General features: G+C 39.2%; 465 protein-coding genes, 1 other RNA gene, 1 pseudogene and 4 riboswitches (2 of these 471 running past the window's edge). Of the genes and pseudogenes, 114 read left to right on the top strand and 353 right to left on the bottom strand.

Annotated elements, in window-relative coordinates; translation table 11 throughout:
• From trhO to nagZ, 6 genes are all read right to left on the bottom strand, one after another.
• Nucleotides 1-302, bottom strand: the 5' end (the start) of a protein-coding gene (gene trhO, locus AC1RFD_RS04370; protein WP_054548782.1) for an oxygen-dependent tRNA uridine(34) hydroxylase TrhO. Its footprint begins 637 nt before the window's first position; 302 of the gene's 939 nt are visible here — the first part of the coding sequence; the start codon lies at nt 300-302; its stop codon lies off the left edge, out of view.
• A gap of 165 nt (nt 303-467) precedes the next feature.
• Nucleotides 468-896, bottom strand: coding sequence for a hypothetical protein (locus AC1RFD_RS04365; protein WP_048390590.1), 429 nt, complete (start codon nt 894-896; stop codon nt 468-470).
• 169 nt (nt 897-1065) lie between these two features.
• Nucleotides 1066-2247 (bottom strand): NupC/NupG family nucleoside CNT transporter, encoded by a 1182-nt coding sequence (locus AC1RFD_RS04360; RefSeq protein WP_036081191.1) that lies wholly within the window; start codon nt 2245-2247, stop codon nt 1066-1068.
• 62 nt (nt 2248-2309) lie between these two features.
• Entirely contained in the window at nt 2310-3017 is a 708-nt protein-coding gene (deoD, locus tag AC1RFD_RS04355; RefSeq protein ID WP_054548784.1) for a purine-nucleoside phosphorylase, read from the bottom strand.
• 203 nt (nt 3018-3220) lie between these two features.
• Nucleotides 3221-4657 (bottom strand): AcpB/EbpR/MafR family transcriptional regulator, encoded by a 1437-nt coding sequence (locus tag AC1RFD_RS04350; protein ID WP_066037507.1) that lies wholly within the window; start codon nt 4655-4657, stop codon nt 3221-3223.
• 66 nt (nt 4658-4723) lie between these two features.
• Nucleotides 4724-6412, bottom strand: coding sequence for a beta-N-acetylhexosaminidase (gene nagZ, locus AC1RFD_RS04345; RefSeq protein WP_492474540.1), 1689 nt, complete (start codon nt 6410-6412; stop codon nt 4724-4726).
• Nucleotides 6413-6604: 192 nt separating this feature from the next.
• On the opposite strand from nagZ, the gene AC1RFD_RS04340 reads away from it, so the two are divergent.
• Complete coding sequence (locus tag AC1RFD_RS04340) at nt 6605-7000, top strand: hypothetical protein (RefSeq protein WP_048390581.1); 396 nt, start codon at nt 6605-6607, stop codon at nt 6998-7000.
• A gap of 209 nt (nt 7001-7209) precedes the next feature.
• Here AC1RFD_RS04340 and AC1RFD_RS04335 read toward each other — a convergent pair whose 3' ends face one another.
• The 4 genes from AC1RFD_RS04335 to AC1RFD_RS04320 form a co-directional block, all read right to left on the bottom strand.
• Nucleotides 7210-7989 carry a class I SAM-dependent methyltransferase gene (locus AC1RFD_RS04335; RefSeq protein WP_492474539.1) on the bottom strand — a complete coding sequence of 260 codons (780 nt, stop codon included), beginning with the start codon at nt 7987-7989 and terminating at the stop codon, nt 7210-7212.
• A 136-nt stretch (nt 7990-8125) separates the two neighbouring features.
• On the bottom strand, nt 8126-8341 hold the full coding sequence (locus AC1RFD_RS04330; RefSeq protein ID WP_054548789.1) for a hypothetical protein: 216 nt from the start codon (nt 8339-8341) through the stop codon (nt 8126-8128).
• Nucleotides 8342-8501: 160 nt separating this feature from the next.
• Nucleotides 8502-9035: a GNAT family N-acetyltransferase gene (locus AC1RFD_RS04325; protein ID WP_328011769.1), complete on the bottom strand. Its 534-nt coding sequence runs from the start codon at nt 9033-9035 to the stop codon at nt 8502-8504.
• 103 nt (nt 9036-9138) lie between these two features.
• Nucleotides 9139-9990: a GNAT family N-acetyltransferase gene (locus tag AC1RFD_RS04320; RefSeq protein WP_492474538.1), complete on the bottom strand. Its 852-nt coding sequence runs from the start codon at nt 9988-9990 to the stop codon at nt 9139-9141.
• A gap of 276 nt (nt 9991-10266) precedes the next feature.
• On the opposite strand from AC1RFD_RS04320, the gene AC1RFD_RS04315 reads away from it, so the two are divergent.
• The 3 genes from AC1RFD_RS04315 to AC1RFD_RS04305 all read left to right on the top strand — a co-directional run bounded on the left by AC1RFD_RS04315 (nt 10267) and on the right by AC1RFD_RS04305 (nt 12637).
• The gene (locus AC1RFD_RS04315) at nt 10267-11439 is read left to right on the top strand and encodes a multidrug effflux MFS transporter (protein ID WP_492474873.1); all 1173 of its coding nucleotides are present in this window, start codon (nt 10267-10269) and stop codon (nt 11437-11439) included.
• A 304-nt stretch (nt 11440-11743) separates the two neighbouring features.
• Complete coding sequence (locus AC1RFD_RS04310; protein WP_048390572.1) at nt 11744-11929, top strand: antitoxin VbhA family protein; 186 nt, start codon at nt 11744-11746, stop codon at nt 11927-11929.
• 3 nt (nt 11930-11932) lie between these two features.
• On the top strand, nt 11933-12637 hold the full coding sequence (locus AC1RFD_RS04305; RefSeq protein WP_048390571.1) for a Fic/DOC family protein: 705 nt from the start codon (nt 11933-11935) through the stop codon (nt 12635-12637).
• Nucleotides 12638-12907: 270 nt separating this feature from the next.
• On the opposite strand, the gene AC1RFD_RS04300 is transcribed toward AC1RFD_RS04305, so the two are convergent.
• Nucleotides 12908-13408: a hypothetical protein gene (locus AC1RFD_RS04300; RefSeq protein WP_227744841.1), complete on the bottom strand. Its 501-nt coding sequence runs from the start codon at nt 13406-13408 to the stop codon at nt 12908-12910.
• Between the two features lie 95 nt (nt 13409-13503).
• On the opposite strand from AC1RFD_RS04300, the gene AC1RFD_RS04295 reads away from it, so the two are divergent.
• Complete coding sequence (locus tag AC1RFD_RS04295) at nt 13504-13956, top strand: NUDIX domain-containing protein (RefSeq protein ID WP_259418988.1); 453 nt, start codon at nt 13504-13506, stop codon at nt 13954-13956.
• Nucleotides 13957-13989: 33 nt separating this feature from the next.
• On the opposite strand, the gene AC1RFD_RS04290 is transcribed toward AC1RFD_RS04295, so the two are convergent.
• Together AC1RFD_RS04290 and AC1RFD_RS04285 are read right to left on the bottom strand one after the other, a co-directional pair.
• Nucleotides 13990-14433: a GNAT family N-acetyltransferase gene (locus AC1RFD_RS04290; RefSeq protein WP_492474537.1), complete on the bottom strand. Its 444-nt coding sequence runs from the start codon at nt 14431-14433 to the stop codon at nt 13990-13992.
• A gap of 10 nt (nt 14434-14443) precedes the next feature.
• Entirely contained in the window at nt 14444-14761 is a 318-nt protein-coding gene (locus tag AC1RFD_RS04285) for a MazG nucleotide pyrophosphohydrolase domain-containing protein (protein ID WP_054548807.1), read from the bottom strand.
• Nucleotides 14762-14840: 79 nt separating this feature from the next.
• Between AC1RFD_RS04285 and AC1RFD_RS04280 the strand changes: the two genes are divergently transcribed.
• Nucleotides 14841-15416: an LOG family protein gene (locus AC1RFD_RS04280; RefSeq protein ID WP_492474536.1), complete on the top strand. Its 576-nt coding sequence runs from the start codon at nt 14841-14843 to the stop codon at nt 15414-15416.
• Between the two features lie 137 nt (nt 15417-15553).
• Here AC1RFD_RS04280 and AC1RFD_RS04275 read toward each other — a convergent pair whose 3' ends face one another.
• Complete coding sequence (locus AC1RFD_RS04275; protein ID WP_054548795.1) at nt 15554-15751, bottom strand: transmembrane Fragile-X-F protein; 198 nt, start codon at nt 15749-15751, stop codon at nt 15554-15556.
• A 118-nt stretch (nt 15752-15869) separates the two neighbouring features.
• Between AC1RFD_RS04275 and AC1RFD_RS04270 the strand changes: the two genes are divergently transcribed.
• The 4 genes from AC1RFD_RS04270 (at nt 15870) to AC1RFD_RS04255 (ending at nt 18926) form a co-directional block, all read left to right on the top strand.
• Complete coding sequence (locus AC1RFD_RS04270; RefSeq protein ID WP_131519899.1) at nt 15870-16847, top strand: dimethylarginine dimethylaminohydrolase family protein; 978 nt, start codon at nt 15870-15872, stop codon at nt 16845-16847.
• Nucleotides 16848-16928: 81 nt separating this feature from the next.
• The gene (locus AC1RFD_RS04265; RefSeq protein ID WP_004228871.1) at nt 16929-17174 is read left to right on the top strand and encodes a YkuS family protein; all 246 of its coding nucleotides are present in this window, start codon (nt 16929-16931) and stop codon (nt 17172-17174) included.
• A 130-nt stretch (nt 17175-17304) separates the two neighbouring features.
• Complete coding sequence (locus tag AC1RFD_RS04260) at nt 17305-18471, top strand: Ger(x)C family spore germination protein (RefSeq protein WP_492474535.1); 1167 nt, start codon at nt 17305-17307, stop codon at nt 18469-18471.
• Nucleotides 18472-18578: 107 nt separating this feature from the next.
• Nucleotides 18579-18926 (top strand): VOC family protein, encoded by a 348-nt coding sequence (locus AC1RFD_RS04255; RefSeq protein ID WP_048390551.1) that lies wholly within the window; start codon nt 18579-18581, stop codon nt 18924-18926.
• Between the two features lie 68 nt (nt 18927-18994).
• Here AC1RFD_RS04255 and AC1RFD_RS04250 read toward each other — a convergent pair whose 3' ends face one another.
• From AC1RFD_RS04250 to AC1RFD_RS04240, 3 genes are all read right to left on the bottom strand, one after another.
• On the bottom strand, nt 18995-20155 hold the full coding sequence (locus AC1RFD_RS04250) for an MFS transporter (RefSeq protein ID WP_492474534.1): 1161 nt from the start codon (nt 20153-20155) through the stop codon (nt 18995-18997).
• A gap of 179 nt (nt 20156-20334) precedes the next feature.
• On the bottom strand, nt 20335-20487 hold the full coding sequence (locus AC1RFD_RS04245) for a hypothetical protein (RefSeq protein WP_167444836.1): 153 nt from the start codon (nt 20485-20487) through the stop codon (nt 20335-20337).
• 125 nt (nt 20488-20612) lie between these two features.
• The gene (locus AC1RFD_RS04240) at nt 20613-21266 is read right to left on the bottom strand and encodes a hypothetical protein (RefSeq protein WP_492474533.1); all 654 of its coding nucleotides are present in this window, start codon (nt 21264-21266) and stop codon (nt 20613-20615) included.
• Nucleotides 21267-21492: 226 nt separating this feature from the next.
• Between AC1RFD_RS04240 and AC1RFD_RS04235 the strand changes: the two genes are divergently transcribed.
• Nucleotides 21493-21726 carry a DUF3923 family protein gene (locus AC1RFD_RS04235; protein WP_066037514.1) on the top strand — a complete coding sequence of 78 codons (234 nt, stop codon included), beginning with the start codon at nt 21493-21495 and terminating at the stop codon, nt 21724-21726.
• 37 nt (nt 21727-21763) lie between these two features.
• Here the strand turns inward: AC1RFD_RS04235 and AC1RFD_RS04230 are convergent, their stop codons facing one another.
• A complete protein-coding gene (locus AC1RFD_RS04230; protein WP_492474872.1) occupies nt 21764-22699 on the bottom strand; it encodes a PD-(D/E)XK nuclease family protein in 936 nt (311 codons plus the stop codon).
• Nucleotides 22700-22711: 12 nt separating this feature from the next.
• Nucleotides 22712-23452, bottom strand: coding sequence for a sulfite exporter TauE/SafE family protein (locus tag AC1RFD_RS04225; protein ID WP_004228897.1), 741 nt, complete (start codon nt 23450-23452; stop codon nt 22712-22714).
• A 93-nt stretch (nt 23453-23545) separates the two neighbouring features.
• Here AC1RFD_RS04225 and AC1RFD_RS04220 point away from each other — a divergent pair, with 93 nt between their 5' ends.
• Complete coding sequence (locus AC1RFD_RS04220; protein WP_492474532.1) at nt 23546-24043, top strand: DUF1648 domain-containing protein; 498 nt, start codon at nt 23546-23548, stop codon at nt 24041-24043.
• Nucleotides 24044-24097: 54 nt separating this feature from the next.
• Here the strand turns inward: AC1RFD_RS04220 and AC1RFD_RS04215 are convergent, their stop codons facing one another.
• From AC1RFD_RS04215 to AC1RFD_RS04190, 6 genes are all read right to left on the bottom strand, one after another.
• Nucleotides 24098-24727: a type 1 glutamine amidotransferase family protein gene (locus tag AC1RFD_RS04215; protein ID WP_492474531.1), complete on the bottom strand. Its 630-nt coding sequence runs from the start codon at nt 24725-24727 to the stop codon at nt 24098-24100.
• A gap of 45 nt (nt 24728-24772) precedes the next feature.
• The gene (locus tag AC1RFD_RS04210; protein ID WP_492474530.1) at nt 24773-25759 is read right to left on the bottom strand and encodes a helix-turn-helix transcriptional regulator; all 987 of its coding nucleotides are present in this window, start codon (nt 25757-25759) and stop codon (nt 24773-24775) included.
• An 81-nt stretch (nt 25760-25840) separates the two neighbouring features.
• Complete coding sequence (locus tag AC1RFD_RS04205; protein WP_259419064.1) at nt 25841-26473, bottom strand: hypothetical protein; 633 nt, start codon at nt 26471-26473, stop codon at nt 25841-25843.
• Between the two features lie 8 nt (nt 26474-26481).
• A complete protein-coding gene (locus AC1RFD_RS04200) occupies nt 26482-26649 on the bottom strand; it encodes a hypothetical protein (protein ID WP_016993359.1) in 168 nt (55 codons plus the stop codon).
• Complete coding sequence (locus tag AC1RFD_RS04195; protein WP_048390683.1) at nt 26642-26827, bottom strand: helix-hairpin-helix domain-containing protein; 186 nt, start codon at nt 26825-26827, stop codon at nt 26642-26644. Before AC1RFD_RS04195 ends, AC1RFD_RS04200 begins: the two co-directional genes overlap by 8 nt.
• 72 nt (nt 26828-26899) lie before the next feature.
• The gene (locus tag AC1RFD_RS04190) at nt 26900-27502 is read right to left on the bottom strand and encodes a CPBP family intramembrane glutamic endopeptidase (RefSeq protein WP_054550943.1); all 603 of its coding nucleotides are present in this window, start codon (nt 27500-27502) and stop codon (nt 26900-26902) included.
• A gap of 232 nt (nt 27503-27734) precedes the next feature.
• Between AC1RFD_RS04190 and AC1RFD_RS04185 the strand changes: the two genes are divergently transcribed.
• Complete coding sequence (locus tag AC1RFD_RS04185) at nt 27735-28427, top strand: class I SAM-dependent methyltransferase (RefSeq protein ID WP_066037488.1); 693 nt, start codon at nt 27735-27737, stop codon at nt 28425-28427.
• 104 nt (nt 28428-28531) lie between these two features.
• Here the strand turns inward: AC1RFD_RS04185 and AC1RFD_RS04180 are convergent, their stop codons facing one another.
• Nucleotides 28532-28972 carry a GNAT family N-acetyltransferase gene (locus AC1RFD_RS04180; protein WP_257961249.1) on the bottom strand — a complete coding sequence of 147 codons (441 nt, stop codon included), beginning with the start codon at nt 28970-28972 and terminating at the stop codon, nt 28532-28534.
• A 110-nt stretch (nt 28973-29082) separates the two neighbouring features.
• On the opposite strand from AC1RFD_RS04180, the gene pdxR (AC1RFD_RS04175) reads away from it, so the two are divergent.
• Nucleotides 29083-30465 (top strand): MocR-like pyridoxine biosynthesis transcription factor PdxR, encoded by a 1383-nt coding sequence (gene pdxR / locus AC1RFD_RS04175; RefSeq protein WP_259419066.1) that lies wholly within the window; start codon nt 29083-29085, stop codon nt 30463-30465.
• Between the two features lie 30 nt (nt 30466-30495).
• Here the strand turns inward: pdxR (AC1RFD_RS04175) and AC1RFD_RS04170 are convergent, their stop codons facing one another.
• The 3 genes from AC1RFD_RS04170 to AC1RFD_RS04160 all read right to left on the bottom strand — a co-directional run bounded on the left by AC1RFD_RS04170 (nt 30496) and on the right by AC1RFD_RS04160 (nt 33453).
• Nucleotides 30496-31719 (bottom strand): GNAT family N-acetyltransferase, encoded by a 1224-nt coding sequence (locus tag AC1RFD_RS04170; protein ID WP_259419067.1) that lies wholly within the window; start codon nt 31717-31719, stop codon nt 30496-30498.
• Nucleotides 31716-32447 carry an AAA family ATPase gene (locus AC1RFD_RS04165; protein WP_048390527.1) on the bottom strand — a complete coding sequence of 244 codons (732 nt, stop codon included), beginning with the start codon at nt 32445-32447 and terminating at the stop codon, nt 31716-31718. Before AC1RFD_RS04165 ends, AC1RFD_RS04170 begins: the two co-directional genes overlap by 4 nt.
• Before the next feature lie 448 nt (nt 32448-32895).
• Nucleotides 32896-33453 carry a hypothetical protein gene (locus AC1RFD_RS04160; protein WP_288580523.1) on the bottom strand — a complete coding sequence of 186 codons (558 nt, stop codon included), beginning with the start codon at nt 33451-33453 and terminating at the stop codon, nt 32896-32898.
• A 386-nt stretch (nt 33454-33839) separates the two neighbouring features.
• Here AC1RFD_RS04160 and AC1RFD_RS04155 point away from each other — a divergent pair, with 386 nt between their 5' ends.
• Nucleotides 33840-34055 carry a hypothetical protein gene (locus tag AC1RFD_RS04155; RefSeq protein WP_259948915.1) on the top strand — a complete coding sequence of 72 codons (216 nt, stop codon included), beginning with the start codon at nt 33840-33842 and terminating at the stop codon, nt 34053-34055.
• A 278-nt stretch (nt 34056-34333) separates the two neighbouring features.
• The gene (gene fumC, locus AC1RFD_RS04150; RefSeq protein ID WP_054550938.1) at nt 34334-35725 is read left to right on the top strand and encodes a class II fumarate hydratase; all 1392 of its coding nucleotides are present in this window, start codon (nt 34334-34336) and stop codon (nt 35723-35725) included.
• 251 nt (nt 35726-35976) lie between these two features.
• Here fumC and AC1RFD_RS04145 read toward each other — a convergent pair whose 3' ends face one another.
• From AC1RFD_RS04145 to AC1RFD_RS04135, 3 genes are all read right to left on the bottom strand, one after another.
• Nucleotides 35977-36960 carry a hypothetical protein gene (locus AC1RFD_RS04145; RefSeq protein WP_492474529.1) on the bottom strand — a complete coding sequence of 328 codons (984 nt, stop codon included), beginning with the start codon at nt 36958-36960 and terminating at the stop codon, nt 35977-35979.
• 47 nt (nt 36961-37007) lie between these two features.
• Nucleotides 37008-37607, bottom strand: a complete 600-nt coding sequence (locus AC1RFD_RS04140) for a hypothetical protein (protein ID WP_054550937.1) — start codon at nt 37605-37607, stop codon at nt 37008-37010.
• A 176-nt stretch (nt 37608-37783) separates the two neighbouring features.
• Nucleotides 37784-38341, bottom strand: a complete 558-nt coding sequence (locus AC1RFD_RS04135; protein WP_048390456.1) for a GNAT family N-acetyltransferase — start codon at nt 38339-38341, stop codon at nt 37784-37786.
• A 163-nt stretch (nt 38342-38504) separates the two neighbouring features.
• Here AC1RFD_RS04135 and AC1RFD_RS04130 point away from each other — a divergent pair, with 163 nt between their 5' ends.
• Both AC1RFD_RS04130 and AC1RFD_RS04125 read left to right on the top strand, forming a co-directional pair.
• Nucleotides 38505-39059, top strand: a complete 555-nt coding sequence (locus AC1RFD_RS04130; RefSeq protein ID WP_054550936.1) for a sigma-70 family RNA polymerase sigma factor — start codon at nt 38505-38507, stop codon at nt 39057-39059.
• On the top strand, nt 39052-40125 hold the full coding sequence (locus AC1RFD_RS04125) for a hypothetical protein (RefSeq protein ID WP_054550935.1): 1074 nt from the start codon (nt 39052-39054) through the stop codon (nt 40123-40125). The genes AC1RFD_RS04130 and AC1RFD_RS04125 overlap by 8 nt, the downstream gene beginning before the upstream one ends.
• Nucleotides 40126-40160: 35 nt before the next feature.
• On the opposite strand, the gene AC1RFD_RS04120 is transcribed toward AC1RFD_RS04125, so the two are convergent.
• From AC1RFD_RS04120 to AC1RFD_RS04010, 23 genes are all read right to left on the bottom strand, one after another.
• Nucleotides 40161-40583, bottom strand: coding sequence for a hypothetical protein (locus tag AC1RFD_RS04120; protein WP_131519882.1), 423 nt, complete (start codon nt 40581-40583; stop codon nt 40161-40163).
• A gap of 636 nt (nt 40584-41219) precedes the next feature.
• Nucleotides 41220-42089, bottom strand: coding sequence for a DMT family transporter (locus AC1RFD_RS04115; RefSeq protein WP_492474528.1), 870 nt, complete (start codon nt 42087-42089; stop codon nt 41220-41222).
• Nucleotides 42090-42114: 25 nt separating this feature from the next.
• Entirely contained in the window at nt 42115-42660 is a 546-nt protein-coding gene (locus AC1RFD_RS04110; protein WP_054550933.1) for a GNAT family N-acetyltransferase, read from the bottom strand.
• Complete coding sequence (locus AC1RFD_RS04105; protein WP_103117891.1) at nt 42650-43183, bottom strand: cysteine hydrolase family protein; 534 nt, start codon at nt 43181-43183, stop codon at nt 42650-42652. Before AC1RFD_RS04105 ends, AC1RFD_RS04110 begins: the two co-directional genes overlap by 11 nt.
• Before the next feature lie 171 nt (nt 43184-43354).
• Complete coding sequence (gene mdh / locus AC1RFD_RS04100; RefSeq protein WP_048390446.1) at nt 43355-44293, bottom strand: malate dehydrogenase; 939 nt, start codon at nt 44291-44293, stop codon at nt 43355-43357.
• Nucleotides 44294-44327: 34 nt separating this feature from the next.
• Complete coding sequence (locus AC1RFD_RS04095; protein ID WP_492474871.1) at nt 44328-44720, bottom strand: BMC domain-containing protein; 393 nt, start codon at nt 44718-44720, stop codon at nt 44328-44330.
• Nucleotides 44710-44979: a EutN/CcmL family microcompartment protein gene (locus AC1RFD_RS04090; RefSeq protein ID WP_016995124.1), complete on the bottom strand. Its 270-nt coding sequence runs from the start codon at nt 44977-44979 to the stop codon at nt 44710-44712. Before AC1RFD_RS04090 ends, AC1RFD_RS04095 begins: the two co-directional genes overlap by 11 nt.
• A 6-nt stretch (nt 44980-44985) precedes the next feature.
• Entirely contained in the window at nt 44986-45828 is an 843-nt protein-coding gene (gene pduL, locus AC1RFD_RS04085; RefSeq protein ID WP_492474527.1) for a phosphate propanoyltransferase, read from the bottom strand.
• 16 nt (nt 45829-45844) lie between these two features.
• On the bottom strand, nt 45845-46120 hold the full coding sequence (locus AC1RFD_RS04080; protein WP_048390439.1) for a BMC domain-containing protein: 276 nt from the start codon (nt 46118-46120) through the stop codon (nt 45845-45847).
• Between the two features lie 18 nt (nt 46121-46138).
• Nucleotides 46139-46909 (bottom strand): 3-oxoacyl-ACP reductase FabG, encoded by a 771-nt coding sequence (fabG, locus tag AC1RFD_RS04075; protein ID WP_016995121.1) that lies wholly within the window; start codon nt 46907-46909, stop codon nt 46139-46141.
• A gap of 30 nt (nt 46910-46939) precedes the next feature.
• Nucleotides 46940-47227: a BMC domain-containing protein gene (locus AC1RFD_RS04070; RefSeq protein ID WP_112117869.1), complete on the bottom strand. Its 288-nt coding sequence runs from the start codon at nt 47225-47227 to the stop codon at nt 46940-46942.
• Nucleotides 47228-47242: 15 nt separating this feature from the next.
• On the bottom strand, nt 47243-47863 hold the full coding sequence (locus AC1RFD_RS04065; protein ID WP_115673997.1) for a hypothetical protein: 621 nt from the start codon (nt 47861-47863) through the stop codon (nt 47243-47245).
• 5 nt (nt 47864-47868) lie between these two features.
• Complete coding sequence (gene pduL / locus AC1RFD_RS04060; RefSeq protein WP_281216609.1) at nt 47869-48483, bottom strand: phosphate propanoyltransferase; 615 nt, start codon at nt 48481-48483, stop codon at nt 47869-47871.
• Between the two features lie 16 nt (nt 48484-48499).
• Nucleotides 48500-48781 carry a BMC domain-containing protein gene (locus AC1RFD_RS04055; RefSeq protein ID WP_004229005.1) on the bottom strand — a complete coding sequence of 94 codons (282 nt, stop codon included), beginning with the start codon at nt 48779-48781 and terminating at the stop codon, nt 48500-48502.
• Nucleotides 48782-48795: 14 nt separating this feature from the next.
• Nucleotides 48796-50277 (bottom strand): aldehyde dehydrogenase family protein, encoded by a 1482-nt coding sequence (locus tag AC1RFD_RS04050; RefSeq protein WP_492474526.1) that lies wholly within the window; start codon nt 50275-50277, stop codon nt 48796-48798.
• Nucleotides 50278-50292: 15 nt separating this feature from the next.
• Nucleotides 50293-50583, bottom strand: coding sequence for a hypothetical protein (locus tag AC1RFD_RS04045; protein ID WP_004229009.1), 291 nt, complete (start codon nt 50581-50583; stop codon nt 50293-50295).
• Between the two features lie 4 nt (nt 50584-50587).
• The gene (locus AC1RFD_RS04040; RefSeq protein ID WP_259948896.1) at nt 50588-51331 is read right to left on the bottom strand and encodes an HAD family hydrolase; all 744 of its coding nucleotides are present in this window, start codon (nt 51329-51331) and stop codon (nt 50588-50590) included.
• Between the two features lie 20 nt (nt 51332-51351).
• Nucleotides 51352-52758 carry an ethanolamine permease gene (gene eat, locus AC1RFD_RS04035; RefSeq protein WP_048390427.1) on the bottom strand — a complete coding sequence of 469 codons (1407 nt, stop codon included), beginning with the start codon at nt 52756-52758 and terminating at the stop codon, nt 51352-51354.
• 25 nt (nt 52759-52783) lie between these two features.
• Nucleotides 52784-53803, bottom strand: coding sequence for a phosphotransferase enzyme family protein (locus tag AC1RFD_RS04030; RefSeq protein ID WP_054550922.1), 1020 nt, complete (start codon nt 53801-53803; stop codon nt 52784-52786).
• Between the two features lie 43 nt (nt 53804-53846).
• The gene (locus AC1RFD_RS04025) at nt 53847-55112 is read right to left on the bottom strand and encodes a class-III pyridoxal-phosphate-dependent aminotransferase (RefSeq protein WP_004229019.1); all 1266 of its coding nucleotides are present in this window, start codon (nt 55110-55112) and stop codon (nt 53847-53849) included.
• A 13-nt stretch (nt 55113-55125) separates the two neighbouring features.
• A complete protein-coding gene (locus tag AC1RFD_RS04020) occupies nt 55126-55917 on the bottom strand; it encodes a DeoR/GlpR family DNA-binding transcription regulator (protein ID WP_004229022.1) in 792 nt (263 codons plus the stop codon).
• A 318-nt stretch (nt 55918-56235) separates the two neighbouring features.
• A complete protein-coding gene (locus AC1RFD_RS04015; protein WP_492474525.1) occupies nt 56236-57186 on the bottom strand; it encodes a stalk domain-containing protein in 951 nt (316 codons plus the stop codon).
• Between the two features lie 214 nt (nt 57187-57400).
• Nucleotides 57401-59170 carry a glycerophosphodiester phosphodiesterase gene (locus AC1RFD_RS04010; RefSeq protein WP_259419078.1) on the bottom strand — a complete coding sequence of 590 codons (1770 nt, stop codon included), beginning with the start codon at nt 59168-59170 and terminating at the stop codon, nt 57401-57403.
• Nucleotides 59171-59382: 212 nt separating this feature from the next.
• Here AC1RFD_RS04010 and AC1RFD_RS04005 point away from each other — a divergent pair, with 212 nt between their 5' ends.
• On the top strand, nt 59383-59592 hold the full coding sequence (locus AC1RFD_RS04005; protein WP_048390417.1) for a hypothetical protein: 210 nt from the start codon (nt 59383-59385) through the stop codon (nt 59590-59592).
• A 34-nt stretch (nt 59593-59626) separates the two neighbouring features.
• Here the strand turns inward: AC1RFD_RS04005 and AC1RFD_RS04000 are convergent, their stop codons facing one another.
• From AC1RFD_RS04000 to AC1RFD_RS03960, 9 genes are all read right to left on the bottom strand, one after another.
• Nucleotides 59627-61192 carry an amidohydrolase gene (locus tag AC1RFD_RS04000; RefSeq protein WP_259419079.1) on the bottom strand — a complete coding sequence of 522 codons (1566 nt, stop codon included), beginning with the start codon at nt 61190-61192 and terminating at the stop codon, nt 59627-59629.
• An 18-nt stretch (nt 61193-61210) separates the two neighbouring features.
• Nucleotides 61211-61762: a biotin transporter BioY gene (locus AC1RFD_RS03995; RefSeq protein WP_004229030.1), complete on the bottom strand. Its 552-nt coding sequence runs from the start codon at nt 61760-61762 to the stop codon at nt 61211-61213.
• A gap of 141 nt (nt 61763-61903) precedes the next feature.
• Complete coding sequence (locus AC1RFD_RS03990; RefSeq protein WP_374805980.1) at nt 61904-62566, bottom strand: TIGR04104 family putative zinc finger protein; 663 nt, start codon at nt 62564-62566, stop codon at nt 61904-61906.
• Nucleotides 62553-63071 (bottom strand): sigma-70 family RNA polymerase sigma factor, encoded by a 519-nt coding sequence (locus AC1RFD_RS03985; RefSeq protein WP_492474524.1) that lies wholly within the window; start codon nt 63069-63071, stop codon nt 62553-62555. Before AC1RFD_RS03985 ends, AC1RFD_RS03990 begins: the two co-directional genes overlap by 14 nt.
• 104 nt (nt 63072-63175) lie before the next feature.
• A complete protein-coding gene (locus AC1RFD_RS03980; RefSeq protein WP_259948878.1) occupies nt 63176-63931 on the bottom strand; it encodes an ABC transporter ATP-binding protein in 756 nt (251 codons plus the stop codon).
• 5 nt (nt 63932-63936) lie between these two features.
• The gene (locus AC1RFD_RS03975) at nt 63937-66255 is read right to left on the bottom strand and encodes an ABC transporter permease (RefSeq protein WP_492474523.1); all 2319 of its coding nucleotides are present in this window, start codon (nt 66253-66255) and stop codon (nt 63937-63939) included.
• A gap of 56 nt (nt 66256-66311) precedes the next feature.
• The gene (locus AC1RFD_RS03970) at nt 66312-66962 is read right to left on the bottom strand and encodes a TetR/AcrR family transcriptional regulator (RefSeq protein ID WP_054550914.1); all 651 of its coding nucleotides are present in this window, start codon (nt 66960-66962) and stop codon (nt 66312-66314) included.
• A gap of 118 nt (nt 66963-67080) precedes the next feature.
• The gene (locus AC1RFD_RS03965) at nt 67081-67302 is read right to left on the bottom strand and encodes a helix-turn-helix domain-containing protein (RefSeq protein WP_004229042.1); all 222 of its coding nucleotides are present in this window, start codon (nt 67300-67302) and stop codon (nt 67081-67083) included.
• Nucleotides 67303-67312: 10 nt separating this feature from the next.
• A complete protein-coding gene (locus AC1RFD_RS03960; protein ID WP_048390401.1) occupies nt 67313-67783 on the bottom strand; it encodes a DUF2975 domain-containing protein in 471 nt (156 codons plus the stop codon).
• A gap of 165 nt (nt 67784-67948) precedes the next feature.
• On the opposite strand from AC1RFD_RS03960, the gene AC1RFD_RS03955 reads away from it, so the two are divergent.
• The gene (locus AC1RFD_RS03955) at nt 67949-68497 is read left to right on the top strand and encodes a GNAT family N-acetyltransferase (RefSeq protein WP_492474522.1); all 549 of its coding nucleotides are present in this window, start codon (nt 67949-67951) and stop codon (nt 68495-68497) included.
• 51 nt (nt 68498-68548) lie between these two features.
• On the opposite strand, the gene AC1RFD_RS03950 is transcribed toward AC1RFD_RS03955, so the two are convergent.
• The 3 genes from AC1RFD_RS03950 to AC1RFD_RS03940 all read right to left on the bottom strand — a co-directional run bounded on the left by AC1RFD_RS03950 (nt 68549) and on the right by AC1RFD_RS03940 (nt 71908).
• Nucleotides 68549-69997, bottom strand: a complete 1449-nt coding sequence (locus AC1RFD_RS03950) for a tetratricopeptide repeat-containing diguanylate cyclase (protein ID WP_492474521.1) — start codon at nt 69995-69997, stop codon at nt 68549-68551.
• Nucleotides 69998-70218: 221 nt separating this feature from the next.
• Nucleotides 70219-71409 (bottom strand): hypothetical protein, encoded by a 1191-nt coding sequence (locus AC1RFD_RS03945; RefSeq protein WP_492474520.1) that lies wholly within the window; start codon nt 71407-71409, stop codon nt 70219-70221.
• A complete protein-coding gene (locus AC1RFD_RS03940; RefSeq protein WP_492474519.1) occupies nt 71402-71908 on the bottom strand; it encodes a sigma-70 family RNA polymerase sigma factor in 507 nt (168 codons plus the stop codon). Before AC1RFD_RS03940 ends, AC1RFD_RS03945 begins: the two co-directional genes overlap by 8 nt.
• Before the next feature lie 123 nt (nt 71909-72031).
• Between AC1RFD_RS03940 and AC1RFD_RS03935 the strand changes: the two genes are divergently transcribed.
• Together AC1RFD_RS03935 and AC1RFD_RS03930 are read left to right on the top strand one after the other, a co-directional pair.
• Nucleotides 72032-72457 (top strand): MerR family transcriptional regulator, encoded by a 426-nt coding sequence (locus tag AC1RFD_RS03935; protein WP_492474518.1) that lies wholly within the window; start codon nt 72032-72034, stop codon nt 72455-72457.
• Nucleotides 72458-72811: a DUF4260 domain-containing protein gene (locus AC1RFD_RS03930; RefSeq protein ID WP_492474517.1), complete on the top strand. Its 354-nt coding sequence runs from the start codon at nt 72458-72460 to the stop codon at nt 72809-72811.
• 262 nt (nt 72812-73073) lie between these two features.
• Here the strand turns inward: AC1RFD_RS03930 and AC1RFD_RS03925 are convergent, their stop codons facing one another.
• The 8 genes from AC1RFD_RS03925 to AC1RFD_RS03890 form a co-directional block, all read right to left on the bottom strand.
• Nucleotides 73074-74849, bottom strand: a complete 1776-nt coding sequence (locus AC1RFD_RS03925) for a cation:proton antiporter (RefSeq protein ID WP_333879872.1) — start codon at nt 74847-74849, stop codon at nt 73074-73076.
• A 103-nt stretch (nt 74850-74952) separates the two neighbouring features.
• Nucleotides 74953-75168 carry a hypothetical protein gene (locus tag AC1RFD_RS03920; RefSeq protein ID WP_492474516.1) on the bottom strand — a complete coding sequence of 72 codons (216 nt, stop codon included), beginning with the start codon at nt 75166-75168 and terminating at the stop codon, nt 74953-74955.
• Between the two features lie 109 nt (nt 75169-75277).
• Complete coding sequence (locus AC1RFD_RS03915; protein ID WP_004229062.1) at nt 75278-75499, bottom strand: hypothetical protein; 222 nt, start codon at nt 75497-75499, stop codon at nt 75278-75280.
• Nucleotides 75500-75508: 9 nt separating this feature from the next.
• The gene (locus AC1RFD_RS03910) at nt 75509-76579 is read right to left on the bottom strand and encodes a LolA family protein (protein WP_492474515.1); all 1071 of its coding nucleotides are present in this window, start codon (nt 76577-76579) and stop codon (nt 75509-75511) included.
• The gene (locus AC1RFD_RS03905) at nt 76579-78027 is read right to left on the bottom strand and encodes a HAMP domain-containing sensor histidine kinase (protein ID WP_319840216.1); all 1449 of its coding nucleotides are present in this window, start codon (nt 78025-78027) and stop codon (nt 76579-76581) included. Before AC1RFD_RS03905 ends, AC1RFD_RS03910 begins: the two co-directional genes overlap by 1 nt.
• Nucleotides 78024-78722 carry a response regulator transcription factor gene (locus AC1RFD_RS03900; protein ID WP_259948848.1) on the bottom strand — a complete coding sequence of 233 codons (699 nt, stop codon included), beginning with the start codon at nt 78720-78722 and terminating at the stop codon, nt 78024-78026. Before AC1RFD_RS03900 ends, AC1RFD_RS03905 begins: the two co-directional genes overlap by 4 nt.
• 304 nt (nt 78723-79026) lie before the next feature.
• Nucleotides 79027-80043 (bottom strand): inorganic phosphate transporter, encoded by a 1017-nt coding sequence (locus AC1RFD_RS03895; protein ID WP_004229076.1) that lies wholly within the window; start codon nt 80041-80043, stop codon nt 79027-79029.
• A gap of 15 nt (nt 80044-80058) precedes the next feature.
• Nucleotides 80059-80679 carry a DUF47 domain-containing protein gene (locus AC1RFD_RS03890; protein WP_004229078.1) on the bottom strand — a complete coding sequence of 207 codons (621 nt, stop codon included), beginning with the start codon at nt 80677-80679 and terminating at the stop codon, nt 80059-80061.
• 389 nt (nt 80680-81068) lie between these two features.
• On the opposite strand from AC1RFD_RS03890, the gene AC1RFD_RS03885 reads away from it, so the two are divergent.
• From AC1RFD_RS03885 to AC1RFD_RS03875, 3 genes are all read left to right on the top strand, one after another.
• On the top strand, nt 81069-81833 hold the full coding sequence (locus AC1RFD_RS03885; RefSeq protein ID WP_333879879.1) for a sulfite exporter TauE/SafE family protein: 765 nt from the start codon (nt 81069-81071) through the stop codon (nt 81831-81833).
• A 101-nt stretch (nt 81834-81934) separates the two neighbouring features.
• Nucleotides 81935-83311: a Na+/H+ antiporter NhaC gene (nhaC, locus tag AC1RFD_RS03880; RefSeq protein ID WP_387253643.1), complete on the top strand. Its 1377-nt coding sequence runs from the start codon at nt 81935-81937 to the stop codon at nt 83309-83311.
• 262 nt (nt 83312-83573) lie between these two features.
• Nucleotides 83574-84338 carry a class I SAM-dependent methyltransferase gene (locus AC1RFD_RS03875; RefSeq protein WP_492474514.1) on the top strand — a complete coding sequence of 255 codons (765 nt, stop codon included), beginning with the start codon at nt 83574-83576 and terminating at the stop codon, nt 84336-84338.
• A 44-nt stretch (nt 84339-84382) separates the two neighbouring features.
• Here the strand turns inward: AC1RFD_RS03875 and AC1RFD_RS03870 are convergent, their stop codons facing one another.
• The 3 genes from AC1RFD_RS03870 to AC1RFD_RS03860 form a co-directional block, all read right to left on the bottom strand.
• Nucleotides 84383-84703, bottom strand: coding sequence for a YnfA family protein (locus AC1RFD_RS03870; RefSeq protein ID WP_492474513.1), 321 nt, complete (start codon nt 84701-84703; stop codon nt 84383-84385).
• 41 nt (nt 84704-84744) lie between these two features.
• Complete coding sequence (locus tag AC1RFD_RS03865) at nt 84745-85479, bottom strand: urease accessory protein UreH domain-containing protein (protein WP_259948839.1); 735 nt, start codon at nt 85477-85479, stop codon at nt 84745-84747.
• Nucleotides 85480-85555: 76 nt separating this feature from the next.
• Nucleotides 85556-86410, bottom strand: a complete 855-nt coding sequence (locus AC1RFD_RS03860) for a LysR family transcriptional regulator (RefSeq protein ID WP_492474512.1) — start codon at nt 86408-86410, stop codon at nt 85556-85558.
• Nucleotides 86411-86521: 111 nt separating this feature from the next.
• Between AC1RFD_RS03860 and AC1RFD_RS03855 the strand changes: the two genes are divergently transcribed.
• Nucleotides 86522-87289 carry a sporulation protein gene (locus AC1RFD_RS03855; protein ID WP_319840212.1) on the top strand — a complete coding sequence of 256 codons (768 nt, stop codon included), beginning with the start codon at nt 86522-86524 and terminating at the stop codon, nt 87287-87289.
• A 70-nt stretch (nt 87290-87359) separates the two neighbouring features.
• Nucleotides 87360-88025 carry an HAD family hydrolase gene (locus AC1RFD_RS03850; RefSeq protein WP_492474870.1) on the top strand — a complete coding sequence of 222 codons (666 nt, stop codon included), beginning with the start codon at nt 87360-87362 and terminating at the stop codon, nt 88023-88025.
• A gap of 44 nt (nt 88026-88069) precedes the next feature.
• Here the strand turns inward: AC1RFD_RS03850 and ptsP are convergent, their stop codons facing one another.
• The 11 genes from ptsP to AC1RFD_RS03795 form a co-directional block, all read right to left on the bottom strand.
• Nucleotides 88070-89782: a phosphoenolpyruvate--protein phosphotransferase gene (ptsP, locus tag AC1RFD_RS03845; protein WP_054550898.1), complete on the bottom strand. Its 1713-nt coding sequence runs from the start codon at nt 89780-89782 to the stop codon at nt 88070-88072.
• Nucleotides 89779-90045: an HPr family phosphocarrier protein gene (locus AC1RFD_RS03840; protein WP_004229305.1), complete on the bottom strand. Its 267-nt coding sequence runs from the start codon at nt 90043-90045 to the stop codon at nt 89779-89781. Before AC1RFD_RS03840 ends, ptsP begins: the two co-directional genes overlap by 4 nt.
• Nucleotides 90042-90746 carry a glucosamine-6-phosphate deaminase gene (locus AC1RFD_RS03835; RefSeq protein WP_131519856.1) on the bottom strand — a complete coding sequence of 235 codons (705 nt, stop codon included), beginning with the start codon at nt 90744-90746 and terminating at the stop codon, nt 90042-90044. Before AC1RFD_RS03835 ends, AC1RFD_RS03840 begins: the two co-directional genes overlap by 4 nt.
• Nucleotides 90747-90766: 20 nt before the next feature.
• Nucleotides 90767-91477 carry a sugar isomerase domain-containing protein gene (locus tag AC1RFD_RS03830; RefSeq protein WP_066037443.1) on the bottom strand — a complete coding sequence of 237 codons (711 nt, stop codon included), beginning with the start codon at nt 91475-91477 and terminating at the stop codon, nt 90767-90769.
• Nucleotides 91478-91538: 61 nt separating this feature from the next.
• Complete coding sequence (nagA, locus tag AC1RFD_RS03825; RefSeq protein WP_492474511.1) at nt 91539-92699, bottom strand: N-acetylglucosamine-6-phosphate deacetylase; 1161 nt, start codon at nt 92697-92699, stop codon at nt 91539-91541.
• Between the two features lie 97 nt (nt 92700-92796).
• The gene (nagE, locus tag AC1RFD_RS03820) at nt 92797-94740 is read right to left on the bottom strand and encodes an N-acetylglucosamine-specific PTS transporter subunit IIBC (RefSeq protein WP_436455822.1); all 1944 of its coding nucleotides are present in this window, start codon (nt 94738-94740) and stop codon (nt 92797-92799) included.
• A gap of 177 nt (nt 94741-94917) precedes the next feature.
• A complete protein-coding gene (locus AC1RFD_RS03815) occupies nt 94918-95859 on the bottom strand; it encodes an ABC transporter permease (protein WP_009370929.1) in 942 nt (313 codons plus the stop codon).
• Nucleotides 95837-96757, bottom strand: a complete 921-nt coding sequence (locus AC1RFD_RS03810; protein ID WP_009370928.1) for an ABC transporter ATP-binding protein — start codon at nt 96755-96757, stop codon at nt 95837-95839. Before AC1RFD_RS03810 ends, AC1RFD_RS03815 begins: the two co-directional genes overlap by 23 nt.
• A gap of 87 nt (nt 96758-96844) precedes the next feature.
• Nucleotides 96845-97558: an ABC transporter ATP-binding protein gene (locus AC1RFD_RS03805; protein ID WP_048390349.1), complete on the bottom strand. Its 714-nt coding sequence runs from the start codon at nt 97556-97558 to the stop codon at nt 96845-96847.
• A 9-nt stretch (nt 97559-97567) separates the two neighbouring features.
• Nucleotides 97568-97924 carry a GntR family transcriptional regulator gene (locus AC1RFD_RS03800; protein ID WP_048390347.1) on the bottom strand — a complete coding sequence of 119 codons (357 nt, stop codon included), beginning with the start codon at nt 97922-97924 and terminating at the stop codon, nt 97568-97570.
• Nucleotides 97921-98697: a hypothetical protein gene (locus tag AC1RFD_RS03795; protein ID WP_492474510.1), complete on the bottom strand. Its 777-nt coding sequence runs from the start codon at nt 98695-98697 to the stop codon at nt 97921-97923. Before AC1RFD_RS03795 ends, AC1RFD_RS03800 begins: the two co-directional genes overlap by 4 nt.
• Nucleotides 98698-98887: 190 nt before the next feature.
• On the opposite strand from AC1RFD_RS03795, the gene AC1RFD_RS03790 reads away from it, so the two are divergent.
• Nucleotides 98888-99121, top strand: coding sequence for a hypothetical protein (locus tag AC1RFD_RS03790; RefSeq protein ID WP_016994653.1), 234 nt, complete (start codon nt 98888-98890; stop codon nt 99119-99121).
• Between the two features lie 6 nt (nt 99122-99127).
• On the top strand, nt 99128-99802 hold the full coding sequence (locus AC1RFD_RS03785) for an HAD family hydrolase (protein WP_492474509.1): 675 nt from the start codon (nt 99128-99130) through the stop codon (nt 99800-99802).
• A 17-nt stretch (nt 99803-99819) separates the two neighbouring features.
• Here AC1RFD_RS03785 and AC1RFD_RS03780 read toward each other — a convergent pair whose 3' ends face one another.
• From AC1RFD_RS03780 to AC1RFD_RS03765, 4 genes are all read right to left on the bottom strand, one after another.
• Complete coding sequence (locus AC1RFD_RS03780) at nt 99820-101370, bottom strand: hydantoinase/oxoprolinase N-terminal domain-containing protein (protein WP_112117839.1); 1551 nt, start codon at nt 101368-101370, stop codon at nt 99820-99822.
• Nucleotides 101363-102466 carry an S-methyl thiohydantoin desulfurase family protein gene (locus AC1RFD_RS03775; protein WP_492474508.1) on the bottom strand — a complete coding sequence of 368 codons (1104 nt, stop codon included), beginning with the start codon at nt 102464-102466 and terminating at the stop codon, nt 101363-101365. Before AC1RFD_RS03775 ends, AC1RFD_RS03780 begins: the two co-directional genes overlap by 8 nt.
• A complete protein-coding gene (locus AC1RFD_RS03770) occupies nt 102463-103731 on the bottom strand; it encodes a cytosine permease (RefSeq protein WP_492474507.1) in 1269 nt (422 codons plus the stop codon). The genes AC1RFD_RS03775 and AC1RFD_RS03770 overlap by 4 nt, the downstream gene beginning before the upstream one ends.
• A 129-nt stretch (nt 103732-103860) precedes the next feature.
• Nucleotides 103861-105465 (bottom strand): PucR family transcriptional regulator, encoded by a 1605-nt coding sequence (locus AC1RFD_RS03765; RefSeq protein WP_054550888.1) that lies wholly within the window; start codon nt 105463-105465, stop codon nt 103861-103863.
• A 138-nt stretch (nt 105466-105603) separates the two neighbouring features.
• Between AC1RFD_RS03765 and AC1RFD_RS03760 the strand changes: the two genes are divergently transcribed.
• Nucleotides 105604-106449, top strand: coding sequence for a pentapeptide repeat-containing protein (locus AC1RFD_RS03760; RefSeq protein WP_492474506.1), 846 nt, complete (start codon nt 105604-105606; stop codon nt 106447-106449).
• A gap of 41 nt (nt 106450-106490) precedes the next feature.
• Here the strand turns inward: AC1RFD_RS03760 and AC1RFD_RS03755 are convergent, their stop codons facing one another.
• From AC1RFD_RS03755 to AC1RFD_RS03705, 11 genes are all read right to left on the bottom strand, one after another.
• Entirely contained in the window at nt 106491-108206 is a 1716-nt protein-coding gene (locus AC1RFD_RS03755) for an FTR1 family iron permease (protein WP_492474505.1), read from the bottom strand.
• On the bottom strand, nt 108181-109440 hold the full coding sequence (gene efeB / locus AC1RFD_RS03750; protein WP_048390318.1) for an iron uptake transporter deferrochelatase/peroxidase subunit: 1260 nt from the start codon (nt 109438-109440) through the stop codon (nt 108181-108183). The genes AC1RFD_RS03755 and efeB overlap by 26 nt, the downstream gene beginning before the upstream one ends.
• 9 nt (nt 109441-109449) lie before the next feature.
• Entirely contained in the window at nt 109450-110319 is an 870-nt protein-coding gene (gene efeO / locus AC1RFD_RS03745; RefSeq protein WP_048390316.1) for an iron uptake system protein EfeO, read from the bottom strand.
• Nucleotides 110320-110481: 162 nt separating this feature from the next.
• Complete coding sequence (locus tag AC1RFD_RS03740; RefSeq protein WP_131519847.1) at nt 110482-111681, bottom strand: MFS transporter; 1200 nt, start codon at nt 111679-111681, stop codon at nt 110482-110484.
• 11 nt (nt 111682-111692) lie between these two features.
• A complete protein-coding gene (locus AC1RFD_RS03735; RefSeq protein WP_054550884.1) occupies nt 111693-112112 on the bottom strand; it encodes a MarR family winged helix-turn-helix transcriptional regulator in 420 nt (139 codons plus the stop codon).
• Between the two features lie 338 nt (nt 112113-112450).
• Nucleotides 112451-113155, bottom strand: coding sequence for an NERD domain-containing protein (locus AC1RFD_RS03730; RefSeq protein WP_241490029.1), 705 nt, complete (start codon nt 113153-113155; stop codon nt 112451-112453).
• A complete protein-coding gene (locus AC1RFD_RS03725; RefSeq protein ID WP_492474504.1) occupies nt 113156-113392 on the bottom strand; it encodes a hypothetical protein in 237 nt (78 codons plus the stop codon).
• 157 nt (nt 113393-113549) lie between these two features.
• Nucleotides 113550-114557, bottom strand: a complete 1008-nt coding sequence (locus AC1RFD_RS03720; protein WP_048390307.1) for a FecCD family ABC transporter permease — start codon at nt 114555-114557, stop codon at nt 113550-113552.
• The gene (locus AC1RFD_RS03715; RefSeq protein ID WP_279494624.1) at nt 114550-115551 is read right to left on the bottom strand and encodes a FecCD family ABC transporter permease; all 1002 of its coding nucleotides are present in this window, start codon (nt 115549-115551) and stop codon (nt 114550-114552) included. Before AC1RFD_RS03715 ends, AC1RFD_RS03720 begins: the two co-directional genes overlap by 8 nt.
• Nucleotides 115552-115574: 23 nt before the next feature.
• The gene (locus AC1RFD_RS03710) at nt 115575-116501 is read right to left on the bottom strand and encodes an iron-hydroxamate ABC transporter substrate-binding protein (RefSeq protein ID WP_048390303.1); all 927 of its coding nucleotides are present in this window, start codon (nt 116499-116501) and stop codon (nt 115575-115577) included.
• A 13-nt stretch (nt 116502-116514) separates the two neighbouring features.
• Nucleotides 116515-117303 (bottom strand): ABC transporter ATP-binding protein, encoded by a 789-nt coding sequence (locus AC1RFD_RS03705; protein WP_048390300.1) that lies wholly within the window; start codon nt 117301-117303, stop codon nt 116515-116517.
• A gap of 147 nt (nt 117304-117450) precedes the next feature.
• Here AC1RFD_RS03705 and AC1RFD_RS03700 point away from each other — a divergent pair, with 147 nt between their 5' ends.
• Complete coding sequence (locus tag AC1RFD_RS03700; protein WP_131519845.1) at nt 117451-118500, top strand: NAD(P)/FAD-dependent oxidoreductase; 1050 nt, start codon at nt 117451-117453, stop codon at nt 118498-118500.
• A 50-nt stretch (nt 118501-118550) separates the two neighbouring features.
• On the opposite strand, the gene AC1RFD_RS03695 is transcribed toward AC1RFD_RS03700, so the two are convergent.
• Entirely contained in the window at nt 118551-118793 is a 243-nt protein-coding gene (locus tag AC1RFD_RS03695; protein ID WP_004229360.1) for a hypothetical protein, read from the bottom strand.
• 230 nt (nt 118794-119023) lie between these two features.
• Between AC1RFD_RS03695 and AC1RFD_RS03690 the strand changes: the two genes are divergently transcribed.
• From AC1RFD_RS03690 to AC1RFD_RS03675, 4 genes are all read left to right on the top strand, one after another.
• Nucleotides 119024-119635 (top strand): class I SAM-dependent methyltransferase, encoded by a 612-nt coding sequence (locus AC1RFD_RS03690; RefSeq protein ID WP_048390295.1) that lies wholly within the window; start codon nt 119024-119026, stop codon nt 119633-119635.
• A gap of 152 nt (nt 119636-119787) precedes the next feature.
• Nucleotides 119788-120915 (top strand): DUF418 domain-containing protein, encoded by a 1128-nt coding sequence (locus AC1RFD_RS03685; RefSeq protein WP_103117842.1) that lies wholly within the window; start codon nt 119788-119790, stop codon nt 120913-120915.
• Nucleotides 120916-120928: 13 nt separating this feature from the next.
• Nucleotides 120929-122041, top strand: a complete 1113-nt coding sequence (locus AC1RFD_RS03680; RefSeq protein WP_404804112.1) for a sensor histidine kinase — start codon at nt 120929-120931, stop codon at nt 122039-122041.
• Nucleotides 122038-122643: a response regulator transcription factor gene (locus AC1RFD_RS03675; RefSeq protein WP_004229368.1), complete on the top strand. Its 606-nt coding sequence runs from the start codon at nt 122038-122040 to the stop codon at nt 122641-122643. The genes AC1RFD_RS03680 and AC1RFD_RS03675 overlap by 4 nt, the downstream gene beginning before the upstream one ends.
• 111 nt (nt 122644-122754) lie before the next feature.
• Here AC1RFD_RS03675 and AC1RFD_RS03670 read toward each other — a convergent pair whose 3' ends face one another.
• From AC1RFD_RS03670 to AC1RFD_RS03630, 9 genes are all read right to left on the bottom strand, one after another.
• Nucleotides 122755-123837 (bottom strand): hypothetical protein, encoded by a 1083-nt coding sequence (locus AC1RFD_RS03670; protein WP_492474503.1) that lies wholly within the window; start codon nt 123835-123837, stop codon nt 122755-122757.
• Between the two features lie 718 nt (nt 123838-124555).
• Nucleotides 124556-125266, bottom strand: coding sequence for an ankyrin repeat domain-containing protein (locus tag AC1RFD_RS03665; protein ID WP_374806002.1), 711 nt, complete (start codon nt 125264-125266; stop codon nt 124556-124558).
• A 115-nt stretch (nt 125267-125381) separates the two neighbouring features.
• Entirely contained in the window at nt 125382-126068 is a 687-nt protein-coding gene (locus AC1RFD_RS03660) for a response regulator transcription factor (protein WP_112117822.1), read from the bottom strand.
• Nucleotides 126046-127524, bottom strand: coding sequence for a sensor histidine kinase (locus AC1RFD_RS03655; RefSeq protein ID WP_048390284.1), 1479 nt, complete (start codon nt 127522-127524; stop codon nt 126046-126048). Before AC1RFD_RS03655 ends, AC1RFD_RS03660 begins: the two co-directional genes overlap by 23 nt.
• A gap of 180 nt (nt 127525-127704) precedes the next feature.
• Nucleotides 127705-129066 (bottom strand): PepSY-associated TM helix domain-containing protein, encoded by a 1362-nt coding sequence (locus AC1RFD_RS03650; RefSeq protein WP_333879907.1) that lies wholly within the window; start codon nt 129064-129066, stop codon nt 127705-127707.
• A 177-nt stretch (nt 129067-129243) separates the two neighbouring features.
• Complete coding sequence (locus tag AC1RFD_RS03645; RefSeq protein WP_490761489.1) at nt 129244-130263, bottom strand: 2,3-butanediol dehydrogenase; 1020 nt, start codon at nt 130261-130263, stop codon at nt 129244-129246.
• Nucleotides 130264-130278: 15 nt separating this feature from the next.
• The gene (locus AC1RFD_RS03640; protein WP_231595547.1) at nt 130279-130908 is read right to left on the bottom strand and encodes a TetR/AcrR family transcriptional regulator; all 630 of its coding nucleotides are present in this window, start codon (nt 130906-130908) and stop codon (nt 130279-130281) included.
• An 88-nt stretch (nt 130909-130996) separates the two neighbouring features.
• A complete protein-coding gene (locus AC1RFD_RS03635) occupies nt 130997-131164 on the bottom strand; it encodes a hypothetical protein (RefSeq protein ID WP_167444835.1) in 168 nt (55 codons plus the stop codon).
• A gap of 62 nt (nt 131165-131226) precedes the next feature.
• Nucleotides 131227-131349, bottom strand: a complete 123-nt coding sequence (locus AC1RFD_RS03630) for a hypothetical protein (RefSeq protein WP_004229388.1) — start codon at nt 131347-131349, stop codon at nt 131227-131229.
• 30 nt (nt 131350-131379) lie between these two features.
• Nucleotides 131380-131571: riboswitch (cobalamin riboswitch) on the bottom strand.
• A gap of 458 nt (nt 131572-132029) precedes the next feature.
• Here AC1RFD_RS03630 and AC1RFD_RS03625 point away from each other — a divergent pair.
• The gene (locus tag AC1RFD_RS03625) at nt 132030-132395 is read left to right on the top strand and encodes a VOC family protein (protein WP_048390278.1); all 366 of its coding nucleotides are present in this window, start codon (nt 132030-132032) and stop codon (nt 132393-132395) included.
• A gap of 241 nt (nt 132396-132636) precedes the next feature.
• On the top strand, nt 132637-133578 hold the full coding sequence (locus AC1RFD_RS03620) for a C40 family peptidase (protein ID WP_492474502.1): 942 nt from the start codon (nt 132637-132639) through the stop codon (nt 133576-133578).
• Nucleotides 133579-133907: 329 nt separating this feature from the next.
• Here the strand turns inward: AC1RFD_RS03620 and AC1RFD_RS03615 are convergent, their stop codons facing one another.
• Nucleotides 133908-135293 carry a UDP-N-acetylmuramoyl-tripeptide--D-alanyl-D-alanine ligase gene (locus tag AC1RFD_RS03615; protein WP_492474501.1) on the bottom strand — a complete coding sequence of 462 codons (1386 nt, stop codon included), beginning with the start codon at nt 135291-135293 and terminating at the stop codon, nt 133908-133910.
• 141 nt (nt 135294-135434) lie between these two features.
• Entirely contained in the window at nt 135435-136829 is a 1395-nt protein-coding gene (locus AC1RFD_RS03610; RefSeq protein ID WP_492474500.1) for a Mur ligase family protein, read from the bottom strand.
• Nucleotides 136830-136969: 140 nt separating this feature from the next.
• On the opposite strand from AC1RFD_RS03610, the gene AC1RFD_RS03605 reads away from it, so the two are divergent.
• Entirely contained in the window at nt 136970-138181 is a 1212-nt protein-coding gene (locus tag AC1RFD_RS03605) for an ATP-grasp domain-containing protein (protein WP_048390271.1), read from the top strand.
• 76 nt (nt 138182-138257) lie between these two features.
• Here AC1RFD_RS03605 and AC1RFD_RS03600 read toward each other — a convergent pair whose 3' ends face one another.
• The 11 genes from AC1RFD_RS03600 to AC1RFD_RS03550 form a co-directional block, all read right to left on the bottom strand.
• Complete coding sequence (locus AC1RFD_RS03600; RefSeq protein WP_259419106.1) at nt 138258-140450, bottom strand: YheC/YheD family protein; 2193 nt, start codon at nt 140448-140450, stop codon at nt 138258-138260.
• Between the two features lie 79 nt (nt 140451-140529).
• Entirely contained in the window at nt 140530-140961 is a 432-nt protein-coding gene (locus AC1RFD_RS03595; protein ID WP_066037421.1) for a hypothetical protein, read from the bottom strand.
• Nucleotides 140962-141110: 149 nt separating this feature from the next.
• Nucleotides 141111-141761 carry an HAD family hydrolase gene (locus AC1RFD_RS03590; protein WP_333879917.1) on the bottom strand — a complete coding sequence of 217 codons (651 nt, stop codon included), beginning with the start codon at nt 141759-141761 and terminating at the stop codon, nt 141111-141113.
• A gap of 186 nt (nt 141762-141947) precedes the next feature.
• Entirely contained in the window at nt 141948-142328 is a 381-nt protein-coding gene (locus AC1RFD_RS03585) for a DMT family transporter (RefSeq protein WP_492474499.1), read from the bottom strand.
• Between the two features lie 13 nt (nt 142329-142341).
• Nucleotides 142342-142665 carry a DMT family transporter gene (locus tag AC1RFD_RS03580; protein WP_048390263.1) on the bottom strand — a complete coding sequence of 108 codons (324 nt, stop codon included), beginning with the start codon at nt 142663-142665 and terminating at the stop codon, nt 142342-142344.
• 25 nt (nt 142666-142690) lie between these two features.
• On the bottom strand, nt 142691-142909 hold the full coding sequence (locus AC1RFD_RS03575) for a helix-turn-helix domain-containing protein (RefSeq protein ID WP_004229412.1): 219 nt from the start codon (nt 142907-142909) through the stop codon (nt 142691-142693).
• A gap of 11 nt (nt 142910-142920) precedes the next feature.
• Nucleotides 142921-143559, bottom strand: a complete 639-nt coding sequence (locus AC1RFD_RS03570; RefSeq protein ID WP_257961310.1) for a DUF2975 domain-containing protein — start codon at nt 143557-143559, stop codon at nt 142921-142923.
• A gap of 118 nt (nt 143560-143677) precedes the next feature.
• Entirely contained in the window at nt 143678-145198 is a 1521-nt protein-coding gene (gene opuFB / locus AC1RFD_RS03565; RefSeq protein WP_054550867.1) for an osmoprotectant update ABC transporter permease/substrate-binding subunit OpuFB, read from the bottom strand.
• Entirely contained in the window at nt 145188-146144 is a 957-nt protein-coding gene (locus AC1RFD_RS03560) for an ABC transporter ATP-binding protein (RefSeq protein WP_387253598.1), read from the bottom strand. The genes opuFB and AC1RFD_RS03560 overlap by 11 nt, the downstream gene beginning before the upstream one ends.
• A 92-nt stretch (nt 146145-146236) precedes the next feature.
• A complete protein-coding gene (locus tag AC1RFD_RS03555) occupies nt 146237-148033 on the bottom strand; it encodes a vWA domain-containing protein (RefSeq protein ID WP_492474498.1) in 1797 nt (598 codons plus the stop codon).
• A gap of 3 nt (nt 148034-148036) precedes the next feature.
• Entirely contained in the window at nt 148037-149095 is a 1059-nt protein-coding gene (locus tag AC1RFD_RS03550) for an AAA family ATPase (protein WP_048390252.1), read from the bottom strand.
• A gap of 146 nt (nt 149096-149241) precedes the next feature.
• Between AC1RFD_RS03550 and AC1RFD_RS03545 the strand changes: the two genes are divergently transcribed.
• From AC1RFD_RS03545 to AC1RFD_RS03535, 3 genes are all read left to right on the top strand, one after another.
• Nucleotides 149242-150630 (top strand): hypothetical protein, encoded by a 1389-nt coding sequence (locus AC1RFD_RS03545; RefSeq protein WP_492474497.1) that lies wholly within the window; start codon nt 149242-149244, stop codon nt 150628-150630.
• Nucleotides 150631-150793: 163 nt separating this feature from the next.
• Nucleotides 150794-151519: a glucosaminidase domain-containing protein gene (locus tag AC1RFD_RS03540; protein WP_288580301.1), complete on the top strand. Its 726-nt coding sequence runs from the start codon at nt 150794-150796 to the stop codon at nt 151517-151519.
• 106 nt (nt 151520-151625) lie between these two features.
• Complete coding sequence (locus AC1RFD_RS03535) at nt 151626-152042, top strand: hypothetical protein (RefSeq protein ID WP_492474496.1); 417 nt, start codon at nt 151626-151628, stop codon at nt 152040-152042.
• On the opposite strand, the gene AC1RFD_RS03530 is transcribed toward AC1RFD_RS03535, so the two are convergent.
• From AC1RFD_RS03530 to AC1RFD_RS03475, 12 genes are all read right to left on the bottom strand, one after another.
• Complete coding sequence (locus AC1RFD_RS03530) at nt 152039-152869, bottom strand: C40 family peptidase (RefSeq protein WP_492474495.1); 831 nt, start codon at nt 152867-152869, stop codon at nt 152039-152041. The two genes, AC1RFD_RS03535 and AC1RFD_RS03530, sit on opposite strands and share 4 nt — an antisense overlap.
• Nucleotides 152838-153650 carry a serine hydrolase gene (locus AC1RFD_RS03525; protein ID WP_054550861.1) on the bottom strand — a complete coding sequence of 271 codons (813 nt, stop codon included), beginning with the start codon at nt 153648-153650 and terminating at the stop codon, nt 152838-152840. The genes AC1RFD_RS03530 and AC1RFD_RS03525 overlap by 32 nt, the downstream gene beginning before the upstream one ends.
• A 7-nt stretch (nt 153651-153657) precedes the next feature.
• Nucleotides 153658-154590, bottom strand: coding sequence for an LD-carboxypeptidase (locus AC1RFD_RS03520; RefSeq protein WP_054550860.1), 933 nt, complete (start codon nt 154588-154590; stop codon nt 153658-153660).
• Complete coding sequence (locus AC1RFD_RS03515) at nt 154587-155534, bottom strand: ATP-binding cassette domain-containing protein (protein WP_054550859.1); 948 nt, start codon at nt 155532-155534, stop codon at nt 154587-154589. The genes AC1RFD_RS03520 and AC1RFD_RS03515 overlap by 4 nt, the downstream gene beginning before the upstream one ends.
• Nucleotides 155527-156600, bottom strand: a complete 1074-nt coding sequence (locus tag AC1RFD_RS03510) for an oligopeptide/dipeptide ABC transporter ATP-binding protein (RefSeq protein WP_054550858.1) — start codon at nt 156598-156600, stop codon at nt 155527-155529. The genes AC1RFD_RS03515 and AC1RFD_RS03510 overlap by 8 nt, the downstream gene beginning before the upstream one ends.
• Nucleotides 156593-157567, bottom strand: coding sequence for an ABC transporter permease (locus AC1RFD_RS03505; RefSeq protein ID WP_048390234.1), 975 nt, complete (start codon nt 157565-157567; stop codon nt 156593-156595). The genes AC1RFD_RS03510 and AC1RFD_RS03505 overlap by 8 nt, the downstream gene beginning before the upstream one ends.
• A complete protein-coding gene (locus AC1RFD_RS03500; RefSeq protein WP_054550857.1) occupies nt 157567-158511 on the bottom strand; it encodes an ABC transporter permease in 945 nt (314 codons plus the stop codon). Before AC1RFD_RS03500 ends, AC1RFD_RS03505 begins: the two co-directional genes overlap by 1 nt.
• Before the next feature lie 82 nt (nt 158512-158593).
• Nucleotides 158594-160423 (bottom strand): peptide ABC transporter substrate-binding protein, encoded by a 1830-nt coding sequence (locus AC1RFD_RS03495; protein WP_485598886.1) that lies wholly within the window; start codon nt 160421-160423, stop codon nt 158594-158596.
• 297 nt (nt 160424-160720) lie between these two features.
• Entirely contained in the window at nt 160721-161515 is a 795-nt protein-coding gene (locus AC1RFD_RS03490; RefSeq protein ID WP_054550855.1) for a M55 family metallopeptidase, read from the bottom strand.
• Entirely contained in the window at nt 161512-162243 is a 732-nt protein-coding gene (locus tag AC1RFD_RS03485) for a M15 family metallopeptidase (RefSeq protein ID WP_233732580.1), read from the bottom strand. The genes AC1RFD_RS03490 and AC1RFD_RS03485 overlap by 4 nt, the downstream gene beginning before the upstream one ends.
• 287 nt (nt 162244-162530) lie before the next feature.
• Entirely contained in the window at nt 162531-163589 is a 1059-nt protein-coding gene (locus tag AC1RFD_RS03480) for a DmpA family aminopeptidase (RefSeq protein WP_048390224.1), read from the bottom strand.
• Nucleotide 163590: 1 nt separating this feature from the next.
• A complete protein-coding gene (locus tag AC1RFD_RS03475) occupies nt 163591-164289 on the bottom strand; it encodes an aspartate/glutamate racemase family protein (protein ID WP_054550854.1) in 699 nt (232 codons plus the stop codon).
• A gap of 226 nt (nt 164290-164515) precedes the next feature.
• Here AC1RFD_RS03475 and AC1RFD_RS03470 point away from each other — a divergent pair, with 226 nt between their 5' ends.
• On the top strand, nt 164516-165913 hold the full coding sequence (locus AC1RFD_RS03470; RefSeq protein WP_054550853.1) for an alanine/glycine:cation symporter family protein: 1398 nt from the start codon (nt 164516-164518) through the stop codon (nt 165911-165913).
• A 140-nt stretch (nt 165914-166053) separates the two neighbouring features.
• Here AC1RFD_RS03470 and AC1RFD_RS03465 read toward each other — a convergent pair whose 3' ends face one another.
• The 3 genes from AC1RFD_RS03465 to AC1RFD_RS03455 all read right to left on the bottom strand — a co-directional run bounded on the left by AC1RFD_RS03465 (nt 166054) and on the right by AC1RFD_RS03455 (nt 170843).
• On the bottom strand, nt 166054-168015 hold the full coding sequence (locus AC1RFD_RS03465) for a methyl-accepting chemotaxis protein (protein ID WP_048390218.1): 1962 nt from the start codon (nt 168013-168015) through the stop codon (nt 166054-166056).
• Between the two features lie 174 nt (nt 168016-168189).
• The gene (locus AC1RFD_RS03460; RefSeq protein WP_115673938.1) at nt 168190-169869 is read right to left on the bottom strand and encodes a methyl-accepting chemotaxis protein; all 1680 of its coding nucleotides are present in this window, start codon (nt 169867-169869) and stop codon (nt 168190-168192) included.
• A 155-nt stretch (nt 169870-170024) separates the two neighbouring features.
• Nucleotides 170025-170843 (bottom strand): hypothetical protein, encoded by an 819-nt coding sequence (locus AC1RFD_RS03455; protein ID WP_403019333.1) that lies wholly within the window; start codon nt 170841-170843, stop codon nt 170025-170027.
• 101 nt (nt 170844-170944) lie between these two features.
• Between AC1RFD_RS03455 and AC1RFD_RS03450 the strand changes: the two genes are divergently transcribed.
• A complete protein-coding gene (locus tag AC1RFD_RS03450; RefSeq protein ID WP_004229454.1) occupies nt 170945-171511 on the top strand; it encodes a hypothetical protein in 567 nt (188 codons plus the stop codon).
• A 30-nt stretch (nt 171512-171541) separates the two neighbouring features.
• On the opposite strand, the gene AC1RFD_RS03445 is transcribed toward AC1RFD_RS03450, so the two are convergent.
• From AC1RFD_RS03445 to AC1RFD_RS03415, 7 genes are all read right to left on the bottom strand, one after another.
• A complete protein-coding gene (locus AC1RFD_RS03445; protein ID WP_016992030.1) occupies nt 171542-172078 on the bottom strand; it encodes a DUF1572 family protein in 537 nt (178 codons plus the stop codon).
• A 63-nt stretch (nt 172079-172141) separates the two neighbouring features.
• Entirely contained in the window at nt 172142-173023 is an 882-nt protein-coding gene (locus AC1RFD_RS03440; RefSeq protein WP_492474494.1) for a hypothetical protein, read from the bottom strand.
• Nucleotides 173016-173531 carry an RNA polymerase sigma factor gene (locus AC1RFD_RS03435; protein WP_081011064.1) on the bottom strand — a complete coding sequence of 172 codons (516 nt, stop codon included), beginning with the start codon at nt 173529-173531 and terminating at the stop codon, nt 173016-173018. Before AC1RFD_RS03435 ends, AC1RFD_RS03440 begins: the two co-directional genes overlap by 8 nt.
• Before the next feature lie 115 nt (nt 173532-173646).
• Nucleotides 173647-174255 carry an SCO family protein gene (locus tag AC1RFD_RS03430; protein ID WP_054550847.1) on the bottom strand — a complete coding sequence of 203 codons (609 nt, stop codon included), beginning with the start codon at nt 174253-174255 and terminating at the stop codon, nt 173647-173649.
• 104 nt (nt 174256-174359) lie between these two features.
• The gene (locus AC1RFD_RS03425; protein WP_004229459.1) at nt 174360-174482 is read right to left on the bottom strand and encodes a YvrJ family protein; all 123 of its coding nucleotides are present in this window, start codon (nt 174480-174482) and stop codon (nt 174360-174362) included.
• Between the two features lie 65 nt (nt 174483-174547).
• Complete coding sequence (locus AC1RFD_RS03420; RefSeq protein ID WP_066037397.1) at nt 174548-174772, bottom strand: DUF2922 domain-containing protein; 225 nt, start codon at nt 174770-174772, stop codon at nt 174548-174550.
• A gap of 14 nt (nt 174773-174786) precedes the next feature.
• Complete coding sequence (locus AC1RFD_RS03415) at nt 174787-175002, bottom strand: DUF1659 domain-containing protein (RefSeq protein WP_004229465.1); 216 nt, start codon at nt 175000-175002, stop codon at nt 174787-174789.
• Between the two features lie 121 nt (nt 175003-175123).
• Between AC1RFD_RS03415 and AC1RFD_RS03410 the strand changes: the two genes are divergently transcribed.
• Nucleotides 175124-175552, top strand: coding sequence for a DUF2621 domain-containing protein (locus AC1RFD_RS03410; protein WP_004229468.1), 429 nt, complete (start codon nt 175124-175126; stop codon nt 175550-175552).
• Nucleotides 175553-176061: 509 nt separating this feature from the next.
• On the opposite strand, the gene AC1RFD_RS03405 is transcribed toward AC1RFD_RS03410, so the two are convergent.
• The 3 genes from AC1RFD_RS03405 to AC1RFD_RS03395 are packed head-to-tail and all read right to left on the bottom strand — an operon-like array spanning nt 176062 to nt 177713.
• Nucleotides 176062-176556, bottom strand: a complete 495-nt coding sequence (locus AC1RFD_RS03405) for a CcdC family protein (protein WP_004229470.1) — start codon at nt 176554-176556, stop codon at nt 176062-176064.
• 25 nt (nt 176557-176581) lie between these two features.
• Entirely contained in the window at nt 176582-176950 is a 369-nt protein-coding gene (locus tag AC1RFD_RS03400) for a response regulator (protein ID WP_009374189.1), read from the bottom strand.
• Between the two features lie 52 nt (nt 176951-177002).
• Nucleotides 177003-177713 carry a cytochrome c biogenesis CcdA family protein gene (locus AC1RFD_RS03395; RefSeq protein WP_016995208.1) on the bottom strand — a complete coding sequence of 237 codons (711 nt, stop codon included), beginning with the start codon at nt 177711-177713 and terminating at the stop codon, nt 177003-177005.
• 513 nt (nt 177714-178226) lie between these two features.
• On the opposite strand from AC1RFD_RS03395, the gene AC1RFD_RS03390 reads away from it, so the two are divergent.
• The 4 genes from AC1RFD_RS03390 to AC1RFD_RS03375 all read left to right on the top strand — a co-directional run bounded on the left by AC1RFD_RS03390 (nt 178227) and on the right by AC1RFD_RS03375 (nt 181971).
• Nucleotides 178227-178958 (top strand): FadR/GntR family transcriptional regulator, encoded by a 732-nt coding sequence (locus AC1RFD_RS03390; RefSeq protein WP_048390198.1) that lies wholly within the window; start codon nt 178227-178229, stop codon nt 178956-178958.
• 137 nt (nt 178959-179095) lie between these two features.
• Nucleotides 179096-179812: a (Fe-S)-binding protein gene (locus AC1RFD_RS03385; RefSeq protein ID WP_066038255.1), complete on the top strand. Its 717-nt coding sequence runs from the start codon at nt 179096-179098 to the stop codon at nt 179810-179812.
• A 15-nt stretch (nt 179813-179827) separates the two neighbouring features.
• Complete coding sequence (locus tag AC1RFD_RS03380; protein ID WP_347723039.1) at nt 179828-181255, top strand: LutB/LldF family L-lactate oxidation iron-sulfur protein; 1428 nt, start codon at nt 179828-179830, stop codon at nt 181253-181255.
• Nucleotides 181255-181971, top strand: a complete 717-nt coding sequence (locus AC1RFD_RS03375; protein WP_048390192.1) for a LutC/YkgG family protein — start codon at nt 181255-181257, stop codon at nt 181969-181971. Before AC1RFD_RS03380 ends, AC1RFD_RS03375 begins: the two co-directional genes overlap by 1 nt.
• 36 nt (nt 181972-182007) lie before the next feature.
• Here the strand turns inward: AC1RFD_RS03375 and AC1RFD_RS03370 are convergent, their stop codons facing one another.
• On the bottom strand, nt 182008-183303 hold the full coding sequence (locus tag AC1RFD_RS03370) for an MFS transporter (RefSeq protein ID WP_048390190.1): 1296 nt from the start codon (nt 183301-183303) through the stop codon (nt 182008-182010).
• Nucleotides 183304-183424: 121 nt separating this feature from the next.
• Here AC1RFD_RS03370 and AC1RFD_RS03365 point away from each other — a divergent pair, with 121 nt between their 5' ends.
• Complete coding sequence (locus AC1RFD_RS03365) at nt 183425-184678, top strand: helix-turn-helix domain-containing protein (RefSeq protein WP_404804137.1); 1254 nt, start codon at nt 183425-183427, stop codon at nt 184676-184678.
• Between the two features lie 40 nt (nt 184679-184718).
• Here AC1RFD_RS03365 and AC1RFD_RS03360 read toward each other — a convergent pair whose 3' ends face one another.
• Nucleotides 184719-186623 carry an endonuclease MutS2 gene (locus AC1RFD_RS03360; protein ID WP_054550843.1) on the bottom strand — a complete coding sequence of 635 codons (1905 nt, stop codon included), beginning with the start codon at nt 186621-186623 and terminating at the stop codon, nt 184719-184721.
• Between the two features lie 482 nt (nt 186624-187105).
• Here AC1RFD_RS03360 and AC1RFD_RS03355 point away from each other — a divergent pair, with 482 nt between their 5' ends.
• Nucleotides 187106-187297, top strand: a complete 192-nt coding sequence (locus AC1RFD_RS03355; protein WP_103117810.1) for a hypothetical protein — start codon at nt 187106-187108, stop codon at nt 187295-187297.
• A gap of 128 nt (nt 187298-187425) precedes the next feature.
• Here AC1RFD_RS03355 and rarD read toward each other — a convergent pair whose 3' ends face one another.
• The 9 genes from rarD to AC1RFD_RS03310 all read right to left on the bottom strand — a co-directional run bounded on the left by rarD (nt 187426) and on the right by AC1RFD_RS03310 (nt 194469).
• A complete protein-coding gene (rarD, locus tag AC1RFD_RS03350) occupies nt 187426-188334 on the bottom strand; it encodes an EamA family transporter RarD (RefSeq protein WP_048390187.1) in 909 nt (302 codons plus the stop codon).
• A gap of 134 nt (nt 188335-188468) precedes the next feature.
• A complete protein-coding gene (locus AC1RFD_RS03345) occupies nt 188469-189005 on the bottom strand; it encodes a hypothetical protein (protein WP_048390186.1) in 537 nt (178 codons plus the stop codon).
• Between the two features lie 223 nt (nt 189006-189228).
• Complete coding sequence (locus tag AC1RFD_RS03340) at nt 189229-190398, bottom strand: toxic anion resistance protein (protein WP_048390185.1); 1170 nt, start codon at nt 190396-190398, stop codon at nt 189229-189231.
• 66 nt (nt 190399-190464) lie between these two features.
• The gene (locus AC1RFD_RS03335) at nt 190465-190722 is read right to left on the bottom strand and encodes a hypothetical protein (RefSeq protein WP_404804140.1); all 258 of its coding nucleotides are present in this window, start codon (nt 190720-190722) and stop codon (nt 190465-190467) included.
• A gap of 139 nt (nt 190723-190861) precedes the next feature.
• Nucleotides 190862-192106, bottom strand: a complete 1245-nt coding sequence (locus AC1RFD_RS03330) for an ABC transporter permease (RefSeq protein ID WP_081011063.1) — start codon at nt 192104-192106, stop codon at nt 190862-190864.
• A complete protein-coding gene (locus AC1RFD_RS03325) occupies nt 192090-192995 on the bottom strand; it encodes an ABC transporter ATP-binding protein (protein WP_054550841.1) in 906 nt (301 codons plus the stop codon). The genes AC1RFD_RS03330 and AC1RFD_RS03325 overlap by 17 nt, the downstream gene beginning before the upstream one ends.
• Before the next feature lie 13 nt (nt 192996-193008).
• Nucleotides 193009-193539 carry a DUF2812 domain-containing protein gene (locus tag AC1RFD_RS03320; RefSeq protein ID WP_131519803.1) on the bottom strand — a complete coding sequence of 177 codons (531 nt, stop codon included), beginning with the start codon at nt 193537-193539 and terminating at the stop codon, nt 193009-193011.
• 77 nt (nt 193540-193616) lie between these two features.
• Nucleotides 193617-194153, bottom strand: a complete 537-nt coding sequence (locus AC1RFD_RS03315; protein WP_333879954.1) for a DUF2812 domain-containing protein — start codon at nt 194151-194153, stop codon at nt 193617-193619.
• Nucleotide 194154: 1 nt separating this feature from the next.
• Nucleotides 194155-194469, bottom strand: a complete 315-nt coding sequence (locus AC1RFD_RS03310) for a PadR family transcriptional regulator (protein ID WP_492474493.1) — start codon at nt 194467-194469, stop codon at nt 194155-194157.
• 153 nt (nt 194470-194622) lie between these two features.
• On the opposite strand from AC1RFD_RS03310, the gene AC1RFD_RS03305 reads away from it, so the two are divergent.
• Both AC1RFD_RS03305 and AC1RFD_RS03300 read left to right on the top strand, forming a co-directional pair.
• Nucleotides 194623-195210 carry a TetR/AcrR family transcriptional regulator gene (locus tag AC1RFD_RS03305; protein WP_227744833.1) on the top strand — a complete coding sequence of 196 codons (588 nt, stop codon included), beginning with the start codon at nt 194623-194625 and terminating at the stop codon, nt 195208-195210.
• 58 nt (nt 195211-195268) lie between these two features.
• Nucleotides 195269-196441, top strand: a complete 1173-nt coding sequence (locus AC1RFD_RS03300) for a YhgE/Pip domain-containing protein (RefSeq protein WP_492474492.1) — start codon at nt 195269-195271, stop codon at nt 196439-196441.
• 384 nt (nt 196442-196825) lie between these two features.
• Here the strand turns inward: AC1RFD_RS03300 and AC1RFD_RS03295 are convergent, their stop codons facing one another.
• On the bottom strand, nt 196826-197407 hold the full coding sequence (locus tag AC1RFD_RS03295; RefSeq protein WP_048390162.1) for a TetR/AcrR family transcriptional regulator: 582 nt from the start codon (nt 197405-197407) through the stop codon (nt 196826-196828).
• A 155-nt stretch (nt 197408-197562) separates the two neighbouring features.
• Between AC1RFD_RS03295 and AC1RFD_RS03290 the strand changes: the two genes are divergently transcribed.
• Complete coding sequence (locus AC1RFD_RS03290; RefSeq protein WP_048390161.1) at nt 197563-198321, top strand: SDR family oxidoreductase; 759 nt, start codon at nt 197563-197565, stop codon at nt 198319-198321.
• A gap of 48 nt (nt 198322-198369) precedes the next feature.
• Here the strand turns inward: AC1RFD_RS03290 and brnQ are convergent, their stop codons facing one another.
• Both brnQ and AC1RFD_RS03280 read right to left on the bottom strand, forming a co-directional pair.
• Nucleotides 198370-199710, bottom strand: coding sequence for a branched-chain amino acid transport system II carrier protein (brnQ, locus tag AC1RFD_RS03285; protein ID WP_054550837.1), 1341 nt, complete (start codon nt 199708-199710; stop codon nt 198370-198372).
• 166 nt (nt 199711-199876) lie between these two features.
• Nucleotides 199877-200629: an alpha/beta hydrolase gene (locus tag AC1RFD_RS03280; RefSeq protein WP_048390156.1), complete on the bottom strand. Its 753-nt coding sequence runs from the start codon at nt 200627-200629 to the stop codon at nt 199877-199879.
• 285 nt (nt 200630-200914) lie between these two features.
• On the opposite strand from AC1RFD_RS03280, the gene AC1RFD_RS03275 reads away from it, so the two are divergent.
• Together AC1RFD_RS03275 and AC1RFD_RS03270 are read left to right on the top strand one after the other, a co-directional pair.
• Nucleotides 200915-201796, top strand: coding sequence for a LysR family transcriptional regulator (locus AC1RFD_RS03275; protein ID WP_048390154.1), 882 nt, complete (start codon nt 200915-200917; stop codon nt 201794-201796).
• A 90-nt stretch (nt 201797-201886) separates the two neighbouring features.
• The gene (locus AC1RFD_RS03270; RefSeq protein WP_054550836.1) at nt 201887-202453 is read left to right on the top strand and encodes a DUF5412 family protein; all 567 of its coding nucleotides are present in this window, start codon (nt 201887-201889) and stop codon (nt 202451-202453) included.
• 142 nt (nt 202454-202595) lie between these two features.
• Here the strand turns inward: AC1RFD_RS03270 and AC1RFD_RS03265 are convergent, their stop codons facing one another.
• Nucleotides 202596-203384, bottom strand: coding sequence for a DUF1835 domain-containing protein (locus AC1RFD_RS03265; RefSeq protein WP_115673923.1), 789 nt, complete (start codon nt 203382-203384; stop codon nt 202596-202598).
• A gap of 12 nt (nt 203385-203396) precedes the next feature.
• Complete coding sequence (locus AC1RFD_RS03260) at nt 203397-204020, bottom strand: LysE family translocator (RefSeq protein ID WP_115673922.1); 624 nt, start codon at nt 204018-204020, stop codon at nt 203397-203399.
• A 215-nt stretch (nt 204021-204235) separates the two neighbouring features.
• Between AC1RFD_RS03260 and AC1RFD_RS03255 the strand changes: the two genes are divergently transcribed.
• From AC1RFD_RS03255 to AC1RFD_RS03230, 6 genes are all read left to right on the top strand, one after another.
• Nucleotides 204236-204619, top strand: coding sequence for a sodium:proton antiporter (locus AC1RFD_RS03255; RefSeq protein ID WP_492474491.1), 384 nt, complete (start codon nt 204236-204238; stop codon nt 204617-204619).
• Nucleotides 204620-205009: 390 nt separating this feature from the next.
• A complete protein-coding gene (gene proB / locus AC1RFD_RS03250) occupies nt 205010-206104 on the top strand; it encodes a glutamate 5-kinase (protein ID WP_048390146.1) in 1095 nt (364 codons plus the stop codon).
• Between the two features lie 13 nt (nt 206105-206117).
• Complete coding sequence (locus tag AC1RFD_RS03245) at nt 206118-207368, top strand: glutamate-5-semialdehyde dehydrogenase (protein ID WP_112117782.1); 1251 nt, start codon at nt 206118-206120, stop codon at nt 207366-207368.
• Between the two features lie 39 nt (nt 207369-207407).
• Entirely contained in the window at nt 207408-208292 is an 885-nt protein-coding gene (locus tag AC1RFD_RS03240; protein WP_004229564.1) for a DMT family transporter, read from the top strand.
• Nucleotides 208292-209254: a carbohydrate kinase family protein gene (locus tag AC1RFD_RS03235; RefSeq protein WP_115673921.1), complete on the top strand. Its 963-nt coding sequence runs from the start codon at nt 208292-208294 to the stop codon at nt 209252-209254. The genes AC1RFD_RS03240 and AC1RFD_RS03235 overlap by 1 nt, the downstream gene beginning before the upstream one ends.
• Nucleotides 209255-209317: 63 nt before the next feature.
• Nucleotides 209318-209707, top strand: a complete 390-nt coding sequence (locus AC1RFD_RS03230) for an RDD family protein (protein ID WP_048390139.1) — start codon at nt 209318-209320, stop codon at nt 209705-209707.
• Between the two features lie 121 nt (nt 209708-209828).
• Here the strand turns inward: AC1RFD_RS03230 and AC1RFD_RS03225 are convergent, their stop codons facing one another.
• Both AC1RFD_RS03225 and AC1RFD_RS03220 read right to left on the bottom strand, forming a co-directional pair.
• On the bottom strand, nt 209829-210512 hold the full coding sequence (locus AC1RFD_RS03225) for a hypothetical protein (protein WP_227744832.1): 684 nt from the start codon (nt 210510-210512) through the stop codon (nt 209829-209831).
• 94 nt (nt 210513-210606) lie between these two features.
• Nucleotides 210607-211038, bottom strand: a complete 432-nt coding sequence (locus AC1RFD_RS03220) for a GNAT family N-acetyltransferase (protein WP_115673919.1) — start codon at nt 211036-211038, stop codon at nt 210607-210609.
• Between the two features lie 125 nt (nt 211039-211163).
• Here AC1RFD_RS03220 and AC1RFD_RS03215 point away from each other — a divergent pair, with 125 nt between their 5' ends.
• Entirely contained in the window at nt 211164-211616 is a 453-nt protein-coding gene (locus AC1RFD_RS03215) for a MarR family winged helix-turn-helix transcriptional regulator (RefSeq protein WP_004229576.1), read from the top strand.
• A 43-nt stretch (nt 211617-211659) separates the two neighbouring features.
• Here the strand turns inward: AC1RFD_RS03215 and AC1RFD_RS03210 are convergent, their stop codons facing one another.
• Nucleotides 211660-213015 carry an aspartate aminotransferase family protein gene (locus AC1RFD_RS03210; protein WP_112117777.1) on the bottom strand — a complete coding sequence of 452 codons (1356 nt, stop codon included), beginning with the start codon at nt 213013-213015 and terminating at the stop codon, nt 211660-211662.
• Nucleotides 213016-213155: 140 nt separating this feature from the next.
• On the opposite strand from AC1RFD_RS03210, the gene AC1RFD_RS03205 reads away from it, so the two are divergent.
• Entirely contained in the window at nt 213156-214793 is a 1638-nt protein-coding gene (locus AC1RFD_RS03205; RefSeq protein ID WP_004229580.1) for a PucR family transcriptional regulator, read from the top strand.
• Here the strand turns inward: AC1RFD_RS03205 and AC1RFD_RS03200 are convergent.
• From AC1RFD_RS03200 to pdxR (AC1RFD_RS03140), 13 genes are all read right to left on the bottom strand, one after another.
• Nucleotides 214782-215609 carry an ABC transporter permease gene (locus AC1RFD_RS03200; protein ID WP_004229583.1) on the bottom strand — a complete coding sequence of 276 codons (828 nt, stop codon included), beginning with the start codon at nt 215607-215609 and terminating at the stop codon, nt 214782-214784. The two genes, AC1RFD_RS03205 and AC1RFD_RS03200, sit on opposite strands and share 12 nt — an antisense overlap.
• A 12-nt stretch (nt 215610-215621) precedes the next feature.
• Complete coding sequence (locus AC1RFD_RS03195) at nt 215622-216563, bottom strand: ABC transporter permease (RefSeq protein WP_009374228.1); 942 nt, start codon at nt 216561-216563, stop codon at nt 215622-215624.
• A 16-nt stretch (nt 216564-216579) separates the two neighbouring features.
• Entirely contained in the window at nt 216580-218136 is a 1557-nt protein-coding gene (locus AC1RFD_RS03190; protein ID WP_492474490.1) for an ABC transporter substrate-binding protein, read from the bottom strand.
• Between the two features lie 17 nt (nt 218137-218153).
• Nucleotides 218154-219125, bottom strand: a complete 972-nt coding sequence (locus tag AC1RFD_RS03185) for a P1 family peptidase (protein ID WP_492474489.1) — start codon at nt 219123-219125, stop codon at nt 218154-218156.
• A 3-nt stretch (nt 219126-219128) separates the two neighbouring features.
• Nucleotides 219129-220142, bottom strand: coding sequence for an ABC transporter ATP-binding protein (locus tag AC1RFD_RS03180; protein ID WP_066037719.1), 1014 nt, complete (start codon nt 220140-220142; stop codon nt 219129-219131).
• A complete protein-coding gene (locus AC1RFD_RS03175; RefSeq protein WP_492474488.1) occupies nt 220111-221145 on the bottom strand; it encodes an ABC transporter ATP-binding protein in 1035 nt (344 codons plus the stop codon). Before AC1RFD_RS03175 ends, AC1RFD_RS03180 begins: the two co-directional genes overlap by 32 nt.
• A gap of 15 nt (nt 221146-221160) precedes the next feature.
• A complete protein-coding gene (locus tag AC1RFD_RS03170; protein WP_115673917.1) occupies nt 221161-222615 on the bottom strand; it encodes an aldehyde dehydrogenase family protein in 1455 nt (484 codons plus the stop codon).
• Between the two features lie 10 nt (nt 222616-222625).
• On the bottom strand, nt 222626-223372 hold the full coding sequence (locus AC1RFD_RS03165) for an SDR family NAD(P)-dependent oxidoreductase (RefSeq protein ID WP_054550825.1): 747 nt from the start codon (nt 223370-223372) through the stop codon (nt 222626-222628).
• A 1-nt stretch (nt 223373) separates the two neighbouring features.
• The gene (locus tag AC1RFD_RS03160) at nt 223374-224462 is read right to left on the bottom strand and encodes a tartrate dehydrogenase (protein ID WP_103117795.1); all 1089 of its coding nucleotides are present in this window, start codon (nt 224460-224462) and stop codon (nt 223374-223376) included.
• Nucleotides 224459-225691, bottom strand: a complete 1233-nt coding sequence (locus AC1RFD_RS03155) for a M20 family metallopeptidase (protein ID WP_259948681.1) — start codon at nt 225689-225691, stop codon at nt 224459-224461. The genes AC1RFD_RS03160 and AC1RFD_RS03155 overlap by 4 nt, the downstream gene beginning before the upstream one ends.
• Before the next feature lie 503 nt (nt 225692-226194).
• Nucleotides 226195-227322 carry a conserved virulence factor C family protein gene (locus tag AC1RFD_RS03150; RefSeq protein ID WP_048390119.1) on the bottom strand — a complete coding sequence of 376 codons (1128 nt, stop codon included), beginning with the start codon at nt 227320-227322 and terminating at the stop codon, nt 226195-226197.
• A 12-nt stretch (nt 227323-227334) separates the two neighbouring features.
• A complete protein-coding gene (locus AC1RFD_RS03145) occupies nt 227335-229221 on the bottom strand; it encodes an ABC-F family ATP-binding cassette domain-containing protein (RefSeq protein ID WP_492474487.1) in 1887 nt (628 codons plus the stop codon).
• Between the two features lie 124 nt (nt 229222-229345).
• The gene (gene pdxR, locus AC1RFD_RS03140) at nt 229346-230809 is read right to left on the bottom strand and encodes a MocR-like pyridoxine biosynthesis transcription factor PdxR (protein WP_492474486.1); all 1464 of its coding nucleotides are present in this window, start codon (nt 230807-230809) and stop codon (nt 229346-229348) included.
• A 101-nt stretch (nt 230810-230910) separates the two neighbouring features.
• Here pdxR (AC1RFD_RS03140) and AC1RFD_RS03135 point away from each other — a divergent pair, with 101 nt between their 5' ends.
• Complete coding sequence (locus tag AC1RFD_RS03135) at nt 230911-232317, top strand: pyridoxal phosphate-dependent decarboxylase family protein (RefSeq protein ID WP_492474485.1); 1407 nt, start codon at nt 230911-230913, stop codon at nt 232315-232317.
• Nucleotides 232318-232503: 186 nt separating this feature from the next.
• Here AC1RFD_RS03135 and AC1RFD_RS03130 read toward each other — a convergent pair whose 3' ends face one another.
• The 7 genes from AC1RFD_RS03130 to AC1RFD_RS03100 all read right to left on the bottom strand — a co-directional run bounded on the left by AC1RFD_RS03130 (nt 232504) and on the right by AC1RFD_RS03100 (nt 243091).
• A complete protein-coding gene (locus tag AC1RFD_RS03130) occupies nt 232504-233118 on the bottom strand; it encodes an HD domain-containing protein (protein WP_288582728.1) in 615 nt (204 codons plus the stop codon).
• A 701-nt stretch (nt 233119-233819) separates the two neighbouring features.
• Complete coding sequence (locus AC1RFD_RS03125; protein WP_436455860.1) at nt 233820-234863, bottom strand: S-methyl thiohydantoin desulfurase domain-containing protein; 1044 nt, start codon at nt 234861-234863, stop codon at nt 233820-233822.
• A gap of 16 nt (nt 234864-234879) precedes the next feature.
• Nucleotides 234880-236454: an OPT/YSL family transporter gene (locus AC1RFD_RS03120; protein WP_048390111.1), complete on the bottom strand. Its 1575-nt coding sequence runs from the start codon at nt 236452-236454 to the stop codon at nt 234880-234882.
• Between the two features lie 22 nt (nt 236455-236476).
• Nucleotides 236477-237229 carry an IclR family transcriptional regulator gene (locus AC1RFD_RS03115; RefSeq protein ID WP_054550817.1) on the bottom strand — a complete coding sequence of 251 codons (753 nt, stop codon included), beginning with the start codon at nt 237227-237229 and terminating at the stop codon, nt 236477-236479.
• Nucleotides 237230-237241: 12 nt separating this feature from the next.
• A complete protein-coding gene (locus AC1RFD_RS03110; protein ID WP_492474484.1) occupies nt 237242-238921 on the bottom strand; it encodes a hydantoinase B/oxoprolinase family protein in 1680 nt (559 codons plus the stop codon).
• 3 nt (nt 238922-238924) lie between these two features.
• Nucleotides 238925-240961 carry a hydantoinase/oxoprolinase family protein gene (locus AC1RFD_RS03105; protein WP_103117789.1) on the bottom strand — a complete coding sequence of 679 codons (2037 nt, stop codon included), beginning with the start codon at nt 240959-240961 and terminating at the stop codon, nt 238925-238927.
• A gap of 450 nt (nt 240962-241411) precedes the next feature.
• Entirely contained in the window at nt 241412-243091 is a 1680-nt protein-coding gene (locus tag AC1RFD_RS03100) for a formate--tetrahydrofolate ligase (protein ID WP_492474483.1), read from the bottom strand.
• 213 nt (nt 243092-243304) lie between these two features.
• Between AC1RFD_RS03100 and AC1RFD_RS03095 the strand changes: the two genes are divergently transcribed.
• Together AC1RFD_RS03095 and AC1RFD_RS03090 are read left to right on the top strand one after the other, a co-directional pair.
• On the top strand, nt 243305-243505 hold the full coding sequence (locus AC1RFD_RS03095) for a cold-shock protein (protein WP_004269397.1): 201 nt from the start codon (nt 243305-243307) through the stop codon (nt 243503-243505).
• Between the two features lie 145 nt (nt 243506-243650).
• Entirely contained in the window at nt 243651-243929 is a 279-nt protein-coding gene (locus AC1RFD_RS03090; RefSeq protein ID WP_048390101.1) for an amphi-Trp domain-containing protein, read from the top strand.
• Between the two features lie 370 nt (nt 243930-244299).
• On the opposite strand, the gene AC1RFD_RS03085 is transcribed toward AC1RFD_RS03090, so the two are convergent.
• On the bottom strand, nt 244300-245085 hold the full coding sequence (locus AC1RFD_RS03085; RefSeq protein ID WP_492474482.1) for a VOC family protein: 786 nt from the start codon (nt 245083-245085) through the stop codon (nt 244300-244302).
• A 149-nt stretch (nt 245086-245234) separates the two neighbouring features.
• On the opposite strand from AC1RFD_RS03085, the gene AC1RFD_RS03080 reads away from it, so the two are divergent.
• Nucleotides 245235-245720 carry a flavin reductase family protein gene (locus AC1RFD_RS03080; RefSeq protein WP_048390098.1) on the top strand — a complete coding sequence of 162 codons (486 nt, stop codon included), beginning with the start codon at nt 245235-245237 and terminating at the stop codon, nt 245718-245720.
• 90 nt (nt 245721-245810) lie between these two features.
• Here the strand turns inward: AC1RFD_RS03080 and AC1RFD_RS03075 are convergent, their stop codons facing one another.
• The 5 genes from AC1RFD_RS03075 to AC1RFD_RS03055 all read right to left on the bottom strand — a co-directional run bounded on the left by AC1RFD_RS03075 (nt 245811) and on the right by AC1RFD_RS03055 (nt 249713).
• A complete protein-coding gene (locus AC1RFD_RS03075) occupies nt 245811-245966 on the bottom strand; it encodes a YezD family protein (protein WP_004269393.1) in 156 nt (51 codons plus the stop codon).
• 70 nt (nt 245967-246036) lie between these two features.
• A riboswitch (SAM riboswitch) is annotated at nt 246037-246132 on the bottom strand.
• 170 nt (nt 246133-246302) lie between these two features.
• Nucleotides 246303-247397 (bottom strand): DUF418 domain-containing protein, encoded by a 1095-nt coding sequence (locus AC1RFD_RS03070; RefSeq protein ID WP_326140561.1) that lies wholly within the window; start codon nt 247395-247397, stop codon nt 246303-246305.
• Nucleotides 247381-247983 carry a TetR/AcrR family transcriptional regulator gene (locus AC1RFD_RS03065; protein ID WP_066037708.1) on the bottom strand — a complete coding sequence of 201 codons (603 nt, stop codon included), beginning with the start codon at nt 247981-247983 and terminating at the stop codon, nt 247381-247383. Before AC1RFD_RS03065 ends, AC1RFD_RS03070 begins: the two co-directional genes overlap by 17 nt.
• A gap of 102 nt (nt 247984-248085) precedes the next feature.
• Nucleotides 248086-248760 carry a phosphopantothenoylcysteine decarboxylase domain-containing protein gene (locus AC1RFD_RS03060; RefSeq protein ID WP_492474481.1) on the bottom strand — a complete coding sequence of 225 codons (675 nt, stop codon included), beginning with the start codon at nt 248758-248760 and terminating at the stop codon, nt 248086-248088.
• Nucleotides 248761-248831: 71 nt separating this feature from the next.
• Nucleotides 248832-249713: a LysR family transcriptional regulator gene (locus AC1RFD_RS03055; RefSeq protein ID WP_048390089.1), complete on the bottom strand. Its 882-nt coding sequence runs from the start codon at nt 249711-249713 to the stop codon at nt 248832-248834.
• 133 nt (nt 249714-249846) lie between these two features.
• On the opposite strand from AC1RFD_RS03055, the gene AC1RFD_RS03050 reads away from it, so the two are divergent.
• Together AC1RFD_RS03050 and AC1RFD_RS03045 are read left to right on the top strand one after the other, a co-directional pair.
• On the top strand, nt 249847-250746 hold the full coding sequence (locus AC1RFD_RS03050; protein WP_004269389.1) for a DMT family transporter: 900 nt from the start codon (nt 249847-249849) through the stop codon (nt 250744-250746).
• A 136-nt stretch (nt 250747-250882) separates the two neighbouring features.
• Entirely contained in the window at nt 250883-251239 is a 357-nt protein-coding gene (locus AC1RFD_RS03045) for a hypothetical protein (RefSeq protein WP_319840173.1), read from the top strand.
• A gap of 115 nt (nt 251240-251354) precedes the next feature.
• Here the strand turns inward: AC1RFD_RS03045 and AC1RFD_RS03040 are convergent, their stop codons facing one another.
• Nucleotides 251355-251792, bottom strand: a complete 438-nt coding sequence (locus tag AC1RFD_RS03040; RefSeq protein ID WP_048390084.1) for a general stress protein — start codon at nt 251790-251792, stop codon at nt 251355-251357.
• A 190-nt stretch (nt 251793-251982) separates the two neighbouring features.
• On the bottom strand, nt 251983-252423 hold the full coding sequence (locus tag AC1RFD_RS03035) for a Dps family protein (protein WP_054550810.1): 441 nt from the start codon (nt 252421-252423) through the stop codon (nt 251983-251985).
• Nucleotides 252424-252640: 217 nt separating this feature from the next.
• Between AC1RFD_RS03035 and pepF the strand changes: the two genes are divergently transcribed.
• Both pepF and AC1RFD_RS03025 read left to right on the top strand, forming a co-directional pair.
• Entirely contained in the window at nt 252641-254455 is a 1815-nt protein-coding gene (gene pepF / locus AC1RFD_RS03030) for an oligoendopeptidase F (RefSeq protein WP_492474480.1), read from the top strand.
• Nucleotides 254456-254682: 227 nt separating this feature from the next.
• Entirely contained in the window at nt 254683-255666 is a 984-nt protein-coding gene (locus AC1RFD_RS03025; RefSeq protein ID WP_004269384.1) for an SEC-C domain-containing protein, read from the top strand.
• A gap of 66 nt (nt 255667-255732) precedes the next feature.
• On the opposite strand, the gene AC1RFD_RS03020 is transcribed toward AC1RFD_RS03025, so the two are convergent.
• Nucleotides 255733-255924 (bottom strand): zinc-finger domain-containing protein, encoded by a 192-nt coding sequence (locus AC1RFD_RS03020; protein ID WP_004269383.1) that lies wholly within the window; start codon nt 255922-255924, stop codon nt 255733-255735.
• A gap of 187 nt (nt 255925-256111) precedes the next feature.
• Between AC1RFD_RS03020 and AC1RFD_RS03015 the strand changes: the two genes are divergently transcribed.
• The 4 genes from AC1RFD_RS03015 (at nt 256112) to AC1RFD_RS03000 (ending at nt 259016) form a co-directional block, all read left to right on the top strand.
• Nucleotides 256112-256504 carry a ribonuclease HI family protein gene (locus AC1RFD_RS03015; protein ID WP_492474479.1) on the top strand — a complete coding sequence of 131 codons (393 nt, stop codon included), beginning with the start codon at nt 256112-256114 and terminating at the stop codon, nt 256502-256504.
• 232 nt (nt 256505-256736) lie between these two features.
• On the top strand, nt 256737-257534 hold the full coding sequence (locus tag AC1RFD_RS03010) for an amino acid ABC transporter substrate-binding protein (RefSeq protein ID WP_054550807.1): 798 nt from the start codon (nt 256737-256739) through the stop codon (nt 257532-257534).
• A 67-nt stretch (nt 257535-257601) separates the two neighbouring features.
• Nucleotides 257602-258258, top strand: coding sequence for an amino acid ABC transporter permease (locus tag AC1RFD_RS03005; RefSeq protein WP_066037703.1), 657 nt, complete (start codon nt 257602-257604; stop codon nt 258256-258258).
• An 11-nt stretch (nt 258259-258269) separates the two neighbouring features.
• The gene (locus AC1RFD_RS03000) at nt 258270-259016 is read left to right on the top strand and encodes an amino acid ABC transporter ATP-binding protein (RefSeq protein WP_492474478.1); all 747 of its coding nucleotides are present in this window, start codon (nt 258270-258272) and stop codon (nt 259014-259016) included.
• Between the two features lie 95 nt (nt 259017-259111).
• Here AC1RFD_RS03000 and AC1RFD_RS02995 read toward each other — a convergent pair whose 3' ends face one another.
• From AC1RFD_RS02995 to AC1RFD_RS02975, 5 genes and pseudogenes are all read right to left on the bottom strand, one after another.
• Nucleotides 259112-261172 carry a HAMP domain-containing sensor histidine kinase gene (locus AC1RFD_RS02995; protein WP_492474477.1) on the bottom strand — a complete coding sequence of 687 codons (2061 nt, stop codon included), beginning with the start codon at nt 261170-261172 and terminating at the stop codon, nt 259112-259114.
• Nucleotides 261150-261845 carry a response regulator transcription factor gene (locus AC1RFD_RS02990; RefSeq protein ID WP_048390068.1) on the bottom strand — a complete coding sequence of 232 codons (696 nt, stop codon included), beginning with the start codon at nt 261843-261845 and terminating at the stop codon, nt 261150-261152. Before AC1RFD_RS02990 ends, AC1RFD_RS02995 begins: the two co-directional genes overlap by 23 nt.
• 337 nt (nt 261846-262182) lie before the next feature.
• A pseudogene (locus tag AC1RFD_RS02985) lies at nt 262183-262603 on the bottom strand (NUDIX hydrolase); the annotation flags it as partial.
• Between the two features lie 495 nt (nt 262604-263098).
• Nucleotides 263099-264289 carry an MFS transporter gene (locus AC1RFD_RS02980; RefSeq protein ID WP_376747231.1) on the bottom strand — a complete coding sequence of 397 codons (1191 nt, stop codon included), beginning with the start codon at nt 264287-264289 and terminating at the stop codon, nt 263099-263101.
• Between the two features lie 5 nt (nt 264290-264294).
• A complete protein-coding gene (locus AC1RFD_RS02975) occupies nt 264295-264693 on the bottom strand; it encodes a MarR family winged helix-turn-helix transcriptional regulator (protein ID WP_004269373.1) in 399 nt (132 codons plus the stop codon).
• A 167-nt stretch (nt 264694-264860) separates the two neighbouring features.
• On the opposite strand from AC1RFD_RS02975, the gene AC1RFD_RS02970 reads away from it, so the two are divergent.
• On the top strand, nt 264861-265415 hold the full coding sequence (locus tag AC1RFD_RS02970; RefSeq protein WP_004269372.1) for a DJ-1/PfpI family protein: 555 nt from the start codon (nt 264861-264863) through the stop codon (nt 265413-265415).
• Between the two features lie 35 nt (nt 265416-265450).
• On the opposite strand, the gene AC1RFD_RS02965 is transcribed toward AC1RFD_RS02970, so the two are convergent.
• From AC1RFD_RS02965 to AC1RFD_RS02945, 5 genes are all read right to left on the bottom strand, one after another.
• Entirely contained in the window at nt 265451-265780 is a 330-nt protein-coding gene (locus AC1RFD_RS02965; RefSeq protein ID WP_492474476.1) for a DUF3889 domain-containing protein, read from the bottom strand.
• 56 nt (nt 265781-265836) lie between these two features.
• Nucleotides 265837-265968 (bottom strand): hypothetical protein, encoded by a 132-nt coding sequence (locus AC1RFD_RS02960; protein ID WP_004269370.1) that lies wholly within the window; start codon nt 265966-265968, stop codon nt 265837-265839.
• 14 nt (nt 265969-265982) lie between these two features.
• A complete protein-coding gene (locus AC1RFD_RS02955) occupies nt 265983-266207 on the bottom strand; it encodes a hypothetical protein (RefSeq protein WP_004269369.1) in 225 nt (74 codons plus the stop codon).
• A gap of 126 nt (nt 266208-266333) precedes the next feature.
• A complete protein-coding gene (gene coaW, locus AC1RFD_RS02950) occupies nt 266334-267170 on the bottom strand; it encodes a type II pantothenate kinase (RefSeq protein WP_492474475.1) in 837 nt (278 codons plus the stop codon).
• 636 nt (nt 267171-267806) lie between these two features.
• Nucleotides 267807-268541, bottom strand: a complete 735-nt coding sequence (locus tag AC1RFD_RS02945) for an SDR family NAD(P)-dependent oxidoreductase (RefSeq protein ID WP_004269367.1) — start codon at nt 268539-268541, stop codon at nt 267807-267809.
• Nucleotides 268542-268755: 214 nt separating this feature from the next.
• Between AC1RFD_RS02945 and AC1RFD_RS02940 the strand changes: the two genes are divergently transcribed.
• A complete protein-coding gene (locus AC1RFD_RS02940) occupies nt 268756-269577 on the top strand; it encodes a squalene/phytoene synthase family protein (RefSeq protein ID WP_082148098.1) in 822 nt (273 codons plus the stop codon).
• Nucleotides 269578-269618: 41 nt separating this feature from the next.
• On the opposite strand, the gene AC1RFD_RS02935 is transcribed toward AC1RFD_RS02940, so the two are convergent.
• A complete protein-coding gene (locus AC1RFD_RS02935; protein ID WP_048390054.1) occupies nt 269619-270107 on the bottom strand; it encodes a metal-dependent hydrolase in 489 nt (162 codons plus the stop codon).
• Between the two features lie 157 nt (nt 270108-270264).
• Here AC1RFD_RS02935 and AC1RFD_RS02930 point away from each other — a divergent pair, with 157 nt between their 5' ends.
• The gene (locus tag AC1RFD_RS02930; RefSeq protein ID WP_492474474.1) at nt 270265-271497 is read left to right on the top strand and encodes a ferredoxin reductase family protein; all 1233 of its coding nucleotides are present in this window, start codon (nt 270265-270267) and stop codon (nt 271495-271497) included.
• Between the two features lie 37 nt (nt 271498-271534).
• Here the strand turns inward: AC1RFD_RS02930 and AC1RFD_RS02925 are convergent, their stop codons facing one another.
• Complete coding sequence (locus AC1RFD_RS02925) at nt 271535-273565, bottom strand: methyl-accepting chemotaxis protein (protein ID WP_492474473.1); 2031 nt, start codon at nt 273563-273565, stop codon at nt 271535-271537.
• Nucleotides 273566-273759: 194 nt separating this feature from the next.
• Here AC1RFD_RS02925 and AC1RFD_RS02920 point away from each other — a divergent pair, with 194 nt between their 5' ends.
• Together AC1RFD_RS02920 and AC1RFD_RS02915 are read left to right on the top strand one after the other, a co-directional pair.
• Complete coding sequence (locus tag AC1RFD_RS02920; RefSeq protein ID WP_131519754.1) at nt 273760-274386, top strand: nitroreductase family protein; 627 nt, start codon at nt 273760-273762, stop codon at nt 274384-274386.
• A gap of 350 nt (nt 274387-274736) precedes the next feature.
• Complete coding sequence (locus AC1RFD_RS02915) at nt 274737-275234, top strand: hypothetical protein (RefSeq protein ID WP_004269361.1); 498 nt, start codon at nt 274737-274739, stop codon at nt 275232-275234.
• A gap of 28 nt (nt 275235-275262) precedes the next feature.
• Here AC1RFD_RS02915 and AC1RFD_RS02910 read toward each other — a convergent pair whose 3' ends face one another.
• Complete coding sequence (locus tag AC1RFD_RS02910) at nt 275263-276312, bottom strand: DUF1835 domain-containing protein (RefSeq protein ID WP_492474472.1); 1050 nt, start codon at nt 276310-276312, stop codon at nt 275263-275265.
• A 141-nt stretch (nt 276313-276453) separates the two neighbouring features.
• Between AC1RFD_RS02910 and AC1RFD_RS02905 the strand changes: the two genes are divergently transcribed.
• Complete coding sequence (locus AC1RFD_RS02905) at nt 276454-277623, top strand: pyridoxal-phosphate-dependent aminotransferase family protein (protein ID WP_492474471.1); 1170 nt, start codon at nt 276454-276456, stop codon at nt 277621-277623.
• 284 nt (nt 277624-277907) lie between these two features.
• Here the strand turns inward: AC1RFD_RS02905 and dsdA are convergent, their stop codons facing one another.
• Complete coding sequence (gene dsdA, locus AC1RFD_RS02900) at nt 277908-279236, bottom strand: D-serine ammonia-lyase (protein WP_492474470.1); 1329 nt, start codon at nt 279234-279236, stop codon at nt 277908-277910.
• The gene (locus AC1RFD_RS02895; RefSeq protein WP_004269357.1) at nt 279226-279699 is read right to left on the bottom strand and encodes a YaiI/YqxD family protein; all 474 of its coding nucleotides are present in this window, start codon (nt 279697-279699) and stop codon (nt 279226-279228) included. Before AC1RFD_RS02895 ends, dsdA begins: the two co-directional genes overlap by 11 nt.
• 175 nt (nt 279700-279874) lie before the next feature.
• Here AC1RFD_RS02895 and gdhA point away from each other — a divergent pair, with 175 nt between their 5' ends.
• The 3 genes from gdhA (at nt 279875) to AC1RFD_RS02880 (ending at nt 282952) form a co-directional block, all read left to right on the top strand.
• On the top strand, nt 279875-281248 hold the full coding sequence (gene gdhA, locus AC1RFD_RS02890) for an NADP-specific glutamate dehydrogenase (RefSeq protein ID WP_416141510.1): 1374 nt from the start codon (nt 279875-279877) through the stop codon (nt 281246-281248).
• Between the two features lie 217 nt (nt 281249-281465).
• The gene (locus AC1RFD_RS02885) at nt 281466-282152 is read left to right on the top strand and encodes a phosphoribosylaminoimidazolesuccinocarboxamide synthase (RefSeq protein ID WP_004269355.1); all 687 of its coding nucleotides are present in this window, start codon (nt 281466-281468) and stop codon (nt 282150-282152) included.
• A gap of 146 nt (nt 282153-282298) precedes the next feature.
• Nucleotides 282299-282952, top strand: a complete 654-nt coding sequence (locus tag AC1RFD_RS02880) for a Yip1 family protein (RefSeq protein ID WP_115673896.1) — start codon at nt 282299-282301, stop codon at nt 282950-282952.
• A 40-nt stretch (nt 282953-282992) separates the two neighbouring features.
• Here the strand turns inward: AC1RFD_RS02880 and AC1RFD_RS02875 are convergent, their stop codons facing one another.
• The 8 genes from AC1RFD_RS02875 to AC1RFD_RS02840 all read right to left on the bottom strand — a co-directional run bounded on the left by AC1RFD_RS02875 (nt 282993) and on the right by AC1RFD_RS02840 (nt 294260).
• On the bottom strand, nt 282993-284741 hold the full coding sequence (locus tag AC1RFD_RS02875) for a methyl-accepting chemotaxis protein (protein WP_259948616.1): 1749 nt from the start codon (nt 284739-284741) through the stop codon (nt 282993-282995).
• Between the two features lie 237 nt (nt 284742-284978).
• A complete protein-coding gene (locus AC1RFD_RS02870; RefSeq protein ID WP_048390037.1) occupies nt 284979-286181 on the bottom strand; it encodes an NAD(P)-dependent malic enzyme in 1203 nt (400 codons plus the stop codon).
• Between the two features lie 407 nt (nt 286182-286588).
• Nucleotides 286589-287419 carry an MBL fold metallo-hydrolase gene (locus AC1RFD_RS02865; RefSeq protein WP_054550793.1) on the bottom strand — a complete coding sequence of 277 codons (831 nt, stop codon included), beginning with the start codon at nt 287417-287419 and terminating at the stop codon, nt 286589-286591.
• A gap of 54 nt (nt 287420-287473) precedes the next feature.
• Nucleotides 287474-288028, bottom strand: coding sequence for a hypothetical protein (locus AC1RFD_RS02860; RefSeq protein ID WP_054550792.1), 555 nt, complete (start codon nt 288026-288028; stop codon nt 287474-287476).
• Nucleotides 288021-289139, bottom strand: a complete 1119-nt coding sequence (locus AC1RFD_RS02855; RefSeq protein WP_241490024.1) for a hypothetical protein — start codon at nt 289137-289139, stop codon at nt 288021-288023. The genes AC1RFD_RS02860 and AC1RFD_RS02855 overlap by 8 nt, the downstream gene beginning before the upstream one ends.
• Nucleotides 289136-289549: a sigma-70 family RNA polymerase sigma factor gene (locus AC1RFD_RS02850; protein WP_081011060.1), complete on the bottom strand. Its 414-nt coding sequence runs from the start codon at nt 289547-289549 to the stop codon at nt 289136-289138. Before AC1RFD_RS02850 ends, AC1RFD_RS02855 begins: the two co-directional genes overlap by 4 nt.
• Nucleotides 289550-289828: 279 nt before the next feature.
• Nucleotides 289829-290638, bottom strand: a complete 810-nt coding sequence (locus tag AC1RFD_RS02845; RefSeq protein WP_054550790.1) for a sulfurtransferase — start codon at nt 290636-290638, stop codon at nt 289829-289831.
• 10 nt (nt 290639-290648) lie between these two features.
• Nucleotides 290649-294260: a dynamin family protein gene (locus tag AC1RFD_RS02840; RefSeq protein WP_054550789.1), complete on the bottom strand. Its 3612-nt coding sequence runs from the start codon at nt 294258-294260 to the stop codon at nt 290649-290651.
• A gap of 244 nt (nt 294261-294504) precedes the next feature.
• Here AC1RFD_RS02840 and AC1RFD_RS02835 point away from each other — a divergent pair, with 244 nt between their 5' ends.
• Both AC1RFD_RS02835 and AC1RFD_RS02830 read left to right on the top strand, forming a co-directional pair.
• A complete protein-coding gene (locus AC1RFD_RS02835) occupies nt 294505-294927 on the top strand; it encodes a DUF4183 domain-containing protein (protein ID WP_054550788.1) in 423 nt (140 codons plus the stop codon).
• Nucleotides 294928-294951: 24 nt separating this feature from the next.
• Complete coding sequence (locus AC1RFD_RS02830; RefSeq protein WP_048390025.1) at nt 294952-295272, top strand: DUF4183 domain-containing protein; 321 nt, start codon at nt 294952-294954, stop codon at nt 295270-295272.
• A gap of 40 nt (nt 295273-295312) precedes the next feature.
• On the opposite strand, the gene AC1RFD_RS02825 is transcribed toward AC1RFD_RS02830, so the two are convergent.
• From AC1RFD_RS02825 to pcp, 4 genes are read right to left on the bottom strand one after another with little or no spacing between them, the layout of a single operon-like run.
• Nucleotides 295313-296047: a 5-oxoprolinase subunit PxpA gene (locus AC1RFD_RS02825; RefSeq protein ID WP_054550787.1), complete on the bottom strand. Its 735-nt coding sequence runs from the start codon at nt 296045-296047 to the stop codon at nt 295313-295315.
• The gene (locus AC1RFD_RS02820; protein WP_492474469.1) at nt 296047-296910 is read right to left on the bottom strand and encodes a 5-oxoprolinase subunit C family protein; all 864 of its coding nucleotides are present in this window, start codon (nt 296908-296910) and stop codon (nt 296047-296049) included. The genes AC1RFD_RS02825 and AC1RFD_RS02820 overlap by 1 nt, the downstream gene beginning before the upstream one ends.
• Nucleotides 296911-296913: 3 nt before the next feature.
• Entirely contained in the window at nt 296914-297609 is a 696-nt protein-coding gene (pxpB, locus tag AC1RFD_RS02815; protein ID WP_288582658.1) for a 5-oxoprolinase subunit PxpB, read from the bottom strand.
• On the bottom strand, nt 297593-298207 hold the full coding sequence (gene pcp, locus AC1RFD_RS02810) for a pyroglutamyl-peptidase I (RefSeq protein WP_054550784.1): 615 nt from the start codon (nt 298205-298207) through the stop codon (nt 297593-297595). The genes pxpB and pcp overlap by 17 nt, the downstream gene beginning before the upstream one ends.
• 621 nt (nt 298208-298828) lie before the next feature.
• On the opposite strand from pcp, the gene AC1RFD_RS02805 reads away from it, so the two are divergent.
• The 4 genes from AC1RFD_RS02805 to AC1RFD_RS02790 all read left to right on the top strand — a co-directional run bounded on the left by AC1RFD_RS02805 (nt 298829) and on the right by AC1RFD_RS02790 (nt 301894).
• Nucleotides 298829-299287: a chemotaxis protein CheX gene (locus AC1RFD_RS02805; RefSeq protein ID WP_048390015.1), complete on the top strand. Its 459-nt coding sequence runs from the start codon at nt 298829-298831 to the stop codon at nt 299285-299287.
• Nucleotides 299288-299607: 320 nt separating this feature from the next.
• The gene (locus AC1RFD_RS02800; RefSeq protein ID WP_009370491.1) at nt 299608-299730 is read left to right on the top strand and encodes a hypothetical protein; all 123 of its coding nucleotides are present in this window, start codon (nt 299608-299610) and stop codon (nt 299728-299730) included.
• 24 nt (nt 299731-299754) lie between these two features.
• Nucleotides 299755-300246 (top strand): cupredoxin domain-containing protein, encoded by a 492-nt coding sequence (locus tag AC1RFD_RS02795; protein ID WP_004269330.1) that lies wholly within the window; start codon nt 299755-299757, stop codon nt 300244-300246.
• The gene (locus tag AC1RFD_RS02790; protein WP_048390013.1) at nt 300233-301894 is read left to right on the top strand and encodes a b(o/a)3-type cytochrome-c oxidase subunit 1; all 1662 of its coding nucleotides are present in this window, start codon (nt 300233-300235) and stop codon (nt 301892-301894) included. The genes AC1RFD_RS02795 and AC1RFD_RS02790 overlap by 14 nt, the downstream gene beginning before the upstream one ends.
• A gap of 174 nt (nt 301895-302068) precedes the next feature.
• On the opposite strand, the gene AC1RFD_RS02785 is transcribed toward AC1RFD_RS02790, so the two are convergent.
• The 28 genes from AC1RFD_RS02785 to AC1RFD_RS02650 all read right to left on the bottom strand — a co-directional run bounded on the left by AC1RFD_RS02785 (nt 302069) and on the right by AC1RFD_RS02650 (nt 330282).
• Nucleotides 302069-302335: a hypothetical protein gene (locus AC1RFD_RS02785; protein ID WP_054550783.1), complete on the bottom strand. Its 267-nt coding sequence runs from the start codon at nt 302333-302335 to the stop codon at nt 302069-302071.
• 361 nt (nt 302336-302696) lie between these two features.
• Complete coding sequence (locus AC1RFD_RS02780; RefSeq protein WP_054550782.1) at nt 302697-304193, bottom strand: carboxypeptidase M32; 1497 nt, start codon at nt 304191-304193, stop codon at nt 302697-302699.
• 76 nt (nt 304194-304269) lie between these two features.
• Nucleotides 304270-305364 carry a helix-turn-helix domain-containing protein gene (locus AC1RFD_RS02775; protein WP_054550781.1) on the bottom strand — a complete coding sequence of 365 codons (1095 nt, stop codon included), beginning with the start codon at nt 305362-305364 and terminating at the stop codon, nt 304270-304272.
• Nucleotides 305365-305628: 264 nt separating this feature from the next.
• The gene (gene mdh / locus AC1RFD_RS02770; RefSeq protein WP_016991928.1) at nt 305629-306576 is read right to left on the bottom strand and encodes a malate dehydrogenase; all 948 of its coding nucleotides are present in this window, start codon (nt 306574-306576) and stop codon (nt 305629-305631) included.
• On the bottom strand, nt 306576-306944 hold the full coding sequence (locus tag AC1RFD_RS02765; protein WP_016991930.1) for a BMC domain-containing protein: 369 nt from the start codon (nt 306942-306944) through the stop codon (nt 306576-306578). The genes mdh (AC1RFD_RS02770) and AC1RFD_RS02765 overlap by 1 nt, the downstream gene beginning before the upstream one ends.
• Nucleotides 306937-307221: a EutN/CcmL family microcompartment protein gene (locus AC1RFD_RS02760; protein WP_004269324.1), complete on the bottom strand. Its 285-nt coding sequence runs from the start codon at nt 307219-307221 to the stop codon at nt 306937-306939. The genes AC1RFD_RS02765 and AC1RFD_RS02760 overlap by 8 nt, the downstream gene beginning before the upstream one ends.
• A gap of 36 nt (nt 307222-307257) precedes the next feature.
• Entirely contained in the window at nt 307258-308127 is an 870-nt protein-coding gene (locus AC1RFD_RS02755; protein ID WP_009370493.1) for a phosphate propanoyltransferase, read from the bottom strand.
• A gap of 12 nt (nt 308128-308139) precedes the next feature.
• Complete coding sequence (locus AC1RFD_RS02750; protein ID WP_054550779.1) at nt 308140-308730, bottom strand: phosphate propanoyltransferase; 591 nt, start codon at nt 308728-308730, stop codon at nt 308140-308142.
• Between the two features lie 128 nt (nt 308731-308858).
• A complete protein-coding gene (locus AC1RFD_RS02745) occupies nt 308859-309137 on the bottom strand; it encodes a BMC domain-containing protein (RefSeq protein ID WP_004269321.1) in 279 nt (92 codons plus the stop codon).
• A gap of 20 nt (nt 309138-309157) precedes the next feature.
• Nucleotides 309158-310648 carry an aldehyde dehydrogenase family protein gene (locus tag AC1RFD_RS02740; RefSeq protein WP_054550778.1) on the bottom strand — a complete coding sequence of 497 codons (1491 nt, stop codon included), beginning with the start codon at nt 310646-310648 and terminating at the stop codon, nt 309158-309160.
• Nucleotides 310649-310663: 15 nt separating this feature from the next.
• Complete coding sequence (gene eutL / locus AC1RFD_RS02735; RefSeq protein ID WP_492474468.1) at nt 310664-311314, bottom strand: ethanolamine utilization microcompartment protein EutL; 651 nt, start codon at nt 311312-311314, stop codon at nt 310664-310666.
• Between the two features lie 11 nt (nt 311315-311325).
• On the bottom strand, nt 311326-312336 hold the full coding sequence (gene eutC, locus AC1RFD_RS02730; protein WP_054550777.1) for an ethanolamine ammonia-lyase subunit EutC: 1011 nt from the start codon (nt 312334-312336) through the stop codon (nt 311326-311328).
• A gap of 9 nt (nt 312337-312345) precedes the next feature.
• Nucleotides 312346-313716, bottom strand: a complete 1371-nt coding sequence (locus tag AC1RFD_RS02725) for an ethanolamine ammonia-lyase subunit EutB (protein WP_008176446.1) — start codon at nt 313714-313716, stop codon at nt 312346-312348.
• A gap of 5 nt (nt 313717-313721) precedes the next feature.
• Entirely contained in the window at nt 313722-315143 is a 1422-nt protein-coding gene (locus AC1RFD_RS02720) for an ethanolamine ammonia-lyase reactivating factor EutA (RefSeq protein WP_054550776.1), read from the bottom strand.
• A 17-nt stretch (nt 315144-315160) separates the two neighbouring features.
• Nucleotides 315161-315661, bottom strand: a complete 501-nt coding sequence (locus AC1RFD_RS02715) for a EutP/PduV family microcompartment system protein (protein WP_054550775.1) — start codon at nt 315659-315661, stop codon at nt 315161-315163.
• 10 nt (nt 315662-315671) lie between these two features.
• Complete coding sequence (gene eutS, locus AC1RFD_RS02710; protein WP_004269314.1) at nt 315672-316013, bottom strand: ethanolamine utilization microcompartment protein EutS; 342 nt, start codon at nt 316011-316013, stop codon at nt 315672-315674.
• A 26-nt stretch (nt 316014-316039) separates the two neighbouring features.
• On the bottom strand, nt 316040-317284 hold the full coding sequence (gene eutH / locus AC1RFD_RS02705; RefSeq protein ID WP_054550774.1) for an ethanolamine utilization protein EutH: 1245 nt from the start codon (nt 317282-317284) through the stop codon (nt 316040-316042).
• A gap of 83 nt (nt 317285-317367) precedes the next feature.
• Nucleotides 317368-317946, bottom strand: coding sequence for an ANTAR domain-containing response regulator (locus AC1RFD_RS02700; RefSeq protein ID WP_004269312.1), 579 nt, complete (start codon nt 317944-317946; stop codon nt 317368-317370).
• Nucleotides 317939-319399 carry a sensor histidine kinase gene (locus AC1RFD_RS02695; RefSeq protein ID WP_492474467.1) on the bottom strand — a complete coding sequence of 487 codons (1461 nt, stop codon included), beginning with the start codon at nt 319397-319399 and terminating at the stop codon, nt 317939-317941. Before AC1RFD_RS02695 ends, AC1RFD_RS02700 begins: the two co-directional genes overlap by 8 nt.
• A gap of 225 nt (nt 319400-319624) precedes the next feature.
• Nucleotides 319625-321532, bottom strand: coding sequence for an ATP-dependent DNA helicase (locus AC1RFD_RS02690; protein ID WP_048389992.1), 1908 nt, complete (start codon nt 321530-321532; stop codon nt 319625-319627).
• An 85-nt stretch (nt 321533-321617) separates the two neighbouring features.
• Nucleotides 321618-322754 (bottom strand): THUMP domain-containing class I SAM-dependent RNA methyltransferase, encoded by a 1137-nt coding sequence (locus AC1RFD_RS02685; RefSeq protein WP_048389991.1) that lies wholly within the window; start codon nt 322752-322754, stop codon nt 321618-321620.
• Nucleotides 322755-322757: 3 nt separating this feature from the next.
• Nucleotides 322758-324503, bottom strand: coding sequence for a GGDEF domain-containing phosphodiesterase (locus AC1RFD_RS02680; protein WP_054550770.1), 1746 nt, complete (start codon nt 324501-324503; stop codon nt 322758-322760).
• 483 nt (nt 324504-324986) lie between these two features.
• An RNA gene (gene rnpB, locus AC1RFD_RS02675) (RNase P RNA component class B) lies at nt 324987-325367 on the bottom strand.
• Nucleotides 325368-325427: 60 nt separating this feature from the next.
• On the bottom strand, nt 325428-325724 hold the full coding sequence (gene gpsB / locus AC1RFD_RS02670; protein ID WP_004269307.1) for a cell division regulator GpsB: 297 nt from the start codon (nt 325722-325724) through the stop codon (nt 325428-325430).
• Between the two features lie 121 nt (nt 325725-325845).
• Complete coding sequence (locus AC1RFD_RS02665; RefSeq protein ID WP_492474466.1) at nt 325846-327093, bottom strand: ribonuclease H-like domain-containing protein; 1248 nt, start codon at nt 327091-327093, stop codon at nt 325846-325848.
• A 158-nt stretch (nt 327094-327251) separates the two neighbouring features.
• Nucleotides 327252-329519: a DEAD/DEAH box helicase gene (locus AC1RFD_RS02660; protein ID WP_066037669.1), complete on the bottom strand. Its 2268-nt coding sequence runs from the start codon at nt 329517-329519 to the stop codon at nt 327252-327254.
• A complete protein-coding gene (locus tag AC1RFD_RS02655) occupies nt 329494-329877 on the bottom strand; it encodes a YppE family protein (RefSeq protein WP_054550767.1) in 384 nt (127 codons plus the stop codon). Before AC1RFD_RS02655 ends, AC1RFD_RS02660 begins: the two co-directional genes overlap by 26 nt.
• A gap of 207 nt (nt 329878-330084) precedes the next feature.
• Nucleotides 330085-330282: a hypothetical protein gene (locus AC1RFD_RS02650; RefSeq protein ID WP_004225568.1), complete on the bottom strand. Its 198-nt coding sequence runs from the start codon at nt 330280-330282 to the stop codon at nt 330085-330087.
• A gap of 380 nt (nt 330283-330662) precedes the next feature.
• Between AC1RFD_RS02650 and recU the strand changes: the two genes are divergently transcribed.
• Together recU and AC1RFD_RS02640 are read left to right on the top strand one after the other, a co-directional pair.
• The gene (recU, locus tag AC1RFD_RS02645) at nt 330663-331307 is read left to right on the top strand and encodes a Holliday junction resolvase RecU (RefSeq protein ID WP_048389981.1); all 645 of its coding nucleotides are present in this window, start codon (nt 330663-330665) and stop codon (nt 331305-331307) included.
• Nucleotides 331308-331309: 2 nt separating this feature from the next.
• Nucleotides 331310-333988: a PBP1A family penicillin-binding protein gene (locus tag AC1RFD_RS02640; protein WP_492474465.1), complete on the top strand. Its 2679-nt coding sequence runs from the start codon at nt 331310-331312 to the stop codon at nt 333986-333988.
• A gap of 170 nt (nt 333989-334158) precedes the next feature.
• On the opposite strand, the gene AC1RFD_RS02635 is transcribed toward AC1RFD_RS02640, so the two are convergent.
• The 7 genes from AC1RFD_RS02635 to AC1RFD_RS02605 form a co-directional block, all read right to left on the bottom strand.
• On the bottom strand, nt 334159-334473 hold the full coding sequence (locus AC1RFD_RS02635) for a YpoC family protein (protein ID WP_066037666.1): 315 nt from the start codon (nt 334471-334473) through the stop codon (nt 334159-334161).
• Complete coding sequence (nth, locus tag AC1RFD_RS02630; RefSeq protein ID WP_048389975.1) at nt 334470-335132, bottom strand: endonuclease III; 663 nt, start codon at nt 335130-335132, stop codon at nt 334470-334472. The genes AC1RFD_RS02635 and nth overlap by 4 nt, the downstream gene beginning before the upstream one ends.
• Nucleotides 335133-335144: 12 nt before the next feature.
• Complete coding sequence (locus tag AC1RFD_RS02625; protein ID WP_016994290.1) at nt 335145-335873, bottom strand: DnaD domain-containing protein; 729 nt, start codon at nt 335871-335873, stop codon at nt 335145-335147.
• A gap of 77 nt (nt 335874-335950) precedes the next feature.
• A complete protein-coding gene (gene asnS / locus AC1RFD_RS02620) occupies nt 335951-337246 on the bottom strand; it encodes an asparagine--tRNA ligase (RefSeq protein ID WP_048389973.1) in 1296 nt (431 codons plus the stop codon).
• Nucleotides 337247-337274: 28 nt separating this feature from the next.
• A complete protein-coding gene (locus AC1RFD_RS02615) occupies nt 337275-338468 on the bottom strand; it encodes a pyridoxal phosphate-dependent aminotransferase (protein WP_048389971.1) in 1194 nt (397 codons plus the stop codon).
• A gap of 16 nt (nt 338469-338484) precedes the next feature.
• A complete protein-coding gene (locus AC1RFD_RS02610; RefSeq protein WP_048389969.1) occupies nt 338485-338967 on the bottom strand; it encodes a cell wall elongation regulator TseB-like domain-containing protein in 483 nt (160 codons plus the stop codon).
• Nucleotides 338968-339285: 318 nt separating this feature from the next.
• A complete protein-coding gene (locus AC1RFD_RS02605) occupies nt 339286-340710 on the bottom strand; it encodes a tetratricopeptide repeat-containing diguanylate cyclase (protein WP_288583718.1) in 1425 nt (474 codons plus the stop codon).
• Between the two features lie 316 nt (nt 340711-341026).
• Between AC1RFD_RS02605 and AC1RFD_RS02600 the strand changes: the two genes are divergently transcribed.
• Nucleotides 341027-342880 carry a multicopper oxidase family protein gene (locus AC1RFD_RS02600; RefSeq protein WP_492474464.1) on the top strand — a complete coding sequence of 618 codons (1854 nt, stop codon included), beginning with the start codon at nt 341027-341029 and terminating at the stop codon, nt 342878-342880.
• A 61-nt stretch (nt 342881-342941) separates the two neighbouring features.
• Here AC1RFD_RS02600 and AC1RFD_RS02595 read toward each other — a convergent pair whose 3' ends face one another.
• Both AC1RFD_RS02595 and AC1RFD_RS02590 read right to left on the bottom strand, forming a co-directional pair.
• Entirely contained in the window at nt 342942-344192 is a 1251-nt protein-coding gene (locus AC1RFD_RS02595; protein ID WP_431810380.1) for an MFS transporter, read from the bottom strand.
• Nucleotides 344193-344370: 178 nt separating this feature from the next.
• Nucleotides 344371-345252, bottom strand: coding sequence for a LysR family transcriptional regulator (locus tag AC1RFD_RS02590; protein WP_048389964.1), 882 nt, complete (start codon nt 345250-345252; stop codon nt 344371-344373).
• Nucleotides 345253-345381: 129 nt separating this feature from the next.
• On the opposite strand from AC1RFD_RS02590, the gene AC1RFD_RS02585 reads away from it, so the two are divergent.
• Nucleotides 345382-346584, top strand: a complete 1203-nt coding sequence (locus AC1RFD_RS02585) for an MFS transporter (RefSeq protein WP_115673415.1) — start codon at nt 345382-345384, stop codon at nt 346582-346584.
• Between the two features lie 108 nt (nt 346585-346692).
• Here AC1RFD_RS02585 and AC1RFD_RS02580 read toward each other — a convergent pair whose 3' ends face one another.
• From AC1RFD_RS02580 to AC1RFD_RS02545, 8 genes are all read right to left on the bottom strand, one after another.
• Nucleotides 346693-347928 carry a Zn-dependent hydrolase gene (locus tag AC1RFD_RS02580; RefSeq protein WP_115673416.1) on the bottom strand — a complete coding sequence of 412 codons (1236 nt, stop codon included), beginning with the start codon at nt 347926-347928 and terminating at the stop codon, nt 346693-346695.
• Nucleotides 347929-348098: 170 nt separating this feature from the next.
• Nucleotides 348099-348557: a nucleoside deaminase gene (locus AC1RFD_RS02575; RefSeq protein WP_054550759.1), complete on the bottom strand. Its 459-nt coding sequence runs from the start codon at nt 348555-348557 to the stop codon at nt 348099-348101.
• A gap of 13 nt (nt 348558-348570) precedes the next feature.
• Nucleotides 348571-349521 (bottom strand): carbamate kinase, encoded by a 951-nt coding sequence (arcC, locus tag AC1RFD_RS02570; protein WP_048389956.1) that lies wholly within the window; start codon nt 349519-349521, stop codon nt 348571-348573.
• Between the two features lie 2 nt (nt 349522-349523).
• Nucleotides 349524-351002, bottom strand: coding sequence for a cytosine permease (locus AC1RFD_RS02565; RefSeq protein WP_492474463.1), 1479 nt, complete (start codon nt 351000-351002; stop codon nt 349524-349526).
• Between the two features lie 31 nt (nt 351003-351033).
• Nucleotides 351034-352461 (bottom strand): YlbE family protein, encoded by a 1428-nt coding sequence (locus tag AC1RFD_RS02560; RefSeq protein ID WP_048389952.1) that lies wholly within the window; start codon nt 352459-352461, stop codon nt 351034-351036.
• Nucleotides 352454-354007 (bottom strand): acyl-CoA synthetase FdrA, encoded by a 1554-nt coding sequence (gene fdrA / locus AC1RFD_RS02555; protein ID WP_416141504.1) that lies wholly within the window; start codon nt 354005-354007, stop codon nt 352454-352456. The genes AC1RFD_RS02560 and fdrA overlap by 8 nt, the downstream gene beginning before the upstream one ends.
• A 2-nt stretch (nt 354008-354009) precedes the next feature.
• Nucleotides 354010-354885 carry an oxamate carbamoyltransferase subunit AllH family protein gene (locus AC1RFD_RS02550; RefSeq protein ID WP_054550755.1) on the bottom strand — a complete coding sequence of 292 codons (876 nt, stop codon included), beginning with the start codon at nt 354883-354885 and terminating at the stop codon, nt 354010-354012.
• A gap of 32 nt (nt 354886-354917) precedes the next feature.
• Nucleotides 354918-355526, bottom strand: a complete 609-nt coding sequence (locus AC1RFD_RS02545) for an ankyrin repeat domain-containing protein (RefSeq protein WP_081011059.1) — start codon at nt 355524-355526, stop codon at nt 354918-354920.
• A gap of 214 nt (nt 355527-355740) precedes the next feature.
• On the opposite strand from AC1RFD_RS02545, the gene AC1RFD_RS02540 reads away from it, so the two are divergent.
• The 4 genes from AC1RFD_RS02540 (at nt 355741) to AC1RFD_RS02525 (ending at nt 361110) form a co-directional block, all read left to right on the top strand.
• Nucleotides 355741-357459 carry a PucR family transcriptional regulator gene (locus tag AC1RFD_RS02540; RefSeq protein WP_054550754.1) on the top strand — a complete coding sequence of 573 codons (1719 nt, stop codon included), beginning with the start codon at nt 355741-355743 and terminating at the stop codon, nt 357457-357459.
• 131 nt (nt 357460-357590) lie between these two features.
• On the top strand, nt 357591-359348 hold the full coding sequence (locus AC1RFD_RS02535) for an ABC transporter ATP-binding protein (RefSeq protein WP_421926350.1): 1758 nt from the start codon (nt 357591-357593) through the stop codon (nt 359346-359348).
• A 14-nt stretch (nt 359349-359362) separates the two neighbouring features.
• Complete coding sequence (locus AC1RFD_RS02530) at nt 359363-360040, top strand: response regulator transcription factor (RefSeq protein WP_326140522.1); 678 nt, start codon at nt 359363-359365, stop codon at nt 360038-360040.
• Nucleotides 360037-361110 (top strand): sensor histidine kinase, encoded by a 1074-nt coding sequence (locus AC1RFD_RS02525; protein WP_420282009.1) that lies wholly within the window; start codon nt 360037-360039, stop codon nt 361108-361110. Before AC1RFD_RS02530 ends, AC1RFD_RS02525 begins: the two co-directional genes overlap by 4 nt.
• A 24-nt stretch (nt 361111-361134) precedes the next feature.
• On the opposite strand, the gene AC1RFD_RS02520 is transcribed toward AC1RFD_RS02525, so the two are convergent.
• A complete protein-coding gene (locus AC1RFD_RS02520) occupies nt 361135-361722 on the bottom strand; it encodes an NAD(P)H-dependent oxidoreductase (protein WP_054550751.1) in 588 nt (195 codons plus the stop codon).
• Nucleotides 361723-361843: 121 nt separating this feature from the next.
• Between AC1RFD_RS02520 and AC1RFD_RS02515 the strand changes: the two genes are divergently transcribed.
• Complete coding sequence (locus AC1RFD_RS02515; RefSeq protein WP_016994314.1) at nt 361844-362281, top strand: MarR family winged helix-turn-helix transcriptional regulator; 438 nt, start codon at nt 361844-361846, stop codon at nt 362279-362281.
• 519 nt (nt 362282-362800) lie between these two features.
• Nucleotides 362801-363604, top strand: a complete 804-nt coding sequence (locus AC1RFD_RS02510) for a YqcI/YcgG family protein (RefSeq protein ID WP_492474462.1) — start codon at nt 362801-362803, stop codon at nt 363602-363604.
• Here the strand turns inward: AC1RFD_RS02510 and AC1RFD_RS02505 are convergent.
• A complete protein-coding gene (locus AC1RFD_RS02505; protein ID WP_328012012.1) occupies nt 363551-364864 on the bottom strand; it encodes an amino acid permease in 1314 nt (437 codons plus the stop codon). The two genes, AC1RFD_RS02510 and AC1RFD_RS02505, sit on opposite strands and share 54 nt — an antisense overlap.
• Before the next feature lie 17 nt (nt 364865-364881).
• Entirely contained in the window at nt 364882-365817 is a 936-nt protein-coding gene (locus tag AC1RFD_RS02500; RefSeq protein WP_048389934.1) for an arginine deiminase family protein, read from the bottom strand.
• A 123-nt stretch (nt 365818-365940) separates the two neighbouring features.
• On the opposite strand from AC1RFD_RS02500, the gene AC1RFD_RS02495 reads away from it, so the two are divergent.
• Nucleotides 365941-366384, top strand: a complete 444-nt coding sequence (locus tag AC1RFD_RS02495) for an NUDIX hydrolase (RefSeq protein ID WP_492474461.1) — start codon at nt 365941-365943, stop codon at nt 366382-366384.
• Between the two features lie 30 nt (nt 366385-366414).
• On the opposite strand, the gene splB is transcribed toward AC1RFD_RS02495, so the two are convergent.
• Both splB and AC1RFD_RS02485 read right to left on the bottom strand, forming a co-directional pair.
• Nucleotides 366415-367443 (bottom strand): spore photoproduct lyase, encoded by a 1029-nt coding sequence (gene splB, locus AC1RFD_RS02490; RefSeq protein WP_048389930.1) that lies wholly within the window; start codon nt 367441-367443, stop codon nt 366415-366417.
• Nucleotides 367444-367455: 12 nt separating this feature from the next.
• A complete protein-coding gene (locus AC1RFD_RS02485; protein WP_004232790.1) occupies nt 367456-367680 on the bottom strand; it encodes a transcriptional regulator SplA domain-containing protein in 225 nt (74 codons plus the stop codon).
• A 371-nt stretch (nt 367681-368051) separates the two neighbouring features.
• Here AC1RFD_RS02485 and AC1RFD_RS02480 point away from each other — a divergent pair, with 371 nt between their 5' ends.
• Nucleotides 368052-371150 carry a copper amine oxidase N-terminal domain-containing protein gene (locus tag AC1RFD_RS02480; protein ID WP_492474460.1) on the top strand — a complete coding sequence of 1033 codons (3099 nt, stop codon included), beginning with the start codon at nt 368052-368054 and terminating at the stop codon, nt 371148-371150.
• Nucleotides 371151-371301: 151 nt separating this feature from the next.
• Here AC1RFD_RS02480 and AC1RFD_RS02475 read toward each other — a convergent pair whose 3' ends face one another.
• From AC1RFD_RS02475 to ribE, 7 genes are all read right to left on the bottom strand, one after another.
• Nucleotides 371302-372147 (bottom strand): GNAT family N-acetyltransferase, encoded by an 846-nt coding sequence (locus AC1RFD_RS02475; RefSeq protein WP_492474459.1) that lies wholly within the window; start codon nt 372145-372147, stop codon nt 371302-371304.
• Between the two features lie 14 nt (nt 372148-372161).
• A complete protein-coding gene (locus tag AC1RFD_RS02470; RefSeq protein ID WP_492474458.1) occupies nt 372162-372710 on the bottom strand; it encodes a histidine phosphatase family protein in 549 nt (182 codons plus the stop codon).
• 99 nt (nt 372711-372809) lie between these two features.
• Nucleotides 372810-374117, bottom strand: coding sequence for an ATP-binding protein (locus AC1RFD_RS02465; RefSeq protein WP_103117740.1), 1308 nt, complete (start codon nt 374115-374117; stop codon nt 372810-372812).
• A gap of 321 nt (nt 374118-374438) precedes the next feature.
• Nucleotides 374439-375896 carry a spore germination protein gene (locus AC1RFD_RS02460; RefSeq protein WP_492474457.1) on the bottom strand — a complete coding sequence of 486 codons (1458 nt, stop codon included), beginning with the start codon at nt 375894-375896 and terminating at the stop codon, nt 374439-374441.
• Nucleotides 375897-376014: 118 nt separating this feature from the next.
• Nucleotides 376015-376497 carry a 6,7-dimethyl-8-ribityllumazine synthase gene (gene ribH, locus AC1RFD_RS02455; protein WP_048389922.1) on the bottom strand — a complete coding sequence of 161 codons (483 nt, stop codon included), beginning with the start codon at nt 376495-376497 and terminating at the stop codon, nt 376015-376017.
• A 15-nt stretch (nt 376498-376512) separates the two neighbouring features.
• Nucleotides 376513-377142: a 3,4-dihydroxy-2-butanone-4-phosphate synthase gene (gene ribB / locus AC1RFD_RS02450; protein ID WP_048390479.1), complete on the bottom strand. Its 630-nt coding sequence runs from the start codon at nt 377140-377142 to the stop codon at nt 376513-376515.
• A 24-nt stretch (nt 377143-377166) separates the two neighbouring features.
• Nucleotides 377167-377805, bottom strand: coding sequence for a riboflavin synthase (ribE, locus tag AC1RFD_RS02445; protein ID WP_103117738.1), 639 nt, complete (start codon nt 377803-377805; stop codon nt 377167-377169).
• Nucleotides 377806-378004: 199 nt separating this feature from the next.
• Nucleotides 378005-378130, bottom strand: a riboswitch (FMN riboswitch).
• A gap of 116 nt (nt 378131-378246) precedes the next feature.
• Nucleotides 378247-378372: riboswitch (FMN riboswitch) on the bottom strand.
• Between the two features lie 220 nt (nt 378373-378592).
• Here ribE and AC1RFD_RS02440 point away from each other — a divergent pair.
• From AC1RFD_RS02440 to AC1RFD_RS02430, 3 genes are all read left to right on the top strand, one after another.
• Nucleotides 378593-379717, top strand: coding sequence for a YibE/F family protein (locus tag AC1RFD_RS02440; RefSeq protein ID WP_492474456.1), 1125 nt, complete (start codon nt 378593-378595; stop codon nt 379715-379717).
• Nucleotides 379714-380490, top strand: coding sequence for a YibE/F family protein (locus AC1RFD_RS02435; RefSeq protein WP_492474455.1), 777 nt, complete (start codon nt 379714-379716; stop codon nt 380488-380490). Before AC1RFD_RS02440 ends, AC1RFD_RS02435 begins: the two co-directional genes overlap by 4 nt.
• A 241-nt stretch (nt 380491-380731) precedes the next feature.
• Entirely contained in the window at nt 380732-381349 is a 618-nt protein-coding gene (locus AC1RFD_RS02430; RefSeq protein ID WP_048389915.1) for an HAD-IA family hydrolase, read from the top strand.
• A gap of 46 nt (nt 381350-381395) precedes the next feature.
• On the opposite strand, the gene AC1RFD_RS02425 is transcribed toward AC1RFD_RS02430, so the two are convergent.
• From AC1RFD_RS02425 to AC1RFD_RS02410, 4 genes are all read right to left on the bottom strand, one after another.
• Entirely contained in the window at nt 381396-382220 is an 825-nt protein-coding gene (locus tag AC1RFD_RS02425) for a methyl-accepting chemotaxis protein (protein WP_048389914.1), read from the bottom strand.
• Between the two features lie 97 nt (nt 382221-382317).
• Entirely contained in the window at nt 382318-383298 is a 981-nt protein-coding gene (locus tag AC1RFD_RS02420) for a VanW family protein (protein WP_054550736.1), read from the bottom strand.
• Nucleotides 383299-383601: 303 nt separating this feature from the next.
• On the bottom strand, nt 383602-384210 hold the full coding sequence (locus tag AC1RFD_RS02415) for a CAP domain-containing protein (RefSeq protein WP_112117691.1): 609 nt from the start codon (nt 384208-384210) through the stop codon (nt 383602-383604).
• A gap of 231 nt (nt 384211-384441) precedes the next feature.
• Nucleotides 384442-385071 (bottom strand): transmembrane-type terpene cyclase, encoded by a 630-nt coding sequence (locus AC1RFD_RS02410; RefSeq protein ID WP_016995451.1) that lies wholly within the window; start codon nt 385069-385071, stop codon nt 384442-384444.
• 157 nt (nt 385072-385228) lie between these two features.
• Between AC1RFD_RS02410 and pgeF the strand changes: the two genes are divergently transcribed.
• The gene (gene pgeF, locus AC1RFD_RS02405) at nt 385229-385993 is read left to right on the top strand and encodes a peptidoglycan editing factor PgeF (protein WP_492474454.1); all 765 of its coding nucleotides are present in this window, start codon (nt 385229-385231) and stop codon (nt 385991-385993) included.
• A 36-nt stretch (nt 385994-386029) separates the two neighbouring features.
• On the opposite strand, the gene AC1RFD_RS02400 is transcribed toward pgeF, so the two are convergent.
• The 10 genes from AC1RFD_RS02400 to AC1RFD_RS02355 form a co-directional block, all read right to left on the bottom strand.
• Nucleotides 386030-387142, bottom strand: a complete 1113-nt coding sequence (locus tag AC1RFD_RS02400) for a Ger(x)C family spore germination protein (protein ID WP_054550733.1) — start codon at nt 387140-387142, stop codon at nt 386030-386032.
• A complete protein-coding gene (locus AC1RFD_RS02395) occupies nt 387139-388221 on the bottom strand; it encodes a GerAB/ArcD/ProY family transporter (RefSeq protein ID WP_054550732.1) in 1083 nt (360 codons plus the stop codon). Before AC1RFD_RS02395 ends, AC1RFD_RS02400 begins: the two co-directional genes overlap by 4 nt.
• Nucleotides 388222-388249: 28 nt before the next feature.
• Nucleotides 388250-389644, bottom strand: a complete 1395-nt coding sequence (locus tag AC1RFD_RS02390) for a spore germination protein (RefSeq protein ID WP_053075663.1) — start codon at nt 389642-389644, stop codon at nt 388250-388252.
• A gap of 152 nt (nt 389645-389796) precedes the next feature.
• Nucleotides 389797-391170 (bottom strand): amino acid permease, encoded by a 1374-nt coding sequence (locus AC1RFD_RS02385; RefSeq protein ID WP_328016410.1) that lies wholly within the window; start codon nt 391168-391170, stop codon nt 389797-389799.
• A gap of 256 nt (nt 391171-391426) precedes the next feature.
• Nucleotides 391427-391636 carry a hypothetical protein gene (locus tag AC1RFD_RS02380; protein WP_016995612.1) on the bottom strand — a complete coding sequence of 70 codons (210 nt, stop codon included), beginning with the start codon at nt 391634-391636 and terminating at the stop codon, nt 391427-391429.
• Nucleotides 391637-391681: 45 nt separating this feature from the next.
• Nucleotides 391682-393196, bottom strand: a complete 1515-nt coding sequence (locus AC1RFD_RS02375; RefSeq protein ID WP_326140512.1) for an NCS1 family transporter — start codon at nt 393194-393196, stop codon at nt 391682-391684.
• Between the two features lie 124 nt (nt 393197-393320).
• Nucleotides 393321-394583 carry an NAD-dependent dihydropyrimidine dehydrogenase subunit PreA gene (gene preA, locus AC1RFD_RS02370; protein ID WP_048389894.1) on the bottom strand — a complete coding sequence of 421 codons (1263 nt, stop codon included), beginning with the start codon at nt 394581-394583 and terminating at the stop codon, nt 393321-393323.
• A 194-nt stretch (nt 394584-394777) separates the two neighbouring features.
• Complete coding sequence (locus tag AC1RFD_RS02365) at nt 394778-396145, bottom strand: NAD(P)-dependent oxidoreductase (protein WP_492474453.1); 1368 nt, start codon at nt 396143-396145, stop codon at nt 394778-394780.
• 98 nt (nt 396146-396243) lie between these two features.
• Complete coding sequence (gene hydA / locus AC1RFD_RS02360; protein ID WP_048389890.1) at nt 396244-397647, bottom strand: dihydropyrimidinase; 1404 nt, start codon at nt 397645-397647, stop codon at nt 396244-396246.
• A gap of 44 nt (nt 397648-397691) precedes the next feature.
• Nucleotides 397692-398936, bottom strand: coding sequence for a Zn-dependent hydrolase (locus AC1RFD_RS02355; RefSeq protein ID WP_492474452.1), 1245 nt, complete (start codon nt 398934-398936; stop codon nt 397692-397694).
• 140 nt (nt 398937-399076) lie between these two features.
• On the opposite strand from AC1RFD_RS02355, the gene AC1RFD_RS02350 reads away from it, so the two are divergent.
• The 3 genes from AC1RFD_RS02350 to AC1RFD_RS02340 all read left to right on the top strand — a co-directional run bounded on the left by AC1RFD_RS02350 (nt 399077) and on the right by AC1RFD_RS02340 (nt 403314).
• Nucleotides 399077-400246, top strand: a complete 1170-nt coding sequence (locus tag AC1RFD_RS02350; RefSeq protein WP_048389885.1) for a PucR family transcriptional regulator — start codon at nt 399077-399079, stop codon at nt 400244-400246.
• Between the two features lie 172 nt (nt 400247-400418).
• On the top strand, nt 400419-401780 hold the full coding sequence (locus tag AC1RFD_RS02345; RefSeq protein ID WP_305193348.1) for an aspartate aminotransferase family protein: 1362 nt from the start codon (nt 400419-400421) through the stop codon (nt 401778-401780).
• Between the two features lie 13 nt (nt 401781-401793).
• The gene (locus AC1RFD_RS02340; protein WP_492474451.1) at nt 401794-403314 is read left to right on the top strand and encodes a CoA-acylating methylmalonate-semialdehyde dehydrogenase; all 1521 of its coding nucleotides are present in this window, start codon (nt 401794-401796) and stop codon (nt 403312-403314) included.
• Between the two features lie 92 nt (nt 403315-403406).
• Here AC1RFD_RS02340 and AC1RFD_RS02335 read toward each other — a convergent pair whose 3' ends face one another.
• From AC1RFD_RS02335 to AC1RFD_RS02305, 7 genes are all read right to left on the bottom strand, one after another.
• Nucleotides 403407-403724 carry a DUF378 domain-containing protein gene (locus AC1RFD_RS02335; RefSeq protein ID WP_048389879.1) on the bottom strand — a complete coding sequence of 106 codons (318 nt, stop codon included), beginning with the start codon at nt 403722-403724 and terminating at the stop codon, nt 403407-403409.
• A 182-nt stretch (nt 403725-403906) separates the two neighbouring features.
• Nucleotides 403907-404392, bottom strand: a complete 486-nt coding sequence (locus tag AC1RFD_RS02330) for a methylated-DNA--[protein]-cysteine S-methyltransferase (RefSeq protein ID WP_048389877.1) — start codon at nt 404390-404392, stop codon at nt 403907-403909.
• A complete protein-coding gene (locus tag AC1RFD_RS02325; protein WP_492474450.1) occupies nt 404379-405293 on the bottom strand; it encodes a DNA-3-methyladenine glycosylase family protein in 915 nt (304 codons plus the stop codon). The genes AC1RFD_RS02330 and AC1RFD_RS02325 overlap by 14 nt, the downstream gene beginning before the upstream one ends.
• Nucleotides 405290-405865: a bifunctional transcriptional activator/DNA repair enzyme AdaA gene (locus tag AC1RFD_RS02320; protein WP_066037633.1), complete on the bottom strand. Its 576-nt coding sequence runs from the start codon at nt 405863-405865 to the stop codon at nt 405290-405292. The genes AC1RFD_RS02325 and AC1RFD_RS02320 overlap by 4 nt, the downstream gene beginning before the upstream one ends.
• A gap of 25 nt (nt 405866-405890) precedes the next feature.
• Entirely contained in the window at nt 405891-406658 is a 768-nt protein-coding gene (locus AC1RFD_RS02315; RefSeq protein WP_048389871.1) for an isocitrate lyase/PEP mutase family protein, read from the bottom strand.
• A gap of 769 nt (nt 406659-407427) precedes the next feature.
• Nucleotides 407428-408726, bottom strand: coding sequence for an MFS transporter (locus AC1RFD_RS02310; RefSeq protein WP_048389869.1), 1299 nt, complete (start codon nt 408724-408726; stop codon nt 407428-407430).
• A gap of 22 nt (nt 408727-408748) precedes the next feature.
• Nucleotides 408749-410782 carry a CocE/NonD family hydrolase gene (locus tag AC1RFD_RS02305; RefSeq protein WP_492474449.1) on the bottom strand — a complete coding sequence of 678 codons (2034 nt, stop codon included), beginning with the start codon at nt 410780-410782 and terminating at the stop codon, nt 408749-408751.
• Nucleotides 410783-411105: 323 nt separating this feature from the next.
• On the opposite strand from AC1RFD_RS02305, the gene AC1RFD_RS02300 reads away from it, so the two are divergent.
• Complete coding sequence (locus tag AC1RFD_RS02300) at nt 411106-411756, top strand: TetR/AcrR family transcriptional regulator (RefSeq protein ID WP_054550961.1); 651 nt, start codon at nt 411106-411108, stop codon at nt 411754-411756.
• 82 nt (nt 411757-411838) lie between these two features.
• Here AC1RFD_RS02300 and dinG read toward each other — a convergent pair whose 3' ends face one another.
• The 5 genes from dinG to panB all read right to left on the bottom strand — a co-directional run bounded on the left by dinG (nt 411839) and on the right by panB (nt 419238).
• On the bottom strand, nt 411839-414610 hold the full coding sequence (gene dinG, locus AC1RFD_RS02295) for an ATP-dependent DNA helicase DinG (protein ID WP_492474448.1): 2772 nt from the start codon (nt 414608-414610) through the stop codon (nt 411839-411841).
• Nucleotides 414611-414792: 182 nt separating this feature from the next.
• Nucleotides 414793-416934 carry a 5'-nucleotidase C-terminal domain-containing protein gene (locus AC1RFD_RS02290; protein ID WP_492474447.1) on the bottom strand — a complete coding sequence of 714 codons (2142 nt, stop codon included), beginning with the start codon at nt 416932-416934 and terminating at the stop codon, nt 414793-414795.
• A gap of 228 nt (nt 416935-417162) precedes the next feature.
• Nucleotides 417163-417546, bottom strand: a complete 384-nt coding sequence (gene panD / locus AC1RFD_RS02285) for an aspartate 1-decarboxylase (protein WP_009370842.1) — start codon at nt 417544-417546, stop codon at nt 417163-417165.
• A gap of 1 nt (nt 417547) precedes the next feature.
• Entirely contained in the window at nt 417548-418402 is an 855-nt protein-coding gene (gene panC / locus AC1RFD_RS02280; RefSeq protein ID WP_492474869.1) for a pantoate--beta-alanine ligase, read from the bottom strand.
• Nucleotides 418402-419238 carry a 3-methyl-2-oxobutanoate hydroxymethyltransferase gene (gene panB, locus AC1RFD_RS02275; protein ID WP_066037629.1) on the bottom strand — a complete coding sequence of 279 codons (837 nt, stop codon included), beginning with the start codon at nt 419236-419238 and terminating at the stop codon, nt 418402-418404. The genes panC and panB overlap by 1 nt, the downstream gene beginning before the upstream one ends.
• 427 nt (nt 419239-419665) lie before the next feature.
• Between panB and AC1RFD_RS02270 the strand changes: the two genes are divergently transcribed.
• From AC1RFD_RS02270 to AC1RFD_RS02260, 3 genes are read left to right on the top strand one after another with little or no spacing between them, the layout of a single operon-like run.
• Entirely contained in the window at nt 419666-419986 is a 321-nt protein-coding gene (locus tag AC1RFD_RS02270) for a PadR family transcriptional regulator (RefSeq protein WP_004232706.1), read from the top strand.
• Nucleotides 419979-420587 carry a DUF1700 domain-containing protein gene (locus AC1RFD_RS02265; protein ID WP_374805644.1) on the top strand — a complete coding sequence of 203 codons (609 nt, stop codon included), beginning with the start codon at nt 419979-419981 and terminating at the stop codon, nt 420585-420587. Before AC1RFD_RS02270 ends, AC1RFD_RS02265 begins: the two co-directional genes overlap by 8 nt.
• Nucleotides 420584-421420, top strand: coding sequence for a DUF4097 family beta strand repeat-containing protein (locus tag AC1RFD_RS02260; RefSeq protein ID WP_374805643.1), 837 nt, complete (start codon nt 420584-420586; stop codon nt 421418-421420). The genes AC1RFD_RS02265 and AC1RFD_RS02260 overlap by 4 nt, the downstream gene beginning before the upstream one ends.
• 607 nt (nt 421421-422027) lie before the next feature.
• On the opposite strand, the gene AC1RFD_RS02255 is transcribed toward AC1RFD_RS02260, so the two are convergent.
• The 6 genes from AC1RFD_RS02255 to AC1RFD_RS02230 all read right to left on the bottom strand — a co-directional run bounded on the left by AC1RFD_RS02255 (nt 422028) and on the right by AC1RFD_RS02230 (nt 427061).
• Nucleotides 422028-423011, bottom strand: coding sequence for a biotin--[acetyl-CoA-carboxylase] ligase (locus tag AC1RFD_RS02255; protein WP_257961416.1), 984 nt, complete (start codon nt 423009-423011; stop codon nt 422028-422030).
• 155 nt (nt 423012-423166) lie between these two features.
• The gene (locus AC1RFD_RS02250; RefSeq protein WP_492474446.1) at nt 423167-424339 is read right to left on the bottom strand and encodes a CCA tRNA nucleotidyltransferase; all 1173 of its coding nucleotides are present in this window, start codon (nt 424337-424339) and stop codon (nt 423167-423169) included.
• Nucleotides 424326-425471: an N-acetyl-alpha-D-glucosaminyl L-malate synthase BshA gene (gene bshA / locus AC1RFD_RS02245; RefSeq protein ID WP_004232695.1), complete on the bottom strand. Its 1146-nt coding sequence runs from the start codon at nt 425469-425471 to the stop codon at nt 424326-424328. The genes AC1RFD_RS02250 and bshA overlap by 14 nt, the downstream gene beginning before the upstream one ends.
• 33 nt (nt 425472-425504) lie before the next feature.
• A complete protein-coding gene (mgsA, locus tag AC1RFD_RS02240; protein WP_004232690.1) occupies nt 425505-425909 on the bottom strand; it encodes a methylglyoxal synthase in 405 nt (134 codons plus the stop codon).
• 19 nt (nt 425910-425928) lie between these two features.
• Nucleotides 425929-426726, bottom strand: coding sequence for a 4-hydroxy-tetrahydrodipicolinate reductase (gene dapB / locus AC1RFD_RS02235; protein ID WP_004232679.1), 798 nt, complete (start codon nt 426724-426726; stop codon nt 425929-425931).
• Nucleotides 426726-427061, bottom strand: coding sequence for a nucleotide pyrophosphohydrolase (locus AC1RFD_RS02230; RefSeq protein WP_054550714.1), 336 nt, complete (start codon nt 427059-427061; stop codon nt 426726-426728). The genes dapB and AC1RFD_RS02230 overlap by 1 nt, the downstream gene beginning before the upstream one ends.
• A gap of 115 nt (nt 427062-427176) precedes the next feature.
• Here AC1RFD_RS02230 and AC1RFD_RS02225 point away from each other — a divergent pair, with 115 nt between their 5' ends.
• A complete protein-coding gene (locus AC1RFD_RS02225; protein WP_004232676.1) occupies nt 427177-428046 on the top strand; it encodes a YitT family protein in 870 nt (289 codons plus the stop codon).
• A gap of 55 nt (nt 428047-428101) precedes the next feature.
• Here the strand turns inward: AC1RFD_RS02225 and AC1RFD_RS02220 are convergent, their stop codons facing one another.
• The 37 genes from AC1RFD_RS02220 to prsW form a co-directional block, all read right to left on the bottom strand.
• Nucleotides 428102-428776, bottom strand: a complete 675-nt coding sequence (locus AC1RFD_RS02220; protein ID WP_036077718.1) for a zinc metallopeptidase — start codon at nt 428774-428776, stop codon at nt 428102-428104.
• A 60-nt stretch (nt 428777-428836) separates the two neighbouring features.
• Nucleotides 428837-429433 (bottom strand): lipoprotein heptaprenylglyceryl N-acetyltransferase LhaT, encoded by a 597-nt coding sequence (gene lhaT / locus AC1RFD_RS02215; RefSeq protein ID WP_305193353.1) that lies wholly within the window; start codon nt 429431-429433, stop codon nt 428837-428839.
• 233 nt (nt 429434-429666) lie between these two features.
• Nucleotides 429667-430434: a menaquinol-cytochrome c reductase cytochrome b/c subunit gene (locus AC1RFD_RS02210; protein ID WP_004232669.1), complete on the bottom strand. Its 768-nt coding sequence runs from the start codon at nt 430432-430434 to the stop codon at nt 429667-429669.
• A 41-nt stretch (nt 430435-430475) separates the two neighbouring features.
• A complete protein-coding gene (qcrB, locus tag AC1RFD_RS02205; protein WP_004232663.1) occupies nt 430476-431150 on the bottom strand; it encodes a menaquinol-cytochrome c reductase cytochrome b subunit in 675 nt (224 codons plus the stop codon).
• A gap of 19 nt (nt 431151-431169) precedes the next feature.
• On the bottom strand, nt 431170-431676 hold the full coding sequence (locus AC1RFD_RS02200) for a QcrA and Rieske domain-containing protein (RefSeq protein WP_004232660.1): 507 nt from the start codon (nt 431674-431676) through the stop codon (nt 431170-431172).
• A gap of 154 nt (nt 431677-431830) precedes the next feature.
• Complete coding sequence (locus tag AC1RFD_RS02195) at nt 431831-432280, bottom strand: DUF2487 family protein (protein ID WP_048389840.1); 450 nt, start codon at nt 432278-432280, stop codon at nt 431831-431833.
• 141 nt (nt 432281-432421) lie between these two features.
• Entirely contained in the window at nt 432422-432979 is a 558-nt protein-coding gene (locus AC1RFD_RS02190) for a ReoY family proteolytic degradation factor (RefSeq protein ID WP_048389838.1), read from the bottom strand.
• A 14-nt stretch (nt 432980-432993) separates the two neighbouring features.
• Nucleotides 432994-434262: a tetratricopeptide repeat protein gene (locus AC1RFD_RS02185; protein ID WP_004232654.1), complete on the bottom strand. Its 1269-nt coding sequence runs from the start codon at nt 434260-434262 to the stop codon at nt 432994-432996.
• Between the two features lie 96 nt (nt 434263-434358).
• On the bottom strand, nt 434359-435645 hold the full coding sequence (gene aroA, locus AC1RFD_RS02180; RefSeq protein WP_403019534.1) for a 3-phosphoshikimate 1-carboxyvinyltransferase: 1287 nt from the start codon (nt 435643-435645) through the stop codon (nt 434359-434361).
• A gap of 59 nt (nt 435646-435704) precedes the next feature.
• Nucleotides 435705-436802: a prephenate dehydrogenase gene (locus AC1RFD_RS02175; protein ID WP_221680620.1), complete on the bottom strand. Its 1098-nt coding sequence runs from the start codon at nt 436800-436802 to the stop codon at nt 435705-435707.
• Entirely contained in the window at nt 436799-437899 is a 1101-nt protein-coding gene (gene hisC / locus AC1RFD_RS02170; RefSeq protein ID WP_048389832.1) for a histidinol-phosphate transaminase, read from the bottom strand. Before hisC ends, AC1RFD_RS02175 begins: the two co-directional genes overlap by 4 nt.
• Nucleotides 437900-437917: 18 nt before the next feature.
• Complete coding sequence (gene aroH, locus AC1RFD_RS02165) at nt 437918-438286, bottom strand: chorismate mutase (protein WP_004232646.1); 369 nt, start codon at nt 438284-438286, stop codon at nt 437918-437920.
• Entirely contained in the window at nt 438283-439374 is a 1092-nt protein-coding gene (aroB, locus tag AC1RFD_RS02160; protein ID WP_054550711.1) for a 3-dehydroquinate synthase, read from the bottom strand. The genes aroH and aroB overlap by 4 nt, the downstream gene beginning before the upstream one ends.
• A gap of 3 nt (nt 439375-439377) precedes the next feature.
• A complete protein-coding gene (gene aroC, locus AC1RFD_RS02155) occupies nt 439378-440559 on the bottom strand; it encodes a chorismate synthase (RefSeq protein ID WP_054550710.1) in 1182 nt (393 codons plus the stop codon).
• A gap of 281 nt (nt 440560-440840) precedes the next feature.
• On the bottom strand, nt 440841-441614 hold the full coding sequence (locus AC1RFD_RS02150) for a CheR family methyltransferase (protein WP_048389829.1): 774 nt from the start codon (nt 441612-441614) through the stop codon (nt 440841-440843).
• Between the two features lie 84 nt (nt 441615-441698).
• Complete coding sequence (locus AC1RFD_RS02145; protein WP_048389827.1) at nt 441699-441929, bottom strand: hypothetical protein; 231 nt, start codon at nt 441927-441929, stop codon at nt 441699-441701.
• A 125-nt stretch (nt 441930-442054) separates the two neighbouring features.
• The gene (locus AC1RFD_RS02140) at nt 442055-443680 is read right to left on the bottom strand and encodes a long-chain fatty acid--CoA ligase (RefSeq protein ID WP_492474445.1); all 1626 of its coding nucleotides are present in this window, start codon (nt 443678-443680) and stop codon (nt 442055-442057) included.
• A 70-nt stretch (nt 443681-443750) separates the two neighbouring features.
• Nucleotides 443751-444518 (bottom strand): 3-hydroxyacyl-CoA dehydrogenase, encoded by a 768-nt coding sequence (locus AC1RFD_RS02135; RefSeq protein WP_048389823.1) that lies wholly within the window; start codon nt 444516-444518, stop codon nt 443751-443753.
• A 15-nt stretch (nt 444519-444533) separates the two neighbouring features.
• Complete coding sequence (locus tag AC1RFD_RS02130) at nt 444534-445682, bottom strand: thiolase family protein (protein WP_054550709.1); 1149 nt, start codon at nt 445680-445682, stop codon at nt 444534-444536.
• A 226-nt stretch (nt 445683-445908) separates the two neighbouring features.
• Complete coding sequence (gene ndk, locus AC1RFD_RS02125) at nt 445909-446325, bottom strand: nucleoside-diphosphate kinase (protein WP_004232627.1); 417 nt, start codon at nt 446323-446325, stop codon at nt 445909-445911.
• An 86-nt stretch (nt 446326-446411) separates the two neighbouring features.
• Entirely contained in the window at nt 446412-447386 is a 975-nt protein-coding gene (gene hepT, locus AC1RFD_RS02120; protein WP_054550708.1) for a heptaprenyl diphosphate synthase component II, read from the bottom strand.
• Between the two features lie 19 nt (nt 447387-447405).
• On the bottom strand, nt 447406-448110 hold the full coding sequence (locus AC1RFD_RS02115) for a demethylmenaquinone methyltransferase (RefSeq protein ID WP_048389815.1): 705 nt from the start codon (nt 448108-448110) through the stop codon (nt 447406-447408).
• A 15-nt stretch (nt 448111-448125) separates the two neighbouring features.
• Nucleotides 448126-448893: a heptaprenyl diphosphate synthase component 1 gene (locus tag AC1RFD_RS02110; RefSeq protein ID WP_048389813.1), complete on the bottom strand. Its 768-nt coding sequence runs from the start codon at nt 448891-448893 to the stop codon at nt 448126-448128.
• Nucleotides 448894-449156: 263 nt separating this feature from the next.
• Nucleotides 449157-449375, bottom strand: coding sequence for a trp RNA-binding attenuation protein MtrB (gene mtrB / locus AC1RFD_RS02105; protein WP_004232621.1), 219 nt, complete (start codon nt 449373-449375; stop codon nt 449157-449159).
• A 62-nt stretch (nt 449376-449437) separates the two neighbouring features.
• Nucleotides 449438-450007, bottom strand: coding sequence for a GTP cyclohydrolase I FolE (gene folE / locus AC1RFD_RS02100; RefSeq protein ID WP_009370809.1), 570 nt, complete (start codon nt 450005-450007; stop codon nt 449438-449440).
• 219 nt (nt 450008-450226) lie between these two features.
• Nucleotides 450227-450499 (bottom strand): HU family DNA-binding protein, encoded by a 273-nt coding sequence (locus tag AC1RFD_RS02095; protein WP_004232618.1) that lies wholly within the window; start codon nt 450497-450499, stop codon nt 450227-450229.
• Between the two features lie 198 nt (nt 450500-450697).
• The gene (spoIVA, locus tag AC1RFD_RS02090) at nt 450698-452176 is read right to left on the bottom strand and encodes a stage IV sporulation protein A (protein WP_048389809.1); all 1479 of its coding nucleotides are present in this window, start codon (nt 452174-452176) and stop codon (nt 450698-450700) included.
• A gap of 92 nt (nt 452177-452268) precedes the next feature.
• Complete coding sequence (locus AC1RFD_RS02085; RefSeq protein WP_054550706.1) at nt 452269-453051, bottom strand: YphF family lipoprotein; 783 nt, start codon at nt 453049-453051, stop codon at nt 452269-452271.
• Between the two features lie 22 nt (nt 453052-453073).
• The gene (locus tag AC1RFD_RS02080; RefSeq protein WP_004232605.1) at nt 453074-453286 is read right to left on the bottom strand and encodes a DUF2768 domain-containing protein; all 213 of its coding nucleotides are present in this window, start codon (nt 453284-453286) and stop codon (nt 453074-453076) included.
• A 223-nt stretch (nt 453287-453509) separates the two neighbouring features.
• A complete protein-coding gene (locus tag AC1RFD_RS02075; RefSeq protein WP_066037615.1) occupies nt 453510-454526 on the bottom strand; it encodes an NAD(P)H-dependent glycerol-3-phosphate dehydrogenase in 1017 nt (338 codons plus the stop codon).
• Between the two features lie 110 nt (nt 454527-454636).
• On the bottom strand, nt 454637-455947 hold the full coding sequence (der, locus tag AC1RFD_RS02070; RefSeq protein ID WP_004232601.1) for a ribosome biogenesis GTPase Der: 1311 nt from the start codon (nt 455945-455947) through the stop codon (nt 454637-454639).
• 323 nt (nt 455948-456270) lie between these two features.
• Complete coding sequence (gene rpsA, locus AC1RFD_RS02065) at nt 456271-457407, bottom strand: 30S ribosomal protein S1 (RefSeq protein WP_048389803.1); 1137 nt, start codon at nt 457405-457407, stop codon at nt 456271-456273.
• A gap of 102 nt (nt 457408-457509) precedes the next feature.
• Nucleotides 457510-458184, bottom strand: a complete 675-nt coding sequence (cmk, locus tag AC1RFD_RS02060) for a (d)CMP kinase (protein ID WP_048389802.1) — start codon at nt 458182-458184, stop codon at nt 457510-457512.
• 95 nt (nt 458185-458279) lie between these two features.
• Nucleotides 458280-458939 (bottom strand): flagellar brake protein, encoded by a 660-nt coding sequence (locus tag AC1RFD_RS02055; RefSeq protein WP_054550705.1) that lies wholly within the window; start codon nt 458937-458939, stop codon nt 458280-458282.
• Between the two features lie 114 nt (nt 458940-459053).
• Complete coding sequence (locus AC1RFD_RS02050; protein ID WP_492474444.1) at nt 459054-460337, bottom strand: PepSY1/2 domain-containing protein; 1284 nt, start codon at nt 460335-460337, stop codon at nt 459054-459056.
• 15 nt (nt 460338-460352) lie between these two features.
• Nucleotides 460353-461168: a spore cortex-lytic enzyme gene (sleB, locus tag AC1RFD_RS02045; protein WP_492474443.1), complete on the bottom strand. Its 816-nt coding sequence runs from the start codon at nt 461166-461168 to the stop codon at nt 460353-460355.
• 98 nt (nt 461169-461266) lie between these two features.
• Nucleotides 461267-461373, bottom strand: the 3' portion of a protein-coding gene (gene prsW / locus AC1RFD_RS02040) for a glutamic-type intramembrane protease PrsW (protein ID WP_004232588.1). Its footprint extends 568 nt past the window's final position; only the last 107 of its 675 coding nucleotides appear in the window; its start codon lies off the right edge, out of view; its stop codon occupies nt 461267-461269.

Below are 461373 nucleotides of genomic sequence, written 5' to 3'. Positions count from 1 at the left end.
TCTTCTAAGCCTAAGTTGACTAACTCAGGACGTGGGCGAACGTGCATTTTTTTGAATGCATGTCCTTCTGCCGCATCAATTTTAAAGACAATGCCTTCGAATAATGGGTCTGCTTGCATGTTTGCCATATATTGCTCTGTTTGCTCAATCGTCCCCGAAACAGTCCCGTTAATGCCCTCATTGGCTACTAAAATACGACCTTTTAAACCGATTTCTTTACACATTTCTAAGTGCGTTGCTGAAAACGTCTCTGGGTCTTCAATCTTCGTGTAATGGTAATATAATAAAACTCGATAATTCATTGTTTTCCACCTATCATTTCAATATTTGCAGGATATTCCTGATAGTGTCTTTTACGACCTATTAACCATAAAGGATAATCCGTTAATATGCTATCGGTAATTAGACTGAAATGAGTAGAAATAATTTTCCATATGCCGCTAGATAAAAAAAGACACATTCATTCGTTAAACAAATTTTATATTTTTCTTCACCGCATTTTCTACTAAAGCATAGAGTAAACTCGCAATACCAAAAATAAGCATCGAATTGATAATACTTAAATTATATTCTTCTATAAATCGCGAATCATAAATGATTACGAAAGAAAAAGCCCCTATTGCCCCACCAAATAAAGTGAAGGTAACCACTTTAAACAGCCAATTTTTCATAAAACGACTCACAATAAATGTTAGCGGTAAAAACGAAATCGGATAGAGAATAAAAGCAAAAGAGCCCATTAAGAACATATAGCCAACGCCTAAATCACGAAATCCCGTCATATATTCTGATGTCCTGATTTTTCTTCCTTCTAAAACTTCTAAGCCAAATCCAGCTAAGGCAAACAGCACTATAAAAGGTATCCACATGATTAAACAATGATAGAAAGTTTTCATTCTTATCCTTCCCCTTATAAATTTTTACTATTGGTACAATTCAACCTCTTAATAGATCAAACGAAAATCATGGAAGAAAGTTACAATGTTTCTCACCTGACAAAAGATCAAAAAAAAGCATATTTTAGGGATTGATACGCCTAAAATATGCACCTCTCATTTCTTCTCTTTAAAACACAATCCCAATAATGATGGCTGATAGAACACTTACAAGTGAGGCACCGTATAGCAATTTTAATCCAAAGCGTGCCACTACATTGCCTTGCTTTTCATTTAACCCTTTTACGGCACCTACAATGGTACCAATTGAGCCAAAGTTAGCAAAGGATATGAGGAATACAGAGACAATCGCTGCTGTACGCTCACTGAAGCTATCTTGGATTTTAACGAAGTCCAGCATGGCAACGAATTCATTTGCCACAAGCTTTGTCGCCATGATACTCCCTGCATTCACAGCTTCATGCCAAGGTACACCCATGACAAACGCAATTGGGGCAAAGACATAGCCTAGAAAACCTTGGAATGTGATACCGAAAATACCATTAAACACACCATTAATGAGGGCAATTAACCCAACAAAGCCTACTAACATAACCCCGACGATGATGGCTACCTTAAAACCGTCCATAATGTATTCGCCTAGCATTTCAAAAAACGTTTGCTTTTCACCTTCTTGCACTTCGATTATATCTTCCTCCGCTTGTACTTCATACGGGTTAATGATTGAGGCCACGATAAAACCACCAAACAAGTTTAATATGAGAGCTGCCACTACATACTTTGGCTCTAGCATCGTCATATAAGAGCCCACAATGGACATCGATACCGTTGACATCGCAGAAGCACATAAGGTATAAAGCCGATGCTTTGGTAAAAAGCCGATTTGATTTTTCACTGAAATGAATACTTCATTTTGCCCTACGATTGCCGCTGCAACCGCATTATAGGATTCTAGTTTTCCCATGCCATTGATTTTACTTAATACGAAACCTATATATTTAATCATAAACGGTAGAATTTTATAATGTTGCAATATGCCGATGATGGCTGACATAAAGACGATTGGCATTAAAACATAGAGGAAAAATGTATGTGCACCCTCATTCGCCATCCCACCAAATACAAAATTTGTGCCCTCATTGGCATATTCAAGTAGTTTTGCAAAGCTATCAGCAAATCCTTTAATTAAAAATTCCCCAATACCTGTTTTCAGTAATAGAAACCCTAAAACAAGCTGGATAACAATCATCACAATGATTGGGCGGTATTTAATCTTTTTCTTATTATTACTTGCAAGCCATGCTAAAAATAGCACGAGTAGTAGACCTACTATCGAAATAATATAATGCATGCTGTCCCCTCCGTAACGAACAATGTTTTCAAATGCTTTTTCTTCCCATCCCATGCAATCCCTTACGCATCGATGATTGTATGAAGAGCAATGTCCACCATATCAAAAAAGGATTTTTCACTTTCCTCGTGCGTTAAGCTTTCATTTGTTAATAGTTGACTACCTACCGTCAAAATAGACAATGCCTTTACTCCATATTTTGCGGCTAACGTATAGAGGGCGGTGCTTTCCATTTCTACCCCTAAAACACCGAATTCCATAAACTTATGAAGCCTGTCTAATGTTTCACGATAAAATTCATCTGAATTATAAATATTGCCAACAAACACATTGCCTTTTTTCCCTTGCGCTCGTTGAAACGCTTTCATTAATAAGGAAAAATCCGCAATTGGTGCGTAATTATTGCCGTAGAAAATTTTCTCCGTCAAATTGCTGTCTGAAGACACTGCTTGGGCTAGAATGATATCGCGGATTTGAATGTCCTTTTGCATCGCGCCACATGTGCCAATACGAATCAATTTTTTCACGCCATAATCGTTAACCAATTCAGTACCGTAAATACTCATCGATGGATTCCCCATGCCCGTCCCCTGCACGGAAATCGGTACACCTTTGAACGTTCCTGTATACCCATACATTCCTCTCACTTCGTTATAGCAATAGACATTCTCTAAAAAATGCTCTGCTACAAATCTTGCACGTAAAGGGTCTCCAGGCAGCAAGACACGCTCAGCTATTTCTCCCTTTTTTGCTCCTAAATGTCTACTCATTTTCATTCCTCCAAAAACTTGTCATTTATCTCCAATCCAATTAGGTAACCGTTTTCATTTACCAATAAAAAATACCCACAGCCATTTCCAAAACTACTTCTTTTACAAGAAATCTGTTCAGAAACTACTATGAGTATAAGGTTTAATAATCCTGACAAACTAGACCAGATTGTTACGTTGTGTACGGGAAATAATTGACCAAATTACCGAAGCAATTCTTGACGAATATTATCTAAGTCCCTTTTGGTAGGAATAGTAGATATAATAACAACCGGCACTGTCGTTAAGGCAACGGGAAAATTACTTATGACAAAATCAATGTGATGCTGCTGTACCATCTCATCCGTTAACCCCTTCATAATAGAAGTATTAATAATCAGCTGGTCCCCAATTTCATTCTTAATTAAATTGGCGATATAATGGCGGATTGAAAATTCCTCTCCAATAACCAAGAAGGCTCGTTTACTTTTATAACGTAGCCCTGAACGAACAAGCAAGGTAAGCTTGGTTAAATGAAAGTCATTATACAGGATAGAAGGGTACGCTTTTTTCCATGTTTGCATACAGACCTGCATATCTTGGTAAATTTGCTGACATTCAATTTGAACATAGTTTGTTAAATTACTTTTTGAAATCATCAGCCATTCAGGGATGGCATTATCGATTAAAAGCTTGTCTAAAAACTCATATACCTCCAAGCTAAACCGCTCATTCATATGTAGATTAGGGTAAACCTTTGCCAATAAGGTGAACAACTGCTGCGCCATTTGATCAATTTCTTTATTTTTATATAATTCGATTTCCTTCATTGGCGTCATGTCTGATCCTTCATAATAATGATATTGGCTTAGACTAAATAGAGATTGCATAAAAAACAATTCACGCTTTGGTAATTCAATCGAAAATTTTTCTTCCAGTGCCTGTGCAAAGTCTTTTACTGGCAAATAGAACATTCCTCTTTCCCAGGCGTAATCATCCTCCGTAATTTTGACATAGTTCCCCTTTCGTACTCTTTCCAAGACAATCGCCACTAAAAAGGATAATTTCCTCTTGGAGTTAATAAAATAAACAATGCTTTGCTCATGCTCTATTTGCGTGATGCATTGATTGATAAAATCAAAGTCACTATTGATAAATGGCCATCCTGTATACTCATAGGCATCACCATATAATTTCCAATAAAAGTAGCGGATATTCAATTCATTTCCCTTTACGGCGGGCGTCGAGTATGTAATGCGTAGCTTATACGGCTTCAAATCATGATTATTTAGTTGCGTAATCAGCTTCTTCAACGAGGAAGTGCTCATAAACATCGCCTCTGCTAGCTCCTCCATCGAATAAGGTTGCCCATTGATAAACAATAAGTGCATGAAGCGATAGAAGATGGTTTGCCTGAACATGCTCGAAAGCACTTCACTAACGGTTGTACTTCGCCCATCTCGTTGTAGAAAAATTCCCTTTCCTCTAGATACGTCAATCGTCATTGTTGCTGGTAATTGCCGATTGATCTCTTCTACGAGCTTCCGTATGGTCTTATCTGAAATATGTAAGCTTTTTTCAACCTCCCCTAAAGTAAACCATCTTTGTTCAGAATCTAGTAACAGTAATAATTGACTAGCTAATTTGAATTCCTTATCCACGTTCTCACCCTATCCATCATTCACAAAAAGGAACATACACTGGTAGCTGTATGTCCCTTTTTGCGTTTATTTCATATACGTATTCAAAACTTTTTCGATGTCCGTATTAAGCTTGTTGATATCAACTGCTGGCACGGGCTGATTGACAAGCTGATATTTTTCTTTTAGTTTTAGGATTCTTTGGACACTTTCATTGATGCGTTCCTCTGTTATTTCCCCATTGCTGACGGCTACCTTCACCGCTTCTATCGCTGCTGTAATATTGGCATATTCATGAGCGATTAAAATAATATCACTACCAGCCTTGATTGAATCGACAGCTGCTTGCCCAATCGCATAATGATTCGTGATGGCCTTCATCGTCATATCATCAGTCATCACAACACCGTCAAAGCCCAGCTGCTTTCTTAGCATACCCGTGATAATTTCCTTCGACATGGAGGAAGGATACTGGGGATCGATCTTTGGCAATAAAATATGTGCGACCATGACGACATCTGCACCATTGTTAATGGCCTCTTTAAATGGGACAAGCTCTAGCTGATTCAAATCGTTCAAGCTTTTTGTCACCTTTGGCAATTCTAAGTGGGAGTCCACAGATGTGTCACCATGCCCAGGGAAATGTTTCACGACAGGAATAACCTGCTCCGACTCCAGACCTTTCATTGTTTGAATGCCCAATTTGCTGACGATAGCTGGATCATTGGAAAACGAACGATCCCCGATAATTGGATTATTCGGATTGCTATTGACATCTAATACAGGCGCAAAGTCCAGATTGAAGCCAAATGCCTTTAATTGCTCCCCTAATAATTGGCCTACTTCAAATGAAAACTTGGATTGGTTAATGTCCCCAATTTTTCGGTTCGTTGGGAAATTTTTTAAAGCGCCTGGTAATCTGACTACTTTTCCACCCTCTTGGTCGGTGCCAAGGAAAAGTGGTAGCTGATTATTCGAATTGGCAGCCATTAAGTCATTCATCAATGTGACCGTTTGCTGGGGTGTTTCAAGATTATTGCCATAAAGAATTAAACCACCTACTTTAGCCTTTTGAATAAGGCTTATTGTCTCCTGCTGAAGCGTCGTACCTGAAACACCTGCAAACATCATTTGACCGATTTTCTCGTCCAATGTCATTTGTTCCACCGTATCTGGCGCTTGTGGCTTCAGTTCCGTATAGACCGAAATATGATGAACAGTAGGATTGGCATCACTGTCAATCGGTTTCGGTAAAATCCACTTTAATTGATAGCTGGCATTTACTTGGTAGACAAGAATAATTTGATCGGTTGAAGGATCCTGATAGTAACGAACTTCATCAGGTTCACCCAACTTATTTTTAATATCTGCTAAACGAATGCTTTTGATATTCTCTTTCGATGAACGGATATCGAAGGCCTGTGAACCTCGATAACCAATCGTCACATCCTCGTAATTTTCATATTGTCCATTGGCGGATTCAGTAACCTGCTGCGGTTCTCCCCATTGCTCACGAACCGCTTGTTGTTCTGTATCTCCTGCTGCAAATGGCACATCAGGTACTTTTCCTTCTCGCGCGAATTGAGCAATATCCTGAATGAGGATATCTATATTGTCTGAACCACCTTCCTGTTCGGACGCATCCTCTTGAACGGGCGTTGTCTCAGGATTTCTAGTCGGTAGTGTGACTGGCCTCACTTTCATGCCGATAAAAAAGGCTAGACCCATTAACATCAGCACAAGAACTAGCAGCACACCACGTCTTCTTTTATGCATGTAAAAACCTCCTTCACCAAGCCATTTGGCGACATCGAAACAAATCTATCAACTAACGTTATCATAACTGCCACCTGAATTCAAAGCTCACGCTGTGAACAGAATCGCAGCCTTCAATAGAAAATATTATCGTAAGCTAGCAAAAATGCAAAAGAAGATGTTAAAATATTCACATAAAGGGGGATATAACACATGGGGAAATTAAGTAAAAGAAATATACTGTGGATTGTGCCAATCGGTATCTTAGCGGTATTTTGGTACTTCTATGGTCCACAAAAGGATATTACAGACAATGAATATATTACATACGTAAAAAACTATTCCTATGAAAATAGCGCAAAAACTTTGGAGAGTGCCTTTGCCTCTGCCTGTGAAAATCCATATTGGGTCTATTTTGAAACACAAAAGGGACAGGATGTTGTAGAGTTTGAGGGTGATTGCACGGTGAACAATGAAGTAGCCAAGGTCAATGTACAGTTTCTGGTAGACAACGACATCACAAGTGTTCAATCAGGTGCAATGCTTGTCGATAGTAAAATGCAGGAAGAAGCAGACCGCGATGAATTTTTGCTAGCACTTGCTAAATAATCCCTTATAGTGATGCTATAAGGGTTTTCTCTGGGAAAGCGGATAAAATGTGCAAAGTAGTGGATAGCAATCCTAAAGTGATGGATAGAAAGTTAAAAGTGGCGGATAGATCCTGTAAATTGACGGATAGCTCTGAGAAAGCGGAGTAAGATTTTGATGCTGCAATCGAATAAAAATGGAGAGGTTTGATCCTCTCCAGAAGGTGGTTATTATTTTTTCTTGGCGATCCAAATCGTCCATCGATCCTTTTCAATGATGGAACCTTCAGTGGTAATTGCATTCCTTATATGCTCAAGAAGGGACGATAATTGGATGTCATTTAACTCATGTAATAGACTACGCCCCACTCTACCTTGTAAATCAGCCAATAATTGCTCCTTATTAGCATAGACCTGTCTCGTCTCCCATAGTTTGAGTTCACTAATTTCTTGAAAGCCTACTTCTTGTAAGCTTTCTGTCACCAACTGACTATTGTGTCTGCGCTCTACCTCCTTTTGAATAAGCGAAGGAAAACTTTCAAAGAAATAGCCCCTTATATGATGAGCATCCCCTGGAAGTAAGCAATCCTCTGGGGTGCGATCCTGTACGATAAAATAACCGCCGTGCTGTAAAAGCCGAAATGCCTCTTGAAAGCATGCTTTGACATCTTGTATATGATGAATTAAGGCTCGTTCAAGCACGATATCAAAAGTATCCCCTGCAAGCCCTGTATTGAAAGCATTTCCTTGAACAAATGTGATTTGCGGATATGCTCGACAATTTTCTTTCGCTCCGTCTAGCATGGCTAGTGAAAAGTCTACACCTGTTACAGATGCCACCCCCATATCGACAAGTGCCTTGGCATAAATCCCTCCGCCACAGCCGATATCTACTGCCTTTCCCATACTAGGAAAAGGAATATGTTTCGCTAATGCTGCCTTCCATGAGCTATCTGCCTGTCTAGTTGTATAAGACGTACGATGTTGCTGATTATGGAAATCAATCCCCATTCTCTTCACCCTCCCCTTTTATTTTAGTGTACTAGTAGATCACCCATAAGAAAAATCTATAATTATTATAAAAATACATAAGCTTACCTTATCAAACGAAAAACCCATGCTGGGATATGCATGGGTTGAGCTACCATTAACTATTTCTAGTAGGATGGGAGGACTTTAATATGGTCCGTTCAATTATTCTAATTTCGTTATTTAGTTTTGTAATCGCCGCTTCAATTTGTTGATAGCGCTCCATCCGCTTGACCTTCTCTGTTGGAAGGGAATCCTTTAAAGCAGCCTGTCCCGCGTATAAGCTTGACAGTAAATCTAGCTTTTGAAAATAAGCTGTGCTATATTGCTCCATAACACCCAGCCCCTCATCTGTTACTTTTTTACACGAACTTATGAATTGTTGTTCATATAAGAACTATAACCGAAAAAAGCAGCCTCAAAACTCCATCTAAATTATTATTTATTATCCATTTCCAAGTAAATGATTATTCTATAAAAGCGCTAAAGCTACGTTATTCATATTTTTTTAACAAAGAATAGATAAATGTATCATGTGCTTGTCCCTTTTGATACATATAGTCCCTCAATATGCCTTCCTGTTGGAATCCAAGCTGAATTAAAAGCTTGGAAGATGCCTCATTCTCTAAAAAAACAACGGCTCCAATCCGGTTTAAGTTCATATCCCCAAAACCATATGCAATTACTTTCTGCACAGCTTCTTTTGTATAACCCTGCCGCCAGTAATCAGGATGAATTTCATAGCCAATTTCTGCTCGTTGATGTGCCGCCGACCATAGATGGAAGCCAACTGTACCAATCACTTCATTCGAATCTTTTCGTTCAATTCCCCAACGAATCCCACGCTTTTCCTCAAAATTTTTAGCAAATTGCTTAATTAACTGCTCAGCCTGCTGTGTGTCAGTAAAAGGCTCCTGCCCATAATAGCGTGTTAAAGCCTCATTGGAAAAGCAACGAAAAATCGCAGGAACATCCTCCTCTGTGAGTTCTCTTAACCTAAGTCTTGCTGTTTCTAATTCTGGAAACATGCTGTTCCCCTCCTCTACCATCCATATCATTCTCTACTCTTCCTTCAAAATCCTTTTTTGACAATACAAACGTGCAAACCCCAAAGTAGGCTTGCACGTTTGATTATCCGAAAGCTTGTGCTGCTAGAGCATATAATGTTTGATTTCTTGGAGGTATTTTTTTGGCATTACGGATCATGACAGGTGGCGTGGCAGCCATCGTAAAACCACTTTGTTGTAAAATTGGACCAAGCTCCTTTTGAACAGATGGACAGTCGATACGTAATTTCCCCTGATAGCCCTTAGCCAATTCACTGATAATATGATGCGCTATTTCTTTACTTGGCGCGACGATTGGTCCTAAAAGTAGATAAATTGGCCCCGCGATTGTTAAGCCATAGCCAATCATTTGGTTGTCTTGATTTTTGATAACAACACAGCGCTGTGACTGCTGTATTCTTTTACGCAAAAAGATTCTTCTACTATCCCCAAAGGCTGCTGCATCAAGTTGGGCCAGCTGTTCAAAATCCTGTTCTTGAAATTCTTTGATGGTACCTAAAAAATCGGCTTTGCTGGTCGTCTCAACATATTTGTCTGCCAAATATTTATGTACATGCTCAACAGTCGTGAAGCCCATTTTTTGATATAAAGGTTGTCCTTCTATTGTAGCTACGAGCATAATCGCTGTTTCCGCTGAAACACTATCGATACAGGCTTGTGTAACAATTCTACCTAAGCCAAAACCTCTGCATTGCTCATGCACAATCACCATGCCAATGGAAGCTACATTTGTGTCGTAGGGAATAATAGCTGCACAGGAAACAATTTTTCCTTCCATATTTTTATGTCCAACTATTCTACCTGCTGCCATAATCGTTTCAATTTCGTAGGCATCGTAATCCCATCCAACGGAAGCTGATAGCTCGATTAATCCCTGAATATCACTAGAAGTAAATAAAGTTAGCTCAAAATTCAATTAGATACACCCTCTCAAAAGAACATATGTTCCATTTTACAAAATTCCCCTTCCATATACAAGCAATATCTCTTAGCTTTAGCAATTATTACTATATAATTATTGTAAAATAGCCTATAATAGTTGCTAGACTATGCACTCCTACTTCAAGCATATAAAGGTGATTTCAACATGACATCCTATGAACGTATTCTTATAATGGTCCCGCCGTTTCCCTAGCTACGCAATCTACTTGAAACTAACAAAGTAGAATTTTGCTTGTAGGAGGGCAATATGTTGAAAAAACAGGCAGTACCATCTTTATTATTAATGATTGTTCTTGTGGCTTTTCCACAAATTAGTGAAACAATATACACACCATCACTTCCGGATATTGCCGCTGCACTTGAAGTAGCCAATAGCTCTGTCCAATTAACATTAAGTATCTATTTTATTGGCTTTGCGTTCGGCGTTTTCTGCTGGGGATGGATTTCTGATTTTATTGGCCGTAGACCTGCCATGCTAGGTGGTTTAATTTTTTATGGAATAGGTAGCCTACTCTGCTTTTACGCAGAGACAATCCCTTTTCTATTAGCAAGTCGATTGCTACAAGCATTCGGCGCTGCAACTGGCTCCATTATTACGCAAACCATTTTGCGTGAAAGTGTGACGGGAAGCCAACGCCATGCTATGTTTGCTCAAATTTCAGCCGTCATTGCCTTTACCCCAGCTATAGGGCCGTTAATTGGTGGTTGGGTGGATCAAGCACTAGGCTTTCGAGCCGTGTTTTTTGTCCTTGTCATCATGAGTATCCTGTTGTTTATCTATGCTTATTGCAGACTTCCAGAAACAACCAATCCTGCAACAAGACAAAGAACAGCGATTTGGCCTGTCGTCAAACGCATTTTTGCTTCACCCATCGTGCTTGTCTATGGGCTACTAATAGGAGGCATTAATGGTGTTCTATTTAGCTACTATGCCGAAGCACCCTTTATATTCATCGAGCATTTCCAGCTGTCACCTGGCCTGTACGGATTTCTTGGCATTATCGTTGCCCTTGCTTCCATAATTGGGGCTATGATTTCAAAGCGACTCGTCATCAGCCATTCGCCACAAAAAATCATCCATGTTGGCTGTTTGGTAATGCTTGGTGGCACTTTGCTTTTGACCATCGTTTGTACCCTTCCATTGCACGCGAGCATGATGGCCATTGGTATGCTGATTACTATTTTTATCACACTGCTAGGCTCGGGCATCGCACTTCCTAATTGCTTAAGTTTAGCGTTAGTAGATTTTCAGGATGTGATTGGCACAGCAGGCGCTATCTTTAGTCTCGGCTATTACTTACTCGTCAGTGCCATCACATCTGGTATGAGCTTACTGCATAACGGTTCTTTACTGACAATGCCACTTTATTTCTTAGGTCTATCCTTGATAATGTGGCTTTGCGGGAGAAAGTTTATTCGATAATGGAAGAAAGCGGGCTTCCAATCGCTATCGCTTTTAGATAGATGAAAGACTAGAACAAAACCTCTTCTCCGAATAGAAAAAGTGGGTGAAATTTTACTCTTCGTAAAATTTCACCCGCTTTGATTATAGGATAGCCTAGCTCTAAATTTTTCCCACTGGCACCTATTGAATTTTCTCACTCAAAGTGTAAATACTTAATGACAAAGATTGAACTATGTCAGTAGGCATCGTGCAGTGATCTAACTATCTCCTGATGCATAAAACTGATATAATAGATATACCATTAAAGTGAGGGGTGTTATTTATGAAAGAAAATTCATCCTTAGAACGTAAAAAGCAAGTGCAATTCGCAGTTGGTATGGCTGCCATTGACGGTGGAAAACCGAGCGCATTTACACAGAACCTCTTAAACCAATATGAAAATGGTCAAGTATCATCCAGCCAATTGAAACAAGCGATTGTTGAAAAATATACAAGGGCTTCACAGTAGTTTATGGATCCATATATTTATCCTAATACAAATGTCTTAATCAACAAATTAAATATTCGAGATGAACAGCAATTGATTGACGTTGAAGCACAACTGTTAATCGCTGGGATTATAGATATTTCTTCTATCACGCATGAGATTGACTTCCAAAAATATAAAAGTCTCCAAAAGATTCATCACTTCCTTTTTCATGAGCTATATTTATGGGCAGGAGAATTCCGCACAGTCAATATTTATAAAAGCGAACATGTTTTAAGTGGATTATCTGTTGCTTATAGTGATAAAGATCACATTGTATCTGATTTAAAAACTATTTTCAGTTGGTCTAAATCTAAGCAATGGAAGTATTCTAATCCTCTCCTTGTTGAGGACTTTTCTTCATTTATGACAAAACTTTGGCGTGTTCATCCTTTCCGAGAAGGAAATACACGAACGGTATCGATTTTCATGAAGCTTTTTGCTGAAGCAAATAGGCTAGACTTCAATGCTCAATTGCTCTCACAGTATGCAGGATATTTACGAAATGCACTAGTTCTTGCAGCAGTAGAAGAAGCTCCGGAACCACAATATTTATTGAAGATGATGACAGATGCTCTGGATGTAGCTGATTTCAATAAATTCAAGGCTGACGATGAAACGTCTAATTATCAAGTAATTGGGCGTTATGATGTTTCCAAGTATAAAGAAAAGCCCTTTGAAACGGATTAAGGAATGATTTATTTACAGATTTAATACGCTAAAAAGGATGGTGATTTGTAATTGAATCATCATCCTTTATATATATATTTCGCAAATGGGATCAATTAATTCATTTAAAACCTTTTACTCTTAGAAAAATCACCTCCTAATTGAAATTTAGTTTTTAACCCCATATTCAATCGAAGGTGTATTTTTTTATTTGTCTATACTGTTGAGGTCAGTCCTCAACATCAATTTTCCACTTTTTATACACCTACTAGTTTTTTCTAGCTGCTTCTCCTATCCTTGAAAATAATAATCCAACACTTCCTGAGGGGTATGAAAAACTTTGTTGCTTTGCGTTTTATAAAGAAATTTGGGATTCGTACAGGCTTTCTCTAGACTTTTTGCTTGCTTTAGCTTATCCGTCATTTGCTCTATAATATCTGTGTAGCCATCGAGCTGGTTTGAAATTTTCGGTAGCATCGTTGGTGAGATATCGAGTACAATAGAGACTTGATCCTCAGCATAACTATTTAAATTGATAAAAAAGCATTCTTCCAAATGCTTTGAATGTTTATCTACATTAATGACAGCCTCTTGATAATTGGCGATTAACCCTGTTGATGTATTCGTAATTGTAAAGCCTTGCTGTGTCAAATGCTGTTCAACTAGCATTAAAAACTGCTCGACCTCTGCATCTAGCTTTGGCGTAACAGTTGATTGAATTAAATCATTACATTTCTGATAAATGGTATCAATTTCGGTCTGTTTTTCGACAAGTAATTTAAAATTGGACATTGAATACACGCTTCATCTCCCCTTTTTACTAAGGTAGACATTCATGAAGCGTTTTAGTCATGATCACGAAAAATAACAATTAAAAGGAGAAGTCCATGATTAGAAATTCTGTCAAAGCCATCATCATCGTGGATGGGAAACTATTGCTAACAAAAAATCAAGATATAGAGGGCTACTTTTACCTTTGTCCAGGTGGTGGACAGGAGCATGGAGAGACCTTTCACAAGACGTTGCAAAGGGAATGCCTGGAGGAAATTGGCTCCTCCGTTCACATTGGAGAGCTGTTATTTATCCGTGAATACATCGGACAAAATCATGAGCATGCCGCCTTTGACGCTGATGTACATCAGGTAGAATATTATTTCCTCTGTCAGCTAAATGCGCAAACTTGTCAACCAACGAATCCTGATAGTCTTCAAATTGGGACACAATGGATACCGATTGAAAAGCTTCATACATATAGACTTTACCCCAAAGCGCTTACCCAACCATTACAGAAATTTATACGAGGACAACAGACAACAATCTATTTGGGCGATGTCAATTAAAACAGGCTGTCTCTCTCCTTAGACAGCCTATTCTTAAGGAAGCACTTTCACCATCGTATAGTAGCTACTGCCTGGTGGATAATCTTTAATTTCTCCCACTACTTGATAGCCATGTGCCTCATAAAAGGTACGCGCTTGAAACTCGTAGGTTGTCAGTAGGGCTTTTGTTGCCCCCATGTCCTTGGCTACTAACTCTGCCTGTGCTAAGAGCTTTGTGCCAATTCCCTTTCCACGATATTCTTCACTAAACCAAAATTTATGTATTTCTATCCATCCCCAGTAGACTTCAGCTGTTATACCACCTATCCATTGCTGCTGTTGATCTGTGACGATTAACTGTAAAGGAAGAACCGCAATCTTCTTTCTACTTTCGCGATGATAAGGAGATTGCTCATTATTATAGGCACGAATTTTTTCGCTTAAAAAATTTGTAAAATCCTCATGCTGTCCCCGTAAAACCTCTACTTGATATTCCATCTCGATCCTCCTATTCCTGGTAACGCTTTATCAGCTTGTCTTGATGAGCTGCAAATATTTCTTCTAATGGAATATCGTACTGATTGGCAATCACTATAAGATTTCCTAAGACATCCCCTAGCTCTTCAATTAGCTCCTGCTTATTTTCTTCAAAGGATGGTGTTTTTTCATCTGGTCGATCTCTACCAATCTCGATTGCTCGAATCGCCCTGGCTACCTCACCTGTTTCTTCTGCCAAGAAGCCAATACGTGTAAAAATATTAAGCTCTGACCAGCCACGTGCTTCATAGTAATCCTTTACCCAGCGTTGAAATTCATTTAGTTCCAATTCAGTTTCCTCCATTTCCTTCCTCTTCAAAATAAATTATACTATAAAAGAATTCGATCAGATATGGAGGAAATCAGCTATGAAAAATATTGCCGTATTTTGCGGATCCAGTCTAGGCGCTTCCGATGCTTATCGTCAAGGAGCGATTTTACTAGGAAAAGAATTAGCCAAAAGACAAATTACTCTTATTTATGGTGGTGCTTCTGTAGGCATCATGGCAACAGTAGCGAATACAGTGCTAGAAGAAGGCGGCAAGGTCATTGGGGTGATTCCGACATTATTAGAAGAACGTGAAATTGCGCATCAACAGCTGACAGAGCTGATTGTTGTAAAGACAATGCATGAACGTAAAAGTAAAATGATGGAATTAGCAGATGGCTTTATTGCCCTTCCTGGTGGACCTGGAACATTAGAGGAATTTTTTGAAGTATTTACGTGGAATCAAATCGGGCTGCTTCAAAAACCTTGTGCTATTTTCAATATGGAAAACTATTTTGATTTATTAATATCTTTCTTTGACCATATGCAAAATGAACAATTTTTAAAAGCACAATATCGTGATGCACTTATTGTTGATGAGGACGCAGCAGCACTATTAGATCAATGTGAAAGCTTTGTTCCTCCAGCTGTGAAAACTTATGAATTAAGCAAATAATAAAATGGTGAGGGTGGACCTAATTGGACTATCCTCACCTTTTTCATGCTCTAATCTCCAATACGATCCTACATGACTATGCGAAACAAAAGAAGGACCTGGTTGTTCTGATTACTAGTAATTTGGCTACTATGATTTCATAATTCTGCTTTCTTTTCCCGCCTTTTCACTGCTACCACAGCAATCAATACCATCCCAAGCTTCACCAGCCCAATAATGGCATACAGACTAAATGAAAGAATCGCTGGTAATAATACCAGCCACCACGACCATGTAATGACATTTGTTAGCTTTAATACGACAAAGACAATGGTCAACACTTCTGCAATGCCCATCATTTCACCACCTTACAGCCCATCCTTGACTATATAGTAACTATATATCTTACGATAAGGAACATTACAGGAAAAATTTTCACTACTTTTTCTAAATCATACAACAGGAGGCAGTAAGATGACGAATATTTTTGTAAAAAGTGAGTTTGCTCCTTTAAAACGAGTTGTCATGGCGCAATCGGAATTTGCTTTTCCAGCTAAGGAGGCTCCAACAGATGATGAATTTTTAACAGAAGAAACACTAGCACTTTATGCAAGCGTAGATACACTCGGTAAAAATTTTAAAGATGTCTTTCCAGAAAGACAGCAGCAATGGGAATTGGAACGAGCAAATTTAAAAAAAGTATTAGAAAAATACGGGGTAGAAGTACAAGTACCAAGACGTTTAACAGACTATGAAAAAGAAGTAGGAAAAGAAGATGGCTATAGCAATTTCTTCGTTCGCGATCCCTTTTTCACTATCGGCCATTTTTTAATCGAGGGCTCCCTTCGATTCCCACATAGACGCAACGAAGTTTTGCCCGTACGTAATCTTTTAGCACAGGAAGCAAATGAAAATCAATGCTTCTATGTCTCCATTCCAAAGCCTGATATGGCAGATGGTTTAGATTCTGAAGCTGGCCCGTTTTTAGAGGGCGGCGATGTGTTAGTGTTAAATAAAACGATTTTTGTCGGGAATTCAGGACTAGCCTCCAATAAAAATGGTGTGCAGTGGCTGCGTAATTTAGCAAGTAACTTTGATTATACGGTGGTCGAAGTGCCGCTTCATCCAACCATTCTTCATCTCGACTGTGCGCTTAGCCTCGTTAGAGAGGGTCTAATGATTGTCTGCGAGGAAGCACTCATTGATGGTATTCCCAAACAGCTAAAAGATTGGGATAAAATTCACGTTTCCCTAGAAGATGCCGCAAAACTTGCTACTAACGGCTTACCTATTAATGAAGAAGTCTATATTACAGACAAAGAATTTACATGGATTGGCGAGCAACTAGCGAAGAGAGGTATCACCGTAGAATATGTTGATTTTACGATTTCTCGAAGCTTTGGCGGTTCTTTTAGATGTAGTACACAACCCCTATTACGCACGGATCTCTAGAAATTATCTCTCCCCACTAAAAAATAGTATGAATAATGAGCAACCTGAAATGGCACATTATTTGTAGGAGGTGGACAAGAAATGTCTAGAATTATTGGTGTGGAACAATCATTAACGAATATCGAAGATGCTTTAAAAGCACAAGGCTTTGAAGTCATCCAGCTTCGCAATGAAGAGGATGCGAAAAAATGTGATGCTTGTATTATTACAGGTCAGGATCGCGATGTCATGGGAATTAGTGATCCAGTTATGGAAGGTCCTGTGATTGATGCGAATGGACTATCGGCAAACGAGGTCGTTGAACGCGTCCAAAAATATTTCCACTAAAATCATTAGTGCTGTCTCTACGTCATTTTGACGAGAGCAGCACTTTCCTACATACAAATGGTCTCTACTTATAATACCTTGCGTTCTTGTACAAACTAATATACACGAACTTCAAAAAGTAGGGAGATATATGAGCCAAAAACAAATTGCGATTGTTATTTTAATGCTGACGACTACACTACTGCTATCAGGCTGTTGGGATGTAACAGAGCCGCAACGCATGTATTACGTACAAGGTGTGGGGGTTGACTACAAGGATAATGAATATACAGCATACTTACAAATTATCAACTTTGCTAACGTAGCGAAAACAGAATCAGCTAACCCTAATGCAGCGCCTACCGAAATTGGTCAAGCGAAGGGTAAGACAATAGAAGAAGCCATTTACAAATTGTATCGTTCAATGGACCAAGAAGTATTTTGGGGACATATGACCTTTCTTCTCTTCTCAGAGAGTGCCATGAAAGCTGAACATGCGATTGCGGTTATTGATACTTTTCTACGCTTTCGAGAGACAAGATATCATATTTGGGTTTACTGTACCCAAGATCCTATCGAGGATGTTTTATTAGTTTCTCCATTGTTAGAGAAATCACCAACTGCCACCAAATTAAGTAATCCTAAAAATACAGCGAAGCAGGAGTCATTTGTAGAGCCTGTTAATTTAAGACAGCTCGTCATTGGCTTAAATGAGCCCAACCACGAAATGAAAATTCCTTATGTAACCGTCAACGAAAACTGGGAGACAATGGATGGCCCCAAAACAGAAACCTTTTTTGCTGGCGTTGGTATTCTTTCAAAGGATAGTTTTAAAGGCTATATTAAAGGCAAATCTGCACGTGGAATAGAGTGGATGAATGATGAAACAAAGCAAGGAGAAATTACCGTCGAATTAGAAAATAATGAAAAAAGTGATTACTTAACCGTCGATATTAAAAAGCTAGATGTCAAAGTCAAGCCAATTGTGAATGGTAATGACGTAAAGTTTGAGGTAAATTTAAAATTCGATACGATTTTAAATGGTTTTAAAGGGAGGCTAACACCCAATCAGGTAAGAAAAAAAGTAGAAAAAGCCGTCAAGGAAGAAATCCTAACTACCTTTGAGGAAGGACTAAAAATGGATGCGGATGTCTTTCGTCTGTCCGAATATCTCTATCGTAGTAATGTAAAGGCTTGGAAGAGATTAGAGAAGGATGGCAAAATTCCTTTAAGCAAAGATTCCATCAGTAAAATCGATATTCATATTAATAAAGTAAGCCCTGGCCGTAAAACATTTGCAGAAACGATTACCGAATAATAGGTAGAGATCATCCAAAATGGCATGGTCTCTTTCTTATGGCCATCTTGTCATGCTATAGTAATGGAAAAGATGAGGAAACGTTAAACAGACAGGAGATCGAGACGATGATAAAAGGCTTTGGAGGTATATTTTGGCGAACAAAGAATCTAGATTCTGTAAAAAAGTGGTATAGCGAAACCTTGATGCTAGAAATAAACGATTGGAATGGGACAATCATTAAACCACAAGAAGGCAATGAAACGATCTTTTCTTTTTTCACTGAACAGGACAATTATTTTCCAGCAGAACAGCAAGTGATGTTAAATTTCCAAGTTCATGATGTAAACGAGATGATAAAGCATCTTGAACATCTTGATGTCCCACTCGCAAAACCTCTAGAGTGTAACGAATTTGGAAAGTTTATTTGGATTAAAGATCCAGAAGGTCGACTGATTGAGCTTTGGGAGAAATAGTTTACCCTTGCGTTATATAAGTCTAAGAAAAAAGGACCAGACACTTGAGACTGGTCCTTCTTCCTATATTAATGGTTTGTTTTCTTATTAACAATATAATCCCGATAGACTAACAGAGCGACAAGAAGAAAGCTAAGGCTAACAAGTCGGAAAATCATTTCTATACTTATCCATTCAGCTAAAATTCCTAAGATAAATGCGCTCATCCCTACTCCAACATCAAAACTGGAAAGAAAAGTGGCATTGGCTGCACCACTTTTGGCTTCACTTACTTTTTGAACAGCCCAGGTTTGTAGGCACGGCATAACGGTGCCATAGCCTGCACCAAATAAAATCGCGGCGATAATCAATGTGAAATTATTTGTAGTATAGGATAACACGATTAAAGATAGAAAACCGAAAATCGCTGACACAATAATGATCGACCATGGTCCATGCTTATCAAACCATTTCCCTGTAAAAGGACGTATTAAAGTGGAAACAATTGCGTTGATAAGAAAGAATAGAAAAATATGCTTTAATCCCTTTTGTTCACCAAAAAGAACTAAGAATGTAATAATAGCGCCAAAACCAAGCGTCGTCACAACAGTCAATACTGCTTGAAACCTTACTTCTTTTTCAAATATCGCTTCCATAAACCGAAATGGCTGCTTGTCATTTTGAATAGGTGTCGTTGCATGCACAAAGGAAAGCATTATGATCGCAAATAGGCTTAGGAAGGCTGACGACCAAATCAGCGTGTGAAAAGAAAAGGTACTGTAAATAAGGATACCGAGACTTGGTGCAACAATCGCTCCCACGGTTGTGGATACCGAGAAATAGCCCATTCCCTCTCCTAATCGAGCTTTAGGGATACTATCTACAGCCATTGTACTATTGGCTGTCGTGGATACACCCCACGCTGTTCCATGGAAAAGTCGGAGTACTAGGAAAATCCAAATCGTGTTAAGCAATGGATACAGCATTGTAATTATGAGTAAGGCTATACTTGCCACAATCGCTAGTTTTTTCCGCTTATGATCCATTAAATAGTACCCTACAAAAGGTCTTATCGTGATGGCACCTAGTGTAAATACCGTCGTCACCAAGCCTACTTGCATCGGATTGGCGTTTATGCTTAATAAATAGGCTGGTAAAATAGGCAATAACATTTCAAATCCTATAAAAATAAAAAAATTACTTATGAATAGAAAAAGAAATGATGAAGTAAAAATTGGTTGTTTTTTCATAGTAAATTCCTCGCTTCTAATTATTTTTCTAAATTAGAAGCGCTTGGAACACTGCAACATTCCTTAATTGTCTTAGTTTTTTTAGCAATTCACTCACCCTCTCTCCGTTTTATCACAACAAAAAAGACGCCATAAAACCGGCGTCTACCAATTACTTTGTATGGTTAAAAAGTCATTTTTCACACATGACTGACAAAAGCAAAAAGCTTCCGGTTACTACTTTCACTATGCTGTTTTCTTAAAAAACCACAGACTGGTCCCTTTGAGCCTAAATCATCTAATTGTAAAAATGTCTTTACCTCAATCGCCGTTCTTCTGAAAATAGTTTCCATGACTTTTTGCCTCCTCTCTCAAGATCAATTCATAGCTTACTATAATTTAATACAAGTTTACCACAAAAGCAAATACAATGTTGAACTATGTATAAGACGCAACATATTTTCCACGCATTTACTATTTATAAAGTTCTTTCCTTGTCACCGTCTATTAATTGAACATGCACCTTGGAGGAGCCACCTCCCTCTATATGATTAGGAACATTTGTTAAATTGAGTAATTCCTTTAGATGAATAGCTTTTTCACGATTGGCCTCGATGGTCACATGATATGGCCCTGCTATATTCATAAGTGAATTCATCCGCTTATCGCCTTTAAAAAAATTCGTATCGATAAATTGTAAATCAAAGGACACAGCTTCATTGCTTCGATTATGTAAGACAATGGTACATTCCCCATTCATTAAGTCTTTTCTCACCATATCAAAACGACATTCTCCTTCCCCTTTGTATGAAATGGCCATAATGCCACTAGCAAAGGTTTCTTGGTATGCCACAATAAGCAAATGAGGTAAAAATGAATAAAGTAATACTACAATAACAAATGTTCGAAAATGATATTTGTTGATGCTCCTAAGTAGTAAAATCATAGCAATTATAAATAAAATCGAGCCAAAGATGCCAAGTAACACGTATCCATCTTGTGTTTCGATCGGAATTGACATGAATGTAGTATGTGCGATCATCGCTTCATTATAGGGATAAGGAAAAAACAGACACATACATATACCCAACATAACGATTGACCCGATAAACGCCTTTTTATTGTTCATCATATGCTGCCTCCTTTCTAAGGTAATAAGTAATATGCACATACCAAATTTACCATATATCCCCTAAACAAGGAATGAAGCCTATGAAAAACTTCTATTTTTAAAATAGTCAATCCGTCTGTAGGCTGAGATGTAGCACCGTCTATCGGACATTTCCAAATTTAAGGTAAATTGTTATAATTAAGCTCCGAGTGGGAATTACAAGAAGAAAGAGGTGTTTATATTGCGTATGAAAATATTCTGGTGGGCTGTAAATATTGTATGGTTATTGATCTTTTCTGGCATCGCCGTATTTATTGGGGCAAGAAATGTTGATGGTGCAGGGATTGTGCAAACACCTGAAGTGAAAATGGTTTCATTCATTATTTTGGGCATCATGTTTCTAATCGTTTTACTTGTGCAATTAATTTTTCTTTACTTTATTAAAAAAAGCACAAAAGCTCACTTTACGAAAATCACTTAAAAAGAAGCGAGAGGCTATATTAGCACTCGCTTCTTTTTCACCTTGATGCACATAACTCCCTAAAATTACAGCCACGACAATGCCATTTTTCCTGTGTTTGTTCAAAGTCCTCGATGTCCACGGGCTCGTTGGAAAAAATATCAGCCTGATACTTTTTCATTTCTAAAACACTGCGCTGAAACGTATACAAAATGTTCTCCATATCGATGTCTGTAAAACTATATTTCTTGCGCTTGCCTGTTAATAAATATTCATTATAGACCTCGATTTGCGCTAGAGACACACGGTATTTTTGCTGAACATAGTAAGCGTAGAGGGCTAATTGCTGACGGTCATCATCAGATTCTCTACCGGTCTTCCAGTCAACAATAATCCATTTATCCCTCAATTCATCATAATAATGAAAGTCCATAACAACGAATACCTGGACATCTTCTATTTTCATGGAGCGGAATTGCTCTGGTTCTCCGATACGGAGAGAGCCTTTTTGTGAGGTGATTTGCTGGAATGTTTCACTCATTAAAAAATGATTAAAAACTAGTCGTAAACGTTCTTTATAGTCTTGCACAAGCTCAGGAGAAAGGGTGCCATGATAATAGATTTCCTGCATCATATAATACTTATTTGGTTTTTGCCTCCAAAATTCAAGACGACGAGTGGAGTCAATAAAGGCTGCATTCAGCTGCCCGCGCCCCAATTGAATTAGCTCCTCTACTGTTGGAGCTTTTCCTGTTTGTAAATAATCATTAATGGCCTGCTCAATGTATCGATGGACAATTTGCCCAAATAAAATAGGCATCGATTGCAGCTTTTTTAAGCGATACACCTGTTGATGATATGGCTCCACATTGTAACTGAGCCACCCGTTATGTGAAAAGTAATATTCATAGCCGTATTTGCGGGCACAGCTTGTCAATGTTTTATGACGCGATAACGACCACGAAAAGGTTGGATAGGGTGAAATTTCAAACAGGACAATCACCTCCTAAAGCTGATGGATGAAATCATAAACAAGCTGTATAATCAGCACAATCGTTACAATACGCAGTAAAAGCTTTACCTGATGTGCCTTCACTTTTCTGGCTAGCACAAGCCCAATTTGTGCACCAATCGTCGAGCCAATCATTAAAATAAGCGTTAACGGCCATTCGATTTTCCCTGTAGCAATATAGGTAATCGCTGCTCCTGAGCACATTGCAAATACCCCTACCCGTGATAGCCCCACGGCTTTAATATAGGAAATCTTCTCATGTGCATATGTATAAAGCGCCAATGTACTACTGCCCGGACCAAACATACCGTCATAAAAGCCAACTCCAAGAAGGATAGGACCGTTTTTTCGATTCATCGTAAAACGTTCCTTGTCGCCAAAATCAGCTCCACCCATAAAGGACATGACAAGCGCAAAGCCAAGTAAAATAATAGCAATGAACGTTAATGATTGACTACTCATGAATGAAGCGAAAAGTCCCCCCAATGTACCTCCGATTAAAGAGACAAGTAACACCGAACGCATTTCGTTCCATGCTAATTCCTTACGTTGATAAATTGTATAAAAGCTTGAAAAAGCACTCACCATATTGGACACTTTATTTGCGCCAATAGCCGAATGGACGGGTACACCCATTAGCATCATCGTTGGCAAGGTAATTAAGCCACCACCCCCAACTAACGTCCCAATGACATTCCCAATGATGCCAATAAGTAAAAACAACAAGTATTCCATAATATCCTTCTTTCCCTAACACAAAAAGCAATCATTCTATGATACAGTATAACAGATTGTTATTATCAATGATGATGGAAATGAGGAGCAAGGATGCATATACAACAAAAAACACCTACACCACGCTTTTGTCACCAGTTAACGGTTATTGTGGTGATTATTTTTCTAGCCGGCATTACAGCGACACTCATTCAATACGGCAAGCTCCCTGCCATGATTCCTGTCTTGCAAAGCTTCACGAGTGACCATGCCCAATTCGGTCCGAAAATTGCTATTTTTTATTTACCCTTTGTCGCTCTTATGCTCTTTCTACTCTTACACTATTTAGAGATAAAGGCAGCTTATCCTGTGATGCGTAAAAATAAAGCACCGCTCTCCCATAAACAGCGACAAAATGGCATCCTTACGTTTTGTCTCGTCAAAAATAGTATTCTATTGTATTTTACCTACTCCCTATTCAATGACCTGACGGTAGCTCTAGGTCGTGAACGTATTTTACAACAATGGCATGCTTACTTATTTTTACTGCTGTTATTTGGCATCTTCATGATAGGGATTGTGCGAGGCATTTTGTTGGCTAAAAAAAGTTAATGTAAAAAAAGAGAGCATGTTTTAACAATGAACATGCTCTTCTTAGACTAATTATTATTCAATGGATGTCATTAATTCATAAAAATATTTTTTCTCCTGCGTCTCATAAAGCTTATACCAAGCATGTAATGTTTCAGGTGTAAAAACATCGAGCAGCCTCAAAACATGGTAGGCAAAATCCAACGGTGCAATGCCAGATGCCGTTACTAAATTCCCTTCAGTTACGGCTGGCTTCTGTTTAAAATGTTCATCCCCAATATAATGTGGACAAAGCATCTTCAAGTATTCGAGATCGTTGCTCGTATGTTGTCTTGTATCAAGCAAACCAACCTTTGCAAGACTAAACGTTGCACCACAAATTGCAGCTACGAAAACATCTTCATTCAACGCTTTTGAGACTTTATTCAATACAGGCTCATGAATAGATTCTAGCCATGTATTGCCTCCTGGGAGAATCAAGACATCCATGCTATTCAAGTGACATTCAGCAACGGCCATTGTTGGAAGTATGGTGATGCCACCCATCGTCGTAACTGGACTTCTATCAATCCCTACTGTCATCACCTCTAAAGGCTCTAACCCCTTTTTAAAATATCTACCTGTATTTAATTCGGCCATTAAATACCCTATCTCCCAATCTGCCATCGTATCAAATACATAAAGATACACTTTTCTTGTCTGCATAATAAACACTCCTTTTATTGAAACTATGCTTAGTATAAAAAAACTTTACTGACATTCTCCGTCAGTAAAGTTTTCATTTTCATAAAAATGGATGAGCTCATATAGAACGTCAATTATCTTTTGCTTTAGATTTATGGGTTCTACTACTTGGATTGATTTTCCATAGGGAAAAAGTAAATAGGGTACATATGTATGTAATGCTTCCTCATCTACTAAAAATATTGCGTTCTTATTGGTGCGTTCTTGGAGGTGATACTTTAAAAACCAATGCTGACTGATTGCATCCACAGCACTTGTCTTTCCACAAATGATGAAGGGCACAAGGTTCTTTTTATGTTGGGCTTGGGGAAAAAGGCTTTTCATAAAAAAATCACTGGCAGAGAAAGATTGTGGTCGTTGGAAGGGAATGCCCGTTTGATGCAGACTACTAATTCGGCCTACTTTAAAAGTACGGATTTCATTTCTTACATGACAAAATGCAACGACATACCAGTTTTGTTTCCAATAAACCAAACCATATGGATTAACCACCCTAGACTTAGATTGCTCTTCATTATTAGTATGGTATTCCATTTCTATAGATGTTCTCTTTACTATACTCTCTTCTAATTTTTTTAACAGTGGCTCCAAGGAGGATTCATCTGGACCGATTATCTCGAAACCTTGTAAATGCTGTTGAATCATTTTTTCTTGCTCTTGATTTGAATACATTGTAAGCTTTGCTGTTGCACTGTTTAATGCCTCATCTAAAAAATAGCCAGCTTCTTTTGCAAAAATAGAAGCATGAAGTAATGCCGCTTTCTCATCAACATCAAAAATAAGAGGACTTTTAATAAAATTATTCAACAGGGTATATCCTCCATGATGACCTGTTTCAGCTATAATCGGCACACCGCTGGCAGAAAGTGAGTTAATATAGCGGTAAACGGATCTGATATTAATCTCTAATTTTTCAGCGATTTCTTTCGCGGTAATTTTCCTACCTGAATTCAACATCCATAAAATCTGCATCATTTGATCCATTTTAGACAAACATTTTCACCTCATTGAATTAATTTATGATTTCTGACACAAAATCAGGCTACCTGATACTGTTATCAAGTAGCCCTTCCATTATGCCTTTACCAATTCATCTTCCATTTGCTTAAAATTATGTATTAAACCGTATTTCTGTATGCCACGTGCTTGTTGGATGCTGGCATCCGCGAATTGGCGGAAATTAGCCTGATCCTTTATTGTACAGGCATAGACCGCTTCAATTGCAAGTTGCATCCACGGCTGTGTTAGTTTATCACTTCTCATATCGGCCGCTCGACCTTCCAGCGCAGCAATATAGCATAGTGCATAGCTAGTTAAAGGCTCCTTATCAATTTGTCTTGCGGCTACTTTAGCAGCACCAAGATTCTCCTCCATAATGGCCTTAATAAAGAGGTAATTGTACTTAATGGCTGGCTGCTTATAATGATGGATGATGACATCGATTGCCTGAATCTGTTCCTCTTTTGTCCCGTAAGCTGATGCATAGAGAGCAGCAAATATAGGCTCTTTTCGGTGATTTTTAACCCATTTATCCACCTGCTCCATATTGTTTGTGCGGTATAAAATATGTATATGGCGATAAATCATCCCTACCGCAATTAATGCAAATATCCCAAGAGAGATGGATAGACGAACACCCGCTAAGGACAGCGTCAATGCCAATAAAATAATAGCTAAATAAAAGAATGTTAATTTAACAATTTTCATATTACCTCCTACTGTAATTTCCTACGCATTTTACGAGAAAAGATATAGCCTGCCCCTATAAAAAAGATAAGAGCCATCACTTTCATAATAGGAATAATAAACAGCTTGCTAATAACGACTACAACGAGGATATAATAGACAACCATCGCCAGTAAAAACAATGTCAGCTTATTCACGAAGTTCCCTACTTTCCTTTAGTGCCGCCTCAATCGCTGCTAAAGCTTTTGGACCCATTCCATGAAGATGAGCTAATGTAGAAAGCTCAACTCTTTCTAGCTGCTTCAATTCTGTATAGCCCGCTGCATGTAATGCGCGAATTGCTGGTTTTGCTACTCCCTTAGGCCACTCTGTCATGCTTGCACGTCCCTTCACGAAAAAATCTTCTCTGCCCTATTATGCAAGTGACAGCAAAGAAATGCAAATAAGTCAAAATTTAAACATATACAAGCACGCCGCTATGAAATTTACGATACTATGGATACTCCAGCTAGTGACAATGGAACCTCCAGCAATTCGTTCGTTCACCCAGCCCATCACATAGCCAGCAAGCGCTGTAGTAAGCACAACTAATAAGATTACATGAAGCGGAAGCACCGACCATAGCATGGCCCCATGAACACAGCCAAAAACAATACTTTGCAAGAGATTTGCTACTTGAAAATCAAAAATCTTCATCAATCTCTTTAATAAAAAGCCGCGAAATAATAGCTCCTCTGATAAACCTGTTTGAATAATAGCGTAGAAAAGTGCTGGAATGACGGCAGCAGCTCCAAGTCCCGCGAATTGATTCGCCGCTAGCAAGGAGCGATCAATATAGAAAAAGACTAGCGCAAAGCTCGGTATTAACATCGTGAAAGTAGAAAGTACAATGTACATAGCATACCTTCCCTTGTGCACAATAATAGGCTTTTGCAATCCTATCCACGTTAAAAAGAGCTGTTTTTTTCTCGCTGTACAAAGCCACCAAATAAACGGAATCACTGAAAATAACATCACTTGCAAAATGGCACTGATTAAACTATTCATCATCTTATTTCCCCTCCTGTTTACTACAAGCATAGAAGAAAGTGCCATTTTTTTCAATAGTTATTTAATGATAAACATTAAATTTTTTATCTTTATTGTTAATTATTAAATGTTTTACAATAAAAAAACGATGTCAAAGGGCTTCTCCTTTGTCTTTTCAGTTATTTTCATTTATACTCTATTACAGATATTAAAGGTCTGTAATAGATATGATAAAACACTGGAGGCTATCACAATGCGTACATTACCTACACATTTATTAGAAAAGGCACAAACATATGAGCACAGCACAAGAATTTCAGTGCCTGCCTATGACACATTATTTGCCGTGACACAAGCCTATTTCCGCATGCATTTAGGAGAACAAGAAGCATCCCTGCTTGTTGTAGGAGCTGGTGGGGGCAACGAGCTTTCTGCATGGGGACCAACAAACCCTAAATGGATGTTCACTGGGGTTGATCCATCTGAGGAAATGCTCCAAATTGCACAACATAAAGCCGTGCAACTGGATATTGAAAGTCGCGTTCAGCTACTACAAGGAACAATTGAGCGCTTACCCCAATCAACACCGAAATTCGATGCGGCAAGCTGTATCCTAGTTCTTCATTTTATTGAAGATCGACAGGAGAAACTCCATCTACTGCAAAATATTCACAAGCAATTAAAACCTGGAAAGCCCTTTGTCCTCGCTTGTGCCTACGGAGAACGAGAAAGTGACGAGCTACAAGATCGCATCAAAATATGGCAAAGCTACTTTTTAGAGGCCGGCTATACAAAAGAAAAGGTAGATAGCATGGGCAAGGGCATCATGAATATTTCCTTCCTCTCCGATCAAGAAATCCAACAGCTATTAAGTGAAGCGGGCTTTCAAAACATTACCCGCTTTTTCTCCTCAGGTCTCTTCGCAGGATGGATGAGCCACGCATAACCACAATGCCCCCACCATAGTCACAATCAATGGTGGGGGCTGAAACTTAGATTTATAGTGGTATTGAGCGGGCTCTCCACCAACATCCATCACATCGAAAAAAATCACCAATAAATACTGTAATAATAAACAGTGTCATCAATCGTCATGCCCATTTTTTCATAGAGCTTCTGTGCTTGGACATTATCTCTGGCAGTTTCTAGCATCATGTAACGCGCATCTTCCTGCTGACAATAGCTATAGCATTGCTCCATCAACGCCTGTGCTACACCTTGTTTTCTGGCTTGTTTCGCCACAAATAAATCATTTAAGAGAAACGCTCGTTTCATAGCTACGGATGAAAAGACTGGAAACAATTGTGCAAATCCAACTGGCTCCTCCTCCAAATATGCCAGGAAAATAATAGACTCTGCTCCCATTACTCGCTCCTGTATAAACTGCTCAGCTTGCTGTAAATCAGATGATTGTCCATAAAATTCACGATAGGCATTAAATAATGGGACTACGTCTCCCATCGTTTGCTGTGTCACCATACAAATTTTCATATTTTAATCTCCATTTCCTTTTGATTGTCCTTCTAGTATGATGGTAGTAAATAATCTGACATTTCAAAAGAAACAGTTCCAAACATTTTAACATGTCAAGGTGGTGCCTGATGGACGATTTTATCTTTCTATTAACAGAAAAAGAGGCAAAATATAAGCAAGTGTACCAGCAAATTAAAGCACTTATTATGCAAGGTTCACTTCAAACAGATGATTCCCTGCCCTCTATACGAAAACTTGCAGATACTTTACAGGTCAGTCGTAATACTACATTAACCGCTTATGAACAGCTTGTAGCAGAAGGATATATACGTGGGGAGGGACGAAAAGGCTATTTCGTCAATGCACTAGAGCAGGTTTTTCTAAAGGAGCAGGAACAGTCCCCTATGACACAGCCAAAAAAGAAGGCTGCATCCTATCTTGTAGATTTTCGCGCTGGGGCTGTCGATCAGCAACATTTTCCCATGAAAACATGGCGCCAAATTGCCAATCAAGTATTACAGGAATCAACCTGTTACGAATATGGAGAACTGTTTGGAGAATCAGTGCTAAAGGAGCAGCTTGTGCAATATTTACTGCAAGCAAGAGGGGTTTATACAACGAGCGACAATATCGTTATTGGTAGTAGCACACAGCAAATGCTCTTGTATCTTGGATTTTTACTAAAAGAATCTTTCCCAAGCATTCTTTTGGAAGACCCTGGCTATGATGGTGCACGGGAAGCCTTCCAGTTACATCACTTCGAAATAGAGCCACTACCTGTAATGGAAACAGGAGCTCAACTTGACATACTCCAAAACTGTCAATCACGCTTAATGTATGTCACCCCGTCACATCATTTCCCATACGGTGTGTCCATGTCTATTCAGCAGCGACAGACCTTAATACAATGGGCTCAACAAGTCGATGGTTATATTCTAGAGGATGATTATGATGGAGAGTTTCGCTATACGCAACAGCCATTTCCTGCCCTTGCTTCCATCGACTCATCAAGGGTAATCTATCTCGGCACCTTCTCTAAATCGTTTTTACCAGGTGTGCGTTTAAGCTATATGGTGCTACCAAATGCACTTGTTCAGCCCTATAAAGAGCGTTTTGCTCATTTTGAACAAAATGCTTCGTCCCTCCATCAACGCACAATGGCCCAATTTATGGCGCAGGGGGAATGGACACGCCATATTAAACGAATGCGTTTGACCTATAAACAAAAAATGCAGCACCTTGTACAGGAGCTACAACGACATTTTGGTCAGCAAATAACCGTGTTAGGTGAGCAATCAGGACTCTATGTATTAGTGAAGATAAAGTCTCCACTTTCTGAGCAGCAGCTGATCCAACAGGCGGCGACTTACGGTGTGAAGGTTTATCCGACAAGCCCCTTTTTTATCCATCAAAAAAATGAGGAACCAATGCTGCAATTAGGCTTTAGTAAATTAGCGTTGGAAGAAATCAAGCTGGGCATCGAGCTGTTAAAAGAGGCGTGGCAGCCATAACCTTCAACGTTACGGCTCTTACCATACCACTTAAAAATAATCAATAAATGTTGGGATACCTACTGGTAAAACCGCCTCGAGCAATGCAATTTCCTCTGTACGTCCCTGTAATCGTTCAATTCGTTCTAAATAGGTTGGACGTTTGTAGCCTAACAGCATAGTAGCCAGTGTTTGCACTGTTAAATGCACAGCATTCATGTCCAACGTCTCACTTACCTTCTGCACAGAAAGGTTTCCATCTTTCATTTTAATGATGTAGGTGCCATTATTCCACGCCACAGTGCGATCACTGACAGCTAGCTGAAGCTCGAAATTCTGACCAATAAATGGATAGCGCAGTAAAAATTCTTTGACATCGACGATTCTTGCCATGAAATAAGGCGATACCTTTTGAATGATCTCACTGTCCTCTAATAGAAAGGCTACCGCTTCATTACCGGTTGTTTTCCCGTAGACATTGTAGACCATCGAGCTGTGAGCCGAGACGAAATTCCATAAACCTTTACGAGCCTCTTCCTGCAAATAGACGATTTCATCAATGTAATAATTTTCCTCCATAATACGATAGAACATGTAGCCCTGTGCCACATCTTCTTCATCATAGTAGACCGCTGCCTGAAGGTTCACATCACTATCTATAAATTTCTCCTCCCAGAAATCCTCCTGAAACTTCTCGTTCCAGGCAATACTATTGCGCACCATTACCCCATGCGTTTTCTGCGCATAGCGTGCGTAGATAGCCACCACATCCTCATGCTTCGGATCAACTCGGCGAATTTTCCCATTAAGCCCTGCATAATGTGGAAGCTGTGTATCCTTCACTTGAAATTCCACAATATCACTCATAATTTCCCATCCCTTTTTGCGGTAATAAGGGATAGAATATGGAAATAAATAGGATATATAATGTCCTTCATTTCGCATACTTTGCAGACTTTCAATTATCAAACTCTCCATTAAGCCATGTCCCGAATATTCAGGGTATGTCCCAACTGCTGTGATGCCACCCATTTCATAAATCTTGCCATGCACATTCACCTCAAAAGGCAAACTTAAAATTTGCGATACAAGCTGTGAACCATCAAACCACCCGATAGCATGCCCTTCATTAAATTGCCTACTCTTAGCATTCACAAAGCGACGATCCTTGTGAATGGACATTGACATTTGAAAGACATAATTCAGTAAATCAATGGACTGTGCCATTTCATCCAATCGAATTTCTCGCATGATTAAGCCTTTTCGTTGATTCATGATTCCCTCTCCTCATCAAATAACTCTCTTAATATCGACTGTGGTGCATCTAAAAAACGTTTGGTCACAATATAATGAATGGTATCCTCATAGCGAATGGATTCAATTTCTCCTTGATCAAAACTATAAATCGTTGCATTCGGATAGCCAAGCAAAATGGGTGAGTGTGTAGCAATAATAAATTGTGCCTCATGCTCAAGGTCCTTGATTATTTTCAGCAAGCTCAGCTGCCTCGTTGGTGACAATGCCGCCTCAGGCTCATCCAATAAATAAATGGCTTTACCCTTAAAACGATTCATAAATAACGCAAGAAAGGATTCACCATGAGATTGATGGTGTAGTGATTTCCCACCAAAAGCAGCATATTTGTTTGGATGGCGCTCTAACAAATCAATATGACTGGCAAATTGATAAAATGTTTCTGATCGAAGAAAAAACCCATTCGATATTTTTGGCAGCCACGACAAACGGATATATTCCCCCAATGAAGATTCCGCCTTATGTACTTCATATAAATTTTGACGACCACCACCAGCCGTATTGAAATCGCAACGATCAGCAATCGCCTCCAGTAATGTTGATTTCCCCGAACCATTTTCCCCAACAAAGAACGTCACATTCGTTGGGAACTCCAGCTCATGCAAATCCTGCAAGCTTGGAATATTAAAAGGATACTCCTGTTTATTGGGAATCGTATCCTGTAACACCTTACATGACTTTAAATACATTTCATTTCCTCCTTACTCTTATTATAGCGAACATCCCTCAAGCTGAAACGTAATCCACCTACCTGTTTGATTGAAATGTTACCTTTTTATGTATCCACCCAAGCCAGCCCAACATAAATAGCCTAAAACAGCTGACGAAGTCCCTACCATTTTCACAACTCGCTATGAGATATTTCCCGAGAAATAAATAAAAAACATGTCGAAAGTTGCAATTACTACCTGTAGTATCATGTCATATTTTTGATTTTTTTATAAAAAAAGTGGACATTGACCTCCTCTCTAACTGATTAAGTGAATGATTTCCCTGCAACATGCAGTAGTGTTTTCCATTGCAATTTTATTTCGCAGTGGCTTGCTGAATGATTGTCTCTAATAAGCGGGGTGTCTCTCTTTTCGATTACCTTGGAACCCTTTCTGAGCGATTCCATCCACTTTTGGATTACTTTCATTACCTAAATTGATCCGATTCGAAAAAAGGTTCAATACCTATTTCTTTTAATAAGAATTTCCGATGACTTCTTTTATCTACCAAATGTTGTTTAGGTATTAAAATTTCTTCTCTTAATCGCTGAAACAAATTCGGGTTATGCTCTGGAAACCATTCCTCATATCTGATCCCTTGATTTATTTCTATTTTTATTAAAAATAAAACAATATCTTCATACATATAGGGGAATTCTTTCTCTATCTGCTCATGATGTGCTAACAGTGCATAAAGATAATCTTTTAAACGATAAAATCGCTTCTGGTCTAATGGATTTGAGCTCCATTTTTTATTTTCCTCCCACTCTTGTATGGGCTGAAATATCTGAAGAGAACCCGTTTCCCAAGTACCCAGCATACAAGTAAATGCAGCTATAGCGTATTTTCTTGTTTCATCATCTGGATCTCCAAAATATTTATAGTAATCCTCCCGATACTTACTAAAATTTCCGCTAGTATGATAACCCCCAATAGCAAAACCCTCCAACCCTCGTTTTGCTTGTTCAATGATATTATTTGTCATTCTACTTACTCGCCTCCTTTTCTTTACTATCTAATCATGTTAATATAACGTGATATTAACATAATTAACCAACCGGAAATGTAAAATATATTTATTCCATTCACCCACAATATGACTATTAAGTATTGTATGGGATTCTACGCCTCTTTCCCCTCACTAAGTTATAAACTTCTATAGGAAACTAATTACTAGTTTTCCTCTGTGCTTGGCTCTCTCATTTTATGATTACCTTCAGTAACTCGATGAGCGGGTTTCCTCTCTTTATGATCACCTCTAACGGCTTTTCGAACGGTTTCATTCATTCTTTGCTCACCATCTCCAAAGTTCTAACTATTATCTTTCGCTCATAAATTGAGTAACAATCAAAAGTCAGAAGGAGAATCGCGATGTTTGTGACGCATTACTACGAAAACAAGACGTCCGTTTTAAGTCAATTGCTCGTCAAGCTACCTACTGTGGATGAAGATATTCGCATTAAAGGGCGCAAGGCAAAGGTGTTGGAGGTACTTCAAGTTGATGACAACAATTTTCATGTGAAGATATTATTCGAAAAAATCCCTAAAAAGCAGCCTCTTAAAGAGCTTGGAAAGAAAAAGAGATAATCAACTAAAACATGGTTTATTCCCTTAATTTTCGGGAATAAAATAGGTAATGATTGCGAATCATTCACTTTAAATTTCTTCAAGCAAAACCGTTGACTTTTTAATTGATAACAATTATCATTATCAATAGATTATTTCTTTCTCCAAATTGCTTCATTCAGAATCCCCCTCTTTTTTGAATAAGCATGTATCAAACGGATATTCTTACATCAGACTAAGAGTATCCGTTTTTATCTGTACATGAGGAGAACTTTACATACTAAAGGAGCTGTTTTGACATGGATTATCGTATTGAAAAAGACACTATGGGTGAAATTAAAGTACCTGCTAATAAAATTTGGGGCGCGCAAACACAGCGCAGTAAAGAAAATTTCCAAATTGGTACAGAACAAATGCCAATCGAGCTTGTGCAAGCTATGACAATCCTAAAGAAAAGTGCGGCGATTGCGAATAATAAACTAGGCAAACTTTCTGATATTAAAGCAAATGCCATCGTGCAGGCTGCAGATGAAATTTTAAATGGTCAATGGGACGATCAATTTCCTCTTGTGGTTTGGCAAACTGGTAGTGGTACACAATCCAATATGAATGTGAATGAAGTCATTGCTCACCGTGCGAATCAACTATTAGAGGATGCTGGTGAAGCGGACCGTATTCATCCAAATGATGATGTCAATAAATCACAAAGCTCAAATGATACATTCCCAACAGCATTGCATATTGCGGCTGTTTTAAAAGTGGAAGATTATTTATTACCAAGACTACGTTTACTAAAAGCAACTTTGGAAGATAAAGCAGCTCAATTTAAAGACATTATTAAAATTGGTCGTACGCATTTACAGGACGCGACACCTCTCACATTAGGTCAAGAAATTAGTGGCTGGGCAGCCATGCTCTCAAAATCAGAGCATATGATTATCCAAAATATTGACTATATGAAGGAGCTTGCAATTGGTGGAACAGCGGTCGGTACAGGAATCAATGCTCACCCTGAATTTGGTGATCGTGTGGCTGAGGAAATTAGTGAGCTAACAGGCAAACAATTCACATCAGCTACAAATAAATTCCATGCCCTAACAAGTCATGATGAAGCAGTTGTAGCACACGGTGCATTAAAGGCTTTAGCGGCTGATTTAATGAAAATTGCCAATGACGTTCGCTGGCTAGCAAGTGGCCCTCGTTCAGGTATTGGTGAAATTACGATCCCAGAAAACGAACCAGGCTCTTCCATTATGCCAGGTAAAGTAAACCCTACTCAAAGTGAAGCAATGACAATGGTTGTCACACAAGTAGTTGGAAATGACGCAACGATTGCCTTCGCCGCTTCTCAAGGTAACTTTGAATTAAACGTCTTTAAACCAGTCATCATTTACAACTTCTTGCAATCAACTCGCCTATTAGCGGATACAATGAAATCATTTAACGACCATTGTGCAGTAGGCATTGAGCCAAACAAAGAGGTACTCGATCATCATTTACAAAATTCATTAATGCTTGTAACAGCGTTAAACCCATATATTGGCTATGAAAACGCAGCAAAAATCGCAAAACAGGCCCACAAAGAAGGCACGACCTTAAAGGCAGCAGCCATCGCAAGTGGCTTACTTACAGAAGAACAGTTCGATGAATATGTAGACCCAGCAACAATGATTTATCCGAACGTAAAATAATGAAAGCGACCATAAAAAGATTGAGGCTAATGGGCTTCAATCTTTTTTGTTTATGAGAAATATCTTTAGCATGGATGAAAGCAAAATTAAAAGACATGAATCTCGATAGACTATCGAATCCATGCCAAATAGCTTCCTAATGAAAATAATTGTATCTATCCTATGCAGTCACTTCATCGGAGAGTGGTTTATTCTGCCTCCTATGTAATCCATAACTCCATTACAGATGCTTATAACTAGTTAAAATTCTCTCAGCTTATTTTATCCAGCTTTACATTAAACGACAATTCATCGTCAATTAGATTAAACGTATCAGCTTTATCTTGTTTAGATAATTTAGAGATATAATGATAGTAGTTTGGTAATAATTCAAAATCATAATTTAAATAATCTCGTATTAATTGGTCATCTTGAAATTTTGAAACATCCCCGTCTAACAAATCATGTTTTATTAACTCTTTAGTGTTGTTCGTAAAATCAGATACTACGTATGAAAGAATATTGTTCTCATATCGTAAGTTTTCAGAAACACCTGAATAATTTAATAAAGATAGTAATGTCGCATTATTAAAATTCTGTTGGTTAATTAAAGATGAAACCTCCATTAAGTAAATCGATTCAAGGTGGTCATGATAAGGACTTTCAATATCTACTCCATTATACATTGCTTGTTTCTCAAAGGGTCTAATTCTCCCAGTTTTTAATAGTAATAAGTGATTGTGATTGCTTAGATAGATGTTTTTGGAAGTATCTAATCTAAGTAAATTATCTCCGTTTGGAAGTAAAGGATTTAATCGTTTTATCTCTCCTGTTGAAGTGTTTACTAAAAAAATACATTGATAAAAAGGACGTCCATAGTTAATTTCTCTTTTCGTAATAAAATACAACAAATATTGAGGATTAAGGTAAATTAACTTGGAATAATAGCTTTCATCCTTAATTTCTTCAGAAGAAAAATAATTATTTAAATTTAATGTGATAGCATGTATTTGATTAAATGTTTCAAGATTAATTCTATAAAAGTTTATGTTATTTTTTTCTTTTAGACTAAAACAAAATTCATTATTCATAATATCCAAAGCAAACTCGTCATAGCGGGTGTCTAAACGTTGTACATTTTTGATCGTGCCGTTTTTTAAATTAATCTCACAATGCGCAATACTAGCATGTTCTAATAAAATAGCCTCGAACTCTTCTTTAATTTCATTTGTAGGAATTAGTTGTTTATTATTCAAAAATATTCCCCCTTCAATATTGCTAATAAATATTTCACTTTGAGCTTTTACTCCTTTCTGGCCTCTGTATAAAGAAGTTTTTCGAGTTCGTCCACCTTGCTCCCGTCTAATTGGTGTGTGAGCCCATATGTTTCACCCTTGCCATCGTTATTGATGATTACGTTGAGATCGTGAAGTAATTCAGTGAAATACGTAAAACACTTAGTTAATTCTCCATAGGACTCAGCTGTATCAAGACCTTGCTGTTTCTCAACCGATATTACATAATCCAGATGTCCCATCAAAATCTGCAGTACATTTAAATTTTCAAAATCCTTTTGAAGGTCTTCCCCTTGAACCCTAAAATATATCATTTCCTTCGTGAGACGATCTGCCCTTAGATAATATTCGTCTACGTCTGTTGTTTTGTTAATATCTTGGGCATGATAGGCAATCCAAGCTTCCAACGTTGGTTCAATCTCATAGTTATTGAAGCCTTCAGGGGTTGATACATCATTCCAGATTTTCGAAGGGTTTACTGCTGCTACGTGTTTGATTGTTGTTTCTTCTGTTTTTACCTGTTCCCCTTTCGTTTCTCCTTCCTCGGTACAACCTATTAACAATCCACTTATCAATAGTCCTGTCAATACAACATTTACGAGCTTCATCTCTCTCACTCCTCTTTAGAAGGTTAGCCATTTATTATAATAATACCTTACACTAGTTAATTTTTATAATATTTTCCATTTAAAAGTTACGTTTAACATGGCTGATTCTCTATGTATCTCGCAGTAATAGCAAAATTAAAAGCCACCCTCATGATGAGAGCGACTTTCCTAACCTCCTAATATTCACTTTTCAATAGGGAAAAGATAGCGAGATCCACATACTTCCCTTTTTCAAATTCATGTTGCCTCAAAAGACCTTCTTGAGAAAAGTTTAATTTTTCCAATAGTTTGATAGATGCTGTGTTTTCTGGCTCTATTTTTGCTTCGATTTTATTGATTCCCATGGATGTAAAGGCAAAGTGGATGATCGAACTTAAAGCCTCTTGCATCACACCCTTCCCCCAATAGTCAGGGTTTAAATCATAGCCAATTTCTATACGATTATGCTCTTTTTCATAATTCAAATAGCCACATGTGCCAATCACCTTGTTGGTCTGAATTTCCTCGATTACCCATCTTAAGCCTTTTTGTTCTTTAAAAATTTTCTCATACCAATTGATTTCATCAATAGCATCTTCAACTGAAGCAAACAATGGTAATGGCAGGTACTTCACTACATTTTCATTAGAATAAAGTCTCAAAATATCTTGGCCATCATCCATTATCCCTTTTCGTAAAATAAAACGCTCTGTTTCCAATTGAGGAAAAACCGTAAATTCGAATTGTGTATGCATACTACTCCCCTTTTTCACCATTTATTAGCATTTTACTATTGAATAATAACACAAAAATCTCTCATACTCTCTTTTACTGCTATTACAAATCACTCGTTATTATAGTAAATTGATTACAACCAAATGGCACCAACTCCGTCTAATAATTGAAAGGGTGTGGAAGATGCTTGAACATGTGAGAACATCAATAGAAGTTAGCGGTGAATGTAGTAAGGAGGAGAGGCTTGAATGGTTGATGAAGGCATACGGAGATGACATAGCACGTCTTGCCTTTACGTATATGAAGCACAAGCAGCTTTCGGAAGATATTGCGCAAGAAGTGTTTATAAAGTGCTATGAGCATTTAGATAATTTCAGGAATGAATCTTCCTATAAAACATGGTTATATCGAATTACTGTCAATCTATGTAAAGATAAATTAAAAAGCTGGTCTTATAGAAATATTGTTCTGACAGAATTTTTCTCAAAAATTAAGAGTACTAGTCAATCCCCTGAGTTGGAATTAGTCGGACAGGAGGATAAACGATTACTTTCTGAAAAAATCCTTGCTCTACCAATAAGATACCGAGAACTCATTATTTTCTATTATTATGAAGAGCTGTCCTATAACCAAATAGCTGATTTGTTAGATTTGCGTTTACAAACCATTAAGTCTCGACTTCATAGGGCTCGACTTATGCTCAAAAAATCAATGGAAGGGTGCAAGATAAATGAATGATATGTTTAAAAATATAGGCAAGGCATTGGATGACACGGCATTCCAGGACATTCATTTTAATGAGAAACATAAAGAAAAAGTAAGGCAGAGGCTTCGAAAAGATTACAAGAAACAGCCCCAATTCCAATCCATTTTCAATCATTTGTTACCTATAGCAGTCATTGGTTTTTTTCTTATAGGAGCTAGCTATTTTATGGTCACGGAGCTGACAGTACAACCAGTTGATAAGGGAGACCGTTCACAAGAACCTATAATGGAAACTACTCTTTATCATCCCCCGATCCAAGAAGAATTTTACGGGGATATGACGAAAGAGGATGTCGTGAGTAAATTATTAAATTCGATTGATTATTTTCACTCAGCAGCTGGAAAATTTGAAGAACATAAAATTTCTCAAGACGGTTCCACTAGAACATTGGGTGTTACTTATAAAGTAAGTACCAAAAAAGAAGTTGGAGGCTATGAAAAAATAATCGCTTTAGATGATAACACGACGGGAATCAAGAACGATACACAGGAGTACTTTTATAACAACAGAAAGAGCTGGTTAAAATATACAGCACTTTATGGACAAAAAGTTTATACAGTTAGTGAAACGAAACAGAAATCAAAACGAGACGTAGTTACTCCTGAGCAAGCTTTTAGTATTGACTTGAAATATCCGCCTATTTCATATAATAAATTGAGAGAAAGACCTTCATTTGGAAGTTCAAGTATGTCGTTATTCGCTTATGAGAAAGCTGCTAGTTATTTAAGAAATATGGAGCATTGGGAGATTGAAAAACAAAATGAAGCGTTGTTAGGTCATAATACAATCGTATTAGCTGGGAAAATGGATGAAACGGTGACAAATAGTGAAAATTTAAAAGGCACGACAGAAGCGTTTCGTTTTTGGGTGGATAAAGATACTGGGATTCTCGTTAAAAGTGAAACATATGACCAAAATGGTGAGCTGACAAGCTATGTTCATCCAGAAAGGCTTGAAGTGAATGTATCTATTGACCCACAAGAATTTATTCCAGACTTAGAGGGCTATCAGCTTCCTAGCAAACAGAAAAAAGATTGAGGCTTATTGCTTCAATCTTTTACTTTATGAAGATTTTAATTTCTCAACATCAGCAAACATTTCTCAACTATTTCTACCTCATCTACTGACAGTTGGTCTAACAGCAGTGCCAGTTTTTTCTCATGTTCCTCTCCTTCTTCTCCTATCCAGCAAATGTAGATTTCGCAATAATCTCCTTTGGGAAGGAATTTTTTTAGAAAGTCACATACATGGTGAAAAGTTCTTTTGGCTTTTTCATAGTTATGGGGGGAATACACTTTATTTTCGTTATGCATTTGCCAAATGGGTTCTCCCTTTGTTTCGATTTCATATACATAGGGTGTTGTAAAATGCTTTGCCTGTACAATTTGGCGATTCTCTTTTACTGAGAAAAAATAATTTATGTCAACTTCATTTTCTGTATAGTCATCCTGTATTTCAACTGGAAAATTGAAGCCTATATAGGTTGCCATACTCATATTTTGCTCCTCCTATTAAAAAAACCCTGTAAATGTACAGGGTGTCAGCAACGTAGCTGTTGATAGTGTAAATAGACACGCTTTGGAGTTCGTGCTTCTACGAATTTTTCTTGCATCACCAATTCCTGGACCACGCTTTGAAGAAATTGCTTGAAGCAAAAAGGCTTCAAACGACGGGTTGTCCGCTTCCTTTTGTGAGGCTTGCTACCGTAGTTGGTCTACCGTGATGGCTGTTGCTTTGATGGTTTGGTGTTGCGGCGGTGTTTTTGGTTCAATATAGAGCGTTGTGTAATACGCATCCGCAATGACAATCACGTAAATAATGAATAGTAATCGTTTTGTTCAATGGTTCAAAAAAATCATTTCTCCCTTTTTTATAGCTGACAACGAAAACTTGTCTACTTATCATACGAGCAATTGATCAAAAGGTTTCAAAAATATTTAAAGGGAGACAAATTTCTGTCTCCCTTACGCCTCTAGGCTTCTGCCACCATCATTTTCCCAGCGATCAATGTCCCAGTGATCCTCATCTTTTTCTCTCAAAATACCCATTGCATTCAATGGAACGAATGACATTTTGTCCCTCACCCTTTTCAAGCGTTCTTCTCTAGTTTATGAAGGGAAAGGGGTTTTCGTTCATTGTAAAATAGGCTTAATTTTAAAGCCTAAGGCAATCGCAGCTCCAATGCAGCTAAAAAGACAGCCTAAAATTAAATAAATACTGAGTGTTGATTCGCCGATGACAACAGACGCAATACCACCAATCACGGGGAATAATGCAACCATATAGCCACTTTTTGCCCCTCCAATTCGTTCGACTAGTTTTAAGTAAAATAACCATGCGAAAAAGGATGCAATAAGCGTTAAATACAAGAGCGCCGATAAGTAGGTAAAGGATTTGGGTATTACGACTGTTTGTCCCTGTAGCCAAACAATGGCACACATGACTGCACTACCCACTGCAAAACCAATGGCATTCGCATAAATCGGGTTGATTTGATGCTTGGCATTTCGGGCAGAGCTTGCATCCCCAATGGCTGTTAGGACAGTCCCTACGAAGGCAATTAACACTCCTTTTAACTCCATATTATGTAAAGATGGATAAATCAGCACCCCCACGCCGATGACGCCTAAAATACCGCCAATTAAAACACGACGATGCAATGGCTCCTTGAGAAATATCCGTAGGGCGATGGGTGTTAGTATGACTTTTAATGAAAAAATTAATGTGACAATAGCAGCCGAGCTCCATATCGTCGCATAATACAGCGCTAAATAGCTGAATGCAAAATTACAAACGCCAAAAACGATGATAAAAGGTACATCGCCCTGTTGTGGTTTACCCTGTGGCTTCAAGAACCAAGCAAGGATGAAAAATAAAAGGGCTGTCATGACTAAACGATAGGTTAAAGATAATTCTAAACTGACTGGCGTTCCTTGAATTTTGACTGCAATAAAATTAAGACCCCAGACAATCAAACAAAAGATATACATAAAATTTGTCATGCTGTTTTAAATTCCTTCTCCGATGCTATTCCTTCCATCTTCCCATAATGATCGTGTGATAGAACCTGCCATCTGCAAGGCATTTATCATTTTTCAGAATGCCTTCCACTAAAAAGCCCATTTTTTTATAGAGCTGTATCGCTTTCTCATTGGTTTCTAACACTTCTAGTGCTATTTTGCGAATACCATTGGCATCTGCCCAATCAATGGATTCTTGCAGCAAGGCTTTTCCTATGCCATAGCCCCAAAACTCTTTACTGACTCCAACACCAAAGGTTACTTTATGGGCAAGCCTTTTGAGTGGAGAGCCCTCACATCTTGAGAACCCAACGATCCGATCACCGACAACCGCTACTAAACATAAATTTTTTGAGCTTTCGCTATCCTGTTGAATAAGCTGCTCAAAGCCTGCTCGATCAATCAATGCCTCGCCCTGTTCACGATCGAAGTTTTCCGTTTCACCGTCTAATTGCAAGCGTAAATCTGATAAGGCTTGGGCATCTTCGCGTCGGGCACAGCGAATTGTATAGGATAGCTCTTTTATCTGGAGCTCTTTCTGATCAATCAGCATGTTGGAATCCTCCAATTGACTGAATCCGCACAAAACGATTATGCCAAATGGATTCGTGATGTTGAATAATTTGTGGTGCTGCCAGTACATTACTATCTAAGGTGCTATGTGCATCTTCTATTAAAATATTATGATGGTAGCCATGACTAAAAGCACTACGGATTGTTGTATCAAGACAAAACTCTGTTTGAGCACCCGCGAAAATCAATTGGTCGATGTGATGCGCTTGTAAATAAGCTGCAAGCTCCGTTTGATAGAAAGCGTCCCACGTTGTTTTTTGAATCACTTGATCCTCCGCCTGTCTAAGTAATCCATGATACAGTTCCCAGCCTGGTTGACCTAATGCAAAATCCACATCATCTGCGTCTGTATGCTGAATAAAAATAACGGGTACTTCGTTGCGCCGTGCCCATGTAATGGAGGCATTAATATTTTTGATAATAGCTTCACTGTTCCAAAGATTTTGCTGGCCATCTAGAAAGAAAGCCTCCTGTATATCGATAATGATGAGTGCTTGTTTCATCGTATCCTCCTTTGTGCATCAGTAGTAACTTTTTTAATTGTACAGAAAACGATCTTCCATTAAAAGAAAATTTTGCACAACAAAAAGCACCTTTACAACATCGTAAGGTGCCTCAACTATGTACACTACCATCTAATACATGCCACTATTAGATGGTGTCATGCGCTCGCATCATTTGATATAGGCTAATGTTTGATAAACTTGGTGAACCGAATGATTAAATGCTTGCTGTTCCTCTTCGTTTAAATGCAATTCAATTACACTTTCAATACCAGCTCCCCCTAAAACAACAGGGACACCAATGCAGGCATTGTCTACTTGATATTCGCCCTGTAAATACGTAATGATGGGCATTACTTTCCGTTGATCCTTCACAATCGCTTCAATCATTTGGACAATGGCGGCAGCTGGGGCATAATAAGCACTGCCATTGCCAAGTAGGGCGACAATTTCGCCTCCACCTTTTCGCGTTCGCTCCACTAATTGCTCAATCTGTGCTTGTGGCATTAATTTTTCTAATGGTATTCCTCCGACATACGTATAGCGAACGAGTGGCACCATTTCATCGCCATGTCCACCCAAGACGAAGCTCGATATATCCTCGACAGCAAGCTGAAGAGCCTGTGCGATAAAGGTATTAAAGCGCGCTGTATCTAAAACACCTGATTGTCCCATGACACGATTTTTGGGAAAACCCGTTGTTTCCAGACAAACATAGGTCATAGCATCGACAGGGTTACTTAAGACGATAATATAGCTAGTTGGCGCATAACGTTTGATTTGTTCGCTTACCGTGCGGATGATTGCCGCATTTGTATGAATTAAATCCTGCCGTGTCATGCCAGGCTTTCTTGCAATACCTGCCGTGATAACCACAATATCAGCATGAGCTATTTCCTGATACTTTGAAGTAGCCGTCACCTGTACGTTAAATCTTTCTATTGGTCCAGCTTGGAGAATATCTAATGCCTTCCCTTTCGCAGCATTTTCGAAGTCTGGTAAATCGATAAGCACAATATCCCCGATCTGTTTCTGTGCGACCATTAACGCTACGGTTGCACCTGTATGTCCAGCGCCAATGATGGCGATTTTGGGTCGCCTAAAGCTCATTTGCCTCCCCCTCCTAACGACATAGATTCATCGACTACTTATCTGCCTGCTCATCCTCTACAAGTTTTGTTTGTTGAGGCTTCTGGCGAGTGCTTGTTTTTTTGGCTGCTGCCTCCGTCACTTTTATCGGCTGTGTTTCATCAATAATCGCTGTGAATACTTCATTGGCTGCTCGTGGAATTACATGTGCGCTTAGTAGCGTGCTCGTTCGCGTTGCTGCCGCTTTACCAGCATCAACCGCAGCCTGTACTGCACCAACATCTCCCTCGACAATAATGGTTACGATACCACCGTCTACTAGCTCCTGTTTCACTAATTGGACATTGGCTGCCTTTAGCATGGCGTCTGCAGCTTCAATGGAGCCAATCAAGCCATACGTTTCAATCATTCCTATCGCTTCTGTCACTGTGCTCACCTCACGATTCATCTGTGCCATCTATAATGCCCACAACAATGGCATCAATTGGACAAATACTGGACGTAGAAAAACTTCGTACAGCAGCACTGCCCATTGTTAAAATGACGTTATCTCCAACACCTGCACCTATACGATCTGCCGCAACAATTTGTTCATCACTCAGTTGACCATCCAGCTTTATTGGCTGGATAATGAGTAATTTCAATCCCTGTAGCCCTTCCTCTTTACGTGTTGCCCAGATATTTCCGACCACTGTTCCTATCCGCATGCATCCTCATCCTTTTTCGTGAAACTGAAGTTCAATTTCTAATTTTTCCACGGCCTCCTTCGCCAGTGCCGTCAACCTTGCCTCTTTGGGGACTATCACTGTCTCACCTTGATAACGGCTTACATCATTTGCCGTTATAATCTTGTGGTTAATTTCAATTGGAGGACTGACGAAGTTATTGTAAGGCTCTCCTGCCATCTTGCCTGTTATAATTGTACCCGTTTCACCCTGTTGGATGAAGCCTGCGTTTGCTTCATCTGTATCAATATGCATTTCTAAATGATAGTGATCAGCCACACGAATTTTCACTTGCTCAAAGGTAATGGGACGTCGCCCTTGCACCTTAACGGAGACGTATTGACCGTTCTGAACCCCTAACTGCTGTGCATCAGCAGGTGCCATATGAATATGTGCTTGTGCGATAATGACCCCTTCTTGTAAAATCAAACTTCCTCTAGGTCCTACCAGTATACAGCTAGCTGAGCCAGCAATTTCTCCCGATTCACGCAAAGGTGGTTGAATTCCTAGGGCAATGGCATCTGTATGACTAATTTCAATTTGTGTGAAGGTGCGAGCAGGACCTAATACACGTACATTTTGGATGATTCCTTTTGGTCCCACCACCTGTAGCGTTTCATGTGCTGCAAACTGACCGGGTTGAGCTAACATTTTTTTTACACTCAGCGTAGCACCTTTGCCAAATAGCTGCTCGACATGCTCTTGTTGTAAATGAATATGCCTTGCTGAGATACCTATAGGAATTTCATTGGGTGTAGGAGCTGCTTCTTTTTTAGGTAGTAATTCGGCTATGACATCATTAACAATTTTTATTATTGCTTGTTCATTCATATAGCCACCTCACTCATTATTGCATTTTTAAAATCGCTTCCAATTCTGCATGTGGTCGCGGAATCACATGTACAGATAATAGCTCTCCAACACGTTGTGCAGCTGCTGCTCCTGCATCTGTTGCGGCTTTCACAGCCCCTACATCCCCACGAACAAGCACCGTGACAATACCGCCACCCACATGGACTTTACCCACAATATTCACGTTGGCAGCCTTGACCATTGCATCAGCTGCTTCAATAGAGCCCACTAAGCCCTTTGTTTCAATCATTCCTAATGCGCCTAAATTCATTTCGTATCCCTCCTTCTATTAAAATGCCTCTGCATCTTCAGGTAATGTTTGGCCACCATCAATAATGATCGATTGACCCGTAATAAAGCCTGCCTCCTTACTACTAAGGAACAATGCAGCATACGCTATATCCTCCACACGACCAAGGCTGCCAAATGGAATCGCCTTCGCCATCTTCTGTAGATAGGTGTCACCAAGACCATCTAAGCCTTCTGTTGCGATATTTCCTGGTAACACGGCATTGACCGTAATATGATAGGGTGCTAATTCAAGAGCCGCAGTCCGCATAAACCCTAATTGAGCTGCCTTACTTGCGGCATAATGTGTCCATCCAGCATAACCAGTCACTGGACCCGTTATCGACGAGGTAATAATGACCCTGCCAGCATTCGCTTTCTTTAAATGGGGCACGCAAGCTTTGACAGCAAACATCGTTCCTCTGGCATTGACATTTAATACCTGATCCCAATGGTCCGTCGTCATGTCCTCTAGTTTCATCGAGGGAAAAATACCAGCATTGGCACATAAAATATCGATGGAACCAAAAGAGCTAGCAACCTCCGTAGCCATGCTTTCAACAGATTCATAGTTTTCAACATCAACAGTGGCAGCAGAAGCGGAGAATCCTTGCGCTTGTAATTGATTTGCTACATCTGTGGCAGCTTCCATACCTCTTGCTGCAATCACCACATGAGCACCCTGTTCAGCAAATACGGTAGCAATCCCCTTCCCAATTCCTTTACTACCACCAGTAACTATGACAACCTTCCCTGTTAAATCGACCTTCAACTCGTTCCTCCACCTTTCCTTTTATTCATTTTAAGTACTTGGCTTTTTCGCAATTTCTGTTACTAATCCATTCACCGCGATATCTGGCCTTAAAATAGTTGAAGAGGCAATCCATTGGTTGGCTGCTTTAGCTAGTTGTGTACCAATGGCTATCGCTTCCTGAATGGCCGCTGTGTCCCCTTCAATGGCAATGGTTACTAGAGCCAAATCGATGGTTTCTTGTCGAAGTATTCGAATATCCGCTGCTTTAAGCATAGCATCTGCGATTCGTATTGAAATCGCAAGTCCTCTTGTCTCCACAATACCAATCGATTTCATGTAACAACACTCCTGCTAATATCTTTGTATCGTCATCCCTTTTTCCTGAATCATTTCTTGTGCTAGTGCTGTAAGTTTTGTGTGGGCAGGTAGTGTCAGCCGTTGCCCCTTGTACGATTGAAGCATCTCTGCTGTCAAATAGTTTGCCACTATAGTCGAACGAGCCGGTTCCTCTTGCTGCTTTAAAAATCGAATAAGCTGTGCAAATAACTGAATGTCACAGCCAAACTCCTTTAAGCGCTCTATATGATGCAGCAACATTTTCATGTAAGGATTCGGTTCCTTTGCTGTGACAACAGCAGATAATTTTTCATTTGGAATTAAAATTGCTGTTTGATTGCTAACCAGCAACTCAGACAGGTACAAGGCTGCCGGTGTAGTAGGCAAGCCTTGGGCACTGCTGACGATAAATGCTTGATCCACTTCGAGAAAAACAATAGCATCGTAGAATAGCTGAGTGGGACTTGTGGTTTCATTTGCCTGCCACTCCTCAACATGGCAATAGCTTTGTAATACGTCCACCTGTTTCTTAGAAATGGTCGTATGAGAATGGACAAGCAAAAGTCTTTTATGCTTTTTATCCATCATCGATATGACTACTTCTTCGATGATTCTCTGTAATTCTTTTATATCCATACCTGTCACTCCATTTTGATAAGCTTGCCAATCGAATGCTGTTGAACAGCGGCGGCATTCGCTTCATCTGTATCTACATGCATCTCAAGGACGAATGCTGAGGAGACACGCACAACCACATTCATTAATCGTAGCTGACGTCCATCCCCACAGATTTCAACCGTCACAACTTCCTTATCTTGGACATTGAAGGCAGCAGCATCGGATACAGCCATATGAATATGTGCTTGTGCAATAATCAATCCTTGTGTTTTATGGAGAGTTCCATGAGGTCCAATCAATGTGATTGATTCAGATTTTTCTAAGTCGCCTGACATACGAATTGGTGGTGTTACGCCAAGCTTGATGGCATCCGTTTGACTGATTTCGACTTGGGTTGCAGTGCGAAATGGGCCTAAAACCCGAACCTTGTCAATTTGGCCTTTGGGTCCCTTAATCGTTAGAACATGCTGTGAAGCAAATTGACCTGGCTGGGAAAGTTCCTTCCATTTCTGTAACGCTGCGTCTCTACCAAATAAATAATAGAAATCCTCCTCATTAACATGACAATGACGGGCAGAAATCGCAATCGGGATACTTTGATTTGTAACTTCAGTGACATGTATTTGATTGTTTGTCATCACAATCCCTCACTTTTCACTTAGGTAAAATTGCGTATAATTCCGAATGAGGGCGTGGAATAACATGTACCGATAATAGTTCACCTACTCGACGTGCGGCCTCAGAGCCTGCATCCGTCGCTGCCTTGACTGCCCCGACATCACCTGTCACCAGCACCGTCACAATGCCGCCACCAACATGTACTTTCCCTACAATATTGACGTTTGCTGCCTTCACCATGGCATCTGCCGCCTCAATTGATCCGATTAAGCCTCTTGTTTCAATCATGCCTAAAGCTCCATTTATCTCTACGCTCATTTCCTTTTCCTCCTCTAATTACTTAGCTTTGTGAGTACTTCCTCTACAATCTTTTCAATGGACAACCTGTCAATAGACACCCCTTCAATTGCTTGCATCGCTGGAGCCTGTATATTTTGTGGATGCTGTGGGGGAGGAATCGTTAGTGCCTTCACACCATAGGCCACTCTTTTTTTATTTAATAAATGATGTGCAGAAATATTATCACTCGTAATATTTCCCCCATAGGCCCCACAGCCCAATGTAAAGGAAGGCGTTAAACTTGTCGTACCGCCTGCAGCCCCAACAGATGCTAAAGTATTGACTAATATTCTGGACACGGGCATTTGAGCGGCAAACTGCTTAACAAAATGTTCATCCTGTGCATGAATAGCCAGGCTATGTCCTCTCCCTCCAACGTCAAGCAAGCGACGGCAAATCTTTACGGCTTCTTCCTGAGAACGAGCCGTATAAAGACCTAGGATGGGAGAAAGCTTTTCCATGGAAAATGGATACTCCTTCCCAATCTGATGTTCCTCCGCTACTAATACGCGTGTATGCCGAGGGACATCAATATTGGCCATATGGGCTATTACGGTTGCTGGCTTCCCGACAATTTGGCTATTTAATGTACGAGCTACTGGTGAAATCACCTTTGCTAATTTTTCCTTGTCCTGCCCACTTAGAAGGATGGCCCCATTTTCTGCTAAAGCAGCCATCACCTGTGCTTTGACCTCCTGATGTACGACAATAGCTTGTTCTGTGGCACAGATCGTACTATTATCAAATGATTTACTATCGATAATTTGCTTCATTGCCTCGTTCACATTTGCTGTGCGATCAATATAGACAGGAACATTCCCAGGGCCAACACCATAGGCTGGTTTCCCTGAGCTATAGGCAGCTTTGACAAGCCCTGCTCCACCAGTTGCTAAAATTAGCTGTACATCACGATGATGCATAAGTTCCTCTGTTCCTTTTATTGTTGGATGGCTAATCCATTGAATAAGTCCCTCTGGCGCCCCTGCACGAACGGCTGCCTGCTGACAAATTTTCAATGCCTCGATGGTGCAGTTGACTGCTGTTGGATGAGGACTAAAGACAATGGCATTTTGCGACTTTAAGGCAATTAGCGTTTTAAAAATGGCTGTAGCAGTCGGGTTCGTGACAGGTGTAATTGCCGCAATAACACCGAATGGATAAGCAATTTCCACCTGCCTTGCTATCCTATCCTCATGTATAATGCCGATTGTCTTTTCATGCCGAATGGCTTCATAGACACCTTGAGAAGCCAACTCATTTTTTATTTTTTTATGTTCAATAATGCCCATCTTTGTTTCCGTAACAGCTAATACAGCAAGATTTTCTGCCTGTTTATAAGCAGCTTGGGCAATGGCCTCTACAATTCGATCCACCTGCTCTTGCGTAAAGCTGGCATACATTTTTTGCGCAATCGAAGCGGCTGCTATTCCGTCTCTTGCCTCTTGTATCGAAACCAAATCTTGGTCTCTCACCATATGACGAACCTCCCGTCATGTAAATTTTTTTAGGGCAATTAAGTCGCTCGAATTAGCTACAGAGACAGTGCCTGATGATTGCTGGTGCAGACTTTGCCAATGCTGTAATTCATGCGTAGATAATGCTACATATGCAGGGGCAGTTGTTTGCTGCGTCTGATGTTGGTTTTCTTTTATTAATCGAAATGATTGCCATTCCTGTAATTCCTCATTTGATAACGTTTTAGAAGCTTGTTCAGGCTGAGAGCCTTGCGTTAGTTTTTCCAATACCAATTCAGTAATCTTGGCAATTAGCTGATTGTCCATATGCTCACTCCTTTTCGATTAGCATGGTGAGAACAGATTCGTCATACGCTTCAATAATTGCGGTTGCATCAGGTAAATAATCCTTTGGGTATGTGGCACTAGGAATGATGCCAATTGAAAAGCACATGCCAGCATTTTTAGCAAAGAGCATATCTGCATTCGAATCGCCAATCATCACGGCTTTCTCAAGCGATACTTGAAACTGTTCCTTTGCCACATATGCTAAGTCTGGGAAGGGCTTACTGGATGTAGCTTGGTCACTTCCTAGAACGAAATCAAACAAAGCTAATAACTCTAGCTGTTGTAAATGAGATTTGGCTCGTGCCGTTTGATCAGCTGTAATCACCCCTAATTTCTTCCCTTTATTTTTTAAGGTTATTAAGAGATTACGAATACCTGGTAATGCCTGTACCTTGCTATTTTCCTGCTGCGATGTGGCTAAGTTGGAAGCTGCTCTCGCAAGTGTTACCCCTTTGCTCCATGGGATTCCCTGCTGATAGAGTAAGAACGCCACGATCGTCTCAGCTTCTTGTATACTTCCAATAGCTAGAGGACTCGTTGGGTCAATCGTTGTTCCATTGTCATTAACCCCTATGTTTCTTAAAAAAGTTTGTAAGGAAAAATAGATCTCTAAGTCTGAATTTTCAGTTAAATTAGCATATAAATTTTTGGCCCAGGCAATCCATAAAGAATCCATTTCTATGATTGTTCCATCCTTATCAAAAATGACCCATTCCACTTTTGTCATAGGAAAACCCATCCCTTTATTTATTCTCGTATAGCCTCTATTGGCGATACTGGTGCTTGCACCTCAACCTGCACTGTAGCGTCCTTCGCAAAGCGTTCCTCTGGTGCATCCTCGTTAATATGGTGTCTTGCCCACACCCAATAATAGATCGTTGCCACAGCAAAAACAGCCAAACAAACGATGAAAAAAGTCAAATTCGCAAAGAAGCTCGCAAAGATAGCAATGACGGCTAGCACAAGTGAGACAATAGGCGTAAATGGATACAGCGGTGTCTTAAAGGTACGTACTAAATGAGGTTCTTTTTTACGCAAAATCAACACCGATAAATTCATCGTAATATACGATACTAATGCCCCAAATGTAGAAATTAAAATTAAATCATCTGGATTAAATAAAATGACTAACACTAACCCGATAAAGCCTGGCAAAATAATGGCCATATATGGTGTCTGACGCTTTTTATGCATCTTCGATAACATGCTTGGCAAATAGCCTGCACGTGATAAAGCATAGACCTGACGAGAGTAAGCCAAAATCACACCCGAAAAGCTTGCAATTAGTCCTACTAAGCCAACAGATGCTAAAATCTGCGCCAACCAATACGTATTTCCAAAAACAGCGGCAATCGCTGCTGGCAATGGATCTTCAGCAACCGTCATGACATCGATGCCAGCTAGCCCAATGGCAACAGTTGTTGTCAAAATGGATAAAATCAGCAAGGTCACCATACCTGAAATTAACCCCTTCGGCATGTCCTTCTGCACATCTCTCGTCTCCTCCGATAACATAGGCAACATCTCGATTGCTAGGAATAGCCACATCGCATAGGGCAATGCTGACCAGATGCCTTTAAATCCACCTGGTATAAGATCGCCATTCTCAGGGAATAAATGGCCCACATTAATTTGCGGTAAACCAACGAAATACATTAAGACTAGTAAGCCTAAAGCAATAAAAACAAGCACCATTTCGATCGTGGCATATTCTTTAATGCCAATAATATGAACCCCCATGAACAGAGCATACATAAAGGCAGCTGCCACCACTGTCGGTACGGCTGGAAACAAAAAGCTGATATAGCCCCCAATACCAATCGCGATAATTGGTGCGGCAATGACATATTGCAGCACGACACCAACTCCTGTAATAAAACCGATATAACGCCCCATCGCCCGTCGAGCAAAGGAGTAAGGTCCTCCTGCATAAGGTAACATCGTCGATAATTCAGAAATACCTAAGGTCATCGTTAAATACATAATCGCCATAAATAATGTGGCAATGAGCATTCCTAAAAAACCAGATTGACTTAAACCAAAATTCCAGCCAAAGTAGTTCCCAGAAATCACAATGCCGACGCCAATTGTCCATAAATGGATGGGTGTAAGGGCTTTCTTTAATACGATGATTTCATCCTTTTTCGAAGACATGTTATTCGCCACCTTTTATCGTTATTTAGTTGGTACAGTCTTGATACTTTTCTACATAGGCTTTCACTAAATCATCACTCTGAAGCGTGTAATTTTCACCAAGTAAGCGCGTTGTCTCATTATCACGACTTCCAATCCACGAAATAAGCTGTAGTCTTCTCATTAATATAAAAGTTGGAATCATTTCTTTTTCTGCGTCTGTTAATAATCGAATTTTGCTATAGCCCTTAACCCATGAAGCGATCAACTCATCAAGATAAGGCATATGCTCAATAAAGCTCACCGATGTTGCTAAATCATATAAAAACCACCCAAAACCACAATCATCAAAATCAATCACTTTAATTTCGTCCCCATAGATGAGTAAATTAGCTAAGCGTAAATCCGCATGGATAAGACCAAATCGTGTTTTATCTTTACCAAATGCCTCAAGCTTCTTTTGAATGATATGTGATGCTTCCTCATATAAAGCGATTCGTGCAGGGGTCATTCCTAGTCCATCCTGCCATCTCGCCCATTTTGGAGATTGACCTAGAATCGTGTCATAGTCCCATGTCATGCGCTGAAAGGCTTGGTAATAATCATGCTGCTCGATTGTGTGTTTATGGAACATGGCTGTAATTTCGCCTAATGTTTCAAATTGCTGAATTAAGTCATCTTCATTATTCTCATCAGGAGCATTGCCCTCCAAAAATGTAAATAATGTGCTATAATATATCGTGTCATTATACGAATGAGCATGTACGTAGTCACCGTCATCTGCTCGCATCGGTAGTGATACATCAATAGGAGATTGCTCATGGAGCGAGTTTAACCAGGCAATCTCCGCTTCGATCTCCTCTTTTTTATGGTAATTTGGTCGGCTGATCCTCAGAATATATTTTTTGCCCTGCCCATCTTCTACGAGATACGTCGCATTTTCGGAATAATCAATCATTTTACAAGATGCTTCTAGTAAACAACTAAACTCCTTTAATGCATCATTTGCTGCTTGATGAAAGTTGGAAAGGACCAATTCTAAATCTATGAAATCCATTTGACCCATCTAGAAAACCCCCTGTTTACTAAATTGACAAGCTTTCTTTCCTTTAATAGCGTGCAAATTTCACAAGCTGCGCTGCTTCTTTTATGCCCGCCTCACATTTTTCAAGCAATTCATCACAGTACGCTTTATCACATAATAGCCCTGGCTTAAATTGCAACACACGTGTATCCAGCATTGAATAAATGGCCCATACACCATGTTTGTACAAGGAGCTCATCACATATTTAGCCCCTTCAGGATGATTAAATTCTAGGCCCATAACAACGCCAAGCTGACGAATGCCCACAAAGAAATCAGGATATTGTTGTTGAATACGCTCTAAACCACTTCGTAGATAACGAGCAACATATTCTACATTCTTTACTACTTCAGGACGTTGGGAGATTTCTAATACTTTCATCGCCACTACACAACCTAGTTCTGCTCCACCAAATGTAGAAATATGGGCTAGTCCATCTTCTTCCATCCAGCCGCCTGCTCGTTCATTGACCACTGTAGCTGCAATTGGATAGATACCGCCACTTAGCCCCTTTGCTGTCACCAGAATATCCGGTTTCACGCCATAATGCTCAATTCCCCACAGCTTACCTGTTCTCATCAAGCCCGTTTGCACCTCATCTGCAATATATAATGCCCCGTATCGTTCACAAAGTGATTTGACATCAGCCAAGTAATTAGCAGTGGGCAAGGGGAAACCATATGTCGCAGGAATAGTCTCGATAATTACGCTAGCTACATCCCCTCTAGCAAGCTCTCGTTCCATTGCCGCCAGATCATTGAAAGGTACGTGCACAAATTCATGGGGACTGCCCTCACTTAAAAATGGTTTTGAATAGCGTTCATTGCCAAGCGAAACTGCAAGACCTGTGTGTCCATGATATCCATTTTTAATGGAAATCGTTTTTTTACGTTTTGTAGCATAACGCGCACACTTTAGAGCCACATCAATTGCTTCACTTCCACCACTAGAGAAAATAGAATATGTTAAGCCTTCTGGTGTGCAGGCTGCTAATTTTTCAGCTAACTGTGCACGTGCAGTAGATGGAAAATGATGATTACCAATGTCAAAATAATTGGTTCCTTCCACTAATGCAGCAATGACTTCTGGATTACGATGGCCAAGGTTATATGTTCCGCCATTGAGATGCGCATTCATTAATTTTTTGCCATCCACATCGTAGAAATAATAGCCCTCTCGTTTCCCGATAACGACATCAACACCATCGATTTGCCACTGTTTCGTTTTTCCTGGATTCCACCAGTCAATTGATTTTTGTAAGGTTGCCTGTTTATTTGCAAAATAGTCCATAGTTTCCACCTTCCTATACATTGACGTCATCCAACATTTCACCTGCAATGAATAATTCCACTTTTTTCTGCTGTAATCGTTCCTGCCATTGTGTGGAGCTCTTTTGATCTGTAATCACCATCGAAACGTCCTCTAAATGACAAATATGCGCAAATGTAGAGACACCAAATTTCGTATGGTCTGCTAAAATAATCGTATTTTCTGCCCGCTCTATTAATTTCTTTGAAATCGCTGCGCCCGTAATATCATAGTCGGTAATACCATCTGCTAACGAAATTCCGCCTGCAGCAACAAAGGCTTTATTTGCCTTTAGTTGATTAAAAAATAAATCAGCTAATGGACCTCCCATAAATTTTTGTCGATGTTCATATTCTCCTCCCGCAAAGAGCACCTTCCCTTGAAAGCATTCTGCGGCTAATGATAGAACTGGGAGTGAATTTGTGACGACAATGACGTTGGGCTTATCACCTAAATAACGAACGATTTCATAGGCTGTTGTACCATGACCGATAAAGATAACATCACCGTCTTCCACAATACTTGCAGCAGCCTTACAAATCCTTCTCTTCTCTATATTGTTAAGTGACGTTTTCTGTTCAAAGGTCCTCTCATACTTTTCCTTTGCCTTCACAGCCCCCCCATAGACTTTGTGTAGAAGCCCTTCCTTCTCCAATCGATCCATATCTCTACGTATAGTCTCGCCTGATACATTTAATAGCTGCTCTGCATCACTTACCTTCACTTTTCCTTCTAAATCTAAAATATCTAAAATCACTTTTTTACGTTCCTCAAACGAAAGAGACATACATCATCACTCCAAACACAAAGTTAAATCCAACAAAATCCACAAATCCAACACTTTATTTCTGTATTTATGTGGATTTGTTTTGAATTTTAAATAATAGTTTAATAATTGTCAATACTCTGAATTTTATTTTCTGTATGATTTTTTCTCTCTAAAGCCACTTATTTCTCTTAAGCGTAAAATGAAAACTCCACAAAAAACCAATTTCAGTTGTCTCCAACTGCTCTCTAAAACCTTTTTTAAAATATTTTTCTACAACTATTTTTTCCCATAAAAAATCCCCCTTCATGGTAGAAACCATAAAGGGAGATGACGAGATTATTTTGTTAATTCCTCTACAAATTCAACAGGTACGTATGTTTTGCCAGATTCTAATAAAGCAGGGGCTACTTTAAATTGGCGAAGCGCTTTATTATAACCATATTCTTTTTGACCTCGCGTAATTGTATACGAAAGGGCTCCTTTTGAAACAATGGCACCTTTTTGCGTTACTTCTACTTTAAAGCCTAGCTTTTCAGCGATTAAGCGTAGCGGCACCATTTTTGTCCCATCTACTTCGTAAAAGTCTTTATTGATAATTTCTTGAACCGCTGAATCAACTGGAGCTGGAGCTGGTGTTGGAGCTGGATCCACTTCAACAGGCTCTTCCTTCTCAATTGTATCTAATACTATCACTTTTGATGGCGGTGTTTGAGCAGGGATGCTCATCGTTGCGATTGTGTAGAACACCACTAAATGCTGCTCTTTTAAATCGTCCACTTTCACAGCTTTGCCAGTAGCACTTGCTAGCTTCGTGTCTTCCCCAACATTTAACTTGAGGTTATTTTCAGTATCCACTAAATCTTTATTGAAGAAATCCACTTCCACGCTACCCATTTCTTCTGTTTCTACAATGATTACTTCTGGGTTGTATTGTGGTGGATAAATCGCAAGCATCGGCTTCTTGGCATATGAGTAAGCTGACACCTTATCTCCTTTTTGAAGCTTGGCTTCTTTTCCCATATTGTCAAAAACTAATGAGTCTTTATTGGCAATCACAATATTTGTATTGTCACCATCAACCACTGTATAGTATGTGGCATTTTCACGTACTTCTACGTTTTCAACTGTACCTGTCACTTTAATAAAAATAGGCTGCACTTGTTGCTCCGAAGTTTCTGCGTTAATCACAGTAGCCTCTCCTTCGTTCGCTGATGCAGTTGGAGCTCCAATCGCGCCCCCTAATAATAATGCTGACATAGCAAATGGTACGACTTTCGTCATTTTCATACAAAAAGCATCTCCTTCATTTTCCCGAATTCAATAAAGTAGTCGTGTTCACACGAAAAAGGTTACAAACTGTCTCCATTTTTATGGCTAGAGCTTTGCTTCCTCATTTTGAGCGATAGCGATTTGCGAGCGACTTCTCTTGAATATTCGATTTACTAGATGGCGGTGCTTTGCTTTTGGATATTCGCTTCTTCGCAATTTTATTCTCCCCTGATCAAAAGATAAATCTCAGACGATTCAGGATGCGCTGTAAGAAATACTGGTTTTCGCTTTGCTGGGTTCTTAGCTCACGGGCGACGTCGGGGTGGTCAGTGATGACGCCGCTGACATTTTTTTCGATAAAGGTTTGCAGGGAGCGGTCGTCATTGAGTGTCCAAACAAATAAATCGGTCGGATGTTGCTTCAATTCTTCGATAAGCTGCTCCGTTACCCAGGATTCCTCCAATGCGATAAAATCAACATTTTCCTCCATCGGTCCAATATTGAGTGCATAGACAATACCGACTCGCAAATTCGGCACCAATTTTTTTAATTGCGTCATTTTCTGTCCATCAGCGGATTGCACATAATAGGAATCTAGCACCTTGTATTTTCGTAGCTTCTCTACTAATTTAGGTAAAACATCTTCTGTTTCTTGACCATGCACCTTTAATTCGATTAGAAGCGCCACATCTAACGCTTTGGCAATTTCAATACAATCATCTAATGAAGCAATTTTATCGCTAAAGCCATTTTGATGAATGGTTAACGTTTTTAGTTCGCTCAGGGTCATATTCGCAATAACACCATTTTTACCTGCTAACCTTCGTAATGTTCGATCATGGAAGACGACGAATTCCCCATCCACCGTTTGTTGAATGTCGATTTCAATTAAATCTGCCCCCGCATTGGCTGCACTCACCAATCCACTAATTGTATTTTCTACATTGCCTGCTACATAGCCGCGGTGGGCAATAATTTTGGTATCTGGCGCATAGACACTTTTCTCTAATGAATTGATATTCATCATACTTAATACGAGAAACACAATGCCACTGATCAATAGTAATGGCTTATAGTGCCGCTTCCGATGTGTAGTTCCGCTCACTTTTCCTATAACTAGCGTATTATACGTGATGGCGACCATAACTTGTGAAAACATCGCCTGTAATAAACTAAATAGCACCACAAAGACCATTTCTAAAAAGGCTAGTGTCAGCCCAGCCGTAACCAAGGCTGCACTTGGCATTAAACGTTCAATTAAATAGAGGGGAAACGTAGCGACCACTGTGATACCAAGCATCATCAACAGATGACCTGTTAAAAGCATAGCTAGTAGCACGACTAGTTCAAATAAACCACGCTTGGAAAATCGCCAGCTTTGCTTAAAAGAACGCAAAATAGAGATGTTCGGCTGGATTGTAAAGATAGGTAACGTTAAGATGCTTCGAATACCTATCATCACGATGATGCTTGCCACCGCAGCATATGCTAGCCTACCCGCTTGACTACTCATGATTTCTTCAGTTAGAAAATGTGGAAGGGAGATGGATTGAGTCAATGTAAGGGGTAGCATAAAGGAAGCTAGTGGCATTAATAGTGCTAAATAGACGATGAGAAATAGAACTTGCACACTAAAAAAATAGACAACCTTGCGATTTAATTGTTGCCATAAAGGAAGAAATCGGTAACGAAGTCCTCGTTGCTGATGAAAGGCCATGAGAAATAGAAAGCCCATCTCATAATATACAAATAATAAAAACAGCAAAATTAATAGACAAATCATTATCATCACAAAGGGATGCGTCACAAAGCTTTGCCAATTTTGCTCAGTAATATGTGTAAACCCTGTTACTCGTAGCATGAGCTTCAAAACGATAGAGGTTACAGGGATCATTAATAAAAACTGAAAGATTCTAATTAATGCAAAAACCTGTACATAATCGAATCGATAAACATAAATATTATGGACAGCCTGTCGCATTACTTGTCCTGCCTTGTGCACATACTCACCCCTATCATGCTGTTAAAATCGCTCACTACTAACGTATGTTTTGACTGCTATGACCCATTCCTCGAAGCCAATAAAATAGCACTCCTCTACACCAAAGTAGGCGTCAATTTTTGTATTAATCGTGACATTCACCATTTTTTTGAAACTTTTTAGCAGGCCACCCTGTATATAACTAGATACCCGCTACAGAAAGGAGCGCAAACATGAAATTCAACCTTGGTGATATCATTAGTACAACCGTTCTTTTATGTATGTTTCTAGCGATCTTTTTCGTAATGATCCATATGATCAAAAAAATGAAATCCACTGCCCCTGTGTCTCCTCCACCAACCATGCAACAGCAAGTAGAGGACTTATCAAAACGTGTGTCGACCCTAGAACAACAAGTAAAACAATTAACTGACAAACAATAGTCCCATAAAAAAATCGCTGGGAAGGATAACCTTCTCAGCGATTTTCATATACTATCTGACCATTCACAACCGTACATGCGACTTGAATGTGTGGAAGCTGCTCCATCTCTACCGTAAAAACGTCTTCTTGTAAAATCGTAAAGTCTGCAGCAAAGCCTTCTGCAATTTTGCCACGCATCAATTGCTGTCCAATGATTTCAGCCGCTCCTACTGTATACAAACGGACTGCCTCAAATCGGGAAATTTTCTCATGAGGGTTATAGCCATCATGTGTTTCCCCAAAATTTCTTCTAGTGACAGCCGCATAAATACCATGCAACGGGTTTGGCACTTCAATTGGCGCATCACTGCCGCCTGCGACAATCAGCCCTCTGTCAAGAAGCGATTTTAAAGGATGTAAGCCCTGTGCGCGCTCCTCTCCAAGTCTCGATAGCTCTGCTTGGTATTCTCCCTGTACAAACTGCGGCTGCATATCCACTGCCACTGGTAATGCAGCTAGCTTGGCTAATAGTTCCTCATCGACTAAGCTACAGTGAATTACGCGATCAAGCTGACCTTCCTGAGGAGGATATGCCGCAAAAACGTCTAAAATCGTGTCGATTGCTAAATCCCCAATGGCATGCACGGCAACGGTTTGTCCATATTGACGCGCCAGCTGAACATAGCTTGTTAATTGCTCAGTTGTATGAATAAGCATCCCTGCATTGTCCGAATCATCGCAGTAAGGCTGACGTAGTGCAGCCGTACGACCTCCAAAGGCTCCATCAATAAAAATTTTCATCGCACCAAACTCCAAAAATGGTGAGGAAGCTAAATCCATCTTCGCAACCTCTTCAAAGACTGTATGATGCTGTAATACATGCACCTTAAAGGATTGCTGTGCCTCTACTATTTTGCGATAAGCCTGAATCGGCTGGCTTGGCGGTCCATAATAGCTTAAATCCTCTGAATGTCCCCCTACTAAACCATAGGATTGCAATGAGGTCACCGCCTTTGTCAGTGCATCCTCAATATACGCAGGTGTAATATGTGGCATCTGGTTAACAATTAAATACAAGGCAGCATCCTTTAGGATCCCTGTGAGCTGACCATCTACTTTGTCAATGACACCCCCCTCTGGCGAAGGAGTCCTATTTGTAATTCCTGCAAAAGCGAGTGCCTTGGAATTGGCTAGAATCAAATGATGACAGCTCCGTTTAATGATTAAATGAGCATCTCCAAGGGCATCTAGCTCTGCTAAGGTCGGAAAAACGGGCTCCTCAAATTGGTTTTCATTTAGTCCAATCGCAATGACCCATTCATGTGCTGACGCCTCAGCCATTCGCTCCTGAAGCTTCACAAGTAACGCCTCTTTACTCGTAACCGCCGATACATCAAGATGCTTGAGTTTTTCTCCGTAGCCAATAATATGTAAATGGCTGTCGACAAAGCCTGGATACATGATATTACCCTCTAAATGTTGGATAGAAGCAGCTAGTGGCGACAAGCTCTCCACTGAGCCTGTCGCCACAATTTTTCCATCTTCAACAAGGACTGCATCCACTGTTTCACCAACCTGAGCCATCGTGTAAATCTTACCACCTGTCCATAATGTTGCCAAAACAATTCCTCCCATGTCCTATGCTATTGCTTCAATTAAGTGCGCTCTTTCTAAGCGACGTCGAACGATCACACCAATCCATGCTGCAAGTACCGCTTTGACGATACCAACCACGATAAATGGTGCAACACCACCCATAAAGGCAGCTGTCCATGTATAATCTGCTACAATTTTTAACCACACTGTCCCAAACGCTAATGTAACAATCATCCCAATGATATTCGCAATAATAGCTTGAGTAAATGTAATACCAAATTTATCTAAGTATAAGCCCATAATAATGGCTGTGGCAAGGAAGCCTACAATATATCCACCTGTTGGACCAACTAAAATTCCTAGTCCACCTGACATACCGCTAAATACAGGTAAACCTGCTGCCCCTAGTAAAATATATAATAGAACAGATAACGTGCCTAATCTTGTCCCTAAAATCGTCACGATAATTCCAACCGCTAACGTTTGACCTGTAATCGGGATAAGTGGTAGTGGGATTGTTACCTGTGCTAAAACTGCGATTATTGCTGCCCCAAATGCTGCTAACACATATTGATATGTACTTCCTTTTTTCAATGTAAAAAGCCTCCCCTTGTGCGTTAACTAATAATAAAAATAAGTTAACACAAAGATAAAGCAAATGAAAACCATTGTCAATCTATTTTAGAATAAAAAAAGAAATTGCTAGATTAGCCTAGCAATTTCTTGCCAAAATCATTACCATAAAGGTTCATTCATCGGGTCTTTCTCTTGTAGCTTAAACACATATGGCGCAATTTGATAATGGTAGAAGAACATGCCCACTAAAAAGAAAATGAGACCGATAACAAAATGATGGAAAACATGCTGTAGCATAATCAGCAGTGGCACTGGCATCGTCATTACACCACTGATTTGCATGGATTTTTTTGTGCGATATTGTTTTTGTCCACAATGAGGGCACACAATTTCACTATTTTTGCGATATAATTTACGTGCATCCTTCTCAGACCAACTCTCCCCACATTCAATACAAACAGGTAAACCATACCCCTTTTTCAATAGATAGCATTTGACAATAAATGTAGCGCCTATAAAAATGCTCAGTAAAATCATTCCTCTTACATAATCCGAAGCAAATAGTGACCACCAATGCCAATTATCGGACTGTAGGCTAGCCGCCTGATGGCCTGAACCCTGTTGCCCCTTCTGTTGTGTCAGGATATAGCTAAAACCGATAACAAAAATAGTAAAGGTTGCGAACACGATGCGATACGTCCATTGACCATCTGCTTTACGTTGAACTTTTCGTCGTGCTTTTTCCGCGATTACTTGTTTGCGCTGCTGTGAGAGCTTGACATCTTGTAGCTCCTTTAATAGTTCCTCTTTAAATTGATTCATGGCGTAGCACCTCCCAATCAAAGTCACCCATTGCTGTTGCTAATTGTTTACGAGCTCGCTGTAATCTTGTGCGAATCGTTGCTTCCGGACATTGTACAAGCTGTGCAATTTCCACTGTCGACATCTCCTCAAAATAATACAAAATCAAGACCTCTCGATAGGCAACTGATAATGTAAACAGTGCCTCCACCAGCTCTTTTTTTACAGTTTTCTCTAGCATCTCCTTTTCAGGTGTCATAGCTGTTGTGCGCCTCGTGATCTTTTCAAACAATGTCAGTCGTTTACTTTTCCAACTTCGTAAATAATCGTGACTTCGATTAACCGTCATTTTCACTAAATATGTACGTAAGGATGCTTCCTGACGAAACTGTCCCTGCTTTTGATAAAAGGCGATGAACACATCCTGCACGATGTCCTCCGCCGTTGCCTTATTTTTTACATATAGATAAGCGACCTTTAGTAAGTAATCACCGTGCTCCTCGATTATCTGTTCAATAGCCATCATTGCCCTCACCTACTTTCTACACTACTGACGGTCGCCGTAACGAATGCGATTCATTTTATCAAAAAAAAATCCGTAATTTTTAAATCATTACGGATTTCTTCAAGCTAAATACCTATTTTTTGCATAGTAGAGACAACTTTGACCATTCGATCGTCTAAATCGGTGCCTGTGAATCGAGGCAATCTCAATTCATTCACGATAGCACCATCAGACATAAAAAGGATACGCTCTGTTCTTGCGGCAATCTTTGGATCATGGGTCACAAGCATCACCGTTGTGCCTTCACTATTGATGGAGGCTAATAAATCCATGATTTCCTGAGCAGACGTTGAATTCAATGCGCCTGTGGGTTCATCTCCAAAGATCACCTGCGGGTTGCTAATCAAGGCCCGGCAGATGCCTGCCCGTTGAAGCTGCCCACCAGACACTTGTGTAATATCTCGCTTTGCCAAGTCTGCAATCCCCATTTTGTTCATGATCTGTAGTGCCCTTTCTGTCAAGGCCCTGACATTTTTTCGCTCATCACGCATCGCAGGTAACAGGATATTATCGAGGATATTTAAGCTTTTTAGAAAGGTCGGATGCTGAAAGACAAAGCCCATTTTCGTTCTACGCAAATCAGCCAGTTCTTTGTCACTTAATGTCGTTAAGTCCATTCCATCAAAGATGACCTGACCTTGATCAATACTGTCCATCCCGCTAAGGGCATACAACAGTGTCGATTTACCACAGCCTGATGGGCCCATGATGGAAATAAACTCCCCTTGATTGATGGCAACTGATACATCCAGTAAAACGGGATGCTGTTCTTTGCCTACTTGAAACGTCTTTGCTATTTGCTCACCACTTACGATATTCATAGGTTCTACTCCTTTATATGCTCAATAATTTTTACCTGCCCTGCCCTTGACGTACCAAATAGCGTAGCTAGCAGAACAACGCTTGTAAGCGCTAGTGGGCAAAAAACATACGCTGCTAGTGGGTTAATCATAAAATCAAAGGAAGCCGCTCCGAATGAGGCAATGACCGTACTAGTTAAATATTCACCTAACGTGTTTGCGAGCAACGTCCCCATCGAGATAGCAAGCAGTAATACAAAAATCGAACGTGCAGCATATTGTGTAGCTATATCGACATTCGTGAATCCCAATGCCTTCATGATAGCGATGGGCGCTTGATCCTTCGCAATCAGCATATTCATAAATAATAATGTCACGAGCACACACAGCAATAAGGCAATGACGAGTGCTGCACGAGCTGCCTTTTCGATGGCATGAATCGTCGTACCAAAAGTTTGATAAATATAATCATCAATACCTGACACTTTGGCAAATGAGAAGGTTTTTGCATATTCCGCCCTTTTATCTGCAACAAGAGATGGATCTGCCATCGTACTATAGACGACACTCCACATGCTATCCGTAGACTGGTCAGAGAAAGCTGCCTTCGCAGTCTTGCCTCCATTGGTAATATCTGAATAAATACCGCTAATCCTCAAATTTTTCTTCTGTCCATTAATGACCACTGCTAAACTATCGCCAACCTTTTTTTGAAGCTCCTCTGCATTGAGCACCGAAAGTGCCACTTCATTAGGAGCAACTGGAGCCTCTCCGTGTGCATATTCTAAGGGAAAAATCGTATGGTCACCCAGCTCTATTTTTAGGTTTTGCGCTGTTCCGTCCTCAGCAATCGTTGTGAATTTTTTTGTTGTCAAAACAGTGTAATTCTTAATGGCTGTGTCATGCTCAAGCCTATCCATCACCGCTGCCACCTGTTGTTCATTTTGCTTGTCTTGTGGGATATCAATTCGGATGTCACTGTTCCCAATACCCATATACGTAATAAAGCTTTTAGCTGCAATTGTGTTGTGTAAGTTTTGAGGGACGATGATAATAAATGTTGCCAATACTAATACTGCGAGCATTGTCGCATAAAGTGTTTTTCGTGATAGCACATCCTTTATGCCAAGGAAAAGATTAATCGGTAGCCTTTTATTGGCGCTGAGGTTCAATAATTTTGCATGTTGCCCTTTTCCTTGCATTGTGCCAAAGCGCAGAGCCTGCGTGGCTGATAGCTTGCGAAACTGTTTCAGTACCGATTGTACATAGCCCATAATCACGATAAACACGAGCAACAACCCCAGACCCGTGAACAACCAAATGAGTGAAACTTTGTCTGTTTCTCCCATGAACAGACGGATATTTTCTAATAGAATATCTCGAAGGAAGTAGGAACAGGCAAAACCGAGCATACAACCAATCACAGCTATAACGCCATATTTGGCTAGATACATTTTCTGAATATCTGCCACTCGTAGGCCAATTGCTTTCATCACACCGATTTCTCGAGTATCCTCTTCAATTTTAGTGAGCAATGTAAATCGAATACACATAAACGCAATAGCGACTACAAGGACACTGATGAGCAAGATAACAGCAATCATAAGCCCATCTGATATGGCATTCAGCATTTGAAAAAGCTTATAGGTAATGGTTGGTCCATTTGCTTCTAACCCTGCACTTGTATAGGCTTCTTCAAAATTCTTTAAATCCGCCAAATTTTTCAAACGAAACTCAATTAAATATTCAACTGTTCCCGCTTCCTGGATTGCTGCATAATCTTGTTCACTGACAAGAAAGCGTTTGGAGGAAGCCAGCATTGAGTTCATCTGTGAATCCCTTAGAAATCCTGCTATTGTAAAGGTTTGATCATGAACGATGACAGTATCCCCCAAGTCGGCAATGCCGTCCTTCCAATAGCTTACAGGTACATAAATATCACCATTTGCCACTTCAATCACATGACCATCAAGATCAAGTAAATAATCAAATTTCTCACTTTGTGTGCTGAAACCATTGTCCTGCACACTGTGTGCCAATGTGGTACCCGCAATATGGATCTTCGAGCCCTCCACATTTAGAAATTCATTCATTTGATATTCATCTACATATTTATTTTGCTCTGCAAATTCAGTAAGCCGCACTTGATCGATTTCCCCTGCATGCATCTGAAGAAAATGAGACGTTTCTGCTTGTTTCATCAGTGTGTCAATTGCGCTTGTCAAATGGACCATAAGTACTGCTGATAGTGTGACAAGTAAAGCTGCTACCGCCACAAATAGCATGGTCATACCTGTAATTAGCTTGCTATTTGCCATATCATTTCGCACAATTTTCCAATACATAAGTCACCTCTTTGTATATTGTTAATCGCCATCAAGTCTAACAAGACCTAAAATATTTAGTTCGGACTGCCTTCTTCTTTATTTCCAAACATTTGCATCATATACAATAAGCTACCACTTTCCACCCCTAGCATTCGTTCAATATTAAAAATCAATGCCGGTATACGAGCAGCTCTTTCCTCATCTGTCATCAAGACGAGATCATCATCGAATACCGTATTGGTATAAGCGATAATCATTTCCATACACTCATAGGGATAAGGCGTTTGGTAAATACCTTGCTCAATGCCCTCCCGAATAATGGCAGTAAGGATTGGTGGTACTTGATTGATGACCACTTGCTGTATTTTACGGTGCATCAAGGCATTTTGCGGCCTATGAACATGCTCCATCATTTCCTGTCCACCCTGTTCATTTTGCATATTCAATGCCATGACAACGCGCAATATCCGCTCATTTACAGCTATAGTCTTGTCTGCTGCAACGGTTTTCGCCTTTGCGAGCATTGTGCTTGTATAACGCTCAATGAGCGCATCCATAATGTCTTCCTTAGATTTAAAGTGATAATAGAGGGTGCCTCGAGCAATGCCTACTTTTTCCAAAATATTACTCGTACTAGTGCCATCAAATCCCTTCTGTGCAAATAATTCATCCGCTGCATCTAATATTTCATTTCTGCGTTCTTCCGCTTTTTTTATTTCTCTCATAAGACAACTCCTTATAATTGACCGACTGCCTGTCGATATATCTTTTCTTTATCCTAGCATAGGACTACTTCTGTTGGCAATAATTTCTACAAAAAAAGAATCTGCTTTACGCAGATCCTTATTTTTGTAGTTCCTCGTTCTTCCGATATTCCAAAATATCGCCAGGCTGGCAATCCAATGCCTCACAAATAGCCTCTAATGTTGAAAAGCGGATGGCTTTGGCCTTGCCGTTTTTTAAAATCGAAAGGTTCGCCATCGTGATGCCAACTTTTTCTGAAAGCTCTGTGACACTCATTTTTCGTTTCGCCAGCATTACATCAATGTTAATGATCATTGCCATAGTATTCACCTCAAACCGTTAGATCATTTTCTGATTTGATATCGATGGCATTTTTTAGAAGCTTTTGCAGCACAGCAGCAAATACTGCCACGACAAAGGAAGCAAAAATAATGACCATTCCGATAAGTATAAGACCTGGGGCATCGTCTACTTCCGCAGCATAGTATATCAGTGGCATGCCAACCACGTAAACACTACTAATAATAATTGCACAATATTTGATCTTGATTAAAGCTTTGACAGACAGCTCTGAAAATGCAATGTTTTGGTCAATATAGCTTAATAGTTTGATCGTCGTAAATAGCGCAACAAAATAAGCAATAGCCGTTGCATAGACGCCAATTAAAGCAACAATGGTTAAAATGGGAGAATGCTCCACTGTATTCAAAGCAACACGAGGCACCACCCATACACATAAGGCAAGAACGGGTATACCTATTAGAAAAACAGCTATCTTTAAAAAGAGCGTTTCTCGTTTCATCTTACGCACCTCTTTTATTTATTCTCCTGTTTAATTTATCATATAGTTTATCGTTTTTCAATAAATTTTTATTCCAATTCAAGATGCGTTATAACACCCATTATTTGGTTTACTTTACTTTTTATTGTGCTATAATCAATCCAACCATTGAAAAGGGGGTATTCGATGATTTATTCGCCAACCGAAAAGACGATAGAAACGACACGTTTAATACTTCGACTTTTTACGCAAGCAGATGCACAGGACGTAAGTGTTTTATGTAACAATTATGCGATCTATAAAAGCACATTGAGTTTACCTTATCCTTATACATTAGAATGTGCATTATCATGGATTTCCACGCATCAACAAAACTTTGAGGAAAATCGAAGTTACGAATTCGCGATAACAGACAAACAAAGTGGACAATTATATGGAGCGATAGGACTGTCAAATCAATCCCAACATCAAAGAGGAGAAATCGCTTATTGGATTGGAGAGCCCTATTGGGGTAATGGCTACGGAACAGAAGCTGCTCAAGCGATGATTGAATTTGCCTTTCAGGAGAAACAGTATCATCGTATTTATGCCCGGTATTTCCATTCCAATCCCGCCTCTGGGAAAATTATGGAGAAATGTGGCATGCGCTATGAGGGAACATTAAAGGATCATATTTATAAAAACGGTACTTTTGAAGATATTGTGTTTTATGGCTTGCTTAATCCATCACACTAGCAACACGTTTACGAAAGAGGCACTTCCCTCGTAGATATGCCTCTCTCTCTTTTAAATACCATTTCCCACATCGCAATAATGATTATAGTGCGTAATTTGGTTGCGGCCGTTACGCTTTGATTTATAGAGCGCTTCATCCGCATGCTGGATAAGCTCTTCTACTTTCTGAATTTTGCCATGATCATTCGTACTGACACCAATACTAAATTCCAACTGAACCGTTTGATTATTCACTGTTAGTGACAGTGCCGTTAAGGTTTGATACAGGTTGTCAGCCAATGTTTGCACTGTTTCACCTTCCTTTACTTGACTCAACACAATGAATTCATCCCCACCAAAACGGGCAACAATGGACTCAAAGGGCTGAAAATAGTCCTGTAAAGTTTTGGCTGTATTCGTCAAAGCATCATCACCAAATAAATGGCCATTCATGTCATTGATTTCTTTAAAATGGTCTAAATCCACCATCATCAAGGCCAATTGCTGATGTTTTTCAGCCGCCTTCTCGACCATCTTTTTGGCCTGTTCATCAAAATAGCGACGATTGTAAATATTCGTCAGAGGATCAATATAGGCATTTTTTTCAAACTGCTTCTTATGATCGTTATATTCCATTTCAAACAATACATGTGAATAGTTTTCACGCTGGATTTCTAACAAAATATTTATATATTCCTTTTGTATCGCACATAATACAATTTTATTGCCTTGCTCCTCAATTAGCTTCACTAAAGAATTATAAATTAGTTGAAGTAGAGAAAGGTCATTGTTTTGTAAAGCATAATGCTTTGTCTTTTGATATAAATCTATGGCCTCACTTATACGTCCCTGTCTTTCACACAGGAAGGCATAGGCATTGAGTACCTCAAGTTGTACTTTCGAATAGGGTGGATGATGAATCGTTGCCATTAATTCTTGTAATATCGTATTGGCTTCCTCAAATTCTTCAAGCCAAATAAGTGCAACAGCTAGGTTTGTCTTCGGATGGATAATCCCTGTATAAGGCTCTTTATGCTTTATTTCAAACGCATTCGCATAATATAAACTCTTTAAGGCAAATTCCTTAGCTGTCCGATAGCTTCCCATGGATATTTCTAAGTCGCTCAGATTGTTATAGATTTTCCCCATGCTCTCCACGTGCTGAATTGCTTCAGCAATTTTTAAGCCTTTCAGCATCAACTCTTCTGATTTCTTTAAATGACCAAATGTTCCCCAATAAATGGCTGCTAAATTGTAATATTGAATTAAATCAATATCGTTGCCATGTTGAAAGGTTAACTCACGATATTGTTCAAGGACACTTATAGAAAGCTGTAAATCACCCGTTTGAAAATAACTGGCACAGCTATAACGTAATAGAAGGATAGCCTTATCATACATTTCAAGCTTAATGGCACTTTCAATTGCGGCACTACTTATTTCTATATATTCTAAAAAACGATCCGCATTATATAACTCATTAAGCGTAATCCATAGTTCTTCAAATTCTTGTGCGTTCATACCGCCCCTCCTTTTCTTCATCCTTACTTCTTTAATACTACCTTTGACCTTAAAATATTACAATTCTTTGGACTCATTTATTTTTTCGACATTAAGTAATTCAGCCTAATAAAGAAAATCACTGTGTATTTTTTCCTACATTCAATTAAAGGTTATTTTAACATGGTACTTTCACTATAATTTTCCCCTAAACAAAAAACAAGCCTCTTTCAAGAGACTTGTTAAGATTCTTCTATGCCTAGGATGGCTATTAATGCCTTCGCTCTGTTGGCACTAAGGTGAATTTCTCCGCTTCCAGCCTTTTGGAGATAAATTGAACCCCCATAGCCCTTCCACATTTCAATACGGACGCCTTCTACTTCAAATGAATATTCGGGTGGCCTTTTCATATAATTTGCGGGCTGCCAAGGGATATCCTGTAAAAACTGAGCGACCTCTTTGTCATTTTCTAGCTCAAGCTTTTTTGTAATGGTTGGCTCTAGCTTTTCCAGTTTAGATAATAAACCATAATTTCTTACGACCCCGTTTTCCTCTATACTGCCTGTTCCCATAGAAGTTAAAGTAATATAATCCCCCTGCTTGACAGGAAAATCATCCAGCACAGGATACCAATTGGCCTGTTCATATTTTTCAGCAAGCTGTTCTTCCGTCATATGATCAAGGTCCTCGGGAATCACTCCTTCAATAAATAAGAAAACATTCGATTCAACCTTTGCAACTGTTCCAACCATTGAAGAGCCATGTGAACTGGTCCGTATTACGATTTTATGCTCCTCTTGAAAGGCTGTTGCCTGATCAGTATAATGCGCTTGGAAATATCGTTTGGCATCAATATTGGCTACTTCTTGGTAAGCATAAAAAGTTGGATATTTTTCTTTATAGAAGGCATATAGCTTTGTTCGCGTTGTATACATCGGCAGAAGGGGCTCGAGATATGTTTCAACATACTGTTTCGGTGCTAATCCCTGAAATAGTGCTTCGTATTCAGATGCTTGATAAAGCATTTCCAACTGTTCTACCTGCTTCTTTCTCTCCGCCTCTAGCTCTGCCTTAGAATAATCAATCCCTAATGATTTCGCAAAATAGTAGGCGGCAACGAGCTTCTCATACGATAGATAGGCTTCCTCTTTATAAAATTCCTGCTCTTTCCCTGGCCACATTAGCCGATTAATACGTTCGAAATGCTCAAGCTGTCTTTCATGAAATAGTGAGGTTGTTTGCTCTGTTTCGTTCGTAAGAAGCTGCACCATCATAAACCCCACCACACAAGGTGTCAGTAGGATGGTTAATAGAGTGAAACGAAAAGGCTTCCTTCTATTGATAGACTGTTGTAGTACTTGTTTTTTGACTCGTTCTTTGCTTGCTGTCATATCACCAGCGACTTTGAGTAATTCCTTCTGTATCTCATTCATGTCTAAGCACCTCCCATTCCTCCTGCTTTAGATGAGGCTTTAATGCTTCTCTTGCCCGCTTCAGTCTTGTTTTCACCGTATTCTCCGCAATGCCAAGTAGCTGGGCAATATCACGAATTTTCATTTCTTCAAAATAATAAAGGATAATAGGCTCCCGATAGGTAAGTGAAAGCTTTAAAATAGCTGCCCCAATGTGAGACCGTTCCTCTGCTGCCACTAGCTCATCTGGTTGTCTATTCCCCTGAATAGGAAATATTTTTTCTTGTAATAGTAATTTCTTATAATGCCAGCTTTTTAAATAATCCTTGCTTTGATTAATCGTTAGAGTGGATAAATACGCACGCAACTGCCCGCATTCTTCATAACCACGCTGAGAAAATTTAATAAAGACCTCTTGCACAATATCCTCTGCGGTTTGTCGGTTTTTTACATAAAAATAGGCGAGACGTAATAAATGTGCTGCATGTTCTTCGATCATTTCCTCAAGTATGCCCTCCACCTCCCCTTCTTACACTATAAACGACTGCCACTGAATGACCGTTTCATTTTTTTTAATTTTTTCCTCAAGCACCTTGACCTTGGAGCATACTCCAATGTTAGGATGAATTTAGGAGGTACTTACATGAAAATTAAACAATTCGCCGAGAAATTTCAATTAACAACTGATACCGTTCGCTACTATGAAAAAGAGGGACTCTTAGAGCCGCAAAAACAAGACAATGGCTACCGTGTGTATGATGCCATGTGTGAACATACAATGAAATTTATTATCGTTTTACGTCAGCTAGGCTTTACGCTTCAAGAAATTAAACATTTACTGACACTCGAACAAAAGCCTATTTCAACAGCATGTAATGAAGAAACGGTACAGCTATTTTCCACAAAGATTGCCCAAATTGAGCAGCAACTACGATTCTATCAGCATGCGCTTCATTCGTTACAACTGACAAAAACGTTAATGGCTGACGGACAATTTGAAGAAAATCAAGAAAAAATTACCTTACTCATTGAGGATATGTATCAAAATTTACTGGAAGGTCGTGGTTAAATGTCACTACGTAAAATCATCTCAATCGAATATATCCTTGCTTTCATCATCACAGCTTCTTTCTATGGTCATCTAAATTTTCCATGGCTTTATTTTATTGTGTTTTTATTGCTCCCAGACATCACCATGGTTGGCTATCTCATCAATACAAAAATAGGCGCTCTTTTCTATAATATGGGGCATAGTTTTGTGTTACCTGCCATGTTGATGGTGATTGGTTTGCTAACGACTACATCAATACCTCTGATGGCTGCCCTGATTTGGCTCGCACATATTTTCTTAGATCGCGCACTTGGCTATGGTTTAAAATATGATGACGCTTTTAAGAATACACATTTACAGCAGATTGCGTAATGAGGAGGAAAGTATGGCTAGCCATTTAACACTGCGATTTTTAGTAGAAATGGTTTAGAAAAATCTCCTAATTAAATGCTCTCTCGGGGTGGGATTACCATTATTCATCATCGGAATATGGAGTTGCTCTCTTTAAGCTAGCTGTTCTTGTTTTGTATAAAACAGGCAGAACACTAATTCCAAGCATGGTCATTTTCAGTCAACTAGTCTCCTTTCTCTTGCATCAAAAAACCAGCCGCCCTGCACAAACAGGTGGCTGGTTTTAGCGAATTAAACTAATAATAGTATGTGGTTCATGTTTTATATCGTCATATTTATTGACCATATCCAACACGATAGCTCCATCCTGTGTTATAGCATACACCCAGACGGCATGAGGATTTTGTTCTACATAATCCTTCCATGTAAATACTTCTGTAATTTTCGTTTGACGAAGTTGTGCACCTTGCTCTATCAGTTCATTGAGCTGATGAATATCATGCTGTGCATCGACAAGAAGCTGTCCCCCGTACTTCCTTGAGTAATTTTTAGGGTCTGTAGAATGTAAAGCCGTTTGAAAAATATTGAGACGCCCTAATTCTGGAACAAAGTCTGCACAAACAAGGACATTATAGGCGTCCTGCTTTGTTGCTACAATTAGTTGATCATATGGGGTTAAATCAACATAAAACTCAGTATGCTCGCTTAAAATATCACCTGTTTCCGTCTTAATACCATTTTGTCGAGCAGCAGATAAATCTTCCCATGCACGATCCATCATCAACACATCAATTCCGTTATTTTGCAGGGACGTTGCAAGCTGTGTTGTAAATGGAGAAGCGCCTACAATCACAATACCTTTCCCAGTGGAAGCTTGTAGATCTAATTTTTTCGCAAGCCAGCCAATGCTAAAGCCATGGGCAACCACTGTCGCAAAAACAAGTGCTAATGTGAGCGCTGTTAATAATTGTGCACTTTGAAAACCTACGTCTTGTAGTGCCGTTGTAAAGTAACCTGAAACGGTTAATGCTACAATCCCTCTCGGTGCAATCCACCCAATTAAGGCCCGTTCTTCCAATGTTAAGCCCGTATTAATGGTCGCAATCCAAATCGATAACGGTCGAACAATAAACATCATTGCTAGCACGAATAGTAGCATACGCCAATCAACGATTTGCCATAACGTATCGATGGTTAAAGACGACGTCAGCATAATAAAGACACTTGAAATTAAAATAACCGAAATATTTTCTTTAAAATGCAACAGCTCATGATGACTTGTTAAATGCATATTTGCCATCACAAGCCCCATCACTGTCACAGCCAATAAGCCCGTCTCATGCATGATGGCATCGCTTAGGGCAAAAACAAGTAAAATAGTAGCAAGTAACAAAGGTGATTTCAAAAACTCTGGAATTAAACCACGCTCCAAGCATTGCCCCATTACATAACCGACGCCCCCTCCTAACAGGGCGGCTAAAAAGGCGGAAACAAAGAAAACGGTTAGAGATGTCCCACCTTCTAAATGATATATACCCAAAACGATCTGATACGCAAATAGCGCTAACAATGCGCCAAAAGGATCTACAACGATGCCTTCCCACTTTAAGATAGCTGCTGGTCGCTCCTTCAATTTTGCTTGTCTCAATAAAGGCAAAATAACGGTTGGACCTGTCACAATAAATAATCCACCAATGACAAAAGAGACTGGCCATGATAGCCCTGCAACAAAATGCGCGGCAGTAGAGCCTGCAATCCAAGCGATGGCTGCCCCTACTGTGGAAATACGCAATATGGACTTCTTAAAGCCACGTATTTCTCGAAAATCAAGGCTTAAACTTCCCTCAAATAATATAACGGCTACTGCCAGAGAAATAATGGTATGAAAAATAGGGCCAAATGTCTCTTTTGGAGACACTAACCCTGTAAACGGACCAATAATTAGCCCAGCGATACTCATAATGACAATGGCAGGCATGCGAAAACGCCATGCTAACCACTGTGAAAACAAACCGATAAAAATAATAAAAGGTAACTGAAATAGTAAATTGTCAAACATATGTACCACCTACAATATCCTAGGATAAGTGTATATTCCCTCATTTTAGAAGGACTAAACCTGTTACCTTACATTATGTACGTATTGTGCCAAAATTATCACTTTACCTCATCATGACCATAAACGTAATCACATTATAAAGCGCTGGTGCAACCAAAGCGAAAGTTAAACATACCACTGCAGCCCATTTTGTGTTCTTAATACCACGATCATCGCCTGTCTTTAGATGATGAAAATAAGTTAATGTGAAATAAAAGCATAAAATCATAAACAAGGGGAAAATGAGTTGTTGAGCAAAGCCATGTAGAAATGTAGCCATTGAAGAAACCTCCTATTAATATCCTCTTTACATAAATATTGTAATATACCAACTTTATTTCTACCATAAAAAAAGCAGGATCCTCCACTCTGATCCTGCTCCAAATTATTTAGATGAATCTTTTTAACAATGATTCATATAGACCCACCATTAACAATCCAATTAATATTGGAATGAGGGATGTAAAACTGAAATAAAAGCCTACATCCTGATATTGTCCCGTAAAGTGAAATTGTAGCCAAGACACCTCATATGTTTCTCCTACCCCATATAAGAAAATAGTGGTAAATAAAAATAATGCCAGACATTTTAGTCCTTGCGCTTTTTTCATAGTATCACCTCATTGTACAACGGTCATTTGTTGCGCATAGCTTAAAAGATCCTCAACTGTTAATTCTGGATTTTGTCCAACCATACTATATTGGTAGCCGTTTTCTTGCCAAGCAAGGGAACGGAAATTTTCACCATCCATAACAGTGCCTTTTTGTCCTCGAATATCTATTTCTTTTTCATTTAAAATGGGACCAATATCTGCAACACTAGCATCTGCTTTAAAAATCGTGACAAAAAAGGCTAGCTCTCCATCTAAAACATAATCGAAAGAGTATTCTGGTCGTTCCTCTATCCCTTTAACCATGGATATGTTGTCTAACGTTAGACCATTTACTTCTGGTACTAATAAAAATTTTTCAAGCTGCTGCTTTACGTCGTCCAATGAAATGGATTCAGAAGTATCCTGTCCGCTAATTTCCTGAATCGTTACATCCTTTGGTAAATCTAGTGTAAATTGTTGAGCATCTATTTTTTCACCAAAATTAATCTTAGAATATTCAGTGAGCATATGAGTCCCTGCACTATCTGTCTTCATTTTTAATGTCAGCCAAGTTTTTTTGTCAATCCATGCTTCGATATCGCCAAATAACGATTCCGTTTTCTTCGTTTTTGCGACGATTTTATAGGTATCTCTACCTGCAACCTTCTCTTCTCCTGCTATCTTAATATCATGCGTATCTTTAACCATATTAAAAATAAGCTGTACCTGATCTTTAGGTGATTGCAAGCTGTCTAATTCAGGTTGTGAATAATCCATTGTGTAGGCTGTCTTTTCAGTGACATCATAGCTAATCACTTTAGCATCATTTTTAACTGTGATAACATGTTCACCATTATCGCCTGTCATTTCTATCCGTCTATTGTTATCCTTTACCCATTCCTTCACTTGAGCTTTACCACCTAGCTCTCCCATATCTAACGTATATTCGCCATAATAAGTGAGTGGCTCTTTCGATTCTTGAAGGGCTTGGTCGATAATTTCCTGAGGTGTATAAGTTGCCTCTGAATTACAGCCCACCAAGCTAAATGTCATAACAGCAATTAAGCCTGCTGCTCGGCAAGATCTTTTCCAATTCATCATTCATTTACTCCTTTATAAGGTGGTAGCCAGCAAATTACCGCTGTTCCAATGTTCTCTCTAGAAAGCAGTTCGACAGTACCCCCATGTTTTTCAATAATTTGTTTTGTAATATTTAAGCCTAGTCCTGTTCCTCGTTCACCAGCCTTTGATCTCGCATAATCTGCTTGATACATTGGCTCGAATAATTTAACAATGTCCTGTTGTGGTATGCCTCTTCCGTGATTTTGCACAATTATATACATACCTTCTTGCTTGTTTAAAGCAGACTTCAAGAAATCAAAGCCCCATTCGGGATCATTTCCAGCATTGACTGCCGCTAAGCCTATTGTTGTCCCCTTTTCCCCATAACGCCAGGCGTTGCTCAATAAATTATCAATGACACGCTGAAGTTGTTTAGGATGCACAGCATAGAGTCCATCCACGGCACAGAAGACTTTTAATGTAAATCCTTCTTCCTCACATAACGGTTCATAGTCAGACAAGGCCATGTCAAAAAATTCTTCTCCATCCACAGCAATGAGCTCTAATGTATAGTTCGTTGATTGAAGTAAGGTAAACATCATTAAATCCTCTAGCATATGCTTCATCCGATCTGCCTTCGTAACGATGACCTGCTGATATTCTGCCACCTGCTGTTCTGATAAGCCTTTATTTTGTAAAGATTCCGCATAGGCTTGGATGGCTGTAAGGGGTGTTTTCAAATCATGGGAAATACTTGCAATCATCATTTCTTTTTGCTGTTGTTCCGCTTTTAAAGAAGCTCGAGTCTTTTCAATTTCAACCTGCATCGCCTCAAATGTTTTGGCGAGTGCCCCAATCTCATCTTTTCTTACGCTTAGAGTTGATTTAACATGCTGACCTTTCGCAAAATTACGCATGTGCTGCATCAGTTCACCTAATGGCCGATTCAGTTTCCGATGAAGCAACAAGATGACAGTTAAATAAATGATAAGAAACAACAGGATCGTGCTTGCGATGACAAGCCATGAACGCTTTTCTACACCCTTTACCCAATCTGTTCGTATTAATTGAATTTCATAGATGCCAAGCAAATCACCTTTTAGATACACAGGCTCCTTGTATGTAAAGGCGTTGTATGCTTGCTGTAAATCATATAAACCATTTAACATGCGCTCTTTCCCTACATAGCCCGTTAGCAAAGGGTTGGAGGAATATAAAACATAGCCAGATTTCGTATAGAGGGTAATCGCCAGCTTCTCATTGGTAAGTTCCTCTATCTCCTCAAAATCGGCATTTTTTTGATAAAGCACTGGATTGTCAACGACATCTTTTACCTGATTTAGCTCTGTCCACTTGTCAAAGTACTCCGCCACATTTTTATCTTGGTAATAAGCATTAATCCACACATAAAGGCTATAAGCTCCTACTATGGGTATGACCATTACAATAAAAAACATAATTAGTAACCACGCTTTTATTTTCATAATGGTTCACCAATAAAACGGTAGCCCTTACCCCACACAGTTTGAATGAAATTTGGGTTTTTCACAGAATCCTTGAGCTTTTCGCGCAGTGCCTTGATATGCACTGTGACAGTATGAGTGTCCTCTAACGTTGCTTGCTGCCAAATATGCTGATACAGTTCTTCTTTTGTAAAGGTTTGATTCGGATTTTTAGCTAGCAGCCTAACAAGGGCAAACTCCTTTTGAGTTAATGCAATTTCTTGCTGATAAACACATACTATTTGTCGTTGCCAATCTATTGTTAATCCATTCGCATAGGCAGTATGCTCTTCTATCACGTCTTGCTTGTGGTAGCGTCGCCAGCGTCTAAGATGAGAGGCAACTCGTGCCTTTAATTCTTCTAAGCTAAATGGTTTAGCGATATAATCGTCTGCCCCCTGCAAGCCCTCCACCTTATCCGCATCTTCCTTGCGGGCACTCATCATTAGGATTGGCACATCACTCTCCCAACGGATATTTTGACAAACCGTTAACCCATCCATTTCTGGCAGCATCCAATCCACTAGCACTAAATCGAAAGGTTGCGTTTGAAAATCTTCCAGTCCCTCAAGGCCCGTAGTAGCCCATGTCACACAATAGCCCTCCTGTTCTAGCGTATCCTTCACAATGCGCCCAATCGCTGTATCATCCTCAATCAGTAGTAATTTTTCCTTCATCATTTTCCTCCTGCATTCACCTTACTACGGAAAAAACGATTTTCTCCGAACTTTACACTTTCTTTATAATTACCTTAGAGCGTATCCGCACTTTATACAAGGGGAGGAGGCTACCGATTTCATCGAAGCAGTTTTCTTCCTGCCCGGGCTATCCGCCACTTTTGTGGGGCTATCCTTCACTTTGCCGGTTCTATCCGCTACTTTAACCAGGCTATCCTTCAGCTTTACCGGTTCTATCCGCTACATCCTTCATTTTTATCCCATTAAAAAAGGAATGCACTGTGATTGTGCATTCCTTAGCGAACTAGAAAAATAAACTTAGAATATAGTAAATCAATGCTGCCATGACAGCAGAGATTGGCATCGTGATGACCCATGTTGTAACGATTTTACGTGCCATCCCCCATTTAACGCCTTTAACACGGTGTGCTGTTCCGACACCCATGATGGATGAAGAAATTACATGTGTTGTAGAAACTGGTAAATGGATTAATGTGGCACCAAAGATAATCGATGCAGAAGCTAAGTCTGCCGCTACCCCATTTACTGGGCGGATTTTCATGATTTTACCGCCAACCGTTTTGATAATTTTATAGCCTCCGACAGATGTACCAAGACCCATCGCAGTTGCTGCAGCAAAACGTACCCAGAAAGGAATATCATCTCCTTGGTGTAGGCCGCCGGCGATTAGCGCCAAGGTAATAATACCCATTGCCTTCTGCGCATCATTTGTCCCGTGTGTAAAGGATTGTAAGGCTGCTGTCCCAATTTGCATTGTACGGAAGCCTTTATTCGTTCGATATAAATTCATATCTTTGAAGATGACTTTTAATAATGTCATCATCAGGAAACCAGCTGCGAACGCTAGTAATGGTGAAAAAATAAGTGCTTGAAGAATTTTAATAAACCCAGCATAGTTCAAAATATCAAATCCTGCTGCGGCAATAGCTGCCCCTGCAACAGAACCTATTAATGTATGAGAAGAACTTGATGGAATCCCAAAATACCATGTTAATAAATTCCATGTAATGGCAGATAATAAGGCTGCTAAAATAACAACAGAACCTGTAATATCGCCATCATAGGCATTTAAAGAAAATGGGTCCACAATATCTTTTGTTAGGGCTTTGGCTACCCCAACGAATGTAATCGCTCCGACGAAGTTCATTACTGCTGCCATATAAACCGCAGTACGTGGCTTTAAGGCACGGGTCGATACAGAGGTAGCAATCGCATTGGCTGTATCATGGAAGCCGTTAATAAAGTCGAACACAAGTGCGAAAATAACGACTAATATGGTGATTAATAAGATCGTATCCATTTCGTACACTCCATCTTATGCATTACGCATAATTATTGTTTCAATTGTGTTTGCTACTGTTTGACAGCTGTCCGCAATGTCTTCAAATTGCTCATAAATATCCTTGAAAACAATCAAACGCATTGGGTCTTTTTCTTGGATGAATAATTGCTTCATTGAAGAACGGAAAATTTCATCACATTCACGTTCATTGTCCTTAATTTGAATAGCATGTTTACGCATTTCCACAAGCTTTTTACTATTTAACAGTTCCATGGCTTGTACCATTTCGTCCGTGCTTTTCGCAATATATGTGAGGAATTGACGCATTGGCTCTGTTACTTCTGTTAGGTTGTACATATTGAAGTGCGCAATACAGCCTTCCATTCCATCAATCACATCATCTAATTTATTGGCTAATGCTAAAATATCTTCACGCTCAATTGGCGTCATAAAGGATTTATTCAGCATAACGATTAGCTCATGGATTAATTTATCGCCACTTGTTTCGTATTGCTTCATTGTATCTGCAATTTCTTTTAGCGCATCTATATCTTGAATACGGGCATTATGAGCATAATAGATACCCTCATTCACGTTTTTCGCGATTTTTAACAGTGACTGAAAAAATGGATCTTGCTTATTTGAGTTGAACATCCTGTTCCTCCTGTTGAAAAAATATTGTCAATTTCTGAACCATCATAACAAAACATTTACACAATTCTACAAAATTTTAAACACTAAGATGTTGATTTTACAAAACTGTAATATAAAATTTGCCACATTTATTTTTAAGCTATTTCGCAAGTTGTAAACGTTGGAAATCAAATATTAAAAATCACTATTTTTCTTTAAAAATGACCATTTTTTCTTTTATTTTTATAAAAATACTTGAAATAAACTTTTTTCTGCTTATTTGTTTGTCTTGTGAAATGTTAAGGAATTGTAAACGAAATTTACATGAAAATGCTGGAATTTCATTGTTATTTTTTGACTTCCGCAGTACGCTATGTTAAAACGCAATGAGGAAAGATGGGAGTATATTTATGGATATTGATTTACTTTCACTCACAATATTATTACTACTTGCTTTTATCGCATCTTTTTTAAATGCGATTGTTGGAGGTGGTGGGCTCATCTCCTTACCTGCATTAATGGCTGTTGGTTTACCTCCAAGTACAGCCATTGCCACAAATAAACTGGCCAATACCATTAGTAATGGTACAAGTATGCTAACTTTTTTACGTGCAGGTAAAGTTGATATCAAGAAAATCGGAAAAATCCTCCCCTTTATCTTTGTAGGGTCTTTACTCGGTGCCTTTACTGTCCATCTTGTGTCCCCTGCTATTTTAAAACCACTTATGCTTGTTATGCTCGTCCTTGTAGCTGCTTATACAATGTTTAAAAAAGATTGGGGACAGCAATATCAAGAGCGTGTACTTAGTACAGCCAAACATTTAGCCTATATAGGTGCATTTGCGGCTATTGGCTTTTACGATGGCTTTTTTGGACCAGGTACGGGTTCATTTTTTATTTTTATTCTATTAATGATGGGCTATGATTTTCTCCAAGCTGCTGGTAATGCGAAAGCTTTTAATTTCACCTCAAATTTAGCGGCATTAATCATGTTTTTAGTTTTAGGAGAAGTTCATTTTCTCTATGGTTTTTCGATGGGCTTTGTCATGATCTTTGGGGCAATCCTTGGATCCAAATTTGCGCTGAAGCGTGGAACGAGCATGATGCGTGTCATCTTTATTGTCATGACATGTTTATTGATTTTGAAAAATGCCTTGGATTATTTCTTTCATTGAGACCGCCAATTTTCAGTCAATTGACAAAAAATATTAGCGTGCTATAATACTTTTGGGCTTCACCGCATTGAAGCGCAGAAGTATTTATTAGGAGGATTCACATGTTTCGAATAGAAGCAAAGAGTAACCCTCGATTTCTTGAGGCAAGCTTTATCACTATTTTAATTATCGCCATAATGGCTTATAGTATTGGCTATTTAAAGGCTACGCCGCATATCCCGATTTTTCTTGTGATTGCCCTTTTACTGGCTTATGGATTACTGAAAAAAGTACCCTTTCGCGATCTTGAGGGTGGTATGATTGCTGGTGCTAGCGCTGGACTTGGCGCCGTTTTTATTTTCTTTTTTATTGGCATTTTAATTTCCAGCTGGATTATGGGTGGAACGATCCCAACCCTTATCTATTATGGCTTTTTAACTGTGTCGCCAAACTTTTTCTTTGCTATCGTGTTTTTAATTTGTAGTATCGTTGGTATTTCAATTGGAAGCTCTCTGACAACTGTCGCAACGGTTGGTGTAGCATTTATGGGCATTGCCGGAGCTATGGATATCTCGCTAACCATTACAGCTGGAGCGATTGTTTCTGGGGCCTTCTTTGGTGATAAAATGTCTCCATTATCCGATACAACCAATCTTGCTTCTGGTACAGTTGGTGTAGACCTTTTTGAGCATATTAAAAATATGGGCTGGACAACCATCCCTGCTTTTCTTATCTCCTTTGTGCTCTATGCTATTATCTCCCCAACAGGAGCTGCTACATCCTTTGAGACAGTGGAGCAATTTAAAGGGGGTTTACTGTCTACAGGACTTATTCATTGGTATACATTATTGCCAATTGTTGTTCTCGTAATCATGACTTTTTACAAGGCACCTGCAGTCATTACATTGGCTGTTGTGTCCATTATTGGAGTAGGTCTTGGCTCTCTACTTGACCCAGTTCCCGCTTCAGATGTCTTCAAAATTCTGTTTGATGGCTATGTCTCTCAAACTGGTAATAAAGAGATAGATGCCTTGCTCACTCGTGGTGGGATGAATAGTATGCTATTTACAATCGCGCTTGTCTTACTTGCTTTAACAATGGGTGGCCTTTTATTCACACTAGGCATTATTCAAAGCATTTTAACGAAGGTCGAAAGCTTATTTAAAAGTGCTGGTTCTGTTATTACGGGTGCTGCCATCACGGGCATCGGTGTCAATACATTGATCGGTGAACAGTACTTATCCATTCTATTAACTGGGGAGGCCTTTAAGGCACAATTTGCAAAGGTTGGGCTTGCACCAAAAAACCTTTCACGCGTCATGGAGGATGCTGGTACGGTTGTCAACCCTCTTGTGCCTTGGAGTGTTTGTGGTATTTTTATCGCAAGTGTTCTAGGTATTTCCACACTGGATTACCTACCATTCACCTTCTTCTGTTTACTTGGACCAATTCTTACGATCTTGTTTGGCTGGAGTGGCAAAACATTAACAAAGCTTTAACCATAACAAAAGGTAGCTGAAAACAACATCAGCTACCTTTTTATTTTACTCAAAATTTTTGTGGAAACACCATTTCTTACTACCTTGACTATGTGTTGTATAAAATAATTTTAATCCCTTATCGGCTCGGAAATTTGATAGCGTGTAAAGCTAGTTGTTGGAGAGAAAGCAATCATTCCAATTTGGAATCAAAATTCATGATTTTTCGCATTTCTGTTGGATGACCTCCTTTGCTATGCTCTACTAAAGGAGATGAAAGAGGATGACAACAAAAACAAAATGGAATGCTCATTTATATGATGAAAAGCATGATTTCGTGTCAAAATTGGGTACAAGCTTAGTCGATCTACTAGCGCCGCAAAAAAATGAACATATTTTAGATGTGGGTTGTGGTACAGGAGATTTGGCTAATGACATATCAGCACTTGGAGCTTCTGTGCTCGGAGTAGATGCGTCGGCTACAATGATTTTAGCTGCTCAGCAAAAATATCCTGCCATTAACTTTCAAACGATGGAAGCTACAGCGATGCACTTTTCTCAGCAATTTGATGCCGTTTTCTCCAATGCCGCACTTCATTGGATGAAGGAACCTGATGTAGTTATTGAAAATGTCTATGGTGCACTGAAGAACGGTGGACGCTTTGTTGCTGAAATGGGTGGACAAGGCAATATTGCATCTATCATTTGGGCTCTGCAAAAAAGTATGGAAACTTTACAATTTCCCTATATCGACCACTATTTCCCTTGGTATTTTCCAAGCGTCGAGGAATATCAATCAAAATTAGAAAATGCAGGCTTTCAGGTCGAGAATATCACACTCTATAAACGCCCTACACCACTTCAAGGGCAGGATGGGCTTCGCAACTGGTTGGTCATGTTTAGTGAAAATCTTCTACAGCACTTAAAGGCTGATGAGAAAGAGCAGGTTTATGCGACATGTGAGGAATTATTAAAGCCAACTTGTTTCCAACAGAATGAATGGGTCATTGATTATTATCGTCTGCGCTTTATTGCTCGTAAAAAATAGATTACAAAAGGTTACTATTCTGTTGTAGTAACCTTTTTTCAATGCTAAGAGCGAGGCAGCAATATTACAATGACGCCTATTAAGCATATCCCTGCGCCAATAAAGTCTAAATGATCGGGCTTTTTGCCATCAATGCCCCACCCCCATAAAATAGACAACACGATGAATACCCCACCATAGGCTGCATAAACTCTGCCAAAGGTAGGGAAGGACTGGAATGTTGCAACAACGACGTACAGAGCAAGTGCAATACCGCCAATAATGCCCCAATAAAAAGGTTTACCCTCTCGTAACCAAAGCCAAATTAAATAGCCCCCACCTATTTCACCAATTCCCGCAAGAATAAATAATAATATAGCGATCATACTGTATCTCTCTTTCTCATTTTCACTCTATTATACATGTCTTACATACTCCAATATGTAATGGTGTCCGTTATTCCGATTAAAATTAATAGGATACCTGCTGTCATTTGAATAGCTCTTCCCATTTTCATACTTTTTCGTAGGATAATACGCTTGGCATCAAAGACATAGATCAACAGAAGCATGATGATGAGCGGTACAGCGGTCGCTACGCCAAAAATACTAGGTAGAAGCAGCCCATAGGAAGTGCTCGCCACAAGGGGCATTAACCATACAAAAAATAGAACAAACATAGTGGGACAAAAGGCAATAGAAAAACTAGCGCCCATTAAGAACGAGCCAAATTTCCCCTCTTTTACTACAGGCGGCAGCAGCGATGTTAAACGTTGTAGAAAGGTTAATTTGAATAAACCGATTAGCACCAGCCCTGTTAGCAGCATCATCGGCCCAATAGCCTGACGAAAGATTGGAAAATAAACGGTCATCTTTGTTTCAAATGATTGCCCAAAAAGCCAAGCACAAAAGCCAAGCACACTAAAAACAACCACTTTCCCCACTATAAAAAACATAATTTCTTGCCAATTACTGCTCTTTTGAAGTGTTCGATTGCCGTAAAATGTAATGGCACTCATATTACCTGTTAACTGACATGGAGCAAAGGCACCTATCAAGCCAAGAAGAATGGCCATCATCAGGGCAGAATGCTCATAGCCCTGTACAAATTGCGTAAGCGGTTCACTAATCAACTGACTAATGGTGGACAATATACTATACATCTAAACACCCTCTATCTATTATTTATACTAAAATAGTATAAAGGAACATTATGAATAAACAGTGCAGAAAACGGCTTTACCCATACACGCTATTACACGCTACTAAAAAATCATCATAATCAGCCGAGACATACTTTGTAAGCAAGTAAGTATCCGATACAATGTGAGAAAATTCTTTTACTGAATAGCTATGTAGAAGATTTTGCTGACAATCTGGTTCAATTACACTCTTAGGCAGCAAGGCAATACCAAGACCATGCTTGACGAAATGCTTGATTACCTCTGTTTGATTAATATGCATTGTTTGATGGCTAGTAAATTGCTGTAGCACCTGTTGTACTTCCTGCCAATAGGGCGCATATTCATGTGTGAAAAGCGTTTCCTGCTGTAAAAGGGTGAAAGCATCATATTCCTTTTTAGCAATAGGAGCAATTAAATGCAATGGTTCTTGTGCAAGCATTACCGTGTGAAGCTCACGAGTTGAGGTTAATTTGGATAAGCCCATATCGATTACACCAGTAAATACCGCTTCCCCAATTTCATTGGATTTTAAAAGTTCTATCACTACCTGAGTAGAGGGCTTTCGATGCTGGAATGCTGTAATAATAGCTGGTAATGTTGAATTCGCTATTTGCGGAGCAACGCCAATCGTAAGCTTAGCGGTGTAGCCTTTTACGAAGGAATCCATTTGTTGTAGCCCTTCATCTAAAGCGGACAGGATTTTTTGTGCCTGCAGACGAAAATAAGTACCCTGCTGATTTAACGTCACCTGTTTGCTCTGTCGATTAAATAATGGGGTTTGCAATGTCCTTTCTAAATGCTGGATATGCTTCGTTACAGTCGATTGTGTAATAAATCGTTTTTCAGCTGTTTCTCGAAAGTTTTCAGTTTGTGCTGCCACTATAAATGTGCGTAGCCACTCTGTCTCCATCGCCATCCCTCTTTCGTTTTCAACTAGTATAACGAAAAATTTGTAAGTCTTGAAACCTTTTTTCAACATAAGCGTATGTATAGCTAACGATGTCAGTAGGAGGAATGAAAGATGTCTTTTTTTCATAAAGCATTAGCAAGTATTGGTATAGGTTCAGCGACAGTGGATACAAGATTGGAGAAGGATACTTATCGTGCTGGAGAGGTCATGCAGGGTGAAATCATTGTGCGTGGCGGTCAAGTTGAGCAACAGGTCGACACGATTTACCTATCCGTCAATACGACCTATATCCGTGAGTCGAATGATCACAAACATACAGAGGTTGCCGCACTGCAGAAGGTCAAAGTAACAGAGCCTTTCACACTGGGCGCCGGCGAGGAAAAAATCTTCCCTATTTCATTAACATTGCCATTTGAAACACCGATTAGTGCAGGTAAAACACAGGTATGGATTCAAACGGGTCTTGATATTAAAAATGCGGTCGATCCGAGTGATAAGGATTATATTCGTGTCGAGCCAACAGCACTAGCAGGTCATATATTAGATGCAATTCGTGGATTAGGTTTCCGTTTACGTGAAGCTGAATGTGAACAAGCTCCTTCACGCTTCCGCGGCTACTATCCATTTGTCCAGGAATTTGAATTTGTACCCACTGGACAATATAGAGGCCATTTAGATGAGCTTGAATTAGTTTTCCTTTCTCAATCCAACCATTCTGCAGAGATTTTCATGCAAATTGATCGCAAAGTAAAAGGCATTGGTAGCTTTTTTGCTGAAGCATTAGATATGGATGAAAGCTATGTTCGCACAACGATTACGATGCATGACCTACCGACACTACAAGCAAAGCTTCAGCAAATCATTTCAAAACATGCCTAATGAACTAAAAAGTAGTTGAAGCCTAACTTCAGCTACTTTTTTATGATCAAATAGGAGGGAGAAAAGGATGATGATGAAAGCGGCATTATTTGATTTAGACGGAACATTATTAAATAGAGATGCATCTGTCGAACTCTTCATTAAGCAGCAATATGAGCGATTAAAGGGAGTACTAGGTTCCATTCCAAAAGAACAATATATAGCTCGTTTTATCCAATTAGATAAGCGGGGCTACGTTTGGAAGGACCATGTCTATCAGCAATTGGTAGAAGAATTTCACCTTGTTCATATTACGTGGGAAGAACTTCTTCAAGATTACCTAAACGAATTTAAATATAGCTGTGTCCCTTTTCCTAACCTTATCCCTATGCTAGAACAATTGAAAAGGGATCAGTTGGCTTTAGGCATGATTACGAATGGCTATGGGCATTTTCAGATGGACACTATAAAGGCATTAGCAATTGAACATTATTTTGATGTCATTTTAGTTTCGGAATGGGCAGGAATGAAAAAACCCGATCCTCAACTGTTTTTAAATGCCATCGAAAAGCTGAATGTCCTTCCTCATGAATGTGTTTTTATCGGCGACCATCCTGTGAATGATGTCAAAGGTGCTCAACATGTGGGAATGAAGGGCATTTGGAAAAAAGATAAACAATGGCAACATGTTCAAGCGGATGCCATCGTGGAGGATTTATTAGAAATACCGATATTCATTGACTCTTTCAGCCAATAATAAATAACCCATCTACTTGTTGGTAGATGGGTTTTTGTTTTATCCTATTTCACAGCTTGCTTTACTTTTTCCAGCACTTCTTCAGCTGTCGCTAGCTGTAATGCCTCTGTTGCTAAAGTCTGCATCTCTGGGACAGATAATTGCTTTAGCAAGGCCCTCGTTTTTAAAATAGACGTAGCACTCATAGAGAACTCATCTAAGCCTAAGCCTAGCAATAGTGGAACAGCATGTTCATCGCCAGCCATTTCTCCACACATTCCTACCCATTTTTGTTCTTGATGGGCAGCTTTAATGACCATTTGAATTAAACGTAATATGGCTGGGTTATATGGTTGATATAAATAAGAAACTTTTTCATTCATCCGATCTGCCGCCATTGTATATTGAATTAAATCATTTGTCCCGATGGAGAAGAAATCCACTTCTTTGGCAAAAATATCTGCCATTACGGCTGTCGAGGGAATTTCAACCATCATCCCGACCTCTATGGAAGAGCCTACTGCAATCCCTCCAGCTATCAGCTTTTCCTTTTCCTCAAGCAAAATGGCTTTAGCCGCACGGAATTCTTGAATGGTCGCTATCATAGGGAACATAATTTTTAAGTTTCCGTAGACAGATGCTCGCAGTAGTGCTCGCAATTGTGTGCGGAATAACTCCTGCTGGTCAAGACATAGACGAATAGCACGGTGACCAAGGAATGGATTCATTTCTTCTTGCAAAGGTAAATATGGCAGGTGCTTGTCGCCACCAATATCGAGTGTTCGAATAACAACGGGCTTGCCCTTCATTCCTTCCAAGACTGTTTTATACGCTGTAAATTGTTCTTCCTCAGAGGGTAAATTTTCTCTGCCCATATATAAAAACTCTGTTCGATATAAGCCAACTCCCTCTGCTCCATGACGCAATACACCATCCAAATCATTTGGCGATCCAATATTAGCCGCTAGCTCAACATGCACGCCATCTTTAGAAACGGTTTGCTCATTCACTAAAGTAGACCATTCCGCCTGCTGTCCCCGGTATTTTTGTGCCTTTTCCTGATAGTCTGCAATCACATCGGCACTTGGATTCACTAGGACTTGACCCGTCAAACCGTCAACAATTATAGTATCGCCATCCTGAATTGTTGTCGTAGCAACCCCTGCCCCTACGACTGCTGGGATTTCTAAGCTACGAGCCATGATGGCTGAATGGGATGTACGCCCACCAATATCGGTAATAAAACCGAGAACATAGTTGCGATCTAATTGGGCTGTCTCTGAAGGTGTCAAATCATTCGCTACGATAATTACCTGTTCGTTAATATTGCTTGGATTTGGAATATGTACTCCGAGTAAATGTGCTAATATGCGATTTGTCACATCTTTAATATCTGATGCACGGGCACTCATGTATTCGTCATCCATACCTTCAAATAATGCCACAAACATAGAGGTTACTTCATGCAATGCATACTCCGCATTTACCGCTTCGTCTGCAATTTTTTGATTGATAGGCCCAATTAATTCGGGATCATGAACCACTAATAAATGTGCCTCAAAAATTGCGGCTTCTTCTGCACTAAATTTTTCTAATGTTTGCTGTCGAATGACAATCAGTTCTTGCTCTGCTTTGGCAAGAGCGGCTGCTAAACGTTTCTGCTCTGCCTCGATATCATGAACAGTTGTTTTAGCGAATGTTAAATCTGGTTGGACGAAACGATATGCTTTCGCAATGGCAATGCCGTCTGAAGCGGCAATACCAGTGAGTCGTGTCATTGTGCAAGCCCCATTTCCGTGATGAGTGTCGTTAGTGCTGCTAATGCTTGCTCTTCGTCTTCCCCCTCTACAACAAGTGTAAATTGTGAACCTTGCTTTAAGGCTAATCCCATCACACCTAAGATTGATTTCAAGTTAGCTGCTTTTTCTTCTGTACGTATTTCTATAGATGAAGCAAATGGTGTTGCTTTTGCCACAAGCTGGCTCGCTGGTCGTGCATGAATACCTAAAGGATCGACTACTGTAAATTGTTGTGTTTTCATAATTTATTCTCCTCTTCTTGTAAGTCTGTTAAAACCATTACATTTGGATGTTTCGATAAAGCAGTTGCAGGTACGTCTTCTGTATAATCAGATGCCAGTAAACGCTCTAACACCTCACGCTTAGCTTCTCCCACTGCGAGTAACAAAATGCATTTTGCCCGCATAATCGATTGAATACCCATCGTGTATGCCTGTGTCGGCACTTCGTCAATGGATGAAAAGTAACGCGCGTTAGCTTGACGAGTAGATTCTTCGAGTGTTACAAGATGTGTTAAAGAAGCAAATGACGTACCAGGCTCATTGAAGCCGATATGACCATTTTGACCGATACCAAGCAGTTGGAAATCTAAGGGATATTGTTGCAGTAATCCTTCATAGCGAGCTGTTTCCACTAAAGGATCTACTGCTAATCCATCTGGTAAATACGATGCTAAAAATGGTTTTTGGTTAAATAAATGTTTGTTCATATAATAGGCGTAGCTTTGCTGATGAGTTGCCTCAAGTCCAACATACTCATCCAAATTAAAGCTAATACAATGTGAAAAATCAATATCTGTTTTACAGATTTTAGCATATAGTGGTTCCATTGTTCCACCAGTAGCTAACCCGAACGTTGTGGCGCCATTATTTTTGGCTTCAACGATGGTCGCTACTGCATGTGAATATAAATCATCCATTGAGGAAAATCTTTTTACTTTCACCACATATCCTCCTTTGTATCCTAGAAATGAATACGCTGACCATACTGATCAATGAGCGCATCGTTATTATTTTCCCCTAAATTACTGCTACCAAACACTGGTACACTAGCGCCCTGTGCATGCATAAGTTCAATGATTTGGGCGAATAAAGCATTTAATAAAGTCGCACCTAACACCGTTGATACAGGGGCATATTGCAATTGGTCAACGGTTAACACACCATCACCTAATGGCACATGCGTATTCAATACTTCATCTACTACTTGCTCTAAACGCTTGCCTGACGGATGGCGCGACGGCTGGTGCTGATATTCCAGTGATTGGAGTGAAATAGTCAAAGCGCCCGCTTCCTTTGCATAGATAGCCATATCAATGGGCACTGGATTATTGGCAGAGGTTGAAATGATGATACAAACATCTTGGTCATCAAATTGCAGCTGATCCTTATAGGTGGCTAAAAAAGCCTGTTTTTTTTCATTTTGTGAGGATTGCCGTGCACCCTGATGTAGCATTAACGATTCTATGTGTATCGGTTTGACAGGCACTAAGCCACCTGCTCTATAGTAACATTCCTGTGCTAGTAGCATGGAATGACCAGAGCCAAAGAGCTGGATAATGCCTCCCTTTGTGAGACGTTTAACAATTTGCTTGGCAATATGCATAAGTTGGTTGCTTTCCTGCTGTGCCACCATTGTTAAATATCGATTTACTTGTTGAAAATAGGTATTCATGTTCTATCACCTTTTCATTCGTTTCATGCAAGATGTTTGTATACCTGCTGCATATTAGTAACTATTGTCCACTTGAATTTGCATCATATAAGACCTTGCCCGCCTTAATCGTTTGGTGGAGCTTTAATTGTTCATCTAAAATCACTGCATCCGCATCAAAGCCTTGTATAAGCTGACCCTTATTACCTAGCTTCAATTGTTCGGCAGCATTAAAGCTGGACATTTTGACAAGCTCCTCCAGCGTACAATTCGTAATGTGATGCATATTCCGTACAGCCTGATCCATTTTTAAAATACTGCCTGCTAACGATCCATTTGACAAATGGGCACCAGCTTCTGTCACATGAACTGTTTGACCGCCTAAATCATATGCTCCGTAGGGCATTCCCTTTGCGCGCATGGCATCTGTAATTAAAATAAGCCCGTCTGCTCCCTTTAAGCGATAGGCCATTTCCACAGCGCCTTCATGCATATGGATAAAATCAACAATCAGTTCTGCCTTAATCGCATCTAGCAGCAGGACACCGCCAACTACACCTGGATCTCGATGGTGGAATGGACGCATTTGGTTGTATAAGTGTGTCCCCTGTGTGGCACCTAATTGAGCCGCTTGTTGCATTTGCTCAAAGGTAGCATCCGAATGACCAATTGAAACAATGACACCGCTAGCAGAAATACTTTGCACAGCTGCCATGCCATTCGGTTCTTCTGGTGCTAGCGTAATTTGCTTAATTTTATGGCCACTTAGTTGCTGCCATTTTGTCCATATATCTAAATTTAGCTCGACAATATATTCAAGAGGCTGTGCCCCTGCTCGCTGCTTTGAAACAAATGGCCCTTCGATATGAATACCTAGTACCTCTGCTTCATCTGGCTGTGGCTGGAACTGTGCTACATTTTCAATAGCTCGTTCAATGTTGTCATAGCTTTGTGTCATCGTTGTAGCTAAAAAGCTTGTCGTTCCTTCTTTTAAAAGGGATTGAGCCATCGTATGAAGCCCTTCATCAGAAGCATCCATCGTATCCATTTGAGCGGATCCATGAATGTGCATATCAATAAATCCTGGCAATAAAAATTTCCCTGAACCATCAAGCTGTTCTACATCGTGGATATCAAGCTGAGGAGCAACTTGCGCAATTTTACCATCCTTCATCCATACATCTACCTGTTCATCTCGTCCATTGCCATTCACTACTGTGATATTTCGAATGAGTAAACTCAAGAAAAACATCTCCTTCTTGAACAAGGGCTGTCGAAAAGGCATCCGTGTGCAATAGCTCATTGCCTCTGTATACCTTCGCTAACAGCCCCATTAGTTGTTACTTCTTCATTGTAATAATATTCGTTGAGCCTGCTCGTTGATAGCCAGTCTTTTCAAGTGTAATCTCTTGCCCCATTAAGCTTGTAAATACAATTGGTGTGATGACAGAAGGTACTTGCCCTTCAATCTGTACAAGGTCTGCTTTTAATAACGCATCCCCACGCTTAACTTTTTGACCATCTGTAACGAACAGATCAAAACCATCACCATTTAGTTTGACCGTATCTAAGCCAACATGAATTAATACTTCAATGCCCGTATCAGATTTTAAGCCAATTGCATGCTTTGTGGGGAACACCATCACTACTTGACCATCAAATGGTGCATAGACTGCTCCATCTGTCGGACGTATCCCGAAACCTGGGCCCATCAAGCCTGCTGAAAATGCCTCATCAGGCACTTCTGTTAAAGGCAATAAATCACCCGTCATTGGCATTTCGAAATCACGGAATGTCATCGTGTCATTCTTCACAGTTTCTTCCATGACAGGCTGAGCTGATGGAAGTCCTACATTGGCTGGTGCTGGATTGCCTTTTTTCAAACGTTCTTTTATGGCTTCAGCTAAAAACTCCACGGATGTCCCAATGATTACTTGGACATTGGTTTTACTAATACGCATAACTCCTCTTGCACCTGTTTGCTTCAATGTTTTTTCATCGACGCTAGCAGAATCCTGTACTAATAATCGTAGGCGAGTTGTACAATAATCCACTTGCTTAATATTGTCTTTTCCACCTAATGCTTCAATTGTATAATATGCACGTAAATCGACATCATCAGCAATAGCATTTACTTCGCCATCCTCATCCTCATCGTCTTCACGTCCTGGTGTTTTTAAGTCTAATTTTTTGATTAAGAAATAGAATACCACAAAGTAAATCGCCCCAAAGCCTAAACCTAAAGGTAATAAGAGCCATGGTTTATCTGCCAGACCAAGGTTGAGTAAGTAGTCAATTAAGCCTGCCGAGAACCCAAAGCCGTCACGGAATCCAACGAGATAGGCCACAGCCAAAGAAATACCTGTTAATACAGCATGAATACCATAAAGAACTGGTGATAAGAACATAAAGGAAAATTCAATAGGCTCTGTAACACCCGTTAAAAAGGCTGTTAAAGCGATGGAAACGAACATCCCTCCAACGATTGGACGCTTTTCTTTTTTCGCTGCAAAATACATTGCTAGACAGGCTGCTGGTAAGCCAAACATCATAATTGGGAAGAAACCAGCTTGGAAATGTCCAGCTGTCGTGTCTCCTGCTAGGAAGCGGTTGATATCCCCTTTCACGATTTCGCCTGCTGCATTTGTAAATTCACCGAAATCAAACCAAATAATTGTATTGATTACATGGTGGAGACCCACTGGAATTAATAGACGGTTGAAGAAGCCATACATCCCTACGCCAAGTGATCCTGCACCGATCATCCAATTACCGACAGCATCAATGCCACCTTGAATTGGTCCCCAAACAATTGCTAAAATACTACCTAAAATTGCCATGGTGATGGACGTAATAATCGGTACAAAGCGCCGTCCACCGAAGAATGATAACCATTCTGGAAATTTCACATTATAATATTTGTTATATAATAAGCCTGCCGTAATACCGGCAATAATACCACCAAATACACCCATATTTAATTCTTCGTTAACAGTCCCTAAAACGGCGACTAAAACAAGATGCGCAATCGCACCTGCTAGAGCTGCGCCACCACTGCTATCATGTGCAAACCCCATCGCAATACCGATAGCAAAAATAATTGGTAAATTCCCTAGTATAGCATTACCAGAAGCGGCCATAATACTAGCAATGTACTGGATGGCTTCATTCGGTACGGCCCCAAGCATATCCGCTGAACCTAAACGCAATAGTAATGCTGCTGCTGGTAATGTTGCGATTGGAAACATGAGCGACTTACCGATTTTTTGTAAGAAAGCAAACATTCATTATCCCCCTTTGGTATAGTTGTCTAGACCACTTTAGTAAAAAAAAAGCGTTTTCACTAAGTTGCTATTATTATAGGCGCAATTCAAAAAAAAATAAATACTTTTTTAATATTTCGTGATGTTAAACAAAAAACCGCACCCTAATCCAAAATTAGGGCACAGTTCTTCTTTAGCTTATGCCGTGACATCACGTTTCATAAAGGTTGAATAACTAATGACAAGGAAAACTACTGCGTATATAGCAAGTACTGTTAATGAGAAGGGCAACGTCACATCAGCAATCATGGAGCCACCACCATGCTCATACTGTGTTAAATCAGAATGTGTGAGCCAAATATATTTGACGATGTCGTATCGGCTTAAAAACATAACTATCATGCCGCCTGTAAAAGAAAGGAACATCGTTAAACCGATTGCTAATGAACTTGAACGGAATACTGAGCCAATCAAAAAGGCAAATAATGTAGACATCACAAAATCGCCACCAGATAATAGGTAATGATAGGCTAAATCGCTCCATACAGCCTTTTCAACGACCTGTCCATTGACCATTTCTAATTCCACACCTGTTCCCATGCCGAACAAGACTAAGCCGATAAGGGCACTTACCACAACATTGACCACATACAATAACAAACCAAAAAGGAATGTTGTCAGTAATTTAGACGTTAACACTTTTGCACGGGACATTGGACGCGTTAAGAGCATTTTAATCGTCCCTGTTGAAAATTCGCTCGATACAATACTAGCTGCGGTAATGACTGTAAATAAAGTAACAAGCGTAAGCATACCACTTGTAAAGGACATAAAGCTTGCAAGACTACTATCTTTTTGACTTGGTGCATCATTCGCTAAACGATATTCAGAAATAGCCATCTGCTCTTGAAAGTATGCCTTATCTTCCTCCGTTAAATCTTCACCTGCTAGCGTCTCTTTATAAGATTGAATGGCATCCTGCTCTATGTCCTGCCAAGAACCTTCCGTCGGGGATTTTACTTCATAATATTTGGTGATTCCAGCAGGAACAAGAATGACAAGAATCAGCATGGCCACCATTGCCCATGTTCCTTTTTTATGCCATAATTTCATCCACTCATTTTGAATTAGCTTCAGCAATTTGTCCGCCTCCAGTCATTTCTAAGAATTGATCCTCTAATGTTTTTTGATGTGGCTGTACAGCAAATAATTGAATACCCGCTTGGACTAGTTGTGTAGTCATAGCTGGGACATCCTCTTTCTTCATTTCCACCACATAGCCTTGATTCTCTGCTACAAAGTTAAAGTCACACTGTTCCAGATAAGCAGACACCTGCTCTTTTGGCTGTGCCTCCACATAATAAAACGATGAGCTTTCATTATGAATATCGCGCAGATCAATCAGCTGCCCATTTTGAATCACAGCCACTCGATCACACATCAATTCAATTTCTGATAACAAGTGACTTGAGACAAAGACGGATACGCCCTCTTCTGAAGCAATCTTCCGCAGGTACATACGAAACTCACGAATACCAGCAGGGTCTAAGCCATTCGTCGGCTCATCTAAAATCAAAAATTTCGGTCTGTGCAATAACGCCTGGGCTAATCCTAGTCGTTGTCTCATACCAAGTGAATACGTAGAGACCTTTTCATGTATACGATTTTCGAGCCCAACCTGTTGAATGACCTCCTGAATTCGTTCCTTTGTTACATTTTTATGCATACGTGCAAAATGTAGTAAATTTTTATAGCCTGACATAAATTTATACATTTCTGGATTTTCAACAATCACACCAACCTTACTAATGGCTTCCTCGTAATGCTCCTTCAGTGAAAGCCCGTCGATGATGACATTGCCCTCTGTTGGATGCATAAGCCCTGTCATCATTCGGATTGTTGTTGTTTTCCCCGCTCCATTCGGTCCTAAAAATCCTGTAATTTGGCCTGGATATAAATCAATGTTTAACTGTTGAATTAATTGCTTTCCTCGAATAGTTTTCGATAAATTTTGCAATTGTACAATCGGTTCTGTCATATTTTTCACCCTTTCTAATCTATTTCGCCTGAGCATTATGCAGTCTGGCACGACAACATTGCTTTATTGACGATTCCTTCTTCACCTTTAGCTGTCAATATTTTTTACTGAAGGACGATAAAACCCTTTCATCCACTCAACTGCATCCTTATTAGCCACGTCGCGTAATGTTTCCACATTCTCGTAGGCCATGATTGATCCTGCCTGCAATAAAATAATTTGATCTAAAATAGGCTCTACCTCATATAATTCATGTGTGGATAGCAAAATCGTTTGATTTTCGATGTCCGTAAATTGAATTAAGCCTTTAATCAACTGCTCTCTCACAATTGGGTCTAGCCCAGCAAATGGTTCGTCCATGACATAATAAGGAACCTCTCGTCCAAGGGTGGCAGCCATTTTCATGCGACCACGATTACCCTTTGATAATTGGCGTAGCTTTGTGCGCGTATCTACCTGTAAAAATTGTGCGACGATACAGGCTTTATCATAGGAAAAATCTTCAAATTGCGAAGCATAATGCTGGAAAAGCTGTTCACCCGTGTAGTACTCAAAAAATAAATCTGTATCTGGTAAATAAGCAATTTTGTCAGCACTTCTACGTGTGACGGGCTTACCCTCTAGTGTGATCTCACCAGCAGTGGGTCTCAGTAAACCAGCTAAAACTTTCATAAGCGTAGATTTACCACTACCATTTTCTCCAACTAGTCCAATGATTTGTCCAATCGGAAAGGAGAAGGATAGATCCTGTAAAACTGGCTTTTTCTTATATTGAAAAGATACATTTGATAGCTGTAACATCCCTTCACCTCACGCTTTATTTTTCAAAACCACAAGCATCTCTTCCTTCGAAAAGCCTAATGCCTCAATCGATGTTAAAAAATTTTCAGCCAGCTGATTTTTCATCTCTTCACGCAATAACTCAATGCGCTCCTCATTGCTCGTAATAAATGTACCCTGTCCTCGTTTGGTTTCCGTTATATTCATTGCCTCTAACTCCTTATATACACGTTGCACCGTATTGACATTGACACCTGTTTCTACTGCATATTCTCGAACAGAGGGAAGTCGATCACCTAGCTCCAACTTCCCCTTCAAAATGTCTCCACAAATTCGATCGACAAGCTGGCTATAAATGGGTTTGTCACGCGAAAAATCCATCGTCATCGTAAAACCACCCTTTCAAGCCACTTCGATGCTGCTAAAAACAGCAGTAGTAGTAATAACGTAATGGCTATTTCCTCAACGACATATATCGAGCCAAGCATCCATTCCATCGTCATTTCTTTCGCTTTTGGTAGATAGTGTTCGATGTTTTGAAGCGAAACTTCCCCATGGAGGAAGATCGCTCGATACAGCTGACTCTCCGTTACCCGCGCCCAACCAGCTGTGGTTACATAAAACACAATCATTGTCAGCACAATTGAAAAACGACCTATTATGCGCTTCAATTGCAAATAAAAAGCTAAAAAGAATAAAAGAACGATAAATAGCATTAATTGTAAAATCGTCAATATAATAACAATTATTACTAAAACTAATAAAATTTGTCCAGCGCTCGCAATCAGCTCATCTTTAATATTAAAAATGGCTACACTCGTAAAAAGGATAGTGAAGAGGACATATCCTACTAATGAGCAAACCAATTTTGCTCCGATAAGCTTTGTGATAGAGCTTGTTGAATGGAGCCAGCTCTCCTTTGCTTTAATGTCAAATCGCATCGATGCCAAAAATTGTATAACAGAATAAAATCCGCCTAGAAAAAGGACGAGCATCGTAAATACAAACTCTAGCTGATTTTCCTGTGCAAAGAGATCAACAAACTGATGTAAGATATAGGGAACTATCCAAGATAGCATAAGTCCCATAAATATCCCTACTAGAAACCATGAGCGATAAAGTACCCATTCTTTTTTTAAAAGTCCTGTAAAGCTTTTCAATCACAACACCTCGTGTCATAGTGTACTAGTCACATATTACACTATGACTTTTTTGTTGGCAAGTGGTAAATACAAGAAAAAGGAAATTTCGTTTGCTCAACAATTACGCTTATGCTCAAAGAAGGTATTCACCTATTAAACACAGAATATATGGGTAGCACTCTAACACTAAGCGTAAGGTGGTACTTGAATGGATAAAAGAGTTGTCTTTGATTTTGAAATTGAATTTACCAATGGTGGTGGCATACAAGGGCAGGATTTTCGCCTTGATATTGATGGAGATGACATATCGGACGAAGAGCTAGCTAAGTATATTGTGGAAGATATGAGGTTGCTCATGGTTGGCAAGGTAACGATCTTAAACAAAAAAATTATTAATGAAAAACATAAACGAAAACCTCTTGATGAGCAAGAAAGGACATGAAGCTCGTTGAAAGCGATACTATTTGATTTAGATGATACCTTACTTAATCGAGATCATGCTGTCGATAACCTGTTTTATATTATTTTGGAAAAATACTATGGTGCTGTTCAGGGTATGCTCAAAAAGGACATGTTGGAAAAATTTAAGGAATACGATAAAAGAGACTATGGGATTGCCGATAAAACCAATGTTTTATCATCGTTTTTTGATGCGTTTCCATCAACCTTTCAATTACCTCGCCATGACATGCAAGATTTTTGGGATCAGCAGTTTCCATATTGCTTTTCTATCGATCAACATATGTTGAAGGTTCTCCAAAAGATTAAGAAGCAAGTACAAGTTGGCATTATCACAAACGGCTCTACACAGCGACAAAAGGCTAAAATCACACATACAGGTTTAGCTAGCTATTTTGATGTTATCCTTATTTCGGAGGAAGTAGGCTTAACTAAGCCTGACAAACGCATATTTGAATTAGCTCTACATCAGCTCCAAGTTCAGCCAAATGAAACCTTATTCGTTGGGGATGACTTAGCAAAAGATATTGCTGGTTGTCAGCGAGCAAGGATGAAGGGCATATGGTACAATCCTCATCGGCTCACGAATCCTACTGACATTAAACCTGATGCAGTGATTCATTCATTTGAGCAATTAATAAAAGGAAGAGCCCTGTTTAACTAGGACTCTTCCTTTGACTGTTACACCATTTTCCCTACTACTTTTACCTTCAATCTTGTTGCATTTTCTGGATGATACGCGAGAGGTGTTTCTTCTACTTCCACTAGCTCAATGGTATCTTCAAGAGCACCTGCTAATACGGCTTGTTTCACAGCCTTGTTTTGTGCATCCTTCAAGGATTCCTCACGCGGTTCTTTGGAATAAATATAAATTTGCTCATATTGACCACTAATTTGTGCAATCGAGGCTCCGATGGCATTCGCAACACCACCGTATTCAGATTTTACAATTGTGGAAACGCCCCGAATATTTTCTGGCACAATGATACCACCACCCCCTACTAAGACTAATGACACATCCTCTGAGGAAGTTTTCATCTTATCAATCGCCTGTTCTAGTAACGAAGAAATTTCTTCTTGAACGGCTTTGGCAAAGGCTTCATCAATATGTGCCACTAACGTGGAATCACCTACATCTGCTAAGCCTAAACGGACAGCGATATCTGTTGTCGTTAAGGTCGAGCCACCGAAAACAAGGGCCTCCTCACTGATTTTATAGCCTACACTATCCGGCCCAACTGTAATTTTGTTGCCGTTCACACGAACAATACTTCCCCCGCCAAGTCCGACTGAAATAATATCTGGCATCCTAAAGTTTGTCCGAATGTCTCCCACTTCAACTGCGACCGAGGATTCTCGCGGGAAACCATCCTGTAATACACCGATATCTGAAGTGGTACCCCCAACATCCAATACCATTGTGTTTTGAATTTGGGATAAATAAGATGCTCCACGGATACTATTTGTTGGTCCACAGGCAATTGTTAAAATTGGGAATTGCTTGGCGTAGTCGATAGACATTAATGTACCGTCATTCTGGCATAGATAAACCTCTACATCAAAAATGCCTTCCGCTTGTAACGCCTGTACAAAGCCCTGTGTTGTTGTCTCAATCACCTTACATAATGCAGCATTTAGAATCGTAGCATTTTCACGTTCTATTAACCCGACTGAACCTATTAATGAGGAGCAGGAAATTGGGAATTCCTCGCCATAGACTTCTTGAATCCATTCACGAACCTGCAATTCTTGATCATTTTTAATAGAGGAAAAGACACCAACAATCGCAATAGATTCTACTTGACCACGCCATTCTTCTAGTAGTTTTGTAATTTCCTGTTGATCAAGCGCACTCAATAATTGGCCGTCATATTCATAACCACCATGGGCAATGGCATAATTACCAGATAATTTATCAATCATATCTGCTGGCCAAGCTGTATAAGGGAGTACGGAAGCCGTCGCTGGATAACCTAGTCGAATGACACCAACCTTTGCTAGCTTTTTACGTTCAACAATGGCATTGGTGCATTGTGTTGTCCCTAACATCGCATGGGTAATTTTTGTTTTATCAATATTTGCGCCCTCTAGTAATTGTTGCAGTGACTTTTCAATCCCTGTTTTAATATCTAAGCTTGTTGGTGATTTCACACTGTAAATAAGCTGGCTATTATGGTCTAAAAGGATGGCATCTGTGTTTGTTCCACCTACATCGATTCCAATTTTATACATGCTCTGCTACCTCCTTTTTCACCAATTCCTCAATTGGCGTATACTCATATTCATAGCCAAAGTATTTGGGTCCAGCTGTTTCAATACCTTTTGCTGTACGCCATTTTTCATGTGCTGGTAAGCCAATCACACGCACACGTTTACCATATTTTAAGCTCTCTGTTGTAACAGGCAATAAAGTTTCATAATCCACCAAACAAATTAAGTCTGGTGTCATCGCTATAACCTGCCCGTTTTTCTCAGCTAATAAGTTTTCATTTTGGAAATGAACCTTCATTTGATCATTTTTATAAGATTCAATACCTTCAAGATTCATTTTACCTAGGTTAAAGCCACCCTTCGTTTCACGAATAACATCCACTATTTTTCCTTGGAAAAGCTCATATCCTTCTGCAAGGTTTAAAAGGCTTTGTAGCTTATCGTTCACCTCTTGATCTTTCGAGGCAATAATTTCACCGATTTTTTCAGAAAGCGTCACTATATGATGAACACCGCTTTGTTTAATTTGCGCACCCGTTGTTGGGTAGAGGCTCACTAAAGAACTAGCGCCCATTTCTACTGTTGCTGTTCGGGCGATACGCTCAGTCCATTTATTATCAATCGTTTCAAAAATACCAATATTCCCTTTTTCATCAGTGATGGCCATTGGCGTTGCCGAAATCCCATCTAAGTGGAATGTCACCATTTGTAATTCCGGAAATGCACGCCCCATGCCATCACAATCAATCAATGGTAAGCCAAGCTGTGCTGCTACTACAATAGGAATCATCGAATTGACCCCACCAGCTTCCATTGGATAGGTGCCTGCAATTTTTTCTTTTCCCAAATATTGCGCGAGCTTTTGGAAAACCTTAACAAACTCATCGCCACGTGGGAATTTTTCTACTAAAACCGATGGCGCCCCCATCATTGCGGCTGGAATGAAAAAATCATCATCCGCAATTTCATCCACTGAATACAACTTTACAGGGCCATTTTTTTCGATAGCAGAAAGCGCCATTAATTTTCCAATATAGGGATCTCCTCCCCCACCTGTTCCTAAAAATGCTGCCCCTATGGCAATATGTTCAATAGCTGCCTGATCTAAATATCTCATCTATGTTCCTCCAATATGACCGTTTTTTGTACAGATACACGATACCCAACATAATAAATCACGAATGAAATAATGATGCCAATCATCGGTTGGTTTGGTAGTGCTGGCAATGCAGGGAATAAGGAAAATACCACTGGCATACAGGCAATTACAGCACCTACTAGCCAAGACAATACACCTAATCGATTGACCCCTTCAACTTCCTGCCAGCTATCTGTTTTGCCTTTATGAATGACCCAGTAGGAAGCAATCATCACCCCTGCAACAGGCGGAATCATCGCCGATAAAATTGACATGATAGGTGTAAAATAATTTAAAATCCCTACAACGGCTAAGATTGTGCCAATTGTACCCGCCACACCTATGGCTAATCGTTCTTTGTTTTTAGCAACATCAAATACATTAATTAAGGCAATTCCACCTGAAATTGCATTGACCAAATTGGTTTTCCATGTTGCTAAAATCAGACCCACTCCACCAATAAAGGGTGTTGCGATATGCAGAAAGACTGCTGTAATATCACTTGTTTGATAGGCAATCGTTAAGACAGCTCCCACAGCAATCATTAGCACCCCTGCAGGAATAATCCCTAATGTAGCGGCTTTGAAAACGTCTGAACGCTTTTTTGAAAATTGCGAATAATCACCCGCGATAACAGCCCCTAATGCAAAGGACCCAATCGTTACAGCTAAACCATCCATAAAGCTCATATTGCCCTGTGGCTGATAATCCCGAACGAGCTGTAGTTGCTCACCAGTTAATATTTGACCTAAACCATACAGGCAAATGATGACGAGCAATGGTACGGCGATATAGCTTAAAATACGCAACACCTTCATCCCATAAAGTGCGGATACGACCATGACCATACCACTAATGAATGAAGCGATTGGAATGGGTATATTCAAATGATAGATTGCTAATAAGTTTGCTAAGGCTACGCCACACACATTGGCCTGAATGCCAAACCACCCTAAGCAAGCAATGGATAAGATAATGGATAATATTGTACGAGAGCCCTTTTTTCCAAACACTTGTCCTGCTATATGGACAGTGGGCTTTCCTAAATCACTGCTTTGCATGCCTTGCAAAATCATGATGATCACGACAATAGCATAGCCTACAAAAGCAACAGCCAGTGCCTTTGATAAACTCATATTGGTAATCAGTGCGTTACCGACTAATAAACTGGGAATACAAATCATGGCACCAGCCCAAATAATGCCTAAGCTATACCAAGATTGACCTTTATTTTCATTTTGCATGTGACTCCCTCCTTATTTGGTGATGGATTAATGTTTTTAATTATAGAAGATAGGTAAGAGTTGAGTCTTTTGCGCAAATGAAAAAAATAATCTGAAATTTTGTTCAAAATGACAAAATTTCAGATTATTCTAATCATTAATCAATCGATATAGCATGCAAGCCATGTAGGCATCATAAAATTCCGAATATACGGTAACATCTGTGCCAATCAGCTCACTAATTTTTTTGATGCGGTATTTCACCGTGTTTTTATGGATATAGAGGAGCTCTGCACAGCGCTCCACACTAGCATTTGCATCTAATAAAAAGGTTATCAATGTCTGCAAGGAATCATGGTCACGTATAATGGGTTCAATTACAGACAAATATTCTTCAATCATTTCCTCGCCCTGCTTACTGACATCAATTGCCCTTTTCATGGAGCGCACTTCCGCTGCAGTAAACAATTTTCGCATCGGATAAATCGTATGGGCTTTGTCCCCCACCTGATTGACCAATTGATACATTTGACGAACAGACTTTGTATTTCTCATTTTAGGTGCATAAACAATTTCTGCGATTTGGGCATCATACTGAGTAGTTTCACTATATTCAATGGCAATCTCAAACTCATGATGCTTATAAAAGCAATTGCCTACCAGTACAATCATACAATGGTCAATGCATTGGATGACTCTTGTTTGATAATATTTGGACAGTTGCTCTTCTAATTCATCGCGAATTCTTTTTTCGTCTGCTAAATCATGCATGTAGACAAGCCACATCATTTGAATGGCGGAAACATCAATATGAAGAAGATTGGCTAATCTTCTCATTTTCTCCCCTTCGTCATTGATAATAGCTTTAACTAAGGCATATTCACTAACCTCATCATGCTTGTCTCCCCATAAATTTATGGCTACTTGCACAACCTCACTTACTTTTTCAATTGTCTTAGCAGGTAATTTTGTATTTTCTTTAATCAGAAATAAAAATAGCGGCTCGCCATTTTTTTGATGTACTCTTTTATAGTCTACGACACAGGCGACATCACTTCTTAGCAGCTCGAGCTTGCCTGCTTCCCTCTGAAAATTGGATTGGGAGCATTCTTCAATGACATTCGCTACATCTAATGATGAATTTCGTGGCCACATCACTTGGTTCACAATGTCAAAATGACTATTGGTGAGCACAATATTAGCCTTTAAACGATCTGAAAGCATTTTCAGTGTAATTTCAACACTTCTTAAATGCTCAGGTAGTAACGATACCTTTTCTAATGTCTCTTTGACAAAATGATCATTAACGCCTTGATTACTAACAATCGCTTCCATAACCTCATAGATAACCTCGTTATAGCGCAGTGAATAATCATTTCGCGGCATACAAATGATAATAAAGCCTTGTGCCTCCGCTAACGCAAGCACTTCTTCTGGAATATCAGGCAATACAATGCCGACATAATATAAAATAAGCCCCAGCTCTCCTAAATCATGTAAATGCTGAATCGTTTCACATTGCTGCTCCACACTATCTCGAATGGAGTAAAAGGAGCTAATGACAAGCTCCTCTGCATACCATTCCTCCTGTACACGGTTAATAATTTTCGAATAAAAATCAACATTCGATACCTCTAATACAGATAGAGATGATACGGTACGGTGCAGATTATCTCGCCCTGTTAACACCTCTGCCCCTCGAAAAGATGGCAATTGTAATAATTCATTGACCGTTACCCCATGTTCCACCACCACTTTTCTTTACAACTCTTTTGAAGAAGAATACCATATCCCCTACTATCTTTCAAAATACAGTTTGCTCTCTATTTTAACTGGTAGCTTGTTAGTGTTAAAATAGTAACTAAATGGATAAGATCAGAGAGGAAAATGAGGATGTCTAATCAGACAAAAACCATTGGTACAAAAATCCGACACAGTCTACAGGCAGATTGTCAAAGCTGTTTTGGCTTGTGCTGTACCGCTTTAAATATTGTGGCTTCTAGTGATTTTGCGATCAATAAACCCGCAGGTACGCCATGTCCTAATTTGCAGGATAACTATAGCTGTCACATACATAGTCAGCTACGAGAAACAGGTTTTAAGGGATGTACCGTTTTTGATTGCCTAGGCGCAGGTCAACAGGTTTCACAGGTGACATTTCATGGACAGGATTGGCGACAATCTCGTGAGCATGCTGACAAGATGTTTCGTGTTTTTCCTATTATGGAACAGCTTTACGAAATGATTGCGTATGTGGCGGAGGCTTTGTCCTATCAGGTGGATAATATGCTTTATGAACAGCTACTTGCTCAATTGAAGCACCTACAGCAGACAATAGCTCAGGATGCAGATACCTTATTAGCATTGGATATGGTAGCTATTCGTATGCCGATCAATGCACTATTGCTCCAAACTAGCGAACAAATTCGCCAGCACAGTGTGAAGGGAAAGGCTTCTAGAAACTTGAATCAGCGTGGGGCTAATTGGATGGGCAAAAATTTAAAAGGCAAGGATTTACGAGCGACTGATCTAAGGGGGAGTTATTTAATAGCAGCTAATCTTCAAGATGCGAATTTACAGGGAGTAGATTTCATCGGGGCTGATTTGCGAGATACCAATTTACGCGGTGCTGATCTTTCAACAAGTCTGTTTTTAACCCAAATGCAAATCAACGCCGCACAGGGGGATCGTTCGACTAAATTACCTTCATATATAAAACGACCTGCTCATTGGCAATAAAAAAAGGTAGATGGCGTTTTACGCTCATCTACCCTTTTTCATTAGGCTTGTTTCTTTTTATAAAGCACAGTAGCCGCCACTAACACAAGTAAAATAGACTGTCCTATGATTGTTTCCACCGTTGGATAGAAGCCAATCAAGCTAATAACAGGTAAGCCATCAACAATCGTTGTGGACAGATTATCTGTCAGCTGCAAAGTATGCAGACTGACACCAATAATTTTAAAGGCTAGCACATAAATTAAAATAGTTGCTACTGCAAAAAATTTGTGAATTGGAATTTTGCCACTTGCTTTAAATAACACAACTGCAAGTACAGCAAGAATGAGCAGTGCCACCACAATTCCAAGTATAAACTGCGACGTTTCCATTTTAGGTGCAATCCCCACATAAAAGACTAGTGTTTCTGCACCTTCACGGAAGACCGATAAAAAGCTAATCATAGCCATCGCAAAAATAGAGCCACTCGAAATGGCATTACCCATTTGTTTGGAAATATAGCGATTCCAACTGACCACGCTTGATTTACTATGCAGCCAAATACCCACACCGATCATCATCGCTGCAGCAATTAACCCTACATAGCCTTCCATTAACTCGCGATTCGTATCAATCGTTGCCGAATTTAAAATCGTCGACATAAGGATGGCAGCTACGGCGGATAATAGAACGCCGACAAACGCTCCGACATAAATCCATTTGCGCATCTTGTTTTGTCCTGATTTATTAAGGAATGACACTAAGGCTAAAATAATCAGTAATGCCTCTAGTCCTTCGCGTAATAAAATTAACGCAGCGTCCCAAATGGTGTAATCGGTATCCCCTTGAATTAGCTCAATTTCAGTACGGAATGTATTTAATTGTTTGGTAATAGCTTGCTGATCGACGTTGGATTTTAATAAATCACTCGAGATAATCGGCATATCACTTTCAATTTTCGTGTAAAGACTACCATTACGTGTGGAGATTTCAATTTCTACGCTTGGCCAAATGGTAATAAACTCACGTATTTTATTTGAAGCCGCCTGGTAATCACCAGCATTGACAAAATCATTGGCCTCATCTATATAGGCAATTAATGTCGCTAATGAATACTCCCCCTCTACCACTTCGGCTGTTTCTTTACCAGCTACAAAATCCTCAATCGTTTGCTTTAAAGCAGCAAATTGAGATTGCATAAGCGCTACATCAGGCTCCTCAGCAGAAATAGAGATACGAAGAAATGCCATTTGTGTTTCGATTTGCCCGTACATTGCGATACTTTGTTCACGCACAGGTCGCTCATTTTTATTCCATTTACTATTAAAATCTTTGTAGGCTTCATCAATGGCCTGAATATCACCACTTGCTAAAGCTTTTTCAAAGTCTGCCATTATCGGCTTAAATTTTTGTCCAAACTCTGCTCGCTGTGCCGCTTCATCCACTGGATTTTCAAGCTTTTCTAATGCACGCAATGCATTGGATAGTGCGGATAGCGCATCTAAACGTTCATCCTTGGACGTTGCCTCAGTAGCCTGTGCAAGGATTTCATCAACCTTTGCTTTTGCCTCTTTCTGCTCTGAAGATACTTTAGCCCAATCAATAGCAAATTGTTCAAGTGCCTGCTCGGCCTCCGCCTCTTTATCCTGCTTTGTATTCATCAGTGCATCACTAATCGCAATATAGAGATGACTATAGGACTGCGCAGCTTGCACAGGTAAAGCTAAAGTCAGCATAAGGGCAAACACGATACTATAGCGCGTTAAAAAGTGCTTCACCTAAATAACTCCCCTTTTGTACACCAGGGAAGCAAGCAAACACGGCACTGCCTCGATGGGTAATGTACTCATTCATTTTATCCATACGCCCTAAGCTATTTTGGATGGTTGTAAATTGGGCTGGGTCTTTTTGAAAAGAAATAAAGATTAGCCCCGCATCATGGGTCCCTGTATTCGACATCACGCCTGACGCATAAGAATAAGAGCGTCGCAAAATACGCGCACCTGATTTCCGCGCCAAATGGACATGTGATGTATCAGGCATAATATAATTGCCCTTATCATCCTTTGCCTCTACATCAAAATCATCGAATTCCTTTGTTTTGCCAAAAGGTGCCCCACTGTCGCGGTAACGGCCAAATGTTGCCTCTTGATCTTTCAATGATGTACGATCCCAAGTTTCAAGATGCATTTGAACTTTACGCGCAATTAAATAAGAGCCACCCTTTAACCAGCCTTTATCCACCCACACGACCTCATTTAAGTCTTTTTCATCCGTAATGGCTGGATTTACAGTACCGTCCTTAAAGGCGAAGAGGTTTCGTGGTGTCCCTCCACTAGCTGGAAACGAGTTAAAGCCCGCCTGTGACCATTTTATTTCTACTTTACCTGAAGCAGCTCGTACTAGATTACGAACAGCATGGAAGGCCACCTGCGGATCATCTGCACAAGCCTGAATACACAAATCACCACCTGTGTATTCTTTCTGTAGCTGATCTTTAGGGAAATGTGGTAAATCCTTTAGCTCCGCTGGTTTTAAATGCTGGATGCCCAGTTTATCGAATAATGAAGGCCCGACACCAATGGTAATGGATAGATTAGATGCATCTAAGCCCTCTGCCTCTCCGGTATCGCCAGTTGGCACTCTTGTATTTGTCGATACATCGACCATGACTTCACCATTCATTAAACGCACCACAAGGGGTGTCCATTGCTGGAACAACGCTTGTAGTTCCTTCTTTGATGTCACTAATACATCTAAAGAAGCAAAATAAATATTCGTCTGTACAGGTGTCACAATACCTGACTGATGCTTGCCATAGAAATTGACCTTATTGCTAGCCGTCGTGCTATCTGCTACTGGCTCAAAGACATCATAGCCCATTGCTTTCATGACACCACCCAAGCCAGAGGCACCGATGGCAACACCTGCCACACCGATACCTGTTAGCTTTAACATATCACGTCTAGAAATTTTTTTATTTATAAATTTTTCCTCGTTTGACGTTGTCATTGTTTATGTTCACTCCAAAATGATACCCATTTGACTTAATGGTTCTCCAAGCTGATTCACCGCTGCTGCCAGTGCTTTTGTGTTTTCCTCCGTTAATTCTTCGTAAGATATATAGCCACCATCAGCCGTTGTATGCTGTGCTAATAAATCGTCTACTGCTTTGAATTTTTCATCAAGTGTTGCCACTAATGTAGAATCTTTTGCTTCTAATTTTGAGCGTAAAATCTCAAAGATTTTTTCTGCGCCTTCAATATTCGCTTTAAAATCATAAAGGTCTGTATGAGAGTAAATTTCTTCCTCACCTGTAATTTTAGATGTTGATACTTCATTTAATAAATCTACTGCACCTGTAATCATTAAGTCAGGTGTCACTTCCACTGTTTGCACAAGTGCATGCAATTCCTTCGCATCTGCAAGAAGCTGATCTGCTACAGCCTCATAACCTTTTGTTGTATTTTCTTCCCAAAGAGCATACTCAAGCTTATGGTAGCCTGACCATTCTTCCTCACCCTTACCTTCTTCTTGAATATCTGCTAAACGTCCATCGATGCGAGGGTCAAGATCACCGAAGCTTTCCGCAATTGGCTCAGAACGTTCAAAATACATACGTGCTGGCGCATACGCTGCCTTTGCTCCTTCAATATCGCCTGCTTTGAATAGGTTCACAAATTTCTCTGTATCTAGTAAAAATTGATCCATTTGCTCTAACGCAAATTGTTGATAGGCTGATAATTCAGAAGATAAATCCACCTCTTTTGTAGCTTGCTCCGCCTGTTCTGTTGCTGGCTTATCTTCTTTTTTTACTTCTTCTGTATTGCCACAGCCAGCCATTAAAATGCCTCCTGCTACTAATACCGACAAAAATGATTTGTTTTTCATACTTCGTACCTACTTCCGAATTTGTTTTATATTGTGATGATAATGATTATCATCATCTATTGCAACAACTATTTTTGTAAATAGAAAAAAACGTCATTTTTCAGTTATTCTTTACGAACAACTAGAAAAAAGACGTTTTTTCTACAATATAATGATTCTAATCTACAAAATTTTTGCTTGTTTCAAATTTTCATGTTTTCCATGTAAAAGGTAATAAAGCACAATCGACACTAAAATAACAAAGACCATCGAGAAGAAAATCGAGCTGTAGCCCATAGAGGGTACAAATAAGCCTAAGAAATAAGGCCCGACACCTAAGCCTAAATCATAAAAAATAAAATACGTAGATGTCGCAAGTCCTAAACGCTCATTTGGTGTTACTTTGATGGCAATTGCCTGTGCCACCGAGTTGAAGTTTCCATAGCCAATCCCGATACAAGCGGCAGCGATTAAAAAGGCAATCGTAGTTGTTGCTGAGCTAAAGGCATACATGCCTATTGCAAACAACACTAAGCATGGATAGATAATGATATTTGCCCCTCTTGTATCAAGCAATTTCCCTGTAAATGGACGTGTAGCCAAAATGACAATAGCATAGATAATAAAGAAGTAGCTACCTGCTGATACTAAATCTAGCTCCTTTGCATAAAACGTCATAAACGACATCACACCTGAATAAGCAAAGCCAATCACAAGCGCCACAAAGGCAATCGGTACTGCACGCATTTCAATAAAGTTCGTCACTTTAAACCCAGCCTTTACAGCTGTATCCTTTGCTTTTTTCGGTGCATCTGGCACGGTCACAATGTAATACATAAAGAAACAAATAATCGCTAACACAGAATCTACTGCAAAAATCATACGATAATCTGCAAATAGCTGTGTTAATAATATTCCAATAAATGGGCCAATGGCTGTGGCTAGAATAGCGCTTAAGCTATAATAACCAATCCCTTCTCCACGACGCTCAGCTGGTAAAATTTGTGCAATAATGGTACCTGTTGCTGTACTGGCAATCCCTAGTGCAATCCCCTGTACTAAACGATTGATCATCAGCAGTGGTAAATTGCCTGCTATAAAATAAGACATTGTTGATAACATAAATAACAATAGTCCACAAAATAATGTTTTTTTGCTACCCCAGTCTCCAATAATACGCCCTGTCCCAAGACGACCTAATAGTGTCCCGATAATAAAAATACTCGATACAAGCCCCGCTGTACTTGTAGAGGCATTAAAATGCTCCACCGCATATGCTGCTATCGTAACCATTAATAAATAAAAGATTAACGTAATGGTAAAATTAATAAGTGAGACAATTAAAAAATCTTTTGTCCATAGTTTCTTTCTGGCTGCTTCCACGCTGCTCTCTCCTATTGATTAATATTCATACAAATTCTTGCTAAAACCTGTGTCGCAATGTCAATATCTTGTTTTGGCACGCCTGCCAAAGCCTGCTCAAAAAATGGATTTAGATGCGACTTTATTTCCAGCACAAGCTCTTCCCCATGCTTTGATAGGTGTACCAGCTTTTCACGCTTATCCTTGCCCGTCATCGTTTCCACATAGCCTAGCTCCACAAGTTTATGTACAAGCTTCGTGACACTTGGCTTCTCTATAGACATGAAATTCGCGATATCTACAAATGAATGTGGACCCTTATCATTCAAGAAACGAAGCACTGCCCACTGTGAGCTATATAACTGATAGGGTTCAAGCTGCACATTCAGCTGATTAATAAACGGCCGATACATTAAGCGGTACTGATTAAAAAATTCCTGTTCAATTGTCACACTATCACTTCCTTTTATATTAGTTAGCCTAGCTAACTATATACCTAAAAACTCTATTTGTCTAGTAGGAAATACGCGAAACATCGCTCTTGGGGGTGAGTGGTATCCTGCTCTATCCACTTAAACGAGGCGTATCCTACACTTTCTCTGTTCTATCCACCACTTTGCGCGTTCTATCCGCTACTTTCCTTGTTCTATCCATCACTTTCAGCAATCTATCCACTTACACGAAGCGTATCCTCCACTTTCTCTGTTCTATCCACCTACTTCAAGCGCCCTTTCTCTCTACAACACTAAAAGCTACAATTCAGACCGCTTGAATTGTAACGCTTAGTTCGCTATTCCTTAATCCAATATTTCCGATGCTTTTTGACACCCTCTGCTTTCAAAGGGAGTTGTTGCATCAACTTGTACGCTAAATCGGGAGAGTCAATGCCAAAGAATTCGCGGAAGCTTCGATTGGTTACCTGCTGCCCGACTAGTAACCTGTAGTCCTCTAATGTTCGAACCAATGCATCATCGTCCACCAATCCACAACGAGGGCAAATCCATTTCTTATAGTGATATTTTAAACGTTGCCCCGAGCCACACTGTGGACATAGCACACCTTTCACTATTTCCTTGAACGGCACCTCTACCTCTTTTTTCAACTTAGTTTGCAGGGATAATAAAAGGTTGGCGAATCGCAAAAGGTCCACTCTTACTCTAGGTTGATGCCGCTCCATCCATTTTTGTAAGTAAAATCGTAACCCTGCCACATGAAAGATAGGCAGCCCGTCAAATCCCTTTGTCAAAATACCATTTTTCGTTGCCAATACCACCGCATGCAAAACTGGTAAATCAATGCGTTCCTTCTGTAATAGCTTCTTCATCCATACTACATGCCGTTCCAGCTGAAGAAATGGATCCGTCATGCCTTCGACCGTATCATCTGCGGTCGTACGTGTTAATTGAGCGAACGAAGCATCGTATGAAAGTTTGCCTGTAATATTTTTGATTTCTAGGATGAGTAAAAAGTGAGGACAGAGAAAGACGGTGTCCATTTAATGGGTAGAACCGAAGTCATTCATTGTTTGAAAGTCATGAAGAAAATAGTGGGGGAATGGTAAGTCAAGTTCAAGCCATTTTGCATCAACGAACTGTTCACCAGCGAATCCTGCTTGTAGGCGCCTTAAATGCTCACAATATATTGTGTATTTACTATGGGATATAGGAAGTCTTTGTACAAGTGCCTCTAGCATCTTTTGCGTCTCTGATGTTTGACGTTCTAATAAAATCATCTAATCACCTCCTGCCATGATTATATAAAAAAAGAACCTCAATGAATGAGGTTCCTAAAAACTTACCATATAGAATGCCTAAAATAAAAATTCCCCTATTTTCGCTAGAACAAAAGACTTTTCTTTCGAGCATCATTCAATTTTGATTAGTACTTTTCTAGACATTCTTCCGTAATAAATATAGAAAATAAGGTGCGCCAATAAATGCAACAACAATCCCAGCAGGAACCGTTGCACTTGCAATAGCAACACGTCCAATGGTATCAGCAAGCATTAGCAAGCTTGCGCCAATGAATAGCGTCAGTGGTAAAAAGAATTGGTAGCGTGGACCAACGAGCTGTTTTGCAATATGGGGAGCCATCAAACCGATGAAGGCTACTCCCCCTGTTACGGATACCGCGGCAGCCGCTAGTGCAACCGCAACAATTAATAATCGGAAACGTTCTCGCCCAATGTTCATACCAAGACCGACTGCTGTTTGCTCCGTCATGGCCAAGACATTTAAAACGTTGGCTTTATAGAAAATGTAAGGGATGCCCAGTACAAGCCAAGGCATTAGCGCCCAGAAAAATGGCCAATCTGTGCCCCATACATTTCCGGCTAGCCATTGTGCAATAAATTGTACATCGCTCCGCTCAGCAGAGGATATTAATACCATCATGACCCCTGATAAGGCTGATGCTACGCCTACCCCTACTAAAATAAACTGTACGGGATGGACACCCTTATTACGCTGATAAGAGAAAAAGTAAATACCAAGTGCTGTCACTAAGGCACTACAAAAGCCGACAATCGGTAAAATATAGGCAAAGTGAGGAAGGTCGCCATCTACTAGCAAATAAAAGACAGTAATCCCAACACCTGCGCCAGCACTGATACCTATAATTCCTGGGTCTGCTAAATCATTGCGGGTTACGCCCTGTAATACGGCCCCTGCCAGTGCTAATGCCATACCCGCAGCCGCTAGCACAAACATTCTAGGTAAACGGACTGAAAAGAGTACAAAGGACTCTTTAAAACTACCATCGCCCAGTAAGGTTGGAAGAATTCGGTCAATAGAAACCGAAGCAGCACCTAATGAAATCCCTAAAATAAAAATGAACAAGGTTACCACAAGCCATATGAGTAACCATTTACGCTGTTTTTTGCGACCTTCTTTAAACAAATTGACGTCCTCCCTTCCGCACTAATAATAGGAAGAATGGAAGACCTAAAATCGAAATAATAGCGACAACTGGCGTTTCATAAGGTGCGTTAATCATGCGCCCTGCGAAATCAGCCAACACCATAAACCAGCCACCAACAATGGCACTCATCGGTAAGACAAAACGATAGTCTGTCCCAACAAACGCGCGGACAATATGCGGTACCATTAAGCCAACGAAAGCTAGATTTCCGACTAGGGCCACAGCAGAGCCAGCCAGAATAACCACAACGAACATCATTACACCCTTTACGAGCGTAGTATTTTGTCCGACACCTACTGCTACTTCTTCATTTAAGCTTAAAATCGTTAATTGACGACTAAAAGCAAATGAAAGCACTAAGCCAATAATAATAACGGGTACGATCAATAATGCCTGCCATGTTGTGCCAATGAAACCGCCACTTGTCCACATCGAAACATCTTTGGAAATTTGAAATAAAATGCCCGTCCCTTCAGCGATTGCCTGTAATAATGCTGTGACAGCCGCACCAGCTAAAACAAGCTTTAAAGGGGAAAAGCCTTTTTTAGTAGAAGCACCAATCCCATAAACTAACATCATACCGATTCCCGCCCCAACAAAGCAGGCTAAAATTAACGTATAATACGAGAATTTAGGGATAAATGCCATTGTTAAAGCAAGGGCAGCATTTGCCCCTGCCGTTAAACCAAGCAGCCCTGGATCAGCTAATGGGTTCCGTGTAACCCCTTGCATAATCGCCCCAGCGACTGCGAGGGCACTCCCAACAAAAATAGCTGCAATGATACGAGGAAATCGAATTTCACGTAAAATCGTGTAATGTTTACCTCCACTTTGTCCGACAATTGCTTGAAAGACATCTTGAATGCTTGTATTCGCTGCCCCTAAGCACAGCGAGATACTAGCAGTACCAATTAATACAATCAATGCAAGCAATACTTGAAGCCAAAATGGAAGCTTTCGAAACTTTGTCATTCGCCTTCGCTACTCTCTACTAATTATTGTAAAAATTTCTCTTCAAAGAACTTCAGTTGATGTTCTAATGTGATAGGGTCATTGAAATAAAAGGCATTTGCATTCACTTCAAATAAATGACCATTTTTCACTGCTTCTAAATCTTTAAACCATGCTGCATCTGTAAAGGAATTATCTTGATCTTGGAACATACTGAAGATCACGTAGTCACCTGCATATTCCCCTAAAACTTCTTGAGAAATAGCATAGTAGCCAGGCTCTAACGCTGTTTCTTTTACTTTCTCAGGCATTTTCAAGCCCATTTCTTGATATAAAATCTCTGTTCCACGACCCCAGTTATCGCCATAAATATAGAACTGTTTATTAAAGTTCTCTGCTACTGTTACAGTCGCATCTTCACCGATTTTTTCTTTAATCTTTTTACCAGCTTCTGCTGCACGTGTTTTAAAATCTTCTACCCAAGCAGTTGCTTCTTTTTCTTTATTCACCACTTTACCGATTTCGATGAACTGCTGTAAATAGTCTACTTTACCATACGTAAATAATACAGTTGGCGCGATTTCTGCTAATTTATCAGCATTTTCAATACCATTTAAGCCAATAATTAAATCTGGTTCTAGCTCAAGAATTTTTTCAATATCTGTATTTTCAACTACAACAGCATCTTTAATCGCATCTTCGAAGTTGGGATTTTTTGCTGCCCATGCATCCACACCAACAACATTTACATCAAGCTGTAATAAGCTTCCTACAAAAGAAGATAGTACAACAACACGTTTCGGATTTGCTGGTACTTCTACAGGACCTGACTCTGATTGATATGTGATTGTTTCTGTTGAAGCTTCTTCTTTTGAGCCTTCATCAGCCTTCTCTGTTTTTTCTTCCTTACTGCCACATGCTGCAAGTACTAGCACAAGCATCATAAACATTGGTAATAGCCACTTTTTCATTGTTATTCTCCTTTTAAATGGTTTGTAATAAGTCATATGTAATGCACATTGGTTTGTTCGTTCGTGGATCTTTGCCAATAACTGCATCTATATTAAATACTTTTTTCAATACTTCTGGAACCATCACTTCTTCAGCCGTTCCGAATTTTACAAGCTCACCTTGTGAAAGCGCTACAATATAATCTGAAAAACGTGCCGCTTGATTTAAATCATGGAGGACCATGACAATCGTGCGCCCCTGTTCTTCATTCAGCCTGTAAAGTAGCTCTAAAACTTCTAGCTGATGAGCCATATCTAAATAAGTTGTCGGTTCATCTAAAAAGATAATGTCAGTTTCTTGGGCCAAGGCCATCGCAATCCATACGCGCTGACGTTGTCCACCAGATAAAGCATCTACAGATTGTAAACGGAATTCTTCTGTTTTGGTTACCTGTAAAGCCCAGCCAATAACATCTTTATCTTTTTGTGATAAATTCCCGAAGCCCTTTTGATAAGGAAATCGACCGTAGGATACAAGCTCTTCCACTGTTAAACCATGTGCACTTTCTGGACTCTGTGGTAAGATTGCCAGTTCTTTTGCTAATTCTTTTGTTTTCATCTTGGAAATATTTTGACCATCTAATATGACCTGTCCACTCTCATGCTTTAAAATCCGTGTGATAGCTTTTAACAAGGTTGATTTTCCACAACCATTTGAACCAATGATTGTCGTGATTTTGCCATCAGGAATTTGCAGCGATAAGTCATGCACAATCGTTTTATTCTCATAACCAACACGAATCGATTCAACTTCTAAACGCAAATCGGACCCTCACTTTCTTTTTACTTCTTTCCATGCTATGATATTCAAAGCTAAAAATGATAATCATTATCACTAGAATTAGTCTAGTTACCTGATAAGATTTTGTCAATTACTTTTTTACTATTTGTTAAGGATGTGGCAATAAAAATGCAGCATGTGTATGATGTGACAATTATTGGCGGTGGCCCAGCTGGCTTATATAGTGCCTTTTATAGTGGTTTACGGGGTTTAAAAACAAAATTATTAGAAAGTCAACCACAGCTTGGCGGTAAAGTATTACTTTATCCTGAAAAGCTGATATGGGATATTGGGGGACATCCTCCCGTTTTGGGTGAACAATTTGTTAAACAATTAATCGAGCAAGCCAAAACATTTGATCCTACAATTTTGACAGGTACAAAAGTAGATTTAATTGAACGTCACAATGATATTTTTGTCATTCATACAGCAGCTGGTGAAAAGCATTATTCTAAAACGGTACTGTTAGCTGTAGGTGGCGGCATTATTAGCCCTCAAAAGCTAACACTTGAGGGCGCTGAAAAATATGAAATGTCCAATCTACATTACACTGTGCAATCGTATAAACGTTTTGTCGATAAGGATATCATGATCTCAGGCGGTGGTAATGCAGCCATCGATTGGGCTGTTGAATTAAGTCCGATTGCCAAAAGCGTAACGGTTGTTTACCGCAAAGAGAATCTATCAGCACACGAAGCCACTGTACAGGAAGCACTGGATGCAGGTGTGCGCATTGAGTGTAATACAACGATTACAAAGCTTTCCGCAAATATTGATAAAACGGCTATTCAATTAGTCACATGTGAGAATACGATAACGAAGCAAAGTTATACGCGTCAAATCGATGAGGTAATCGTCAGTCATGGCTATAATCGTGAGGCGTCTCTTGCATTTGATGAGGCCATTGCCATTCCGAAAAAGGATGATTATTATGTTGAAGGAAAGGCAACAGGTGAAACAGCACAGCCAGGTATTTTTGCAGCAGGTGATATTTTATCATTTGATGGAAAAATTAATTTGCTACTTGGCACATTCCAAGATGCCGCCAATGCAGTCAATTCTATTAAAACGTATTTAGAACCAACTGCCTATCGTCATGGCATGGTGTCCTCACATAATGAGCTATTTAAAGAGAAAAATCGCTCTATTATCGAAAAGCAATTTGCACCAGCCCATTAAACCTAAATATAACCCTCTTAAGAGCCTGATCTTAAGAGGGTTTCTAGTTTTTATCTAAATAGACTTAATAACGCTCCCATCTGTCTCAACATATTTACTCCATTTGTAATCGTCCCAGCATGCCCCATAATTGTATTTAAATGATCTGGTAAATTTCCTAATCTAGGACCTTGCTGTTGTTGATTGGGAGAATAGTATGGTTGCACCATCCTACCTCGAAAAGGTGGGCCAAAATATTGCCTATTGTTTGGCGGATATGGACCTCTTCTAGCATTCGGCTGAAAATATGGCATTTATACACCCCCTATCTGAAAGCTTCTAACTAGTATATGTAAAAATTTTTATAGCGAATTAGACTTTTGAAGAAGAGGTTAAAAATAATAAGGGAACCATACTAGTTTCCCTGTCATACTATAAGAAAAAAGAAGGTGGTACTATACAAGACTCTCATTATCTTACCTTTTTAGCTAAGTTCGGGGTCGGAGGCGCACATCCTGGGGGCATTAATCTATCAAAGGCTGTTTTGCAAGCGGAGAATATCGAGCAAAACACACATATTTTAGATGTGGGATGTGGTACAGGGCAAACGGCTGCTTATTTAGCATCTTCCTATCAAGCAAACGTCACAGGTCTCGATATTCAGCCCATCATGATAGAAAAGGCTCGTCAGCGAATGCATAAAGCGCGTCTACCTGTTAAACTTCTGCAAGGCTCTATTGAACAAACCTCGTTAGCGAACGAGACATTTGACTTGATTCTAGCTGAGTCGGTTCTGGCCTTTGTTAATTTGCAGCAGGCTTTGCAGGAAATTTATCGTTTATTGAAAAAAGGTGGCCGCTTCATTGCTATCGAATTTACCATTCCTCAAACACTTCGTACCGAACTTGCAGACGACCTCCAACAATTTTACGGCTTTCAGTCTCTCCTCAGGAAAAAGGATTGGGTAAGACTACTGCAACAGGCTGGTTTTTATGATATCCATATACAAAAAAACAAATCCATCTCATCCAAGCCTGAATTTCAAGTTTCCACAGATATGGAATCCAAATTCTATAAAATCATGGATCAGCATATTGCCATGAATGAAAAATACGAAGACATTTTAGACTATCGCATCTATACCTGTACAAAATAATGAGCCGGCAGCAAAAGCGTTGCTGGTTTTTGTGCTGGCACAGCATACTTTATGACACCTGTCATCAAGATTCTTTGACTGGTGTGAATAGGTTTTCTCTTGAAATTTTCTTATCCTTAAGGTAAGAAAACAAAGAAAGAGTGATCGAACTTATGCAAACACAACAAAGACTTCCCTTTATCGATATGTTAAGAGGCTTTGCCGTCTTAGGAACGCTTGGCACAAATATTTGGATTTTTGCTTATCTTGGTGATTTATCGTATATAACAACAAGTGATTATTCTGGTTGGTGGTCCTTCAATGATTTTTTACGTATGGTCGTATTATTTTTCGTTAATGGCAAGCTGCTTGGATTGTTAACAATTATGTTTGGAGTAGGCCTGCAATTAAAATATCAGCAAGCCTTACGGAGAGGTACAGCCTGGCCAGGAGTGTACCTGTGGACTATCGTCTTCTTAGGGTTAGAAGGGCTACTGCACTACACGCTTGTGATGGAGTATGATATTTTAATGAGCTATGCTGTCACAGCATTCATCGTCGCTTTTATTGTACGTTTGGGTGATAAGGTCATGACGGGAGCCTTTTATTTTTTTGGTGGCTTTCACATCCTAATGATTCTTCTTATTTTTATCAGTACCTTACAAGGAGCTGGAGTTTCATTAAATGGTATGGCATCCGTTTCTGAGCTCTATGAACATGGCACATGGTTTGCGCAGGTGCAGCATCGTCTCACAAACTTTTTATTTTATCGCTCAGAAGCTATATTTATTATCCCGATGAATGTCTTTTTATTTTTACTTGGCGTGAAGTTCATGCGTAATGAGGTATTTTCACCAACAGACAAAGGACGTCAAACTCGACAAAAGCTCTTTAATATCGGTGTATTCGTTGGCTTTCCTATCAATCTGCTTATTTTTATTCCTGGTGGGCTTTTTGATTTACCTGTTCGCTATCTTTGTGCCCCTCTTCTATCCATTGGCTATATTGGAATTTTAGGTAAACTGGTAGAATATAAGAGGCTAGACTGGCTTTGGCAGCGCTTTGCTCATGTTGGTAAAATGTCTTTAAGCTGCTATGTCCTCCAAAACGTGCTTGCGTCGATTATTTTTTATGGCTGGGGGCTTGGCTTAGGTGGGCAAGTCAATAGCTTCACTGTCATTGGTATTTGGCTATCTCTATCAATCTTACAACTTGTTATAGCATTCGCTTGGTTACAGAAATTTCAAATGGGCCCTATGGAATGGATTCGTAAAAAAGCCCTTCAAGCGATGACACAGTAATCAGCAACAAAGGATGGTGCTAGTAATAAAAATATATCCTAGAGAACAAATTAAGCATTATTTAATCATTGATGCAGCTTCTGTCATTTTCCTATTCGCATTAGTATTAGGGTCTCATTCCCTTCCCTTAGCTATGAAAATAACAGTGCTCCTTTTATACCTAATAGCCTTCTACATTGCTTTATGGCATCGAGATTGGAGGCTACTTACTGCATCTCTAGTAGCCTTTGTCCTTATCACCTTACTTAGCATAATTGTCGATCCTTTTATGCTTATTTTTGGCTTTACCTTTGCCGACTTACTAGGACGTGCAAAATCAAAATGGCATATTGCCTGTGGGATTGTAGCCATCGCTGTCATGTTTTTGACGGTTTTGTACATGACAACAGATTCCCTTTTACCAAAGGAATCACAGGTACTAGTACCGATTATGATGTTTCAACTGGTGCTCCCGATTCTCATTTATTTTGTGGAAAAGTCGAAAAATCTGCAGGCTGAGCTGGCAGACGTAAATACACAGCTTGTTCAGCAAGAGGAACGACAACGGATCGCTAGAGACCTTCATGATACAATTGGCCATACGCTCACAATGATTAAAGTAAAAACCGAACTAACGACCAAACTGATTGACCGAGATCCTTCAAGCGTGAAGCCTGAGCTACATGACATATTAGCCACTACCCGTACCGCCTTAAAACAAGTACGTGAGCTTGTGTCTGATATGAATTTTATTTCTTTGCAAACGGAGCTTATTCATTGCCAACAGCTTTTACAAAGCGCGAATATTACGACAACCCTTGACAATCAATGTCCTCAAATCGTACTTTCTAGTGTGGAGGAAACGATGCTTGCTCTATGTGTACGAGAGACGACTACGAATATTCTCAAGCATAGTCAGGCAAAAAAATGTCATTTCGCCATTCAATGTTGTGCTGGACACTATACACTTGTGATGAAAGACGATGGCATCGGTTTACAGTCACAAGGACGTGGGAATGGCATCCACTCCATAAAAGAAAGAATGCATATGCTGCAAGGCTTTGCCCTGATTGAAAGTGACACACCAGTAGGCACCAGCGTCACCCTCACTCTACCAATTCAAGATGGAAAGGAGCCTCTAAGATGATACGTGTATTACTAGCAGAAGACCAACAAATGTTACGTGGTGCCCTAACTTCGCTACTAGCGTTTGAGCCTGATATTGAGGTCATAGCTGAGGTGGCAGATGGACAACAAGCATGGGAATTGATCCAGCAGGAGCCACCAGATATTTGCCTAGTCGATATTGAAATGCCCCATCTATCAGGGCTTGAGCTTGCTGAAAAAATTAAACAAGCCAACCTCCCTTGCAAGGTAATGATTGTAACAACCTTTGCACGCCCTGGTTATTTGCAGAAGGCAATGGATTGCGAGGTACACGGCTATCTATTGAAAGATGAACCCATCGATTATTTAATTGCTACTATTCGAAAAATCATGCAAGGAGAAAAGGTGGTCAGCAAGGATTTAGCCGCCTCCTTATTTATGAAGGAGCAAAACCCTTTAAATGAACGAGAAATTGCGGTGCTTCAGCTAGTCAAAAAAGGCTTGACCACAAACGAAATCAGTAAGCAGTTATTTTTAACGAAGGGCACGATTCGCAATTATTTATCTACCTCTATTCAAAAGCTACAAGTTGAATCTAGACAGCAAGCCGCTCAGGTAGCAGGTGAAAAAGGCTGGCTATAAAAAAAATCTCGCCACAGCTGTGACGAGATTTTTACAATGTTAGCATAAAATACGTTCCATTTATTTAAGCTTCAAATGACAGATTCATTGTTTTATTAAGCAAAAGAACGTTTATTTTCCTTGTAGAACTAAATCTGTTGCTATAGCCCAGTTGTTTAATGGGATTACGGTATAGCTGACATTTGCTTTCAACGTACCACCATTCGTTAGATCAAAAATGCCCACAGCACCTTTACGTGATGAATAACGATATTGTGCTTGCAATGTACTCCCATCACTGCCTTTTAACGCTACACTTCGGCCAGCAAGTAAATCAGATTGCGGATCGTTTCTTAATTGTAATTCAAAGGATTTTTCATCCATGGCTTTCGCTGTTTGCAGAGTGATTGGCGCGATTTCTTTCGCTACAAAGCTCCTTACATCTATTTCCGCCCATTGTGCGTACACACGGTAAGTCACACCTGGTTTTAAAACCTTGCCAGCAGGGAGTCTAAATTGTGGAGCCTGTCTGCCATCAGCTGCTTGTGTAAATGGTACATAATTAGCAACAAACTCTTCTCCCTCACTTGTTCTCACCATCACATAGCGATCACGTAAGGAAGAAATAACATCAAAGCGTTTGCCGCTAGCATCTCGATTATGACCATCTAAGCTAAATGCTAAATCTCCACGGCCTGCGCGATAGGCTTCAATAATATTAGCATAATCTACTACGCCATCCTCCTGAAAGGATTCCAATGTAAATGTATCATTTGTAACTTGCTCCACATTGCGTACATATACCTTTTCATCTGTGCCCTCAAAAACTTTATTGCGTTGCTCTTTATAGCTCAATGTATAGATAAAATCATCTTCTTGGAATGTTGTTGGTACAATATATGTACTCTTAGAGCCTGTCATTAAGCGTGGCACATTGACAATCTCTAAATCTCCATTAAACGTAAAATGTTTTTTTATAGCATCTAAATGATTTAGGTCTACATCAGCTGCTGCTAATGGCTGATTAAATGTAATTTGTAGTGTCATTGTATTTAATGGCTTGATGTTTGTAATTTTAGCTACTTGCTCGTTTTCCGCTACTACTGCTTTATTGCTTGCCGCATCTGCATTTAATGGCTCGCCTATGGTTACTAGACCTGCTGATACTACGGATAAAGCCAATGCTGCTGGGACAATACGTTTTCTTAATTTCATTTGTTGAACTCTCCTTTATGGTGTAATTTGGTTTACAAAATTTATCATAAAGTCCATATCTAAACTGCTAATAAATAAACTATTAAAAAAGAATTAAAAAATAGGAAAAATAATTTAAGAACAAAAAACTGTAGAGAGCTGTCTCTACAGTTTGCATGTTGTTGAAAAAAGATGATGTCAACGCCAAAAAAAAGCAACTTTGCAAGTCGAGGGGTTGATTTCCGTTACACCAGCGTCCTTTCCAGGGGGCGTCCGATGAGCCGCTTCACTCACTTACGTTCGCTCCAGGGTCTCCTCTGTGACGCTAAAACTCCTAGGAGTGACGCTGGCTCCACTCCAATCAACCATTCTGCAAAGTGTCTTTACTTTTTTATAGTAACAAATCGTCCATTAACTGTATTCTTAGAGGGGATAAGTTCTTATTTTCAATGTGGAGAAGTGATGCATGACAACACCTCTTCATAAAGAGTAGTGAACACCTTCACTTTATTTGAAAACCTTTGCTAATAAGTTAGTGGGTTGAAGTGGAAGGCTGCTTGACTCCCGTGGGATAGCAAGACAGGCGAAACTCTAAACGGAGCGGTAGCGGAGGAAGCAATTCGGCGCTCGCCCACAGGAAAGCAAGTAGCCTGCAACGGAAATCCATTTCTACCTTTCAATTGACTGTTTTGTTTTTCAACACTAAGAAAACTGTAGAGAGCCGTCTCTACAGTTTGGGTTACTTTGCGCCTGCTGCAAGTAGAATTTGTTCGATTGCTTTAAATCCTCGTTGTTTTGCATGTTGCAGAGGTGTCACGTTATTTTGATCGGGAATATTTACATCAGCACCATGTTCAATTAGTCGTTGTATTACGGTTTGCTGTGTTGGATTGCCGTTATTTAAGACAATCGCCTCCATTAGGGCTGTCCAGCCTAAATGATTCACATGATTGACGTCAATATCGGTATTGCTCAATAGCTCCTCGATGACCTCCACATGACCATGCTCTGCTGCTGGTATGAGTGCTGTTCCCCCATATCGATTTAAAATAGTCGGATCAGCACCAGCTTGAATGGTCATCTTTAAAATAGTCAGATAGCCCTCCGCACCTGCATAGAGAAATGGCGAATTTTGCTGATTATCCTGAATATTAACATCTGCTCCTGCATCTATTAATAATTTAACTGCCTCTATATCCTGATTATAGGTAGCTATCATCAAAGCTGTTCGATTATTTGAATCTTGTACATTGACGTCCCCTTTTTGTTTCAAAGCATGTTGAAGCCCATCGATATCTCCCCTTTCAGCTGCCTTGAGCAACTCAATCGCCCATTCTGTTCCCACCACTTCACTCCCACCTTTATCATGCTGTATTGTCTCTGTATCGATTGAGGCACACCCTTGAAGTAAAAATGTTAATGCAATGATAACTGCCTGCCTTTTTTTCAATTTTAAAACACCGCCTTTCCTTCCTCAGTGTAAGCGGTAATGCTAAATTGCCCATTAACGAATTCTTAAAAAAGTCTAAAAAAACTACCCCGCCACAAGGACGAGGTAGTTTTACTTAAACATTGAAGCGATAGCCTGCACCCCATACTGTTTCCAAAAACTTGGGATGCGCTGGCTCTCGTTCAATTTTTTCACGTAGCTTTCGTATATGAACAGTGACAGTCGAAACGTCTGCAGCTGATTCATAGCCCCAGTTTCGCTCATATAGCTGTTCCTTACTTAATACTTGATTGGGGTGTCTAACAAAAAAGACAAGTAAATCAAATTCCTTCGTTGTAAAGGCAATCTCCTCACCATTAACAAACACCTTTCTAGCCGAAGTATCGATTGTAATACCATGAATGGACATCATATGATTTGTTTGTTGATGGCTCGCCAGACGCTCATATCTCGACAAATGGGCCTTAACCCTTGCCACTAATTCACTCGGACTAAATGGTTTTGTAATATAATCATCCGCCCCTAGTCCAAGACCACGAATTTTATCAATATCCTCCTTTTTAGCTGAAACAAATAAAATGGGAATATTGTGTACCGCTCGAATCTGTTTACAAATGTCAAAGCCACTTATCCCTGGTAGCATAATATCCAAAATGATTAAATCATAATTACCTTTAAGTGCCTGCTGTAGCCCATCCTCTCCATGATGTTGGATATCTACTGTAAAGCCATTAATCTCTAAATAATCTCGTTGAAGCTCAGCTATGCTCACTTCGTCTTCAATTAGCAGAATTTTTTTCATGATGATTCACCTTCTCCTCAGCCTTTTTCAATGAAATGAATATGCTCGTCCCCTTTGCTAATTCACTCTTTGCCCAAATATCGCCACCCATTTCAACAACGATTTGTTTTGCAATGGCTAACCCTAAGCCACTGCCTCCTGTTTGCGAATTACGTGAAGGCTCCGCACGGTAAAATCGATCAAAAATATAGGGCAATGCGACAGGATCAATGCCTGCACCATTATCTGTTACCTGAATAATCGCATCCTCTGCTCGCTCATGCAAGGAAATAATGATTTGCTTATATGGCTTATCCATATATTTTTCGCTATTACTTAAAAGGTTCGTCAGGACACGTCTTAATTTATCTCGGTCCACCATTGCCAAAAGCGGCGAGCCTGCTGATAGATATTGTAAATGAATATCTCGTGCAATAAAATCAAAGCTTGCATCCTCTACATAATCATGCATATATTGGTGGAGATTGATGCTTTCCAATTGGAAGGGAATCTTTTTTAAATCCAATTTAGAAAATAAGAATAGCTCATCAATTAATACATCCATATCCTTTGCCTTTGTATAGATAGTAGTTAAATATTTATCCATCTTTTCCTCTGTATTTGCCACACCATCTTTAATGCCCTCCACATAGCCGATAATGGAAGTCATCGGCGTTTTTAAATCATGGGAGATATTGGAGATGAGCTCCTTTCGATTTTCCTCATATTGAAGCTGAAGCTGGATGGATTCTTTTAATTTGACTCTCATTTCCTCGAATGACCGATTCAGCTGACCAATTTCATCCTTCGAGTGGGTTGCAATTTCAAAATCCAAGTCGCCCGATTTAATTCGTTCTGCCCCTTCCTTTAATGCCGAAATCGGTTTAATAATACTTCTTGATACTAAATAATTTAAAAAGCCAATGATCATCATAAACAGGACAAATAAAATACCTAAAAGAATCGGTAGCAGTTCCCTCGTTACCTCTGCATGGGAACTAACCTCTCTCAATACGAAAATACTGCCCTCTGTTTGATCTGGAAAATAAAAATCAAATTTAACATACGTATAAAAGGCTCGATTTATCATGATGGTGTCACGAGAATTAATATTGGTCGCTTCAAAGCTAGGTAAGCTTTGAAGCAATAATTGTTTATGCTCTTTCTGTGTTGAATACACGATTTGATGATCTTTTCGTACCACAATCTCTATCGAAGGCGCATTGATTTGTTCAAGCTGTTCGAGATCTAAAAGCTGCTGGGGACTTTTTTTAGCTAGTAATTTTAAATCTAGAAACGCATTTTCCTCTACTGTCGTCAAAGGCTTTTGGACATAAGATTTTTTATAAAAATGCTCAATCGCTTTGACATCACCTGTAATGGCAAAGGAAAAAAGAAAAACCGCTGCTAGTAATAGTGTGATGGCAATGATGATGACACCCACATAAGATAGCAAAAACCTTGTTTTTATTGACATCTACATACCCCCATAAGCTGAAACTACTAGCAATGTACCATACAAATCTTAAAACTTTATAAAATCATGCTGAAAAATCTATAAACATTTTTGCCGCTTCAGTATAGTATTGCGTTCCTATAAATGAAATAAACAAAAAAAAGATACGGCACAAACCCGCTGTGCCGTATCATCTTTGCTTTATTTAGTTTCTTGTGCTCTTAGCTTCTTCTTTGTTTGCCAACCTAAAAGGATAAATTCAATTACTACCACAGCGATTAATGACGCACCAAATAGCGGCATCATAATCCCTAATATGACAAGGAAAATGATAAATGGCATGGATATTTTATGAGAAATTTGCGGTGGTGCAGACAGCTCCCCTTTTTTTCTACGCAAAATCCAAGTGCGAATGCCCCACACGATTACGGCTAAAAAGGCTAGACAAACCACTAAGTTTAAAAGCTTATTCGGCCAGCCGAATAAATGCCCTTCATGTAATGGTATTCCCCATGTAAAGAATTTAGCTAATGGGCCATAATCGTCATAATTCACTTGATCGATAAACTTGCCACTATACTGATCAAAATACATTGTGGCTTCCGCTGTGGGTTTTACATCTAGCCCTGTTACACCAGAATTACTAGCCTTCGCCACTGTATAGACGCCCTCATCGTTTGACGGATAAATTATAGAGTAAGGCTTAGCAATGTTCATCGAATTGATTTCTTTTTCAAGCTGAGCAATCGTCATTTGGCTATCGTTCGTATAACGGACAGCTCCACCGCCATGATGTTGGGCATGTTCTCCTTCTGATGTCGGTGCCTCTAATTGACGAGTCGCCCATGGTATTTCAGAGACATCAGATGTTGGTGGCTTTTGTTGGAGTAATGGATACCCAAAAGTAGGATTTTCTGACGCTATATCTGCAAGCATGGAACCTTGAAAAGCAGACCATAATAGCCCAGTCGAAATGAACATCACCATCGGAATCGTAATGATTGTCCCAACAAGTGCATGCAACCTCTTACTTTTTTGTCTCTTATTCTCCGACTTGCCCTTCTTTAAGAGATTTCCTTTGAATGTCATATAAAGCCCTGACAGTAATAAAAAGATCGTCCAACAAGCTGCCAGCTCTACTAAATAATTTACAAAGGTACCACCAATAAAGAGAGAGCTATGGGTATTTCGCATAATATTTGAAAATGTATAATCGGCGTCCTGACTACCAACCATTTGATTGTGATCGTCTAAAAATACGTACTTTTGTTTAGTGCCATTTGATAAAGTTAAACGCGTATTATAAGGCTCCTCTAACATAATCACTTTCGTAGTAGAGTATCCTGAAAATGCCGCCTCCGCTTTTTCCACGGCCTCATCAATTGTTAAGACCTCTTCCTTATGGCTCTCACCAAAGAAATAATCGTCATATAAGCGATTTTCTACATCTGTAAAAAACAAATAACCAATCCCACTTAATGTGAGAGACAGCAATAAAGGCGTAATAAAAAGTGCTGCGAAAAAATGTAGCCGCCAAAATCTAGAATAAAGCAAATTTTTCATATTTAATCTCCAATCTCTCTATTTATAGCAGATTAATTATATAAATAAAAAGTGAAATATGAATGAAGTCCTAAAGGCAGTTTTATGACAAACAAATGTATTCCAATTGGTATTATATTATTAAGGTAGCCAAAAAAATCATAGCCAAACCTCAAGTTCGGATATGATTTCAATAAATTACAAATTCATATTTACAAGAATTTTGCATTGGCTACGATCTTTTGTTAAAGCCTCAAAGCCTTTTTCCACGATATCCTCTAAAGCAATTTGGCTTGTGATAACAGCTTGTCCATCAATCACACCACGAGCAAGTAATCGAATCACTTCAGGGAAAATATTCACATAGGCGAACGAGCCACTGATTTTTACCTCTGGAGAAACCACCGCATTGGGGTTAAATTCTACAGGTCTTTCCCATACGCTGACGATTTTAAATTCGCCGCCTGGATGAACAGCACTCACACCGCTAGTAAATGTTGCTTGCACACCTGCTGCATCATACGCTACATCGACCCCACCAGCTGTTTTTTCACGAATAAACGCTACTGCATCCGTATCAATTGGATTAATGACATAGGTCGCGCCTAATTCAAGTGCTTTTTGGCGTCGTTCATCCGAAACCTCTACGACAAAAATTTCACTTGCTCCCGCTGCCTTCACAGCCTGCAAGACCAATAATCCAATAGGACCCGCACCAAAAATAGCAGCTGTATCGCCTAGCTTTAATTGACTTTGACGCACTGCATGTACCGCTACTGCTGTAGGTTCAACAAGTGCGCCTAGCTCTAGGCTCATATTGTCAGGAAGAAGGTGAATATTTTCTTCTTGTACAACTGCATATTCTGCAAATCCGCCAGAAATTGTATAGCCATAAGATTGACCACGTTTACATAAGTTGGAATAGCCACGTCGACAATTATCACATTTACCACATGGAATTGGTGGCTCCACTGCCACACGATCTCCTACTTTTGTCTGTGTAACGCCTTTTGCAACCTCTACAACGACACCTGCAAATTCATGCCCTAATACGGGTTGTGTACGGAATGCATAAGCCCCACCAACATATTCATGTAAATCACTACCACAAATTCCAGCAAAGGCAACTTTTACTTTCACCATGCCTGGCTCTAGTGCTGGCAGTTGTGCCTCCTCTACTCGAATATCTTTTACACCGTAAAATTTTGCTGCTTTCATTCTATTACCTTCTTTTTATAAGTTTGTTTGAAGACCATGTAACACGAAGTTCACTGCAAGCTCCGCAATCTGATCGGGTGTTGCTTGTAATGAAGAACGGTTTAAAAAGGGATTGTTCAACGAATACATTAACGTTCCCATAATAAAGTTCAGTGCAACATCAAGTGACTCGAAGTAAATGGTCTGTTGCTCCTGACAAGCCAATAAAATTGTCCGAAGTTGCTCCCAGGAAGGTAAAAACACATCCTTTAGCATCTCAAGCCTAGGACTATTCATGACTATTTCTTGCTGTAATATATCAATTAACTCATGCTCCTGGATTCGGTAAAGAACAAAGTTACGACAAAAGCTACGAAGCGCACCGATTGAATCTTGAACGTCATAATGAGCATTCATAAAGGTGTGGCGTAGCGGTTCAAATAATGCATTAAAGACATTTTCCTTGCCACCAAAATGATAGGAAACAAGTGCAAGTGACACATCTGCTTCTTCACAAATTTGTCTCACCGTGGTGCCATCAAAGCCCCTTGATGAAAACAAGGTTTTTGCCGCTTGTAAAATTTGATCCTTTACCTCTTTATTTTTTTCTTTTTGATCGATAGTTCTCACCTCTTTTTTGAACAAACGTTCAAAACAATTGTTCAACGAAATTTTACGCCTACTATTATTAATTGTCAAAGCATGCGCTTATTAAAAAATGGCTACTTCGTTTTTCGAAGTAGCCAAACATATTCTATCCTCTTAATTCTTTCAAAACATTTGCGTATGCTGCTAAAATAGATTGCTCATGTGAAGCATCATGCCCAACATATTGTTCGACAAGCTCCTTTAAGGGTTTAGGCTCTTGCATAATTTCAAATTTGAATAAGCTTTCATAGTACTCAACAACTTGTGGATTCATGTGGACCGCTCCTTTAATTTTTTCCATAAAAAAACATCTTTCCCTAATCAGAAAGATGTCTACTATGACAAATACACGACATAATACGGTGATTGCCAGATGGAAAGAAGCTTTCTATTAAACATAGAAGCACCCTTTTTAGCAATCATCGTACTATGAGCATGCAGGAGAAATTCTCTAGTCACACTCAACACCCCCTATCCGCGTAGGTTTTTTGGCTGTACTAGATAAAGGCAGGTCTCCTGGCTTATGTTCATCACACCTTTCACCTTCCCATTACGACTCGTAACAGTGGCCTTTTGAAATGTGCTCCCATTTACAGTTGCGGGACAGCGTCGGATTCACACCGATCTTCCCTTTTAAACAAATTAAAAAATCTAATTTGTACCTCTATCCTATTATTCCGTTTTTATTATTATACCATAGTATTAAATCTTAACAGAATAGAAATGTTGGGCTTTTGAAGTTCTAAAGATTAGATTTAGAGCTCTATCCCTCTCTTTCGAGGTTTTATCCACTTAATTTGAAGCGCTATCCTCCACTTTTAAAGTTCTATCCACCAGTTTAAACTCTATCCTTCCATTTGATGATTCTATCCTCCACTTTTGAAGTTCTATCCGCCAGTTTAAACTCTATCCTTCCATTTGATGATTCTATCCGCCAGTTTTAGAATTCTATCCTTCACTTTTGAAATTCTATCCGCTAGTTTAAACTCTATCCTTCAATTTGATAATTCTATCCACCAGTTTTTGAATTCTATCCTCCACTTTTGAAGTTCTATCCGCTAGTTCAAATTCTATCCTCCCATCCATTTCAAATATTTAGAAATTACTCTATAATTAAGAAAAAAAGGGGGCGGTCTGAGATGATAATGGGTTTACATCATGTGCAAATTACAATTCCGAAAGGTTGTGAGGAGCAAGGGAAGGATTTTTATTGTCATGTCTTAGGACTTCAAGAATTAGAGAAGCCTGATTCTCTCAAAGGACGTGGGGGATTTTGGTTACAGCTTGGTCAACAGGAGGTCCATGTAGGGACAGAGGATGGCTTCGATCGTTTGACCACAAAGGCGCATATTGCATATCAAGTAGCGGATATTCAGTATTGGCGGAAGAAACTCGCAGCTCATCAAATCAAAATACTCGATTCTGTGCCTATTCCTCATTACGAGCGTTTTGAATTCCGTGATCCCTTTGGTAATCGTGTAGAAATGATACAGAAAATCGTGTAGGCTGCCTCGTTTTGGGGCAGCTTTTTTCATGGAATTGTTCCATATTACATCTTACTGAAACATTTGTAATAAAACTGTAAATTCCCTTGATAAAGCCTTTTATAGCAAGTGTTGAAGCCCTCCCTTCAGTTACCCTGGTAACATTTACCGCTCAGAAGCCCTACTTTTTCATGCTACGATTATTTCCATGGCAAAGGTATACAGGAGAAATCCTACTAGATGCTTTAGGAGGTTACACAACATGAATAAACGATTTTTATCTACAACACTTGCATTAACAATTGGATTTAGTTCATTTGGAATGGTGCAAACAGCGATCCAGCCAATACAAGTAGAGGCTGCGACAACAAATGCTCAGAACAACGCACAGGCGGTAGCTGCAAAAGCAGACCAATTAATTCAGACTGGTAAAAGCTTAATGGGGCAAGCAACATACAGCAATTCGGTTTACAAGCCTACATACCCATACAAATTTTCTTGTGCTTCATTTTTAATGTACATCTTCGAGAAAAACGGGGTAGACCTTGGTACGTATAATGAAAATTATATGATTCAGCAAGGGACTTATGTAGCGAGAAACCAATTACAAAAAGGCGATTTAGTGTTCTTTAAAAGTAAAAAAACAGGGACTGATCCCGACCATGTCGGCATGTATATTGGCGACAATAAAATCATCCATATGGCTGATACCAAACGAAATATAGTTATCTCTGATTTAAATAGTAAGCCGTATTATAAAGAAAACTATGTATCGGCACGTAGAGTATTACCTACTCTGCTATCAGCCAACCCTGCAACAAAAGGCGATAAAATTGTTGAGAATGCGCTGACTTATAAAAATAAAGTATCGATTAGCTCGACAACAAATGAGTCAAGTCTACGCTTTACCGCTCCAGCATTTGTCGATTTCATCTATCGTAAAAGTGGCGTTAAACTCGGATCAACTTCTTTAAGCAGTTTAATGAGCAAAGGATCAACTGTAGCGCGTGCTAATTTGAAAAAGGGTGATTTAGTCTTCTTTAATAGTGTGAAAGGTTCAAAAAAACCTTCTCTTGTAGGGATTTATGCAGGCGATCACCGTATCATCATCCCTAATTCCGATGGTGTCATGACAAGAGTATTATTTGTTGATTATTATGCTCAACACTATATTACTGCGAAGCGCGTTATCTCTACTAAATAACTCTACGCCCTGTTAAGTGCACTGACTTTTACAAGTGGTTTTACTTACTATGTCTTTAAGAAACATGGTATTGAGTTGAAGAATAAATTAGCAAACACAAGCTTTAGTTGGTAAACGTATTCAAAAATATCAGTTTCAAAAAGTAGATTTATTATTCATCTCTACCAATAGAAATCACACAAACGAGGATCTATTATAGGGAGTAATCAATATATTAATATGACTACGAACTGTTGTGAAACAAAGTTTAAGCAAACATGGGTAACAGCTCGGCGTGTTTTAAAATAAGTAAGAATTGGGTGTCTCATTCATTTTGAGACACCCTTTTTCTATGCGTTTTTTAGTTTATTGGCAAATTCGATCATGGATCTACTAGACATCGGTCCCTTAATTAAAACTATTGTGTCTGCATCTAGCTTTGGTGTCAATAATTCTAAAACGCCTGCTACCTCTTTAAACGTATGAACCTCTGCGCTGGTTCCATCCTTTTGCGCTTGATCGGCAATCTTCTCTGCCCTTTTGCCGATGGTAATCAATGTATCGATCTTTCTTAGTGCTACCATGGAGCCGATTTCGCGATGATATTTTTCTTCAAAATTGCCTAATCGCTTTATATCCCCTAAAACAAGAATGACCTTTTTGTCTTTTCCCACCGTATCTAGCACTTTTAAGGCTGCCTCTACAGATGTTGGGTTATTTGTCCATGTATCATCAATAATTGTACTGTCACCAAGTCCTGTCGTAAATTCTAAATGTCTTGCCATCTGTTTAAATGTTCTTAGTCCTGCGATTGCCTGACGAATGGTCAGCCCCATTTCATGGCTAGCTGCAATAGCGGCTAAGGCATTATAGACCTGATGCTCTCCATAACCTGGGACAAACACATTGTATGTTTCATCCGCTACCTCTAAAACAAACCTCATGCCCGTATTGGCAAACTCCACTTTCGAAGCCTTGTAATCTGCCGTATCCTGTAAGCCAAACTTGATAATCTTCCCTTTAAATCTTTTCAATGAGATTTTTTTAGTATTGGCATCATCAGCATTGATGATTAACGTGCCATCTTCTTTAATGCCTTCCACAATTTCTGCCTTAGCCTTAATATAGCCCTCCAAATTGAGACAGCCATCTAGATGATGCACACCAATGTTTGTAATGATCCCAATAGTTGGCTGATAGATCATACATTGATGTTTAATATTCCCCGTATTCCCTAAGCCTAATTCAAAGATAGCGGCTTGTGTTTTATCGTCAATGCCCGTTAAATAAGGTAATGATTGCCTTGGCTCGTTTTTACTACTGATGGATGCTTGCACTTGCCAATGCTTACTAGCAATATGTTTTAACATCTCTTTTGTCGTTGTTTTCCCACAAGTTCCTGTTAAAGCCACAACGGGAATTTCAAAGAGCCCACGATAATACTCGATAAATGTCCAATATGCCTGTGCAACACTTTTCACTTGTAAAACGGTTGTATTCTCCAGTGCATTTTTTAACTCTGTAGACGGTTTATCGGATATGATAAGAGACGGACCTTTCCGATCAATCTCTTGCCAATTGATTTGATCGTTTCGACTAACAAACAGGAGCGAATGGCTCTTTGTTAAATCATGCCGATTATAGTAGATCGCCTGCTTAACAGACCATTGTTCTGATCCGTGAATGAGCTTTCCCTGTAGGACATTCCTAAGTTTCTGCACACTAATGGATTGCAAGTGTACTACGCCTCCTCTCTTTATCAATCTTGTAGATGACTTATTTCTTCTCTTGATCTAGCGTGCTGCTTTTTGATCAATTACTATACCTTATTAGAAAGCTCTTCTATGTGGCACAGTCAATATCCTATATTGAAAAAGCTAATCAGCAGGTGGTGGAGGCTTTAGCTTTAGCTCCGTTGCTAGTTTAGAGACCTGTTTGCTATACATATCTCCCTTTATGAGAATGATGGTATTTTCATCCACAATCTTCTGCAATAACGGGTAGACTAGCGTACTATTTTTAAATGTATAAACAGGCGCGCTAAATCCTAGCTTTACTGCATGATCAGCCATAATCCTTGCGTGTTCTCCAATGGTAATCAGGACATCCACGCCAATACGTTGAATTAATTCACCCGCCTGTTCGTGAATAATGTAGCCCCATGAACCTAAATCGGTAATCGTACCAATAACCGCAATCTTTTTCTTTCCGTCACCTAATTCATTCAACACTTTTAAGGCAGCCTCTAAGGAAGTGGTTGTAATACTCCATGTATCATCCAATAACATGGAATGATTAATGCCCTCAAAGAGTTGCAGTTGTTTTTTTAATTGACGGAATGATTGAAGCTGTTGTGCTGCGACTGGAATAGGGATCCCCATATCATGGACCGCGGCAATGGCAGCAAGAGCATTATAAACCTGATGCTCTCCAAACCCTGGTACAAGTATGTCATAGCTTTTTCTATCATGATGCAGAATAAATTTCATCCCTTTTTGATAGTAGTGGATATGGCTTGCGCGAAAATCACAGGAGTCATGCTTTCCTACCCTAATCAAACGCCCACGAAATCTCGAAACATCTATTTTTTTCGTATTCACATCTTCAGCATTGATAATTAATGTACCTTTTGGATGAATGATATCTAGCATTTCTCCCTTTGCTTGAATATAGCCTTCTAATGTTTTGCAATAATTTAAATGATGGGCTCCGATATTCGTAATAATACCGATTGTCGGTTTGAAATATCTCCCTGCATTCGTAACGTCTCCAGGTGAGCCCACTGCTGTTTCAAAAACGGCAGCCTCGGTTTCATCCTCAATGCCCAGTAAATATTGCAAAGAAGCCGTTCTAGAATTGCTGCTCAATGTCGTCGCAGTCACTTTCCGATCAGCCGAAAGAATATGTTTAATCATCTCTTTTGTCGTTGTTTTGCCTGATGTACCTGTGATCGCGACAATCGGAATATGAAACTGGCTGCGATAAAAATGGACAAATTTCCAATAGGCCTCTTCTGCATTCGCTACCTGTATCATAATGACATGATTGGGAATGTCAGTTGGCCGATAAGCTCTATCGGTCACTAGCACTAGAGGAGAAAGTGGCTCAAGATTTTTCCAATTAACAATACGTTTACTTGTAAAAAGGGCCGTATTGGACTTTTTCACTTGCTTTAATCGATAAGCCCCATGCTGAATCAGTGTATCCTCTGACCCGTGCACTAGATAGCCTGCCGTAATCATTGCTAAATTTTTCACCGAAAGAGGCTTCATATCTTTTCTCCCTCCTTTCTTTTCTAGTATATGTAACCTTTTAAAAGTTGCTTGGATGTAGACAAGATACATAACTAGAGGAAATCTATTTCATTGCATATATATAAAGGTGATTAAGTATCTAAGTACCAATAGAAGGAGTGATATACCTGAAAGCCATTGTATTTATCGGTACAAACAAATCTGGGTCTAGTCGTGAAGCAACAAGGGCAGCAGAAAAATTAGGCTACTTCACAGTACTTTTCACAAATAATGAAAAACAACTTCAGCAGCGCAGAGCCTACCCCGACATCCATAAAATGATACTCATTGATACTTTTGATATCGAGAGCATGAAAGATGAAATTGAGAAACTAGGAAAAGCTGGATTAAATATTAAAAGTATAGTTAGTTTTGTTGATCCATTTGTCCATATTGCTTCAATACTATGTGATGAATTTTGTCAGAACTATACATCCTCCAGTGCCATTGAAACTATGGAGGATAAAGAAAAAACAAGAAAGTTTTTACAAGACCAACCATACTCACCAAAATTTTCGCTCATGAAACCGAACGAACCTATAGCTAAAAATTTAACCTTTCCATTAATCGTAAAATCTCCTAAATCAACTGGCTCAAAAGATGTCTTACTAGCAACGGATGCCGACCAGCTCAATAACCACCTCAAAGCACTACGCAGTAAAAATCCCTATGAAACCATCATGATTGAAGAATATCTAGATGGCCCTCAATATTTAGTAGAGGCGGTTGTTTATCAACGACAACCACATGTCATTGGTATAATTGAGCAAGAAATTACCCAAGGAAAACGATTTATCATTACTGGCTATGGTGTTCTAGTGAAAGCCCCTAAAGACATCCAATCAGGCATCGAGGAGGTACTCCATTCCATCGTGAAAGCCTTTGGTATTGAGAATGGGGCTCTTCACTTAGAGCTTCGATTAACCCAAAATGGTTGGAAACTTATCGAGATCAATCCTCGAATTTCAGGTGGCGCTATGAATAATATGCTACAAGCAGCTCTAGGTTTTAGTTTAGTAGAAGAAACACTGAAGATTTTGCTAGGAGAACAGCCTAATCTGCAACCAAGACATAAAAAATTTGTGTATACAAAATATGTCATTGTGGAAAGTAGAGGAATTTTAGAAAAGGTTATTGGCAAGGCAAGAGCGACAAGATCAACTGGCGTCGTTGAAGTATATGTCAAACCAAGAAGAGGCACCCTCCTCACCCCACCTTTATCGATGGGTCATCGTTACGCCTATGTCATTGCAGAGGGAGCAACCTTGAAGGAAGCAAGAAATCACGCAATCACTGCAGCGAAGGAAATAAAATTCATTTTGAGAGTTTGAAAAAAATAACCCGAATAATTGCCGCTTGCCAGTGGACAGTTACTCGGGCTTTTTTATCTTCATCAGTCGTAAGCAATTATTCTTCTTTAAACGTTTGATCTAAAAACTTCACGGTTTCAAACATATTGGTTTTACTTGCACCCTTCACAAGAATGGTATCATGGGGCTTAATGAGCTTTTCAAGGAGGGCATGCAATTGATCTTTATTAATAAAATGATGTACTCTGGATGGGTCCATGCCCTTCGCGATGGCAGCATTACTCATTTCATCTGTCCTAAAGCCATAGGTAATAAATTCATCGATGCCGATCTCATACACGTACTCTCCAACCTTACGATATTCCTCTTCCCTCAAGACACCAAGTTCTCGCATTTGTCCAATAATGGCTACCTTGCGATTTGTCGCGATATTCTTCAGTACATCGAGCGCAGCACGAACCCCCTGCGGATGAGAGTGTACGGTATCATCAATAACCGTTATATCATCACGGCAATTATAAATCGTTAAACGTCTTGGTGGTTTTTTAAAGTTGAGCCCTGCCTGAATATCAAGTGGACTAAATCCTAAAAGATCAGCCACTGCCACTGCATTCAATGCGTTGTATACATGATGTTCTCCTAAAATAGGAATATATAATTCTATTTCTTGCCCATGCAGCTTCATTTTAAAGGACATGCCGACATCTTTATATTGCAAATCATATGCACGGTAATCCGCTTCTTTTTTAATGCCTACCGTGATGATTTTCCCTTTAAATTGCTGTGTCTCTAAGTATCTTGAATTGTCATCATCTTGATTGACAATGAGTAATCCCTGTTGATCCATACCATGAATCAATTCCGATTTTGCCTTGGCAACACCCTTTACATCTCCATCAAAGTTCCCAACATGGGCTAAGCCTATATTCGTTACAATACTAATATTCGGCTGGATGATGCTACAGTGATTGGTAATAATGCCTGGGTAAGCCATACCATACTCTAATACAACGGCCTGATGTGTATCATTGATTTCTTCCTTATGCTTTTTCGTATGCTCCGTCGTATTCCAATAATCCTTTGATTCAAATACATTCCACTTTTTCGATAAGATCGAACCCACAAATGCCTTTGTTGTGGTTTTCCCTGCACTTCCTGTAATCGCAATAATAGGTAGGGTTTTCTTTGCCTCCACCTGCTTCGTTTTTTGTTGGACAATTTTCTTTTTCAGCGGTTTTTGATTTTTGGCAAGATACATGGCATAACGGATGGAATGAATGACCACATCTAATTCCAAGTAAAAGGCAGGAGGACAGCCTGGGCGCCAATTGACCTCATACATCCAAATTTTTTGATTTTGATCTAACCCTACATCAATGCCAATTTCATCAATAACTTCCCCAAATTTCGCCATTTGAATTTCATCCAGATGATGTGCCAGCGCCAGTGAAAAATGCTCAAGCATTCGCCGAATATTATAGGCCTCATCCTTAAACTCCTGCTCCAAAAAAGGATCTAAATAATTGGTATAGCCACCGTTATTAATATTCGGTATGATGGAGCCATTCGGTGCAATGCGTGGATACACCGTTGTCACTACCCATTTACCTTCTCCATTTTTTTGAACATGCAGGCGGAAATCATAGACCTGACCAGATTTTGTAACAGATTGAATATACGGCTGCATAATAAAGGTGCCAGACGCAAGTTGCTCCTTTATCAATGCATCCAATTGTGGCTTTGTATAGGTTGTCGTGGTGCTATCCTTTCGCACCTCAAAATATTTGGCTCCCGCCTTCGTTATAAAATAAATACCCTTCCCTTTTCGTCCATCAATTGGCTTAAACACAACTCGTTTATAATAATTAACGAACTTATGAAATAAATCGGCATCCTTTACAATTTCAGAGGGAATCAAATACTGTTCAAATTCCTTCGCTTCCTTTAATCGTTTCATCACATTCCATTTGTTCCCGATTGAATGGGTTGTGAATGGAATCTCCTCTTTTAAACGGTCAATAATCTCCTTCGAGACAGATAATTTCTCAGGGCTTCCTGCATTATAGATAACATCAGGAAAGGGCATTGTTTTCTCTTGCCATTGTCCATTCTCATAGACCTTTGCTCGAATAGAACGTTTGGCAAAGTCCACACTTTTAGGTGTGAAGTAAAAAAATGTTGCGCCTTCAGCTTTCGCAACTGCTGCAAAGGCATAGGACTTGAGCACTGTTGTTGGATCAAGTCGATGATGCAGCATACCAATAATCGTCATAGCTAAACTTCCTTTCATTAGATTCTCTCTCTATTACATTCACTTTGTATCCCTTGCATATAGACAGATGCTCTAGCTTTAGTAGTTTAATATGGTACTACCATTTCGGCTCTATGATAAATTTTCCCTTCAACATGTCTGGCTTTAAGAGCTGAATGGCCGATATACCACTGAGTTCAATAGATTTCTTTGTACTTGTTTTTTCTAACCTCACCACATCTGCAATCGAATTTGTATCGTTTCCTTCATAATCAAAAGCACGCAACAATGATACTGTGCCACGGCAACGCTCTCTATCAACATCCTCAATGCGGAAAAACTCTGTCTCAAACTGTTTCACTGTATCCAATAAGCTTAAATGAGCACCACTATGTGTAATTAAAAAAAATGGAATCGTATCACTCCCGACAATTTTAATAAGTAGCTGACCAAAATATTTAGAATGAAAATTCATCATAATATCCTGAAGATCCTTTAAATCACTTAAAGCTTCACATAAAAAGTGATTTCTTTTCTTATCACTATTCAATTCGTAGCCCCCTCTCTTAGTTTGACTATACGATTTGATCCGTGTAAGTTGCCCTCTCGTTATCATATGTTGCGACAAAAAATATGGCGACTTCTTCCTAAAGAAACTAAAAAAACCTCCACCAATGAGGGGGAGGCTTTTGCAAAAGCTTATGTTGCGAGGAGATCATTTATTGTGTATTGTTCTAATGCAGTAACGGTATGGTGTTTTGTATTGAATGGTAATTGCTTGGTAATCTCGTTCGGAATGACCACTGTATAAAGTCCCGCTGCTACAGCGGCTTGTGCGCCATTCGGTGAATCCTCAATTGCCATGGCCTCAACAGCCTCTACTCCTAATTGTTCAAGCGCCTGCAAGTAAAGCTCTGGATCAGGCTTAACATTTGTCACCGTGTCAGCGCTACAAAAGCAATCAAAGTAATGTCGGATACCCAGCCGATCCATATACACATCAATCCATTGACGACTGGAGCTACTAGCAAGTCCAATCTTCAAACCCGCTTCCTTTGCCTGCTGTAGCAATGTTAAAATACCAGGTCTTAGCGTTTCCGTTTCCATCCATTGTGCATGGCGTTGCTGAATGGATGTTTGAAAAGCCTCCACATCCAGTTGTATGTGATGATGTGTAACAAGATATGTATAGGGATTAAAGGTTTGAAGATTGGTCCCAAGGCACTTAGCATAGGTTGCTAACGATAATTCAACACCATATTGTGCATAGGCATCCTTAAAAACGTTATACCATGCTGTTTCCGTATCAATGATTGTACCGTCAAAATCAAAAATTAGAGCTTTTATCATCAAATTCCCCCATTCTATTGGTTTGTGCTGAACTAAGCCTAGGTTTTGGCAGACCTATCCGTCGATTTAGATCCGCTATCCACTACTTTCGCATCTCTATCCGCTTATCCCCTCAAGCATCCAACTCTTTTGCAAATCTATCCATCACTTTGCTAATTCTATCCATCAATTTAGACCCGCTATCCGCTACTTTCGCATCTCTATCCGCCTATCTTCACAGATCTGACCCTTTTCCACCACTTCTTCACCTTTATCCCCCTGATTCAACAAGATAACGCCTCCTATAATGAGGACAATACCGATCGCAGAATAAACAGTAAAAATATCGTGCCAAATGACAATGCCTACCAGAACGGTTAAAGCTGTGCCGACACCTGACCAGATAGCGTAGGCCAAGCTTAATGGCATGGTTTTTAAGCAGAGGGATAGGCTATAAAACGAAATACCATAGCCAATTGCTACCGCCAAGGATGGAACGAGGACAGTAAAGCCGTCTGAGAACTTCAGCATGGTTGTTGCAAAGACCTCGCTTATAATCGATAGTGTTAAAAATAAATAGCCTTTCATCCTGTTCAGCCTCCTAATGACCACCAGCAAGATTGAGTACCACAACACCCAAGATAATGCATAAAATCCCTAATACCTTCTTGCGATTAAATCGTTCCTTATAGAGGACAACTCCCACAATAGCGGTTAACGCTGTCCCTAAACCTGCCCAAATTGCATACGCTGTGCCAATAGGAATCACTTTTAATGTTAAGGCTAAACAATAAAATGCCGTTCCATAGCCTACTACTACGCCAATTGATGGCCCAATTCGTGTGAAGCCCTCCGTACGCTTGAGCAAGGAACTGGCAAAAACCTCTGCTATAATAGCGAGCATTAAAAAACTAAAAGCCGTCATTCAAAAAATCCTTTCTGCTTTGCTTCTAGATGTCATCTTCTTCCTCTACATACTCCAATATATCTCCTGGCTGGCAGCCCAAAGCTTTACAAATGGCATTTAATGTAGAAAAACGTACGGCCCTTACTTTGCCTGTTTTTAAATTAGAGAGATTGACAATCGAAACATCTACCCTCTCTGCAAGTTCACTCAGCTGCATTTTACGATCCGCTAGCATACGATCTAATCGAATAATTATGGTCATGTTTTCACTTCCTAAGCTGTTGCATCATATTCATCCTGAAGGAATGCACCGTATCGGAAAATACGTGCAAAGGTCCAAATCACCACACCACATAGTAAAAGAGTCCAGTGAATGCCTGTAAAATGATAGCTAATCCCCTTGATCAAACCCGTCTCTACAAATCGGGACTCCAATTGGAATTGTTGCATAATCAGATAGACGGTATATGTACGAAATGCATTTACTGTCAAGCTCAGTACAATCACACAGTAGGCAATTCTCTCCATTTTTTTACTATTAGCGAGTGAAAATACAATACCTTTTGATAAGTTACTTAATATATTCCTCACTTGTACAATAATCATTAATAAAATAGCTATGTATATTGTAGCAGTAAACAGAAAGGTCATGACATCTTTTTTTGAATAGTGAATGTCCCTTGTCACATGGTCTGCCAGCTTCATTTCCAATCCTTCTAACTGAACGGCAGCGGTCACACTGCCCTTTGCTAATAAATGATTCACTTGTTGCTCTGATACCACCATTGCTCCCACCATAAAAATCGCGAGCATCGTCAAGACAAAAATCATCATCACCATGATGATGGTAAAAGCGGTACGAAGCCCCTTTGTCATCCATCGAAATTCTTTACTTTGAATTGTTTGCCCCATTATCAACCTCTCCCTCCTTTCTCTCTATTATACATCCCCTTTTATCTCTATCAATATTTTTTTAATGTTTATCATTAATAAATTATTGATAAAAATAAACCCTCTAAAGGTAGAGGGTTTATTTTAATAATCCTATCTTTACTAAATATTCTTTTGCTACTTCTGCTGCAAGCTTTCCTTCTACATTCACCTGATAATTCATTTCTCGCATTTCATCATCTGTAATGTGATCAGCTAGTTGATTTAACGCTTCTCCAATCTCTGGATAGTCAATCAGCGTTTCTTTCCTTAGTAAAGGCGCTCCCTGGTATGGTGGGAATAATGCTTGATCGTCCTCCAATACACGTAGCTTGTATTGACGAATTTCACTATCCGTTGAATAAGCATCTAGCAAATTAATATCACCTGATTGTATTGCCTGATAGCGAAGCTTTGGCTCCATCGTTGCAAGTGTCGTAAAGGCTATCCCATACCGTTTTTGTATGCCAACATAGCCATCCTCACGGTCATTAAATTCTAATGTAAAGCCTGCTTTCACCTTCTGCTCTATCGGTTTAAGATCAGAGATTTTTTGCAGTTGATAGCTCTCAGCCAGCTCCTCTGATACAGCGAGTGCATACGTATTGTTATAGTTCATGGGGCTTAGCATGACCATATCAAATTGCTCCTGCATCCCCTCTTTTGCCTGAAGATAGACGTCCTCTTGGTTATTATTAATGGCTTCTTCCTTTAAAAACTCCGAAATAGCGGTGCCTGTAAATTCAGGGTAAATATCAATGCTGCCCGATTTCAATGCATTAAATACAAATGAAGTTTTACCAAGCCCTGGCTTTAATGTCACCGTTAAATCGGTCTCCTGCTCAATTAATAATTTATACATATTGATGAGAATCTCAGGCTCCGCACCAAGCTTTCCTGCAATGACTATTTCATCTTGCTGTTTACTGCTTAGGAGCGGGAAGAAAATCATTACCAGTGCCGCTAAACTAATGAGACTCAACGTCGTTATTGTTTTTTTAAAGGACAGAGATTCTAACTTTTTAAGCGCCACATCAAAAATCAGGGCTAAAATAGCAGCGGGAATGGCTCCTATAAGAATGAGTGCCGTGTTATTTCGGTCAATCCCAAGTAATATAATATCTCCTAAGCCTCCTGCACCAATTAAAGCGGCTAATGTTGCTGTCCCCACAATCAGCACCATTGCTGTCCGAATACCAGCCATCATAACAGGCATAGCAAGTGGTAGCTCAACCTTTACTAAACGCTTTGATCGATTCATTCCCATAGCTAATGCCGCTTCTTTCAGTGATGGGTCAACCTCATTGATGCCCGTGTAGGTGTTTCGTAGAATAGGCAACAGCGCATAGACGACTAACGCAATAATTGCGGGAACTTTACCAATACCGAATAAAGGGATTAATAAGCCGAGCAACGCTAAGGAAGGAATCGTTTGCAGCACAGCACTGATTCCAATAATACTCTCGGCTATTTTCTTTTTATTGGTTAAATAGATACCTAGGGGAATAGCGATGAGGACAGCAAAAAATAGCGCAATAAAAGAGATTTGGATATGCTCTAGTAATGCAGCCAGCAGCTGTGCCTTCCGTTCCTGAAATACATCTACCACATTAGCCACCATGCACATGCCCTCTTTTCTTAGAATCCGCTGCTAAATAACGAAGCGTGGAAGCTCTTGTCACCATGCCAATGAGCTTGCCATTCTCTTCGACACCTAACACGTCATGCTCGGCTAATTTTTCAAGAATCGTCGGAAATGGGGCATCAACAGGAATGGTATGCCCAAAGTCGTTTGTCACTGTGATTGGCTGTAACACATCATGGATCGTAAACAATTGATCCGACTGCTTACCTCCAATAAACTGTTGGACAAAATCATTTACAGGGTTTTGTAGCAATTGCTGTGGAGTACCTATCTGAACAATTTCGCCATCTTTCATAATACAGAGACGATCTCCTAATTTCAGTGCTTCCTGCATATCATGTGATACAAATACAATGGTTTTCTGGATGGTACGCTGCATCTCTAGTAGATCATCCTGTAGTTTGGTGCGACTAATAGGGTCTAGCGCACTAAAGGGCTCATCCATTAAAATAATTTCTGGGTCAGCTGCCAAGGCACGAACAACGCCAACCCTTTGCTGTTCGCCTCCTGACAGCTCCTTTGGCTTACGCTGACGATATTTCGCTGGCTCCAGACCCACCAACGCTAATAGTTCGTCTACACGCTGATGGATTTTCGTTTTACTCCATTTCTTCAGTTCTGGTACAACCGCAATATTTTCCTCTATTGTCATATGCGGAAATAGGGCGATTTGCTGTAGTACATAGCCAATACTCCAACGCAGCTCATGGATATTATAATCGCTAATTCTTTTATCATTGATCCAGATGGTGCCTGCTGTTAAGGGTATTAATCGATTAATCATCTTCAACAAAGTAGTTTTGCCGCATCCACTAGGGCCAATAATAACAAAGAATTCACCCTTTTTAATTTCTACATTTAGCGCTTTGACAGCTATTTGGTTGTTATCATATTGTTTTGAGACATTGTCAAATATAATCATCTGTCATCTCCTTTAAAATGTGCTCATGAAATGCGTTCACTTTTTATATTTCACCAACAAAAATCATTTCAAACATTTGTAGATAGCTGCAACTATATCATTCTAAATACCTCGCCTTTGGGCACAAACGGTAGCTTGGCCCCCTGTGGTAGTACGAAGGCATGCTGTCTTTTAATGGCTAAACGATCACATTGTCCATCTGTAATAATCAGGATAGGACCATCCTTTGGAAAATCCTGTGCGGCTTCAAGTAGCTGTATACCAGGCTGTAACACTGTGCCTCCTCTACCTCTTACCTTCACTTTCGTTAATAGTTCTTCAGGGGCTAGATAGCCCGCGTCATAGGCAACAGCATCACAAAATATAACGCGAACAAAGGGGACATCTCTAGCGATGCTATAGCTCGCTATTGTGCCGAGTGCTTTTCCTAGTAAGAGACGGTCCATGGAGCCTGATGTATCAATAAGGACTGCGAAAGTACGTCCATCTTCCTCACCGCTTTGATGAATCCATCTTGGTCTAGCTATATCAGGTGTCGATGCTTGCCTCCTACTGGGGCGGGTATACGTTCTAACTTTCTCTATCGGTTGAAACATCCGATCAAACCATTTGGCTAATGCCACATCCCAGGCAATAGGAGGCTGTGCTAGGCTACGAATTTCCTCAATGAGCCCTTGTGGCAAATATCCTCTCTCTTGGGTCATATGATAGCTTAACCCTTGACTCAATGCCCTTCTATAAAAAGCATCTAAATCCACGCCAACCTTGCCTTCCCAAAAATCTGGTGGATTCGTTTCGATCATATCTCCTATGCCCTGCCCTCGAAAGGTTCTTAATTTGCGATACATCCTAATATCTGTAACTATACGATCATAAATAGATTCGGCTGAAAGTCCCTTTAATGCTGGATCATATAGCCCGCCAAATGCTGGCATCTCGCCGATTTGCATATCGATGAGCCAGCCATTGATAACATAATCACAAGCAACATTCCATAAGTAAGGATCACGTCCTTGTCTGCGGTTCGCATGGCTTAAACCTGCATGAAGCAATTCGTGTGCCATGAGAAACCGCATTTCCTCATCGGTCATTCCCACCGCCGTATTCAAATAAATCTCCTTTGTTTCGACTGCAATGGCTGCGACCGAAATATCCATTCTTGTGCAAATAAGTGGGTCTTCAATGATCGTAAAATCTGCTGCCAAAGCACCAAATAAGGGATAGGAGCTCATAAACCAAGCCTTTGCGCGCTGTGCTTGTGTTACCCTCGTTGTGCCTCCCAATGTATTTTCTACCCCTCCCGCTACTCGTATGGCACTTTGTACGGCTTTCGATAAACCTTGTGCAAATAGTGCAGCGAAATTACTATTCCCTCGATAAAAATAGCCTGTTTGATTTTGTGATATAACAAAGTCCCCTTGACCTGGCATTGTACTATAGCCTTTCAAATCATCTGGCACACCTTCGCGTAAAAATCTTTCATATAATTTTTCCTCAGAGCTAATGGCCTCAAAAAGAGGATTACTCATTTCCTTTGGTGCTTGACCAAATTTTAGCTCTGCTAAAAATTTTGTTATATAGCAGTCACAGGCAATATTCCACAGCTCCTGCTGCTCTTTTGGTTGATGATGATGTAAGCCTAGGTGTAGCAAGCAATGCGCTATCACATAAGCCCATTCATTTGGCTGACCTTTTTTATCCTGATTCACATAAATAACACCTGCGCTTGTAATGTAAGCCCAATCCTTTTGGGGCATACTTTCGTATTGCATGTAAACAGCATGACACAACGCCTCGAACAGGGGATGTGTACAGACAATGTCATGCCCACGTGCAATGGCTTTCTCATTTTTATGCTCCTGCTGTGATGCTTTCTTCTTTTTGGCCATACGCTACCCTTCCTTTTTGGCTACTAAACGCGGTAAATCTCGGATAACCTCCAGCATAAACCAGGCAGGTAAGGCTTCACCCTTTTGCTCTGACACAACCATCTGTGCAATTTCTAAGCTGATGGATGATAGGTCCTTGATCAAGTCTTTGGCACGAAAGGCTAATTGCCGTTGATTGCCCTTCAATGTGGTATGCTCGTTCGGAAGCTCCTTCAGTAACTGAGCCCGGAAGGATTGTGCCATGAAATAAAGCAAATCTCTTTCATCAGGTTGATCGGGCCAACGTAATTCTCCTTGAATAATTTTAGCGAGATCATATTTACTTTGCACTTGCTTGATAAAGGCTTTAAATTGACTGGCAGTATGCGCGGACAGGCAGCTACTTGCTAATAGATCAATTGTTTGTTCTTGTAAGCTATTGCCATATGCATACAAACAATCACTTAACATATGCCATGAACGAGGCGTGGAGAAGGGTTCTTCTGTTTTCGGTGGTTCGTTCCATAAATGATCGGGACGCATTTGAATATACTCAATCACATATGGATGTATTTCATGTGCATAGGCCCATTCAAGCCAATCTTTATGCGATGCCCTCAGCTGAACATGAACCATCCGATTGATTAATGCGGAGGACATCGGCTTAACAATCGCGTTATCCTGAGCCCGATTGCCTGCACCAATAACAATCGTACCCTCTGGCAATGTAAACTCTCCAATTCTGCGTTCATGAATAAGACTATAAAACGCTTTTTGTACTTCCTGTGAGCAAGCATTTAATTCATCTAAAAAAAGGCAATAAGGTTCATCGCGTGCAATCATTTTGGGTGGACAAAAAACACTGTAGCCATCCTTAATCTGCGGAACACCAATAATATCCTCAGGTGCTAGCTGACTGCCCAATAACGATACACAATGTAGCCCTAATTCACTAGCAAAGTTTTCAACAATCGCTGATTTCCCAATGCCAGGTGCTCCCCAAATAAAAACTGGTCTTATTGTCGCTACATTCAGCAGAAAATCATATAGTTGTTTTTGTGTCACATTAAAAATCGTATTCAATCAAAACGCCCTTTCAACTCATTGTTTTAAAGGTTAATAATACCATTTTCTATGAAATTAATCTTGTCTCTACCATTCTATGAAATTGACTGCCAATTACTAGCTGTGAGAAAATAATAAAAATTGTAGTAGAGAGGTCGTGACCTATGCATAATGGCTTTCAGTTTTTGGCGATTTCACAACTAGCAAAAAGGTTTCCAGCAGACTCTTGGTGGGCAAAGTTTTACAAGGATTTTAGTGAGGATGATCTAGTAGCGTACTATGAGGGGGATATAACACTTCCCTCTCTTGATTTGGACTGGGATATGCCATTCCCACAACAGGACAAGACCATTCTCATTTTCATCAATGGTCATCTAACCGTAGACACCCTCTATAATTTAGAGACAGATGGGGCAATTGGGCTGATAGTGATGGGCAATGTACTTTCTAAAAATATAGCTGTAGGTGGTCAGGAAATCTATGTGCACGGGCATCTGACAGTCGAGAATATATTATGTGGCTCCTACAATCATGGCGAAACGATCGTTAATGGCAATCTTCAGGCAGCAATTTTGGTTCAAGATGATGAGTATCGCATCAACGTAAAGGGTCAGCAGTCGATTCCTTGTATCGTAAATATATGGCACGGAGATGGCGTTTTTCAGGAGCTCCCTATCCGTATTGAAGATGTATTAGTAGACGAGATATTTTTACCTGAGGATGAGGATGACATCGGCTTTTCCTTCACTTCACTCGTGGAAATTCTAAAACAAGGGCGTTCTGCACTCACTCAATTTACAAGCGTTCCTCAAAGGACAATAGCAACTCCTATTTATTTCACGCACCATTCGATCAATGCGGAAAACATACTGAAACTGACTTCATGTATTCTGATGACACCTGACAAACCTTCTTTCGATTTGACGGAACAGGATGTTTATTTTATGATCCAACGCGCACATACCAATGCTGATGGAGATGTACGCAATGATAGTATTTATATATTGACCTCGCAGTGTCATTATTTTATTTGGCTTAATGAGGATCAATCCGTCTCTCTCTTGACAAAAACACTAGATGAAGAAGCTGAATGGTGGGATATTACAGCATCCCCCCAGGAGGATTTAGTGGATTTACAACAGCACTGGCTGATGTTGTTAACCTGCATCAATGTAGCAGAACTTTACTTGCATAGTATCGAGGTGCGAGATGTACAACAAATTCTCCAGCATCCTACGATTCTGGATTTAGACGATGAACATGATGGATTGTGGGATGGTTCCAAATGCTATAGCTTCCGTCAAACCTATTTGGATGATGAAGGCGATAGGATACATGCTCGCATTGAAATTATGACGCCTGATGAAGCGTATTATTTTTATACGCTCGAAAATCAATCCTATGTTGCTCGCCACTATCAGCCTCCTAACGTTTTTGGTCGACAAGAGCTATCTTATTTAAACACGATTCAATGGGAAGCGTCCGAGCGATATTTTGAGAGATTCAAACAATTTATGTCTCAGAATTTTAAGATAGATTTAGGAACTAATTAAGGCAAGAAACGTTCTATTAATGATGAAGTCTATTCAACTATACATCTCTTTCACTCTCTGTAATAATGAGAGATAGCTAAACTTTTAATAGAAGGGAGGGAGATGTGGTCACGACCAACATCCAGCTACAATGAAATACGTGCTAAACTTTTTTAAAGGACTTATGATTGTCGTTGTTGTTATTTGTATTTCGTTTTATATGGTGACACAGTTATTTAATACGACTGAAAGAGAAGAGTCTGTGGTTATTGATGATCGTCCAAGTGTGGAAGAGTTTATCGGTGAGATTGCAGAGACCGCACGAGATCTTGGTGCTGACAATGACTTATATGCATCCGTGATGATTGCTCAGGCGATTCTAGAAAGTGAGCATGGGCAAAGTGGACTTGGCTCTGCCCCTAATTATAATCTTTTTGGAATGAAAGGCAGCTACCAAAATAATTCCGTCACACTCGAAACCACAGAGGATGATGGGGCAGGCAACCTTTCTACCATCATGGCTGACTTCCGCAAATACCCTTCCTATGAAGCATCCATGCAGGATTATGTAAAATTAATGCGTAATGGCGTGTCATGGAATAAAGATTTTTACGCAGGCGTTTTCAAAAGCAACACAACTACCTATACAGATGCGACCAAGTTTTTAACAGGCTCCTATGCAACTGATTCGGCTTACAATGAAAAATTAAATACATTGATCGCAAAATATGACCTTCAGCAATATGATAGCCCTGTAAAAGATAAGAAAACCATCACGGTGGCTGATGGAGATTCACTTATGAAGATTGCCGAAGCCTATAATGTGAAGGTGACATCACTTAAGCAGTGGAATCAGCTTCGAACAGAACGTCTTGAAGCAGGCCAGCAACTTAATATTTATCATTATTAACATAAAACGTCCATGACTCATCAAGGAGTATGGACGTTTTTTCTCATGAAACTTATTCGTTTGTCTAAACGTCTTAGTGTAAAAATGCGGAAAGGATAGGAACACAGTGAAGCGTACACAATTGCTCAGTCTTCTCGCCGTTAACCTTATGCTATTGCCATTGATTCAGCTTAGCTACAACCTATATTTCACAACAAAAATAGCAGAGGGTTCCTTTTATCTTATTATTTTGCCCACTCTTATTATTTTATCGAACCTCTTACTATGTTGTAGTTGGCAAAGAGTAGCAGCGTCTATCCATTGGACCTTTGTCTATGTGGGACAAGGCACCTCTATCGCCTGTTATTTTGTGTGGCATTATGGGCAACTAGAGCCCTATCCAGATATGCCCCCAGGTGAAGCAGTGTTTGTTTTATGCATGAGTACATTTTTAATTGGGCTCTGGCAGTTTATCGTGTTAGCACTGATCCATCTCAGTACGTTTATCATCCTCAAGATGGGACTGACCTTTAAAAAAGCTTAACTAGTCTTCTGTGAGTTATATAAAGTACCTACTGCTAGTATGGTCGTGGCTAAATCCTGTCGATAGAGGGGATGTTTGGCATCTAGACTATTAATCGTTACTTCATTACCACCTAACGATGAATGGACATACAAATCATCACCCATGTATAGAGCAATATGACCTGGAAAATAGATTAAATCACCCTTCTGCATTCGGGCTTGCTCTATGTTAACGATAGGGAAGCCCTCTACTATTCGGGCATCACGATAAATATAGACACCGTTTAACATATAAGCCATTGAACATAAACCAGAGCAATCAATACCTAGTGGCGATTTGCCACCCCAGCGATAAGGGGCCGTTAAATAGCTGAGCGCTGTGTCCACCACATTTTCTCGGAACTGCTGCTCCGATAATAAAGGTGCTGTTATTTTTGGTTGTAGCCATTTTGTTCGAACATACCCTATTTGTCCTGACACTAGCTGTACAGCCGACCATTCTTCAGGTACTGCTTCGTCTGACATAACACGAATGGAAGAGCCTCTTACAAGCGTTAGCAGCTTTGTACTTTGAATACGTGGCTGCTGCAAAACATCTGCAAAGCTTTGACACACTACATACTGTGCATCTTGTTGCCATGTAGATGCTAGTGCTTCCTCTTGCAGTAAGTCTGCCTTCTGACAGTAACCCTCGTAACGATAGGCCGTTTGAATAGAAACCCAAGCGTCATTGACATCCCTGATGATCTCTACGGTCATCCCATAAAGCACTTCATCGACTAATTCAGAAGCTTTATCTGGCATGGCATGCAAGCTAGCAATCATGGCTGTAACGATAGCCTTCATCCTTCTCCCCCTTCCGCTTCACCAGCTGGTCATAGACAACTTTTGATAGACGACCAATGAGTTGGCGCGCCTGATCATTGTCCGTTACATTTGTTATAAAAACACCCATACTATAATCGACTGCATTCGTGTAAAATATCCCCACATCATGATCGACTGTATCCAGTCCGCCTGTTTTATGTGCCAGCCTCACATCCTCTACTAGATAGCGCTTTAGGGAGTCATGTATACGCTGACGGCTTAAAATATTAATGACTAGTTTATTGTAGGTAGGCGTTAAAAGCTCTTGCTGATAGATACGCGTATAAAGATGCGCCATATCCCTTGCTGATGTGCGATTATCTATGCCCTTTGCTAGCCGCTCCACATCCATCATTTTTCGCTGTAGTAGTGTGTCCTGTAATCCGATATGCTGAAAATAGTCATTCAAATATTCCATGCCAACTACTTCGATTAAGACGTTCGTAGCTGTATTATCGCTAGTAATAATCATCCACAATAGCAGATCATAGAAAGTGCTTTGTGTAAGTCTTTGTTCACTAATCACACTAAAATCCACCCAATCAGTTGGTGAAATCGTAAGCGTAGAATTAAGTGATAATTTGTTTTTCTCTATATATGAGAGCAAGGCTAACAGAATCGGCACTTTGATTAAACTTGCACTTGAAAATGAAGTCTCTAGCTGATGACTGATGAGCAACTGATTCGTTGTTAGATTTTTAATAAACAAATGTACGTTGTAGGGCGATTCTTGAATAAGTGTAGTAATTCTCTGCTCCATAAACCACCTATCCAACTACATGGATACGCTGATTGTCCGCATCCACCTTGACGCTTCTTCCTAAAGGAAGCGACATTGTTGGTAAACAATGACCACATGCCAAATCTGCAATTATAGGCTTCCCTAAAGGCACTAGAATTTCTTGAAAAATAGTTTGTAATGATAAGCTGTGTGCTGGCTTTTCGGGATTTTCAGGTTCGCAATTTGTCCAAGCACCCAATAAAATGCCTGCCACGTCATCTAGCTTTCCTGCCAGTTTTAATTGTGTCAGCATACGATCCACCCGTTGCTCCGTTTCATCGATATCTTCTAAAAACAGAATTTTACCTCGTGTATCAATTTCATAGGGTGTGCCAAGTGAAGCTGTCACTAATGTTAAATTGCCACCGATGAGTTGACCTGAAGCGCTCCCAGGAACCAGTGTAGACATGGGCTGGTGAGAAGGATTTTTTAAGTAGTACGCCTTTCTTTCATTCTCCATAATTAGCTGAATGAACGACTGCCAAGTATAGTCATCCATCTCCTGTCTAATAAATTCTGTGGATGGCATCGGCGTATGATAGGTTACAAAGCCACATAGCTGATTAAAAGCTATATGTAGAGCGGTCACATCACTATAGCCTGCAAATACTTTGGGATTGGCACTTATCAAGTCAAAGTCTAATTGGGCTAAAATTTTCGTCGCACCATAGCCCCCACGTATACAAAAAATACCATCAATCATTGGATCATCAAACATACGATGAACATCTGCTACCCGTAATTCATCTGTGCCTGCTAAATAGCCATGTCTTGCGTGACAGGTCTCCCCAACGACCACATTGAGCCCTAGCTTTTCGATACTAGCAATAGCAGGTTGCAGCTTTTCGGGTGGCGTTGCTCCAGAAGCACTAATAAGACCAATTGTGTCACCCTTTTTCAATGCCTTTGGACAAATCATATCTTTTCCTCCCTTTTCAGTGAAGTACGATAATGGGCAAGTTCCTCTTCATTGGCTAAAATAAAATGACCTTCCTCTATCTCAACAAATGAGGGGGGATTTTCCTCATAGCGATGCTGTGACGGATCATACACTTCTACAACTTTCTCCCGCTCCTTATAGGGATTCGGCTCTGGTACTGCTGATAATAAAGCCCTTGTATAAGGATGCAGCGGATGAGCGAAAAGCTTTTCTGTTTCCGCTAGCTCCACAATCTTCCCCTTATAAATGACTGCCGTACGATCCGTAATAAAACGGACAATCGATAAATCATGGGCAATAAATAAATACGTTAAATGATTTCGCTGTTGAAGGCTTGCTAATAAATTTAATACTTGCGCTCGAATGGATACGTCTAAGGCGGATATTGGCTCATCTGCAATGATAAACTCTGGCTCCATCACTAACGCACGAGCAATGCCAATACGTTGGCGTTGACCTCCTGAAAACTCATGCGGAAAGCGGCTTGAGAACTCTGGAAGTAGCCCAACTTTCAATAACGCATCGCGCACCTTTTGTTGTCGATCTGCCTCATCTTTATATTTTTTCGAAGGGTATAAGCCCTCTGAAACAATATAATCTACTTTTGCTCGTTCATTTAGAGATGCCATAGGGTCCTGGAATATCATTTGGATTTTTTGCGTAATTTCTCTATCCCAATCTTTAGGGATTTTCCCCTGAATACTTTTGCCATGGTACAAAATTTGTCCCTCTGTGACCTCATTGATGCGCATAATCGCTCGACCAATCGTTGTCTTCCCTGAGCCTGACTCACCTACAATGCCAAATGTTTCGCCTTTAAAAATTTGAAAGCTGACATCATCAATGGCTGTAAACTTATTTTTCCCTTTGCCAAAAACAACAGATAAATTTTTTACTTCTACAAGCACCTCTTTATCAGTCATTCGCATACTGCCTCCCCTCTGCAAAAAATGCTTGTAAGGCTGCTGGAGGCTCTACCTTTGGTGCAAGTGGGTCTAATAACCATGTACGAGCATAGTGGGTATCACTGACCTGAAAAAAAGGTGGCCGCTCGATAAAGTCAATTTTCAATGCATATGGATTTCGTGGGGCAAAGGCATCTCCCTTTATTTCCTGAAAAAGATTCGGAGGTGTGCCCTTGATGGAATACAATTGTTCCCCTTTTGAGCCAAGCTGTGGTAAAGAGGAAATAAGCGCCCACGTATAAGGATGCTTACTATGAAAGAAAATTTCATGTGTTTCCCCAACCTCGATGACATCGCCCGCGTACATCACGGCAATACGGTCAGCCACTTTTGCGACTACGCCTAAATCGTGCGTAATATAGACGATTGTTAAGCCGTATTTTTGCTGAAGACTTTTCAAGAGCTGTAAAATTTGTGCCTGAATGGTTACATCCAAAGCTGTCGTGGGCTCATCACATATTAAAATATTCGGCTTACACGCAATGGCAATCGCAATAACGATACGTTGGCGCATCCCTCCTGAAAATTCATGGGGGTATTGCTTATAGCGCTTTTGCACATCGGTAATGCCGACATCTGTTAACAGTTTTAGTGTTTCTGCATAGGCTTCCTTACCTCTTAAGCCTTGATGCATAACCACACATTCTTCAATTTGCTTTCCAATGGTTTTGAGCGGGTTTAACGATGTCATCGGATCCTGTGTCACCATCGCTATTTCCTTACCACGAATCCCTAGCCATTCTTGCTCTGTTGTGAACTTTCCTAAATCCTGTGCATTGTAAATAATTTGCCCCTGCTTAATACGACCATTTTTATCGAGCAAGCCCATGATGGATTTCATCAGCACGGATTTACCCGAACCTGATTCACCCACAATGGCTAAGCTCTCTCCCTTGTAAAGGTCGAGTGAAATACCGCGAATCGCTGTTAAAATTCGACCACGTAGCGTAAACTGAATCACTAAATTTTGGATGCCTAATATGCTTGATTTTTTCAATGTCACTCGCTTCCCCTCCTTATACATGGTTTTTCGGATCTGCTGCATCTGCAAAGGAATTACCAATAATATAAAATGCGATCGTAATAACGCTTAGCACAATACTTGGGAAAATAAGCTGATACCTTAGATCTGGTGACATCATAAGGACACGTCCTTCATTAATTAAATTTCCTAAGGATGGCTCACTGATCGGAAGCCCTAAACCAATATACGTCAAAAAGACTTCGGCCCCAATTGCAAAGGGTATCGCTAAGCTCATGCGGAGCATAATGACAGAAATTAAATAAGGTAATAGATTTTTTAGGATAATACGATAATCAGGTGTGCCTAAGCACTTTGAGGCTAGATTGTATTCGCGGTCACGCAAAATAACAATTTGATTGCGGATAAACCTCGCCATTTCCACCCATCCCGTAATACACATGGCAATAATAATTGTTGAAATACTTGGCCGTAAGATATAGGACATTAAAATGAGCACAATGGTTGTGGGGATATTATCGACAACATTATAAAGCTGTGTAATAGGCGCTTCTAATTTCCGTGAAAAGCCCCATAGCGTGCCAATTGTAATGCCCACCACTGCCTCCACTAAGGCGACAACACAGCCAATAAAGAGTGAGGTTCTCGTCCCCGCCCAAATACGAGACCATAAATCCTGACCGATTGAATTCGTGCCAAACCAAAATTCTGCACTAGGTGCAATATTACGTGCCTGCATCCCGGTTTGTTCATCCAAGTAAATTTCAGTTGGTGATTTTTGCGCAGGTAAATAGGGCTGTAAAATCGTAAAGCCAACAATGATGATCACCCCAACTAATAAAAAAACGGCCAGTCGATTTTTCAAAAAGGATTGCCATGTAGACCGCCAATAAGAATAATTTGAATAGCCCGTTTCCTCCGCCTGTCTTGCGTCCACTTCGGCAAATTCAAATAAGGTTTCACGTGATTTATTGGAAATATTATTGATTTCATCTGTATACATCCCCATTAACGCACACCCCCTCCCTTGCCTAATTTAATACGAGGGTCGACAAGTGCCATGGCAATATCCCCTAAAATAAGGCCAATGATACCAAGGGAAGAGAACACTAACACTAGGCCTTGAACAATCGTATTATCCTGTCGCTGAATAGCATCCACAAGTAAGCCCCCCATCCCTGGAATGGAATACAACGACTCTATATAAATCGAGCCTGTAATCGTAAACAGAATTGTTGCAGGTAAATATTGTGCCATGGGAATAAAGGCATTACGTAATACATGTTTGAACATCAGTGTCCGCTCCTTTACGCCCTTTGCCCTAGCCAGCTTAATATAGTCCTTGTTCAGTTCATCCACCATATAGCGTCGCATCCACATCGCGTAGGAGGCAGTTGGAGCCAATGCCATTGACGTAAGTGGAAGAATCCAAGTAATCGGCCTGTATTCATCAAACAGCATCGGTAATTGAAAGAGTTCTGTAATATACATTTGAATAACTAAGTAATAAACCGCTGCAGGGACTGCAACAACAAATACGATATAGCCTGTCCCAAGTCGATCCAGCCAACGTCCCTTACGATAGGCCATCATTATTCCTAGCGGCACACCAATCAGGAGTGATATAGCGACTGCTCCTAAACCAAAGAGCAGAGAATACGTGATTTTATCTGCAATAATCGTCACTACTGGGACATCGGTACGATAAGTCACTGATTTACCCAAATCCCCCTGCAGTAAATTCTTGTAAAAATTACCCAATTGGACAAGGATTGGGTCTCGCAAGCCGAGATTTGTTAAGTAAATTTCCTGCTGAGCAGGTGACATTTTATCAGCTGCCGCTCCTAAATAGCCTTCCTCTGGCATTAGCCGTAATAATGAAAAGACAATGGTGATGATAATAAAAAGGGTTAAAACGGATTGTAAGAGTCGTTTTCCTATATACTGCAACATCGCGCCATCCTCCTTTGTCAAAAAGACGAAAGGAGATGCCGACTATTCTTTTCGGTATCTCCTTTTCATCTACGAAATTCTACTACTTTTCAGCATTGGCTAGTGCTTCCGCACGTTCTTGTTCCCACTCGGCAAGTGCTTTTTTAAATTCTTCATTACTCATTGGCTTTTCTAGCACTTGCTGGCCTTTAAATTTCTCTGCCGTTACACCAAATGGCGAATATTGCGCCTCGAATGGATTTAATTTAGATGCCATATAGCCACTACCACCAACTGAATATGGAATAACAAAGGCTTCCTCAATTAAAAACGCTTCTGCCTTCGCAAATAGCTCATAGCGTTTGGCTGTGTCAATTGTTTCTTTCGCTTGATCCACAAGATTTTGATAAGTTGTTTTACCATTCGCCTCTTTATAGCCCTCTGCTAATTCTGGTTTATTATAGGTACCATCGACTGTGAAAGGATCTGTATACGTTGATGGATCTGCATAATCAGGACCCCAGTTCGCCTCTAAGAGCGCAAATTTACCAGGACGACGTACCTCTGATAAGAAGCCTGTGGATGGACCAGCCTCTACGATAATGTCGACATAATCTGTCCCTAGTAGTTTTTCCATTTGCTGCTCGACTACTTGAGAGCGATTAGCCCAATCTGGCATACCAGCGTTATAAGGCATTAAAACCTTTACAGGGAATGTGGCCTTACCTGCTAACGCTGTTTTTGCCTTTTCTTTATACTCTAGGGCCAGCTCTTTATTGAAGGAATCCTCATTGGAAATGGATGTAAGTGGTGCTAGTTGTGTATAATCCACTCCTTCCACATCAACAAAGTTTTTCGGTGTAATGGTATTGCTCAGCAAATCTGCTGGATTATATGGCTCAACCGTTAGCATCGCGGAGACACGGTCAAGTGAATGGAATAAGGATTTGCGGAAATCTTTATTATTGACGGCGATTTCCCAGTTATCAGGCTCGTATTGTGCGTCAAATTGTGGGTTGAAGTTGAGTGCATAAAAGTAGGTATAGAAGTTATTTTGTGTTTGACGAACCTGAGATTTTTTCTTTTCATCTTTAAACCATTCATCAATGATGGAGGTCGGGATACTAGCCGAATCGATTTCGCCACGTAAAAACAGCTCAGGCGCCACAGTTGCCGCCTCTTTATTGTATTTATAGCGAATACGGTCAATCAGCACCTTGTCTTTATCCCAGTACGTTTCATTTTTCACAAGAACGCGTTCATTTTGTGGCTCAAATTTATCTAAAATATAGGCACCGTTATAGAGGAAGTTTTCACGTGTTGTGCCAAAATCCTCTCCCTTTTCCGCAATGAACTTGCCATTCACAGGGAAGAAACAAACATAATTCAACATAGAAAGAAAATAAGGTGTCGGCGCCTCTAAAGTATATTCTACTGTATGTTCATCTAGCGCCTTTATGCCTACTTCCTTGAAATCGTTCATCTCGCCATTATAGAAGGCTTCCCCATTTTTCACCACCGTCGCAATCCAAGCTGTCGACGATTCATTTTTAGCATCAAGCACATAGTGTAAGCCATCCACAAAGTCTTGTGCCACAACATCAGCATATTCCTTGCCCTCATGTGTCACCCATTTTGCGTCATCACGCAATTTGAATGTCCACACCGTAGCATCCTCATTCGCAGACCACTCTTTCGCTAATCCTGGTTGGACCACCCCATAGTTGTCATATTCAATGAGCCCATCCACCATATTCGCAGCTACCGCAAATTCATTTGTTTCTGACGTCTTTAAATAATTTAACGTTTTAATTTCCCCTGAATACACCACTCGATATTCCGATGCTTTTTCACTCGCTGATTTGTCATTACAGGCTACACAAAATAATACGACCAGACATACGAACAGCAACCAATATTTTCTCACAAGCATCCCCCTAGTCATCTTTTTATAATGAAAATCCTATTGGTAGGATGGATTGCATCTTCAATAGGATCATTCAAACATAAGCTAGGTCTGTCTAAATTGACCATCTATCGATGAAATGAACAACGGTACATACTCATTGTCACAGTTATGAGATTAAATTGTTGGTTCTATCAACTATCAAACCACTCAGACAGCGTGTCCCACTGCTTTTTGAGCGGGTCCACCACTTTTTTGATCACTTCTCACCTTTCATGAATTAGAATCCTCACTTGATGTAAAAGCTCTCACTAAACCTTTCCATCATGTTAAAAATTGCAGGACACGCAGCACCTCATAAAAATCATGGGTCATGAACTCCACGGTATTATGCGGTTTGAATTTGGCATTTGGATAAAATGAATTACGATAGGCTCGTGTATGATCACGATAAATAAGCTCTACCCTAAAGTGTTCTGGCAACGTTACCTGTAATGCGGTACGAGGAACCTTCATAGAAGACTCTACCAGTCGCTTGGTTTCCATGATAGTTAGTTGTGGACTGACACTAATCGTCGCATTGCCGATTCCTTCCTTAGTAGCAAATGTGACAATGTGTTCGTTTACGGATTGAATCTCTTCTGTCAACCCCACATCCCCACTCACAAAGGACACAGGAACACCGTGTAAGGCTGCTGCATAGGTATTGATCAGAAATTCACTCGCATATTCGCCATTGATTTTGACATCCGCGTATGTGCAAAGTGTATGGGCTAGTGGGTTACGCTCACTGCCACCCTTGCTGTGATAGCCGATAAAAATAGCACGATCGAAGCTTTTATCGAGACCCGCTACCATACACATAGGGTCGTATGTCCAGCCACGGATAACTTTACAGTTGATTGGTAAATTGGAAATGTCTAGATTGCGGGCTGAATCATGTGCGTCCTTTACTAAAATTTCGGTTGCGCCCCCCGCTATCGCTCCTTCAATGGCAGCTTCTACTTCACGTGTCATTTGTCTTTGGAAAAACTGATAGTCAGGTGCGTTTAACTCGGTCTCACTCCACGAAGTTGTACCTGTAATCCCTTCAATATCTGCACTAATATAAACTTTCATAGAAATCGAAACTCCTTTACATGGTGATTTTGAATTGTTGCGTGTACTGCTCCGTAATGCGCTGCCTGTGCTTGAACACGTCTAGCCCATGCCACATTGCCATAATCATAATGCCACCATTCCTCCGCATAGTTCGTAAATCCAGCAAGTGTCATACAGTTATACAGCAAACGTCGGTACTGACAGGCAAGCGGATTTTCATGCGTATGTTGTTCAAAATAACGGGTCGCGGATTTTTCATTCATTTCATCAAACGCTGTCCCAAGATCGAGGGCTTTACCATGAACATCAGCCAGTGTTACATCGATGGCACCCCCTGTTAAATGGGGGGCTAAATGGGCTGCATCTTTACTTGGAAATGCTACATATTTTTTGGTCGCCTGCACAATCTCTTGTGATGTTAACTGCGGCATCCTTTTTGCTAATTGCTGAGAAAAATGGCTAAACAAATGCTGCTGTACTTGAAATGGACGATAGCCATCATAAAGTAATAAGCAATACTCTTGAGGTAATAATGTTAACACCTGTTGCAAATGCTCATAGACTCCTTCTCTTACATGTATAACTCGTAAACTATTAGAAATCTGTTGCTGATAGTAGATGGGTTCCATAAATATCCTAGGATGAGCACCTGTAAGCTGGATAAGCGGCTCATTGTTTTCACAGACAACTGGTGATGGCGAGGGGCTTCCATTTAGAGAGGGTGCTATCGGTTGAAAAAGGTTCATAATAACAGAACCCTCCTTTAAATAGTTAGATAATTCAGTTTTTTAAGTTGAATGTTATCATATCTCTCTACCATTGACTAGATAAAAAAAGAATAATTACAAAATAATGGATATATTCTTACAATGATACATATTCCAGCAATTGACGGGTCGAAAAACCACTTATATCCTCTAATTAAGGATTTTATTCATCTTATAGCTCGCTCATGCTAAAAAATTAACGAAACCTGTTTGGTGGCCTAAAAAAAGCCATTGAAACACAATTGCTGTTTCAATAGCCTTTTCTTTTATGCCTGTTGAAAGGAGTAAGCTTGTACTGTATGTCCATTGCGGCCAGTTGTTGTCTTAGCTTGGGATAATGAATTTAGTATCGCTTCCTCTGTCGCTTCCGCTGCGGCTGTAAACAGTTGATTCATGATGGGATGATCCTCACGAAGCTGAGTTCTAGTCTCAATAAGCTGATCAGCGGTATGAGGAATACAATGTGCCGTCGTGAAGCCAATCACAATATCGCCACTACCATGTGAAAAATGACTGCCTGTCCGTCCCAAACCGATACCACAGCGTTTAATGACACGTGTTAATTGTCGATTACTTAGCGGGGCATCTGTCGCAAGGACAATGATAATGGAGCCATCTGTTGGTGATAGAGTAGATTGGTTTTGCATAGTTGAGACTTTGTAATGCTCAGCTAAAAACTCCCTGTCTTGACCAAAGTTACTAAGAACTAGGCAGCCTACTGTATAGTTCACTTCATTTGATTCTACTTTGACGATGCGAGAGGAAGAACCAATTCCTCCTTTGTAGCCGAAACACATCATCCCTTTTCCTGCACCAACAGCGCCTTCCTGTGCCGTCTTTGTAGAGGCTTGACGAATGGCTTCTATGGCATGCGCAGGTGTCACTGGACAAGCTCGAATCGAATTAAGATAACTATCATTACACTCGCCCACAACGAGATTAATGGTTCCTGTTGTCAGTCCAATGTCTTCATTCCTATCAAGCATATAGCTTAATGTACCTTGTGTCACAGCGGGTACGCCAAAAGTATTGGTTAACATAATGGGCGATTCCAGTACACCTAGTTCATTCACTTGCACAAGTCCCGTTGTTTTCCCAAAGCCATTTAGTACATAGCTTGCCGCTGTTACCTTTTGCTGAAATACATTGCCTCCATGCGGTAAAATAGCTGTAACGCCTGTACACGCATAGGCCCCATTCTGATCTAATGGCTCATCCAATGTCACATGCCCCACTTGAACTCCTTCTACATCGGTGATGCAGTTTTTCTGACCAACTGGTAACACACCAATTTCAATGCCCAATTGTCTTACTTTTCCCTGCATATTATGCATCCTCCTGAATCGCCATTAACACAGCAGCCTGTGCATGGATAGCCGTTGTATCAAACACGGGAATGCTGACATCCTCCTGCTGAATCAGTAAGCCGATTTCCGTACAGCCCAAAATTACCCCTTGCGCCCCTGCATGTACAAGCTCCTCGATCACTTGGCTATAGTACCTTTTAGATGCTGGTACAATGGTACCAAGACACAATTCATCGTAAATAATTCGGTTTACTTCCATTCGGTCGTTGCTGTCAGGCACGATCACCTCTATGCCAAAGCTTTCTACCCTTGCCTTATAAAACGCTTGCTCCATCGTGTACTTTGTGCCAAGAAGCGCTATTTTCTGTAGCCCCGCTTCTTTGATTTGCTTAGCTGTGGCATCCGCAATATGTAAAATAGGAATGGTTATAGCAGGCTCGATAACATCAATGACCTTATGCATTGTATTGGTACAAATGATGACTAGGTCTGCACCTGCCCGCTCCAGTGCTTGTGCAGCTTGAGCTAGCACCTCACCTGCTTTGTCCCACTCACCGTTAGCTTGAAAATGCTCAATTTGCTGGAAATCTACACTAAACAAAATACATTTCGCAGAGTGTAAGCCCCCTAGTCTATGTTTAACCTGTTCATTGATAAGTCTGTAATATTCAGCAGATGACTCCCAGCTCATCCCACCAATTAAGCCGATTGTTTTCATGTCTACACCACTCCTTTTTTTCTATTATTATACGCCTCTCTCACACAAAAATAAGAAAATTTTCCAAAAATAATATACAAGGATTGGAAAATAGTAGATAAAATAAGTTTTCTCAATTAATAAATTATAAATATCAAAATTTTAGTATAATTCATTATTTTAGAAAAGTTGATTTTTAATAAAAAAACAGTGTAGACTAAAGCGTATTGTGAAAGGAGGACAACTTATGGAATGGATCTCAACAATAGTTGACAGTGGAAATAATATTTTATGGACATATATCCTCATTATCTTACTTTTAGCAGCAGGACTATATTTTTCATTCGGTACGAAGTTTGTACAAATTCGTCTTTTTCCTGAAATGTTTCGTTTAATTGTAGAAAAAAGAGAGGGCGATTCGGGGGTTTCTCCGTTCCAAGCCTTTACCATTAGTGCTGCTTCACGTGTCGGCACAGGAAATATTACAGGGGTAGCCTTAGCCATTGGTGTAGGCGGTCCTGGTGCAGTATTTTGGATGTGGATAATCGCGATTTTAGGGATGGCCACTGCCTTCATTGAAAGTACCTTAGCACAGATCTATAAAGTGAAGGATGGCGATACATTCCGTGGTGGGCCCGCCTACTATATGGAGAAAGCATTAGGTCAGCGAAAGCTTGGCATTATTTTTAGTATTCTATTAACATTAAGCTTTGGCTTTATTTTTAATGCTGTGCAATCCAACACAATTGCCACTTCAGTCGGCGAAGCCTTCGATGTAAATCCAAAGATTATCGGGGCTATACTTGTCATTTTAACTGGATTAATTATTTTTGGTGGTGTCCATCGAATTGTAAAGGTGACACAAGTTCTTGTTCCAGTTATGGCCATCTTCTATTTACTTGTAGCTCTTTTTGTAGTGGTGACTAATTTATCGGAAATCCCACATGTTTTTTCATTAATTTTCACTCATGCATTTGGCCTACAGGAAGCTGCTGGTGGCGCAATTGGGGCAGCAATCATGCAGGGCGTACGTCGCGGTTTATTTTCCAATGAAGCAGGGATGGGAAGTGTACCGAATGCTGCTGCGACTGCTAATACTTCGCATCCTGCTAAACAAGGACTTGTACAAAGCTTAGGTGTCTTTTTTGATACGATTATGATTTGTACAGCCACTGCCTTTATCATTATTTTAGCGGGCTTATATGATAAAGGTGAGAGTGATGGTATTATTTTGACGCAAAATTCTTTAGCTGTTCATGTTGGTGATTGGGCTCCTTATTTTATTGCCATCTCCATCATTTTCTTCGCTTTTAGTTCGATTATTGGTAATTATTATTATGGTGAATCCAATATTGAATTTATGGATGCCCATAAAGCTTGGATGTTTTGCTATCGAATTTTAGTGTTAGTTATGGTCATGTTCGGCTCCATCGCACAGGTACAGCTTGTATGGAATCTCGCTGACCTCTTTATGGGGCTGATGGCGCTTATCAATATCGCCATCATTATGATACTCGGTAAAATTGCCTTCCTCGTGCTAGACGACTTTACTGAGCAACGTAGAGCAGGAAAAAATCCTGTCTTCTATGCAAAATCAATCCCAACCTTAAAAAATACAGACTGTTGGGAAGAAGAAGATCGATAAAATACTGAACGCCACTTCTAAAATTAGAGTGGCGTTTTTTCGATATTTAAATAAATGGTAATTTTATAAAAAACGGTTACTTTGCTCTACTAGTAATCAACACTTAACGCCACCCCAAAATTTTGGAGTGGCGTTGTGCTTTAATATTTAAACTGACTAATCAGTAGCTTTAATTCATCCGCCATATGTGCGAGTGCTTGCGCAGAGGCATTGATTTCCTCCATTGAGGCTAATTGCTCCTCTGTTGATGCCGCTACATCCTCAGACGCCGCTGCATTGCCTTTCGCGGAGAATGCCAAATCTTCTGTTACTGCTGCTACCTCTTGAACACCTGCAGACATCTGTTCAGAGGCTGAGGAGACCTCCTCCATTTTAGGGGTAATCTCATTCATACTTGTCATAATGACTTGGAATTTTGCAATGGCTTCATCGGAAATATGCAATCCACTTTGCACATCCTCTGTAACCTTCGCCATAATACTGACAGATTGCTCCGTTTCTTGCTGAATCCCTCGGATAAGCTCAAATATTTGTTTAGCTGATTCCTGTGATTGCTCTGCAAGCTTACGCACTTCGTCTGCCACGACTGCAAAGCCTTTCCCATGCTCTCCTGCTCTCGCTGCTTCGATAGCTGCATTTAAAGCTAGTAAATTTGTTTGATCTGCAATGCTTGTAATCACATCTAAAATGGATGTAATTTGCTGAGAGCGTTCATGCAATGTCTGGATTTTCGCATTGGAGTCTGCTACGGATAAATGAATGGATTGCATTTGATTCTTTGTATTTTGAACAGCTTGTCCGCCTTCATCCGCCTGTAATGTCGCATGCTGTGAAAGGTCCGTCACAGCGGAGGAGATTTCAGCAATATGCAGAATGGCAGTAGAAAGCTCATGTAAAGAAGCTGCATTTTTATTGGCACTAATCGTTTGAGAATCAGCACTTGTTGCAACATCCTGAATGGAAATCGCCACTTTTTCTGTTGCAATGCTTGTCTGATTGGCATTGGCAGTTAGCTCTTCTGCTGAAGAAGCAACCTCCTCTGCATTTTGTTCAATTTTTTGAATTAGTGTCCGTAAGCTTTCTTGCATATCATTAAAGGCTTGTCCTAATTGGCCAATCTCATCTTTTGACGTAATCGTTACCATTTCCGTGAGATCCCCTTTGCTGATCGTAACCGCACTATCCTTTAAGGCTTTAATTGGTTTAATGACAGCCCTCATTACAAAATAAAAAATGATGGAACTGATAATAATTGCTGCTATGAGGACTAGAATCGTATGGTATAAAATCGAGGAAGCAGACTCATCAATTTCTTCAGCAAAAATCGTTCCTGTTATTTTCCAATTTGTCAGTTCATTTGTCGTATAGAATAATAGACGATCATCACCATTAAAGACATATTCATACGTACCTGATGGACTTTCATACATTTTATCAAGGAAACTTTCTTTCAGCTCCCCTCCCGCTTCAAGTGTAGGATGTGAAATGACCATCTTGTCTTCTCCAAAAATTGAAGGATACCCATTTTTTCCGATTCGAATTGAATCAGCAATTTTTTGAAGATCGGTTAATTTAATATCGATTGCCACAACTCCAGCATGATCCTTCGTCTGCTTAGCAACTGTTACCACCATATCACCCGTCCCCGCATCCTTGTAAGGGTTGGTGATTAAGGTTTCACCTTTTAAAGCTGTCGCCTCTTTATACCAATCTCGATCTAATGGATTATAGTCTGCACCATTCAATTTTGGCTCCTGTGTAAATCGACCGTCATTCATGCCAATATAAACACTCAATACATCTGCATTAAGCTTTGTATATTGCTGAAATTTAGCCACAATCGAAGCTTGTGCTTCTTCATATTGACGCGCATCTATTTCACTACTAAATACATTGATGTCACTCATTTTCTCACTAATTGTTTTGTCAATGAGCTTATTTAAAATGCCTACACTTTCATTGGCACTAAATAAAATTTCTTCTTCAATCGAGTCTTTTGCAGATAAATAAGACAAACTCCCAACAGATATGACAGGGATAAGTAATACTAGCGCGAATAGCGTATAAAGCTTGCCCTTAAAACTGCTAAATAGTTTCTTCATATATCAATCTCCTTTTGATTTTTTCTAAACCTCTCCCTCTCTTTATCTGCTTAACATTTCTCCCAAAGCTTTTATCGGACGAAAAAAATTTTTTCTAACATTTTTACGATTTTCATATTATTCAGGCTTTACCGACAAATAAAACCCCTGTAACTAGACAGGGGTCAATTGAATTTAGTATTTAAACGATTGAATGGATTCTTGCAGGTCTATTGCCATCTTTGCTAGATGGGTAGAGGCTGCTGCTACCTCCTCCATAGCTGCATTTTGTTCCTCTGAAGAGGCTGCAACACTTTGCACATGATGGCTTGATTTTACCGACACTTCACTCATATAGTCCATTTCCTGCACTAACTTTTCAATATCTTGATGAATTGCTTGAATGGCTGCCGTTACTAGCTCGGTCTGTGCTTGTACATCATTAATGGCATCATCAATTTGTATAAAGTTATCCCTTGCCACATTAACCTTTTCACGACCTACATGGACAGAATCATTACTATTAACCATATCTTCCTCGATAATCCTCGTGCTATCTGTAATTTGGGCCACTACTTTTTCAATATCGACTGCAGCAAGATTTGACTCATCTGCTAGCTTGCGGACTTCCTCTGCCACTACCGCAAAGCCTTTCCCATGCTCCCCGCTCCTTGCGGCTTCAATAGAGGCATTGATTGCTAGTAAATTGGTCTGTGTCGCTATACTCTTAATGACATTTACTGCTGATACAATCGCCGCTGTATTGTCATCTAAATCTTGTACACGTGTATTTAGCTCACTTGTGTTAGTAGAGATTTCATTCATTTGCGCTGTAACATCATGTACCGAAGAACGACCTGTTTGTGCCATATTTTTCGTGTTGACTGTTGCTTGATTCACGCTTTGTATGCTTGTAGAAATATCATTCATTTTCTTCAAGATATGGGCAGATAAATTTCGTACATCACTTGTTAATGTATCCTGCTGATCAATACCTTGTGCAATATCATGAATAGATTCTGTTACCACCTCTGTCGCCTGTGTAACCTCCATGCTACTTGCTGTTAGCTGTTCGGATGTTGCGGCAACTTGCTCAGAGGAGTTTCCGACTTGTTTCATCATCAGTCGAAGCTTTTCTGACATACTATTGAAGGAATCGGCTAAGTGCGCAAACTCATCCTTGGTTTTAAATTGTAAATGCGTATGCAAATTCCCTTCCGAAAACTTATCCATTTCAACTACTGTTTGTTGAATATTTTTTGCGATTCGTCTACCAAATAGTGTTGCAATGATAATGCTTATAAGTAGAGAAATAGCCACTAGAATCATAATTTCCAGGCCACTTCTTTCTCCTTTTTGCTTGGTAGCCTCAATATGAGCCTGCATATCTTCTTGCTGAGCTGTTGCCATTGTTTTTCCAAAGACAACCAATTTCTGAGAGCCCTCACCTAAAATCGGTAAAGCCATTTGTTGTGCCTGCTGATGATCCCCTCGCTGATAAAGAGGCACAATCTGCCCATCTATAGCCTTTTCCCAGTCGTCAAGCTGCGATAAAAATTGATCAAAATCTTGATTACTATCGCCTACTTCTTGAAGTCGATTAATCGACGTATGTAAGGTATTTCGGATTTCATGATGATTGTTGAGCATTTCTTCCTTGCCATATAACATATACCCACGAATAGCCGCATTCGCTCGTACGGTTTGGAACGAGATATCTTGATATAAATGGATTAATTCCGTATTGTCTTCGATTTCTGCTAATGTCTGATTATTATTATTCAAGTAGTACATAGCAATCCCTGATATAAGCAGTAAAAAGATGAGGACAATACCAAAAGCAAATTGCAATTTCCGTTCCACAGTTAGTCTCATATGATTCCCTCTATTCTTCTATAATCCACTTGAGTATAGCCTACCTAAACCTATTAGCCTATAAAATCTATGCTCCTCCTCCTAAACTATCGCTAAAATTTAACAATAATGAGAATTTCGCATCTAATCTATTGACAATAATATCCACTATTTTACTAGTTGAAATAGGAAGTAATCATTTGGAAACCATAGAGATAACACCAAAAGAGCGGAAGAAGTAGGAGCATTTTCAGAAAATGACCTCTTTTTTCTAAAAACTCTCGAATGCCTGAAGTCAGCATCATCGCACTCAGTAATAGTAAGCTATGTTGAGCCCCATAAATCTGCATAGAGAATGTGATGACCAAGGGCAGGATGGCTGGATAAATAGAATCTGCTAGTGATCTTTTTTCCCTCGTATTGGAGGGAATGCTTTCTTTCTCTGTGGATTTAGCGGCTATTAGTTTCTTTACAAGCATATAGACAAGACCAAAAAATAAAATTGTATAAACAATAAATAATAGCCACGACATTTTGCTTTTCTCATTTAACAAATGAAAATAATCCTCAGCTTCTTGTGCTTGCAGTACATAATACAATCCTGTTTTTTGATCCATTAGGAAGAATCGTTCATCCTCGACTATTACTTTCAAGGCCGTTTCCTTGCCATTATGGAAGCGTATGTATAAATCACTTACTGCTTCATGGTCTGCTGGTCGACTGCTAAGGTCCTTTTTAGTTTGTAAAACTTGCTGAAGGCGATCTGTATCTTTCACCTCATAGCGGTCGACGTAGAATACTTGCTTTAATGGATATAAATATTGCTCTTTGCCATTACTTCCAGACAAATACCAAGCCTCTTTAATTGATTGAATGGGAGTATGCAGCGGCACTAGCTCCTCCCGCTGCCTTTCATTGTAAATGAAGAGTAGTAGTGTGCTTATACTTAGGACAATGCCCAGAATAAGTGTATGAATATAACCACTCTTGTACACTTTATAACCTCCTTTACCACTTTACATTTATAGTAATTATTGTAATATACGATTTACTACTCTAATAAGTTTCAGCTATACTTAAATAGAGGTGATGATGTATGAGTAGACCAGAATTATACGTACATTTAGTAGTTGGTCCTGACTGTGATTTTGAATCCATGGCCATTCGAGCAGCACTGGAATCTTTTGGTGCAGGAGTGACACTCGATTTAATTGGCAGACCAAATGATTTAATTGATATTTTATCTGGAAATGATCTTCCTCACAAAATGGATTATTTGCTATTAAACTTTCACGGCGATGAGGGGCGATTTTGTCTGCCTGAGCTAGGAGAAGAGGTATATGAAGAAAATGAACCAAGGAGTATCTATTTTGACCCTCAAGATGTCTTAACCTATTGTCAGCTACAGGGTGTCAAGGTCATTGCGGCAGGCTGTACATTAGGCTGGCAGCAGCTAGCGACAGCCTTTTTAGAGAGTGGCTGTCATTCCTACCTAGCTCCTGATGATTATATTGAGGGTAATGCTAATCTCATGTTTCTAATTCACTTTTTCTATGAGATAATCACAAATCATAGAAGTCAGCAGGAGGCATTTGAACTCGCTCAAGCGACCGACCTAGAAACAGCCTTATACAAGCTCTATTTAGCAGAAAAAAGATCGTAGCACCTACTACTTGGCTACGATCTTTCTTCTTTAGCGTTGATGTTTATCTAGCATGGCTTCAGTAAAAGCTTGTGACTGTCCTTTAGGAATACTGAGTGTTTGCCAATCAGAGCCCTTTACCAATTTGGCGATATAAATGATTTGACCGACGTGCTGTGCATAGTGTGCCATTTGTCTTTCAATAGCATCAATGACTGCTAGTCGCTCCCCTCTAATCGTGACATGTCCCTGTAAATCGGATTCTGTTAAACTCGCCAAGGCCTCTAAAAACACTTGCCACCCCTTGTCCCAAGCTGAGATGATTGCTTCTTTGGTGTGAAGACTATCCTCAAACTCATCATCTCGATTTCTCGTTGGCTTTTCTCCATCTGTCGTTAAAAAATCTGTCCAGCGGGAAACCATATTTCCACTTATATGCTTTACAATCACTGCAATACTATTGGATTCTTCATTGTATGCCCAGTGCAATTGTGCCTCTTCCATTTGGGCAAGTGTTTTATCCCCTAGCTCTTTCACACTTTGAAATCTTTTCTGAACAACTTGTAAATAGGTTTGTGCAATTGTCATAGTCGAACCTCCATCCCCTCTTTTCTATCATTCTATTATAGCTCAATTGAAATGTCTCATGACTTATTCGCCAAGAATAAAATCTCTTGCAAGGATCGCCATTTTTTCTTGAACCTCCTGTGGTTCTCCATCAAGTTGATACCCGATATGATAGACATAGCCGTTATAGTAAGAATAAAACTCATTGGCTCTAGTAGTCATTTGAAAGATTCGCTTATCCGTCTCATCATAATTATAATAAGTATATACATAACCTCGTTCTGGTGATATCTCCCGATAAAACAGGGGATTCATAAAATTTAAGCCTATATTCGAAACTTTCATCCCTAAAGTTTCTTCCATATTTTTAGACTTCACATAGCTCGCTAAGGGATTATACTTTACATTTGTCACGGTAAAATTAATAAATTGTAAATCCACCCCAGTGGAGGATTTTTCTTTATAGCTAAATTGAAATTGCGTTTGTTGGCTACCATCCTCCATTTTTGCTGAAATTGCATAGACCTCATGTATATTTGGTTGAAATGGTAAATTTTCAGGATCAGTGAGATGAACGACATCCTCCAGTGATGTTGCTACTGATTGCATCGCCTCTAAACCTTGAAGTGGTGCATAATATTGGATATGTTTTGCCTGACTTAAATAATTAGCAAGTGGAAGAAAATTACTGTATGCTGTGGCTTTTCCCTCCACTTCTGTTTGAAATAAATCCGTGAATGTAGGTGTTACCCCTCCATCCTGTGTCGCCAGCTCATCCATCGGTTTTGCGGCTTGCCAGGCAATAAATAGTAAAATAGAGCAGGTAATCATTATCGTAACGGCACGATATGTCCATCTTGGCTTGGGCATAACAGGCTCTTGCTGAATTTGTTGTCCAACCTTATGAATAATGGCTTCCTTATGTGCTGAAACATCTTGTAGTACCTGCATTGTATGCTTATCCATGGAAAAGCACCTCCCATTCAATATGTTGTAACTCTATTTTTAATAGCTCCTTTCCTTTCTTTAAACGTGATTTCACAGTACCTTCAGGAATCGCAAGTAGCTCCGCAATCTCTTTAATCGTCATCTCCTCCAAGTAAAAATAGACAATTGCTTCTCGTGGTTTGAGAGGTAAGCTTAAAATGGCATCATCTAACAGTGCTTGTTCATCTTGACGAATCAGTGTGTCCGGCAATGTTGATTTTTGTTTGGTAAAAAATTTATGCTGAAATGTTATTTTTCTGTATGCCCAGCTTTTTAAATAATCTTTGCATTTATTGATTGTCATGCGGGCTAAGTATGCCTTCATCTCTCCTCGTTCCTCATATTGTTTTTGATGATAGAACTTAATAAACACATCCTGTACAATATCCTCGGCTATTTGTAAATCCTTTGTATAGTAATAAGCAATTCGAAACAATTGCTCCGTATGTATAGCCATTAACTGCTCGAAATTTTCATGATCAGACACGCCATCATCCTCCTTCTACACTATAAACGACTCACAACCAGAAAAAGATTATTTTTCCAGATAGAAAAATACATAAAAAAACCGCCTCAACCATTTGAGACGGTTTACTGTTACTTTATAAATTTTCATCAATATATGTTTCGATATCAGAAGCTATCGTATCTATCGGTACATCTTCAATGTTTTCAGCATAGCCATTATACATTTTGACGAGGACACCATCTTTATCGACTAAGAAAAATTGATTGCCATGAATGACTTGGTCACTGTTAGGGTCGTTTTTCACTAAAATCTTTGTATTTTTCACCGCAAATTGTTCGATATATTTCTGTGAATACCCTGTAAGAAGGTTCCATTTAGATTCATCTGGAACATTGTATTTACTAAGATAATCCGCTAACACATCTGGTTGATCAACATCTGGATCTACTGAAAAGGCAACGATGTTATAGTCCTCTACTCCTTTTTTCTGAAGCTTTTCTTGGACTTGTGCCATGTTTAATGACATGGGCGGGCAGATGGACACACAGTTTGTGAAAATATACATACCAATCCAAGGCTTACCTTTTAAGCTTTCAAGCGAAACCGTTTCACCACGTTGATTAACATGTTCAAAATCGGGTATTTCTAGACTATAATCTGCTTTAAATTTTGAGTTTCCACATGCGCCTAGCACAGATGCACAGGCTAACAGCAGCACTAGCCCTATTAATTTACGTTTCATGTCAACACTCTCCCTAACCTACACTATCCCCATCCTAACGTAGGTTGTAAGCGTTGACAAGAACTTCTAAGTGACAGCTTTCGTACATCTTTGTGAAATCCATTTCATTTTAATGAAACGAGTGCAGCATGAATCGCATCAAGCTTTACTTCGACGCGGTGCAATAAATAAAATGACACTAAAATCGGAAAACCGATATCGGATATCATGTTCAACCACTGTTCCATCCTTCTCCTCCTCTCTCACGTTAAAAATGGTCTTTGCACTTCTCGTAGCAAAGACCATTGTTGAATTATTCTGTTACTACTTCAAATTCTGTGACTTGACGATCTACAATACGAGCTCCCTTGATGGCTGACAGTGCACCACCTTGCCCAGTAAAAACATTTTTAGCCATAATCGTTCCCATTGCCTGCTGAATGTCAGTCACCGTGATATTCGGCTTCGGTGCATCAATCGAAAGGGTTGTCGTTTTCCCATCAGTTGTGGCAAATTGCAATTCTAGAACTTGTGTCATTCTGTGATCCCTCCTTAAGATAAATCGTGTGTTTCCTGTTTCGCAATGCCAGCCAGTGATTGTGATGAAAGACTAGCAATAGCATAAGCAACAGCTAACAAATCGTCCGCGCTATGTGTGTTGTTAATATTTCGATACGATTTCGTGGTGAACGTAGGCTCATTGTTCTCATCATAGCCATCCACATACTTGAGACGCAGTGTAGCATTTACAAAGTTAACATTAGCCATGTAGCATCACCTCCCTTCTGCACACTATATAAAGGCGAATTGCTAAAAAAGGGACATTAAGGATGAATTTTTTTTCGGAAGCTTTTATAATAGAGTGAGAGAAGGCAAAGAGGTGAACGATTTGTTACAAGGTTGGTTTTTATGGTTTATTTTATTTTGGGTTGTCGTCCTCATTTCATTGATGGCTATTGGCGGATTCTTCATGTTCCGCAAATTTTTAAAGGCACTCCCAAAGCAGGATGGAAAATCTGATTTAGATTGGCAAGAATATTATTTAGATAAAACTGTTCACTTGTGGGGACAAGCTGAAAAAGAATTACTCTATGAACTCGTAAGCCCCGTCCCTGAGCTTTTTAGACAAGTGGCGAAGGAAAAAATTGCAGGAAAAATTGGCGAGCTCGCATTAGAAGAAAAAGCAGCTGCCATTAACAATGACCTCATTATTCGCGGCTATATCCAAGCAACACCAAAACGCGATCACAAATTTTTACGCAAAAAATTAGAGCAAATGCAAATTGACATCTCCCCCTACGAACATCTATTCGAATGAGTAAACGCTGCACAAATCTTTGTGCAGCGTTTTTACTTAGCTATGGGATTATTGTCCTAAGAAGCTATCCTGCACTTTGCTAGCTTTTTCCTCTTTAGTTGGACTTCTAACCGCGCTTTGCTGCTCTATCCTCTACTTTTGAGATTCTATCCGCCACTTTTATGAAGCTATCCTGCACTTTCCTAGCTTTTTCCTCTTTATTTAGACTCCTATCCGCGCTTTGCTGCTCTATCCTCTACTTTTGAGGTTCTATCCGCCACTTTTATGAAGCTATCCTGCACTTTGCTAGCTTTATCCTCTTTAGTTGGACCTCTAGCCGCGCTTTGCTGCTCTATCCTCTACTTTTGAATTTTTATCCGCCACTTTTATGAGGCTATCCTGCACTTTGCAAGCTTTATCCTCTTTTTTTGGACTTCTATCCGCGCTTTGCTGCTTTATCCGTCACTTTTATAAGGCTATCCAGTTCCTCCAGCGCTTAAATGCATAAAAAAACTACACTAGCTTCAGCACTAGTGTAGTTTTGGAATTGTTTTTTTGACGCGTTTAAACTGGATTAGCATTGCGATACGCCATGGTACTAACATGGCAAAGGCTAATATCCAGAACATACCTGCTAATTCACCGACATCGATGGAGCTACTTAAAATCATTTTCGCCACCACTCGGAATATTAACAATCCGATTAATATAAAAGCGAATGCTTTTGAACGTTTTAAATAAATATCTCGACCCTTTACTTCAAATTTAGAAGTAGCAATTAATATTGTCGAGAATACCATTCCTACAGCTGCCGCCTCTAAGATTTGCATTGGTGGTACACGGAATTGCTCGAATAAAAACATCAGTGCACCTGAGGACATCGCTATTGGTGGAATAATAATTTTCTTCTCATTTGTCGGCATTTTGGAAGCTCTCATTCGTATGACCATCACAAAGCTCCCCATAAGAATGGCCATAATGGTCGACCCTATAACATAATAGTGAGAAGGGATGCTGCTTAACATAAAAAAATCCTCCTCTAATGTCTAATTAACAATTTTGTCCAAGTAATTGATCAGCAACAGCCTTTAATCGTTCTGGCTCGAAAGGCTTTGTAATAAAATCCTTTGCCCCACTCTCAATCGCTTCTACGATTAATTTTTGCTGCCCTAATGCTGTTACCATAATGATTTTTGCATCTGGAAATTCTGGGATGATTTTTTTTACGGCTGCAATACCTGTCATAACGGGCATCGTTACATCCATTGTGACTAAATCTGGTTGTAACTCACGATACATCGCCACAGCTTCCTTACCATTTACTGCCTTACCGACTACCTCATAGCCCCATTCTGTAAACATATTACTGATTGCAACACGCATAAATAGCGTATCATCTACTACTAAAACTGTAGGCACATGTTCATCTCCCTCCACGTTAAAGTTCGGTATGCCTCTTTAGTTTAACAAATTAAAACCCTGTAAATCCACCGAAAATAGGCTGTAAAACGCGTGTAATATACGTTAAGCCATCAAAGAATAATAAAATCCCAACGGCAATCATGATGTAACCGCCGATTTTTACAATTTTCTGGCTGTGTGTACGAATCCAAGTCATTCGTGAAATGAAGAAAGATAGCACGAAGAATGGAATGGCGAATCCTAAATAATACGCAAACATATAGCTAAAGCCCGCACCTGGGTTTGTACTTGCTAACATGATAATCGATGCAAGGATTGGTCCTGTACATGGTGTCCAGCCTGCCGCAAAGGCAATACCAATTAAGACAGACCCAAAATAGCCAGATGGTCTATTTTTAAATTGGAACTTTCGATCCTTCATTAAGAAGTCTATCTGCAATAATCCCACAATCATTAAACCGAATACGACGATTAAAATAGCCCCAACCTGTCGTAATAATGTTTGATAATTTAGGAAGAATTCTGCTGCATATGAAGCACTTAGTCCAATAATGATAAAGATAATGGAAAAGCCTAGTAAAAAGAATAGTGTGTGGAAAATGGCACGTTTTTGTAGCATACCTTTTTCTGATTTTAGCTCATCTAATGTCATACCCGTTATGTACGATAAAAATGCTGGATATAGTGGAAGAGTACATGGTGAAATAAAACTTAAGAACCCTGCACCAAAAGCTAAAAATACGTTAATATCAGATCCCATATTTTTTATTCGCTCCTTACAGTTACTGCATCCATCGTACCAAAAAACAAAATAAAAAGCGCCCTTCTAGTTTGTGAACGTTTCATGGCAAAATGATGAGATTTTTGAGAAGTCCCACCAAGCTACTTCTGCATTATGCGCTCCTGTTGATTTTCTGTCAACAAAATCCGCCATTCTTCCCCCTTTTTCAAAAAGAATATAGCTAATTTTTCTACCTTTTTCTTGACAGTGTCGATTACTTGTCATTAATGTTGAAAGAAGCTTCTGTTTTTCATAGACACTATCACGCCCATGTTATAGTAAGAAACTATTTATTTTACACTCATCTTTTAAATCATCTGGATATACAGTCATCAGATGACCTTATTATATGTTTATATGTTTCCATTATGATTTCTTTAAATTTCGACATTCCTCTACTCTACACAAAGTGTTCATGGTAAACCATGAGTAAACGACTTATTTTCATGTATAATGATGATAGCAAATGAGCGAAAAAAAGAGGTGTAGCCATTGGAATTAAGAAAGATTAGACCAAAAAAGATCTATGAAGAAGTATCCGAAATCTTGCATGAAAAAATAAGAGCTGGTGTCCTAAAGCCAGGTGATCGGCTTGACTCAGTTGAGCAGCTTGCGGAGCAATTACAAGTGAGTCGTTCCGCTGTACGGGAGGCATTATCTGCATTAAAAGCAATGGGATTGATTGAAATCAAACAAGGCTCTGGAACGTTTGTCAAAAGTGTGCCAGCCCATCAGCTTGACTTTCCTTTATCCACCGCTATGTTAACGAATAAACAGGATATTGCTCATTTACTAGAAGTGCGCAAAATTATTGAAGTGGGAGCGGCAGGACGTGCAGCCCTCCAACGTACAGATCAGGATATTCAGGCAATGGTACAAATTTTAGAGGATATGAAGCAGGCACATGGTGATGGCGAGCTTGGTGAAAAAGCAGATTATCAATTTCATGCAGCTATTTCCAATGCCTCTCAAAACCCCCTACTTACTACAATTTTAGATCAAATTTCTGGTTTAATGATCGAAACGATGAAAGAGACACGGCGAATTTGGTTGTATTCACAAAAAACAACGAGCGAACAATTATATGATGAACATATGCAGATTTTCCTCGCGATTAAACAGCAAAACGAAGAGCTAGCCAAACATGCAATGGCATCTCATTTAAGCAACGTTGAAAAAGTGCTATTACAATATTTCGAAACAACAGAATCCAATTCACACTAAACTACCTAGTACAAGCTAGGTAGTTTTTCTTTTCTGAAAATTCATAAAAAAACGTTTTCACTTTTTCAAATTTGTTGTAAGATTAAATTATTGACAAGTCATCAGATGACCAGTTGTTTACAAAAGGAGCGATGAATATGAAAGTCACACTATTCGCCACTTGCTTAGTGGATATGTTTCAAGGGGATGTGGGAAAAGCAGTTGTTGAAGTATTAGAAAGACTTGGCTGTGACATCGACTTTCCAGAGGATCAAATTTGCTGTGGACAGCCTGCTTACAATAGCGGCTATGTCGAAGAATCGAAAAATGCGATGAAAAAAATGATCACAGCCTTTGAGCATGCTGAATATGTAGTCTCTCCCTCTGGTTCCTGCGCTTATATGTTGAAGGAATATCCAGAAGTTTTTAAAGGAGACCCCCTATGGGAGCCAAAAGCGCAAGCATTAGCAGCTAAAACCTATGAATTCACAGAGTTTATTGTCAACGTATTAAAGATAGAAGATGTTGGAGCGTATCTAGAAGGTAAAGCTACTTATCATACGTCATGCCATATGACAAGATTACTTGGTGTAACAGAGGCACCCTTCCAATTATTAAAGAACGTCAAGGGCTTGCATTATGTGGATCTCCCTGGTAAGGATCGATGCTGCGGATTTGGTGGTACATTTTCAGTTAAAATGGGCAATATTTCTGGAGAAATGGTCAATGAAAAAGTACTGAATGTGGAAGAAACAGGCGCTGACATTTTGATAGGAGCTGACGCAGGCTGCTTATTGAATATCGGTGGCCGCATTCAACGTCAGGGTAAGCCAATTAAAGTGATGCATATTGCAGAAGTGTTAAATTGCCGATAAAAGGGGGAAATAAACATGGCCATGAAAACAAGTGATGATCGGTTTCAACAACGTGTCACGAAAGAGCTAGATAATCAGTTTATGCGTCGTGCGGTTTCGAGTGCCCAAGAACGTTTTCAAACACGTCGCCTTCAACAAGCAGAGGAATTAGGACATTGGGAAGAATGGCGTTCTCATGGAGAGGAAATTCGCAAGCATGTTTTAGCAAATCTTGATTATTATCTTTATCAATTAAGTGAAAATGTTGCCAAACGAGGTGGGCATGTGTTCTTTGCGCAAACTGCACAGGAAGCAACCGACTATATTCAAAGCATTGCTAAAAAGAAAAATGCGGCAAAAATTGTGAAATCCAAATCAATGGTGACAGAAGAAATTAACTTAAATACGGCTTTAGAAGCGCTTGGTTGTGAAGTGATTGAGACAGACCTAGGTGAATATATTTTGCAGGTGGCAGATCACGAGCCCCCTTCGCATATTGTGGCGCCAGCCTTGCATAAAAATAAGGAGCAAATTCGAGATGTTTTTAAGGAAAAACAAGGCTACAGCCAAACAGAAAAGCCAGAGGAACTTGCCCTTTATGTACGTGAAAAATTAAGACAGGAATATTTAACAGCCGATATTGGTATTACAGGCTGTAATTTTGCTATTGCTGAAAGTGGATCGATTACACTCGTTACGAATGAGGGCAATGCTGATTTAGTAACAGCGCTACCAAAAACACAAATCACAGTTATGGGAATGGAAAGAATAGTTCCTACATTTGAAGAAATGGAGGTCCTTGTTAGTTTATTAACAAGAAGTGCTGTCGGTCAAAAGCTAACGAGCTATATTACAACATTAACAGGCGTAAAGGACGAAGAGGATACGGATGGACCAGAGGAATTTCATTTAGTTATTGTTGATAATGGACGCTCGGCTATTTTAGGTAGTGAATTCCAGCCTATTTTACAATGCATTCGCTGTGCTGCCTGTGTTAATGCTTGCCCTGTCTATCGTCATGTTGGTGGGCATACGTATGGCTCTATCTACTCTGGACCTGTAGGTGTTGTGCTCTCTCCACTTTTAGGAGGCTACGATGATTTTAAAGAACTGCCCTATGCTTCTACATTGTGCGGTGCTTGTACAGATGCTTGCCCTGTTAAAATTCCATTACATCAGCTCATTCATCGCCATCGTCAGGTCATTGTTGAAAATGAGGGCAAGGCACCTATCTCTGAAAAGCTTTTAATGAAGGCATTTGGTCTAGGGGCTTCCTCCCCTACCCTTTATAAAATGGCGACAAAAATGGCTGCACCTGCCATGTCTCCATTTATCAAAAACAAGACTATTTCTAATGGTCCAGGCCCATTAAAAGCATGGACTGAGGCAAGGGATTTCCCTGCACCAAGTAAAGACAGCTTTAGAGACTGGATGAAGCATCGTCCAAAAGGAGGCGGGCAATAATGACTGGTATGATTCAGCGTCGAGAAACCTTTTTAGCAAATATTGCGAAGCAGCTCGGACGTTCGCCTAAGACAAAACTACCACGACCAACTTGGCAGTATCAGCCACAAGATCGTGTGCTCAAAGATGCGACAAAGGATGAATTGGTGGAAATATTAATTAAGCAGTGTGCCAACATCCATACCAATATTGTCATTTCTAATACTGCGACACTTCCAGAGGATTTACAGGACGTTGTTGACAAGTATGGAGGTCAGTCTGTTATTACATGGAAGGATAAACGGTTCCAGGACTACGGATTATCTGCACTTATGAACGAACGATGGCCACAAGCCAATATTCAGCTTTATGAATGGGATTCACAGCAACCTGAGGAAAATATCCGTCAAGCTGAAAAAGCAAATATTGGCGTGACAATTAGTGAAATGACGTTAGCAGAATCGGGGACTGCCGTGCTTTTTAGTAGCAAAGATAGAGGGAGAAGCATTAGCTTTTTACCTGAAAAGTCGATCATTATCATTCCTAAAAGTACAATTGTGCCTCGTATGACACAGGCAGCTCGTTGGATTAGTGAAAAAATCCGTCAGGGTGAAAAAATTGCTTCCTGTATCAACTTTGTTACGGGACCAAGTAACTCAGCCGATATCGAAATGATTCTTATCGTTGGTGTCCATGGCCCTATTCAAGCAACCTATATTGTTATTGATGATCAGTAAAAGAACAGGCATGCATTTCACCGCATGCCTGTTCTTTTAAGTTGTTGTGTTCGCAACACCTTCTGGGAGAGCTGCTTTTTCATAATACTCTGGATGTGCCTCTTTTAAAATAGATGAGCGCAGCATCACAAGTGAAATGATAATAATAATGACACTCGTTACTGGTAAAATAATAGTTGCTGGTAATGTATCATATAACATGCCATAGACTACCATACCAATCGGCATCATGGACATCGCCATCGTCTCCATTAGCCCAAAAACACGCCCACGGTACTCTTCCGCAATGATTTTTTGCATATACACCCCGATGGGCATATTAATCCCCATTTCGAAAATTGCGAAAATAAAGTAAATGATGAGATAGAAGATCACAATAGCTATATAGGAAAAATCAGTAACTAAAGGGATGACTGCTAAGCCAACACTTCCCGCCAATAGTAATAAGCTGATTTTCGAAAAGCGTAAAGGTACCTTTACTTCAGATCTTGTTGCGAAATAAAGGGATGCTAAGAGCATACCTAATGCACCAGACGCTTCAATAAAGCCAAAGTGTGTGGATTCTACTTTTAGCAATTCAATAATGATGTACGTTCCTCCAACAGCGATGGCAGAAAAGAATAGGTTGATCCACAATGCTACCCACATAATGGTCTTAATGACGTTACGTTGCTTGATATAATGAAAACCACTTTTCAGCCCTTCCCACATCTTTTCTTTTTTCGTATCTTCCCCTCTTGTACTATAAAGGTTAAAATCCATTGTTGCCTCTAAACAAAAGGCAATCGCATAGGCCACCATATTCACCATTAAAAATACATCCATATTAAAAAATCCATACATCATACCACCAATGACTGGTCCTCCAATTGCAGCTACGGACATTGACATTTGGTTAAATGACATCGCACGTTGTAATCTCTCTGGATTGACAAGTGTGGCAATTGCTGATGAAAACGTTACACCAGAAAAGGCTGAGCAAATAGTATTAAAAACAGTAGCTATGTATATAGCATAAACGGACATTCCTACTGTTTCTGTATAAAGCAGTAATCCCCCTACTGTCAAAATGGTTCCTGCCTGTGCTATTAATATTGTGCGTTTTTTTGAAAAATTATCTGCGACATAGCCTGCTAAGGGTGCCACAAGTGCGCGGGGTAATACTGAACAAATCATATTGGTAGCGAAGCTCATTGCCGACCCAGTCATCGCTAAAATATACAAGCTAATACCGAATGCCATGACGTTTGCACCCAACATGGCAATCATTTTACTCGCCGTGAACGTCCATAAGTGATAGGTCGCCTTTTTTAATTTTTCCGCTTCATTCATCTAAATCCCTCCATTATTTAACTAAATTAAAAAGTTTAATTATGTTAAACAAAATATACCACAGCTCCCTCTTTTCATGCAAGCGAAAGTTTAATATAATTAAACAAAAGGAGGCGAGGCAGTGGACTCTTTAGGCACACGAATTCGCAAATTAAGGAAAGAACAAAAATTAACATTAGAGGCACTTGCCGGTGATCGTCTAACTAAAGGAATGTTAAGCCAAATAGAAAATGATAAGGCTAAGCCTTCTATGGAAAGCCTTGACTATATTGCTGAACGTTTAGGTGTAAAAGCTAGTGAATTACTGGAAGAAGTAACCCCATCCTCCATACGCCAGCTATTAGAGCAGGTGGAAAGTTTATTTGCAGAAGTAAAACGTGGTGATGCTCATCATCATCAAGAAATTGTCGATTTAATTAAGCCGTCTGTGGAGGGCCTGCCTCAAAGTTATGAAGCTGGCCGTTTATTGTATATTTACGCAGATGCCCAGTATGAAGCTGGATTAACAACATGGGAAGTCCCGCTTCAGCAAGCCCGCACTATTTTTAAGGAAATTAATTTACTCAGCCATTGGTTCAAAACCTTTATCCTCGAGATGGCTATTTTAGCAGCAAAACGTCAATATACATTGGCGTACGATCGTATCTTACAGGCAAAGGAAATTATCGAACAAGAGGACTATCAGCTCGATTCTCGTGATGCCTTATTAATGACTTATTATACAAGTATTTTCCAACTTGCAATTGGTGAGCATGAGGAAGGGAAAAAATTAATTCAAGAGACGATTGCCAATGCTCATAAAAACCAATTGTTCTATCAGATTGATAATATGTACAGAATTGGTGCCTATTGTGCCATGATTGATCGTGATTTTGAACAAACCAATCATATGTTTATGAAACTGGAGCAATATCAGGCATTTGCTGAACGTGTTGAGGTTGATGCTTTTATTTTTGTATTGAAGGCACATTATTGTAATAATTACAGCAATAATTATGAGCAGGCTCTGATGGAAATAGAACGTTTTTATCAGCTTAGACACGATGATTATTTAGACAAGCTAGATCCAAACTTTTACTATGCTGAAAAAGGAAAATCCTTATATTTACTTGGACAATATGAGGAGGCGAAGGCTGCATTCGAACAGTATAAACACAGACCGATCTATATTAATCATCCATATGATATTTTAAGCTTAAATGAATGCTTTTCCTATAAAGCCCTTTGCTATGCACATTTTGGTGAGCTAACAACAGCCTATGAAATTGCAAAAATGGCCTATACAGATTCACTGGATTTAGTGGATTTGCCCTATAAACGAAAAATTGAGGAAGTCTATCGAACGATTACGGCACAGATTGATTCCATAACTTAATTAGTAAAGGGATTGCACGAGGCTGTGCAATCCCTTGTTTTTATTGCTGACGATCACTCTTTATTTGTTTATGGATCTTGCGTAACGCTTTTTTCGACCCACGTTCGATATCGTGCTGAAGCTTCCGATCCTGATAGTCTACAAATAATGTCTCTAAATCATAGCCTTCAGGGTATAACTCTGTTGCAGGTAATTCAAGGGCAAGCCGCTTTACATTCACCTCTAGTATTTGCCCCTGATAGAATACGCTGACATTATTGTACGGATTCATTTCTTCATATACCAATCCCACATCATCATAGTCCAATAATTTCACACGATCCCCCTTTGCAAATGTATAAGCCGCTGCCAAGCTTTTTTTCTCTTCTTTAGGCTTTCGAATTTTACTGTCCTGAACGATCGTCAGTTGATATTGTTTATTATTTATATAATCCTTTGCTCTTTGTAAAACACCTTCGCGGACATTCATTTTTTTAGAAATCCATAAGGCATTGCTTTCTCCAGAGGTGCCGATGAGTAATTGGTACAAAGGCTCTAATGTATCAGCATGGAAGCGCATTGCCGCATTCATAAAATCAGGATGCATTTCAGAAAATCGTTTAATTTCACCATAATGTGTAGTTGCCACAGTTATACAGCCCATTTGATAAAATTCTTCTAATATCGCAATGGCTAGTGCAGCTCCTTCATTTGGCTCTGTTCCACTGCCAATTTCATCAAACAGTAAGAGTGTATGATTATTAGCAGCTCTCATAATATCGGAAAGATTTTTCATATGAGAAGAAAACGTACTAAGTGCATTCTCTATACTTTGATTATCGCCAATATCAACAAAGATATGATCAAATACAGCCATTTCCGTTCCTTCGTCCGCTACAATATGGAAGCCCGACATCGTAGCTAATGTTAAGAGGCCAATGGTTTTCAACACAACTGTTTTCCCACCAGCGTTTGGACCTGTAATAATTAAGCTACGGTAGTCTTTCGCGATGGAAAATTGAAGGGGTACCGCATTTCCTGGTAGTAATGGATGCTTACCATTGATTAGTTGAATATAACCGTAATCATTTATACGTGGCTCCCTACCACCAATTTGTCTACTGAACTTCGCTTTGGCAAAAACCATATCATATTGACTAATCAACTCCATGTTAATGGTGATGGCATGAAGATGTTCCATCAATAGCCCTGATAAAGACGCTAAAATCTGGTATTCCTCCACGGCTTCCTCAGCCTTTAAGGTAGCTAATTCTACATTTAATTTAGCGACAACACTTGGCTCCATAAAAACGGTTGCCCCTTTGGAGGAAATTTCAACGACCGTACCCTGTACATGATTTTTATAGGTCGCCTTAATCGGAATCGTATAGCGATCATCCTTTTGACTAATAAAAAATTCCTGAATATACGGTTTATTAGCACTGTTATTTAAAAATTTCGTTAAACGTTCTTTAATTTTTTCTTCTGTCGTTTCCATATGATGTCGGATGCGTTTTAATTCACGACTAGCAGCCGAATCTACACGATTGGCTTTGATCGCAAAATTAATTTCCTCCTCCACGCTTTTAAATTCAGCCATAGAATGAGCGTAAGAGGAAAGAACAGGCGCAAAAAATGCCTTATCTAACATAAATTTTTTGATATTGCGGCAGCCTCGTAAAAAATCAGAGATACTCACTAGCTCACTGGGATCTAGAAGCATTCCCTTTTCAAGCTTTGTCATAATATGCTCAATATTCGATACCCCTAAAAACGGAACATGCCCCTCTGCATCCAATATTGCACGAGCTTCTGTTGTTTCATTCAACCGATTTTTTACCACTGTTAAGTTTGAGCTTGGCATTAATTTATCTAAAAGCTGTTTTCCTAACCCGCTGACACAATAGGATTTAACGATGTCCTTTAATTCATGATATTGTAATTTTTCAAGTGTAGTATTATTCATTTCTTTTTGCTCCTCATTGTAATGTTTTATCATACATGAAGATACCTACCCAATAATAGATAGCAATGATGGTTTAAACAAAATAAAAAAGCTGTGAGGAATCCCCACAGCTCTATCTTTAAAAGGCGCGTTTTCCTGGCATCACAAATAAAACTTCAGCTAATTGAAGTTTCTATCCTATCTGCCACGCTTAATAAAGTATTGTAGGTATCTACATAGGTTGTTGAAATAGATCCATGACAAAATAAGGGGTGTTTATAACATGTATCCCCTGCTGTCGTCATCGCCACTATTTCATTCAATTTTTACCTAGTTAGAACCTACCGCACTCACAAAAAGCACCTCTCATTAATTGATCATTGTTATCTAATTATTGACATTTTACTATATGCTAACAGGAAAGTAAAGGTACCTACCTTCAAAAGGTTTTCTCCTATTTTGTCGAATCTATCAAAAAGACTCTATTTGGAGGGAGTACCCAAATGCAACAAAAGACTCCCCATTGCCTGTTTACCTTCATTTTCTTATTTATTTTTATAATCCCTACAGCCTCTGCCACATCAACTGTGAGTGGTGAAATAAACGCTAGGGGCTTTCATTATGCAGTCTTGCATTTAGCGCAATATAAAGCAGCGGTGAATGAGTTATTCATTGTTAGCCTCATCGATCTTTAAGATACGATTAAACAAAATAGCAGACAATCCAGCAGCCCAATCCGATAAGAAATAAAAAAGTTTTGTCCATTACAAAGCGAAATGGTAAAAGTTACAAAAAAAGACCTGTAGAAAAATCTACAAGTCTTTTACGAAACTGATTTATGATGGGCTTTTCTTGTTTCTATAATTTTCGAACCAGAAAATAAAAGTAAAGCTGCCCAAATAATGCTGAATGCAAGGAGCTCAACCTGACTAAATGGCTCTTTGTATAGCACGATACCTAAAATCAAGACAATCGTTGGCGATACATATTGGATAAACCCTAGTAAATATAAAGGAATATTTTGTGCCCCCTTCGCAAATAAAATAAGCGGGACGGCTGTTACTAAACCACTAAAGATCATCAAAATATCTGTTTTAACATCGACATGTAAAAACGAGGCTTGATGTGTAGCAAAAAGATAGACATAATAGCCTAATGCAAAGGGTAAAATCAATAACGTTTCAATGGCTAGGCCTCTTGTAGCATCCAGTGTAATTTTCTTTTTCAGCACACCATAAATAGCAAAAGATAGCGCAATCAATAAAGCTACCCAAGGTACTGAGCCGTAATTGATCGTTAAAATAATCACCGCAATAAAAGCAATTCCTGTTGCTACCCATTGTGCACGACTCAGCGATTCTTTAAAGAAAATCACCCCGAAAATTACAGACAATAGCGGATTAATATAATAACCTAAGCTCGTTTCAATGAGATGATTATGCGTCACTGCCCAAATATATAAATACCAGTTCATTGAAATGACAAAGGATGCACCCGCAAGCTGCCAGAAATGCTTTTGATGTGACCATAAATATTTTAAATCTGCTACGAGATCCTGACGCATTCGAAATACGAGTACTGCCAGCACCGTAAAGACAAAGGACCAAATGACACGGGATAATAAAATCTCCATACTTGGTACATGCTCAAGTAATTTCCAATATAGAGGGAATGCTCCCCAAAAGGCATAGGCAAAAAAGGCTGCCAAAACTCCTTTTTTCTCATTTGACATGATATTAACGCTCCTACTCTTACTGAAATCGGTTAACGATTTCCTATAATCTTAAACTAGTTAAAGAATAGACTCATTATAGGACTTTGAGTAGCTGCTGTAAATGCCAAATTTCTAGTTCCTTTTAAAAGCTGTTAACCTTTTTGTTCCGACTCTAGCTCAGAAATATACTTGCGTACAGTACTATAGCTAATCTCTGGATTGATTTGGCGCTTGATGCGAATATGGATTTCTTTAATTCCAACCCCTTGCTCACGCATATCTCGAATCATCGACTTCAAGGGCCCCGTCAATGACTCTCTTGACATCGCTGTATATTTACTTAGTTCAATGAGAAGGTCTGTATTTTGTTGACGGAGCACCTTCATCTCCTCCACCACACAATTATATTCAGTGACCTTTTTCTGCAAGACCGTGTTTTGCTGCTTTAACTTTTGTAGATCCTCTGTTAGCTGTGCATTTTGTTTTTTTAGCATTTTTCGTTCTCGTTCTAAACCATTTTGCTTGTTATCTAAATCCTTATACATAGCATTATATAACTCTTCCATATGCAGAAGCTCTAGATAGCGACTTTGCGGTACAATCATTAAGCTATCTGTCGTGTATAGAGCAAGCGTTCCATCTTTAAACGGCTCATACGACAATGTAGAGGGATTTATTTTATTTGCCATTTATTTTTTCACACCTCCACGAATAATTACATGTAATCGAATACCTTTGTGTAGCATCTTTCCGCTTCCTTTTCTATTTGATAATCATTCTCATTTAACATTATCATAATCACTTTTTTGCTTTTTGTCAAAGATCATTTCCCTTGTGTGGAAGGAGCCTCTACCTGCCTACCCTTTCCATAAAAAAAGCCTCTTGCAACAATAGCTGCAAGAAGCTTTAGCCTTACATTTTTTTCAGTTTCTCATACTCCAATTGCAAACGCTCAATACGTTTACGACCTTCTTCACGGTTTCTTGCTGTTTCTGCTTGAATTTGCTTTGTTTCTTGAATACCAGCCATAATTGTTTGCCATGTTGTTTCAATGGTTTCGATTTTAATGCTTGGGCTACCAGCTTGACGAGCAATATTCACACTGTTCTTACTAATATTTTCAGCATTACGCACAAGCATTTCATTCGTACGGCGATCTAGTTCCACCATAGAATCAGAAATCAACTTTTGACGCTTTAATGTCACTGCGTGAATAAGCCCCTGCTTAAAGATCGGAATCGTTGTGACAAAGGCAGAATTAATCTTGGCAATTAGGTGATTGTTCCCTTGCTGCATTAAGCGAATTTGTGGTGCTGATTGGAATGATACTTGTTGTGCCATTTCTAAATCATAGCGACGTTGCTCTAATAATTCCACAGCGCGTAGCATTGTTTCATATTCCATAGCTGCCAATTGATCACCACTTTGAGCCTTTTGTTCAAGTGCTGGTAAAGACGCACGAACCTCTTCTGTTTTCACTTCAATAGCTGCAACAAATTTACTTAATGATTGGAAGTAGTTTAAGTTCTGATCATACAAATTTTCAAGGTCAATGGTATTACGCTTCATTTCCCCTTCATATTTTTGGATTTCACGGTAAATGACATCCACTTCTTTATTCATGCTGTCATACTTAGATAAGAATCTTTCCAATTGCTCTTTTCCTTTGTTAAAGAGCTTGGAGATGAAACCGCCCTTTTTCTCTTCCGCAAAATCCTGTGGATCAAATTTATCCATAATTTTATTCAGGTTATTTAAAAGCACACTCGATTCTTCCAGCTTACTAGCTTTCATCGTTGCGAGCATTTTATCAGAAAAGGTTGAAATGCCACTTGCCGTTTCTTTACCGAGCTCTAGCATGGCAATTTGATCTTTGACATCAATTTTTTGTGCAAGTGTATGAACCTCTGGATCCTGCTTTAACATTAGCTGGTTTTGAGCGATTTGTGATAGTTCCTGCTCAGATACAAGTACTGGCTTTTGCTCAGCCGTTTGCTGTAAAAGTGGATTTGGCTGTAATAAAGGATTTTCTGAAGCGAATGGGTCCTTGGATTTTAAAAGATCATTGTTGAATTCAGACATATGTTTACCCCCTGCAATTTATCTCTACTAATTACTTACGATTACCATGTAAAAAAGTTTCATTTTCTATAGGATGAAAAAATACGAATCTGCTATACAATAGTCATTCTGGTGTACCTTATATTGCAAACTATATTGATTAGGGTGAGCATTATCAACAAAAATTTCCACTTCAGTGCAATAGTGAAGAATTTCTGCTATTTCTTTACTAGTAGCGCACAGCTGTTGAAGCTTTTGAAAGAGCTGCGCTTTTTCTTCGATTGTTGCTAAACGCTGATTTGATGATCGGTCAAGAATTGCCTCCACCTCTGATTTAGCTAACATCATCCCATCCCCTTTTATAAATTATAGCTTCTTTCTAGCCAAAATTCGACTGATTCCGTAAATTCCTTTACATTGTTTGCTAACAATGGCACCATGACACCAAAAAAGCAGCTACATTATCCATGTAGCTGCCATTATGTTATGTTGTTACCTTTAATACCGTTTTAATTTTTTGAATGACGCCGCCAGAGCTATATGTCAATACACTACGTTTATAGAACGATAAACTGAATAGGTATACGACAACAATCGTTACGACTAAAATTCCTAAAGAAAGTAATGGTACAATGCCACCGATATCTGTAGCGCCAATACGCATTGGCATGATCATTCCAGAAGTTAGTGGGATATAAGAGAATATTTTAATGATAATTGTATCTGGATTCCCCATGCCTGTCAGCATAACATAGAAGCCAATAATGGTAATAATCATCGCAGGCATTAATACTTGACCCGCCTCTTCTACTTTCGATACTAAAGAGCCAAATAATGCACCGATAATAAGATAAAGGATAACTGTTAACAGTAGGAATACGATAGCATAGATGACATAGCCAACGGACAATTCCTTGACAATGCTAGCAGCTGCATCCCAAACCATTCCACCTTTGATAAACTTCGCATAGATAAGGAACACGATCGCAATAATACCCATCTGTGTTAAAGCGAGCAATAAAACTCCAGCGATTTTTGCTTTAAAATGTGTCCCAGGTTTGACACTAACTAACAGCATTTCCATTGCGCGTGAGCCTTTTTCAGAGGCTATTTCAGTCGTAATCATCGATAGAAATGTAGAAATGAAGAAATAGATTAAAATTCCTACCGCATAGGAAACTACTAGCCCTGATTGCTTTTCTTCTTCACTTTTTCCACCTGTTGATGCCTCATTTAAGTTTTTCGTGGAAATTGTTGTTTGAGCTGCCATGATTTGTGCCGCTTGCTCAGGTGAAAGCGATAATTGTTGTACGGCATAGTGTTGTCCTGCATATTGTAATAAGGATGATAATGTAGATTGATCGTTTAATTTCAGTGGTGTAAACGTAGCAATTTCCGCATGTAATTGACCATTTTGGTCGTTAATCGTCACAATCGCATCCAGCTTGCCATCCTTTACTCTTTTTTCAAGGGTCGATACATCTTGCTCATCTTGAATAAAATTCATATCTCCATTCGAGACAAAAATACCACTTAGATCAGCAGAGGTTTTATTAATAATCGCGATTTGCTGTGCTTCATCATCACCTGTGAATAATTCCTTAATTTCTGACCAGAAGACAGCCACTGACATGACAATTACATATAAACAAGTCATTAAGATAAAGGATTTTGATTTAATTTTAGCTTTATATAATTGCTTCATTAATAAACTAAACTTCGACAACATGGCCACCTACCTTATCTTTAAAGATTTCATCTAACGATAAATAATCTAAGCTGAATTTTTCAATATACTTCCCATTGGATAGCTGCTCAAAGATACCTTGAGCAAAGCTTTCGTCCACTAATGTAAGCACTGTTTGCTCCTTCTCTACACGCACATCCTTGACACCATCAAGTGCCAATAATTGTGTTGTTGACCAATCCGTACGGACAGCAAGCTTTGTTTTACCATATTGTTTCTTTAAATCTAGTAAGCTTCCAGAAAATAAAGAAACACCTCGTTTTAATAAACACAAATGATCACAAAGCTCCTCGACATTGTCCATTTGGTGACTGGAGAACAAAATCGTCGTGCCTTGCTCTTTCAATAGTAAAATAGCATCCTTTAGTAAATCTTTATTGACGGGATCTAGCCCACTGAACGGCTCATCTAAAATTAAAAACGCAGGTTTATGGATAAAGCTTGCAATTAGCTGTACCTTTTGCTGATTCCCCTTTGACAGTGTTTCTGCCTTATCCTTGCGTTTTTCCTCCAGTTCAAAGCGTTGAATCCAAAAATCTATTTCCTTTTTCAGCTCTGCTCGTTTCATGCCACGTAGCTCACCAAAAAAGTAAAGCTGCTCCTCTACCTTCATTGTTGGGAAAATACCACGCTCCTCTGGTAAATAACCAAGGACATCTCGGTTAATGGCATTAACTGGCTGCCCATCCCAAGTAATCGTCCCCGCTGTCGTCTCCTGTAAATCTAAAATCATTCGGAATGTCGTTGTTTTTCCTGCACCATTTTGACCAATTAGACCGAAAATTTCCCCTTTTTCAATGGTAAAATTTAAATCATCTACAGCTGTAAAATCCTTGTACTTCTTTGTGACATGCTGTAACTGTAATGTCATGTTGTCTTCCTCCTTATCCTTCAAATATATGTAAGTCTTGTTTCAAGCCCTTTTTACGATTTTCATTTTTTACTATAGGAATGAATAGCAGTAAGGCGACAATCAAATTCATGCACCCCACACTTGTATTCATAGATCCTACAACGAATTCCCGTAAACCTAGCGATAGATTATAAATACCAATGATTAAATTTAACAGTAGCACGAATATAAAAATGCGATTCATGGATTTAATATATTTTATTTTCGAGGAAGCATCTGAAAATATCTCAAAAGGGCCCTCCGATTTTGGTTTTCGATAATAGGCCCACCCACCAAACTTAGACACACACTCGATATGCATTTCGTCTAGAAACTCAAAATAATCCTTCGACTTTCTATTGATAAATTCATTTCGATAAATATATTGACCTGGTGTCCCTTTTTCAAAAACAAAGTAGCCTACTACTGTCTTTTTAAGATTCCACCCCCGATCTGCCATGTCATTGACCCAGCGTTCTTCCTTTTCGTAATCAATAAAAAAACGATACATTCTTTTTTTCATTTTGCATCACTCCTACTATAAAATCATGCTTCCTTTTTCATTATTTTCTGATTTCCCGGAAAATAATAGACGCTTCGTTAATCCGAAAATACATTTAATTCTCTCTTTAATCGATTACGTATACGCATAAGCTTATAGAATGGGAGGGCAAATACTACAACAACCACAAGATTCAGCGTATTTAACGCAAAACCAACCCAGTCTGTTGTTTGCTCCGAAAAATCGCCAATTAAACCGATCAGTCCAATGAACAAATTAAGTAGAATAAGAGAAAGCAGGATCCTCATCTTTTTTGACAGGTTACCAATTTTCGTTTTTTTATCTGTATACAGCTCAAATGGACCTTCCTGTGCTGCTTTTCTAAAAAATACAAAATTTCCAGAGCGGTCTACTTGTTCAATGCCAGAGGATTTGAGAAATTCGAGAAATTCCTCTTCATAGTGCGTACCGTATCGCTCTAATTCATCATGGCGATAAATATAGCTGTTTGGTTCTCCACGCTCAAACGTAAAACGAATCCATGTAAATTTTTTTAAGTGCCAGCCCTGACTAGCCATGTCATTGACCCACTTCTCTATTGCATAGGGATTAATCATCAATCGATATTTATGCATATTATTCAACTCCTCTCGTTATACGGATACCATTGTCAAAAAGTTCCCTTAATCGTAAAATTTCATATTCCACCACTGTTTTTCCAGTTTCAGTAATAATATATTCTTTCTTTCTGCCATCTCCATCAAGTGCCTCTATCCATCCTCGTTCCAACAATGTTTTAATCGCACCATATATGGTTCCGGCCCCTAAGCGCACTCTTCCATTGCTCATTTCTTCCACCAATTTCATAATGCCATAGCCATGCCTCGCCTCATATAATGCTAATAAAATATAATAAACGCCCTCTGTTAATGGCGGATGCTCCTGTGTCATACAAATCCTCCTTTATATCGTCCATCAATATATCGCCAGTCGATATATTCAAAATATATCAGCAGTCGATATAATTGTCAACGCTCATTCACAGTGTTGCAGATCCTCGTACACTATGCTAGGATGTAAGTAATTACTTGCATGGAAGGAAGTATGTTCTTGACAACGAAAGGAACTGCGCAACGAATTATCGAAGCTGCTCTACAATTGATTAGTGAAAAAGGCTATACAGCTGCAACTACCAAAACCATTGCAGAATTAGCAGGTGTCAATGAGGTCACTCTTTTTCGTCACTTTGGCAACAAACGTGGTTTATTAAAAGCCATTATTGAGCAATTTTCTTATTATCCTCTTCTACAGCAGGAGATCAATCAAAATGTAACGTGGGAATTAGAAAAGGATTTATTAAATTTCTCACTGAAGCATTTTCATTTTTTAATGTCGATTAAAGATTTTGTCATGATCGGCTTTAAGGAATCTATTCAATTTCCTGAAATTAGTGAGGAAATCGCCAATCTCCCGCTCCTCATAAAAAAGGAGCTCATTCACTATTTTCAAGAGATGCATCAACAAGGAAAAATAAGAGAAGTTGATTTTGAAGCAGCAGCGTTATCGCTTATAGCTTTGAATTTTGGTCATTTTATGTCACGTGCTCGCCTTGGAACTATCGTGTCTGACTTACCAACTGAAGAACTTTTACAAACTAGTGTTGCTATTTTTTCTAGGGGACTCGTTTCCTAGAAAAAATTTTTCTAATCAATGCAAGTAAGTACTTACTTAATTTTAGGGGGAATAAAAAATGACAGGTTTACAAGCACTATTGCGAGTTCGTGAAACCTATATCGGCATTGTTGCAACCATTGCCTTCCAATTAATATTCTTTACAATTTGGATGACTGCCTATGATGGTGTCAATGAAAGAGCGGAACAGTTAAGCATTGGTATTGTTGTGGAAGATTCTGAAATGGGTCAACAGGTAGCACAGAACATCAAAGGCTCCATCCCCTTTGGAATGAAGGACTATTCTTCGATGAAGGAAGCTGAGCGCGCATTAAACGAACGACAAATTAATATGATTATGCAAATTCCACCCGATTTTACAAATCAAATTCAAGCAGGGAAAGAGGCTGAAATTATTTATGCGATTAATCAAGCCAATGCAAGTGTAGCGAAAAATATGATGGAGGGTGTAGCAAAGCAATTAACAGAAGAAATCAATCAAGCCCTCTATCCAATGCAACAAAATCAAGCCGTTGCAGTCTTTGCTCAACAATTTGCTCAGCTTCCCTTCGAGCAACACACTGCTCAACAAATTACCACTTCTGTCAAAACGACTGTAATGAATGTCAAAGACCATGCCGTCGATGGTACGATTGTAAAAACCAATGATGTAAAGGGATTTGCTGCAAACTTTGTCCCACTTATGGTCATCATCTCCTCCTTTGTGGGAGCGATGGTTATGATTATGCAACACCAGCAAGCAGCACAACTCGTTCAAGACAGCCTATCAAAATGGCAATTGTTTCTCGCACGACAGCTACTCAATGTGGGCGTAGCCTTTACATTGCCATTCATAACAATTGGTTTGATGCACCTTTTTAATATCGATAGTCAAGAAAGCCTGTTGTCGATTTATCTCTTCCAATCTGTAATGTATCTTGCTTTCCTTAGCTTGGCCCAAGTATTTGTAATTGCCTTTGGGAATATGGGGATGATATTTAATATTTGTGCTCTCTCACTCCAATTAGTAACATCAGGTGTACTTGTTCCAAAAACCATGCTTTCTGAAGGATACAAACAGGTCGCTGCCATGCTACCTGCCTCGTATGGAGCAGATGGCTACTACACAATCATCTTTGGTGGTAGTTCTGATAATCTCCTGCAAAACAGTAGCTCATTGGCCATCATCATCTTCGTGACACTAGCCATTGCTACGTTGATCGTCACATTTAAGCCAGCTCCAGTCCGATGATTTAATAGAAAAGAGAAGGTCTACAAGTTGATGTAGACCTTCTCTTTGAGTGGTTATCCGCTACTTTTTCTCTTCTATCCTTCAAATTGAGCTGGCTATCCGCTACTTTTCCTAATACTATCGTTCAATTTTGGCGTCCTATCCACTGCCTCTTACTCTATCCTTCAAATAGAGCGTTCTATCCGCCACTTTTTCTCTTCTATCCTTCAAATTGAGCGTTCTATCCGCTACTTCTCTCTCTATCCTTCAAATTGGGCATTCTATCCGCCACTTTTTCTCTTCTATCCTTCAATTCTGGCATTCTATCCGTCACTTCTTACTCTATCCTTCAAATTGAGCGTTCTATCCGCCACTTTTTCTCTTCTATCCTTCGATTCAAGCGTTCTATCCCCCACTCCTCACATTCTTTAAAATAGCTGCTAGCTGTTGATTTAACATGGTCACGCTATCGCTGAAATCGCCGCGATACCATTGGATGATGAGTCCGATGATGGCGTTTGCTTGATAGGCACTATAATAGTCGATCGAGATATGATCCTCCATTTGATGTATGTGCTGTGTGGTAATATCGCGTTTTAGCAGGGAATAAATCCCATCAAATAGCATGTAATAGTAGGTCAGCGGGACATTTTTAGAAAAGACGATACGGTAAAACATTTTAAAGCGTTCAATATGATGAAAAATACGGATAGTATTGGGATCTAATTGATTTGTATCCAATGTCGTGACGGCACGATAGGGTTCTTCATAGGATTGATATAAATCCTCCATTATCTCCTGAAAGTACTCTTCAAAGAGCCCCTCTTTTTGCTCGTAGTGTAAATAGAAGGTTCCTCTATTGACCTTTGCTTCTCTACAAATTTCAGCAATGGAGATTTGCTCCAATGGTTTTTGGCTAAGCAAGGTCAATAAAGCATCGTGGAGAGCTTGCTTCGTTTTAATAATCCGTAAATCCGTAGTGCGCAATTTTTTCAACTCCTTAATAAACAGATTGTCCAAATGTGTTGATTACTCAACACATCCCGTTTTTTTGCATATTGAAATCGCTTTCATCTTTATTATATGATTTTAATGAACAGATGTTCAATAAGTAAAGAAATTACTATGAGGAGGTCTTTGAGTTGAGATTAGAAGGTAAAGTAGCCATTGTGACAGGTGCAGCTTCAGGTATGGGGAAAGCCATTGCAGAAGGATATGCAAAAGAAGGCGCTAAGGTTGCCGTTTCAGACTTAAATTTAGAGGGTGCCCAAGCGGTTGTGGAAGGTATTCAAGCGGCTGGAGGAACAGCATTTGCCATTCAAACCAATGTCGCATCAACAGAAGACTTACAACGCTTATTTGATGAAACAAAAACGAACTATGGTCAATTAGATATATTAGTCAACAATGCAGGTATTATGGATGGTATGGAGCCAGTTGGAGAAATTTCTGATGAACGATGGGAAAAAGTATTTGCAGTGAATACAACAGCTGTTATGCGCTCTATGCGTATGGCTACCGAAATTTTCCTTGCACAAGGTCACGGTGTCTTTGTCAATAATATTTCTGCAGGTGGCTTATATGGTGCACGGGCTGGGGCTGCTTATACAGCTTCAAAACATGCGGTAGTTGGTTTAACAAAAAATACAGCCTTTATGTATGCTGATAAAAATATTCGCTGTAATGGTATTGCGCCAGGAGCAGTGATGACCAATATCGCCTCTTCTATGACAAATATGAGCCAAACAGGTGCTGCACGACAAGCACTAGGACTATCCATCAATCCGCGGGCTGGTCAGCCAGAAGAAATCGCTCAATTAGCGATCTTCCTAGGCTCAGATGAGGCTAGCTTTGTGAATGGACAAGTTATTGCTGTTGATGGTGGCTGGACAGCTTACTAATCCATAAGGAAACACGCACAGAGACATTTTCTGTGCGTGTTTCTTTCATTATATAACTTTTCGAGACGGAATCATGCTTCCAATTACTGCCCCTATTAACGCTGGCAGTATCCATCCTAAGCCAATATCATAAAAAGGTAGCATCGCAGAATAGTATTTCTCTACTGCATCCAATATACCTAACTTCGCATCTGGCACACTTTCTACCAGAGCTTTATAGCCATCAATCAGGCTAATGAAAAATGTAAAAATCATCGCTATGGCATACACTGTTTGCTTATTCTTAAAGAAGGATGAGCTTAGAGCGAGCAAGATTAGGACGATTGCTAATGGATATAAGAACATTAAAACTGGAATAGCATATTTGATAATATTGTTTAAACCAAAATTCGCAATCGTAAAGGATACAGCACACAACAGAAACACAAACCATTTGTAACTAATTTTTGGAAATACCTCATGGAAAAACTCACTACAAGATGTAATTAAGCCGATACTTGTTTTTAAGCAAGCGAGCACGATGATGACCGCCAATAAAATAGCTCCAAATGAGCCGAAATAATGATCGGCCACTGCCGCAAAGATTAAACCACCATTATCAAAAGTCCCGACAGCATTAATACTGGAAGCGCCCATATATGTTATGAGACCATAAATCAGCGTCATTAAAGCCATCGCAAAAATACCTGATGTCCATGTAGCCTTGGCAATTTCCTTACGATCTGTAATCCCTGCACTTTTAATTGCATTAATGACAACAATCCCGAAAGCTAGTGAGGCAAGGGCGTCCATCGTATTATAGCCTTCTTTAAAGCCTGTCATAAAGGCGGCATCCATATATTCACCAATTGGCTGCTGGAAATGGCCCATTGGCTTCGTAATGCTTGTAATAATTAAAATAAATAAAACAACTAAAAATGCAGGCGTTAAATATTTACCGATATAATCCATTATTTTCGCTGGATTTAAAGAAAAATAGTAGACAATGGCAAAAAATATAAAGCTAAATACAGCAAGTAGCAGTGTTGCATGCTGTGCTTGAATATATGGCTCAAACCCTACTACAAAAGGTACAGTTGCTGTACGTGGGATGGCAAAGAATGGTCCGATTGTTAAGTACAGTGCCAATGAAAAAATAATACCAAATATAGGATGAACACGATTGGCTAGATCACGTAAACCATTACTACCTGATAAGCCAATTGCCAAAATTCCGAGGAATGGTAAGCCGATAGCAGTCACTAAAAATCCGATTAATCCAAACCAAAAATTAGTCCCAGCAAATTGACCCATTTGAATAGGAAAAATTAGGTTCCCTGCTCCAAAATACAGTCCAAATAACATGGTACCAATGACTGCGTAAGTTGAAAAAGGTATTTTTTGTTGCATAATTGATGTGCTCCTTAGAAGTTTTAGACTATAGCAAATTATTTTAATCGAATGATTTTTCACTACAATTTCATCATGTTATCAAGCATTTATTATAATTACAATAGTTTTTTCGTTTATCCAGTGAGATTCAACAAAAAAAGAGCTGTCTACTGACAGCCCCTTCTTAGTTTGCAACTGACCATTCAATATGATCTAAAAATTTATAAACATCTTCATACACTTTATCGCGTTCTTTGTCCAATGTAATAATGTGACCAGAGTTTTCATACCAAATGATTTCTTTGTCGTCTGTTTCCACAGTATTTAAAATAAAAGGTGCGCTTTCTTGATATAGGTCATCATCTAGTGAGCCTTGTAACACAAGAGTTGGTGCTTTGATCGTTGATAATTCTTCACGCGTTTCTGTTGTTAAACGTGTTACGCCGTCCAATGAATCCTTCGGTGAAATACGTAATTCATGTAATTCTGAAATAATTTGATCTTTTGATTTATTTTCAAAGTGTTTATATAAACGAGCATAGTGGTACAAACGTGTAAATAAGCCTTTTGAATTATCACGTGTAATCGGTGCACACATCGCTACACATGCTTTCACTGGGAATGTCTCTGCGACCTTTAACGAAAAGACGCCTCCAAGTGAAATCCCAACAACAGCGATTTCTTCATAGCCTTTCTTTTGTAGGAAGTTATAACCTTCTACTACATCGTTCCACCAATCTTCTGGTTTTGTTTCTAATAATGCTTCTGGTTCTACGCCATGCCCACTATAAATTGGTGCATGCACAGTGTAACCTCGTTGAGATAAAAATTCTCCTAGCTTTTTCACATCTTTTGTGCTACCTGTGAATCCATGCAGTAATAGTACGGCTTTTTTGCCTCCCTCGATTGTTAGAGGTTGTGGCTTTGTTAACTTCATTTTATGATATCCCCTTCACGGAAATTAATAATTGTGTATTTTATGTGTCTATCTTATCACCCTTTATTCATAATGTACAATTTATAGTTTTTATCAAATCAATGTCTATTGTGCATGAATGATGTCAACTTAACGGCTGTACTATCACACTTTCTGCTACTTAACTTTTCCTTTCTGCTAAATAATTGCAACGTCCTTTTAAAAATTTTTTGTTACCTATACTTCCCGTCTGTTTCCCGTTATAATGCAGATAACTTAAAAATCACAAGAAAAGAGGTGAAAAAAATGGAGTGGCAACAATTAGAATATTTTGTAACCGTTGCAAAGTTAGAGCATATGACACGGGCTGCCGAAGCATTAGCGATTTCACAGCCAGCACTTAGTCGTTCAATTTCAAAGCTGGAGGAAGAATTAGGTGTACCGCTTTTCGACAGACAAGGGCGCTCGATTATGCTAAACCGATATGGAGAGCTATTTTTATATCGTGTCCAGCGCATGCGTAAAGAATATGAAAAGGCTGTTTTAGAATTACAGGAGCTTAATAATCCAGAACTTGGAGATGTATCACTCGGTTTTTTACATACACTTGGAACGAGTATTGTACCCGACTTGATTCGTGCCTTCCGTCAAAAACATCCCCATATCCGTTTTCATTTCACACAAAACTACTCCCATTCACAGTTAAAACAATTACTGGCAGGTGAGTTAGACTTGTGCCTACTAGCCGCGATCGATACAGAGCCGCCAGTTTGTTGGAAGGAATTATGGCGAGATGAGCTCTTTATAATGGTCCCAATTGACCATCCATTAGCCCATCGTAAAAGCATCAAAATGAAAGAATTAGAGCATGAAAGTTTTGTCTTAATGAAAAAAGGCTATGCATTACGCCGCTCAGCTGATCGCTTATTAAATGCTGCGGGCATTAAGCCTAAAATTTCTTATGAAGGTGATGAAGTATCGACAATCGCTGGATTTGTTGGTGCGGGGCTTGGCGTTTCCTTACTACCCGATGATGAGGATTTAAATCCCAAAAAAATCGTTAAAATTCATGTTGAGGATATGGTATGTGAACGAATTATAGGCATGGCTTGGATAGAAAATCGTTATTTATCGCCATCTGCACGTCAGTTTAAACAATTTGTCTTTGATTTTTATGACAATAAATAGAAAGAGCGAGTAACAACATCATCTAGATGTCCTTGTTACTCGCTTTATTTTCTAAAAGGCACTGTTTTACCATACTAGGGAGGTAATAATTTGAATTTATTACTTAATACATTAGGTTTCTTTGTATTTTTATTTACCTTGATCGTATTGTTCATTTTTGTAATCAAATTAATGATTTTCTTTTTTAAACAGAAAAACTTCCCTAAAAAAACACTAACAGCACTATTGACAGGTTTAGTACTGTTTTTGGGAATATTTATATATATCCAATATTTTTTTACGTTTAGTACTTTAGATAAAAAAGATACGCAAAAGGTGCCCGAATCTGTGTCATCTCCTACAGGGGAATATACAGCGCACGCTTATTATGAACCATATGGTGGTGCAGGTCCAAGTGGTGGTGTTCATGTATGGATAGAAATTTTAAATAATAATGCTCACACAAACAAAATCGTCTATTATGCAGAGGCAAAAAGTCAATTCTCGATGGAATGGCTAGACGAAGAAAAATTATCCATTGTTAATAAAGAGCCTAATTATACCAATTCAAATAGAAGTATAGTATTAAGTATTGATAAAGAGATTTATCATGAAAATGGCTTGGCTTGTCAAAGTTTGTTAATGAAAGATGAATATGAAAAGTGTTATCAAAATTAAAAAGGTTAAGTTACTGTGCTGAATCATTATGTTGAAACGACTGACTTTGAGCACTACTAATACAAACGGCTTCAAGCATTTGGCACAATAAAAAATCAGGCTTTGCTCGCCTGATTTTTTACTGTTCATTCTCTTAAATGTATTAAAGTAATTTAACCTGATAAGAAAAAATATCATTTGTATCGCCTTTCATTGCAAATACTCCCTGTTCGACGAGCGTCAGTAAGCGATACTCTACAAAATCATTTCCTACATAATGGACAAATGTTTCAAATGTCTGTGCCAAAATATGCGTAGGCATTAGCCACTCTTCATTTTGCTGTAAATGCAAATTTTTTGCACTGGCGATAATGTATGCATCCATTGCATCTTCCTCTACATGCAATAGTTCACTTTTCCATAACCGTAATGTACTTGGCTGTTCTTTAATGTTTTCCCATTCCTTAGCGAGTTGCTGACATTCTTGCACAGAGAATCGTTTTGCACTAGGGCGAAGCTTCATTAGCATTTCCGAGGAAAGCTCGCCTGTATGGCGAATGTCTAAATTGGGGTGAATACTCTTCAGATTCTCCGTTGCATCAATACCATACACCATACTGCATTTATGAATTAACTCACTCATCACATAGCGCAGTCCTATCTGTTCATGTGTGTTGTGACTATACCAAATCCACACATCCACATCACAAGGTAAATTAGCGATTTTTTTCCTCCAGTTTTCATACATCTCATCATACAATTGCTGGTCATCATCATCTAAAATATGCGTGGCTAACCAAGTTTTACGTTCTTCAAAGTTTTGAAGAGGTCCAATCGAGAGATCATCATGGACACTTAGAACTGATTCATTTCGCTGCAAACGATGTTGACGAATTGCAAGTTTCATAGAACCCTGCGTTGCTAAGCTAAAGGTAATATGTAAAATAGCCATGTCCATTCCTCCCTACTGTTTGCTGATGGCAATCTGTATCCCGATAAATGTGAATAGAATACCTTGAACTGTATTTAGTCGTTTAGCAATCGCAGGTTTACCAATAATGACTTGTCTAACTTTCCCTGCAAATATACTAAACAATGAAAATAATACAAGCGCTTGTATTAAAAATACAATACCCAAAATAAGCATTTGAAACGCCACATGTCCTTCCGATGGATTAACAAACTGTGGTAACAGCGCTAGGAAAAATAACGATACTTTAGGATTTAAAATATTCATTAATATTCCTTTTTTATATAATTTAATATAGGCTTGCGTATTTTGCTGTTGCAACGTAAAAGGGTCTCCTTTAGCACGAAATGATTGCCAAGCTAGATATAATAAATACGCTGCTCCTGCAAATTTGACGATGGTAAAAATAATGGTCGATTGATAAATTATCGCAGAAATACCAAGTACTGCTGCACTAATATGAACAAGTAGCCCTGTACACAATCCAAGAGATGTGGCAATACCCGCTTTTTTATCTTGTGTAATACTTTGGGCAAGCACAAATAAATTATCGGGCCCTGGCATAATGGTTAAAATCATCGCAGCCCCTAAAAACGCAAATAACGTTGAGATGTCCAAAACTTTCCCTTCCTTCAACTTCTTTTAAAAAACTATATACATTATACTACATGACGTTGTTCTCACTAGATGTAAGTTTATGACTTTATCCAAAACTTTTTTTAAATTTTGGTTTCACAATTTATGCTCGCTCAAGCGATACTTTTCTTCCCTAATCCATTATAATAGTAGAAACTCATGATAAACCAGATAACTTCCATAAGAGGTGATTGATAATGGCAGTAAGTGATATTGTCACGCAATATGAGGATGAGCATGGACAGGTTTACTATAAAATGAAATCCCATGACATTGAAGTAAAGGCCACACAAAACGCAGGCTTAGCACCTGTCATCACGTATTGGATGGCTGACAAAGAGATTACAGATTCCATTCGAAATTTACGCTTCAGTCCACGTGCCCCATCTAGCTATATACAAGATTACGAAGAATTTCAAGCAATGCTTTATGCGAAAGAGCAACGGGCCATTAACCAGCTGTATGAACAAATGAGCATTAAACCCCAAAATATGTCTTCGGGGAAACAAGTCATTTGGAGTTTCTTTGTCATTGTACTGGCTATGCTTCCCCTTTTCATTGCGATTTGGTGGTTTAAATAATTGAATAAGCGATCTCTTTAGCGTTTTAGCGCATCCCTTTCTTAATTTATCAAAACTTTCAAGTAATTTATCCATTCAGCTTGACAGACTTATAGAAGTAGTGCATCCTTTAGTCAATAGATGAGAAAACGAACGAAGACCAGTAGTTAGCCACTGCTTGAAAAGAGAGCGATGCCCATCGGCTGAAAGGCATTGTACAAGAAAGACTAATGAAACCTACTTCGTGAAACGTCCTAGCCAAACTAGGCGCAGTCTCGAGCGTTATGAGAAAAGTGGAATGTCGCATGATATTCAATGTAGGTGGTACCACGGAAGGCAAGTCTTTTCGTCCTAATTTTTAGGATGAAAAGGCTTTTTTTATCTTGATTCAGCAATGATGGAGGTAGTGAGATGGAGAGAAAAAGAATTGTTGTTAAGATTGGTAGTAGCTCTTTAACGAATGTGAAGGGTGAAATCGATAAAGTTCGCTTAATGGACCATGTGCAGGCAATCGCCGAGTTGAAGAAATTGGGTCATGAAGTGTTGCTTGTCTCGTCAGGTGCTGTAGCGGCGGGTTTTAAACAACTAGGCTACCCTGCTCGCCCTGTGACAGTGAAAGGAAAGCAGGCAGCTGCTGCTGTAGGACAGAGCCTACTTATTCAAACGTACAGTGCCTTATTTAGTATTTACGATATCATGCCTGCACAGATATTATTGACACGAACAGATTTTTCTAAAAAAGAATGCTATAAAAATGCCTATGCGACTTTCGAGGAATTGTTAGAACGATCCATGCTACCGATTATTAATGAAAACGATACAGTGTCAATTAGTGAATTAACCTTTGGAGATAACGATATGCTTTCAGCACTCGTCAGTGGACTTGTCCACGCAGATCAGCTCATCATTTTAACAGATATCAATGGCCTTTATAATGCCAATCCCAATAAAAACCCTCAGGCAGAGCGCATTGATCGATTAGCAGCTATTACAGATGATCTACTAAGCTTTGCGGATGGTACAGGATCAAAGGTTGGCACAGGTGGCATGGCCTCTAAGCTTCTGGCTGCCCGAACAGCGCTACGTGCAGGAGTGAAGGTATTTATCGGAACAGGTCATGGTGCACAGAAGCTCGTCGATATTTTAGCAGGACATGGTGATGGCACTTATGTGGAGCATGACGAGCTTGCTGTGTTAACAAATCATAAACAGTGGATTGCACTTACGGAAATTTCTGGTAAAATTTTTATAGATAGTGGTGCTGAACAGGCTTTAATGAATAATGGGAAAAGTCTATTACCTGCTGGCGTCTATCGTGTAGAAGGTGATTTTGTAAATGGTGATGTTGTTGAAGTCTATAGTGAGAAGGACTTACTAGGACGCGGCGAAGTACTGTACTCATCCCAAGAGCTTATCTCTGCCATGGGAAAACGGACTGATACATTGCTGAAAAGCCCTATTGAGGTAATTCACCGAGACAAATGGCTGAAAATTCAAACGAATTAAGGAGGAATGACAAATGACAAGTGAAATTCAAGAAAAAGGACAACGCGCAAAAGCCGCAAGCTACATGTTAAATATTAAAACAACCTGCGAGAAAAATGAGGCACTGAAAAAAATTGCAGAACAGCTATTAATCGATCAACCTGATATCATGGCTGAAAATGCAAAGGATTTGGCACAGGGTGAGCAGCAAGGTATTCCTGCGTCTACGTTAGATCGCATCATGCTCAATGAAGAACGGATTGCGGCAATGGCCGATGCCATTCATTTACTCATCTCCTTAAACGATCCAGTAGGTACAATTGTTGAACGCATTGAAAAAGACAATGGGCTGCGCATTGAAAAACGAATTGTGCCACTTGGTGTTATTGGTATGATCTATGAAGCTCGACCAAATGTCACGATCGATGCAGCAACACTTTCCCTAAAAACGGGCAATGCAGTTATTTTGCGTGGAAGCTCCTCTGCTAAGTTTTCTAATATGGCTCTTGTTGCAAGTATTCATCGCGCGCTTGCTAAAACATCCATCCCTACAGATGCTGTTCAATTAATTGAGGATACAAGCCGCGAAACAGCCAAAGAACTCTTCCATTTAAAAGAGTACTTAGATGTGCTCATTCCTCGCGGTGGCAAAGCTCTGATCGATTTAGTTGTCAATGAAGCGACTGTTCCTGTACTGGAAACAGGTGCAGGCAACTGTCACATTTACGTGGATGAAATGGCGGATTACATAAAAGCAGAAAAAATCTGTCTGAATGCTAAAACACAGCGTCCTTCTGTTTGTAATGCAGCAGAAAGCTTACTCATTCATCCTACTTGGTTTCAAGAACATGGTGTCCAGCTTTTAACGTCCCTTCATCATGCAGGTGTAGCCATCATCGGTGATGAGCAAGTATGTCAGCAATTTGCAGCTGCCCTTCCAGCTACGGTGGAAGATTATGCGACAGAGTTCCTTGATTTAAAAATAAGCGTTAAATTGGTGGAAAATGTCTATGAAGCGATTGAGCATATTCAATACTTTGGCACAAATCATTCTGAGGCCATCATTACAGAAGATCAATTAACCGCCGAGACGTTCTTAAACAATGTTGATGCAGCAGCAGTGTATCATAATGCCTCCACCCGTTTCACAGACGGCTTTGAATTTGGCTATGGTGCAGAAATCGGTATTAGTACACAAAAGCTACATGCCCGTGGACCAATGGGCTTGCCTGCATTAACATCAACAAAATATGTTATTCATGGCAACGGCCAAATTCGTGAATAGTTCTTATAGTTTCATAAAATAATAGAAGGAAGGTTTCGTATGAACATCTCAGCAATCATTAAACTAACAGTCTCCATGGCACTGTTTGGTTCCATCGGCTTTTTTACCGTTCACACTGGTGTTCCCGCTACAGAGCTTGTCTTTGTTAGATGCATTTGCGCAACCCTCTTTCTAGGTGGTATGTGGCTCATCACTGGTGGACATAAAACAGAGGTATGGGATAAGAAAGAAATTTTTCAAACGCTTATTTGCGGTGTCTTTATTGTGTTAAACTGGGTATTTTTATTTAAAGCCTTTGAGGAAATGTCCATTTCAATTGCCATTTCCATCTATAATTTAGCCCCCATATTTGTGTTAATTTTAGGCGCTATCTTTTTGAAGGAAAAAATGACCATTCAGGCACTTGTCGCAACAATCACTTGCTTTATCGGTAGTATTTTTATCATCGGTCTCAATAATTTTGTGTCGTTCTCAGAATTTATGCAATCTGGCTTTATCTGGGCATTACTGTCAGCAGTATTTTATGCCCTTACAATGCTAACAAGCAAAACCATCACGAAGCTTAGCTCGTATGCGTTAACCTATATTCAAACAACAGTTGGAATCGTGATACTACTGCCTTTTATCGACTTCTCGCTGTTTGATGGATTAACGTCAACTAATTGGTTTTATATACTCGGCACAGGCTTTATTCATACAGGATTTGTTTACTATTTATTTTTTGATAGTATTCGTAGCCTGTCTACGATTCTTGTCTCTGTATTGGTTTTTGTCGACCCTGTTGTCGCCATTTTACTGGATATGCTATTGCTTGATTTTATGCCAAGCTTTACGCAAACGATGGGGATCCTTCTCATTTTCGCTGGTATTTTTTATACCATTTATGTTCCTAAGAAAAAGCGACTACCACAGGAGGTCTCATAATGGGCAAGCTCTTCACAATTGGAGAATTATTAGTTGACTTTACACCGACACAGCAGCACGGCTCCCTAGCCAACATTGAGCATTTTACTAAACATGCAGGAGGAGCACCTGCCAATGTAGCCGCTGTCTGTGCAAAGCTAGGACAGCAGGCGGCCCTTCTCACACAAGTCGGTCAGGATGCCTTTGGTGACTTCCTAATCAAAACGTTGCAGCAAGCAGGTGTAGATACACAGTTTATTCGTCAATCAACGGATGGTGAAACAAGTCTTGCCTTTGTTTCATTAAATGAACATGGCGAACGAGATTTTCAATTTTATCGCCGACATGCTGCAGATCTCTTATACAAACAGGAATACCTCCCCTCGCAGCTATTAACAGCGCACGATATCGTTCACTTTTGCTCTGTTAATCTTGTAGAGAGTCCTATGAAACAAGCACATCTTGCCCTTATTGAACAGGCACATCAAGCAGGAAGCCTTATATCCTTCGATCCGAATGTGCGCCTTCCTTTATGGCAGGATAAGACGGCGTGTTGTGAAACCATTCTAGCCTTTTTACCAAAAGCCCATATTGTCAAGCTTTCAGAGGAAGAACTGTTGTTTTTAACAACTCTAGAAGATGAACAGGAAGCTGTTCAAACGTTATTCAAGGGATATGTAGAAGTTATTATCATTACACATGGTGCTGCTGGGGCTACCTTATATACGAAAAAACATCATGTGAAGGCTCCTGCTAACAAGGTACAAACCGTTGATACAACTGGTGCTGGTGATGCTTTTATTGGCGCGATTTTAAGTCAATTTCTTCATCATCAACTAACAGTAGATCAAGTGGCAGCTCATTGTGAACAGTATGCAATGTCTCTGCTATCTTTTGCAAACGGATATGCGGGCATTTCAACAACAAAGCATGGGGCGATTCCATCCTATCCTGTACTTTCATTAGATATGAAACTAGGATAAATCGAAACTTTTTGTTCTTATTGTTCGTATGTACTAGTGACAGGTCATTAAAGGAGGGCTTATATGGAATCGATGACAAAAAAACGCACAGCTGCATTTTTAATCGATACAGCTGTTTCAACAGCTGTCACGTTTGGGGTTGAATACTTCCTACGAAAAAAAGTAAAAAATGAGGCTGTTCATGCACTCGTTACGCCAACCGTGGTATTGTGGGCGCTAGAATATGCACAACTCCGTAAAAACGGACAAACGATTGGCTACAAAGCAATGGGATTGACACTCGAAAATGAAGATGGTCGTCCATTATCAGAATGTCAAATTATTAAACGCATGGCTTATCGAGACACTATCAGTACGTTCGATTATCTTAAAGATCGCCAAGCCTTTGAGCAGCAGCATGGTCAACGTCTTCCTCATGATAGCTTTGCAGGTACGGTTGTAAAGAAAAAATAAAGGAAAGCTGCCTTATCGTTTGGGCAGCTTTCTTTAATTGGCGCATTTTGCTAAAGTGTTAATCTTCCTGATCGCCTAACCATTACAGAAAGTAGTATGGAATTCTCTTTAGAGAAGTATGCTAATCTTTGGAAATAAACTGCTGTATATCATTCGATAAAATCGCGTTTTCTGACGGAAACCAAAAATAAGTAGTACCATCAAATTGTATGCCATATTGAAAAGCAATGGCATCGTCTGTATAAAGGAGTACATCATAACGGTTCGTATCCCCGTTTGGCTCAAAGGATGGGGCTGGTTTACTATTGACTAAAATTGCCTTTATATCTGCCATGTCAGACTGGTTTGTATAGCTAGCCGTTTTCCGATTGCCTTCTTCCGTAGATGAGTAGAATTCTATTTTCTTCACTTCTTCTAATGGAACCTGATCAAAATTCCGTCGCGGCGGAGCTTCAGCTCTTATCATATAAATTCGATAGCCATTAATAACCGACTGATCCTCTACCGCAATGGCATCGTCAAGACCCTTTATCGCATAAAGCTTTGTTCCCTTCTCATGGAATGCTGCATCGCCATCCTTAAAGCGATAGGAAGTTCTTTTGATATGATCTGCCACTTTAAAATCAACTTCCCCTATTTCCTTATCAATGAATGAACGATCGGCTAACGCTACTTCATATACAGCTTCATATTGCTTACCATCCCATTTGATTAAATCAACCCATTCGATGATGACTTGACTACCGCAAGCAGTCAGTAACAACAAACACATGATACAAAGGCATATCCATTTCTTCAACAACATCCCCCCTTTCAGCAGTAGACCCGAGCAACGATTAAAAAGTTACAACGTATGACGCTAAGTCTGGCATTTTCTATAATCGTGTGAATTTCGTCTGCTACCAGTATTTCTTCATTAAAATATGGGGGATGCCACAATCCATAAATTCTTCACCTTCACGCTGATAGCCTAATTTTTCATAAAAGCCTTCTGCATAGGACTGAGCATTTAATTTTGCTTTTGTTAGCCCTTTATCTCGAGCAATTTGCTCTAGGCCTACAATAACTTCCTTACCAAGGCCATATTTGCGGTATTCTTCTAATATACAAATACGCTCCAATTTGCCATAGCCCTCTACAACTCGAAGTCTCCCTGTTCCAACAGGTTGCTCATTGTAATACACCAAAATATGATCGCATGGAGCATCCAGTGCATCAAATTCATCATATTCTTCTTCCTCAGGGACTTGCTGCTCTTCAATAAAAACGCTTCGTCTAAAATCAAACGCTGTTTGTAATTCTGCTTCAGTTGTCACTTTTTTTATAGTCATTACTATTCCTCCTAGTTTCTCCTGCCTTATCATCTTCTCTAGGTGCAATTTCACTTTGAAGATGATAGTATTAGTATAGAATGATTTTTATTGCAATTACAACAAAAATCTCAGGAGGATCGAACATGAAAGAAATCTTACGTGAAATAGGTGCCATAGCACGGGCATTAGACTCGATAAGCAATATTGAATTCAAGGAATTGGATTTGACAAAGGGGCAATATTTATATGTCATCCGTATTTGTGAACATCCAGGTATTATTCAAGAGAAAGTCGCAGAGCTATTGAAGGTAGACCGTACAACGGCTTCACGAGCTATTCAAAAATTGGAGACCAAAGGCTTTATTGAAAAACGAATTGAACAAGGTAATAAGAAAAATAAATTACTTTTTCCTACAGCTAAAAGCATGGACATCTATCCTTTTTTAAAACGGGAGGGCGAATATTCCAATGCTCGTGCGCTTGAGGGGTTTTCTAATGAGGAGATTAACTGCATTCACAGTCTTCTAACACGTGTGTTGCATAACATCGAAATTGACTGGGAAGAGGTGAAGAAAGGGCATAAACGACAGTATTAAAGGCGATTCCTCGTGTTTTTCGCACATTTGGAATCGCCTTAGGCTAGACATTGGCTGCAAATACTCGTTTTAATACAGCAACCATAAAATCAAAGTCCTCGTCTGTACAGCACAGCGGTGGACTTAACGTAATGATATTATTGAAGCCTTCAACTGTATCACCATTTCTTCCAATAATTAAGCCATTTGCTTGACAATCAGCCATGATTTTCGCGATTAGCTCAGGCTTAGCAGGTGTTTGAGATTGTTTATCTTCGACCAGCTCGATGCCAATGAGTAACCCAAGCCCACGAATATCGCCAACGAAAGGCAGCTCTAATAGGTCTTGCAAATCATGTAGGAATTGAATACCCAAATCTCTTGCTCGCTGCACAAGTCCTTCCTCCTCCATGATTTTTATATTTTCTAAGGCCACTGCACAAGCTGCTGGATTGCCCCCAAACGTATTGATATGGCGAAAATGACTATAGCCGTCCGTCTCTTTAAATTTTTCATAAATGTCTTTCCGTATAGCTGTAATGGATAGTGGTAGGTAGGCACTCGTTAATCCTTTCGCCATGGTAATGACATCTGGTCGAATATCAAAATGCTGATGGCCAAATAGCTTACCTGTCCGTCCGAAGCCACAAATGACTTCATCCATGATGAGTAATACTCCATGCTTTCTACAAATGCGCTCGACTTCTTTGACATAAGTTGGATGTGGAATAAGCACTCCACCACCCGTGATGAGTGGCTCCATAATGACAGCCGCAATGGTTTCTTTTTGCTCCCAAATAATTTTTTCTTCCATTTCTCGGGCAAGTGCTAGACTGTATGCCTCAATTGACTGCCCTTTTGGACGACGATAGTGATCAGGTGGAGCAACATGTAAGAAGCCCGGTGTCAGCGGCTCGTACTTAAATTTACGTAATGCCTGACCTGTAGCTGCTAATGCCCCAAGTGAACTGCCATGATAGCCCCGATAACGAGCAATGATTTTGTAGCGGTTCCCTTCCCCATTTTGTTGATGGTATTGACGTATTAACTTAAACGCTACTTCATTCGCATCTGAGCCACTAGTGGAATAAAACATCATATAGTCATCATCAAGTAAGCTGTTTATTTTTTCAGCGAGCCTGATGGCAGGTTCATGGCTTTGTGTTAAAGGAGCATAGCAAAGCTTTTTTAGCTGCTCATACGCAACCCTAGCAAGACGCTCACGCCCATACCCTACATTCACTGCCCATAAGCCTGACATGCCATCTAAAAAGCGATTGCCTAAACTATCTGTAATCCATGCCCCTTCTCCCTGCTCAATAATGGGAGGTGCTTTGTCGTTATAGATAGACATGTGATGCCAAATGTTTTCATGATCTTTTTGCTGTAAAGTATGTGTAAACTGATCGTTTCGCTCCATATCATGACCTCCAATCGTGTATCATCGGTGTCTTTTTGTCTATCACCATTTTCCCTATTAAGCTAGTTAATATTGAAATTTTCTGATTTCTCTAACATAATGAAATAGACATTGTACATTCGAAGGGCAGGTGCTAATTGATGTCGAAACATCCTCTACTCGTACGTGATGTCCTCAAGCGCAAGCATTTTGAATCGGCGAAGCTTATTGCAGGGCAGCACGGCCTAGATCGCCAAGTATTGTGGACACATATATTAGAAATTAAAGATTTTGAAACCTTAATCAATGGTGGTGAATTAATTTTAACCACGGGTGTCGGTTTACAGCTAGAACGAGAAACACAAATAGCCTACTTACAAAACCTTATTCGTAATGAGGCAGCTGGTCTTTGTATAGAAATTGGCGACTATTTTGACCATGTTCCCGTAGAATTGATTGCCATGGCAAATGCCCATCATTTCCCTATCATCATCTTTGAAGAAATTGTACGATTTATTGATATTACGCAAGATTTGCACACGTACATAATTAATCAACACCAGCAGGCACTTACACAGCTAGATACACTATCCAAAACTTTTATGGAATTATCATTAATGCCAAATGGTATTTTAAAAATATTACAAGTGCTCCATCAAGATACAAATGCTCCCTTTCTATTTGTTTCAGAAGATACAAAAAGCTTTTATTATCCTATGGAGGCTAAAAAATATTTACGTGTCATGGAGGAGCATTGTCAGCAGTTAGAACTACAAGAGCCCTTGCACCTTCTATCCTTGGGTAAAGACCATTTTGTCATTATTCCTGTTAATGGACTTGGACAAGTGTGGGGCTATTTATGTATGCATTCTGAACTGCCAAAGCAGAGTGATTACACCTTGTTAAATCTTGAACGAGCAACTATGTCGATTGCCCATATTTTAATGCGTAACCGCATGCTTCAGGAGCGACAGCAAAGCCGGGAAGATGAATTCATACTAGCCTTAATTCAAGGTCAGCCAGTAGATATTCAATACTACCAAAGCTATTTACCAATCGAAAGTCGTAATTTATTTTACCGAGTCGTCGTGTTCAATCTACATGATGAAGCCAATACTGTACCTGAAGAAGAATGGCAGGAAATCCAGTTACAAAATGCCATGTATGTTCGTTCGATTCTGAAAAAGCTTGGATTTTTCCCTACTGTTTCAGTAAGACAGCACGAGATAATTATTTTAGCCTTTTTCATTGCCGCAGATTATATGAAAGACAATCGCGACGCTTTTGATCAAGCAATTTCACAAATCATTGCAAGAAAAGCAGCACAATTTTTTGAGCAACTTACCCTTAGCTGTGGTATTAGCAATGTCTATCAAACGATCGAAAGTGTTCATCTGGGGTATAAGGAAGCCAAATCAGCCATCCAAATGCAGCATCATCAATTGACGAGCTCCATCTATTATAAGGATTTAGGTGTTTATCGATTGTTATTACAGCAGGATCAAACAGCTCTCTTACAATTTGTAAAAGATTATTTACAGGAAATTTTAGTATTAGATCAAAAAAGTAGCCATGATTTATTTCAAACATTAGCTGTTTATCTGTCCTGTAATGGAGCTAAAAATGATACAGCAGAACAGCTGTTTATTGTCCGTCAAACACTTTACAAACGAATAGAACGCTTAGAAAGTATACTAGGTGCTGATTTTTTACAAGCTCCCCATCGCCTCAATATTGAGATGGCTGTTAAGGCATATGAACTGTTGCAAAAGACAGCACCTGATCTATTACGATTTTGAACGCGGGTCCATAAAATCTCGTAAAGCATTACTGAGCATATATAAGCCTAAAACAAGAATCGTAATGGCTCCTCCAGGGGCATACGTATACCAAGGGGCACCGATTAAATAGGCTTGTGAATCTTTTAACATTCTGCCCCAGCTAGGGTTTGGTGGCTGTACCCCAAGCCCTAAATAGCTTAGTGCTGCCTCGGCTAACATGGCTGTCGCAAAAGTCACGGTTGCTGCCACAATAATTTGCGACGAAATGTTTGGCAAAATATGACGAAACATGATGCTATAAGGCTTAACACCAATTAATTTCGCTGCCAGCACATATTCCGAGTCACGTTGTTGCACAAAGCCACTGCGGGCAATCCTCGCAATAGCAGGTATCGCGATAATCCCCAGCGCTATCGCTGTATTCGTTATTCCTGGGCCGAATACTGCTACAAGCATTAATGCTAAGATGATTCCTGGAAAGGCCATTAAAGCGTCCATCGTACGCATAAATATTTCATCGACCCAGCCACCAACATAGCCTGCAATTCCGCCTATGAGAATACCAAATATCGTTCCAATCGCAACCGTTAATAGACCCACGGCAAAGGCTGTTTGTGTCCCCTTCATAATGCGACTAAAAATATCTCGCCCAAATTCATCTGTTCCAAACATATAGGCACCACCTGGACCACGCAATTTTTCAGGTATATTCATCGCGTTGACATCATGGGGTGTATAAAAAAAGCTAACAATCATGACGAGCAGAAAGCCAACAATGACGAGGAGACCAATGACTAAATTGATTTTTTTAGTATAGCGCTGTAATTGTTTCATGGTAGTCACCTCTTAACGTAATCGAATTCTAGGGTCCAACACAGAATATAAAACATCGACAATAAAATTAATCATGACGACAGCTACTGTAATATACATAACGATCCCTTGTACGAGTGGAAAATCACGATTACTGATAGCCGTAATCAATAACTGACCAATCCCTGGCAATGAAAACACCTGCTCCACAATAATCGTTCCTGCCACAACCTCCGCCATAATCAACCCAAAAACCGTCAATATCGGAATCATGGAATTTTTCAAAACATGCTTATACATTACATTTTGTTCAGACATCCCTTTACTGCGTATCGTACGGACATAATCGAGCTGGACCTGCTCCAAAATGGCTGTACGAACATAACGAAAATTCACCGCAATTTGTGGAATCGCAATCGTTAAGGCTGGAAGTATTAGGGTACTGAGCGCCCCTGCTACACTTTGTGTCCAAGGTATATAGCCACTTATTTTAAAGAAGCTGAACTGTAGGCCAATGTAAAGAATAAGCATCATCCCTAGCCAAAAGGAAGGCACTGCCATACCGATCTGGGTTACAGTCGATAATGACACATCACTTAATTTATTTTGTCTTCTTGCTGCAAACATCCCTAAAGGTAATGAGATGATTAAGACAATGATAAGGGTGAGTCCTGCTAATGACATGGTGACAGGAAGTCGATCAAATAGTAATTCTTTTACTGGCATGGAAAATCGAATGGAATTCCCTAATTGCCCTGTCAATAAGCCCTTCATCCAATCCACATATTGTTCATAAAGAGGACGATCCAAGCCAAGCTCAGATCGTAAATTTTCAATTTGAGTGGGATCCGCCTCTGTTCCTAGCATTGTGCGAACTGGATCACCAGGTAAAATTTGAAAAACACCAAATGTAATAATGGATACTAGAAGGATGGTTGTTATTAACAGGATGATTCGACGTAGGATATACATCATAAGCACTCATCCCTTTCTAGTTTGAAAACTTGACCTCTGACATATCGTGGAACCAGAATGGATAGCTCTTGAGCCCCGTCACCTGTTTGTCAGATCCCCAAACGATTTGATAATCCGCAATATACACTGCTGTTGCCTGCTCAGCTAATATTTCCTGTGCACGATGATAGTACTCTATTTGCTTGGCTTGGTCGGTTTCCTTTAAAACATCAGCCATAATTTTGTCGTATTCTTCATTTTTAAATAAGAAGAAGTTTTCACTATCGTTTGTAGAAATGTAATCATTCAAAACTTCAAAAGCAGATGCACGACCTGTTAAGTCAATCGTTGTCATTGCATAGTCACGACCAAAGTAAACGCGATCTAGCCAAATTCCCCATTCCACTACTTCAATTTCTACATCAATTCCGATTTCTTGTAGATTAGCTACGACAATTTGTGCAATATTTGAGTAAATATCATTGTGTGAAGACACTGTAATTTTTGTTTTAAAGCCATCCGGATATCCTGCTTCTGCTAATAACGCCTTCGCTTTTTCCACATCTCGCTCATACATGCTTTCTAAGCCCCTCTTTTGGAAATCGCCCATCGCTGGACTCATGTTAGAGCCAAGTGGCACAGCATAGCCTGCAAACACAGAGTCAATAATATCGGCTTTACTAATTGCGTAATTGATTGCTTGACGAACCTTCACATTGTCAAATGGTGCCTTTGTTTCGTTAAATGTAACAATAAGAGAAGAGTTATTATTTTGGTGTGATAAATTATAGCTTCCCTCTACCTCGCTCACACGGTGCCAAGGAACACTCGTTAAATCAACTTCGTTTGCCATTAAGCTCATAATGGCTGCCTGATCATCTGATTGGAAGGCAAAGGTTACTTTATTCAAATAAGGTAATCCTTCTTGCCAATACTGTTCATTTTTCTTAAGCTCTAAATTTGTACCTGGTGCATATTTCACAAAGGCAAATGGACCTGTACCAATTGGATTTTCATTATGCTTCCCATCATTGCTCTTTGGAATAATAGCTGATTGTCTGCCTGTTAATGAATACAAGAAATTTGAATTTGGCTCTTTTAGCTTAATCACAAATGTACTTGCATCAGGCGCCTCTGTAGATGCTACATTATCAAAGCTATTGGACATTTTTTCCCCACCATTTTTCCCCATTAAACGGTCAAAGGAATATTGAATATCCTCCATCGTTAAATCATCACCATTATGAAACTTCACACCTTGGCGAATTTTAAACGTATGGGTTAAGCCGTCCTCAGAAATTTCATAGCTTTCAGCAAGTCCCTCTTTTAAGGAGCCATCCGTTTCAGGAGCCATTAGCCCCTCAAAGATATTTAGAATCATTTGATAAGAAATGGACGCTGTCGCTTTATGTGGATCTAAAAAATCTGGATCATCATTCACACGTACAACAATTTCCTGTGGAGCATCTGTTGCCGCTTGACCATCTGTAGTACCTGAAGTAGTCGTCGTTTTTTCTCCATCACTTGAACACGCTGCCATAACGATTGCCATTAACACTGTTAGTAGTATCAATCCGCTTTTTTTCCATTGCATGGCTGTTCCCCCTTTTTCTAAGTGCTTGTCTTTTGAATGCTTGTATAACTCTCAACATCCGCCAATCGTTCAGCGGCTTTAATGCCAGCTAGAATTGCTTCCTCCATCACCTTTGTCGCTAGCTGGCCTAAATAATCAAGTGCATAGGATTGATCCCCTGTACCAAGCACAAAAATCGTATCGCCATCCAGCATCGTATGAACAGGATAAATCGTGCGTGCTAAGGCATTTTGCGTAAGCTGCGCAATCTTTTTAGCCTCCGCCTTCGTTAGCTTGGCATTCATTGCCACAACACCAATGGTTGTATTAGTTCCCGCTAAAGCCTCTGATTGTGCATGTTGCTCTAAATAGGCACAGCAATCCACCCATTGACCAGAATGCGTATCTCTTGCTCCAGCTAAAATTTTCCTCGTTGTAGGGTCCTTGACATCTCCAACTGCATTGACAGCCACGATAGCACCTGCTACAAGACCATCTTTTCCCGCATAGGAAGCACTACCAAGCCCACCCTTCATTGCAAATTCTGGACCAGCTAATTTGCCTACAGTTGCTCCGTAGCCCGCGCCTACATTGCCATTTGGAAATGAGCCAACTTGTGCCGCTTGTGCCGCTTCATAGCCCATTAGTGCTGTAGGTCGTGCATGTGGATCACCGATAAACAAGTCAAAGAGTACAGCACTTGGTACAATCGGTATTTTCGCTACTCCTGCATCTACCCCAATCCCTTGCTCCTCTAAAAATTGCATGACGCCTGTAGCAGCATCTAACCCAAACGCACTACCCCCAGCTAAACAAATAGCATGAACTCGGTCAATTTCATTGATGGGATCTAACGCATCTGTTTCACGAGTACCTGGTGCAGAGCCTCGAACATCCACTCCACAAACTGCTCCGTTTTCCACTACTAGCACCGTACAGCCTGTGATGCCCTCCTTGTTCTCGCAATGTCCTACCTTAACACCTGGCACATCCGTTATATTGCCAAACATTCTTCACACCTCACTTTTTAAATAATTATAATTTTCTGATTTTTTATCATATAAAAAACAGGCTACTCGTTGGTGATCATTTTCATTGTGAAGCTTCGGTCTCTCCTGATGGCACCTTTCCATCACATGCGGGCAACGTGTATGAAAGACACAGCCAACAGGTGGATTCATCGGACTTGGTAACTCGCCCTGTAAAAGTATTTCTTGCTTAGGCTCATCAAAATTAACAACTGGTATTGCAGATAGTAATGCTTGTGTATAGGGATGCAACGGATTGGCATATAGCTCCTTCTTTGTCCCAATCTCCACTACTCTACCTAAATACAGCACTGCCACACGGTCACTAATATGCTTCACAACGCTTAAATCATGTGAGATAAATAAATAGGTTAATTGAAATTCATCCTGTAAATCCATCATGAGATTGAGCACTTGCGATTGCACCGACACATCCAATGCTGAAACGGGCTCATCGGCTATAATGAATTCTGGATGAATCGCTAATGCCCGTGCAATCCCAATACGCTGCCGCTGCCCACCAGAAAATTCATGTGGAAATTTATGCATGGCATCCTCAGGTAGCCCTACCTTTTGTAATAGCTCCTTCACACGCTCTTTGCGTTGCTCCTTCGTCAAGGTTAATTGTAGCTTCATCGGCTCTTCGATTATAGAACCGATTCGCATCCGAGGATTGAGAGAGGCAAAGGGATCTTGAAAAATCATTTGCATTTGATTGCGGTAACTTTGTAGCTTATTCCCCTTTAAATGCTGGATGGGTTGTCCTTTATATAGCACTTCGCCTGCTGTTGGTTCAACGAGCTTTAAAATTGTTCGCCCAAAGGTGGATTTTCCTGAGCCTGATTCACCAACAATTCCAAGTGTTTCCCCTCTATAAATCTCAATCGAAATATCATCAACCGCTTTTATGACCTTTTTCTCTTCCTTCATCGATTTACGCTTCACAGGAAAGTAGGCTTTTAAATGATTAATTTCCAGCAAAACTTCTTTCTCTGTCATGAGCCAGCTCTCCTTTCTCCGTGAATAAATGACAGCGTACCTTATGTGCCTCCTGAATGTGATGAACAGCAGGTTGCTCCTGATGACAATGTGCCAGCGCATGGGGACAGCGTGGCGCAAAGCGACAGCCGTCAGGTAATGCATACGCAGGTGGCACAGTATCAGGAATCGATGGTAGCCTTTTGACATCTGTTTCAAGGCTTGGCATCGTCTTTAAAAGCGCTGTGGTATAAGGATGCTGTGGATTTAAAAAGAGCTCTCTTACTGGAGCCTCCTCGACAATCTGTCCCGCATACATCACCATAACGCGGTCAGCTGTCTCTGCAACAACGCTCATATCATGGGTAATGAATAAAATGGCTGATCGATGCTCTTCCTTCATTTTTAGCATCAGCTTTAAAATCTGTGCCTGAACCGTGACATCAAGTGCAGTAGTTGGCTCATCCGCAATCAATAGCTGCGGATTATTCGACATTGCGATGGCAATCATAACTCGTTGTCGCATCCCGCCTGAGAGTTGGTGAGGATATTCAGCGATGACCTTTTCTGCATTCGCAATCCCGACTTCTTTTAATAGCTGTAGCGCTTTATTCCATGCCTCTTTTTTCGATACCCTTTGGTGTCTTCGTATGCCTTCAATCATTTGATTGCCAATCGTAAAAACGGGATCTAAAGAGGTCATGGGCTCTTGAAAAATCATACTAATTTCATTGCCTCGTATACGGCTCATTTCTTTATTTTTATAGGTAAGTAGATTTTTACCGTTTAAAGTGATAGAACCTGACGTAATTTCTCCTGGAGGTATAGGCAGCAACCGCATAATGGCTAAGGATGTAATACTTTTGCCACTTCCCGATTCACCAACCAGTGCAACGGTTTCTCCTTTATGAATAGTAAAATTCACATCTTCCACAACTTTTGCCTCTTTGCCATTTTTTAAATGGAATTTAATTGATAAGTGATTGACCTCTAAAAGCACATCTTTTTCTTTTGGCTGTTCCATATGCGTCCCTCCATCTCAGTGTTGATTAGGTGGTGCATAGCGTATAGCGATATTTTTCATTTGCGTATAGTTTCGCAGTGCAACAAAGCCCTTCTCTCGACCAATTCCGCTTTTTTTATAGCCTCCAAATGGCATTTGAATGCCTCCAGCAGCCCCATAATTATTGACAAATATTTGTCCCGCCTGCACACGACTTGCCACATAGTGAGCCGTATCGATATTTTGTGACCAAATGCCCGCCACTAGGCCATAGTCCGTACTATTGGCTAATGCGATGGCCTCCTCTACAGTCGAAAATGTCAAGACGGTTAACACTGGACCGAAAATTTCCTCCTGAGCTAATGGATCATTTGGATCAACACCATCAAGTATAGTTGGCTGAACATAAAAGCCGTTCTCATAGCCTGCCAATGTCAATGGTTCCCCACCCGTCACAACATAGCCATCTACCTTTGCTTGCTGTAATAATGCAGTGATTTTTGTATATTGTTGTTCATTCAGTAACGGTCCCATCTCCATATCTGCCTCACCTGGTCCTACTTGGATCACTTGGAACCTTTGGGCTAATCGGGAAATAAAGGACTCTTTTATTCGTTCCTCAATGAGTAAACGTGCCCCTGCTGAACAAGTTTGACCAGCATTTTGAATAATCGCACGTACAACTCCCTCTAATGCCTGCTCCATGTTAGCATCCGCAAAAACAATATTAGGAGATTTACCACCAAGCTCTAATGTCACAGGCACAACATTTTCAGCAGCCGCCTTCATCACCGCAATTCCTGTGGGAACAGAACCTGTAAACGTAATATGATTAATATCGGGATGTGAAGTTAAATAAGGACCAACTTCTCGTCCCAAGCCCGTAATATGCTGGAAAATCCCTTTCGGCAACTTATCGGCGAACCATTCTGCAATGGCATGTGTTGTTAGCGGTGTATCCTCCGCACTTTTCACAATGACTGCATTACCAGTTGCTATAGCGGCTGCTACACTTCTTGCCGTAATTTGAATCGGATAATTCCATGGCACAATATGTACCGTAATGCCCACTGGCTCTAGCACTACTGCATTTAAAAGTCCATCCTCAATCGGAATTGTATCTCCCATCACCTTATCCGCTGCACCACCATAAAATTCAAAATAGCGTGCCGCTGCTTCAATATCTGCTCTTGCCTGTGATAAGGGCTTTCCTACATCCCGACATTCTAGCAAACTCCATTCCTCTGCATGCTTACGAATATAATGAGCAAATTCGATCAATAACTGCCCACGTTCATAGGCTTTCCATTGACGCCAGTCCTCACGTTCAAAGGCTACACGGGCTGCACGTACTGCCTCTTCTATATGTTCTTTACTCGCGTTGCTAATTTGTGCAATCACTTCACCCGTTGAGGGATTCTTAACATCGAGGTATGTCTGAGCATCACCGTGAACCCACTCACCATCTATCAACATAGGAATTTTTTTCATTGTACCCCTCCTATAATCCACGGCCACCATCTACATGTAATGTCGTTCCTGTGACCATACTTGCTGCATCTGATAGTAAATAACTAACAGCTCCTGCTATATCTGCTGGCTTCACTAATCGTCCTAATGGCACAGATTGCACAAAGACACTTTGCTTCGTCTGCTCTACGTCTGCACCCTGTGCGGCAAATTGACCAAGCATTTGTGTGTCTGCTGGTCCTGGATGAATCGTATTAACCCGAATTTGACTAGATGCTAGTTCAATTGCTAGTCCTCTCGTAAAGCTCTCTGCTGCACCCTTCGATGCAATATAAGCCTGTAAGCCCGGTCTTGGTCGCACTGCTGAAATCGAGGCAATTGTAATAATAGAACCCCTTTGCTGTTTTTTCATAAAAGGTACAACTGCCTTTGTCGTGATAAATAAACTTTTCACATTAACATCCATTAAACGATTCCATTCATCCATTGTGACCTCTTCAATCGGCGTAGCTGACTGGGCAATTCCCAGTGCATTAACAAGACCATCTATTCTGCCATACTTATCAAAAACCTGCTGGCAGATGTCTTGCACACGTTCCTCCTGTAACACATTGACTTCAAAGCATTGAAGGGCATCCTGTGCAATATCTGATAAGGCATCTATGGATAGATCAAGTCCAATAACTCGATTGCCCAGCTTTAATTGCTCGTGAATAATGGCCTTTCCCATACCGCCTCCCGCACCAGTAACCACAATCACCTTTTGCTCAACTGCCATGCTAAACACCTCCTGCTGTTAAAGTTCTATTAATAATTTCCTGACAAATCGCATCGCCCATTTGTGCTGTTGTCGCTTGTCCACCAATATCTGCTGTTTTCACAACGCCTTCTTGCAGCACAGCTGTAATGGCTTTAACAATGAGCTGTTCTAAATCTGGTCTGCCTTGATGGCCAAGCAGTAAGGCAAGCGACCAAATTTGAGCGATTGGATTGGCAATGCCCTTGCCTGCAATATCTGGTGCTGAGCCATGAACAGGCTCAAACATCGATGGAAAATCCTTTTCGGGGTTCAGGTTGGCTGATGGTGATAGACCAAGTCCTCCGACAATAGCAGAGCCTAAATCGGATAAAATATCGCCAAACAAATTGGACGCTACTACCACTTCAAAATTCTGTGGTCGTTCTACGAAATAGGCGACGAGTGCATCGATATAAATGGATTCGAGCTGTAGTGCTGGTGAACTTTGCTTCACCGTTTTGCTTGTATGCTCGTCCCAGAATTTCATCGAATGAATAATGGCATTCGATTTTGTCGCACTTGTTATTTTGGTTTTACCGTGTTGCTTCGCATAATCGCAGGCAGCATGGACAATTTTTTCAATCCCAATGCGCGTCATGATTGTATTTTGAATCGTCATTTCCTGCGGCTGCTGTTGGTACAGTCGACCACCGCTGTCCGAATATTCACCCTCTGCATTTTCACGGAAGATCACAAAGTCAATTTTTTTGCCGTTAGCCAAGGGCGACGCTATCCCAGGTAGTGATTTAATAGGACGGAAATTCACATATTGCTGGAAATGCTTTCGAATGGGCATAATTAATTCCCAAACGGTAACATCATCAGGCACACGAGCATCGCCAATAGCTCCAAATAAAATCGCATCATATGTTTGAAGTGTTGCCAGTGCATCATTAGGCATCATACAGCCATGCTGCACATAGTAATCGGAGCTCCAAGGAAAGATGGTTGTTTCAATTTGTAAGGAGCTATGTTGTTCTTGCAAACAATTTAAAACTTTTAACGCTTCCTGCATAACCTCTTTTCCTATGCCATCTCCTGGTATTACTGCTATTTTGATAGCTGTCATTGTGCATCACCCGCCAAAAATTTTAATGCTGCTAAACGGTAAATGGCCGTTGTTTCTGCCAATTCTTCAATGTCCACATACTCATTGATTTGATGAGGAATTTCTCGATCTCCTGCTCCAACCGTTACAATTGGAATACCATGCACATGAAGAAACGTCCCATCTGTCGCGCCTGGAACACCATTATATTTTGGTTCCTTCTCTGTTACCTCTGCCACAGCCTCATATATTGCCTGTACAACAGGGTCTTCCTTCGCTGTTGCTGTTGCAGGTCGGTTATCAAGAACCGTCAGTTCTACTTTGAAATCAGGATCATCTGCTTGTAATCGTTTAATAATCGCTTCAATCTTGCCCAGTAGTTCATCATGGTCCTGCGCAGGCACCGTGCGAATATCGAGTGTTGTCATACAGTGATCAGGAATGACATTGATTTGTGCATCTCCCTTTACAGGCGCTCGTAAAATCGTTGGTGTAATAGATGGCCAATTCAGCATTGGATCACGCCCTAATCGTGCTTGCTCCTCTTTTTCCAATTTTTCAAGCTCTACGATGAAACGTGCCATACGCCAGTTAGGATTGATGCCACTCCACGAAATCGCACCATGCGCCATTTTACCGAAAATATCTACCTGTAAACGAATAGCCCCGCGTTGTGCAATACACACATTATTTTCCTGTGGCTCACAGATAATCGCACCATCCACACCTTCGGCCCAGCCATTTTTAATAAAATGCTTAATGCCTAGCATAAGCCCTTCTTCATCACATGGAATACATAAAATAATTTTGCCCGTAAACGCCTCTTGATCTAGTAGCAATGACTGACAAGCTGTAATCATACAAGCAAGATTCCCTTTTGTATCATTCGTTCCCCTGCCATACATACGCCCATCTACAATTTCTGCTCCAAATGGATCATAGGCCCAAGCCTCTCGATTGCCCTCTGTCACCACATCCGTATGTCCTTCGAAAAGTAATGTTTTCCCAGGCTTGCCCGAATCAATAATACCAATGACATTTGGTCGCCCTGGCACAACCTCCTCGATATGCGTCTCGATGCCAATATCTCGTAAATATGCCGCTACAAAAGTTGCCACCTCTTGCTCATTGCCCTTCGGATCGTTCTCACGGTAAACGCTTTCAATGCGCACGAGCTTCTGTGTTAAGGCAATGACCGTCTCACGATCTCGCACATACGATTTTGTTGTCTTTAAACTAGTTACTGTCATGCAAAGGACCTCCTATTTTTAAAGAATATTCTGAATTTATGTTATTTTAACATTGTCCTTTCTCTATGAAACTAGACAATATGTTAATGATTCAAAGAACGCCTTTAACTTTTTGTTTAGCAATAAAACACTAGAAAACAACATTTTTTTCTGTTTTACACGATTTTTCGATCAATTCATCGAATGCAAGAGAGTATTGTTTTTGATTTTCAGGTGGTTAGATAATTATAGTTTGGAAGAGGGAACACTTTTTTGAGCGGGATTTCTTTAATTTGGAGAAAGGGTTTTTGGTTCTGTGGAGCGACCTTCATCTCTTTTTAGAGCGGGTATCCGCTTCTTTGAAACGATTCACCCTTTTTAAGAGTGGGTCCACACTTCTTTGGAGTGGTTCGCTCACTCTTGGAGAGGACCTATCACCATTCAGAAGCACCTTACCCATTTATTAGGGTGAATGCCAACCATTACAAAATAGAAAAAAACCAGCATTTGCTGGTTTTTCCTGATTATTGTTGACGGGATTCGGTCATTTGCTTCCAAACCGAGCCTTTTGCTTCCTCGCCTTGTTCGATACGGGCAATGGCCATTTTCACTTGTAGCTTCACTTCGAATTCTTTGTCATCTTCGGCAGCCTTCAATGCTGGTAAGGACTGTTCTGTGCCGACCTCATATAAATACATGGCTGCGCGCCAGCGAACCAATTTGTTTTTGTCCTGTAAGGCTTGCAGCATGGCTTCTTCAAATTCTACAAAGCCAAGGTCACTCATGCAGTCACCTGCTGTTCGACGTACTGCTGCACTTTTATCTTGTAGGGCTCTTTCTAAATAAGGGACAACTGCCACATCCTCAATCATGCCTAAGTACACCGTCGCTAGTCGACGGATAGACATTTGTTCATCCTGTAAGGCTAAATCTAATAGCGGTAGGTCGTCTAGCTCAGGATCAGCCATTTGATCGAGCAGTTGGAAGCGTTTCTCCCATTCAGGTTGCTTGAACTGTTCTACTGTCACTTTAAGTTTGTCCGTTTTCACAGCGGCTTTTTCACCATCATTATTGATAGCTGTGACAATTTCTGCTAAACGGTCTGCAGAATAAGTGACATCAATCTCCTGTTTGATTGTTTCAGCAATTTCCTCAAGCTCACCGTAGCGAACCCCATAATCAATCCACTTACGTTGGAAAATATAGTTTTCATCTACTGCTGACTCAATAATTTGATTAAAAGCATCGACAAAACGGTCTCCGCAGCTAATACGATATTCACGTTGGTTATCAAAAACTTTTACTTGTAAAGGCACCTGCTTGTAAAATTGTACATGGACATAAACCTCTCCATAAAATTCATTGGCCACAACCGTTTCTTCTTGTGTTTGGACATCTTCCCCTAACACTTGACGAATACTTGCTAGAATGCCTTCCCATGCATATTTAGCATTACGCTCAACAGCAAAGAAATCGGCTACATGGTAAACGCCCTTTACTCCCTCAATCGCTAAAATAGCAGCCGCCTCGCCTGTTGCTTCGTCTTTATTATCCTTTGTAAAATTATAGCTCTTCCCGAATGGTAGCTCTGTATCAACAACAATCTTCATAGAATTGGGACTTGGCGTCGGTTCAATGGTAATAATCTTCATGTCTATCGCTCCTTATCCGTTAACTATTTCATCTAAATACGACCATCTTTCAATTAGATGCTCATACTGTGCATTTAGCTCATCCAACTTAGCTGTTAATTCCTGTAGCTTGGTAAAATCTGAGCCTGCATTAGCGATTCCTTCTTCGGTCTCCATAATAGCAGTTTCTGTTTTCTCTATCTCGTCTGCAATCGTTTCCCATTCTTTTTGCTCTTTAAACGATAGCTTTTTTTTGTCTGATTTTGGCTTTTCTGATTTTGGTTTTTCTACTTTTGGCGTTTCTACTTTGACAGTAGCTGTCTGCTCACGTTTCTCCAGATACTCACTGTATAGATCCAGTGTTTCCTCTACTTGTCCCTGACCATCTAGTATCCATAGCTTTTTCGCAATACGGTCGAGGAAGAAACGATCATGGGAAATCGTGATAACCACGCCTGGGAAATGCTCGATGAAATCCTCTAGCACACCTAATGTTTCAATATCTAAATCATTGGTTGGCTCGTCCAATAATAAGACGTTTGGTTGCTCCATCAATAAACGTAATAAATGAAGACGCTTGCGCTCACCGCCCGATAATTTTCCAATTGGAGTACCATGAGCATGCAACGGGAATAAAAAGCGCTCCAGCATTTGAGCAGCTGAGTAACGGACACCCTCTGCATCGGTAATATCATTTGAAGCCTCACGTATATATTCAATCATGCGCTCATTTTCATTCATTTTCGGCAATGTTTGCTTGAAATGTGCCAGCTTGACCGTTGACCCAACAAGAATTTCACCTTGATCGGGTGTCAGCTCTCCTGCTAGCATGTTCAACAAAGTTGATTTCCCTACACCGTTCGCGCCGATAATGCCAATTCGATCACCTTGCTGTAGTAGAAATGAGAAGTTTTCAAGGATTTTTTGCTGGCCAAAGGCTTTCGAAATTTTCTCAGCCTCCAGCACTTTACGTCCAAGACGTGTTGTCGCAAGTCCCATATCCAAGGAAACATCTTCTGTTTTGCGTTCTAGGTTTTCTTCTAGCTTTTCAAAGCGTTGAATACGAGCCTTTTGCTTAGTTGAACGCGCCTTCGCACCACGACGTATCCATTTTAATTCTGAACGATAACGATTGCGATCCTTCTGTGCAGAAGCAGCTTGCATCTCCTCACGAATAGCTCGAGCCTCTAAATAATCACCGTAATTCCCTGTATGACGATACAAGGTTTGATTTGCTAACTCGTAAATATGTGTTGATAATTCATCTAAGAAATAACGATCGTGGGTGATGAAAATCACTGCACCCTTTAATCGTAAGACCATCTCTTGAAGCCATTCTGTAGACTGTACATCTAAATGGTTGGTGGGCTCATCCAATAAGTAAAGATCCGCTGGTTCAATTAACACCTTCGCTAATGCAACACGTTTTTGCTGACCGCCTGATAGCGTTAGTACCTCTTTTTCAAAAGTTTCAATCCCAAGCTTTGTTAAGGCCGTCTTTGCAAGGGCATTGACATCCCATGCCTGCTCTTCATCCATGCGCTGTTGCAGACTAAATAACGTCTTTTGTAAACTTTCGGATGTTGGGTTACTTGCTAGTGCAGCAACCGTTTCCTCATATTGACGATTCAGCTGTAAAATGGGCGAATCGCCTGAAAAGACAGCTTGTAAAACTGTTTCACCTGCCTGAAATGTAGGCTCCTGTGGTAAATAAGCGACACGGTATTTATTCGGACGATCTACTGTCATCGAATCCGCTTCCATGTCCCCAGCTAAAATGGATAACAGGGTTGATTTTCCCGTTCCATTTATACCGATTAGGCCTGCACGCTCTCCCTCATAAATGGTAAATTCAATATTTTGAAAAAGCGTTTTATCGCCCACTGTTTTGGTTAAATTTTGTACAATTAAATGACTCATTCCACTATTCCATCTCTTTCATGTTAGGTATTGTTCATGCCCACACGATTTTTATGTAGACGATTATTGATATCCACTATTCATCATAACATCAAACCGCAGGTAAACAAAGAACAACAAACTATCAACGAACTGGTGGCATGTCCTGTAAATAGGATTCCATAAGCTGACAAAGCTTGATGATTCCTTGTGTTAAGTCGTGGGGTTCAGGATAAGAGTAACTAATTCTTAGATGGTGATATTGTGGCTCTCCTGGATAACAAGCTGAGCTTGGTAAAAAGGTAATTTGGTCTTGTTGAGCCTTCCATAACAGCTCATCCGTATTGCCATTACTAGGTAAAGACACCCAAATATTAAGTCCACCTTTTGGTTCGATCCACATAACGCCCTTTGGTGCATGCTTATTCAACAATGCAATCGTTTGATCCCTTCTTATCTCAAGTGCAATGCGCAGTTTTTCTAAATGGGCATGCATTCGGTCTGAACGTAAAAATGGAATCAGTGCCTTTTGTGTTAATAAGGGGTTACCCGAATCGGCACTGGATTTGGCAGATAAAAGTCGTTGATGAACGGTACCTTTTGAAAGGATAGCGCCGATTCTACAGCTTGGGGCCAACGTCTTACTAAAGCCTTTTAAATAAATAACATGACCACTTGTATCTAAAGCTTTCAGAGGTGGTGGTGGTGGGTTATCGTCAAAATAAATTTCATTCCATGAATCGTCCTCTACAATAAGAAAGCCATATTGTTGGGCAAGATCCAGTAATTCTCTCCTTCTTGCTTCACTTAAAACTGTGCCTGTGGGATTATGGAAGGTAGGATTTGTATAGATAAGCTTTGGCTGTTTGCTTAGGCAGAGTGTCGCTAGAAGAGCTGTCTGCATTCCTTCCTCGTCTACTGGTATGGGAATAATGTGGGCCCCACGATTTCTAAAGACATCGATTGCTGCTGTATATGTAGGAGCTTCGGTAATGACAATATCTCCAGGTCCAATAAATGTTTTAGCCACTAAATCTATACCTTGTTGTACACCGTTTGTCACAATAATTTCTTGTGGTGTTGTGGCAATATTACTATATGTTTTGACATAGTCTCGGATTGCCTTTCGTGCATCTTCATCCCCCTGTACCGTTCCATAACGAGCCACAATCTGAGGATCTGCCTGTAATATCGCCACAATTTCATTCACCAAATAAACAGAGGGTAATAATCCAGGGTGGATGGTGGCACTGGAGAATTTCATCGCATATTCCATTCTTTTATTTAACATAGATTGTGAACGTTGAATGTAATCAGGAATGGTTAGTTGCCAATTATAATCACTACGGCTCTCATTTGTGCTTCTTTGTTCTTTGTTTCGAACAAACGCCCCCTTGCCATGTATCACTTCAATATAACCATTTCTTTCTAATAAGGCATATGCCTTACTGACCGTGACAGGGCTCACTTGATTTTCTTTTGAAAAGCTCCGAATAGAAGGTAATTGGCTCCCTTCCTGTAAAAATTCTGACCTTATTTTTTCTGCAAGGATAGTTGAAATTTGATCAATTAAAGATTGATCAGACTGACGATTCAGCTTTATTTCCATTGGACCTCCAACTGTTATAGTCTTCATTTGACTGTTATATATATCACTATATAGTGTAGAGGCAGAAATAGCTAAGTTAAAATGAAGGGAAATGATGACACATGATGAACATGAAGCAAGATCAGGAAAAAATAAAAACGCTTTTAATGGATGTAGTTGACCATGCAGCCAATTTTTTTACTAATCTGGAGCATAGAGCTGTAACGAACCATTCCCCTAGCCTTCCTACTCCGACACTTCCAGAAGTGGGTGAGGGTGCTCAGGCAACACTTCAATATTTTACAAAGCAATTTGCTGAAGGCTTAAATAGTAGTGTAGGCTCAAGATACTTAGGTTTTGTCACAGGTGGATCTACCCCTGCTTCGATTGTCGGAGATTGGTTAGTAAGTATTTACGATCAAAATTTATCCCATTCTAAGGGCTCTATTGCAGGTTCAATGGAGCTTGCGACAATTGACATGCTAAAGGAGTTATTGCTATTAAGCGATGATTATCGAGGAACATTTGTCAGTGGGGCTACGATGGCTAATTTTGTAGGACTTGCTCAAGCAAGGGAATGGATTGCACAATACTATGGAAAAAACACTGCTCTGGATGGTCTATATGGTATCCCTCCAATAAAGATTGTTAGCGGAACGCCCCACTCAAGTATAATCAAAGCAACTTCTATGCTTGGCATGGGAAGAAATTCTATTCATACTATGTTATGCCTAGAACAGCGAGAAGCCATTGACATCACAAAATTACAGCAGTTTCTTGAAGAAAACCTACATGAACCTTGTATAGTTGTAGCAAATGCGGGAACTGTCAATACGGTTGACTTTGATGATTTACAAGCAATTGGCGAGCTAAAAAAGCGATACCCTTTCTGGCTTCATACCGATGCGGCCTTTGGTGGCTTTGCAGCCTGTTCACCAAAGTATCGTCACTTTGTTGAGGGCATGAATTATGCAGATTCTATTACAATTGACGCACATAAATGGCTGAACGTCCCTTATGATGCCGCTATGCAATTTACCCGTCATCAATCGTTGCAAGCAACCGTTTTTCAAAATAATGCTGCCTATCTTGGTAGTTCCCTTGAAAATCCAGATTTCTGTGATCTTACACCTGAAAATTCACGTCGTTTTCGTGCGCTACCTGCTTGGTTTTCTTTACAGGCCTATGGTAAATTGGGCTACCAACAATTAATAGAAGAAAATGTATTACTCGCACAACAGCTTGGTCAAAAAATAGATGACAGTCCCTACTTTACATTGCTAGCACCTGTTCGACTGAATATCGTGTGCTTCGCGGTCAATCATGAGGCACTGACAGCTGAAATGAACCAACAATTTTTAACAACTTTAAATCAACAAGGCAAAGTATACATGACGCCAACTGTCTACAAAGGTATGCCAGCTATTCGCGCGGCTTTCAGTAATTGGCGTACTTCCCAAGCAGACCTGACAATCATTTGGGAAGCATTAACAACAGCGATATCCTCCTATTTTAATGAATCCATCTAAGCTATTAAATGGTAATGGAGTAGCATGATGAAGGATTCCTCATTTGTGCGTCTCCAATCTATTTGATAGTAAATACAAAACTAAAGTACTAGCTTACCATACATCCTTTTGGTGGTACGAAGACCATACCCGAATGAAGCACAAAAACCGCCCTTCTATTTGAAAAGGCGGTTTTTGTGCTATGTGCTATTGACCGATTTCGTGCTGGAGTTGCTTTAAAAAGCTTTCCATAAATTGATGACGTTCAAGTGCCATTTGCTTGCCCTTTTCCGTCACCATTAAATCTTTTAGCAGTAATAATTTCTCATAAAAATGAGTAACAGACGAGGTATTTTTCTGACGATATTCTGACTCTGACATATTTGTGCGTGCTTCTTCTTCCTTATCATAAAGCTTGCGACCTTTTGCGCCACCATAAGCAAATGTTCTGGCAATGCCAATAGCACCAATCGCATCTAAACGATCTGCATCTCGGACGATTTTTGCTTCCAATGATGTTGCTTCTAGCTCATTCCCACCATTAAATGACACTTGAGCAATGCAATCTCGAATATGCTGCTTTTTACCCTCACTAACAGGTAATTCCGCAATAAGCTGTTCTTCCTTTTCCTTGCTATCGGTATACTTTTTGTCACTGACATCATGTAAAAGTACCGCTATTTTCACAACTTCTTCATCTGCTGTTGGCTCGCTATGTAGGATAGCTAATGCATTTTGATAGACACGTTCAATATGTTGAAAATCATGACTAGCATCAAATTGCTCATATATTTCACGTACTTTATTCATTAAATGATTCATAGTCTACTCATTCCTTTCCTACAAAATTATACTGTATTTTATTACATAAGAGGTAATCTAGAAAAATTAAAAATCAAATCCATTTCAATTGACTAATTTTTCAGAATATTGTATGATAAACGTACAGAACAGCTATTTGTTCTGTACCTCATATTTTTCAGCAATGTACAACAGCTGTGTGTTTAACAGATTTAACATTAACTTCAGCGGGCTTACAATTGAATAACCTGTTTAAAAGATGACGTGCGTATTGAAAACCTATCATCTAAACAAATAAAAGTGAACACTTTCCCTTAGAAATTCTTTGTTTAACCCGCATAGCCAAATGTACATGCCGAAAATGTGAACAACAAGTTAGTTTGTTGCATGACCAAAAGGATTTCGCCAGTTGTAGCAGAAGTGCATTGTTTTTTCATTACTGGTTGTTACCTTCTTCTAGTCAATACCTTGATTATGTATGAACGTAGCTCCTCCCTTTAATGAAAATCGTACACGATAATTGCATACAGCTTGTGAATACCACGTTCGATGAGTTGTGCAAATCAGTAAGAAATTCATTTAAGCCATCAATGTATGAAGTGAAAAAGGAAGTAGGAACGATTGTGATAAAATGTATTACCATCCCGCTGAAGGACAAATAAAAGCTGCCCATCTTACATTCAAGTAGATGATGGCAGCTTTTACTGTTTTATTTTCTTACTTTAAAGAACGCCTTTGATCACTTCATCAATTTCCCGCAATAGTGCTTCGTTTTGCATGGTTGTACTTAATTTTAAGTTAGATTGGTCTACATGAATCACTGCAACATGCATTCCTTCTTCAATACTTGCACTTGGAACTGGCATCATTTTCTCTGTATCGAACGTCATGATGAGATCTGGGAATTTGGATTGTACCTGCCCTTCCTTCGATAATGTCATATATTCATTCCAGAACGTCAGATGGTAATCACCCACTGATAATTCCCCTACATCGAAGCCATTTTCCTTTGTTAACGAATAATTTGTGACAGCGCCTGATACGATGTGCACACCATTCAAATACTGCAACACATGGGCTAGCTTTTCTTCAAAGGTTTGCCCATTTAAGAAGCAATAGCCAAGCTCTATAGCCATGGTAATCGCATTTGGTGCGCCATGTTTTTGTAAATAGTCAATCGTCACAGGATTTCGAGTGACCCCGACTAGCCCGCCTGCTAAAATAGAAGCTTGGCGTGCTGTCTTTGCGGTGCTGTGTAAATTCCCTTCCACAAAGCCTTGGACGGCGAAGTCACCTTTTCCTCCTGCATAAAATTGTACGGATTGATATTCTTGTTGTTCATGGAGATTTAAAGAACCCATGATTCCCGTTGGATGTGCTCGTCCATTACAGGGAGCATCCACAACAGGTACATGTAATAAGACTGACTGCAACCAGCCATTGATCGTCGTGATGGCACCATTTTCATTTGTAATGATGCCCTTTAGACGTTGATTGATATAGTTGTTCATACTACGATAGCTCCAACAAAGCTGTTCATTTGAAATGTATTGATCGGCCGCTGATGGCGCACCTACCATTGCCACACAGGCAACTAAATCTTCTTGGTCTAATTCGGTAATATCCACGATTTGAGGCTCGCCTGCTGCAAAGATTTCCTCCACTAGCTTGAGTCCTTCCTCTAGGAGACCACCGCCGCCTCCGCCAAGGATTGCTCCTCCATAAACGGCAGCAATCCCATCCTCATACGATAATCCTTTCGCCATTCAGCATGACTCCTTTCTATTTCCCTATTTTTAGAATGGAAGAGAAGAAGCTATATAGCGCATCTCCAGCGATGACACCTGCTGCAAAGACCGTCATTTCAGATTCTCTCTTACCTTTCGTCACATATGTGAAAATAACACGAAGTATGATACCAACTAATACAGCCCAGCCAGCAATTGGATTGACAAGTAATAAACCTGTTGCGAATAAGATACCCATTTGACGTTTTGAACCACCAATTAGCTGAATTAATGCACCTGGAATCGCCCAAATCATTAATTGTTTCGCTACATCGCCTGTAACGCCTGATTGAATTGTTGCTGCATACACATGGTTAACAGGTGCTACTAAATCCTGTGCAAAATAAGATTTATAGGATAGCAATACTACAACTGCGGAAATTGCAAAAGCTAGCATACCAGCAATCAATTGTTGCTTGCGACCTTCTTTTTCTAATGCAACATCACTACCATTACCACGTAAAATGAAACCAGTTTTTAAGTCATAGCCCATATCCGCAAATGCTACCCCTGTAGCAGCACTATACCCTGCTAGTAATGCAAGTGCTGGAGCTGGGAAACCAATTAAAATACCAACAATCAGTGTAATAAATGCCACTGCAAATGCAGGGAACCAACCCGCATGCATCGCTGCGATACCTACAATTAGCTCATGGACAAATGCAGCAATCGTTGCAAAGATGATGAATCCTATTAACATACCGAAAGACATGTGTGAAATAATACCGCCTAAAATAGCGATTAATAGAGCAATGGCTAAATATGCTATAAACCCAACACCAAATGCTTGTCGAATTTCTTTTGCATCTTTTGAATAGCTTAACTCTTCTGACTTTTTAGCCGACTTTTTATTCAATAAGGCAAAAGCTACTTGGAAAAGTGCTACAATCCCAGCACCAATCATAACGCCATGTGGAATATAGTAAGCATTTAAGTCAACATTAAATAATTGAACAGAATAGCCTCTTAATAAAAGCCCAATCCCAAACATCGTCAGTGCCCAAATATTACCGATGAACGCTACCCCAAAAGCTGACATTGGAATTTTCAAAACAGATCCCACGATACCAATTAACACACCACCAATTAATACCTTTGCATTCTTACCGCCTTTATCGCCCGCCTTAATGGCTTCAGCTGTTGCAATCCCTGGTGGCCAAGTACCTGCTGCTGGGAAAATCTTTGTATCGAAAAATTTATATAATAATAGAGCATCAACAAACATCGCTAAAATAACACCGATAAACAATGGTAATACTAAATTTTCATAGCCTAATACATATGGAATACCAATTGGCAACATTAAACTACTTGCTGCACTGAACGTTGCTGCCGAAATGGCAGTTTGAATAATATTTTGTCTGTGTACAGATTTAAAGGCAATTAGCTTGCCAATCGGTATTCTTCCAAGAATCATCGCAAATATTGCCCCAACGATTGATGTATTGGCAGAAATCCCTAAAGTCGTAATTAGCTGTATCCCAATAATTGCCCCCACAACAGATGTTAAGACGATCATTAGTAGAGTTACAGGCTCTAAAGCCCTTGGATGTAATACTTTATTATTCATAGTGTCAGCTCCCCTATTGTTGTTATAATTTTGAAATGTGTGATTGTATTTGCTGAGCTACTTTCACTAACTGTTCAAGCATATTTTTCTCCCTTTGATCATCTAAATCATATACTAACCCAGAAATTGTAAGAGATGCAGTGATTTCCTTTTTATAGTTAAATAACGGTACACTAATGCCAAATGCATGTTCATTATACTCCCCGATGGTAACACACCAGTTGTTTTGGCGAATTTGTTGCAGCTCTTCCTTTAATGACGCTAGGAAAGAAACCTGCTCTTCCTTCGATTGTTCCTCATGAAAGAAGGCCATTAATTCCAGTTGCCTGTCCTCGTCTAAATAAGCAAACATGACCTTACAGGAAGCACCGATGTAAAGGGGTGTCTTTGTTCCTAAAGACACCGCATACTTTACATTTTTATTGCTTTCGGCTATTTTCGTTGTGACACCGTATTCATTGTCCATATAAGTAAGAAATACTGATTCATTGATTTCACTGGCAAGATTTTGCATCAATTCATAAATGGTCGAGTGAGGGTCTTTTGAATTCGATAACACATCATAAAAAAGGTACATTTTATAACCTAATTTATATTTTTTCGTGTGTTCATCCTGTATTAAATAACCCGCTTCTGTAAATGTATTAATGGTTCTTTGCACGACACTTGTCGGCAGTTTCATCATGCGTGAAATTTCACGAACACCTAATGCATTTTCTGTCGTTGCAAAGCATTCTAGTATATCCAATGAGTTTTTTAATGTCTTGACAGTCATCTATTTCTCCCTTTAAGCGTTTTGATAACCGTATCGCTCTTTCGCTACATCTACAGAAATATATTCATTTAATAGATCACGTTCAATGGCCTCTGAGCTTCGTTCGTGTGGAGGACCATAACCACCACCAGTAGCAGTCACAAGCTCAATACGGTCGCCTTTTTGCAATTCATAATTGGCAAGTACGCCCACTGGTCCAATTTTCGTTCCATCCTTTTTATGAATGATTAAATAGTTGTGAGAGCCTTCTCCTCCACCATTTAAGCCGAATGGCGCGAATTGATGTCTACCTAAGTTCACAGAAACCCTTTGACCATCATGATTGACTGTATAAACGCGACGAACACCTAAGCCACCTCTAAATTGACCAGCACCAGCACCGTCACAATTTAAGCTATATTCATCAATTTGAATACCGTATTTTGTTTCTGCAATTTCAACTGGAAGATTATATGTTTCACCATCTCCCATACAGTATTGCCCGCTTTGCCCATCCTCATCATTCGCCGCTCCCCAGCCACCAACAGATGGCTCAACAATTAGGAATGACTCATCATTTTCAGGATTTTTCCCAGTGAGAATAAACGTACAAACAGATTGTAAATGCCCTGCCGATAAGCGTTCTGGTAAATGCGGCGCAAGAGCTTTCCAAATTAGATCAGCTGCCCCAATACGTGCCTCAAAATTCATAGACACAGGATGTGGGCGTTTAGCTGAAACAATCGAATTGTCATCTGTGATAATCGTTAAGCGTTTAAAGACACCTTCGTTAATTACGTCAATATCGCCAAGTAATGCTAGGAACATAACGCGCACACTTGCCATTAAACCAAACTGAGAACAGTTCATTGGCACATTGACTGCAGGATGTGAGCCTCTAAAGTCACAAATAAACGCCTCATCACTAATTGTGACTTTCACTTTTATTGGATAAGGTCCACCCTTTAATGGGTCCCCTTCAATAAAGTCCTCCGCATAAAATTCACCTTTAGGTAGGTGTTGAAGCTCATACTCTACAATTTTCTCACCCTTGTCCAATAATTTTTGAATGGACAATTTCACCGATTCCGCACCAAACTTCTGACAAAGCTCTGCGATTCGTTTTTCACCTGTTTTTAAGGCGGCTACTTGTGCAAACATATCACCGATTGAAAGCTCTGGTAAACGAACATTCGTAGAAATGATTTCATAGACTGCATCGTTCAACTCACCTTGATGATAAAGTTTGACACCTGGTAGCTGTAAACCTTCCTGATAGATTTCATTAGAATTACTTGTAAACGAACCAGGGTCCATGCCCCCTACCTCTGTCCAGTGTGCTTTATTGGCAGAGTACGCAATAATTTCACCGTTGTAGAAAATTGGGAGAACTAAGCCCACATCCGATAAATGCGAGCCACCTCCAACATAAGGGTCATTGATAATAATGACATCACCTTCATGCAGTTTTTTCCCATTATCAAACTTCTCTATTACACGCTGTACCATTGGACTTAACATCCCAATAAAGCTCGTTACACCGTTTCCTTGACTAATTAAATTACCCTTGGCATCTGTTAAACCACAAGCATAGTCTAATACTTCATAGATTACTGGACTCATAGAAGAGCGTGCTAGAGCTATAAACATCTCATCGCCTATAGCTAGCAATGAATCTTGAATAATTTCTACTGCAAAAACATCTTTTTTCATGTTTTATTTCCCCTCCATCTCTACTATCAAATTGCCGTATTTATCAATTTCAATTGATTGATTATTATTGATTACGACCGTAGATGTTGGATTTTCCACAATTGCAGGACCTGTAATGACATAGCCAGGTACTAATTTTTGTTGGTCATAGACATTGACCTCTACCCAACCCGTTCCCTTCACATATAAATTGCGTTGTGCCTTGATACATGTAGAATTGTCGATATGAGAGAAGTCTAGCTCTTTAAATTGAACCGCCTCATCTTTCCCGTAGATTGTAAGATGTAAGTTGACTAACTCAATTGGTGTAGCTGGTAAATCAAAAGAAAACTCTTGTTTATGTTTGATATGGAAGGCTTCTGCTAATGCAAGTAGCCCCTCTTCATCAAGCGTAATAGCTGATGCATTTAATTTAACGGCATGCTCTTGACCTTTGTAGCGTAAATCATAATTAATTTCAAAATAATAATGATCCTTTGATAATGGTGCATCTGCATAGGCATTAGCAATGACTTGATCAATATTTTCTTGAATAGCCGCAAGATGGTCTTTGTCAAAGTTCATTAAACTTGTTTGAATGTAATCTTGTCGATATTCGGTCATCATCATTCCTAATGCTGAGAAGACGGATGAGCCATAAGGAATAATGACTTTTTTCATACCAAGCTCTTCTGCTAAATTAATCGCATGTAGTGGACCACCACCACCAAATGCCACCATTGTAAAGTCTTCAGGATCATAGCCTTTACGAATAGAGATCAGCTTCAGTGCATTTAACATATTGGAGTTTGCAATATCTAAAATACCCTGTGCTGCTTCTTCTGCTGACACATTAAATGGTTTCGCAATTGCTTCAACAAGAGCCTCCTCCACTTTGTCAATGGATACTGGGTTATCAAAGTTTTCTAAGGATAATCTTCCTAAATAAACATTGGCATCTGTAATTGTTGGCTGTGTATTCCCTAAGCCATATGCTACAGGCCCTGGCTTTGCCCCAGCAGAATCTGGTCCAACCTTTAATGAGCCAAACTGATCTACACGTGCGATAGAGCCACCACCATTTCCGATTTCCACAATATCCACTACAGGTGTTTTAATTGGATAGCCCGCAAATTTTTCATTTCTTTCAATATAGTAATCTGTTGTGACATTGACTTTGCCATCTGTAATAAGCGAACATTTTGCTGTCGTCCCACCAACATCAAAAGCTATGATATTCGATTCATTTAAAAGTTGGCCTAATTTAGCTGCCCCAAACATCCCTGCTACAGGTCCAGATTCAACGAGGTTGATTGGTAGCTCCATTGCTTTATCAAAGCTTGTAGTTCCGCCATTCGATTGCATAATTTTTAAATGGTCTGTAATGCCAATTGTGCTTAATTTCTCTTTTAGGCTTTTTAAGTAGGCATGTGCAATTGGCTTTACATAAGAATTTAGGACTGTTGTGTTTGTTCTTTCATACTCACGGTATTCTTTAATCGTTTCACTTGAAAGTGTGATATATACTTCCGGCCAAATTTTTAAAATGGCTTCTTTTAACTGTTGTTCATGAATTGGATTTTTATAGCCGTGTATTAAGGAAATGGCAATCGCCTCAACACCTAATTCCTTAAATTTATAAACGATCTCGTCAACTTCCTCGGTATTAAGCGCTTTCATAATATTTCCTTTAAAATCAATTCGCTCATCAATTTCTTGACGTAAATAACGCTCTACAAATGGTTCTGGCTTTTTATATTTAAAGTTATATAAGTCTGGTCGATTTCCACGAGCAATTTCTATAACATCACGGAAACCCTTTGTTGTAATTAACCCAACTACGCCCCCTTTTCTTTCCGTTAATGTATTGATGATAACCGTCGATCCATGAATAAATGATTCAATGAAAGAATCTTCCGTTACATGTCGTCCTAATACATTTAATATGCCATCCTCAAAGTGACCAGGTGTCGTATGTCCCTTATCAAAATGAAGATTTCCTTTTTCATCTGTGAAAACTAGGTCAGTAAAAGTACCGCCAATATCTGTTGCGATTTTCAAGACTTCATCCCTCCGTGTTCCTATTATCGGTACAGTGTTCCGAATTAGAATTAAATAAATTATATTTAAAAGAAAAAGAAAATTCAATGTATTTTTTAAATAAAAATTCATTTGACAATTGTCCTTCGTTGTAAAAACCCGCTCTATCTTTCCAATATCAGAGAACTATTGATAAAAAATACCAAACACATTTATATAAGGAAGGTTCTCGTGATTTTTGTGCAACATAAAAAAGATCCTAGTTTTCACTAGAATCTTAAAATCGTTTTAAAAAAATTAATTTTTATGAATTTTTACTCAAGAGGTGGATGAAGGAATCATCCGAAATTTTACTTTTATACCATATTTGCATTGTAGATAGACGATGAATTGGGTCACCTCCTACAAACCATGTTTACCCATTATCAATAAAAAAGCTGCCCATTTAAGTAGGCAGCTTTTAATATTCTGTTAAAACAATCCTACCGCATGTCCTTCGTTATCGACATTCATGCGTAGCGCAGCTGGTGCTTTTGGAAGTCCTGGCATTGTCATAATATCGCCAGTTAGACAAACTAAGAAGCCTGCACCAAGCTTTGGAATAACTTCGCGAATTGTGATGGTAAAGCCTTCTGGACGACCAAGTAAACTTGGTTGGTCTGATAAAGAATACTGGGTTTTCGCCATACAAATTGGAAGGGAGTCCCAACCAAATTTTTCGATTTGGGCAATTTGTTTTTTGGCTTGGTCTGTAAATTGTACATCTTTCCCGCCATATACCTTTTGCACAATCGTACGTACCTTTTCTTCAATTGACTCTGTTACATCATATAAAGGAGAGAAGTTGTTTTCTTCCTCTAGCACAGCTAGTACTTGCTCAGCTAAGGCTAGACCACCTTTACCGCCCTCTTCCCAGACATTCGTACGGGCAATGCGAACATGATTTTCTTGACACCAGTTCAGAACGGCTTCTAGTTCAGCCTCTGTGTCCGTGATAAAACGATTTAAGGCAATAATTGGTTCAACGCCAAATGTACGAACTGTATCTACATGTTTAGCTAAGTTTTCAATTCCTTGTAGGAGTGCTTCCACATTTTCACCTACAAGCGCTGTTTTCGGTACACCACCATGCATTTTTAATGCACGAATTGTCGCTACAATGACAACTGCGCTTGGTTTAAAGCCTCCCTTACGAGCTTTAATGTTCATGAATTTTTCAGCACCTAAATCAGAGCCGAAGCCCGCTTCTGTCACCACAATATCAACTAGCTTACGAGCGGTTTGTGTCGCCATAATAGAATTACAGCCGTGGGCAATATTCGCAAATGGACCACCATGGATAATAGCAGGTGTTCCCTCTAATGTTTGAACTAGGTTTGGCTTGAAGGCATCTTTTAATAATAGTGTTAAGGCACCCTCTACCTGTAAATCACGCACAAAGACAGGCTCACGCTCGAAAGTATAGCCAATCACGATACTAGCGATACGCTCACGTAAATCCTCAATGCTTGTTGCTAAACAGAATACCGCCATAATTTCAGAGGCAACCGTTATATCAAAGCCGTCCTCGCGCGGCATGCCTTGAACAGGACCACCTAATCCCACCACTACCTTACGAAGGGCACGATCATTTAAGTCCATGACACGCTTCCAAATAATGCGTCGTGGATCAATGTTAAGTGTATTTCCTTGGTGGATATGATTATCAATAAATGCGGATAAAGCATTGTTAGCTGTTGTAATCGCATGAAGGTCGCCAGTAAAATGTAAATTAATATCCTCCATTGGTATAACTTGTGCGTAACCTCCGCCAGTTGCGCCACCTTTTACGCCCATGACTGGACCTAATGATGGTTCACGTAATGCGACCATCACCTTCTTATCTAATTGATGAAGGGCATCTGCTAGTCCAACAGTCACAGTCGACTTTCCTTCACCAGCTGGGGTTGGACTTATAGCTGATACTAATACTACCTTTGCATCCTCGCCCTGAGCAGTAATTTTTAATGGGTCGATCTTTGCTTTGTAGCGTCCATACTGCTCAAGAGCATCCTCTGGAATACCCGCAGCATTGGCAATTTCCGTAATAGGTTTGATCACTGCTTGACTAGCGATTTCTAAATCTGATAATGGTTGATTTTTCGTTGTCATTTGGCATCCTACTTTCTATGTTGTTCATTTCCATTATAGTCTTAATTGTGAAAAAAAAGAAAGCCAGATATGCAAGCATTTCGTCAATCAATTGACTTATTTGTTCAATTCCTGTATGTTCTAAGAGAAAATGCAATTTTTTCACATTTTCTCAATGAGTGCACCATTTATTTAACTTTATTTTACATTCAAGCGCATTGGAGGCGAATGCTTATGCAACAGGGGATCGTAAAGTGGTTCAATAATGAAAAAGGTTATGGCTTTATTGAATGTGATGATGGCGAAGATGTATTTGTTCATTTTACGGGCATCCAGGAGGAAGGCTTCCGTACACTTGAAGAAGGTCAAAAGGTTTCATTTGATGTTGTGGAAGGCAATCGTGGACCCCAAGCATCAAATGTTGTAAAACTATAAGCGTAATGGGACTATCCGTGTAGTTCCAGATTAGCAGCGGATTAGGAAATGCATCGTTTCCTTCATCCGCTTTTTGTATTGTTTTATAAGCTGAATGCCCCCTCCATGTTATAATAGAAGTAACAAAACGTAAGGAGGGATTTCGATGCAAAAACAAAATAAACCCATGACTGAAGTTATTTTGAAGCATAAAGAACGACAAAGTGTAGCAGAATTTGCAGCAACACTGGAAACGATTGCAAAAAAGCTTAAAGAAAATGGTGAATTCACTTTTGTTCAAGACACAGAGCCAACAGTTGTCAGCCCAAGTGAACAGCTCAAAATCGAATACTCCTATACAAAAAAGGGCGACAAGCATTCATTTGAAATTGAATTTGATTGGTATACAGGTACAGAAACACCGAAAAAAATGACAATTGAATAATAATTGGCAACGAAAATCCACTTTTTTGATGAAGTGGATTTTTCCATATTGTTGAATTAAAGATCATGTCACTAGCTAAAATTTTAGCAAGGTGAGGGGGTGATTTCGCTCCAGGGTCTCCTCTGTAACGCTAAATCCACAAGAAAGCAAGTAGCCAGCATCAGAAATTCTATTGATGGTTTTGTTTTTCAATACTTATGTAAAAAGGCGGGAGCAAAATTGTTTCAGCCCATAAAAATACCGAGCTATCCACTAAAACGCTTACGAAGTGTTTCGGAATAGTTCGGTTTTTCTAGTTATCATGTTTGTTAATTTAAAGATTATTCGGCTTAATGAAGGTCCCAGTTAGTTATGGCCCAGCCTTTTCTCCTTATCGATTTATCCAATAAAAAGCACCAGGGCAAACTAAAGTTTCCTTTGTTCGTTTAGGATCCTTTAATGTCACACCAAATGGTCCCTCTTTGACATGACCAAGTGTAATTGTCATCGCGCTCTCTTCCTCATAGAAATCTAAGCGCATATTCGGTAGCTGTAGTGACAAATACTGCTCATATTGCGTAGGCACTGGTAGCTGTAACACCTCTTGCCACAGCTTAACTGTTGCCTGCATGTCCTTGACGTAGAATTGGACGGATTCCATCGTTATAGCCTGTTTGACATCAATGGCACCACTTGCCTTTAATTGAACCAAACGTTCTTCATCTTCCTCCGCCCATTCAATCAAAAATGGAAAATCAATTGGCAGATCTGGCTTACCAAAATGCAGTAGCTTCCATTCTACCACAGTGCCATCTGGTCTTGTTCTGCTACATGCATCTGGTCCATATACTTCATAGCCCAATGCTCGCAAGCGTCGACCCTCTTCCTCAATATTTTTTGTGCGCAGAGCAATTCGAGAAAATCCCTGGCGCTCTTGATCACGTTTAAACGTATAATGTAGGGAATATGGGTATTGTGCCGCTTGCTCAAATAAATCACGATCATAGATAGCAATTTGTTCAATATAGCTTAAGCCAAAGTAGCTTAACGTATTATAAGTCCCCCACATCGTGTGCTGCCCACCATTCACTGTATGGACATTTCGTTTATTGAAGAAAACCTTTATATTTTCTGGTGATTCCACTTGATGAACCAAATGATCAAAATATAAAGTCATGGCCATTCCCCTTTCTTTCCCCATTACCTTTACCTGTATGTTTGATTAGTTTAAAATTTACTCAAGAAAAGGAGTTACTAGTAGGATATGAAAAAAAGTTTCGTTTACCTACAAACTCCGTTCACTAATTTCATAAAGAGGTGATTTGAATGACAGATTTAGTAGCTGCTTTTAAATTGGCATTAGGTAATTATCCTACAGGCGTAACAGTTGTCACGACATGTCATGACACAAAACCGATTGGCTTAACCGTCAATTCCTTTGCATCTGTTTCAATCGACCCGCTCCTTATTTTGTGGTCACTCGATAAAAAATCTCAGCTCCATCCTTATTTCACGACTGCGCCAAATTTTGCGGTCAATATTTTAGCGAGTGATCAAGAGCATTTATGTACACTATTTGCCAGTAAAATCCCTGATCGCTTTGCACAAGCAAAATGGTCAACTTCCTCTTTAGGACTACCGATTTTACATGATACAGCAGCTAATTTACAATGTAAAACATTTCAGCAAATCGATGCTGGCGACCATACCATTTTTATTGGGCAGGTCGTAGACATTACAAATGCTCAAAAAGAGCCTTTGCTTTATCATCGCCGTCATATCGGTCCCATACCAAAAAGCTTTTATAGCTAGTCTTTACACAAAAAAAGGGCCACTTGTAAGCACAGGAAATCCTTCATGCTTATAGGTGGCCGTTTGACATAAGTTCTACTGAAATCATTGTTATTTTTTCTGCGGAAATCTCTGCTTTTCAAGCCTATTAATTTGCACAATCACACCATCTTGAATCGTAATATGCACTTCACCAAATTCAAGATTTTGAATCGCCTTCGCAATTGCCTCTAGTTTCTTATCATCTACTTTTACTGACTGAGCCATACGATACACCCCTTCTTTTTTATCCTTATTGTTCATAAAGAGGCCAACGCATCAAACTGATTGATAGCCCCTCCTATCTCTCAGACACCATCTGTTGGATTTGGCACCTGTTGTTCGGTTGCCGAGGCTTCATTGGGCCAAGTCCCTCCACCTCTCTTGATAAGAGTACTGCGTTTCTTGAAAATAATTCTATAATTCTGCTATAGGAATGTCAATACAAAATATTAGAAAACCTAGTTGAATACTATGCAATATGTCGTTTAGATTAAAAGACTCCCTAAACCTAAAGTATTTTATGCCTAGTCAGTGAGAAATAGATGGCAATCCATTAATTTATTACAAGCTCCATTTCCTCATCATGAATTCAAGTGGGCCTCGATGATGTTTAGTCCTCCACCATACAGAAACAACGACACATCCTAAAAAATAACAGCAGGCATACAGCATGGAAAAAGCAAGTGTTTGGTTCTCCAGCTTTTGGCAAATAATTAGTATTCCAATGCCTATAACAACATGGCCAACATAATGCGTTAAAGACATTTGTCCTGTTAATATGAAAGATTGAATAACTTTATTTTTACATGTCTCTACAAGATAGATGGAGCCAACAATGATGACAATAGCCGAAGCCGAATTAGATAGGACATACATCATATTCGGTGGAATCGGTCCTGTATCAAATAAATACAATGCACTCTCTACATCTAATAAATGAATGGTTGTCATCTTAATGAATAACGTTGAACAAGTCTCAGTCATGATGACTAACAATAAACCTATCACCAGTAAGTTTTTTCTTAATGTATGATTTGTTAAATCTAATGTGCCCATTACCATACCTATCAGAAAGAAGCAAATCCAGGGGAATAGTGGATGATAGCCATTAAACATCAAATTTCTTATAAATCCTGCTGGTGTCCAAAAATCAAGATACTCTAGTAGCACATATGTTGGATGCCAACCAGCAAGGTAACTAAATTGAATTTGAAGCCATTGTGAAAGGATAAGGATGGCACCGATTATGAAGATCATCATTTTCTTGGATTGGGCAATCAACCAAGCAGCAACAAACATATACACGCCATAATAATGTAATATATCTCCTGTCCAGCCGATTGCATATAAAATTATCCCTATCGTAAATAACAAAAGCGCCCTCTTCCACAAAGTAAGTCGATTTTGACGAAGAAGGATTGGGTCCTTACTCTCTCTAGCCTGACGAGTCATTAAGGCTGTCCCTATTCCTGCTAGCATGACAAATACGGCCGAAGCACGTCCCTCGAAAAGATGTTGGAAGGCAATTAACCATGTTGAACCATTCGTTGTAGAACCTGTTATGACGCCAAAATTGACAATGAACATGCCAAGCATGGCGAGAGCTCTTGCAAAATCAAGACCTTCAATGCGCCGATCATCATTTCTTTTTGTCATCTTTGCCCCCTTGGATAACGCTATGTACAGCCTCCTTCCAAATAGCCCTATAGTTCAATTGGTTGCCTGTTAACATGAAATTACCGATATTATCATAGACGAGGGCTAGCATTTGTGCCTTCGCTTCTATATGGGGAGTATCCTCTAGCACGCCTAGCTGTACGCCATATCGTAGGATAGCAACAAAGCTCGTTAAAAAGCTGGTTTCTAGCTCTACTAATTGTCTTTTATAGTTTTCATCGCGGGCCGCTAATAGTACATATTGATTAAATATTTTATTAAAATAAGGGTCCTTGTCCTGTGCCTCAATAGATTTATAGCCTAGCTTAAGTAATTCCTCCTTAAAATTAGCAGAAGAAAGCTCTTTATAATCCACAGCAACATCATGTTGAATTTCTTTATACAATTCATCAAATATGAAAGCGATTAATTGATCCTTTGATTGAAAATAATAGTAAATGGCTGGTTTTGAAATACCGACCTCTGTAGCAATCATTGCTAAGCTTGTTTTTTCAAATCCATTTTCCGCAAACATCCCATAAGCAATTTCTATAATTTTGTGAAAAGTTTGTTCTTTATTTCCCATTATTACCCTCCTTTTTTACCGACCGTTAAGTAAATATTATAGGATGCTAACCTTTTAGACAAGAAAAAACTGTGTAGAAATATTTCTCTACACAGTTCACATTTATTGATTTTGTAAATACATCATTAAAGCTTCTGCTGTTTTTTGCTTGCCCATTACTTTAAGAGGCTGTCCATCAGCAGGTACAATCCAATGAGGTTCATCCCCCCCATATAAAGACTGAGAGCTATTTGCTACCATAAATTGTGCATTGGCTGTTTCCATACGCAGTCTGGCACGAGCTAACAAGAATTCCTCATCATTCGTTGCTTCGAGCTTAAAGCCTACTAACGTTACATTCGGTTGCCATCCCTTAATTTGACCTAATACTTTTGGTGCTTTTTTAAAATGAATAATAGGTGGTTCGTCAGAAGGCATTTTCCCCGTTTCCTCCATTAAATTACCTGATTGATCATATACTTTGTCAATGACCCAATCAGAGCCCGCAGCCGCCATAATAACGATATCGACATGTTGTTGTTGAACTGCATGACGCACCTTTTGTCCTAAATCCTCTATGCCTTCAAATTGTATCAATGTCATATCATTTTGGTTTTCTGGGAGCTGTGCAAAGTAACCATGCATGTATACTACGTTAGCGCCAGCAGCCAGCGCCGCCTCTGCTAAATAACACCCCATTGTGCCTTTTGATAAATTCGTATGACCTCGTACACGATCCCATTTTTCAAGTGTTCCCCCACTTGTAATGAGTACGGTTTTGCCCTGTAATGTCCACATACACTCACCTATTTTCTGAAATATATACAAATACTATTTTAACGTAATGTAAGGATAGGCTTCAATAGCCACTATTTTAGGGAGCTGTTTTGTTCTTTTAGCCAAGCACTTAATATCTCTGCAAATTTCTTTGTGACGGGCGAAGCATGGTGTTTCATGGCAATACCAATCGTTCGGTAGCCACCTTGCTTTAACGGAATCGCTCTCAATGTTGGCGGTAAATTTTGAATAACCAACTGAGGTAAAATACTGATCCCTAAATGATGAGAAATCATGGAAAGAATCCCTACCTCCTCGGAAAGCTCAAAGCGGATATTCGGCTTAACATGATATTGCTCTAATAGCACCTTGACATCATTTGTCCCTTTATAGGAAGTCATAATAAATGGCATATCCTCTAAATCTACGATATCAATTTCTGTCTTATCAAACAATGGACTTTTATCCGAAACAATACATAATAATGGGTCTTGTTGGAGCTCAGTGAACTGATATTGCTCTGACTTTTGACCATTCAAAAATCCTGCTTCTACTTCACCACTTAAAAGCCATTGTTCAATTTCATAGTAATCTCCCTCTCGTAACTCCACCTGTATCCCTGGAAATTGATTATCCATAATTCGAACAATTTCTGGCATCCAATTGGAAGAAATACTCGATATCACACCAATTCGAACCTTACCTCGTGTCACGCCATGAATGTGAGCTGCTTCCTGTTGCAATAATTCCTGAGCATCCAAAACCTGACGCATTGCCCTTAGCATTGTTTGTCCCTCACTCGTTAATGTCACACCCACACGACTTCGATGAATGAGCGCAAAGCCAAACTCTTTTTCTAAACTCGACACGGCATGACTCACAGCAGATTGTGTTAACCCTAGCGCATCAGCTGCTTTTGTAAAGCTTGCCACCTCTGCCACCTTTGTTAAAATCTCATATTTCACTAAGCTCATCCGCAATCCCTCTATATACATGAATTTTTTTAATCCTATTCATTATAAACATTCGTTTTACTAATCACAATACAAGATATATAGTAATTTTTAGTATAAAACTGTTTTAGTACACAGATGGTAGGTGAACATAATGAGTATCCAAGGAAAAGCAAATGTATTGATGGTTATTGTCACAATGTTTTGGGGGCTCTCTTATACCTTTATGGTCATGGGGCTAGAAACGTTGGCAGTTTATAATGTGGTGGCATTACGTTGTATCATCGCATTTTTTGTAGCAGGACTTATTTTTTACAAACGGATGATCAAAGTAAATGGTAAAACATTAAAATATGCGGCTATTCAAGGATTTTTATTATTCATTGTGTTCGCGTTAAGTTTATTTGGTTTACAATCTACTTCTGTTTCAAATGCTGGCTTCATCTTGAGCCTAACGGTCGTGTTAGTGCCGATTTTCAGCAGCTTTATTGAAAAAAAATTACCTTCTCGAGCAGTTAGCTTTGCGATCATTTGTACCATGATTGGTATTACCGTCTTAACAGCACACGGCTCATTCACATTCCATAAAGGTGATTTATTAGTAGCAATTGCTGCGTTATGTTATTCAATTTATTTACTTTTAAATAGCTCATTCACACGAAATGTAGAGTCCATTTCATACGGAATTTATCAGCTTGGCTTTGCTGGAATTTATGCACTTGTGTTAACCTTTCTATTCGAAACACCAACAATGCCAAATTCAGCGATATCCTGGATTGCTATTTTAGGGCTTGGCATCATCTGTAGTGCGTTTTGCTTTGTTGGTCAAACTGTTGCACAACAGTATACTTCTGCTACACATACAGGTCTTATATTCTCCTTAGAACCAATTTTTGCCGCTATGTTTGCCATGATGTTTATCGGAGAAGGCATAACAATGAAATTAATGATTGGTGGCAGCTTCATTCTTATAGGGAATTTAGTAGCACAATTAGAGCATTTCCATGTATTACGTTTTATGAAAAAGGATGCACAGGAAAAAGTCATACAATAATATAGTGCATATGAATAAAAAAGGAAGCTGAGAGTTATTTCTCAAGCTTCCTTTTCTACTATGTATTGAATTTATAGCACGATTACATGTAAAATAGTATAACTTTTACAGGGACGAAAATAAAGGAGATTCATACATGCAAATTCAAACCTTACATACGTCATATTATTTACCAACCAAGGATAATCAACCAATTCAAACACAAAACCTACTGGATTTAATGAGACATGTCGGTGGCCGTGAAGAGGAAGACGAAAAAAAGAACAAATCGAAAATTGAGGTCAGATACGAAAATGGCTATGTACGTCAATACCTTGTCAAACCAACAGGACAAAGGGTTCTCCTCATGGAAACCAAACAAAGCCTTGATATGAGAGAATCTACTAATTTACAAGACCTGCTTTCGCAACCTTTTAAAAAGAAAACAAGTGATCCTATTCTCTCAATACTAAATACGAAAAATAACATTTCTAAATATAAAGATGGCATTTAAAAAATAGCCCTTCTTTTCAAGAAATGCTAGATAAAATAATAGACAAAGTCGAAACAATCGACTTTGTCTATATTCAAACTAGCAAGGAATAGTCATATCTCGTTAGTTTGATTCATTATAAAAATCTTCTATATTGCTCTGCTTCTGCCATACGCTGTTGATTTCTTAAACGCTCCTCTTGCTCTTCAGCAGTCTCTGGATATGTTTGGAGTGTATCGACGTCATCCTCATGTTCTGCATATAAGACAATACTTCCTTGTTCTACAAGATGCGCATAGTAAGCGATTTGTCCCTCTGACAGATTAAATCGTTTTAAACCCTCTGTAACGGCTGAGTCGCCTGTAAACCAAGATTTAAATTGATCTACCCAATTTCCAGCCTCATGCGTTTGCACATCGGCATCCCATTTTACATCCTCAAACTGTTGGGGATCTCTCGCAATAATATGAATATCGTCTTGGTGATAACCTTCCATTCGCATATTCTCTAAAATGTGAAGCATTTCATCCCTTGTATGGGCCACCTCAATTTTTGGATTTTGTTCATTCATCATGTTCAATTCCTCCTATGTTGTATGGCTTACTAGGTAATTACCCGCACTACACACAAACAAACCCATTTTACTAAACTGTAATAATTGTTAAATTGCCTTAAACTACGTTGCTGATTTGACATAATAAGTTCAGGGCAGAAAAAAAGCATGCTGGAGAGAATTTCTTCTTCAGCATGCAAATTGTCAATTTTTACTTGTCAAGAAAGGCCTTTAACATCCATGTATGCTTTTCAAGAGACTGATACATGGCATTGAGTAAATCCTCTGTACGGTCGTCTCCTTCTTCTGCGGCTAGCTCCATTGTAGAATTTAAAGCTTTCATTAGCTTTTGGAAATCTGAGATTGTCGTTGCAACCATGTCCTCTGTCGTTTCTTCACCTGTTGCTTCATCTACATAGGATAGCTCTAGATGCTCTTTTAATGTTGCCACTGGCTTGCCATCCTTTGATAAAATACGCTCTGCTATTTCATCTAAATTCAATGTTGTTTCATTATATAGCTCTTCAAATTTTGCATGCAGTGTAAAGAAGGCTGGACCTGTGACATACCAATGATAATTGTGTAGCTTTGTATAAAGCACAGACCACGTCGCCACTAGCTTATTTAATTGTTTGTTTAAGTTTTGTGTCATAATCAATTTCTCCTCCAATATGTCTTGTTCTAGCCATTAGTATGAGTAATAAAAGATGTTGGCTATACACTCATTGTTCCCGACCGACAATATTTCAAACATCCTTCATGAGAAACGATTTAGAGTAAGAATATTTCAACTATTCTATGAAATTATTTCACTTTCCGAAATAGTTTCGTTATAATGAAATCACTTATATGTAAAGGGGTGTCCATAAATGAAAGTTTTACCATTACGAAAAGATGTTGCAGTAGAGGAAACTTGGGATTTAACAGATTTATTGAGCAATGAGGCTGATTTTGAACCTACCTTAGCACAATTAGTGGAAGATGCACTTAGCTTCGAGCAACAATACAAAGGTACGATTACAAATGCACAAAAAGTAATCGACGTGTTAACAGCCTTTGAAGAGCTACAAAAAAAGTTTGTTCCGATTGGCACATATGCAAGCTTAAATCTTGAGACAGATCGCACAAATGATGTAGCACAAATGCGTGCGGCAAAGTTTGGTACAGCTATCGGAAAAGTCAGCAGTGCACTATCCTTCGTGCGCAGCGAGTTACTGGCATTGGATGAAGCTGTTTTACAAGAAGCAGCGACATTAAGCCCTCTTTACAAACGATATCTAGAGGAATTATTAAAACGAAAACCACACCAGCTCCATCCTGAAGTGGAAAAAGCGCTGGCAGCCTTCAGTGCCACATTTGACGCGCCATATAAAACGTACAATACGACAAAATTAGTGGACATGGATTTTGGCGAATTTGAAGCCAATGGCGAAAAGCATCCTCTTAGCTTTGTGCTGTACGAAAATGACTGGGAGTTTGAAGCAAATACAGATGTACGCCGTGCTGCCTTTCAAGCCTTTTCAAGCAAGCTACGCGATTACCAGCATACAACGGCACAAGTATATAACACACATATTCAACAAGAAAAAACAATGGCTGACCTAAGAGGCTTTAATTCTGTCATTGATTATTTACTATTTGATCAGGATGTCGATCGTTCACTTTATAATCGTCAAATTGATTTAATTACAAAAGAGCTTGCCCCACATATGCGTCGCTATGCAACGTTAATTCAAAAAGCCAACGGAATCGACCAAATGACATTTGCAGATTTAAAAATTGCACTTGACCCTGATTATGATCCAAGATTATCGATGGCTGAGGCAAAAGAATATGTTGAAAAGGCTATAGCCGTTATGGGTAATGACTATAATCAATTAATGGAGAGAGCCTTTAATGAACGTTGGATAGACTATGCGCCAAACAAAGGAAAATCTACAGGGGCATTTTGTTCAAGCCCGTATGGTAGCCATCCTTATATTTTAATGTCATGGAATGAACAAATGAATGAAGTCTTTACACTTATTCATGAGCTAGGGCATGCTGGGCATTTTGCAAATACGTATGAACATCAATCTTATCTTAATAGTCGTCCATCTCTATACTTTATTGAAGCGCCATCGACAATGAATGAAATGCTGTTAGCAAATTATTTACTAACACATAATGAAGATCTACGCTTTAAACGTTGGGTAATTTCCAATATTGTAGCGAAAACATATTATCATAACTTTGTTACACATTTACTAGAAGCTGCCTATCAACGCAAAGTATATGAATTAATTGATGCTGGAGAAGCAGTTAATGCAACCATCCTCAATCAATTAAAACGTTCCGTGTTGGAAGATTTCTGGGGCGATACAGTCGCTATTTCTGAAGGTGCTGAACTCACATGGATGCGTCAGCCGCACTATTATATGGGCCTTTATCCATACACATATAGTGCAGGGTTAACCATCTCCACACAAGTGTCTCAACGTATTTTAAAAGAGGGCGCTCCAGCTGTTGAAGATTGGCTAGCAGTTCTTCGGGCTGGCGGTACAAAATCACCAGTGGAGTTAGCGCAAATGGCTGGTGTTGATATTACGACTGACCAACCACTTCGTGATACAATTGCCTACATTGGCCATTTAATTGATGAGCTTGAACGTCTAACAGTGGAAATCGAAGCGGTTCAGCAATAATTTAACTAGAAAACGGTCCTGCCTATTCAAGGTATTGATCGTTTTCTTTTTTTAGTTCTAAGTATAAAAATACGTACATATACTAGAATCAGGGCGTCCCTCTATATTTTTTAGATATTTCAAAATAGACAATCATTTTTCTTCATACAAAAGTACCGTTATTATTAAGAGTACGCAAATTATTTAGCAATATACGATTAACAATGATTAAAGGAAGTGTTCTAATTATGGTAAAACGTAATGATCCATGCCCATGCGGTAGCGGCAAAAAATATAAAAAATGTTGTGAAGGCAAACAACAAGTAACAGTGGAAGCAGTACAAATCGAAGAATTAGAGCGTGTGCTACAAACATTTTACTTAGAATATCCAGAACGTAAAGATGTTCGTGCCTATATTGAGCATGTGGGCACATGGCAGCCTAAATTAGAGAGCGTTTTACAGCGAGAGCTTATTGAAGCCATCGCTTTAGACGACTTTTTCTTCCATCAAGAGCCATCTATTTGGAAAAATTATTTGAAGAAAACGAAGAAAAAAGCGGTAAGACCTTCTACAGTCAAAGTACTTGAAGATTGGTCTCAGCCTACTTTATTTATTGGTACGGTGTCTGTTGTTGAGGAAAAATATTTCAAGGCTAATCATATACTTACAAATGATGAACTTTATATTCGACGTGAAAATAACAAACCGATTCCTGAAGGTATGCATGTATTTGCCTTCATTTTACCAGATGGCACGAAGAAATCGGCTCATTATTTAGCTGTGTCTACACTGATTTTCTTCCCAGAGGATCATGCGAAGGTCTTTGAAGAATTTAAGAAGCGCTTTGAGGCTTCAGAGAAGAAGGTTGGCTCCTTCTTAAAAGAAGAGCACCTAGCATTTTGGGAGTTATTAGTATCAAATGGCTATAAAGGTGAGGAATTTTCAAACTTTGAGAGCAATGTCCTGACACAAGTAAAAGACTTCCTAGAGCAAAATGAGCGTGAAACAGCACCGATGCTTGAGCTTTTAGAAGACTATTTAATTGAAGGTCAACCGACTGCGCGTAAAGAAGCGGCCATTGCAGCTGGTGCTATTCGTTACGGTCAGGAAAAGGAGCTGTTTGAGTCCCTTTCTATGACGGTAAAAGAAATCGCTGCGACATTCGATATTTCGGCTTCCTCTCTTACAAAGTATTACCAAGATCTAAGCAGCTATGCTGAAACGAAATAATCTTGACAATTAAAGAAGCTACATGTACTAGCGTTTTGCTAATACATGTAGCTTTTTCTCATGTGTTTATTTGCTATAAACTTTTAAAAGTTCTTCCCCTAGGAACTGTAGCTTTTCTCCAACTGAACAGGCTTCAATGCAGAAACGATGAGCCCCTGGTTTACCACGTTCTTTACGTAATTGCTTAATCACTAAGCAATCCGAACAATACGTATCATGCAGTTCATCAATATCCTTCATAACCGTCACTTTATCCATGTTGAACTCTCGCTCCTTTCACGTCCAAAATTCACTTCCTACTATTATGAAGCGTTCAATTTCAACAAGCAACTATTTTGTTTACTTCCAACGTATTTTTTTCAAACACGAATTGCCCCACAAGGATGCTTTGCCCATAGCCTTGTTGTACAATTATAGAGAAGTCAAAACGCAAAGTAGGGATGATATGTTAGAGGTTTATATAGATGCTGCCAGTGCAGGAAATCCCGGGCCAAGTGGTATAGGAATATTTATTAAAGGTGAAGGTCACCAGATCCAAATCAGCGAGTATATTGGGGAAACAAACAACCATATTGCTGAATTTTCGGCATTGGTTCGTGCTCTTGAAGAAGCACAAAAGCTAGGCTCCCCTCTTGTCTCGGTGCGTTCAGATTCCAAAATCGTTGTTGCTTCTATGGAAAAAGAATATGTGAAAAATGAGGAATTTAAACCTTATTTAGAAAAAGCTTTAGCGCTTGCCACTAGCTTTGATTTATTCTTTATCAAATGGGTGCCCGACTCACAAAACAAAGCGGCCGATGCCTTGGCACGAAAAGCAATCCAAAGCAAAAATGGCTAGCCTCATTTCACAGGACTGTTCTATTGGAGCAGTCCCTTTTTCTTTTCCCTATTCTTTAGTTACTTACTATCCCCCAATTTCATAATTTTATGATATTCAAAAAAATGCTAGATAACGCCGCTCATTTTCTGATTAATCGAAAACGATATTGACATTGTTAGAGTACGATGTTATCCTTTAACACATTAGTAGTTTAGCAAACGAAAGCGTTAGATTATAGGGGGAAACTAAAATGAAACGTGTATTGACTTTATTTATGATGCTGACAGCTGTCATCGTTTTAGCAGCATGCGGTACTTCAAAAGAAAAGACAGCAGAAAAAGACGAAACAGCAGCAGATCAAGAAAAAATTATTATCGGAATTGACGATAAATTTGCACCAATGGGCTTCCGCGATGATAAAAACGACATCGTTGGATTCGATATTGATTTAGCTCGCGCTGCAGCAGAGCATATGGGCGTTGAAGCAGAATTCCAACCAATCGATTGGAAAACAAAAGAGGCTGAATTATTAAGTGGACGTATTGATTTAATTTGGAACGGTTATACCATTACAGATGAACGTAAGGAAAAGGTTTTATTTACAAAGCCTTATCTTGAAAACTCTCAAGTTGTGATAACAAAGGCAGATTCAAAGATTACGAAGCTAAGTGATTTAGCTGGACAAGAAGTAGGTATTCAATCCCTTTCTTCTGCAGCCGATGCATTAAACGGTAATCCAATTCACAAAGAAGTGAAAAAAATTACAGAATTTGCGGATAATGTTTTAGCATTATCAGACTTAAAAACAGGCCGTGTTGATGCTGTGGTAATTGATGCTGTAGTTGCAGAATATTACATGACACAAGAGCCTGACACATTCAAATTATTAGAGGAATCACTCGCACCTGAGCAATACGGTATTGGTGTGAAACCAGGAAATGAAGCCTTATTAGAAAAACTACAAGCCGCGTTAGACAAAATGAATGAAGACGGTACTGCGGCTGACATTTCAACAAAATGGTTCGGTGAAGATAAAGTATTAAAATAATGACAGGATACATCAACTGTAAGAGTTTCCTTAGCGGAACTCTTACTCTTTTTGGAGGGACATCGTTATGGCGGATTACTGGCAAACTATGATATTACCGATGCTAGAAGGAGCAAAAATGACAGTTTTACTGTTCTTCATTGCCATTCTGGTATCGATTCCATTTGGCTTTTTACTAACACTCACCGTAAAAAGTCGGATAAAACCACTCGCTTGGCTTGCACATACGTATATTTATATCATGCGTGGTACACCACTATTACTACAATTATTATTAATTTGCTTTGGTCTACCTATGCTGCCAGTAATCGGTGAATATTTAGTATTGGATCGTTTTGTAGCTGCATGTCTTGGCTTTATTTTAAATTATGCTGCCTACTTTGCAGAAATATTCCGTGGTGGTCTTCTTGCCATCGATAAAGGACAATATGAGGCAGCCCAGGTACTCGGCTTATCCAAATGGCAAACGACGACACGTGTTATTTTGCCACAAATGTTTCGTGTCGCCTTACCCGCTTTATCAAATGAATCCGTTACACTAATTAAGGATACAGCCCTACTTTATGCAGTTGCTGTTCCAGAATTACTACATTTTGCGCAAACAGCTGTCAATCGTGACTTCACAATTACACCGTTCTTTATTGCTGGTGCAATTTACTTAGTCATGACCCTTGTCTTGACGGTGTTCTTTAAATGGCTAGAAAAACGCTTTAAATTCGAATAGAGGTGACACATATGGCATTAATGGAAGTAACAAATTTGAAGAAATCTTTCGATCAGGTGGAGGTTCTGAAACAAATTACATTTTCGGTAGAGAAGAATGATGTCATTGCAGTTATCGGTCCCTCTGGATCTGGGAAAAGTACAATGCTTCGAAGCTTAATACATTTAGAAGAAATCGATGGTGGCAGTATTGTAGTAGATGGCGATTATTTAGTGCAAGATGGTCGATATACAAAGCCACAAGACATCAAAGCAATCACAGCTAAAATGGGAATGGTCTTTCAACACTTTAACCTGTTCCCCCACTTAACCGTTCAGCAAAACCTTGAAATGGCACCAAGCTTATTAAAAGCAGAATCGGCAGAAGCCATTACAAAACGCTGTCAAGATCTACTACAAAAAATCGGTCTTGCCGACAAGGCCAAGGCTTATCCAGCTAATCTTTCTGGCGGCCAAAAACAGCGGGTAGCAATTGCACGTGCCCTTATGATGAATCCTCAAATTTTATTATTTGATGAGCCTACCTCTGCCTTAGATCCTGAGCTGACAGGCGAAGTATTAAAGGTTATGAAAAGCCTAGCAGAGGATCAGATGACGATGATTGTGGTAACACACGAAATGGGCTTTGCACGAGAGGTAGCAAACAAGGTCGTCTTTATGGATGGTGGTCAAATTATCGAATCCGATCATCCAGACAACTTCTTTACAAACCCTCAAAACGACCGTACAAAGGCATTTTTACAAAAGAATTTTAACTAAGTTAAGGGAGAGTTGGCTTATGCCGCTCTCTTTTTTTATCTTCTTTACGTACACAAAAGGAATAGGACTCGCATGTATCCTATTCCTTTATTACATTATTCATTTGGAAATTTCGGTAGGTAAATCATGACCTTAAATAAATCACCATCTACTTGAACTAAGAATTTGCCATTCTGGATGTGAATAAGGCTTTCAGCAATCGACAACCCTAATCCGCTACCTTGACTTGATCTTGATTCGTCACCTCGTTTAAAGCGTTCCATTAACTCATCAACTGAAATATTTAATTCATATGCTGAAATATTTTTAAATGTCACAAGTATTTCATTCCCTACGTCTTCAACACCAATATATACCCTTGATGTAGGCAGTGCGTATTTAAAAATATTCGAGAATAAGTTTTCGATGGAACGCCATAGGAGTTTACCATCAGCCTTCACATACACTTTTTCTGTTGGATGGGCTAACTTAAAATCTAATGACGAGGCTTCAATTTTTTCATCCATTTCTCCAATTCCTTGCGTTAGTAATGAGACGATATCAATCCGTTCTAACTGAACAGGTATACTACCACTTGATGCTTTAGCCGCTTCAAATAAATCATCCGTTAAAAGCTTGAGTCTTTTCGATTTTTGATCTAACACATCTACATATTCTTCAATCATTTTAGGATCGTTTTCTAATTTCAATAAATCAACATACGTAATAATTGACGTTAAAGGCGTTCTAATATCATGCGAAACATTCGTAATAAGTTCTGTTTTTAAACGCTCACTCTTGATTTCACTATCCACTGCCTTTTTTAACCCATCTGTAATACGATTAATATTTTCTGCAAGTTGATTAAACTCCCCTTTTCCGTCAACTTCAATTCGATGATGAAGATCTCCATTTTTAATTTGCTCTACGCCCTCTTTAATGCGGTTAAACGACTTCACCTTTCTCATTGCCAACCATGCAGCAATCCCCATCGTAATAGGAAACATGAAAAACGTAGCCGCTACTACTAATGGATAGCCAATAATTAGCAGCACAATTTTGACGCCTGTACTGCCACTGTCAAAAACATGTTTCAGCAAAATAAATAGCTTTTTGAAAAGTTGATAGAGGAGTGTATGCTGAAATAACGTTCTATTTTTAATATGCTTTACGAGTGATAAAATCAATAGTAAGCCAATGATAAAAATAGGCACGGTGAAGAACATGTACATATCACGGAAGACTTCAACAATCATGGCGATCCACATCGCTGTTAAGCAACCGATAAGCACAATATTAAGATCATTATAAAGTTTATCTATGACATGGAAATGAATTTCTTCTTTATCAAATGGCGTTCTTCCAATAACTATGATTAAATACACAAAACATAAAATAAACCCTGCTAGAAATACTATCCATTCATTCAGAAAACCTTGGGCAGCCGCTTTATCTTTTTCCCATTCCGATATTTTTTGCTGTAGGTAAGAATTTTTAAACCCCACATAAATAACATCTGTTTGTGGGTTCAACATGTTAACTTCGTGTGTAAAGTAATCCAAGTATTGACTTTCTTTCACTTCATTTGGGTAAAGTTTTTGTTGATAATCTTCAAATAACATATAGGCATCAAAGGATTCAAATTGCTCTTTCTTTGTGAGATCACTATTGGAGAACTTATGTTCACCGTCACTCGCATAAAACACAATTCCTTCATAGGCTTCGAGCGAACTGCGTAATTGATAAAAATTTCTTACCTGTTCTGTCATACTTTCTTCTTTTGTTCTAGCAATGTCTTTTGCATATTTTTCCTGATAGATGTGCTTATTTTCCTCTTCACTCAAATTAGGATTATATCTGTAAGAATTGCGAAAATCATAATATAATTCCTCTTCGATTCTTCTATTATCCTCTTCTGTTAGTGTCTTCCCACTTAAAATATATTCTTCACTTTTGTATTTTCCGATTAATTGCGCTAAAGGAGCAATAATGCTGTAACTTTCATCTGCGAATGCTCGACTTTCAAAATAGTTATCTTGATTTATACTACTAAGATGAATCTCATTAAATTCCATGTTAATCATTACTCTCGCTATACCAGTTAAACAAGCGACAGCAATTAGAAACACAACTACTTTCGTAATAAGTGCATGACTAATACTTCTCAACTTTCTCAACCTTATACCCAACTCCCCATACAACTTTTAAATACTTCGGCTCTTTTGGATTAATTTCAATTTTTTCTCGAATCTTTCGAATATGAACCGAAACCGTATTTTCAGGATTAATAGCCCTGACATTCCATACCTTTTCATAAATTTCTTCAATCGTGAATACTCTTCCAGCATTGGCTGTGAGAAGCTTTAAGATTTTATATTGCACTGGTGTCAAATGAACCTCTTGTTTATCAACAGTAATGATTTTCTGTTCATCATCAATCACAAGACCACCCGTTTGAAATACAGCACTACTCCTCTCAAGACTTCCAAAGGTCGTATACCTTCTGAGCTGCGATTTCACTCTAGCCACAAGTTCTAATGGATTAAACGGCTTGGCCATATAATCATCTGCTCCGATATTTAATCCCAGTATTTTATCATAATCCTCTGATTTAGCAGAAAGCATAATTAACGGAATCATATTATCTTGCCGAATCTTCATCGTCGCCGTAATCCCATCCATTTTGGGCATCATAATATCCATAATAATAAGATGAATAATGTGATCTCGAATAAGATCGATTGCCTCTATCCCATTGTAAGCTTTGAATACTTGATAGCCCTCATTTTCTAAATAAATGCTAATCGCCCTAACAATTTCTTTATCATCATCACAAATCAAAATGTTCAACTACATTCACTCCTCCACCGCTTTAGGTTCATGTCAATCACCCCTATAGGATTCGTATAAGGATATAATACTAATTAAATCTTAACAAACTCAGACATCAATTCTTAAGATTTTCTTAGTGTTTTCCTTTATGCACACTTCATGTCAAATACAAATTCGGAAAAATTGAGGAATACAATAAAAAATGGAGAGCTGGTTTGAGCGGCTCTCCTTTAATCGTCAAATATACATTTCATATTATTCAGCCTGAGATTTCAATCAAAATAGGTAGGTAAATGTAGATTATTTAAATGACCAAAAGCTAATTTTACTTGTGATTCGGTATTTCTAGCCATTGAGATGGTGGCTGAGGGTAGCACTTCTTATCAAATACACTTATGAGTTTGATTGCTTTTACATCAAATCCCGATTCTTCTTTCGTTTCTTTGATTGCTACTTCACTAGGTGTAAAGCCGATGTCGCCCCAGCCACCTGGTAATGACCAATCACCATCCATTTTTTCTTTAACCATTAATATTTTATTGTCCCTAAAAACCACCGCCCGAATATCTATTTTTGGGGTCGCATAACCCGTCTCATTAGCAAATAAATCACGTATAACTGTCTTATCGATATCTGTAGGGTGTGCTATAATGCCAACGCTTATTTCTCTTAATGATTCAAACCCTTTCCAAGTCATAAATATCCTTCGAATAAGTTAGTCCTGCCTGTGCAATTGATTGTGGCTGTTTTGCCCACTCAAGCCATTTAGGTTCCATATATTTTGTTTCCCAAAAATTATTGTAATCAATGACAATTAAATTTACATTATTTGAAAAAAACCGTTTATCCATGTTATAATTCTTAGTGAAGATGTATATAAGTAAATAAGACCATTGGTGCTGGAACACCAATGGTCCTAGTAACAAGATGAATCGCTTCAAAGGCGATTTGCAAAGTGATGAAAGTAAACCATCTCACATGCTGGCGAGGCAGGGGCGGTTTACTTTTTTTGTGTAAAAGTAAATGACAATGCAAGTACAGAAACAATAAGTGTTGAAAGACTTATCGCAACCATTATTGCTTCAAAAATAGTCAAAGGCATCAACTCCTTTCTCTTCCATAAGTTGAATGAGATAGGTTAATATTGTGCCAACCGCCCATGAAACCTCTATCTAGTTACTCTCTTATTATACCATATTTTGGTCTAAAACGGCCACGCTACATGATTGCCTATAATCATAAAAACAGTTGGGACAGGCCCAACTGTTTTACTATATATTCACTATTTTTTTCGGTTTCATCTTTGCAAGTCGTAATAGATAAATAATAAAGACAACCCCTAGTAAGCCTGCACCTGACAAGTAAACTGAAGCATAGCCTGCCTGCACGGCTACCATTCCTAAAATATAAGAACCTAGTGCGATTCCAAGGTCAAACATCGTAAAATAGGTTGCTGTAGCATAGCCACTTCGCTGGATGGCTGTGGATTGAACGGCTAATGCTTGCAAGCTTGTCGTCACAGCACCATAGCCGAAACCTACAAAAATAGCAGCACTCAAAAATAATACGGGCCCCTCTACAAAAGCGAGCATAACGAGCCCGATGGCGAAGGAGATAATGCCGGGAATAATAACAAATTGTGGTCCCTTCGTATCATAAAGTTTACCTGTGTACGGACGCGTAATTAACATGGATGCAGCAAACACCGCATAAAAAAGACTGGCCACAGCCATTAAATCCTTTTGCTGTGCATAGACCGATAAAAAGGATAAAACACTGGCATACGAAAAGGCTACTAAACTAGCAATCGCAGCAACAGGTAACGCTTTTCGCTCAAACAGATCATCAAATTTAAAGGTTAGTTTTCCTTCATGTGCAGGTTTCGGTAAATCATCAGTATTGACCGTTAACGCTAGAATTCCTCCTGCTAGAATACAGATACTCATAACGATGAACAATACGTTAAAGGTACTATATTGTATTAATAATAGTCCGATAAATGGACCAATAACGACAGCTAGATTTGTAGACATCGTGAAATAGCCAAGGCCTGCTCCTTTTCGTTTAGCTGGAACGATATCAGCTGCTAAAGATCCTGCAGCTGTTGTAATAATACTAAAGAAAATCCCTTGTATAAAACGTAGACCAAGTAAAAGGCCGAATGGATGAATAAATAAATATAAGACGGTACATATAAAATAGCCCACGATTGAGAGGACTAACAGTTTTTTCTTACCAAATACATCCAACAGTTTTCCTGAAAACGGGCGTACAATGATAGCTGACAATAAAAAGCCAGACAATAGAAGCCCTGCCTCCTTATCTGTCTGATGTAGCTCCCCTATTGCATAAAGCGGCAAAGTCGTTACAAGTCCATAAAATACAAAAAAAACTGAGATATTCGTTAAAAATAGACTAATGAAACGCTTCGTCCATATTTGTGTATTCTCTTCTTGCTGCATGTCCATCAACCTTTCATTTTTTCCAATAGCTTCAAAAATTGCTCTTGTTCTTCGGCAGTTAAAGAACCTACCATTTCCTCCTCAAACGCTCGAATAGTCGCTGTAATGGCTGGTAGGCGCTCCTCTGCTTGTGTGGATAAAGTCACTATCTTTTCTCGTTTATCCTCACCATCTAATCGTTGTACCCAGCCCAATGCCTCAAGCCTTGTAATCGCCCTGGTGATACTTGGCGCTTCCACATTTAAATATTTCCAAATTTGCGTCAGTGTCATCGGTCCATTTTTATGTAAGCAATATAAAATGGTCCACTGAGAACTATATAAATGATGCTGCTTCAGCACTTCATTTAAGCAATTAGTTAAATAGCGATTTTTTTGGAATAAAGCATGGAAAATTGGATTCATCACTATCTACCTCCTAAAATTATTTACCTAGCTAAATAAATACTATACGCTTCATTTTTTTCTTTGTAAAGGAAGTAATTTGCCAAGATGGCTTGACCAGCAGCAGGAAATTTTTTGCATGTGTCGAATAAAAGTTAATAAACTTTCAATGTAAAGGAGATGGAATCATGGGGAAAAAAGTTTTAATACTTGCAGGAGATGCCGTAGAGGCTTTAGAGATTTTTTATCCTTATTATCGTTGTCTTGAGGCAGGCTATGATGTCACAATTGCAGCACCATCAGCTAAGAAATTACAAACTGTACTACACGATTTTGTAGATGGCGTCGATACATACATCGAGCGACCTGCCTATGGTTTAGAGGCACATGCTTCTTTTGCTGATGTTGATCCAACCCATTTTGATGGATTGATTATTCCTGGTGGTCGTGCGCCAGAATACATTCGTTTGAATGAGCATGTGCCATCACTCGTATCCCACTTTTTCGAAACGAATAAACCGATTGCAGCCGTTTGTCATGCGGCACAAATTTTCGCAACGATTCCTGAAGTGCTAAAAGGACGTGAGCTGACAGCCTATATTGCTTGCAAGCCAGAGGTGCAAGTGGCTGGCGCTACTTATATTGATGCCAATCTTCATACAGATGGCAATTTAGTAAGTGGACATGCATGGCCTGATTTGCCAGGCTTGATGCGTGCGTTTATTCAAAAGCTTGAAAATTAAATGAATGAGGATGCCTTTTCTGGGCATCCTTTTTTTCATGACGTGCTTTCTTGTAATTCAATTTTTTCTACCTTTTGTGTTGCACTTTGATAACTAATTCTTACATAGACACAAAATTCCTTATCGGGTTGCTTGAGCCAAAGCTTAAACTTTTCGATTGTTGACGCCCCATGTACTTCTTTACCCTCATGCAAATAATCGATAATTTTGGCTGAAGGATATTTTGCCTTTACCTCTTTGATGGCCATTTGTCCCCATTTGGCATAGGCTGGAGGTGTTTCTTGTTGTGCATTTGCGACCATTGCTGTTTGTATGAACACAGTAAGACAAACAAGCACAATCCCAAGTAAATATAACTTCCTCACTTGAATCACTCCTTTAAAAAAATAAGCGCTCCAAAAAGCTTTGGAGCAGCTTGTCTTTATTGCTTTGGCTGTTGAGGGTTATTATGAATGACCTGGTTAAACTCTGCTGAGTACTCTTCACGATCATTCTTTTTATGTGTATCTTCCTTCTTTTTCTTTTTAAAGCTTGTTTTTCTCTTTTTTGCCATGATTTGTACCTCCGTTATTTCGTTTTATTGGACTGCTGGTTTTTATCATGATTCGTTTTATTGTTTTTATTTTTAGCTTTTGCATCAAATTCTGCTGCGAATTCTTCGTTTAAGTTGTCATTCGGATTGTTGTTATTGCTATTACTTCGATCAAGATCCTTACTTTTGTAAGTACCAAAAGGATTATGCGTTCGCATATTCATGGTTTTACTGTTATTTCGATTATTACGTTTCCCCACGTAACATCACCTCCTGCACATAATTTGTTCAAATTGAGGCGTTACTATGTAGGTCAGTTTCTTCGCTAATTGTAAAAAAATGAACATGACTAATATGTATTAGTCATGTTCATTCATATTTCGTCCCTAGACAATTGTATATTCTGTAATGTTCAGCAATGCTCCGACAGCGCCTGAAAAACCATGATCGTTAATAAAGACAGGTGTATGCTTTTTCGTACGTGTATAATTTGCAATCACACGGGCAAGATGAGCATTATTGCTGAGAGTTGATCCAATATAGACAATATGCTGAGCCTTTTTTTCTTCCGCATATTGAATGCTAAGCGTGGTAATAACTTCACCTACTAGACCCTGAACCGTCGCTATAATATCCTCTGCAGGATGTTTCATGGACTGGGTAATGCCTACTTTCCCAAAATTACTTGCAGTTAAATGACCATCAATAGGTGTATCCATGCCCTGATAAATGTCCTTAACTAATAAATCAATGCTCTCACGATGGCCCTTGTCAGCCATTTCTCGTATTTCATTGTAATCTGTAATCCCTGTTGTAAGCGCTGACAATCCAATTAACGTCCCACCACCAACGCCTGTCCCGCCAACGCGAATATGGGTATTGCCCTCCATGTAATGAATGGAAGTGCCTGTCCCGATATTGGTAATCATGCTACGCTCAAAAAAGTAGCCTTCTTTATTTAGTAAAAATCGGACACCCTTTAATGTTGCTTCAAATTCCACTATATAATGAATCGATTTCATTGGTTTAATGACATCAAGTAATTGCTCTGTACGTCCCCCCGTAACACCAATATCCTCAATATCTGGATGATCGATAATCCATTTTTTTACAGATTGCAGATCATTAGACGGAAAGGTTGTTAAAACAAGTTCATTGTGTTGATCTAAATAAGCAACCTTTGTCAATGTGCCGCCTGCATCAATACCTATAGCCTTTGGCATACAATTCTCCTTTGTTTTTATTACGCAACTTTGTCATATAATGATTGCAGTTTACGCGAAGATTAAGGCAACTATTAAAGTACATGCCCTCTTTGGTACGAAGGATTTTGCAAGGAGTTTTGTGTGCCAAAATCCTGACCAATTAATTTGTTCGTACAAAAGCTAAACGCTCAGTACAATCCCCCAAATTGTGTAATGACATTTTCGCCCTTTCTAAACTTTAACGCTGTTGAAATGATTGTGCAATAACTTCGTAAACTTTCATGAAAAAATCATGGAAAATATCAAATTTTTTCTATATGATAGCTGAATTTTAATGCATTTCTAAAGCTTTATTATCATTCTACTAAAAAAATAAAGCTTTGTTAAAGCATAATGCTGTTTTTGAAATTTAACGAATATTCTAAAGCGGAATATGAAGATTTATATAAACAGATTCCAGGAGAGCACTCATTAGTGCTTGAAATGAAGAGATTAGCTATGCACGATGCCTATCATATTAAGGCGCTTTGGGTGGTTCATGAAATAGTGATGGGAGAGTCCAAATCGGACGTTCCACTATTTAAATCTTGAAATGTAAAAAAAAGTGAAAATGCACTGCTTGAACAGGCACTTTCACTTTCCTAAAACGATTAATTAGCGTGCTGAATAGCCACCATCAATGACAAGCTCGGCACCTGTAATGTAAGAAGCTTCATCAGATGCTAAAAATAAAATAGCATTCGCTACTTCTTCTGGTTGGCCAAGGCGACCCATTGGTGTTGCTCTTACTAACATATCCATTGCTTCTTTTGCTTCTGATAATTTAGCAGTCATTGGTGTTTCAATGACACCAGGGAATACTGTATTGACACGAACATTGAAAGCACCAAGCTCTGATGCCGCTGCACGAGCAATCGCACGTAAAGATCCTTTAGAGGCTGTATAGGCATTAAAGCCAGCGCCAATAATTGCAGTGTAAGAGGATGTATTAACGATAGAGCCTTTCCCAGCTTCTTTCATATAGTTAGAGGCATGTTTAATGCCCAGGAAAGGTCCAAAGGCATTGATATTATGCATGATTGACCAATCCGCTTGTGTAATTTGATCTGGCCCTTTTTCGGATGAAATACCAGCATTGTTAATTAAAATATCAATGCGACCATATTTCTCCACAATGGCTTTCGTCACTTCTGCCCAGTTTTCGTCAGAGGAAACATCTAATTTCATCCCCTCTACATGGTCAAGCTCAGAAATTTTTGCTAGGTTATCTTCATTAATATCAGCTGCAATTACCGTAGCACCCTCTTGGGCAAACAATTTCGCCATTGCTGCACCCATACCAGATGCGCCACCAGTAATCATCGCAATTTTGTTATCTAAACGTCCCATTTTTCTAAACTTCCTCTCTTCTGTAATGTGGTTTAACTTATACTTTCGTCCACAAAGAAAGTATAAGCTTAAATAGTTTACTATTAAACTATATCACTTTTAGGAAACGTTTTCAAAGAATATCTCTCTAAATATGAACAATCTGTTTTATCTTTCCCTATTTTTACGATACGATATACTATAGATGTGGAACCATTTGAACGGAGGAATACAAGTGAACGAGCAAAAAAGACTTTACAAAGAAGCGATGCAGGTTTTGAAAGATACAAGCCGCACGTTTTATATACCTATTACATTTTTAAAAAATGATTTAAAGATATCAGTGGCTGCAGCCTATTTAGCAATGCGTGCTATTGATGAAATTGAAGACCATGAAGAACTTTCTAATGATGTAAAATTTGATTTACTGTCAGCTACGAGTGAATTACTAAAGGACAATTTCAATAACGAAGCCTATCAGTCATTACTTGCACCTTATGCAGAGCTATTACCTGAAGTATCCCTTCGTTTAGCAGATTGGCTGACATTTTGCCCTGAGGAATCCAGAAAAATTGTACAGGCTTCCACAAGTGAAATGGCTTTTGGGATGGCAAAATGGGCAAAGGCGAATTGGCAGGTCCGCACACGTGAGGATTTAGACGATTATACATACTACGTGGCTGGGCTTGTAGGGACGATGCTGTCTGAGCTTTGGGCATGGGGTGCAGGCGTTCAAACGGATCGCGAGCTAGCAATAGGCTATGGCCGTGGATTGCAGGCTGTCAACATCTTACGTAATCAGCATGAGGATTTAGATGAACGTGGTGTAAGTTTCGTACCAGAGGGATGGACACGCGAGGATTTATTTGCGTATGCAGAAGAAAATTTAGCCAAAGCAGATTTATATATGAAGGATATCAATAAACGTACTATTCTGCTATTCTGTCGCCTACCACTTGCCTTAGCGCACAAAACACTAAAGGCAATGCAAGAAGGACGAGAAAAAATGACTCGTGCTGAGGTAGAGCAAACTGTTGAAGAGGTACAGGCAGACTAACATGAAAAGCCCCAGTAAACGATTACTGGGGCTTTTCTTATTTATATCGCATCAATAAATCTTACAATTAATTCATAGCTGAAATAGATGGATAGCATCGATAACAACATCAGTACGATACCTTCTACCTTGCTACCAGTTTTCGTTGTAAGTGGAAAACGAATGGAGACAGTTGCAGGGAAAAATAGTTTAACCCCTTTTTTTGTACACATATCAAGTATGATATGACTAGCCATCCCGATAATTACTCCAATAGATATCGCTCGATAGGGAATTAACATATGTAATAAAACCATCATGCTTATTAAAAACAACAAACTATGTGTAAAGGAACGATGTCCAAATACTGTAGTCACTAGCTTCGCGATGAGGGGAAATGTTCGACCTATTTTACTACCTCTATGACAAATATCTGGAAGTAACGCACCAATAACCCCCGCACCAACTAAGACAAGTGGGTTATCATTTGAAAACTGTGCAAAGGCAAGACTTGCTGTAATGCCCCCAACGATATGGGTATTCCCTTGCATAAATTACTTCCACTCCTTTTCTCTTATTTTTCCTTCTTAATGTAACATAATTCGACACAAAAGGGAACATACATTCCGAACGTACGCTCGAAACTTTTTTCCTCTCTGATTGTATAGCTAGTTAAATTATGGATAAACATAGTGATGGAGGTTAAATATGAGAGCATATAAAGGAATACTTTTTATTTTCATCATTTTGTGTGGTAGTGCTTTGCTTTGGTATTTTAGCAAACCTATGGCACCGATCCATCCGTTGAACACACTAAGTCATGTCATTGGAGGCTTAGCCTTAACTTGTTTATTTCTTGTATTCTTATTAGCTACAAGAATAAAAATGTTGGAGCGTTGGTTTAGTGGTCTTGAGCATGTCTATTTTTATCATAAATTACTAGCAATCCTTTCACTTGTATTAATTCTTATTCACGGGCAATTACAAAAAATGATTCCTGATGAAGAGCTAACACAACAAACGCCACTCAACGAATTCGCAAAAGATCTTGGCGAGCTTGCTCAATACGGCTTTATCTTCCTAATCATTCTTGCCTTTATTGCAAAATTCCTGAAGTACGAGCATTGGCGCTGGCTTCATCGATTATTACTTGTGCCCTATACACTGGGTATTTATCATGCTTATTTTTCTAGCCACTATGATTTATTACAGCCCTCAGCTTTAGGGATTTTTACAGCATTAACAACTACGATTGGATTTATGTCAGCCCTTTATATGCTGACAATGTATCAGGATATGTTCTTTCCCTATAAAGGTCAGATTTCATCCATTCAAAGGCTGACCCCTGAGATATTGGAAATTAAGTTGAAGCTTACAAAACAGCTGGATTATCGACCAGGACAATTTCTCTTTCTGAAAGTCTTTCAAGAGGGTATCGAAAAAGCACCACATCCCTTCTCTATTTCTGGGGGGTGTGGACAACAAATCAATCTTACGATGAAAGCTATTGGAGATTATACCAAACAGGTCTACAACCTTATTCAGGTCCATACAGAGGTTGCTGTAGATGGCCCCTATGGTCATTTTGACTTCGGCAACGGGAATGCACAGCAGCTATGGATTGCAGGTGGTATGGGCATCACCCCATTTCTTGCCTATTTACACACGAAGACTGATAAGAAAATTGACTTATATTATTCTTTTCACGGGCAAGACAATGTCATCTACAAAGATTTTTTAGAGGATTATGCACAAGCAAATGACCATTTTACTGTCACATTTATAGATACAACACAGCGAAATAGACTCTCTGTTGATGAGTTATCCATCTCTCCACAAACTAGTATTTATATATGTGGACCAGAAAAAATGATCAAGCATTTCAAATCGGCTGCACCTAAGAAAAATGTACAGTGGGAAGCTTTTTCATTTAGATCTTAAAAAGGTGTACACCTAAATCTAGATGTACACCTTACCATTAAATCGTGAATTTAGTTGCTTCTTCTTGCAGATTTTGAGCAAGTTGTGCTAACTGCTCAGAGGCTACAGACATCTCATTCATTGTCGATGCCTGCTCCTCCGTGATGGCCGATACATTTAATGTATGATCATTTGTTGCAAGTGCCTGTTTGCTAATTGCCTGTACTTTTTCGGTTACTGCCTGCAACTTTTCAAAAGCATCAGATGTCGTTTTGCTTGTCTTTTGCATGGTGTTTTGGAGACCTTCAGTTGCACTGGCAATTGTATCGAAGGTCATGCCTGCTTGTTGAACAGAGCCAATGCCTTGATGAGCTATTTTCCGACTTTGCTCCATCATCTCTACCGCGTCATTCATTTGTTCCTGAATCGTCTGCACAACCTTTGCAATATCTAACGAAGCACGGCTAGTTTGTTCGGCTAGTGCTTTAACCTCTCCTGCAACAACGGCAAAGCCTTTCCCTGCTTCCCCTGCTCGTGCTGCCTCAATGGCAGCATTAAGTGATAGTAAATTAGTTTGGTCGGTAATAGCCGAAATGAGCTGACTCATCTGCTCTATTTGAATCGAATGCTCCTTCAAGCCATTCACCAGATTGGCACTACTGTCAACCTGTGCATGTAGGTGGACAATATCATTCACGAAACCATGTATTTTTTGTGATCCGCCAGTAGCGAGTTCAGAGGTTTTTTGCGATTGTTGGACTGCTTCATGTAAATCGTCCATGGCGGTCTTCATATCCCCACCTAGTTGTGTTGTTACTTCCTCTAACTCCCCACTCACCTGTTGTTGTGAACTCGTATTTTCTGCCACCTCTTGCATAGAAATAGCAACTTCTGTGACAGTTTTATTGACCTCTTGCACACTTGCCGTTAATTCCTCTGCAGTAGAAGCAACTGTCTCGGTTTCAGCTACAATGCGCTGCATCATCGAACCTAATGCTTCCACAGAGTCATTATAATACTGCGCCATTTCACCAAACTCATCCTTTGTATGAACGGCCATTTGTTGCGTTAAATCACCCGTAGCAAGATAGCCTAAATGAGTATTCATCGTTTTCACTTCCCCACGGATATAACGAGCAAGGAAATAAATACTAATTGCGATAAGTAAAATAAGAATGACACTGATCACGATTTGCTGTTGAAGCATTGCCTGTATTTCGCCGTAAAGCTCAGTTGTCGGAACCAGTAAAACTAACTTCCACGGCATATCTTGTATTTGCATAAATTGTAAGGTAAAATCACTACCCTCACTGCTTGTATGTATTAACTTTTTTTGATCAGAAATCTGCTCCACAGGCATGTTCAACAACTGCTGGATCGTTTCTTTATTCACTTTATTTACATCAGGGTGCGTTAAAATTTTGCCACTATCATCAATTAAAAATGCATAACCACTCTCTCGAATTTTCACGTCAGAAACAATGGATTGAATTGAATCTAATACATAATCCCCTGTAATAACGCCAATGGGCTTAGAATCTTTGACAATTTGTGTACCAAATGAGATAAACATTTCCCCAAGAGCTTCATCAAAATAAGGTGCTGTATGAACTACCTTATTAGATTGGATACTATTGCGATACCATTCTTGCTCGTGAAAATGATAGGCAGGATCTTCATAAGCATCCGTAGAGACAATTTTCCCCTCTTCCTTATAGGCATAAGGCCCAAAAATCCCCCCCTTTTCCACTTCCTCCTCTAGCCATAATCCCATACCATACGTTTCCTTATTGAAAGGCAATAGCTGCTGTACGTAGCGAATAAATTGCTCTCTGGTCATCATACTGTCAGCCGATTCTATTGTTGTCTTTGCACTATTTATGAGCTGAATGTGTGCATGCAATTTGCCCTCGACGGAACCTGCAACGTCATCCGCTAGTATAGACATTTCATTTTCAATAGAGCTTTCAAGTTCATTGGATACGTTCAAATAGTTAAGGAAGGTCATACCACCTAAAAAAACAGTGATGACAGGAATAAGCATTGCGATTTTTGCCATAATATTTAAATTTCCTAATAGCTTTTTCATTCACCTTCACTCCATATCTATTATTATTGCTCTATTCCATCTCTAGTATAAATGGATTATACCTACAAAAATATGTTTTTTTTGTAACTTTTAAATCCTAGATTCAAGACTCTTTAATTCGAGCAATTTACTTGGAAAATGAATTCATTTATCGTATAGTAAAAAACGCATCATACCATGAAGGAGACAAAATAATGACAGTGACAAAAAGTTCTTTAACTAAAGTTATGCACGAGCGTAAATCCGTTCGTAAATACGATGAAAACTTTAAAATCCCGCAGCAACAATTAGAAGAATTACTTGTAGAAGCAACGTCTGCTCCATCGTCTAGTAACCTACAGCCTTGGCGCTTTTTAGTAATTCAGGATGAAGCGGTCAAAAAAGAGCTACGTGCTATTGCCAATAACCAAGAACAAGTAGAAACTTCCTCAGCAATTATTGCCGTTTTAGGTGATACAAAGATGTACGAAAATGCCGAGGCTATCTATACAAAGAACTTCGATCTTGGCTATATCAATGAGGCAACAAAAGATTTAATGATTAACAACTCAATCAATCTATATTCTCAACTTCCCCAAGAAGTGTTAAAAAATATCGTTACATTTGATGCTGGTCTAATTTCCATGCAAATCATGCTACTAGCTAAAGACATGGGCTATGATACAGTGCCAATGGGTGGATTTAATAAAGAAGCCTTTGCTCAACGCTTTGAATTAGCTGACCATATCGTCCCAGTTATTTTAATTGCCATTGGTAAGGCAGCCGCACCTGCTTACAATTCTTCCCGCATTGAACTTGAGCACATCGCCAAATTCATTTAATACACGTGAAAATAGTCATCTTACAATGTAGTTAAGATGGCTATTTTTATTTTTTGTGGCATTTCTTGTGCAACTACCATCATAGGATAGTAATGTTTTTGTACGTAATTTTTGAAATTAATAAAACGGAAAATGATTCTCAAAAACTAGCATAATAATGTTCCCGAGGATATTTTTTGCATTTTTATCACAAGGCACTCAAAAAATCATCATTAAAGTCTTAAATAATCAACTTCATTCTAGTACATTTGTGCGATTTCTACTAAATATTACATCTAAATTGTTGTAGCTTTAACATTTGAGGATTGTTATGATTAGGAGGTATTTTCATATGAAGGGAGGTTTTTCTGATGAATTATGACTATAATGATTCTTATTATTACTCAGATTTAGATGCAGCCATGGGTGGTTTATTTTTTATCTTTATACTAGCCGCTCTTGCTATTGGTTTAATTGCCTACATTATTAGTGCACTTATTTATTTTATGACATCTAAAACAAATGGTTTTGGAGATGTAGCCTATATTGCTTGGATTCCCATTATTAATGTATATAGTCTCTTCCTGCTGACAGCTGGTGGGGATACTCGAGAAACAATACGTGCAACAGCTTTAAAAAATACCCTTATTTATGCAGGCTTGATCATTGTTTCGTTTATTCCATTTATCGGTATTCTGGCTTCTTTAGGAGCGGCAGGCTTTACACTGTATTTCACGTATCGCCTATTCTACCGCTGGTGTGGCGAAACAGGTAAGGCAGTATTATACACAATTTTAATGGTAATAACAGGTGGATTGTTCTTTGCCATCTACGGCTTAATGCGTATGAACAGACCTTTCGTTGCTTAATTGTTTAAAACCTCTTTATGCCCTTAGGCTAAAGAGGTTTTTTACGTAATTTCACAGAGTAATGGTGCATGGATTTAGGAATTCCCTTTAATTCAAAAACCCCGCTATATACTAAATAGCGAATTCTATATTCTAAAAAGAAGATATTTGGGGGGGCATCCATTCTTGTTAATAGCTCTGAGATGAATTCACCTGTTTGTATAAAATCAGTACCCCCTTGCTCCTTATGAAGTTGTTCAATCGTTGACATAATCAAATTATCATAATAATTCTCTTGTACTGCTTGAATTTGTCGATGTAGCCATAGTCGACAAACATCCTTTGTCTGTGCTAAACTTTCCCACTGTTGCTGAAAAATTAGACGCTCCTTTGCGGACATTCGCTTTATATCATACATTTCCATGTTCCATTGATGGTTGATAGCCCGCTGTTCACCTGTGTTGATAAGAACAACTTCATTGGTTTTATCACGTAATAAATAGAGTAGAAATCTAATACCACACTGTTCTTCTGCATTGTACCCACACCAAATGTAAATCTGCAGGTTGCTTGGAATATCCTGTATCTCTCTGATTGTGTTCATTAATTTATTTCGATTTACAAAATCATCCATTCCATCATTAATATTTTCTCTTAGCCACTCATCACGGAATGCCTGTCCTCTTTTTTCATCGAGTTTCCACAAAGGTCCAATCGACAAATCCTCTGGAAACCCGATCACATATTTCGGTGGAGCAAGTGTCGCTCGTAAGGAGCCTGCTGCAGATTCCGAGCAAACAATATGTACCATCTGTGCTGAAGCAGTAGTTATGACCTGCTGAATATAATCATTAATAATTTCTACCAACTGATAGAGCTCTTCCTGCCCCATAAAGAAAGACCATCCCTGCTGAGGTGTGCTTTGTTCATGATGAAATGCTGTAAAAGATTCAGATGGCTTAAGCTCATACCCCTGCCATTCCCCCTCCCTCATCACCTCTGCTATTGTGATATACTCTAACGCTTGAATTCTATATACTAGCACCTGGTTTGTGTCGTAGAAGAAATAGATAAATGGATAATGCATGGATGTTTCCATTCGCACTGCCTCCTTTTTAAAAATTGTACCACAATGACAATCTCTTCCATCATTTTTCAAAAAAGTAGTTAGCTAGCACCATAAATATGCTATTATTATAGTTAGAAAATTTTGAATTTCTAGCAAAGGGGATAAATGAATATGTATGAAAATATTTTAAGACATCCGGGGCCAACACCGATTCCAAAAAAGGTACAGCTTGCGATGAATCGGGATATTTTTAGTCATCGTAGTCAGGAATTTGTAGAATTATACCGAGAAACAATTGAATTAGTAAAGCCTGTTTTCGGTACGACACAGGACATCTTACTTTTACCTTCGGGTGGGACAGCCGCGCTTGAGGCTGCAGCTGTTAATACTGTATCTGCTGGTGAAGAGGTTGTCGTCATCACAGTTGGAGCTTTTGGCGACTATTTCGTTTCAATCTGTGAGCAATATGGCTTCCATGTACATAAGCTCGAAAAAGAATGGGGACAGGCTTGTACAGCCGAAGAGCTTCGAGCATTTTTACAGCCATTACAAACTATTAAAGCCGTTTTTGTGACGTACAATGAAACATCCACAGGTATTTTAAACCCTGTTGCTGAACTAGCTCAGGTGATCCGTGAAGAAACAGATGCCCTCGTTATCGTTGATGGTGTAAGCTGTATTGGTGGCGCTCCTGCTGAAATGGATGCTTGGGGCATTGATATTCTGGTGACAGGCTCTCAAAAAGCCATGATGCTCCCACCTGGACTCTCTCTTGTCAGCGTAAGCGAAAGAGCTTGGGAAGTCATTGAAGAAAATCAAACACCTGCTTATTACTTAAATCTTCAAAGCTATCGTAGCTGGGCGGAAAAGGGCATGACTCCTAATACACCTGCTATCACACTGATTTATGGACTGCATGAGGTGTGTAAGTTAATCGAACAGGAAGGTGGCTTTACGCAAACAGTTGCCCGCCATGACCTCATGAAAAACATGGTGCGAAATGCAATGAAAGCATTACACATTGAGCTATTAACTGAAGATCAATACGCTTCTCCAACTATTACAGCAATTAAAACACCTCAAGGAATTGATCTTAGTGAATTTTTGTTGCACCTTAAGCAACACTATCATTTAGATTTCGCAGGCGGTCTAGGTCATCTACAGGGTAAAATTTTTAGATTCGGCCATATGGGCTATTGTTTCCCAAGTGACATTTTACAAGCCGTTTCCCTACTCGAGGCTGCCCTACAAGACTTCTCCTATGATTTCGAACCAGGAGCAGGCGTCCTTGCCGCACAAGAAGTATACTTAGCCGCACAACGTAAAGCACTACAACGTTAAACAGCAAAAACAGGTGGAGAAAAATGACTCCACCTGTTTTTTAATTTGATTTTGTTTCTACTAAACTTAAAATTGCGTTGCGCATTTGTGGACGCTAATCTAAGCGGGTTGCTTCACTTTTTGAGAGCTTAAGACCCCTGTTTGAGCGGATCCACACATTTTGTGAGCGCTTTGGTCTCCTATTGGAGCGGGTCATCTCACTATTCGAATGCTTTACTGCATGCTCGAGCGGGATATCACTATTAGAGGTCGAGCTTCCATCCAAACATAGCTTCACATCGTCTTTAATTAAATTCCTTGGCCTTTGCTAAATAAGCAGCTCGCATCGTAGGTGGGACCATACTACCGCCAGTTGCCCATACAAGATGTGTTGCTTGTGGTAGATGGTTTACTAATGCGTTCTTTTCTAGATAGGATTGACCTTGTTGTAATAAACGAATGGCTCCATACATTCCTGCGTGTGCAGATGGCTCTAAAAATAAACCTTCACTTTCCATCGCTAATCCCAGAGATGTAAACAGCTCTTCATCTGATACAGTATAGCAACCACTTATATACGTCTCCATCACTTTTCCTACAAATTTGGAGGCACGACCAACGGCTAACCCATCCGCTTCTGTTCGATTGTCAAGGCCAATATCTTCTACACTAATTGCGTCATGTAAGCCTGTCATCAGCCCGATCGTCATACAAGGAGAAGCGACAGGTTCTGCAAAGAAAATATGCACATGCTCACCGTAAATTTCTTTTAATCCATAGGCAACACCACCTGGTCCTCCACCTACGCCACATGGTAAATAGACGAACAATGGATGTACTTCATCCACTGAAATATTCGTCCTTTCTAGCTGTTCCTTTAAACGCTTGGCAGCTACGGCATAGCCAGCAAATAAATCCTTTGAATTTTCATCATCAATAAAATGACATTTTGGATCTTGCTCAGCTTCCTGTCGCCCCTGCTCAACAGCTACACTGTAATCAGCTTCATATTCAATCACTGTCGCACCCTTTTCACGCAGTAAAGCTTTTTTCCACTCCTTGGCATCACTCGACATATGTACAACGACATTAAAGCCGAGCTTCTTGCCCATAATGCCGATACTTAATCCTAAATTCCCCGTAGAGCCTACTGCAATCGTATATTGTTGGAAGAACGACTGAAATTCTTCTGTTGCTAAAATTGCATAATCATCCACTTCTTTAAGTCTTCCACTTGCCAAAGCTAGCCTTTCTGCATGTTTTAATACCTCATAAATTCCTCCACGTGCTTTGATCGAGCCAGAGATCGGTAATGCATGATCACATTTTAAAAGCAATTGGCCGGGAATCGCCACATCATATGCTTGTTCAATAGCACTTTTCATTGCAGGAATTTCCTTGATCGTTGATTCAATTAAACCATCACTTTCTAGAAGCTCTGGAAATGCTACTTTTAAATAAGAAGAAAAACGTTGTAATGTTGCTTCCGCATCATCCACTTCAGCCATAGTAAAGAGCGTTGTTTCAGGATTTTTCATCCAATTTGTATTTTCCCACAATACAGTAGCCTTTTTTGCTAGTTCGTTCAACTGCGGATATTGTTCGAATAGTTCGTGTTTATGTTCATTTTTCACCTGTAGATTCCTCCAGTTTATGGGCTAAAATTGCTCGTTCACAAATTTGTCGAAATTTCATTTCAAACGAAATATTGTTTTCTTGTGTTCTTTTTTTAGGTCCCTTTGTTCGTCCACCTGCCCTTCTAATTTTTTGACCAACATGCCGCATATCGAGCAAACGTTCGATGTTTTCATTAGACATTTCTCGTCCATTTTGATCAATCGGATACCCTCCTCGTGCTAAAACCATGGCTGCTAATCCGTAATCCTGTGTAATAACAATATCGTGTTTTGAAAGCGCGTTCACTAGCGTAAAATCAACCGAATCTGGACCTTTGGGTACAATAATTGTTATTACATTATCACGTTCAACACGATGTGATGTATCGCAAAACAAGATAGTTTCTATCTCAAACTCAGATGATATAGATAGCGCTAAATCCACTACTGGACAGGCATCAGCGTCTATAAGAACCTTCACAATAAGGCATCATTCCTTTCTCGTAATTAGATGAATCACTTAGAACTAAATTATTTTAATATAATTTTAAAACAATCTCTCTTGCTCAATTTTTCACAAACTTTAAAAGTATTTTATTGAATAGTTTGAAAAATAGATATACGATACATCTATCAACTAAATGGGGGTTTTATTTATGACAATTACAACTGTTAGCAATGAACAATTAGCAAAAGAATACGTAGATGGCGTATTTGAGCAACTTAAACAACAGAATAGTCATCAAGCGGAATTTTTACAAGCAGCTGAAGAAATTTTCATCTCATTAGTACCTGTATTCGCGCAACATCCTGAATATATTAAGGCCAATATTTTATCTCGTATTGTGGAGCCAGATCGTATTATTTCTTTCCGTGTAGCATGGCAAGATGATAACAATCAAGTGCAAGTGAATCGTGGCTATCGTGTACAATACAGCAATGTCATGGGCCCATATAAAGGCGGTCTTCGCTTCCATCCTTCCGTAAATGAATCCATCATTAAGTTCCTAGGCTTTGAGCAAATCTTTAAAAATGCTTTAACAGGGCAACCTATCGGTGGTGGTAAAGGTGGTTCAAACTTTGATCCGAAAGGTAAATCAGATTCAGAAATTATGCGTTTCTGCCAAGCATTCATGACTGAATTATACCGTCATATTGGTCCAGATGTCGATGTTCCTGCTGGTGATATTGGCGTAGGTGCTCGTGAAGTAGGTTATTTATGGGGTCAATATAAGCGTTTAACAAAAGCAAATGAATCAGGTGTATTAACTGGTAAGACTCCTGGCTACGGTGGCTCTTTAGCACGTAAAGAAGCAACTGGTTACGGTACTGTTTACTTTGTGAACGAAATGCTAAAGGATGCAAATGACTCATTCGAAGGAAAAACAGTAGTTGTTTCTGGATCTGGTAATGTGTCTACGTATGCGATTGAAAAAGCGCAACAGTATGGTGCCAAAGTGGTTGCTTGCTCGGACTCTTCAGGCTATATCTATGATCCAGAGGGCTTAGATTTAGGTGCTATCAAAGAAATTAAAGAAGTAAAAGGTGACCGTATCTCAACTTACGTTAATTACCGACCAAATGCTACTTTTACAGAAGGTTGTACAGGAATTTGGACGATTCCTTGTGATATTGCCCTACCATGTGCTACGCAAAATGAAATTAACGGTGAGTCAGCTCGTACATTAATTTCGAATGGTGTGAAAGCAATCGGTGAAGGTGCTAATATGCCATCAGACCTTGAAGCAATCAATGAATTCCTAGAGGCAGGCGTATTATTTGGTCCAGCAAAAGCAGCGAATGCTGGTGGAGTTGCGGTATCTGCTCTTGAAATGGCACAAGATTCTAGTCGCGTATTTTGGTCATTTGAAGAAGTAGATGCGAAACTTCATCAAATTATGAAAAATATTTATACAGACAGCAAAGCGGCAGCAGAAAAATATGGCTTCCCAGGTAACCTAGTAGTTGGTGCAAACATTGCTGGCTTTATCAAAGTAGCAGATGGAATGCTTACTGAAGGCGTCTATTAATAACCTTCTATTTTCAATGTTTCCTAGGATTTGATTTCGGAATATTCTTAATTTCAACCAAGGTGGTAACGAACATTCGTTATCACCTTATTTTTTATTTACAATTCCGTTATAAAACATCAAAATAAACGTTTTAAACGAACATTTTTATCATTAAATATTTAGAACATTCGTGTTATAATTTTAGAATACTATGAAAAATATTGGAGGGTTTTTTGTGGAATTATTGTATACAGGTAAAACAAAAAATGTGTTCAAATTAGAAGATGGTCATTATTTATTAAAATTTAAAGACGATGTTACAGGAGAAAACGGCGTGTTTGATCCAGGTGCAAATACTGTTGGTTTAACAATTGATGGGGCTGGCTTGGCTGGTTTACGTTTAACTTCTTATTTTTATTCAAAATTAAACGAACAAGGGGTTCCTACTCATTTCGTTGATGCTAACTTCGAAGATGCAACAATGACAGTAAAACCGGCAACTGTTTTCGGTAATGGTTTAGAAGTGATTTGCCGCTTTAAGGCAGTTGGTTCATTCCTACGCCGTTATGGTGCCTATGTAAAGGAAGGACAAGATTTAGACTCCTTTGTAGAAGTAACAATCAAAGATGATGATCGTTTAGATCCTCCAATTTCTGAAGATGCTTTAGCAATGTTAAACCTGTTAACTCATGAAGAATACGCCATTTTAAAACAACGTACAATTGAAATTTCCAAATTTGTAGCGGCAGAGCTTGCTAAAAAAGGCTTAACGCTTTATGACATTAAATTAGAATTCGGCCGCGATGCGAAAACGAATGAAATTTTATTAATCGATGAAATTTCAGGCGGTAATATGCGTGCTTACAAAGGTGATCAGTATATTGAGCCGTTAGAACTTGAGAAAATTATGTTAGCTGAATAATAGAAACAACCCTAAAAAGAGTCGACAATTACGACTCTTTTTTTATGTGTGGGCTTATTTTTATTTTCCATGAAACTTTTCTTTACTTCACTCGTATATTAACTATATGTAACAAGCAATTATTCTATTATTTTGGAGGTAGTTTGATGGAAAACTTGAATGAGACATCAAAAGAAGAAAGGTCAAAACTAAATCCATTTTTATCGGTTTGGATGCATCCAAAGCAAACGACTCGTTATATGATTAATGAAAAATCTATCGGCTTTGCAATTTTGGTTTTGTCTATTGGTTATATTGGCTCCCTTATGTCTGGATTAATTGATTCAGAATTTCTTCCTGATTTTTCGCCATGGCTTTTAGTCCTATTATGTGTCATTTTTGCTCCTATCGCAGGTATAATTGGCACAGCTATTTCTGCACTCATCTCTTGGCTATTCGGGAAATTATTTAAAGGTACTGGGACTTACTCGGACTTATTTAAGGGGTTAAGCTTAACTGCAATCCCATATATCGTACTGATTCCACTTTATATTATTTGGTTAATGACTTCACCCGATTCATTATTGGATCCTAATTTTATGGGTTCATTACCGTGGATTTTTTGGCCAACTATTTTAGTAAGCATCATTGTGACGATTTGGTCATTTGTTATTTCTGTAGGTGTAGTCGCTGAAGCACATCAAATTTCAAACTGGATGGCTTTCTTCACCATCTTTATTCCAGCCATTATTATCTTCATCGTATTATTTGTTCTTTTCTTTGTCATACTCATCGGAATTATTGGTGTTGGCATGATGTAAAAACATCTCCCCTCTCATTTAAGAGAGTGGGAGATGTTTTTTATAGTTTGAATTGAGCAATGAGAGCTTTCAATTGTAATGCTAATTCTGATAGTTGAGCAGACTTTCCAGCCATATTCTCCATTGAGCTACTTGTCTCTTCTGTCGTAGCTGTTGTTTGCTCGACCCCTGCAGCAGATTCCTCTGCCACCGCAGCAATTTCTTGAATAGAGTTGTTCATTTTATGGCCATCTTCTGTAACTTTCGATAAATTCGTTGAAATTAATTGGACACTCTCCACTACATCATTAATGGAGTGGCTAATCGTGTTAAAAGTTTCAGTAGTAGCTTTTATTTGATTCGTTCCTTCTTTTACTTCTTGGTAACCATCCTCTAAAGAGTTCGTGACCACATCAAAATCTTGCTGAATATTCGTGACGATGGATGTAATATCGTTTACTGAAAAGGCTACTTGTTCGGCAAGCTTACGTACTTCATCTGCCACTACAGCAAATCCTTTGCCATGCTCTCCCGCTCTTGCCGCTTCAATCGCAGCATTTAAAGCCAACAGGTTCGTTTGATCTGCAATATCCTTAATGACCACGACCAATTTAGAGATTTCCTGTGCTTGAGCATCTAATTTTTTCACTTTCTCAACGGCATTTTGCACGATGCTATCAATCTTTTCCATTTGAGAATTAGAGGATGTCATTAGCTGACTTCCTTCATTCGTTAATGTTAAAACTTCTACTGAAGATTGATGAATATGTGCACCATGCTGATTCGTTTCCTGTAAATCTGCTGTAAAGCGCTCCATTAATGAAGTTAATGCACTAGAATGGTGAGCTTGTCCCTCAGCACCCGATGCTAATTCATGCATCGTAATCGCAACTTGCTCCGCTCCCATATTGACTTCATTTGCTGAATGCGTTAGCTCTTTACTAGATGTATTAATTAAGTCTGATGCTTGGGCAATATTATGAATCATATCCTTCAACCTTATTTGCATTTGATTCATGGCGTTTGCCAGTTTTCCAATTTCATCTTTTGAACGTATAGCCATACTTTCTTGAGATAAATCTCCCTCTGCAAAACGCTCCATCGCTTGAGCCGCTTGGTTAATAGGCTTTGTCATACTACTCGCATATTGCCAAATGATCAATATCCCCACCATAATGGCCAAGCCAATTACTATAAGTGTTATCTTAAGAATACTTTGTGCTGGTTTATTGAAGTCCATTAAATAGGTGCTCGCACCAATGACCCAACCCCAATATGGATCTGTTTCTGCATAAACCCCTTTGTCCTCTAATTGACCTGAATTGGGTAACGGCCACGAATATGAAACAAATCCACCACCTTCATTCCCTTTAGCAATGATTTCTTGTATGTACTTAACGCCTTTATCATCCTCTTCATCCCAAACACTCGTACCCTCTATATTTGGATGGGCAACGGACATCCCTTTTTGGTCAACAACAAAAATATAACCATTGTCGCCAAGTTTAATGTCCTTATTAATCGGTCGCTTTCCTTCACTATCCTTTTCTCCTAAAATAGCAATCTTTACTTTTTCCTGAGCTTCCTCTAATGATAAATTGCCTGCTTCTACCTCTTGATTGAATTGCTCAATCATAGCAATCGTCATTTCGACACTATTTTTTAGATTTTCTTTCCCTACTGTTTCTAGGTTTGATTTACTTTGCTGATAGCTTATAAAACCTAAGATAAGTAACGGAATCATTAAAAGCAGCAATGAAAAAGCGATTAGCTTCGTTTTAATAGATCGAAATTGTACGATTGATGTCATTTTCCCTCATCACTTCTTTCAATTTTAAATGGACTTAAGACTTATTTTTTAACCTAAATCTGTCATCAATAAGTATTTCTTCTCTTCAATCAACTATGTAAAACATTCCATTTTACTTAATCATTTTATTACATAAAACACCAAAAAACAACAAATTTCGAGCATATTTGATAAAAAACAGATAGAGAAAAAGCAATACACTTTTCCCTATCTGTTCTAATTCCCTATTCAATTTTATTAAACAGATAGTGCTGTACTTTGCTGGAATAGCTCAGATACGCCAGATTCTACAGCTGCCCCACTTACTGCGCGTGAGACGATTGCCACAACGCGTTCGTCCAAAGATTTAGGCACAATATATTCTTCCTTTAGTTCTTTATCACTCACAAGGGAGGCAATGGCTTCTACAGCAGCTAGCTTCATCGACTCATTAATATCCGTAGCACGCACATCTAAAGCTCCCCGGAAAATACCAGGGAATGCAAGAACATTATTAATTTGATTTGGATAATCTGAACGGCCAGTTCCCATAACACGTACCCCCCATGCTTTGGCATTTTCATACGTGATCTCTGGATTTGGATTGGCTAAGGCAAAGACAACTGGATTTTCATTCATGGACGCAATATGTGCCTCTGTTAATAGATTGGCTACAGAAACTCCAATAAAGACATCTGCACCTGTTAGTGCATCCTCTAGTGTACCATGTTGCTTCTCTGGATTCGTCAAATGAGCAACCGCTTCTTTAATCGGATTCATCCCCTCTGTACGACCCTCATAAATAATACCCTTTGTATCGCACATATAAATATTCTTATAGCCCATTTGTACAAGTATACGTAAGATCGCAATGCCCGCAGCACCAGCACCGTTAATCACAACCTTCATCGTTGCAATATCCTTTTTCACAATACGATTGGCATTAATCATCGCTGCTCCTACAACAATTGCTGTTCCATGTTGATCATCATGAAAAACTGGAATATCACATTCTTGACGTAGGCGATCTTCAATTTCAAAGCATCTTGGTGCTGAAATATCCTCTAAGTTTACCGCACCAAATGTCGGGGCAAGCGCCTTCACAATGCTGACGATTTCATCCGTATTTTTTGTATCTAAGCATATTGGAAAAGCATCAACATTGGCAAAACGCTTTAGTAAAATCGCCTTCCCTTCCATTACAGGTAATGCCGCTTTCGGTCCGATATCTCCTAACCCTAAAACCGCTGTCCCATCCGACACAACAGCTACCATATTACCCTTCATTGTATAGTCGTACACAAGCGAAGGATTTTTCTCAATCTCCACACATGGCGCTGCTACCCCTGGTGAATAAGCCAAGCTAAGATCATAGGAATCTTGTACAGGTACCTTTGAGCTCACCTCTAATTTCCCGCTATAGTGTGCATGCATTTCTAAAGCCTTTTTCATTACGTCCATTCCATCCCATCCTTTTCCCTTTGATTTTTTTATTATATTTCAGAATCATAATACTTTGTGAAAATATAGTCAACGAATTTTCTGTCAATTTATTCTTAACTTCAATAATTCAACGTTTAATGACTTTCATTACATTTTTCTGTCAAATTAAACATTTCACAATCAATTATTTTAAGATAATTAATACGATTGTTAACACAATAAAAAGTGTACACATAGAGCCATTTAGCCTGTTCAACTTTTCACATAGTATTTTTCTTATGTAAATGAGAATTTTTTCACAAACTTTTGTAAGCGCATCCATTGCCCTGATTGACTTCGTCACAATTTATTCACATTTTTTCACAAAGTTTTTTATTATACAGATCAAAGTATTTGTGAAATTCTTAACAAGATAAAAAAGAGCCCTATATAAAGGACTCTTCGGTAAAATGATTAATAAAGGCCGTGATGATATGCTTGGAAGACCATTGCTCTCCCGAAACTTTTGTAATCGGATAATCACGAGGAAAAATTGTTTTGGTGATTTCCTCAACAGAATAACCTTGCATAAATAATTGCTTCACTTTTCCTTGCATGTCTTCCAAATAAGCAATTTTTTCTTGTATTTTCGTTCGACCATCCACTATAAAGCCTGCATGACAGCAATAGACGACATCGAAATCATAGTTTACTATTTTCCTTAAAGACGCCAAAGTATGGACAATGTTTTCTTCATCAAGCACAACCTTTGTCTTTGGCTGGATAAACAAATCACCTGTAAACATAGCGCCTGTTTCCCGATTGTAAAAAGAAAGATGATCTGTAGTATGCCCAGGTGTTTCAATAACATCCCATGTTGCTGCGTTCGTTTGTAAGGTTTGACCAAATGGTTGGGCAACAAACGCGGGTCGTTCCCCCCACAATGCCTGACGATAGAGTGGATAGTCTCCATCTTCAGCACAAAGATTGACTGAATCACGATGAATATAAATAGGTACATTCTTATGATGTTGAATCCACGCTGCATTTCCTGCATGATCCTCATGTGAATGCGTTAATGCCAATTGCTCTATCGGTATATCCTTAAAAAAGGATTGAAATTCCTGCGATAGTGAGTAGGAACCTGTATCAATCAGTAACCCATCCACAAAAAAGCTGTACACACTCATACCAACCCCCTGCACCGCAACTTTCCCATGCGCACATTGTACACCGCGATGATGCTGAATCTCGATACTTTTCTCCCGTTTAAACATCCTGCTCCCCCTTTGCCCCTTGTACAAAAAGTGTAGCATAAAATGAATGGTGAGTCATTTTTGTAAGTGTGTAACAACAAAGGATTTGTTTTTTACATGTTTACGAAGTGCTAACACATGAAGAAATAATCGTATATTTACAGCCAATAAAAGCAATGCGCCTAGGAACAATAATCCCATCTGCCAACCATTTGTAACATTCATTAACAGCGTCCAACTTATAATGACAGCAAAGGCAATCGCTATATATTTTTTCATCACTCTTGTAGTGGAACCCTGTATATCGTGTTTTTGTTCAATGCTTAATAAAATTTTTCCAAATTCCATTATAATCAGCAATTTAATTCCTTGAATTAAAACCGTACTCCAATAGAAGAGAAAATGTGAAGAAAAGAAAGTACTCATCAAGGCAAGAATCATAGCGCAAGCCATATATTTGCTGATAGGTGTTTTTTCTTTATAGAATGAAAGACTTTTTAAATAGGCCCCATAAACAAGGATATCTTGTAGAAGATTAGCGTATTTAAAAACATTTAAATAGATAAATTGAAAAAAGAGCGCCACTGCAAACCATTGTAAAAGTTTTACCTGTTGTTTAGATTCACTCATTGTTTTCACGCACCTTTTTCACCAAATTCGACGTAAAATACGCTTGCGAATATACTCTTTTAGTTAAATAACCATCGGGGCCACTAAAACCTATGGATGTATTGATATCTAAGGGGGCTTCCTTCAATTGAATAGTCAGCTCCAAGCGTTGACCTTTCGTCACTGAAAAAGGAAAATCACTTGCTGTATAGCGCTGATCGTTTAATCGCCATTCTTTCAACAGTATTTTCTCCTCTAATGTAGCTGGAACATAAAATGCATCAAAAACTGCATCCTGCTGAAGGGTAAATGATATGATTTGTTCCGAATCATGTTGTGACTGACTATAGCTATTATTCATGATCTGATTTTCATCAATGAAGGTTTCCCTCGTAAAATGAATTGGGGCAGGTAATTTCACCCCGTCATTTAATACAAGATAAATAGTTTTACTTGCCATCACTTTTTTCATCGTGTTTAAATCAAACTGAAAAAAAGCTAATCGAATATTTTGATAGCGTAAATCTTGAGAAGTATCCAATGGATAATAAAAGCCATTGACTAGATTTGCTTGCTCTGTTTGATCATATACTATTGGTAATTGCACGTCTTCTGCCTGTAAATATTTCACATATCGATGGTCATCTTTGTTTGTAATATAGCGTACCTCTAAAGCATTCTGTAAGCTATCTGTAACTTCAATTGCAGCAGGTATCACTATCGGTTTTATGAATTGATGTTGTAAAAAAATCGTACTGTTACCGATCAGTAAAATCAAAACTATGGCAACACCAATCGTCTTTTTCTGATCAGCGCCAACTTTAAGCTTTTTCCTAGAGATGTATAGTATGATGCATACGCAAAAAATAGCCAAAATCCAGTACATTGGCGAAGATAAATGATCTAATTGTGACATTAACGCACTAGCCCGATCATTATCTACGTGTTGTTCCCCCACCATGAATGCCACAAATCCACCCGTTGCAAGTGTTACAGCAACAGTCAAGACTTTAGGTACCCAGTGCAAAGGCTTATGCTGCTCTTTTGTTGCTTGTTCAATACCTTGTAGACTACGCTGATGTAACGATTCTGGAATGTCTATTTGATCCATCTGCTTTTTTAGATCGTTCACCCTTGCCCCTCCTGTTCCAGTGCCTGCTTTAATTTTTTTAATGCACGATACAAAATGGTTTTCGTCGTCCCTAATTTAAGCTGCAATACCTGAGCCACGTGAGACAATGTATAATCATGATAGAATCTCAACAAAATAATATCCTTTTCCTCCTTTGTGAGCTTTGTCATCACATCTTCCAACGCCCACCTCTCAGGAAGTTCTTCATGCGGTTCTTCACCTAGTTCTGACTCCAGCTCAAACTCGACGATCGGTTCACGCTTATTTAGTAAATTTATTGCACAGTTTATGACCATTCTTATTAACCATGTTTTTAAATAGGATGAACTTTGAAGAGAATGTATGTATTTAAAGCTACGGTAAGCGACTTCCTGTACGACATCGAGTGCATCTACCTTTTGATCAAGTATAAAATTCTATCCCCTACTTTAAAAGGGGTATCCTTCACTTTTTCATTTTTATCCGTCACTTTGAACGTTCTATCCTCCACTTTTTCATTTTTATCCGCCAATCTGAAGAGGTTAGCCGCTACATTAAATTTTATCCGTCACTTTGAACGTTCTATCCTCCACTTTTTCTTTCTTATCCGCCACTTTGAACAGGTTATCCGCTACATTAAATTCTAACCTCTACTTTACGCTCTATCCACCGCACTATAAAAAAACGCCCACCGAAGTGAGCGTTTCTTTTTATTCGTTTGTGCCTTTTTCCACGTCATATTCTGTAATCCAATCACTGAAGCTACCTACATATAATTGGATGTTTTCATAGCCTTCATCTGCTAATACAGCATAAAGCGGAGAGGCTGTTACGCCGCTTCCACAGTAAACAACAACCGGTTCATCAGCTGCAACTTTTTGACGTAATGCATCGTTTGCCTTTAGTTGACCATTTGACTTCAATTGCTCCCAGTCAAAGTTTTTCGCAGTTGGGATATGACCTGCTACTTTATCCAAAGGCTCTACTTCTCCTCGATACCTTTCAGCCGCGCGGGCATCGAGTAAAGTAGCTTTTACCTCTCCATCTACAATGGCTTTTACGGCTTGGCGTGGTGCATAAAGCTCATCTTTCCAATCAAACTCAATGATAGTTGGAGGATATTTAATAATATCCTTGGTAAAAGGAATTTTTGCCTCTAGCGCAGGTGCACCTCCGTTGACAATCACTACATTTGGGAAACCAGCATATGTTAGCATCCACCAGGCACGTGGGGCAAATGGAGCTGCTCCTTGGTCATAAACTACAATCTGATCTTCATACCGTAATCCTAGTTCTTGAAAAACGGATGCCAATTTTTCTTTGCTTGGCATTGGATGACGACCTTCTTTGCTGTCCATATCCGATAACTGCTGTTCTAAATCAATATAGATAGCACCAGTAGCATGACCTTCCTCGAATGCTTTTTTGCCAGCCTCTTTGTCCTGAAGATCGAAACGAGCATCGATAAAACGGACGCCATCATACTGAATTTCATCCACTGATTTGAATACTTTTCCCATTAGAATCACCTCATGCGTATTGTAATTGTGCGTAAATCGCTTTCCAAGAAGCTAAACGACTCTCTTCTTGTAAGGCTAATCTTTCTGTGTCAATTTGTTCAAGCGCTTGATGATAAATATAGTAACGTAATTTTTCGGCTTCCTCTGCTATAAACGTAATCGCCCATGTCATGAGAGAAACTTTCTGTGCATCTAAATAGTCTTGTGCATCTGGCTTTGTTACAGCTTCTAGTGCCTCACTTAGCTTCACTTTTTCATTCTTTTCAAAGAAAGCTTTTTGATTGCGGAAATGAGATTTTACGCTAGCATATTTGGAAATATCCGCAAACGGTCCTTCAAAATCCAATAAATTTGGCTCAGAGGATTCAAAGGCTAGGAATGAGAAGCTTCGATTTAACTCTTTCAATTCGCGCACTTCATCTTTAAAACGTTGTTGCATCTTTTTGCTAATGAATTGCGATAAACGGAAGTTTGTTACACGCATTTCTTGAGTAAAATCAAAACGCAAGCTTTGCATCACTTCTTTTAATGCATGCTCCAATGCTTGTTGTGCGGGCATTGCAGCAAAGGTAGAAGGATTGTAGCCTTCCTTAAAGAACTCAGGGTAACGATAATAAACACGCTGAAGAACATAATAGAGTAGCTCATCAAGCTCCTGCTTTGTTTCACTCTCTAACATGCTCGTATTCAGCACACTGAACTTCGATTGAATATGTTGTTCAAGTGTTGCTAATTCCTCTAGTCGCTCATCTTTACGTTTTAAGTTTTCCTCTGTTTGGGCAATTAAATCCGCCAAACGTTGCTCTGTTTTATCAACTTCCTCTGCAAGAGCTTGAACGGCTAATGCACTCAATTCATCATTTAAGAATGTATGGAAGTCGCTTTCAAACGGTGGCATACCTGATGTTAAATCGGCACCTTCTACCTTTTCCTTCAACGCTAAAAGACTAGATACCCCATATAGTCTTGGGAAGCGAATGCCAAAGCGTTGTAACTCTGAGCGTACATAGCCTTTTACATCTTCCTGTTCTTCATCCGTTGTTGCCAAATCAATTGCATTGACAATAAAGAACATTTTATCTAGCTCAAATGCATCCTTCACACGACCAAGTTGAATTAAAAACTCTCGGTCAGCTTTGGCAAAGGCATGGTTATAGTACGTAATAAATAGGATGGCATCAGCATTACGAATATATTCAAATGCTACGCCTGTATGGCGGGCATTAATAGAGTCCGCTCCTGGCGTGTCAACAAGTGTCACGCCCATACGTGTTAATGGACTATCATAATAGAAGTCGATATTGTCAACAAAGCAAGATTTATTTTCTTGTGCTACAAATTTTTCAAACTCTTCACGGTCTACGCGGAGGATAGAACCAAACTCAGACTTAAAGGTTGGATAGCCTTCTTTATAGGCACGAATAAATGATTTATGAACATTTAAGCGTTCGTCCGTTAACTGCACTGCAAGCCCTTCATCAGCACGATTATAGGCTTCCTCCAATGTCGATACAGACAAACCAATCGCCGCATAGGAGCCTTGAATATCCTCTAGCATTTGTTCCGCAGTTTTAAGCTGTACATCCGCTGTTTCATGTGGGTGTTCAGGTGTAACTGGACGAATTTTATTGATGGCCGCAGTTGTTGGGTTTGGTGATACAGGTAACACCTTGGCTCCCATTAAAGCGTTTGAGAAGGAAGATTTCCCAGCACTAAATGCGCCAAACAATGCAATGGTAAAATCCTTTTTCTGTAGTCGTTCTACTTTATTTTCAAGGTATTGGGCTACTTCGGCAAAGCCTTGCACCTCTTTGACTGCATTGGCAGTATGGAGTGCACGGTTAATCACACCATCGATTGGTAGAGTCGTTGCACTAGTAGCTTGCTGAGCTTCCTCTTGTTGGATGATTTGCTCTTTTGGCTGCAACATGGACTCGTCAAATAGACGAATTTCTGCTAAATCTTGCTTAAATGATTGTTCCCAATTTGTAAGCTGTTGATTGGCAACTTTACGAATTTCATTGCTCGCTTGATGCATAGTGCTTGCACTATATTGCTGATAGCCTTCAATTTCAAGGACCGCATTAATGGCATCTACTTTGTCCTGCATACCCGCCATTTTTAATTTTGATGGTGCGGCAGTTTCTGTTGCTACAGCTTCAAGAGTTGTCGCTTGCGCATTTTTCCAGCTATCTGTCTCCTGAATGAAGTAGCGCTTTGTTGCTTCTGCGATACGGTTAGCGAAGTTTAACACAGCATCACCTGTTAAAATAGCGCCTGTTTGAACTTGCTGCTCAATCAATGAAAAAGGTAAGTCAAATACATAGGCATCAATAGCAGCGGCACGTTCCTCATTTAATGCACCAACGTCCTTCAATGCCTTTTTCATAAGACCTTTTAAATGCCCCGTGATTTGTGCATGGACCACATTTTGATAGGCACTATACGCATTTTCTTTACGTCTGTTTCGCTCTTCCTCTGTTTTTTTCTTTGCAGTAAAGAGCCCTCCAACTTTAAAGCCTTCCTGCATGCTTTCTAAATAAAGGCGTAAGTGATCGCGTAAATCAGCTGGCATAATTGCAGCATTCGCGAGCAAATCCTTACGTTGCTCCTCAAACGTTTCGTTCCAAGCTTCTACTGAAAATAATTCAACCTGACGATTTAATTTATTGTATTGCTCTAAAATATCTTGATGGTGTGCCCAGTCATCCGCACTTAAAATTTCTTCATCAATTGCTAAACGATCCTGTCTTTCTTCCATTAAATAATTGTCATGCTCGCTTTGCAATAAACGCAATGTATTCGTAGCTGTTTGTACAAGCTGCTCCTGCCAGTCATTCATACTGTCCATCACGATTTTCTTTACTGCCTCAAAATCATTATGTGGATGCTCTGGCTCTCTTAATGATGTAAAGAAAACACCCTTCGGTACAACACCCCATGCTGCAAAGGACTGATGAACAGTTGCTTTAAATTCCTCGAAGCTCAATTCATTATCCTTATGCTTATCAATCATATTGACAATTAAATAAACATTTGGATTATATTTCATTAATTGCTTTGTGAATTGGAAATTTAATTCCGACTGCACATGGTTGTAGTCCATTGTATAAAATACGATATCGGCAATATGTAGTGCTGATTCCGTTGACATGCGGTGTGCATCATCTGTGGAGTCTACCCCTGGCGTATCCATTACAGTGACACCTAGTGGTAGTGTAGAGGCACTGTGTCCAATCTCAATTTGTGACACTAAATCCCCATTTTTACTTAGCTCTTTTACTGTTTTAAAATCATAGCCAGCCTCAAATTTTACAGGCTTTTCATTGTGCATATAAACAATCGCATAGTCTTCCTCTGATTTATGAACTTTTACGATGTTTGCACTTGTTGGAATAGGACTAGATGCCAGCAGATTTTCACCAGACAGCGCATTAATCATACTGGACTTCCCTGCAGAGAAATGGCCTGCAAAGCCAATCACATACTCTTTTTGCTGAATTTTTCGAGCAAAAAGTGATGTTTTATCCATGCGCTCTGTATCACCATTATGCTGATAAATTATGTATTGCAAAGAGGCTTGCTTTAATAGCCCCTCCAATTGTTGTTCAAAATCTTTCATGAAACCAGTAACCCCTTTTTCATTAATTATTCATAATTAGTATTCTACCTTATTCAACTAGCAAAGTATAACACTAATTTAAAGCATATATGCCAACGTTTCCATCCTTACAAAAACATGTTTATACAAAAAATCTATGCCAAATGATAGATGGTCAACTAGTTCTTTTTATATTTACTTCATATTTTATAGTAAGCATATTCGGGGCAAAGTTATATTTTTTATGAAGGGAGTGTGATGCCATATGATAAATCCTAAGTCTCATCAAATCATTGAAAAATATTGTTCATGTAACTGTGAGGATCGATTTATCTGGCCCCGTATAAAAGCAACAAACGGAATACCCATTGATCCTCCTGAAAAAGTCCCTGAAGGTATGATTATACCAACGATCCAACGATATTTTTATATCGTTACAGCTGATCTTGATCTATCGAATGGGGCAACTCTTCCAGCCGATCTCTTTTGGAATGATGAAGCAAATTCCGTTACTGAGTTTACAATTTTTTCACCTAATGGTTACGTTAACCTTTATATTAATGCAGTAATGCAGGAAGGCGGTATTTATACGGTAACCCCAGCCTCCCTGACAATCGTACCTTATAATGCGACATTGTATAGAGGAACACCCATTATTATTGAATCGCTAGGCTTTACAACGAAATAAAGGAAATGAAAGGAGGTGAATTGGGTGGCACTTTCCATTATTAATATTCACGTCAATGTAACAGGTAGTTCTACAAGGTTTTTTAACGTCTTAGCTGCACCCCTTGTCATTGCAGATGGCACGACAGTCGCTGCAACAACGTTTTTAAATGATAGCGGTACAGCCGCAACAGCATTCCCAGAAGTCGCAAATGGATACTATAACTTATATATCAATGGTGTTCTTCAGGAGGGTGGTGCCTATACAGTTTCTACAACTGAAATAACGTTCAATACTGTCACAGGTACACTTTCTGCTGGTACGCCAATTGTGCTAGAAGCTGTGGAGCTAGTGACAACAATCTAAATAAAATGGATGCCTTATTTAAGGCATCCATTCTTACATTTTATTGTAATTGCTTTCTAAGACCTGCAATTTTTTTTGCAAAGTCTAGCGCATGTGGGCCATCTCCATGTATACATAAGGTTTGGACTGCCACTTTAATTTTTTTGGACTGGACCGATATCACTTCATTCGCAGTCAAAATTCCTTTTACATGCACTAGCATTTCCTCTTCAGATTGTATGAAGGCATTTGGCACCTGTCTGTTCACTAATGTGCCATCTTCGTTATAGCGTCGATCCGAAAAAACCTCCTCATATACTTGAAGCCCCTGGTCTCTAGCAATCTCTACGATGAGGCTACCAGATAAGCCATATAAAATAAGCTGCGGATTAAGATCATACACTGCATTGACTACAGCTAACGCTTTTTCACGGTCATTCGCACATTGATTATAGAGTGCGCCATGTGGTTTAACATGATGAAGCATACCATTTTCAATCTGTACAAATGCCTGTAAGGCACCAATTTGATAAACCATCATATCGTAAATTTCAGCTGGGCTACATTCCATGTTACGGCGACCAAATCCCTCTCGATCGGGATAGCTTGGATGTGCACCAATGTGAACGTTTTTACGAATGGCGCTGCGTACAATTTGATGCATGATTGAATGATGACCCGCATGATAGCCACAGGCAATGTTGATGGAAGTTACATAGTCTAATAGTTCTTCGTCCTTACCCGCGATAAAAGCATCATAGCTTTCACCCAGATCACAATTGATATCAATTGACATCATGGTTCCTCCAGTACAAAGTGAATTGTGTTAAACATACGCATTTGCGCTACTTTATGTAAATCTTCTTCATGAACTGTTGCAATAATAGGATAGCCTCCTACTGTTTGAGCATCAGCCATTAGGATAATGGGATTACCACTTTGAGGCACTTGGATTGTTCCGAACTGTGTAGCTTCTGATAGAATATCCTTCATCTCCTGAAATTGTAAGGTAGGTCCTTTGATGTAGTAGCCCATACGATTGCCGCCGATAAATTGAAAAGGATCTTGTAAAAATTGTCGCTGACTCTCCTCAGCAAATAAATGGAAATGCGGCCCTTTAAACAGTCGAACCGTAATCGAACTGTCAAAACGCGGACGATAGGGTGCATATAGCCCTCTATTATATTTTAAAGATGCTGATACCTGCCCATATAAAATACTTCCTTTTGTAATGCATGTTCCCAAATTCCCAAGTGGAAGGTAGGATTGGCTACCAAGCTCATCATTTGTACGAAAACCTCCTAACGGGGTTAAGTAAACAATAGAGCCCTGATGAACACTCTTGATAGATAATCTATCTCCCTTTGTTAAATAGAATGTTTTCCACATTTCGATTGGTACATGATTAACCAAGCATGTACTATGCCCCCCTGTTAATACATAAACACCATCAGCAAGCGCCTCAAATTCAAAACCACCCACAAACATTTCAAAAGACGTTTGATCATGGTGATGCTGTAAGATTCTTTGAGCTGCTTGATACGAACGGTAATCCATTGGTCCAGATAGCGGAATACCAAATGCCCGATAGCCGAACCTTCCTTTGTCTTGTAAGCTACCATACACCCCTAGTTTTGTTACGAGCAGAAGTGGCTCCAATTGCTACACTCCTTTGCTTTTTACTTCCCAAAATTGCTGTTTGGTTATTTCATAAAATTGAACTTCATCACCAAGTTCAAATAAAAATGGCTCTTTGCCATGAACATGAAATAAATCCAAAGGTGTTTTCCCTATAATATTCCAGCCTCCAGGTGAATCAACAGGATAGATGCCTGTTTGTCCACCACCAACCCCAACTGAACTCGCTGATACAGATGCCCTTGGTTTCTGTAAGCGGGGCACAAATAATTTAGCATCAAGCTCACCTAAGTAAGGAAAGCCTGGTAAAAAGCCGATTAAATAAACATAATAGCTTTTGGACATATGCAAAGTTTTAATATCCTCAAAAGGTAAACCTGTGAAATCCATGACACGCTTTTGATCTAAAGCAAATTCCTCATCATAGCAGACGGGTATTTTTAAAAGTCGATTCGTTCCTTTATCAATTGTTGTGGAGGCTTGCATCTCAAGCCACTGCGACCTTAAACGTTCAATATCTATTTTTTGTTTAATATAAGCTGTTACTGTATGGTAGCTTGCAACACTTTCAATTAGGTGATGCTGTAGCTGCTGTTTCAGAAACCGATTAAACGCTTGGACCGCGTGAAAGTTTGAGTGAGAAATTTCCTCTTTGAATGCAAAACGAATAGTATGTTGACTAATCCACATTGAATGAGGAAAATCAATGATTGGTTGCACGTGCCGTCTCCTCAATACAAAGCTGTACCGCAGCTACTAAATCTCTAATACTCCAGCCGGGAATTTTGCCATGTTGGATTGACAGCTCAAATGATGCTGGAATATGAATAAAGCCAGCACGAACCCCTTCATGTTGCTGTGCATAAGCGAGCCCCTCATACATAATGTTATTACATAAGTATGTACCCGCTGTATTAGAGATTTCCGCTGGATATCCTTCTGCCTGCAAACGATTTACCATACTGCGAATTGGTAAGTTTGTTAGATAAGCATCTGCCCCCTCCTCATGGATACGCTCATCAACTGGTGTATAGCCATTATTATCAGGCTCTCCGTCTTTCACATTAATAGCAATGCGCTCTGGTGTTACTTTAAAACGTCCTCCAGCCAATCCTAATGAAATAATGATTTGTGGTTTCACTTCTTCTATATGTTGTTTTAATTGCTCCGCTGATTGCTGAAAATCTACAGATAGAATTCGTCCGACGATATCATAGCAATCTATTTTCTTTCCGTTTAATTCTTCCACAATTTGCATTGTTGGATTTATTTTATAATCAAGAAATGGCTCAAACCCTGTTACTAATATTTTTGTCATATTTGTCACCTGATTTCTTTAAATAACCTTAAAGGTTTGCTTCATTTTACAATAGATTTCTGAAAAAACAAATATTTCCCACGAACAAAAACATGTAAAAAAGAAGAGACTCTTTCCCTACACTATTGGTAATATGGAAGAAAATTTTGTAGCCTAATTAATTGAAGCGGAGACAGCGTCATTCCTAGGAGATTAGTGTTACTGATCAGATTCTAGAGGGTAAGTTAAAATGGACACTGGCGTAACAGGAATCACCTCTCGCCTTGCTAAAGCCCTTTTCTGCACGTGCTATTTTCTTTTTTAACAACATGAAAAAAGTATGAAGCATAGCAGCTTCATACCCTTTTGTTTAGCTCTTATTTCAAATGTGCAGTTGCCTGGTTCATGACGTATTTTCCAACTCCAATATAGATCACTACAGCTGCTCCAATCAATACGAATGTCATTGCGAACCGCTCCTTCTTAGTTATTTTTCGTTAAGTTTTCAGACGTTTACATTGAATTTGAAAATCATTCTCATTAATATATTATAAATTTCATGTGAATTCGTCAAGACATACTTTCATCTTACCCTTTTTACATGGTAAGATGTAGAAAAGTCGGAAAAAGGATGCGGTAATGATGAGTAATTCGAAGTACTTTCAAACTATTTTAAACGGGACAATTCACGCTTTAAAAACCATTCTTCCTATGGATATAGAAGTAAAGTCGCCTAGTATTATTTCTGAACCCTTTCAACAACAACAAATGGGCGTATTAATTGGCTTAATCGGAGATTTAAAGGGACGCGTCATCATTGACTCCTCTCCCGAAGTGTTCAGCGGGATCGGTAGTACCATGTTCGGTATGCCGCTTGAAGGAGAAATGCTAGAATCCTTTACAGGGGAATTTGGTAACATGATTGCAGGAAATTTATGTACAGCTGTTGGGCAAGAAAGCTTAGAAATTGATATCACTCCGCCAACGGTGATGGTGGGCAATACAAAATTATATGGCTTTGAAAAGGCATTTGCTCTCCCAGTTTCGGTCCCAAGCGTCGGTGCCCTAACAGTTCTATTAACGATTGAGGAAGAAGAATAGAAAACAAGATTTGAGGAATGTTCCAAATAAGACATTGTATGCTCAAACAGACAGCACACATGCAAAAGATTTATCATTCGCACAAAAAAGAATGTACTTTCCTACCAATCTTTTATTTTTACTAAAATTAAGCAAAATATAGTACGATGACAAGCTATCTCAATGACTTTTGAGATAGCTTGTTTTTTTTTCTTCGTAATTCTTCACACTTTTTTCACATAATTCCTCTAGAAGTGTGATTTTTTTCACATCAAAATGCAGGGGATTTTTATATGATGACTGTAAGAAACACAACAATAAAAAGCGTAGGAGGAGCAAAAATGGCAAATAAAAAGAAGTCAGATGAAAATTTAAAAGGTTCACTCTATGCAGTTTTTGGAGTAGGTATTATCATCATTTTACTTTGGGTGTACTGCTTCGATTTGTTCATTGGACGGTTTTAATCTACGAAGAAGGGACAGAAATATATGCACATACATAAGTATGAGAAATACTGGCTTGTGTTTGGAGTTACCACTTTAGTGGCATTCCTGATCATTCTCGGTATCGGAGCATTTCATCAAGGCTCCCATCCAAACAATGGTAAAAAAACACTAGATTACGAGAAAGTGAAAGAGACAGCGCCTTTTGATAATCCAGGTGTCCATAAGGTTGAAGGTAAAGATTGGGATTACGAAGTGGTAGTAGTTGCTTCTGCATTCAATTATAATCCTCCACAAATTGAGGTTCCACTTGGTGCAAAAGTGAAATTTATCGCGACAAGCGAGGATGTTATGCATGGTTTTGAGGTTGCAGGTACGAATATCAATATGATGCTTGAGCCTGGCTATATTTCGGAATATGTAACAGAAGTCAATAAGGTCGGCGAGTTTTTAATCGTATGTAATGAGTATTGTGGTACAGGACATACGATGATGCACTCTATGCTAAAGGTGGTGGATTCAAATGAGTCACACTAATTCAATGACAAAAGTGGATCGTCGAGATGCAAAGCTAGCAATGGCACATATTTACGTGGCATTTATCGCATTGTTATTAGGTGGTCTTGCAGGTTTATTACAGGTTTTTGTACGTTCTGGTCAATTTACATTACCAGCAGGCATTGGTTATTATCAAGTATTAACAGTTCATGGTGTATTACTCGGTCTTATATTAACTACATTCTTTATTTACGGCTTCCAAATTGCAAGTGTAAGTCGAACATCTGGTACGTTCACTGATACTCAGAGAAGACTTGGCTGGATTGGTTTCTGGTTAATGACGATCGGTACAGCTGCTGCCGCAACGATGGTGTTATTGAATAAAGCAACTGTTCTTTATACATTCTATGCACCATTAAAGGCACATTGGATTTTCTATTTAGGTCTTACATTAGTCGTAGTTGGTTCTTGGGTTGGCGGCGCAGGTCAAATTTTACGTTATGTCCAGTGGCGCAAGGAAAATAAAGCGAGTGGACAACGCAGCCCGTTACTATCATTTATGGTAGTTGTTAATAATTTAATGTGGTTTGTGGCAACGCTTGGTGTTGCAGCTTCTGTTTTAATTCAATTGTTACCATGGTCCTTAGGTTTAATTGAACGTGTCGATGTGGCATTATCGCGTACACTTTTCTGGTATTTTGGTCATGCACTTGTATACTTCTGGTTATTACCTGCCTATATGGTATGGTACGTGATTATTCCAAAAGTAATTGGCGGGAAAATTTTCTCCGATTCTTTAGCAAGACTTTCGTTTATGCTGTTCTTACTCTTCTCTATTCCTGTTGGAATTCACCATCAGTTAACAGAGCCTGGTATTGATGGTACATGGAAGTTCATTCAAGTTGTTTTAACATTTGCTGTTATCGTACCTTCTCTCATGACAGCCTTCTCGATGTTTGCCATGTTCGAGTTACGCGGACGTGAATTAGGTGGCAAAGGACTATTTGGTTGGTTTAAAAAATTACCTTGGAAGGATGCTCGTTTCTTCGTACCATTTATCGGTATGGTGTCATTTATTCCAGGGGGTGCAGGCGGTATTGTCAATGCCTCTTATCAAATGAACCAATTAATTCATAATACCATTTGGGTTACAGGGCATTTCCATTTAACGATTGCAACAGCTGTTGTTTTAACTTACTTCGGTGCGGCATTCTGGTTAATTCCACATTTAACAGGTCGTACACTTTCGAAGTCTTTAAATAATCTTAGTAATTTCGCTGGTATCTTATGGGCTACTGGTATGACGATTATGTCTTCTGCAATGCATATTGCTGGTCTAATTGGTGCGCCTCGTCGCTCAGATTACTCAGAATATGGTGGCGCTCAGCAGGCTTACGATTGGATTCCTTATCAAATCGCGCAAGCTGTGGGTGGAACAATCCTCTTTATCGCCATCCTAGTGATCATTTATATCGTCGTGAAATTAGCTTGGTTCGCACCTAAAGGTGACGAAGAATTCCCTGTAGGTGATGTACATGAGCTTAGCGGTCCAACACCAGCTATTTTAGAAAACTTTAAAATATGGCTTGTTATTTTAGTAGCCTTAATTTTATTCGCTTACACAGTACCAATTATCGATATTATTTCAAACTCACCAGCCGGCTCTAAAGGCTATCAATTGTGGTAAGCATCCAAACGCATCTTCCTATAAAAAAGCGATTTCTCTGTAACGAGAAATCGCTTTTTTCACTTTATAATCAAAGCTTGCTCTTATTGAATGGCATCGATTAAATTTTTAAAGTTCGATAATTTTTGAAACTCTTGTTTTACAAAGCACCTCGTTAACTCAATTAGTAATACATTATTTAACCAACGTTTGAAGACTTATTAACACGGGGGCATACACAATTAGTGGAATAAGCAAAATTACTGCACCAATTTTTTTATTCCCCTTTTGTAATAGTAAAAGAGTAGTCAAGAAAAATAATGGATAAATAATAAAAGTAATTATTAATACACCATCAACTACTTGATACAATTTTCCTGTAAATGCACTTATGAATGGGATTGAAATCCATTCTAGTACGCAAAATGCAATAACCAATATCCACAACCATTTAAGTGTCACCATAATCACCCCTAAATTTTTAATTGGTCAAAAAGTAAAAACTATATACGGTTCATCATACATAAGCTACACAAATAAATATTTACTCAACAATCTGGCCAGATTGTTTAACACAATAGTTCAATTTAAAAATGACTCTTTATAATGTTGAACATTATATAAAAAATATTGATGTAACATGAAATGTAGCTTACTTTAAATCTTGACTTGTAATTTTAGTAGCCTTATTTATATTAGCTTACACAATTCCAATCTTCGAAATTATTTCAAATTCACCAGCGGGCTCAAAGGCTTTAAGCTTTGGTAAGAATATTTTCAAAGCAACAAGCGATTTCTCATTAGTAGAGAAATCGCTTGTTTTTTATAACTGATATAGCTTTGTATATTTTTCTTGTAAGTAGTCTGCCAGATACTTGGCATTTAAGCCTTCCCCTGTCGCTTCTTTCAGCAATTCAAATGGCTTTTTCAATGCTCCATATTGATGAACTTTTTCAGTTAGCCACTCTCGAATTGGCAGTAGCTCTCCCTTTTCTAGTAATTCATCAAAATTAGGAATATCCTTGTCCATTGCATGTTTCCACTGTGCTGCATAGATCATTCCTAACGCATAGGATGGGAAATAGCCAAACATGCCGCCTGACCAATGCATATCTTGGAGTACACCCTGTGCATCTGTCTCAGGGCGAATGCCTAAATATTCTTCGTACTTATCATTCCATACTTGTGGGAGATCCTTCGCCTGTAAATCGCCATTGAACAGGTCACGTTCAATTTCATAGCGAATCATGATATGTAATGGATATGTTAGTTCATCTGCTTCAATGCGAATCAATGATGGTTCTACCATATTAATGGCACGTAAAAAATCGGCTAACGCTACATCACCAAATTGAACTGGTGAGAAGTGTTGAAGGCGCTCATAGTTATGCTCCCAAAATTTCTCATTTCTGCCGACAAAGTTTTCATAAAATAATGATTGTGATTCATGAATCCCCATCGATGTACCAGTCGCTAATGGCAGTCCTGCAAGTTTTTCATCAATATTTTGCTCATACATCGCATGTCCACATTCATGAATTGTGCCAAAAATAGCTGAACGGAAATCATTTTCATCATATTTAGTTGTAATACGAGCGTCACCATAGTTTAAGCCAATCATGAAAGGATGGACACTTTCATCCAAGCGACCAGCATCGAAGTCATAGCCGAGCTGAGCAAGCAATTCTAACGATAATTCACGCTGTGCCTCACGCGGGAAATGCTTAAATAACATGGTAGTATCGGGTTTATTCGATGAATGAGCAATTTTTTGAACAAGCGTCACAATAGACTCTCGTAATTCACCAAATACTTGATCTACGACATCTGTTGTCATATCTGGCTCATATAAATCTAGTAATGTATTGTATGGAGATCCATTTTTAATGCCCCAATATTGAATGAATTTTTTCTGCCATTGTATGATTTCTTCTAGGTATGGTAGGAATAGAGCAAAATTATTCTTCGCCTTCGCTTCTTCCCAAGCCGTTTCTGCCTTCGATTGAAGAATGACGAATTCTTTATATTCATTCGCAGGGATTTTTTTATTTTGATCGTAATTCTTTCTTACTTCTTCTACTAAACGTAGTGTTACATAGTCAAGATCAGCTTTTTGTGCCTCTAATGCTGCTAGAAGCTCTCCTAGTTCCTCACTCGTCTGCATATCAAATAAGGAGGCTGATAATGTACCAATTACCTCAGAACGTTGTGCTAACCCCTTTTTCGGTGCACCCGTCCGCATATCCCAATAAATCACATTGAGCGCTTCCTCATAATGCTGCATTTTCTTCACATAGTCTGTAAATTGTTGAACAGTCATGCATTCATCCTCCTTTTCACGTTATAAGTTTATCATATTTTCGAAAATTTTGTATATTGCGGACTTTCTAGGATAATTATTTAGAATATTCCTTTTTTAACTTCTCTATTATTTTAATGTATTGTCTATCCCCTAATCCATAGTGTGGAAATAGGGAAAACAATTGCTTTAACAGGTCATTTTGAGATAGATTGAGGTGTTTTTTTATATACGTAGTGATCTCATTCTCTTCATTTAAATAGCTGAAAAATAATTGAATGCCCTGATACATGACAGGTATAAGCGTTGTCTTGGGTAGACGATGGTGCATTAAGACCTCTTGATAGACCTCCCCATACGGTCCAAGTTCTATCTCTGTTTCTTCCACATCATAGGTCATTTCCTTGACCATATAATAATAGACTTTGCCTTGATACCTTTGTTGCTCTAGGAAAGCAAGGACGGTCAATAAATTCATCTGACAAAACATATCATCTCCAAACCATAAAACAATACATTTATAGTCATTTGTTAACAATGGCTTCAACGGCTTCAATGTCACCTGCTCATATTGCTGTAAAGACACCTCATGCCCTATAGCACGCAGTTTATTAAATTCTTCACTGAAAATCGGACTAATCGTTGGATTCGCACACATCGCTTCATTGAAAGGAACGTAATCACTGTTGCCCATTAATTGTTGTTTTGCGAACTCCTCATACATCATTTGACCATTTAATACATTCAATAGCTCTTGATCGTATTGCACATTCATCTTCTCTTGTAATGCTTCAATTTTTAATTTCTGAGAAATATCCATCGTCAACCATCCTCCATCATCCTGTAATCTCAACTTTACAAAGGTTTGTAAAGGTTGAGGAGACTTTCTGTAATCATTCGGACTTATACCAAAATACCTTTTAAATGCTCTAGAAAAGGATTCCTGCGATGAAAAACCGTAGTGAAAGGCGATGTCGATTATTTTCTTTTGGGGATCTTTTAATGCAATAGTAGAAAGATAAATTTTACGTAGTGATCTATATTTTTTAATCGTCATCCCTGTCGTCTGATGGAATTTAAAAGAACAGTAATAAGGAGAATAACCTATATCCTTTCCTAATTGCTCTAATGAAAATCCTTCTAATAGATGAAGCTCAATCCAATCAATCATCTCCTGTACAATGTTGTTCATCCACATCCCTCCTAATTTCATTATAGTAGAGGCGATAATTTTTTTATGATATAAGTTGTGAATAAAAAAACTGCAGCAAACTTTAAGTCTGCTGCAGTTTCTGCTCCCATAACTAGAGGAGAGCTTTCTATATAATTGGGGATTTATACTAGCCTTCAAGTCATGTTCGGTTTCCAATCAAACATTTTTTGAGCTATCATGAAGTTTTATTGGAAAGAAAGTTGGGGATCCTTTCGATCCATTGAAAAATAGAGTCTGTATACTCTATTCAATGTTTTGGCAAATAGCAATTACCTGTTTCACAGCCTCTGCAGAGTGCTGAAGGGCTGTTTGTTCTTCATTTGTTAGGTGCAATTCGATGACAGATTCGATGCCATTGCCACCTAAAATAGTTGGTACCCCTAAAAAGAGATCGTGGTACCCATATTCTCCTTCTAATAGGGCAATAGAAGGGATAATTTTTCGTTGATCTTTGATAATAATTTCAACCATTTGGGCACACGCTGCGGCTGGAGCATAGTAGGCACTACCATTACCTAGTAAGCCAACAATTTCACCGCCGCCTTTACGCGTACGCTCCACGATTTGCTGTAGTCGTTCCTGAGGAATTAGTTTCTCTAATGGAATGCCGCCTGCATAGGAATAACGGATTAATGGAACCATTTCATCGCCATGTCCTCCTAGGACGAAGCCTGATACATCCTCTGGTGCAATGTGAAGCTCCTGCGCCACAAACGTGTTGAAGCGAGCTGTATCTAACACACCAGATTGACCGATGATACGATTTTTGGCAAAGCCTGTTTCCTTATGACACACATACGTCATGGCATCAACAGGATTACTCAACACAACAACAATACTATTTGGAGCATAGTGTTTAATTTGTCTTGAAACCTGTTGAATAATTTTAGCATTTGTTGTGACTAAGTCATCACGACTCATCCCTGGTTTACGTGGAATACCTGCTGTAATGACAACAATATCCGCACCTGCGATATCTTCATATTGACTCGTGCCTTTAATGGACACATTGAATTTTTCGATTGGGCCTGTTTGTAGCAAATCCAAAGCTTTCCCTTTTGTCGGGTTCTCGGCCTCTGGAATATCAACAAGCACTACATCGCCTAATTCTTTCTGTGCTAAAAATAAACTCAGTGTGGAACCGGTGTGGCCTGCTCCAATAACAGCGATTTTATTTTTACGAAATGCCATTATGCCTCACCTCGATTATCTGTCGCTGATGTTGTTTCTGTTGTTTTTTTAGCACGCGTTGCTGCTGGTGCAGAGACAGCCTTTTTCTTTGGTGCCTCTGGTCCTTTAATCATTTTAAAGACATCTTCATCAGGTCTCGGAATGACGTGAGCGCCTAATAATTCACCAACACGCATAGCGGCTGCTTTTCCAGCCTCTACTGCGGCTTGTACAGAACCTACGTCACCCTTCACGACAATCGTCACGATGCCACCATCCACAAACTCTTGTTTGACGATTGTGACGTCTGACGCTTTAATCATCGCATCAGCAGCTTCATAAGAGCCTACTAATCCTTTTGTTTCGATCATTCCAATTGCGCTACTCATTGTCCTCACCTCTCATTACTTCTGTAGAATCAATAATACCAATGACAACTGCATCAATCGGTAACGGATTATCTTTCATAATATAGCGAGATGACCCACCACTTGTAATCAGGACATCATCACCAATACCCGCTCCTATACGATCAGCTGCAACCATTTCTGTGCGAATCGGCTGTTGATTGGAATCAATAGGTTGAATGATTAGTAGCTTTAAACCATTCAGTCCCTCTTCCTTGCGTGTTGCCCATACACTGCCTATCACTCTTCCCATTTGCATGAACTTCACCCTCTTTATGCGACACACATTGTCTAACTACTCTGAACGAATCGTTAATGTTTTATTTAACTCTCGCAGCTTATCATAAGCCAATGCTGTCACAATGGTTTTCTTTGGAACGACAATTTCTTGTGCATCGATATCGAGCACTTCTATTTGTGAAAGTAGCTTTTTGTCATAATGATAGACGGACGGTTGCTCTACTTTCTGTACGACTGGCGACTGCTCTTTCACAGTGATCATAGGTTCACTTACTTGATGATGCACGATTTCTGCAAGCGTTCCTTGCTGAATTAACCCTGCATTTGCTTCATCTGTATCAATATGCATTTCTAAGCGATAGCGCTCTGAAACACGGATAACCACATTCGATAAAATAATTGGGCGAATACCTTCTACCTTAATTTGGACAGATTGCCCATCTACGACTTGGAATCTCGCACTATCCGCTGGGGACATATGAATATGTGCCTGTGCAATAATGAGGCCTTCATTTAACACAACACTTCCCTTTGGACCAATTAATGTAACAGGACTGGAACCTTGAATATCACCAGAAATTCTTAATGGTGGCTTCAGACCTAATTTCATAGCATCTGTCCAGCTTACTTCCACTTGCGATAAGGAACGAGCGGGACCAAGAATACGCACGCGCTCAATTGACCCTTTTGGACCTGCAATTACTACAGTTTCCTCCGCAGCAAATTGCCCTGGCTGTGAAAGCTCGAATTTCGGTGTGAGCTGATAATTTTCACCAAAGAGCTGTTCAACTTCTGCTTGTGCAAGATGGACATGGCGGGCAGATACACCAATCGGAATTTTACCGTCATGTGGAGGGGAAGATTGATTTTTTAAGACTTGTTGCAGAACTTCTTCCACAATTTTTTGCACTAAATTTTCTTGCATCTTGCCTCCTCCTTACGATGATACTTTTATTAATTTACCCTGTGCCTGCTGTTCGATAAAACCAGCATTTGCTTCATCCGTATCAATGTGCATTTCCAGACTAAAATCATTTGAAACACGTACAACGACACCTCGGAAAGTGACAGGTCGATCACTTACAACTTCTACTGAAACTAATTCATTATTGCGTACTTCCAATGCTTTGGCATCTTCCTCAGTCATATGAATATGCGCTTGCGCAATGATGACTCCCTGCTGGATCTCTATTTCTTTGTCTTGAGAAAGTATTTTAATACCCGCAGAATTGTCAATATCACCTGATTGACGTAAAGGTGGTGTCACTCCTAGCTTCATGGCATCAGTGCGGCTTACCTCTACTTGGGTTGCTGGTCTTACAGGTCCAAGGACACGGACATTATGAATAACGCCTTTAGGTCCCTCAATAGAGACGCGCTCTTTTGCAGCAAATTGCCCTGGCTGTGATAAGTCGAAATCTTTCGTTAGGGTTGCATTTGGACCAAAAAGTGCTTGTAAATCCGCTTCACTTAGATGGATATGACGAGCCGAAATGGCCACTGGAAAAGTTTTTGTTGCTGTTGTCATGTTAGCCACCTCTTTATTTTGTTGATTATTTTATCAGGACAAGGTGAGAGCTGTTCTAAAGTTAGATCCAGCTCTCTTCTATAAATGGTAGTTATTTTTCCATCTATAGCGTTTGAAAGAACATGAAATTATGCTTCTGCTTTTGGTAAAATCATTTCTAATTCGTGGTGTGGACGTGGAATTACATGGACAGATAATAGCTCTCCTACACGTTGTGCTGCTGCTGCCCCTGCATCTGTTGCTGCTTTTACTGCACCTACATCACCACGTACAAGAACTGTTACGATCCCGCCACCTACATGTACTTTGCCTACTAAATTAACGCTTGCTGCCTTTACCATTGCGTCTGCTGCTTCAATTGCTCCTACTAAACCTTTTGTTTCTACCATTCCTAATGCTGTACTCATTTGTCATTCCTCCAAATAATTTATTTATTTTGTAATGTGATTTGTTTTAATACTTGATCGACAATTTGTTGAACCATCGTTGTATCAAGAGTAGGTTCTTGTGAAACTACCGATTCAACAACGGACTGTACTTCGAATTCTGGTTTTGGCACTTCGACATCTTTAATGCCATACGCCATACGTTTGATATTTAATAAATGTCTTGCTGTAATGTTGTCTGACGTAATATTGCCGCCAAATGTCCCACAGCCTAATGTAAAGGATGGTGCTAAGCCCGTTGTGCCACCTACTGCACCAATTGAGGATAATGTATTAACCACAATTCGTGATACTGGTAATTCGACAGAAAATTGCTCTGCTAATGCTGCATTTTCAGTGTGAATTGAGCATGTATGTCCGCGTCCTCCAATATTTAATAGGTCAATCATCACCTGCTTGGCTTCTGTACTGTTTTCAACAACATAAAGCGCAAAGATTGGTGATAGTTTTTCAAGAGAAAATGGAATATTTTTACCAATCATTGTTTCGAAGCCCACAAGAACTTTTGTATCGTCTGGTACCGTAATACCGACAGAATCTGCTAGGCAAGTAGCTGATTTACCGACAATCTGGGGATTTACTTTCCCAGGAACTGGCGAGATCAATTTTTCCATTTTAGCTTTTTCTTCGGCATTTAATAGATAGGCACCATTTTTCTTTAATTCTGTTTGCACTTGCTCTGCAATCACCTTATCCACAATAATGGCTTGTTCTGTTGCACAGATTGTGCCATTATCGAACGATTTACTTTGCACCAATTGACGTACAGATTTTTGAATATTAGCCGATTTTTCAATATAAGCTGGTACATTTCCTGGCCCAACCCCATAGGCAGGTTTGCCAGAGCTATAGGCCGCCTTGACCAATGCACCACCACCCGTAGCTAAAATTAAATGGATGTTTGGGTGCTTCATTAGCTGCTGTGTTGCCTCCATGGAGGACATTGTTAAACATTGTAGTAATCCTTCTGGCGCACCTGCTTTTTCAGCAGCTACTCGACAAATATCTAAGGCCTCTTTTGTACATTTCACTGCATATGGGTGTGGACTAAGCACTAAACCATTTCTCGTTTTTAAAGAAATGAGTGTCTTAAAGATCGCTGTAGAGGTTGGATTTGTTGTTGGTACGATACCAGCAATGACACCGAAAGGACTTGCAATTTCGGCTACTTTTTTCATCCGATCATAGCCCACAATACCAACTGTTTTTAATTCTTTAATATCTTCATAGACATCTCGTGAAGCTACTTCATTTTTCATCTTTTTATGGTTAGGAATACCCATTCCTGTTTCTTGCACAGCCATTTTTGCTAAACGATCTGCTTCCTTAAAGGCAGCATCCGCGACAGCCTTTACAATGTTGTCTACTTGTTGCTGAGAAAATTGCATATAGGCAGCCTGTGCTGTATTAGCATGTTTAACGGCATCTCTCATTTCCTGAATCGCTAATAAGTCTTTGTCTAATGTGGCCATAAAGCCGCCTCCCTTCTAAATCACTGGGTTTCTAGCTATATTTTCAATAGCTTCTCTGAATGCATGTGCCGCAGCCTCGCATGAAGATTGACTGCCAGTTAATAAGCCGCCCCCAAAATTGGTTTCAGATGGAGGACCAAAGAAAACCTTTAGCTCAACATCTGCAGCCTTTAATGCTGCATCTAATCCAACAACCGCTTCAAGCGGCGGAGCAATTAAATAAGCAAGTGGGGTGCCAACCTTTACATCTGCAAGCTCAGCAAGATACGTCCCACAGCTTGCCACAGTATGGGCAAACAAGGCATGATTGTCATTATTATTAATGGCTTCAAAATACGTATCAAATTCAATTTTTTGTTGAATGGCATCAAGACCACTACGAATTTCATCAGGTGAGCTTCCAGCAATAATGCCAATCACTTCACCTGACAATGGACCAGACGCATGTGCCGCTCCAGCATAAAAGCTTTTTGCATAAACAACATCGACATCTGCCTTTTTCGTCGCCTCATCTAAGGCAACATAGCCAACATCGTCGATTGTCAGTGTGACAAGCCCAATGCTATGATGATGTGGCTTTAAATCTAACTGCTCTGCTAGTTCACGGTTGACTCTTGGAATGGTTTGCATCGCCAAGATTTGCGCCATAATTTTTTGAGGATACATATTTCAGCCTCCTAACCTTCTTTTGCGACAAGCTCTACGCCACTTGCCTGATAACGCAGGATTTTTTCTACGACTGTGCCAAGATAAGCTCCCGCTTCTAATGGTGGGATACCACCCTTATGGATATTTGAAATTACCATACGTTCCGCTTCCACTGTCCCAATTCTTGGCTTGTAGCATAAATATGCACTCATCGATTCTGCTGATACGAGCCCTGGACGCTCACCAATTAGATAAACAATAACCTCTGCCTGTAGCAGCTCACCAATCTCATCCATTAAAGCAACACGCCCTTTATCGATATAGAACGTAGTACCAATGTCAATATTTAAATTGCTAAGACTTTGCTGAAGGGCTAAGTAAACATCTTGAACATTCTCCTCAATCGCACTTGCACTCAAGCCATTCGAGATAATAATCTGTACCTTTGGCTGTGGTTTACATTTTTGCTGAATCAATGCCTTTGATTCTTCTGATAAACGACGCCCTAAGTCAGGTCTTGTAATGTATTCCTCTTTATCTGTGACTTTCGTTGTGACCTGAAAGACATCAAGCTTTTGTAAAAGATCTTCTGTCACTTCGCCATATACAGCATCTACCGCAGCAGCATGATCAAGTCGGAATTTTAACCAGGTTTTCGTTTTCGGTCTTGTCCCTGCTCTTCCTACACCAATACGAGCAGGTGTATGTTTCTTAGCAGCCTGCACACTTTCACTTAACGAGCCCGCCTCAAACTGAAAGGGCTTGATCGGCACAGCGTCATTTACTGGTTGTTCGAAAGTAGCAGAAGTAACCGTCGTTACTTGCTGTGGAGCTCCATGCTGATACAGCTGAATTAATGGCTCCTGTGATGTTGCTATAGCTTCTGTTGTTCCTGAAGAACGATTTTCTACTGTATCATAAAATTTAATAAGTGGTTGTTCTGTTGGAGTAGCTGCTATTTCAGGTGTTTGGCTACCTGTACTTTTCTCCATCTTCTCCATGACAAGCTGTGTAATCATAGAAACTAATTGATCATTCACTTGACTCACCTACCTTTCAAAAATGGATAAATCGCCAGCTCTTGCTGACAGTCGACCATTTTCATAAATGCCCATTTTCTCTAACCATGCTAAATACTCTGGTGCTGGTTTTTTACCAAATGTTTGGAGTAATGTAGCCACATCATGGAAGCTCATCGATTGATAGTTGAGCATCACGTCATCGCCCATTGGCGCAGCAATAATAAAGTTAACACCAGCAGCTGTCAGCAATACACTCAAATCTTCCACATCATTTTGGTCTGCCTTAATATGGTTGGTATAGCAAATATCTACCCCCATAGGAATACCATGCATTTTGCCCATGAAATGATCTTCGAGACCTGCTCGAATTACTTGTTTATTGTTGTATAAATACTCTGGGCCAATAAAGCCAACTACAGTGTTCACAATATAAGGATTAAAATGTCTAGCAAATCCATAATTGCGCGATTCCAGTGTTACTTGGTCAATACCCATATGTGCCTCTGCCGATAGCTCTGAGCCTTGACCTGTTTCAAAGTAGAATAAATTTGGACCAGTACCTGTTCCTTGTTTTTTAATGAGCTCCTCTGCTTCTCGTATTAAATCAGCAGAAATACCGAACGAACGGTTAGCAATTTCTGTCCCTGCGATACTTTGGAAAATCATATCTGCTGGGGCGCCTTGTTTAATTGCCTTCATCTGTGTTGTAATATGAGCTAATACACAGTTTTGCGTAGGAATGGACCAATCATTGATGAATTCCTTTGTAGCTGTAAGCACTTTTTTGACACTTTCAACTGAATCATCTACAGGATTAATGCCGATAACAGCATCCCCAATACCATAGGACAGTCCTTCTTTTAGAGAGGCGATGATGCCATCAATATTATCTGTCGGATGATTTGGCTGTAGACGAGATGACAGCGTCCCTTTTTGACCAATCGTAATATTACACGTTGAAAGTATTTCAACTTTATTGGCTGCATGTACAAGATCTAAATTGGACATTAGTTTTGTAACAGCGGCAATAATCTCGGAATTCATCCCTTTACTTAAACGCTTTAATTCACGATCACCCGTGTCATTTGATAGAATGTATTCACGCAGCTGCTCGATGCTCCAGTTTTTGATTTCTCCATATATTTGCTCATTAATATCGCCCTCAATAATGCGTGAAACCTCATCATTTTCTTGTGGCACTAATGGGTTTTCGCGGATATCTTTAACTAAAAGCTCACTTAATACTGCCTTTGCTGCGATCCGTTGTTGAACCGTCTCAGCGGCAATACCTGCTAGCTGATCGCCTGATTTTTCTTCATTGGCCTTAGCCATAACATCTTTTAATGATTTAAAATTATATTTTTCTCCACCAAATATCACCGATAAGTTCACATTCATCCTCCTTACTTTGAATGGAAGGCAAGGGTCTTCACCACAACAGGAACGACGCCAGATGGCAGAACCTCTCCAATGTCGATGTAATCGCCCGTTTCCACTTTAATTTGATCGATGCAAATAATTGGTACTGTCGCATTTATGGCTTGTATGGTCTGTCCAATAATCTTTGCATAATCTGATTGAATGACTATGATAATTGGTATGTCCTTAGAGCATCTTGTCGCCAAATGTAACAAAATGGCCTGACACAATGCATGTACATCCTGAAAGCTTAAATATGGCAATTCACTAAAATAGAGGGCAAATGGCGAACGATTGTCCTGTATAGAAAATAAATCATTTGCTCTCTCTACTGCTGTCTTCACCGTCGAGTTAAAATCTGTTGAAGAATCTATATGACAATTGAAGACAGGTACATTTTTTAGTGGTAATACTTGGGCATCCACCTGAATGGTTGCCCCACTGATTTCAGTGGTTTGTGTACCAGCACCAGTCACTGTTGCACGTGCTGTTTCCTCTGGTCGTAACCATAAAAATGATTGTAGCTGTTCATGCTGAAGTAGCATTTTCGCTAATTTTTCACCAATATCATCATATTGACGCTGGGTACATTCATTTTCATAAATACAAGAGGCCACACCACCCGTAAAAACGATGGCATCCACAGGTTTATGCCAGTTTGGTAAATGCCCTAGTAATAATGGATGCTTTTCATCTCTGCATTGCCCATGAAGAATCATGGCAAGTGTTTGCACCATTTCTTCAATACAATGTGTCACTCGAATATCTTCGGCCGCATCACCGACCGCTAACGGATTAGTCCATCGTTCCATCAATCGCATGAGTGGCGGAGAAATTGATTGAATCTTGCCATCCTTAAACTCAATCAATCTACCACCAACATGTAAGGTACATGTACCAATGACCTCTCCAAATTGCATAACAGCAATATTCGCTGTCCCTCCACCAATATCGATATTGGCGATGACTTTGGATGAATTCTTTGATTGCTGTAAAGTACCTGCCCCTTTGGCAGCAATGATGCCCTCTAAATCAGGACCTGCGGTAGCAACTAAAAAATGACCTGCGCCATCTGCAATGGTATGGACAACCTCACTTGCATTTTCCTTCGTGGCTGATTCACCAGTAATGATGATGGCCCCAGTTGCAATATCAGATGGAGCAATTTGTGCCAATTGATACTGTTGAGAAATAAATTCCTCTATCTTTTTCATATCAATGATGTCTTTATTGATAAAAGGGGTTCTAATAATTGGACTTTGATGCAACACCGTTTTCTCAATAATTTCAATCCTTGGCACATGTGTTACGCCAGCCACATTCTTTAACAGAAAACTACTGACAACCATTTTTGTGGTACTTGTCCCAATATCAATGCCTGCACTAAATATTTTTTCAGTTTTCACCCTACACCTCCCTCTCGCTACTGTGAGCAATACATGAGATACGGACTATCGCTTTCCTTAACAAATTGTCGAATTTCTTCATTTGTCTGGAGTTGAATCAATGGTTCAATCAATTCAATGCCAAGCTTTTGCCAGGAAGAGGTTTTCACGATAGGGCCCTGCGTCATAACATTTTTTAATAAGGCGGTAGCCCTTTCTACATCTGCATCAGGGGCATCAATCTTGGTAATAACCCCTATTTGTATTTTGGGAATCCCTAAGCTGAATTGCGGAGGGAATACACTCCTTGCTGATGTGGCATCCTGCAAGTAAATCACATGGGTTACTTCCAAAGATGTTGCCATTATATTTCTGTAATACATTGGATTTTCAACATATTCACCTGGTGTATCAACAATCCAGTCATCATAAACGAGTGCTTGTGTTTTGTTGGCACTGCTTTCTTTGCCCAACAATGTATTCATCAATGTTGACTTTCCTGCTTGCACACCGCCTATTATCATTACTCGATTTTTCATATGACACATCCTATGATTTTGTTATTTTTGATGGTGTATAACCTAATACCTCGGATAAAAAACGATTGATTTCTAACATCGCCATTTCTACCTCTGACACACTACCAACAATAACGAGACTACCTGTAAAACGATCTAAAAATCCTAGTTTGACATTGGCAGCCTTTGTTGCTAAGTCTCCTGCAATAATTACCGTTTCACTTGGCGTACAAGTCATAATGCCAAGGGCACCTGCTTCTTGGATACCTAGCTTTTGAAACATTTCTGGATCAGGATTGGCAATAAGGTGACTCAATGTTAGCTGTTTACCCGGCACAAACTCCTGAATAAATCGTTTTTTCTCTTCACTCACACGTCATCACCTCACTTTTTAATCAATTAAGATTGTTGATCTGTTAAATACTCGCCTTCTTTGATAATGCCAGCCTTACGATCTTCAATTTCCAACCTTAATGCAGTTGGTACTGAAAGCTTATAGGCTAAAATAATCGCAATAACACCCGCTAAAAACTTCCCTGCAATAACAGGTAAAATAATGGTTGGCTGGAAGTTCGCCGTGAATGATAAGTGATCACCTAATAAAAAGGCGGAACATACACCAAATGCAATGTTAATTACTTTGTCTTTTGGTGGCATATGGCGAATTAGTGTAAACATCGCTAAAATATTCGCAATCGTTGCTAAAATCCCAGCACTTCCTACAGAGGATAAGCCTAATTTTTTACCAGCTGCTTCAAGTGGCTTGGAAGCATACTTTCGAATTAGATACACCATTGGGAAGGCACCCGCTAGCATAATCCCGATATAACCGGCTGTTTCTAATGCTCGGAACTGATCGATTTCATCAGCCATGATTGGATCGAAGCCCCACGCGCCAAAAATCTTTGTAAAAATACCTGTAAAAATCTCAACAATAGAGAACACTAACACCAGTTTAATTCCCGCATCCATTACACGACCGAATACCATGAAGCCAGTAATCATGCCGTTTGGAATAAGCTTTAAGCCTAGTGCGATTAAGATAACGAAAATGAATAAAGGTAGTAAGTTAATTAATATTTGTAAAACAGAAATGGCAAATACATATGTAGGAGCCTCTGTTGTACTAATGACTTCACGTACTTCTGTGTTGAATAGCACAATCATGATCGAAGAAATAAATGCACCAATCGGAATTGTTAAAACGCCAGCCATAATTCCTAGCGCCATGTATTTATGATCACGCTTATCCAACATCGCAAGGCCCATTGGAATTGAGAATACGATAGTAGCACCTGACATAAAACCAACAACAAGAGCCATTACCCATCCCTCATAAGACTCCTTTAATGCATTGGCTAATTGGTAACCACCCATGTCCGAGGCTAAAATGGTCGTCGCTGCAATCGCAGGATCTGCGCCAATTAACTCAAAAATCGGACTAATAAAATGACTAATAAACCATGTTAAGTAAGGTATAGCTGCCATGATCCCTGCTGCTGGGACAAAAATATGACCAACCGTATGGATCCCATTCATAAATTCTTTCCCAATTCCATACTCAGCATCTCGGATAGCTCCGATTGCCCCTAAAACAGCACAAATCATAATAATATAAACGATAACCGTTCCTATCATTGCCATCTTACTCATCACCCCTTTTTTATTTATAAATTTATATAAAAAAAGGCACTTTAAAGAAGAAATCTCTTTAAAGCGCCTTTGCTTCAACTATTGACTTGTAAGTTGTTAATAATTTGCTGTGCAATATGCACCATTTCCTGTTGTGTTTGCATGCTTTCATTGCGAATCTTACGGTAAGCCTCGTCCTCGCTTATATTTTCAGCCTGCATCAGCAAGCCCTTCGCTCGTTCAATGACTTTTCGCTTATCTAATTGTGTTTGCTTATGTAAGATCTCCCCATTGAGACGGTTGAATTTATCAATTTGATGAAAAGCAACCTCAAGCACAGGCAACACATTTTTTTCAGAAAACGGTTTCATTACATATCCTAATATATTATCCTGCTTCATGTATAGCAACAATTCTTTTTCACTATAGGCCGAGATGAAAAGAACAGGTATACCAAGCTGTTGTTCAATAATTTTACTTGCCTTTAAACCGTCAAGTTTAGGCATTTTAATGTCCATTAAGATTAACTGTGGTTTATGTAAAAAGGCTAATTCAATGGCTGTTTCCCCATTGTTCGCTTGAGCTACAACTTCGTAGCCGTTATCTTCTAACATAAACTTCAAATCAATCGCAATCAGTGATTCATCTTCGACAATCATAACTTTCCTAGTCATTTACGATAAATACCTCCTCACTTACAGGGAACTGAATTTGAGTATGTGTACCTTCATTACTAGGGATAATTGAAAATGAGCCAGCTAAATCATATTCTACAAGCCTTGTGATAATCTCCATACCAAAAGATGCCTTCACCTCTTGCATTCCAACGCCGTTGTCAGAAATATGAAGCGAAATTGTAGAATCTTCCTGAATGAATTGAATATCGATGATTCCTTCATCACGTCCGATAAACGCATACTTTAATGCATTTTGCAGTAGCTCACAAATAATGAGTGCTAAAGAGACTGCCTTTTTTGAATGGCAGAACAGCTGCAAATTTTCATGATGAAAGGCTAGTTGAATATTTGCTGTATTAGACGTACCAATCATTTTATGACCAATTTTTTTAGCTAATGCGATAACGTCTACTCTTTCTTCAGCGTTATCTTCATTTTCTAAAATCAGCTCATACACCGATGAAATACTATAGATTCGATTTAATGCCTCTTGAAACGCACTTGCATTTGAAGCAGACAGATCATTGCGCATTTGCAAACGTAATAGACTTGTCACTGTCTGAAGATTGTTTTTCACGCGGTGGTGAATTTCTCGTATCGCAAATGTTTTCATCATTAGCTCATTTTCTTTCAGCTTAAGCTCTGTTAGATCATGAATAATGAGTAGCGTGACTTTCTCGTTATGACTGCGAATAGGAATCTTCTTCACAATAAAGGACTTACGATCAATCGTAATTTCTAGGAAAAAGACATCGTCGCCTTTATCATAGACCTCCTGTAAAAAAGGTAAGATTTTATCCAACGCTATATTGTCAAAATTTTCTAATCTAGATAGCTCCGAAATAAAATGATAGCCTGCTGGATTACTATAAATCACTTTATTTTCGTGATTTGTGAGAATAATCGACTCTACGAGTAAATCAGAAACAACTGGAATTGGTTGAGAATTAGGTTCGACAATATGCTCAATTAATGCAAACGGCATATTTTGAAAATCATCCTTCGGTGTCGTTTGCATCTTCACCATTTTTTCCTGAATCAACACAGCAATTACTTGCTGCTGCTCATTAAAAATGGGAATGACATTTTGCTCCACCGTTATGCCTTCCTGCGTAATTGCTCTGGAAATGGATGATTTTTCTTTATGTTTAAACGCAGCAAATACGGCTGGTTCAAAACTTTCAAATACGAATTTTCCGATAACTGATTTTTCGTATAAACCAATCTCTTTCTTCGGGAATGCCTCTGCCACAACAATTGCATGCGGTAAATTCTCCAACAGGCAATCTATGAACATGTAACAATCAGTCAACTCAGCATAATACGTTAGCGTAGCCTCTATTTCTATTAACTTGTCAATATCCGTTGCCGATAGATTTGTATATTTTCTACACAATGATTGAATGTTCGACAGGTTTAAGCCCCCTATCAAGGAATAGTCAGCAAGCAATTTGACTATTCTTAAAAATCTTTGTCATTATTATAAACCTTTTGTGAAATTATTTTCAATATAAAAAATATATTCTTTCACAAGATTTCGTTGCATTACAAAGAACTATATAGCTTAAAAGAGAAATATTCAACAGTTTTTTAAAGATCCATAATTTAACTACACACATAATGTTATTTCGATATAACAAAAACGAGCTTACCGTTTGGGTAAACTCGCTTCTTTTTATTTTATTTCTGGTACAACTGCTACTATATTTTCAAAGGCTGCGCGCTGCTTTTGTTCATCTTCATTTAATAAAATGTGAATATCACCATGGTCATTCGATGTACGAATTAAGCGCCCCATCCCTTGCTGCAAGCGTAATTGCATGAAAGGTAATTCCACTTCCTCAAATGGGTTTTCGGCAAATGTACGTTTCGCATCAAATAATGGGTCCTGTGGAGGAAACGGTAAATCATAAATAATCACACGAGTTAATGCTTCCTCAGGCAAATCTAACCCTTCCCATAAATGATATGAACATAATGTTTTAACTGTTCCTTGCTGGAAGTCTCGAACAATGGCTGATAGCTCTCGATCTCCCTCAAATGCTACATACATACGTTCCATTAGCGGTAATTCTGCCTTGAAGTTTAGCATGGCTTGCTTCGATTTAAACAAAATCAACGTTTGCTCGCCATCACGCAGCAACTGCTGAACACGCGCTGTTTTGTCTCGTTGTGTAAGCTCATGTAAATAGATTTTCATAACCTCTTCATAGTCGAATGGGGATGGTACAGAAAATGATTGGTAATCTCGAATTCCTAAACTATAGGCAATATAAGAAAAGTCTTTATTGACCGATAGAGTGGCAGAAGAAAAGACGATTGGAAGCTTTTTAGAGAATAATTTTTCTGCTAAAACTTCTGTGATTAAACGAGGCATAATGACGAGCGTTTCTTCACCATCTGTTTCCTCTAACCAATCTACTGCATCTCCCTGTGCGATGAAAATACGCAACGAAGCCTCATATTGTTCTAAATATTCTTCCGCCATATTTAGCTCATATTCAGGAATCATGTACATTTCTGATTCAAAAACGAATTCTTCCATCAATGTTTCTACATCATCTATTAACTGCTTCCCGTAAGCAAGCAATGTTTTTGATTTGTTTATGCGTTTGCGATCTTCATTAGAAGCAACGATATCATCACGAAGCTGATCAAAAAATAGTTCATGATCATCCTGTAATTTCTCCATTGCATACAGTGTGCGCTCGCGTACACCATCTACCATCAAGCGCTCCAATAATTGCACGATAGTCGTCGCCTGTACTTTATAGGTCATCGCTTTTTGCGCAGCATACTCCAATAAATGTCCTTCATCCAGCACCATCATTGATACCTCAGGCAGTAATGCTAACTGACCTTCACGCTCACGAGATTCCTTTGTAGCTAAATGCTCCATTAGAAAATCTTGTGAACAAATAACAAGATCGGTTGATTTTCGATAATGAGAGCGATGCAATGTTTGCCCACAGCGATTACGAAGGTCACAAACCGAACATTGCATAATCGAATTGTAATTAACCTTTTGCCAATCCTCATCACTGACTGTTGGATAATCACTGCGTTCCCCATATGGATGAACAGCAATCATCGAACCTTGTGCATAAACACCATCAGGGATAGAAAAGGAAATATCATCAATCCATTCATCCGACTCCACTTTCTCTGCTTCCTCAAAGCGTTTTAAGCATAAATACTGATCTCTCGATTTTGCTAGTCGAACATCAATATCAAGTCCTAACGTTTTTTGGAGTTTATAAATATCGCCCCCCTCTTTTACAAGTTGGTCGATTAATGTTTCATCTGCACAAGCAATCAACGCAGGTTTCCCTGTGTAACGTGCGTAGGAAATAGCTGGAAGCAAATAAGCAATCGTTTTGCCAGTTCCCACTCCTGCCTCTGCAAAGAGAACATTTTTTTCTTTTAGTGCTTGTTCTATTTGATAAGCCATAAAGATTTGCTCATCACGGCATTCAAAGCCCTTTTCTGGTAATTCATCATAAAGAACATCGCCCATCCAGTCACCTAATGAATCGAAAAATGAACGGTCCTTTGATAATGCAAATGGTAAAGATTTACGCAATTAATGTTCCCCCTCTAACTATCTGGTGCTATTATACGCGACGAAACGGAAGATAAGAAAAAATCTTATCTTCCGTTACTATTCGTTAATCTCTTTTAGACTTTTGACCCCAGAACTGATAATAATTTGTTTCAATAAAACCATTAAATAATTTACGTTTTTTCGTCGCTTGGCGTCCATATAATTCTTCAAAATTCTTCATGGAGGATAGCATATATACAGACCAAGTTGGATAGTTTTTCATGACCTTCCCAACATCGCGAATCACCTGTTCCACGACTTCCACATCACCAATACGCTCTCCGTACGGCGGGTTCCCAATCATGACACCATCCGTTAACTGTGTTGTAAAATCACGTGCTTGCATCTGCTTAAACGTGATTAACTCTCCAAAGCCTGCTTCCATTGCGTTTTCTTGCGCAATGCTGACCATACGGTGATCAATATCGGAACCAATAATTTCTAACGGCTGATCATAGTTCGCTAAACTATCTGCTTCATCACGAACCGTATCCCAGATTGCAGCTTTCATCCATGGCCATTCCTCAGAAATAAATTCTCGGTTATAGCCTGGAGCTATATTTTGTCCAAACATCGCCGCTTCCAATGCAATAGTACCAGAGCCACAGAATGGGTCAACAAACGGGCGATTTGGATTCCATTTTGAAATTTGTACAAGTGCAGCTGCTAATGTTTCTTTTAATGGTGCCTCACCTTGAGCCTGACGATAGCCACGCTTATGTAGGCCAGCTCCAGATGTATCAATCGTTAGTGTCGCCACATCTTTTAAAATTGAAACCTCAATTTTGTAAGTCGCTCCAGATTCATCTAAAAAGCCAAGACGCTTATAATGCTGTTTCATTCGCTCAACGATTGCTTTTTTGGTAATGGCTTGACAATCAGGTACACTAAATAATTTCGATTTTACGGACTTTCCTGAAACAGGAAAAGCAGCGTCCACTGGTAAATACTTCTCCCAAGGGAGTGCCTTTACACTTTCAAATAATTGTTCGAACGATTTTGCTGGGAATTGCCCAACAACAATCTTTACACGATCCGCTACACGTAGCCATAGATTGGTACGCGCAATCGCCGTTTCATCACCTTCAAAATATACTTTGCCATTGTCAACGGTTGTTTCATAGCCAAGTGCTTTTACTTCTTGTGCCACAATAGCTTCTAAGCCCATTGCTGACGTAGCTACTAATTGATAGTTTGCCATAGATTATTTCCTTCCTTGATGCTCAATTTCCCAATACTCCATAAACTCCATCAATTCGTTTAACGGGAGTGGTTTGCTGTAATAATAGCCTTGGATAATATCACAGTTCATTTTACGTAGTATATCCACTTGTTGTGCTTGTTCTACACCTTCAGCAACAACTTTCATTTTTAAGCGATGGGACATTTGAATAATCGCATCTACAACTGCCTGTTTTTCATCGAGTGATCCAATATGCTGGATAAAGCTACGATCAATTTTTAAACAATCTAATGGGAAGCGAACCAAATAGCTTAAGGATGAATAGCCAGTCCCAAAATCATCGATTGAGATTTTAAAGCCTAATTGTTTTAAACGAACCAATTTACTAACTGTCTCATTGGCACTGTTCATCACCGTTCGCTCTGTCACTTCTATTTCAAAATTGTTAGCTGGCATATTATAGCGCTCTAATATTGTTTGTATCGACTCCAAAAAATTCTGCTGTTTAAAGTGAATGCTCGAGATATTAATGGCGACAGGTGTTTTCCAACCATATTGTTGCATTTGAATGACTGCCTCACATGCTTTTTCGATAATAAGCTCACTTAATGGAATGATTAGACCTGTATCCTCCGCATAAGTGATAAACTCAGCAGGCGAAACAAAGCCTAGCCTCTCGCTATTCCAGCGGACTAGTGCTTCTAAACCTTGAATCTGCTCATTTTCCATAGAAATCTTTGGCTGAAAATGTAGCTCAAATTCACGGTTTTCTATTGCTCTTCTTAACTCAGAATCTAGCAATAGCACTCGTTGTGCGTCGGTTTGCAGTTCATCAAAATAGAAGGAATAGCCGTTTAATTCATTCTTTTTTGAATAAGTCATCGCTCTATCTGCACAATTGATCAGTTCTTCTGTGTTTTTACTATCAACTGGATAAACGCTAATACCAATACTTGTAGAAATAAAAACTTCCTGATCATTTATCATCATTGGCTGTTCAATACTACTAATAATTTGTTCAGCAAATTTTGCAGCCTCTTTCACATTTTTCACATTGGTTAATGTAATGACGAATTCATCTCCGCCATATCTTGCAATAATATCTTTATTTTTCAGTAATTTTTTTAGTCGATTTGCTACTTCTATTAAAATTGAATCTCCAACAGCATGGCCTAATGTATCATTAATTTGCTTAAATCGATCCAAATCTAAGAAATAGATCGCATGCTGCACTGAATGAGAAATAGCAGAAGTCGATTCCAAGAGATTATCCATTCTTTCGATATAGGCAAAACGATTGGATACATCTGTTAATGAATCCGTGAGCAAACGCTTTTCTAATTCATTTTCTACTATTTTTCTTTCAGACAAATCTGTGAAAATACCACAGTAATTTGTAACCTCACCCTCATCGTTGGTTACACAAACAATTGTTAACCATTCAGGATATACGTCTCCAGTTTTACGACGATTCCATATCTCACCTTGCCAAATGCCTTCTTGTCGTATCTGCTCCCACATCTCTAAATAGAACGGCAATTCATGTACACCAGATTGTAAAACGGCTGGCGTTTTTCCAACCACATCATCACATGTATAGCCTGTCACAAATTCAAAGGCAGGATTAACCATTACTATTTTTTTGTATTCATCAGTAATCATGATACCTTCAGATACATTTTCGAAGATTTTAAGTATTAAGGAAGTCGGATATTTAGATATCAGTTTCAGTTTATCCGTACTTTCCCAATTGTTTACTCCGTTCATGTTTCCGCTCCATCCTATCTCTCTATACTCCCTCTCAGAAGGGCATTTACGTCAGGCCAACCACTATGTAATCTATTACGCTCGGTGTAATTGTCACTGACGCTTCTCTTTCGTGTAATGAATGCGTCCAGATTTTTCGAATTTGCTCGAAAAGCGCCTCAAGTAAATCTATGACAATCGCCGAAGGCATTCTCTTGATAAACAGGTAACCATACACCTAAACTGATAAACCATTTATAGAGATGGTTGTTATACCTGGCGTTTGCTTACAATACAAGTATGTGAGCAGTCAAGATCAATACATCACATTGATGCGATAACCGTTTTCAGATGTTGTGACTTAGAAGCGGTAGCGATACTTCTCAAACGTATAGCGCATACCAAGACTTGATTAACAAGGTTACTTTTTCCTCATGAATTCAAAATAAAAGCTCTCCACCGAATTGGAGAGCGCTTGTTATTTCGTAGATAAGCATCAAAAAATTCCATAAGCCATGTTTTGTTCCCGAGTACTCAAACAGCTTGCGCCTCGTACGATCAGGTGGTAATCATCTATCTACAGAGCAAACTCTGTCCCTCTATCCGTTCAATTCCTTCTAGAGAGTGCCCCTACCATAATTTGGGTTTCTCACTCGTGGGGTTTACCTCGTTCCACCTTGCAAGTTTCCAAGCAAGCTTCGTCACTGTGGCACTTTCAGGAAGTGTCAACCATATCCAGAGGACTTAGGTTTTCCTTCCGCCGTCAGCCTTAATAGCTGCCTTACCTTATTTTTTCAGTAAGCACGAACACTACGGTCATCTCAGAACCGTGCGAGCATGGACTTTCCTCTACGACGTCTAGCGCCGCAGCGATTACCAGAATTTCGTGATGATACGAAAGATTATACTAGAGTTTTATGTTAAATACAATATAATTGACTAAATTTATTCGTACAGCTTGCTACCAAATACATGTTTTTCTAAATTAGAAAGACGTTTTAAAATATCAAAATTCGTTGTACCAGCTGCCGCTGAAGCAACCGGTTGTCTCTTAGGTGTGCTTTCAATTTCTTCTTTTAACTGTCTATTTTCTTCACGTAGTTGGGCCACCACTTTTTCAAACGTTTCATAGTCTTGAATAATTTCATCAAGAAAAGAATCTACTTCTTCTACATTGTAGCCTTTAAAGTTCTTTTTAAATTCCTTTTCAAGGATCATTTTTGACGTTAATTTAATGTCCATTCACATCGCCCTTCCTCACACTACATACACGAATACATTATAGCATACTTCATCACATTATATCGTCTGAAAATACTAATTGTAAGGCTAAACTTGTCGTTTCACGCGCTTACCCACGAATTTATTTCTTATTTCCTAATCTGTGTAGTCTCTTTTCCCAAGAAATTTCCCATTTTTGTTTTTGTTCTGCTCTCCATTGCCCATTATTTCGAATGAGACTTATGCCTTCTTGCGTATAATAAAGGGCCTGCTCATAATCCTTCATTTTGTGCTCATAAAGTATGGCTAGCTGCTCAAGGGCATGTAACTTTGTTCTTGCTTCAACAAAATGAAGGGAGGCCACGAATGAGTCAATAGCTTCACTATAGCGTTTATTCTTCTTGTGCTGTAAAGCTAAATAATATTGAGCATGGCCCGCTTCTAGCGCATCAAATTTTGATGTCACCTTTTCTAAAATCCTCACACTTTGTGTGCTTTCTCTTAAATCACCATACCATTTCCCAATGTTGGTGAAAGTTTTTGCTGATTCTTCATGGTCCTGCTCGAACAATAAATACGTAGAATGACTATACAGTGTGATAAGTGATAGTAAATCCCACTCATTATGATGCAAAATCTTTATAAGAGCATCTGGAATGCCACTTTTTACTGCATCCAAATAAATAATAGGTGCGAGATGGCCTGGAATATCCCCTTTACGCGAAAAACCAAGCTTTTCTTCCTCGACAGATTTTAATTTTAAACGCTCCATATCATTTTTCCATAAACGCTTCGAACTATGCAACAAATCGATCTGTCGCTGAGAACGTAATTTTGGTAAGGTTTTTTGATGCAATGTCCATCGTGTTTCAAGCTGTGGCCAATCAAAGCTTTTCCCATTATAGGTAATCACAGTAGCTGACTTTTGCCAAAGCTTGGATTCAAATAAGAAGGCTGCTTCATGTGCAGGATCTGCCATAATATATTGTGTGAGGATAAAGGATTCTTCAGCTACTTCTAAAAATCCAAGCAAAAAAATATGGGTCCCAACACCCTTTAAACCTGTTGTTTCCGTGTCAAAAAATAAGACGGATTCTTCCATATCTAGCGCATAAGGATGATCAAACTCAGCATCTTGCCATTTTTTCAGGGCTTCAAAGAATGATTGCAGTTGATAATGTCCATGCTGATAGCTAAACGGATAGCTTACTTGACGCTTAAATACGATGCCGAAATCATTTTCAACAACCGTTAGTCCCGCCTGTTTCCATTGCTCTGTATAGCTTGGCCTAGCAGGCTTTTGGAACGCTGGTTCTTCAACTTTTTTGGCGGACATCGGTTTTTTTCCCAGCATTTTTTTCATTTGTAATATTTTATTTTCGTAAGACATGAATTTCACTCATTTTCTGCTTATTGTATAAGACATCTCTCTTGCAAGAGTAACATGATTGTTAACCTCATTCAAAATATTCTTCGAGGAAAATCGATTTACCATGAATACAAACAAGAGGGTGAAAGAACATATTGGCGTTCCTCACCCTCTGTTTACTATGCCATTAATTGTTGCAGTAATTTAGCTACCTTTCCTTTTGTTTGGAGCAATGATTCTTGTGCCCCAATACAGGAAGGACAGCCTGATTCACATGCACAATTTGTAACATGCTCATATGTTTTCATGATTAGCTCTTCCCATAGTTCATATACCTTTTCACTTAAACCGATGCCACCAGGATACTTATCATAGACAAAAAACGTTGGCCGCTCATTATGTGTGGCCTTCACCTGTGGTACAACGGCTACATCGCTACTATCACATTGAATAAACAAAGGAATGAAGGCATTCATCGCGTAGGCTACCCCAGTCATAGCATCTGTTAGCTCTTCCTCTGTCCATTTATCAGGTGCTGTAAACGATAGCCACGAAGCACTTGTATGCATTTCATCAGGTGGTAAATGTATAGGTCCTGAGCCAATATTGTCATGTGTGCCGAAGCGTATTTTCTTGAAAATCGTTGCTTGTGCAACTAAGCCAACATCGCCAAAGCAGATTGTACCACCTGCATATGAACGGTTACGATCTTCCTCTAAAACTTTCATTTCAACTGCTAGATTGGCATCTGTATAGTAATCAACATCTACTTCACGTACGTAGGCTTTCTTTTCTTCCCAGTCAAGCTTCTCTACTTGGAACTGAATGCCTTGGTGCAAGTAAATGGCTTCTTCATGCAAGAGTGTCATGGCACTATGACGATCCATTTCACCAATAACCTTTGTCTGTGCAGGAATGGTAAGATCAATAATGACTACATTTTCTTGTGACGCTGAACGTAAGCTAATATCATGCGCCGGGAAACGATCACTCATCCAATGCCATTTATCACTCGTCTTAAAAACTACCCCTTCTTCTGCTAAATACTCCAGCAATTCTTGTATGTCATATTCTCCATACGTATCGCCTGTTGAAAAAGGTAGCTCGAAGGCAGCACATTTCAAATGATCCATTAAAATCAGCATATTTTCTGGATAAATACGTGCTTCCTCTGGTGTACTGCCTAGTAAAAATAGTGGATGATTGACTACATACTGGTCCAATGCGGAAGATTGCGCAACATAAATAATCAATGCCTCATCCTGACGTCTCCCTGCACGTCCTGCTTGCTGCCAAGCACTCGCAATATTTCCTGGGTAACCTGTCATAATACATGCTTGTAATTGACCAATATCGACACCTAATTCTAATGCATTGGTGCTAACTACTGTCTGGATTGTCCCATCACGTAAGCCTTTTTCGATGACACGTCGTTCAGATGGCAGATACCCACCTCGATAGCCACGTACAGATTCATCGAGCAGCTTATTACGTGTAAGTTCCTTTAAATAGGTTACAATCATTTCTACTCGTACCCTACTTTTGGCAAAAATAATGGATTGAATGCCAGCCGTGTACAACCTCTTAGCTAAATCACTTACCTCTAATACAGCACTTCTACGCACGCCAAATGTTTTATGAATAATTGGCGGATTGTAAAAAAGAAAGGTTTTCTTACCAACTGGAGCACCCGAATCAGCAATGAGCATGTGAGATTCATTCGTTAGTAGCTCAGCAAGCTCTTTAGGATTTTTTATGGTAGCCGATGTACAAATAAACACTGGTTTACTCCCATAAAATTCACAAATTCTTTTTAATCTCCGAATAACATGCGCCACATGGGAACCAAACACACCTTTGTATGTATGCAATTCATCAATCACAATATATTGTAGATTCTCAAAAAGTGAAACCCATTTTGTATGATGCGGCAAAATCCCCGAATGAAGCATATCAGGATTCGTCATCACGATATGCCCTGCCTTACGAACCTTTTGGCGAATGCCTGGAGCCGTATCTCCATCATAGGTATAGCTTAAAATCTCCTCACCGCTTTGCTCAATGAGCTCATTCAAATCATTTTTCTGGTCCTGTGCCAGTGCCTTTGTTGGAAATAAATAAATGGCACGTGCATTTTTATCCTCCATTATTTTTTGTAGCACTGGCAGATGATAGCAATAGGATTTACCTGAAGCAGTTGGCGTAACCGCTGTAAAAGATGTACCACTCTGTGCCAAATCAAATGCCTCTCGCTGATGTGTATAAAGCTGCTCAATCCCTCTTGTCTGTAAGGCTTTCACTAAAGAAGGATGTAAATTCCTGGGAAATGGTGCATAGTTCGCTGGACGCCCCTCTAATGTTTGCCAGTGCAGGATACGCTCTTTAAGTTCTTCATCATATCTCCACTCATGTAAAAGCTCACTAATCGTTCGTTTCTTCGATAGCATCCTTTTCTCCCTCCTTAACTAATCGTTCAAATATTTTCAAAGTATAGGAAGTAGAATGTATGGCATCTAAAAAACGTTTTTTACTTGTTTCTTTATAAAAAGATTGCACAACAAATTGCTCCATCGATTCAACGACTGAAGCAATTTGTTGCGTATGCATGTATTTTGGTCGATTTTTTTGAATCCATTTATTGGCTTCTTGCTGCCATACCTTTAAAAGTTGATGAATTTCATCTGCATGTGGCTTTACCTCTTGAAAAAAATCAGGTGTTCGATCTTCCTCACGCATTTGCCAAAAACGTGAAACGCACTGATCACATTCATCTATTAATTTGGATGTTTGCTGGATAACTAACAATTTTGCACCTCATCTCTCAACAATTATACATAGCAAATATATTTCGTAGTGACGGCATATACATGCTGAGTATGTTTTGTTCAGCTCGTCATCTATGGAAATATCACTGTTTATGACACCTATTTACCACACCTTTATGGAAAATAATGTATCAATCTTCATGCTATTGCGTTAGTTCAATTGCTTATAAGATAAGTGTACCAAAGTCTATGATTTTTCACTACTAATAGGCGAACAAGCATTCTTTACTTGCCAGTTCTTTTCTGCTAAGCTTACTTTCTGGCTAACCGCTTTAAGTTGCATAAAAAAATGCAAACTATGAGCATTGTTTTCCAATGACACTCTCGTGAAAAGTAATTGATTGACCAGATCTAACTGCGCAACTAATTGTTCTAACTTGTTCAAAATAACGCCTCCTTTGCTTTACTTTAGTATTCCTCGTATGTATAGAATTACCTTCAGGCGTGACAAAATAAGCGTAAGTTAGCTGAAAGAAGAAGATTTTCGATAAAATTTTAATAGTGAACCTCTGACCAAAAAAATCGTCATGAATGAAAGGTTGCTGTGTGAGTATATTTTCATCCCAATGACCTATTTAAATTTATCAGTTATTTTGACGATTCTAGTAATAATAAAGCTGGCGATTTTTCGACGCAAATTATTCATACGTACCATTTGTTTTCTACTATTCTAGTAACAATTTCATGAATGATGGAGGTAGAGAACAGCTATTATATCATGGTAAACTAGTGGATAGAAAAGCAGTAAGGTAAAGGGTGAGTTTAATGACAATTCGTTATCCAAACGGGAAATTGTATACCCCAAATGCTTCTGTACAGAAAACAGAAAAAAAGAGCAAAAGCAAAGATTTATCTTTTAGTAATCGCGGGAAGACGCTAGAAGATGAAATTAATGAAGCAAACGACTATTATATAAAAAGGCGACTTGCTATCATTCATAAGAAACCTGTTCCTGTGCAAATCGTCAAAGTAGAGTACCCTTCACGAAGTGCTGCTGTCATTCGTGAAGCTTATTTTCGAACACCCTCTACAACCGACTACAATGGTGTTTGGAATGGGCATTATATAGATTTTGATGCAAAGGAAACGGCTTCCAAAACAAGTTTCCCCTTAAAAAATATTCATGAGCATCAAATGACACATATGCAGCAAGTGACGGAACAAAATGGTGTGGCTTTTATTATCGTTCGTTTTTCTGCTTTTGAACGATATTTTATTGTGCCATACAAAGTTTTACAAAAGGCCTGGCAAGCAATGGAAAATGGCAATCGTAAATCGATACCCTTTTCGATCATCGAAGAAGAGGCATATGAAATTCCCACGAGCTATTATCCGCGTATCGATTATTTACCTATCATCCAACAATTGATTGATGCAAAATGCTACGGGTCTGAAAGTGAGGAGAAATAAGAATGACTGAACGTCGTCGAACACGTGGAGAGCATCAAAAAGCTCTCGCTGAAAAAAATAAAAAGAAAAAAACGAAACCAGCCTCATCCGCTAAGACATGGTTTAAACGCATTTTATTAACTGTCTTAGCCATCGGTGTAGCAGGCTTAATTGGAGGAGGTGCATTATTTGCCTTCTATGCAAGCACGGCTCCTGAGCTCGATGAAGAATTATTGAAAGATCCTGTTTCTTCAGAGTTCTACGATAAAAACGGTGAATTATTTGCAACAATCGGTGCTGAAAACCGTAAATATATAAAATATGAAGATATACCTGAAGATATGATCAATGCTATTCTGGCTACAGAAGATGTACGCTTTTTTGAGCATCATGGTATGGATTTTTATCGTCTAGGCGGTGCAATCCTTGCAAACTTCCGTGATGGCTTTGGTGCGCAAGGTGCATCAACTTTAACACAGCAAGTAGTCAAAAACTCATTTTTACAAAACGAGAAGAAATTAAAGCGTAAAGCACAGGAAGCATGGCTTGCCTTCCAATTAGAGCGTAAGTATACGAAAGAAGAAATTTTTGAAATGTACTTCAACAAAATGCTTATGTCAGGTCGTATCTATGGCTTCGGCACAGCCTCACAATACTTCTATGGTAAAGAATTAAAAGATTTAACTTTAGATGAAGAAGCACTATTAGCAGGGCTAGTGCAACGACCAAATGCGTATAATCCATTAAAAAACCCTGAGCTTGCAAAAAAACGACGTAATACCGTTTTAGGATTAATGTATCAACACGGAAAAATTTCTAAAGCCGAAATGGAAGAAGCCAAAAAAGCAGAAGTTCAATCAGGTTTAGCGGATGATGCAACACGCCAATCATTTGCAGGTTCCAAATATGATGCCTTCCTGGATATTGTTATTAATGAATTAGAAAATAATGGTGACGGTTCGGCAATGGCAGAAGGAATCAAAGTCTATACGACGCTTGATCCAAATGCTCAACAAGTTGTAGAAAATGTGATGAATGATGATAGTAATTTCCCAACTGAAGATATTCAGTCAGGTGTGGCGGTCGTTGATACAAAAACAGGTGCCATTCAAGCCGTTGGTGGCGGTCGTAAATATGGTGCAGAACGTGGCTGGAATTATGCCGAGGACTTAACAAATAATCAACCAGGTTCCACAATGAAACCGTTAGTCGACTATGGGCCAGCAATTGAATATTTAAAATGGTCTACAGGTCAAACACTTGTCGACGAACCAATGAACTATACAGGTACAAAGCAAACAATCACAAACTGGGATGGCAGATATATGGGTGCCATGACTGCACGTAAAGCATTATATGCTTCACGGAACGTTCCAGCTGTCAAAGCATTACAGGAGGTTGGCACAGAAAAAGCCAAGGAATTTGTTGGACGTTTAGGAATTGAAACAGAAAACCTCTATGAGTCCGATGCAATTGGCGGTGGTGCTATTACTATCTCTCCTATTCAAATGGCAGCTTCCTATGCTGCTTTCGGTAATAACGGGGTCTACACAGATCCACATTCGATTACAAAAATTGTCTATCGAGATGGTAAAACGTCTAAAAACTATACACCTGAGTCTAAAGTGGCTATGAATGATTATACGGCTTACATGGTAACAGACATGCTACGTGATGTAGTCGGCAATAAGCCTGATGCCTCAGGAACTGCAGCCAATGTGCCTGGCTTAGATATCGCAGGTAAAACAGGTACAACTAACTATTCAGCAGAAGACTTTAACAAATATAATTTACCGAATACAAGTGTACCAGATTCATGGTTTGCTGGTTACACAACTAACTATTCCATCGCTATATGGAGTGGCTATGAAAAACACTTTGATCCAATTACAACGTGGGAAGAACGTCGATTACCACAAAACTTATTTAAGACGATTATGCAAGAAATTTCAGCGAATGTTGAGACAGCTAGCTTTAAAAAGCCAAGTACTGTTGTAGAAGCAACGGTGGAAGTAGGCTCTAATCCTTTAAGATTGGCAAGTGACTATACACCTAGCGAACTACGTCAAACAGAGTTATTCGTTCGCGGGACTGAACCAACAGAGGTTTCTGAGGTCTATGAGGCGCCAGAGCTATCTACACCTTATAATGTTTCAGCAAACTTAGATTTAGGAGCACAGTCGATCAATATTTCTTGGGAACATGATGCCATCCTAAATCCAGAAACCGATGAACCATTACCAACTTCATTTGAAGTTTCTGCCACACGTGAAGGTGGAGAAACGGTTGTCCTTGGCACAGCAGACACGAAAGGCTTAACTGTTGCTAACACGCTTGAAGATGGTAACTATACAATCTCTGTCGTAGCCATTGTAGATGGCACACGCAGTGAGCCTGGGACAACTACCTTCCAGATCACAACTACCCCTGAGGAAGATTTGGAAACGGAAGATCCAGATGAACCAGATATTGATTTACCGATTGATCCTGGTCAAGAGGATAATGATCAAGGTAATAACAATAATGGTAATGGCGACAACGGTAATAACAACAATAATAATGGTAATAACGGGCATGGAAATGGCAATGGGCATGGAAATAACGGCAATGGTGGAAACAATGGCAATAATGATGGAAATCAGCAGCCAACACCTCCTACCGAGCCTACCAACCCAAATGAAGAAGACCAAAGCTCAGAATAAAGAAAAAAACCGAGAAGCAGTTCATTCACTGCTTCTCGGTTTTTTGTTTTTTTATTGATGAAGGGCTCTGAGGAGGCTATCCGTCAGTTTTGAAGGTCTATCCGCCACTTTTCGCGTCCTATCCTTCACTTTATCTGTCCTATCCACTTTTTATACTCTATCCATCCACTCTAACTTTTACTAGCTTGAATCCGCAGTCGTGCTGTGCGCTTTTTCGTTTCTTTAAATAGCTCATCTAGTTGACGATAGCATGCATATTGACCTGGCTTAGCTTTAATAAAGGCTAATCGCTCAACCCCATTAATCGGTAGCACTTCATCGCCTGCAGCTTGCACAAGTTGTTCAAATAGCTCGATGGCATCTTCCATTAGCCCTTTTGCCAGTCCATTTCTTGCATCATGTGCTGTATGGATAGCGGCTTGTAGTGAAGTCCATTGGGCAAACCATGCATCTACTTTTTCTTTTGCAATGGCTTCACTATTCATGCTTCCTTCACCATGCCTTTCTTTAAACGCTTTTGCCCTTCACGACAATCGTCGAGTAAAGGGCAAGTACCACATCCAGGATTTTGGGCCTTACAATGATAACGTCCAAAGAAAATTAATTGGTGATGCGTTTTTGACCATTTGTCCATTGGCGTTTTCTTCATAATCGTTTCTTCCACTTCAAGCACCGAATCTTTCCATCGACAGAGCCCTAGGCGTTTGGATACTCGCTCCACATGGGTATCCACTGCAAGTGCTGGAATATCGAAGGCTACTGAAAGCACAACATTGGCCGTTTTTCGACCTACGCCTGGTAATGTCACCAATGCTTCACGTGTTGCAGGGATTTCGCCACCGTACTCATCTAGTAAACGTTGACATAGAGCCTGAATGTTCTTCGCCTTATTGCGATAAAGGCCAATAGAGCGAATATCCTGTTGCAATTCCTCTATGGAAACAGCTAAATAATCTTCTGGTGTTTTATATTTTTGAAATAAGGTTTTCGTTACTTTATTGACTAGTACATCTGTACATTGTGCAGATAATAATGTGGCAATCGTTAGCTCAAAAGCATTGTCATGGACGAGCTCACAATGTGCGTCGGGAAACATTCGATCCATTTCTTCTAGACAATGCTCCCACTGTTTTTTCGTTAACAAACTGGATGCCCCCTATTCTCTTTCTTCCAACCAATTATAAAAAGGAACTCTACCCGTTGATTGCGTTTCTTGTTGAACTGTTCGAGCTGGTGCTCTGTTAAATGTCTGTTTCTCACGGAACTGTTCACTTTGCTTTTGTGCGGCTTGAGGTGTCGTAATATTTTTCTTTTTCCATTCTAATAAAATGCGATCAATATAGCGAATACTCAATTTCCCAGCAAAGACAGCCTCCTTTAGCGCCTCTTTGATGAGTGCGGGACTATGCTTGTCCTCATCAAGCCAGCATCCAATTTTTTCAAGTTCTAAAGGAGATAAAAGACGCCCCATTTCCTCTTCAAAAAGACGGAATATCTCCCCTTCTTCTTGCTGAAGTGTCACTGCCGTTTGTTGCTGCTCTTTCATATCAATCATCTGTAAAATGCGCTCCCATAGCGGGTATACGGAATACTTTTCATATAGCTTGCCACCCGCGTCGACATCTCGTGTAATTTCAAGAAAACCCTTCTGCATTAATCGCTGTAAACGGGATGTGATGTCATTATCAGACATTGTGAGACGATTTTTTAAATCATTAGGTGTTGGGAAGTCATTCTCCTCCATATGAAAGGCCAATAAGTGCATGACAATCAGTGCTTCTTCATCCTCCATGTTTAACTCCTTATAAAACTGAAAAAAAAGCTGTGGAATGGGAATCATTCTCTGCTCAGTCCATGTACGGAGTCGATGATTATTTACGTTCATTATTCTCCAGACTCCTTCTTTAAGTAAGTAGAAAAGCCGCGTAGATAGTTCACTACGCGACTTTTAAATTGATTAGCTTATGGATATAAGCGGTTTAGTAAACGTGGGAATGGAATTGTTTCACGGATATGCTCTGTGCCTGAAATCCATGCTACAGTTCGCTCTAACCCTAGACCAAAACCTGAATGTGGGACAGAGCCATGTTTGCGAAGCTCCAAATACCAAGCATAGGCATCTAATGATAGGTTATGCTCTTCCAGACGTGATTTTAATAAATCGTAGTCATGGATTCGCTCTGAACCACCAATAATTTCTCCGTAACCCTCTGGTGCAATTAAATCTGCACATAATACAACATCATCACGATCTGGGTGTGGTTGCATATAGAACGGTTTAATACCTACTGGGTAACAAGTAATAAATACTGGTTTGTCAAATGAATTCGCAATCGCTGTTTCATGAGGCGCACCAAAATCATCGCCCCACTCAATATCGTCGAAGCCTTGTTCGTGTAAAAGCTTAATCGCATCATCATAAGAAATTCGAGGGAATGGCGCTTTAATGTTTTCAAGTGTTGATGTATCACGGCCAAGTCGCTCTAGATCTAATTTGCAGTTTTCAAGTACAGATTGTACGATGTGCGCTACATATTGCTCTTGTACTTCTAAATTTTCTTCAAATTCTACGAATGCCATTTCAGGCTCAATCATCCAAAACTCGATTAAATGACGACGAGTCTTAGATTTTTCAGCACGGAAAGTTGGACCGAATGAGAAGACTTTTCCTAAAGCCATCGCAGCAGCTTCCATGTAAAGCTGACCAGATTGAGATAGATAAGCATCTTCATCAAAATATTTTGTATGGAACAGCTCTGAAGTACCTTCAGGCGCAGAACCTGTTAAAATTGGTGGGTCCATTTTTGTAAAACCGTTGTTATTAAAAAATTCGTATGTAGCGCGAATAATTTCATTACGAATTTTCATAATGGCATGTTGTTTACGAGAGCGCAGCCATAAATGACGGTTATCCATTAAAAATTCTGGACCATGTTCTTTTGGTGTGATTGGGAAATCTGTTGCTGCATGTAGTACCTCGATACCAGTTATAGCAAGCTCACAGCCAAAGCTTGAACGTTCGTCAGCTTTCACCTCACCAATCACATACATAGAAGTTTCTTGCGTCATCCCTTTTGCCGTAGCAAAAATTTCTTCGCCTACTTCTTCTTTCACTACAACGCCCTGTACAAAGCCAGAGCCATCACGTAGCTGTAGGAACGCGATTTTTCCACTTGAACGTTTATTGGCTAACCAAGCGCCAATTTTGACTGTTTCACCGATATGCTGTGGCATATCTTTAATCATAATTTTTTTCATAGAAATCCTCCAAAGTTGACTAGAAGGATTAGTCTTGCCATTTTGATTTTACGAATGTATCAATACGACGGACTGCCTCTTCTAATAAGTCTAAAGATGTAGCATAAGATAATCGCATAGTAGTTGGTGTACCGAAGCCAGAGCCTGGAATCACTGCTACGTTTGCTTCTGTTAAAATATCCGCAGCAAATGCATCTACTGAATCATAGCCAGTGTGAGCCATAGCTTCTGCTACGTCTGGTAATAGGTAGAATGCACCCTGTGGCTTTAATACATGGAAGCCAGGAATAGCACTTAACTGTGGGTAAATTTTTTCAAGACGAGATTCAAATGCCTGACGCATTTCCTCTACCGCATCCTGAGAGCCATTATACGCCTCCACAGTTGCATATTGTGCTGTTGTTGTCGCATTAGATGTTGAGTGTGATGCAAGGTCAGTCATTGCTTTAATAATGTCTGTGTCACCTGCAGCATATCCAATACGCCAGCCTGTCATAGAGTGAGATTTTGCCACACCATTTACAACGATTGTACGTGCTTTCACTGCATCAGAAAGTTGTGCAATTGAAAAATGCTCAATACCATTGTATACAAGCTTCTCATAAATTTCATCTGACACGATTAAAATATCTTTTTCTTCTGCAACAGCAGCAAGTTCTGCAAGCTCTTCACGAGAATAAATCATGCCTGATGGGTTACTAGGAGAATTAATAATCACTGCTTTTGTCTTGTCTGTCACAGCTGCTCTCAGTTGATCCGCTGTAATTTTATAGCTTTGTTCACGTGTACCTTCAACATAAACTGGTACGCCGCCAGCTAATTTCACTTGTTCTGGATAAGACACCCAATAAGGAATTGGAATAATAACCTCGTCACCTTCATTTAAAATCACTTGGAATAGCGTGTATAAAATATGCTTTGCCCCTACACCAACAATGATTTCATTTGGCTGATAGGTAAGGTTATTGTCGCGTTGAAGCTTATCAATAATGGCTTTTTTCAGAACTGGAAGTCCGCCAGCAGGTGTATATTTTGTATACCCTTTCTCCATTGAATCAATGGCAGCATTTAAAATATTTTGAGGTGTATTAAAGTCTGGTTCACCAGCTCCAAGACCAATCACATCAATACCTTGCTCTTTCAATGCTTTTGCTTTTGCAGTAATCGCTAATGTTGAAGATGGTGTTAAAGTTTTTACACGTGTTGCTAATAAATTTTTCATTCGGGATCTACTCCTCTTATAAATTCGTAATGCGCTTCCACCAGTCGCCATCCTTAAACAGAATATAGACATAGTTGAGCTGGTCGTGGTCGTTCAGATATGTAATTTCCCAAACTGCGCCAGGCTCCTCATAGCCTAATTTCATGTGGAGGACTTTTTGTACATTTCCTTCATTTTTAAAAACCGATAATGCTTGCTTTTCCGTAATACCATCTTCTAATATCACTTCCTGAATGGAATCCTCGTCTAGATTCGTCGGAACAAAGACAGCTTTTTTATCACCGTATTCGTCTACCCCGAACACAGTAACATACGAATGTTTGCCATTATATGTGTAGGACTCCGATACAATTGCGAGGGCTTTGGCATCGAGTGCCAACTGTTCAGCCTGCTCTTCAATTGAACGGAACGGAGCCTCGGCTTTCCAGAGTACTAAAATACTAATGACAAGTGACAACGAAACAATAAAGACAGAAATGAAAATTAACCAGTTTTTCATCTATTCACCTTATGTTTCACATCGAGCTGTTTTGGCATAACACATAGCTGATGCATGTGTGTGTCTATAACTGTGTAACCATTCATTTTGCTTTCCATTTTGTCAACCTGCTTTCTTTCCTCATACCACAACATTATACAACAATTTTGTGCTGTCGTGTTTCTTAATTTCATATATTGTACGTTGCTAGAACAACGTTTTCAAACAATGACTACAGTAAATTTCATTTCACCTCATAGAAGCCTCGTTTTGGGCATAAAAAACATGGTCCTATCACAAGAAAAATTCCTATTTAACTATGTAAATAGGAACCTGTCATTATGATAATTCGTATAGCACACAGCTAGCACGGCCATTCGCCTTTGCTTGGTATAAACCGCTATCTGCTTGCTCAAATAGCTCCTTGTATTGATAGTTTTTCTGATTATTCACGCAAGCACCCATACTGACCCTTAAGGGATAACTTTGCTGTTCCTGTTCGAGCTTTAGTGAGAGCAAATAGGCATGTGTGTTATGGACCAATGTTTTGATATAGTCCTTCTGAGAATGCCTAAAACAAAGGATGAATTCATCTCCGCCATAACGAATAATTTCCACATCTTCATCCTGTAAAAAATCCTTCAAGCTGTTAGCTAAAAGCTGTAAAATCATATCTCCAAATAAATGACCATGCGTGTCGTTAAATAGTTTAAAATAATCGACATCCAAAACCGTAATACATACATAGGATTGCGTTATTTCGGCTGCATTGAGCCATTCCTGTAGCTCATAGTCTAAAAAATGTCGATTTAAAACGCCTGTTAATGGATCATAATGTGCTTTTTTCTCAAGCTTTTCCTTTTGACGCTTAAATTCTAAGTTCATTACTTGTTGTAATAAATTTGCAACACTCATTTTTTCCGAGAGATCAATATATTCACGCTGTACATCAAAAATTTCATCTCGCCAATCCAATTGATACAATACATTTAACAGTAAGCGCATCACTTTTTTTGTAATTGGCTTATCTCCATAAGATCGGGCAAGATCTATGGCTTGTTTATAATAAAATACAGCTTCTTCAAGCTTTTGCTGTTTTTCAAATAAAAAACCGTAGCCAAACAATGCCGCTACTTTTTCTCGTTTATGATGATGAATAATAGTAGAGGATAACGTACTGTCCAGCAATGCCTTCCCCTTTTTAAAATCCCCTTCTAAAATATACACATCTGCTAAATTATTATTAATACGAATATCATGTAATTTTGCTAGATCAGGCATTGTTCTAGCAAGAGATTTATTATATTCTCTAGCTAATAGCCCTGCTTGAAGTGCTTCCTTTGTACAGCCCTTCTCTACCTCTAAATAGCATAGATTATTATGACAGCGAACAAGCATGACAGGATCTTGTAGCTCCTGTGCATAGGCGATAGATTTTTTCGTCATCTCCACCGTTTTTTCACGGATGCCAACTAAATCATAGATTAATGACATTACTAAATGATAATGCATTAAATCTTTTGTCGTACCATAATTTTGACAAATGGCCTCATAATCATGAATAAGATTAACCATGCTTAATGTGTCACCTAAAGAATGATGAACTAATATTTTTTGATAGTACAAATCCATGACATATGGATAGTTATTGCTCTCTAATGCGACTAAAAGACCTTGATCAGCAAGCTTTAGTGCTTTCGTTAAATACCCCTTTGTGCGCATCTCCATTATCGTTTTATTTAATTCTTCTAATGTTAATTCCACCGTTTCACCACTTCTCCATACCCCATATCATCCAGTTTACTTTGTGCTTTCTCAATTATAAGACATATGTATTCACTTAGTCCGCCTTTTTCGTATGATACCAACTATTACCTACAACGCAAAAATCTTTTGTGATGATTGTTTTAAAATCTTACATCTGTTTGCTTGAAAGTGAATCATCTTATCCCATCATAATATGTAGGTAATTTTTTTATGTCTTTACACATTTTTCTCCATTTTTGTCCTCGTTACCTGTTGTTTTTACCCATATGATGAGTTAATTAGCTTTTTTAGTATCGAAAAGGGACGTGATGTTGTGAGTATGCAAATTAACCCTTCTGATCCAGCAACGATTCCAAAATTTGTAGATGAACTTCCAAAACCAATGATTGCTAAACCAAAATACAGCAGAGGGCAACAGAAGAATGAATATTACGAATTGGTCATGATGGAGGGCCAGCATCGTTTTCATAAGCATTTTCCAAACTCATTAATTTGGGGCTACAATGGGCTTTACCCAGGGCCAACCATAGAAGCTTCTAAAGATAAAACTATCTATGTGAAATACAAAAACCAGCTGCCCTTACAGCACTTTTTACCAGTAGATTTTACGCTTCATGCTGCAAACGATTCACAAGAAGTAAGAACAGTTACTCACTTACATGGTGCCAATGTGGATTGGCAGAGTGATGGCCATCCTGAAGCATGGTACACAAGAGACTATCGGCATACTGGTCCAAAATTTAATAAGGAAATACATGAATATACGAATCATCAACCTGGCACTACCATGTGGTATCATGACCATGCCATGGCTTTAACACGTTTAAATGTATATGCAGGATTAGCAGGCTTTTATTTACTGAGGGATGCCCTTGAGGAACGCTCTAATTTACCATGTGGAGACTATGAATATCCGATTTTAATTCAAGATAAAACGTTTAATGAGGATGGCTCATTGTTTTATCCTGACGAACCACCCTTTCCCGTGCCTGTTCATCCCTCTATCACACCAGGCTTTGTTGGCAATACGATAGTGGTTAACGGAAAACTATGGCCTTTTTTAGATGTTGAGCCACGTAAATATAGATTTCGTTTACTAAATGGCTCTAATCGACGAGGCTATGTCATCAGTCTTTCCAATGATCAACCAATGTTTCAAATTGGTACAGATGGCGGTTTCTTATCAGCACCACAACTTATCCAATCTGTCGAGTTGCTGCCAGCTGAACGCACGGATGTCATTATCGATTTTTCAAGCTGTGCTGGACAGGAGATTACCTTACTTAATACTGATACCGATTTCAGTGATGAACACACAAACGTGATTATGCAGTTTCGAGTAACTTTACCTTTGAAATGTGAAGATACAAGTGAGATTCCAGAAAGACTTGCCGTTTCTATGGATCTACATCCACACCATGCCCATATTGAAAGACAACTACCATTGACGGCGACTACCGATGAGTTTGGTAGACCTATGTTGCTGTTAAATGATCGTATGTACCATGATCCAGCAACGGAAAAACCTTCTTTAGATAGTGTGGAAATCTGGAGCTTTATTAATGCTACACCCTTTATCCATCCTATTCACCTGCACCTCATTCAATTTAAAATTCTGGAACGAAGGCCGTTTGATTTAGAAATCTATCAAAATGAAGGCATCGTACAATTTACAGGGCCGCCTGAAGAACCAAGAGACTATGAGCGAGGTTGGAAAGACACTGTGAAGGCTGACGCTGGAAAGGTGACAAAAATTATTATGCATTGGAAAGATCATGTCGGGAATTATATGTGGCATTGTCATTTCCTTGAGCATGAGGATCATGATATGATGCGACCCATTCTCGTTATGAAAGACGTCCATGCTGTTCAGCAGCCTCATGCAGCAGTAGAACATCCTGGAACACATCAAGAATCAACAGCTCCCACAAATCCTTCAAATCCTACAAGTACTACCCATCATAGTGAATCTTCAGCACCACTATTAAATGAGGTAGAACACTCAGAACTTGAGGAAGAAAAGGTAGTCTCACCTCAAGAAGAAGAATCCATTACTATTCATATAGGAGATAATACACAACATATGCCAACGCTACTGTTTCCAACCCTTCCTTCCAATACTCCTACGAGCAGGCATAGGCCTCGTCAAAGAACCCGAAGATTTTAGCTAAGTATCGCTTTACAAAGAAAACTACCAATGAAAAGGTGGTTTTCTTTGTTCTAGCAATTTATTTGACCTCCAATCGCCATATTCTTTTCGTTACGAAAGCTAATAATAATACACACACAGAGATTATAAAGACTGGTATATAGATGTTGGCTTGAAAGAACTCAAATAGCAACCCATACCCCATCTGCCCAAGTGGTGCCATACACTGTGATACTGCCATCATAATTGCCATGACTTTCCCTAATTGTTCATTTGGTGTTTCTTTTTGGACAAGGGTCATTACGTAAATGGAGATAATCGTCATCATCATCGCAATGATAAGAGCACAACCAATAAATAAGCTATACGATGGATAATAGCCAATTTGAAGGGCGCGAGGGAGCACAGACATAGCCATGGGAATTACCAAAAAGGCTGACATCAATACCCAAATATAGAGGGTGTGAATACGCAGCTTTTTTGCAAAGTACCCCATCGTTAACGCGCCTAAAATCGTCGCAAAATCAATAATCCCCATTCCTATTCCATACAATGTATCACTACTTTTCATCGTGACACGAAGAATAATAGGCACACCAACGATAAAAAGTGGGGTCAATAGTAAATTCAATAAAGCAGCAAGTAGCGTACATTTTAAAATAAAAGTTTGCTTCACCACATAAGTAAAACCTTCTTTCATGTCTTTGATTAAGGTCGGCATTAAATGACCATCATAGCTACGTTTCACAAATGGGATTGTCATAAACATTTCTACAATAGCCGTAAAGAAAAATAATAAACCACTTACTATGACGAGAAGTTTGAGGCCAAGCATTCCATATAGTATCCCCCCTAGCACAGGTGCTGTCACTCCTGCTAATGCCTGAACCCCATTGACGATCCCATTAGCCTGCTCAAGCTTTTGTTCGCTAACTAATAGCGGAATACTAGCCATTACAGCTGGCGTGTACATTGCACTAATGAATGAAAGAAGCACCATAACCAACCCAATCCATAGCACAGAATGATTGTCTGTTAGTAATACAATAAAAAAAATCATTACAATGCCACTACTGATAAAATCAAATAGGACCATTAAATTTCGCCGATTAAAACGATCTGCTATAGCGCCACCAAATGGTGTAAGTAAAACAGGTAGGCTTGAAATAGCGAAAAGCACAGCAAAAAGATCTGCCCGTCCTGTTATATCTAAAACAAAAAGTGAAAGAGCAAATCTTAAAAGCGCAGAGCCTAAAATAGAAATAATCTGCCCAGCTACCATAATGATAAAATCTTTCGAAAAGCCTTTTTCTTTGACTAGCATTTCCATATAAAAAACACCCCTTATTATCTTTAGACCGGCAGTCGGTCATTTATTATGTTAAAAAATTGTAGGCACAAGCTTCTAGGACTTGCCCTACAAATTAGACTGACTGTCGGTTTATAAATAGTATATGTGAACTCCCCAAAAAAAGGAACATATTTTTATATCTTCTTTTTTGTTAACCCTATTTACTTTTAAAGTAATGTTTAATTTGCTCAATCATAGCAGTAGTTGCCTGACTAACATAGCGATCTACACGGAAAATAATGGATAGGCTTCGGCTTGGAGCACCATTTGAAATTCGTATACTACACAAACTAGGATCATTCATTTGTTGGAGCAAAGGATAGGGTTGCACCGTTACACCAATATTGGCTCGAACGAGATTCATAATGGACGTGACAGAGCTTGTTTCAAGAATAGAATGAATGTGAAAACCATGCTTTTTTACAGCCTCTTCTACTATCTCTCTACCAAGAAAACCTTCTGGATACATCACCATAGGAAGTCCTTCTAATTCAGCAATTGGGATCACTGTTTGCTGTGCCAATGGATGCTCCTTTGAAACGGTCAGTACATATTCCTCTCTACATAAAGGAATAATGACCAATCGATCATCTGATTCTACATTCGTCCCAATACCGATATCCACTTCATTTTCGAGAACCTGCCGCATAATATCGATGGAAGCAAGTATCTTTAATTTTACCTTTGGAAATTTTTGGTGGAAATCAATAACAAGCTGTGTAATCCGATAATCAAGATCAGATGGCATGATGCCAATACTTATTTGTCCCCCTTGTAGCCCCTGTAAATCTTTAATCGAATCTTTGACATTTTGTAATGTATTAAATACCTCTGTTGTATAGCTAAACAAAAGAGAGCCTGCCTCAGTCACAACAATTTTTTTGCCAATACGATCGAACAATGGCATTCCTAGCTCATCCTCCAGCACACGTATTTGCTGGCTTAACGTTGGCTGAGAGATGCCAAGTTTCTCAGCAGCTTTTGTAAAATGTAGCTCCTCATAGACTGCCATAAAATAATGCAGATGCCGTATTTCCACATAGACCACGCCCTATCATAGTTTCTAACTATCATTGTAATAGTAATAATAGTATTGTTCAATCATTCTAATTCAGATAGACTTCAATTTAGGCTTACTATTTATTTGATAGGACGGAGAGGAAAGACAATGAATATAAAACACAAAATCGTACCAATTATTGCCATTATTTTAGCTTCTTTTAATTTACGGCCTGTCATTACTTCGGTGTCCCCCTTATTAGGAACTATTCGTCAGACTTTACATATGAGCGCAGCTACTGCTAGTTTGCTAACTTCTTTAGCTGTGCTATGTATGGGCTTATTTGCACCTTTCGCAATCAAACTAGCTAATCGCTGGAGCATCGAGCGAACTATCGCTTACGCTCTTATTCTTATTGGACTAGCAACAGCTACCAGATATTTTGCTAATACTGCCTGGGTCATGCTAGTAACAGCCTTGTTATCAGGCATTGGCATTGCCATCGTAGGACCACTGTTATCGGGCTATATTAAGGAGAAATTTGCGAACCCTTCCCGTGTAGTGGGGATTTACTCGCTAGCACTTGTAGTAGGAGCTGCACTTGGCTCTGGGCTTTCTATTCCACTAAGCAATTTTTTTCATTCATGGCAAGCTTCTTCTGCCTCCTGGGCTATTCTTGCTTTAATCGCTTTATTCTTTTGGTGGAAGCCAATTGAACAAAAAGCAGTTACTGCATCAGTCACAAATTCACCTAGTAAGAGCAACAGTGTGAAGCAAATGTTAATGAATCAAAAGGCTTGGCTTTTAACAGGCTTTTTTGGTTTAATGGCCTTCATGTTTTATACCATCATGGCTTGGTTACCTCCCATCGCAGAAAATTTAGGCTATAGCAAACACGACGCTGGAATGATGCTGACACTATTAACAATTGCCCAAATGCCAGCTACATTTTTAGTGCCTATATTAAATAACCGTTTTCAGCATCGAGCCGTATGGCTAGTAGGTAGTTCATCATTAGAATTAATTGGATTATTGATGCTACTGTTTTCTTATAATCCTTGGCTGAGCAGTATTCTGATTGGCCTTGGTGCAGGTGGTCTTTTCTCATTAGGGCTAACATTACCAATTGATGAGGCCAAAGATATTCACGAGGCTAGCTTCTTAGCTGCTATGACACAATCAGTTGGCTTTGTATTTGCTGCATTGGGCCCCTTCTTTGTCGGTCTTGTTCGAGATTTCACAGGCAATTTTACAACTGCTATTATTGGCATGATCATCATCGTCCTTGTGATGATTCTGATTCAACTAAAAATTGGAAACCAAAAGCAACCGCAAATGCATCATATTCACATGAAAAAGACGACTTTCTAACAAGGAAGGTCGTCTTTTAATGATGGAATCGATTTTGTGCCTTTGTTGTATTGCCTTCACGGGATGACACTGGCCATACATGTAGCGTCTTCAACTGATGATTGCTAATTAGCTGACTGAAGCATATCTTAGCACAACTGCCTCTAAAACATCGATTCCTATTAATATATCTTCAAGCTCCGTATGTTCATCTGGATGGTGACTTAAACCATCCACTGAAGGAATAAAAATAAGGCCAACTGGTCCGAGCCTTGTCATATTCATAGAATCGTGACCTGCTCCACTTTGCATATATTGATAGGATAGTTTCTTCTCTACACAAATTGTTTCTAAATCTTGCATTAGCTTTGGAGAAAGCAGGACAGGATCCTCTGAGCTAATGACATTGTATTCAATCGCAAGCTGCCTCTTTTGTTGAACGTTTGCAATAACCGTATAAAAATGCTGAAGCACACGTTCTCTCGATTCCACAGAGGATGATCGGATATCTACAGTTAACTCCACTTCACCTGGAACTACGTTCATCGAGCCTGCCACAACCTCTAGTATTCCAACAGTTGCCACAGTGCCAAACTCCTGCTCTGCTATCGCCGCTTTTTCTAATTCTAATGCCAATTCGGATGCTCCTAAAAGAGCGTCCTTTCTCATATTCATTGGAGTCGTGCCTGAATGGGACGCTTTTCCATTTAACTTCATTAATAAGCGAACTGGTGCTGCTACCCCTGTGACAATACCAATTTTCTTTTCATAGTTAATTAGCAGTGGTCCCTGTTCAATATGCAATTCAAAAAAGGCATGGAATCCTTCCTCTACTCTTGTCGCTTGATCAACACTACTAAAATCAAGTCCACAATGAGCAAAAGCCTGCTCCATCGTAATACCATCTCGATCGACTAAATGGCGATATTTTTCTTTATCAATTAATCCTGCCATTGCTTTACTGCCTACTGTTGACACACCAAATCTTGAAGACTCCTCACAGGCAAAGGCGATAATTTCAATTGGATGCTCTGTCACAATAGATCGCTCGTTTAATCGCTTGATGACCTCAAGGGCAGCGGTTACCCCTACAACGCCATCATATTTACCGCCTTGATAGACAGTATCTAAATGAGATCCCATGACAACAGGCTGCAATCCTGGCACACTGCCTTCTCTTCGAGCAATAAGATTTCCACAATGGTCAATATGAATTTGAAGATTTTCATCTTTACATAAACGAATAAAGGCATGTAAACAAGCCTGTTCTTCATTCGTATAGGCAACTCTCGTAATCCCTTTTTCGCCTGAATTATATTGATTCATTTTATCTAGTAATTGTTGATAACGTTCTTTATAGATCATGTAAACAGCTCCTTTTGAAGAATTACGAAGATGAAAATCAGACCAAATGTACGCTTGTCATAGTATCTATTTTACACCTTTTTGGTTGAAAATTAGAAAAGGGATTCTCCATAACGAGATCCCTACTCTAATTCACTGGAAAGACTTAAGCAGTATATGACTGCTCTAATCTATTTACTATTAGCCATTTTGTCATTGAAATGATGGAACAATGCATCACATTCTTCAGTCGTTTCAATTTTTTGCATGTTCAGGACACTTTTATCTTTACCCGTTAAGTAATCACGTAGATGCATATCAGAGAAGCCATGTACATGAGCATCTTCTGCTGTATTACAATAATGAACTTCTTTAATACCCGACCAAATAATAGCGCCCACACACATTGGACATGGTTCGCAAGTAGCGTAGATGACACAATCGGATAAATCCATTGTGCCAAGCTTTTTAGAGGCTTCACGAATGGCTACTATTTCTGCATGTGCAGTGATGTCTGTATCACGCATCATTGTATTGCCAACAACAGCAATGATTTCATCACCTCTTACAATGGTTGCACCAAATGGTCCACCAATATTTTGATCGATGCCTTCTTTTGTTTTGTCAACAGCTAGTTGAATATAATCCATACCGTGATTCCTCCTAGTTAATAATATGAGTACCAGCCTGATTATTGATCGCTTCTTTCAGACTTTCAGGGTTTGTAATAATTACTCGATGACCACCATTTTCTAAGAAGCTTAAGCTGGCTTCGATTTTTGGTAGCATACTTCCTGGCGGGAACTGATTATCTTGAACATGCTGCTTTGTTTCCTCAACAGTAATTTCTTCAAGTGCTTGTTGTTCAGGTTTTCCAAAGTTAATAAACACACGCGGAACACCCGTTGTAATAATTAATGAATCCGCATTTACTTGTGCCGCTAATAGACTTGTTGCAAAGTCTTTGTCAATGACTGCATCTACACCCTCGTAGACATTATTTTCTTTTTTCACAACTGGAATTCCACCACCGCCTACAGCGATCACGACATAATCATTATCAATTAATGATTTAATCGCCTCTTTTTCCACGATATCGATTGGTTTTGGTGAAGGCACAACGCGACGGTAGCCACGGCCAGAATCCTCTACCATTTTCCAATCTGGATGCTCTACTAGCATCGCCTCCGCTTGCTCCTTTGTAAAGAATGAACCAACTGGCTTTGTAGGGTTAATAAAGTTGGGATCATGTTCATTGATTTCAACTTGTGTAATCACACTGACTACCTTTTTATTAATTTGACGTTTAGTCAGTTCGTTAATTAATGCTTGTTGAATTAAATAGCCAATTCCACCTTGTGTGTCAGCCACACAGTTTACTAACGGAATTGCTGGCATGCCTGATACTTCATTAGCAATTTCACTTCGTTGTAAAGTGAAACCAACTTGTGGACCATTGCCGTGTGTGACAACCACTTTATAACCTTCCTGAATCATATCCGCGATATGCTCGACAGTTTGAGCAACTGCCTCTTGCTGACTTTGAATAGATTCACTTCCACTATCCTTTACCAACGAGTTACCGCCGATTGCTACAATTACTAATTTATTCACAACTACACCCCTACTTCTTTTTCTACACTATTTTGAACATTTTGCTGATTAAATTTATATAACAGCGTATATAAAATGAATGACACGATCAGTCCGCTAAAGAAAGCAAAGTTATTTAGCTGTACTAAAAACGGCACACTTTTCAGGAAAGCACCTGACATTGGTAAGAGGAAGCTTATTAATAGAACGATACATGCTACGATGTTATAGCCAGATTTATAAGCTCCATTATGACCTTCTTCCACATAAATCATAGATAAATCTAAACGTCTTTTACGCTCGATAAAGAAGCTAGACAACATAATACCTGCAATCGGTCCAAACATAGAGCCTATAAAACTATAAAAGAAAAATAACGTTTCTGTACTCGATACTAGTTTCCAAGGCAAAATGACTGTGCCAATAATTGCTGTTAAAATACCTGCTGTTTTGACCGTAAATACTTTAGGAAATAAAGTTGTCATTTGTAATCCAGATGGTAATAAATTACCGAAAACTACAAAAGCTGTTGCACCTACATTTAAAGCTAAAATTAATACAATTACTGAAAAGGGATTTTGAATTTTATCAATAGCATCTACAATATTAAAAATTGGTTGCCCAAAAGCAATTTCTGTCCCTGCTATTAAACTAATACAAGTAATCGCAAATAATAGATACGAGCCGATCATACCGATGGATAAGCCATAGATCATTGCTTTTGGCGATTTAGCTCTATGCGTAAAATCTGCAATATTTACAATTGGACCAGCCCAGTTAGACACCAATGCGCTAACACATGCAATAAAGACCAATGGACTTTCCATCGTTGTAGAAGGCTTATATTCTAAAATTGGTCCAATTCCTCCAGCAATATTAATTGCCCAAATCGCTGCGCCAATAATGAAAATATAAACAATCGGTGATGAGTATTTACCGAAGACTGTTAGCATATCCATGCCACCTAAAAAAAGTAAAACTGTAATTACCCATAAAATAATATAAGAAATCATAGTCGGAACATCTAAGCCAAAAATAGTGAAGTCTCCACCAATAGACATATAGTTCGGAATGAATCTTGCAAATAATACATTAAGGGATTGAGCGCCCACAACGGTCGTCGTACCAAAGAATACAACCCCAGCAATCAACCCTCGACATAACGCCGGAATAATAGAGCCTTTTACTCCAAATGAATCTCTTAGTAATATGGCAAACGGAATGCCATATTTAGAGGCGGAATATCCATTTAAGCAATAGCCTGCTGAGACGATTACTGCTGAAAGCATAATGGCTAAGTAAACTTGATTAACTGATAATCCTAAGACAAAAAACCCTGCAACCGTCATATAAGACATAATATTGTGAACTGCACCCATCCACACGGTAATGTAGTTAAAGATTCCCCAGTCTCTTTCCTGAGGACCTTTTGGTAAAAGTTCTTCCGAATAGCCAAGTGCTCTATAATCTTGATTGGACTGTTCAATTTTTGCGTGTTCCATAGAAAGCTCCTCCTACTTATAGGAAGTGGGCTTAAGCCCACTTCTCACTAATTGTAATTAATGCTTTTTCAAAAGCTTCCATTGGAGGATTTGTAATACCAGCACCAATCATACCGATTCCAGCCTCTTTATGTGCGATAGCTGTATTAATAATTGGAAGAATACCTGATTGGATGACTTTGCGAATATCAATACCAGTAGGAATTCCCATGAAGTTTAATAATGGAATGGTAATATTTTGGTTTTCTGTCGTCGTAATTTCTTTCATTTTACGAGAATAACCAATTGCTTCATCCACTGTTCCACCTACTAAAGCAACGATTGCTGGTGCAGTAGCCATTGCGAAACCACCAATACCGTAAGTTTCTGTAATAGCACTATCCCCTATATCAAGACCTGAATCCTCTGGTTTGTAGCCAGCAAACATCGGTCCGATTACTTTTTGTGCTGGGCCAGTAAACCATGTATTACCTGGCATGCCACTAATACGAACACCAAATTCTACACCGTTACGTGCCATTGTTGTCACGACAGTACTATATTCGATTCCATGTGCAGCATCTAATGCACATTTACAGCATGCCATCCATGTAGGACCTGAAAAATAATCACTACTTGCCACGAAATCAAATACTGCTCGCTTCTGTTCAACAGGATAATCTGTTTCTAAGATATATGGTGTCAATGCTTGAATTAATAAGCTTGTACCTGCATTATTACGGTTATGACATTCGTCACCCATGTGGAGCGCTTGTGCAAGCATTAATCGTAGATCGATGCCGTCTTTATTTAATTTCATTGCATCACGTAAAATTGGTCCTAACACATCACGCATCCATATTAATCGCTCGACAACGCTGTCATCGTTGGCACCCATACGCAAGATTTTTGCCATTTGCTCACTTAAATTTGTATAGGCGATATTGCCATACGTTTTATTTTCAACGATGTGCATAAACATCGAAGCAGATGTTACCCCAGCCATTGAACCAACTGCATTATGCTCATGGCAAGGTGAGAATGTAATATCTCCAGACGCCGCTACCTCTGCTGCTTCTTCTAAATCTTTTGCTAATCCTTCGAATACAAGAGCACCCATCACAGCGCCCTTCATTGGGCCATTCATATCTTCCCAAGTAATGGGTGGTCCTGCGTGTAAAATTGTTTTTTTCGTCATGCCAGGTACAACATTGATGGCTTGATCGAAACCAATCAACACGGGTTGAGAGTTCACAATTTTTTCCACTGCAAGACGATTTGCTGCTTCGATTTTTTCAGCAAGTTCTGCTTTATCGATTTTGTTTAGTGCTGCAATAATTTCTGGCTTACCTCCACCCGGTGGTGACCACTCTAGGTGTGTAGCACTTGCATTTTGTGCTAATATATCATCCTTAAAAAGTTCAATACCTACGTTAATTACGTTAATTTTACTTGTGAAAAGTTCATTAATCTTACTCATGATTTTCTCCTTTCAACACCATTTCTCTAGCAAGTAATCCTGCATTTGTACTACTGCTTGCATGTGTAACACCTGCATCGACTAATTTTTCCACTTGCTCATCTATGTTTGGCGTATCTAAGTCTGTTCCAAGGACATACCCAATGATCTCTAAATGTCTACCTTCTTTTTCAGCAAATTGTTTAGCTTCAATGATGGCTGGAAGCATAACACCTACTGGGTCTTCATGAGAGCCAAAGCCTAATACGAAGTCCATCACAATGACACCAACTGTCGGATCTTTTGCTTCTTGTAAGAAGCGCTCTATGCGAGAAGACGGATCGATCATTGGATGTGGTTTACCATTTGTAAAATCATCATCACCGAAGTCAATGAATGTATGTTCCTGACTCACATTGATATCTTTCAATAAGAAATCAGGATTCTTTTGGATGTTACTGTAAATATTATCTAATTTTTCCATAGCTAGATACATAGATTCATCACAAAGCGTACCGCCACAGAATAACCCACGAATGTATTTTTGCTCTGGCGCTAATTTTGCACGAACCTCTTCAACTAATGGAATGTTAAGCGCACGTTTGTTAATACCTGCTTCATCAATACCTGCTAGTAAGACTGCCTTTAAGGCTGCTTCTTTCGATGTTTTAGCAAATTGTCCACCAGCTGCCACTACAGCCTCTTCATTACCACCTATAAAATAAACCACTACCGGTTTGCTGCATTCTTTAATTTGTGCGAGTACTTTTTTCTCAACACTTGCTTCAGGTGGCTTCGATACAAGTACAATCACTTTAGTGGCTTCATCGGCTTCTAGTGCTTTGATTCCATCAAGCATCATCATACCGCCCACTTCTTTACTTAAATCTCTTCCGCCAGTACCAATCAGTTGTGTGATACCACCACCGAAGTCATGAATGCGAACACTTACTTCTTGGCTACCTGTACCAGATGCCGCTACGATACCGATATTGCCTTTTCTTACAGCGTTTGCAAAGCAAAGTCCTGTATTACCAATAATAGCGGTACCACAGTCTGGTCCCATCATTAATAAGCCTTTTTCATGTGCTAAAGTTTTTAATTCTACTTCATCTTCAACGCTCACATTATCACTGAAAAGCATCACGTGTAGATCATTTTCAAGTGCTTTGCGTGCTTCGCGAACAGCAAATGCCCCATTGACAGAAATGACCGCAAAGTTTGCATCAGGAATTCCTTGTGCAGCTGAATCAATCGTTGCATATTTAATATCACTTTTTGCTTGTGCTTTATCTTTATTTGTTAGTAATTCTTCCACTGCTAGGTAAGCGCTTTCTATTTGATCCGCATTAGCAGTTTTAACAATAATCATTAAGTCCCCTGCTGTTGCTTCCTCCACTTCTGGCGTCATCAAACCAACGTTACGAATGACTCCTTTGTTCATCTCCGTACCCATACCAATAATTGCTTGCTCGACGCCTTCAATTTGATTCGCTTTTGTAGATAGTGACATCAATGACACTGAATCAAAATATGTGTTGCGCTTAATTACGACTTTAATACTCATCATTATCCTCCTAATTTTATATTGGCTTCTAAGCCACTTATCAGCCCTAAGGCAATATCTGTTCCTGAGGAAGAGCCAATAGCAAGCACCTTTCTCAGAGCCTCAATGGATTCCACTTCTGTGCCATATAAAATGGCGTGTATGAATGAACAGATGGACTCCCTTACTTGTCCATATGCTGCCTTCTTCAATGTTGTAAAGCTAATCTCATTGGTCAAAGGCTGAATCACTTTGATGACGCTTTCACACAAAGGTTTATACATAGAACACGGGCTATTTTGTAAGTGAATGATAGCAAATAAGCCTACTAAAAAATCATCCCCTGATGGTGTGAGCCCTGGCCCTAAGCCTACTAAATCAGCAGCATATGCCTGAAAACGATCCAAACGTTGATTCAATATTTCCTCATAAAGTAAAGTTGTACGCTGCTGTAATAATCTCGATGTCTCCGCTTCAAATTCACTGACGGGAGAATCATTACGTTTTATGCCGCCGCCTTTCCCATGTAAATCAATGAATTGTTTAACACGAATCATATTCATTTTTAAGCGTGTACAATTTGCTGGATAAATAGGTAGCTGACATTGCCAACGAGAGGCGGTAGGGATCGCTATTATTAATTTTTCTTCTATTAATAGTTGATTATGGCGAACCGATACCCTGTCATGTTGCTGAATGCCCAGGTGATCCAATGTATCAAGATCAATGACAAGTGTATTGGGTGCCCGATCCATTGCCTTCGTAGCAAGTGTAAAAATTTCATCATTACCATCACTCCGTATATTTAAGGCATGTTTAAACACGCTATGAACCGTTCCCGTAAACGTCGCCACTATTTGCTGCAGGAAATAATCATCACCCGATTTGGCATGTATCATATGTACACCCTCTTTATGTCGTAGGAGTACTACTATTTCGCTCCTGCTTCTAGTAGAATTTTTTCAATTTCAGTAAATCCTTTTTCTTTAGCCATTGTTAATGGTGTCACACCATATTGATCCACTAATTGTGTATCTGCTCCATGTTCTACTAATAGACGAACTATTTCTTGTTGCTTTTCTCCCCCATCATTGAGGAGAATGGCTTCAATCAATGGTGTCCATCCACAAATATTTGTATGGTTGACATTGATATCTGTAGTCGTTACAAGTTCACGAACTACCTCAACAAAGCCCTTCTCACTTGCTGGATGAATCCCTACACCGCCAAAGCGTGTTAAACGCTCTAAATCTGTGTTTGCTTGTAGCATTATTTTCACAAGCTCTAACTTTCCATTTATACATCCATACAAAAATGGGTTTAAACAAATTTGATCTTGAAGGTCAATATCTGCCCCTTCCTGAATTAAAAATTTTACTGTTTCTAATTGATCATTCATCGCAGCAAGTAAAATTGCTGTACGTTTGCGCTTATTTTGAGAATTAATATCCACACCTTGTTGTAAATAACCTTTCAGAGCGTTATTATCACCTGCTTCAGCTGCAGTTAAAAATTCTGAGACCACATTCATATCTACCAATTTCATTCCTCCATTTCTCTGACCTATTGTTCATTTCAACTAAAAAGAAATAAACCGCGAGAATGTTACTACTTTCACATTTCCGTCTTACAAGCTTTATTTTATTCTCTTATGCCGCAGATATCATTGTTTAGCAAAACCAAAAAGAATGAAGATCATTTAGGCAATATGTACAATGTTTTGTGATAAGATTATGGCGAAGGAGTGAAATCATTTGCTAACAATTAAAGATATATTAGAGATAAAGGCACTTGAAGGAATTAAAATTGTTGCTGGAGAGCAAGGAATTCACAATGAAATTGCACTTGTGAATATTATCGAAAATCCCGATGCATTTGATTGGCTGACACCGAATGAATTACTGTTAACGACTGGTTACATCTTCCAAGATGACGAAGCCTTACAAAATAAAATTATCCAAGAAATCTCTAAAATCAATTGTGCAGGCCTTGTTATTAAAATGAGACGCTATTTACAAAAGACGCCTCAAAACATGATCGATATTGCCAATCAGCATGGATTGCCGTTATTAGAGTTACCTTATAATTACACCCTTTCCAAGGTCATCTCGATTATCAATGAAAAGGCATCTGGCCGTTATGATCTATTAAATAGAAAATCTTTGGACATGCACAATACGCTATTTAAGGTGGCGCTTGAAGGAGGAGGCATCGAATCTATTTCCTCTAAGTTAGCTGAAACAATTAATAACCCGATTATTTTTTTAGATAATGACTGGAATTTACTGCATTATACAGATCTTGATACGAATCCTGTGCCTCTTGCCTATGGCATTAATTTAAAGAAGAATCGCCCAACATTTTCAAAGGATTTTATAAATACCATTCCGAATGATCTCAATGAAATGCAAAAATCCATTACACGAATCTATCAATTAGAAGATCTAGCCGTAAAATGTAGAATTCTTCCTGTTGCAGTAGCCAACTATATTTATGGCTATATTGTCATTTGGCAAACTGTACGGGATCTGAATGAGTTTGATTTCATCGTTTTAGAGCAAGCCTCCACGATTGTGGCACTAGAAAGGATAAAACAGAAGGAAATTGAGGGTGTACGTCTAAAGATTAAACAAGAGTTTTTTGATGATTTATTGACTGGAAAAATCACTTCGCTTGAAACGCTACAAACACTATGCGATCTCCACGGCTTAAAGATCAACCATAAATATTATTGCATCGTCATCTCTATTAGCCATGAAAATTTGCAAAACCAGCATGATTTAATTTCTAGAAAATACGAAACCGATAATATTGCAAAAAAATGTATGAATTTAATTTATGAGCACTCTAGCACAATTAATGGAGAAATTACATGCCTTTATCGCAACAATCAAATCATTATATTAGTTGGACAGCAAGACAGCAAACAAGATTTCACGATCAATGAAACAAAGCAATACGCAGAAAACATTCTCCAATTATTAGTACAGCAACATACGCAAAGCTCTTTCTTAATGGGAATTGGCAAAGAATATAAACATATACGTTTTGTCCATAAAAGCTTTGCAGAGGCACATGAAGCTCTCCGTCTTATGCACCGCTTCGAAGAGCGTGGAGCAGTGGCTCATTATGCGGATCACTCCATTTATCATTTTTTAGATTCGAATATTAATGAAGTGCAGCTAAAGGACTTTTTCTTAGAAAGCTTGGGTTCTGTCTTTGAGCATGATCTATTACATGGGACAAGCTATCTACTTACATTAGAAAATTACTTTATCAATCATATGAATATAAGTGAAACAGCCAAGGAAATGTTTATCCATCGCAATACGTTAATTTATCGGATTGAAAAGATTAAAGAAATTTTAAAAACCGATTTAAAAAGCTATGAGGAGCTGTTACAAATCCAGCTAGCCTTAAGAATCTATCGCTTGCTTGGTAAGTCTTTATACCACGATGAATTTGCAGACTAGTATCAAAAGGTGGTGATCGCATCACCTTTTTTGATGACCATTCATTTCATATTCAGTTCATAAACGCATGCTATAGTAAAGCCATAGAAACGAAATACATTGTTTTCAGACAATGAAGGAGGCTTATTTCTTTGCAAGAAACATCAAATGATATGTCTAAACAAAAAGATTGGCGCCGTTTTATACAGCTAGTAAAACGTGCCGAACCACCGATATGGCTACTTGTCATCGCTTTAGTGATGAGTTTAGCAACGACAGGTGTAGGGTTTATTGTTCCATTATTTACAAAACAATTAGTGGATGGCTTTTCGTTAGAATCGCTTAATTATTGGCAAATTATTGTACTAGGTATTGCCTTTATCGCACAGGCTATTGCCAGTGGATTATCCATCTATTATTTAAATCGAGTTGGACATCATGTTGTGGCAAAATTACGTGACCAGCTATGGAGAAAGCTGTTGCATTTACCAATCCCCTATTATGATGAACATGATACTGGTGAAACATTGAGCCGTGTTACGAATGACACGGCCGTTGTGAAAGAGCTTATAACAGAGCATTTAGCAAACTGTTTATCTGGCGTTATCTCCATAATAGGTTCTATTATCATTCTTCTATTTTTAGATTGGAAAATGACATTAGTCATGCTGATTGCCGTACCACTAGCTATGGTGATCTTAATGTTGTTAGGGCGACGCATGTTTGTGATTTCAAAAGGAATGCAAGATGAAACAGCAAAATTTACGTCTGTATTAAATCAAGTTTTACCTGAAACGCGCCTAGTCAAGGCTTCAAATGCTGAGCAAATTGAATATGAGCGTGGAAAAAAGGGCATTACGAATCTCTTTACATTTGGCTTAAAAGAAGCAAAAATTCATGCACTGATTTCCCCGCTGATTTCATTCGTTCTGATGTCTGTGCTTGTAGCTATTATTGGCTATGGTGGTGTCCGTGTTTCCTCTGGAGAGCTGACGGCTGGCGATATGGTGGCATTTATTTTATATTTAATCCAAATCATTATGCCAATGACGCAATTAACGATGTTCTTTACCCAGCTCCAAAAAGCCATGGGTGCTACAGAACGAATTAGTGCATTGCTTGAATACGAGGAAGAACATATTGAAAAAGGCTTAACAGTAGAAAAAGTAGATCAACCCATTTATCTTAAAAATGTTGATTTTTCTTATGGTGAGGAGCCCATTTTATCCGATATTAACTTCACAATTGAGCCAGGCAAAGTAACAGCCATCGTTGGACCAAGTGGTGGCGGTAAAACAACTACATTTTCACTGCTAGAACGATATTATCAGCCAACGAACGGCAGTATCACACTAGGAGATACACCAATCGAAACTTTTTCACTCCACTCTTGGCGCAGTCAAATCGGCTATGTAGCGCAGGAAAGTGCCCTGCTCTCAGGTACGATTCGAGAAAACATTTGCTATGGTATAGACCGTGAAGTGCAAGATGATGAGCTAGAAAAAGTGGCTAAAATGGCCTATGCAGATCAATTTATTAACGAGCTTCCAGATAAGTTCGATACTGAAGTTGGAGAACGAGGCATCAAGCTTTCAGGAGGACAACGTCAGCGTATCTCTATCGCAAGAGCGCTCTTACGTAATCCGCAAATATTAATGCTGGATGAGGCAACATCAAGCTTAGATAGTAATTCAGAAATTTATGTACAAAAAGCATTAGACAACTTAATGCAAGGACGCACAACACTAGTCATTGCGCACCGTTTATCGACAGTGGTAGATGCCGATCAAATATTGTTTATTGAGAAAGGGCATATTACAGGCTGTGGTACACACGAAACACTCTTTGAAACACATGCTATGTATCGTGAGTTTGCCATGCAGCAATTACGCATTAAAGACGTAGAATAAAGGGGTTTGTTGAGATGACAAAACTATTAGTCGTGGATGATGATGCACATATTCGCGAATTGGTAAAAGTGTTTCTGCAAAACGAGGGCTTAGAAGTAATAGAGGCTATCGATGGTGTCGATGCACTGTCTAAATTAGACACTGAGAAAGTCGATATGGTCGTGATGGATATTATGATGCCCAACATGGATGGCTGGGCATTATGTGAGGAAATACGTTCATTCAATACAGATCTACCAATCCTTATGCTAACAGCTAAAGGAGAAACCTCTCAAAAAATCAAGGGCTTTCATTTAGGGACAGATGATTATCTTGTGAAGCCATTCGAGCCTGCCGAGCTAATCGTACGTGTTAAGTCTATTTTAAAAAGATATCGTATCTCCCTTTCTCAAGTTGTAGAGGCTGGTCATGTCAAATTAAATCGCCATACACATGAAGTGGAAATGAACGGCGAGACGATTCTCCTTCGTTTGAAGGAGTTCGAGCTATTATTTACACTTGCAAGCTATGTTGGCAAAACCTTTTCCCGTGAACAGTTGATCGAAGAAATCTGGGGCTACGACTATGAGGGAGATGAACGAACAGTTGATGTCCATATCAAAAGAATACGAGAACGCTTTCCACAGGAGACGAGTGGCTTTGTCATTCGCACCATTCGTGGTCTTGGTTACCGCCTGGAACTAGACACATGAGAAAACGAAGATTCTTGTTAAGATTAGCGCTGGTCTTTTGCCTGTTTCTGATTGCAAACACCGTTTTCGCTTTTATTTCCTATCATGTAACTTCATGGCTGTATGGACGGTTAGGAACTGAGCCTCATGGATTTTGGCTACAACTAGCAACAGTGATTGGGGTGTTTGCACTCTTTGCCTGTTCAGCTGCCATTATCTTTTTAATCGGACTAAATCGACAACGTAACTATTGGGATACGATTGTAGATGCATTAAGCCGCATGGCAAAAGGTGATTTTGATGTTCAGCTGGATTTGAGAGCAGATGAGGAGGATCAATTTGGGCAATTGATTCATGGTATTAATCATATGGCTGTTGAGTTAGGTGAACTGGAAAGAATGCGTCAGGAGTTCATTTCCAATGTCTCCCATGAAATTCAATCACCTTTAACATCTATTAATGGCTTTGCCAAGGCTTTGAAAAATATTAACCTACCTGAAGAAAAACGTCAGCATTATTTAGCTATAATTGAATTAGAAAGTAATCGTTTATCAAAAATTAGCGACAATTTGCTCAAGCTAACTTCCTTAGAATCGCAGCACCATCCATTTGAGCCTATAACTTATCGACTCGATAAACAACTACGCAATGTTGTGCTGGCACTAGAACCGAATTGGTTAGCCAAACAGATTGACTTTGATCTCGATCTTGATAACCTGAGCATCACTGCAGATGAGGATTTGATGAATCAAGTCTGGATGAATTTACTGACAAACAGTATTAAGTTTACACCTACCAATGGAACCATCTCATTATCTATGAAAAAGCAGTTCGACACGATAACCGTTCGGGTTCAAGATACTGGCATAGGCTTAACCGAAGAACAACAAAAGCATATTTTCGAAAGGTTTTATAAGGCCGATCAATCGCGAACTGCTGGAAATGGCGGTAGCGGATTAGGGCTAGCCATTGTCAAAAAAATAATTGAGATGCATCATGGAACCATTGCTGTAGAAAGCAAAATAGCAGAATATACAAGATTTTTGATTACTGTCCCCATCGACAGTACGCCAACTCATGCAAACGACTAACCCCGTCTGCATGAGTTATTTTTTCTAGTATGCTACTTTACTAAAGTATCGATATACTTTATTTAGTTTTTGCTGTTGCTTCCCCTTTTTACTTTCCATATTACCAAACTCAAAAAACTTCACTTTTTTCATTCCAACAAATTTAAACAACGCCCTTTTCATTAAAATTTTATGTGCATTGTTCAACCATAAAAATGGATAATTGGTTGGCCCCTTCATCGTGGACACACAGACTACAGATTTCCCTTTTAAAAGACCCTCTGGAAATAAACCCTTTGTATCTCGATAAGCAAAATTTGCTGCAAATAATTGGTCGATATATCCTAACAGCATGGCTGGCGGTCTCCCCCACCAGATCGGATAAACAAATACAATTTGATCTGCCCAAGAGAGCTGTTGGCGGTATTTTTCCATTTTCGGATCCCGATACATATCACGACGTCGTTTATGTTCATGGAAAATTAAGCGTGGATCGAACTCTTCTTCATATAAATCTAGTATCTGAATCTCCTCGATGGTAGGATTCTCTCGACACCCCTTTATCACTTCTTGTAAAAATGCATAATTTAAACTTTTATGGTTGGGATATGTATAAACAATTAACGTTTTCATTGTGCGCCTCCTCATTACTTATCATTTGATAACAAAATAATAATTCATTTCATTTTAGTTGTCAAATGATAATTGTTTTAGGACAAGTTATTTGTTATCTTGACAGTAAGAGGTGATCCCATTGAATAAAAGCGCTTTATTTCATCAGTTTGTAGCATTTACAGCCACAATCCATCAAGTGACACATGATCTCACACAAAATGTTAACACTGCGAATATCACACCGCTACAATATAAAATTCTTGAATATATTAAAGTAAGCCAACCTGTCACACCAACGGAAATCAGTGAATGTCAGCATATGTCCCTACCCAACACAAGCCGTGAACTTCGGAAATTGCAGGAACGGCAGCTAATCGAAAAATTTAACGACACAGCCGACCGCAGAAAGCAGTATGTCCGTTTATCCAAAGAGGGTGAAAAAATGATGGAGGAGGCATTTGCCTGTATCGAAGAACGCTTTTTACAGCTTATTCAACACGCAACACAGGATGATCTAAAGGACATCCAACATGCTCTAACCATTTTAGAGGAAAAGGTTTTACAGCAAAACGGCTAAGAACATGCTGCTTTTCGGGTGTGGCGATCGCTACTATTGGAGAAGCAGGAGGCGAGATCTTTTTTGACTGAAATTGCTCTTGCTTTGGTTTGAAGTGATCATTTTTTTCAAAACCGATCTTTTCTTTGCTCGAAGTGATCATTTTTTGTTCAAAACCGCTCTTTCCTTTGCTCTAAGTGATCACTTTTCAATCGCTACCGCTCTTTCTTTAAAGTGCTCGCTTCTGATTCAAAGCCGCTCTTTTATTGGCTTGAAGCACTCTCTTTTCATGCAAAGCCGTTCTTTTCTTGGTTCGAAGCGCTCTCTTTTACTTCAAATTGCTCATCTCCTTGCTCAGAGTGATCACTTCTAAACCGAAACTGCTTATTCTTCTTTATGGAATTATTCATCTTACACGCAAAAAGGTTAGCCATAATTTGACTTGAATCATTAAAAATCTTTAGTGTCACGCACCACAGATTCGTAACCACTTTGTCTTTTCTTTAATAGTATAAAGGTGAGTAGAAGGAGGAGTCTCAAGTGGAAGTAGTGTTTGATCGGGAGTGGATTGAAGAACAGTTTGATACACTTCCATTATGGCAACGGTCAGCCTATACAGATTTTGCTGCCACGATTGCGGATGAAGCAAATACGTTTCCGTGTATACCAGCAAGAATGGGCTTTTTATCAAACCATTTGCGCTATAGTTTTGTCGGGGATCCACGGGAAGAGCAATCGATAAAAATGTTAGCACAATGCTTAAAGGACTATACGAAAGCATCACGAACTTTCGGGAAGTATACAACTCTTACTGTGTTCTTTCATACCCCTCACGATATGCAAGATAGCTTTGAGGTAGCAGATTATCAGCAGTTATTTTGGTCCATATTAAATAATTTAACCAATTTGGATGAGATGAATTGGCCTGAAGGAATACCAATTGAGCCTACTCACCATGAATGGGAGTTTTGCTTTCATGGTGAACCCTATTTTATCTCTTGTGCAACACCAGCCCATAAATTGCGAAAGAGTCGTCATTTTTCCACTTTATTAATGGCCATTCAACCCCGTTGGATATTCGATGATATAAACGACACCACAGCCTTTGGGCGAAAAATCAAAAAGCTCATTCGTCAGCGGATTGCAGACTACGACACAGTTCCAGGACATCCAGATTTAAAATGGTATGGGCAAGAAGATAGTTATGAATGGAAGCAGTACTTCTTAAGTGATGATAACCATAGTCCATCCAAATGTCCTTTTTTAAGGATGTCTCAGGAAAACGGTTCATTACGTAATGTTTTTTTGCCTTTTCACAACAATCCAGGTCGCCACACTGATTAAGGCTATAAAGAGCAGGCTCACATAAAAACCGAGTCTGCTTGTTTTTTCACCTAAAGTTCCAGATACCGTCACAGCAATGAGCAACATCCCCATAGCATTCTTTACATGCCCCCACTTAGTTAACTCCATGAGCTTCCAGTAGGTTACTAAAATAAAAAGCCAATTATAGATCAACATTAAACCCGCCGCTGTAATCAAATATTCGAAGATTTTTTCTGGCATCAAAAAACCAATTACAATCGTAATTACTAGCCCACTCGTTAAAAATAAAAAGGCTGGAAAAGGAACTTTCATTTTTCCTTTCTTTGCAAGGACTGCCGGTGCATCATGATCCTCTGCAAGTGTAGTGAGAATGGTGATCACCGCGTAAAGCGAGGCCACCATTGTTGAAAAACCAGCAATGATTAGCACACCATTAAAGATATCTGCCACAAAAGGGATATGGTGTCCTTGAAGCGCTGTAATAAAAGGACTTTCATCAATCGAAAAGTCTTTCCACGAAACGAGTACTAATGCAAGGGCGATGGCCATGATAAAAATAACGGTAATCACGATCAGCATAATTCTCCCCGCTTTTGGCGCCTCTTTTGGATTTTTCAAATCGATGACCATTAAACCCATCACTTCAATTCCTCCGTAGGCATAAAAGGCATAAAGTAATCCGAGCCAAATACCTTTTAGTCCTTGTGAAAAAAATGCTTCATAATTAGCTTGAAGTGAAGCCATTGTAGTAGATGGTGTACCTTTCATGATGATGACCACTGCTACAATAATGAACATAATGATGGCAGCTGCCTTTAAGGCACCGAAGATATTTTGGAAATTTTCAAAGCCCTTCATGCCTGTGAGAATAACGACTAAACCAATAGCAGCATAAATCGATGCAGCAATCCACAGGGGCAGTGCCGGAAACCAAAATTTCGTAAAAATGCCGAGCGCCATCAACTGACTTCCCATGATTAATAGCTCAGAAATCAAGTACACCCAGCCATTGCTAAATCCTGCCCAGCGTCCAAAGGCTTGCTTGGCATAGGTACGAAAAGAGCCTTTATCTGGATTTTCCACAGACATTTTAACAAGTGCATCATACACGATATACGTACAAATGGCCGCTAATAAAAAAGGAATTAATACCGCAGGCCCACTTTTATGAATGGCCATACTTGTCCCAAGAAAAAAGCCAGTGCCCAAAGTACAACCGATACCAAGAAGCGAAAGCTGCCACCAGGCCATACTTCCTTTAGCTGATTTTGAAGTCATTTGTTCTCAACCCTTCGTTACGTTCTTACCAATGGCAATGTCATACATCGAATGCCACCACCGCCTTTTTCAAGCTCCGTGACATCAACTTCAAGCAAGTTTTTATTCTTCAGCAGTGGATGCGCTAATAATTGTTGTTGTGTTGCCTGCTTGCTTATCAACAGTGTTTCTGGATTCAGGTTAATAAAGTTGATGTCTGGAATGGTCTTATACGAGTTCAGCCAGTAAACATCCAAACCATGACGCTTTAAAAATGACTCTACCATATCAAAACGACTGCTTTGAGCTGTTAACACCTGAATAGGAAAATGGCGTACAAAGCTTTTAGCAACAACCAGATTCGCATTTACAACATTACAATTCATATCTAAATGCAGCGTATCATTGCTTTTCGGTAAATCAATTATGGCAATTTCAGAAAACCCCTCTTGAAAAATGCCTTCCTTTAAGCTTTCGATAGCTTCTATCGAAGTTCTCATTCCAAGATTAATAAGTACAGCATCTTTATTTAAAATTAACAAATCTCCACATTCGAAGGAATGAAGCGGCTGCAAATTAGCTTTCCATTGTTGTGGAAACCATTTTTCTAATAGTGAATGTGCAAGAGGGTACTCTGGTTTTCTAAGTGAGGTTCCAGCATTTCCAAGTAAAAGCCGATTCCCAATGACACAGGCTAGGTCACGCACAAAATAACGATTGAGGAGCTGCTCACTTAATAGCTGCTGATCGTGGGCTAGTTCTCTTGCATAATCAAGTACATGTACCCCTGCGTTTTCGAATGTTGTCTTTAATGCCATGAAATTATCCATCGCCTTCTGATGGTTGACTGTATCACTCCAACCAACCTGCTCTGCTATTGTTAAATCCGTTACATCTACGAGTGAAGGTGCACAAAGCATCACTACTTTCAGTTCTCCATGTTCTGACCAACAATTTAGTTGAAATGAATCCATTCAAGTATTCTCTCCTTCTTCACAACAATCTCTGTTAGCGTTACCATTGACTTTCAGATTATACAAAGACCATAATTAAGAAGAATTTACCAATTAAAACTATTTAGAGAAAGGGGTGTCATTATGGAATACTATAAATTTTTAAGACAGTATGTAGGACACCAACCAATTATTTTACCTGGATCGGTGGTTCTCATTCTTAATACTGAAAACGAAATATTACTACAAAAAAGATATGATGGCGGTTGGGGGCTCCCTGGAGGCTTAATGGAATTAGGCGAGAGCTTAGAGGATACTGCCAAAAGAGAGGTACAAGAAGAGACAGGACTAGCCATCACAGATTTACAGTTATTAGGTGTTTTTTCTGGTCCGGATTGTTACCTTAAAGTTTCGAATGGGGACGAATTATACGCCGTTACAGCAGTCTTCTATACAAGAAATGTGCTTGGTAATTTAGTGATTGATTACAATGAATCAGAGACAATGCAATATTTCTCTCTTTACCATTTACCAAACGATTTAAAAGATCTTCGATATATTGAACCTTATATCGCACAATTAATTTAGAGAGAAAACAAGCCGTTCTCTCTCTAATTATCATGTAAAATATTCTAATTTTGCTTGAGGGAAAAATTTCTGCATATAGCGATACAAATGTTCCTTAATGTCTTCCTCTTCCTCTTTTTGATAAATATATTTACCAATGCCATATTTGCCCCATTTATATCGTCTTACCGTCTCGTCGAGCTCTAGCTTTGTCATTGGATAATTTTTTTCAATCACTCGTTTTGCAGGCTTTGTAAAGCGATGTTGAATAAATTCAAAGGTGATGTCATCGCGCACATCCTTTGGCAATTCAGCGTCCAATCGCTCAAACATATGATAATAGCCCTCCTGCCAGCCATCATGAAGATAGATTGGCGCAACAATAAATCCGAGTGGGTATCCAGCTCTTGCCACTTTCCCCGCTGCCTCAATGCGCTTTTCCAATGGTGATGTACCTGGCTCAAAGTGCTTAATCACATAATCAGCATTGACACTAAAACGAAACCTTGTACGACCATTATGCTTGGCATCTAATAAATGATCCACATGATGGAATTTCGTTACAAATCGTAACTGACCTAGCTCACTTTGTCCAAAATGCTCAATGGCTCGCTTTAAGGTATGCGTAAGATGATCAATTCCTACAATATCAGAAGTACAGGATGCCTCAAAGCGAGTGATGTCAGGTGCTCGTTCAGCCATATAGTGATCGGCCTGTTCTAGGATTTCATCGACATTGACATACGTCCGAATATAAGGTTTGCTGCCCATAGTTGTTTGTAAATAGCAATAATGACAATGTCCCATACAGCCAGTCGCAAATGGGATGGCATATTCCGCTGAGGGCTTAGATGTATCAAACTTTAATGTTTTTCGAATACCCACTACTAAGGTCGATTTTGCTACCCGATACTTTTGAAAATCATTGTCTCCAGGAAGGTTTCTCACTTGATTATGGGAAGTTGTATAGCGAATTTCAATTCCCATCTGCTCAAACTTCTCTTTTAGCTCCTGACCTAATGGATACTGGAGGGCATCTGGCTCAAAATAAACAAGCTGAGGGGTAAATGGCTTTATCATGTGAGTCCTCCCTTAATGAAAATACTGGTGATAGGCCTGTTCAGCCGCCATCTCGCTTGCAAAAATTACCATGTCATTCGTGATTGGATAATAGGTTTCAAATAAAAATAGAGCTAGCTCCTCTGGTTTTTCTGGATGATAAACGACTGCCGCTTCCTGTATATTCGTTACATCTTGAATATGTGGATTGCGGTAAAAAATATAAACAATATCACCCACATCAAATGGTTGTTGCATCTCTTCACCTTCCTCTGCCTTTCCATTAGTTTGGTGAAAGTGTACAAAAAATATGTCATAAAAAATTTAGTTGGTAATATACATACAGTCGTGCAGTTATTTTAAGAAAATTGCACTTCCCGTAAATTGTAACACTTCAATTTAACCTGCTTTATTCAATTCTCCTACGTCGAATAGTGTGAGGTTATCCACTCAAAATTCCCTTACTCTTTTCAATCATCTTGTAAGGAAAGTAAGCCAGAATACGTATCAAAACTGCATGATGGTTAAATTTTCTTCAAAAGGTAAAAGGGTGAAACTTTTAGGATGCTCATACGTTAAATTAGATGTCATGCTAAGTCATTCAAATGGCATGAAGAAGGGTGGAATTTATGAAAAAAATATGGACTTTACTTTTTGCTGTGATACTTATTGTACCGTTAGTATTGCAGCCAGCAACCGCACAAGCGGCAAAAGCCATCACAATTAATGTGGATGGGGTGCAATTAAAAACCGATCAGCCACCAGCGATGATTCAAGGACGTGTTATGCTACCACTTAGAGCGATCTTTGAAGCATTGAATGCAAGCGTAAACTGGGACCAAAAGACTCAAACAGTCACAGGGATAAAAGGTGATACAACGGTAGTTCTCAAGATTAAATCGAAGACAGCTACTATTAATAACCAGACAGTAACGCTTGATGTACCAGCACAGGTTTTAAAAGGTAGAACAATGGTACCAGTACGCTTCGTCAGTGAAGCACTTGGGCAGGATGTTGATTGGAACTCGGAAAAACAGCAAGTATCTATTAAATCTGACACTCCAAGTAATATCAGTATTGCTCCAGCGAGCAATGTGTCAGTTCGAGATGTGAATGATCAGGGAGATGGGCGTGATCTTGAGGTTAGCTTCTCTAAATCGTCTACAGAATCATATGTAGATCATTATCGGGTTATGGTTGTGAAGGCTTCTAAAAGTTTCAATGTGTCATCAGCTCTTAAAGTCTCCTCTTCTAATTATTCGGTGGTATCGACTTCAAATGCAAATCGTGTCGTAACTTTATCGCAAAACTCGCGAGATGTGGACGGTGACTACATAAAAAATGATCAGTCTTATGTGGTTTATATACTTGCCATTGGTAAAGGTTCTTATTCTAGCGTATTATCAACTTCTTCTCCGAAGATTACTCTAACAAACATGTCTACTGTTACCGCAGTAACAAATGTGAAGATTAGCGATATTAACGATTTTGGCGATGGACGTGATGTCTCAGTTAGCTTTACTCGTCCACAAAATGATAGCAATACTTCCAATTACCGTGTGTTTATAGTAAAGACCAAGGATGCTAACAATTTTAGTCTTACCACTGCGAATAATTTATCCAGCAATTATTATACAACAGTGGACAAATCAGGAAGCAACGGCAGTACGTTGATAGCAACTCTGTCTTCCTCAACACGAGATACTTCAGGTGACTTTATAAAGAATAACGAATCCTACACAGCGTTCGTTATGTCTGTAAGTAATACGAATTCTGGCATGAATAAACTCTCGCCTGCTTCATTAGCAGTAACGCTTACTGTATCTACTCCAACTATTACACAAGTAGATGATGTTAATGATTTTGGCGATGGACGCGATTTGAGAGTTAGCTTCAACAAAGTGTCTGACGAATCTAATGTTAACTCTTACCGAATTTTTGTTGTTAGAGCTAACAACTATACGAACTTTACATTGACAAAAGCCAACAGTTTACCTAGCACTTATTACACACAAGTGAACAAAACAGGCAGCAATATTACTCAGGTGCTCTCTGCAGGGGCAAAAGATACTGACGGTTATGCCATTCAAAATGGCGTTAGCTATCGTGTATTTATTATGGCAGTAACTAATAACTCTGCAAATAATGTGCTTTCTTCAGCCTCCAATATGATTTCGCTGCTTAGCAACAATGTGGGTGCAGTGTCGAATATCATTGCCAGCGATGTGAGCGATTATGGTAACGGTCGTGACCTCTTTGTGTCATTCAATAAAGCTGTTGATGAGGCACCTATTAATCACTATCGAATTATGGTGGTACCAACAGCAAATTACAATAATTTTAGTCTGACGGATGCTAATAGCGTATCCAGCAGCAATTACACAACTGTTAATAAATCTGGGAAATCCACATATGAGCAAGCGTTATCTGAAAATACTCGGGATGTGCGCGGAAATACTATTAAAGAAGGTACGAACTACCGTATCTATGTACTGACTGTTGCCAATGGAAATACATTAGGAAACAATGCGCTAACTGCCGCAACGTCTACAGTTACACTAACTAAGAACTTCACTGTGCAAGCTGTAACTAATTTGAATGTTGCAGATATCGATGATAAAGGGGATGGCCGTGATGTGCAAGTAACATTCACGAAGCCTACAGATGAATCGAATGTTAATCATTATCGGATTTTAATGGTACCAACTGCATATTACAGTAGCTTTAATCTTTCACAAGCCAATAGTAGCTCTTATTACATCACAGAAAGCAAAGGTGGAAATTTAGCAGCAAATAGAACATTGGATGGGATTAGGGATGTACGAGGTAATTTTATTACAGAAGGAACTAGCTATCGCGTCTATGTACTGACTGTTGCAAATGGTAACTCTTTAAATGCCTACGCTTTATCCTCTCCTTCACCTGTGATTACAATTAGTAAAAGCAAAGTCGTTCAGGCAGTAAGCAATATTAATGTTAGCGATGTTGGTGATTATGGAGATGGTCGAGATCTACAGATTTCGTTTACAAAACCTTCTGATGAATCAAATATAGATAGTTACCGTATTCTAGTTGTGCCCGCATCAAAGGCAAATGACTTTGATCTGAATACAGCTATTAGAGCAACTAATTATACAGGTTGGAGTAAAGGCCTGTATAGTGTGAAATTGGGTGCTGATAGTAGAGATACAGACGGAAGACTTATAACGAATGGCCAAGAATATCGCGTATATATCTTGTCTGTAGGTGGTGGAAATTCTAAGGAAATGTATAGCTTATCCTACCCATCTTCCTACATTGCTTTGGAAGACCTTTCAGCCCCTGGATCAGTGGAGAAAGTAACACTCAGTCTTCAGGGCGACGGATATAAATATAACAATATAAACATTAGCTTTGATGTCAAAAATGGTCAAAGCGTAACGGAGTATAGAGTGTTTATGTTACCTAAGGATAAAGCAGATAGTTTCAAATTGCAGGATGCTATTAGCAATCCAAATAGCACCAGAATTTATCCGAATAATCTCTCTAACGTCAGCCAAGCGCTAAGCATACCAGTAGATGCATTTGGTAATCAACTTGATTCATCTACAGAATATGTTGCTAAGGTTCTGACTTTGGCGAAAGGAACTTCTTCGCTATCGAATACATCCAATAATTCGGTACAACTCAAGAAATCTCCTGATAATAACAATAATGAGGCGTCCCAAGACCCTCAAATTAATCAATAGGTCAATTATTTTTTCATAGCTGGGACTCCTTATGGCGCTTCATGTACCATAAGGAGCCCTTGTTGTTTTGTAATTACTTTTCCCTCTGCTTTTTACATACGTCGCTCTATTTCCACGCTTAATTGATTCGTATACTGAACGATAGCCTGGCTTATAGTAGCTTTGTCATCTGTACCTGCTCTGTTGTCACCTTTAATCCATGCTTTAACAAATAGCTCGTTGCTGGATTGCTCGCTAAGAAATTCACTGTCGTCAAATGGACTTTATGTGTTGTAATACTTGCTAAAAACTGTGTTATTAACTCTACATTACTTTCCTCTAGTATTACCATTTGATAAAGTAGAATACGCTCCACCTCACCATATTCATTCCACAATGTTTTGTATAGCATATAGCCAAGTGGTTCATGGTTATCATTATAAAACACCTTTGCTTCCCCATGCTTCACGCTCTGCCAGTTACACTGCCAAGGAACATTTTCCCGATAGAATGATAGATGTGCTAGCTGCTCTGGGCGAATGGTCGCTATATGAAGGGCTACTGTAGATGTTACCTTGGCTTCATACTCGCCGCTTAAAAATAGTAATTGATTGGCAACCACATAGCCATATTTTTCATACAAGGCAATGGCTACCTGATTTTCCTTAATGGCTTCTAACGTACCCAATTCTACATTTTCTCGCTTATAGATAGCTAGGGTTTCCTCCATTAATAGGCGCGAGACACCCTTACCACGATATGCTGGAGAAATACCAGTCCCACCATTCCAAGCTGTTTTTTGGCCATCGATGGTACGAAAGCCATTCATCACAATGGCAATCGGTTCCTCTTGATCAAAAACGACAATAGAATGCTCAGGAGATAAGCCCTCCCCCACTAGTCGCTGTAAAAACATTTCTGCTGTCATATTAATTTCAATAAAATAACCTTCAAAGCCTTTGTTCCATGCTTTCAATACTTCATCTAATGTACATTGTGCAACTGTTTTAATCTTCATACAATCCCCTCTTTTCAAATGGAATCTAATGCTGCTAGATTTTCTAAGGTTAGTTTTCTCACAATCTCATAACCATGTCCTTGACCTTTAGGTTTTATGACAACCGTCCCCATATTCGAAATGATGCCCAGCCCCACATTTCTTGGAAAGCTATGCCCAATGATTATGTTGTTTATGCCCTCAGGTGGAATGATTTCCAGCATCGATGTAGAAATCGTTAATATACTGCTTTGCACTACTGTAGGAAGATTGCCACCTAACATAAAGATTTCAAACAAGAAGGGGTCAATTTGGAGATTGCTGTTTGGAAATGCCAAACGTGCTGTTTTAATGGTCCGACAAAAAGGACTGGTAGTGATGGTGGAAAGGATGGGAATTTGCCAATAGCGTAGCATTTGACCATAATAAATTGCCTCCCTAAGACCTTGATCGGATAAATTCCGTTGATTTTGACAACTTTGAAATGTACCATATGCTTGATCTACACCAATAGTTGCTGTTCCGTGTCTTGCATATAAAGTTAGCCCACCTTTTCTCAATAACGCTAGGAGACCCTTTTCCATTTTCTTCATCTCCTTCATCATATCACTTTCTACTTTGTAATGTATGTGCTGTACATAGAAAAAAGCTCCCCACAACTTTTTGTAGGAAGCTTTTTTCTGTTATTTTATTGGAATTCTGACAATAGCAGTCGTTTCTAAATGTTTTGATGAATCAATTGAAATATGACCATTATATTTAGTGACAATTTCTTTGACAATAAATAAACCTTGTCCTCTTAGTCTACCATTCTCATGTTTTTTCGTTGAAAATCCTTGTTTGAATATGTGATCAGGATTCGCAATATTTGGCCCAGTATTGGTAATTTTAAATTCATACTGAGATTCATCTGCTGTACAGCAAATCTTAATCTTACGTTGTTCCTCAGGTAATTCAACAGCAGCATCAATCGCATTATCAATTAAATTGGATAGAATCTTGATTAAATCTGTCGTTTTAATCTTATTAAAGTCATTTTGAGAAAGCGTAAAATCCATATCAATATGATGATTTTGAGCCGTTAATTTCTTCGTTTGCAATAAGATGGACAAACCTGGATGATCAATATTTAATTTTAATGACTTGATCGCCTGAACTTCTTTTGATAGTGAGGATAAATATTGTCTCGCCTGATCTGTTTTTTCTAATTGTAATAAACCATGTAACACTTGGATATGGTTCGTAAAATCATGACGTAGGGACGACACCGAAGTAATCAATGTTTTGATCTCTGCTAGATATGTGTCCTCTGTAGCGCCAACTTCCTTCGCTACCTCTTTTTGATACCATCTTTGTAAAAATAAAAAAGAACCGATGACAATTAAAATAAGTACACCATTAAAAATAAAATTAAATAGGTTGTCTTCAATGACTTTACCCTTAATACCATTTAGCGTATCTGCACTAATGTCAATGCCTAAATACCCGATAATTGTTCCATTATCATCTTTGATGGGTGCACCAACAGATAAATAAGACCCATGTTCAGAATCATGAATTACCTCTGTAACATAGGTTTCACCATTATAGGCCTTTTCAACATGCTTTGCAGGGACAGTACAAACCACGCCAATACCGAAGCCCTCTTTCATTTCTTTTGGCATCCCTGTAATCATGGCTATAGATACTTCAGGATTATCCACCTTTAAGGTGTAAACAAATAGTGCACCTAATTTTATCCTTGCATCGTTTAAATAATTTCTTACTTTCCAATAATAATCATTTTCCTGTGGATTATTTAAAAATTGCTGATAGGCATCCGTATCTATGGATGCAGCAATAGAATGGGCTGCCTCTAAGCTTTGATTGGCAATCGACTCTTCAACGGTCTTTTTTATTTTTACATAGGATGTAAAGATGTTTAAACTTGTAAACAAACATAATAAAATCGTTGATAGAATTAATATTAGTTTTATTTTTCTATTTTTCATAAAAAACGGTACTTCCTCATCTATAAATATTCTAGAATATTATTATATTATAATTAACTCTATTTTTTGTTTGTAAAGCAAACATTGCTTGTATATCCTACATAAATTAAAACACAAAATCAATTTTTATTTTATTCATACCCAAAATTACACACTGTAACAAATAGTTTAATAATCCTTGACAAGAAAGTAAACTAAAAAGAAAAGTAATAACTTTTTATGTCTCATTTCCTATTTAAATGGAAAATTGAAAAAACCACTAAAGCAAAGGTATCAAAAAAAGATCAGGTATCGACAATACCTGATCTCATCACAATATGCTTATTTTTTACTTGAAGTCCGTGTTTGATCTTGCGGCTTTAGAAAGGTAGGTCGTTTACTATAGCCCTTTGGAGATAGTCGCAATAAGGACTTACGTATATTGCCCTTTTCAAAATCGGCACTAAAGTTTACGTATGGCACTCCCAAGACTCTCATATTCGCAGTGTATAAAAGGATGAAAAACACGGATATAAAAAAACCAAATAATCCAAAAAACGCCGAAGCCATAATAATGATTAATCGAAAAATACTCATAGCCGTCACAAAGGATTGATTGACCAATGTAAATGCAGCGATACTAGAAATGGCAATCACAACTATCATTGAGGGGCTTGTAACACCTGCTTTAATCGCTGCATCCCCAATAATTAGTCCTCCTACCACACTAACTGAGCCACTGATTGCACTAGGAAGGCGCAAGTTAGCCTCTCGAAACAATTCAAACATAAATAGCATCATTAAAATTTCTAGAATGGTTGGAAAGGGCAATCCTGACCTCGATTCTACAACCGTAGCAAGTAGAAGAAACGGAAGCTGCTCTTGATGATAAGTCGTCAATGCAAGCCAAAAACCTGGCAGTAGCATACTTATTAATATACCGACAATTCTGAGTAATCGTTCCATCGAGCTAACAATGAGTGGGTACTCATTATCCTCTGCCGATTTAAAGAGCAACATAATATTTGTAGGTGTAATTATGGCATAGGACACACCATCAATCATTAAGAGTATTCTTCCTCTAATTAACGCCTGCATAGCAAAATCAGGTCTTCCTGTATAATCATGTCTTGGAAGAATTGTCGCTGTCTTTTCAATTTTTTCCATTAATAAGTCGCCATTGATAACAATATCCGTATCAATTTTTTGTAATTGAAGTCGAATTTGTTCTAGCATATTTAAATTCACAATGTCTTCCATATATAGTATGGCTACGGTTGTTTTAGAACGCTTACCAATTTCTAATGTCTCTACACTAAAAGAATTAGTCGGTAATCGTTTTCTTAATAAAGCAATATTAGTAAAAACATCTTCAATAAAGTCATCTCTAGGTCCCTTTACTACTAGTTCTAATGTTGTTTCCCCAGGCTCTCGATTGGGTCTTTTTGAAATATCACTAGAATAAAGTAATTGATTTTCTTCAAAATACAGTAAAACATGGCCTTTATAGACCCTAGTTACCGCATCCTCTTTCGATAAAATCTTTTGTAAATAGGGAATGTGTAAATGCTGTTCAATTTCTTCCTCTAGCATGTCCTCAGTGACATTGCTTAACAAAGATTGAACACGTTGAACAACCACAGTTTGAAGTATTTGCTCATTGACCATTGCATCACAAGTTATCAAATGTACTGTATATTGCTGAAAATTATATTGTTGGAAAATCACATCAGCAGAGCGTTGAAATAGTGATTTCAACATTTTCAAATTAATTTGTTCTATTGATGAAATACTTCTCATCTCCTACTGAGCCAGCTCAAGATTAGTACATTTATGAAACAATCACCTTCAATAAATACACTTAAGCATATTTTTCCCATGGTTGTTCAAAATATTCAAAGAAACAAATGTTTGAAGACTATTCAAATTGTCCTGATCCAATCATTTTCTTTAGATTTGCCATCTCAATTGCAGACATTGCAGCATCATAGCCTTTATTACCAGATTTCGTTCCTGCACGTTCAATTGCCTGTTCAATATTTTCGGTAGTAACAATTCCAAAAATAACAGGTACATTCGTTGACAATGACACATTGGCAATGCCTTTTGCCGATTCATTACAAACATAGTCATAGTGTGTTGTAGAGCCACGAATAACAGTACCTAAACCAATAATAGCATCATATTTCTTGGTTTCTGCCAGTTGTTTCGCTATAAAAGGAACTTCAAAAGCTCCTGGCACCCATGCAACATCAATAGATGCAGAATCAACCCCATGACGAGTTAAACCATCCATTGCCCCATCCAATAATTTGCTAGTAATGAACTCATTAAAACGACCCACTACTACTGCAATTTTCAAATCCGTTCCAATTAATTGTGCTTCAAATGTTTGACCCATTGTTCCTTCTCCTTTTTACATAGAAATTTTAGTTTTATTAGTGGATAATTGTTTACGATAAGCAACCAATGCTTCTATCGAGATCATTTTTAAGCCATGATGTGCAGCGTAATTTGTTAGTTCTTCAAACCGAAGCATGTGCCCATCATCACCCATAATTTCGCAAATAACACCTGCAGGTACGCTATGACAAAGCTTCGCTAGATCAATAGTGGCCTCCGTGTGCCCTCTCCGTTCCAGCACTCCTTGCTCTTTCGCAATCAACGGAAAAATATGGCCTGGTCGACGAAAATCAGTTGGCTTAGCTTGCTTTTCTATCATTCTTTGTATCGTTAGCGCACGCTCAAAGGCGCTAATCCCTGTCGTTGTTTCTACATGATCGATACTTACCGTAAATGCGGTTTGATGGTTATCTGTATTGTGCTGAACCATTGGATATAAATCTAGCTTTTGTGCAAGCTGCTGCGAAATCGGCGTACAAATTAAACCTCTACCATTGGTTGCCATAAAGTTGATTGTTGCTGGTGTGATGAATTCAGCGAGTGCCAGAAGATCTCCTTCATTTTCTCGATCCTCATCATCAACCACCACAATCATATTGCCCTGCCTTAAATCCTCTATGGCTTCTTCAATTGAATGTAGCACGATGATCAACTCCTATTCTGTGATTTAAAAACCATGTTGTGCTAAATAATCTCTTGTAATAGCTGGCGTTGTTTGCCCCTTTTTTAATTGCCCTATAATGTATTTTCCAACTAAATCAGTTTCGATATTAACGATTGCTCCAACCCTCTTCATACCTAAAACGGTTTCTTTGTAAGTATGAGGAATAAGTGAAATTGTGACACTCTTGGCTTCAACATGAAAAAGGGTTAAGCTTGTGCCATCAATTGTTATGGAACCCTTTGGAATACAAAAGTTGGTTAGTTCCTCTGACATTTCGATATCAATATAAACGGCGTTTGCTACTGGACGTTTTCGCAAAATTTTGCCGACTCCATCAACATGACCAGCAACAAAATGGCCACCAAATCGTCCATTAGCAGGCATGGCACGCTCCAAATTAACAGAATCGCCTATTGCCAGCTGCTGTAGATTTGTTGCTTTGACTGTTTCAGGCATAACATCCATCGTAAGCTGCTGTTGTGTGAAATTTGTCACTGTTAAACAAACTCCATTGACCGCTATACTGTCACCAAGCTTGACATCCTCCGTTATCTTAGCTGATTGAACCGTAATTTCCATACTGTCCCGATCGCTTTGCACGGCTTTTATGATACCAATATCCTCTACAAGTCCTGTAAACATTCCATCACCTACTCTACTTTATTAGCACTTCTATCCTTTACTTTTAAAGTTGATCCACCTGTTTTTGTGCCTTATCCTTCTCCCTTCTCTCGTTAGCAATAAAAAATAAAAACCCCTTTACATCAAAGGGGTTTTGGGAGTATAAGACATCAACAAATAAGCCTATTTGAAAACAATTTTTTCATAGACAGTCATCTCACTCGTTCTTCTCCCATCCAGACTATCACTGTCGGTTTTGGATTTGCACCAAATCAGCTTGCGCTCACGGACTTTGAATTGCTTCATCACCGCCGATTGGGAATTTCACCCTACCCCGAAGAACATCTTCTATTCGATTGTAGCTAAATAAAAAAACTTCCCACAAGATGATTGGGAAGTTTTGTAATAAATGCATAGTCAAATAAACCTTCTAAATTAGTATCAATTTAAAAAGTTAGCATTTTTACCCTTCTCCCATCCAGACTGTAACTGTCGGTTTTGGATTTGCACCAAATCAGCTTGCGCTCACGGACTTTGAATTGCTTCATCACCGCCGATTGGGAATTTCACCCTACCCCGAAGAATATTTTTATTTAGCTAGTCTTACGATAACACTATTTTATTATATTATCCATCCTTCTTTTTAAATTTTTTTCGAAGCATAAATTTTAAACAGCTCTGACTCGACTTGAAAAATGTAAAAGATATTATTAAAATGATGACATTTAACCTGTTTATGGAACTTCTTAATCAAAAAAACGTTCCTTTACAAGTGACTATTCAGTCTAGCAGTTTGGAGGTCATTTACTTGACATTTTTTAAAAATATACCTTTTAAACAAGCTATTTTCTATGCCCTATTAGCACTCTGTTGTGGGGTTTCGATGGTTTTCGTACATCATAACGAACAATTTTATGATCGACCGATAGCGGAAATAACGCAAGTGGATGTAACAGCATCAGAACCCATGACAGATATGTATGAAAATGAGGATTTTTTGTTTACACAGGAGATTATGGCCATTATCAAAAATGGTCAGCACAAGGGGCAATCCATTCATTTGACGAATGACTATTCTTCGTCTGGTGCTTTTGATCAAGAATACCATGTAGGCAATGAAATCTTTGTCACGCTAGATGATCGCACAACACAATCTGTTTTAACAGGAACCATTCTCGATTTAAAACGAGATCAAACCATGGTAATGATTGCATGGATTTTTATTTTTGCCCTACTTATTGTAGGTAAAAGACAAGGCTTATTTTCTATCATTAGTTTGAGTGTCAATGCTGTGATTTTATCATTCGCATTAGATCTTTATGTGAAGCATGGGGGCGTAAGCCTGTTATTAGTCAGCGGCATTTGCGCCCTGCTATTTACGATTATTTCGCTACTACTTATTAGTGGATTGCATACAAAAACATATGTAGCCATCGTGTCCACACTTTTAGGCACTGTTATAGCGCTTATCATATGCTCTATTGTAATGTGGTTGACAGGTGAAAATGGTCTTCGTTATGAAGAAATGCAATTTTTAACACGTCCCTATCGTACCGTCTTTATGGCAGGTTTATTTATTGGCTCACTTGGGGCAGTAATGGATGTTTCTATTACAATGGCTTCCTCAATTTTTGCTTTATACGAGCAAGATCCTACAATCTCTGTCAAGGCTCTGAAATCTTCGGGACATGAAATCGGTAAAGATATTATGGGTACCATTACAAGTATCTTATTCTTTGCCTACCTTTGCGGCTCCATACCTATGATTATTCTCTATTTAAAAAATTCTTCCACATTAGGGCTTACATTGTCCTTAAATCTTTCTTTAGAATTAGCCCGTGCCTTAGCAGGGGGTATTGGTGTTGTCCTTACGATTCCTATCAGTCAGTATACCGCTATATTTTTCATTAATCGAAAGAGGGTTCAAGGATGAATGTTGTCGTCTTATTAGCAGTTATATTATGCGTGTTAATGGTACTTGTCGGCGGTAGACAGGGGATACGCTCATTTCTTTCTTTATTCCTAAACTTTGGTGTGCTCTTTGTCACCATTTTTTTAATGACAAACCCTAAAAATAGCCCCATCATCTTGACGTTTATTGCCTGTACGGTCATTAGCTGTATTAGTCTTTTCTATATCAATAAAACAAACAGTAAAACCATTACAGCCTTTATCTCGACGATGGTGACGATAGGTGTGTTACTACTCTTTATTACCTTTGTAACGGAAAAGTCGATGATCCAAGGGTTTGGCGAAGAATCTACTGAAGAAATCAGCATCTTTTCTCTCTACATTGGTGTTAATTTTGTGCAGATTGGTGCATCAGTCATCATTATGAGTACGATTGGTGCCATTATGGATGTAGCTATTTCCATCGCTACCTCCATGCATGAGATTTTTTATCGCAATCCTTCGATTAGTAGAAAAAAATTATTTACAGCTGGCTTAAGCATAGGAAGAGATATATTAGGAACCGATACTAATACGTTATTTTTTGCTTTCTTTGGTGGCTATTTAAGCTTATTAATCTGGTTCAAGGACCTCTCCTATTCGATTGGGGAAATTGTTAACTCCAAGGTTTTTAGTGCCGAAATGACAACCATTTTTTGTGCAGGAATCGGCATTGCATTGATTATTCCGATTGCCGCCTGCATCAATGCCTTTTATTTAATTCGAACACGCGAAAAAACAGAAAAACTTTTATAAAAATTACCAGTACCTATCATAAAACACAATAATGTCGAGGTGTCTCAATGGACTTTTGAGACACCTCCTTTTGTTGTACCATTTTCATTGCAATCGCCGTATTTTCTGATAATATTTACCATAAGATGTTTACGTACGCTCAAAATGGTTGTTATTTCAAGAATACTAGATGCCCATTCCATGTAACATTTTTTTAGCATAGAACGTCAATACAACGAGATGAAAAAGGAGAAAGTTTGCAATGAAGCATATTATCTTTGATTTTGATGGGACGCTTGCAGATTCTACTGCTGTGTTTGCCTCAGCATGGAATACTTTAGCCCAAAAATATAAATTTAAAGGCATTGAATTAAAGGAAATTGATACATTAAAAAAATTATCAATTTCAGAACGCAGTAAATTATTCGACTTTCCAATGTATAAGTTGCCTATGATTTTACCGCAATTTTATAAATTGTATCGTCAATCATTAAATGATGTTCATCTTTTTGAAGGAATGAAGGAACTATTAATAGAGATTGATAAAAGAGGCTATAAAATCCTGATTATTTCCTCAAACTCTAAAGAGAATATTTTAGAATTTCTTAAAATGAACGGTATTCATTGTGTAGCAGATGTACTTTGCTCCAACCGCATTTTTGGTAAGGACAAAGTAATGAAAAAGTTTTTAAAGGAAGCAAATGTCGACTCGTCTAACGTCGTATACATTGGAGACGAGCAAAGGGATATTGTTGCTTGTAAGAAAGCCGGTATACCAATTATTTGGGTGGAATGGGGCTATGATGCCAAAGAAGTCGTACAAAATGACGAACCTGAATACAGTGTCTCAACACCACAGGAAATTTTAGAGATCATTTAATCATGAAAAAGGATAATAGCACTTGTCTATTATCCTTTTTATATGCCTATCCTTTGATGTCACTAATTTGCATTAGCTTTTCTGCTGTACTATTAACCCCTTTGTAGGCATCTGTTAATTCATGCATACTCGCAGCAAACTGCTGTGTAAACGCAGCAATTTGATTTGTTGATGCATTGACCTGATCGATGGATTGTTTAATATTTTCTAGTTGCACAGTTATGCTATCAGCACTTTCTGTACTACTCTGGGACATTTTTTGTATTTCAGAAGCGACCACCGCAAAGCCACGCCCATGCTCACCTGAACGTGCTGCTTCTATCGATGCGTTTAGACCAAGAATTCTCGATTTCATAGCTAAATCTTTTACTAAATGGACAATCACATTAATTTGTTCAATATCGCCTGTCATCGATTCCGCGAAATTAGATAGCTCTTCCAAACGATTGGATACATCCTTACTGGCAGTGGCTAATCCTTCATTTGTAGCTGTCATTTCTTCTACAGCACTCGAAAGCTCAGTTGCCAATAGACGCATACTATCCATTTTTTCGTTCGAAATAATGGCACTTACTACGCCAATAATACGTCCTCCTTCAAAAATAGGCTGGGCAGAGGCGATATAGGCCATACCAAAACCTTCTGCGCTACGCTCCTCTTTCACAAATTTTCCTGAACTTAACGCTATTTCTGTTGCTGTACCTCGATATTTATGTACTGGGTCACCAACCCCAACTTTTAAGTCAACCTTTTTTCCTGGTTTGTAGGCAAGCACTTTTTCCGTATCTGCCACGATGACACAAGCATCCTCTGGGTAAGTTGCTTGGTATAAATCAATCGAATCAATAGTTGCTTGTAGTTTAGGATGCATTGTCTTTTCCCCCTAAAATTTTCTGAATTGTATCAATTTAACTATATCATGCGATCCGAAAAAAGACACCAACGTCCAGTGGTGTCTCCTTACAACATTATGGTTTTTTCAATAATTCTACATATTTTTCTGCCGTTCGAATTTCAATTGTTAGAGAATTCTCTCCATAACTTGCCTTAATTAAAAATGGTACATCATTTGAGTTTTGAAACCTAAAATCTAACGTATCATAAGAAACCGTAGCATCTCTTCCTTTTGGGACATATCCTACATCTAACGAATGATGATGGCGCTCAACATATTTGACGGGAATTTGGTCTACTGCATTAAACAAGGTTGAAGAAGTTTGACAGATTCCACCACCAATTCCCATGACTACCTTCTTATTAATAATTTCAGGTGCGGGTTGATAGCCATTTGCCTCATCTCTTGGACCTACAATTGTATTAAAAGAAAAATAATCGCCACTGCCTACAATCACATTATGAATGGCTCTAGCAGAGAGCTCAATATTTTTATTTCTTCCTAAATCAGCACGATTGAAATAAGTTGTATAAGATGCAACAACCACTTCCTCTAATAAAGGAAGATCCTCAAAATAATAGCCACTTTCTGTTATATAGAGCGGCATTTCTACCTGACCGCCAGTCGCAGAAGCTTCGATAATACGCTCCACTAGCTCACTTTCCTTTAAAATGATTTGCGGCTTCCCCTTGATCACTTGCCCGTTTTCATCCAATCGATCAAGCATCATACGCTGATCATAGCCATTTGATGTGTCCGTTCCTCTTGCCCATTCCCTTGCTAATTGTTCGATATGCTTTTGATAGGCTTGTGGGTCCGTATCGAAGCCAAATTCCTTTGGAGATATTGTTTTAAGTACCTTACTCGTAGTTGGATCAACAACCTCTACAATAGGATCAATCATTTGTTCTTGTTCATATGTAACAGGTTGCTTTATTTCCTCACGTTGTTGAATTTCTTGTTCTAGCTTGTTATCAGGGACTGCTGTTTTTTCACAACCTACGAGACCCGTCATACAGATAACGCAACATGTAGCTAACCACTTCTTTTTCAACCATAAACACCACCTCTATCTTCATACTACAGAGACATCTTATTCGTCTATTGCTCATAGTGTGTTGTTTTTTGGTTATTTTTATTTGTCAAGATAGCAAAAACACGCTACATTATCCTTAGCCTGACATATCTAAAGATAGTTTGATGTGTATTCTTGTACTTAATTAACCTTTTAATGATTTAGGGGGATGTTAATTCTAGAAGAAGTAATATACGCTTCCAATACGGTATACTTTAGAATTTAACGCGAAAAAGAGCATCTACTAGCTATCACAAAAGCCAATAGATACTCTTTCTTTTTTTATTTTTGAATAAACATTTGTGTCCAGTAATTACCTTCCTGTACATAGCCTACACCAATATGTGTGTAGCTTTTATTAAGGATATTGGCACGGTGTCCTTCACTGTTCATCCAGGCCGTTACAACTTCCTGTGCGGAGCGTTGGCCCTTCGCGATATTTTCACCAGCAGATTTATACGTAATACCGAAGTTTTTCATCATGGTAAAAGGTGTACCATACGTTGGACTTGTGTGGTCAAAGTAATTTTTATCCTGCATATCTTGCGACTTATATTTAGCAACCCTTGATAGCTCCCAATCTTCTTGCAATGCTGGAAGACCTGCTTTTGCCCGTTCTGCATTGACAAGTTTCACAACCTCTTGTTCAACTGTTGCCTGTTCTTTTACAGGGACGTTAATTTTTTGACCTGGAGAAATTTGATTTGGGTTAGCGAGTTGTGGGTTGGCATCAATTAATTCCTGTACACCCGTTTCTGTTTTTAATGCTATTTTCCATAGCGTATCGCCAGATGTCACTGTATAGGATTCGGCGGCCATTGCCGCAACTGGTACTAATAATGAAGTTGCTACTACTGAAGCTAGTGCTACTTTTTTTATTTTTTTAAACATGTTAATCACCCTTCCTAATTGCTCTACCATTATCGTAAATAGTTTCTGAGCCATAATCATCACAAAATATTTGGAAGGATTTTTACAATTGTATGACAAGCTCGCCATATGTTTAGTTAAAGCCCTTTCTCTCGCTATTCTTTCCCATTGGAATTGTCATCAAGTTGCAATATGTTTGTAATTGGCATACATTACTAATAGATTCAGTGATCAATTGCTGCACAAAATATCCTATTTTGCTAATTGCTTACGCTGTAATCGATAAATTAAGAGAATATAGAGCCAATCATAAAAGAGCGTTGCTACAGAAATAATGGTAATTAAAGGTGTGCGGAAGTATAGATAAAATCCAACCGCTGCAAATAATGTACCCACCATCTTACAAACTGCTATCCCCATGGATTGACCAGCTAAATTCCCTCTTTGCAAGAGTAAAGCAATAAATAGTCCTGACATCATAAGATTTTGAAAGAATGCTACGTACTTTCCTTCGAAATCTTGAAATTCATAGACTATACCTAAAATGATCAGCATGCTAAAGATTAACGTGATCAAAAAGGAGAAATACAATAGCTTTTTTGATAGCATCTTTCGATATTCATTTGGAGCATAACGTAAAAATTGCATCAAAATAAAGACATCCAATACAAACCAAATCAGCGTAATATAGCGTTGCAGGTCATTTTGTGGGTAGAAAAAGGCAAAGATAAATTCCCATGAAATATTGGCACAAATAGCGACCATAGGCATGCCATAGGTTTTATCTTGCCATCCTTTGTAAATAACAAGTATATATGTAAAAATCCAAAAAAGACCCATTCCTACTTGGCAAATTAATAATATGTCTTGTTCACTCAACATTCACGCTCTCCCCCTCTCTAGCATTCCTTCTACTATATGAGGAAATCGATTCTTTATGTCTAAAAGTTTGATAGACGGGTAAAGGAGTGCTAAATAGTAAAAAACGGCAACCTATACATTCCACAAGCGATCCTATATAGTAAAACGAGGTGATTAAATGAAAATAAAAATGTATATAGATAATGAGCAATTTATCGCAGGAACGACCTTAAAAGATGAGATGGAGATTGAACACAATAATATGGCTTTGCATAGTTGCCATGATGTTCAAGCTATCATTAACAATCGTCAGCATTTAGCTGCGACATTGAACTGTGATTTACAAAATTTTATTTGTACAGAGCAAACACATAGTGCGAACTTTCATAAAGTCACATTAGCCGATCAAGGACGAGGAGCTGCGCAAATGGATACAGCGGTGAAGAATACAGACGCGCTTTATACACTTGAGCCTAACTTACTATTATGTAGTTTTACAGCAGATTGCGTGCCCGTTATTTTTTATAATGCTGTGAATGGACTCGTCGGTGTGATTCATTCGGGATGGCAAGGAACAGTCAAAGAAATAACACCCAAACTGTTTCAGCATCTTATGAATGAAGAACAGTGTCGACCTCAGGACTTTCATGTTCAAATCGGTATGGCACTGAGTCAGCAGAAATTTGAGGTAGACGCAGATGTATATGAAAAATTTCACAGTCTTGGTTATGCCGAAGAATTTATGTATTACAATGCAGAAACGAAAAAATACCATATTGATAATCAGCAGACAGTCAAAAAGCAATGTGAGCTTGCGGGTATTCCAGTGAATCAAATACAAATTGATGAAACCTGTACATTCCTTAGTCCCGATGGCTTTTCTTATCGTCAAGATAAACAAGCCGGAAGACATTTAAGCTTTATTATGCGAAAAACACAATAACAGCAAAGACCCTTCTTATCGAATGGGTCTTTGCTGTTATTTTAAAGTACCTGTACTAATAATGGACGTTTCTACATGGACCTTCACGTCTAATTTTCTAATAAGCTCTCTTGTTTTTTTCGATGTCCATTTTCCATGATGATACATTCTAAATTCTTCACTTAAGCCAGCTGGATCTACCTCTGTTTTATTTAATCGCGCTAAAAATTCACTAATATCCTGTTCCAGCTGTTTATTCACATCTTTTTCCAAATCACTAATGCTTTCAACTGTAAATAAATGTGATTCTCTTTCTCCCTTATATTCGCTTAAAGTACCCTTTATTTTTAAGAAAATCGTTAATTTGGGTGATTCCATATTTTTATTACTCTCTTTTTTCACACTGCTCTCGATTAAATCAATCATTACCTTTTCTTCTCCATGTCCTGCATTTAAATCAAGGTGCAAAGGAGCAAGATTTTTCTGTCCACTTAAAGCTTGAATAACTAGTGCTTCCTCAGGTTTAATTAATTCATGCATCTGATTCCCTTTAAATATGGCAACGCCTTTAATCTCTAATTTCTCCTCTCGTTTTTCAACATAGGGTAATACTGTATCCACTACAGGATTTGTAATCGAGTACATAAAATCATGAATATTGGTATTGGGGTTAAAAGCAGTATTGATACTCGGCTCTAATAGATTGTTCAAATAAAAATTAATACTTGGCTTATCAGGATAATCTCCTTTTAAAATCGCTTCCGCATTATCCTTCACAACAGCTATCAATACTTTATTACCTACTTCCGCATTGCGATATAAGTGCTGAACAATTTTTCGAACATTCCCTTTCCGCGCAAAATCTTCGTTTACTAAGACAACTCGCAATTGATTGAAGACTATTTTCTTATCGGATTGCTTTTCTATTTCCACGATGCCGCTTGATACTAAATCTGTTGTGATAGAAAAAGTTTGTGTGTCTTTTTCTGCGTCTGGAGAATATTGGGGGATCGCTACTGTGAGTCTCATCTGATTCTCATCGATATAGTCAAAAGCCATCGAATCTACCATCCCAACATCCTCTAGAGGAACTTTTATTTCTTTTTTAGAACAGCCTGCAAGTAAAACGAAAATCAAAAAAGAAATGATGCATAGACGTTTATTTTTCATACCTGCACCTGCTTTTTTCGAATAACATATATCAGGATTAAAAACACTGGCCAGCTTACCAGCACATAGCCTACATAGTTACTTGCCATAAATAATTTTTCCTGGAATTCACGCGAAAAGGGCATTTTTACAATAAAGAAAATGATCAAGGCGATGATATACAACTGATAACTTTGCTTTTTCTTTTTAAGGAAGGTATCCATACCCCTTTTTGCACACCATACATAGGCTGTAATCGAGGATAAGATTAGAAAAACCCAAAGCGTAATGCCAATGATATCGATTCGCTCAATAAAGGTAAATTCTCCTGCCTTAAATAGGTTTAATACTGAAAACTCTACATTTTTTAATTGCCACTCTGAATAATACATGACGCTAATAGCTGTTGTGATAAAGCATAAAAATATACTAATCCAAATACCGATTAAGGAATGACGAAATGCCTTTTTTTGATCGATGATATATGGAAAATAAAATAGAATTAATTCGTAACCAAGGATAGAAAAATATCCTTGCTTTAACGCTTCATAAAATTCCTTAGGCGTAAAATTAAATAGAGGCAAAAAATGACTTGGATCACCTTTTTCAATGGCCCAGCGCGTAAAATAGAATAATCCAATGGTAATAAAAAATGTCATTATACAAAATCGTGCAATAGATTTAATACCCCCACTTACAATATAAATAAGTAGAAGTAAAAAGCAAAGGACAGGCATGGTGATGGTTTGTTCCTGCAATGCTGTACTTTGAATTAAGTGCATATAATTACTAATAATCCCTGCACTAAAAACAATAAATTGAATAATGACGAGTAGATTTATAAATTTTCCGAGCCATTTTCCCAATAATATTTCATTCATTCGAAATAAATCATCATTGGGAAACTTTGAACAAAGCCATACCATCGCAAATAGTGTCAGGCTAGCAATCACACCAAAGAGAAGAGGCATAAATGATTGTGTGTAGCCCATAGGACTTAATTTCTGAGGGAGCGAAAGGATACCGGTACCAATCATAATACTTTGCGCTAAGAAGATGACATGATAACGATTTAACACCTTTCCTTTTGTTGTATTCAAAGTTAACCACCTCATTCTCATTCTGACACTATTTTTTCTGTACTTTTGAAATACCAGTCTTACTTCTTATATATTTAGTTGGAAATCGGATGACACTATCCAATAAATCGCTTGGCTTTCTTGGAATAGCAGGTGTCATATAATGCGTTCCTAAGGATTTGAGACTTAATAAATGGTGGATTAACCACGCAAAGGCGAGCATCTGTCCAAACAAGCCAAATAAACCTGCTGATAAGATAAAAATATAACGAATAAATCGGCTAGTATTACTCATTAAGAAAATAGGCGGTAAGAAGGAAAGTAGTGCTGAGGTAGCGACTAACACAATGAGTATATTACTTAGTAATCCAGCTTCTACGGCCGCTGTACCAATTACAATACCTCCTACGATACCAATGGTTTGTCCGACTTTGGCAGGCATTCGAGAGCCCGCTTCTCGTAAGACTTCAATTATAAGCTCGATAAATAATACCTCAATCAGTGGTGGAAATGGTACCTTACTTCTTGATTCTTGAAGATTTAGTAATAATTCGTATGGCAAAATTTCTGGATGAAAGGTTAAGGCTGATATATACATTGGTGTAATCATGATCGTTAAGAAAAAACCAAAAAAGCGCAGCATCCTTAATAAAGATGCTGTTGTCCAACGGTTGTAGTAATCCTCAATCGACACGAACATTTCAAAAAAAGAAGTGGGACAGACAATGGCTAGTTGACTATTATCCATAAAAACGACGATTCTCCCATCCAGAAGATAACGGCAAATACTATCTGGACGGACTGTCATGTAGTATTGAGGAAAGGGCGATAATGGATTATCCTCAATTAATTGCTTCAACACGGATATATCCGTAAATAACGGATAATCTACCTGATCAATACGGTTTCTTAAATCATCTAAATTTTCATGGCTCACGATATTATCCATATACATAATCGATATTTTAATATTGGCTTCTGACCCAACAATTCGGTTTTCATTTTTTAGCATGGAGCTTTGAATCCGTCTTCTCACTAACGATATATTCGTTTCCAGTGATTCTGTAAATGCATCCTGTGGACCAATTACAGTCGACTCTGTTTCCGTATCCGTAATGGCCCTTGTAGGCGCACTATACGTATCTACACTTAATAGGGCGTTGGTTTCGTGAAAAAAAAGAAGGGTTTGCCCAGCATTCAATTTTTTAACGACACCTTTCACATCTTTCGGGTCCACATATTGAGCCATTTGATGAATTTGTTTCAAATTATTAGCTAGTGGAATCGTCACCATGGTTTGTAAGGTCATTTTTTCGATGAGTGAGGAGAAATAAATGACCGTCACATCCCCTTCTTCTGTAGCGATCATTTTCAGTTTTACGTCATCGACTTCGTTAATCTCCTGCTTTAATTTAGCGACAATCTGCTCGGGTATCTCGTTCATTTTTCTCCACCCCTTTTGTTCCGATAAATACCAGTCCATATCATTCAATTTTTAGTAGTTTGTCTTTTTTTCATTTAATTATGTAAAAATTGTGCTAGCAAAAATAGCCATACAAAAAGGATGCATCCCAATTAGAGATACATCCTTAAAGGTTATTCTATAGAATCTTTGCTGTATCGGTTTTTACCAATACCAAATACGTAGTAGCTAATGGTTACGAGAATCAAGAAAATAATGCCCACTATTAATGACACGCGTGTATCATCATTGAACCACATGCCGACTAGTACCATGATTAAAAAGATGATTGTTACATAGTTTGTAATCGGTGCGAACGGCATTTTAAAAGGATGCTTTGCTAGCTGCTCTCCCTTTACTTTTCTAAAACGAATTTGACTGATTAAAATGATAAACCATGGAATCATCCCTGGTAAAACACTTGCACTATACACATAAACAAATAAGTTTTCAGGGGCAATATAACTTAGAATAACACCAACGACTAAGCCAACTAATACGCCCGCTGTTCCAAATAAAGGCACACCATTACTAGAAAGCTTTGCGAAAAATTTTGGTGCTTGTCCATTCATAGCAAGTGTATATAACATACGTCCAGCACTATAGATTCCACTGTTACACCCTGACATTGCAGCTGTGATGACGACGAAATTAATAATACCTGCGGCAGCTGTGATGCCTACCTTAGCAAATGTCGCAACGAAAGGACTACCAATTGTGCCAAGCTCATCCCAAGGATACACTGTAACAATGACAAAGATTGCACCGATATAGAAAATTAAAATACGCCAAATAATGCTTTGGATGGCATTCGTAATCGTTTGTTGAGGATTTTTTGCTTCTCCTGCTGTAATCCCAATGAGCTCCACCCCTTGATAGGCAGCAACGACTAAAGATAAGGCAAAGAAAAATCCTGTCCAGCCACCTGTAAAGAAGCCACCGTGACTCCAAAGATTGGATAAGCCGATTGCTATTCCATCATTGCCAAAGCCAAAGAAGATGAGTCCGACCCCTGCAATAATCATTAAAATAATCGTAACAATTTTAATCATCGCAAACCAGAATTCAAATTCTCCAAACGATTTGACAGAAATGAAGTTCGCCACACCCAAAATCACCATTGCAATTAGACCAGGTATCCAAGCTGGTAATTCTGGATACCAATATTGCATATACGTTCCTACTGCTATAATTTCAGACATCCCAACAATAACCCATTGGAACCAGTTACTCCACGCTGTTAAATACCCTGCTAAAGGATGAATATATTTATAGCCAAATGTGGCAAAAGAACCTGTACTTGGCTCCATATAAAGCATCTCACCCATTGCCCTCATAATGAAAAAAATAAAAATACCTGCAATACCATAGGCAAGGAGTACAGAAGGTCCTGTCCATTGAATAGCACTTGCTGAGCCCATAAATAGCCCAACACCAATCGTACCGCCAAGTGCAATCATTTGAATATGACGTGCTTCTAATCCTCTTTTCAATTCCTTATTGGCCACTCCATAACGCCTCTTTTCCTGATGTTCTTTCTATGATGTTTTTACTTTAAAATAATAATCAATTTTTCTAAAAAAGACAAATGTATTTTTAGGAAAAACAAAAAATATTGCTATTTTAATAGAATAACAAAAAATAGGTAATAACGACGATTTAATTGATGTTTGTACGAAATATGATGTTACTTCAACATAATTTAAATCAGAAAATTCAAAAAACTCTATTCCGTTCAAGTCGAAAGGAATAGAGTTTACTTAGTTACTGTAATAAAGTTTGTTCCTGTAATTTTGCAGAGAAGTATTTACGTGCATCTGCTGTTAGAATTTGTAGCAAAGTCACTTCTTCTTGACGAGCAAATTCTACAAACATCCCACTTAAATTCTCGTAGACATATTTGATTTTAAAGCCACTATCTAAATAATGATCTACTTTTTGAATTTCCTCTGTGCTTTGTTGGAATTCAGACATGCCATCACCTCACCTTCTTTTGAAAATGTCTTGATGTTGTCTCACTTACTCGGCACCCTTCATCTCTAACAGAGGATCTGGTTGCTCCACCAGTTCATCTTCATCCGGAGTCGCCGTTGGAGCTGCTGGTTGGCCAAATATTTCATCTAAATTATGTCCGACTGTAATACCTAAATATTTGGCATCACTTGGATCATCTAGCTCAGCTTGTGGATACTTTTTAAACCACCAATACTTCGCTAATACATAATATACAATCGCGCCTACAGCGAACCCTACTAAAGAAGAGTAAGTTGAAAATATATTGGCAACTGCACCACCGATTACCCAGGCGATTAACCCAGCCATATTAAAGCCCTTATAATATTTAAATTGCCCATCTAATTCATAAAGCTCTTTTACATGTACGCGCCGTTTACGAATCAGGTAGTAATCAGCAAATAAAATACCTACAATCGCTGTTAAAATACCGCCAATGATTAATAGGACATTGACCATGACATTAAATAGACTCCAAGGCTGTGCAAGAATACCAATAATCCCTGCAATAACTACCCCTACCCAGAATGGCACTTTCGGTCCACCGATATTAGAGAAAATAGTAGCTGCTGGTACAACGTTGGCAGAGGTATTTGTCGACCATTGTGCTAATACAATCATCAGCAATAGAATCCCAAGAATAAAGCCGCTTGCACTTTGCTGTAAGGCATTAATTGGGTCTGCCGAGGCAACTGCCATATAGCAAACTGCACCAATCGTAACAATGAATGTGTTTGTAATGGGCATGACAATTAAAGAGCCTACAAGCTGTGTTTTATTACGCTTGAACCAATTACGCTCATTTTTGGGTGCTTTAAAGAAACGTGACAAGGATGGCATATCTGCTGCTAAGGTTGCCCAAAAGCCCATATTTGCCATCACCACTACCATAAAGGCGGTAAAAGCAGCGAAGCCTGTTGTTGGGGTTTCCACCCACGTCCAAATATTTTTTCCCTGAGATGTTGCATTATCTGCCAATGTGTAATACATCCAACAAGAAATTAAAATAATGACAGGAGCTGCTAAATCAGCAAAACGCTCAATGGATTTAATACCAAGAGATGTATTAAAGAGTTGAAGCGCTGCAAACACAAGGAAGCAGATAAACCAATTATCAAAGCCAAACAATAAATTTAAAATTCCGTTTATCGCTAATGCACCAAAATACGTATTCAAACCAAACCAACAGGCAGCTGTAACACCACGTACAAGAGAAGGTATATGAGTACCGAATGTGCCAAATGGTGCACGCATATAAACAGGGAAAGATAATCCATGCTCTATTCCGATGTCACCAATTAACGTCATAAAGACGCCAATTAAACAAGAACCTACCAATGTTGCCACAATCACCATTGGTAAGGATAAATTCATGATAGCCGAACCACCAATGGCAAAAGCCGCTAATACAATTGCCATTCCTATCCAAATCACCGCAAAACCAAATGTTCCAATATTTCTTTGTTGATGTGTCACTGGAAGTAAATCTGGGGATTTTAAATAATTCCCTTCACGTTCCATAATGTTTCTCTCCTTTTTTTCTAATTTCCGTGACAACCTACTTGAAGTGCCTTCCTTCACCCAAAATGCTGAAGGAAGGTGGAATTTCGATTTTAATCTTTATTCAAAAATGAACAACGGTCCTTTATTTTGATAGACTGCTAAGAAGTGATTGGCGTTCATTCCATGTCATTGGCGGAATTGTAGATGGGCGTTCAACCATTGAAATGGCTCCATCGACAGGACAAACAATTGAGCATAAATTACAGCCTACGCAGTCTTCCTCACGAACCTTTAGCATTGGGCGACCATCCTCCGTATAAAGGTCAATACATTGATGGGATGTATCCTCGCAAGCAATATGACACTTATTGCAATTAATACAAACATCATTATTAATTTCTGCGACAATTTTATAATTTAAATCTAAATCACCCCAGTTTGAATACCTTTGTACAGAGCGACCAACTAAATCCATGACTGAAGCTAGACCTTTATCATCTAAGTAGTTATTCAGCCCATCAATCATATCCTCCACAATACTAAAGCCATGATGCATTGCTGCTGTACATACCTGTACGCCTGTCGCACCCATTAAAATAAATTCCGCTGCATCTTGCCAATTGGAGATCCCCCCAATGCCCGAAATCGGTACATTGACTAATGGATTACGAGCACATTCTGCAACCATGTTCAGTGCAATTGGTTTAACTGCTGGACCACAATAGCCCCCATGAGCTCCTTTTCCAGCCACATGTGGTACTGTATTCCAAGAATCTAAATCAACACCAGCTAAACTGTTAATCGTATTAATCATACTCACAGCATCTGCTCCACCTCGTGTTGCCGCTTCCGCCGTCACGGTAATATCCGTAATGTTGGGCGTTAGTTTAACAATAACAGGTGTACGCGCCGCTTCCTTTACCCAGTACGTTTGTTTTTCCACCAATTCAGGGACTTGACCAGAGGCAGAACCCATGCCTCGTTCTGCCATCCCATGTGGACAACCAAAGTTAAGCTCAAGACCATCAACCCCCACATCTTCTACTCGTTTCACAATTTCATGCCATTTTTCTTGCTTTGGTTCCACCATTAACGAGGCAATAATTGCGTGATTAGGAAATTTCTTTTTCGTCTCATAAATTTCTTGTAAATTCACTTCTAATGGTCGATCCGTAATTAATTCAATATTGTTAAAGCCTGCCACACGTTGGCCATTATAGCTAACTGCTGCAAAACGGGAAGACACATTTAAAATCGGTTCTCCTAACGTTTTCCAAACTGCGCCACCCCAGCCCGCTTCAAATGCACGTTGGACTTGATAGCCTGAATTCGTTGGTGGAGCAGATGCTAGCCAAAATGGATTCGGCGATTTGATGCCCGCTAAATTAATGCGTAAGTCTGCCATATAAGTTCCCCCTCTATCCGTACTAACAATCTTTTGTCAACTGAAAGCATAGTGCCAGATACAGGCTGTATGACCACCATTTCAAAACATAGGCTAATGTAATCATTCAGATGGGGGATTAACAGCCTGTATAAACCCGATTGGTGAATCTAACAATCAGTGGAGAAAGAGCCTCCACTGATTGAAGGTTCATTTTATGCAATCTCACTTGGTTTTCTTAAACGTTCATGAATCTTATATGCTGCATCTTTTCCTTGCTGTACAGCGGTCACTACCATCGCTTCACCCTGTCCATTACCAAAGACAACATCTCCACATGCAAATACTTTGTCTTTGGACGTTTGCATTGTTGTCTCATCAATGTCTACGACACCATTTGTATGAGCTAAACCAAAGGCTTCAATTAACGATACAAAACGAGTTTGCCCGATGGCTTTAATAACAGCATCCACTTCAATGATAAAATTGGAGCCCTTTACTTCTTCAGGGCGTTGTCGACCATCAGGACCTGCCTCACCAAGCTTCATTTTCACACATTCAATGCCTGTCACCTTTCCTGCTTCATTGCCAATAATTTTTTTAGGTGCAGTTAGCCATTTAAATTCCACACCATCCTGCTTGGCAAATTCATATTCAAATTTGTATGCTGTCATTTCTTTTTCTGTTCTACGATAGAGAATTTGTACATTATCTGCGCCTAAACGCACCGCACTTGTAGCACCGTCTATCGCCGTGTTTCCAGCACCGATTACGGCTACTCGTTTCCCTACAATATCATTTGTAAGCGGTCCCATTTTTGTTTTTCGAATAAACTCAATAGCATCATGTACCCCTTCTAAATCTTCCCCATCAATGCCCAGATTTGGGACAGCACCCATACCGACAGCTAAAATCACACTGTCATACTGAGCCAAAATTTCATCAGCAGAAATATCCACACCTACAGCTGTATTCGTTTGAATGTCCACACCGAGCTGTTCAATCTGCTCTACTTCCCAATCTACGACATCATTTGGTAATCGGAATGCTACAATCCCATAGCTTCCTAAGCCCCCTGCCTTCGCTTCAGCCTCATAAATAGTTACTTGATAGCCTAAACGACTGAGCTCACGAGCTGCCGACAAACCAGCAGGACCTGCCCCTACAATGGCTATTTTCTGTCCATTATGTGGACCTGCCTTAAATAGCTGAGCATTGGTTTCCATTGCCCAATCCGTTGCATAACGTTGTAACTCACCAATTTTAATTGGCTTTGTTGAAGAATTTAAGACACACGCCCCTTCACACAGTTCTTCCGTTGGACAAACTCTTGCACAGCTTGCACCAATTGGGTTTGCTTCTAATATAGTCGTAGCAGAACCCTTCATATTACCAGATGCAATTTTTTTTATGAAATTTGGTATTTGAATACTTGTTGGACATGCTTTAATACATGGTGCGTCATAGCAATACAAACAACGATTGGCTTCCTCAATAGCCTCATTCTTTGTCATCTTACCTTTTAATTCCACAAAATTACGTCTAAGCTGCACGGTCATTGCATTTTCTTGAATCGGAACCATTTCCACATCCCCCTCATGTGTTCATTTTTTCCGTACCCTAATTACGAAACCGATTGTTTTGCTCTCCAGTCAAAACAATCGGTCTATCCTGTAGGAAGCTAAATGTTTAGAGCTTCCGCAGTTACTGTTTTTAATGGACGTTTAATGTATCGTCCACTGCCAAGTACACCTACAAATTCTTTATTTTTAATGACATATTCCCCACGTACGAGTACACTAACAGGCTCACCTGTTACTTCCCAGCCTTCATATGGGTTATAGTCCACATTCATATGATGTGTTTTAGCTGAAATTTGACGCTGTGCCTCTGGGTCAAAAATGACGATATCCGCATCTGAACCAATTGCAATCGTTCCTTTTTGCGGGAATAAGCCAAATATTTTTGCGGCACTAGTAGAGATCATATCAACAAATTCATTGATGGAAATTCTGCCTTTTGCCACGCCCTCAGAGTATAAGATACTGAAGCGGTCTTCAATGAATGGTCCGCCATTTGGAATTTTCGAGAAATCATTTAAGCCTAATTGCTTTTTACCTTTAAAGCTAAAGGAGCATTGGTCTGAGCCAATCGTTTGTAGCTGTTTTGCCTTTAAGGCATTCCATAAATGTTCTTGATGATATTTAGGACGAAGTGGCGGTGACCAAACATATTTGGCTCCTTCAAAGCCTGGTTGCGCTAATGCGGATTGATCGAGCGTTAAATACGGTGGACAAGTTTCACCATAAACATCATAGCCCTTTTCACGAGCGGCAATAATTTCATCTACCGCTTCTTTACAAGTCACATGCACCACATAGAGCTTCGCACCAGCTATATGCGCTAATTCGATAGCACGCTTTGTTGCCTCTCCTTCCAATTCCGCTGGACGAGTTAGTGCATGATAGATCGGTTCCTTATGTCCAGCACGTCTTGCCTCCTCTACTAGCTCATCTATAACAGAGCCATTTTCACAATGGACCATCACTATCGCACCAAGATCCTTAGCGATTTTAAAGGCTTTAAATAATGTACGATCTGTGGCTTGGAATTCTTTTGCATAAGCCATGAAGACTTTGACAGAAGTAATGCCCTCTTGCTCTAATAATTGTGGTAATTCAGCTTCGGTTTCAGGTGTTAGATCACCAATCATCAAGTGGAAGCCATAGTCAATAGCAGACTTTCCTTTTGCCTTGTCGTGCCATTTCTCTACGGCTGTCGATAATTTTTCTTCTCCTGCTGTTAAACAGAAATCTAAAATAGTAGTTGTCCCACCAAAAGCCGCTGCAATGGTGCCTGATTTCCAATCATCATCCGTCACCGTGTTATTGAATGGCATGTCTAAATGCGTATGGGGATCAATGCCACCAGGCAATACGTACTTGCCTGTAGCATCAATAATTTCAGCGCCAGCATCCGTTAAATTTTGTCCAATTTGAACAATTTTACCGTTCTCAATTAAAATATCTGCCTCAAATACATCAGCAGCAGTTGCTACTCGTCCACCTTTAATGATTTTTTTCACTATGCCTCTCACCCTTCATCACAAAATTAGAGAATGCTTGATAGTTAATGCAGTGTATATGTTTCGCCCATACTAAACTTCGTTTGTAGCGTTAACACCGTTTCCAATAAAATATCTGCGCCCTTTGCACAATCTTCAAAGGCTGTTTCCTCTTCTTCACAATGACTCTTCCCTTGAATGCTTGGAACAAAAATCATCGCGGAAGGAACCATACTTGCCATATACTGTGCATCATGTCCAGCGCCACTAAACATACGATGAGATGAATAGCCAAAGCTTTGACAAGCTCTTTCTACTTCATTGCAAATCGCACTATCAAAATACACGGTATCTCTGCCCCATAACTTGACAGGCTGAATATGGCATCCGCCCGCTGTCTCAGGAAGCGCGTTGAGAATATCCTCAACCTGTTGCATGACCTCTGGCTTTTGATGACGTGAATCAATTGTAAATGTCACCTTATTTGGGATAACGGTATGAATATTCGGGGAAACATTCATACGACCAAAAGTAAAAACAAGTTGTTCGTCAATTTTTCCTAATTGTTCATATAGCTCTTTAATGATGGTTGATGCCACAATCATTGGGTCTTTACGCATTGACATTGGGGTTGTACCTGCATGGTTTGATTGCCCACTAATTGTAATTTCATAGCAGACCATGCCTAGCACACCTTCAACCACACCAATTTCCTGCTGTTTTGCTTCTAATACTGGCCCTTGTTCAATATGCAATTCGATATAAGCAAGTGCCTCCTTCAGACGATTGGCTTGCTCTCCCTCATAGCCACTTGCTTGTAAAGCTTGTTGAAAACGAATGCCGTTTTTATCCGTAGATTGGAGCATTTTTTCTTTGTCAAATTTTGAGGTGATGACGCCTGAACTCATCATGGCTGGATCAAAACGTGCCCCTTCTTCATTCGTGAAATTGACAATCGTAAGAGGAATGTCCACTTCGATATCATTTTCCTTTATTGTTCGAATGGCCTCGATCGCTGTTAGTACACCTAACACACCATCAAATCTTCCACCTTTTTCTACTGAATCTAGATGGGAACCCATGACAATGGGTGGCACATTCTTTTTACCAGGAATAGTGGCGTAAATGTTGCCCATATCGTCCACCTGAATATCCATTCCTAACGTTTTGCAACACTCACAAAAATAGTTTCTTGCTAATACATCCTCATTCGAAAGAGACAAACGTGTGACGCCACCATTTTCGGTGGCCCCAAATTGACTAAATTGTTCAATTAACTCTTGCAATCGTCTACTATTACATTTATACATATGCAAGTCCTCTCTTTCACAGTAGTTAATAAACATTCTAAAATAGATAAAATTTGTGAGATATGGATAGTAAACTAAAAAAATATGTGCAACTGCACATCATATATGGTAAGTTATGTTCATAATTAAGGGGGGAACGTATGGGGACGATTCGTAAAATTGTAGAGGGAGTTCATTTCCCAATGCTCACATTAGTCGCTGGACATAGTGGTACGTATCGCAGAGTTACTGGTATTAATGTTGTGGAAAGCAGTGATTTAATCATGTTTTGTAGACCCAATGAATTAGTCGTCACAACAGGTATTAATTTAGATGCGCAGCAAGACTCCTTGGAACATCTTGTCAAACAGGCATACACAAAAAAAGTAGCTGGCTTTATCATTAATACAGGACCATTCATTCCTAGCATTCCAGAAGCCGTCATCTCTTTTGCCAATCAACATGATTTCCCAATTTTTCAAATGCCATGGAATTATCGCATTGCTGATCTATTAAAAACTACCTTTCAATTTATTGCCAATCACCATCAAGAGCTTTCTATCGAAGAAAAGGTTCTTTTCAATCTACTATTTCATTACAAACAAAACACTAACACAATGAAAGATCAACTAGCACAGCTAGGATTTCCTCAAGGAAGAGAATTAGCGATCATAACTTGTACAACCATTGGCTCCAAAGCAGCTATTGACCGTTATGAGGTCATGATCCAATTCGCTTTTCAAAATCGCTATCAACGCTTCTTAAAATTAAAGCATAAAAATCACCTCATCTTTTTAATTGATAAAGCACAAATCAATACACCTAATATACCCTTCTCAAAAGTTGTGGAAGAAATCTATGAAAAAATCACGCTAAAAAATGGTTACTTGGATATTATTATCGGTAAAGGTAACTTTCATAAAGAGCTAGAAAATGTTCGCCAAAGCTATGATGAGTCCTTAACCGTCATCCATTTAGCACAGCTTCATAACAATCGTTATTTGTATAAATACAAAGAAATCGGTGCCTATAAAATATTGATGGCTGTGAAAAATCAGCCCCTAATGAAATCGTTTAGTCAGGATATTTTAGGACAACTTTACCGCTATGATGAACTACATGGGACAGACTATGTACCTTTTTTACGTATTTTTGTTGAGGAAAATGGCAGTACAAGCAGGATTAGTGAACGTCAATTTATACATCGAAACACCGTCCTCTATAAAATTAAGAAAATTGAAATGCTATTAGATATGGACTTAAGCAATCCCTTTACGAAGACTAATTTGTATATTGCCTTTTTAATTGAGGATGTCTTAATGCATCAATAGCCTGTCACAACATTAAATTAACTGAATTATCTTTCTCATTAAATACTCCTTCTAAAATTCTTGAAGCATACATATAAAGTACAAATGGGGGCGACTGCGCATTTTTGTTGTCCACATCTGAGGAAAACATATGCATGCTAATCAACTACCTGTTTAGAAGGAGTGAAGCTTCGTGACAAATGTAACAAGTCCCAATTGGCAAGTAAAAGATGAACAATTCGTATGGCATTCTATGAAGCCCTACAATCCAAATGCAACAATGATCGTCCAATCCTCTAAAGGGGCATGGATTACTGACATTGAAGGCAAGCGTTATTTAGATGCAATGGCAGGTTTATGGTGTGTGAACGTTGGCTATGGACGTGAGGAGATTGCCAAAGCTGCCTATGAGCAATTGCTAGAAAATACGTATACCCCATTATCTGTTGGGCATATCCCTGCTATTCAATTAAGTGAAAAAATTAATGAGCTTTTAGGGGATGATTATGTCGTCTTCTTCTCCAATAGTGGCTCCGAGGCAAATGAGGCAGCCTTCAAAATAGCTAGACAATATCATCAACAAAAAGGTCACGTCAATCGAACGAAAATTATTTCTCGTTACCGGGCCTATCATGGTAGCTCGATGGGTGCTCTTGCAGCAACTGGACAAGCTCAACGAAAGTATAAATATGAGCCACTGGCACCAGGTTTTTTACATGTCACTCCACCTGACGCTTATCGTGCCAATGAAGACCATATTCAAAGTAAGGACCCTTGTGCATTACCATCCGTCCAAGCAATCGATCATGTCATGACTTGGGAAATGTCAGATTCCATAGCAGCAGTCATTATGGAGCCTATTATTACTGGCGGTGGTGTAATTATGCCCCACGACAGCTACTTACAGGGAGTTAAAGCTGTTTGTGAGAAGCATGGCGCACTACTCATTGTCGATGAAGTCATTTGTGGTTTTGGTCGTACAGGCAAAGCTTTTGGATTCCAAAACTACGGCATTCAGCCTGATATTGTGACTATGGCAAAAGGCTTAACAAGCGCTTATATGCCACTGTCTGCTACAGCTGTTCGTCGTGAAATTTATGAGGCGTTTGCTGGAACTGAGGAATATGACTTTTTCCGTCATGTCAACACATTCGGTGGATCACCAGCAGCATGTGCCGTCGCATTAAAAAATATTGAAATAATGGAAAAGGAAAATTTATTTGCCCACTCGGCTGCACTAGGTGCTACATTACTCACTACATTACAGGAGCAATTAAAGGAGCACCCAAATGTTGGGGATATTCGTGGGAAAGGCTTATTAATTGGCGTAGAGCTAGTACAAGATAAAGATAGCAAAACACCCCTCGACATTACACTTGTGAACAAAGTGATCACACAATGTAAGGAACAAGGGTTACTCATTGGGAAAAATGGGGTAACCGTGGCAGGTTTCAATAATGTGTTAACCTTATCTCCTCCTCTGATTATTTCCACAGACGAGACGAATTTCATTGTTGAAAAATTTGTACAAGCCTTACATTCTATTAAACTGTAGGAGGAATAGCTAGATGGTAACGAATACAGACATACAGGATTTAGGTCATTTTATCAATGGACAAACAGTTCAAGGGAAAAGCGGTCAGTTTTCAGATGTTTACAACCCAAGCACAGGTACTGTCATTGCTCGCGTACCTTTGGCAACAAAACAAGAGGTACAGGAAGCGATTGCTGCTGCCCAAGCGGCTTTTCCTGCTTGGCGTGCCTTATCAGTTGGTAAACGAGCTGAAATTACCCTTAGATTCCGCCAACTCATAACAGAAAATATCGATGAACTAATTGATATGATTTGTACAGAGAGTGGCAAAACGATTGAGGATGCCAAGGGCGAAATTACTCGCGGTTTAGAATCTGTTGATTTAGCTATCAATGCCCCCCATTTACTTAAAGGAGAGTATTCGGTGAATGTTGGTGGTCATATCAATGCCTATTCTCTGAAAGAACCATTAGGCATTGTAGCGGCTATTTCACCATTTAATTTCCCTGTCATGGTACCGCTAGCAATTACAAGTATGGCGGTGGCTGTAGGAAACTGTGTGATTCTCAAGCCGTCAGAGCGGGTTCCTTGCTCAGCATTATTTTTATCAGAGCTGTGGAAAGAGGCAGGCTTACCAGATGGGGTTTGGACTGTTATTAATGGAGACAAAGATGCTGTTAATGAGCTGTTATGCCATCCTGCCATTGAAGCGATTTCCTTTGTAGGCTCTACGCAAGTTGCAGAAGCCATTTATGCTACAGCCTCTAAACATGGGAAGCGTGTCACAGCACTTGGGGGAGGTAAAAATAATATGGTGGTTATGCCAGATGCTGACTTAGAGCATGTAGCAAATGCCTTTTTAGGGGCTGCCTATGGAGCTGCCTCCCAGCGTTGTATGGCACTGTCAACCATTATTCCTGTTGGGGAGGATACAGCCAATAAATTAGTGGGTATTCTTGCTGATAAAATTGCCAAATTAAAAGTGGGTCCCTATACAGATGCCGAAGTTGATTTTGGACCAGTCATTACTCAGCAATCAAAGGATGCCATCATTGGCTATATCGATCGTAGCCTAGAAGAAGGCGCAACATTGGTCTGCGATGGGCGAAATCCGGAAATTTCCAAACAATCGAACGGTTTCTATCTTGGACCTACATTACTCGATCATGTAAAGCCTGGAATGGAAATTTATGAACAAGAGGTTTTTGGACCTGCACGTAATGTCGTCCGCGTGGCATCATTAGAGGAAGCTATAGCCCTTATTAATGCCCATGAATTAGGAAATGGTGTAACCATCTTTACGAACAATGGTGCAGCAGCTCGAAAGTTTACCACTGAAATTGAAGTAGGTATGGTAGGTGTCAATGTACCCATTCCTATTCCAGTAGGCTATCATAACTTTGGTGGCTGGAAACGTTCAAGATTTGGTGAGGGGCATATGTTTGGACCTGACCAAGTACGTTTCTTCACAAAAGCGAAAACCATTTCAGAAAAATGGATAGAACTAGGGAATGACGTAAACTCTTCCTTTGCATTTCCAAGTAATCAGGACTAATCCTAAAAAATAAATATTCGCGTAGTCAATAGCTACGCGAATATTTTGAAAAAACTGACGCGACAACATGGTCACTAGTTTTTACAGTTTAACTATTTATTCTCTTTTTTCTCTTCCGTTTTTCTTACTTCTGAGAAATCTGTTTCTTCTCCAGCCTCCATGCCATAGCTAGGATTTCTATCCATACGAGTAAATGTATCTACATCATCCTCGTCTTCAAATCGCTTTACAAGAATTGGAATCGAAATTAGCCCAGCAAGACCAACGAGTGCATAAACCCAACGAGATAAGACCGCCGTTTGTCCACCAAATAAATAAGCCACTAAATCAAATCTAAAGAATCCAATGAGTCCCCAGTTGATTGCACCTATAATAACTAGTACTAAGGCGATTCTATAAAGCACGCTCATGTGTACACCTCCTTTATTTTCAATACTCCAAGCTATATTTCTTAGCAGGGAGGTGTCATAAGAAGCGATAAAATGACAAAGACTAGTCATTACAACCGCCATTTTGACGGTCTTATTTTTTGCAATAACCTCTTTTTTATACTGTGTACAAATGGCGAAATGACGTACTCTGATGAATGGCGTTACTTGGATAAATTTTTATGTGTCTGCTCATGCTGAAGCAGCCATTCTTTGCGCCACATCCCGCCTCCATAACCTGTCAGCGTTCCATTGGAGCCGATAATTCGATGACATGGCACAACAATGCTGATATTATTTTTACCATTCGCACTACCAACAGCCCTTACAGCTTTTTCATTGTTAATAGCAATGGCGATATCCTTATATGAAGCCGTTTCACCAAATCCTACACTCGGTAAAACATGCCAAACAGCTTGTTGAAAATCTGTACCTCGAAAAACATAAGGAAATGAAAACTCCTGACGATCACCTAGAAAATACTCATGCAATTGCTTAACACATTCTAGTAAAACTTCAGGTGTGTCTTGCTGAGGAGCATTGACGACCTGCTCTCGCTCTGCAAAGTTAATGGCATCAATTGCTGTATCACTTCCCTCAACTTCTATAATCCCAATTGGTGATGAATAATCTAATTTATACCGTTTCATACAGTGACCTCCATAAATAAAAGGTGGCATAAGCTTGCCAGCCTTGCCAATGTTCCGCATAGTTCTTTAATTCTTCAATTGTTGGTTTTCGTTCTAATGCTAGTTGTATTTTTAAAGCATTATGTAGACCTACATCTGCTATAGGAAATGCTGTCGGTTTTTGCAGACATTTCATAAGCACATAATCTGCTGTCCATGCACCAATTCCTCGAATGTCCATTAATCGTTTTTTCATGGCTTCGTAGTCCTCTTGTTGCCACAGCAAATTTTTTGTCAATTGTCCGCTTGCGATAATATTGGCAATATCAATAATGTATTCTGATTTCCTCCTTGTAAATTGGAGGTGGATCAAATCATCTACCTCAATAACGGCTATTCTCTCTGGCGTTGGAAACAGCCAGTAGCTTTGCCCCTCAAAGTAAACATATTCTCCAAAATGCTCGACAAATCTCTTTTTTAACATATAGGCAAAAGTTAAATTTATTTGTTGACCAATAATTGCCCAAACTAATGCTTCAAATAAATCAGGAATCCCGATTAACCGTAATCCGTTATATTTCTTCACAAGTGGCTTTAGGATTTGATCGTTTTTAGCCATCTGGTAATACCCCTGCAAATCCTTTGTTAAATCAAACCACTCTGCGATATATTGTGCGATGATTGCCTGTTCATGGCTAGCTGGCTGTTTCATTGGAAATATTACTATTATTTTATGTGCTTGTTCAGTTATTTCACATAAAATAAATTGTTCATCAATCTTCAATAATTTGTAGAGCACATCATCCTTTATATGGTGAAGTATTTCGTGATGTGAGCGCTTTAAGAACTGCAAACACTCTCTATAATTAAATGATTGTGGTAACTCGATAACTAAATAGCCAACATCGTTTGTCCATTTCATATCATGTCCCCCTGCAACGATAGGTTACGGTATTCTGTAGGCGAACAATTTTTCAGTCGTCGAAAAACTTTATAAAAATTAGATGGGCTTTGAAAGCCAGCTTCATAACATATTTCTAAATTTGTAAAGTCGGTATGTTTTAATAGATGGGCAGCCTTATCAATTCTGATTTTCTCTAAATATGTTCGAGGCGTCTCAGCAGTCTCTTGTTTAAATAGTCGTTCAAGGTGAAAGGGACTGAGGCCAACATGCTCCGCCATATCCTGTAAAGTCACTCTTTGTTTATATTCGTTCATAATAAAAGTCGTGACATTTTTAATCAATTGCGTGTGTGGGGAATGTTCTATTTCAGGCTGACATCGTTTACATGCCCGATAGCCAGCCGCCTCTACCTTTTGGATATCTTCATAAAATTCAACATTCATCTTTTTCGGCTTTCTGGATTTACAGGAAGGACGGCAATAAATCTTAGTAGTTTTAACCGCTGTATAAAAAAGCCCATCATAGGTTTGATCACATGTTATAATCTTTTCCCACTTTTCCTCAAAAGATAAATTGATGGCATTGTCCACGATTATCTCACCTCATTCCCATCGACTATATATATAACGCAGAAGTATCTTGGTCTTTTAATAATTGTGCAGCATGCTGTGTTAAATGCGCAATTATTTTATCTGAAAGTGCATTTCCAAAGCTAAAGCGTTTCACCCCTAATTCTTTTAGTAGCTTGACATTCGTTAAACTAGGTAATGAAAGAAGATTAATGGGCGCATTTATATTACGAGTCATCGCGCTTATTTCATTGGCATCTGTTAAGCCTGGGATAAATATACCACTTGCTCCGCTCTCAATATAAGCTTTTGCTCTTGTTATTGTTTCTTCAAATGGTTGCTCTAATTGAAAATACGTATCTGTTCGAGCATTAATAAAGAAATCTTTATAGCCATGATTATCTAATTCTTTCCTCATGTTTGTTAATAAATAACAGTGTTCAATTATGCTCCTTAAGCCTGTTTGATGTTTAAGGGAATCTTCAATGTTAATCCCTGCTACTCCTACATCTGCCGTTCTCAAAACATTGTCGATAATACTTTGTTCATCATGGCCATACCCCGCTTCTATATCTGCTGATACGGGTATCTTGACTTGCTCTGTAATGGATTGAATAATTGTTAGATGTCGTTGAAAATCGATTTGTTCACCGTCTGCATAGCCAAGTGAGTTCGCTATGCCCCAGCTTGTTGTACCGATTGCTTGAAAGCCTGCCTTTTCTAATGTTAATGCTGATATAACATCCCAAGCATTCCCAATAAATAATAGCTCTTGTGAAAAATGTAAATCATAAAATTGCTGAATTTTTGACATAATATAAGCCTCCATGCTGTTTGTTAGACATTATATTATCAGGAACCACCCTTTTATTTCGTCCTCAATCTTGCTATTATGGTCTATAATAATGTTTTAGCAAATATCTTGTAATAGGCTATTCAATTGTTTACATATAATTTAGTAACTGTAGAATAGGAGCTATGACCCTTACATGGAAAATACAATAGTCAGAAAAATAAATTTATTCACACTTATTATCCTAGTTATGTTCGCTCTCATCCCCCCTGTTAGCGCAATAGCCCAACAGATAAGCTGCTAGATCCTATTGTGTTAGGACAGCATTTAATTCCAAAATGGTCTCCATCGAAGATATATTGAGTGATGTCCATGATCATTCTTTTGTGGCTAGAAATCAATCGTATCCATTCTTCTGGCATACGAGAGATACTATTTGGTTATGTTTATCCATGGATAATATTTGAATAGATAAAAATGAATCCCATTGGCTAGAGGTAACAGATAAACTAGATAGCATTGTTATGTATATCATTATTAGAGTGACTTGCTTTGTGATGGGCAAACACCATGGTGGAAATCGTGTGGAATTTTTACTGGATCATACAAAACCGGAGACGAAAATAGAGGCGTCATTATCTTGACGCCTCTGTTTCCGTGTTTACATATTGATTAGTGAATAATCAACTTGTATAAATAGTAAAAAACTATTCGCAGCCTTTTTAGCTATTCATCATTATGTTTAAAAAAAGCTCGCTTTGGAAGAAACCAATGTTAGTTCTAAACTAAATTAAGTAAGTGCCTGTTCCTTGGAAAGCTTTCGTTGTAAAGCAATTTCTCGGCGTTTTTCTTTCGTCACACGCTGCCAAATGACTACTGTAATGAATCCAATAATAGCTAAGCCTAATAAAATACCAAAGAATACTTTATAGCCCGCTGTGCCACCCCAGTAATCTAAACAAGCACCTGCAATAATTGGCATAAAGATTTCACCACTATAACCAATTATCATCAGTGGCATGGACACAGTTCCTGTTGATTCTACTGGATAATCGCCTTCTACTAGAATTGCAAAATGCATCGCTTGCAAAGCATACATAGATGTATAGATAATCCCAATGAACACTAAAAGCATAAGGATAAAAGAAGCTTTTCCTGGTAATAAAATGAGCCCTACTAAACCAAATGCTAATAAAATATAGCCGATTAACACCATATTCGACACACCAATTCGGTCGCCTATGATTCCTGCACTAAAACTACCAATTGGACGACAATATTGCGAGAAGTAGCCCAAAGCCGCAGCAATTAACGTAGACGCACCAAATGCGGCCGTTGCATAAGGTGTAATGTAATAATAGCTAATAATCATCGCGTAGGACGTAAAGATAAGTATAGTCGCAAGCCAGGTAGTTGGCATCTTCAACACTTTCCAAAGGACTGCCCAATCAAACGTTTTACTGCTCTCTCTATCTTCTGGACTGACAGTTGCTTGATCTGGATCTTTATACAGCATCATAATCATGAGGCCCAACAAAAGACAAATCACAGAATACACTGTAATAACTGCTGAAAGAGCCATTTTATCACTCATATGTTTTGCAAAAAAAGCAAAGATCCCTAAAATCACAGCAGATTGAATAATGTTGGTTACACCACGTCCGCCTTCAAAAAATCCAAAAGCTTTTCCTTGTTCATTTTCAGAGCCTAAAGAACGAACCGCTTTTACTAATGCTCCCCAGAACGTCATAATGGACGTGATTCCCCAAGCAGCATGAATCAGTAGAAGTACTGGATAGGGTGGATACAATAATAATGTAAACCCTAATAATCCTGTGGCTACTAAAGAAATGGTTAATAAATATTTCGTTTTCCAACGATCTGCACAAAATCCTCCAAAAATATAGGAAATTAAACAACAAACACCATACGCACTACCAAGTGTCCCCATTTGTGTATTGGTTAAATGAAATGCATCCAGAAAGACATCATAATAGTAGTTTCTAAAATAAGGCAATGCGTAAATTAAGGCACCTGAAACAGCTAAAATAACTAAAGTAGCTGTATTCTTTTTTAACTTAGCTTCCATATGTTTACCCCTTATATGTTATTTACAAGCCATGACGTTTAATTTTTTGATTCCATTCCTTATGGAAGACTTGTTTGTCATTTTCTTTGATGACCATTTCCCCAACAATTTGGAAGTTTTCCTGATCAGATGTTTTGGTAACCGTAATATCCGCGTCAATCCACCAGCCTTCACGACCAATTTTCATCTTTTGATAGATTGTATACTGAGCTGACAGTGGATCAGCATTCGTTAAGGTTAATTCTCGTTTCAAATTATGTTCTACAGTGACATCAATATCATCAAAGCGATAAATACCTTCACCAAATACGCCTCCAACCCCATCTGTAATGCATGTCCATGTATCTGTTAAAATATCATAGGATATAGAACGATCAACTCTTCCTTCTTGCAGCGTTGTGATTGGCGTTAATGGTGCACTTTCAGCATTCATATTAGGTCCTACTACCTGCTGACCATGGAAGGTTGGCAATGATAAGGTAGCCGTTTCTAGATTTAATGTCAATGTAGCGTCTTCTGGCATTGGCCAAAACATCGGCCAAAACGTTGTAGCTAAGGATAGGCGTAAACGATGCCCCGCTTTAAATTGATGGCCACAGCAATCTAACTGAACAAAGGCCTTCACTTTTTCACCAGGTGTTAACAGGTCAACATGATCATGCCCATTTAAGTGTGTCAGGTTCATCACGCCATAGGATACACGAGTGACAGCTCCATCGGGTGCTACGTCTGATAGCTGTGCAAATAGCATTGCATGTGGTTTGTCACTCATTAATTCCACTTCAAATTTTGGATAGCCCACAATCTCTAAGGCTTTCTCTAGCCTATCCGTTTCAAAAACCATGGCCATTCCATCATCTAATCGTTGGTCTGCTGGACTTTCACCTAGTACGCCAGCGCCCATCCATTCACCAGATAAAAGTCCATGATTTTGAGGAGTTTTTAGTAGGACTTGCTCTTGTTGCTCACTGCGGTTTTCTACTAGTTTTCCATGTGTCAGTTGATACACCTTAGTTTGTATCCATTCATCTGCTGGCCACGATTCTAAACCAACCCAATAGCCTTTGCTGATTGGTTTCTTAACGGATGGCTCCATGCTCTCTTCTACCCAGACATTCACCATTGATCCATCCATTACATCGTTGTCTATTCCTTTTAACCAATGATCCCACCATTTCACAGCTTCTTGTAGAAAGCCCATTGCTGGACCCGGCACTCCATCGTGGGGATAAACATGTGCCCATGGGCCAATGATGCCTTTTCTCGGAACAGAAAGCCCTTCCATTAAACTTAAGACTGTGTTTGTATAGGAATCTTCCCAGCCATCTAGCGCAAAAACTGGGATTTCTATGTCTTGATAATTCTCACAAACTGAACCATGTTTCCAATAATCGTCTCTTGTTTGATGCTCCATCCATTGTGCCATCCATAAAGGCATATTTTCTAATCGTTCCATCCACTTATCACGCCAGCTATCTCCAACAATATGTGGATCAATTGGACGTAACTGGTAGGCTAACATAATAGCACCCCACCAGAAGTTATCGTTTAACAAGCAACCGCCCTTATAGTGAATATCATTGTTATAACGATCATCTGTAAAGCCTACGGTAATAATCGCCTTTAACGCCTTTGGTCGACGAGCTGCTACTTGTAGAGAATTAAATCCGCCCCACGATTTCCCCATCATCCCGATATTGCCATCACACCAGCTTTGGTTAGCAATCCATTCAATGACTTCAAGGGCATCATCCTGCTCTTGCTTTAGATATTCATCCTTTAATAAACCATCTGACTCACCTGAACCTCGCATATCCACTCGCACAACAGCATAACCATGTCCTGCAAAATAACCGTGCATAGGCTCATCTCTTGCTCTTGTCCCATCTGTTTTACGATAAGGAATATACTCTAAAATGGCTGGTACTTTCTCTCCCAATTTTACATTTGGTAGCCAGATACGACTTGAAAGCCTTGTGCCGTCTGCTAACTCGATCCATGTGTTTTCAATCGTTTCATATGTACACTCAAATTGTGTCACAATTTTTTTACTCATTGTATAATCCTCCCCTTGTGTCTAAGTGCAAGACTCCTAGTTATAACATCCTCTTCGTCTAATTATTCCGAATCTTGATTATTTAGTAATCATGATTATAAAATAATTGTGATTAGTATATCACCTGAAATTCTAATGCACAACTCTGAAAATGACAAAAGCTAATGCTATAATGAAAGAAGATAATTAAAATTGCTATGCTATAATAAGTTTAAATTAGCTACAAAAAGGTAAATATATACATTTAATTAATGATTTTACAGTAATTAATTGTTTGTTAGGGGGATATTACTTTGAAGAAAAAGGAAATACAAAGGAGTCGTATGTGGAAATACTTTGTAGATGCCACTGCGGAAATCATCGAAGAAGAAGGGCTGGAAAATGTCACAATCCGAAAGGTTGCTGATAAAGCAGGTTACAACAGTGCTACTATCTACAATTATTTTTCAGAAGTCTCGCATCTTCTATTTTTTGCATCGATGAGATGCATGCAAGACTATACCAACGAAGTTGCTCGCTACATAGAAAGAGGCAAAGATCCTATTGAAAAATACTTATTGGCTTGGGAGTGCTTTTGTCAATATTCCTTTAAACAACCTCAGATTTTTCACGCAGTCTTTATCATGGATTTAGGGGAAACACCAGAAGCACTATTGGAAAATTATTATAATTTTTACCCCAATGATTTAATCAATATCCCTGATGATTTAAAGACCATTTTATTTCAACACAGCCTAACGAAACGAGGGCGTTCTATGTTAGAGATCGCTTTAAAAGAAGGCTACTTAACTGAAGGCAATGTTGATGCCATCAATGAAATTACACTATTAATTTGGCAAGGTATGTTTACAAACCTATTGAATAATCGCAAAAGTTATGATGCCAACCAAGCAACGGCAATCACTATGAAATATATTACAGAAATCGTTCGTAATGCTAACCTTTTTGATGAGCAAACTAAAAACAAGCAATGAGAATCATACTAGCAATTGCCTTTCTTTAAACGCTTATACAATACGTAAAAACCCCTTCTAGCAATGCTAAAAGGGGTTTCTGCTATTTTTGCCAATGATTTAGTTCCTTTAACAATTCGGGTAGCTGCAATTTCTTTACATCGATAGGTGGTAATGCCTTAATAAACTCTTTCCCATATGACTTACTAGTAATTCGTCGGTCTAGGACAATAAAAGCTCCTTTATCCTGCGAAGAACGTATTAATCGACCAAAGCCTTGCTTAAACCTCATGATCGCTTCTGGTAAGGAAAGCTCCGTAAAGGAATTGCGGCCTAGAGTAGTTAGATGCTTTGCCCTCGCCTTAAAAACAGGCTCTTCTGGTGAAGAAAATGGTAATCGTACGACAATAACAGAGGCAAGTGCATCTCCTGGAACATCTACCCCCTCCCAAAAACTGTTTGTGCCAAATAGAACGGCATGACTAAATTTTTGGAAGGATTTTAGAATGCGCATACGGCTACCGCCTGTAACACCTTGTGCAAATAGCATGTAATCATCTAATAGTTCACTATCTTGGATAAGCTCAACTGTTTTTCGTAGCATATCCTGTGCTGTAAAGAGTACAAAGCAACGCCCTTCTGTCATTCGAACAGTCCGCGTAATTGCATGGGCAACAGCCTCAATGTATTCTTCTTGGCTGACATGCTGAATATCTGGCATATCGGTGACGATAAATGCCTTAGCCCCAGCATAGTAGGCTGGCGGAGCTTGTAGTTTCAAGACTTCAACATTATCAGAAATGCCTAACTGGCGTGTAACAAAGCGCTCATTGCCTGGTACCGTTAATGTGCCTGATGTCCAAACAATACTAGCTTGCTGACGTAATGGTGCTAATACTTGTTCAATTATTGGCGTCACATTGACAGGCTTCTTAAAAACATGGAGACTGCCAGGGACACTCCGTACATCAAATTCTAACCAAACAGAATTGCCTTCCTGTGGTGACAGAAAAATATCGTCCCATTCAGCAATTTTTATCTTCACTTCTCGAATCCAATATTGCCATTCAGATAATACATATTGATCGTTTTTATCTAGCTGCTCAATCGCATTTTCGAACGACTGTGTAATGCTAGTAGCGAGATCCAGCCATTGCTGGGTTAGTTTGCTTACTTGTGCAAACGTTTCTTTCGCAAATGAAACATCCTCTAAAAACAAGGTACATTTACTACCTGCTTGTTTCCCTTTCATTTGCTGTTGCAATTTTTGAATAGTTCTCTGGATTGTTTCATCAAATGTCCGCTGCAAACGTATGAATTGTGCATCAAGATGCTGTAAATTTTGCATGGCTACTCGCTGTTTTTTCTTCGCTGCCTGGCAAAACTGTTGAAATAGAGCCGTGTCCTCCATCGTACCAATTTGTCCAAAAATATACTTCCATTGTGTATAGGAGAAGACTACTTCATCCTGCTGCATAGCAGCCTGAATAAATTGATGCGCCTCGTCAATAATCCAGCCATCTATTTCTGTAAAAAGTGGTGTTTGACGCACTAAATCACTTAAAACCATGGCATGATTCGTTACAATACAGTCAGCAACTGCACTGTTCTTTAAAGCTTGCTCATAGAAATCAAAGCCCTTTGAAGGCTTGTCATTCGGTATTTTTCGGATTTTCTCTAAAAACAGTTGTCCGCCACCAGAAACATTGAGCTCGCTCAACACACCAGTCTCTGTTTTGGTCAACCACACAAGTATTTGTAAAATAGTAAATGTATCATCATAGGATTCATCAGCATATGCCATACATTGCTCAAAGCGATCGAGATCAATATAATGCTGCATTCCCTTCAACACACACAAATTCACCTTTGTCCCAAGGATTTTTTCAATCTTTGGTAGCTCTTCTTCTACAAGCTGTTCTTGTAAATAGGAAGTATACGTACTGATGGCAATCTTTTTATTGACAGCACGGGCAAATAAGATGGCTGGAAGTAAATAGCCAGCAGTTTTACCAATACCTGTAGAAGCTTCAATCACGCACTCCTGTTGTTCATGTAATGCCCGCCAAATCGTGTCCATCATGTCAAATTGTGCAGGACGTTCCTCAAAATTTGGCAGTGCCTTTGACATTAAAGTTATTTTCTCATCTACTGATTGAGGGTAGGCAATCGTTTCTGTCACATGCTCATGCTTATTTCGGCCATTGCCAATCGCAAAATTACGGTAATAGTGTACTTTTTCGCGGCCCGTCGTATGCTGGCGCTTAATTTGCAACGCCTCAAAAAAAAGCTGAGAAATATTTGATTTTAAGCGAAAGGAACGCTTATGCATCTGTTCAAGTGTAAGCTGTGGTAAACTTAGTAGCTCCTTCCAGCAATGCTTGAATAGCTCCGCTGTCGCGCGAGCATCGTCATCCGCTCGATGGGCATTTGCTAACTCAATATTTAAATCGGCCGCTAAATCCCCTAGCTTAAAACCAAGGGACATAGGGAACAAAATTTTAGCTAGCTCCACCGTATCCATTTTTTTACCTTGCCATTTCGGTAGTCCAGCACGTTTAAACTCTGCTTGTAAAAAGGATAAGTCAAAATCTGCATTATGTGCAACAAATACACAGTCAGCAAGTAGCTCATATATGTAATCCGCATGCGCTTCAAATGGGAAGGCATCCTTTACATCCTCATTCGTTATATGCGTTAAATCTTGAATGAAAGTTGGAATAGCTTTCCCCGGATTTATGAACTTCGTATAGGTACGCTCAATTTCCCAATCCTTCATAATAACAATGGCAATTTGAATCATCCGGTCCCCATTGGCTGGTGAATGACCAGTTGTCTCCAAATCTACAATTGCATATTTTTGACTTTCCATCATACATCTCAACTCACAGTTCACATTAGATAAGTTGAATTTTATCATATTATTGGCTTTGCGGCATCCTTTCTCCTCTTTGTTGAATCACCGCATCCATACAAAAAACGCAACCTTGGAGAAATCAATCCCCTAAGGTTGCGTTGTAGAATCGTTATGGAGTGCTTACTCAAACAACGTTACGCTTATTGTTTTTTTGCTACATCAACAATACGACCTTCTGTTGTTGTTTTCACTTCTTTAAGTGATAGTAATTGCTCTTGAAGGTTTTCCCAATCAGATAAGCCTAAATCTGTAACACGACCTTCTTCATATGCTTTAGCAAACATATCTAGGCCATCTCCACCTTTAGCAGTATAGGCATTTGTAGCTACTGTGTAAGTTTTACCATCTTCAATAGCAACATATTTACCTGTTGCTTTATCTAAATATTCGATAGATACAACACGTGAGCCTACTTCTTTTGACGAATCATATTGTAATTTCGCTCCAGCAATGTGTAAGAAGCCACCATTTTCTTTAGGTGCATTTTTCAAGGACACTTCAAATGCTGCTTTTAGCTCAGCACCTGTTGCATCCATTAATGCTAATGTATTACCGAATGGTAATACTGTAATTACTTGACCAACTGTAATATTCCCAGCTGGAATTGCTTCTCGAATACCACCGCCATTTTGTAATGCCATTACAACCGTTTTATCAGTATATTTTTGTGCCTTTGCTAGCATACCATCTGTAATGATATTACCTAGGGCTGTTTCATTACTACGCACACTTTCAAGACTTGTTTCACTTGCACGTGGGTTAGCTAAAGCTTCTTTTAGTGTTACACCGATTTCTTTGTTGTTCACTTCATCTACTTTTGCTTTATAAGGTGCTAGTAATTTTACTAATGATTCGTCTTCAGCTACCTTACCAAGGTCGATTAATTCGCCACCATATTCAGTAACTATGCCATCTCCATCAAATGTTACATCAAGCGTACCTAAGTATTTTACATACTCATTGGCCTGTACAATTAATGTAGCATCCTTCGCTTCACCTACTGTATTTGTATCAACAACGAATGGCTCGTCTAATTTTGTATGATCATGTGCGCCAACAATGACATCAATGCCTGGTACATTTTTAGCTAGTAAAATATCATTATCAACATTCGGATTATCATTGTAGCCAATATGTGTTAAAGCGATAATTTTGTTGACACCCATTCCTTCAAAGGCTGCCACAGCTTTTTTCGCTTCCTCTATATAATTTGTAAATGTTACTTTATCAGGAGAAGCAATATCAACCGTTTCCTCAGTCGTTAAGCCGAAAATACCAACTTTTTCTCCATCAATTTCTTTTACAATACCAGAATAAATTTTACCATTTTCAGGTTCACTTGAAATTAAGTCTGTAAATAAACCAGTGAATTTATCATCTGCTGAGAAATCAGCATTAGCATCTACAAATGGGAATTTAGCCCCTTTAACAAAATCCGCTAATGCTTGATGACCTTCAGGAGAGGCACCTAAATCAAATTCATGGTTACCAAATACCATTGCATCAAAGCCAATTTCATTTAATAGCGCTAGATCTGCTTGTCCATGGAATTCATTGAAATATAATGTACCATTAAATGCATCGCCAGCATGTAATGTTAAAACATTTTTCTTTGCTTCCCTTTGTTCTTTTACAGCTGTCGCCAATTTAGGTAATTCATTTGCACGAGCATGTGTATCATTCACATGTAAAATCGATAATGAGAAGGCATCTGCTGGTGTTTCTGGAGTTTCTGGAGTCTCTGGTGTTTCTGGGTTTGATTTTGTTAGAGCCTCAGCAATGAATGTTGCCAGTTGTCCACGTGTAACTTTTTCACTAGCCTCATGATTTTTTGCACTTTCTAGCTCTGGTAATGTTGGGATAGATGCTAAAATTTTTGCTAAATCACCATGTGTAATTGTCTGGTTTGGACGGAAAGTATTATCTCCATAGCCTGTAATGACATTTAATTCTACAAGGGCTGCAATTGAGCCATAATAAGGATTTGATGCACTAATATCCGTAAATTTTGGATCCTCTACTTCTTTTGTATCCAATTTTAATGCGCCTGCAATCATTTTTGCCGCTTGTCCACGTGTGACATTTGTATCTGGTTTGAATGTACCATCTGGGTAACCACTAATAATCCCTGCTGCATAAAGTGTAGAAATGCCTTCAAAATCTGCATGACTTTCCTTTACATCCGAAAAAGGACTTGCTGCTGATGCTGGTACTACCGCTACCGCTGTTACAGCCAATGCTGCTGCAGTTACTGTTAAAAATTTGTTACGTTTATTTTCCATGACAAATGATACCTCCACTAGTAAAATGATGTACTAACAACTAAATTCTACATAAATATGACGCAAAATACTAGAACATTTGTAAAATTATAATTTTGTTAACTAGTTCAATAGTAATAAAAGCAAATTTTTGCCAGTAACTTTTGATATAAACGTAATCGCAAAAAAGGAGGATTGGCTATTCTTTGCCATCCTCCTCTCTAGTATTAATTTATTCTATGGCTGAATTCACATCACAGTTGCTTCTGGCTCGTGTGCGATCATTTCCTTAATTGTATTGCCCTCTCCCATGATGGCTACAGTTGGTTGATGGTCTTTTGCCTCATGATTATCCACATACACATAGGAAATAATAATGACAATATCACCACGCTGCACAAGTCTTGCTGCTGCACCATTAACACAAATGACACCTGATCCTCGTTCACCAGCTATAATATATGTTTCAAAACGAGCGCCATTATTGTTATTAACAACATGTACTTTTTCGTTTGCCAGCATACCTACTGCATCTAAAATATCTTCATCTATTGTTATGGAGCCTACATAGTTTAAATCTGCCTGTGTCACTGTTGCACGGTGGATTTTACTATTCATCATCATACGTAACATACTATAGTCCCTCTTTCACAGTAAAAATACAATTATCGATTAAACGTGTTTTACCTATATAAACAGCTGCTGCCAACAGAACTTGCTGAGTTGCAGTTGTCACTGGTGTTAAATCTGGATATGTTAATAATTCAATATAATCAATGCGGCCATATGTTCTTGCATGAATATGAGCTTTTGCTTTTGCAAGTGCTTTATCAGCATCACCATTCGCTAAAAAGCTATCGCGAGCCAACTGTAATGCTTCATTGATTGCTGGAGCCTCTTGTCGCTCTGACTCACTTAAATAGACATTACGAGAAGATTTCGCTAAACCGTCCTCCTCGCGTACAATTGGGACAACACGCATTTCTAAAGGGAAATTAAAATCACGTACCATTGTCGCAATAATCGCAACCTGCTGTGCATCTTTTTGACCGAAATAAGCTCTTGTTGGCAGTGTTAAATGAAATAATTTAGAGACAACCTGTAAAACACCATCAAAATGACCAGGACGACTTGCACCACAAAGAATGGTAGCCTGCTCACCTGCATGTAGACGAATCCCTCCATCTTGAGGATACATTTCTTCCACACTTGGTGCGAACACAATATCAACGCCCACAGATTCAGCTAATGCAGTATCTCTAGGCAAATCACGAGGATAACTTTCAAAATCCTCATTTGGCCCAAATTGTGTTGGGTTGACAAATATACTCATCACAACGACATCATTTTCTACACGAGCTGTTTGTGCTAATGTTAAATGACCTTCATGTAAATAGCCCATTGTCGGAACAAGTCCAATCGTTTTTTGAGCATGCTTAGCTGCTTGAATTTCTGTGGCTAATGCCTGTATGGTCGTGATGACTTTCATCATTTAACGCCTCCATATAGCTGATCTAATGCTTCCTCTTTCATTGTGAAGAAATGCTTTGGAGCTGGGAAAGTACCCGCTTTCACTGCTTCTACGTAACCCATCATCCCCGCGCTTGCTTCTTTGCCCATATCAGCAAATTGTTGAACAAATTTCGGTACATGGTGCGAACCGTAGCTTAGCATGTCATGATACACCAGCACTTGTCCATCAGCCTCAATACCAGCGCCTATGCCAATGGTTGGAATAACAAGACTAGCTGAAACAATTTCTGTCAGTTGATGAGGAATACATTCCAACACAACTGCACAAGCTCCAGCCGCTTCGCATTGTTTTGCTTCTTCAAGCAGTGTAGCAGCCTGTTCAGCTGTTTTTCCTTGTACCTTATAACCACCAAGCACTCCCGCTGATTGAGGCAACAAGCCTAAGTGAGCTACTACTGGAATACCAGCTGACGTTAATTTACGAATGACAGGTATAACTTCACCTGCCCCCTCAACCTTTAAAGCATCTGCTCCTGTTTGTTGCATCATCGCAATGGCTGTTTTGAGTGTCTCATTGACATCGCCATGATAAGAACCAAAGGGCATATCAACGACTATAAACGTATCCTTTGCCCCTCGTCTTACTGCTTTTGCATGATGAACCATATCCGCTACAGTTACAGGCATTGTAGAATCATAGCCAAGCACGACCATTCCAAGTGAATCCCCGACTAGTATCATCTCAACGCCAGCTTCTTCCGCGAATTTAGCAGCTGGATAATCATAGGCCGTCACCATCACGATTTTCTCGCCTGCCGCTTTCATCTTTAAAAAATCTGTTGTCGTTTTCATTTTGTAGTCCTCCTTTTTTAAAGGAAGAAAACAGAAAAACCCTTCTGGCCGAAAACAGACAGAAGGGTAGTGTGTCGTTCAATGATAAAAAGACCCCTGAAAGAGGCAATAGCTTACAAAATGAAAGCTATATTTGAACGTATCGTTTTCTTCCGTCCCTGTCTAAAAGATCAAGGCAGATATTTGATAGTATAGTCTATTGCGTTTTTGAAGGTGCCGTTCACAATGGATACTGCCCTTCGCACATACTATAACAGATTTTCCTATTAATCTTCAAATATTATTTTCTTACAATATCTTCGTCTAACAACATTGGAAAAAATTTTCTTTTAGAATTGACAATCAATGTTATACGTCATATACTATCCACATACTATATGTCATATAATATAAAATGAAGTATAGGTATTACATGTGAGGTGAAAAGATGACATTTCAGCTTGGTTCAGCTTTACTTGATGCTTGTGTACTGGCTATTGTCGAGAAAGAGGACGCCTACGGTTATTCTTTAACACAGCAGGTACAATCAGTCATGGAGATTTCAGAGTCTACACTGTATCCTGTATTACGCCGCTTACAAAAAGCGCATTACTTAACAACGTACGATCAACCTTATCAAGGTAGAAATAGACGCTATTATCAAATTACGGAGCAAGGACGTATACGATTATTAGAGCTATTAAAAGAATGGCAAATGTATAAGGAAAAGGTTGATTGTGTACTTTTAGGAGGGAATTTAGATGGATAGAGCAAGCTATTTGAAACAGCTACGAGGAAAATTACGTCGGCTTCCTGCGCATGAGTTAGACGCTGCGCTTGCCTATTATGAAGAATACTTTGAGGAGGCTGGAGAGGAAAACGAGCATCAGGTCATTTCACAACTTGGCTCTCCTTCACACGTTGCCTCACAAATATTAGCTGATTTCGCATTAAAGGATTTAGAAACCTCCTCGGCAAAATCAACAAAAAAGAATATGTCTGCCATTTGGCTCATTATTCTAGCTATACTGTCTGCGCCCCTTTCATTGCCATTACTTGCAACAGCCATTGCACTCATTTTTTCATTTGGCGCAGTCATTATCAGCTTAATCTTTGCTATTGTCGCAACTGTTATTAGTATTTTTGCTGGTGGCGTTGTGGCGATCATTTCAGGTTTCTTAATTTTAACAGAGCATTGGCCGACCGCACTGCTCTTTATGGGTGTCGGGTTAATCGTAACGGGCTTGGGTGTCCTACTGTTCCCAGTTGTTGCTCGTGTTATCAAGAAAACCGTTGTTGTCTCTGTTGAAACATTAGGCAGACTGTTCCATAAAATGACAAAGAAGAAAAAAAGGGGGACTTCTAAATGACGTCAAAAAATACCCTTATAGCCATGACAATGATTGCATTAGGCATTCTACTCGCATTGATTGGCTATTTTTCAGGGGGTCGCTGGCTGATTCTTAAAGATTCAGAGGGTCTTTATGTCCCAAGTAATACTAAATTAATAAGTCAGTCTCATGCTTTAGATGCATTCACAAGCATTAATATCATAAATGATTATGGAGATGTGGAGATTGTTGCAAGTGATAGTGACTATAAATTAGACACAAAGGTCCATGAGCAAGAAGATGTAACATATCATATTGATAACGGAACTTTAACCATCGAAACAATGGCAAAGAAAAAGGATGGTTCTCAATTTGGCTTCGGTAACCTCTCTTCCCCTTCAATCAAACTCTATGTCCCAAAAGATACAAAAATAGAGGCGATTGTAATAGACAGTAATTTTGGCGATACAGCCATTCATGGGCTCCAGTATCAGCAGCTTAATCTCATCCAGGATTATGGAGATATTACTTTCAACAGCACGACGGGTGACAAAACAGAGATTAGGCAGTCCTTTGGTGATTTGACGCTTCAGCAACTTACTAGTAACGGCTTTACTATTGAGAGCGAGCATGGAGATATCGATATAGATGGCACATTAAATGGGCAAACAACCATTACCTCTAGTTTTGGCGATACAACGATTCACTTACAAAACAAACAAAGTGATATAGGCTACGCTCTCAAAACAGACTTCGGTGATGTGACCATTAATGATGAAGAACAAAATGGCACCGTGACTCAGGTAACGAAGGGTGAGCACCAACTGAATGTTTCCTTATCACATGGTGATATAGATGTGTCACTAAAATAAAGAATAGTCAATAAAAGAAGCTGCAAGTACAGGACGTTACTTGCAGCTTCTCATATTGTTGAAAAACAAAACCATTAATAGAATTTTTGTGAAAGGTGAAAATGGTTTCCTTTGCAGGCTACTTTCTTTCCTGTGGGCGAGCGCCGATCCCACGGGAGTCAAGTAGCCTTCCACTTCAACCTACAAAAGTGTTACCTTTTAGCAAAGGTTTTCAAATAAAGTGAAGGTGTTCACGACTCTTTATGAAGAGATGCTGTTACGCATGACTTCCCCACATTGAAAATAAAAGTCTATCGATTCTCTAATAATACAAATAATGGATTATTTTGTTCGCTACGGCCAGTATGAAAGATAAAGCAAAGACACTTTTGCAGAATGGTTGATTGGAGTGGAGCCAGCGTCACTCCTAGGGGATTTAGCGTCACAGATGAGACCCTAGAGCGAACGTAAGTGAGTGAAGCGGCTCATCGGACGCCCCCTGGAAAGGACGCTGGCGGAACGGAAATCAACCCCTCACCTTGCAAAGTTGCTTTTTCTGCCGTTGACATCATCTTTTTGCAACAACATGAGAAGCCGCAAGTATAGGACATTACTTGCAGCTTCTTTTTTATAATATTTTGATGTCTCCCGCATAGATCGTTCGAACCGTTCCATCGTCCTGTGTCAGTTGCAGAACACCATCGTCTGTAATACCACTGGCAACCCCTTCAAAACGTTCGCGTATCGTCGTTACCTCTATACGTTGACCAATTGTACAAGACATTTGCTGCCATAGTGTCTTTAGACTCGCAAAACCTTCTTTAACGTATAGTTCTGTAAATTGTTCTAAATAGTGTAAGATAGAGGCCACAAGTGCTGCACGATTGATTTCTTCTCCAGCTTCTAATCGTAATGAAGTGGCAATATCCGCAATATCAGGTGAAAAGTCAGCTGCTGCTTGGTTCGCATTTATGCCAATTCCAACAAGTAAAGCTTGCACAAGATCCGCCTCTGCTTGCATTTCCGTTAAAATCCCCGTACATTTTTTGCCATTAATCAATAAATCATTGGGCCATTTAATCGCTGGCTCTACATCTTTATATAAGGTTTTAATGGCCATTGTGACAGCTACTGCCACCACAAGTGTATAGGATGAGGCCTGCTGGGGCGTAACATCTGGCCGAACGATTACGGTCATCCAAATACCTGTCCCATGTGCAGACTCCCAAGGACGAGCCATACGACCACGCCCCGCTGTTTGCTCCTCACCAATAATAATTGTACCGTGTGGAGCTCCTTCCTGTGCAAGCTTATGCGCAATTGTTTGTGTTGAATCAACTACATCGTAATAATGGATCTCACGTCCAAAATGCTCTGTCTTTAAAAAAAGCTTAATCTGTGTGGGGCTCAAGCTATTTGGTACACCTGTCAATACATACCCCTTTTTCTTAATTGTATCAAATGTATACCCTTCCTCTTGTAATGTTTGCATATGCTTCCAAACAGCGGTTCTTGAAACACCAAGAGAATCTGCTAATTCCTGACCTGAAACCGCTTCTCCATCAGCAGTCAATATTCTTTTTAAAATTTCGTCCTTCATGGAAATTGTCATCTTCACATCAATCCTTTAGTTAACTGTACTCTTGTTATGTAACTTATTTTGTCTTAATCATACTGTAAATTAACGTAAATGACCACCAACGATAGGAATTTAATGAAGCCGTCTCCCATTTCAGGAGACGGCTTTTATCTATCATGTATTCGGCTTTAAGTAAGATCCTGTTGCTCCAGCCAGCTTTTAATCTGTTGTCGATCATTTTGAAGTTCATGATGAAGAATGGCTGTCAGCAGCTCCTCCAATGCGGCTTTTACCCACGGCCCACCCTTTTTGCCAGACCATTTCAGTAAATCAGCCCCATTCACCGCTAATTCTTGCTTATGTTGAATCGGTAGCTTTGCCTGTAATTCTCGGATAGATTGTTGAAGTATCGAAGCGTCTAATTGGCGAAGTTGGGCAAAATATTGTGCAGCCTCTAGTTCTTGCTCTGTGTAGTAAAAATAATGGCGATTTGTCCAACCATCTTTTAAAGCGTCATAAGCGGTTAAAACGGAATTAATAAACGCCATTTCCTTATTCGATAATCGATAATCGCGCACTACCTCACGCCATGCTGCTCCTTGTAGTAAGGCAAAGTATGCCCAGCCAAGAAGGGCATCTTTTGTTTGGAAATTATGCCATTGAGCAGTTTGAAAATCACCTGTTAAATAGGCCGTTAATCCACTGTCCTCTAGTTTTTGTATACCCCCAAAAACTGTTTGTCCTACCCAAAGCTTATCAAGCTCTGCTTTAATGCGTTCTTTTGCAATAAAGCCCAAATCAGCAGCCCTTTGCTGGATGGCTGCTAATGTATTCGCCTCGATCGTAAAATCAAGCTGTGCAGAGAAGCGAATCGCTCGCAGCATCCTTAAAGCATCTTCTGCAAACCGTTTTTCTGCCTCTCCTACCGCTCGTATAACGCGCTTTTCAATATCTTGTTGTCCGCCATAATAATCTACAAAAGAGCCATCACGACGCATGGCAATGGCGTTCATTGTAAAATCTCGGCGTTGTAAATCCTCTTTTAGAGATCGAACGAAATGGACATTCTGTGGTCTTCGATGATCTGTATATTCCCCATCTGTCCGATAGGTAGTCACTTCCACAGGTCCAGCGGGTACGATAACAAGTACCGTCCCATGCTGAATCCCAATATCTACAGTCTTTTGAAACACAGTTTTTACTTCTTCAGGCAAGGCATTTGTAGCCACATCTACATCATGGGCATGACGATCGAGTAAAGCATCTCTTACAGCTCCACCAACAATAACTGCTTCAAATCCCGCCTGTTCTAATTGCTCAATGACTGAATAGGCTGCTTGCCATTCTTTATTGTTTTGCATGATTTCTTTCCGCAACCTTCTCGTACAGATTTTCATATTGTTCCACAATTTTGGATGAGTGGAATTTTTCACTTACTGCACGGATGGCCGCTTCTCGGAAGCGCAGTAATTGTTCCTCATCTTGCAATAAATGGGTTGCATACGCCGCAACTGCCTCTGTATCCCCTAATTCCACGATATAGCCGTCTACACCATGCTCAATGACTTCTGGAATACCACCTACATTTGTTCCAATACAAGGTACACCACAAGCCATTGCCTCTAATAACACCAGTCCAAACGATTCTTGCTGTGATAATAATAGCTTTAGATCACTAATCGCATACAGTTCAGCTAAGTTTTCTTGTTTCCCTAAAAATAAAACATCCTTCATATACGGACTTCCTTTTACTTGGTCCATGACACGATGCTTTTCTGGGCCATCACCTACTAATAAGAGCTTTGCTTTCATGTTGGCACGGATTTTCATAAAGGCGTCTACAATGTGTGGAAGGTTCTTTATTTTACGGAAGTTTGATACATGAATGAGGACTTTTTCATCTTCTTGTATACCAAATTGCTCTTTTAAGTTTCCTGAATTTCGTGGGAAGTATTCCCGTTCGTCCACAAAGTTATAAATCGTTTCAATTGGTTTTACTGTATCAATCAGTTCATAGGTTTGTTCTTTTAATGCCTGTGACACGGTTGTCACAATATCAGATTTATCAATCCCATACTTAATGGCCTGTGAGAGCGTAGAATCTTGCCCAAGCACCGATATATCTGTGCCATGAAGGGTTGTAACGATGCCAATGTCTCGGCCGCTCATTTCACGGGCTAGTACCGCACATACTGCATGTGGGATGGCATAATGCACATGTAGCACATCCAACTCTTCATCCTTGATGACGTCTGCCATTTTACTCGCTAATGCAATATCGTATGGAGAATATTGAAATACTGAATAATTATTAACTTCGACTTCATGGAAAAAGACGGTTGGATAAATTTTATTCAATCGAAATGGTACGCTTGAGGTGATGAAATGAATTTCATGTCCTCTTTCTGCAAGCATTTTGCCTAATTCTGTTGCAATGACACCAGAGCCACCAACTGTAGGATAACAGGTAATGCCTATTTTTAGCTTTTTCATTCGATGATCATCCTTTCTGAATCACGTCTTTTGTTAATTGCGTCTTTCTTGTATCAGTCTCCAATCCACAAAGCCTTCCTGTAGGCCTTTTAGTAATATTTCTGCTGTTCCCATATTTGTTGCCAGTGGCACTTGGTAAACATCACAAAGACGGATTAGTGCAGAAACATCTGGCTCATGTGGTTGTGCTGTTAAAGGATCACGGAAAAATATCACCATGTCCATATCATTATTGGCAATCATTGCGCCAATTTGTTGGTCGCCACCAAGTGGCCCTGAACGAAAACGTGTAACTTCCAAACCAGTAGCTTCGATTACACGTTGTCCTGTTGTGCCGGTAGCATATAGTGTGTGTTCTTGTAAAATATTTTGGTAAGCAATAGCAAACTGTACTAAATTATCTTTTTTACGATCATGTGCAATCAATGCGATTTTCATATAGCTTCCATCCCAATCTTTAGATGATGTTTTCTAAACCATAAACAAGCTGATCCATTTTCATAACCTCTTCTATGCAAAATGCAACACCCGACATAAAAGAATTACGGTTTAATGAATCATGGCGAATCGTTAGTAGCTGCCCATCCCCTCCAAATAATACTTGCTGGTGTGCCACTAAACCAGGTAAACGTACGGAGTGAATGCGCATACCGTCAAAATCTCCACCTCTTGCACCTTTAATGGTTTCTTTCTCTTCTAGATGTCCTTGTGCCTTTGGCGTACGGACCTCTTGTATTAACTGTGCCGTTTTCACCGCTGTCCCAGATGGTGCATCAAGCTTCTGATCATGGTGCATTTCTATAATCTCTACATCTGGTAAGTATTTGGCTGCTTCTTTTGCAAACTTCATCATTAGGATAGCACCAATCGCAAAGTTTGGTGCAATAATGCAACCTAACTCTTTTTCTTTGGCCATGGCTGATAATTCCTCTAGTTGTGCATCTGTAAATCCTGTTGTACCAATTACTGGTCGTACATTTAAATTCAGTGCTTCCTTTGTATGTTTGTAGACTGCATGTGGATTAGTTAAATCCACTAGTACATCTGGTGCAGTTGCTTCTACAAGATCATGCATTTCTGTAAATATAGGCACTGTATAGCTTGCTGGAAACATATCTAAATCAGCTAAAGTTTTTCCTACTTCCTTATAATCTAGTACAGCTACTAATTCCATTTTGTCATGTTTCATGACCGTATGTACAGCCTCAGCTCCCATTTTTCCTCTTGCTCCCGCAATAGCTACACGAATCGACATCATTCTTCATCCTTTCTAGTCCAACGATCCTTATCTCTAGTTTCAAATTTATGTATGACGCGTAAAAGTGCTTCATCTAGTTTAATACCTTGGGCATTTGCAAAACAGACTAGTACAAAGAAAAAGTCTCCTAATTCCTCTTCAATACTGTTTATATCCTCTGTACTCTTTTTCTTTTTCTGTCCATAGACATCCTGAACTTCGCGTGAAAGTTCGCCTAATTCTTCTGTTAGACGTGCAAGTAATTCAAATGGTGGAAAATAGCCTTCTTTAAATTGTCCTATATAGTCATCGACACGCTGTTGTAAAGCTTGCATTGTTAGTTGATCTGCCATAAAAATCACACTCCTATTTACCATCGTATAAAATTTACACCATTGTTGTCAAAACCAATAAAATGTCAGATAATAGATAACACTACTTCATTTGTTTGGAACTACAGGAGGTCAAATGCTAAAACAGATTAAAATACGTAATATTATCGCGATTATGCTCGGAGCAGCAGTTTTCAGCTTCGGCTTTGTTCACTTCAACATCCAAAATCAACTGGGTGAAGGTGGACTAAGTGGGATTACACTCATACTATATTTTACATTAGGATGGGACCCTGCCTTAATGAACCTGTTATTAAATATTCCCATGTTTATCATAGGTTATCGATTACTTGGAAAAAAATCATTTGTCTATACGCTTGTCGGCACTTTATCCGTATCTCTTTTTCTAAAAATTTTCCAAAAATATCAATTTACCATCCATTTAGAGGATGACATGTTGCTTGTAGCACTTTTTGCTGGTGTCTTTGTTGGATTGGGACTTGGGATTGTCTTTCGTTTCGGTGGCACTACAGGTGGTGTCGATATTTTGGCACGACTAGGGCATAAATATTTTGGCTGGAGTATGGGGAAAACCATGTTTGTCTTCGATGCCATCGTCATCATTCTTTCTTGGCTGACGTTCTTGGATGCTCGTTCCATGATGTATACATTAGTAGCCGTATTTGTTGGAGCCCGTGTCATTGACTTTGTACAAGAAGGTGCTTATGCGGCTCGTGGTGCGCTTATCATATCAGAAAAGTCTGGAGCCATTGCTGAAACAATCGCTCTTCGAATGGAGCGTGGTATCACCATTTTAGAAGGACATGGTCATTTTACGAAACAACCTAAGGAGGTTATTTATTGTGTAATTGGTCGCAATGAAGTTGTACGGTTAAAATCTATTGTGCATGAAGTTGATCCGCACGCATTTGTTTCCATCATTGAAGTACGAGATGTGGCAGGAGAAGGCTTCACACTAGACGATCAAAAGCAACCCCTTCATTAAGCATACGAAGATAAAAAACTTGTTACAGTGGTGTACCACTATAACAAGTTTTTTCTTAGTCGTCGCTACGCATATTGGTAAAAATTAAAATTAAACGTAATAACTCTAGTACTGCTACCGCTGCCGCTGCTACATATGTTAATGCTGCAGCACTTAATACTTTTCGTGCTGGTCGTTCTTCTTCATTTGTAATAATGCCAAGTGAATTCATTTGAACTAATGCTCGCTTTGAGGCATCAAACTCCACCGGAAGTGTCACTAATTGGAAAACAACACCTGCTGCTAATAATATGATACCTAATAGCAAGAAATTCGTACTACTTGCAAAAATACCAATCATTACGAAAATCCAAGACGCATTAGAAGAAATATTTGCTACTGGGACTAGCTTACTACGTAATGTAAGCATGGAATAAGCTTCTTTATGTTGGATGGCGTGACCTACCTCATGGGCAGCAACCGCAGCACCTGCAACACTTGCTTCATAAAAGTTACTTTCTGATAAAGCCACTGTTTTGGTTGCTGGATTATAATGATCAGACAACACACCTTGTGTTGGCACAACTCGTACATCATATAAGCCGTTTGCATCTAAAATCGCACGCGCTACCTCTGCACCAGTTTGCCCCTTCATTGTACGTTGCTTTGCAAATTTATTATACGTACCCTTTACCTTCATTTGAGCATAAAGTGGAAGCAGCATAATAATCACAAAATAAACAATATACATGCTCGTTGACAATTTTCTAACCCCTTTCTACCTCGATACTATAATTCTATAATTTATACCCTAATTCGGCAAATATTTGCGCCACCTAATTGAGAAAATGGCAAGTAAAATACATGCAATTGATAACCAGAATGTAAAGTAACCTATATAGCTTGTGTAATTGGCTAAATCCCGATACATCGGCATTTGCCCAAATACATAGTCAATGACATCATTATGCAGTGTCCAAACAGCTGCTATCACAACATGCCAATAAGTGAAGACATATTTCTTCATATATAGTACAGCTTGTACAGCCATGGCAAAATGTGAACCAACTAGCATCCATCCCTGCCAGCCAATAGAACCTGTTTCAATTAATGTCCAAATATTCATCACATCTGCCCATAAGCCATATTTCACCAACGTAACAAGGGCAAGTACTTCCATCAGTGGCCAGCTTTTCCCCATAATCCAAGCAATTAACACAAAACAAAAGAATAAACTGGCTGTCGGACTATCTGGAACAAAAATATAAAAAATAGGATCTGTGATGGCAAGCTGCCACCCATACCAATAATACCCATAAATTGTACCTAGTAGATTAATAATTAGCAGCACTATCAAGAATGATTTATGGGTCAGAAGGTACCAAATATTTGCTCTTGTTAGTTGCACGATGTTAACTCCTTCCGATAAAAACAATCCATTATTTATGTATAGTTCAATTGTATCTCATCATCAATATGTGTTATTTTATTGTTTTAATTCGCTTACTTGTTTCATAAATAAATGTTTTTCGACATCTTTCGCTAAAATCCTTTATACAAGGGAACCTTTTTGTATGGCTTCCAGTCCCAATAGTATAACAAGGTAGAAAAAAAAGAGCCAGTTTCCTGACTCTTTTACTATTACTCTGCTTTTAAGCTTTCGATGAATTCAGCAAGTTTTTGAAGATCTTCATCTGAACCTGTCCATAATCCTGGTGGCATGTTACCGCGACCATTATGAGCAATGTCCTTAATCTCATCAGCTGTTAATCCAGTGTTCATTAGAGATGGTGCACCAGCTCCACCTTCTAAGCCTTCACCGTGACATGTAATACAAGCTGAACCAGCGTATAGTTTATAACCTTCTGATTCTTTATCGAATTCAACTGTTTCTACGATTGCACCCATAGCTTTTTGAGCTTCCCAGTCGTGGTTAACAACTGACTCCCAAGTTAGGTAGAACATAGCAGCTAAAGTTAATAACATAAACGCTGTTGGCAATGGACGTTTAGATGGACGACGTTCTGGACCCTTGTCTAAAAATGGCATTAATAATAGCGCTCCAAATGCAAGACCTGGAATTACAATAGCTCCGATTACATTGTATGGACCAGAAGCAAATGAGTATTTTAAAAGTTGATACATAAATAAGAAGTACCAGTCCGGTAGTGGTGTATATGCTCTAGTTGGATCTGCCGGCCCTTCAAGTGGTGACGGGTGAGCGACAGTTAATAATAAGTATCCAATTAAAAATACAGCACCTACCATCCATTCCTTCAGTAAGAAGTTTGGCCAGAAAGCTTCCGTCTTACCTGGATATTCGGAATAATCCTTTGGAACGTTCGGCATTCTGTGATTCGCTTTAATACGAGAATCGCCGACAAATTTCATTCCTTTTCCGCGATGCATAGTGTCCCCTCCTTTTAAAGATCATCGAACCGTCAAGACAATTACAACGGTCCTGAAATTCCTTGACGACGAATCATGATAAAGTGCGCTGCAAGTAACCCAAACAATACTGCAGGTAAGAAGAATACATGAATCGCAAAGAATCGAGTTAACGTTTGAGCACCAAGAATCGTTGTGTCACCCGCTAATAATACTTTAATCATCCCACCGATAAACGGTACTGATGCTGCAATTTCGATACCTACTTTAGTAGCGAATAATGCTTTCATATCCCATGGTAATAAGTATCCTGTAAATCCAAGACCCATCATTACACCAAAAATACCTACACCAACCATCCAGTTTAACTCACGAGGTTTTTTATAAGAACCTGTGAAGAATACACGAAGTGTATGTAAGAACATCATTACGATAACTAATGAAGCTCCCCAGTGGTGCATACCGCGTACGATTTCACCAAATGCTACTTCGTTTTGTAAATAATAAACTGATTTCCAGGCATTCACAACGTCTGGTACATAGTACATTGTTAGGAACATACCAGATAGAATTTGAATTACTGTGATGAAGAATGTTAATCCACCAAAGCAGTAAACGAATGCTGAAAAATGATGTGCAGGGTTAACGTGCTCTGGCACTTCGTGGTCGGCAATATCACGCCAAATCGGTGTAATATCTAGGCGTTCATCGACCCAATCATAAATTTTATTTAGCACTGTTGTCGTACCCCCTTACTTATTTAACTAGAGAATTTGCTTTAGCTGGACCAATCATTAAATAGCCATCTTGTTCTTGTACTTCAAATTCATCCAACGGACCTAGAGGCGGTGTACCTGCAATGTTTTTCCCGTTTTTCTCATAACGTCCTGCGTGGCATGGACAGAAGAATTGACCTGGGTGTGCAGAATCTCCATTCCAGTCAACCATACATCCTAAATGCTTACAAACAGGTGAAAGGGCAATGATTTGATCGCCACTTTTATAAACCCAAGCTACATCTGTAACCTGTGATTTATACCATGCATCCACTTGTTCATATGAAAAGTCCACTTTTACAGGCTCTTCAGTCAAGTCAGCGATTTTATGCTCTGTTTTTACAAAATCCCCACCCTCATGCTTTTGTAGCACAGGATCAATTGCAAAGCGAAGCATTGGCATTAGCATACCTGCCGCCATAAATCCACCTACACCAGTAAGAGTATAACTTAGAAATTGACGACGTGAAACTCGATTATTACTCATTATTTTCCCCCCTCTAACTTAAAGGTCAGTCCAACGGACATACTTTTACAAATAGTAATACTAGGACATATATATGATATATCAAGTCCATAGCTTGGTCAATATAGCATTCTGTGGAAAGCTGGAGAATGTGAACATTTATTGAAACTAATTGTTAAATCTGTGCCCATTTAGTCGAAAGCATTGGAATCACTTGTCGCAATTGATCTTCTAGAATGGATTTTTTCACACTGGCATCCATACTTTCTAAAGGAATCGCTGGTAACCAAATCATATTGACTATCTCTCCACTCTTTGTCCAATAATGGTCACAAGTAATGAAGAACACATGCTTAAATCCAGCATTATGTAATTGTGCTTCTAATTGCTGTGGTAAATCATCGTTTTTTAAAGTTGTCATATAAGAAAATGGTGGCATGACTAGTAGTCGACCTTTAAACTGCTGCTCTATAAAAGAAGTTAAAGACATGACAAAATCTACCTCGGCACCACTTTGTTTCATTTTTTCAGAAGAGAGATCAATGGATACAAGTGGAACAACCGCGGTATCAATAAAATCTTTTTGTGCCATAAACGATGTTACATCGTTTGCATTAAAATACATTCAACAAACCTCCTTTTATCGCAAAATAAAAATGTCCTTTTCCACTCTTCAATAGGATACCCAATTAAAAGTGAAAACAATCATTCACTAGTAATGTTACCATATTGAAATGGATAAAGGACATTCAATTTTTACCTATAATTAACGTAAATTAGCCGTTTCCTTCAATGCTTGTAACAAATTAGACAATTCATAAAATCGCACTTCATCTCCCTGGTCGAGGGCTTCATCAATTTGTGCAAGTAATTTCTCTTCTTGGAATACGAGTAAGCTATTGGAAAGCAGCTCTTCTGCCAGTACACGATCTTTTTCACTGACGAGCAGTGTTTCTGGCATATAAGGGTTTTCTTCAAGAACTGCTAAGTATTGTGCACTTGGTGGTATATTAGGAAAATTCAATTGTATATACATATCTTCTTGTTCATGTAAGCGTAAATCATGGAAAGACTTCTCAGCATCTGCCGTCATCACATTGCCTTTATAGAAACGAAAAGGCACACCTGTTGAGTCTACTGTTGACATCACCATTGCCCTAGGACAATAGTGAGCTTCTTCCACAAAACGGATTCTTTTTAACAAGTCATCATTACTTAATAGGTAATTTAAAATCCATACACACTCACGACGTTTCAATTGATAATTTTTTAAAAACCATCGAACAAATGCTTTTTTATCAACAACTGATACAGAAGCAGTCATACCCACTCCCTCCTTTACTCAAATTCTAAGGTTTCTAACTTCTCCTGCCACTCTGGTTCACCCGGTTGAATGTTGATTAATTGTCCAAGAACCTCTTTTGCCTCTGAACGCTTTCCTTCTTCTAATAAGAAGTAAACATATTTTTCTAAAAATGTTGCGTCTTCCTTAAAATCATTATATGCCAAACGGTAAAATTCGTATGCACGGTCGTACAATTCTAAATTTTCATATGCCTCTGCCGCAAAAGGATATAAAGTGCTCCATTCAAAATCATTTTGCTGTAATGTCTCAAATAACTCGATCACATCCTCATGGCGCTCCTGTTGTCCAAACACTGAAATAAGTGCCAGTACCGCTTCCATATATTCAGGATCGAGCGCTATAGCTTCTCTCAGATGTTGCTCAGCTTCTTCTGGCAAACCATTTTTCAATGCCATTTTACCAGCGAATAAATAAAGCGATTTATCATATTCATCACGCTTTAACCCCTCTTGAATGGCAGCATATGCTTTTTGATTATCCTCTGTCATTGCATAGCTTTCCGCAAGCAATAAATAGGCTGAGAAGTAATCAGGATCTAATTCTTTCAATTCCTCTAGTTGTTTAATAGCCATCTCGTATTTTTGTGACTGGAAGGCTGAATAAGCAGCTCCAAATAAAATATCGGGCTTTACTTCATCTTCAAGGGCTTTGACATAATAATCAAATGCCGTCTCATAGGCTGCACCTGCACGATAAACCTCCGCTAGTCGTTCGACAAGTTGAATACCAGCAAATTCATTTTGCTGCTCATATAAGTCCTCATACAGTCTTGCTGCCTCTAAAAAACGACCTGTTTCAAATAAAAGTTCTGCTTTCGCAAAATGTAATAATGGCTCGTCTGGTAAAATCGCTAATGCTTCATTTATACGCTTTTCTGCAACCTCAAATAACCCTTGCATTTGATAATAATCAGCTAAAACCAATAACGCTTGTGGATATTCTGGGGAGGTTTCTTCAATTTCTAATAATAAATCTAATGCTTCATCTTCATTACCAAGCTCCATTAGGACATTGGCACGATCTATTTTTAACTGTGCTTCTTCTGGGAATAAAAATTGTAAATGCTCCAGCACACGGTCAGCTTCCTTCATATACCCATACTGCATAAAAATCTCAGCAAGTGCATAGATCTCCTCGGGTAGCTCCTTCATTAAAAATGATTCTAGTAGCTGATCTATTAATGCTAAATCCCCTTGTTCAAGTGCTTGCATCATTTCAGTCATCGCATTGTTCACAGTCATTCACCTATTCTTTCGTTGATACCTTTATGCTACAAAACATTTACCTCTGAAACAAGAAAAAACTCCCCAAAAGCTTGGAGAGCCTCTCTTTAATTGTTACCTCACTGCCTCAATATGCTCAAAGAACGATGGGTAGGATACAGCAATACATTGTGCATCATCTAGTGTAACAGCTCCGTCTGTTATTAAAGCTGCAACTGCACCCATCATGCCGATTCGATGATCGCCATAGGTTTGAAGGTTTGCTCCTTTTAAAGACGTTGGTCCCTCAATAATCATACCATCTTCTGTTGCTTCGATTTGGGCACCAAGTTTCTTTAATTCAGTCACAACAGCTGTGATACGGTCAGTCTCCTTCACCTTTAGCTCCTCGGCATCTTTAATGATCGTTTGACCATGTGCTTGCGTAGCGAGTAATGCAAGAATTGGAATTTCGTCAATTAAACGAGGAATAATGTCTCCCTCAATTATTGTACCAGTTAAAGAAGATGTGGCGATTTGGATTGTTGCTGTCGGTTCAGCTTGATTATCATCATTCGGCGTTACCGTCATCGTGGCGCCCATTTTTTGCAGCACCTCTATAATGCCATCACGTGTTGGATTAATGCCCACATTATTTAGTGTTAGCTGACTATTTTTGCAAATGGCTCCTGCCACTAAGAAAAAGGCAGCCGATGATATATCTCCTGGCACAGAAACATGCGTACCATTGAGAGCTTGTCCTCCTTCAATCGATACTACGCCATTATCTACTTCTACATGTGCACCAAATTGACGCAGCATTCGCTCTGTATGATCTCTCGAAACATCCATTTCTCTAACAATAGTTGTTCCTTCAGCACGCAAGCCCGCTAGTAAAATAGCAGATTTCACCTGTGCACTTGCTACAGGCATCTTGTAATCAATGGCTTGTAATTTTGTACCTTGAATGGCTAGTGGTGTATATTGCCCGTCTGCACGCCCTGTAATTTGTGCACCCATCTGACGCAGTGGATCTATAACACGGCGCATTGGTCGTTTTCCAATGGATGCATCTCCTGTCATGACAGAGTGAACAGTAGAACCAGCTAAAATGCCTAGCATTAAGCGTGTTGTTGTACCCGAGTTACCCGTATATAACACTTCTGTCGGCTCCTGCCAGCCATCCATCCCTGGACTATGAATGGTTACATTTGTCCCTTCCACCTCAATCTGAACGCCAAGTTTCTGGAAGCAATCAATTGTACTTAAACAATCTTCACCTAGTAAAAAACCCTCTACTGTCGTTGTTCCACTAGCAATGGCGCCAAACATCACAGAGCGATGAGATACAGACTTATCGCCTGGAACAGTTAAAGAGCCCTGTAAAGAAGGCTTGTTGTATTGCAATACTTTTTCACTCATGAACTTTATTCCCTCCAATATGAAGATAGAAAGCGCCGAAATGCCGACGCTTTCTTATGCTAAGAAATATACGTTTCGAAATTTGCTCGTTTTTGAATACAGGCTGCAGCACGTTCGCGATCATTTTCACTTTGGAAGCTAATGACTAGAATACCGAAAACATCTTCTCGTGATTCAACGATGCGAAGATTCGTAATACTAATTGCTTCATCTGCTAAAAAGCCCGTCACTTCAGAAATAACACCTGGATAGTCAGGAACATCAACATATAGATCGAATGGTGTATACATAGCCCCTGCACTAATCGGTAATTCATCTCTCAGTTCTTTGGCAACTGCAAAATAGTTTTCAATAGCCTGTGAAGAACCCTCCATCAGCAGTTCCTTAATGCGTGTCATTTCTTTTTCCCAGCCATCTAATTGCGTGAGGAGTTCCTCGCGATTTTGCAGCGTAATATCTCGCCATAAGATGGGATTGGAAGAGGCGATTCGTGTCACATCACGAAACCCTCCTGCTGCAAGAGAACGTGTCATTGGGTACTCCCCATTTTCGCCGCCTAATTGATGAACAAGTGAGGCCGCAATAACATGCGGAAAATGACTCACCACCGCTGTCATGTGATCATGCTCACTGGCAGATACACTGACTACTTTTGCATGGGTAAATTTCAGCAAACTTTCAAGCTGTGCCATATGAACAATTTCTTCCCCAGCAAGTGGTGTAAGCATGTAATATGCGTTTTCAAAAAGATGCGCCTTAGCAGCCAGCACACCACTTTTATGAGACCCCGCCATTGGATGTCCACCAATAAACGTTATGCCAAGTTCTCGTAATTCGCTGGCTTTTTGCATAATTAATTTTTTTGTACTTCCTGTATCTGTTACGATGACTTTATTTTTCAAGGGCCATGATTTTAATTGCTCCATCCAATCCAGTGTTGCATTAACGGGCGTACCGAAGATAATAACATCAACCTCAGCCGCAACAACCAGTGGATCTGCGACAATCTCATGCACAATATTTAATGTTTTCGCATGCTCGCGTGTTTGTGCGTCCATGTCGTAGCCAATAATTTTTGTTTCCGGTGCTTTTTGCAAAGCAAGGGCAATAGAACCTCCGATCAATCCTAGCCCTATAACGAGTACTTTGCGTGTCATGCAAATACCCCTTGTTGTTTTAACACTTCATCAAGTTGGCTAAGCAATGCTGCATTTTGAGCCTCTGTTCCAATTGTCACACGGATAAATCCTGGTAAGCCTAATGCATTACCACTGCGCACGATAAAGCCTCTTTTCATCAGCTCTTGGAAAACAACATCACTATCAGCATGGGTATCAAAGAAAATAAAGTTTGTATCAGATGGGAAGTATTTTAAATTATGCTTTTCACAAAATTCTACATATTGTTTTTTGCCTTTTTCATTGGCTTCACGGCAGGCTTCAATATAATCTTGGTCACTGAGGGCAATGGTAGCAACAGCTTGACTTAAGATTGTATTATTGAATGGTGCACGCACAGGATCAAGCTTAGCAATAACATCAGGTTGGCCAATAGCATAGCCTACGCGGAACGAAGCTAAGCCATATGCTTTAGAGAATGTACGCAGTAAAAGCACATTCGGATACTCATTAATGATTGGTAACGTATCCTTGTGGTCTGGATGTGTAACATATTCAATGTATGCCTCATCAAGCACGACAAGGACATCGCTTGGAACCTTTGCAAGAAAGGCACGCAATGCAGCATCAGGAATGACAACTCCTGTAGGATTATTTGGACTACATACCCAAACAATAGAAGTTTGGTCATCAATTGCAGCCAACATTGCCTCTAGATCATGTGCTCCATCTTGACAAGGCACTTTACGTACTTCAGCACCTTCAATTTCAGCATTGTGCCAGTATTGAGAGAAGGAAGGGTCGGCCATAACCGTGTTTACCCCTGGATACAACAGAGCACGAGTAATAATAGCAATGATGTCATCAGAGCCGTTACCAAAAAGAAGCTGTGTTTCTTTCACACCTAGATGATTTGCCACAGCAGTACGTAGGTTTTGGGCATAGCCATCTGGATAAAGTGCATGATTCACTGCATTATTTTGTAAATAAGCTGTTACCTTAGGTGAGCACCCGAATGGATTTTCATTCGATGCCAATTTAATAACTTCCTTTAAGCCATATTCACGTTGTACTTCTTCAATTGGTTTACCTGGCTTATATGCTTGCATACCGTCCAATTGTTGTTTCCACTTCATCTAAAACATCTCCTCTACTTATTTAGCCTGGGCCAAATCTGGTCTTAATTTCACTGCATCATTGAGATACAAGTGCTTTACATCTTTTTGGGCAACCTCTACGTTTGCATGTATTAATACACGAATACATAATGGTAACGCTTCTGGCACATCCATCTCATGTGTACACATAACAGGGACATATTGCCAGCCATCCATCAAGCGTACTGCACGAGCAGGAAATGCTGAGGTAATATCTGGCGTTGTTGAAATGAGGATCGATGCGATATCATCAATGTCCACATTATTTGCTGCCACAACCTCACGCACTAATCTTGCTGTCTCATCCCATACAAGCTCTGGCTTGTCAGATTCAATTGTTATTGCTCCTCTAAGTCCACGAATCATACAAGCACCTCCGCTAATAACTGTCTATATTCAGCATCTATTTCTTGGCATTCTTCTAAATCAATAGCTTTGACAAAAGGCTTTCCAATTTTATCCAAAAGAACAAATTGTAAAATGCCATATTCCGCTTTTTTATCTTTCATTAGGTAGCTAGATAATTGTTCAAATGAATAATCACTCACAGCCTTAAAAGGATAGCCGTTTTTTATCGCAAACTGTAAAAAGGATTGGGTGAACGTTCGATCAAGTTCTCCATATCGTTCACTCAATAGAAGACAATAGACGAGTCCAATCATAACCGCCTCACCATGAGCCACTTTGCCATAACCCGCAGCTGCCTCAATGGCATGTCCATATGTATGGCCTAGGTTTAAAAACTTTCGAACGGATTGCTCTGTTTCGTCCTCAGCAACAATTTGTGCTTTCACTTCAATTCCTTTTTTTAGTTGCTTTGCTAGTTCATTTTGATTAAAATGGATCACCGAATCTCCTGTCATTAATTCCTCCAGCCAGTTCGGGTCAGAAATCATGGCATGCTTAATTAACTCTGCTGTTCCCGAACGTACCTCACGCTCTGATAAACTTTCTAAAAGAGCTGTATCATATATCACGCCTTCTGGCTGATAAAATGCGCCAATCATATTTTTTCCTAGAGGATGATTAATGGCAGTTTTTCCACCAACTGCGGAATCATGCGCTAGAATAGTCGTTGGAATTTGAATAAACGGAATCCCACGCATATAAGTTGCCGCAACAAAACCTGTTAAATCGCCAACTGCTCCTCCTCCAAAAGCAAAAATGAAGGATTTTCTGGAGCATTTTTGCTCTAATAAAAATGTTTGAGCAGCATTGTATTGATCAAAGGTTTTGCACGCTTCTCCACCTGGCAAAATAAAGACCTCAAAGTGGTACGGGAAATTTGCTTTGAAGTACTCTCCCTGTGCTGCCCAAACATTGACATCAGTAAACACAAAGAGCTTATCCGCTTTTTGAAGTTTATCAGCAAATGCCTCCACAGCTTCAGTTAGAAATTGATGCCCAAGAACAACTTCATATTGATGTGATTTTGTTGCTACTGGTACACGCATAACTTAGAACCCCTTTGTATATTGACGATGCTCGTCAATTTGAGCTTGTAATTGTGGTAGTTGATCACTATGGAATTGCTCTAAAATTGCATTCGCTATTTCCCAGGCAATAACATGTTCTGCAACTACAGACGCTGCTGGTACTGCACAGCTATCAGAGCGCTCAACACTCGCTTTAAACGGCTCTTTTGTTTCAATATCTACACTTTGTAATGGTTTATATAAAGTAGGAATTGGCTTCATCACACCACGTACAACAATTGGCATACCTGTTGACATACCGCCTTCTAAGCCACCAAGTCGATTGGTTGCACGAGTATAACCTTCTTCTTCAGACCAGATGATTTCATCGTGTACTTCAGAACCTTTTCGACGTGCCATTTCAAAGCCAAGTCCAAACTCTACTCCTTTAAATGCATTAATAGATAGCATAGCAGCAGCAAGCTTTGCATCCAGCTTACGATCATAATGTACATAAGAACCTACACCTGCTGGCATGCCTTCTACAATGACTTCTACAACACCACCGATCGAATCGCCGGCCTTTTTCGCTTCATCAATTGCCTCAACCATTTTCGCAGAGGCGATTGGATCTACACAGTAGCAAGGATCCGCTTCGACAATTGCACGAATTTCTTTTGTTGTTTTTCCTTCTATTAAAGAAGTATCGGCTTTAATTCCCACTATCTCTGTAACATGTGCAACAATGGAAATGCCTAGTTCATTAAGTAACGCCTTTGCCACAGACCCAACTGCTACTCGTACAGTTGTTTCACGCGCAGAGGAGCGCTCTAATACATTCCTTAAATCACGGTGACCATATTTCATGCCTCCAACTAAATCTGCATGACCTGGACGAGGACGTGAGATTTGACGCTTGATATCTTCAGGATTGATATCATCAGCTAATGGCTCTGCTCCCATAATTTTAGTCCAGTGCTTCCAGTCATCATTTGTGACAACGAGTGCAACAGGAGATCCAAGTGTCTGACCATGACGAACACCAGCTACAATCTCCACTGTATCTGTTTCGATTTGCATGCGGCGCCCACGTCCATGACCTCCTTGGCGACGTTTTAAATCGTGATTAATTTTTTCTGCTGTAATGGGTAAGAGTGACGGTAAACCCTCAATAATTGTCGTTAATTGAGGTCCGTGAGACTCACCTGCTGTTAAGTAACGCATAAACACTTTCTCCCTTCAACTCGCTAAAGTATGTATTTTTCACTATAACATATATTCTTTAAAAAAACAGTCCTTTTACGAATGTCTTTTAAGTAGTTACCATTTTCATAGATCTAAATGTGAATATTCTGAATGAAAGTTATAAAAAACACCTAGCTAAATTTTATAAAAAATACGCCTTTGCTTATGATAAGCGAAAAGCGTATGAATTATCTATGTTTAATGCTTGGTCAACTTTATGTACAATTGTGTTATTTGTACAAAGCTTTTCATCCATATTATTAATTATTTTTGCGATAGAAGAACGTGTCTTCTACATCAAATTCATAACGTGCTGGATTAAAAATTTGCTCTGTCGATCCAACAAATAAAACGCCATCCTTGCGCAGTGCTTTACTAAAATTATTATAAATTTGATCTTTCGCTTCTTCTGTAAAATAAATCATGACATTGCGACAAACAATTAAATCATAATTGCCGTCATAAGAGTCATTCAATAAATTATGTTTCTTAAAGGTTACACAACGCTTAATCTCATCCTTCACGCGATAGAAGGAGCCTTCTTGTTCAAAATACTTTGCTTTAATATCACTTGGGACCTCGGCTAAAGAGCGTTCAGGGTAGACACCTAACTTCGCCTTTTGTATCACATTCTCATCTAAATCAGTGGCAATAATTTGAATTTGAGATAAAGGCACCAATTGAGATAATACCATTACTAAAGAATATGGTTCTTCTCCTGTCGAACAAGCCGCACTCCAAATTTTTAAACGCTTATTAGTTTGTAAAAGTTTCGGAAATATTTTCTTTTGTAATACTTCCCAGCGCTTTCCATTGCGATAAAATTCAGAAACATTGATCGTCATACGATCTAAGAATTCATTCATTAAATCACGATCTTGTTCGAGTGCCTTTAGAAAGTCTACAAAATTACGATAGCCCTTTTTCTCATAAAGAGAGGTTAATCGTCTTTTCATTTGCGCTTCTTTATATAACGCTAAATCTATTCCTGTTTTGCGCTTAATACCTTCTATAAACTGTTCATAATCAGACATATGGTCATCTTCCCCTCTAGCGTCGTATTACCATTATAGCGGAAAAGCCCCAATCCTGAAATAGTCTTTCTCATGTATGCAAATCTACTTTCTTACGTTTTGTTTTTCCTCTAAAAGTAATACTTTCGACTGTTCTAATTCAAGTCTCATTTTTTCTGTTTCAATCGTATAAGTTTCTAACCTAAGCTTTTCTAATTCTACTTCTTTTTCAACAGCCTTCAGTTTTATTTTTTGTTGTCTCGTACGAGCGTCTGTAAAAATTCCAGCTAGAGAAATAATGACGCCCCCAATTATCGCTACAATGGCAATTGACAATCCGTTCACTTCCTTTCGTTATTTTGATTATACGGCAAAATGGAAAAAATAGTTTCATTTTTCAGGAATTTATTCCAATAAAAAATGAAGGTAGTTTTTCACCACCCTCATTCTATCCATTATCGTTAGACTTGTATGCGATACTCTTTTAAATCTTCTCGTAATTTAGCCTTCAAGAATTTACCTACAGACGTTTTTGGTACCTCGTCAATGAAGACAATATCATCAGGAACCCACGATTTATGGAATTGGTGCTGTAGACTCTCTAATAACTCTTCTTTTGTAATCGAACCCTTAAACTCTGGCTTTGCTACGACACAAGCTAATGGTCGCTCCAACCACTTTTCATGTGGAATGGCAATAACAGCTGCCTCAAAGACCTTTGGATGGGACATTAATGCATTTTCAAGCTCTACTGAAGAAATCCATTCGCCACCACTCTTAATTAAATCCTTTGTACGGTCGGTAATTTTTATATAGCCATCTGTTGTCATCACAGCAATATCGCCTGTATAGAGCCAGCCATCTTTAAAGGCCTCTTCCGTTCGTTCATCCTGATAATACTCATTAGCAATCCAAGGTCCTCTAATCGTAAGCTCTCCCATCGTTTTGCCATCCCAAGGCACTTCACCATTTTCATTGACAATCCTTGTATCAATAAGTGGCATCGTCATACCTTGTGTAATCCGAACATTCATTTTTTCATCAGCCGTATAGTCCTGCATATGTGTTAAATACGTGGATAGGCTTACAAGAGGTGAGGTTTCCGTCATACCGTAACCTGTCATGTACGGGATATTAAGTTCTTGCTCAAAGCCTCGGACAAGACCAATTGGTGAAGCAGAACCTCCACAAACAATTAATCGCATAGACGATAGGTCACGAGGATTTTGACGCTGCTCCTGTAGAACGCCCAGCCATATGGTCGGTACACCTGCTGTCAATGTAACTTTATATACATCAAATAATTCTAGCAATAGCTGTGGTGTAAACATAGGTCCCGGTAAGACCTGTGTAGAACCAAATGCGACACTGGCAAATGGTAATCCCCATGCATTCGCATGGAACATTGGCACAACAGGCAACACCACATCCGACTCACAAATTGCAATACTGTCAGCGAGACCAGCTGTTAAACTATGAAGTACAATACTGCGATGTGTATAGACTACTCCCTTTGGCATGCCCGTCGTTGCACTGGTATAGCACATGCCTGCGGGTGTATTTTCATCTAAATCTTCTGGGAATGTAAAATGTTCAGCTGCCTCCGCAAGTAGCGATTCATAGGAAAGAGCATTTGGAATCGGTAAAGTTTCTACTGCAACAGCATCACCCATAATTATATAATGCTTTACCGTTTTCAGCTGAGAGACGATAGGTGCAATTAGTGGCACCAGATTATCATCTATTAATAATATTTCATCCTCGGCATGATTGATGACATAGGCAATATGCTCAGGGGATAATCGAATATTAATCATATGCAATACTGCTCCTGCACATGGTACAGCAAAATAGGCTTCCAAATGGCGATGGTGATTCCAAGCAAATGTGCCCACCTTCATTCCTCGATCCATCCCTAGTTTCGTCAAAGCATCGGCTAATCGGCGAGTCCGTTTGACATATTCTTTATACGTAAATTCGTGAATAGTAGTGGCACTTGTTCGAGAATAGATTTTCTTTGAGTGAAAAAATCGTTCTGCACGATTCAAAAAACTTGTTAATAATAAAGGTGTATCCATCATATGCATGATACCGCTTCCCTTCATCTACGATTTTAGAAACAATCAAAACAAAAACTATTTGAACTAGATTTTGCCGTTACCTCGGTTGCATGCGAATGGCACCATCTAGTCGAATGACCTCTCCATTTAACAAGCCATTGTGGATAATACTTTCAACCAAAAGAGCATATTCCGAAGGTTTACCAAGTCGTTTAGGGAATGGTGTCATTTGAGCAAGAGCTGTTCGTGCAGGCTCAGGTAACGAAGCAAACATTGGTGTTTCAATTAATCCTGGCGCTATGGTCATCACTCGGACACCGATTTCCGCAAGCTCTCTTGCAATTGGCAACGTCATGGCTGCTACGCCACCTTTTGACGCGCTATAAGCAGCTTGTCCGATTTGCCCATCAAATGCAGCCACAGACGCGGTATTAATAATGACGCCACGCTGTCCATCCTCATTTGGCTCATTATGTTGCATTTTTTCTGCCACTAGACGGATGACATTAAACGTGCCAACTAAATTAACAGCAATCACTTTTTCAAATAACGCAAGGGCGTGTATACCACGCTTCGAAATAACTTTACTCGCATCTGCAATGCCAGCACAGTTCACTGCAACATTGATCTTGCCAAAAGCTGCAATAGCCTGCTCAAGGCCAGTCGCCACCTCCTCTTCCTTTGTGACGTCTACTCGTGCATAAAGGACATTTTGACCTAATTCTTCCACTAGAGCTTGTCCACGCTCATCATTGACATCAAAAATAATTGCTTTGCCACCCTGTCCTATTAATTTCCGAACGGTTGCCTCTCCTAAACCAGAGGCACCCCCTGTTACGACTGCCACCACTTCATGTTCCTTCATCAGACATATCCCCTTTTACATTTTTTCAATGATCGTGGCATTGGCCATCCCCATTCCCTCACAAATCGCCAACAAACCGTAACGATAATTCTCTCGCTCCATTCGATAGAGCATGGTCGTTAACAATTTCGTACCTGTTGCCCCTAATGGATGTCCCAGTGCAATGGCTCCACCATCAGGATTGAGCTTCTGTGGGTCTCCTCCTATTTCATGCAGCCATACGAGCGGCACAGGTGCAAAGGCTTCATTTACCTCATATGTGTCGATATCCTCAATGTTGAGCCCTGACCGTTCTAATGCTTTTCTAGTAGCTTCGATTGGCCCTGTCAGCATTAATGTCGGATCAGAGCCCACGACCACTCTTGTCACAATTTTAGCGAGTGGTTGAATGCCTAGTTCTCTCGCTTTATCCAATGCCATTACGACTACAGCTGAGGCCCCATCACTCATTTGGCTCGCATTGCCCGCAGTAATCGCGCCATTCTCTTGAAAGACGGTTTTTAATCCATTTAAAATGTCAACGGTAGTTTCTGCACGAGGACCCTCATCTACCGCAAATGTTGTCACTGAGCCATCCTCTTGTGGAACTTGAATGGGTAGTATTTCAGCTTGGAAATGACCCGCTCTAATGGCGGAAATCGCCCGTTGATGGCTTTGATAAGCATAGCTATTTAGCTGTTCTTTCGATAAAGACCATTGGGAAGCGATTTTCTCTGCTGATAATCCTTGATGGATAATATCATAATTTTCCTGTAAGCGGTTACTAGCATGGGCATGTTGCATGTTTGAGCCCATTGGTACTCTTGACATACTTTCTACCCCACCAGCAATGACAATGTCCATATCCCCGGCTAAAATTGCCTGTGCTGCGAAGTGCACGGCTTGTTGGCTTGAACCACACTGACGATCAATGGTTACACCTGGCACACTATCGGGGAATCCAGCCATTAATAAAGAGGTCCTCGCAATATTTGCCCCTTGTTCAGCTGTTTGCGTCACACACCCCAAAATGACATCGTCTACTTGTTCCTTACCAATGCCTGCACGCTTTACAACCTCCTGTAATACATCAGCTGCTAAATCATCTGCTCGAACTTGACTTAATGCGCCCTTACTTCTTCCTATAGCAGTTCTCACAGCTGCTACAATCACCACTTCTCTCATGTCCATAACCCCTTTTCCTCGTCATCCTCATAGTTTATTGACGAGCCTACTCAACTATTCCTCACTTAATTATCAGAATATTACATTATTTATTGTACATGACTAAGAAGTTTTTAACAATTCTATATGTTTCTAGTAAGAGATTATTCGTCGGCATGATCCCTCTCCTTTTTTGCGCAATAAAAAAGCAATCTCAAAAAATTGAGATTGCTTGATCTATTCGAAATTAAACTAAATCTTCACCGAAGAATAAGCCGATTTCGCGCTCTGCAGATGCAAGAGAGTCAGAACCGTGGATGATGTTGTGAGAAACAGTTGTTGCGTAGTCACCACGGATTGTACCTGGGTTAGATTCTTCAGGTTTCGTTGCACCCATCATTGTACGTGCAAGCTTGATTACGTTCTCGCCTTCCCATACCATAGCGAATACAGGACCAGAAGTGATGAAATCAACTAATTCACCAAAGAATGGACGCTCAGCATGCTCAGCATAGTGCTTTTCTGCTAATTCTTTAGGAATTACCATTAATTTAGCACCTTTCATTACAAAACCGCGACGTTCGAAACGATCAACGATGTCTCCAATTACTTGACGTTCAACGCCGTCAGGCTTAACCATTAAAAAAGTTTGTTCAATTGCCATGTTTAAAACACTCCTTAAATTCGTCTAACAGGTTTTACACCTACCGATAAATATTAACAAAAAATGAGCTTTTGTACAACAAAAAGCTAGAATTTGCGCTTACCCATGAACAATGCTACATCACGTAATTTTTTCTTTACGGGATGTTTTGGTAAAGCATCAATTTCTTGTAAGGCTTTTTTCAAATATTTATCACTCATACGATTAGCTTGCTCAATCGCATGAGATTTACGCACATATTGCAACATATTTTGACGTTCCGATTCTGTTAACGTGCCTGCAAACACTTTAACTAAGTATGGTTGCATCTCCGGATCATCTTTCAACAATAAAATCGGTAAAGTAATATTGCCCTGTAGTAAGTCACTACCTGCTGGCTTCCCTAGTTCTTTATCGGTTGCCATAATATCTAAAACATCATCGATAATTTGGAAGCTCATGCCTACAAAGTAGCCGAAGCGCTTTAAATGCCGAACTGTTTTAGCATCAACCCCCGCTGCCACAGCTCCTAGCTCACAGCTTGAGGAAATAAGTAATGCTGTTTTGCGTTTGATTCTTCTAAAATAATCTTTTAAACCTTGATCTAATCTAAATTTATCTTCAATTTGAATGACTTCACCGTTACAAATCTCCACCATCGTACGGGCTAAAATTTGATGAACAAGTGGGTCTTCTAACTTTGTTATATATTCCAGCGCACGTGCGAAAATAAAATCGCCTGTGTACATTGCTACCCTGTTATTCCACTGTGATTTGACAGTCGGGCGTCCTCTTCGCATATTGGAGTCGTCAATGACATCATCATGTACAAGCGATGCCATATGAATGAGTTCTAAAGGCACTGCTACATCCTTCATCTTCTCAATGTCATAATCACCAAATTTTGCGCCTAGTAACACAAAAATTGGTCTTATCCGTTTGCCACCAGCTTGTAATAAATGGAGAGAAGCATCGTTGATCAAATATGAAGATGAGTCCACCGCTTTTTCTAACTCTTGTTCAATGATTTCGATATCTGATTTCAAATCGGAATAGAGTAGTTTTAACTTCATCTTTTCCACGTGTGAAAACCTTCCCCCATTAACGTATCTTTTTAAAGCCCATATGCATTGCCGCAGCCCCGCCACTGTATGCTTTGTACGTTACTTTTTCTAATCCTGCCTGCTCAAACAATGCCGCTAACCTTTTCATACCTGGGAAATCATTCGCAGATTCCTGAAGCCAAGAATACTCCTTATAGCTTTTCGCAAATATTTTACCAAATATCGGCATTATAAATTTAAAATAAAAACGGAACAGCTGACGATAACCAGGGATTTCAGATTGAGATGTTTCTAAACAAACCACCATTCCACCTGGTTTAACAACACGATGCATTTCCTTCAAAACTTGTAAATAATCAGGTACATTGCGAAGACCAAAGCCGATTGTCACATAATCAAACGTATCATCAGGAAAAGGCAACTCCATCGCATTTCCATGAATGAGTTCAATTTGTGGGTATGGCTCTACCTTTTTTTCGCCAACTTTCAGCATGTTTTGACTAAAGTCAAGCCCTTTTACTTCTCCACTTTCACCAACAGCCTCTGCCAATGCGATTGTCCAGTCTGCGGTGCCACAGCATACATCAAGTGCTTTTGATCCAGGTTTTACAGCCATGTGCTTCATCGTATCGTTACGCCAGCCAACATGCATCTGGAAACTAATTACACCATTCATTTTATCGTAGTTTTCCGAAATACTTTCAAATACTTCGTGAACGTGTTCTTCTTTCGTTTTAGCCATTTTGAAAAACCTCTCTTATCCGTTAGTAGAAGCAATGGATGCCTCTACATGTGCATGTAAAGCTTGTTTGATATCACTTTGTAAAAAGGATGCCTGATTAATGATCTGTGATAGCTCTGTTTTTAAATGCACAATTTTCCCTTGGATGACGCTATTAAAGGTTGCGCCATTACGTCTGACACTTTCTTCTAGTGCCTTACCCATTAAAGACATTTGCCCACGTTGATAAGCTGTCCATTCTTTTTCTAAACGCAAGATTAATAAGCTTTTTTCTATAAGTGGTATATATTCACTGAAAGAATAAAGATCAAAAAATTGAGCAATTAACCCAGATTCTATCGTACTCATCGATGTATACCACTGTTCCATTGTTCGTTGTTTATTTTCATAAACCTTAATTTGATTTTCACATCGTGCCACAATACCTTGTGACAAGTTTCGAATCAATGCAACATTCCCTGACATTGCTAATATTTCATAATAACGACCACTATAAAAATCCCCAGCTAATACGGTAAGCTGCTGTTCTTTTGATGTTGCATCTAATTCTTTTATATGATCGTGAGCCGCTAATGCTGCGTACACTATGCCAACAGTAATTGCAGCCTCTTGTTGCTCTTGTTGCCACTCTTCACCATTCAAAAACGGGATTAACAAATAAAACAGTTGATTTTCATCTAGCACAGGTACACCTGTGTATTTTTGCAAAGTTCTATGACGAACATCCATGAAAATCTCTGTTTTTAACTGTGCAATTGAATTTTGAATGTATGTTGCATTCATAGACCTTACTCCATTTCACTTTCAGATACGTTAGCCCTATACAAGGCCAAACGCTTGCTTACTGAGTCATTATAGCATACGCAACGATGCGGAATAAAAAAAATTTGCTTTCTTCATAGCACAGGCAGTAAAGCTCTCCCATAATTGAATGTTGGAATGCTAACTGCCCATAGACCTTATACTAAGTTTTTCACATCTAGTGTTTTTATATGTGTTGTAGAACGTTGAACAGCATTAAAACCTATCGTCAGAAACAAAATTTCTTATTTTTTCGCTTCGCTATTGATCACGCCATGTGCTGTATGAATTTGCGCTTTACCGCGTATTTTCATGGCAGACGTGTGTTCTGTAAATTGAGCAATCATTACTTCGCCGGCATCTAATTTCTCTGAATGATGGAATTTCGTATCAGTTCCACGTGTTAATCCAATGACATGTACACCATCTTCTTCTGCTTGAATAACAATATAATCTTGTGACATCTTTGTACACTCCTTAAATCCGACAAATTCTTAGTTCATCATAACATAATTAGACACGCAATTTAAGACATTTGAATAAATGATAGTACTTCTCTACGTTTCACTTCATCTTCCTCATAAATACCGCGTGCAACAGATGTCACCGTTTTAGAACCAGGTTTTTTTAATCCACGCATTGTCATACACATATGCTCAGCCTCGATCACAACATAGACACCTTTTGGCGAAAGCATCTCCATTATTGTGTCTGCTACTGAAGAGGTAATACGCTCTTGCAGTTGTGGTCTGCGGGCAATCGTCTCCACTGCACGTCCTAACTTACTCAGCCCAGCAACAACGCCGTCATTTGGTATGTATGCAACATGTGCTTTGCCATAGAAAGGTACTAGATGATGCTCACACATCGAATAAAAAGGTATATCTTTGACAAGCACTAGTTCTTCATGATCCTCATGAAATACCGTTTTAAAATAATCTTTAGCATCCTCATGCAAGCCGCTGAACATTTCGGCATACATTTTTGCTACACGCTTCGGCGTATCCAATAAACCTTCACGATTTACATCTTCACCTACCGCTTCTAAAATCATTTTTACCGCTTCTTCTATTTTTAATAAATCAATATTCGACATCAAAAAACCCTCCTGCATATCAAAACATTACACATTTCCCTATGCATCGTAGCACATCCAAAAGGTAAGCGCAAAATGACTTACCTGATTCATCAGAAATTCGCTTCTAGATAAGAAAATCACTGTATATTATTATGTAAAATTCAAATTTGAAGTTAAAAAGAGCAGCCTTCATGTTCGTTAACATGAAGACTGCTCTATGTAACTACTAGACGTGTATTATTTTACCGCGTCTTTAAGCGCTTTACCTGGTTTGAAAGCAGGCACCTTGCTAGCAGCGATTTCGATTTCTTTACCAGTTTGTGGGTTACGACCTTTACGAGCCGCACGTTCACGTACTTCAAAGTTACCAAAACCAATTAATTGTACTTTGTCACCCTTTGCAAGAGCATCTTGAATTGTATCAAATACAGCTTCAACTGCTTTAGAAGCGTCTTTTTTAGAAAGACCTGCAGCTTCAGCAACAGAGTTTACTAATTCTGTTTTATTCACACCATTCACCTCCTCTCAAAGGGTCATGAACCAATTCTGTAAAAAGAGTAACACATAGAAAACCGCTACGCAACTGTATTCATACATGATTATAACCAAAAAATCAGTTTTTCACCCAAAAAACAAAAATAAAAGGACTTTTCGCATAAAAACGAAAAGCCCTGCGTATATTTTTTGCATTTTTTCTGAATTTTATCACTATAAAATAAATGTTACTAAACCACGATCTCCTTCGTTAACCATACGTTCAATCGTCTGACGCATACGTTTTTTGGCAGTAGATGGAACTGCATCCATTTTATAACGAATTCCCTCTTTTAATACTTCATGCAATGGTGTGCCAAATAATTGTGTATTCCATAAGGCATCACGATCATGTAAATAAGCATGATTTAAATCTTTTAGAAGTTGCTGACTATGGAACTCTGAGCCAATTAACGGTGCAAATTCTGACTCCATATCAACTCGGATAATATGATAGGATGGCGCTTTTGCCTTCATTCGTACGCCGAAGAAATTATTCTGTTTAATGAGCTCTGGGGCTGTTGGCTCAAATTCCTGCATCATTGGCAATGTCACGCCATAGCCTGTCGTATCAGCATCGTGAATAGCACTTTTAAATCGTTTTTGGGCCTCTTTTGCCTCTGCCGCCTCTTTGATAAAGAGTAACCAATCTTTTTTCGTTTCAATTGGTTCTTCTAGCCATTCATTACAAACTGATTTATACAATTCACCCTGTAGGGATACCCGAATTACAGCTGTTCCTACACCTGCATCTACATGAACAACTTCACTTTGGTCAATAAAGTCAATGGCTTTAAAGGCATCTGACGCCTGTTGCACATCTCGAATTTTCATAACAGAAGAAAGGACTTCCTCCATCGAATCAATCAATGCAACATTTAATGGATGTGTAGCATCTAATACATCCAGCCAGTCTGGTTTTTCCACCTCAATGGTACGAATTGGGAATTCAAATAGCGCCTCTTGTAAAATATATTGAATATCCGTTTCTCTCATTTGATCAATGGACATCGCAATAACAGGGACATTGTAACGTTCAAACAATTCATTGCGAAGCTGAACCGTTTCTTCTCTCGCAGGCATTTGGCAATTGAGTAAGATGACAAATGGTTTGCCGATATCTTTTAATTGCTCTACAATTTCCTCTTCTGCCTTCTCTGCTGCTCGTCGACTGATTCCGTTCACTGTACCATCAGTCGTTACGACAATACCAATATTCGCATGATCGCGAATCACCTTATCTGTGCCAATTTTAGCGGCTTCCTGAAATGGAATTGGCTCCGTATGCCAAGGCGTATGAACAAATTTTGGTCCATTTTCATCCTCATAGCCTTTTGTCCCATCGATAATATAACCAACACAATCTGCTAATCGAATTTGGAATGGCATTTCATCTTCACCGACCACAATACGGGTTGCTTGGGCAGGCACAAACTTCGGCTCAGCAGTCATAATGACTGGCCCCGGAGAACTTTGTGGCAACTCATCTTGTGCTCGCATTCTTTCCGTTTCATCCACAATGTTTGGTAACACGACTGATTCCATTACCTTTTTTACAAATGTTGATTTACCTACACGTACTGGACCGACAACACCAATATAAACATCGCCATTTGTGCGCTCTGCAATTTCTCTAAATACTGCTTCACTCAAGGTTTCTGCCTCCTTTATCTACGCTTTTTCACTATATGCGAGCCTGTAGACAAATATGAAAAAGCCCCTCACAAATGTAAGGAGCTTGTTTGCTATTTCTCTTTTTTCTCGGCGGCTTCTGCCTCTTGTTTTTGTAATTCTTTCGCTTTTTTGACATCCGCATTATACGTTTTCATATCATAGATAGGCTCTCCATTCTCGTCCACTGTATATGGAATAGAATAGGCAGGCACCACTGGAAATTTGTCGACAAGCAGTTGGCGAATATCATCACCTGGCTTTACATTCGGCTTATCCTCTTTTAAAAGCTGGCCTAAATCCACAGCATAGTCTACATGTAATTCACCATCACCAGTCATGAAAAGCGGTAACTCGACGCCAGAATAGGGACTTTTTACAGTTACCTCTGTTTTATAACCCAAATCTTTATAGTTGATCTGATAAACATTATCTGAAATTGACCCTTTTATTGGTAAATACTGTGTAGATAGTTTACGAATACCTATTTCACGTATACGCTCTGCCGCATTTAAATCTACTAATTTGACCGATGCCTCATTTTCAGGGTCCCAAATGATATATTGATATATACCACCTTTTTCATAGGCATTTCCAGGAATTGTCGTCAAATACTTCGGCATAAGTTTTTCAAAATCGATTAAATATTTGATATAGATATCCGTATCTAGCTCGCTATTTTTAATTGGTACTAGTCCACCTGTTGCTTCACGGTATTCATCCACCGCACGTTGAACTGCCGCTAGTTGATCGACATCAGGCGTGACCTTAGCCCTTTTTTCTTCTTCTGGGTATGCACATCCTACTAACAGTATGGCGGTTGCAAATACCAACAGCAAAGCACTTAGTTTTTTCATGTTACTGACACCTCATTATTATTTATGCTGGCCAAGTGGCAACTACAAGTACCATTAAAAATGTGCCAAGTCCAAACAGTATGTATGCACATAAATTTACGACTGTTCGTAAAAATACATTTGAAATCTTATTTCGCGCTAAATAAATTAAGCCGACTGATATAATCATAAATGCGATGCAATAAAACGACACCCACATTACATCAAGCGCAGGCATATGAGCTAACGGGCCCATTTCAAAAAACCACCTTTCTTTGAATGTCAAGACACAATCAAAGTATATTATACTATGTGCTTTTGCTAAAAAGAAATAGTTGTCCCATAACTATCAAGAAATGGACAACTCTTTTAGCTTGTATTTCTATTCAACTAGTGGCACACAATAAGGCGTCTCAACAGATTCGTTGAGACACCTTATTTATGTCCATTTAATGACAAGTCTAATCAAAAAATTAATATTAATGCTTCATATCGTCTATTTCTCGTTTTTTCATACGCATCATTAAGGCATCTACTGCCACTTTCGGTTCAACATCATTAAATAGCACACTATAGAGCTCTGTGGAAATCGGCATGGCGACATCATATTTCTCTGCTAATTGATAGGCTGCCTTCGTGGTACGGACACCTTCTACGACCATGCCCATTTGATCCAGCACTTCTTGTAGCTTCATACCTTGCCCTAACATATTACCTGCACGCCAGTTTCGCGAGTGGACACTTGTACAGGTTACAATTAAGTCCCCCATACCTGTAAGTCCTGAGAACGTAAATGGATTACCACCCATTTTTACACCTAACCGTGAAATTTCTGCAAGACCTCGCGTAATAAGTGCCGCTTTTGCATTGTCTCCATAATTTAAGCCATCAGTAATGCCTGCCGCTAAAGCGATAACGTTTTTCAACGCTCCTCCTATTTCTACACCAATGATATCTTCATTTGTATAGACGCGGAAGAACTGATTCATAAATAAATCCTGTACCTTTTCAGCAGCATCAATATTAGCACAAGCTGCAGTAACCGTTGTAGGATGATGCAGTACCACTTCTTCTGCATGACTTGGCCCAGAAAGAACAACAATTTCTTCCACATACATTGCTGGTAAGCTCTCTGCTAAAATCTCAGATATTCGTTTTAATGAGTCAGGCTCAATTCCTTTCGAAACATGGACAAACAACGCTTTTTTTGTTAATTCAGCCGTTAGTTTCTCGCATACTTCACGAATCGCTTTTGTTGGAACAGCCACAACAATGGTTTCTGCATGAGTAGCTACCTGTGCCATATCACTCGTCGCATGTAAATTTACAGGTAGAATGGTTTCTGGTAAATATTTTTTATTCGTATGCAGTTGATTGATTTCTTCTGCCTGCTCAGCTCTATGTGTCCATACAAGCGTATCATGTCCATTTTCCGCTAGTACCATTGCCAGTGCAGTACCCCATGAGCCTGCCCCTAACACACAAACTTTTTCCATAACAAAATCCTCCCTTTGTTGGGTTGTCTATTAAGTAAGTTCTTTCTTGTAAAAAGACGCCACCCAACAATAATGTCGGGTTGGCGTATTGTATGTCTATAGCTATTGCCTTAAGCACGCGCACGTGTAATTAAACGAATTGGCGTCCCTTCAAAGTCAAATGTTTCGCGGATGCGATTTTCTAAGAAGCGTTCATATGAGAAATGCATAAGCTCTGGTTCATTCACAAAAATAACGAATGTTGGTGGCTTAATCGCTACCTGAGTAGCATAGTAAATACGTAAACGACGACCTTTATCTGTCGGTGCTGGATTACGAGCCACTGAGTCCTCAATCACTTCATTTAAAATAGAGGACTGAATACGCATCGCATGATTCTCGCTGACACGTTGGATAATCGGTAAAATTTGATGCACACGCTGTTTTGTATTCGCCGATACAAAAATAATTGGGGCATAATCTAAAAATAGGAAATGCTCACGAATTTGCTGTGTAAAGACATTCATTGTTTTTTCATCTTTTTCAATGGCATCCCATTTATTCACAACAATGATCACAGCTTTTCCAGCCTCATGTGCATAGCCAGCGATTTTTTTATCTTGCTCCTGAATACCTTCTTCTGCATTCAGCACTACTAAAACAACGTCTGAGCGTTCAATAGCACGTAGCGCACGTAACACAGAATATTTCTCGGTTGTTTCATAGATCTTTCCTTTTTTACGCATACCCGCCGTATCAATAATGACATATTCCTGTCCATCATATGCATAAGGCGTATCAATCGCATCACGTGTTGTCCCTGCAATATTACTAACAATAACACGTTCCTGCCCTAGGAAAGCATTCACTAAAGAGGATTTCCCAACATTCGGGCGACCAATTAAAGAGAATTTAATGACATCATCACCGTATTGTTCTTCATCTTCTTTCGGGAAATGTTTCGCACATTCGTCCAATAAATCCCCTAAACCTAAACCGTGGGAACCTGAAATAGGCCAAGGTTCACCGAAGCCAAGTGCATAAAAATCATAAATCATTTCACGCATATCAGGATTATCAATTTTATTAACCGCTAATACGACTGGTTTTTTTGTTTTGTATAGAATTTTAGCAACTTGCTCATCTGCTGCCGTTACCCCTTCACGACCATTTGTCATGAAAATAATAACGTCTGCTTCATCAATAGCGATTTCAGCTTGTTGACGAATTTGTTCTAAAAACGGCTCGTCTCCAATTTCAATGCCACCTGTATCAATAATATTAAAATCGTGTGTTAACCACTCTGCCGAACTATAAATACGGTCACGTGTTACGCCTGGGATATCCTCCACAATCGAAACACGTTCTCCAACGATACGATTAAAAATCGTCGACTTACCTACGTTCGGACGACCTACGATGGCTACTACTGGTTTCGTCATCTGTACTTCATCCTTCCAACTTCTTGTCTTTCGCTATTATACACGAAAAATGCCATTATATCATATCATATCCATAATGTAGAACGCTATGTATGGTGATAAAAGGTGTTACCTCATTTTTTTAAGCGCTCTATCAGATGTTATAAAGGTTCTATCGCCTTTTTAATTCCTATCCTTTATTTTGAGAATCTTATCCGCTACTTTTAGAGTTTTATCCTTCAATTCAAAGATTTTATCCACTCTTCAATCGCTATTCTTCACTTTCAAAATCCTATCAACCATAAAAATAGCGAGGATACATTTATGCATCCTCGCTTTATACATTATTTAAAGTTTTTTAGTTTATCGCCAATCACATCACCGAATGAGAAGCCTGTATTCTCTTCAGGTAATTCATAGTCGATTACTTCTTCTGCTTCAGGATTTTCTAATAATTCTTTAATGCTAAGGGCTAGACGGCCTTCGTCAGCGTTGACATCAAGAACCTTTACCTGTACTTCTTGTCCCTCTTTTAGTGCTTCATGAGGCGTGTTAATGTGCTTATGCGCAATTTGCGATATATGCACTAAACCTTCAACGCCTGGGAATACTTCCACAAATGCGCCAAATGAAGTAAGTCGCTTCACTCTACCGTCTAAAATAGTGCCTTTAGCGGCACGTTCTTCAATATTAGACCATGGTCCAGGAATTGTTTCCTTAATAGATAAAGAAATACGTTCATTTTCTGGGTCCACTGATAGAACTTTTACTTTTACATCTTGTCCTTCAGCTAAAACCTCACTCACATCACTCACATGCTCATGTGATACTTGCGAGATGTGTACAAGACCATCAATACCACCTAGGTCGATAAATGCACCAAATGACGCGAGACGCTGTACTTTACCATCCAATACATCGCCAGCTTTTATTTGATTAATCACATTTTTCTTTTGTGAAGCTTTCTCTGCTTCAACCACTGCTCGGTGAGATAAAATAAGGCGATTCTTATCCTTATCAAGCTCAACAATTTTAAAGCTTAATGTTTGCCCTTTATAGCCTTCAAAATCATCAACAAAATAGTCCTCTACAAGCGATGCTGGTACAAAGCCACGTACACCTAAATCTACGACAAGACCACCTTTAACAATATCCTTTACTTCCGCTTCAAAGATTTCCTCAGCGGCAAATTGCTGCTCCAGTGTATCCCATGCTTTTAGAGCATCCACTTTACGTTTTGATAGGACAAAGTTTTCTTCTTCAACCTTTGTAATCATCAATTCTAATTCATCTCCAACTGAGATGACATCAGACGCTTTCTCAATGTGTAAGCTTGATAATTCACTAATCGGTACAATACCATCAAACGGAGCACCTGGAATTGATACAGATACTGCCTTTTCATCAACTTGCGCGGCAATGCCTTTGACGATATCACCCTCGTTAAACGTTTGTTCTGCATAGTTCATTTCTTCAGACATATGTAACCCTCCTTCGCATCTTCCCTTACTATTTTATTCGATATTGAAGACAAAGACAAAAATAAATCCTTTAAATTCTAAAAATGTCTGAAATTTTAGGATTTATAGCATTTTTTCTTCTGCTAATTTTAAAATAGCTTGTGCTGCATCATCAATGGACAATGCTGTTGTATCTAAAAAAATCGCATCTTCAGCTTGAATCAGTGGCGATGCTTCACGCTCACTATCCTTTTTATCACGTAGCGCTATTTCTTCCTGAAGTTTTTCAAGAGAGGACTCAATTCCTCTTTTTTGATTATCAATCAAGCGTCGTCTAGCACGCTCCTCTACTGTTGCAGACATGAAAACCTTTAGTTCTGCATCCTTTAAGACATGTGTAGCAATATCGCGGCCATCCATGACAACACCGCCATTAGCTGCAAGTTTTTGCTGTTGAGCAACTAATAGCTCACGAACCTTCGCATGGGCAGCTACTTGTGAGACTGATGAAGTGACCTCATTAGAGCGTATTTCCGCTGACACATTGTGACCATCTAAAAAAACAAGCTGTCCCTGAGGTGATGGTTTTAATTCAATTGTGCTTACTTCAAGCATCTCTGCTAATTTTGCTTCATCATCTAAATGTATGTTTTGTTGCATCGCTTTATACGTAACTGCTCGATACATTGCCCCTGTGTCAATGTAAGTAAAGCCAAGTGCTTCAGCAACAATTTTCGCGATTGTACTTTTGCCAGCACCAGCAGGCCCGTCTATCGCAATTTGAATGTTTTTCTTCATATTCTTCCCTACTTTCTGCACCTCTTATTGTATCATATAACCTCAAAAAAGCCCTCTACTAGGAGAGGGCTTCATCAAAATATTCATAAAGGATTTTAAACATTAAAAGGGTTCATTTCTTTACGTCGATTGACTAATTGACGTTCAAAGCAAAAACGGACAATATGCTGTTGATCGACATCATCTGTATCTGTTAGTTGGATTGTTGCAATGCGTTTATCCTCTTTTTCAAAAATACGTACGATCAGCGCTTCCGTAATGACATACTTGACATCTCCATTGGCAAATGGCAATACAATGGTTAGTTTTACTTCATCACCCTCAGTGAAAGCTACTTGACCTTTCAACATGACTGCTAGGCCTCCTGCACTAATATCCACAGTCACAAGCTGATATTTATAATCTTTCAACTGAATAGCAACGTCTACTTGTGTCTCCACACGAACGTATTCTCGTCGCTGAATTTTTATAAACTCCTCTGGTGTTGGACAATGCAACATAATCATTGGGATATTACCTGCTTTACGGCCAACTACCTCTGTATTAAAGGCAAAGGATTGCTTATCCTCGGTACGAAAAGTTGCTCTAAATTCTGAGCCATCTATTAAAAATGCCGTTTTCTTTGTTGCCATATTAACCGGATAATCAATATATAGAATATTATCTTTTTGCTCTACAACTTTACAGCGGAATTTCTCCAAACGCTCTGTATAAGTTGGTTCAAGTTGTAATTGTGTACCAATTTTTATTTCCATGAGCATCTCCCCGTGCGAAAAATATAGTTTAATTATCTCATGAGAAGCTTATTTTGGCTATAAAAATTGGTAGTATTTTCATGTCAAGTTGATACAGAGCGGAAGCATCATTGATTAAGTTAGATATTCCACTTTTAATACAGTATGGTTTTCCGCATCAATAACAATTCTAAATGTTTCCTGTGTATTACCATCACGCAATGCAATGACCTCATAGCAAAGACGTTGCTCAAATTGTCCATTATCTGTGTAGATATTTTTTACCTCTTGTACTTGGATATCGTCTTGGAAGAACGTTTTCCAATCAATCGGCTTAGCTGTTTGCTTTTTAATATTTTCTTCTTGAATATATTCCATTGCATTTGCACCTAACAGCTCACCTGTATCTTTCGCCACTTTCAATTGAACACCATCAGCGTAGATTAACGCATTATCTCCAGGATGGACACGAGCAAATGTCACATGCCAAGCTTGATGATTTTCTCGTGATTCCACATAGGCTACATCTTTCATGCCTAATTTCTTCACATATTCCTGCGCTTTTTTCATGATTTCCTCTTGTGATAACTTGGCTTCATCCACAGGACGTTCTACTAAATAGGATAATAAATGTCCACCCTTTTCTGTTAAATCAACATAGCCTAATCGAATCCCTTGGTGGAATTGGATATGATAAAAAGGATACGGTGCTGTATCACTACTTTTTGTAACTGTAAATGTAGCATCTTTAATGACTGGGAATAAGTATTTCACTTTTTCTAGTGCTTCTTTTTCGGTAATAACTGCATCCTGTAATGCCTTTAACTCAATTTTTTTCTGCCAATCAGATTCAGATAAAGTTAACGGGAAATCCTTTTCGCCGTAGCCCTTTAATGTATCTTTTACAGTATCAAATTGGCTATTTGGATTTTTATTATCTACTTGCTGTAGCCAAACATCCATTTTCCCATCATGCTTATAGAAATCGACGGTTGCAGCTGTCCATTCATCGGAAAGAGATTGTAAATTCGTTGAAACCTGGGGCATTTTTTCACGCCAAGCTTCATAATCCCCTGTTTTCGCTGTCCTTTTTGCTTCATCGCCAAGTCGCCCTAGATAGTTCATCCATTCACTTGATAGTTCTTGTCCTATTGGAATATTCGCAATTGAAGAACGAACTTCTGAGCTTAAACGCCAAACCGAATCTAGTTCATTGTGAATCGCCTGCTCGTCTTGAAACAACAGGGATTGTGATACTGAGCGTTGAAGATGGGAAAGTTTTTCAGATGCATCCGTTAACTTATCTGTATATTGTGCTAGCACGGTACGTTGTAAATCTTCTTTATCTCCATGTAAATCAATGCTGTATGCCCCTAACCCAATAACGGCAATCGTTAAGACCACGAGCCAAGTTTTCATCTAGGTTCCTCCTTTCTATGAACAGAAAATATGCTCTCCAATTTGTTTGATTTGTGGACGTGACCAAATCCATTTGCTCGTTGCAGTTTTTGGATTGAAATAATACAATGCATTTTCAGAAGGGTCCCAGCCGTTCATGGCATCAATAACCGCTTCTTTCGCTCGCTCATTTGGCTCAAGCCAAATTTGCCCATCTGCAACGGCCGTAAATGCTAACGGTTGGAAAATGATACCTGAAATAGTATTCGGGAAATCTGGGCTTTCCAAACGATTTAAAATAACTGCGGCAACCGCTACTTGTCCTTCATATGGTTCTCCCCTTGCCTCTCCATATACCGCATTCGCCATTAGCTGTAAATCACGCTCTGTATATTTGGGAGGAACTTGTGTCTGTGTTCCATTATTATTACTACTTCCACTACTATTGCTACTGCCACCACTAGTATTCTTTTTCACTTGCTGATCAAGTGGCTGCCCACCATAATAAGTAAATTGATTTCCTGCATTTAATTGAGCTTTCACCCATTTTTCGTCATAATCTGAATTGCCCGTTAACGCTTTCTTTGTCTTATCGCCTGCAATTCCGTCTACTGGTAACCCATAATTTTCTTGGAAATTACGTAAAGCCCAGTATGTGTTGTAGCCAAATTTGCCATCAATTTTACTCTTATAAAAACCTAAGTATTGTAGCCTCGCTTGCAATTCAACGACATCATCTCCATAGGCACCCCGAGTAATTTGCTGATCGCTAAATGCATTCGCATCATTTTGAGGAATCGCAATTATACTAATTCCTAATATTAAAGCAAAAAGTATGCTTACTAAACGCACTTTTATCACTCCTTTTTTTTATAGCTTGAAACAAAAGGAGTATTTTATACATGATAAAAATGAAATAAAGCGTAGAAATCTTTGACGATTTCTACGCTTTATATTTTCTTTTGCATATGAAGATGCTGCACCAGATGATAATGTGCAAGCTTCACTTTACGCAAGCCAAACCACCATAAAAACAACATAAAAGGAATCATTAAAT

It is taken from the genome of Lysinibacillus sp. GW823-FHT02G10, from assembly GCF_058797135.1.
This window is presented reverse-complemented; position numbering and strand designations above follow the sequence as displayed.

Bases quoted from the DNA above. Each gene is read 5' to 3' on its own strand.
- AC1RFD_RS04365 (WP_048390590.1), bottom strand. From the start codon at position 896: ATGAAAACTTTCTATCATTGTTTAATCATGTGGATACCTTTTATAGTG.
- AC1RFD_RS04360 (WP_036081191.1), bottom strand. From the start codon at position 2,247: ATGCATTATATTATTTCGATAGTAGGTCTACTACTCGTGCTATTTTTA.
- deoD (WP_054548784.1), bottom strand. From the start codon at position 3,017: ATGAGTAGACATTTAGGAGCAAAAAAGGGAGAAATAGCTGAGCGTGTC.
- nagZ (WP_492474540.1), bottom strand. From the start codon at position 6,412: ATGCATAAAAGAAGACGTGGTGTGCTGCTAGTTCTTGTGCTGATGTTA.
- AC1RFD_RS04340 (WP_048390581.1), top strand. From the start codon at position 6,605: ATGGGGAAATTAAGTAAAAGAAATATACTGTGGATTGTGCCAATCGGT.
- AC1RFD_RS04335 (WP_492474539.1), bottom strand. From the start codon at position 7,989: ATGGGGATTGATTTCCATAATCAGCAACATCGTACGTCTTATACAACT.
- AC1RFD_RS04330 (WP_054548789.1), bottom strand. From the start codon at position 8,341: ATGGAGCAATATAGCACAGCTTATTTTCAAAAGCTAGATTTACTGTCA.
- AC1RFD_RS04325 (WP_328011769.1), bottom strand. From the start codon at position 9,035: ATGTTTCCAGAATTAGAAACAGCAAGACTTAGGTTAAGAGAACTCACA.
- AC1RFD_RS04310 (WP_048390572.1), top strand. From the start codon at position 11,744: ATGAAAGAAAATTCATCCTTAGAACGTAAAAAGCAAGTGCAATTCGCA.
- AC1RFD_RS04305 (WP_048390571.1), top strand. From the start codon at position 11,933: ATGGATCCATATATTTATCCTAATACAAATGTCTTAATCAACAAATTA.
- AC1RFD_RS04300 (WP_227744841.1), bottom strand. From the start codon at position 13,408: ATGTCCAATTTTAAATTACTTGTCGAAAAACAGACCGAAATTGATACC.
- AC1RFD_RS04295 (WP_259418988.1), top strand. From the start codon at position 13,504: ATGATTAGAAATTCTGTCAAAGCCATCATCATCGTGGATGGGAAACTA.
- AC1RFD_RS04290 (WP_492474537.1), bottom strand. From the start codon at position 14,433: ATGGAATATCAAGTAGAGGTTTTACGGGGACAGCATGAGGATTTTACA.
- AC1RFD_RS04280 (WP_492474536.1), top strand. From the start codon at position 14,841: ATGAAAAATATTGCCGTATTTTGCGGATCCAGTCTAGGCGCTTCCGAT.
- AC1RFD_RS04275 (WP_054548795.1), bottom strand. From the start codon at position 15,751: ATGGGCATTGCAGAAGTGTTGACCATTGTCTTTGTCGTATTAAAGCTA.
- AC1RFD_RS04270 (WP_131519899.1), top strand. From the start codon at position 15,870: ATGACGAATATTTTTGTAAAAAGTGAGTTTGCTCCTTTAAAACGAGTT.
- AC1RFD_RS04265 (WP_004228871.1), top strand. From the start codon at position 16,929: ATGTCTAGAATTATTGGTGTGGAACAATCATTAACGAATATCGAAGAT.
- AC1RFD_RS04260 (WP_492474535.1), top strand. From the start codon at position 17,305: ATGAGCCAAAAACAAATTGCGATTGTTATTTTAATGCTGACGACTACA.
- AC1RFD_RS04255 (WP_048390551.1), top strand. From the start codon at position 18,579: ATGATAAAAGGCTTTGGAGGTATATTTTGGCGAACAAAGAATCTAGAT.
- AC1RFD_RS04250 (WP_492474534.1), bottom strand. From the start codon at position 20,155: ATGAAAAAACAACCAATTTTTACTTCATCATTTCTTTTTCTATTCATA.
- AC1RFD_RS04245 (WP_167444836.1), bottom strand. From the start codon at position 20,487: ATGGAAACTATTTTCAGAAGAACGGCGATTGAGGTAAAGACATTTTTA.
- AC1RFD_RS04240 (WP_492474533.1), bottom strand. From the start codon at position 21,266: ATGATGAACAATAAAAAGGCGTTTATCGGGTCAATCGTTATGTTGGGT.
- AC1RFD_RS04235 (WP_066037514.1), top strand. From the start codon at position 21,493: ATGAAAATATTCTGGTGGGCTGTAAATATTGTATGGTTATTGATCTTT.
- AC1RFD_RS04225 (WP_004228897.1), bottom strand. From the start codon at position 23,452: ATGGAATACTTGTTGTTTTTACTTATTGGCATCATTGGGAATGTCATT.
- AC1RFD_RS04220 (WP_492474532.1), top strand. From the start codon at position 23,546: ATGCATATACAACAAAAAACACCTACACCACGCTTTTGTCACCAGTTA.
- AC1RFD_RS04215 (WP_492474531.1), bottom strand. From the start codon at position 24,727: ATGCAGACAAGAAAAGTGTATCTTTATGTATTTGATACGATGGCAGAT.
- AC1RFD_RS04205 (WP_259419064.1), bottom strand. From the start codon at position 26,473: ATGAAAATTGTTAAATTAACATTCTTTTATTTAGCTATTATTTTATTG.
- AC1RFD_RS04195 (WP_048390683.1), bottom strand. From the start codon at position 26,827: ATGACAGAGTGGCCTAAGGGAGTAGCAAAACCAGCAATTCGCGCATTA.
- AC1RFD_RS04190 (WP_054550943.1), bottom strand. From the start codon at position 27,502: ATGATGAATAGTTTAATCAGTGCCATTTTGCAAGTGATGTTATTTTCA.
- AC1RFD_RS04185 (WP_066037488.1), top strand. From the start codon at position 27,735: ATGCGTACATTACCTACACATTTATTAGAAAAGGCACAAACATATGAG.
- AC1RFD_RS04180 (WP_257961249.1), bottom strand. From the start codon at position 28,972: ATGAAAATTTGTATGGTGACACAGCAAACGATGGGAGACGTAGTCCCA.
- pdxR (WP_259419066.1), top strand. From the start codon at position 29,083: ATGGACGATTTTATCTTTCTATTAACAGAAAAAGAGGCAAAATATAAG.
- AC1RFD_RS04170 (WP_259419067.1), bottom strand. From the start codon at position 31,719: ATGAATCAACGAAAAGGCTTAATCATGCGAGAAATTCGATTGGATGAA.
- AC1RFD_RS04165 (WP_048390527.1), bottom strand. From the start codon at position 32,447: ATGTATTTAAAGTCATGTAAGGTGTTACAGGATACGATTCCCAATAAA.
- AC1RFD_RS04160 (WP_288580523.1), bottom strand. From the start codon at position 33,453: ATGACAAATAATATCATTGAACAAGCAAAACGAGGGTTGGAGGGTTTT.
- AC1RFD_RS04155 (WP_259948915.1), top strand. From the start codon at position 33,840: ATGTTTGTGACGCATTACTACGAAAACAAGACGTCCGTTTTAAGTCAA.
- fumC (WP_054550938.1), top strand. From the start codon at position 34,334: ATGGATTATCGTATTGAAAAAGACACTATGGGTGAAATTAAAGTACCT.
- AC1RFD_RS04140 (WP_054550937.1), bottom strand. From the start codon at position 37,607: ATGAAGCTCGTAAATGTTGTATTGACAGGACTATTGATAAGTGGATTG.
- AC1RFD_RS04135 (WP_048390456.1), bottom strand. From the start codon at position 38,341: ATGCATACACAATTCGAATTTACGGTTTTTCCTCAATTGGAAACAGAG.
- AC1RFD_RS04130 (WP_054550936.1), top strand. From the start codon at position 38,505: ATGCTTGAACATGTGAGAACATCAATAGAAGTTAGCGGTGAATGTAGT.
- AC1RFD_RS04125 (WP_054550935.1), top strand. From the start codon at position 39,052: ATGAATGATATGTTTAAAAATATAGGCAAGGCATTGGATGACACGGCA.
- AC1RFD_RS04120 (WP_131519882.1), bottom strand. From the start codon at position 40,583: ATGAGTATGGCAACCTATATAGGCTTCAATTTTCCAGTTGAAATACAG.
- AC1RFD_RS04115 (WP_492474528.1), bottom strand. From the start codon at position 42,089: ATGACAAATTTTATGTATATCTTTTGTTTGATTGTCTGGGGTCTTAAT.
- AC1RFD_RS04110 (WP_054550933.1), bottom strand. From the start codon at position 42,660: ATGCTGATTGATCAGAAAGAGCTCCAGATAAAAGAGCTATCCTATACA.
- AC1RFD_RS04105 (WP_103117891.1), bottom strand. From the start codon at position 43,183: ATGAAACAAGCACTCATCATTATCGATATACAGGAGGCTTTCTTTCTA.
- mdh (WP_048390446.1), bottom strand. From the start codon at position 44,293: ATGAGCTTTAGGCGACCCAAAATCGCCATCATTGGCGCTGGACATACA.
- AC1RFD_RS04095 (WP_492474871.1), bottom strand. From the start codon at position 44,720: ATGAATCGTGAGGTGAGCACAGTGACAGAAGCGATAGGAATGATTGAA.
- AC1RFD_RS04090 (WP_016995124.1), bottom strand. From the start codon at position 44,979: ATGCGGATAGGAACAGTGGTCGGAAATATCTGGGCAACACGTAAAGAG.
- pduL (WP_492474527.1), bottom strand. From the start codon at position 45,828: ATGAATGAACAAGCAATAATAAAAATTGTTAATGATGTCATAGCCGAA.
- AC1RFD_RS04080 (WP_048390439.1), bottom strand. From the start codon at position 46,120: ATGAATTTAGGCGCATTAGGAATGATTGAAACAAAGGGCTTAGTGGGC.
- AC1RFD_RS04070 (WP_112117869.1), bottom strand. From the start codon at position 47,227: ATGAAATCGATTGGTATTGTGGAGACAAGAGGACTTGCGATTTCAATA.
- AC1RFD_RS04065 (WP_115673997.1), bottom strand. From the start codon at position 47,863: ATGGATATAAAAGAATTACAGAGAATCATCGAAGAAGTAGTCATATCG.
- pduL (WP_281216609.1), bottom strand. From the start codon at position 48,483: ATGACAAACAATCAAATACATGTCACTGAAGTTACAAATCAAAGTATC.
- AC1RFD_RS04055 (WP_004229005.1), bottom strand. From the start codon at position 48,781: ATGAGCGTAGAGATAAATGGAGCTTTAGGCATGATTGAAACAAGAGGC.
- AC1RFD_RS04050 (WP_492474526.1), bottom strand. From the start codon at position 50,277: ATGGTGAGAGACCAAGATTTGGTTTCGATACAAGAGGCAAGAGACGGA.
- AC1RFD_RS04045 (WP_004229009.1), bottom strand. From the start codon at position 50,583: ATGGACAATCAGCTAATTGCCAAGATTACTGAATTGGTATTGGAAAAA.
- AC1RFD_RS04040 (WP_259948896.1), bottom strand. From the start codon at position 51,331: ATGACAAAAGTGGAATGGGTCATTTTTGATAAGGATGGAACAATCATA.
- eat (WP_048390427.1), bottom strand. From the start codon at position 52,758: ATGTCTTCGAAAAAGGATGAAATCATCGTATTAAAGAAAGCCCTTACA.
- AC1RFD_RS04030 (WP_054550922.1), bottom strand. From the start codon at position 53,803: ATGGGTCAAATGGATTTCATAGATTTAGAATTGGTCCTTTCCAACTTT.
- AC1RFD_RS04025 (WP_004229019.1), bottom strand. From the start codon at position 55,112: ATGGACTATTTTGCAAATAAACAGGCAACCTTACAAAAATCAATTGAC.
- AC1RFD_RS04020 (WP_004229022.1), bottom strand. From the start codon at position 55,917: ATGTCTCTTTCGTTTGAGGAACGTAAAAAAGTGATTTTAGATATTTTA.
- AC1RFD_RS04015 (WP_492474525.1), bottom strand. From the start codon at position 57,186: ATGAAAATGACGAAAGTCGTACCATTTGCTATGTCAGCATTATTATTA.
- AC1RFD_RS04005 (WP_048390417.1), top strand. From the start codon at position 59,383: ATGAAATTCAACCTTGGTGATATCATTAGTACAACCGTTCTTTTATGT.
- AC1RFD_RS03990 (WP_374805980.1), bottom strand. From the start codon at position 62,566: ATGAATCAATTTAAAGAGGAACTATTAAAGGAGCTACAAGATGTCAAG.
- AC1RFD_RS03985 (WP_492474524.1), bottom strand. From the start codon at position 63,071: ATGATGGCTATTGAACAGATAATCGAGGAGCACGGTGATTACTTACTA.
- AC1RFD_RS03980 (WP_259948878.1), bottom strand. From the start codon at position 63,931: ATGAATATCGTAAGTGGTGAGCAAATAGCAAAGACGTTTCAAGTAGGC.
- AC1RFD_RS03975 (WP_492474523.1), bottom strand. From the start codon at position 66,255: ATGTATTGGAAAATTGTGCGAAATGATATGGCAAATAGCAAGCTAATT.
- AC1RFD_RS03970 (WP_054550914.1), bottom strand. From the start codon at position 66,962: ATGAGAGAAATAAAAAAAGCGGAAGAACGCAGAAATGAAATATTAGAT.
- AC1RFD_RS03965 (WP_004229042.1), bottom strand. From the start codon at position 67,302: ATGGCAATGATCATTAACATTGATGTAATGCTGGCGAAACGAAAAATG.
- AC1RFD_RS03960 (WP_048390401.1), bottom strand. From the start codon at position 67,783: ATGAAACGAGAAACGCTCTTTTTAAAGATAGCTGTTTTTCTAATAGGT.
- AC1RFD_RS03955 (WP_492474522.1), top strand. From the start codon at position 67,949: ATGATTTATTCGCCAACCGAAAAGACGATAGAAACGACACGTTTAATA.
- AC1RFD_RS03950 (WP_492474521.1), bottom strand. From the start codon at position 69,997: ATGAACGCACAAGAATTTGAAGAACTATGGATTACGCTTAATGAGTTA.
- AC1RFD_RS03945 (WP_492474520.1), bottom strand. From the start codon at position 71,409: ATGAATGAGATACAGAAGGAATTACTCAAAGTCGCTGGTGATATGACA.
- AC1RFD_RS03935 (WP_492474518.1), top strand. From the start codon at position 72,032: ATGAAAATTAAACAATTCGCCGAGAAATTTCAATTAACAACTGATACC.
- AC1RFD_RS03930 (WP_492474517.1), top strand. From the start codon at position 72,458: ATGTCACTACGTAAAATCATCTCAATCGAATATATCCTTGCTTTCATC.
- AC1RFD_RS03925 (WP_333879872.1), bottom strand. From the start codon at position 74,849: ATGTTTGACAATTTACTATTTCAGTTACCTTTTATTATTTTTATCGGT.
- AC1RFD_RS03920 (WP_492474516.1), bottom strand. From the start codon at position 75,168: ATGGCTACATTTCTACATGGCTTTGCTCAACAACTCATTTTCCCCTTG.
- AC1RFD_RS03915 (WP_004229062.1), bottom strand. From the start codon at position 75,499: ATGAAAAAAGCGCAAGGACTAAAATGTCTGGCATTATTTTTATTTACC.
- AC1RFD_RS03910 (WP_492474515.1), bottom strand. From the start codon at position 76,579: ATGAATTGGAAAAGATCTTGCCGAGCAGCAGGCTTAATTGCTGTTATG.
- AC1RFD_RS03905 (WP_319840216.1), bottom strand. From the start codon at position 78,027: ATGAAAATAAAAGCGTGGTTACTAATTATGTTTTTTATTGTAATGGTC.
- AC1RFD_RS03900 (WP_259948848.1), bottom strand. From the start codon at position 78,722: ATGAAGGAAAAATTACTACTGATTGAGGATGATACAGCGATTGGGCGC.
- AC1RFD_RS03895 (WP_004229076.1), bottom strand. From the start codon at position 80,043: ATGGATACGATCTTATTAATCACCATATTAGTCGTTATTTTCGCACTT.
- AC1RFD_RS03890 (WP_004229078.1), bottom strand. From the start codon at position 80,679: ATGTTCAACTCAAATAAGCAAGATCCATTTTTTCAGTCACTGTTAAAA.
- AC1RFD_RS03885 (WP_333879879.1), top strand. From the start codon at position 81,069: ATGGATATTGATTTACTTTCACTCACAATATTATTACTACTTGCTTTT.
- nhaC (WP_387253643.1), top strand. From the start codon at position 81,935: ATGTTTCGAATAGAAGCAAAGAGTAACCCTCGATTTCTTGAGGCAAGC.
- AC1RFD_RS03875 (WP_492474514.1), top strand. From the start codon at position 83,574: ATGACAACAAAAACAAAATGGAATGCTCATTTATATGATGAAAAGCAT.
- AC1RFD_RS03870 (WP_492474513.1), bottom strand. From the start codon at position 84,703: ATGATCGCTATATTATTATTTATTCTTGCGGGAATTGGTGAAATAGGT.
- AC1RFD_RS03865 (WP_259948839.1), bottom strand. From the start codon at position 85,479: ATGTATAGTATATTGTCCACCATTAGTCAGTTGATTAGTGAACCGCTT.
- AC1RFD_RS03860 (WP_492474512.1), bottom strand. From the start codon at position 86,410: ATGGAGACAGAGTGGCTACGCACATTTATAGTGGCAGCACAAACTGAA.
- AC1RFD_RS03855 (WP_319840212.1), top strand. From the start codon at position 86,522: ATGTCTTTTTTTCATAAAGCATTAGCAAGTATTGGTATAGGTTCAGCG.
- AC1RFD_RS03850 (WP_492474870.1), top strand. From the start codon at position 87,360: ATGATGAAAGCGGCATTATTTGATTTAGACGGAACATTATTAAATAGA.
- ptsP (WP_054550898.1), bottom strand. From the start codon at position 89,782: ATGACACGACTCACTGGTATTGCCGCTTCAGACGGCATTGCCATTGCG.
- AC1RFD_RS03840 (WP_004229305.1), bottom strand. From the start codon at position 90,045: ATGAAAACACAACAATTTACAGTAGTCGATCCTTTAGGTATTCATGCA.
- AC1RFD_RS03830 (WP_066037443.1), bottom strand. From the start codon at position 91,477: ATGAATACCTATTTTCAACAAGTAAATCGATATTTAACAATGGTGGCA.
- nagE (WP_436455822.1), bottom strand. From the start codon at position 94,740: ATGTTTGCTTTCTTACAAAAAATCGGTAAGTCGCTCATGTTTCCAATC.
- AC1RFD_RS03810 (WP_009370928.1), bottom strand. From the start codon at position 96,757: ATGACAGAACCGATTGTACAATTGCAAAATTTATCGAAAACTATTCGA.
- AC1RFD_RS03805 (WP_048390349.1), bottom strand. From the start codon at position 97,558: ATGTTACAGCTATCAAATGTATCTTTTCAATATAAGAAAAAGCCAGTT.
- AC1RFD_RS03800 (WP_048390347.1), bottom strand. From the start codon at position 97,924: ATGACGATGGATTTTTCGCGTGACAAACCCATTTATAGCCAGCTTGTC.
- AC1RFD_RS03790 (WP_016994653.1), top strand. From the start codon at position 98,888: ATGGATAAAAGAGTTGTCTTTGATTTTGAAATTGAATTTACCAATGGT.
- AC1RFD_RS03780 (WP_112117839.1), bottom strand. From the start codon at position 101,370: ATGTATAAAATTGGAATCGATGTAGGTGGAACAAACACAGATGCCATC.
- AC1RFD_RS03775 (WP_492474508.1), bottom strand. From the start codon at position 102,466: ATGAGATATTTAGATCAGGCAGCTATTGAACATATTGCCATAGGGGCA.
- AC1RFD_RS03770 (WP_492474507.1), bottom strand. From the start codon at position 103,731: ATGCAAAATGAAAATAAAGGTCAATCTTGGTATAGCTTAGGCATTATT.
- AC1RFD_RS03760 (WP_492474506.1), top strand. From the start codon at position 105,604: ATGTCTAATCAGACAAAAACCATTGGTACAAAAATCCGACACAGTCTA.
- efeB (WP_048390318.1), bottom strand. From the start codon at position 109,440: ATGACAACGTCAAACGAGGAAAAATTTATAAATAAAAAAATTTCTAGA.
- efeO (WP_048390316.1), bottom strand. From the start codon at position 110,319: ATGAAAAACAAATCATTTTTGTCGGTATTAGTAGCAGGAGGCATTTTA.
- AC1RFD_RS03730 (WP_241490029.1), bottom strand. From the start codon at position 113,155: ATGGACACCGTCTTTCTCTGTCCTCACTTTTTACTCATCCTAGAAATC.
- AC1RFD_RS03725 (WP_492474504.1), bottom strand. From the start codon at position 113,392: ATGATTTTATTAGAACGTCAAACATCAGAGACGCAAAAGATGCTAGAG.
- AC1RFD_RS03715 (WP_279494624.1), bottom strand. From the start codon at position 115,551: ATGACAAAGTTTCGAAAGCTTCCATTTTGGCTTCAAGTATTGCTTGCA.
- AC1RFD_RS03710 (WP_048390303.1), bottom strand. From the start codon at position 116,501: ATGAAAAAGTGGCTATTACCAATGTTTATGATGCTTGTGCTAGTACTT.
- AC1RFD_RS03700 (WP_131519845.1), top strand. From the start codon at position 117,451: ATGCAGCATGTGTATGATGTGACAATTATTGGCGGTGGCCCAGCTGGC.
- AC1RFD_RS03695 (WP_004229360.1), bottom strand. From the start codon at position 118,793: ATGCCATATTTTCAGCCGAATGCTAGAAGAGGTCCATATCCGCCAAAC.
- AC1RFD_RS03685 (WP_103117842.1), top strand. From the start codon at position 119,788: ATGCAAACACAACAAAGACTTCCCTTTATCGATATGTTAAGAGGCTTT.
- AC1RFD_RS03680 (WP_404804112.1), top strand. From the start codon at position 120,929: ATGGTGCTAGTAATAAAAATATATCCTAGAGAACAAATTAAGCATTAT.
- AC1RFD_RS03675 (WP_004229368.1), top strand. From the start codon at position 122,038: ATGATACGTGTATTACTAGCAGAAGACCAACAAATGTTACGTGGTGCC.
- AC1RFD_RS03670 (WP_492474503.1), bottom strand. From the start codon at position 123,837: ATGAAATTAAGAAAACGTATTGTCCCAGCAGCATTGGCTTTATCCGTA.
- AC1RFD_RS03660 (WP_112117822.1), bottom strand. From the start codon at position 126,068: ATGAAAAAAATTCTGCTAATTGAAGACGAAGTGAGCATAGCTGAGCTT.
- AC1RFD_RS03655 (WP_048390284.1), bottom strand. From the start codon at position 127,524: ATGTCAATAAAAACAAGGTTTTTGCTATCTTATGTGGGTGTCATCATC.
- AC1RFD_RS03650 (WP_333879907.1), bottom strand. From the start codon at position 129,066: ATGAAAAATTTGCTTTATTCTAGATTTTGGCGGCTACATTTTTTCGCA.
- AC1RFD_RS03645 (WP_490761489.1), bottom strand. From the start codon at position 130,263: ATGAAAGCAGCAAAATTTTACGGTGTAAAAGATATTCGAGTAGAGGAG.
- AC1RFD_RS03635 (WP_167444835.1), bottom strand. From the start codon at position 131,164: ATGAATCCACAAGTTGTTGAGTACTATGAAAGCTTATTCAAATTTGAA.
- AC1RFD_RS03625 (WP_048390278.1), top strand. From the start codon at position 132,030: ATGATAATGGGTTTACATCATGTGCAAATTACAATTCCGAAAGGTTGT.
- AC1RFD_RS03620 (WP_492474502.1), top strand. From the start codon at position 132,637: ATGAATAAACGATTTTTATCTACAACACTTGCATTAACAATTGGATTT.
- AC1RFD_RS03610 (WP_492474500.1), bottom strand. From the start codon at position 136,829: ATGAAGCCTCTTTCGGTGAAAAATTTAGCAATGATTACGGCAGGCTAT.
- AC1RFD_RS03600 (WP_259419106.1), bottom strand. From the start codon at position 140,450: ATGAAAGGAAGTTTAGCTATGACGATTATTGGTATGCTGCATCATCGA.
- AC1RFD_RS03590 (WP_333879917.1), bottom strand. From the start codon at position 141,761: ATGATAAAAGCTCTAATTTTTGATTTTGACGGTACAATCATTGATACG.
- AC1RFD_RS03585 (WP_492474499.1), bottom strand. From the start codon at position 142,328: ATGAAAGGCTATTTATTTTTAACACTATCGATTATAAGCGAGGTCTTT.
- AC1RFD_RS03580 (WP_048390263.1), bottom strand. From the start codon at position 142,665: ATGACGGCTTTTAGTTTTTTAATGCTCGCTATTATAGCAGAGGTTTTT.
- AC1RFD_RS03575 (WP_004229412.1), bottom strand. From the start codon at position 142,909: ATGACCATAATTATTCGATTAGATCGTATGCTAGCGGATCGTAAAATG.
- AC1RFD_RS03570 (WP_257961310.1), bottom strand. From the start codon at position 143,559: ATGGGGCAAACAATTCAAAGTAAAGAATTTCGATGGATGACAAAGGGG.
- opuFB (WP_054550867.1), bottom strand. From the start codon at position 145,198: ATGGTGGCTAATGTGGTAGATGTATTTCAGGAACGGAAGGCACAGCTG.
- AC1RFD_RS03560 (WP_387253598.1), bottom strand. From the start codon at position 146,144: ATGATTATATTTGACAATGTCTCAAAACAATATGATAACAACCAAATA.
- AC1RFD_RS03555 (WP_492474498.1), bottom strand. From the start codon at position 148,033: ATGGCCAAAAAGAAGAAAGCATCACAGCAGGAGCATAAAAATGAGAAA.
- AC1RFD_RS03545 (WP_492474497.1), top strand. From the start codon at position 149,242: ATGCATAATGGCTTTCAGTTTTTGGCGATTTCACAACTAGCAAAAAGG.
- AC1RFD_RS03540 (WP_288580301.1), top strand. From the start codon at position 150,794: ATGATTGTCGTTGTTGTTATTTGTATTTCGTTTTATATGGTGACACAG.
- AC1RFD_RS03530 (WP_492474495.1), bottom strand. From the start codon at position 152,869: ATGAAGGCTATCGTTACAGCCATGATTGCTAGCTTGCATGCCATGCCA.
- AC1RFD_RS03525 (WP_054550861.1), bottom strand. From the start codon at position 153,650: ATGGAGCAGAGAATTACTACACTTATTCAAGAATCGCCCTACAACGTA.
- AC1RFD_RS03520 (WP_054550860.1), bottom strand. From the start codon at position 154,590: ATGATTTGTCCAAAGGCATTGAAAAAGGGTGACACAATTGGTCTTATT.
- AC1RFD_RS03515 (WP_054550859.1), bottom strand. From the start codon at position 155,534: ATGACTGATAAAGAGGTGCTTGTAGAAGTAAAAAATTTATCTGTTGTT.
- AC1RFD_RS03510 (WP_054550858.1), bottom strand. From the start codon at position 156,600: ATGTATAAGGAGGGGAAGCGAGTGACATTGAAAAAATCAAGCATATTA.
- AC1RFD_RS03505 (WP_048390234.1), bottom strand. From the start codon at position 157,567: ATGGGGATGTATACAGATGAAATCAATAATATTTCCAATAAATCACGT.
- AC1RFD_RS03500 (WP_054550857.1), bottom strand. From the start codon at position 158,511: ATGTTGCAGTATATAGGAAAACGACTCTTACAATCCGTTTTAACCCTT.
- AC1RFD_RS03495 (WP_485598886.1), bottom strand. From the start codon at position 160,423: ATGCTTGTGAGAAAATATTGGTTGCTGTTCGTATGTCTGGTCGTATTA.
- AC1RFD_RS03490 (WP_054550855.1), bottom strand. From the start codon at position 161,515: ATGAAAGTTTATATTAGTGCAGATATTGAAGGGATTACAGGTACAACT.
- AC1RFD_RS03485 (WP_233732580.1), bottom strand. From the start codon at position 162,243: ATGAACCTTTTTCAACCGATAGCACCCTCTCTAAATGGAAGCCCCTCG.
- AC1RFD_RS03480 (WP_048390224.1), bottom strand. From the start codon at position 163,589: ATGCAGGGAAAAGTAAGACAATTGGGCATTGAAATTGGTGTGTTACCA.
- AC1RFD_RS03475 (WP_054550854.1), bottom strand. From the start codon at position 164,289: ATGAAAACAATCGGCTTAATTGGTGGGATGAGCTGGGAGTCATCTGCT.
- AC1RFD_RS03470 (WP_054550853.1), top strand. From the start codon at position 164,516: ATGGAATGGATCTCAACAATAGTTGACAGTGGAAATAATATTTTATGG.
- AC1RFD_RS03465 (WP_048390218.1), bottom strand. From the start codon at position 168,015: ATGAAGAAACTATTTAGCAGTTTTAAGGGCAAGCTTTATACGCTATTC.
- AC1RFD_RS03460 (WP_115673938.1), bottom strand. From the start codon at position 169,869: ATGAGACTAACTGTGGAACGGAAATTGCAATTTGCTTTTGGTATTGTC.
- AC1RFD_RS03450 (WP_004229454.1), top strand. From the start codon at position 170,945: ATGAGTAGACCAGAATTATACGTACATTTAGTAGTTGGTCCTGACTGT.
- AC1RFD_RS03445 (WP_016992030.1), bottom strand. From the start codon at position 172,078: ATGACAATTGCACAAACCTATTTACAAGTTGTTCAGAAAAGATTTCAA.
- AC1RFD_RS03440 (WP_492474494.1), bottom strand. From the start codon at position 173,023: ATGGATAAGCATACAATGCAGGTACTACAAGATGTTTCAGCACATAAG.
- AC1RFD_RS03430 (WP_054550847.1), bottom strand. From the start codon at position 174,255: ATGAAACGTAAATTAATAGGGCTAGTGCTGCTGTTAGCCTGTGCATCT.
- AC1RFD_RS03425 (WP_004229459.1), bottom strand. From the start codon at position 174,482: ATGGAACAGTGGTTGAACATGATATCCGATATCGGTTTTCCGATTTTA.
- AC1RFD_RS03420 (WP_066037397.1), bottom strand. From the start codon at position 174,772: ATGACACAAGTTCTAGAATTGCAATTTGCCACAACTGATGGGAAAACG.
- AC1RFD_RS03415 (WP_004229465.1), bottom strand. From the start codon at position 175,002: ATGGCTAATGTTAACTTTGTAAATGCTACACTGCGTCTCAAGTATGTG.
- AC1RFD_RS03405 (WP_004229470.1), bottom strand. From the start codon at position 176,556: ATGTTAAGCAGCATCCCTTCTCACTATTATGTTATAGGGTCGACCATT.
- AC1RFD_RS03395 (WP_016995208.1), bottom strand. From the start codon at position 177,713: ATGGGATCTGATATTAACGTATTTTTAGCTTTTGGTGCAGGGTTCTTA.
- AC1RFD_RS03385 (WP_066038255.1), top strand. From the start codon at position 179,096: ATGAAAGTCACACTATTCGCCACTTGCTTAGTGGATATGTTTCAAGGG.
- AC1RFD_RS03380 (WP_347723039.1), top strand. From the start codon at position 179,828: ATGGCCATGAAAACAAGTGATGATCGGTTTCAACAACGTGTCACGAAA.
- AC1RFD_RS03375 (WP_048390192.1), top strand. From the start codon at position 181,255: ATGACTGGTATGATTCAGCGTCGAGAAACCTTTTTAGCAAATATTGCG.
- AC1RFD_RS03370 (WP_048390190.1), bottom strand. From the start codon at position 183,303: ATGAATGAAGCGGAAAAATTAAAAAAGGCGACCTATCACTTATGGACG.
- AC1RFD_RS03360 (WP_054550843.1), bottom strand. From the start codon at position 186,623: ATGAATAATACTACACTTGAAAAATTACAATATCATGAATTAAAGGAC.
- AC1RFD_RS03355 (WP_103117810.1), top strand. From the start codon at position 187,106: ATGCAACAAAAGACTCCCCATTGCCTGTTTACCTTCATTTTCTTATTT.
- rarD (WP_048390187.1), bottom strand. From the start codon at position 188,334: ATGTCAAATGAGAAAAAAGGAGTTTTGGCAGCCTTTTTTGCCTATGCC.
- AC1RFD_RS03345 (WP_048390186.1), bottom strand. From the start codon at position 189,005: ATGGCAAATAAAATAAATCCCTCTACATTGTCGTATGAGCCGTTTAAA.
- AC1RFD_RS03340 (WP_048390185.1), bottom strand. From the start codon at position 190,398: ATGTCTGAATTCAACAATGATCTTTTAAAATCCAAGGACCCATTCGCT.
- AC1RFD_RS03335 (WP_404804140.1), bottom strand. From the start codon at position 190,722: ATGTTAGCTAAATCAGAGGTGGAGGCAATTCTTGACCGATCATCAAAT.
- AC1RFD_RS03330 (WP_081011063.1), bottom strand. From the start codon at position 192,106: ATGTTGTCGAAGTTTAGTTTATTAATGAAGCAATTATATAAAGCTAAA.
- AC1RFD_RS03325 (WP_054550841.1), bottom strand. From the start codon at position 192,995: ATGACATTACAGTTACAGCATGTCACAAAGAAGTACAAGGATTTTACA.
- AC1RFD_RS03320 (WP_131519803.1), bottom strand. From the start codon at position 193,539: ATGAAAAAAAGAATGTATCGTTTTTTTATTGATTACGAAAAGGAAGAA.
- AC1RFD_RS03315 (WP_333879954.1), bottom strand. From the start codon at position 194,153: ATGCATAAATATCGATTGATGATTAATCCCTATGCAATAGAGAAGTGG.
- AC1RFD_RS03310 (WP_492474493.1), bottom strand. From the start codon at position 194,469: ATGACACAGGAGCATCCGCCATTAACAGAGGGCGTTTATTATATTTTA.
- AC1RFD_RS03305 (WP_227744833.1), top strand. From the start codon at position 194,623: ATGTTCTTGACAACGAAAGGAACTGCGCAACGAATTATCGAAGCTGCT.
- AC1RFD_RS03300 (WP_492474492.1), top strand. From the start codon at position 195,269: ATGACAGGTTTACAAGCACTATTGCGAGTTCGTGAAACCTATATCGGC.
- brnQ (WP_054550837.1), bottom strand. From the start codon at position 199,710: ATGCAACAAAAAATACCTTTTTCAACTTACGCAGTCATTGGTACCATG.
- AC1RFD_RS03280 (WP_048390156.1), bottom strand. From the start codon at position 200,629: ATGAAGTTAACAAAGCCACAACCTCTAACAATCGAGGGAGGCAAAAAA.
- AC1RFD_RS03275 (WP_048390154.1), top strand. From the start codon at position 200,915: ATGGAGTGGCAACAATTAGAATATTTTGTAACCGTTGCAAAGTTAGAG.
- AC1RFD_RS03265 (WP_115673923.1), bottom strand. From the start codon at position 203,384: ATGGCTATTTTACATATTACCTTTAGCTTAGCAACGCAGGGTTCTATG.
- AC1RFD_RS03255 (WP_492474491.1), top strand. From the start codon at position 204,236: ATGGCAGTAAGTGATATTGTCACGCAATATGAGGATGAGCATGGACAG.
- proB (WP_048390146.1), top strand. From the start codon at position 205,010: ATGGAGAGAAAAAGAATTGTTGTTAAGATTGGTAGTAGCTCTTTAACG.
- AC1RFD_RS03245 (WP_112117782.1), top strand. From the start codon at position 206,118: ATGACAAGTGAAATTCAAGAAAAAGGACAACGCGCAAAAGCCGCAAGC.
- AC1RFD_RS03240 (WP_004229564.1), top strand. From the start codon at position 207,408: ATGAACATCTCAGCAATCATTAAACTAACAGTCTCCATGGCACTGTTT.
- AC1RFD_RS03235 (WP_115673921.1), top strand. From the start codon at position 208,292: ATGGGCAAGCTCTTCACAATTGGAGAATTATTAGTTGACTTTACACCG.
- AC1RFD_RS03230 (WP_048390139.1), top strand. From the start codon at position 209,318: ATGGAATCGATGACAAAAAAACGCACAGCTGCATTTTTAATCGATACA.
- AC1RFD_RS03225 (WP_227744832.1), bottom strand. From the start codon at position 210,512: ATGTTGTTGAAGAAATGGATATGCCTTTGTATCATGTGTTTGTTGTTA.
- AC1RFD_RS03220 (WP_115673919.1), bottom strand. From the start codon at position 211,038: ATGACTATAAAAAAAGTGACAACTGAAGCAGAATTACAAACAGCGTTT.
- AC1RFD_RS03215 (WP_004229576.1), top strand. From the start codon at position 211,164: ATGAAAGAAATCTTACGTGAAATAGGTGCCATAGCACGGGCATTAGAC.
- AC1RFD_RS03210 (WP_112117777.1), bottom strand. From the start codon at position 213,015: ATGGAGCGAAACGATCAGTTTACACATACTTTACAGCAAAAAGATCAT.
- AC1RFD_RS03205 (WP_004229580.1), top strand. From the start codon at position 213,156: ATGTCGAAACATCCTCTACTCGTACGTGATGTCCTCAAGCGCAAGCAT.
- AC1RFD_RS03200 (WP_004229583.1), bottom strand. From the start codon at position 215,609: ATGAAACAATTACAGCGCTATACTAAAAAAATCAATTTAGTCATTGGT.
- AC1RFD_RS03195 (WP_009374228.1), bottom strand. From the start codon at position 216,563: ATGATGTATATCCTACGTCGAATCATCCTGTTAATAACAACCATCCTT.
- AC1RFD_RS03190 (WP_492474490.1), bottom strand. From the start codon at position 218,136: ATGCAATGGAAAAAAAGCGGATTGATACTACTAACAGTGTTAATGGCA.
- AC1RFD_RS03185 (WP_492474489.1), bottom strand. From the start codon at position 219,125: ATGTTTGGCAATATAACGGATGTGCCAGGTGTTAAGGTAGGACATTGC.
- AC1RFD_RS03180 (WP_066037719.1), bottom strand. From the start codon at position 220,142: ATGACAGAGAAAGAAGTTTTGCTGGAAATTAATCATTTAAAAGCCTAC.
- AC1RFD_RS03175 (WP_492474488.1), bottom strand. From the start codon at position 221,145: ATGGAACAGCCAAAAGAAAAAGATGTGCTTTTAGAGGTCAATCACTTA.
- AC1RFD_RS03170 (WP_115673917.1), bottom strand. From the start codon at position 222,615: ATGAAAAAAATTCCTATGTTGATAGATGGTGAGTGGGTTCACGGTGAT.
- AC1RFD_RS03165 (WP_054550825.1), bottom strand. From the start codon at position 223,372: ATGGCAGTTGAGCAAAAGGTGATTGTGGTTACTGGTGCGGGAGGCGGT.
- AC1RFD_RS03160 (WP_103117795.1), bottom strand. From the start codon at position 224,462: ATGACAGCTATCAAAATAGCAGTAATACCAGGAGATGGCATAGGAAAA.
- AC1RFD_RS03155 (WP_259948681.1), bottom strand. From the start codon at position 225,691: ATGACAGTAACTAGTTTAAAGACAACAAAATCGTATGTGCGAGATCGT.
- AC1RFD_RS03150 (WP_048390119.1), bottom strand. From the start codon at position 227,322: ATGAAGATTATTACCATTGAACCGACGCCAAGTCCCAATTCTATGAAG.
- AC1RFD_RS03145 (WP_492474487.1), bottom strand. From the start codon at position 229,221: ATGAGTCATTTAATTGTACAAAATTTAACCAAAACAGTGGGCGATAAA.
- pdxR (WP_492474486.1), bottom strand. From the start codon at position 230,809: ATGGAAATAAAGCTGAATCGTCAGTCTGATCAATCTTTAATTGATCAA.
- AC1RFD_RS03135 (WP_492474485.1), top strand. From the start codon at position 230,911: ATGATGAACATGAAGCAAGATCAGGAAAAAATAAAAACGCTTTTAATG.
- AC1RFD_RS03130 (WP_288582728.1), bottom strand. From the start codon at position 233,118: ATGAATCATTTAATGAATAAAGTACGTGAAATATATGAGCAATTTGAT.
- AC1RFD_RS03125 (WP_436455860.1), bottom strand. From the start codon at position 234,863: ATGGCGAAAGGATTATCGTATGAGGATGGGATTGCTGCCGTTTATGGA.
- AC1RFD_RS03120 (WP_048390111.1), bottom strand. From the start codon at position 236,454: ATGAATAATAAAGTATTACATCCAAGGGCTTTAGAGCCTGTAACTCTA.
- AC1RFD_RS03115 (WP_054550817.1), bottom strand. From the start codon at position 237,229: ATGACTGTCAAGACATTAAAAAACTCATTGGATATACTAGAATGCTTT.
- AC1RFD_RS03110 (WP_492474484.1), bottom strand. From the start codon at position 238,921: ATGAAAAAAGATGTTTTTGCAGTAGAAATTATTCAAGATTCATTGCTA.
- AC1RFD_RS03100 (WP_492474483.1), bottom strand. From the start codon at position 243,091: ATGACAACGAAAAATCAACCATTATCAGATTTAGAAATCGCTAGTCAA.
- AC1RFD_RS03095 (WP_004269397.1), top strand. From the start codon at position 243,305: ATGCAACAGGGGATCGTAAAGTGGTTCAATAATGAAAAAGGTTATGGC.
- AC1RFD_RS03090 (WP_048390101.1), top strand. From the start codon at position 243,651: ATGCAAAAACAAAATAAACCCATGACTGAAGTTATTTTGAAGCATAAA.
- AC1RFD_RS03085 (WP_492474482.1), bottom strand. From the start codon at position 245,085: ATGACTTTATATTTTGATCATTTGGTTCATCAAGTGGAATCACCAGAA.
- AC1RFD_RS03080 (WP_048390098.1), top strand. From the start codon at position 245,235: ATGACAGATTTAGTAGCTGCTTTTAAATTGGCATTAGGTAATTATCCT.
- AC1RFD_RS03075 (WP_004269393.1), bottom strand. From the start codon at position 245,966: ATGGCTCAGTCAGTAAAAGTAGATGATAAGAAACTAGAGGCAATTGCG.
- AC1RFD_RS03070 (WP_326140561.1), bottom strand. From the start codon at position 247,397: ATGACAAAAAGAAATGATGATCGGCGCATTGAAGGTCTTGATTTTGCA.
- AC1RFD_RS03065 (WP_066037708.1), bottom strand. From the start codon at position 247,983: ATGGGAAATAAAGAACAAACTTTTCACAAAATTATAGAAATTGCTTAT.
- AC1RFD_RS03060 (WP_492474481.1), bottom strand. From the start codon at position 248,760: ATGTGGACATTACAGGGCAAAACCGTACTCATTACAAGTGGGGGAACA.
- AC1RFD_RS03055 (WP_048390089.1), bottom strand. From the start codon at position 249,713: ATGAGCTTAGTGAAATATGAGATTTTAACAAAGGTGGCAGAGGTGGCA.
- AC1RFD_RS03050 (WP_004269389.1), top strand. From the start codon at position 249,847: ATGAGTATCCAAGGAAAAGCAAATGTATTGATGGTTATTGTCACAATG.
- AC1RFD_RS03045 (WP_319840173.1), top strand. From the start codon at position 250,883: ATGCAAATTCAAACCTTACATACGTCATATTATTTACCAACCAAGGAT.
- AC1RFD_RS03040 (WP_048390084.1), bottom strand. From the start codon at position 251,792: ATGATGAATGAACAAAATCCAAAAATTGAGGTGGCCCATACAAGGGAT.
- AC1RFD_RS03035 (WP_054550810.1), bottom strand. From the start codon at position 252,423: ATGACACAAAACTTAAACAAACAATTAAATAAGCTAGTGGCGACGTGG.
- pepF (WP_492474480.1), top strand. From the start codon at position 252,641: ATGAAAGTTTTACCATTACGAAAAGATGTTGCAGTAGAGGAAACTTGG.
- AC1RFD_RS03025 (WP_004269384.1), top strand. From the start codon at position 254,683: ATGGTAAAACGTAATGATCCATGCCCATGCGGTAGCGGCAAAAAATAT.
- AC1RFD_RS03020 (WP_004269383.1), bottom strand. From the start codon at position 255,924: ATGGATAAAGTGACGGTTATGAAGGATATTGATGAACTGCATGATACG.
- AC1RFD_RS03015 (WP_492474479.1), top strand. From the start codon at position 256,112: ATGTTAGAGGTTTATATAGATGCTGCCAGTGCAGGAAATCCCGGGCCA.
- AC1RFD_RS03010 (WP_054550807.1), top strand. From the start codon at position 256,737: ATGAAACGTGTATTGACTTTATTTATGATGCTGACAGCTGTCATCGTT.
- AC1RFD_RS03005 (WP_066037703.1), top strand. From the start codon at position 257,602: ATGGCGGATTACTGGCAAACTATGATATTACCGATGCTAGAAGGAGCA.
- AC1RFD_RS03000 (WP_492474478.1), top strand. From the start codon at position 258,270: ATGGCATTAATGGAAGTAACAAATTTGAAGAAATCTTTCGATCAGGTG.
- AC1RFD_RS02980 (WP_376747231.1), bottom strand. From the start codon at position 264,289: ATGCAGCAAGAAGAGAATACACAAATATGGACGAAGCGTTTCATTAGT.
- AC1RFD_RS02975 (WP_004269373.1), bottom strand. From the start codon at position 264,693: ATGAATCCAATTTTCCATGCTTTATTCCAAAAAAATCGCTATTTAACT.
- AC1RFD_RS02970 (WP_004269372.1), top strand. From the start codon at position 264,861: ATGGGGAAAAAAGTTTTAATACTTGCAGGAGATGCCGTAGAGGCTTTA.
- AC1RFD_RS02960 (WP_004269370.1), bottom strand. From the start codon at position 265,968: ATGGCAAAAAAGAGAAAAACAAGCTTTAAAAAGAAAAAGAAGGAAGAT.
- coaW (WP_492474475.1), bottom strand. From the start codon at position 267,170: ATGCCAAAGGCTATAGGTATTGATGCAGGCGGCACATTGACAAAGGTT.
- AC1RFD_RS02945 (WP_004269367.1), bottom strand. From the start codon at position 268,541: ATGGGACGTTTAGATAACAAAATTGCGATGATTACTGGTGGCGCATCT.
- AC1RFD_RS02935 (WP_048390054.1), bottom strand. From the start codon at position 270,107: ATGCAAGGGAATACCCATATCGTTGGGGGCATTACAGCAAGTCTTGCC.
- AC1RFD_RS02930 (WP_492474474.1), top strand. From the start codon at position 270,265: ATGAGAGCATATAAAGGAATACTTTTTATTTTCATCATTTTGTGTGGT.
- AC1RFD_RS02925 (WP_492474473.1), bottom strand. From the start codon at position 273,565: ATGAAAAAGCTATTAGGAAATTTAAATATTATGGCAAAAATCGCAATG.
- AC1RFD_RS02920 (WP_131519754.1), top strand. From the start codon at position 273,760: ATGACAGTGACAAAAAGTTCTTTAACTAAAGTTATGCACGAGCGTAAA.
- AC1RFD_RS02915 (WP_004269361.1), top strand. From the start codon at position 274,737: ATGAATTATGACTATAATGATTCTTATTATTACTCAGATTTAGATGCA.
- AC1RFD_RS02910 (WP_492474472.1), bottom strand. From the start codon at position 276,312: ATGGAAACATCCATGCATTATCCATTTATCTATTTCTTCTACGACACA.
- AC1RFD_RS02905 (WP_492474471.1), top strand. From the start codon at position 276,454: ATGTATGAAAATATTTTAAGACATCCGGGGCCAACACCGATTCCAAAA.
- gdhA (WP_416141510.1), top strand. From the start codon at position 279,875: ATGACAATTACAACTGTTAGCAATGAACAATTAGCAAAAGAATACGTA.
- AC1RFD_RS02880 (WP_115673896.1), top strand. From the start codon at position 282,299: ATGGAAAACTTGAATGAGACATCAAAAGAAGAAAGGTCAAAACTAAAT.
- AC1RFD_RS02875 (WP_259948616.1), bottom strand. From the start codon at position 284,741: ATGACATCAATCGTACAATTTCGATCTATTAAAACGAAGCTAATCGCT.
- AC1RFD_RS02870 (WP_048390037.1), bottom strand. From the start codon at position 286,181: ATGGACGTAATGAAAAAGGCTTTAGAAATGCATGCACACTATAGCGGG.
- AC1RFD_RS02865 (WP_054550793.1), bottom strand. From the start codon at position 287,419: ATGTTTAAACGGGAGAAAAGTATCGAGATTCAGCATCATCGCGGTGTA.
- AC1RFD_RS02860 (WP_054550792.1), bottom strand. From the start codon at position 288,028: ATGAGTGAATCTAAACAACAGGTAAAACTTTTACAATGGTTTGCAGTG.
- AC1RFD_RS02845 (WP_054550790.1), bottom strand. From the start codon at position 290,638: ATGGGAAAAGTATTCAAATCAGTGGATGAAATTCAGTATGATGGCGTC.
- AC1RFD_RS02840 (WP_054550789.1), bottom strand. From the start codon at position 294,260: ATGAAAGATTTTGAACAACAATTGGAGGGGCTATTAAAGCAAGCCTCT.
- AC1RFD_RS02835 (WP_054550788.1), top strand. From the start codon at position 294,505: ATGATAAATCCTAAGTCTCATCAAATCATTGAAAAATATTGTTCATGT.
- AC1RFD_RS02825 (WP_054550787.1), bottom strand. From the start codon at position 296,047: ATGTCAATTGATATCAATTGTGATCTGGGTGAAAGCTATGATGCTTTT.
- pcp (WP_054550784.1), bottom strand. From the start codon at position 298,207: ATGACAAAAATATTAGTAACAGGGTTTGAGCCATTTCTTGATTATAAA.
- AC1RFD_RS02805 (WP_048390015.1), top strand. From the start codon at position 298,829: ATGAGTAATTCGAAGTACTTTCAAACTATTTTAAACGGGACAATTCAC.
- AC1RFD_RS02800 (WP_009370491.1), top strand. From the start codon at position 299,608: ATGGCAAATAAAAAGAAGTCAGATGAAAATTTAAAAGGTTCACTCTAT.
- AC1RFD_RS02795 (WP_004269330.1), top strand. From the start codon at position 299,755: ATGCACATACATAAGTATGAGAAATACTGGCTTGTGTTTGGAGTTACC.
- AC1RFD_RS02790 (WP_048390013.1), top strand. From the start codon at position 300,233: ATGAGTCACACTAATTCAATGACAAAAGTGGATCGTCGAGATGCAAAG.
- AC1RFD_RS02780 (WP_054550782.1), bottom strand. From the start codon at position 304,193: ATGACTGTTCAACAATTTACAGACTATGTGAAGAAAATGCAGCATTAT.
- AC1RFD_RS02775 (WP_054550781.1), bottom strand. From the start codon at position 305,364: ATGAACAACATTGTACAGGAGATGATTGATTGGATTGAGCTTCATCTA.
- mdh (WP_016991928.1), bottom strand. From the start codon at position 306,576: ATGGCATTTCGTAAAAATAAAATCGCTGTTATTGGAGCAGGCCACACC.
- AC1RFD_RS02765 (WP_016991930.1), bottom strand. From the start codon at position 306,944: ATGAGTAGCGCAATTGGAATGATCGAAACAAAAGGATTAGTAGGCTCT.
- AC1RFD_RS02760 (WP_004269324.1), bottom strand. From the start codon at position 307,221: ATGCAAATGGGAAGAGTGATAGGCAGTGTATGGGCAACACGCAAGGAA.
- AC1RFD_RS02755 (WP_009370493.1), bottom strand. From the start codon at position 308,127: ATGCAAGAAAATTTAGTGCAAAAAATTGTGGAAGAAGTTCTGCAACAA.
- AC1RFD_RS02750 (WP_054550779.1), bottom strand. From the start codon at position 308,730: ATGACAACAGCAACAAAAACTTTTCCAGTGGCCATTTCGGCTCGTCAT.
- AC1RFD_RS02745 (WP_004269321.1), bottom strand. From the start codon at position 309,137: ATGAGTACAGCATTAGGAATGGTAGAAACAAAAGGTTTAGTAGGAGCA.
- AC1RFD_RS02740 (WP_054550778.1), bottom strand. From the start codon at position 310,648: ATGGCCACATTAGACAAAGACTTATTAGCGATTCAGGAAATGAGAGAT.
- eutL (WP_492474468.1), bottom strand. From the start codon at position 311,314: ATGTATCCTCAAAAAATTATGGCGCAAATCTTGGCGATGCAAACCATT.
- AC1RFD_RS02725 (WP_008176446.1), bottom strand. From the start codon at position 313,716: ATGAATGTGAACTTATCGGTGATATTTGGTGGAGAAAAATATAATTTT.
- AC1RFD_RS02715 (WP_054550775.1), bottom strand. From the start codon at position 315,661: ATGAAAAATCGAGTAATGATAATAGGCGGTGTGCAAGCAGGAAAGTCA.
- eutH (WP_054550774.1), bottom strand. From the start codon at position 317,284: ATGGCAATGATAGGAACGGTTATCGTTTATATTATTATGATTTGTGCT.
- AC1RFD_RS02700 (WP_004269312.1), bottom strand. From the start codon at position 317,946: ATGACTAGGAAAGTTATGATTGTCGAAGATGAATCACTGATTGCGATT.
- AC1RFD_RS02685 (WP_048389991.1), bottom strand. From the start codon at position 322,754: ATGGCAAACTATCAATTAGTAGCTACGTCAGCAATGGGCTTAGAAGCT.
- AC1RFD_RS02680 (WP_054550770.1), bottom strand. From the start codon at position 324,503: ATGAACGGAGTAAACAATTGGGAAAGTACGGATAAACTGAAACTGATA.
- gpsB (WP_004269307.1), bottom strand. From the start codon at position 325,724: ATGGACATTAAATTAACGTCAAAAATGATCCTTGAAAAGGAATTTAAA.
- AC1RFD_RS02665 (WP_492474466.1), bottom strand. From the start codon at position 327,093: ATGTCTTACGAAAATAAAATATTACAAATGAAAAAAATGCTGGGAAAA.
- AC1RFD_RS02660 (WP_066037669.1), bottom strand. From the start codon at position 329,519: ATGCTATCGAAGAAACGAACGATTAGTGAGCTTTTACATGAGTGGAGA.
- recU (WP_048389981.1), top strand. From the start codon at position 330,663: ATGACAATTCGTTATCCAAACGGGAAATTGTATACCCCAAATGCTTCT.
- AC1RFD_RS02640 (WP_492474465.1), top strand. From the start codon at position 331,310: ATGACTGAACGTCGTCGAACACGTGGAGAGCATCAAAAAGCTCTCGCT.
- AC1RFD_RS02635 (WP_066037666.1), bottom strand. From the start codon at position 334,473: ATGAATAGTGAAGCCATTGCAAAAGAAAAAGTAGATGCATGGTTTGCC.
- AC1RFD_RS02625 (WP_016994290.1), bottom strand. From the start codon at position 335,873: ATGAACGTAAATAATCATCGACTCCGTACATGGACTGAGCAGAGAATG.
- asnS (WP_048389973.1), bottom strand. From the start codon at position 337,246: ATGAAAAAAATTATGATTAAAGATATGCCACAGCATATCGGTGAAACA.
- AC1RFD_RS02615 (WP_048389971.1), bottom strand. From the start codon at position 338,468: ATGAAAAATTTATTAGCAACACGTGTAAAAACTTTAACACCATCTTCA.
- AC1RFD_RS02610 (WP_048389969.1), bottom strand. From the start codon at position 338,967: ATGAAAAACTGGTTAATTTTCATTTCTGTCTTTATTGTTTCGTTGTCA.
- AC1RFD_RS02595 (WP_431810380.1), bottom strand. From the start codon at position 344,192: ATGGAAATGCTAGTCAAAGAAAAAGGCTTTTCGAAAGATTTTATCATT.
- AC1RFD_RS02585 (WP_115673415.1), top strand. From the start codon at position 345,382: ATGAATATAAAACACAAAATCGTACCAATTATTGCCATTATTTTAGCT.
- AC1RFD_RS02580 (WP_115673416.1), bottom strand. From the start codon at position 347,928: ATGATCTATAAAGAACGTTATCAACAATTACTAGATAAAATGAATCAA.
- AC1RFD_RS02575 (WP_054550759.1), bottom strand. From the start codon at position 348,557: ATGGATTATATTCAACTAGCTGTTGACAAAACAAAAGAAGGCATCGAT.
- AC1RFD_RS02565 (WP_492474463.1), bottom strand. From the start codon at position 351,002: ATGGAACACGCAAAAATTGAACAGTCCAATCAAGATTATAGAGCACTT.
- AC1RFD_RS02560 (WP_048389952.1), bottom strand. From the start codon at position 352,461: ATGAGTAAGATTAATGAACTTTTCACAAGTAAAATTAACGTAATTAAC.
- fdrA (WP_416141504.1), bottom strand. From the start codon at position 354,007: ATGAGTATTAAAGTCGTAATTAAGCGCAACACATATTTTGATTCAGTG.
- AC1RFD_RS02550 (WP_054550755.1), bottom strand. From the start codon at position 354,885: ATGATACATGCCAAATCGGGTGATGATTATTTCCTGCAGCAAATAGTG.
- AC1RFD_RS02530 (WP_326140522.1), top strand. From the start codon at position 359,363: ATGACAAAACTATTAGTCGTGGATGATGATGCACATATTCGCGAATTG.
- AC1RFD_RS02525 (WP_420282009.1), top strand. From the start codon at position 360,037: ATGAGAAAACGAAGATTCTTGTTAAGATTAGCGCTGGTCTTTTGCCTG.
- AC1RFD_RS02520 (WP_054550751.1), bottom strand. From the start codon at position 361,722: ATGAAAACGTTAATTGTTTATACATATCCCAACCATAAAAGTTTAAAT.
- AC1RFD_RS02505 (WP_328012012.1), bottom strand. From the start codon at position 364,864: ATGACTTCAAAATCAGCTAAAGGAAGTATGGCCTGGTGGCAGCTTTCG.
- AC1RFD_RS02500 (WP_048389934.1), bottom strand. From the start codon at position 365,817: ATGGATTCATTTCAACTAAATTGTTGGTCAGAACATGGAGAACTGAAA.
- AC1RFD_RS02495 (WP_492474461.1), top strand. From the start codon at position 365,941: ATGGAATACTATAAATTTTTAAGACAGTATGTAGGACACCAACCAATT.
- splB (WP_048389930.1), bottom strand. From the start codon at position 367,443: ATGATAAAGCCATTTACCCCTCAGCTTGTTTATTTTGAGCCAGATGCC.
- AC1RFD_RS02485 (WP_004232790.1), bottom strand. From the start codon at position 367,680: ATGCAACAACCATTTGATGTGGGTGATATTGTTTATATTTTTTACCGC.
- AC1RFD_RS02480 (WP_492474460.1), top strand. From the start codon at position 368,052: ATGAAAAAAATATGGACTTTACTTTTTGCTGTGATACTTATTGTACCG.
- AC1RFD_RS02475 (WP_492474459.1), bottom strand. From the start codon at position 372,147: ATGAAGATTAAAACAGTTGCACAATGTACATTAGATGAAGTATTGAAA.
- AC1RFD_RS02470 (WP_492474458.1), bottom strand. From the start codon at position 372,710: ATGGAAAAGGGTCTCCTAGCGTTATTGAGAAAAGGTGGGCTAACTTTA.
- AC1RFD_RS02465 (WP_103117740.1), bottom strand. From the start codon at position 374,117: ATGAAAAATAGAAAAATAAAACTAATATTAATTCTATCAACGATTTTA.
- AC1RFD_RS02460 (WP_492474457.1), bottom strand. From the start codon at position 375,896: ATGAGAAGTATTTCATCAATAGAACAAATTAATTTGAAAATGTTGAAA.
- ribH (WP_048389922.1), bottom strand. From the start codon at position 376,497: ATGGGTCAAACATTTGAAGCACAATTAATTGGAACGGATTTGAAAATT.
- ribE (WP_103117738.1), bottom strand. From the start codon at position 377,805: ATGTTTACAGGACTTGTAGAGGATATTGGTATCATAAAAGCCGTGCAA.
- AC1RFD_RS02435 (WP_492474455.1), top strand. From the start codon at position 379,714: ATGAATGTTGTCGTCTTATTAGCAGTTATATTATGCGTGTTAATGGTA.
- AC1RFD_RS02430 (WP_048389915.1), top strand. From the start codon at position 380,732: ATGAAGCATATTATCTTTGATTTTGATGGGACGCTTGCAGATTCTACT.
- AC1RFD_RS02425 (WP_048389914.1), bottom strand. From the start codon at position 382,220: ATGCATCCTAAACTACAAGCAACTATTGATTCGATTGATTTATACCAA.
- AC1RFD_RS02415 (WP_112117691.1), bottom strand. From the start codon at position 384,210: ATGTTTAAAAAAATAAAAAAAGTAGCACTAGCTTCAGTAGTAGCAACT.
- AC1RFD_RS02410 (WP_016995451.1), bottom strand. From the start codon at position 385,071: ATGTTGAGTGAACAAGACATATTATTAATTTGCCAAGTAGGAATGGGT.
- pgeF (WP_492474454.1), top strand. From the start codon at position 385,229: ATGAAAATAAAAATGTATATAGATAATGAGCAATTTATCGCAGGAACG.
- AC1RFD_RS02400 (WP_054550733.1), bottom strand. From the start codon at position 387,142: ATGAAAAATAAACGTCTATGCATCATTTCTTTTTTGATTTTCGTTTTA.
- AC1RFD_RS02390 (WP_053075663.1), bottom strand. From the start codon at position 389,644: ATGAACGAGATACCCGAGCAGATTGTCGCTAAATTAAAGCAGGAGATT.
- AC1RFD_RS02380 (WP_016995612.1), bottom strand. From the start codon at position 391,636: ATGTCTGAATTCCAACAAAGCACAGAGGAAATTCAAAAAGTAGATCAT.
- AC1RFD_RS02375 (WP_326140512.1), bottom strand. From the start codon at position 393,196: ATGGAACGTGAAGGGAATTATTTAAAATCCCCAGATTTACTTCCAGTG.
- preA (WP_048389894.1), bottom strand. From the start codon at position 394,583: ATGGCAGACTTACGCATTAATTTAGCGGGCATCAAATCGCCGAATCCA.
- AC1RFD_RS02365 (WP_492474453.1), bottom strand. From the start codon at position 396,145: ATGGTTCCGATTCAAGAAAATGCAATGACCGTGCAGCTTAGACGTAAT.
- AC1RFD_RS02355 (WP_492474452.1), bottom strand. From the start codon at position 398,936: ATGTATAAATGTAATAGTAGACGATTGCAAGAGTTAATTGAACAATTT.
- AC1RFD_RS02350 (WP_048389885.1), top strand. From the start codon at position 399,077: ATGGGGACGATTCGTAAAATTGTAGAGGGAGTTCATTTCCCAATGCTC.
- AC1RFD_RS02340 (WP_492474451.1), top strand. From the start codon at position 401,794: ATGGTAACGAATACAGACATACAGGATTTAGGTCATTTTATCAATGGA.
- AC1RFD_RS02335 (WP_048389879.1), bottom strand. From the start codon at position 403,724: ATGAGCGTGCTTTATAGAATCGCCTTAGTACTAGTTATTATAGGTGCA.
- AC1RFD_RS02330 (WP_048389877.1), bottom strand. From the start codon at position 404,392: ATGAAACGGTATAAATTAGATTATTCATCACCAATTGGGATTATAGAA.
- AC1RFD_RS02325 (WP_492474450.1), bottom strand. From the start codon at position 405,293: ATGAAATGGACAAACGATGTTGGCTATTTAGTTATCGAGTTACCACAA.
- AC1RFD_RS02315 (WP_048389871.1), bottom strand. From the start codon at position 406,658: ATGTCAAAAATTCAGCAATTTTATGATTTACATTTTTCACAAGAGCTA.
- AC1RFD_RS02310 (WP_048389869.1), bottom strand. From the start codon at position 408,726: ATGGAAGCTAAGTTAAAAAAGAATACAGCTACTTTAGTTATTTTAGCT.
- AC1RFD_RS02305 (WP_492474449.1), bottom strand. From the start codon at position 410,782: ATGAGTAAAAAAATTGTGACACAATTTGAGTGTACATATGAAACGATT.
- AC1RFD_RS02300 (WP_054550961.1), top strand. From the start codon at position 411,106: ATGTGGAAATACTTTGTAGATGCCACTGCGGAAATCATCGAAGAAGAA.
- dinG (WP_492474448.1), bottom strand. From the start codon at position 414,610: ATGATGGAAAGTCAAAAATATGCAATTGTAGATTTGGAGACAACTGGT.
- AC1RFD_RS02290 (WP_492474447.1), bottom strand. From the start codon at position 416,934: ATGGAAAATAAACGTAACAAATTTTTAACAGTAACTGCAGCAGCATTG.
- panD (WP_009370842.1), bottom strand. From the start codon at position 417,546: ATGTTACGTATGATGATGAATAGTAAAATCCACCGTGCAACAGTGACA.
- panC (WP_492474869.1), bottom strand. From the start codon at position 418,402: ATGAAAGTCATCACGACCATACAGGCATTAGCCACAGAAATTCAAGCA.
- panB (WP_066037629.1), bottom strand. From the start codon at position 419,238: ATGAAAACGACAACAGATTTTTTAAAGATGAAAGCGGCAGGCGAGAAA.
- AC1RFD_RS02270 (WP_004232706.1), top strand. From the start codon at position 419,666: ATGACATTTCAGCTTGGTTCAGCTTTACTTGATGCTTGTGTACTGGCT.
- AC1RFD_RS02265 (WP_374805644.1), top strand. From the start codon at position 419,979: ATGGATAGAGCAAGCTATTTGAAACAGCTACGAGGAAAATTACGTCGG.
- AC1RFD_RS02260 (WP_374805643.1), top strand. From the start codon at position 420,584: ATGACGTCAAAAAATACCCTTATAGCCATGACAATGATTGCATTAGGC.
- AC1RFD_RS02255 (WP_257961416.1), bottom strand. From the start codon at position 423,011: ATGACAATTTCCATGAAGGACGAAATTTTAAAAAGAATATTGACTGCT.
- AC1RFD_RS02250 (WP_492474446.1), bottom strand. From the start codon at position 424,339: ATGCAAAACAATAAAGAATGGCAAGCAGCCTATTCAGTCATTGAGCAA.
- bshA (WP_004232695.1), bottom strand. From the start codon at position 425,471: ATGAAAAAGCTAAAAATAGGCATTACCTGTTATCCTACAGTTGGTGGC.
- mgsA (WP_004232690.1), bottom strand. From the start codon at position 425,909: ATGAAAATCGCATTGATTGCACATGATCGTAAAAAAGATAATTTAGTA.
- dapB (WP_004232679.1), bottom strand. From the start codon at position 426,726: ATGTCGATTCGTGTAGCTATTGCGGGAGCAAGAGGAAAAATGGGAGCT.
- AC1RFD_RS02230 (WP_054550714.1), bottom strand. From the start codon at position 427,061: ATGGCAGATCAACTAACAATGCAAGCTTTACAACAGCGTGTCGATGAC.
- AC1RFD_RS02225 (WP_004232676.1), top strand. From the start codon at position 427,177: ATGCTAAAACAGATTAAAATACGTAATATTATCGCGATTATGCTCGGA.
- AC1RFD_RS02220 (WP_036077718.1), bottom strand. From the start codon at position 428,776: ATGTATATTGTTTATTTTGTGATTATTATGCTGCTTCCACTTTATGCT.
- AC1RFD_RS02210 (WP_004232669.1), bottom strand. From the start codon at position 430,434: ATGCATCGCGGAAAAGGAATGAAATTTGTCGGCGATTCTCGTATTAAA.
- AC1RFD_RS02200 (WP_004232660.1), bottom strand. From the start codon at position 431,676: ATGAGTAATAATCGAGTTTCACGTCGTCAATTTCTAAGTTATACTCTT.
- AC1RFD_RS02195 (WP_048389840.1), bottom strand. From the start codon at position 432,280: ATGTATTTTAATGCAAACGATGTAACATCGTTTATGGCACAAAAAGAT.
- AC1RFD_RS02190 (WP_048389838.1), bottom strand. From the start codon at position 432,979: ATGACTGCTTCTGTATCAGTTGTTGATAAAAAAGCATTTGTTCGATGG.
- AC1RFD_RS02185 (WP_004232654.1), bottom strand. From the start codon at position 434,262: ATGACTGTGAACAATGCGATGACTGAAATGATGCAAGCACTTGAACAA.
- aroA (WP_403019534.1), bottom strand. From the start codon at position 435,645: ATGAGTGAAAAAGTATTGCAATACAACAAGCCTTCTTTACAGGGCTCT.
- AC1RFD_RS02175 (WP_221680620.1), bottom strand. From the start codon at position 436,802: ATGACACGCAAAGTACTCGTTATAGGGCTAGGATTGATCGGAGGTTCT.
- hisC (WP_048389832.1), bottom strand. From the start codon at position 437,899: ATGAAGTGGAAACAACAATTGGACGGTATGCAAGCATATAAGCCAGGT.
- aroH (WP_004232646.1), bottom strand. From the start codon at position 438,286: ATGATTCGTGGACTTAGAGGAGCAATAACAATTGAATCTGACAAGCCA.
- aroB (WP_054550711.1), bottom strand. From the start codon at position 439,374: ATGCGTGTACCAGTAGCAACAAAATCACATCAATATGAAGTTGTTCTT.
- aroC (WP_054550710.1), bottom strand. From the start codon at position 440,559: ATGCGTTACTTAACAGCAGGTGAGTCTCACGGACCTCAATTAACGACA.
- AC1RFD_RS02150 (WP_048389829.1), bottom strand. From the start codon at position 441,614: ATGTCTGATTATGAACAGTTTATAGAAGGTATTAAGCGCAAAACAGGA.
- AC1RFD_RS02140 (WP_492474445.1), bottom strand. From the start codon at position 443,680: ATGCATATGATGGATACACCTTTATTATTAACAAGTTTTTTGAATCGT.
- AC1RFD_RS02135 (WP_048389823.1), bottom strand. From the start codon at position 444,518: ATGAAGGAACATGAAGTGGTGGCAGTCGTAACAGGGGGTGCCTCTGGT.
- AC1RFD_RS02130 (WP_054550709.1), bottom strand. From the start codon at position 445,682: ATGAGAGAAGTGGTGATTGTAGCAGCTGTGAGAACTGCTATAGGAAGA.
- ndk (WP_004232627.1), bottom strand. From the start codon at position 446,325: ATGGCAATTGAACAAACTTTTTTAATGGTTAAGCCTGACGGCGTTGAA.
- AC1RFD_RS02115 (WP_048389815.1), bottom strand. From the start codon at position 448,110: ATGGCTAAAACGAAAGAAGAACACGTTCACGAAGTATTTGAAAGTATT.
- AC1RFD_RS02110 (WP_048389813.1), bottom strand. From the start codon at position 448,893: ATGAATGCAACATACATTCAAAATTCAATTGCACAGTTAAAAACAGAG.
- mtrB (WP_004232621.1), bottom strand. From the start codon at position 449,375: ATGTCACAAGATTATATTGTTATTCAAGCAGAAGAAGATGGTGTACAT.
- folE (WP_009370809.1), bottom strand. From the start codon at position 450,007: ATGTCGAATATTGATTTATTAAAAATAGAAGAAGCGGTAAAAATGATT.
- AC1RFD_RS02085 (WP_054550706.1), bottom strand. From the start codon at position 453,051: ATGAAAAAACTAAGTGCTTTGCTGTTGGTATTTGCAACCGCCATACTG.
- AC1RFD_RS02080 (WP_004232605.1), bottom strand. From the start codon at position 453,286: ATGGGCCCGTTAGCTCATATGCCTGCGCTTGATGTAATGTGGGTGTCG.
- AC1RFD_RS02075 (WP_066037615.1), bottom strand. From the start codon at position 454,526: ATGGAAAAAGTTTGTGTGTTAGGGGCAGGCTCATGGGGTACTGCACTG.
- der (WP_004232601.1), bottom strand. From the start codon at position 455,947: ATGACGAAACCAGTAGTAGCCATCGTAGGTCGTCCGAACGTAGGTAAG.
- rpsA (WP_048389803.1), bottom strand. From the start codon at position 457,407: ATGTCTGAAGAAATGAACTATGCAGAACAAACGTTTAACGAGGGTGAT.
- cmk (WP_048389802.1), bottom strand. From the start codon at position 458,184: ATGAAGAAAAACATTCAAATTGCGATAGACGGGCCTGCTGGTGCTGGC.
- AC1RFD_RS02055 (WP_054550705.1), bottom strand. From the start codon at position 458,939: ATGGAAATAAAAATTGGTACACAATTACAACTTGAACCAACTTATACA.
- AC1RFD_RS02050 (WP_492474444.1), bottom strand. From the start codon at position 460,337: ATGAAAACTTGGCTCGTGGTCTTAACGATTGCCGTTATTGGGTTAGGG.